The organism is Croceicoccus sp. YJ47, assembly GCF_016745095.1.
Taxonomy (GTDB): Bacteria; Pseudomonadota; Alphaproteobacteria; order Sphingomonadales; family Sphingomonadaceae; genus Croceicoccus.
Genome location: NZ_CP067087.1, coordinates 2,722,673 through 3,176,912, shown reverse-complemented (window position 1 = coordinate 3,176,912; position 454,240 = coordinate 2,722,673). Strand labels below are relative to the sequence as shown.

General features: G+C 63.8%; 446 protein-coding genes, 5 tRNA genes, 17 pseudogenes and 1 other annotated feature (2 of these 469 cut by a window edge). Of the genes and pseudogenes, 215 read left to right on the top strand and 253 right to left on the bottom strand.

Features of this window, described 5'->3' with window-relative positions; all coding sequences use genetic code 11:
* Positions 1-312, top strand: the final stretch of a protein-coding gene (locus tag JD971_RS15515) for a YdiY family protein (protein ID WP_202084804.1). 606 nt of this gene lie to the left of the window's left edge; 312 of the gene's 918 nt are visible here — the last part of the coding sequence; the start codon falls outside the window, past its left edge; it ends in the stop codon at positions 310-312.
* A 4-nt stretch (positions 313-316) separates the two neighbouring features.
* Here the strand turns inward: JD971_RS15515 and JD971_RS15510 are convergent, their stop codons facing one another.
* Positions 317-1,075, bottom strand: coding sequence for a TSUP family transporter (locus JD971_RS15510; RefSeq protein ID WP_202084802.1), 759 nt, complete (start codon positions 1,073-1,075; stop codon positions 317-319).
* 75 nt (positions 1,076-1,150) lie between these two features.
* Between JD971_RS15510 and JD971_RS15505 the strand changes: the two genes are divergently transcribed.
* Both JD971_RS15505 and tgt read left to right on the top strand, forming a co-directional pair.
* The gene (locus JD971_RS15505; RefSeq protein ID WP_202084801.1) at positions 1,151-1,762 is read left to right on the top strand and encodes an alpha-ketoglutarate-dependent dioxygenase AlkB; all 612 of its coding nucleotides are present in this window, start codon (positions 1,151-1,153) and stop codon (positions 1,760-1,762) included.
* Between the two features lie 10 nt (positions 1,763-1,772).
* The gene (gene tgt, locus JD971_RS15500) at positions 1,773-2,897 is read left to right on the top strand and encodes a tRNA guanosine(34) transglycosylase Tgt (protein ID WP_202084799.1); all 1,125 of its coding nucleotides are present in this window, start codon (positions 1,773-1,775) and stop codon (positions 2,895-2,897) included.
* A 16-nt stretch (positions 2,898-2,913) separates the two neighbouring features.
* On the opposite strand, the gene JD971_RS15495 is transcribed toward tgt, so the two are convergent.
* Positions 2,914-3,132, bottom strand: coding sequence for a hypothetical protein (locus tag JD971_RS15495; protein WP_236672141.1), 219 nt, complete (start codon positions 3,130-3,132; stop codon positions 2,914-2,916).
* 116 nt (positions 3,133-3,248) lie between these two features.
* Entirely contained in the window at positions 3,249-3,863 is a 615-nt protein-coding gene (gene rpsD / locus JD971_RS15490) for a 30S ribosomal protein S4 (protein WP_202084797.1), read from the bottom strand.
* A 198-nt stretch (positions 3,864-4,061) separates the two neighbouring features.
* On the opposite strand from rpsD, the gene JD971_RS15485 reads away from it, so the two are divergent.
* Positions 4,062-4,376: a chorismate mutase gene (locus JD971_RS15485; protein WP_202084796.1), complete on the top strand. Its 315-nt coding sequence runs from the start codon at positions 4,062-4,064 to the stop codon at positions 4,374-4,376.
* Positions 4,377-4,384: 8 nt separating this feature from the next.
* Here JD971_RS15485 and JD971_RS15480 read toward each other — a convergent pair whose 3' ends face one another.
* From JD971_RS15480 to JD971_RS15435, 10 genes and pseudogenes are all read right to left on the bottom strand, one after another.
* Positions 4,385-5,110: an RNA methyltransferase gene (locus JD971_RS15480; protein WP_202084794.1), complete on the bottom strand. Its 726-nt coding sequence runs from the start codon at positions 5,108-5,110 to the stop codon at positions 4,385-4,387.
* Positions 5,107-5,571 carry a transcriptional regulator NrdR gene (gene nrdR, locus JD971_RS15475; RefSeq protein WP_202084792.1) on the bottom strand — a complete coding sequence of 155 codons (465 nt, stop codon included), beginning with the start codon at positions 5,569-5,571 and terminating at the stop codon, positions 5,107-5,109. Before nrdR ends, JD971_RS15480 begins: the two co-directional genes overlap by 4 nt.
* Entirely contained in the window at positions 5,572-5,745 is a 174-nt protein-coding gene (locus JD971_RS15470; RefSeq protein ID WP_202084790.1) for a hypothetical protein, read from the bottom strand.
* Positions 5,746-5,756: 11 nt separating this feature from the next.
* Positions 5,757-7,052, bottom strand: coding sequence for a serine hydroxymethyltransferase (gene glyA, locus JD971_RS15465; RefSeq protein WP_202084787.1), 1,296 nt, complete (start codon positions 7,050-7,052; stop codon positions 5,757-5,759).
* A 36-nt stretch (positions 7,053-7,088) separates the two neighbouring features.
* Positions 7,089-7,526, bottom strand: a complete 438-nt coding sequence (rpiB, locus tag JD971_RS15460; protein ID WP_202084785.1) for a ribose 5-phosphate isomerase B — start codon at positions 7,524-7,526, stop codon at positions 7,089-7,091.
* A gap of 104 nt (positions 7,527-7,630) precedes the next feature.
* Entirely contained in the window at positions 7,631-8,167 is a 537-nt protein-coding gene (locus JD971_RS15455) for a DUF2059 domain-containing protein (protein WP_202084783.1), read from the bottom strand.
* Positions 8,168-8,217: 50 nt separating this feature from the next.
* Positions 8,218-10,233, bottom strand: a pseudogene (gene rpoD / locus JD971_RS15450) (RNA polymerase sigma factor RpoD).
* Positions 10,226-12,154 (bottom strand): DNA primase, encoded by a 1,929-nt coding sequence (gene dnaG / locus JD971_RS15445; protein ID WP_202084781.1) that lies wholly within the window; start codon positions 12,152-12,154, stop codon positions 10,226-10,228. Before dnaG ends, rpoD begins: the two are co-directional and overlap by 8 nt.
* Positions 12,155-12,236: 82 nt before the next feature.
* A complete protein-coding gene (locus tag JD971_RS15440) occupies positions 12,237-12,911 on the bottom strand; it encodes a hypothetical protein (protein WP_202084779.1) in 675 nt (224 codons plus the stop codon).
* Positions 12,911-13,372 carry a GatB/YqeY domain-containing protein gene (locus JD971_RS15435; protein WP_202084777.1) on the bottom strand — a complete coding sequence of 154 codons (462 nt, stop codon included), beginning with the start codon at positions 13,370-13,372 and terminating at the stop codon, positions 12,911-12,913. Before JD971_RS15435 ends, JD971_RS15440 begins: the two co-directional genes overlap by 1 nt.
* A 152-nt stretch (positions 13,373-13,524) precedes the next feature.
* Between JD971_RS15435 and carA the strand changes: the two genes are divergently transcribed.
* The 4 genes from carA (at position 13,525) to greA (ending at position 18,855) form a co-directional block, all read left to right on the top strand.
* Positions 13,525-14,712 (top strand): glutamine-hydrolyzing carbamoyl-phosphate synthase small subunit, encoded by a 1,188-nt coding sequence (gene carA / locus JD971_RS15430; RefSeq protein ID WP_202084774.1) that lies wholly within the window; start codon positions 13,525-13,527, stop codon positions 14,710-14,712.
* Positions 14,713-14,715: 3 nt separating this feature from the next.
* Positions 14,716-14,943 (top strand): hypothetical protein, encoded by a 228-nt coding sequence (locus JD971_RS15425; protein WP_202084772.1) that lies wholly within the window; start codon positions 14,716-14,718, stop codon positions 14,941-14,943.
* Positions 14,943-18,284, top strand: a complete 3,342-nt coding sequence (gene carB / locus JD971_RS15420; RefSeq protein ID WP_202084771.1) for a carbamoyl-phosphate synthase large subunit — start codon at positions 14,943-14,945, stop codon at positions 18,282-18,284. Before JD971_RS15425 ends, carB begins: the two co-directional genes overlap by 1 nt.
* Positions 18,285-18,381: 97 nt before the next feature.
* On the top strand, positions 18,382-18,855 hold the full coding sequence (gene greA / locus JD971_RS15415; RefSeq protein WP_202084769.1) for a transcription elongation factor GreA: 474 nt from the start codon (positions 18,382-18,384) through the stop codon (positions 18,853-18,855).
* Positions 18,856-18,912: 57 nt separating this feature from the next.
* Here the strand turns inward: greA and JD971_RS15410 are convergent, their stop codons facing one another.
* From JD971_RS15410 to JD971_RS15390, 5 genes are all read right to left on the bottom strand, one after another.
* Positions 18,913-19,158: a DUF4170 domain-containing protein gene (locus tag JD971_RS15410; RefSeq protein ID WP_202084767.1), complete on the bottom strand. Its 246-nt coding sequence runs from the start codon at positions 19,156-19,158 to the stop codon at positions 18,913-18,915.
* Between the two features lie 150 nt (positions 19,159-19,308).
* The gene (locus JD971_RS15405) at positions 19,309-19,848 is read right to left on the bottom strand and encodes a hypothetical protein (protein ID WP_202084765.1); all 540 of its coding nucleotides are present in this window, start codon (positions 19,846-19,848) and stop codon (positions 19,309-19,311) included.
* A gap of 52 nt (positions 19,849-19,900) precedes the next feature.
* A complete protein-coding gene (locus tag JD971_RS15400) occupies positions 19,901-20,218 on the bottom strand; it encodes a hypothetical protein (protein ID WP_202084762.1) in 318 nt (105 codons plus the stop codon).
* Positions 20,218-20,649 carry a phage holin family protein gene (locus tag JD971_RS15395; protein ID WP_202084760.1) on the bottom strand — a complete coding sequence of 144 codons (432 nt, stop codon included), beginning with the start codon at positions 20,647-20,649 and terminating at the stop codon, positions 20,218-20,220. Before JD971_RS15395 ends, JD971_RS15400 begins: the two co-directional genes overlap by 1 nt.
* Before the next feature lie 88 nt (positions 20,650-20,737).
* The gene (locus tag JD971_RS15390) at positions 20,738-21,304 is read right to left on the bottom strand and encodes a hypothetical protein (protein WP_236672140.1); all 567 of its coding nucleotides are present in this window, start codon (positions 21,302-21,304) and stop codon (positions 20,738-20,740) included.
* 277 nt (positions 21,305-21,581) lie between these two features.
* Between JD971_RS15390 and eno the strand changes: the two genes are divergently transcribed.
* Positions 21,582-22,868: a phosphopyruvate hydratase gene (gene eno / locus JD971_RS15385; protein ID WP_202084758.1), complete on the top strand. Its 1,287-nt coding sequence runs from the start codon at positions 21,582-21,584 to the stop codon at positions 22,866-22,868.
* Positions 22,869-23,002: 134 nt separating this feature from the next.
* Positions 23,003-25,084, top strand: coding sequence for a M13 family metallopeptidase (locus tag JD971_RS15380; protein ID WP_202084756.1), 2,082 nt, complete (start codon positions 23,003-23,005; stop codon positions 25,082-25,084).
* An 11-nt stretch (positions 25,085-25,095) separates the two neighbouring features.
* Here JD971_RS15380 and JD971_RS15375 read toward each other — a convergent pair whose 3' ends face one another.
* The 7 genes from JD971_RS15375 to JD971_RS15345 all read right to left on the bottom strand — a co-directional run bounded on the left by JD971_RS15375 (position 25,096) and on the right by JD971_RS15345 (position 32,335).
* Positions 25,096-25,407 (bottom strand): hypothetical protein, encoded by a 312-nt coding sequence (locus JD971_RS15375; protein ID WP_236672139.1) that lies wholly within the window; start codon positions 25,405-25,407, stop codon positions 25,096-25,098.
* 53 nt (positions 25,408-25,460) lie between these two features.
* On the bottom strand, positions 25,461-25,883 hold the full coding sequence (gene ribH, locus JD971_RS15370) for a 6,7-dimethyl-8-ribityllumazine synthase (RefSeq protein ID WP_202084754.1): 423 nt from the start codon (positions 25,881-25,883) through the stop codon (positions 25,461-25,463).
* 19 nt (positions 25,884-25,902) lie between these two features.
* Positions 25,903-27,198: a 3,4-dihydroxy-2-butanone-4-phosphate synthase gene (gene ribB, locus JD971_RS15365; protein WP_202084752.1), complete on the bottom strand. Its 1,296-nt coding sequence runs from the start codon at positions 27,196-27,198 to the stop codon at positions 25,903-25,905.
* A gap of 239 nt (positions 27,199-27,437) precedes the next feature.
* On the bottom strand, positions 27,438-29,570 hold the full coding sequence (locus JD971_RS15360) for an EAL domain-containing protein (RefSeq protein ID WP_202084750.1): 2,133 nt from the start codon (positions 29,568-29,570) through the stop codon (positions 27,438-27,440).
* A gap of 209 nt (positions 29,571-29,779) precedes the next feature.
* Positions 29,780-30,019: a hypothetical protein gene (locus tag JD971_RS15355; protein ID WP_236672138.1), complete on the bottom strand. Its 240-nt coding sequence runs from the start codon at positions 30,017-30,019 to the stop codon at positions 29,780-29,782.
* Positions 30,020-30,068: 49 nt separating this feature from the next.
* Complete coding sequence (locus JD971_RS15350) at positions 30,069-30,419, bottom strand: hypothetical protein (protein WP_202084749.1); 351 nt, start codon at positions 30,417-30,419, stop codon at positions 30,069-30,071.
* A gap of 8 nt (positions 30,420-30,427) precedes the next feature.
* Positions 30,428-32,335: a sodium:proton antiporter gene (locus JD971_RS15345; RefSeq protein WP_202084747.1), complete on the bottom strand. Its 1,908-nt coding sequence runs from the start codon at positions 32,333-32,335 to the stop codon at positions 30,428-30,430.
* 217 nt (positions 32,336-32,552) lie between these two features.
* Between JD971_RS15345 and JD971_RS15340 the strand changes: the two genes are divergently transcribed.
* From JD971_RS15340 to mazG, 8 genes are all read left to right on the top strand, one after another.
* Positions 32,553-33,425 carry a YihY/virulence factor BrkB family protein gene (locus tag JD971_RS15340; protein ID WP_202084745.1) on the top strand — a complete coding sequence of 291 codons (873 nt, stop codon included), beginning with the start codon at positions 32,553-32,555 and terminating at the stop codon, positions 33,423-33,425.
* A 90-nt stretch (positions 33,426-33,515) separates the two neighbouring features.
* Positions 33,516-33,731, top strand: a complete 216-nt coding sequence (locus tag JD971_RS17240) for a hypothetical protein (RefSeq protein ID WP_371809669.1) — start codon at positions 33,516-33,518, stop codon at positions 33,729-33,731.
* A gap of 24 nt (positions 33,732-33,755) precedes the next feature.
* A complete protein-coding gene (locus JD971_RS15335; protein ID WP_371809668.1) occupies positions 33,756-34,481 on the top strand; it encodes a DNA polymerase III subunit delta' in 726 nt (241 codons plus the stop codon).
* 51 nt (positions 34,482-34,532) lie between these two features.
* Positions 34,533-36,083 (top strand): methionine--tRNA ligase, encoded by a 1,551-nt coding sequence (gene metG, locus JD971_RS15330; protein ID WP_202084743.1) that lies wholly within the window; start codon positions 34,533-34,535, stop codon positions 36,081-36,083.
* Positions 36,083-36,859 carry a TatD family hydrolase gene (locus tag JD971_RS15325; protein ID WP_202084741.1) on the top strand — a complete coding sequence of 259 codons (777 nt, stop codon included), beginning with the start codon at positions 36,083-36,085 and terminating at the stop codon, positions 36,857-36,859. The genes metG and JD971_RS15325 overlap by 1 nt, the downstream gene beginning before the upstream one ends.
* Positions 36,856-37,623 carry an MBL fold metallo-hydrolase gene (locus JD971_RS15320; protein ID WP_202084739.1) on the top strand — a complete coding sequence of 256 codons (768 nt, stop codon included), beginning with the start codon at positions 36,856-36,858 and terminating at the stop codon, positions 37,621-37,623. Before JD971_RS15325 ends, JD971_RS15320 begins: the two co-directional genes overlap by 4 nt.
* Positions 37,620-37,787, top strand: a complete 168-nt coding sequence (locus JD971_RS15315; RefSeq protein ID WP_202084736.1) for a hypothetical protein — start codon at positions 37,620-37,622, stop codon at positions 37,785-37,787. The genes JD971_RS15320 and JD971_RS15315 overlap by 4 nt, the downstream gene beginning before the upstream one ends.
* Positions 37,788-37,812: 25 nt before the next feature.
* Positions 37,813-38,631 (top strand): nucleoside triphosphate pyrophosphohydrolase, encoded by an 819-nt coding sequence (mazG, locus tag JD971_RS15310; protein ID WP_202084734.1) that lies wholly within the window; start codon positions 37,813-37,815, stop codon positions 38,629-38,631.
* Between the two features lie 9 nt (positions 38,632-38,640).
* Here the strand turns inward: mazG and hflX are convergent, their stop codons facing one another.
* From hflX to dusB, 7 genes are all read right to left on the bottom strand, one after another.
* Positions 38,641-39,906, bottom strand: a complete 1,266-nt coding sequence (hflX, locus tag JD971_RS15305) for a GTPase HflX (protein ID WP_202087765.1) — start codon at positions 39,904-39,906, stop codon at positions 38,641-38,643.
* A 63-nt stretch (positions 39,907-39,969) separates the two neighbouring features.
* Positions 39,970-40,542 carry an RNA chaperone Hfq gene (hfq, locus tag JD971_RS15300; protein ID WP_202084732.1) on the bottom strand — a complete coding sequence of 191 codons (573 nt, stop codon included), beginning with the start codon at positions 40,540-40,542 and terminating at the stop codon, positions 39,970-39,972.
* 163 nt (positions 40,543-40,705) lie between these two features.
* Positions 40,706-42,088: a sigma-54 dependent transcriptional regulator gene (locus tag JD971_RS15295; RefSeq protein WP_202084729.1), complete on the bottom strand. Its 1,383-nt coding sequence runs from the start codon at positions 42,086-42,088 to the stop codon at positions 40,706-40,708.
* A 50-nt stretch (positions 42,089-42,138) separates the two neighbouring features.
* A complete protein-coding gene (locus tag JD971_RS15290) occupies positions 42,139-44,415 on the bottom strand; it encodes an ATP-binding protein (protein ID WP_236672136.1) in 2,277 nt (758 codons plus the stop codon).
* A 43-nt stretch (positions 44,416-44,458) separates the two neighbouring features.
* Entirely contained in the window at positions 44,459-45,958 is a 1,500-nt protein-coding gene (locus JD971_RS15285; RefSeq protein WP_202084727.1) for a sigma-54 dependent transcriptional regulator, read from the bottom strand.
* Complete coding sequence (locus JD971_RS15280; protein WP_236672135.1) at positions 45,955-47,070, bottom strand: nitrogen regulation protein NR(II); 1,116 nt, start codon at positions 47,068-47,070, stop codon at positions 45,955-45,957. Before JD971_RS15280 ends, JD971_RS15285 begins: the two co-directional genes overlap by 4 nt.
* Positions 47,067-48,092, bottom strand: coding sequence for a tRNA dihydrouridine synthase DusB (gene dusB, locus JD971_RS15275; RefSeq protein WP_202084725.1), 1,026 nt, complete (start codon positions 48,090-48,092; stop codon positions 47,067-47,069). The genes JD971_RS15280 and dusB overlap by 4 nt, the downstream gene beginning before the upstream one ends.
* A 73-nt stretch (positions 48,093-48,165) precedes the next feature.
* On the opposite strand from dusB, the gene JD971_RS15270 reads away from it, so the two are divergent.
* Both JD971_RS15270 and JD971_RS15265 read left to right on the top strand, forming a co-directional pair.
* On the top strand, positions 48,166-49,335 hold the full coding sequence (locus tag JD971_RS15270; RefSeq protein ID WP_202084723.1) for a bifunctional 2-C-methyl-D-erythritol 4-phosphate cytidylyltransferase/2-C-methyl-D-erythritol 2,4-cyclodiphosphate synthase: 1,170 nt from the start codon (positions 48,166-48,168) through the stop codon (positions 49,333-49,335).
* Positions 49,336-49,347: 12 nt separating this feature from the next.
* Positions 49,348-49,848 carry a CinA family protein gene (locus JD971_RS15265; RefSeq protein ID WP_202084721.1) on the top strand — a complete coding sequence of 167 codons (501 nt, stop codon included), beginning with the start codon at positions 49,348-49,350 and terminating at the stop codon, positions 49,846-49,848.
* Here the strand turns inward: JD971_RS15265 and JD971_RS15260 are convergent.
* Positions 49,809-50,270, bottom strand: a complete 462-nt coding sequence (locus JD971_RS15260; protein WP_202084719.1) for a type II toxin-antitoxin system RatA family toxin — start codon at positions 50,268-50,270, stop codon at positions 49,809-49,811. The genes JD971_RS15265 and JD971_RS15260 overlap by 40 nt on opposite strands.
* Before the next feature lie 7 nt (positions 50,271-50,277).
* The gene (gene lipA / locus JD971_RS15255; protein ID WP_202084717.1) at positions 50,278-51,252 is read right to left on the bottom strand and encodes a lipoyl synthase; all 975 of its coding nucleotides are present in this window, start codon (positions 51,250-51,252) and stop codon (positions 50,278-50,280) included.
* A gap of 59 nt (positions 51,253-51,311) precedes the next feature.
* Between lipA and JD971_RS15250 the strand changes: the two genes are divergently transcribed.
* From JD971_RS15250 to cysK, 3 genes are read left to right on the top strand one after another with little or no spacing between them, the layout of a single operon-like run.
* Entirely contained in the window at positions 51,312-51,998 is a 687-nt protein-coding gene (locus JD971_RS15250; protein ID WP_202084715.1) for a carbonic anhydrase, read from the top strand.
* A complete protein-coding gene (locus JD971_RS15245) occupies positions 51,998-53,281 on the top strand; it encodes an MFS transporter (RefSeq protein ID WP_202084713.1) in 1,284 nt (427 codons plus the stop codon). Before JD971_RS15250 ends, JD971_RS15245 begins: the two co-directional genes overlap by 1 nt.
* A gap of 28 nt (positions 53,282-53,309) precedes the next feature.
* Positions 53,310-54,233: a cysteine synthase A gene (cysK, locus tag JD971_RS15240; protein WP_202084711.1), complete on the top strand. Its 924-nt coding sequence runs from the start codon at positions 53,310-53,312 to the stop codon at positions 54,231-54,233.
* 15 nt (positions 54,234-54,248) lie between these two features.
* Here the strand turns inward: cysK and hisI are convergent, their stop codons facing one another.
* Positions 54,249-54,611 (bottom strand): phosphoribosyl-AMP cyclohydrolase, encoded by a 363-nt coding sequence (gene hisI / locus JD971_RS15235; RefSeq protein WP_202084709.1) that lies wholly within the window; start codon positions 54,609-54,611, stop codon positions 54,249-54,251.
* A 305-nt stretch (positions 54,612-54,916) separates the two neighbouring features.
* Complete coding sequence (locus tag JD971_RS15230) at positions 54,917-55,804, bottom strand: ComF family protein (RefSeq protein WP_236672134.1); 888 nt, start codon at positions 55,802-55,804, stop codon at positions 54,917-54,919.
* On the opposite strand from JD971_RS15230, the gene JD971_RS15225 reads away from it, so the two are divergent.
* Positions 55,803-56,552, top strand: coding sequence for a bifunctional 2-polyprenyl-6-hydroxyphenol methylase/3-demethylubiquinol 3-O-methyltransferase UbiG (locus JD971_RS15225; protein WP_236672133.1), 750 nt, complete (start codon positions 55,803-55,805; stop codon positions 56,550-56,552). The genes JD971_RS15230 and JD971_RS15225 overlap by 2 nt on opposite strands.
* Position 56,553: 1 nt before the next feature.
* Here the strand turns inward: JD971_RS15225 and ppdK are convergent, their stop codons facing one another.
* The 3 genes from ppdK to JD971_RS15210 form a co-directional block, all read right to left on the bottom strand.
* Positions 56,554-59,217 carry a pyruvate, phosphate dikinase gene (gene ppdK / locus JD971_RS15220; RefSeq protein ID WP_202084703.1) on the bottom strand — a complete coding sequence of 888 codons (2,664 nt, stop codon included), beginning with the start codon at positions 59,215-59,217 and terminating at the stop codon, positions 56,554-56,556.
* Between the two features lie 92 nt (positions 59,218-59,309).
* On the bottom strand, positions 59,310-61,412 hold the full coding sequence (glyS, locus tag JD971_RS15215; protein WP_202084701.1) for a glycine--tRNA ligase subunit beta: 2,103 nt from the start codon (positions 61,410-61,412) through the stop codon (positions 59,310-59,312).
* The gene (locus tag JD971_RS15210; protein ID WP_236672132.1) at positions 61,409-62,317 is read right to left on the bottom strand and encodes a glycine--tRNA ligase subunit alpha; all 909 of its coding nucleotides are present in this window, start codon (positions 62,315-62,317) and stop codon (positions 61,409-61,411) included. The genes glyS and JD971_RS15210 overlap by 4 nt, the downstream gene beginning before the upstream one ends.
* A gap of 150 nt (positions 62,318-62,467) precedes the next feature.
* Between JD971_RS15210 and JD971_RS15205 the strand changes: the two genes are divergently transcribed.
* The 7 genes from JD971_RS15205 (at position 62,468) to JD971_RS15175 (ending at position 68,507) form a co-directional block, all read left to right on the top strand.
* Positions 62,468-63,412, top strand: a complete 945-nt coding sequence (locus JD971_RS15205) for a TraB/GumN family protein (RefSeq protein WP_202084699.1) — start codon at positions 62,468-62,470, stop codon at positions 63,410-63,412.
* Entirely contained in the window at positions 63,409-64,302 is an 894-nt protein-coding gene (locus JD971_RS15200; RefSeq protein WP_202084697.1) for a TraB/GumN family protein, read from the top strand. The genes JD971_RS15205 and JD971_RS15200 overlap by 4 nt, the downstream gene beginning before the upstream one ends.
* Positions 64,303-64,443: 141 nt before the next feature.
* Positions 64,444-65,139 (top strand): 50S ribosomal protein L25/general stress protein Ctc, encoded by a 696-nt coding sequence (locus JD971_RS15195; protein WP_202084695.1) that lies wholly within the window; start codon positions 64,444-64,446, stop codon positions 65,137-65,139.
* 94 nt (positions 65,140-65,233) lie between these two features.
* A complete protein-coding gene (pth, locus tag JD971_RS15190; protein WP_202084693.1) occupies positions 65,234-65,803 on the top strand; it encodes an aminoacyl-tRNA hydrolase in 570 nt (189 codons plus the stop codon).
* Between the two features lie 97 nt (positions 65,804-65,900).
* Positions 65,901-67,001, top strand: a complete 1,101-nt coding sequence (ychF, locus tag JD971_RS15185; protein ID WP_202084691.1) for a redox-regulated ATPase YchF — start codon at positions 65,901-65,903, stop codon at positions 66,999-67,001.
* Between the two features lie 107 nt (positions 67,002-67,108).
* Positions 67,109-67,918 carry a DUF1206 domain-containing protein gene (locus tag JD971_RS15180; RefSeq protein WP_202084688.1) on the top strand — a complete coding sequence of 270 codons (810 nt, stop codon included), beginning with the start codon at positions 67,109-67,111 and terminating at the stop codon, positions 67,916-67,918.
* A 49-nt stretch (positions 67,919-67,967) separates the two neighbouring features.
* Entirely contained in the window at positions 67,968-68,507 is a 540-nt protein-coding gene (locus JD971_RS15175) for a MaoC family dehydratase (protein ID WP_371809667.1), read from the top strand.
* Here JD971_RS15175 and JD971_RS15170 read toward each other — a convergent pair.
* Positions 68,490-69,008 (bottom strand): hypothetical protein, encoded by a 519-nt coding sequence (locus JD971_RS15170; protein ID WP_202084684.1) that lies wholly within the window; start codon positions 69,006-69,008, stop codon positions 68,490-68,492. The genes JD971_RS15175 and JD971_RS15170 overlap by 18 nt on opposite strands.
* A gap of 14 nt (positions 69,009-69,022) precedes the next feature.
* On the bottom strand, positions 69,023-70,858 hold the full coding sequence (gene mutL, locus JD971_RS15165; protein ID WP_202084682.1) for a DNA mismatch repair endonuclease MutL: 1,836 nt from the start codon (positions 70,856-70,858) through the stop codon (positions 69,023-69,025).
* A 202-nt stretch (positions 70,859-71,060) separates the two neighbouring features.
* Here mutL and JD971_RS15160 point away from each other — a divergent pair, with 202 nt between their 5' ends.
* From JD971_RS15160 to JD971_RS15135, 6 genes and pseudogenes are all read left to right on the top strand, one after another.
* Positions 71,061-72,107, top strand: a complete 1,047-nt coding sequence (locus tag JD971_RS15160) for a rod shape-determining protein (protein WP_202084680.1) — start codon at positions 71,061-71,063, stop codon at positions 72,105-72,107.
* Between the two features lie 40 nt (positions 72,108-72,147).
* Positions 72,148-73,029 (top strand): rod shape-determining protein MreC, encoded by an 882-nt coding sequence (gene mreC, locus JD971_RS15155; RefSeq protein WP_202084678.1) that lies wholly within the window; start codon positions 72,148-72,150, stop codon positions 73,027-73,029.
* The gene (gene mreD, locus JD971_RS15150) at positions 73,026-73,583 is read left to right on the top strand and encodes a rod shape-determining protein MreD (protein ID WP_202084675.1); all 558 of its coding nucleotides are present in this window, start codon (positions 73,026-73,028) and stop codon (positions 73,581-73,583) included. Before mreC ends, mreD begins: the two co-directional genes overlap by 4 nt.
* Positions 73,583-75,652 (top strand): annotated as a pseudogene (gene mrdA / locus JD971_RS15145) (penicillin-binding protein 2); the annotation flags it as partial. The gene mreD and the pseudogene mrdA, both read left to right, overlap by 1 nt.
* A gap of 28 nt (positions 75,653-75,680) precedes the next feature.
* Positions 75,681-76,796, top strand: a complete 1,116-nt coding sequence (gene rodA, locus JD971_RS15140; protein ID WP_202084673.1) for a rod shape-determining protein RodA — start codon at positions 75,681-75,683, stop codon at positions 76,794-76,796.
* Between the two features lie 109 nt (positions 76,797-76,905).
* Positions 76,906-76,981, top strand: a tRNA-Lys gene (locus tag JD971_RS15135).
* Between the two features lie 295 nt (positions 76,982-77,276).
* On the opposite strand, the gene JD971_RS15130 is transcribed toward JD971_RS15135, so the two are convergent.
* Positions 77,277-77,888 (bottom strand): S24 family peptidase, encoded by a 612-nt coding sequence (locus JD971_RS15130; protein WP_202084671.1) that lies wholly within the window; start codon positions 77,886-77,888, stop codon positions 77,277-77,279.
* A 119-nt stretch (positions 77,889-78,007) separates the two neighbouring features.
* On the opposite strand from JD971_RS15130, the gene JD971_RS15125 reads away from it, so the two are divergent.
* Positions 78,008-79,132, top strand: a complete 1,125-nt coding sequence (locus JD971_RS15125) for an IS110 family transposase (RefSeq protein ID WP_202084669.1) — start codon at positions 78,008-78,010, stop codon at positions 79,130-79,132.
* Between the two features lie 181 nt (positions 79,133-79,313).
* Here the strand turns inward: JD971_RS15125 and JD971_RS15120 are convergent, their stop codons facing one another.
* A complete protein-coding gene (locus JD971_RS15120) occupies positions 79,314-80,777 on the bottom strand; it encodes an ADP-ribosylglycohydrolase family protein (protein WP_202084667.1) in 1,464 nt (487 codons plus the stop codon).
* Between the two features lie 95 nt (positions 80,778-80,872).
* A complete protein-coding gene (locus tag JD971_RS15115) occupies positions 80,873-81,649 on the bottom strand; it encodes an NYN domain-containing protein (RefSeq protein WP_202084665.1) in 777 nt (258 codons plus the stop codon).
* A 67-nt stretch (positions 81,650-81,716) separates the two neighbouring features.
* On the opposite strand from JD971_RS15115, the gene JD971_RS15110 reads away from it, so the two are divergent.
* Positions 81,717-82,772 carry an NAD-dependent succinate-semialdehyde dehydrogenase gene (locus JD971_RS15110; protein WP_202087748.1) on the top strand — a complete coding sequence of 352 codons (1,056 nt, stop codon included), beginning with the start codon at positions 81,717-81,719 and terminating at the stop codon, positions 82,770-82,772.
* Between the two features lie 27 nt (positions 82,773-82,799).
* On the opposite strand, the gene JD971_RS15105 is transcribed toward JD971_RS15110, so the two are convergent.
* The 10 genes from JD971_RS15105 to JD971_RS15060 all read right to left on the bottom strand — a co-directional run bounded on the left by JD971_RS15105 (position 82,800) and on the right by JD971_RS15060 (position 100,343).
* The gene (locus JD971_RS15105) at positions 82,800-83,888 is read right to left on the bottom strand and encodes a C45 family peptidase (RefSeq protein WP_236672402.1); all 1,089 of its coding nucleotides are present in this window, start codon (positions 83,886-83,888) and stop codon (positions 82,800-82,802) included.
* Positions 83,888-85,162 carry an MFS transporter gene (locus tag JD971_RS15100; protein ID WP_202084661.1) on the bottom strand — a complete coding sequence of 425 codons (1,275 nt, stop codon included), beginning with the start codon at positions 85,160-85,162 and terminating at the stop codon, positions 83,888-83,890. The genes JD971_RS15105 and JD971_RS15100 overlap by 1 nt, the downstream gene beginning before the upstream one ends.
* A 505-nt stretch (positions 85,163-85,667) precedes the next feature.
* Positions 85,668-87,023 (bottom strand): IS1380-like element ISPme1 family transposase, encoded by a 1,356-nt coding sequence (locus tag JD971_RS15095; RefSeq protein ID WP_012112698.1) that lies wholly within the window; start codon positions 87,021-87,023, stop codon positions 85,668-85,670.
* Positions 87,024-87,099: 76 nt separating this feature from the next.
* Complete coding sequence (locus JD971_RS15090) at positions 87,100-87,687, bottom strand: hypothetical protein (protein WP_202084659.1); 588 nt, start codon at positions 87,685-87,687, stop codon at positions 87,100-87,102.
* 126 nt (positions 87,688-87,813) lie between these two features.
* Positions 87,814-90,384, bottom strand: a complete 2,571-nt coding sequence (locus tag JD971_RS15085) for a DEAD/DEAH box helicase family protein (RefSeq protein ID WP_202084657.1) — start codon at positions 90,382-90,384, stop codon at positions 87,814-87,816.
* Positions 90,381-92,099, bottom strand: a complete 1,719-nt coding sequence (locus JD971_RS15080) for a hypothetical protein (protein WP_202084655.1) — start codon at positions 92,097-92,099, stop codon at positions 90,381-90,383. The genes JD971_RS15085 and JD971_RS15080 overlap by 4 nt, the downstream gene beginning before the upstream one ends.
* 105 nt (positions 92,100-92,204) lie before the next feature.
* Positions 92,205-93,038, bottom strand: a complete 834-nt coding sequence (locus tag JD971_RS15075; RefSeq protein ID WP_202084653.1) for a hypothetical protein — start codon at positions 93,036-93,038, stop codon at positions 92,205-92,207.
* A 335-nt stretch (positions 93,039-93,373) separates the two neighbouring features.
* The gene (locus JD971_RS15070) at positions 93,374-96,586 is read right to left on the bottom strand and encodes an exodeoxyribonuclease V subunit beta (RefSeq protein ID WP_202084651.1); all 3,213 of its coding nucleotides are present in this window, start codon (positions 96,584-96,586) and stop codon (positions 93,374-93,376) included.
* Entirely contained in the window at positions 96,579-99,293 is a 2,715-nt protein-coding gene (locus tag JD971_RS15065) for a PD-(D/E)XK nuclease family protein (protein ID WP_202084649.1), read from the bottom strand. The genes JD971_RS15070 and JD971_RS15065 overlap by 8 nt, the downstream gene beginning before the upstream one ends.
* 57 nt (positions 99,294-99,350) lie before the next feature.
* The gene (locus JD971_RS15060; protein WP_202084647.1) at positions 99,351-100,343 is read right to left on the bottom strand and encodes a YafY family protein; all 993 of its coding nucleotides are present in this window, start codon (positions 100,341-100,343) and stop codon (positions 99,351-99,353) included.
* A 104-nt stretch (positions 100,344-100,447) separates the two neighbouring features.
* Here JD971_RS15060 and JD971_RS15055 point away from each other — a divergent pair, with 104 nt between their 5' ends.
* Complete coding sequence (locus JD971_RS15055; protein WP_202084645.1) at positions 100,448-102,523, top strand: ATP-binding protein; 2,076 nt, start codon at positions 100,448-100,450, stop codon at positions 102,521-102,523.
* Between the two features lie 21 nt (positions 102,524-102,544).
* On the opposite strand, the gene JD971_RS15050 is transcribed toward JD971_RS15055, so the two are convergent.
* The 3 genes and pseudogenes from JD971_RS15050 to JD971_RS15040 form a co-directional block, all read right to left on the bottom strand.
* Positions 102,545-103,237 (bottom strand): HEPN domain-containing protein, encoded by a 693-nt coding sequence (locus JD971_RS15050; protein ID WP_202084644.1) that lies wholly within the window; start codon positions 103,235-103,237, stop codon positions 102,545-102,547.
* Between the two features lie 48 nt (positions 103,238-103,285).
* Positions 103,286-103,500 (bottom strand): annotated as a pseudogene (locus tag JD971_RS15045) (AlpA family phage regulatory protein).
* A 69-nt stretch (positions 103,501-103,569) separates the two neighbouring features.
* On the bottom strand, positions 103,570-104,031 hold the full coding sequence (locus tag JD971_RS15040) for a hypothetical protein (protein WP_030089677.1): 462 nt from the start codon (positions 104,029-104,031) through the stop codon (positions 103,570-103,572).
* A 350-nt stretch (positions 104,032-104,381) separates the two neighbouring features.
* On the opposite strand from JD971_RS15040, the gene JD971_RS15035 reads away from it, so the two are divergent.
* Genes JD971_RS15035 through JD971_RS14950 form a run of 18 tightly spaced genes read left to right on the top strand, consistent with a single transcriptional unit; the run spans position 104,382 to position 122,453 of the window.
* Positions 104,382-104,711 carry a hypothetical protein gene (locus JD971_RS15035; protein WP_202084642.1) on the top strand — a complete coding sequence of 110 codons (330 nt, stop codon included), beginning with the start codon at positions 104,382-104,384 and terminating at the stop codon, positions 104,709-104,711.
* A gap of 26 nt (positions 104,712-104,737) precedes the next feature.
* Positions 104,738-105,025, top strand: a complete 288-nt coding sequence (gene traL / locus JD971_RS15030) for a type IV conjugative transfer system protein TraL (RefSeq protein WP_020819170.1) — start codon at positions 104,738-104,740, stop codon at positions 105,023-105,025.
* 11 nt (positions 105,026-105,036) lie between these two features.
* Entirely contained in the window at positions 105,037-105,609 is a 573-nt protein-coding gene (locus JD971_RS15025; protein ID WP_202084640.1) for a type IV conjugative transfer system protein TraE, read from the top strand.
* The gene (locus JD971_RS15020) at positions 105,609-106,367 is read left to right on the top strand and encodes a type-F conjugative transfer system secretin TraK (protein WP_202084638.1); all 759 of its coding nucleotides are present in this window, start codon (positions 105,609-105,611) and stop codon (positions 106,365-106,367) included. The genes JD971_RS15025 and JD971_RS15020 overlap by 1 nt, the downstream gene beginning before the upstream one ends.
* Positions 106,360-107,700 carry a TrbI/VirB10 family protein gene (locus JD971_RS15015; protein ID WP_202084636.1) on the top strand — a complete coding sequence of 447 codons (1,341 nt, stop codon included), beginning with the start codon at positions 106,360-106,362 and terminating at the stop codon, positions 107,698-107,700. Before JD971_RS15020 ends, JD971_RS15015 begins: the two co-directional genes overlap by 8 nt.
* On the top strand, positions 107,697-108,599 hold the full coding sequence (locus JD971_RS15010) for a DsbC family protein (RefSeq protein ID WP_202084634.1): 903 nt from the start codon (positions 107,697-107,699) through the stop codon (positions 108,597-108,599). The genes JD971_RS15015 and JD971_RS15010 overlap by 4 nt, the downstream gene beginning before the upstream one ends.
* Before the next feature lie 4 nt (positions 108,600-108,603).
* Entirely contained in the window at positions 108,604-109,413 is an 810-nt protein-coding gene (locus tag JD971_RS15005; protein WP_202084632.1) for a conjugal transfer protein TraV, read from the top strand.
* Positions 109,413-111,956 carry a type IV secretion system protein TraC gene (traC, locus tag JD971_RS15000; protein ID WP_202084630.1) on the top strand — a complete coding sequence of 848 codons (2,544 nt, stop codon included), beginning with the start codon at positions 109,413-109,415 and terminating at the stop codon, positions 111,954-111,956. The genes JD971_RS15005 and traC overlap by 1 nt, the downstream gene beginning before the upstream one ends.
* A 29-nt stretch (positions 111,957-111,985) precedes the next feature.
* Complete coding sequence (locus JD971_RS14995) at positions 111,986-112,378, top strand: hypothetical protein (protein ID WP_202084628.1); 393 nt, start codon at positions 111,986-111,988, stop codon at positions 112,376-112,378.
* Positions 112,375-112,782, top strand: coding sequence for a type-F conjugative transfer system protein TrbI (locus tag JD971_RS14990; protein ID WP_202084625.1), 408 nt, complete (start codon positions 112,375-112,377; stop codon positions 112,780-112,782). Before JD971_RS14995 ends, JD971_RS14990 begins: the two co-directional genes overlap by 4 nt.
* Positions 112,769-113,293, top strand: coding sequence for a S26 family signal peptidase (locus tag JD971_RS14985; protein ID WP_202084624.1), 525 nt, complete (start codon positions 112,769-112,771; stop codon positions 113,291-113,293). Before JD971_RS14990 ends, JD971_RS14985 begins: the two co-directional genes overlap by 14 nt.
* Positions 113,290-113,937: a type-F conjugative transfer system protein TraW gene (gene traW / locus JD971_RS14980; protein ID WP_202084623.1), complete on the top strand. Its 648-nt coding sequence runs from the start codon at positions 113,290-113,292 to the stop codon at positions 113,935-113,937. Before JD971_RS14985 ends, traW begins: the two co-directional genes overlap by 4 nt.
* On the top strand, positions 113,934-114,962 hold the full coding sequence (gene traU / locus JD971_RS14975; RefSeq protein WP_202084622.1) for a conjugal transfer pilus assembly protein TraU: 1,029 nt from the start codon (positions 113,934-113,936) through the stop codon (positions 114,960-114,962). Before traW ends, traU begins: the two co-directional genes overlap by 4 nt.
* Positions 114,959-115,723: a type-F conjugative transfer system pilin assembly protein TrbC gene (trbC, locus tag JD971_RS14970; RefSeq protein ID WP_202084621.1), complete on the top strand. Its 765-nt coding sequence runs from the start codon at positions 114,959-114,961 to the stop codon at positions 115,721-115,723. The genes traU and trbC overlap by 4 nt, the downstream gene beginning before the upstream one ends.
* On the top strand, positions 115,720-117,447 hold the full coding sequence (locus JD971_RS14965; RefSeq protein ID WP_236672130.1) for a conjugal transfer protein TraN: 1,728 nt from the start codon (positions 115,720-115,722) through the stop codon (positions 117,445-117,447). Before trbC ends, JD971_RS14965 begins: the two co-directional genes overlap by 4 nt.
* Entirely contained in the window at positions 117,428-118,279 is an 852-nt protein-coding gene (locus JD971_RS14960; RefSeq protein ID WP_202084620.1) for a conjugal transfer protein TraF, read from the top strand. The genes JD971_RS14965 and JD971_RS14960 overlap by 20 nt, the downstream gene beginning before the upstream one ends.
* A gap of 1 nt (position 118,280) precedes the next feature.
* Positions 118,281-119,717 carry a conjugal transfer protein TraH gene (locus JD971_RS14955; protein WP_202084619.1) on the top strand — a complete coding sequence of 479 codons (1,437 nt, stop codon included), beginning with the start codon at positions 118,281-118,283 and terminating at the stop codon, positions 119,715-119,717.
* Between the two features lie 33 nt (positions 119,718-119,750).
* A complete protein-coding gene (locus JD971_RS14950) occupies positions 119,751-122,453 on the top strand; it encodes a conjugal transfer protein TraG N-terminal domain-containing protein (protein ID WP_202084617.1) in 2,703 nt (900 codons plus the stop codon).
* Positions 122,454-122,463: 10 nt separating this feature from the next.
* Here JD971_RS14950 and JD971_RS14945 read toward each other — a convergent pair whose 3' ends face one another.
* The 6 genes from JD971_RS14945 to JD971_RS14920 all read right to left on the bottom strand — a co-directional run bounded on the left by JD971_RS14945 (position 122,464) and on the right by JD971_RS14920 (position 129,130).
* Positions 122,464-122,697: a hypothetical protein gene (locus JD971_RS14945; protein WP_371809665.1), complete on the bottom strand. Its 234-nt coding sequence runs from the start codon at positions 122,695-122,697 to the stop codon at positions 122,464-122,466.
* An 87-nt stretch (positions 122,698-122,784) separates the two neighbouring features.
* A complete protein-coding gene (locus JD971_RS14940) occupies positions 122,785-124,068 on the bottom strand; it encodes an McrC family protein (protein ID WP_236672129.1) in 1,284 nt (427 codons plus the stop codon).
* Positions 124,069-124,092: 24 nt separating this feature from the next.
* Positions 124,093-124,992, bottom strand: coding sequence for an AAA family ATPase (locus tag JD971_RS14935; protein WP_236672128.1), 900 nt, complete (start codon positions 124,990-124,992; stop codon positions 124,093-124,095).
* A 226-nt stretch (positions 124,993-125,218) separates the two neighbouring features.
* A complete protein-coding gene (locus JD971_RS14930) occupies positions 125,219-125,815 on the bottom strand; it encodes a hypothetical protein (RefSeq protein WP_202084611.1) in 597 nt (198 codons plus the stop codon).
* Positions 125,808-128,039, bottom strand: a complete 2,232-nt coding sequence (locus tag JD971_RS14925) for an Eco57I restriction-modification methylase domain-containing protein (protein ID WP_202084609.1) — start codon at positions 128,037-128,039, stop codon at positions 125,808-125,810. Before JD971_RS14925 ends, JD971_RS14930 begins: the two co-directional genes overlap by 8 nt.
* Entirely contained in the window at positions 128,036-129,130 is a 1,095-nt protein-coding gene (locus tag JD971_RS14920) for a DNA adenine methylase (RefSeq protein ID WP_202084606.1), read from the bottom strand. Before JD971_RS14920 ends, JD971_RS14925 begins: the two co-directional genes overlap by 4 nt.
* A 726-nt stretch (positions 129,131-129,856) precedes the next feature.
* Here JD971_RS14920 and JD971_RS14915 point away from each other — a divergent pair.
* From JD971_RS14915 to JD971_RS16690, 4 genes are read left to right on the top strand one after another with little or no spacing between them, the layout of a single operon-like run.
* Positions 129,857-130,498 (top strand): S24 family peptidase, encoded by a 642-nt coding sequence (locus JD971_RS14915; protein ID WP_007688341.1) that lies wholly within the window; start codon positions 129,857-129,859, stop codon positions 130,496-130,498.
* A gap of 12 nt (positions 130,499-130,510) precedes the next feature.
* Positions 130,511-130,936, top strand: a complete 426-nt coding sequence (locus JD971_RS14910) for a hypothetical protein (protein ID WP_202084604.1) — start codon at positions 130,511-130,513, stop codon at positions 130,934-130,936.
* Entirely contained in the window at positions 130,933-131,238 is a 306-nt protein-coding gene (locus JD971_RS14905) for a DUF5818 domain-containing protein (protein WP_202084602.1), read from the top strand. The genes JD971_RS14910 and JD971_RS14905 overlap by 4 nt, the downstream gene beginning before the upstream one ends.
* A complete protein-coding gene (locus JD971_RS16690; RefSeq protein WP_236672127.1) occupies positions 131,238-131,435 on the top strand; it encodes a hypothetical protein in 198 nt (65 codons plus the stop codon). The genes JD971_RS14905 and JD971_RS16690 overlap by 1 nt, the downstream gene beginning before the upstream one ends.
* A 23-nt stretch (positions 131,436-131,458) precedes the next feature.
* On the opposite strand, the gene JD971_RS14900 is transcribed toward JD971_RS16690, so the two are convergent.
* The 4 genes from JD971_RS14900 to JD971_RS14885 all read right to left on the bottom strand — a co-directional run bounded on the left by JD971_RS14900 (position 131,459) and on the right by JD971_RS14885 (position 137,452).
* Positions 131,459-131,698 carry a hypothetical protein gene (locus JD971_RS14900; protein WP_202084600.1) on the bottom strand — a complete coding sequence of 80 codons (240 nt, stop codon included), beginning with the start codon at positions 131,696-131,698 and terminating at the stop codon, positions 131,459-131,461.
* Between the two features lie 70 nt (positions 131,699-131,768).
* A complete protein-coding gene (gene mobF / locus JD971_RS14895; RefSeq protein ID WP_202084599.1) occupies positions 131,769-134,696 on the bottom strand; it encodes a MobF family relaxase in 2,928 nt (975 codons plus the stop codon).
* 37 nt (positions 134,697-134,733) lie between these two features.
* Positions 134,734-137,130, bottom strand: coding sequence for a type IV secretion system DNA-binding domain-containing protein (locus JD971_RS14890; protein WP_202084598.1), 2,397 nt, complete (start codon positions 137,128-137,130; stop codon positions 134,734-134,736).
* Complete coding sequence (locus tag JD971_RS14885) at positions 137,120-137,452, bottom strand: hypothetical protein (RefSeq protein WP_202084597.1); 333 nt, start codon at positions 137,450-137,452, stop codon at positions 137,120-137,122. The genes JD971_RS14890 and JD971_RS14885 overlap by 11 nt, the downstream gene beginning before the upstream one ends.
* Before the next feature lie 439 nt (positions 137,453-137,891).
* Here JD971_RS14885 and JD971_RS14880 point away from each other — a divergent pair, with 439 nt between their 5' ends.
* Positions 137,892-138,086, top strand: a complete 195-nt coding sequence (locus tag JD971_RS14880) for a hypothetical protein (protein WP_202084596.1) — start codon at positions 137,892-137,894, stop codon at positions 138,084-138,086.
* 102 nt (positions 138,087-138,188) lie between these two features.
* Here the strand turns inward: JD971_RS14880 and JD971_RS14875 are convergent, their stop codons facing one another.
* The gene (locus JD971_RS14875; RefSeq protein WP_202084595.1) at positions 138,189-138,425 is read right to left on the bottom strand and encodes a hypothetical protein; all 237 of its coding nucleotides are present in this window, start codon (positions 138,423-138,425) and stop codon (positions 138,189-138,191) included.
* 323 nt (positions 138,426-138,748) lie between these two features.
* On the opposite strand from JD971_RS14875, the gene JD971_RS16685 reads away from it, so the two are divergent.
* Positions 138,749-138,979, top strand: a complete 231-nt coding sequence (locus tag JD971_RS16685) for a DUF6437 family protein (RefSeq protein ID WP_236672126.1) — start codon at positions 138,749-138,751, stop codon at positions 138,977-138,979.
* Positions 138,980-139,094: 115 nt separating this feature from the next.
* On the opposite strand, the gene JD971_RS14865 is transcribed toward JD971_RS16685, so the two are convergent.
* The 7 genes and pseudogenes from JD971_RS14865 to JD971_RS14840 all read right to left on the bottom strand — a co-directional run.
* Entirely contained in the window at positions 139,095-139,484 is a 390-nt protein-coding gene (locus tag JD971_RS14865) for a single-stranded DNA-binding protein (protein WP_007688363.1), read from the bottom strand.
* Positions 139,485-139,843: 359 nt separating this feature from the next.
* Positions 139,844-140,269, bottom strand: coding sequence for a hypothetical protein (locus JD971_RS14860; protein WP_054587173.1), 426 nt, complete (start codon positions 140,267-140,269; stop codon positions 139,844-139,846).
* Positions 140,270-140,279: 10 nt separating this feature from the next.
* A complete protein-coding gene (locus JD971_RS17235; protein ID WP_371809757.1) occupies positions 140,280-140,354 on the bottom strand; it encodes a hypothetical protein in 75 nt (24 codons plus the stop codon).
* The gene (locus tag JD971_RS14855; protein ID WP_236672125.1) at positions 140,347-140,742 is read right to left on the bottom strand and encodes a DUF6878 family protein; all 396 of its coding nucleotides are present in this window, start codon (positions 140,740-140,742) and stop codon (positions 140,347-140,349) included. The genes JD971_RS17235 and JD971_RS14855 overlap by 8 nt, the downstream gene beginning before the upstream one ends.
* A gap of 121 nt (positions 140,743-140,863) precedes the next feature.
* A complete protein-coding gene (locus JD971_RS14850) occupies positions 140,864-141,817 on the bottom strand; it encodes a DUF2493 domain-containing protein (RefSeq protein ID WP_202084592.1) in 954 nt (317 codons plus the stop codon).
* Positions 141,818-142,117: 300 nt separating this feature from the next.
* On the bottom strand, positions 142,118-142,540 hold the full coding sequence (locus JD971_RS14845) for a hypothetical protein (protein ID WP_202084590.1): 423 nt from the start codon (positions 142,538-142,540) through the stop codon (positions 142,118-142,120).
* An 11-nt stretch (positions 142,541-142,551) separates the two neighbouring features.
* A pseudogene (locus JD971_RS14840) lies at positions 142,552-142,881 on the bottom strand (zincin-like metallopeptidase domain-containing protein); the annotation flags it as partial.
* Positions 142,882-143,018: 137 nt separating this feature from the next.
* Here JD971_RS14840 and JD971_RS14835 point away from each other — a divergent pair.
* From JD971_RS14835 to JD971_RS14815, 5 genes are read left to right on the top strand one after another with little or no spacing between them, the layout of a single operon-like run.
* A complete protein-coding gene (locus JD971_RS14835) occupies positions 143,019-144,152 on the top strand; it encodes a tyrosine-type recombinase/integrase (protein ID WP_202084586.1) in 1,134 nt (377 codons plus the stop codon).
* A complete protein-coding gene (locus tag JD971_RS14830; protein ID WP_202084584.1) occupies positions 144,152-144,292 on the top strand; it encodes a hypothetical protein in 141 nt (46 codons plus the stop codon). The genes JD971_RS14835 and JD971_RS14830 overlap by 1 nt, the downstream gene beginning before the upstream one ends.
* Before the next feature lie 3 nt (positions 144,293-144,295).
* Complete coding sequence (locus tag JD971_RS14825) at positions 144,296-145,924, top strand: site-specific integrase (protein ID WP_202084582.1); 1,629 nt, start codon at positions 144,296-144,298, stop codon at positions 145,922-145,924.
* Positions 145,921-147,756 carry a hypothetical protein gene (locus JD971_RS14820; protein WP_202084580.1) on the top strand — a complete coding sequence of 612 codons (1,836 nt, stop codon included), beginning with the start codon at positions 145,921-145,923 and terminating at the stop codon, positions 147,754-147,756. The genes JD971_RS14825 and JD971_RS14820 overlap by 4 nt, the downstream gene beginning before the upstream one ends.
* A complete protein-coding gene (locus tag JD971_RS14815) occupies positions 147,737-148,210 on the top strand; it encodes a hypothetical protein (RefSeq protein ID WP_202084578.1) in 474 nt (157 codons plus the stop codon). Before JD971_RS14820 ends, JD971_RS14815 begins: the two co-directional genes overlap by 20 nt.
* Here the strand turns inward: JD971_RS14815 and JD971_RS16680 are convergent.
* Positions 148,190-148,351: pseudogene (locus JD971_RS16680) on the bottom strand (sodium-independent anion transporter); the annotation flags it as partial. The gene JD971_RS14815 and the pseudogene JD971_RS16680 sit on opposite strands and share 21 nt — an antisense overlap.
* Before the next feature lie 62 nt (positions 148,352-148,413).
* Here JD971_RS16680 and JD971_RS14810 point away from each other — a divergent pair.
* Positions 148,414-149,850, top strand: a complete 1,437-nt coding sequence (locus JD971_RS14810; RefSeq protein WP_202084576.1) for an IS1182 family transposase — start codon at positions 148,414-148,416, stop codon at positions 149,848-149,850.
* A gap of 51 nt (positions 149,851-149,901) precedes the next feature.
* On the opposite strand, the pseudogene JD971_RS14805 reads toward JD971_RS14810, so the two are convergent.
* The 4 genes and pseudogenes from JD971_RS14805 to JD971_RS14790 all read right to left on the bottom strand — a co-directional run.
* Positions 149,902-151,257 (bottom strand): annotated as a pseudogene (locus JD971_RS14805) (SulP family inorganic anion transporter); the annotation flags it as partial.
* Between the two features lie 72 nt (positions 151,258-151,329).
* Positions 151,330-151,385, bottom strand: a sequence feature (sul1 is cis-regulatory element that is thought to sense ions involved in sulfur or methionine metabolism; They are found in Alphaproteobacteria).
* A 72-nt stretch (positions 151,386-151,457) separates the two neighbouring features.
* On the bottom strand, positions 151,458-152,345 hold the full coding sequence (locus tag JD971_RS14800) for an ArdC family protein (protein ID WP_202084572.1): 888 nt from the start codon (positions 152,343-152,345) through the stop codon (positions 151,458-151,460).
* A 110-nt stretch (positions 152,346-152,455) separates the two neighbouring features.
* Positions 152,456-153,076, bottom strand: a pseudogene (locus JD971_RS14795) (ArdC family protein); the annotation flags it as partial.
* Between the two features lie 167 nt (positions 153,077-153,243).
* Positions 153,244-155,232, bottom strand: coding sequence for a ParB/RepB/Spo0J family partition protein (locus tag JD971_RS14790; RefSeq protein WP_202084571.1), 1,989 nt, complete (start codon positions 155,230-155,232; stop codon positions 153,244-153,246).
* Positions 155,233-155,594: 362 nt separating this feature from the next.
* Between JD971_RS14790 and JD971_RS14785 the strand changes: the two genes are divergently transcribed.
* The 6 genes from JD971_RS14785 (at position 155,595) to JD971_RS14760 (ending at position 160,889) form a co-directional block, all read left to right on the top strand.
* A complete protein-coding gene (locus JD971_RS14785) occupies positions 155,595-156,611 on the top strand; it encodes a nucleotidyltransferase (protein ID WP_202084570.1) in 1,017 nt (338 codons plus the stop codon).
* On the top strand, positions 156,608-156,793 hold the full coding sequence (locus JD971_RS14780; RefSeq protein WP_202084569.1) for a hypothetical protein: 186 nt from the start codon (positions 156,608-156,610) through the stop codon (positions 156,791-156,793). The genes JD971_RS14785 and JD971_RS14780 overlap by 4 nt, the downstream gene beginning before the upstream one ends.
* 160 nt (positions 156,794-156,953) lie before the next feature.
* Entirely contained in the window at positions 156,954-158,297 is a 1,344-nt protein-coding gene (locus tag JD971_RS14775) for a ThiF family adenylyltransferase (protein ID WP_202084568.1), read from the top strand.
* Positions 158,275-158,739 carry a Mov34/MPN/PAD-1 family protein gene (locus tag JD971_RS14770; RefSeq protein WP_202084567.1) on the top strand — a complete coding sequence of 155 codons (465 nt, stop codon included), beginning with the start codon at positions 158,275-158,277 and terminating at the stop codon, positions 158,737-158,739. The genes JD971_RS14775 and JD971_RS14770 overlap by 23 nt, the downstream gene beginning before the upstream one ends.
* A complete protein-coding gene (locus JD971_RS14765; protein WP_202084566.1) occupies positions 158,729-160,153 on the top strand; it encodes an SAVED domain-containing protein in 1,425 nt (474 codons plus the stop codon). The genes JD971_RS14770 and JD971_RS14765 overlap by 11 nt, the downstream gene beginning before the upstream one ends.
* A gap of 121 nt (positions 160,154-160,274) precedes the next feature.
* A complete protein-coding gene (locus JD971_RS14760; RefSeq protein WP_236672123.1) occupies positions 160,275-160,889 on the top strand; it encodes a hypothetical protein in 615 nt (204 codons plus the stop codon).
* A gap of 65 nt (positions 160,890-160,954) precedes the next feature.
* Here JD971_RS14760 and JD971_RS14755 read toward each other — a convergent pair whose 3' ends face one another.
* From JD971_RS14755 to JD971_RS14740, 4 genes are all read right to left on the bottom strand, one after another.
* Positions 160,955-161,689 (bottom strand): RES family NAD+ phosphorylase, encoded by a 735-nt coding sequence (locus tag JD971_RS14755; RefSeq protein WP_202084564.1) that lies wholly within the window; start codon positions 161,687-161,689, stop codon positions 160,955-160,957.
* Complete coding sequence (locus JD971_RS14750; protein ID WP_202084562.1) at positions 161,686-162,099, bottom strand: MbcA/ParS/Xre antitoxin family protein; 414 nt, start codon at positions 162,097-162,099, stop codon at positions 161,686-161,688. Before JD971_RS14750 ends, JD971_RS14755 begins: the two co-directional genes overlap by 4 nt.
* 53 nt (positions 162,100-162,152) lie before the next feature.
* Positions 162,153-166,394, bottom strand: a complete 4,242-nt coding sequence (locus JD971_RS14745) for a bifunctional class I SAM-dependent methyltransferase/DEAD/DEAH box helicase (RefSeq protein ID WP_202084560.1) — start codon at positions 166,392-166,394, stop codon at positions 162,153-162,155.
* Between the two features lie 75 nt (positions 166,395-166,469).
* Entirely contained in the window at positions 166,470-167,366 is an 897-nt protein-coding gene (locus tag JD971_RS14740) for a toprim domain-containing protein (protein ID WP_101794862.1), read from the bottom strand.
* A 124-nt stretch (positions 167,367-167,490) separates the two neighbouring features.
* On the opposite strand from JD971_RS14740, the gene JD971_RS14735 reads away from it, so the two are divergent.
* Positions 167,491-168,147, top strand: coding sequence for a lytic transglycosylase domain-containing protein (locus JD971_RS14735; RefSeq protein WP_101794850.1), 657 nt, complete (start codon positions 167,491-167,493; stop codon positions 168,145-168,147).
* A gap of 87 nt (positions 168,148-168,234) precedes the next feature.
* Here the strand turns inward: JD971_RS14735 and JD971_RS14730 are convergent, their stop codons facing one another.
* From JD971_RS14730 to JD971_RS14720, 3 genes are all read right to left on the bottom strand, one after another.
* A complete protein-coding gene (locus tag JD971_RS14730; RefSeq protein ID WP_202084559.1) occupies positions 168,235-169,506 on the bottom strand; it encodes a site-specific integrase in 1,272 nt (423 codons plus the stop codon).
* Positions 169,507-169,725: 219 nt separating this feature from the next.
* Complete coding sequence (locus tag JD971_RS14725) at positions 169,726-172,071, bottom strand: bifunctional diguanylate cyclase/phosphodiesterase (protein WP_202084558.1); 2,346 nt, start codon at positions 172,069-172,071, stop codon at positions 169,726-169,728.
* Entirely contained in the window at positions 172,068-172,682 is a 615-nt protein-coding gene (locus JD971_RS14720; RefSeq protein WP_202084557.1) for a methylamine utilization protein, read from the bottom strand. Before JD971_RS14720 ends, JD971_RS14725 begins: the two co-directional genes overlap by 4 nt.
* A gap of 93 nt (positions 172,683-172,775) precedes the next feature.
* Between JD971_RS14720 and JD971_RS14715 the strand changes: the two genes are divergently transcribed.
* A complete protein-coding gene (locus tag JD971_RS14715) occupies positions 172,776-173,681 on the top strand; it encodes a DUF3034 family protein (RefSeq protein WP_371809663.1) in 906 nt (301 codons plus the stop codon).
* A 46-nt stretch (positions 173,682-173,727) separates the two neighbouring features.
* Complete coding sequence (locus JD971_RS14710) at positions 173,728-174,255, top strand: group 1 truncated hemoglobin (protein WP_236672122.1); 528 nt, start codon at positions 173,728-173,730, stop codon at positions 174,253-174,255.
* Between the two features lie 33 nt (positions 174,256-174,288).
* Here the strand turns inward: JD971_RS14710 and JD971_RS14705 are convergent, their stop codons facing one another.
* Entirely contained in the window at positions 174,289-175,329 is a 1,041-nt protein-coding gene (locus tag JD971_RS14705) for an aldo/keto reductase (protein ID WP_202084556.1), read from the bottom strand.
* Positions 175,330-175,406: 77 nt separating this feature from the next.
* Entirely contained in the window at positions 175,407-175,565 is a 159-nt protein-coding gene (locus tag JD971_RS14700; protein WP_202084555.1) for a hypothetical protein, read from the bottom strand.
* A 346-nt stretch (positions 175,566-175,911) separates the two neighbouring features.
* On the opposite strand from JD971_RS14700, the gene JD971_RS14695 reads away from it, so the two are divergent.
* From JD971_RS14695 to JD971_RS14660, 8 genes are all read left to right on the top strand, one after another.
* Positions 175,912-176,382 (top strand): hypothetical protein, encoded by a 471-nt coding sequence (locus JD971_RS14695; protein WP_202084554.1) that lies wholly within the window; start codon positions 175,912-175,914, stop codon positions 176,380-176,382.
* Between the two features lie 148 nt (positions 176,383-176,530).
* Positions 176,531-176,698 carry a hypothetical protein gene (locus JD971_RS14690; RefSeq protein ID WP_202084553.1) on the top strand — a complete coding sequence of 56 codons (168 nt, stop codon included), beginning with the start codon at positions 176,531-176,533 and terminating at the stop codon, positions 176,696-176,698.
* Positions 176,695-176,967 (top strand): hypothetical protein, encoded by a 273-nt coding sequence (locus JD971_RS14685; RefSeq protein WP_202084551.1) that lies wholly within the window; start codon positions 176,695-176,697, stop codon positions 176,965-176,967. The genes JD971_RS14690 and JD971_RS14685 overlap by 4 nt, the downstream gene beginning before the upstream one ends.
* Complete coding sequence (locus JD971_RS14680; RefSeq protein WP_202084549.1) at positions 176,960-177,109, top strand: hypothetical protein; 150 nt, start codon at positions 176,960-176,962, stop codon at positions 177,107-177,109. Before JD971_RS14685 ends, JD971_RS14680 begins: the two co-directional genes overlap by 8 nt.
* On the top strand, positions 177,102-177,305 hold the full coding sequence (locus JD971_RS14675) for a hypothetical protein (RefSeq protein WP_202084546.1): 204 nt from the start codon (positions 177,102-177,104) through the stop codon (positions 177,303-177,305). Before JD971_RS14680 ends, JD971_RS14675 begins: the two co-directional genes overlap by 8 nt.
* A complete protein-coding gene (locus JD971_RS14670; protein ID WP_202084544.1) occupies positions 177,302-178,084 on the top strand; it encodes an ATP-grasp domain-containing protein in 783 nt (260 codons plus the stop codon). Before JD971_RS14675 ends, JD971_RS14670 begins: the two co-directional genes overlap by 4 nt.
* On the top strand, positions 178,081-178,434 hold the full coding sequence (locus tag JD971_RS14665; RefSeq protein ID WP_202084541.1) for a hypothetical protein: 354 nt from the start codon (positions 178,081-178,083) through the stop codon (positions 178,432-178,434). The genes JD971_RS14670 and JD971_RS14665 overlap by 4 nt, the downstream gene beginning before the upstream one ends.
* Before the next feature lie 10 nt (positions 178,435-178,444).
* Positions 178,445-178,678 carry a hypothetical protein gene (locus JD971_RS14660; RefSeq protein WP_202084539.1) on the top strand — a complete coding sequence of 78 codons (234 nt, stop codon included), beginning with the start codon at positions 178,445-178,447 and terminating at the stop codon, positions 178,676-178,678.
* A gap of 501 nt (positions 178,679-179,179) precedes the next feature.
* Here the strand turns inward: JD971_RS14660 and JD971_RS14655 are convergent.
* The 11 genes from JD971_RS14655 to JD971_RS14605 all read right to left on the bottom strand — a co-directional run bounded on the left by JD971_RS14655 (position 179,180) and on the right by JD971_RS14605 (position 186,802).
* Positions 179,180-179,470, bottom strand: a complete 291-nt coding sequence (locus JD971_RS14655) for a hypothetical protein (RefSeq protein WP_202084537.1) — start codon at positions 179,468-179,470, stop codon at positions 179,180-179,182.
* Complete coding sequence (locus JD971_RS14650) at positions 179,467-179,697, bottom strand: hypothetical protein (protein ID WP_202084535.1); 231 nt, start codon at positions 179,695-179,697, stop codon at positions 179,467-179,469. Before JD971_RS14650 ends, JD971_RS14655 begins: the two co-directional genes overlap by 4 nt.
* Positions 179,694-180,215 (bottom strand): lysozyme, encoded by a 522-nt coding sequence (locus JD971_RS14645; protein WP_236672121.1) that lies wholly within the window; start codon positions 180,213-180,215, stop codon positions 179,694-179,696. Before JD971_RS14645 ends, JD971_RS14650 begins: the two co-directional genes overlap by 4 nt.
* A 61-nt stretch (positions 180,216-180,276) precedes the next feature.
* Entirely contained in the window at positions 180,277-180,696 is a 420-nt protein-coding gene (locus JD971_RS14640) for a hypothetical protein (protein WP_202084533.1), read from the bottom strand.
* A gap of 3 nt (positions 180,697-180,699) precedes the next feature.
* A complete protein-coding gene (locus JD971_RS14635; protein ID WP_202084531.1) occupies positions 180,700-181,104 on the bottom strand; it encodes a hypothetical protein in 405 nt (134 codons plus the stop codon).
* On the bottom strand, positions 181,101-183,008 hold the full coding sequence (locus JD971_RS14630) for an SGNH/GDSL hydrolase family protein (RefSeq protein WP_202084529.1): 1,908 nt from the start codon (positions 183,006-183,008) through the stop codon (positions 181,101-181,103). Before JD971_RS14630 ends, JD971_RS14635 begins: the two co-directional genes overlap by 4 nt.
* Positions 183,005-183,400 carry a hypothetical protein gene (locus JD971_RS14625; RefSeq protein WP_202084526.1) on the bottom strand — a complete coding sequence of 132 codons (396 nt, stop codon included), beginning with the start codon at positions 183,398-183,400 and terminating at the stop codon, positions 183,005-183,007. The genes JD971_RS14630 and JD971_RS14625 overlap by 4 nt, the downstream gene beginning before the upstream one ends.
* 12 nt (positions 183,401-183,412) lie before the next feature.
* Positions 183,413-185,209, bottom strand: coding sequence for a phage tail protein (locus tag JD971_RS14620; RefSeq protein WP_202084525.1), 1,797 nt, complete (start codon positions 185,207-185,209; stop codon positions 183,413-183,415).
* Complete coding sequence (locus JD971_RS14615) at positions 185,206-185,613, bottom strand: hypothetical protein (RefSeq protein WP_202084524.1); 408 nt, start codon at positions 185,611-185,613, stop codon at positions 185,206-185,208. Before JD971_RS14615 ends, JD971_RS14620 begins: the two co-directional genes overlap by 4 nt.
* A complete protein-coding gene (locus tag JD971_RS14610; protein ID WP_202084523.1) occupies positions 185,610-186,209 on the bottom strand; it encodes a hypothetical protein in 600 nt (199 codons plus the stop codon). Before JD971_RS14610 ends, JD971_RS14615 begins: the two co-directional genes overlap by 4 nt.
* Positions 186,206-186,802: a hypothetical protein gene (locus JD971_RS14605; protein WP_202084522.1), complete on the bottom strand. Its 597-nt coding sequence runs from the start codon at positions 186,800-186,802 to the stop codon at positions 186,206-186,208. Before JD971_RS14605 ends, JD971_RS14610 begins: the two co-directional genes overlap by 4 nt.
* 72 nt (positions 186,803-186,874) lie before the next feature.
* Here JD971_RS14605 and JD971_RS16900 point away from each other — a divergent pair, with 72 nt between their 5' ends.
* On the top strand, positions 186,875-187,009 hold the full coding sequence (locus JD971_RS16900) for a hypothetical protein (RefSeq protein WP_256435265.1): 135 nt from the start codon (positions 186,875-186,877) through the stop codon (positions 187,007-187,009).
* Here JD971_RS16900 and JD971_RS14600 read toward each other — a convergent pair.
* The 30 genes and pseudogenes from JD971_RS14600 to JD971_RS17230 form a co-directional block, all read right to left on the bottom strand.
* A complete protein-coding gene (locus JD971_RS14600; protein WP_202084521.1) occupies positions 187,006-189,477 on the bottom strand; it encodes a tape measure protein in 2,472 nt (823 codons plus the stop codon). The two genes, JD971_RS16900 and JD971_RS14600, sit on opposite strands and share 4 nt — an antisense overlap.
* A 220-nt stretch (positions 189,478-189,697) precedes the next feature.
* The gene (locus JD971_RS14595; RefSeq protein ID WP_202084520.1) at positions 189,698-189,934 is read right to left on the bottom strand and encodes a hypothetical protein; all 237 of its coding nucleotides are present in this window, start codon (positions 189,932-189,934) and stop codon (positions 189,698-189,700) included.
* Positions 189,935-189,957: 23 nt separating this feature from the next.
* On the bottom strand, positions 189,958-190,311 hold the full coding sequence (locus JD971_RS14590; RefSeq protein WP_202084519.1) for a hypothetical protein: 354 nt from the start codon (positions 190,309-190,311) through the stop codon (positions 189,958-189,960).
* Position 190,312: 1 nt separating this feature from the next.
* Positions 190,313-190,750: a phage tail tube protein gene (locus JD971_RS14585; protein WP_202084518.1), complete on the bottom strand. Its 438-nt coding sequence runs from the start codon at positions 190,748-190,750 to the stop codon at positions 190,313-190,315.
* Between the two features lie 12 nt (positions 190,751-190,762).
* The gene (locus JD971_RS14580) at positions 190,763-191,152 is read right to left on the bottom strand and encodes a DUF3168 domain-containing protein (protein WP_202084515.1); all 390 of its coding nucleotides are present in this window, start codon (positions 191,150-191,152) and stop codon (positions 190,763-190,765) included.
* Positions 191,153-191,593, bottom strand: a complete 441-nt coding sequence (locus JD971_RS14575; protein ID WP_202084513.1) for an HK97-gp10 family putative phage morphogenesis protein — start codon at positions 191,591-191,593, stop codon at positions 191,153-191,155. It lies immediately after the preceding gene.
* Complete coding sequence (locus JD971_RS14570; protein WP_202084511.1) at positions 191,593-191,916, bottom strand: head-tail adaptor protein; 324 nt, start codon at positions 191,914-191,916, stop codon at positions 191,593-191,595. Before JD971_RS14570 ends, JD971_RS14575 begins: the two co-directional genes overlap by 1 nt.
* On the bottom strand, positions 191,913-192,422 hold the full coding sequence (locus JD971_RS14565; protein ID WP_202084509.1) for a phage head-tail connector protein: 510 nt from the start codon (positions 192,420-192,422) through the stop codon (positions 191,913-191,915). The genes JD971_RS14570 and JD971_RS14565 overlap by 4 nt, the downstream gene beginning before the upstream one ends.
* Positions 192,423-192,469: 47 nt before the next feature.
* On the bottom strand, positions 192,470-192,694 hold the full coding sequence (locus tag JD971_RS14560; RefSeq protein ID WP_202084507.1) for a hypothetical protein: 225 nt from the start codon (positions 192,692-192,694) through the stop codon (positions 192,470-192,472).
* Between the two features lie 54 nt (positions 192,695-192,748).
* On the bottom strand, positions 192,749-194,149 hold the full coding sequence (locus tag JD971_RS14555) for a phage major capsid protein (protein WP_202084505.1): 1,401 nt from the start codon (positions 194,147-194,149) through the stop codon (positions 192,749-192,751).
* Positions 194,037-194,897, bottom strand: a complete 861-nt coding sequence (locus tag JD971_RS14550) for a head maturation protease, ClpP-related (RefSeq protein WP_202084503.1) — start codon at positions 194,895-194,897, stop codon at positions 194,037-194,039. Before JD971_RS14550 ends, JD971_RS14555 begins: the two co-directional genes overlap by 113 nt.
* Positions 194,887-196,173, bottom strand: coding sequence for a phage portal protein (locus JD971_RS14545; protein ID WP_236672401.1), 1,287 nt, complete (start codon positions 196,171-196,173; stop codon positions 194,887-194,889). The genes JD971_RS14550 and JD971_RS14545 overlap by 11 nt, the downstream gene beginning before the upstream one ends.
* Before the next feature lie 16 nt (positions 196,174-196,189).
* Positions 196,190-198,001, bottom strand: a complete 1,812-nt coding sequence (locus JD971_RS14540) for a terminase large subunit (RefSeq protein WP_236672120.1) — start codon at positions 197,999-198,001, stop codon at positions 196,190-196,192.
* Complete coding sequence (locus tag JD971_RS14535; protein ID WP_202084499.1) at positions 197,991-198,425, bottom strand: P27 family phage terminase small subunit; 435 nt, start codon at positions 198,423-198,425, stop codon at positions 197,991-197,993. The genes JD971_RS14540 and JD971_RS14535 overlap by 11 nt, the downstream gene beginning before the upstream one ends.
* A 120-nt stretch (positions 198,426-198,545) precedes the next feature.
* Positions 198,546-198,893 carry an HNH endonuclease signature motif containing protein gene (locus tag JD971_RS14530; RefSeq protein WP_202084497.1) on the bottom strand — a complete coding sequence of 116 codons (348 nt, stop codon included), beginning with the start codon at positions 198,891-198,893 and terminating at the stop codon, positions 198,546-198,548.
* Positions 198,894-200,138: 1,245 nt separating this feature from the next.
* On the bottom strand, positions 200,139-200,729 hold the full coding sequence (locus JD971_RS14525) for a hypothetical protein (protein WP_202084495.1): 591 nt from the start codon (positions 200,727-200,729) through the stop codon (positions 200,139-200,141).
* 2 nt (positions 200,730-200,731) lie between these two features.
* Positions 200,732-201,019, bottom strand: coding sequence for a hypothetical protein (locus tag JD971_RS14520; protein ID WP_202084493.1), 288 nt, complete (start codon positions 201,017-201,019; stop codon positions 200,732-200,734).
* A 12-nt stretch (positions 201,020-201,031) separates the two neighbouring features.
* Positions 201,032-201,196, bottom strand: coding sequence for a hypothetical protein (locus JD971_RS14515; RefSeq protein ID WP_202084491.1), 165 nt, complete (start codon positions 201,194-201,196; stop codon positions 201,032-201,034).
* Positions 201,180-202,598 (bottom strand): bifunctional DNA primase/helicase, encoded by a 1,419-nt coding sequence (locus JD971_RS14510; RefSeq protein WP_202084489.1) that lies wholly within the window; start codon positions 202,596-202,598, stop codon positions 201,180-201,182. Before JD971_RS14510 ends, JD971_RS14515 begins: the two co-directional genes overlap by 17 nt.
* Positions 202,599-202,742: 144 nt before the next feature.
* The gene (locus JD971_RS14505) at positions 202,743-203,414 is read right to left on the bottom strand and encodes a hypothetical protein (RefSeq protein ID WP_202084487.1); all 672 of its coding nucleotides are present in this window, start codon (positions 203,412-203,414) and stop codon (positions 202,743-202,745) included.
* Positions 203,414-203,593: a hypothetical protein gene (locus JD971_RS14500; protein ID WP_202084484.1), complete on the bottom strand. Its 180-nt coding sequence runs from the start codon at positions 203,591-203,593 to the stop codon at positions 203,414-203,416. The genes JD971_RS14505 and JD971_RS14500 overlap by 1 nt, the downstream gene beginning before the upstream one ends.
* Entirely contained in the window at positions 203,590-203,802 is a 213-nt protein-coding gene (locus JD971_RS14495; RefSeq protein WP_202084482.1) for a hypothetical protein, read from the bottom strand. Before JD971_RS14495 ends, JD971_RS14500 begins: the two co-directional genes overlap by 4 nt.
* Entirely contained in the window at positions 203,799-204,134 is a 336-nt protein-coding gene (locus tag JD971_RS14490; protein WP_202084480.1) for a DUF1064 domain-containing protein, read from the bottom strand. Before JD971_RS14490 ends, JD971_RS14495 begins: the two co-directional genes overlap by 4 nt.
* Positions 204,127-204,288: a hypothetical protein gene (locus tag JD971_RS14485; protein WP_202084477.1), complete on the bottom strand. Its 162-nt coding sequence runs from the start codon at positions 204,286-204,288 to the stop codon at positions 204,127-204,129. The genes JD971_RS14490 and JD971_RS14485 overlap by 8 nt, the downstream gene beginning before the upstream one ends.
* Positions 204,285-204,911 carry a helix-turn-helix domain-containing protein gene (locus JD971_RS14480; RefSeq protein ID WP_202084475.1) on the bottom strand — a complete coding sequence of 209 codons (627 nt, stop codon included), beginning with the start codon at positions 204,909-204,911 and terminating at the stop codon, positions 204,285-204,287. Before JD971_RS14480 ends, JD971_RS14485 begins: the two co-directional genes overlap by 4 nt.
* Positions 204,908-205,129: a hypothetical protein gene (locus tag JD971_RS14475; RefSeq protein ID WP_202084473.1), complete on the bottom strand. Its 222-nt coding sequence runs from the start codon at positions 205,127-205,129 to the stop codon at positions 204,908-204,910. Before JD971_RS14475 ends, JD971_RS14480 begins: the two co-directional genes overlap by 4 nt.
* The gene (locus JD971_RS14470) at positions 205,126-205,953 is read right to left on the bottom strand and encodes a DNA adenine methylase (protein ID WP_202084470.1); all 828 of its coding nucleotides are present in this window, start codon (positions 205,951-205,953) and stop codon (positions 205,126-205,128) included. Before JD971_RS14470 ends, JD971_RS14475 begins: the two co-directional genes overlap by 4 nt.
* The gene (locus JD971_RS14465) at positions 205,950-206,357 is read right to left on the bottom strand and encodes a hypothetical protein (protein WP_202084467.1); all 408 of its coding nucleotides are present in this window, start codon (positions 206,355-206,357) and stop codon (positions 205,950-205,952) included. The genes JD971_RS14470 and JD971_RS14465 overlap by 4 nt, the downstream gene beginning before the upstream one ends.
* A 50-nt stretch (positions 206,358-206,407) precedes the next feature.
* On the bottom strand, positions 206,408-206,671 hold the full coding sequence (locus JD971_RS16675) for a hypothetical protein (RefSeq protein ID WP_236672119.1): 264 nt from the start codon (positions 206,669-206,671) through the stop codon (positions 206,408-206,410).
* Between the two features lie 312 nt (positions 206,672-206,983).
* Positions 206,984-207,514 (bottom strand): annotated as a pseudogene (locus tag JD971_RS17230) (DNA cytosine methyltransferase); the annotation flags it as partial.
* A 244-nt stretch (positions 207,515-207,758) separates the two neighbouring features.
* On the opposite strand from JD971_RS17230, the gene JD971_RS14455 reads away from it, so the two are divergent.
* The 27 genes from JD971_RS14455 to JD971_RS14335 all read left to right on the top strand — a co-directional run bounded on the left by JD971_RS14455 (position 207,759) and on the right by JD971_RS14335 (position 219,315).
* Positions 207,759-208,562, top strand: coding sequence for a LexA family transcriptional regulator (locus JD971_RS14455; protein WP_202084464.1), 804 nt, complete (start codon positions 207,759-207,761; stop codon positions 208,560-208,562).
* A 548-nt stretch (positions 208,563-209,110) separates the two neighbouring features.
* Positions 209,111-209,350, top strand: coding sequence for a hypothetical protein (locus JD971_RS14450; protein ID WP_202084463.1), 240 nt, complete (start codon positions 209,111-209,113; stop codon positions 209,348-209,350).
* A complete protein-coding gene (locus tag JD971_RS14445) occupies positions 209,347-209,676 on the top strand; it encodes a hypothetical protein (RefSeq protein ID WP_202084462.1) in 330 nt (109 codons plus the stop codon). Before JD971_RS14450 ends, JD971_RS14445 begins: the two co-directional genes overlap by 4 nt.
* Entirely contained in the window at positions 209,673-210,131 is a 459-nt protein-coding gene (locus JD971_RS14440; protein WP_202084461.1) for a hypothetical protein, read from the top strand. Before JD971_RS14445 ends, JD971_RS14440 begins: the two co-directional genes overlap by 4 nt.
* An 80-nt stretch (positions 210,132-210,211) precedes the next feature.
* Positions 210,212-210,463 carry a hypothetical protein gene (locus JD971_RS14435; protein WP_202084460.1) on the top strand — a complete coding sequence of 84 codons (252 nt, stop codon included), beginning with the start codon at positions 210,212-210,214 and terminating at the stop codon, positions 210,461-210,463.
* Positions 210,460-210,639, top strand: a complete 180-nt coding sequence (locus JD971_RS14430) for a hypothetical protein (protein ID WP_202084459.1) — start codon at positions 210,460-210,462, stop codon at positions 210,637-210,639. The genes JD971_RS14435 and JD971_RS14430 overlap by 4 nt, the downstream gene beginning before the upstream one ends.
* On the top strand, positions 210,636-210,962 hold the full coding sequence (locus tag JD971_RS14425) for a hypothetical protein (protein ID WP_202084458.1): 327 nt from the start codon (positions 210,636-210,638) through the stop codon (positions 210,960-210,962). The genes JD971_RS14430 and JD971_RS14425 overlap by 4 nt, the downstream gene beginning before the upstream one ends.
* A gap of 236 nt (positions 210,963-211,198) precedes the next feature.
* Entirely contained in the window at positions 211,199-211,393 is a 195-nt protein-coding gene (locus tag JD971_RS14420) for a hypothetical protein (RefSeq protein WP_202084456.1), read from the top strand.
* Positions 211,390-211,941 carry a hypothetical protein gene (locus JD971_RS14415; RefSeq protein WP_202084455.1) on the top strand — a complete coding sequence of 184 codons (552 nt, stop codon included), beginning with the start codon at positions 211,390-211,392 and terminating at the stop codon, positions 211,939-211,941. Before JD971_RS14420 ends, JD971_RS14415 begins: the two co-directional genes overlap by 4 nt.
* Positions 211,938-212,063, top strand: a complete 126-nt coding sequence (locus tag JD971_RS16895) for a hypothetical protein (protein WP_256435264.1) — start codon at positions 211,938-211,940, stop codon at positions 212,061-212,063. Before JD971_RS14415 ends, JD971_RS16895 begins: the two co-directional genes overlap by 4 nt.
* A 146-nt stretch (positions 212,064-212,209) precedes the next feature.
* Positions 212,210-212,341, top strand: coding sequence for a hypothetical protein (locus JD971_RS16890; protein WP_256435263.1), 132 nt, complete (start codon positions 212,210-212,212; stop codon positions 212,339-212,341).
* Complete coding sequence (locus JD971_RS14410) at positions 212,341-212,946, top strand: Lar family restriction alleviation protein (RefSeq protein ID WP_202084454.1); 606 nt, start codon at positions 212,341-212,343, stop codon at positions 212,944-212,946. The genes JD971_RS16890 and JD971_RS14410 overlap by 1 nt, the downstream gene beginning before the upstream one ends.
* Positions 212,943-213,086: a hypothetical protein gene (locus JD971_RS14405; protein ID WP_202084453.1), complete on the top strand. Its 144-nt coding sequence runs from the start codon at positions 212,943-212,945 to the stop codon at positions 213,084-213,086. The genes JD971_RS14410 and JD971_RS14405 overlap by 4 nt, the downstream gene beginning before the upstream one ends.
* 127 nt (positions 213,087-213,213) lie before the next feature.
* The gene (locus JD971_RS14400) at positions 213,214-213,414 is read left to right on the top strand and encodes a hypothetical protein (RefSeq protein ID WP_202084452.1); all 201 of its coding nucleotides are present in this window, start codon (positions 213,214-213,216) and stop codon (positions 213,412-213,414) included.
* Positions 213,411-214,073 (top strand): hypothetical protein, encoded by a 663-nt coding sequence (locus tag JD971_RS14395; protein ID WP_202084451.1) that lies wholly within the window; start codon positions 213,411-213,413, stop codon positions 214,071-214,073. The genes JD971_RS14400 and JD971_RS14395 overlap by 4 nt, the downstream gene beginning before the upstream one ends.
* On the top strand, positions 214,070-214,486 hold the full coding sequence (locus JD971_RS17225; protein WP_202084450.1) for an HNH endonuclease signature motif containing protein: 417 nt from the start codon (positions 214,070-214,072) through the stop codon (positions 214,484-214,486). The genes JD971_RS14395 and JD971_RS17225 overlap by 4 nt, the downstream gene beginning before the upstream one ends.
* A complete protein-coding gene (locus JD971_RS14385) occupies positions 214,483-215,115 on the top strand; it encodes an RAD52 family DNA repair protein (RefSeq protein ID WP_202084449.1) in 633 nt (210 codons plus the stop codon). The genes JD971_RS17225 and JD971_RS14385 overlap by 4 nt, the downstream gene beginning before the upstream one ends.
* Before the next feature lie 18 nt (positions 215,116-215,133).
* Complete coding sequence (locus JD971_RS14380) at positions 215,134-215,550, top strand: single-stranded DNA-binding protein (protein WP_202084447.1); 417 nt, start codon at positions 215,134-215,136, stop codon at positions 215,548-215,550.
* A gap of 17 nt (positions 215,551-215,567) precedes the next feature.
* Complete coding sequence (locus JD971_RS14375; protein ID WP_202084446.1) at positions 215,568-215,804, top strand: DUF2312 domain-containing protein; 237 nt, start codon at positions 215,568-215,570, stop codon at positions 215,802-215,804.
* 152 nt (positions 215,805-215,956) lie between these two features.
* Positions 215,957-216,145 (top strand): hypothetical protein, encoded by a 189-nt coding sequence (locus JD971_RS16665; protein WP_236672117.1) that lies wholly within the window; start codon positions 215,957-215,959, stop codon positions 216,143-216,145.
* Positions 216,138-216,527 (top strand): recombination protein NinB, encoded by a 390-nt coding sequence (locus JD971_RS14365; protein WP_202084442.1) that lies wholly within the window; start codon positions 216,138-216,140, stop codon positions 216,525-216,527. The genes JD971_RS16665 and JD971_RS14365 overlap by 8 nt, the downstream gene beginning before the upstream one ends.
* Positions 216,528-216,625: 98 nt before the next feature.
* Entirely contained in the window at positions 216,626-216,928 is a 303-nt protein-coding gene (locus JD971_RS14360; RefSeq protein ID WP_202084440.1) for a hypothetical protein, read from the top strand.
* The gene (locus tag JD971_RS14355) at positions 216,921-217,232 is read left to right on the top strand and encodes a hypothetical protein (RefSeq protein WP_202084437.1); all 312 of its coding nucleotides are present in this window, start codon (positions 216,921-216,923) and stop codon (positions 217,230-217,232) included. The genes JD971_RS14360 and JD971_RS14355 overlap by 8 nt, the downstream gene beginning before the upstream one ends.
* Positions 217,222-217,434 (top strand): hypothetical protein, encoded by a 213-nt coding sequence (locus tag JD971_RS14350; protein ID WP_202084435.1) that lies wholly within the window; start codon positions 217,222-217,224, stop codon positions 217,432-217,434. Before JD971_RS14355 ends, JD971_RS14350 begins: the two co-directional genes overlap by 11 nt.
* Positions 217,435-217,680: 246 nt before the next feature.
* Entirely contained in the window at positions 217,681-218,130 is a 450-nt protein-coding gene (locus tag JD971_RS14345) for a hypothetical protein (protein WP_202084433.1), read from the top strand.
* The gene (locus JD971_RS14340; protein ID WP_202084431.1) at positions 218,130-218,315 is read left to right on the top strand and encodes a hypothetical protein; all 186 of its coding nucleotides are present in this window, start codon (positions 218,130-218,132) and stop codon (positions 218,313-218,315) included. The genes JD971_RS14345 and JD971_RS14340 overlap by 1 nt, the downstream gene beginning before the upstream one ends.
* Position 218,316: 1 nt before the next feature.
* Positions 218,317-219,315, top strand: a complete 999-nt coding sequence (locus JD971_RS14335; RefSeq protein ID WP_202087727.1) for a tyrosine-type recombinase/integrase — start codon at positions 218,317-218,319, stop codon at positions 219,313-219,315.
* A 79-nt stretch (positions 219,316-219,394) separates the two neighbouring features.
* Here the strand turns inward: JD971_RS14335 and JD971_RS14330 are convergent.
* From JD971_RS14330 to aspS, 7 genes are all read right to left on the bottom strand, one after another.
* Positions 219,395-219,471 (bottom strand) — tRNA-Met (locus tag JD971_RS14330).
* Between the two features lie 81 nt (positions 219,472-219,552).
* Positions 219,553-220,095 carry a 2'-5' RNA ligase family protein gene (locus JD971_RS14325; protein WP_202084429.1) on the bottom strand — a complete coding sequence of 181 codons (543 nt, stop codon included), beginning with the start codon at positions 220,093-220,095 and terminating at the stop codon, positions 219,553-219,555.
* Positions 220,088-220,615, bottom strand: coding sequence for a peroxiredoxin (locus JD971_RS14320; RefSeq protein ID WP_202084427.1), 528 nt, complete (start codon positions 220,613-220,615; stop codon positions 220,088-220,090). Before JD971_RS14320 ends, JD971_RS14325 begins: the two co-directional genes overlap by 8 nt.
* A gap of 108 nt (positions 220,616-220,723) precedes the next feature.
* Positions 220,724-221,713 (bottom strand): endolytic transglycosylase MltG, encoded by a 990-nt coding sequence (mltG, locus tag JD971_RS14315; protein WP_202084425.1) that lies wholly within the window; start codon positions 221,711-221,713, stop codon positions 220,724-220,726.
* Position 221,714: 1 nt separating this feature from the next.
* The gene (gene fabF, locus JD971_RS14310) at positions 221,715-222,974 is read right to left on the bottom strand and encodes a beta-ketoacyl-ACP synthase II (RefSeq protein WP_202084423.1); all 1,260 of its coding nucleotides are present in this window, start codon (positions 222,972-222,974) and stop codon (positions 221,715-221,717) included.
* Between the two features lie 173 nt (positions 222,975-223,147).
* Complete coding sequence (locus JD971_RS14305; protein WP_047821044.1) at positions 223,148-223,384, bottom strand: acyl carrier protein; 237 nt, start codon at positions 223,382-223,384, stop codon at positions 223,148-223,150.
* A 127-nt stretch (positions 223,385-223,511) separates the two neighbouring features.
* Positions 223,512-225,332 carry an aspartate--tRNA ligase gene (gene aspS, locus JD971_RS14300; protein WP_202084421.1) on the bottom strand — a complete coding sequence of 607 codons (1,821 nt, stop codon included), beginning with the start codon at positions 225,330-225,332 and terminating at the stop codon, positions 223,512-223,514.
* Positions 225,333-225,482: 150 nt separating this feature from the next.
* Here aspS and rnd point away from each other — a divergent pair.
* Positions 225,483-226,666 (top strand): annotated as a pseudogene (gene rnd, locus JD971_RS14295) (ribonuclease D).
* A 19-nt stretch (positions 226,667-226,685) separates the two neighbouring features.
* A complete protein-coding gene (locus JD971_RS14290; protein ID WP_202084419.1) occupies positions 226,686-227,585 on the top strand; it encodes a hydrogen peroxide-inducible genes activator in 900 nt (299 codons plus the stop codon).
* A gap of 19 nt (positions 227,586-227,604) precedes the next feature.
* Here the strand turns inward: JD971_RS14290 and pgsA are convergent, their stop codons facing one another.
* The gene (pgsA, locus tag JD971_RS14285) at positions 227,605-228,171 is read right to left on the bottom strand and encodes a CDP-diacylglycerol--glycerol-3-phosphate 3-phosphatidyltransferase (protein WP_202087726.1); all 567 of its coding nucleotides are present in this window, start codon (positions 228,169-228,171) and stop codon (positions 227,605-227,607) included.
* 132 nt (positions 228,172-228,303) lie between these two features.
* Here pgsA and JD971_RS14280 point away from each other — a divergent pair, with 132 nt between their 5' ends.
* A complete protein-coding gene (locus JD971_RS14280; RefSeq protein ID WP_202084417.1) occupies positions 228,304-229,614 on the top strand; it encodes an MFS transporter in 1,311 nt (436 codons plus the stop codon).
* A gap of 22 nt (positions 229,615-229,636) precedes the next feature.
* On the opposite strand, the gene JD971_RS14275 is transcribed toward JD971_RS14280, so the two are convergent.
* A complete protein-coding gene (locus JD971_RS14275; protein ID WP_202084415.1) occupies positions 229,637-229,828 on the bottom strand; it encodes a hypothetical protein in 192 nt (63 codons plus the stop codon).
* A gap of 184 nt (positions 229,829-230,012) precedes the next feature.
* Positions 230,013-230,426, bottom strand: a complete 414-nt coding sequence (locus JD971_RS14270; protein WP_202084413.1) for an EVE domain-containing protein — start codon at positions 230,424-230,426, stop codon at positions 230,013-230,015.
* A gap of 443 nt (positions 230,427-230,869) precedes the next feature.
* Here JD971_RS14270 and JD971_RS14265 point away from each other — a divergent pair, with 443 nt between their 5' ends.
* Positions 230,870-231,040, top strand: a complete 171-nt coding sequence (locus tag JD971_RS14265) for a hypothetical protein (RefSeq protein ID WP_202084411.1) — start codon at positions 230,870-230,872, stop codon at positions 231,038-231,040.
* Here JD971_RS14265 and JD971_RS14260 read toward each other — a convergent pair.
* Positions 231,024-231,236: a hypothetical protein gene (locus JD971_RS14260; RefSeq protein WP_202084409.1), complete on the bottom strand. Its 213-nt coding sequence runs from the start codon at positions 231,234-231,236 to the stop codon at positions 231,024-231,026. The genes JD971_RS14265 and JD971_RS14260 overlap by 17 nt on opposite strands.
* A gap of 52 nt (positions 231,237-231,288) precedes the next feature.
* On the opposite strand from JD971_RS14260, the gene JD971_RS14255 reads away from it, so the two are divergent.
* From JD971_RS14255 to JD971_RS14225, 7 genes and pseudogenes are all read left to right on the top strand, one after another.
* Positions 231,289-231,696 carry a type II toxin-antitoxin system HicB family antitoxin gene (locus JD971_RS14255; protein WP_202084408.1) on the top strand — a complete coding sequence of 136 codons (408 nt, stop codon included), beginning with the start codon at positions 231,289-231,291 and terminating at the stop codon, positions 231,694-231,696.
* A 10-nt stretch (positions 231,697-231,706) separates the two neighbouring features.
* Positions 231,707-232,279: an SOS response-associated peptidase gene (locus tag JD971_RS14250; protein WP_236672116.1), complete on the top strand. Its 573-nt coding sequence runs from the start codon at positions 231,707-231,709 to the stop codon at positions 232,277-232,279.
* A 131-nt stretch (positions 232,280-232,410) separates the two neighbouring features.
* Positions 232,411-232,596 carry a hypothetical protein gene (locus JD971_RS14245; protein ID WP_202084403.1) on the top strand — a complete coding sequence of 62 codons (186 nt, stop codon included), beginning with the start codon at positions 232,411-232,413 and terminating at the stop codon, positions 232,594-232,596.
* A gap of 325 nt (positions 232,597-232,921) precedes the next feature.
* Positions 232,922-233,770, top strand: coding sequence for a ComEC/Rec2 family competence protein (locus tag JD971_RS14240; RefSeq protein ID WP_236672115.1), 849 nt, complete (start codon positions 232,922-232,924; stop codon positions 233,768-233,770).
* Entirely contained in the window at positions 233,767-234,408 is a 642-nt protein-coding gene (locus JD971_RS14235) for a hypothetical protein (protein ID WP_202084398.1), read from the top strand. The genes JD971_RS14240 and JD971_RS14235 overlap by 4 nt, the downstream gene beginning before the upstream one ends.
* Complete coding sequence (locus tag JD971_RS14230; RefSeq protein WP_202084396.1) at positions 234,408-235,106, top strand: hypothetical protein; 699 nt, start codon at positions 234,408-234,410, stop codon at positions 235,104-235,106. The genes JD971_RS14235 and JD971_RS14230 overlap by 1 nt, the downstream gene beginning before the upstream one ends.
* Positions 235,107-235,176: 70 nt before the next feature.
* A pseudogene (locus JD971_RS14225) lies at positions 235,177-236,517 on the top strand (IS1380 family transposase).
* A 633-nt stretch (positions 236,518-237,150) separates the two neighbouring features.
* On the opposite strand, the gene JD971_RS14220 reads toward JD971_RS14225, so the two are convergent.
* From JD971_RS14220 to JD971_RS14185, 8 genes are all read right to left on the bottom strand, one after another.
* Complete coding sequence (locus JD971_RS14220; protein ID WP_202084394.1) at positions 237,151-237,690, bottom strand: hypothetical protein; 540 nt, start codon at positions 237,688-237,690, stop codon at positions 237,151-237,153.
* Positions 237,687-238,229, bottom strand: coding sequence for a glycoside hydrolase family 108 protein (locus tag JD971_RS14215; RefSeq protein WP_202084392.1), 543 nt, complete (start codon positions 238,227-238,229; stop codon positions 237,687-237,689). Before JD971_RS14215 ends, JD971_RS14220 begins: the two co-directional genes overlap by 4 nt.
* A 63-nt stretch (positions 238,230-238,292) precedes the next feature.
* The gene (locus JD971_RS14210; RefSeq protein WP_202084390.1) at positions 238,293-238,769 is read right to left on the bottom strand and encodes a hypothetical protein; all 477 of its coding nucleotides are present in this window, start codon (positions 238,767-238,769) and stop codon (positions 238,293-238,295) included.
* Complete coding sequence (locus JD971_RS14205) at positions 238,766-239,173, bottom strand: hypothetical protein (protein ID WP_202084388.1); 408 nt, start codon at positions 239,171-239,173, stop codon at positions 238,766-238,768. The genes JD971_RS14210 and JD971_RS14205 overlap by 4 nt, the downstream gene beginning before the upstream one ends.
* Entirely contained in the window at positions 239,170-241,095 is a 1,926-nt protein-coding gene (locus JD971_RS14200) for an SGNH/GDSL hydrolase family protein (protein ID WP_202084386.1), read from the bottom strand. Before JD971_RS14200 ends, JD971_RS14205 begins: the two co-directional genes overlap by 4 nt.
* On the bottom strand, positions 241,092-241,487 hold the full coding sequence (locus JD971_RS14195) for a hypothetical protein (protein ID WP_202084384.1): 396 nt from the start codon (positions 241,485-241,487) through the stop codon (positions 241,092-241,094). The genes JD971_RS14200 and JD971_RS14195 overlap by 4 nt, the downstream gene beginning before the upstream one ends.
* 12 nt (positions 241,488-241,499) lie before the next feature.
* Positions 241,500-241,748, bottom strand: coding sequence for a hypothetical protein (locus tag JD971_RS14190; protein WP_202084382.1), 249 nt, complete (start codon positions 241,746-241,748; stop codon positions 241,500-241,502).
* The gene (locus JD971_RS14185; protein WP_202084380.1) at positions 241,697-242,155 is read right to left on the bottom strand and encodes a hypothetical protein; all 459 of its coding nucleotides are present in this window, start codon (positions 242,153-242,155) and stop codon (positions 241,697-241,699) included. Before JD971_RS14185 ends, JD971_RS14190 begins: the two co-directional genes overlap by 52 nt.
* Here JD971_RS14185 and JD971_RS14180 point away from each other — a divergent pair.
* The gene (locus tag JD971_RS14180) at positions 242,141-242,506 is read left to right on the top strand and encodes a hypothetical protein (RefSeq protein ID WP_202084378.1); all 366 of its coding nucleotides are present in this window, start codon (positions 242,141-242,143) and stop codon (positions 242,504-242,506) included. The genes JD971_RS14185 and JD971_RS14180 overlap by 15 nt on opposite strands.
* Before the next feature lie 27 nt (positions 242,507-242,533).
* Here JD971_RS14180 and JD971_RS14175 read toward each other — a convergent pair.
* Positions 242,534-242,609: transfer RNA gene (locus JD971_RS14175), tRNA-Ala, on the bottom strand.
* 215 nt (positions 242,610-242,824) lie between these two features.
* Positions 242,825-243,151 carry an FYDLN acid domain-containing protein gene (locus tag JD971_RS14170; protein WP_202084377.1) on the bottom strand — a complete coding sequence of 109 codons (327 nt, stop codon included), beginning with the start codon at positions 243,149-243,151 and terminating at the stop codon, positions 242,825-242,827.
* A 180-nt stretch (positions 243,152-243,331) separates the two neighbouring features.
* On the opposite strand from JD971_RS14170, the gene aroA reads away from it, so the two are divergent.
* The 5 genes from aroA to gloB all read left to right on the top strand — a co-directional run bounded on the left by aroA (position 243,332) and on the right by gloB (position 248,530).
* Positions 243,332-244,681, top strand: coding sequence for a 3-phosphoshikimate 1-carboxyvinyltransferase (aroA, locus tag JD971_RS14165; RefSeq protein ID WP_202087725.1), 1,350 nt, complete (start codon positions 243,332-243,334; stop codon positions 244,679-244,681).
* Positions 244,678-244,932: a permease gene (locus JD971_RS14160; protein WP_371809660.1), complete on the top strand. Its 255-nt coding sequence runs from the start codon at positions 244,678-244,680 to the stop codon at positions 244,930-244,932. Before aroA ends, JD971_RS14160 begins: the two co-directional genes overlap by 4 nt.
* Complete coding sequence (locus tag JD971_RS14155; RefSeq protein WP_202084376.1) at positions 244,929-245,558, top strand: d(CMP) kinase; 630 nt, start codon at positions 244,929-244,931, stop codon at positions 245,556-245,558. The genes JD971_RS14160 and JD971_RS14155 overlap by 4 nt, the downstream gene beginning before the upstream one ends.
* A gap of 331 nt (positions 245,559-245,889) precedes the next feature.
* On the top strand, positions 245,890-247,593 hold the full coding sequence (gene rpsA / locus JD971_RS14150; RefSeq protein WP_202084375.1) for a 30S ribosomal protein S1: 1,704 nt from the start codon (positions 245,890-245,892) through the stop codon (positions 247,591-247,593).
* Between the two features lie 178 nt (positions 247,594-247,771).
* Positions 247,772-248,530: a hydroxyacylglutathione hydrolase gene (gene gloB / locus JD971_RS14145; RefSeq protein WP_202084374.1), complete on the top strand. Its 759-nt coding sequence runs from the start codon at positions 247,772-247,774 to the stop codon at positions 248,528-248,530.
* Between the two features lie 88 nt (positions 248,531-248,618).
* On the opposite strand, the gene JD971_RS14140 is transcribed toward gloB, so the two are convergent.
* From JD971_RS14140 to JD971_RS14105, 8 genes are all read right to left on the bottom strand, one after another.
* Positions 248,619-249,134: a hypothetical protein gene (locus JD971_RS14140; protein ID WP_371809756.1), complete on the bottom strand. Its 516-nt coding sequence runs from the start codon at positions 249,132-249,134 to the stop codon at positions 248,619-248,621.
* Positions 249,135-249,216: 82 nt separating this feature from the next.
* Entirely contained in the window at positions 249,217-249,711 is a 495-nt protein-coding gene (locus JD971_RS14135) for an ATPase (protein ID WP_202084373.1), read from the bottom strand.
* Positions 249,712-249,791: 80 nt separating this feature from the next.
* The gene (locus JD971_RS14130) at positions 249,792-250,019 is read right to left on the bottom strand and encodes a F0F1 ATP synthase subunit C (RefSeq protein WP_202084371.1); all 228 of its coding nucleotides are present in this window, start codon (positions 250,017-250,019) and stop codon (positions 249,792-249,794) included.
* A gap of 40 nt (positions 250,020-250,059) precedes the next feature.
* Entirely contained in the window at positions 250,060-250,881 is an 822-nt protein-coding gene (locus JD971_RS14125; RefSeq protein ID WP_371809659.1) for a F0F1 ATP synthase subunit A, read from the bottom strand.
* A gap of 112 nt (positions 250,882-250,993) precedes the next feature.
* Positions 250,994-251,311, bottom strand: coding sequence for an AtpZ/AtpI family protein (locus JD971_RS14120; protein ID WP_202084366.1), 318 nt, complete (start codon positions 251,309-251,311; stop codon positions 250,994-250,996).
* Between the two features lie 175 nt (positions 251,312-251,486).
* A complete protein-coding gene (locus JD971_RS14115; protein WP_202084364.1) occupies positions 251,487-251,894 on the bottom strand; it encodes a YdbL family protein in 408 nt (135 codons plus the stop codon).
* Complete coding sequence (locus JD971_RS14110; protein ID WP_202084362.1) at positions 251,894-252,073, bottom strand: YnbE family lipoprotein; 180 nt, start codon at positions 252,071-252,073, stop codon at positions 251,894-251,896. Before JD971_RS14110 ends, JD971_RS14115 begins: the two co-directional genes overlap by 1 nt.
* 50 nt (positions 252,074-252,123) lie before the next feature.
* Positions 252,124-255,330, bottom strand: coding sequence for a YdbH domain-containing protein (locus JD971_RS14105; protein ID WP_202084359.1), 3,207 nt, complete (start codon positions 255,328-255,330; stop codon positions 252,124-252,126).
* A 209-nt stretch (positions 255,331-255,539) separates the two neighbouring features.
* Here JD971_RS14105 and radC point away from each other — a divergent pair, with 209 nt between their 5' ends.
* The 10 genes from radC to JD971_RS14055 all read left to right on the top strand — a co-directional run bounded on the left by radC (position 255,540) and on the right by JD971_RS14055 (position 264,149).
* A complete protein-coding gene (gene radC, locus JD971_RS14100; RefSeq protein ID WP_202087721.1) occupies positions 255,540-256,250 on the top strand; it encodes a DNA repair protein RadC in 711 nt (236 codons plus the stop codon).
* Between the two features lie 92 nt (positions 256,251-256,342).
* Complete coding sequence (gene purB, locus JD971_RS14095; RefSeq protein ID WP_202084357.1) at positions 256,343-257,653, top strand: adenylosuccinate lyase; 1,311 nt, start codon at positions 256,343-256,345, stop codon at positions 257,651-257,653.
* Positions 257,654-257,747: 94 nt separating this feature from the next.
* The gene (locus tag JD971_RS14090) at positions 257,748-258,068 is read left to right on the top strand and encodes a LapA family protein (protein ID WP_202084355.1); all 321 of its coding nucleotides are present in this window, start codon (positions 257,748-257,750) and stop codon (positions 258,066-258,068) included.
* The gene (gene pyrF, locus JD971_RS14085) at positions 258,065-258,739 is read left to right on the top strand and encodes an orotidine-5'-phosphate decarboxylase (RefSeq protein ID WP_202084353.1); all 675 of its coding nucleotides are present in this window, start codon (positions 258,065-258,067) and stop codon (positions 258,737-258,739) included. Before JD971_RS14090 ends, pyrF begins: the two co-directional genes overlap by 4 nt.
* A gap of 12 nt (positions 258,740-258,751) precedes the next feature.
* The gene (locus tag JD971_RS14080; RefSeq protein WP_202084351.1) at positions 258,752-259,264 is read left to right on the top strand and encodes a GNAT family N-acetyltransferase; all 513 of its coding nucleotides are present in this window, start codon (positions 258,752-258,754) and stop codon (positions 259,262-259,264) included.
* Positions 259,261-259,899 carry a phosphoribosylanthranilate isomerase gene (locus JD971_RS14075; RefSeq protein ID WP_202084348.1) on the top strand — a complete coding sequence of 213 codons (639 nt, stop codon included), beginning with the start codon at positions 259,261-259,263 and terminating at the stop codon, positions 259,897-259,899. The genes JD971_RS14080 and JD971_RS14075 overlap by 4 nt, the downstream gene beginning before the upstream one ends.
* A 42-nt stretch (positions 259,900-259,941) precedes the next feature.
* Positions 259,942-261,189 carry a tryptophan synthase subunit beta gene (gene trpB / locus JD971_RS14070; RefSeq protein ID WP_236672114.1) on the top strand — a complete coding sequence of 416 codons (1,248 nt, stop codon included), beginning with the start codon at positions 259,942-259,944 and terminating at the stop codon, positions 261,187-261,189.
* Complete coding sequence (gene trpA / locus JD971_RS14065) at positions 261,186-261,977, top strand: tryptophan synthase subunit alpha (RefSeq protein WP_202084346.1); 792 nt, start codon at positions 261,186-261,188, stop codon at positions 261,975-261,977. Before trpB ends, trpA begins: the two co-directional genes overlap by 4 nt.
* Complete coding sequence (gene accD / locus JD971_RS14060) at positions 261,974-262,825, top strand: acetyl-CoA carboxylase, carboxyltransferase subunit beta (RefSeq protein WP_202084344.1); 852 nt, start codon at positions 261,974-261,976, stop codon at positions 262,823-262,825. The genes trpA and accD overlap by 4 nt, the downstream gene beginning before the upstream one ends.
* On the top strand, positions 262,809-264,149 hold the full coding sequence (locus tag JD971_RS14055) for a folylpolyglutamate synthase/dihydrofolate synthase family protein (protein WP_202084342.1): 1,341 nt from the start codon (positions 262,809-262,811) through the stop codon (positions 264,147-264,149). The genes accD and JD971_RS14055 overlap by 17 nt, the downstream gene beginning before the upstream one ends.
* Here the strand turns inward: JD971_RS14055 and JD971_RS14050 are convergent.
* Positions 264,146-265,750: an MFS transporter gene (locus JD971_RS14050; RefSeq protein ID WP_202087719.1), complete on the bottom strand. Its 1,605-nt coding sequence runs from the start codon at positions 265,748-265,750 to the stop codon at positions 264,146-264,148. The two genes, JD971_RS14055 and JD971_RS14050, sit on opposite strands and share 4 nt — an antisense overlap.
* 245 nt (positions 265,751-265,995) lie before the next feature.
* Between JD971_RS14050 and JD971_RS14045 the strand changes: the two genes are divergently transcribed.
* Together JD971_RS14045 and rsmD are read left to right on the top strand one after the other, a co-directional pair.
* Positions 265,996-266,934, top strand: coding sequence for a pseudouridine synthase (locus tag JD971_RS14045; RefSeq protein WP_202087718.1), 939 nt, complete (start codon positions 265,996-265,998; stop codon positions 266,932-266,934).
* The gene (gene rsmD / locus JD971_RS14040) at positions 266,931-267,473 is read left to right on the top strand and encodes a 16S rRNA (guanine(966)-N(2))-methyltransferase RsmD (RefSeq protein ID WP_202084340.1); all 543 of its coding nucleotides are present in this window, start codon (positions 266,931-266,933) and stop codon (positions 267,471-267,473) included. Before JD971_RS14045 ends, rsmD begins: the two co-directional genes overlap by 4 nt.
* An 81-nt stretch (positions 267,474-267,554) precedes the next feature.
* Here the strand turns inward: rsmD and JD971_RS14035 are convergent, their stop codons facing one another.
* Entirely contained in the window at positions 267,555-268,187 is a 633-nt protein-coding gene (locus tag JD971_RS14035; protein ID WP_202084339.1) for a hypothetical protein, read from the bottom strand.
* Between the two features lie 127 nt (positions 268,188-268,314).
* Between JD971_RS14035 and JD971_RS14030 the strand changes: the two genes are divergently transcribed.
* Positions 268,315-270,630: an ATP-dependent helicase gene (locus JD971_RS14030; protein ID WP_371809755.1), complete on the top strand. Its 2,316-nt coding sequence runs from the start codon at positions 268,315-268,317 to the stop codon at positions 270,628-270,630.
* 53 nt (positions 270,631-270,683) lie between these two features.
* Here JD971_RS14030 and JD971_RS14025 read toward each other — a convergent pair.
* Both JD971_RS14025 and JD971_RS14020 read right to left on the bottom strand, forming a co-directional pair.
* A pseudogene (locus JD971_RS14025) lies at positions 270,684-272,127 on the bottom strand (DEAD/DEAH box helicase).
* 272 nt (positions 272,128-272,399) lie between these two features.
* On the bottom strand, positions 272,400-272,894 hold the full coding sequence (locus JD971_RS14020) for a hypothetical protein (RefSeq protein ID WP_202084335.1): 495 nt from the start codon (positions 272,892-272,894) through the stop codon (positions 272,400-272,402).
* A 244-nt stretch (positions 272,895-273,138) separates the two neighbouring features.
* On the opposite strand from JD971_RS14020, the gene JD971_RS14015 reads away from it, so the two are divergent.
* Positions 273,139-274,572, top strand: a complete 1,434-nt coding sequence (locus JD971_RS14015; RefSeq protein WP_202084333.1) for an FAD-binding oxidoreductase — start codon at positions 273,139-273,141, stop codon at positions 274,570-274,572.
* Between the two features lie 151 nt (positions 274,573-274,723).
* Positions 274,724-275,503 (top strand): SapC family protein, encoded by a 780-nt coding sequence (locus JD971_RS14010; protein WP_202084330.1) that lies wholly within the window; start codon positions 274,724-274,726, stop codon positions 275,501-275,503.
* A 250-nt stretch (positions 275,504-275,753) separates the two neighbouring features.
* Here JD971_RS14010 and JD971_RS14005 read toward each other — a convergent pair whose 3' ends face one another.
* Positions 275,754-276,695: an N-formylglutamate amidohydrolase gene (locus tag JD971_RS14005; protein ID WP_236672111.1), complete on the bottom strand. Its 942-nt coding sequence runs from the start codon at positions 276,693-276,695 to the stop codon at positions 275,754-275,756.
* Positions 276,696-276,850: 155 nt separating this feature from the next.
* Here JD971_RS14005 and cpdR point away from each other — a divergent pair, with 155 nt between their 5' ends.
* From cpdR to JD971_RS13980, 5 genes are all read left to right on the top strand, one after another.
* On the top strand, positions 276,851-277,228 hold the full coding sequence (cpdR, locus tag JD971_RS14000; protein ID WP_202084328.1) for a cell cycle two-component system response regulator CpdR: 378 nt from the start codon (positions 276,851-276,853) through the stop codon (positions 277,226-277,228).
* A 132-nt stretch (positions 277,229-277,360) separates the two neighbouring features.
* A tRNA-Val gene (locus tag JD971_RS13995) sits at positions 277,361-277,435 on the top strand.
* Positions 277,436-277,590: 155 nt separating this feature from the next.
* Positions 277,591-278,814: an NADP-dependent isocitrate dehydrogenase gene (locus JD971_RS13990; protein WP_202084326.1), complete on the top strand. Its 1,224-nt coding sequence runs from the start codon at positions 277,591-277,593 to the stop codon at positions 278,812-278,814.
* 92 nt (positions 278,815-278,906) lie between these two features.
* On the top strand, positions 278,907-280,532 hold the full coding sequence (locus JD971_RS13985; protein ID WP_202084324.1) for a bifunctional GNAT family N-acetyltransferase/carbon-nitrogen hydrolase family protein: 1,626 nt from the start codon (positions 278,907-278,909) through the stop codon (positions 280,530-280,532).
* Positions 280,533-280,580: 48 nt separating this feature from the next.
* Positions 280,581-282,371, top strand: a complete 1,791-nt coding sequence (locus JD971_RS13980) for a cation:proton antiporter (protein ID WP_202084322.1) — start codon at positions 280,581-280,583, stop codon at positions 282,369-282,371.
* A gap of 22 nt (positions 282,372-282,393) precedes the next feature.
* Here the strand turns inward: JD971_RS13980 and alaS are convergent.
* The 6 genes and pseudogenes from alaS to dapA all read right to left on the bottom strand — a co-directional run bounded on the left by alaS (position 282,394) and on the right by dapA (position 290,930).
* Positions 282,394-285,054 (bottom strand): annotated as a pseudogene (gene alaS, locus JD971_RS13975) (alanine--tRNA ligase).
* Positions 285,055-285,140: 86 nt separating this feature from the next.
* Positions 285,141-286,172, bottom strand: coding sequence for a recombinase RecA (recA, locus tag JD971_RS13970; RefSeq protein ID WP_305852229.1), 1,032 nt, complete (start codon positions 286,170-286,172; stop codon positions 285,141-285,143).
* A 136-nt stretch (positions 286,173-286,308) separates the two neighbouring features.
* Positions 286,309-288,783 (bottom strand): PAS domain-containing sensor histidine kinase, encoded by a 2,475-nt coding sequence (locus tag JD971_RS13965; RefSeq protein WP_236672110.1) that lies wholly within the window; start codon positions 288,781-288,783, stop codon positions 286,309-286,311.
* On the bottom strand, positions 288,780-289,364 hold the full coding sequence (locus JD971_RS13960) for a DUF2062 domain-containing protein (protein ID WP_236672109.1): 585 nt from the start codon (positions 289,362-289,364) through the stop codon (positions 288,780-288,782). The genes JD971_RS13965 and JD971_RS13960 overlap by 4 nt, the downstream gene beginning before the upstream one ends.
* Positions 289,365-289,505: 141 nt before the next feature.
* Positions 289,506-289,988, bottom strand: coding sequence for an SsrA-binding protein SmpB (smpB, locus tag JD971_RS13955; RefSeq protein WP_202084320.1), 483 nt, complete (start codon positions 289,986-289,988; stop codon positions 289,506-289,508).
* 60 nt (positions 289,989-290,048) lie between these two features.
* On the bottom strand, positions 290,049-290,930 hold the full coding sequence (dapA, locus tag JD971_RS13950) for a 4-hydroxy-tetrahydrodipicolinate synthase (protein ID WP_202087711.1): 882 nt from the start codon (positions 290,928-290,930) through the stop codon (positions 290,049-290,051).
* A gap of 204 nt (positions 290,931-291,134) precedes the next feature.
* Here dapA and JD971_RS13945 point away from each other — a divergent pair, with 204 nt between their 5' ends.
* Genes JD971_RS13945 through JD971_RS13935 form a run of 3 tightly spaced genes read left to right on the top strand, consistent with a single transcriptional unit; the run spans position 291,135 to position 294,362 of the window.
* The gene (locus tag JD971_RS13945) at positions 291,135-293,114 is read left to right on the top strand and encodes a lytic transglycosylase domain-containing protein (protein WP_202084318.1); all 1,980 of its coding nucleotides are present in this window, start codon (positions 291,135-291,137) and stop codon (positions 293,112-293,114) included.
* A gap of 37 nt (positions 293,115-293,151) precedes the next feature.
* Positions 293,152-293,631, top strand: coding sequence for a transcription elongation factor GreB (gene greB / locus JD971_RS13940; protein WP_202084316.1), 480 nt, complete (start codon positions 293,152-293,154; stop codon positions 293,629-293,631).
* Positions 293,628-294,362 (top strand): 2OG-Fe(II) oxygenase family protein, encoded by a 735-nt coding sequence (locus tag JD971_RS13935; protein WP_236672108.1) that lies wholly within the window; start codon positions 293,628-293,630, stop codon positions 294,360-294,362. Before greB ends, JD971_RS13935 begins: the two co-directional genes overlap by 4 nt.
* Before the next feature lie 99 nt (positions 294,363-294,461).
* Here the strand turns inward: JD971_RS13935 and JD971_RS13930 are convergent, their stop codons facing one another.
* Positions 294,462-295,121 carry an outer membrane protein gene (locus JD971_RS13930; RefSeq protein WP_202084315.1) on the bottom strand — a complete coding sequence of 220 codons (660 nt, stop codon included), beginning with the start codon at positions 295,119-295,121 and terminating at the stop codon, positions 294,462-294,464.
* Positions 295,122-295,381: 260 nt separating this feature from the next.
* Between JD971_RS13930 and rlmN the strand changes: the two genes are divergently transcribed.
* On the top strand, positions 295,382-296,620 hold the full coding sequence (gene rlmN, locus JD971_RS13925) for a 23S rRNA (adenine(2503)-C(2))-methyltransferase RlmN (protein WP_202084313.1): 1,239 nt from the start codon (positions 295,382-295,384) through the stop codon (positions 296,618-296,620).
* Positions 296,621-296,698: 78 nt separating this feature from the next.
* Complete coding sequence (locus tag JD971_RS13920) at positions 296,699-297,295, top strand: FMN-dependent NADH-azoreductase (RefSeq protein ID WP_202084311.1); 597 nt, start codon at positions 296,699-296,701, stop codon at positions 297,293-297,295.
* Between the two features lie 75 nt (positions 297,296-297,370).
* Here JD971_RS13920 and secA read toward each other — a convergent pair whose 3' ends face one another.
* The gene (gene secA, locus JD971_RS13915) at positions 297,371-300,139 is read right to left on the bottom strand and encodes a preprotein translocase subunit SecA (RefSeq protein ID WP_202084309.1); all 2,769 of its coding nucleotides are present in this window, start codon (positions 300,137-300,139) and stop codon (positions 297,371-297,373) included.
* A gap of 110 nt (positions 300,140-300,249) precedes the next feature.
* Positions 300,250-300,519: a hypothetical protein gene (locus JD971_RS13910; protein WP_202084307.1), complete on the bottom strand. Its 270-nt coding sequence runs from the start codon at positions 300,517-300,519 to the stop codon at positions 300,250-300,252.
* Positions 300,520-300,621: 102 nt separating this feature from the next.
* On the opposite strand from JD971_RS13910, the gene argJ reads away from it, so the two are divergent.
* The gene (gene argJ / locus JD971_RS13905; RefSeq protein WP_202084305.1) at positions 300,622-301,842 is read left to right on the top strand and encodes a bifunctional glutamate N-acetyltransferase/amino-acid acetyltransferase ArgJ; all 1,221 of its coding nucleotides are present in this window, start codon (positions 300,622-300,624) and stop codon (positions 301,840-301,842) included.
* A 32-nt stretch (positions 301,843-301,874) separates the two neighbouring features.
* On the top strand, positions 301,875-302,639 hold the full coding sequence (locus JD971_RS13900; RefSeq protein WP_202087709.1) for an inositol monophosphatase family protein: 765 nt from the start codon (positions 301,875-301,877) through the stop codon (positions 302,637-302,639).
* Here the strand turns inward: JD971_RS13900 and trxA are convergent.
* The 8 genes and pseudogenes from trxA to ahcY form a co-directional block, all read right to left on the bottom strand.
* Positions 302,636-302,956 (bottom strand): thioredoxin, encoded by a 321-nt coding sequence (gene trxA, locus JD971_RS13895; RefSeq protein ID WP_202087708.1) that lies wholly within the window; start codon positions 302,954-302,956, stop codon positions 302,636-302,638. The two genes, JD971_RS13900 and trxA, sit on opposite strands and share 4 nt — an antisense overlap.
* Positions 302,957-303,097: 141 nt before the next feature.
* Positions 303,098-306,514 (bottom strand): annotated as a pseudogene (addA, locus tag JD971_RS13890) (double-strand break repair helicase AddA); the annotation flags it as partial.
* Positions 306,511-309,576, bottom strand: coding sequence for a double-strand break repair protein AddB (gene addB, locus JD971_RS13885; RefSeq protein ID WP_202084303.1), 3,066 nt, complete (start codon positions 309,574-309,576; stop codon positions 306,511-306,513). The pseudogene addA and the gene addB, both read right to left, overlap by 4 nt.
* Complete coding sequence (locus JD971_RS13880) at positions 309,569-310,303, bottom strand: nucleotidyltransferase family protein (protein WP_202084301.1); 735 nt, start codon at positions 310,301-310,303, stop codon at positions 309,569-309,571. The genes addB and JD971_RS13880 overlap by 8 nt, the downstream gene beginning before the upstream one ends.
* On the bottom strand, positions 310,300-311,343 hold the full coding sequence (locus tag JD971_RS13875) for an aminoglycoside phosphotransferase family protein (protein WP_202084299.1): 1,044 nt from the start codon (positions 311,341-311,343) through the stop codon (positions 310,300-310,302). The genes JD971_RS13880 and JD971_RS13875 overlap by 4 nt, the downstream gene beginning before the upstream one ends.
* Positions 311,340-311,804, bottom strand: coding sequence for a tRNA (adenosine(37)-N6)-threonylcarbamoyltransferase complex ATPase subunit type 1 TsaE (tsaE, locus tag JD971_RS13870; protein WP_202084297.1), 465 nt, complete (start codon positions 311,802-311,804; stop codon positions 311,340-311,342). Before tsaE ends, JD971_RS13875 begins: the two co-directional genes overlap by 4 nt.
* The gene (locus JD971_RS13865) at positions 311,801-314,095 is read right to left on the bottom strand and encodes a PAS domain-containing sensor histidine kinase (RefSeq protein ID WP_202084295.1); all 2,295 of its coding nucleotides are present in this window, start codon (positions 314,093-314,095) and stop codon (positions 311,801-311,803) included. The genes tsaE and JD971_RS13865 overlap by 4 nt, the downstream gene beginning before the upstream one ends.
* 130 nt (positions 314,096-314,225) lie before the next feature.
* On the bottom strand, positions 314,226-315,641 hold the full coding sequence (gene ahcY, locus JD971_RS13860) for an adenosylhomocysteinase (protein WP_202084293.1): 1,416 nt from the start codon (positions 315,639-315,641) through the stop codon (positions 314,226-314,228).
* Positions 315,642-315,852: 211 nt separating this feature from the next.
* On the opposite strand from ahcY, the gene JD971_RS13855 reads away from it, so the two are divergent.
* Entirely contained in the window at positions 315,853-316,332 is a 480-nt protein-coding gene (locus tag JD971_RS13855) for a peroxiredoxin (RefSeq protein ID WP_202084291.1), read from the top strand.
* A 76-nt stretch (positions 316,333-316,408) separates the two neighbouring features.
* On the opposite strand, the gene JD971_RS13850 is transcribed toward JD971_RS13855, so the two are convergent.
* The 5 genes from JD971_RS13850 to JD971_RS13835 all read right to left on the bottom strand — a co-directional run bounded on the left by JD971_RS13850 (position 316,409) and on the right by JD971_RS13835 (position 319,108).
* Complete coding sequence (locus JD971_RS13850) at positions 316,409-317,932, bottom strand: phospholipase D-like domain-containing protein (protein WP_236672107.1); 1,524 nt, start codon at positions 317,930-317,932, stop codon at positions 316,409-316,411.
* Entirely contained in the window at positions 317,929-318,306 is a 378-nt protein-coding gene (locus tag JD971_RS13845; protein ID WP_236672399.1) for a hemerythrin domain-containing protein, read from the bottom strand. The genes JD971_RS13850 and JD971_RS13845 overlap by 4 nt, the downstream gene beginning before the upstream one ends.
* Positions 318,282-318,419 carry a hypothetical protein gene (locus JD971_RS16660; protein ID WP_236672421.1) on the bottom strand — a complete coding sequence of 46 codons (138 nt, stop codon included), beginning with the start codon at positions 318,417-318,419 and terminating at the stop codon, positions 318,282-318,284. Before JD971_RS16660 ends, JD971_RS13845 begins: the two co-directional genes overlap by 25 nt.
* A gap of 139 nt (positions 318,420-318,558) precedes the next feature.
* Positions 318,559-318,635, bottom strand: a tRNA-Arg gene (locus tag JD971_RS13840).
* A 62-nt stretch (positions 318,636-318,697) separates the two neighbouring features.
* Entirely contained in the window at positions 318,698-319,108 is a 411-nt protein-coding gene (locus tag JD971_RS13835) for a (deoxy)nucleoside triphosphate pyrophosphohydrolase (RefSeq protein ID WP_202084289.1), read from the bottom strand.
* A 122-nt stretch (positions 319,109-319,230) separates the two neighbouring features.
* On the opposite strand from JD971_RS13835, the gene JD971_RS13830 reads away from it, so the two are divergent.
* Positions 319,231-319,416: a Flp family type IVb pilin gene (locus JD971_RS13830; RefSeq protein ID WP_202084287.1), complete on the top strand. Its 186-nt coding sequence runs from the start codon at positions 319,231-319,233 to the stop codon at positions 319,414-319,416.
* A gap of 133 nt (positions 319,417-319,549) precedes the next feature.
* Entirely contained in the window at positions 319,550-319,792 is a 243-nt protein-coding gene (locus tag JD971_RS13825) for a Flp family type IVb pilin (RefSeq protein WP_202084285.1), read from the top strand.
* Between the two features lie 123 nt (positions 319,793-319,915).
* Here the strand turns inward: JD971_RS13825 and JD971_RS13820 are convergent, their stop codons facing one another.
* From JD971_RS13820 to JD971_RS17220, 4 genes are all read right to left on the bottom strand, one after another.
* Complete coding sequence (locus JD971_RS13820) at positions 319,916-321,427, bottom strand: M48 family metalloprotease (RefSeq protein ID WP_202084283.1); 1,512 nt, start codon at positions 321,425-321,427, stop codon at positions 319,916-319,918.
* A 158-nt stretch (positions 321,428-321,585) separates the two neighbouring features.
* Positions 321,586-322,545, bottom strand: a complete 960-nt coding sequence (locus JD971_RS13815) for an acetyl-CoA carboxylase carboxyltransferase subunit alpha (RefSeq protein WP_202084281.1) — start codon at positions 322,543-322,545, stop codon at positions 321,586-321,588.
* Between the two features lie 35 nt (positions 322,546-322,580).
* A complete protein-coding gene (locus JD971_RS13810) occupies positions 322,581-323,519 on the bottom strand; it encodes a tyrosine recombinase (protein ID WP_256435262.1) in 939 nt (312 codons plus the stop codon).
* Between the two features lie 37 nt (positions 323,520-323,556).
* On the bottom strand, positions 323,557-324,450 hold the full coding sequence (locus tag JD971_RS17220) for a hypothetical protein (protein ID WP_371809658.1): 894 nt from the start codon (positions 324,448-324,450) through the stop codon (positions 323,557-323,559).
* Between the two features lie 303 nt (positions 324,451-324,753).
* Here JD971_RS17220 and JD971_RS17215 point away from each other — a divergent pair, with 303 nt between their 5' ends.
* Entirely contained in the window at positions 324,754-325,428 is a 675-nt protein-coding gene (locus tag JD971_RS17215; RefSeq protein ID WP_371809657.1) for a hypothetical protein, read from the top strand.
* A gap of 138 nt (positions 325,429-325,566) precedes the next feature.
* Here JD971_RS17215 and JD971_RS13800 read toward each other — a convergent pair whose 3' ends face one another.
* Positions 325,567-325,704 (bottom strand): hypothetical protein, encoded by a 138-nt coding sequence (locus JD971_RS13800; protein WP_202084280.1) that lies wholly within the window; start codon positions 325,702-325,704, stop codon positions 325,567-325,569.
* Positions 325,705-325,803: 99 nt separating this feature from the next.
* Between JD971_RS13800 and JD971_RS13795 the strand changes: the two genes are divergently transcribed.
* Both JD971_RS13795 and aroB read left to right on the top strand, forming a co-directional pair.
* The gene (locus JD971_RS13795) at positions 325,804-326,427 is read left to right on the top strand and encodes a shikimate kinase (RefSeq protein ID WP_202084278.1); all 624 of its coding nucleotides are present in this window, start codon (positions 325,804-325,806) and stop codon (positions 326,425-326,427) included.
* Positions 326,424-327,548, top strand: a complete 1,125-nt coding sequence (gene aroB / locus JD971_RS13790) for a 3-dehydroquinate synthase (RefSeq protein ID WP_202084276.1) — start codon at positions 326,424-326,426, stop codon at positions 327,546-327,548. Before JD971_RS13795 ends, aroB begins: the two co-directional genes overlap by 4 nt.
* Here aroB and JD971_RS13785 read toward each other — a convergent pair.
* The 11 genes and pseudogenes from JD971_RS13785 to JD971_RS13735 form a co-directional block, all read right to left on the bottom strand.
* Positions 327,545-328,069: a DUF421 domain-containing protein gene (locus tag JD971_RS13785; RefSeq protein ID WP_202084274.1), complete on the bottom strand. Its 525-nt coding sequence runs from the start codon at positions 328,067-328,069 to the stop codon at positions 327,545-327,547. The two genes, aroB and JD971_RS13785, sit on opposite strands and share 4 nt — an antisense overlap.
* Positions 328,070-328,108: 39 nt before the next feature.
* Positions 328,109-328,666, bottom strand: a complete 558-nt coding sequence (locus tag JD971_RS13780) for a DUF421 domain-containing protein (RefSeq protein WP_236672106.1) — start codon at positions 328,664-328,666, stop codon at positions 328,109-328,111.
* A gap of 60 nt (positions 328,667-328,726) precedes the next feature.
* Complete coding sequence (locus JD971_RS13775; RefSeq protein ID WP_202084272.1) at positions 328,727-329,173, bottom strand: DUF488 family protein; 447 nt, start codon at positions 329,171-329,173, stop codon at positions 328,727-328,729.
* Positions 329,170-329,541: pseudogene (locus JD971_RS13770) on the bottom strand (tRNA-binding protein). Before JD971_RS13770 ends, JD971_RS13775 begins: the two are co-directional and overlap by 4 nt.
* Complete coding sequence (locus tag JD971_RS13765) at positions 329,541-331,568, bottom strand: acetyl/propionyl/methylcrotonyl-CoA carboxylase subunit alpha (RefSeq protein WP_202084270.1); 2,028 nt, start codon at positions 331,566-331,568, stop codon at positions 329,541-329,543. The pseudogene JD971_RS13770 and the gene JD971_RS13765 overlap by 1 nt, the downstream one beginning before the upstream one ends.
* Positions 331,568-331,918 carry a lysozyme inhibitor LprI family protein gene (locus JD971_RS13760; RefSeq protein WP_202084267.1) on the bottom strand — a complete coding sequence of 117 codons (351 nt, stop codon included), beginning with the start codon at positions 331,916-331,918 and terminating at the stop codon, positions 331,568-331,570. Before JD971_RS13760 ends, JD971_RS13765 begins: the two co-directional genes overlap by 1 nt.
* Positions 331,915-332,922 carry a biotin synthase BioB gene (gene bioB / locus JD971_RS13755; RefSeq protein ID WP_202084265.1) on the bottom strand — a complete coding sequence of 336 codons (1,008 nt, stop codon included), beginning with the start codon at positions 332,920-332,922 and terminating at the stop codon, positions 331,915-331,917. The genes JD971_RS13760 and bioB overlap by 4 nt, the downstream gene beginning before the upstream one ends.
* Positions 332,919-335,168 carry a methylmalonyl-CoA mutase gene (gene scpA, locus JD971_RS13750; RefSeq protein ID WP_202084263.1) on the bottom strand — a complete coding sequence of 750 codons (2,250 nt, stop codon included), beginning with the start codon at positions 335,166-335,168 and terminating at the stop codon, positions 332,919-332,921. The genes bioB and scpA overlap by 4 nt, the downstream gene beginning before the upstream one ends.
* An 18-nt stretch (positions 335,169-335,186) precedes the next feature.
* Entirely contained in the window at positions 335,187-335,960 is a 774-nt protein-coding gene (locus JD971_RS13745) for an enoyl-CoA hydratase-related protein (protein WP_202084261.1), read from the bottom strand.
* 2 nt (positions 335,961-335,962) lie between these two features.
* Entirely contained in the window at positions 335,963-336,400 is a 438-nt protein-coding gene (mce, locus tag JD971_RS13740; protein WP_202084259.1) for a methylmalonyl-CoA epimerase, read from the bottom strand.
* Between the two features lie 86 nt (positions 336,401-336,486).
* Positions 336,487-338,013, bottom strand: a complete 1,527-nt coding sequence (locus JD971_RS13735) for an acyl-CoA carboxylase subunit beta (protein WP_202084257.1) — start codon at positions 338,011-338,013, stop codon at positions 336,487-336,489.
* A 134-nt stretch (positions 338,014-338,147) separates the two neighbouring features.
* On the opposite strand from JD971_RS13735, the gene JD971_RS13730 reads away from it, so the two are divergent.
* Complete coding sequence (locus JD971_RS13730) at positions 338,148-339,557, top strand: short-chain fatty acyl-CoA regulator family protein (protein ID WP_202084255.1); 1,410 nt, start codon at positions 338,148-338,150, stop codon at positions 339,555-339,557.
* A 78-nt stretch (positions 339,558-339,635) separates the two neighbouring features.
* On the opposite strand, the gene JD971_RS13725 is transcribed toward JD971_RS13730, so the two are convergent.
* The 4 genes and pseudogenes from JD971_RS13725 to pgi all read right to left on the bottom strand — a co-directional run bounded on the left by JD971_RS13725 (position 339,636) and on the right by pgi (position 343,896).
* Positions 339,636-340,235, bottom strand: a complete 600-nt coding sequence (locus JD971_RS13725; RefSeq protein ID WP_202084253.1) for an opacity protein — start codon at positions 340,233-340,235, stop codon at positions 339,636-339,638.
* A 260-nt stretch (positions 340,236-340,495) separates the two neighbouring features.
* Positions 340,496-341,841, bottom strand: a pseudogene (gor, locus tag JD971_RS13720) (glutathione-disulfide reductase).
* A gap of 189 nt (positions 341,842-342,030) precedes the next feature.
* Complete coding sequence (locus tag JD971_RS13715; RefSeq protein WP_202084251.1) at positions 342,031-342,252, bottom strand: hypothetical protein; 222 nt, start codon at positions 342,250-342,252, stop codon at positions 342,031-342,033.
* A 99-nt stretch (positions 342,253-342,351) separates the two neighbouring features.
* The gene (gene pgi, locus JD971_RS13710; protein ID WP_202084249.1) at positions 342,352-343,896 is read right to left on the bottom strand and encodes a glucose-6-phosphate isomerase; all 1,545 of its coding nucleotides are present in this window, start codon (positions 343,894-343,896) and stop codon (positions 342,352-342,354) included.
* 144 nt (positions 343,897-344,040) lie between these two features.
* On the opposite strand from pgi, the gene lepB reads away from it, so the two are divergent.
* Genes lepB through era form a run of 3 tightly spaced genes read left to right on the top strand, consistent with a single transcriptional unit; the run spans position 344,041 to position 346,494 of the window.
* Positions 344,041-344,889, top strand: a complete 849-nt coding sequence (gene lepB / locus JD971_RS13705) for a signal peptidase I (protein ID WP_202087698.1) — start codon at positions 344,041-344,043, stop codon at positions 344,887-344,889.
* Positions 344,889-345,563, top strand: coding sequence for a ribonuclease III (gene rnc, locus JD971_RS13700; protein ID WP_202084247.1), 675 nt, complete (start codon positions 344,889-344,891; stop codon positions 345,561-345,563). The genes lepB and rnc overlap by 1 nt, the downstream gene beginning before the upstream one ends.
* On the top strand, positions 345,556-346,494 hold the full coding sequence (gene era / locus JD971_RS13695) for a GTPase Era (RefSeq protein WP_202084245.1): 939 nt from the start codon (positions 345,556-345,558) through the stop codon (positions 346,492-346,494). Before rnc ends, era begins: the two co-directional genes overlap by 8 nt.
* A 3-nt stretch (positions 346,495-346,497) precedes the next feature.
* Here era and JD971_RS13690 read toward each other — a convergent pair whose 3' ends face one another.
* The 4 genes from JD971_RS13690 to plsY all read right to left on the bottom strand — a co-directional run bounded on the left by JD971_RS13690 (position 346,498) and on the right by plsY (position 352,423).
* Positions 346,498-348,003, bottom strand: a complete 1,506-nt coding sequence (locus JD971_RS13690; RefSeq protein WP_236672105.1) for an MFS transporter — start codon at positions 348,001-348,003, stop codon at positions 346,498-346,500.
* 1 nt (position 348,004) lies between these two features.
* Complete coding sequence (topA, locus tag JD971_RS13685) at positions 348,005-350,599, bottom strand: type I DNA topoisomerase (protein ID WP_202084243.1); 2,595 nt, start codon at positions 350,597-350,599, stop codon at positions 348,005-348,007.
* Positions 350,600-350,696: 97 nt separating this feature from the next.
* Entirely contained in the window at positions 350,697-351,830 is a 1,134-nt protein-coding gene (dprA, locus tag JD971_RS13680; RefSeq protein ID WP_236672104.1) for a DNA-processing protein DprA, read from the bottom strand.
* On the bottom strand, positions 351,827-352,423 hold the full coding sequence (gene plsY, locus JD971_RS13675; protein WP_202084241.1) for a glycerol-3-phosphate 1-O-acyltransferase PlsY: 597 nt from the start codon (positions 352,421-352,423) through the stop codon (positions 351,827-351,829). The genes dprA and plsY overlap by 4 nt, the downstream gene beginning before the upstream one ends.
* A gap of 111 nt (positions 352,424-352,534) precedes the next feature.
* On the opposite strand from plsY, the gene murI reads away from it, so the two are divergent.
* From murI to hemA, 3 genes are all read left to right on the top strand, one after another.
* Positions 352,535-353,371 carry a glutamate racemase gene (gene murI, locus JD971_RS13670; protein ID WP_371809656.1) on the top strand — a complete coding sequence of 279 codons (837 nt, stop codon included), beginning with the start codon at positions 352,535-352,537 and terminating at the stop codon, positions 353,369-353,371.
* 60 nt (positions 353,372-353,431) lie between these two features.
* Positions 353,432-354,361, top strand: coding sequence for a hypothetical protein (locus JD971_RS13665; RefSeq protein ID WP_202084239.1), 930 nt, complete (start codon positions 353,432-353,434; stop codon positions 354,359-354,361).
* Between the two features lie 172 nt (positions 354,362-354,533).
* Entirely contained in the window at positions 354,534-355,748 is a 1,215-nt protein-coding gene (gene hemA, locus JD971_RS13660) for a 5-aminolevulinate synthase (RefSeq protein ID WP_202084237.1), read from the top strand.
* Between the two features lie 30 nt (positions 355,749-355,778).
* Here the strand turns inward: hemA and JD971_RS13655 are convergent, their stop codons facing one another.
* The 5 genes from JD971_RS13655 to JD971_RS13635 form a co-directional block, all read right to left on the bottom strand.
* Entirely contained in the window at positions 355,779-356,162 is a 384-nt protein-coding gene (locus JD971_RS13655) for a VOC family protein (protein ID WP_236672103.1), read from the bottom strand.
* Positions 356,163-356,207: 45 nt separating this feature from the next.
* Positions 356,208-357,401: a type III PLP-dependent enzyme gene (locus JD971_RS13650; RefSeq protein ID WP_202084235.1), complete on the bottom strand. Its 1,194-nt coding sequence runs from the start codon at positions 357,399-357,401 to the stop codon at positions 356,208-356,210.
* Between the two features lie 172 nt (positions 357,402-357,573).
* Positions 357,574-358,746, bottom strand: coding sequence for a carboxynorspermidine decarboxylase (locus JD971_RS13645; RefSeq protein ID WP_202084233.1), 1,173 nt, complete (start codon positions 358,744-358,746; stop codon positions 357,574-357,576).
* A gap of 12 nt (positions 358,747-358,758) precedes the next feature.
* On the bottom strand, positions 358,759-359,142 hold the full coding sequence (locus JD971_RS13640; protein ID WP_202084231.1) for a hypothetical protein: 384 nt from the start codon (positions 359,140-359,142) through the stop codon (positions 358,759-358,761).
* Positions 359,142-360,353, bottom strand: a complete 1,212-nt coding sequence (locus JD971_RS13635) for a saccharopine dehydrogenase family protein (RefSeq protein WP_202084229.1) — start codon at positions 360,351-360,353, stop codon at positions 359,142-359,144. The genes JD971_RS13640 and JD971_RS13635 overlap by 1 nt, the downstream gene beginning before the upstream one ends.
* Before the next feature lie 146 nt (positions 360,354-360,499).
* On the opposite strand from JD971_RS13635, the gene JD971_RS13630 reads away from it, so the two are divergent.
* Positions 360,500-360,937 carry an MAPEG family protein gene (locus JD971_RS13630; RefSeq protein WP_202084227.1) on the top strand — a complete coding sequence of 146 codons (438 nt, stop codon included), beginning with the start codon at positions 360,500-360,502 and terminating at the stop codon, positions 360,935-360,937.
* On the opposite strand, the pseudogene JD971_RS13625 reads toward JD971_RS13630, so the two are convergent.
* The 6 genes and pseudogenes from JD971_RS13625 to JD971_RS13600 all read right to left on the bottom strand — a co-directional run bounded on the left by JD971_RS13625 (position 360,927) and on the right by JD971_RS13600 (position 368,711).
* Positions 360,927-362,141: pseudogene (locus tag JD971_RS13625) on the bottom strand (class I SAM-dependent RNA methyltransferase). The gene JD971_RS13630 and the pseudogene JD971_RS13625 sit on opposite strands and share 11 nt — an antisense overlap.
* 12 nt (positions 362,142-362,153) lie before the next feature.
* Positions 362,154-363,566: an NAD(P)H-hydrate dehydratase gene (locus tag JD971_RS13620; protein ID WP_202084225.1), complete on the bottom strand. Its 1,413-nt coding sequence runs from the start codon at positions 363,564-363,566 to the stop codon at positions 362,154-362,156.
* A 5-nt stretch (positions 363,567-363,571) separates the two neighbouring features.
* Positions 363,572-365,434, bottom strand: a complete 1,863-nt coding sequence (gene ilvD / locus JD971_RS13615; RefSeq protein ID WP_202084223.1) for a dihydroxy-acid dehydratase — start codon at positions 365,432-365,434, stop codon at positions 363,572-363,574.
* Between the two features lie 82 nt (positions 365,435-365,516).
* On the bottom strand, positions 365,517-366,239 hold the full coding sequence (locus JD971_RS13610) for an N-formylglutamate amidohydrolase (protein WP_236672102.1): 723 nt from the start codon (positions 366,237-366,239) through the stop codon (positions 365,517-365,519).
* A complete protein-coding gene (locus JD971_RS13605) occupies positions 366,236-367,048 on the bottom strand; it encodes a 4-(cytidine 5'-diphospho)-2-C-methyl-D-erythritol kinase (RefSeq protein ID WP_202084219.1) in 813 nt (270 codons plus the stop codon). Before JD971_RS13605 ends, JD971_RS13610 begins: the two co-directional genes overlap by 4 nt.
* A gap of 16 nt (positions 367,049-367,064) precedes the next feature.
* Entirely contained in the window at positions 367,065-368,711 is a 1,647-nt protein-coding gene (locus tag JD971_RS13600; protein WP_202084217.1) for an electron transfer flavoprotein-ubiquinone oxidoreductase, read from the bottom strand.
* A 200-nt stretch (positions 368,712-368,911) separates the two neighbouring features.
* Between JD971_RS13600 and JD971_RS13595 the strand changes: the two genes are divergently transcribed.
* From JD971_RS13595 to JD971_RS13585, 3 genes are all read left to right on the top strand, one after another.
* Positions 368,912-369,733: a hypothetical protein gene (locus JD971_RS13595; RefSeq protein WP_202084215.1), complete on the top strand. Its 822-nt coding sequence runs from the start codon at positions 368,912-368,914 to the stop codon at positions 369,731-369,733.
* 77 nt (positions 369,734-369,810) lie between these two features.
* Positions 369,811-371,604 (top strand): lytic transglycosylase domain-containing protein, encoded by a 1,794-nt coding sequence (locus JD971_RS13590; protein WP_202084213.1) that lies wholly within the window; start codon positions 369,811-369,813, stop codon positions 371,602-371,604.
* A 28-nt stretch (positions 371,605-371,632) separates the two neighbouring features.
* On the top strand, positions 371,633-372,121 hold the full coding sequence (locus JD971_RS13585; RefSeq protein ID WP_371809754.1) for a molybdenum cofactor synthesis domain-containing protein: 489 nt from the start codon (positions 371,633-371,635) through the stop codon (positions 372,119-372,121).
* A 12-nt stretch (positions 372,122-372,133) separates the two neighbouring features.
* Here the strand turns inward: JD971_RS13585 and JD971_RS13580 are convergent, their stop codons facing one another.
* The gene (locus JD971_RS13580; RefSeq protein WP_202084209.1) at positions 372,134-372,481 is read right to left on the bottom strand and encodes a winged helix-turn-helix domain-containing protein; all 348 of its coding nucleotides are present in this window, start codon (positions 372,479-372,481) and stop codon (positions 372,134-372,136) included.
* Positions 372,482-372,551: 70 nt separating this feature from the next.
* On the opposite strand from JD971_RS13580, the gene modA reads away from it, so the two are divergent.
* Genes modA through JD971_RS13565 form a run of 3 tightly spaced genes read left to right on the top strand, consistent with a single transcriptional unit; the run spans position 372,552 to position 374,648 of the window.
* Positions 372,552-373,331 (top strand): molybdate ABC transporter substrate-binding protein, encoded by a 780-nt coding sequence (gene modA / locus JD971_RS13575; RefSeq protein WP_202084207.1) that lies wholly within the window; start codon positions 372,552-372,554, stop codon positions 373,329-373,331.
* A complete protein-coding gene (modB, locus tag JD971_RS13570; protein WP_202084205.1) occupies positions 373,328-374,029 on the top strand; it encodes a molybdate ABC transporter permease subunit in 702 nt (233 codons plus the stop codon). The genes modA and modB overlap by 4 nt, the downstream gene beginning before the upstream one ends.
* Positions 374,019-374,648, top strand: a complete 630-nt coding sequence (locus tag JD971_RS13565) for an ATP-binding cassette domain-containing protein (RefSeq protein WP_202084203.1) — start codon at positions 374,019-374,021, stop codon at positions 374,646-374,648. Before modB ends, JD971_RS13565 begins: the two co-directional genes overlap by 11 nt.
* 22 nt (positions 374,649-374,670) lie before the next feature.
* Here the strand turns inward: JD971_RS13565 and dnaE are convergent, their stop codons facing one another.
* From dnaE to JD971_RS13545, 4 genes are all read right to left on the bottom strand, one after another.
* Entirely contained in the window at positions 374,671-378,153 is a 3,483-nt protein-coding gene (gene dnaE / locus JD971_RS13560) for a DNA polymerase III subunit alpha (protein ID WP_202084201.1), read from the bottom strand.
* Between the two features lie 94 nt (positions 378,154-378,247).
* Positions 378,248-378,535 (bottom strand): hypothetical protein, encoded by a 288-nt coding sequence (locus tag JD971_RS13555; RefSeq protein WP_202084199.1) that lies wholly within the window; start codon positions 378,533-378,535, stop codon positions 378,248-378,250.
* Positions 378,536-378,620: 85 nt separating this feature from the next.
* Complete coding sequence (locus tag JD971_RS13550) at positions 378,621-379,316, bottom strand: ABC transporter ATP-binding protein (protein ID WP_202084197.1); 696 nt, start codon at positions 379,314-379,316, stop codon at positions 378,621-378,623.
* The gene (locus JD971_RS13545) at positions 379,309-380,550 is read right to left on the bottom strand and encodes a lipoprotein-releasing ABC transporter permease subunit (protein WP_202084195.1); all 1,242 of its coding nucleotides are present in this window, start codon (positions 380,548-380,550) and stop codon (positions 379,309-379,311) included. Before JD971_RS13545 ends, JD971_RS13550 begins: the two co-directional genes overlap by 8 nt.
* Positions 380,551-380,793: 243 nt before the next feature.
* On the opposite strand from JD971_RS13545, the gene purF reads away from it, so the two are divergent.
* The 3 genes from purF (at position 380,794) to JD971_RS13530 (ending at position 383,401) form a co-directional block, all read left to right on the top strand.
* Positions 380,794-382,275, top strand: a complete 1,482-nt coding sequence (gene purF, locus JD971_RS13540; RefSeq protein WP_202084193.1) for an amidophosphoribosyltransferase — start codon at positions 380,794-380,796, stop codon at positions 382,273-382,275.
* A complete protein-coding gene (locus tag JD971_RS13535) occupies positions 382,272-382,991 on the top strand; it encodes an SDR family oxidoreductase (protein ID WP_202084191.1) in 720 nt (239 codons plus the stop codon). The genes purF and JD971_RS13535 overlap by 4 nt, the downstream gene beginning before the upstream one ends.
* Before the next feature lie 77 nt (positions 382,992-383,068).
* A complete protein-coding gene (locus JD971_RS13530) occupies positions 383,069-383,401 on the top strand; it encodes a PilZ domain-containing protein (protein WP_236672101.1) in 333 nt (110 codons plus the stop codon).
* A 2-nt stretch (positions 383,402-383,403) separates the two neighbouring features.
* On the opposite strand, the gene JD971_RS13525 is transcribed toward JD971_RS13530, so the two are convergent.
* Entirely contained in the window at positions 383,404-384,660 is a 1,257-nt protein-coding gene (locus tag JD971_RS13525) for a cyclopropane-fatty-acyl-phospholipid synthase family protein (RefSeq protein ID WP_202084187.1), read from the bottom strand.
* Positions 384,661-384,719: 59 nt separating this feature from the next.
* Entirely contained in the window at positions 384,720-386,111 is a 1,392-nt protein-coding gene (locus JD971_RS13520) for a deoxyribodipyrimidine photo-lyase (protein WP_202084185.1), read from the bottom strand.
* 131 nt (positions 386,112-386,242) lie between these two features.
* Here JD971_RS13520 and JD971_RS13515 point away from each other — a divergent pair, with 131 nt between their 5' ends.
* A complete protein-coding gene (locus JD971_RS13515; RefSeq protein WP_236672100.1) occupies positions 386,243-386,884 on the top strand; it encodes a phosphatase PAP2 family protein in 642 nt (213 codons plus the stop codon).
* 13 nt (positions 386,885-386,897) lie between these two features.
* On the opposite strand, the gene JD971_RS13510 is transcribed toward JD971_RS13515, so the two are convergent.
* Both JD971_RS13510 and JD971_RS13505 read right to left on the bottom strand, forming a co-directional pair.
* On the bottom strand, positions 386,898-387,932 hold the full coding sequence (locus tag JD971_RS13510; RefSeq protein WP_202084183.1) for a 2-oxoacid:ferredoxin oxidoreductase subunit beta: 1,035 nt from the start codon (positions 387,930-387,932) through the stop codon (positions 386,898-386,900).
* A gap of 38 nt (positions 387,933-387,970) precedes the next feature.
* Entirely contained in the window at positions 387,971-389,935 is a 1,965-nt protein-coding gene (locus JD971_RS13505) for a 2-oxoacid:acceptor oxidoreductase subunit alpha (protein WP_202084181.1), read from the bottom strand.
* Between the two features lie 260 nt (positions 389,936-390,195).
* On the opposite strand from JD971_RS13505, the gene JD971_RS13500 reads away from it, so the two are divergent.
* Positions 390,196-390,678, top strand: coding sequence for an RNA pyrophosphohydrolase (locus JD971_RS13500; RefSeq protein WP_202084179.1), 483 nt, complete (start codon positions 390,196-390,198; stop codon positions 390,676-390,678).
* Positions 390,679-390,700: 22 nt separating this feature from the next.
* Here the strand turns inward: JD971_RS13500 and JD971_RS13495 are convergent, their stop codons facing one another.
* The 5 genes from JD971_RS13495 to JD971_RS13475 all read right to left on the bottom strand — a co-directional run bounded on the left by JD971_RS13495 (position 390,701) and on the right by JD971_RS13475 (position 395,991).
* Positions 390,701-391,225, bottom strand: coding sequence for a hypothetical protein (locus JD971_RS13495; RefSeq protein WP_202084177.1), 525 nt, complete (start codon positions 391,223-391,225; stop codon positions 390,701-390,703).
* Between the two features lie 84 nt (positions 391,226-391,309).
* Positions 391,310-392,491, bottom strand: coding sequence for an RsmB/NOP family class I SAM-dependent RNA methyltransferase (locus JD971_RS13490; protein ID WP_202084175.1), 1,182 nt, complete (start codon positions 392,489-392,491; stop codon positions 391,310-391,312).
* 9 nt (positions 392,492-392,500) lie between these two features.
* A complete protein-coding gene (gene guaB, locus JD971_RS13485; RefSeq protein WP_236672099.1) occupies positions 392,501-393,976 on the bottom strand; it encodes an IMP dehydrogenase in 1,476 nt (491 codons plus the stop codon).
* A 154-nt stretch (positions 393,977-394,130) separates the two neighbouring features.
* Positions 394,131-395,168: a M20/M25/M40 family metallo-hydrolase gene (locus JD971_RS13480; protein ID WP_202084171.1), complete on the bottom strand. Its 1,038-nt coding sequence runs from the start codon at positions 395,166-395,168 to the stop codon at positions 394,131-394,133.
* Positions 395,169-395,205: 37 nt separating this feature from the next.
* Positions 395,206-395,991 (bottom strand): 3-hydroxybutyrate dehydrogenase, encoded by a 786-nt coding sequence (locus JD971_RS13475; protein WP_202084170.1) that lies wholly within the window; start codon positions 395,989-395,991, stop codon positions 395,206-395,208.
* Positions 395,992-396,083: 92 nt separating this feature from the next.
* Here JD971_RS13475 and JD971_RS13470 point away from each other — a divergent pair, with 92 nt between their 5' ends.
* Both JD971_RS13470 and JD971_RS13465 read left to right on the top strand, forming a co-directional pair.
* Positions 396,084-396,959 (top strand): neutral zinc metallopeptidase, encoded by an 876-nt coding sequence (locus JD971_RS13470; RefSeq protein WP_202084169.1) that lies wholly within the window; start codon positions 396,084-396,086, stop codon positions 396,957-396,959.
* Complete coding sequence (locus tag JD971_RS13465) at positions 396,959-397,543, top strand: hypothetical protein (RefSeq protein ID WP_202084168.1); 585 nt, start codon at positions 396,959-396,961, stop codon at positions 397,541-397,543. The genes JD971_RS13470 and JD971_RS13465 overlap by 1 nt, the downstream gene beginning before the upstream one ends.
* 57 nt (positions 397,544-397,600) lie before the next feature.
* Here the strand turns inward: JD971_RS13465 and JD971_RS13460 are convergent, their stop codons facing one another.
* Positions 397,601-399,172, bottom strand: coding sequence for a M56 family metallopeptidase (locus tag JD971_RS13460; RefSeq protein ID WP_202084167.1), 1,572 nt, complete (start codon positions 399,170-399,172; stop codon positions 397,601-397,603).
* A complete protein-coding gene (locus tag JD971_RS13455) occupies positions 399,169-399,549 on the bottom strand; it encodes a BlaI/MecI/CopY family transcriptional regulator (protein WP_202084165.1) in 381 nt (126 codons plus the stop codon). The genes JD971_RS13460 and JD971_RS13455 overlap by 4 nt, the downstream gene beginning before the upstream one ends.
* Positions 399,550-399,680: 131 nt before the next feature.
* Between JD971_RS13455 and JD971_RS13450 the strand changes: the two genes are divergently transcribed.
* Positions 399,681-400,325: a peptidylprolyl isomerase gene (locus JD971_RS13450; protein ID WP_202087675.1), complete on the top strand. Its 645-nt coding sequence runs from the start codon at positions 399,681-399,683 to the stop codon at positions 400,323-400,325.
* A gap of 13 nt (positions 400,326-400,338) precedes the next feature.
* On the opposite strand, the gene JD971_RS13445 is transcribed toward JD971_RS13450, so the two are convergent.
* The gene (locus JD971_RS13445; protein WP_202084163.1) at positions 400,339-401,349 is read right to left on the bottom strand and encodes a glucokinase; all 1,011 of its coding nucleotides are present in this window, start codon (positions 401,347-401,349) and stop codon (positions 400,339-400,341) included.
* A gap of 56 nt (positions 401,350-401,405) precedes the next feature.
* On the bottom strand, positions 401,406-402,563 hold the full coding sequence (locus JD971_RS13440) for a hypothetical protein (protein WP_202084161.1): 1,158 nt from the start codon (positions 402,561-402,563) through the stop codon (positions 401,406-401,408).
* A 95-nt stretch (positions 402,564-402,658) separates the two neighbouring features.
* On the opposite strand from JD971_RS13440, the gene JD971_RS13435 reads away from it, so the two are divergent.
* Complete coding sequence (locus tag JD971_RS13435) at positions 402,659-403,417, top strand: alpha/beta fold hydrolase (RefSeq protein WP_202084159.1); 759 nt, start codon at positions 402,659-402,661, stop codon at positions 403,415-403,417.
* Complete coding sequence (locus JD971_RS13430; protein WP_202084157.1) at positions 403,414-405,018, top strand: Mur ligase family protein; 1,605 nt, start codon at positions 403,414-403,416, stop codon at positions 405,016-405,018. The genes JD971_RS13435 and JD971_RS13430 overlap by 4 nt, the downstream gene beginning before the upstream one ends.
* 3 nt (positions 405,019-405,021) lie before the next feature.
* On the opposite strand, the gene JD971_RS13425 is transcribed toward JD971_RS13430, so the two are convergent.
* Positions 405,022-405,786 carry a molybdopterin-dependent oxidoreductase gene (locus JD971_RS13425; RefSeq protein WP_202084155.1) on the bottom strand — a complete coding sequence of 255 codons (765 nt, stop codon included), beginning with the start codon at positions 405,784-405,786 and terminating at the stop codon, positions 405,022-405,024.
* Positions 405,783-406,634: a cytochrome b/b6 domain-containing protein gene (locus JD971_RS13420; protein ID WP_202084153.1), complete on the bottom strand. Its 852-nt coding sequence runs from the start codon at positions 406,632-406,634 to the stop codon at positions 405,783-405,785. The genes JD971_RS13425 and JD971_RS13420 overlap by 4 nt, the downstream gene beginning before the upstream one ends.
* Positions 406,635-406,816: 182 nt before the next feature.
* Here JD971_RS13420 and JD971_RS13415 point away from each other — a divergent pair, with 182 nt between their 5' ends.
* The gene (locus tag JD971_RS13415) at positions 406,817-408,958 is read left to right on the top strand and encodes a malate synthase G (RefSeq protein ID WP_202084151.1); all 2,142 of its coding nucleotides are present in this window, start codon (positions 406,817-406,819) and stop codon (positions 408,956-408,958) included.
* Between the two features lie 52 nt (positions 408,959-409,010).
* Here the strand turns inward: JD971_RS13415 and maiA are convergent, their stop codons facing one another.
* From maiA to JD971_RS13390, 5 genes are all read right to left on the bottom strand, one after another.
* Positions 409,011-409,658, bottom strand: coding sequence for a maleylacetoacetate isomerase (maiA, locus tag JD971_RS13410; protein ID WP_236672098.1), 648 nt, complete (start codon positions 409,656-409,658; stop codon positions 409,011-409,013).
* Positions 409,655-410,968 carry a fumarylacetoacetase gene (gene fahA / locus JD971_RS13405; RefSeq protein WP_202084149.1) on the bottom strand — a complete coding sequence of 438 codons (1,314 nt, stop codon included), beginning with the start codon at positions 410,966-410,968 and terminating at the stop codon, positions 409,655-409,657. The genes maiA and fahA overlap by 4 nt, the downstream gene beginning before the upstream one ends.
* Entirely contained in the window at positions 410,965-411,513 is a 549-nt protein-coding gene (locus tag JD971_RS13400; RefSeq protein ID WP_202084148.1) for a VOC family protein, read from the bottom strand. The genes fahA and JD971_RS13400 overlap by 4 nt, the downstream gene beginning before the upstream one ends.
* 118 nt (positions 411,514-411,631) lie before the next feature.
* Positions 411,632-412,999, bottom strand: a complete 1,368-nt coding sequence (locus JD971_RS13395) for an L-serine ammonia-lyase (protein ID WP_202084147.1) — start codon at positions 412,997-412,999, stop codon at positions 411,632-411,634.
* Between the two features lie 24 nt (positions 413,000-413,023).
* Positions 413,024-413,521, bottom strand: coding sequence for an Lrp/AsnC family transcriptional regulator (locus JD971_RS13390; protein ID WP_202084146.1), 498 nt, complete (start codon positions 413,519-413,521; stop codon positions 413,024-413,026).
* A 72-nt stretch (positions 413,522-413,593) separates the two neighbouring features.
* Between JD971_RS13390 and putA the strand changes: the two genes are divergently transcribed.
* Positions 413,594-417,394 carry a trifunctional transcriptional regulator/proline dehydrogenase/L-glutamate gamma-semialdehyde dehydrogenase gene (gene putA, locus JD971_RS13385; protein ID WP_236672097.1) on the top strand — a complete coding sequence of 1,267 codons (3,801 nt, stop codon included), beginning with the start codon at positions 413,594-413,596 and terminating at the stop codon, positions 417,392-417,394.
* A gap of 119 nt (positions 417,395-417,513) precedes the next feature.
* Here the strand turns inward: putA and JD971_RS13380 are convergent, their stop codons facing one another.
* Positions 417,514-418,311, bottom strand: coding sequence for a hypothetical protein (locus JD971_RS13380; RefSeq protein ID WP_202084145.1), 798 nt, complete (start codon positions 418,309-418,311; stop codon positions 417,514-417,516).
* 172 nt (positions 418,312-418,483) lie between these two features.
* Here JD971_RS13380 and JD971_RS13375 point away from each other — a divergent pair, with 172 nt between their 5' ends.
* Genes JD971_RS13375 through JD971_RS13350 form a run of 7 tightly spaced genes read left to right on the top strand, consistent with a single transcriptional unit; the run spans position 418,484 to position 424,644 of the window.
* The gene (locus tag JD971_RS13375) at positions 418,484-419,185 is read left to right on the top strand and encodes a DUF4129 domain-containing protein (protein ID WP_236672096.1); all 702 of its coding nucleotides are present in this window, start codon (positions 418,484-418,486) and stop codon (positions 419,183-419,185) included.
* Positions 419,182-420,498, top strand: a complete 1,317-nt coding sequence (locus tag JD971_RS13370) for a hypothetical protein (RefSeq protein WP_202084143.1) — start codon at positions 419,182-419,184, stop codon at positions 420,496-420,498. The genes JD971_RS13375 and JD971_RS13370 overlap by 4 nt, the downstream gene beginning before the upstream one ends.
* Positions 420,495-421,451, top strand: coding sequence for a MoxR family ATPase (locus JD971_RS13365; protein ID WP_202084141.1), 957 nt, complete (start codon positions 420,495-420,497; stop codon positions 421,449-421,451). Before JD971_RS13370 ends, JD971_RS13365 begins: the two co-directional genes overlap by 4 nt.
* Positions 421,448-422,761 carry a DUF58 domain-containing protein gene (locus tag JD971_RS13360; protein WP_202084140.1) on the top strand — a complete coding sequence of 438 codons (1,314 nt, stop codon included), beginning with the start codon at positions 421,448-421,450 and terminating at the stop codon, positions 422,759-422,761. Before JD971_RS13365 ends, JD971_RS13360 begins: the two co-directional genes overlap by 4 nt.
* Positions 422,758-423,327, top strand: a complete 570-nt coding sequence (locus JD971_RS17210; RefSeq protein WP_371809654.1) for a hypothetical protein — start codon at positions 422,758-422,760, stop codon at positions 423,325-423,327. Before JD971_RS13360 ends, JD971_RS17210 begins: the two co-directional genes overlap by 4 nt.
* Positions 423,299-423,781 (top strand): stage II sporulation protein M, encoded by a 483-nt coding sequence (locus tag JD971_RS17205; RefSeq protein WP_371809653.1) that lies wholly within the window; start codon positions 423,299-423,301, stop codon positions 423,779-423,781. The genes JD971_RS17210 and JD971_RS17205 overlap by 29 nt, the downstream gene beginning before the upstream one ends.
* A 2-nt stretch (positions 423,782-423,783) precedes the next feature.
* A complete protein-coding gene (locus JD971_RS13350) occupies positions 423,784-424,644 on the top strand; it encodes an RDD family protein (protein WP_236672095.1) in 861 nt (286 codons plus the stop codon).
* A gap of 10 nt (positions 424,645-424,654) precedes the next feature.
* Here the strand turns inward: JD971_RS13350 and JD971_RS13345 are convergent, their stop codons facing one another.
* Positions 424,655-425,041, bottom strand: a complete 387-nt coding sequence (locus tag JD971_RS13345) for a MerR family DNA-binding transcriptional regulator (protein ID WP_236672094.1) — start codon at positions 425,039-425,041, stop codon at positions 424,655-424,657.
* A 242-nt stretch (positions 425,042-425,283) separates the two neighbouring features.
* On the opposite strand from JD971_RS13345, the pseudogene JD971_RS13340 reads away from it, so the two are divergent.
* From JD971_RS13340 to JD971_RS13330, 3 genes and pseudogenes are all read left to right on the top strand, one after another.
* Positions 425,284-426,419, top strand: a pseudogene (locus tag JD971_RS13340) (acetyl-CoA C-acyltransferase).
* Complete coding sequence (locus JD971_RS13335) at positions 426,419-428,743, top strand: 3-hydroxyacyl-CoA dehydrogenase/enoyl-CoA hydratase family protein (RefSeq protein WP_202087669.1); 2,325 nt, start codon at positions 426,419-426,421, stop codon at positions 428,741-428,743. Before JD971_RS13340 ends, JD971_RS13335 begins: the two are co-directional and overlap by 1 nt.
* Before the next feature lie 10 nt (positions 428,744-428,753).
* Complete coding sequence (locus tag JD971_RS13330; RefSeq protein ID WP_202084134.1) at positions 428,754-430,550, top strand: acyl-CoA dehydrogenase C-terminal domain-containing protein; 1,797 nt, start codon at positions 428,754-428,756, stop codon at positions 430,548-430,550.
* A 105-nt stretch (positions 430,551-430,655) separates the two neighbouring features.
* On the opposite strand, the gene glpK is transcribed toward JD971_RS13330, so the two are convergent.
* A complete protein-coding gene (gene glpK / locus JD971_RS13325; RefSeq protein WP_256435314.1) occupies positions 430,656-432,155 on the bottom strand; it encodes a glycerol kinase GlpK in 1,500 nt (499 codons plus the stop codon).
* A 198-nt stretch (positions 432,156-432,353) separates the two neighbouring features.
* Between glpK and JD971_RS13320 the strand changes: the two genes are divergently transcribed.
* The 4 genes from JD971_RS13320 (at position 432,354) to JD971_RS13305 (ending at position 435,842) form a co-directional block, all read left to right on the top strand.
* Complete coding sequence (locus tag JD971_RS13320) at positions 432,354-433,187, top strand: pirin family protein (RefSeq protein ID WP_202084129.1); 834 nt, start codon at positions 432,354-432,356, stop codon at positions 433,185-433,187.
* A 150-nt stretch (positions 433,188-433,337) separates the two neighbouring features.
* Complete coding sequence (locus tag JD971_RS13315) at positions 433,338-433,763, top strand: hypothetical protein (RefSeq protein WP_202084127.1); 426 nt, start codon at positions 433,338-433,340, stop codon at positions 433,761-433,763.
* A gap of 113 nt (positions 433,764-433,876) precedes the next feature.
* Positions 433,877-434,200: a UrcA family protein gene (locus JD971_RS13310; protein WP_202084125.1), complete on the top strand. Its 324-nt coding sequence runs from the start codon at positions 433,877-433,879 to the stop codon at positions 434,198-434,200.
* 79 nt (positions 434,201-434,279) lie between these two features.
* Positions 434,280-435,842, top strand: coding sequence for a sulfotransferase (locus tag JD971_RS13305; RefSeq protein WP_202084123.1), 1,563 nt, complete (start codon positions 434,280-434,282; stop codon positions 435,840-435,842).
* Between the two features lie 42 nt (positions 435,843-435,884).
* Here JD971_RS13305 and JD971_RS13300 read toward each other — a convergent pair whose 3' ends face one another.
* The 4 genes from JD971_RS13300 to JD971_RS13285 all read right to left on the bottom strand — a co-directional run bounded on the left by JD971_RS13300 (position 435,885) and on the right by JD971_RS13285 (position 441,959).
* Entirely contained in the window at positions 435,885-438,317 is a 2,433-nt protein-coding gene (locus tag JD971_RS13300) for a TonB-dependent receptor (protein ID WP_202084121.1), read from the bottom strand.
* A 555-nt stretch (positions 438,318-438,872) separates the two neighbouring features.
* Entirely contained in the window at positions 438,873-439,808 is a 936-nt protein-coding gene (locus JD971_RS13295; RefSeq protein ID WP_202084119.1) for a YncE family protein, read from the bottom strand.
* Between the two features lie 30 nt (positions 439,809-439,838).
* Positions 439,839-440,840, bottom strand: coding sequence for an MBL fold metallo-hydrolase (locus tag JD971_RS13290; protein WP_202084117.1), 1,002 nt, complete (start codon positions 440,838-440,840; stop codon positions 439,839-439,841).
* A gap of 30 nt (positions 440,841-440,870) precedes the next feature.
* Positions 440,871-441,959: an MBL fold metallo-hydrolase gene (locus JD971_RS13285; RefSeq protein WP_202084115.1), complete on the bottom strand. Its 1,089-nt coding sequence runs from the start codon at positions 441,957-441,959 to the stop codon at positions 440,871-440,873.
* A gap of 209 nt (positions 441,960-442,168) precedes the next feature.
* Between JD971_RS13285 and JD971_RS13280 the strand changes: the two genes are divergently transcribed.
* The 10 genes from JD971_RS13280 to JD971_RS13235 all read left to right on the top strand — a co-directional run.
* Positions 442,169-443,251: a putative urea ABC transporter substrate-binding protein gene (locus JD971_RS13280; RefSeq protein WP_202084113.1), complete on the top strand. Its 1,083-nt coding sequence runs from the start codon at positions 442,169-442,171 to the stop codon at positions 443,249-443,251.
* A gap of 30 nt (positions 443,252-443,281) precedes the next feature.
* Positions 443,282-444,097, top strand: coding sequence for an ABC transporter permease (locus tag JD971_RS13275; RefSeq protein ID WP_202084111.1), 816 nt, complete (start codon positions 443,282-443,284; stop codon positions 444,095-444,097).
* Complete coding sequence (locus JD971_RS13270) at positions 444,094-444,912, top strand: ABC transporter ATP-binding protein (protein ID WP_202084109.1); 819 nt, start codon at positions 444,094-444,096, stop codon at positions 444,910-444,912. Before JD971_RS13275 ends, JD971_RS13270 begins: the two co-directional genes overlap by 4 nt.
* 12 nt (positions 444,913-444,924) lie before the next feature.
* Positions 444,925-445,452: a CopG family ribbon-helix-helix protein gene (locus JD971_RS13265; RefSeq protein WP_202084107.1), complete on the top strand. Its 528-nt coding sequence runs from the start codon at positions 444,925-444,927 to the stop codon at positions 445,450-445,452.
* Positions 445,449-446,273: an urea amidolyase associated protein UAAP1 gene (locus JD971_RS13260; RefSeq protein ID WP_202084105.1), complete on the top strand. Its 825-nt coding sequence runs from the start codon at positions 445,449-445,451 to the stop codon at positions 446,271-446,273. Before JD971_RS13265 ends, JD971_RS13260 begins: the two co-directional genes overlap by 4 nt.
* 30 nt (positions 446,274-446,303) lie before the next feature.
* Positions 446,304-446,939 (top strand): urea amidolyase associated protein UAAP2, encoded by a 636-nt coding sequence (locus JD971_RS13255; protein WP_202084103.1) that lies wholly within the window; start codon positions 446,304-446,306, stop codon positions 446,937-446,939.
* Positions 446,936-450,526 carry an urea carboxylase gene (gene uca / locus JD971_RS13250; protein ID WP_202084101.1) on the top strand — a complete coding sequence of 1,197 codons (3,591 nt, stop codon included), beginning with the start codon at positions 446,936-446,938 and terminating at the stop codon, positions 450,524-450,526. Before JD971_RS13255 ends, uca begins: the two co-directional genes overlap by 4 nt.
* Complete coding sequence (gene atzF / locus JD971_RS13245; protein WP_202084099.1) at positions 450,523-452,289, top strand: allophanate hydrolase; 1,767 nt, start codon at positions 450,523-450,525, stop codon at positions 452,287-452,289. Before uca ends, atzF begins: the two co-directional genes overlap by 4 nt.
* A gap of 113 nt (positions 452,290-452,402) precedes the next feature.
* Positions 452,403-453,917, top strand: a complete 1,515-nt coding sequence (locus tag JD971_RS13240) for a hybrid sensor histidine kinase/response regulator (protein WP_202084096.1) — start codon at positions 452,403-452,405, stop codon at positions 453,915-453,917.
* Positions 453,914-454,240 carry the 5' portion of a response regulator gene (locus JD971_RS13235; protein ID WP_202084094.1) on the top strand. 612 nt of this gene lie beyond the right edge of the window, so only the first 327 of its 939 coding nucleotides appear in the window; it begins with the start codon at positions 453,914-453,916; its stop codon lies off the right edge, out of view. The genes JD971_RS13240 and JD971_RS13235 overlap by 4 nt, the downstream gene beginning before the upstream one ends.

The following is a 454,240-nucleotide window of genomic DNA, read 5'->3' as shown; positions in this document are numbered from 1 at the left end:
TTGTCGGTAAAGGGCGGGCCGGCGCTGCGGTCGGCGACGCTCGTGCCGGAGGGGCGCGAACGTTTCATCGCGGCGCTGGGCGCGATGGATCTCGATTGGCAGGTGACGAAAGTCATCGGCGTCACGCAGGAGGCCAACATGTTCCTGCGCGCCGGCAATAGCAGCTTCAACGCGCTGAGCGGGGTGGAGGCAGGGATCGGCGACGGGCTGAAGGCGCGGCTGTCCTATTCGCTGCAACACGAAACGGGGCCGCCCGATGGCGCACTCAAGACCGACACGCTTTCGCGCTTCACGCTGATCTATGATTTTTAAGCGATCAGCCCGCGAACCAGTCCCATAGGAGCCGCGCCGTCAGCGCAATGCTGATGATGACGAGCAACGGCCGGATCAGCTTCGCCCCGTGCTTGACCGCAAAGCGCGAACCGATCCACGAGCCGGTCATCGAGCCCATCGCCATGCTCAACCCCACGGCCCAGATGATCTTGCCCCCGAACGCGAACAGCAGCACGCTGGCCAGATTGGTCATCATGTTGAAAAGCTTCGCATTGGCCGTCGCCCGCGTCAGCCCTTCACCGCGCAGCCCGACCTGCGATGCGGCAAAGAAACTTCCCGTTCCCGGCCCGAAGAACCCGTCGTAGAACCCGATCCCCGTCGCCACCGGGGCATATCCCCGCCGCGACAGGCGCTCCTGCGAGGGAACGTCGTCCATGCGCGGCGAAAGCAGCACGTAAAGCGCGACCGCCATCAGGAACAGCGGCACGATGAGTTGCAGCACCGCGGGTGAAATCCGCTGCACCATGAAGGCGCCGAACGCCGCGCCGGCAAACGCCAGCAGCGCCAGCCATTTTTCGTTCCGCCAGTCGACGAGGCCGGCCTTCGTATAATTGCGAAACGCCATGGTGGTGGCAAAGATCGACTGCGTCTTGTTCGTGCCGAGCGCGAGTTGCGGCGGCAGGCCCGCGAAGAGGAGCGCGGGCACGGTAATGAGCCCGCCGCCGCCCGCGATCGAGTCGATAAAGCCGGTGAGCACCGCAACAAGGGCGAGGGCCGCAATGACCCAGAGTTCGAGTTCCATGCCCCTCGCCTTAGCGCAATCGTGCCGCGTGTGAACCCATTGTGCAGGGCACGCGGCGCAACCATATCACGCGAAATGCCCGTTCAGCCCGACCTTTTCGCCGCCGATACGCCGCCCGCCGCGCCGCCCGGCCTGACCCTCGCCGAACCGGCGATCGACGCGGATTGGGAACGCCGGTTGGCGCAGCATATCGACGACAGCGGCTTGGAACCCTTTCGCTTTCAGCAATGGACGGGAAAGCGGCTGACCCGCTCGTTCGGGTGGCATTACGATTTCACCGGCGGCGGCTTGCGGCGCGGCGAGGCGATGCCGGACTGGCTGCTGCGGTTGCGCGACACGGTGGCCGCCTCGTTCGGCGAGGAACCCGGCGCGTTCGAACAGGCGCTCGTCATCCGCTACGATCCGGGCGCGGGGATCGGATGGCATCGCGACCGGCCGCAATTCGGGCGCGTGATGGGGCTTTCGCTTGGCGCGGCGGCGGAAATGCGGCTGCGTCTGCGGCGCCGGGATGGCGGATTCGAACGGCTCAGCGTGCCGCTCGATCCGCGTGCGGCCTACCGGCTCGACGGAGAAGCGCGGCGCGATTGGGAGCATTCGATCCTCCCCATGGAGGCGACGCGCTGGTCCGTGACGTTCCGTTCGCTGGCGGGCGACGCCGGGCGTGACGGGGCGTTTCAACGCGGCTAAGGACGGCGCCATGACCCGATTTTCGTTCTCCATCGACGCCCGCGACGGGCAGGCGCGCACCGGCGCCATCACCATGCAGCGCGGCACGATCCGCACGCCCGCCTTCATGCCCGTCGGCACCGCCGCCACGGTCAAGGCGATGAAGGTGGAGGACGTGCGCGCAACGGGCGCGGGCATCATCCTCGGCAATACCTATCACCTGATGCTCCGGCCCGGTGCGGAGCGCGTGGCCCGGCTCGGCGGGTTGCATGCGTTCATGGGGTGGGACCGCCCGATCCTGACCGATAGCGGCGGTTATCAGGTGATGAGCCTCTCGGACCTGCGCAAGATCACCGAGGAAGGGGTTACCTTCAAAAGCCACCTCGACGGTTCGAAGCACGCGCTGACCCCGGAACGGTCGATGGAGATACAGCGCCTGCTTGGCTCCGACATTGTCATGGCGTTCGACGAATGCCCCCGCGCGGATCAGTCGCGCGATGTCATCGCGGCCTCGATGGAAATGTCAATGCGCTGGGCCAGACGCAGCCGCAAGGGCTTCGACGCGGGGGGCGAGCACGCCCAACGTGCCGCGCTGTTCGGCATACAGCAGGGCGCGCTTGACCAGGATCTGCGCCGGATTTCAGCCGAAAAACTGACCGAGATCGGCTTTGACGGCTATGCCATCGGCGGCCTTGCGGTGGGTGAGGGGCAGGAGGCGATGTTCGCCACGCTCGATTTCGCGCCGGGCCAATTGCCGGATGACCGGCCCCGCTATCTCATGGGGGTGGGCAAGCCGGACGATCTGGTCGGCGCGGTGGAGCGCGGCGTCGACATGTTCGATTGCGTGCTGCCGTCGCGATCGGGCCGCAATGGGCAGGCTTTCACCTGGACCGGGCCGATCAATATTCGCAATGCACGTTTTGCCGAGGATACGGACCCGGTCGATCCGCGCTGCTCCTGCGCGACCTGCGGCAAATATACGCGGGCGTATCTGCACCATCTCGTCCGTTCCGGAGAGATTTTGGGTGCGATGCTGATGACGGAACATAATCTGTCGTTTTATCAGCAATTGATGCAGGCGATGCGCGAGGCGATCGGTGCGGGACGTTTCGCGCAATTCGCGGCGCAATTCCGGAGCGATTACCTGCGGACATAGCAGCCGCTTTTGCAGACTATGCCGCGATCGACGTCTCGGCGGCCGGTTCGACTTCGCGCATCTGCAGCTCGGTTTCGCAATACTGGAAGAATTCGCCGCTTCCATCGTTGAGATAGCCGGCGCCGATCGAACAGGCGTGCCGCTGCGCCAGGGCAAGGCTCGGATACCATTTGCCGGTCTTGTTCGGAGTGATGAAGCGATATTCCATAGTAGCGGAACAATGCGCAAACATCATGGACGGTTCCCGGCGAAACGTATTGAAACATCTGGAAATATTCGGCGCGCGTGGCCCATGAAAAAGAGCGGGAAAAACCCGCCCTTTCCATCGTTCGTAGCGTGTCGGAATTCCGATCAGCGCGAGTAGAACTCGACCACCAGATTGGGCTCCATCTTCACCGGATAGGGCACCTCGTCGAGGGTCGGCACGCGGGTGAAGGTCACCTTGTCGTCGCCGTCGACCGACACGTAATCGGGAATTTCACGCTCGGGCAGGCTCTGCGCCTCGATGACGAGCGCCATTTCCTTCGCCTTGTCGCCGAGCGAGATCACGTCGCCGACGAAGCAGCGGCGCGAGGGAATGTTGCACTTCACGCCATTGACCTTGATGTGGCCGTGGTTGACGATCTGACGCGCGGCGAAGATCGTCGGCGCGAATTTCGCGCGATAGACGATCATGTCGAGACGCTGCTCGAGCAGGCCGATCAGGTTCTGGCCGGTATCGCCCTTGATCCGCGAGGCTTCCTGATAGGTGCTCTTGAACTGCTTTTCCGTGACGTCGCCGTAATAGCCCTTGAGCTTCTGCTTCGCGCGGAGCTGCAGGCCGAAATCGCTGACCTTGCTCTTGCGGCGCTGGCCGTGCTGACCGGGGCCGTAGGAACGCTTGTTCACCGGGGAATTGGGACGACCCCAGATGTTTTCGCCCATCCGGCGATCGAGCTTATGCTTGGCGCTCTTGCGCTTCGACATGACATGTCCTTTCAAAAATGCAATCGCCGCCCGGGATGGCGGCGCTTCAACCCGGTATCGCTCCGGCGGGCCGGAATGCCCGCCGTGGCTGCCGCTTCACCGGGGTGCGGAGCCAATTTGCGTGGCGCGCCCTTCGCAGATATGCGCGGCTGCGTCAAGCGTCTCGACAATGGCGCGCGGTCCGGGCAGATGTGGCGCATGACCGATACGACATTGCCCGCCAGCCAGTGCACCACCATGGAAGAGGTGCGCGCCGGCGTTGACGAAACCGACCGCCGCATCGTCGCGCTGCTCGCGGACCGTTTCGCCTACATGCGCGCGGCCTCCCGGATCAAGCCGACGCGCGACGCCGTGCGCGACGAACCGCGCAAGCGTGCGGTGATCGACGCCGCCGTGGCCGAGGCAAAGAACCATGAGCTTCCCGCCGATTTCGTCGCCCGCATGTGGGAGGACATGGTCGAAACGTCGATCGCGTATGAAATGCGGCACTGGGACGCGCGCCGCGGCGGGTAGGGCCGGATTCAGTCGCGCGGGGTTCGCGCCAGCGCCGAAAGCACCCCGCGCATCGCCCGCACCTCCAGCGTATTCCAGCCAGGCTTGGTCAGCATCGTGCGCAAGGTGCGGCGCGTCGCGATCGCCCGGCTCGGCGGCAGGAAATAGCCCTTCGGCTCCAGCATGGTTTCAAGCTGTCCGATCATCCCCTCAAGCTCGACCTGCGGGGCCGGGGGCAGGGTGTCTTCCTGCGTCGGTTGGGCGAGCGGGCGTTCGCGCCCCGCGGCCTTCGACCATTCGTAGGACAACAGGATCACCGCCTGCGCAAGGTTCAGCGAGCCGAACTCGGGATTGATCGGCACCGTCACGATATTGCGGGCAAGCGCGACGTCATCGGTTTCGAGACCCGACCGCTCCGGCCCGAACAGGATCGCATGGCGGCCCTCGTCGCGGATCATCGCGTCCGCTGCCGCTCCCGGGGTGAGCACGGGCTTCGTCACGCCGCGCTTTCGCACCGTCGTTGCGTGGACATGTTCGCAATCGGCCACCGCGTCGGCCACGGTATCGAACACGCGCGCGCGTTCGAGCACGACATCCGCACCCGCCGCCGCCGGCCCGGCCGAAGGATTTGGCCATCCGTCGCGCGGCGCGACGAGCCGCATCTCGACCAGCCCGAAATTGAGCATCGCACGGGCCGCCTTCCCGATGTTTTCGCCCAGCTGCGGACGCACGAGCACGATGACCGGGTCGGTCATGGCTCTGCCGCCGCGCCGGTCACCGCACTGGCGAATTGTTCGAAATCGCGGGCCTCGCTGAAATCGCGATAGACGCTGGCGAAACGGATATAGGCGACCGGGTCGAGCTGACGGAGGCCTTCCATCACCATTTCGCCGATGGCCGCGGCGTCGATTTCCGCCTCGCCGCGGGTTTCCACCTGGCGCTGTACGCCGGACACGAGCTGATCGATGCGTTCCTGCGCGATGTCGCGCTTGCGACAGGCGAGCGATACGGCATGCTCGATCTTCGCCCGGTCGAACGCCTCGCGCCGATCGCCGCTTTTGACCACGGTGATCTCGCGAAGCTGGATGCGTTCGAATGTGGTAAAGCGGGCGCCGCAGCCTTCGCATTGGCGCCGCCGCCGGATCGCGGTGTTATCCTCGGTCGGGCGGCTGTCCTTTACCTGGCTGTTATCGTTGGCGCAAAATGGGCAGCGCAATCAGATCTTTCCTTTTGCCTTCGCATAGCCGAGGCCGCCCCCGACGACACCGCCGATCAGCGGACCGACGAACGGCACCGGAATGGCGATCAACGCTCCGATCGCACCCCATTTCAACGCGGTCTTCGTTTCGGGCGTCATGCCTTCGTTCGGGCGTTTGTCGTATTCATTCATCTAGCGGCTCCTCATGCGTAGATCGGGAATCGATCGCACAGGCCTTCGACGCGTTCGCGGACATTGCGTTCCACATCGGGGTCGCCTTCTTCACCCTTCGCACGCAACCCGTCGAGCACGTCGGCCAGCATGTTGCCGATCTCGCGGAATTCCGCCGGGCCGAAACCGCGCGTGGTGTCGGCCGGCGTGCCGACCCGGATGCCGCTCGTCTTGACAGGCGGCAGAGGATCGAACGGGATGCCGTTCTTGTTGCAGGTGATGCCGGCGCGCTCCAGCGCCTCGTCCGCATCCTTGCCCGTCACGCCAAGCGGGGTCAGGTCGACCAGCACGACATGCGTATCTGTGCCGCCGGACACGATCTCGGCGCCGCGCTCCTTCAACGTGGCGGCAAGCGTGCGGGCATTTTCGATCACGCGCGCGGCGTAATCCTTGAATTCGGGGCGCAGCGCTTCACCGAACGCCACCGCCTTCGCGGCGATGACATGCATGAGCGGTCCGCCCTGAAGCCCCGGAAACACGGCGGAGTTCAGCTTTTTCGCGAGCTTCTCGTCATTGGTGAGGATCATGCCGCCGCGCGGACCGCGCAATGTCTTATGCGTGGTGGTCGTCGCGATATGCGCGTGGGGGAAGGGGGAGGGGTGGGCACCCGCCGCCACCAGCCCTGCGAAATGCGCCATGTCGACATGCAGGATCGCGCCGACCTTGTCCGCGATTTCGCGCATGCGGGCAAAATCGATGATGCGGGGATAGGCACTCCCGCCCGCGATGATCAGCTTGGGCTGATGCTCGGTCGCGAGGCGCTCGACCTCGTCATAACCGATGAGGTGATCGTCGCGGCGCACGCCATATTGCACCGCGTTGAACCATTTGCCCGACATCGCGGCGCGCGCACCATGCGTCAGATGCCCGCCTGCGTCGAGGCTCATGCCCAAAATCGTGTCGCCCGGCTTCACACAGGCGAGCATGACCGCGCCGTTGGCCTGCGCGCCCGAATGCGGCTGCACATTGGCATAGTCGCAGCCGAACAATTGCTTCGCCCGGTCGATGGCCAACGTTTCGACCGCATCGGACGGGCCGCAGCCCTGGTAATACCGCTTGCCGGGATAGCCCTCGGCATATTTGTTGGTGAGGACCGAGCCCTGCGCCTCCAGCACCGCTTTCGACACGATGTTTTCCGAAGCGATCAGCTCGATCTGCTTCTGCTCGCGCTTCAGCTCGGCGCCGATGGCATCGGCCACGGCGGAATCGGTGCTCGCAAGGTCGTCGGTGAAAAAGCCGGGGGCGCGGATCGCGGTTTCGGTGGTCATGGCATCAGGTCCGTTGCAACAAGAGGGATCGGCGGTTCAGCAGGAGGGATTGGACAGTTTTTCGACACGGCCCGCATGGCGGCCCCCGCCGAATTCCGTCGAAAGAAAGGCGTCGAGGCAGGCTTTGGCCATGTCCGGCCCGGTCAGACGCGCGCCCATGGCGATGCAATTGGCATCGTTGTGTTCGCGGGCCAGCGCGGCCGAAAGCGGTTCGGATACCAGCGCGCAGCGGCACGCGGCATTGCGGTTCACCGCCATGGAAATCCCGATGCCCGAACCGCACAGCGCCACGCCAAATTGCGCGGTGCCATCGGCAATGACGGAGGCGAGCGAGTAGCCGTAATCGGGGTAATCGACACGCGCGTCGGTTTCGGGGCCAAGGTCGGCGACCTCGTGCCCCTGCTCGATCAGCCAGTCGCGCAATTCCGCCTTCAACGCGACGGCGGCATGGTCGGAGGCGATGGCGATACGCATGAGAAAAGCTCCTGCAACAGATGCGCCCGCCCATAGGGCGCGATCCCGCGATGCGCCACCCCCTTGGCACACGGCGGCGGCAATTTATCGACCGGAACGGCGCCTTATCCCGCGTCCTGCGCCTCCAGATAGGCGATCAGCCGCGATTCCACGCGTTTGCGCAGTTCGGGCATCATCGCCATGATTTCAGAGATATAGGCCTCGTTCGCATCGGCGAATGCGGGATTTTCGATCATCTTCACGGACCGCATGAGAAAGGTCGAACCCGTCGGCGTTTTGACGAAATCGGCAATATCGCGCAATTCCGCTTCGCTGAACTCGTCGCGATAGGCGATCGCGTAGGAATCCATGAGCGCGGGAATATGCCGCGCCAGCACGGTCTTGCCCTCGGCGAGAAACCGGTTGGTTTCCTCCTCCACGATGGCGCGCACGCCGGGCGGGACGTCGGCGCCCACCGCGTTCATCATCTGTGCCGACATGGCATCGGCGACACCGCCGAACATCTCGGCCCGCTGCGCCTGGGGATAGGCGTCGGCGACGATCTGTCGGGCGAGGGCGAGGGCGCTTTCCTCATCCGCATGGGCCGGTGCGGCGATGATGGTACCGATCAGGGCGGCGACAGGAAATGCCAGGCGAATCATGTGAAAAACCCCTCTCCGAACGGTCGGAGAGGGGCTTGGATCAGGCGGGCTTACTGGTCAAGGAAGCTGCGCATCTTGCGGCTGCGGCTCGGATGCTTGAGCTTGCGCAGCGCCTTGGCCTCGATCTGGCGGATACGTTCGCGGGTGACGGAAAACTGCTGTCCGACCTCCTCCAGCGTATGATCGGTGTTCATGCCGATGCCGAACCGCATGCGCAGAACGCGCTCCTCACGCGGGGTCAGGCTGGCGAGGACGCGGGTGACGGTTTCCTTCAGATTGGCTTGGATCGCGGCATCGACAGGGATGATCGCGTTCTTGTCCTCGATGAAATCGCCGAGATGCGAATCCTCCTCGTCGCCGATGGGGGTCTCGAGGCTGATGGGTTCCTTGGCGATCTTCATCACCTTGCGAACCTTTTCGAGCGGCATCGACAGCTTTTCGGCCATCTCCTCCGGCGTGGGTTCGCGGCCCTGATCGTGGAGGAACTGCCGGCTCGTGCGGACCAGCTTGTTGATCGTCTCGATCATGTGGACCGGGATGCGGATCGTGCGCGCCTGATCGGCGATCGACCGGGTGATAGCCTGCCGAATCCACCAGGTCGCATAGGTGCTGAACTTGTAACCGCGGCGATATTCGAATTTGTCGACCGCCTTCATCAGGCCGATATTGCCTTCCTGAATGAGGTCGAGGAATTGCAGCCCGCGATTGGTGTATTTCTTGGCGATGGAAATCACGAGGCGCAGGTTCGCCTCCACCATTTCCTTCTTCGCGATCCGGGCCTCGCGCTCCGCCTTCTGCACCATGTTCACGATGCGGCGGAATTCGGGCAGGCTCATGCCGGTCTGCGCCGCGATGTCCGAAATCTCGATGCGGATACGCTCGACCGAATCGGCTTCCTTCTCGGCGAAGGCGGCCCATTTCTTGTCCTTACCCGCCATTTCGGTGAGCCAGTTTTCATCGAGCTCGTTGCCGATATATTCCTTGAGGAAATCGGCGCGCTTCACCTTGTGCCGTTCGGCGAGGCGCAGCATCTGGCCGCCCAGCGCCGTCAGGCGGCGGTTGAAGGCATAGAGATTGTCGACGAGAAACTCGATCTTCGTCGCGTGGAACTGCATGCTCTCGACCTAGGCCGTGAGCTCGTCCGACAGGTTCTCGTACTGCTTTTCGCGCGCATCGGGAAAGCTGTCCCCGCGGGCGAGCGATTCCATGCGGTCGGTCTGCAATGTCTCGAACTGCCGGAACAACGTCGTGATCCGGGCAAAACGTTCGATCGCGTCAGGCTTGAGCGCGGCCTCCATCTGCGCGAGGGAGAGCGTGTTGTCCTCTTCCTCCTCGTCGTCGCGCTTCGACTTTTCGCCGTCCTCGCCGTCTTCGGATTCGCTGTCGTCGTCATTGTCGTCGTCCTTGAACGACGGGCCGGCGGTTTCCTCGCTGATTTCGCCGTCCTTGCCGTCATCCTCGTTTTCGAGGTTTTCCGGCGCCGGCTCCTTCGACAACATCGCGTCGAGATCGAGAATCTCGCGAAGCTGCATCTCCTCGTTGTTGAGCGCCTCGGACCAGTGGATGATCGCGTGGAAGGTGATCGGGCTCTGGCACAGGCCCATGATCATCATGTCGCGGCCTGCCTCGATCCGCTTGGCGATGGCGATCTCGCCCTCGCGGCTGAGCAGTTCGACCGCGCCCATCTCGCGCAGGTACATGCGAACCGGGTCGTCGGTCCGCTCGTTCGTCTCTTTCTTCTTGGCCGGGGCCTGATGCTCGGTCTTGGGATCCTTCGCATCGGCGCCATCATCGGCAATCTCATCGACGCCGCCGGCATCCGGATTGTCCGAATCGCCATCGCCTTCGGAATCGTCGTCGTTTTCTACGATATTGACACCCATCTCGCTGATCGCGGACATGACGTCCTCGATCTGCTCGGACGACATCTGATCCTGGGGCAGCGCCTCGTTCAGTTCGTCATAGGTGATGATGCCGCGCTTCTTGGCGCGCGCGATCAGCTTCTTGATCGCGCCTTCGTTCAGATCGATGAGCGGCGCATCGCCGGTTTCGCCCTTGTCAGCCATGTTCGGTCGTTCTGCTCTTTCCTGCCGTATCGTCCGCGACATTTGCGGATGGTGTCCCTCGCGAGGCTGCCATTTGCACAAGACGGCGTTCGAATTCCAGTTTTCTGTTAAGCAAACGCTGCTGTTCTACAAAAGCTCCCTCCGGATCTTCGGCAAAACGCGCGGTCGCGTCGGCCAGCGCCGCCTCGATCGCCGGCTTTTCAACCAGCAGACCGATGGCTTCCGCCAGTTCTTGCGTGGCTTCGGCCGGCGTTGTTCGATCGGTCAAGAAGGCAAATCGCATGCCGCCGATCGTTTCCCTGTCGGGCAGGGCCAGTCCACGTACCTGCAATATGGCCGCAATATCTTTTGTTTCAAGCGGTTTTCTGCGCCCTGTCCCGGCATCGGCCATGCCATCATCGACAAGCGAGAGCATCGCATCGAGCGCGGCGGCATGGTGCGGGTTCGCGGGATGAAGCCGGGCAAGCCGTTCGGCATAATGGTCGAGGCATTCGGGATGGCGCAGCAAGCCGCCGAGGATCGCGGCAATCAGCCTGTCGCGCGCCGCCGCCGGCGTCATCTGGCGAAGTTCCTGCGAGGGTGGTTGAATCGCCGGCCGCCGGTCGAAACCCCGCTTTCCCGCCGGTGCCCGCACGAAATCCTTGCCCCGTTCCCGCCGGGGAAAGGCGAAGGCGCCATAGCGATCGAGGAGTTCCCGGCGATAGAGCGAGCGTATGTCGCTGTCCGCGATGGTATCGACATGGGCGAGCAGGCGGCTTTTCAGGCCCGCCTTGTCCTCCGGCGTGGAGAGCGGCGCGGCGGCGCGTTCGTGGCGCCAGATGATCTCGGCCAGCCCCTCGCCATTCCTGAGAAGTTCGGCAAAGGCGCTCGCCCCGTCGCGGCGGATGAGATCGTCGGGGTCCATGCCTTCGGGAAGGGTGACGATGCGCAGGCTATGCCCCGGGCGCAGCAACGGAAGCGCCCGCGATATGGCCCGCATCGCCGCGCGTTGCCCCGCCGCATCGCCGTCGAAACACAGCACGGGGACGGGTACGAGCCGCCACAATATCTCCAGCTGCGCATCGGTCAGCGCGGTGCCCATCGGGGCCACGGCCTCCGCGATCCCCGCATCGGCGAGCGCGACCACATCCAGGTAACCTTCGACGACGACGATTCGATTCGCCTGCCGTGACGCGGTCGCCGCGCGGTGGAGATTGTAAAGCGTGCGCCCCTTGTCGAAGACCGGCGTTTCGGGCGAATTGAGGTATTTCGGCGCCTTGGTATCGGCATCGAGGATGCGCCCGCCAAAGCCGACGACCCGCCCGCGGCGATCCTGAATCGGGAGTGTGAGCCGCCCGCGAAACCGGTCATAGGGCGGCTTGTTCTCCACATCGATGAGCAGGCCCGCCTCGACCAGCATGTCGGTTGGAAAGCCGGAGAGCGCTTCCTTTATCGCGCCGCGCGAATCGGGCGCATAGCCGAAACCGAATTCCCGGATCGCCTTTTCGGAAAAGCCCCGCTGCGCCAGATATTGCCGCGCCGTCTGCCCCACATCGGAGGCGAGATTGCGGACCATCCACCCCTGCGCCTCGGCAAGCACGTCGTGCAGCGTCGCGCGTTGTTCCGCGGCCTGCGCCGCACGGGGATCGGGCGCCGGCATTTCCAGCCCGGCCTCGCTCGCCAGCTCCTTGACCGCGTCGATGAAAGGCAGGCCGCGCTGATCCGTGAGCCAGCGGATCGCATCGCCGTGCGCGCCGCAGCCGAAGCAATGGTAAAAACCCTTGGCATCATTGACGTAGAAACTGGGCGTGTTTTCGTTGTGAAAGGGGCAGCACGCCTTGAACTCGTGCCCTGCCTTTTGCAGGCGCGTGGTCCGGTTGACGACCGCGGACAGCGTGATCCGCGATCGCAATTCGTCCAGCCATTGCGGGGAGAGCGCCATGCCCGCTTCCCTGCGCGGATGAGCCGCGCAAATCAAGCGGCGCTTGCGGCCCTCCGTCAGCTTCCGCGGGAATGTGCGGGGTTCAGCAGCCGCCCGTCGTCTGCTGTGCCGGGGCCGGTCCCTCTGCGGTCCCGATCCTGCCGCCGGCGATAAGCTGATACGCCTGCGCCGGGCCGGCAGGCGGCAATGTCCCCTGCCAGAAGAAGGTGATCGGCGCCCCGGCGCGCCATCCTTCGCCGCCGACCACCGAATAGAACAGCCCGCCATTGACGCAGCGCAGTTCAAGCCGCGCATCGCCGCCGAGCGCGGCCTGTGCCTCCGCTTCCTCGAATCCGGCGACGCCTGCATAGCCGAAGACGGGAACCGCGGTGCGAAATGCGCTTGCCCGTTCGTCCGGGGTTACGCGCATGACATAGGTGAAGATCGTCGTTTCGGGCAGTTCGGCGGGGTTGCATGCGCTGCCGCTCGTCTCGATCGGGCAGGCGACGTAGGATTCGATGGTCCCCGTGGTTCCGTCCGGCCCTTCGAAGCGGGACTGCACCGTCGGCCCCTGCGGACCCAGGATGCGCGGGCCGATCATGCTCCGGGCGAAATCCTCGGGGTTGAGAAGCTCTCCGTCCGCTGAAACGGCATCGTCGATGGCCTGCTCGGCCACGGTTTCGTCCTGCGCCGGCTCGGCCTGCGAACATGCGCCGAGCATGACGGTCAGTGCGCTCAACGCGGCGACGCACCGCGTTCCTGCGATCCGCCCCGTCATCAGGCGAGGCTCTCCTTCACCAGCCGGCTGGCGTTGCTCATGTCGAGGACGGCGCCGTGCCGCGCTTTCAATTCCGCCATGACCTTGCCCATGTCCTTCATTCCGGTGGCACCGGTGTCCGCCTTGATCTTTTCGATGGCGTCCTTCGTTTCCGCCTCGTTCATCTGCTGCGGAAGGAATTCCTCGATCACGGCGAGCTCGCCCTGTTCCGCAGCGGCGAGTTCGGCGCGGCCGCCCTCGTTATACATGGCGATCGATTCCTTGCGCTGCTTCGCCATTTTCTGAAGCACCTCGATCACCATCGCATCGTCATCGGCCGGTTCGCCCGATGCGTTGCCGGTGCGCATCTCGATGTCGCGGTCCTTGATCTTGGCAAGAATCAGGCGGACCGCGGCCAGCCGTTCCTTGTCCTTGTCCTTCATTGCCTGAATCTGGGCGGATTTGATCGTGTCGCGCAGCATGTGCCATGTCCATTCGCATAGGAGATTGGTTGAACCGCGTCGGTAGCGGTAAAAACGTCGCGTTCCTAGCTTGACCGCCGCGGCGCGCGAGGCTAGCCGCTGGGCCTTAGCGAACATCGCCGAACCACTGGACAAGAACGGAGCGCCCACACATGGCCGACGCCGCAACTACGCATGCGCCACAACCAAAGGGAGCGACCGCCGCTCTGGTTTTCGCGGATGGCCATGTGGCATGGGGACGCGGCTTCGGGGCGACGGGCCATGCGGTCGGCGAAATGTGCTTCAACACCGCGATGACCGGGTATCAGGAGGTGATGACCGACCCCTCCTATGCCGCGCAGGTGGTGTGCTTCACCTTCCCACACATCGGCAATGTCGGATCGAATGCCGAGGATGTCGAGGGCGCCGTCGACAGCGCGGTCGGATGCGTCGTGCGTGAAGATGTCACCGACCCCTCCAATTTCCGCAGCATGGGCGATTTTCCGACCTGGATGCGGGAGAACGGAAAGATCGGCATCGCCGGGCTAGACACGCGCGCGCTGACTCGCCGGATCCGCGTGCAGGGCGCGCCGAACGTCTGCATCGCGCACGATCCCGATGGCAATTTCGACATTCCCGCGCTGCTCGCCCGGGTGCAGGGGTGGCAGGGGCTCGAAGGGCTGGACCTTGCCGGACCTGCCAGCCGCGAGGTGCAGGAAGGCTGGACCGGCGACGTGTGGGAACTGGGCACGGGTTATGGCGCCGCAGCGGACGAGGCGCGCCCGCATGTCGTTGCCATGGATTTCGGGGCGAAGGACAATATCTTCCGCAATCTGGTGCGGGCGGGGGCGCGGGTGACCGTAGTTCCGGCACGCGCGACGCTGGACGAGATCATGGCATTGAAACCCGATGGTGTGTTCCTGTCGAACGGGCCGGGCGATCCGGCGGCGACGGGCGAATATGCCGTGCCGGTGATCCGTACTTTGCTCGACCGGGACGTGCCGATCTTCGGCATATGTCTGGGGCATCAGATGCTGGCGCTTGCCGCCGGTGCGAAGACGACCAAGATGCATCAGGGGCACCGCGGCGCCAACCACCCGGTGCAGCGCGTCGGCGAAACCTGGGGCGATACGCAAGGCCTGGTCGAGATTACCAGCATGAACCACGGATTCGCGGTCGATGGCGACACGCTGCCGGACGGCGTGGTGGAAACGCACCGCTCGCTCTTCGACGGAACCAATTGCGGAATTTCAATTGCCGGCAAGAAGGCGTTCGGGGTGCAGTATCACCCCGAGGCATCGCCGGGGCCGCAGGACAGCTTCTACCTGTTCGAGAAATTCGTGGGTGAGTTGGAGGCTTAAACAATGGCGACCATCGAAACCCTCACGGGCAGAGAAAAAGTAACCGTACAGCCGTATTGCGAAGTCGGAAAAGCTGTCGTTCGCTTGGTTGACTGCGGGACAGAGCGTTTCCTGCGAAGCGACAATTATGGACGCTCCGCGCGGGATATCCCTGGAAAATTGTCGCAAACAATACAGCCAGACAAAGCGGCCTTTGAACGGTTGGTCGATCTTGGAAAGAGGCACTTTTAATGCCCAAACGCACTGACATCTCATCCATCCTCGTCATTGGCGCGGGGCCGATCATTATCGGGCAGGCTTGCGAGTTCGATTATTCGGGCACGCAGGCGATCAAGGCATTGAAGGAGGAGGGCTACCGCGTCATCCTAGTCAATTCCAACCCGGCCACGATCATGACCGATCCGGAAATGGCCGACGCCACCTATGTCGAGCCGATCACGCCCGAATTCGTCGAAATGGTGATCGCGAAGGAACGGCCCGATGCCGTCCTGCCGACCATGGGCGGGCAGACCGCGCTCAATTGCGCGCTGACGCTGGCCGAAACGGGCGTGCTCGACAAATATGGCGTGCAGATGATCGGCGCCGATGCCGACGCCATCGACAAGGCCGAAAACCGCCAGCGTTTCCGCGAGGCGATGGACAAGATCGGCCTCGAAAGCGCGCGGTCGGGCATCGCCCATTCGATGGAGGATGCGCTTGCCGTGCTGGAACGCACCGGGCTGCCGTCGATCATCCGGCCAAGCTTTACCATGGGCGGGACGGGCGGGGGCATCGCCTACAACCGCGCGGAGTTCGAGAAGATCGTGCGCGACGGGCTCGAGGCCAGCCCCAAGACCGAAGTGTTGATCGAGGAATCGCTGCTCGGCTGGAAAGAATACGAGATGGAAGTCGTCCGGGACCGGAACGACAATTGCATCATCATCTGTTCCATCGAAAACGTCGATCCGATGGGCGTCCACACCGGCGATTCCATCACGGTTGCGCCCGCGCTGACGCTGACCGACAAGGAATATCAGATCATGCGCAACGCCAGCATCGCGGTGCTGCGCGAGATTGGCGTCGAAACCGGCGGGTCGAACGTGCAATTCGCCGTGAACCCCGACGATGGCCGCCTCATCGTGATCGAGATGAACCCCCGCGTGTCGCGGTCGTCCGCGCTGGCGTCCAAGGCGACCGGCTTTCCCATCGCGCGCGTCGCGGCGAAGCTGGCCGTGGGCTATACGCTGGACGAAATCACGAACGAGATTACGGGCGCCACCCCGGCGAGTTTCGAGCCGACGATCGATTACGTCGTGACGAAGATCCCGCGCTTCGCCTTCGAAAAGTTCAAGGGCGCCGACAATCGCCTCTCCACCGCGATGAAATCGGTGGGCGAGGTCATGGCGATCGGCCGCAATTTCAAGGAATCGATGCAGAAGGCGCTGCGCGGTCTGGAGATCGGGCTGGACGGCTTCAACCGGATCGAGGAGCTTGAGGGCGCGAGCAAGGACCAGATCGTGGAGGCCTTGTCGGTCGCGCGGCCCGAACGGCTGGTCGTCACGGCGCAGGCGTTTCGCGAAGGGCTGAGCGTGGACGAGGTCCATGCCGTCACGAAATACGACAAATGGTTCCTGCGGCATATCCACCAGATCATCGCCGAGGAAAGCATCATCCTGAAGGAAGGTGTGCCCCGCACGCGCGAAGGTCTGCTCCGGCTGAAGGCAATGGGCTTTTCGGACAAGCGGCTCTCGACCCTCGCCGTGCGCAGCATTGGCGTGGCCGGCGGCATGGCGGAGACGCAGGCGAAACGCTCCGGCCTGCTCCACGACGCGATCAAGGCGATGGCCGGCGGCACGTCGGAAGAAGAGATCCGCGAATTGCGCCACAAGCTCGGCGTGCGTCCGGTGTTCAAGCGTATCGACAGCTGCGCCGCAGAGTTCGAGGCGATTACGCCTTACATGTACTCCACCTATGAACAGCCCTTGTTCGGCGAGGCGGAGAACGAGGCGGACCCCACCGACGCGAAGAAGGTCGTGATCCTGGGTGGCGGTCCGAACCGGATCGGGCAGGGGATCGAATTCGACTATTGCTGCTGTCACGCCTGTTTTGCATTGGGCAGCGTGGAGCAGGGCGGGGTCGGTTACGAAACGATCATGATCAACTGCAACCCGGAAACGGTGAGCACCGATTACGACACCTCCGACCGGCTCTATTTCGAACCGCTAACGGCGGAGGACGTGCTGGAAATCCTCGATGTGGAGCGGTCGCGCGGCACGCTGCATGGCGTGATCGTGCAGTTCGGCGGACAGACGCCGCTAAAACTGGCGCAGGCATTGGAGGATGCGGGCATTCCCATCCTCGGCACCTCGCCCGATGCGATCGACCTTGCCGAAAGCCGGGAGCGGTTTTCCGCGCTGGTCAACAAGCTGGGGCTGAAGCAGCCGGCGAACGGCATGGCGCGCAGCCAGGAAGAGGCGCGGGCGATCGCGGCGCGCATCGGTTTCCCCGTGCTCATCCGCCCGTCCTATGTCCTTGGCGGGCGGGCGATGGAAATCGTCGACAGCGAGGCGCAGCTCGATCAGTACATGGAAACCGCCGTGCACGTGTCGGGGGATCAGCCGGTTCTGATCGACCAGTATCTGCGCGATGCGATCGAATGCGATGTGGATGCGATCTGCGACGGGACCGACGTCGTCGTCGCCGGCGTGATGCAGCATATCGAGGAAGCGGGCGTGCATTCGGGCGACAGCGCCTGCTCGCTCCCGCCCTACAGCCTGCCTGCCCCGATTATCGAGGAAATGGAGCGTCAGGCCGATGCGCTCGCCCATGCGTTGAAGGTCGTCGGGCTGATGAACATTCAGTTCGCGGTGAAGGACGGCGAGGTCTATCTGATCGAGGTGAACCCGCGCGCAAGCCGGACCGTGCCCTTCGTCGCGAAGGCCATCGGGCAGCCGATCGCAAAGATCGCCGCGCGCGTGATGGCCGGCGAAAAACTGGCCGACCTTCCCGTCATCGACCGGAGGATCGACCATGTCGCGGTGAAGGAGGCGGTGTTCCCGTTCGCCCGTTTCCCCGGCACCGACCCCGTACTGTCGCCCGAAATGAAATCGACAGGCGAGGTCATGGGCATCGATGCCGATTTCACCTCCGCGTTCATCAAGTCGCAATTCGGCGCGGGCGCGAGCCTTCCGGAAAAGGGCATTCTGTTCGTGTCGGTCAAGTCGACGGACAAGCAGACGATCCTGCCCGCGGTGCGCAAGCTGGCCGACAATGGTTTCGAAATCATCGCGACGTCCGGCACGGGCCGGTTCCTTTCCGAAAACGGAATCGCGGTCGATATCGTCAACAAGGTCGCGGAGGGCCGGCCCCATATCGTCGACCGGATCGTGGATGGCGACGTGGCATTGATCTTCAACACGACCGAAGGGTGGCAGAGCCTGAAGGACAGCAAGTCGATCCGCACCGCAGCGCTGGAAGAGCGCGTGCCGTCCTATACCACCGCGGCGGCATGCGTGGCCGCGGCCGATGCGATCGTCGCGCAACGCGGCGGAAAGCTTGAAGTGCGGTCGCTTCAGTCCTATTATAGCGGCTGAATTGACGACACATCGCATATAGCGGGCAAACCGGTCGCCTTCCATCTGGCAAGGCGGCCGGTTTTCCTGTCCCACAACAGTAAGGAATGGTTCTAAAATGGCCGTCGAAAAAGTCCCCATGCTGGCCGAGGGCTACGAGAAGCTGACGGCGGATCTTAAGGCGCTGCGCGAGGAACGCCCCCGGATCGTGGACGCCATCGAAGAAGCGCGTGCGCATGGCGACCTGTCCGAAAACGCCGAATATCACGCGGCGAAGGAGCGTCAGGGCCAGGTCGAGGCGAGCATTGCCGATCTTGAGGATCGCGTCAGCCGCGCACAGATCATCGACCCCGCCACGCTTTCGGGCGACAAGGTCGTGTTCGGCGCGACGGTCAGCATGCTGGACGAGGACGAAAAGCCGATCCGTTACCAGATCGTCGGTCAGACCGAGGCCGATGCGAAAAAAGGCCGCATCAGCTATTCCAGCCCGATGGGCCGCGCGCTGATCGGGAAGAAGGTCGGCGAGGAAATCGAAGTCACCGTTCCGTCGGGCGAAAGGTTCTACCTCATCGACAAGATCGAATTCATCTGAACCCTTGCGGATCGGATCGAGAAAAAGGCCCCGGATCGCGCGATCCGGGGCCTTTTCTCATTCCGCGTCGGCGATCTTTTCATGATCGGCGAGATGCGGTTCCAGCAGGCGATGCAAGTGCACGATGACATATTTCATCTCGGCATCGTCGACCGTGCGCTGTGCCGCGCTGCGCCAGGCGTTCTCGGCGCTGTCGAAATCGGGGTAGACCCCGACCAGATCGACCTGCTCGAGATCCTCGAATTCAATGCCGCGCGGGTCCTTGACCCGGCCGCCCAGAACGAGATGCAATTTCTGTCCCATCGCGCGTTGCTACCTTATGCTGCGAAATATCGTTGGCGAGAAGCGACCGCGTGTCGTCCATCGCGGTTCGGCTGCGTGGGTTAAACGAAAACGGCTTCGGCGCAAGACCTGCAAGCCCTGCGCCGAAGCCATGTTTGCGGATCGCGGCGATCAGCGGCGAAAACGCGAGACCAGGGTGCGGCCTTCGCGCATGGTTGAATGTGCCGCCCGCTCCAGCGTGTCGGCGGTGCGCTCGCCTGCGCGCGATACGCTGTCGACCGCGCTTTCGCCCGCGATCCGCGCGCTTCCGGTGAGGGCACTCGTGGCCTCGGCAATGCTGTCGCCGATTTCCTCGAGCTTTTCCTGGCTCGCATTGCTGGCGTCTTCCGCCATTTCGAGCAGCTGCGCGCCATAGGTCGCGGCCAGCTCGGCAATCGTGCCGCCCGCTGCCATGACCGAACCGCGAACCTTGCGGCCCGGCCGTCCGGGCAGGGACACCGCGATGATCGCGCCGACCGCGAGTGCGCCTGCGACCGCAATGAACGGGTGTTCGCTCACGAAATTCTTCGTGGCGACCGCGGCATCGCAGGCCTTGCTGCGCGCAGGGGCGGTGCTTTCCGCGATCCGCTCCTGTGCCGCGGACACGCGATCGGACAGGGACGGCTTGGTATCGGGTTCGGGATAAAGCTCCGTGTTGGCTTGCGTCTGCATGAAAAATTCCTTGTGATTGGGGTGTGGCGTTATGCCGGATCCGCGGGCGGCTTCAGTATTCCTCGTCGTCCGATCCGAAACCGAACAGGCCGGCGATCCCGCCGATCATCGCGCCGAGCACCGGGCGTCCCACGAACCAGGCGACGAGCGCCGCCGCGCCGGCCTTCACCGCCTGCGGATGTTCGGAGGCCGTTTCGCTCGCCTTGTCCGACAGGTGCCTGCCTTCTTCGGTGAGGCGGTTCTTGATCCGCGTGCCGACACCGGCCGCGTCGAGATCGGCCCGCACGAGCGCCTTCTGTGTATTGAACACGGTCCGGGCGGAGCCGCGCAACCGTTTCGCTTCGAGGACTTCGCTTTCGGTTACGGGCATCAGCGGCTCTCCGTCCGGTCGGTGGTGGAAATGACGGCCTGCACATGGCGAAGCCGCTTCTGACCGGACTTCGCCAGTCCGAGCGCGACCAGCAGATAGACAAGCGTCACGACCGCGGTAGAGCCCCAGATCGTGATGAGCGTGCCCAGCGCGATGATGAGTCCGACCGTAAAGCCAATACCGGCGAGAAGCGCGACGACCGCCGCCGCGCCGAACCGGCCCACGATACCGCCAGCCTGCCCGGCGCCATAGGCGACGCGCTTCTTCTGAAAATCGAGTTCCGCCTCGGCAACCATCTTGCCATCGTCGATGAGCGCGCGAACGTCATCGACGAGAGACCGTTCGGCCGCCGGATCGGTTTCGATATGGGTATCGTAGGGATCCACGGGGTTCACCCGCGGATCGCCTGCGTCGGTATAGCTTTGTGTCATGCCAGCGGCCCCGTTTCGATCGCCTTGAGATTATCGCGGGCCGAAATGGCGCCGGTCGATCGGATCATCGTTTGCGGTGTCGAGGCGATCACTTGCCCGAACGGAAGAGGCGGGCCAGCATGTAGCCGGTCGCAGCGGCGATGCCGACCGCGGTGCCGGGGTTGGACCGGATATAGGTGCGCGTGTCCTCGGTCAGCTCCTCGATGCTCTTGGAGTCGAGCTTGGCGGCCTGCTCTTCGAGGCTGCGCGAAGCGGAACGGGCATAATCGCCGTATTTCGGCCCGAGCTTTTCGTCGAGCGTCGCGGCATTGTCGTTGATCATGCGGCTGAGCGAGGTCAGGCCTTCGCTGGCCTTCGCCTTGCCCTGATAGGCATAATCGCTGGCTTTCGCCTTTGCCTGATCGCCGTAGGCGGCGGCGTCGCCCTTGAACTGGTCGCCCTTTTCGTTGGCGCGTTCCTTGTACTGATTGCCGCGATCGAACGCCTCAGCCTTCAGTGCGGCGGCACCTGCCTTCGCTTCGTTCAGCGCATTGGAGAAGCGCGACTTCGCCTCGGTCTTGTGATCGACGCCCAGCGTTTCGCGGTCGGTCGCGGTGGTCGCGCCCATGGCCGGCGTGGTGGTTGCGGTCGGTTCGGTGCTGATGGGGTCTGCCATGATAATTGTAATCCCTTCGTTGTTCGCCCCGGCGTTTGGGCGGTCTGATAGCCGGACGCGCAATATTTCCGGCGGTTCTTTCAATCGTGCACGGGGGGAGCGCTATTCTCCCGCGCTTATTGCCGCATTAACGGCTGTTGCCAGTCAAGGTTCCGGGAATTAGGGCGCTTTACGGACAGAGGCGCGAGCATATGCCCGCGACGCTTTCCGACATCTTTGCCGATCGTCGCCGCCCGGCCCGATCCGGGTATCGCCAGACAGAAGGAACGAGTGAGCCATGACCGCCATTATCGACATCCATGCGCGTGAAATTCTCGATAGCCGGGGCAACCCGACGGTCGAGGTCGACGTCCTTCTCGAGGATGGTTCGATGGGCCGCGCGGCGGTCCCGTCCGGCGCATCGACCGGCGCGCATGAGGCAGTGGAACTGCGCGACGGCGACAAGGATCGCTACATGGGCAAGGGCGTCACGAAGGCGGTCGATGGCGTGAACGGCGAAATCGCCGACGTCATCATGGGCCTCGACGCGGAGGATCAGCGCGACATCGACCTCGCCATGATCGACCTCGACGGCACGGCGAACAAGGGGCGGCTCGGCGCGAACGCCATGCTCGGCGTCAGCCTCGCCGTGGCGAAGGCGGCGGCGGCGGCGCGCGGCCTGCCGCTTTATTCCTATGTCGGCGGGGTTTCGGCGCACACGCTTCCGGTGCCGATGATGAACATTATCAACGGCGGCGAACATGCCGACAATCCCATCGATTTTCAGGAATTCATGGTCATGCCCGTGGGCGCCGACACACTGAGCGAGGCGGTGCGTTGGGGCGCAGAAATCTTTCACACGCTGAAGAAAGGCCTGTCGGAGAAGGGGCTCTCGACCGCGGTGGGCGACGAGGGCGGCTTTGCCCCCAACCTTGCCGGCACGCGCGACGCGCTCGATTTCATCATGCAGTCGGTCGAGAAGGCGGGCTTCAAGCCGGGCGAGGATGTCGCCATCGCGCTCGATTGCGCGGCGACCGAATTCTACCGCGACGGCAAGTACGAGATTTCGGGCGAGGGGCTCTCGCTCGACGGGGCCGAGATGGCCGATTACCTCGCAAAACTGTGCGAGGCCTATCCCATCCTCTCGATCGAGGATGGCATGGGCGAGGACGATCTCGACGGGTGGAAGGCACTCACCGACGTGGTTGGCGACCGGGTGCAGCTTGTCGGTGATGACCTGTTCGTGACCAATCCGGAACGTCTGACCATGGGCATCGGCAAGGGGCTGGCCAATTCGCTGCTGGTGAAGGTCAACCAGATCGGCACGCTCACCGAAACGCTGGAGGCCGTCTCCATCGCGCAGCGTGCAGGCTATACCGCGGTGATGAGCCACCGTTCGGGCGAGACCGAGGACAGCACCATCGCCGATCTCGCCGTGGCGACCAATTGCGGGCAGATCAAGACCGGTTCGCTCGCCCGTTCCGACCGGCTTGCCAAGTATAACCAGTTGATTCGTATCGAGGAAGAGCTGGGCGCGAGCGCGTGGTATCCAGGGCGTGCCGCGTTCGGTCGTCTCGCCGGCTAAAGCCGCATCGGCCCGCCGCCATGAAAAAGGGCGGGTTCGACACGAAACCGGCACCGGACCGATTGCGAATTGGGGCGTTCTTCCCTAGAGGTGGGTCGCCCCATTTTTGCCACATATCGCTTCCGGACCTTTAATTGCCCTATCGTGACTTCGTCCTTCCCCTGCTTCTGGTGACCGGTTCGGTTGCGGCGGTGACCGCCTGCGCCCCGGACGTGAGCGAGCAGGTCTCCCCGATCCAGGGGACGGGCGTGGGCATCGACATCGAGGCGATCGACAAATCGGTCGATCCCGGCGACGATTTTTTCCTTTATGCCAATGGCAACTGGCTGAACGCGACGCAGATTCCGGCGGACCGATCCTCGACCGGCTCATTCCTCATGGCGCAAGAGCGGGCCGAGGAACGGCTCCGCATGCTGGTCGAGGAAGTCGCCGGCACGCCGCAGGACGACGATACGCCCGAGGGCATGATTGCCCGCTACTACACAGCCTTCATGGATCAGCGTGCCATCGACCGGCGCGGACTGCGCCCGATGCGCGACGATTTTCGCCGTTACGCCGCAATCGATGACGTCGCGGATTTGTCGCGCGTACTGGGCCGGCAGATGCGCGCCGATGTGGATCCGCTCAACGCGACCGATTTTCATACCGAAAACCTGTTCGGCCTGTTCGTGACCCGCGCCCTGACCGAAGATAGCGTGGTGCCCTATATGTTGCAGGGCGGGCTGGGCCTTCCCTCGCGCGAATATTACCTGTCCGACAGCCGCGACATGGTCCGTATCCGGCGCGAGTATCGCGACTATATCGCGCGGATGTTCGGCACCGTCGGCGTGAAGGACGGATATGCGCGGGCGGACCGTATCATCGCGCTCGAAACCGCGATCGCGCGGGCCCACGTGCCGCGTGAACAGAGCGAGGATTTCACCCGCTCCGCCACGCTGTGGTCGCGCGCCGATTTCGCCGAATACGCGCCCGGTATCGATTGGGATGCGTTCTTTGGGGCTGCATCGCTCGGCGAACAGGACCGTTTTGCCGCCTATCACGCCGACGGGATCGCCGGGCTTTCCGCCCTCGTCGCAGGGGAGCCGCTCGACGTGTGGAAGGACTGGCTGCGCTTTCACCGGCTGAGCCAGTATGCCGACGTGCTGCCATCGCCGGTGGGCCGGGCGCATTTCGATTTCTACGGGCGGGTTCTCGGCGGGCTCGACACGCGGCCGGATCGCGAAACGCTCGCGATCGAGGCGCTGGGCGAAAATTTCGGCGATGCGCTGGGCCGCCTTTACGTGGAGCGCAATTTCTCCGCCAATCAGCGCCGCGATATCGAGATCATGGTCGCACGGGTAAAACGCGCCTTTGCGCAGAGGGTCGGTGCGCTCGACTGGCTCGCCCCCGCGACCCGGCGCGAGGCATTGGAGAAGGTCGCCGGGATCGAGGTCGGGATCGGCTATCCCGACCGTTACGACCGGTATGACGGGCTGCAACTGGCGGGCAAGTCCGCCTATGGCATGACCGTCGCGGCGGAGCAGGCAGCCTATCGCCGTGCCCTCGCGAAGATCGGCAAACCGCTCGACCGCAGCGAATGGTGGCTATCGCCGCACGTGGTCAATGCGCTCAATCTGCCGGTTCAGAATGCGCTGAACTTTCCGGCGGGCATATTGCAGCGTCCGTTCTACGATCCGGAGGCCGACCCGGCCGCCAATTATGGCGCGATCGGTGCGATCATCGGCCATGAAATCAGCCATAGTTTCTACAATAACGGCGCGGCCTTCGATGCCGACGGCCGCATGCGCAACTGGTGGGGGGCGGCGGACGCGGAGGAGTTTCGCCGCAGGGGGCAGGACCTCGCCGAGCAATATTCGCGCTATCGCCCGTTCGCCGACGCGGCGGTCGACGGGCAGCTTACGCTGGGCGAGAATATCGCGGACCTTGCCGGGCTCGCGGCGGCATATGATGCGTATCGCGCGTCCTTGCGGGGCAAGGAGCCGCCAGTGATCGAGGGCTTTACCGGGGATCAACGGTTCTTCATCGCCTATGCGCAGGCCTGGGCGACGAAAACCCGCGATGCCAGATTGCGGGCGCAGCTTGCCACCGATGGCCATGCGCCGGGCCGGTATCGCGCGGCGACCGTGCGCAATCTCGATGCATGGTATCGCGCGTTCGATGTGGAGGAGGGCGACGCGCTTTACCTCGCCCCCGAGGACCGCATCACGATCTGGTAAGGCGCACGACCTCAGGCGTCGCCGTTCTCGACGTCTTCGTGCGCTTTTTGTTCAAGCTCTTCGGCGCGCTCGATCTCGCGCTTCTTCTTCGGGTTGAGCAGGTACTGCCACACACCCCAGCCATTGACGAAAAACATCACGACATTCTGCAACGCGATCGGCGTGTTGTTGCCGAGCATTCCGGCCGCGATCCACGCCACCGATACGATCGTGAACAGGACGAAGGCCCATCCGGTCACCCGCCGACCCAGATCGGACGCGATAAGCGCGGCGGCCGCAATCGTGCCAAGCGCGCCGAACCATTCCAGTATCGTGGTGATCAAGGCGTCATGTCCGTCATGGGATCAATGACGCCTCGTTCGTCGTGCGGTTCCGGTTATCCGGTGAAACGGGTGCGGAGATCGTACAGCGCGATGGCGGCGCGGGCAGCCTCTCCACCCTTGTTCTTCTGCGCAGGGTCGGCGCGGACGAGCGCCTGTTCATCGTTTTCCACGGTCAGTATGCCATTACCCACCGCAATCCCGTCGATGGTCAGCGCCATGATCGCACGTGCGCTTTCGCCCGCGACGATCTCGAAATGATAGGTTTCGCCGCGAATCACCACGCCGATCGCGACAAAGCCATCGTAACCGCCGCCCTCGACCGCCAGCGCGATCGCGCCGGGTATCTCAAGCGCGCCAGGAACGGTGAGCACCTCGACCTCGTGCCCCGCCTGTTCGAGCACCTGCCGCGCGCCGCTGATCAGCATGTCGTTATATTCGTCGTAGAACCGCGCTTCGACGATGAGGAATCGTGCCATTGTCTGTGTCCAGTCTTGTTCAGGCGTCGGGGATGGGGCGTTCGCCGACCACGGTCAGGCCGTACCCTTCGAGCGCGACGAGCGAGTGGTGCGAATTTGTGAGCAGGATCATCTCGTGCACGCCCAGCTCGGTCAGAATTTGTGCGCCGACGCCATAATCGCGCAATTCGTCCATATCGTCCGCCTTGGGCGCGTCACGCATGGCGATGCGGCGGGACAGGAGATCCGGCGATTTGCGATTGATCACGACGATCACGCCTGCGCCCTCCTCCGCAATGGCCTGCATCGCGCGTTGCAACAGGCCGGCGCGCGGCGTGTCGTCCGCAAACACATCGGGAAACAGGTCGAGCGCATGCATCCGGACGAGCGTCGGGCTGTCCTTGGCCAGATGACCCAGGCAAAGCGCCAGCGTTTCCTCGCCCGTGGCCTTGTTGAAAAACGCCATGGCCGTCCAGTCGCCGCCCCACTGGCTGCGGAAGCGGGTTTCGGCCCGCTTCTCCACCAGATGGTCGTTTTCGCGCCGATAGGCGATGAGGTCGCGGATCGTGCCGATCTTGAGATTGTGCGTGCGGGCGAATTCGACGAGGTCGTCCATCCGCGCCATGGAGCCATCGTCCTTCATGATCTCGCAAATGACGCCCGACGGGTTCAACCCCGCAAGCCGCGCAATATCGACCGCGGCCTCGGTATGGCCCGCGCGCACGAGCACGCCGCCATCCCGCGCGATCAGGGGGAAGACGTGGCCGGGTGTGACAATGTCATCGGCGGTTTTCGCGGAGTCGATTGCCACGCTGATCGTGCGGGCGCGGTCGGCGGCGCTGATCCCGGTGGTGACGCCTTCGCGCGCCTCGATAGAGGTGGTGAACGCCGTTTCGTGGCGCGTCCGATTGTTCCGGCTCATCAGTTCGAGGCCGAGCTGTTCGACGCGCGTCTTCGCCAGCGCGAGGCAAATCAGGCCGCGCCCATGCGACGCCATGAAATTGATCGCCTGGGGGGTAGCCATTTGCGCCGGGATGACGAGATCGCCCTCGTTCTCGCGATCTTCGTCGTCGACGAGTACGAACATCCTACCGTTGCGGGCTTCGTCGATAATTTCTTCCGGGCTGGCAAGGACGGGACGATCGTCGTTGGAATCGAGAAAGCTTTCGAGCTTTGCCAGCGTGTCCGATGTGGGGTTCCAGTTCGCCTCGTTGCAATCGCGCAGCGAATTGGAGTGCAATCCGGCCGCTCTTGCAAGGGCGGCACGTGACATGCTGCCGGTGGAAACGATATGGCGAACGCGGTCCTTGACCGAAAGATGGGCTGTATTCTGCATGCCCGGCGCAATATCACAGCGAAATGTGATTGCAAGCTGGAAAGCATCATTGGAATGTTACAGAAACGGGGCCCTGCCGGTGACAAGACCCCGTTCAACGATCGAAGATGGTGTCAGAACCAATATTCGCCGAAAAACCATTCCCAGATGCCACCGCCACGTTCTTCCTGATAATCCATAAAAACCTCCATTGCTTGGACCATGATATTAACCGCACATTGACGAAAGAAAAAGCGATTTTATCCTACCAGCCGGATATTTTTGCGGGCAATCTCGATAAGTTCGTGTGAGGGCAGGGGATATCCATACAAATATCCCTGTCCGACTTTACAATCGTGGGATGCCATGATCGCCTGATCCTCCATCGTTTCGATTCCCTCCGCCACGAAGGACATGTTCGAAAGCCGCGTGGTCTGCGCCAGAGCGGTGATGATCATTCGCGCGCGCTCATTCGTTTTTGCGAGCCTTACGAAGGTCTGATCCAGCTTCACCTCGTCGCATGGCAGATGGACGAGCAGGCTGAGATTGGCTTCGCCGGTCCCGAAATCGTCGAGGGAAACCTTGAAACCGGCCTCGCGCAGTTCGGTGAGGTGCCGCGCGGCGAGTTCCAGATTTTCGATACGCGCGGTTTCCGTGATCTCAAGCATGATGCGGGACGCGGTGCCGCCGCCGACCATCACGTTGTCCTGAACGAACTGCACGAAATTATCGTCGCAAACGAGCGTCGCGGACACGTTGACCGATATGCGGAGATCCCGTTCGGGAAGCAGGCTCGCCGTTCGCGCAGCCATGCGGAACGTATGCGCGGTAAGCGGTTTGAGACGACCCGCCTTTTCGATCTGCGGAATGAATTCGAAGGGGCTGATCTCGCCGCGTTCGGGATGCTTCCACCGAACCAGCGCCTCCGCACCGACGATCTGCCCGTTTTCGATCATCACCTGCGGCTGATATACGAGATAGATGTGGCCGTTCACGATCGCATGATCGAGCGAGGTGTGAAGCGAAAGCCGCCAGTTGGCATCCGCATCCTTCCTCTCGCTCACCAAGGCGATATGCGACATGCGGGTCGATGCGAGTTCCGCCGCGACCAGCGTGGCACTGATCGCCTGTTGTGCGCTGTCGATCGGGACATCCTGTATTCCGAAGGAGCAGGTAAAGTCGAAGGTACGATTTTCGACGAGGATCGGCGCCCCGGTCAGCCCGATGAGATCCGCCATCCGCCCACGGGCATCCCGCGTGCCGTCCAGCCAGGCGAAATTGCCCGCGCCGTCGGAAAAGATTTCGCGGAAACGGTCCGCCGCGAGCCGTTCGGCGATCTGTTGCATGAATTCGCCGTGAAATTCAGGCTCCAGACTGCTCAGCACCTCTTCGAACCGGTTGACCCGGGCGACGATCACCATGCCATCCTCGCGTTCGAGCTTTTCTGCAAGCGCACTGAAATTTCGAAGACCGGAAAGAGGATCGGTCTTGGCCGCCTGCGACTTGAGCAGGCTGGTGATGCGCAGGATCGCATACAGGACCAGGAACACGACAGTCGCGCCCGACTCCACGATCCGGTCGAGAAGAAGCCCGACAAAAGGAATGGCGAGACAGGCCGCAGCCGCGACAGCATAAAGCGTGCGGCGGATCGCGGGCGGGTAATATACCGCGGCAAACACGATGGCGACGATTATGGCGAGCGCGAAGAGCCAGCCCACCGCGACCGGCGCCCCCTGCAAAAGGCTTTCCGCTGCGAAAAAGGCGAGCTGTATCCGGGGGACCATGTCGCCCGGGATCGCCACCACCCCCTGATCGAGAAGGGACCCCGACGATGCCGAGCCGACGAGTACGCGCTTTCCGGTCAGCGGCAGATTGCTCCTGCTCAAGACCCGGGCCGGAAAAATGGTGATTTCCGAATTGGCGTAGCGGTAATCAATGAAATAATAGTCGTTCAGATCGACGAAGCCGGCCACCGCCGCGGGGAATCCCGGCATTTCGCGATTGCCGACATCGAACGAGGTCAGCGATTCCCAGGCAAAGCCGAGCGCCGTGGCGTGATAGCGATCGACGGTGGCAACCGCGCCATCGAGCAGGGCGGAGCGTGACAGGCTCGGCAGGCCGCGCGTACTCCCGACCCCTTCGACCCAGCCGATCGCCACGGGAACGTCCGTCGCGTCGATCGCCGCGCCCAGTTCGGCGATACCGCGATCGTCCGCGGAATAATTACCCTGAAGATAGATGCCTCTCGGCCTGTGCCGCGACAATTGGCGGACGACCTCCGCCTGCCGCTGTGCGACGCTGAGCGTGGAATCCGCCGACTGATCGACATCGACGATGACGATCTGGCCGGAAACCGGCTTGTCCTCCAAACGGTAGAGGGCGATCCAGATCATTTCCTCGATCGGATCGGCCGCGCCGACCAGCGCAAGCAAACCGCAACAGCGGCCGCGGCCAGCTGATACAGGCGGGACAGCGGTGCTGTCATGGGTCAGATCTCGCTCGCAGGGCTATGCATCTGGAAAACGGGTATCACAGCTTTGTTTAACAACGTTGCAACCCGCTCTACGGCATGCGCCGGCGGGCGCAGGATATGCCATCTCGATCAGTCGGTCGAATTCGAACGTCCGGACATCCCGGGGCCGTCCTCGCCCGGTTCGTCCGCGTTCGCTTCTTCGTCATCGCCGGTTTCCGGAATCGCGATGTGAATGTCCACGCGCCGGTTTCGCGCGCGATTGGCCTCGTTCGCCGTACCATCGAGATTGGCATTGGGGGCAAGCGGACGCATCTCGCCAAGTGCGATGATCTCGATCCGGTCTGCGTCGATGCCATTGTCTTCCAGCATGGCGGCGACGGCCTCCGCCCGTTGGCGCGAGGCGCGCAGATTGGCCTCGTCATAACCGAGCCAGATCGGTATGCCCGCGCAGGGTGATGGCGCCGCCCGCCTTCATCTGCGCCGTGCCGAGAAGCTCCTCGATTTCCTCGCGCGCCGCATCGGAAAGCCGCGTGCCGCCTTCGCCGAACGATATCGTCGCCTCGAGCGGTTCGAGCGCGGGCTCCTCGATCACGTCTTCGGACAAATCGCTGCGCAGGATGGAAGCAGGGCTGGAATTGGGATCGGGAAGGCCGTTGTCCATCGTCGCGGACGGGGCAGGCGACGGCGTTTCGGTATCCGGCTCGTTGCAGGCCCCGACCATGGCGAGCGCACCCAGCGCAAGGACGGCTGCGATCGGCTTGGATGTCATTCGCGTTTTCATGTCGCTTCCCCCATCGGGCCTTCCGGCGCTCCGGCCTGGTTCGCCCCGGTCTCGGCATCGGCCTTGGCCTGTATCTTCGCCCGCTTTTCCTTTTTGGCCTGCACCTTCTCGGTCACCGGATCCTCGGGCGGTGAATAGGATATCACGGTGTCGCCGGCGGCCGGAGTGGGGCGGGTGGCATGGGTAAAGAACCGGATCCCGCCGCCCTTGCGAACGAGCAGGAGGAAATCGGCATCGGCCGGAAGCGCGGCCTGCGCCTCCTCGAACCCGAAACGTTCGGACAGGCGCGTCTTGCGAAATTCCCAGCCCTGCTGCTGCCTGCGGTAGATTTCGTCCATGTCGACCCCGGATTCGAACAGGCTTCGGCCCCGGATCGACGGGGGCAGGGCGCGCGGGTCGTCATGCCCTCCGGCCTCGCCAAGCTGATACACCGCGTCGCGCCCGATTTCCGGCGCGAACTCGTTACAGACAAGCGCGTTATACGCCTCGTTTTCCGTCGCGGCGACCAGCACGCCGAATTGCGAAAGATCGAGCGAATGTTCCGTCGATTCGGCGAGAATTTCGCCGTGATAGGTCTGCACCCCCTGCTGCCGCGCCTTTGACAGGCGCCACCAGCTCGTATCGGCGATGAGCACCGGAACCTCGATGTCCGACATTTCCTTCGCGAGCGCGATGGACCACGGCGTTGCGCCGACCATCAATATGCCCGGAGTGGTGGAGCCGGTGACTTTGAGCCAGCGCGACACGATGCCGACGGTAAAGCCATGCGCCACGATCGTCGCCACCACGACGGCGAACGACAGGCTGATGAGGATGGACCCGTCGCCATAGCCCAGATCCGAGAGGCGCAGGGCGAACAGGCCCGAAATCGCGACGGCCACGATGCCGCGCGGCGCGATCCAGGCAAGGAACAGACGCTCGTTCCACGGCACCTTGGAGAAGGCGAGGCTGAGCAGGATGGTTGCCGGCCGCACGAGGAACAATATCGCCAGCAGGAACAATACGAAACGCCATTCCAGCAAGGCCAGCGATTCCCGTTCGAGAGAGGCGGACAAGAGTACGAAGATGCCCGATACCATGATGACCGCGATGTTCTGTTTGAACGGGTGAATGTCGCGCAGCGAATCCACCTTCATATTGGCCAGCGCGATGCCCATGATCGTAACCGCGACCAGGCCGGTTTCCTGCTGTATCGTGTTGGAGGCGACGAACAGCGCAACCACCACCACGAGCAGGACCGGCGCCTTCAGATATTCGGGCACCATGCCGCGCGGGAAGCTCCACGCGATGACCCACGCCGCGGCATAGCCGAGGACGGCGGCGGCGATCGCGGCGAATACGAGTTGCGGGACCACGTCGAAAATGGTCGCGCCGCTGGCCGACGCGCGAAAATATTCATAGGCGATCACCGCGCACATCGCGCCGAAGGGATCGTTCACAATCGCTTCCCATTTGAGAATCGCCGCCGGCCTTTGCGCCACGCTCGATTGTCGCAGGAGGGGCAGGACGACCGTCGGTCCGGTCACCACCAGAATGCCGGCGAACAGGATCGATACCGGCCAGACCAGCCCGGCAATGTAATAGCAGGCGAGCGATCCGGCGAACCATGCGATCGGCACACCCAGAACCACGAGCCGCCAGACCGCGCCGCCCGTTTTCTTCAATTCCTTGAAATTGAGGCTCAGCCCGCCTTCGAACAGGATGAGCGCGACGCCGATGGCGACGGCCGGTTCCAGCAATTCGCCAAAGGCGTGATGCGGGTCCATGATGCCGAAAACGGGGCCGACGGCGAACCCGGCCACCATCATCAGCACGATGGTAGGCCACCCGGTTCGCCACGCAACCCATTGCGCCCCGATACCCAGGACGCCGACGAGGGCGATTACGAGAGCTTGTTCTTCCATGTACGCCCGTTGCTGCCACAGCGGCCGGGCAGGGGCAAATGAAAGCTGTGCAATGCCCCCGGATTTCGGCGGGGCGAGACAGGGCGCATGGAACCGCGAGCCCGGCGCGGGGGTTAGGCTGTTGAAGACGGGCGCGGTGGCGATTGCCGCCCGATGGTGCATGGTGCAGCATCGGATGATCGCGCGATACCGAACATGTACGAGACAGGGGACGGCCATGCCGACAGCATATTCACCATATGATTTGCCGAGCGGCGGATGGATCGCGGCGGCGAAGCAGGCCTGGGCGCGCGGCGGTGACGATAATATCAGCCTGATCGCGGCGGGCGTGGCGTTTTATGGATTTCTGGCGATGGTTCCGCTGATGGCGGCGACGGTTCTCACCTACGGACTGGTCGCCGATCCGCAGACGGTCGCGGTGCAGATGCAGTCGCTCGCACAGGATTTGCCCGGAAGCGCGGCCGAACTCGTGCAGGATCAGCTTTCCGCCGTGGTCGAAAGCTCTTCGTCGAAGAAGGGGCTGGGGCTGATCCTCGCCCTGCTGGTGGCAGTGTTCAGTGCGCGCAAGGGCGCAGGGGCGCTCATCATCGCGCTCAACATCGCGTATGAGTGCAAGGAGAGCCGCAGTTTCATCGGGAAGAACCTGACCGCCATCGGCGTGACCGTCGGCGGGGCACTGATCGTGCTGTTGTCGGTGGGCGCGATCGCGGCGCTCGGCTTTCTCGACGGAATGCTCGATGCGGCGCCGGCGGTCTTTGCGCCGCTGGGCAAGATCCTGGCCTATCTCGTGCTGGCGGCTGCGATCACCGGCGGGGCGGCGCTCCTGTTCCGCTATGGCCCGGCTTGCGAGACGGCGGCGTTCAAATGGCTGACGCCCGGCTCGGTGCTGGCCGCGGTGGGGATTGTCGTCGCGACCTTGCTGTTCGGCTATTACGTGTCGAACTTCGGCAATTACAATGCGACCTATGGCTCGCTGGGCGCGGTGATCGTATTGCTGACCTGGATGTGGGCGTCGGCCTATATCCTCCTGCTGGGCGCGGAGATGAATGCCGCCCTGATCGCGAGCAATGCCACAGCGCCCGAATTGTGAGGAAAGCCCGCCGCCCCAATTGCCGGGCGCGGACAATCGGTATAGCAGTCGGCGCACCGTGATGGCCCGATCCTTGCTCCACTTCCGTCGATGACTGCGCTTGTCGGACATGAAACGCCATGGCGCCAATGGCGCGCCGCGGTGGCGGACGAACGGTTGCACCATGCCTGGCTGCTGACCGGGATGGCGGGGATCGGCAAGGCGCAGTTTGCGATTCATGCTGCCGCCGCTCTGGTGGAGGTGGACGGCACGGCGCAGCCGCCTGCGACATCGCATCCCGATATCCTCATCCTGACCCGTCCGTAGGCCAGCAAGGAGGATGAGAAAAAGATGGAGGAGGGCAAACCCTTCGCCACGAAGCGCAGCATCAATGTCGAGCAGGTGCGCGCCATGCAGCGGCGGTTGAACACGCGGCCAACGCTCGGGCCGCGGCGGGCGATCATCATCGATTCGATCGACGATCTCGAAAAATCGGCGGTGAACGCGCTGCTCAAAAGCCTGGAGGAGCCGCTTACCGGGACGATATTCCTGCTCGTTTCGCATCGGCCGGGCGGGCTTTTGCCCACGGTGCGTTCGCGCTGCCGGATGCTGCGGTTTGCCGCGCTCGACGATGCACAGATGCACCGGGTTGTGGCCGACGCGGCGCCCGACGTCTCGCCCGACATTCGCGAGGCTGCGATTGCCGCGGCGCACGGGTCGCCCGGCGCGGCGCTTGGCTTCATCGCAAAGGACATGGCGCCGATCCGCCACGAGCTGATCGGGATTGCCGCGCATGGGGATGCCGATTTCGCGCGGCGCGGCGCGCTTGCCAAGGCGATCGGAACGCGGCCCGACCGCGACCGGCTGGTGGCGAGTGTCGATCTTGCCCGCACGATCTGCGCCGCCAGACTGCCCGAAGCGGCGAAGGGGGAGCAGGCCCGGCTCATCACCGCGCATGCGGCGCTGACCCGGTTGGGTGCGGAAATCCCCTATGCGAATTTCGACCCCGGACTGACCGTGGTGGAAATCGGCGGGTTGCTGGCCGATATTGCGATGCCTAAAGGGAAGGGCAACTGATCGCCGCATCTCGCGGCCCCTCGCACGTTTAATGAAAGAGACGCGCCACCCATGGCCGAGCCGTATTACATCACCACCGCCATCCATTATCCCAATGGCAAGCCGCATATCGGCCACGCCTACGAAACCATCGCCGCCGATGTCGCGGCCCGGTTTCAACGGCTGCGCGGGCGGGACGTGCGGTTTCAGACCGGCACGGACGAACATGGCCTGAAGATGATGCAGAAGGCGCGCGATCTCGACGTGACGCCGCGCGCGTTGAGCGATGAAATGTCCTCTCATTTCAAGCATCTGTTCGACATGCTTGACATCAGCTATGACCGTTTTATCCGCACGACGGAGGACGCGCACCATGCCGCCAGCCAGGCGCTTTGGTCCGCCATGGCTGCGCGCGGCGACCTCTATCGCGACCGCTACGAAGGCTGGTATTCGATCCGCGACGAGGCGTATTACGATGAAAGCGAGCTGACCGAAGGGGAGGGGGACGAAAAGCTCTCGCCCCAGGGCACGCCCGTCGAATGGACGGTGGAGGAAAGCTGGTTCTTCCGCCTTTCGAAGTATCAGCAGCCTCTGCTCGACCTGTACCGCGACAACCCCGATTTCATCCGCCCCGAAAGCCGCCGCAACGAGGTCATGCGCTTTGTCGAGGGCGGGCTGCGCGACCTGTCCGTTTCCCGCAGCAGCTTCGACTGGGGCGTGAAGGTGCCGGGAAGCGAAGACCACGTGATGTATGTCTGGGTCGATGCGCTGACCAACTATCTCACGGGTCTGGGCTATCCCGATACGGGCGGCGATTTTGCGCGTTTCTGGCCTGCCGATGTGCATCTCATCGGTAAGGATATCGTGCGTTTTCATGCCGTTTACTGGCCGGCTTTCCTGTTGAGTGCGAACCTGCCTGTGCCGCGGCAGGTGTTCGGCCATGGGTTCCTCCTGAACCGTGGGCAGAAGGAATCGAAATCGCTCGGCAATGTGACCGATCCGGTGGGCCTTGTTGAAACATATGGCGCGGATGTGCTGCGCTACTTCCTGATGCGGGAAATCGCGTTCGGCCAGGACGGAAGCTACTCGGCAGAGGCGATCGTCACGCGCGCGAATGCCGAACTCGCCAACAGCTTCGGCAATCTGGCGCAGCGTGTCTCCTCCTTCATCGCGAAGAATTGCGAGGGCGGCTTCGACGTCGATGGCGAGGCGCAGGACGCAGACCGTGCGCTCGCCGGGAAAGTCCGCGAGGCGTGCCTGCGCGAATTGCCCGCCCATTTCGAGGCGCTGGCCTTTTCGCAAGGGATCGAGGCTTGGATGCAGGCCGTCTTCGCCTGTAACCAATATGTCGACGAGCAGGCGCCGTGGACCTTGCGAAAGATCGATCCGGCGCGGATGCGTCGCGTGCTCGCCACGCTCGTCGGGTGTATCCGCGACCTTGCCATCGCGATACAGCCGGTCGTGCCGGGCTCCGCCGCGCGCATTCTCGACATCGTGGCAGCGGCAGGCGACGCGCGCGATTTCGCCGCGATGGAACGCGCGCCGCTGCTGTGCGAGACGGTCAAGATCGTCGATCCGCAGCCGATTTTTCCCCGCCTGCAACTGGGGGAAGGGGACGCGTAATGCTGATCGATTCGCATTGTCACCTCAATTACGAAGGCTTGATCGAGCGACAGGGCGATATTCTGGCCGCGGCGCGGGCGCGGGGCGTTCGCGGGTTCCTGAACATCTCGACCCGGCAATCCGAATGGGACGCGGTGGTTGCCACGGCACAGCGCGAGGACGATGTGTGGGCGAGCGTGGGCATACACCCGCACGAAGCGGACAAACATCGCGACCTTGGCCGCACGGCTCTCATGGAGGCGAGCGAGCATCCCCGCGTCATCGGCATCGGCGAAACCGGCCTCGATTATTATTACGATAAATCCGACCGCGAGGCGCAGCGCGAATTGTTCGTCATGCATATTGGCGTCGCGCGCGATACCGGGCTGCCGATCATCATCCATACCCGCGATGCGGAGGCCGACACGCTCTCCATCCTGCGCGAAGAGATGGAGAAGGGCGCCTTTCCCGCGCTCATCCATTGCTTTACGGCGTCGCGCAAATTTGGCGATGCGGTGCTGGACCTCGGACTGACGATTTCCATTTCCGGGATCGTGACGTTCAAGAATGCAAAAGACCTGCAGGCGGCCGCGCGTGACATTCCGGACGATCGCCTGCTGGTCGAAACGGATTCGCCGTTTCTCGCGCCGGTGCCCCATCGCGGAAAGACGTGCGAGCCGGCCTTCGTCGGTGATACGCTGGCGTTTCTCGCCGCGCTGCGCGGCGTGTCTGAGGATACTCTTGCCGCGCAAACCGGACGCAATTTCTTTGCACTGTTTCAAAAGGCGCAGGCATGAAACTGATCATTCTCGGTTCCGGCACATCGACCGGCGTGCCGCGCATCGGGAACGATTGGGGCGTGTGCGATCCCGACAATCCGCGCAACCGGCGATCGCGCGTGTCGATCGTGATTGAATCCGACGATGGCGCGCGCGTGCTCATCGATACATCGCCGGATCTGCGCAATCAGCTGCTCGCCAATGACATCGCCGGGATCGATGCGGTGTTCTGGACGCATGACCATGCCGACCATTGTCATGGGATCGATGATCTTCGCGTGCTGCGCTACGGTCGGGCGGGTCCGATACCGGCCTATGCGGCGGAGGAAACGGTACGCCGCCTTCGCCAGCGCTTCGGATATGTCTTTGCCGGGCAGCATGGCTACCCCACCATATGCCAGATCGAGACTCTGGACCGTTTGCGCCTCGTGCACGGCATGCGGCTGGGCTGGACCGTGATGCCGCACGGGCCTGCTAAAAGCACGGCCTATCGTTTTGATAATGGCGATAAATCAATCGGTTATGCGACGGATTTCAGTGAAATTCGAACCGAAATGGTTACGCTTTTCCGCGATGTCGAGTTGTTGGTCGTGGACTGTCTGCGGCGTGATCCGCATCCAACCCATGCGCATCTTGGCATGGCGCTCGAACTTGCGGAACGGTGCGGGGCACGCCGTGTCATCCTGACGCATCTGGACAAGAGCATGGACTACGATGCGTTGGCCGCGGAAACGCCGGATCATGTCGAGCCTGCGTTCGACGGTCTGACGGTGACGCTGTGACCGCGCTTGCGATCGTGTCGGTGGTGAGCCTGCTGGGCTGGCTCGTTCTGGCGTTGAGCGCGCTGAAATCGCATCAGGTACCCAGGACCAAGCTGCTGCAAATGGCATTGCTTTGGGTCGGGCTGTTCGCCTTGGCCGCGTTCGCGTTCGGCGGCATGCGCTAGCAGAATGCCCTCTATTTAACATAATATGTATTATCGGTTTGGAGGAAAGGGTTTGGAAAACGCCGCCTCGGCACTTCTCGATCTGTTGACGGTGATGGCCCGACTGCGCGATCCGGAGACTGGCTGCGCATGGGATCTCGCGCAGGATTTCGAAAGCATTGCTCCCTATACGATCGAGGAAGCTTACGAAGTCGCCGATGCCATCGCGCGGTGCGACATGGGCGATCTGTCCGACGAACTCGGTGATCTTCTCCTTCAGGTAGTATTCCACGCACGTATGGCCGAGGAAGCGGATCTGTTCGACTTCGCACAGGTCGCGAGCGGCATCGCGGCCAAGATGCGGCGGCGCCATCCCCATATCTTCGCCGACGACAGCACACAGGTCAGCGCCAACCGAAATTGGGAAGCGGTCAAGGCCGAGGAACGTGCGGCGAGATCGCAATCGGGGGCTCTCGACGGCGTGGCGCTAGGTCTGCCAGCGCTGATGCGGGCCGAAAAATTGCAGAAACGCGCCGCGCGCGTCGGCTTCGACTGGCCCGACGATCGCGGCGCCGCAGCCAAACTGGCCGAGGAAATTCGGGAATTCGACGCCGCGCAAACCGATGCGGAGCGCGCCGAGGAAGCCGGCGATCTGCTGTTTTCGGCCGTCAACCTCCTGCGCAAACGCGGCATAGACCCCGAAGAGGCCCTGCGCGCCGCCAACCGCAAGTTCGAGCGGCGTTTTACCAATATGGAGCAACGTGCTGCCCGTGAAGGCCGCGCATTCGACACGCTCGACCTCCACGCACAGGAGCAGCTTTGGCAAGCGGCGAAGCGCGATGAAAAGAATGAGTCCGAGCGTTAAGACATTCTTTTAAAGGCTTGAAAAACGGCCATATTCGATCGGCCCCAAGCGCACCGTCATCGCGGTTTGCGGGCCATCGTCGCCCTCACCCGCCGCGGCTTCGGACAGAACCTCGCCATGCGCATGCAGCCAGGCAATCCGCTGCCCGTCCTTGGTCGGCAAGAGAAACTCGTACACGCGCGCATCCTGCGTAAGCCGTTCCGCGATCGCCCGCTCGAGCCTGTCGACACCCTCACCGGTCAGCGCCGAAATCGGGATGATCGGCATATCGTCTTCACGACCGGCAATCTCGCTCAGCTGCTCCTGCCTTTCGGGGGAAAGCCTGTCCCACTTGTTCCAGGCTTCGATCACCGGGATTTGCAGGCCATCCCCCTCCTCCGCGTTGATGTCGAGGTCGTGGAGAATCTGTTCGACCTGCTGCTTTTGTTCCTCGGCGGCGTCGCTCGATATGTCGCGCACGTGCACGATGACATCGGCGCCCGTCACCTCTTCCAGCGTGGCGCGGAAAGCGGCGACAAGCTGCGTCGGCAGGTCGGAGATGAAACCGACCGTGTCCGACAGGATGATCTTCTCAACCGCAGGCAGCGACACCGCCCGCATCGTCGGGTCGAGCGTCGCGAAAAGCAGATCCTCGGCCATGACCGATGCGCCGGTCATGCGATTGAAAAGCGTCGATTTCCCGGCATTGGTATAGCCGACCAGCGCCACCACCGGCCAGGGCGCCCTTCCCCGCCGCGCCCGGTGCAAGGCGCGGGTCCGGCGCACCTGCTCCAGATCGCGGCGCAGGCGGGCCATGCGGTCGCGGATCATCCGGCGGTCCGCCTCGATCTGCGTTTCGCCCGGCCCGCCGAGGAAGCCATAGCCGCCGCGCTGCCGTTCGAGGTGGGTCCAGCTGCGCACGAGCCGGCCCGCCTGATAATCGAGATGGGCGAGCTCCACCTGAAGGCGCCCTTCGGCCGTCGCCGCACGCTCGCCGAAAATCTCGAGGATGAGCCCGGTACGGTCGATGACTTTGCGCTTGAGTTTTTCTTCCAGATTGCGTTGCTGTATCGCGGACAAGGCGCCGTCGACGATGACGAGCTCGGCCTCCTCCATCGCGCAGGCGGTGTCGATCCGCTCGATCTGACCGGCGCCGAAAAGGGTCGCAGGGCGCACCTCACGGATGGGGATGACGAAACTGTCGACCACCTCGATCCCGATGGCAAGTGCCAGCCCCCGCCCCTCTTCGAGGCGGGCCTCCGGGTCGGCGATATGGGCGGTGCGGATGTCGGGCATGACCACGACGGCGCGTGCGCCGCGGGTTACTTCGCCGGTAATGTCGTCGCTCAAGATGTCGGCCTAACCATCGTCGCCATCTTCGTCCCAGTCCCCGCTCAGATCCACGTGGCTGACCGGCTGCACCGTCGACACCGCATGTTTGTAAGCAAGCTGCACATAGCCTTCGCGTTCGAGCAGCATGCAGAACAGGTCATAGGCCGCGATGCGCCCCTGCAACATGACGCCATTGATGAGGAACATGGTCACATGGACGCCCGCCTCGCGCACGGAGGTCAGGAAAACGTCCTGCAACTGGCGCTTGCCGCGGACCGCGTCGTCCATTTCGAATTGTTCGGCGTCCATCGGCACGGTGGGCATGATGGTGGAAATGGCGTGCTTATAGACAAGCTGCGATTGTCCATCGCGGCGCAGCAGGATCGAGAAATTGTCGAACCAGGTCACGATCCCCTGAAGCTTCACGCCCTTGACCAGAAACATGGTCACCGGGGTCTTGCTGCGGCGGAGCTGGTTCAGGAAAAGATCCTGAAGGTTCTGGCTGCCCTTGGCGGCGCTTTTCTTCGCAGGCTTCGGCGGCGCGGGGGGCGCAGGCGGTGCGGGGGGCGGTGTCTTGATGCTCAATGTCTTGCTTACCATGATCTTTTCCTTTTTCTTGGCGTGCGGGATTGCCCCCGCCGCAGTCTGGCCGGATGGAACCGGTAAGATCATCGTGTGCTGCGCAGCCGCGAATCTCTTTCACGCTGCGCCGCACCAATTCTATTTGGCCAAAGCCCCCAAGCGCAAGTGGTTCCCCGAAACGCTATTCCTGATCCTCGCGTCGTTCATTGATGCCGAGCGTCTTGAGCTTGCGGTGGAGAGCGGAGCGTTCCATCCCGATAAAGCTCGCCGTGCGCGAGATATTGCCGGAAAAGCGCCGGATCTGAATCCGCAGATATTCGCGTTCGAACTGTTCGCGGGCCTCGCGCAGGGGGATGCCCATCATCGCGGTCAGCCCGGCGCTGTCCTCGCCATTGTCGCTGGTAAGCTCGGCGGGGAGCATGTCGGCCTCCACCCGCGTGAATTTTTCGCGCGGGGTCAGGATGACCGTCCGCTCGATCACATTGCGCAACTGCCGGACATTTCCGGGCCAGTCGTAGCTTTGCAGCACCGCCATCGCGTCGTCGCTCACCTCCGGCGGGGTCAGCCCTTGCTGATTGGCGTAGCGGGTGAAGAAATGCGTGACGAGCACGGGAATGTCCCGCCGCCGTTCGCTCAGCCCCGGCACCGCGACCGGCACGACGTTGAGCCGGTAGTAGAGATCCTCCCGAAACCGCCGTTCGGCGATCGCCTGCTCAAGATCGGTGGAGGTCGAGGATGCGACCCGCACGTCGACGCGCAATTGCCGGTTGCCGCCCACGCGGGCGAAGGATTGATCGGTCAGCACGCGCAGGATCCGCGCCTGCGAGGATTCGGGCATGTCCGCCACCTCGTCGAGGTAGAGCGTGCCCCCGTCCGCCGTTTCGAGCAGCCCCGTGCGCACAAGGCGCCCGTTCGATTCCTCGCCGAAAAGCTCCTGCTCGAACCGTTCGGGGGTGATGCGGGCGGAATTGACGGTGACGAAGGGCTTGTCCGCGCGGTTGCTCCATTGATGCAGCAGGCGGGCGGCGACTTCCTTGCCTGCACCCGCGGGGCCGGTGATGAGCACGCGGCTGCCGGTATTGGCCACGCGCTTCAACGTGGCCCGCACGTTGTTGATCGCGCTGCTGTTGCCGTTGAATTCGGCAAAGCCCGCCTCGTCATCCTGTTTCAGGCGGATGTTTTCGCGGCGCAGGCTTTCGGTCTCGGTCGCGCGGGCGACCATGAGCAGGAGCCGTTCGGATTCGAAGGGCTTCTCGATGAAATCCACCGCACCGCGCGACACCGCGGCCACGGCGGTCTCGATATTGCCGTGCCCGGAAAAGATGATGACCGGAAGGTCGGGCTCGCGCGCCTTGATCGCGTCGAGCACCTCCAGCCCGTCCATCGGCGAGCCGTGGAGCCACACGTCGAGCAGGACCAGCGAGGGCCGGCGTTCGTCGATCGCGGCGAGCGCGGCGCGGCTGTCGCCGGCGGTGCGGCATTCGTAACCTTCGTCCGAAAGCACGCCCGCGACCAGTTCGCGAATATCGCGTTCGTCGTCGACGATGAGAATATCGAGAGCCATTCAGCGTCCTTGCATATCATCAGTTGCGGCTTGCACCGTTCGCTCCAATGTCATTCGCCATTATCCCGTTCGTCCGTTGCCGCAGCCCCGGCGAGCGGTTCGCGCGCGAAGCGAAGCCGGACCCGCGTGCCCCCCTCCGACCCGGCTTCGAAAGCGATGTTTCCCCCGTGTTCGCCCACGATCTTCTGCACGATGGCGAGACCAAGGCCCGTGCCCTTTTCCCGCGTCGTCATGTAGGGCTCGACGATATTGCCGCTGTCCTGCGGCAGGCCGACGCCATTGTCGGCGACGATCACCGTCACCCCTGCACTGTCGGCGTCGATCGACACCTCTATCAGACCGCGATAGTCGGAGCCATCTTCCTGTCGTGTTTCAACGGCTTCTGCCGCGTTTTTAAGAACATTGGTCATGGCCTGGCCGACCTGGTGCCGGTCGCATTCGATGACCGTGTCACCATCGCTCGCAATATAACGATACGCGATTTCGGGGTGCGCCACTTCCTGAAGGAAGAGCGACTGCCGGATCAGCTCGCTGATGTCCTCGTTCCGGAAATTCGGCTTGGGCATGCGGGCGAAGGAGGAAAATTCGTCCACCATCTTGCGCAGGTCGCCGACCTGCCGGATGATCGTCGCCATCAACTCGTCGAACAATTCGGTATCGTGCTCGACCTGCCTGCGGAAACGCCGGCCGAGCCGTTCCGTCGCCAGCTGTATCGGCGTGAGCGGGTTCTTGATTTCATGCGCGATGCGGCGGGCCACGTCGGACCATGCCGCGCGCCTCTGGTCGAGCAATTGCCGGGTAATATCCTCGAAGGTGAGAACGTGGCCATGCTGCGTCTCGGCCAGCTTGACCGTGAAGGTGCGCGTGTCGCCGCCGCGCGGATACTGCACGATGCCCCCGCCCCGCCCTTGCGCGACGAGCGCGTGCAATTGCGGTGCGATATCGAGGAGCGACTGCCCGATGGCGGAGCTTTCGTCCTGGCTGCCGAGCATGGTCTGCGCCGACCCGTTGATGAGCAGGATGCGCCCGTCGCGGTCGACCGACACGATGCCCGCCGTCGCGGAATCCAGCACGGCTTCTGTAAAGGCGCGCCGCTCGTCAAGTTGCGCATTGGCACCGATCAGCGCATGGGTCTGCTGCTCGATCTGCTCCGTCATGCGGTTGAAGGCGCGGTTGAGCTGTCCGATCTCGTCGCTCCCCGTGCGACCTGCGACGCGCATCGCGAAATTGCCGGCACCCACCGTGCGCGTCGCGGCGAGAAGTTCGGCAAGCGGCGCGACCTGCCGATCCGCAAAGCGCAGCGCGAACCACACCGCGAGCCCGACCAGCATCAGCGATACGATGAGCAGGGCCATGTTGAACTGCAACTGGAGCAGGCGTGCGCGGCCCGTAATCTGATCGTAGTTTTCGAGCACGCTCTGCGCCCGCTGCCACTGCATGAGCGAACGGGCGTCGGAATCGCGCGCGGTATAAAGATAGATCCCCGCACTGAGATCGAGCGGCGTCACCGCCTCAAGCCGCTCCGCCGTGGAGCTGACCACGACGGTTTCGCCCGCGATCAGGCGTTCGAACACCTCTGGATCGATGGCGCCGGGGTCGGTGGACTCGTCGGGGTCGACGATGGCAGCGGTGCGCACCACGCCGTCCTCCCCCCGTTCCAGAATGGCGGATTTGTCGAGTTCGCGCAGGATGACCTGGCGCGTGAATGCCTCCGCGAATTCAGGATTGGTGAGCGAAACCTGCGACAGGTAGAACCGGATATCGTCGGCCATCGCGACGCTCTTGTCGCCGACATCGCGGAAATTTTCCTCGTAATATCCGCGCGCGAGCTGGTTCGCATCCTCCAGCATGCCGCGCGACCGTTCCGAAAACCAGAACTCGACCCCCGATTGAAACAGCACCGAGGCGAACACCACGACGAGCAAAGTCGGAACCGCGGCGAGGAGCGAGAAGAAGAACACGAGCCGCACGTGCAGCTGTCCGGTGCTGCCCATCTGTCGCAACGCCCGGCGCAGCGCGAGCCGCCGCCCCATGAGCACGAGCAGCCCCATGCCCGGAACCAGCGTCGCGACGAGCAGCGTCGTCGTCGTCACCGTCGGCAGCAATTCGCCGGGCGTGTCGCTCCCGTCGAGCGTGGACCACCCGCTCACCACCACGGCGATCAACGCCGCCAACGCCGCGATTTCGAGCAGCGCGAACCCGTTCGCCCGGTGCCAGAACAGCGCGATCTGCCGCCGCCCGCGCGCCCAGAAGGACGCACCATGCGGCGCCGCCTTTCCGACGTCGGACTGCGTATTGTCGAGAGTCATGTCGGGCGTGGCATCCATCGTGGCCGGGATACAACACTGCTGTGGCTGAATGGCAAGTGACTTATGGTTGCAAAATTTGCCGCGAAGACGTGCCGGGCGCACCCCGCCCGGACAGCGCATCGACATCGATGCCCAACTCGTTCACCCGCTTGCGCAGCGTGTTGCGATTGATGCCCAGCATTTCCGCCGCGCGCAGCTGATTTCCGCCCGTCGTGCGCAAGGCATGTTCGAACAAGGGCTTTTCGAATGCAGCGAGCGCCGAGGCGTAGATGTCGCCATTGGCCGGCTCGTGCGCTGCCATCCACCGGCCCAGCGCCGCCTCGAAACCGGGATCGCCGTGATCGCCTGCGTCGATCGCGCCCTGCGGCGGTGGTACGGGTGCAGGCCCGCCCGTTTCGTCGAGCAGCGCGCGAACCGCACCGACATCGATCGTCTCCTCCCGCGAAAACAGGACCAGGCGATAGATGAAATTCTTCAATTCGCGAACGTTGCCGCGCCAGTATTGCTGCGCAAGGAGCGTCGCAGCCGCATCGGAAAGCCGATGCCGCGGAAGCCCGTCCTGCGCCGCGCCATTGAGGAAATGCGTGGCGAGCGCCGCCACGTCCGCGCCCCGCTCGCGCAGGGGGGGCAGCTTCATCGGCACCACGTTCAGGCGATAAAACAGATCCTCGCGAAACTTCCCCGCCTGGATCAGCGGGCCGAGATCGCGATTGGTGGCCGCAATGATCCGCGCGTCGATCGCCACCTCCTCTCGCCCACCGACGCGCAGGATCGTGCCCGATTGCAGCGCGCGCAGCAGGCGTGTCTGCGCCTGCATCGGCATGTCGCCGATCTCGTCGAGGAAAAGCGTACCGCCGCGCGCCTGCTCGAACTTGCCGGCATGACGGGCCACCGCCCCGGTAAAGGCACCCTTTTCATGGCCGAACAGCTCGGATTCGATGAGTTCAGCCGGAATGGCGGCGGTGTTCACCGCGACAAACGGGTTGCCGCGCCGCGAGCCGAGCTGATGGATGGTTTCGGCCACGACCTCCTTCCCCGTGCCCGATTCGCCGAGGATCAGGACAGTGAGGTCGTTGCGCAAGACGCGGGTGATCATGCGGAACACGGCCTGCATCGGCGGTGACCGGCCGATGAGCGGCAATTGCGTCGTTTCGCCATCGCTGCCGGCATCATCCGCAGCCTGGGCCTGCGCGCCAGTCCGCTCGCTGATGGCCTGAAGCGCGGCGCGCACCAGATCGTCGAGGTCGAAGGGCTTGGGAAAATATTCGAACGCACCCGTATCGGTCGCCCGCACCGCCGTATCGAGCGTATTCTGCGCCGAGAGGATGATGACCGGCATGTCGGGATGACGGGCGCGAACCTCGCCAAGCGTCGCGATCCCGTCGCCATCTTTCAACATCACATCGGTCAGCAGGATTGCGAAACGCCCGTCGCGCAGCGCCTCGTCGCGTGCGGCAATCGTCTCGCATCTTACGACACGCAGGCCCTCGGCCTCGAGCGCTGCGGAAATAACGATGGCAATGGAATTGTCATCCTCGACCAGAAGAACCGGATCGGTCATGGCGTCGTTCTTTCGGGCTGTTCCGACAGGGCATGCGAAAGCGTTCCGGCAACGGGCAGGTGGATCCGGAAATGGGTCAGGCCGCGTGCCTCGTCCCGGTCGTGCGTGATGCGCCCGTGCATGTCCCGGACCATCTTGCGGACCAGCGCCAGGCCGAGCCCCTGCCCATGCTGTTTCGCGCTGACGAAAGGTTCGAAGATATGCGCGCGCAGCGCCGGATCGATCCGGGGGCCGTTGTTGCTGACCCGGATTTCGATGGGCAGGCGGATCGGCGCATCTCCGCCCCTGGGGTGAAGCTTGATCCCGCTCGCGAACTTCGTGCGCAGCATGATGACCGGATCCTTTTCCCCGCGGGAGGCATCGGCGGCATTGCTCATCAGGTTGAGCAGGATCTGCACGAGCGCATTCACGCTGGCCATCACTTCGGGAAGCGAGGGGTCGTAATCCTCCACGATGCGAATATGGGGCTCCGACATTTCCAGCACCGCGCGCGCCCGGCGCACCGCCAGATGCAGGTTGATGGGTTCGGACGGGTCTGAACTCTTTCGGCTAAGCGATTGCATTTGATCGATAAGTGCGGCGATGCGGTCGACCTCGCTCGCGATGAGGCCGGTCAGCTCGCGTCCCTCCTCACCAAGCCTTCGCGCGATGAGCTGTGCCGCGCCGCGGATGCCGGCAAGCGGGTTCTTGATCTCATGCGCGAGGATTTCGGGCGCACGCAGCATGCTGTCGTCGCCGTCCGGTCCCGCCGCCCCTTCGAGCGCCTCGACCTCCACCGGCCGGATGAGCGTGAGAACGCGCCACCCTGTCCACCCGAACACCGGGGCGAGCGAGACGTGGACCGGCCCGGCGACGTGTCCGCCGACCGTCGCGCTCACATCGCGCGCATTCACGCGCACTTCGCTGTCGGCCATCATTTCGATGAGGCGCGGTTCGGCAAAGGTGATCGCATCGGACAATGCCCGCCCGACGAGCCGCCCTTCCCCCTGCCCCAGAAGGATTTCGCCCGCCGTATTGACCCTGTGAATGGTCAGGTCGGATCGCAGGAGAATGACCGCATGCGGAAGGCTGGCGAGGATCCGGTCCGCGCCGGGATCGGGCGCGTGGTTCACGCCGCTTCTTGGGCAAGTTCGTCGTCGAACTTCGGTTCGTAGAAGGCGCGCAGGGCGGCCATGACCGCATCGGGATCGTCGATGAAATTGACGCGATTGCGAAATCCGGCGGAGCCTTGCAGACCCTTCGTATACCAACCCAGATGCTTGCGCGCCATCTTGACCCCGGTATCGCTCCCGTAATGGTCGAGCATGCTTTGATAATGCTCTGAAATCAGGGCGAATTGTTCGGGTAAGGTCGGATCGGGTCGCACGTCGCGCCCGGCGAGCCAGTCCATGATCTGACCGAGCAGCCACGGCTTGCCATAGGCGCCGCGCCCGACCATCACGCCATCGGCACCGCTTTGCGAGAGGGCCATCGCGGCCTCCTCGATGCCGTTGATGTCGCCATTGGCGATCACGGGGATCGTGACCGCGTCCTTCACCTTGCGGATGAAGGCCCAGTCCGCGCTGCCCTTGTACATCTGGTTGCGGGTGCGGCCGTGCACGGTGATCATTTTCGCGCCGAGATCCTGCGCGATGCGGGCCAGTTCGGGTGCGTTGAGCGCGTTGTGGTCCCAACCCATCCGCATCTTCACCGTGACCGGAACGTCGACCGCCTTCACCGTCGCCTCGATCAGCGAAGCGGCCAGCGGCACGTCCCGCATTAGCGCGGAGCCCGCATCGCCGTTCACGACCTTCTTCACCGGACAGCCCATGTTGATGTCGATGATGGCGGCGCCGCGATCCGCATTCAGCTTCGCCGCCTCCGCCATTTCCGCAGGATTGCACCCGGCGAGCTGCAGCGAGACCGGCTCCTCGACCGGGGCCCAGGCGGCCTTTTGCAGGGATTGCCGCGTTTCGCGGATCATCGCGGGGCTCGCGATCATCTCCGTCACGTTCAGCCCCGAACCGAAGCGCCGCACGAGCGTGCGAAACGGACGATCGGTCACGCCGGTCATCGGCGCCAGGATCACCGGTTCGGCAATCGCGACAGGACCGATGGCAATAGGGGCGAGCTTGGGGGGCTGTGGATGAGTCATGAAAAGTGCCTATTATTTAAGCACGGCGCATAGTCGATTGCCGCCAGCGCGGCAAGGTTGTAGCGCGCCTGCCATGCGCAGCGAAGAACAGCGAACATTTGCCGCCGTCATCGTCGCGGGCGGGAGCGGAACGCGCGCGGGCCTTCCGGTGGCGAAGCAATATGCGGCGATCGGCGGGACCACGATGCTCGGCCTCGCCGTCACGCGGATGCGGGAGGCTGGCGCCGATCCGATCGTCGTCGTCGTCCCGGCGGGCGAGGAAACGACCGCGCGCGCCGCGATCGGTGCGTGCGAAGGCCTGCTCTTCACCGCCGGCGGTCGCACGCGGCAGGAATCGGTGCGCGCCGGTCTCGAACGCCTGTGCGAGCGGGCGCCGTCGCGCGTGCTCATCCACGATGCCGCGCGGCCCGACCTGCCTGGCGAAGTCGTGACGCGCTTGCTGCGTGCGCTCGACAATGCGGCGGGGGCGATTCCGGTGTTGCCCGTCGCGGACAGCATGATCAGCGCCGAGGGCGAGATGCGCGGCGCCATGCTCGACCGCGCAACGCTGCGCCGGGTGCAGACGCCGCAGGCCTTTTCTTTCGCGGAAATCCTCGCCGCGCACCGCAGCTGGTCGGGGGAGGCGATTGCCGGCGACGATGCGGAGGTGCTGGCCAAAACCGGGCACGCCGTCGCGCTCGTCGATGGGGACGCCCGGCTGCGCAAGCTGACCTGGCGCGAAGATTTTCCGGAGGCGAACATGGAACGAACCGCCGAAACCATCCCCGCCTTCCGCATCGGGAACGGTTATGACGTGCACAGACTTGTGCCTGGCGACGGGCTTTGGCTGTGCGGTGTGCATGTGCGCCACGATCGGGCGTTGTCGGGGCACAGCGACGCCGACGTGGCGCTGCACGCGCTCACCGATGCGATTCTGGGCGCGGTGGCGGCGGGCGACATCGGACAGCATTTCCCCCCTTCCGACCCGCAATGGCGCGGTGCCGCCTCGCACCTGTTCCTGACCCACGCGGTCGGGCTGGCGCGGGAATGCGGCTATCGCCTTGCGAATGCGGATCTGACCATTATCTGCGAACGACCGAAGATCGGCCCGCACCGCGATGCGATGCGCGCAAGGCTTGCGGAACTTGTGGGCGCGGAGATCGGCGCCATATCGGTAAAGGCCACGACGACCGAACGGCTGGGCTTCACCGGGCGCGGCGAAGGGATCGCGGCGCAGGCCAGCGTTCTTGTGACGCGCTGCTGAAAGGACGATACGATGGATAGCATGCTTTCCTCCGACATTACCGAGCTTGCCCGCCGGGTGGTGGAGGAAAACATCCGGATCGGCCGGACCGTCGCGCTTGCGGAAAGTTGCACCGGCGGGCTCGTCGGTGCCGCGCTCACCGAAATTGCGGGGTCGAGCAAGGTGCTCGAACGCGGCTTCATCACCTATTCCAACGAATCGAAGATGGAACAGCTACAGGTGCCGAGTGATCTTATCGAAACCTTCGGCGCGGTATCGGTGGCCGTCGCCTGGTCCATGGCGCAGGGTGCGCTGGCGGCCTCCCGTGCCGACGTCGCGGTGTCTATAACGGGCATCGCCGGGCCGGAAGGCGGGAGCGAGATGAAGCCGGTTGGCACGGTGGTCTTCGCCCGCGCCATCCGCGGACAGGCGGACGACGAACCGACGGCGGAGCTGAAACGTTTCGACTGCCGGACCCGCGCCGACGTCCGGCATCAGGCGACGCTGTGCGCGCTCGAACTGCTGTTGCCGTAAAGTTCTTCGGCGCGTTTTTCGAACGCGCCCACCATCTTGCGAAACGCGCGGTCGAGATATGTGCCGGCAAGCGCCTCGAAAATCGGGTTCTTGAACGCGAAATCCACGCTGAAATCGATGCGGCAGCTGTCGGGGCCGGTCGGCTCGAAATGCCACAGGTTTTCAAGGTGGCTGAGCGGCCCCTCGATATATTCGACCTTGATGTCGTGCGGCGCATTGCGCGTCACGCGCGAGGTGAACTTTTCACGCAGCGCCTTGAACCCGACCATCATGTCCGCGATCATCACCGTGCCGTCGTCGGATCGCACCCGCGTCGCCACGACCCACGGCAGGAATTGCGGATAGCTTTTCACATCCGCCACCAGCGCAAACATGCGGTCGGCGCTGTAGGGCAGCTCTTTGGATTCTCGAATACTGGGCATCGGTCGTTCAGCGTGCCTTGCGTCCCGGAATTTTCGCAGGCGTCGTCGCGGCCCTGGCGAGCTTCGCCTCGCGCGCGGCGCGCATCTCGGCAAAATCGTCGCCGGCGTGATAGCTCGACCGCGTCAACGGGCTCGACGCGACCTGCAGGAAGCCCTTCGCCCGCGCGATCGCGCCCAGTGCGTCGAACTGCTGCGGCTTGACGAAATCGACGACCTTCGCATGTTTCGGCGTCGGTTGCAGATATTGCCCCATGGTGAGGAAGTCGATGTCGGCGCTTCGCATGTCGTCCATGACCTGATGCACCTCGAGCCGTTCCTCGCCCAGCCCCAGCATGATGCCGGACTTGGTGAAGATCGACGGGTTGCGGTCCTTCACCTCCTCGAGCAGGCGGAGCGAATTGTAATAGCGCGCACCGGGCCGGATCGTAGGATAGAGCCGCGGCACGGTTTCCAGATTGTGGTTGAACACGTCCGGGCCGGCCTCGACGATGGCGGCGATCGCGGCCTTCATCTTGCCGCGGAAATCGGGGGTCAAAATCTCGATCGTGGTGTCGGGCGCGGTGCGGCGCAGCGCCTCGATCACCTTCACGAACTGCCCCGCGCCGCCGTCGGGCAGATCGTCGCGGTCGACCGAGGTGATGACGATATGTTCGAGGCCCAGCGCGGCGGCGGCATCGGCGGTATGCTGCGGCTCGCTCGCATCGACCATGCGCGGCATGCCGGTCTTTACGTTACAGAACGCGCACGCCCGCGTGCACACGTCGCCGAGGATCATCACGGTGGCGTGCTTCTTCGTCCAGCATTCGCCGATATTGGGACAGGCCGCTTCCTCGCACACGGTGTTGAGCTTGAGATCGCGCATGAGCTTGCGCGTTTCGGCGTAGCCCTTGCTCGTGGGCGCCTTCACCCGGATCCAGTCAGGCTTGCGCCGGCGTTCGAGCTGCTGCGGCGAGAGGTCGGAATTTGCTGCGATGTCGTCCATGTCCGCCCACATAGTCGTCCCGCTTGCCACGCGCAATGCTACACGGCAAAGCTAATGGCATGACCGAATCGAGCTCCCGATCGAATGCGCCGTCCGACGCTCTGGCCCACCTCAACGAAGGGTATCGCCGGTTTCGCGAAAAGAACTGGCATCCGCAGCATGAGCGCTGGCGGACGCTGAGCGAGGGCCAGTCGCCCAAGGTCATGATCATCGCCTGCTCCGACAGCCGGGTCGACCCGGCGCAGGTGTTCGATGTCGATCCCGGCGAAATCTTCGTCGTGCGCAATGTTGCCGCCATGGTCCCGCCGTTCGAGACGACGCCCGGCCACCACGGCGTGTCGGCCGCACTCGAATTCGCGGTGCAGGTGTTGCAGGTCGAGGAAATCGTCGTGATGGGCCACGGCATGTGCGGCGGATGCAAGGCCGCGCTCAGCCAGTCGATGCACGGGGCCGAACCCGGCAAGGGCGGCTTCATCGCCGACTGGATTCAGCTTCTCGACGACGCGCGCGACGAAGTTGCGGCCCGTTGCGGCACCGAGGGCCGCACGGCGGAGCGGGAGATGGAACTGGCTGGCGTACGCGTCAGCCTCGCCAATCTGCGCACCTTCCCCTGCGTTCAGAAGCGCGAGGAAGAATTGCGCGAGGGCAAGCCGCGCCTCCGCCTGCGCGGTGCGTTTTTCGCCATATCGGACGGTATCCTGCACTGGCTCGACGAAGAGAGCGACGAGTTCAAGCCCAGCTTCTGATGCAAGACAGAGCGTTGGGTGACGGCGCGGCGCCTGCGCCGCGTCACCCTTATCAGATCCGCGATTACCGGCTTTTCTGGATCTGCCGATTTTCCGGCGTGATCGCCACGCTGTCGATGGTGGTCGTCCTCGGCTGGCAAGTGTACGACATCGCCCGGTCCGATTACGGGATGAGCCGGTCCGTCGCCGCGTTTCAGCTCGGCATTCTGGGCCTGGTGCAGTTCGTGCCGCTGTTCTTGCTCACGCCAGTGGCCGGCCTCGCTGCGGATCGGTTCGACCGGCGCCGGGTCGCGGCCTTGTCGATGGGGATCGACATGCTGGTGGCCGCGGGGCTGGGGCTGGCGACGTGGTTCGAGATTCTCTCGCTGCCGCTACTCTTCGCGCTCGCGGCGCTGCATGGGGTGGCGCGCATATTCCTGGGGCCGGCGCTCAATTCGCTGGCGCCGAATATCGTGCCGGCGGCCATGATCCCGCGCGCAATCGCGATGAATTCGATCGCCTGGCAATTCGCATCCGTACTCGGCCCCGCGGCGGGCGGACTGCTCTATGCCATATTCCCGACGCTTCCCTATATCGTGTCGGTGGGGCTTCTTGCGCTGGGCGCGAGCCTCGTGCTCATGATCAAGCCGTTGCGCAAGCCGGACGTCGACCGCACCGTCCACCCTTGGCGGCAGGTGCGCGACGGGTTGCGTTTCGTGTGGAACGACCGGTTTCTGCTGGGCGCGATTTCGCTCGACCTGTTCGCGGTGCTGCTGGGCGGGGTGACGGCGCTTCTGCCCGTGTTCGCGCGCGACATCCTGCGCGTCGGGCCGGAGGGGCTGGGATGGATGCGTGCGGCGCCCGCGGTGGGGGCCGGTGTCGTCGCGCTCTGGCTTTCGGTCAAGCCGATGGAGCGGAACGTGGGCGTCAAGATGCTCTGGGCCGTGGGAGCCTACGGCCTTGCCACCGCGATCTTCGGGTTCAGCCGCTCTCTGGCGTTCAGCTTGGTCCTGCTTGTCGGGCTGGGGGCGGCGGACATGATCTCGGTCTTCGTGCGCAGTTCGCTTGTGCAGCTCAACACCCCCGATGCCATGCGCGGGCGGGTCTCGTCCATTTCCGGGCTGGCCATATCGGCCTCGAACGAGCTGGGCGAATTGCAGTCCGGCGTGGCCGCGGCGCTCCTCGGCGCGACGGGGGCGGTAATCTTCGGCGGGGCGGGCGCGGTGCTGGTCACGCTGATCTGGGCGATGGCTTTTCCGGAACTAAAGAACGCGCGGACCTTTGCTCCGGCATATCGCGAATAAAACGCATCCCATCCTGAAAGGAGCCGCCATGAAGGCCAACAGCGTCCTCGAAACCATCGGCAATACCCCGCATATCCGCCTGTCGCGGCTTTTCCCCGATCACGAGGTGTGGGTGAAATCGGAACGCGCGAACCCCGGCGGATCGATCAAGGATCGCATCGCGCTCGCCATGGTCGAGGCGGCGGAGGCCGACGGCCGGCTGAAGCCCGGCGGCACCATCATCGAGCCGACATCGGGCAATACCGGCGTCGGCCTCGCCATGGTCGCGGCGGTCAAGGGCTACAAGCTGGTGCTCGTCATGCCGGAATCGATGTCGATCGAGCGGCGCCGCCTGATGCTGGCCTATGGGGCGAGCTTCGACCTCACCGCGAAGGAGGGCGGCATGAAAGGTGCCATCGAACGCGCCCGCGAGCTGGTGGAGCAAACCGAAGGTGCATGGATGCCGCAGCAATTCGACAACCCTGCCAATGTCGATGTGCACGTCCGCACCACGTCGCAGGAAATCCTGACCGATTTTGCCGACACGCCGATCGATGCGATGATCACGGGCGTGGGAACGGGCGGCCATATCACCGGCTGTGCCGAAGCGTTGAAGAAGCATTGGCCCAATATGAAGGCCTATGCCGTCGAGCCTGCGCTTTCCCCCGTGATTTCGGGCGGACAGCCGGGTCCCCACCCGTTGCAGGGGATCGGCGCCGGCTTCATTCCGAACAATCTGCACACCCGCGCCATCGACGGCGCGATCCAGGTGGACGCGGACACGGCAAAGGACATGGCGCGTCAGTGCGCCAGCGTCGAAGGGTTGCTCGTCGGCCTGAGTTCGGGCGCCACGCTCGCCGCCATTGCGAAAAAGCTGCCCGAAATGGATGCGGGCACGCGCGTTCTCGGTTTCAATTACGACACGGGCGAGCGTTATCTGTCCGTCCCCGACTTCCTCCCGACCGAGGCATAAGCCCGGCGGCCCGGTTCACTCCGCGACGGGTTCCAGCCCGTCGTCGGTAACCCGGCGATAGAAACAGCTTTGCGCGTTGGTGTGGCATGCCGGCCCCGCCGCATCGACGCGCAACACCAGGCAATCCTGATCGCAATCGACGAGCAGGTCGACAAGGCGGAGCGTATGGCCGGACGTCTCGCCCTTCTTCCACAGCGATTTGCGCGAACGCGACCAGAAATGCGCAAAGCCCGTCTCCCGCGTGAGCCGCAGCGCCTCCGTATTCATATGCGCAACCATCAACACCGCGTTATCGCCCGCATCGACACACACCGCGGTGATCAGGCCATCGGCATTGAAACGCGGTTCAAATCGCGTGGTCGTCTCGATTGAGGGCATGGATGGCTCCGTATTCTGCGTCATAAGTGGTGATGTTGCACTGTTGCGTAGTGGTCACAGTGACGACTCATATTCCTGTGCCTATGCGCCTGCCCCCTTTTCAAATGTGTTGCAACCACACAAGATGACCATGGCTTGAGGGAGCCAGTCCGCTTCGGCGGGTTCAGGGAAAATGGCAGGTTCGGGGGGATCTGCCAGGGTGAAGATCTTGCGACAGGCTCGGGATAAAATCCCTTGCAGCCGGAATGAGATCATCGTCACGTAAACGCCCGGAGCCGTTTCGGTTCCGGGCGTTTTTCGTCGGCTCACCCCTCGCCCGATCGCGTCCGCGCGTAGCACGCGACGTGGACCGCCCCGGCCCCCGCGGCTTTCAGGACCCGGACGCATTCCCCGGTCGTCGCGCCGGTGGTGAAAACGTCGTCGACCAGAATCACCGGGCGATTCGCAAGCAATGCCGCGTGGCGCGGGTTCGCCCGGATCGAGCCTGCGACCATGGCCCGGCGCTGTGCCGCATCCATCCCGCCGAGCGGCGTCGTACGCCGCACCCGTTCGAGCGCGTCGGGCACGAGCGAGAGCGCTTTGGCCCGCGCGATCGCACGACCGAGCAGCGCAGCCTGGTTATAACCGCGCTTCCACAGGCGCCAGCGATGCAGCGGCACCGGCGCGATGATCGTATCGCGCGAAAAATCGGGCAGACGCGCCGCGATCTGCCGACCCAGCATATCGGCAAGCGCCATCCGCCCCCCATATTTGAGCGAAAGGATGAGATCCTTCGAAACGGGACCGTAAAACGTCGCGGCGGTCATCCCGTCATGCTCGGGCGGGTCGTGCAGGCATGCCGCGCATTGGGCATCGTTGCCGAGCGTGTTTTCCGAAAATGGATATTGGCACGTCGCGCAGGCCGGCGAACCGGGCCGCTCCACCATTCCGAAACAGTCCGGGCAAAGCGCATCGACCGTTCCGAAGCCGCCGCCATCGACCGGATCGCCGCATGCCGGGCAACGCGGCGGATAGGCAAAATCGATGATCGGGGCGATGATCTGGTGCAGCGACATGCGCGCCATCCTGCCCGCGGTCACGTCATTGGGCAAGCTTGTCAGAACCGCGCCGAGCGGGCAGGACGCGCCCATGACCGACAACGCCCCTCCCCGCATCTTCGCGCCGTCGCGCCGCATCGCTGCCCGCCAACGCATGGCCCGGCTTCGCCAGAATGGCCCGGTCGCACAAACGATCGCGCGCGAAATGGCAGCCGATGCGATCGACAGGATCGGTTTCGTGCGCGGCGATTTCGGTCGGGCTCTCGTCATCGGCGACACGACGGGCCGCCTTTCGCACGACCTTGCCGCGCGGGGCACGCAGGTGACGCGTGCAGACCCGGCGCCGGGCCTCGCCGATATGCATCTCGACGAGGAACGCCCCCTGCCCGGCGGGCCCTATGACCTTATCGTGTCGCTCGGGCTGCTCGATACGGTGAATGATTTGCCCGGTGCGCTCATCCTGATGCGGCGGGCGTTGCATGCGGGCGGGCTGATGATCGGGAGTTTTCTCGGCGCGGGAAGCCTGCCTGTCTTGCGCGAGGCGATGGCCGCGGCCGATGCCGACCGCCCGGCCCCGCGCATCCATCCGCAGGTGGACGTACGGGCCGCGGGGCAATTGATGAACCGGCTGGGCTTCGAAAGCCCGGTGGTCGACGGCTGGCACTTCGAGGTTGCGTTCGATTCGCTCGATCAGCTGGTCGGCGATCTTCGGGCACAGGCCGCGGGCAATGTCCTGCGCAATGCGGGGCCGCCGCTGGGGAAGGCGGCGCTGCTACGGGCCCGCGATGCGTTCGCCGAACATGCCGACGACAGCGGCAAGATCCACGAACGGTTCGAGATCGTGACGCTAAGCGGATGGAGCGCGGCACCGCAGGGCGGGCCGCGCTCCATCCCGCCGCAATAAGTCAGCCCAGCGCCGCCTGCGCCGCGGCGAGCCGCGCGATCGGCACGCGATAGGGCGAGGCCGACACGTAATCGAGCCGCTGCTTCTCGCAGAACGCGATGGAGGCAGGGTCGCCGCCATGTTCGCCGCAAATGCCGAGCTTGATACCGGCGCGCTCCGCCCGTCCGCGTTCCGCGGCGAGTTCGACGAGTTGCCCCACCCCTTCGATGTCGAGGCTGACGAAAGGATCGCGCGGGTAGATGCCCCGGTCGACATAGGGGCCGAGGAAACGCGAGGCATCGTCCCGCGACACGCCCAGCGTCGTCTGCGTCAGATCGTTGGTGCCGAAGGAGAAGAATTCGCCCTCCTTCGCAATTTCGCCCGCCATCAGTGCGGCCCGCGGCAATTCGATCATCGTGCCGACGAGATAGGCGATGGTCTGGCCTTTTTCCTCGAACACGGTTTTGGCCACGCGGTCGGTTAACGTTTTCAGGATCTGCAATTCGCGCCGCGTCGCGACCAGCGGAATCATGATTTCGGGCAACGGCGCCTCGCCGCTATCCTCCGCAACGGCAAGCGCCGCCTCGAATATGGCGCGGACCTGCATCTCGTAGATTTCGGGAAACGTAATGCCGAGCCTGCAACCGCGGTGGCCCAGCATCGGGTTCGCCTCGTGCAGTTCGCCCGCACGCCGCTTGAGGTGATCGGCGCCATATCCGGTCGCATTCGCGAGGTCGTCGAATTCCTCGTCTCGCGTGGGCAGGAATTCGTGCAGCGGCGGATCGAGAAGGCGGATCGTCACGGGCAGCCCCGCCATCTCGGTAAAGATGGAGACGAAATCGCTGCGCTGTTCGGGAAGCAGCTGGTCGAGCGCCTTGCGCCGTCCCGCCTCGTCCTCGGCCAGGATCATCTGCCGCACGAGGCTGATCCTCGCGGCGTCGAAGAACATGTGCTCGGTCCGGCAAAGGCCGATGCCCTCGGCGCCGAACTGCCGCGCCATGCGGCAATCCTCCGGCGTTTCGGCATTCGCGCGCACCTTCATCCGGCGCATCGTGTCGGCCCATTCCATCAAGGTGGCGAAATCGCCGACCAGTTCCGGCTCGATCGTCGGAACAGCGCCCTTCATCACCTGCCCGTTCGCCCCGTCGAGCGTGATGATGTCGCCTTCCTTCAATTCCTCGCCATTGATGCGGGCGATCTTCGTCTGCCGGTCGATGGACAGCGCCGACGCGCCCGATACGCACGGGCGGCCCATGCCGCGCGCCACGACGGCCGCGTGGCTGGTCATGCCGCCGCGCGCGGTCAGGATGCCCTTGGCCGCGTGCATTCCGTGAATATCCTCGGGACTGGTTTCCACGCGGACGAGCACGACATCCTCGCCGCGGCTCGCCATTGTTTCCGCCGTGTCGGCATCGAACACCACCTTGCCCGATGCGGCGCCCGGCGATGCGGGGAGCCCGGTGGTCAGCACGTCGCGCGGCGCATCGGGGTCGAGCGTGGGGTGCAGAAGCTGATCGAGCGCCATCGGGTCGATGCGGCGGACGGCATCGGACTGATCGATCAGCCCTTCGTTCACCATGTCGACCGCCATTTTCAGCGCGGCGCGTGCGGTCCGCTTGCCGGTGCGGGTCTGCAACATCCACAGCTTGCCCTGCTGCACCGTGAATTCGATGTCCTGCATGTCGCGATAATGGTTTTCGAGCAGCGCGAACACGCGCTCCAGCTCGCCATAGGCATCGGGCATCGCCTCTTCCATCGAGGGGAGCGTCGCGCCCGCGCTTTCGCGCGCCGATTTGGTCAGATATTGCGGGGTACGAATGCCGGCGACGACATCCTCACCCTGCGCATTGACGAGCCATTCGCCGTAATAATTGCGCACCCCTGTCGCAGGGTCGCGGGTGAAGGCCACGCCGGTGGCGCTGGTGTCGCCCATATTCCCGAACACCATGGCCTGCACGTTGACGGCGGTGCCCCATTCGGACGATATGCCATTGATCCGGCGGTAGATTTTGGCGCGCTCCGCATCCCAGCTTCCGAACACGGCGGCGATCGCGCCCCACAATTGTTCGTGCACATCCATCGGGAACGGCCGGCCCAGCTCGCGCTCGGCAATCGCCTTGTATTGCGAGACGAGCGCTTTCCAGTCTTCGGCCGTCATCTCAATATCGTTGAGGAAGCCCTTGTCTTCCTTCGCGATTTCGAGAGCTTCCTCGAACAGGCCGTGGTCGAGACCGAGCACGACGTCGGAATACATCTGGATAAAACGGCGGTAGCTGTCCCAGGCGAATCGTTCGTCACCCGAAATCGCGGCCAGCCCGGCGACCGTCTCGTCGTTGAGGCCGAGATTGAGGACCGTGTCCATCATCCCCGGCATCGAAACGCGCGCGCCCGACCGCACGGAAACGAGCAGCGGATCCTGCGCATCGCCAAAGGATTTTCCGACCGTCCGCTCGATATGGTTCAGCGCATCTGCGACACTGGAGCGCAATTCGTCCGAAAAATTCGCACCCTCGGCCAGGTATTTGATGCACATCTCGGTCGTGATGGTGAAACCGGGCGGAACCGGCAGGCCGATGGACGCCATCTCCGCGAGATCTGCGCCCTTGCCGCCGGTAATCGTCTTGTCCCGTGCGCGCGGGTCGTCGGAAACGGCGCCGCCGCCGAATGTGTAGACATATTGCGTCATAAAGTCTGTGCCCCCCGGATAATCGTGCCGCAACCGCGAAGATTTTCGCATCTTGCGTTTAACAATCGCATGAAAGTGACCCTAAAGCGGTCTTAACCCTCGATGCGGGAAAAGTCTGCAACCTTGTGCACCGCAGCACGAAACCTGTCCAGAAGGGTCAGCCGTGCCTGCCGCTTTGCCGGATCGTCGTCATTGACGGTCACGCTGTCGAAGAACGCATCGATCGGCGCCCGCAGCGAGGCCAGCGCATCCATCGCGCTTTCGAAATCCTCGTGCGCGATGGCGGTTTCGGCCTTCGGTTCGGCGGTGTCGAGCGCATCGGCAAGCGCCTTTTCTGCCGGCTCACGCTCGTAGGACGGCTCCTGCTTTTCGCGGGCCCGTTCGGCAACGATCGGGCCGAGATCGGGATCGTCGACCAGCGCCAGCGGATCTTCCTCCCCCGTTCGCGCGGTTCGATTTTCGGGAGCCTCGAACCCTTCCTTCTTCAGGATGTTCGCGGCGCGCTTGTAGGCGGCGAGCAGGTTTTGCCCGTCCTCGCTGCCCATATAAGTTTGCAATGCGTTCACGCGAGATAGAAGTCGTACGAGGTCGTCTTCGTTCCCGAGCGAGAAGACCGCGTCGATGAGATCGTGGCGAACGCCGGCCTCGCGCTGCTGCACCTTCAATCGGTCGGCGAAGAAATCGAGCAGGTCGCCCGACGCAATGCCGAGCCGAAGCCCGTTTTCCGTCACGATCCTGACCACGCCGAGTGCGGCCCGGCGCAAGGCGAAGGGGTCTTTCGAACCGGTCGGCTTCTCGTCGATCTCGAAAAAGCTGCGCAGATTATCGAGCTTATCCGCCAGCGCGACCGCCACCGTCACCGGCGCGGTAGGCACCTCGTCCCCCTGCCCCGCGGGCTTGTAATGATCGCGGATTGCATCGGCGACGCGGTCGTTCAAACCTTCGGCACGGGAGTAATACCCGCCCATAAGCCCCTGTAATTCCGGAAATTCTCCGACCATTTCGGTGACGAGGTCGGCCTTGGCCAGCCGCGCGGCCTGCTCCGCCTCGTCGGGGTCGGCATCCTTCACGATGCCCTCGGTCACGAGCCAGCGGGCGAGCGTCGCCACCCGCTCCACCTTGTCCGCGACGGTGCCGAGTTTTTCGTGGAAGGTGATGCGCCCCAGCCCCTCGGCGTGTTCGGCGAGCGTCTTTTTCCGGTCCTGTTCCCAGAAGAAGCGCGCGTCCGACAGCCGCGCGGCCAGAACCTTGCGATTGCCGTCGGTGATCGCGGCGCCATTGTCGGCCGCCTCGATATTCGCGGTGCACACGAACGCGTTGGCGAGCGTGCCGCCCTCCTCGCACACGAAATATTTCTGATTCGTGCGGGCGGTGAGCTGGATGACCTCGGGCGGCACGGCGAGGAATTCCGCGTCGAACCGGCCGAGCAGCGGCACCGGCCATTCGGTCAGTCCCGCATTTTCGACGACCAGCCCCTCATCCTCGACCAGCGTGAGGCCGGCGTCCGATGCGGCCTGCTGCGCGCGTTCGCGGATGATCGCCTCGCGTTCCTCGTGGTCGACGATGACGTGGCATGCGCGAAGCTTGCCCGCGTAATCGTCCGCGCCGCCGATGGTGATGGGGCCGTCGTGATGGAAACGATGACCCATGGTGGCAAAACCGCTGGCGATGCCCTCAACGTCGCACGGCACCAGATCCTCGCCCAGAATGGCGACGATTCCCGACAACGGCCGGACCCAGCGGAGGCTTTCGGTGGAGAGCGATGCTGCGCCCCAGCGCATGGATTTTGGCCAGGGAAACGCGCGGATGATGGCCGGAATCGCCTCGGACAGCACGTCGGCGACGGCCCGGCCCGGAATGTCGCGCACCGCGAACCAGGTCTTGCGGCCCTTCACCTCGCGCAGTTGCAAGTCATCGCGGGTCACGCCATTCTTGCGGCAGAACCCGTCGATGGCGGCATCGGGCGCGCCTTCGGGCGGGCCTTTCGCCTCTTCGGAGACGGCCTGCGTTTCTGTCGGCAAGTCCCGCGCGATCAGCGCGAGGCGCCGCGGCGTGGACCATACGGTGACATCGCCATGGGATACGCCGGCGCCGTCCATCTCGGCGCGGAACAGGCGTTCAAGGTCGCGGCGCGCGCCGGCCTGCATCCGCGCGGGAATTTCCTCGCACCTGAGTTCGAGCAGAAATTCACTCATGCGCTCCACTCCGGATAGGCGTCGGCCCAGCGATCGGCATTCTTCTCCATATGCGCCTCGCACGACCCGCGGGCGAGATCGCGGACCTGCGCCATGTAGCTGGCTCGCTCCTGCACGCTGATCACGCCGCGGGCCTGCAACAGGTTGAAGATATGGCTGGCCTCGATCGCCTGTTCATAGGCGGGAATGGGGAGTTTCGCGTCGAGGCAATTGCGGCACTCGGCCACGGCCTTGCGGAACAGGTCGAACAGCGCATCGGTGTCGGCAACCTCGAAGTTCCAGGTCGACATCTGCCGTTCATTGTCGAGGAACACGTCGCCATAGGTCGTGCCGCGCCCGTCAAAACCGAGGTCGTAGACGTTATCGACCCCCTGAATATACATGGCCAGCCGTTCGAGCCCGTAGGTCAGCTCACCCGCGACGGGTTTGCAGTCATAGCCGCCCATCTGCTGAAAATAGGTGAACTGCGTGACCTCCATCCCGTCGCACCACACTTCCCAGCCCAGCCCCCATGCGCCCAGTGTCGGGCTTTCCCAGTCGTCCTCGACAAAGCGGATATCGTGCTTGAGCGGGTCGATCCCGATGGCCCGCAGGCTTTCCAGATACAGCTCCTGCAGATTGGCGGGGCTGGGTTTCAGGATCACCTGATACTGGTAATAATGTTGAAGGCGGTTCGGGTTCTCGCCGTATCGTCCGTCCGTCGGGCGGCGGCACGGCTGCACGAAAGCGGCGTTCCACGGCTCCGGCCCCAGCGCGCGCAGCGTGGTGGCGGTGTGGAACGTGCCCGCCCCCATCCGCATGTCATAAGGTTGCAGGATCAGGCAGCCATTCGCGCTCCAGTAATCGTGGAGCGTGAGGATCATGTCCTGAAAGCTGGTCTTGGGGTCTCGTTCGGGCGTCGTCATGGTGCCGCCGCAATGGCGAAGCGCTCCCGCAGCGTCAACAATTTCGGACCGGTCCGCCCCTTGAATTTAATGCCCGCACCGGCAATCTGACACGACGAAGGCGGGGTCGAGGGGGCGCTGCTTTACAAACCGGGATGATATTTCATGCGAATGCCACGTTTCCTCCGCCCGCTTGTCGCCATTCTGCCGCCGCTGCTCGCCGGCTGTGCGACCGCGCCCGCCGAACCGGTCGGCGTCGCCCCTGCGCAAAGCGTGGAGGCGCCGGAGACCGCGCCGCTCGACCGGCAGAACGCCACCCCGGCCCTGTGGAAATTGTCGGACGAGGATACGACGATCTACCTGTTCGGCACGATGCATGTCATAAAGCCGGACCTCGCATGGTTCGACGGGCCGGTCGCCGACGCTTTTGCCAATAGCGACGAGGTCATGCTGGAAATCGTGCAGCCGAGCGAGGCCGAAGCGGCCGAGGCCGTCGGCGGCTCTGCCATGTTGCCCGAGGGGCAGACACTGTCCGCGATGCTGACCCCGCCGCAGCGCGAGAAGCTTGTCGCCGCCTCGCAAGGGAGCGGCGTGCCGATGGCCGCGATCGACCGGATGCAGCCGTGGTTCGCCGCCACCATGATGACGATCGCCTATGGTCAGAAGCTGGGCTATTCGCCGGCCTCGGGCGGGGAGCAGGTGCTGACCCGTGCGGCCAAGGAGAATGGCAAGCCGGTATCGGGGCTCGAAACCTTCCGCCAGCAGATCGGCTTTTTCGATAGCATGTCATCCGACGCGCAGATCGCGTTCCTGATGGCGACGATCGACGCGCCCGACGCGATGGCCGCCGATCTGGAACGGATGGAGCGCGCATGGGCGATGGGCGACATCGTCGATACCGCGGCGCTGCTCAACGAAGGCTTCGAGGACAATCCGCAGGTGAAGACGCTGCTTCTCGATCGCCGCAATGCCGACTGGGCACGGCAGATCGACGCGCGCATGGACCGGCCCGGCACCGTGTTCATCGCGGTGGGCGCCGGCCATCTCGCGGGTGAGAACAGCGTGCAGGACGCACTGGCGAAGCGCGGGCTCACCGTCGAGCGGATCGCGTATTGACGATTCCCGCGACGGGGCGCTGGCGGGCGTGGCTATGCGCGCTGCTGCTGTGCGCGCTGTCATCGACGCTCGCGGCGTGCGGTGGCCCTCGGGTCGAGGCGAACCCCGCGCTCTGGCGGATCGAGGATGAGGCCGGGCGGACGGCGGGTTGGCTGTTCGGGACTGTGCATGCCCTGCCCGCCGATGTGGACTGGCGCCGCGAAGGGCTGAAGCGTGTCATCGCGGATGCGGGCATGCTGGTGGTGGAGGTGCGCGCACTCGACGATACGGCGGCCATCGCGGGCGCCATGGCGGCGCTCGGCAGGACCGAGGGGCTGCCCCCGCTGTCCCGCCGGATCCCTGCGCGCGACCGCCCTGCCCTCGCCGCGCTTTTCGAGCGGGCGGATATCGAGCCGGGCGCCTTTCGCGATGTCGAGACCTGGGCCGCGGCCCTGTCCGTGTCGTCCGCATTGTCGCGGGAGGCGGGCAACGATAGCGGCGCGGGCACCGATCGCGCGCTGCTCGACGCGTTCGACGGGCGGCCGGTCGCCGGGCTCGAAACCGCGGGCGAGCAGCTCGCCATCTTCGACCGGCTTGACGAGGATGCACAGCTTGCCCTGCTGCGGAGCATGTGGGAGGCGCCCGACGATGACGGCGCGATGCTCGATGCGTGGATGCGCGGCGACGCGGCGACGCTCACCCGCATATTGGAGCAGGGCCTTGCCGCCGATGCGGACCTGCGCACGGCCTTGCTGGTCAATCGGAACAGGCGCTGGATCACGCAGATCGAACCGTTGCTGTCGGATGGGCGCAGGCCGCTGATCGCGGTGGGCGCGGGGCATATGGGCGGGGCCGACGGGTTGATCGCGATGCTCCGCGCACGCGGATGGCGGGTCGTGCGCGCGGATTGATCGGGGCGCACGATCCCGCGCGGCGCTTGCATTCGCCGCGCAGAGCCGCTACGCGCCCGCCTTCGCATCGGCACATGGTCATCCCTGGAGGCGCGTGCCGCGCGAGTTGAACCAACAAGCTTTATACAAAGGTCTAGGATTATGAGCGATCAGCTTACCCTGGCGGCCGAAAAGCGCGAACGGGCAGGCAAGGGAGCCTCCCGTGCCCTGCGCCGCGAAGGTCGCGTTCCCGCCGTCGTCTACGGTGGCAAGGAAGAACCGCAGCCCATCCACGTCGAGGAACGTGCGCTGGTGAAACTGCTGGACACCGGCCACTTCATGAACTCGATCGTGATGGTCGAAATCGACGGCAAGAAGCTGCGCACCCTGCCCAAGGACGTCGCCCTTCACCCGGTTCGCGATACGCCGACCCATGTCGATTTCTTCCGCCTTGCCAAGGATGCGAAGGTCGATGTGAACGTGCCCGTCGTCTTCGTGAACGAAGAAGCGGCCCCCGGTCTCAAGCGTGGCGGCGTGCTCAACGTCGTGCGCCACGAGCTGGAACTGGTTTGCGACGCCGATCACATCCCTGACCAGATCGAAATCGACGTCACCGGCCTCGAAATCGGCGATTCGATCCACATCAGCCACGTGAAGCTGCCCAAGGGTTCGGAAAGCGCGATCACCGACCGCGACTTCACCATCGCGACCGTTGTGGCGCCTTCGGCTCTCAAGAAGGCCGATGGCGAAGAAGGCTCGGATCAGACCGGCGCCGGCATGGAAGCGGGCGAAACCGCCGCGACCGAGCAGGGTCCGGACGACGATGCCGCCAAGGAACAGGAAGAAAAGAGCGCCTGAACGCGTTCTCGCTTTCTGGCGATACGAAACGCCGGCCGTGCCACGTGCAAGGCCGGCGTTTTGCTTTCGGCCCCGGCTGGGATAGGGAAACGCCATGCAATTATGGACAGGCCTTGGCAATCCGGGCGCCAAATATGCGCTCAACCGGCACAATGTCGGGTTCATGGCGCTCGACACCATCGCCGACATGCATGACTTCGGCCCGGTGCAGAAGAAATTCTCCGGCTGGTTGCAAGAAGGCCGCATCGGCACGCAGCGTGTCCTCCTCCTGAAACCCGCGACCTACATGAACGAGAGCGGACGTTCGGTCGCCGAGGCGATGCGGTTCTACAAGCTGGAGCTGGACGCGCTCACCGTCTTTCACGATGAGCTCGATCTCGACCCCATGCGCGTGAAGGTGAAGCAGGGCGGCGGCACGGCGGGCCATAACGGGCTGCGCAGCATCGACAGCCATCTCTGCCGCGAATTTGCCCGCGTGCGGCTCGGCATCGGGCATCCCGGATCCAAGGACCGCGTCACCGGCCATGTCCTCGGCAATTATGCCAAGGCGGAGATGGACGATCTTGCCGCGATGCTCGGCGCTGTCGCGGCGGAGGCGGAATGGCTGGCCAAGGGCGATGGCGAGCGGTTCATGAAAAACGTCGCCATGCGGCTGAACGGCTGAGGCATCACGAACGCGGGTTCGGCCGCAATATCTGTTTTCTGGCCATGCCCCGCCGATCCGGCTATGGGCGCGGCTCAATCTATGACCGGAGTTTTCGATGGGTTTTCGTTGCGGCATCGTCGGCCTTCCCAATGTGGGCAAATCGACCCTTTTCAACGCGCTGACCGAAACGCAGGCGGCGCAGGCGGCGAACTATCCGTTCTGCACCATCGAACCCAATGTCGGCCAGGTCGGCGTGCCCGATGAACGGCTCGACAAGATTGCGGGCATCGCGGGGTCTGCAAAAACCATTCCGACGCAGCTTGCCTTCGTGGACATCGCCGGGCTGGTGAAGGGTGCGTCCAAGGGCGAAGGGCTCGGCAACCAGTTCCTCGGCAATATTCGCGAAGTGGACGCGATCGTGCACGTCTTGCGCTGTTTCGAGGATGACGATATTCAGCATGTCGCCAACAAGGTCGACCCGCTCGCCGATGCCGAGGTGGTCGAGACCGAATTGCTGATGGCCGACCTCGAAAGCCTGGAAAAGCGCGTGCCCGCCGCGGAAAAGCGCGCGAAGACCGGCGACAAGGAAATGAAGATCGCGGCCAGCGTGCTGGGACAGGCGCTCGAACTCCTGCGCGAAGGCAAGCCCGCCCGCCTTACCGAACCCAAGGACGAGGAAGAGGCCCGCGTGTTCGCGCAGGCGCAATTGCTGACCGCCAAACCTGTGCTCTACGTCTGCAACGTGGCCGAGGACGAGGCCGCGACCGGCAATGCGATGGCGGAAAAAGTGTTCGCCAAGGCCGAGGCCGAGGGCGCGCAGGCCGTCGTCGTCTCCGCCGCGATCGAGGCGGAGCTGGTCGGTATGGAAGGCGAGGAACGCGCCGAATATCTGGCCGAGTTGGGACTGGAGGAAACCGGCCTCGCCCGCGTGATCCGCGCAGGGTACCAGCTGCTCGGCCTGCAGACGTTCTTTACCGCCGGGCCGAAGGAAACGCGGGCCTGGACCGTGGCCAAGGGCGCAAAGGCACCACAGGCCGCCGGTGAGATCCACACCGATTTCGAGCGTGGCTTCATCCGCGCCGAAACCATCGCCTACGACGATTATGTCACGCTTGGCGGTGAAAGCGCGGCGCGCGAGGCGGGCAAGCTGCGTCAGGAGGGCAAGGAATATGTCGTCAACGATGGCGACGTGATGCTCTTCAAGTTCAACGTGTGAACCACCCGGAAAATCAATTGCTTCCACAACATAATTAACATTGGATTGGCCAGCGGGCACCATTTCGGGCCACCACCGTTGTCACACCATCAGAAGGGGTACTGACAATGGTAGACAAGTCCGAAAAATTTCGCTGGCTCGTGCGTCTCGGCTTTGCCGCGCGCGGCGTCGTCTATATTCTCATCGGTTATCTGTTCCTGTCCACCACCGGACAGAGCCAGGCCGATGATGGCGCGAGCGGCGCGTTCGATTATCTGCAGGACATTCCGTTCGGCACGCCGATCCTGTACCTGTGCGCGCTCGGCCTGCTGGGCTATGCGCTGTACCGGTTGAGCAGCCCGTTGTTCGACATCGAACATTACGGCAGCGACAAGAAGGGCATCGCCCACCGCGTCGGCCATGGCGCGAGCGGCATCGCGCATCTCGTGCTCGCCTATACCGCGTTTCAGTTCGCGCAGGGCAACAAGCAATCGTCGGGCGGCACCAGCGGCGCCGAAGAGGCGACCGGCACCGTCCTGTCGATGGGGTTCGGCCCCGCGATCATCGGCATCGTGGGCCTCGGCTTTCTGATTGCCGGCGTCATGCAGGGCAAAAAGGCGATCACCGGCGATTTCATGAACCGCATTTCGGGCCGGGCGCCGGATTTCACCAAATATCTCGGTCATGCGGGCTATGCCGCGCGTGCCGTGGTGTTCGTGGTCATCGGCTGGTCGCTGATGCAGTCGGCCTGGTTCGACAGCTCTTCGCAGGTGAAATCGCTGGGCGCTGCGGTTGCGTCGCTTCGCGATGACGGCATCTGGTTCACGCTCGTGGCGATCGGCCTGCTGCTCTTCGGCGTCTTCAGCCTCGTGATGGCGCGCTATCGCACGGTGCCCGACCTCGGCCCCGATGGGCTGAAGCCCGCCTACCGCCTCTGATCCGTCGCGATCCTCTGGCGCGTCGCCCCATGCCCGCCGGTCGGCAGGCGTGGGGCGGCGCGGCAAGGCGATCACCGGACGCGGGCGTTGCGAAACAAAGCGAAACACGATGCTCTATTTCGAAGATATGAATGTTGGCGAGGAGGAGCGCTTCGGCTCCTATCGCGTGCAGAGGGACGAGGCCATCGCCTTTGCCTCGCAATTCGATCCGCAACCGTTTCACCTTTCGGACGACGCGGCGCGCGATTCCATGTTCGGGCGCATCGCGGCCAGCGGATGGCACACCGCGGCGATCAGCATGCGCATGATCGTCGATCATTATCGCGAAACCGGGCGCGCCATGATCGCGGGAATGGGTGTGGACGAGCTTCGCTGGACCCGGCCCGTCTATCCCGGTGATACGCTGCGTTGTGAAACGCAAATCGTCGATACGCGCGACAGCAAGTCGATGCCCGAGGCCGGATTGGTCAGCATGGCGGTGCAACTATTCAATCAGGACGACATTCCGGTATGCCGCTATCGTTCCGCGGCCCTGTTCGGACGCAGGCCACGGGACGCGGCCCCCGCGCGCTCAGCTCCCGCATTGTAACGTTCCGGTTTCTTCATAAACCGGGCGGTTTTTGCCGTCGAGCACCGCGATCGAACCGGTCCAGCTGACCCGCGCTATGCCGTCCTGTGGCCCCTCGCCCTCGGGCTGCGCGATGCGGATGGCATATTCGCGGCCATCATATTGCGCCCATGTGCCGAGCGGCATCCGGGCCGAGCCCTTGTCCGCAGCGAAGCTGACGATTTCGCCGTCCAGCTTCATATAGGCTCGGTCCGGCATCGCCATCATCATCACCGCCATGCCGTTGCCCGGTGCAAAGGCGCAGGACACGCCGAACAGATTGTTCTCCTCGACATCGCCATAGCTGATCCGCTGCGGTGCGATCGGCATGACCGGCGGCGTGTCGTGGGTGGCGCGGATCTTCGCGACATAGGCCGCGTCCTGCGCCGGGTCGGACGATGCGCCGTCGCCGCACCCGACAAGGAGCGCGGCAAGCATAACGGTTGCCGCGGCGCGCGGGAAATGGTGCCGTGGGGTCTTCATCGCGGTATTCTCCCTCATTTCCGTCCGAACAGCTTTTCCACGTCCGCCATCGACAGCTTGACCCAGGTCGGGCGGCCGTGATTGCACTGACCCGATCGCGGCGTCCGCTCCATTTCGCGCAGCAAGGCGTTCATCTCCGCGACGTTGAGCCGCCGCCCTGCCCGCACCGAACCATGGCACGCCATCGTCGCCAGCACGAGATCGAGCCGTTCCTCAAGCAGGAGCGCATCGCCGTTCACCGCGATATCGTCGGCAATATCCTGCAACAGCTTCGCCGGATCGCCGCCGCGAATGGCGCCCGGCATGGCGCGTACCAGCATCGCATCCGGACCAAACCGCTCCACCACCAGGCCCAGCGTGCCCAGCTTTTCGGCGGCGCCTTCGATGCGGTCGCAATCGGTTTCGTCGAGTTCCACGACCTGCGGGATGAGCAGCGCCTGCGAACGGCGCGCGCCCTCCTCCGCCCCGGCGGCCCGCAATCGTTCGAGCACGAGCCGTTCATGGGCGGCATGCTGATCGACGAGGACGAGCCCGTCCTCCGCCTCCGCGACGATATAGGTTTCGGCGACCTGTCCGCGGGCGATGCCCATGGGAAAACGGGCGGCATCCTGCGGCGCTTCCTCGGCGGGTTCGGCGCGGCCCTGCGGTTCGAACACGGGCGCGGCGATGGCGCCGGCGGGACCGTGGGGTCGTGCGTCCGCCGTGGGGAAGGCCCCGAAAGTGGCCACGCTTTCCTGCACCGTAAACGCGCTTCCTCTCGTGACATCGGTCTGCGCCGGGAGATCGGCCTGCCACGGCTCGCTTTGCCATGCGCGCATCGCGGTTTGCGACGGCGCCTGTGCGCTTCGCCGGTCGCCGGTGTCGAGCGCTTGGCGAAGGCCGCTCACGATCATGCCGCGAATGGCCTGCGGATCGCGAAAGCGCACCTCGGTCTTTGCAGGGTGCACGTTCACGTCGACCAGATGCGTCGGTATGTCGAGAAACAGCGCCAGCACCGCGTGCCGGTCACGCGCCAGCATGTCAGCATAGGCACCGCGCACCGCACCAGTCAGCAGGCGATCCTTCACCGGACGGCCATTCACGAAGAGATACTGATGATCGGCGACGCCGCGATTATACGTCGGCAGGCCGGCCAGCCCGGTCAACCGCACCGGCTCGTCCACCTGTCCGCGCGTGAAGTCGATGGCGACCGCATTGTCGGCAAGCTCCCGCGCGATCAGGCGGCTGACCCGCGTGGGCAGATCCTCGTCCGGCTGCACGGCGAAAATGCGGCGTCCCTCATTGCTCAGCGTAAAGCCGATTTCCGGACGCGCCATGGCGAGGCGGCGCATGATGTCGTGACAGGCGCCATATTCGCTGCGTGCGCTGCGCAGGAACTTGCGGCGGGCGGGAACCTTGGCGAACACGTCCTCGACCCGGATGCGGGTGCCGGGGGGCAACGCGGCGGGCTCGTCCGCGATGGTTTCGCCGTGATCGACCACGCGGCGCCAGCCCTGCGACGCGGCGCGCGGCCTGCTTTCGATGGTCAGGCGCGCGACGCTGGCGATGGATGGAAGCGCCTCCCCGCGAAAGCCAAGAGTCGCGACCTCCTCGATCGCCTCGTCCGGCAATTTCGACGTGGCATGCCGTTCGAGTGCGAGCGCGATATCGTCCGGCGCCATGCCGATGCCGTCGTCGGTCACCTCGATCCCCGTCAGTCCGCCTTGCTCCAGCGTGACGGTAATCTGTCGCGCGCCCGCGTCGATGGCGTTCTCCACCAGCTCTTTAAGCGCGGCGGTCGGGCGTTCGACCACCTCCCCCGCGGCGATGCGATTGATCAGGCTTTCGGGAAGGCGACGGATGCGGGCCATAATCCGCATCGTCGTAGCGCCAACTGTTGTGAATATCGAGTTGGCCCCTGTGGAAAAAGCTTGGCGGGAAGGTTAAAAAGATTTTCCCTTACCGCCCCGGTATCGTCTAGGGCGATGCGCGAGTCCACGATTGCGGTCGCCTGTCGGCCATGCGATGGACCCGGCTGGCGCAGCAGTAGATTTCACGGAAACGATTTTCACTATGGCTTCATTCTTTTCCCGCCTTTTTCAATTCGGTTCGCAGAACATGGCGATCGATCTCGGCACGGCGAACACGCTGGTCTATGTCGAGGGGCGCGGCATCGTGCTGAACGAACCGTCGGTCGTGGCGATCGAAACGATGAACGGCATCAAGAAGGTGAAAGCCGTCGGCGACGACGCCAAGATGATGATGGGCAAGACGCCCGACACGATCGAGGCGATCCGCCCGCTTCGCGATGGTGTCATCGCCGATATCGAAGTCGCCGAGCAGATGATCAAATATTTCATCAAGAAGGTGCATTCCAAGCGTAACATCCTGAAATACCCCGAAATCGTCATCTGCGTGCCGAGCGGTTCGACCTCGGTCGAGCGGCGCGCCATCCGCGATGCGGCGTCGAATGCGGGGGCGAGTCAGGTCTATCTCATCCTCGAACCGATGGCCGCCGCGATCGGCGCCGGCATGCCCGTCACCGAACCGGTCGGATCGATGGTCGTCGACATCGGCGGCGGCACGACGGAGGTTGCGGTCCTGTCCCTGCGCGGGCTGGCCTATACCACCAGCGTCCGCGTCGGCGGCGACAAGATGGACGAGGCGATCGTTTCCTATGTCCGCCGGCATCACAACCTGCTCATCGGCGAGTCGACGGCCGAGCGTATCAAGAAGAGCTATGCCACCGCCATCATTCCCGAAGACGGCGAAGGCGCGAAGATCCACATTCGTGGCCGCGATCTCGTCAACGGCGTGCCGAAGGAAATCACGATCAACCAGGCGAATATCGCCGAAGCACTGTCCGAACCGATCGGCGCCATTGTCGAGGCGGTGCGCATCGCGCTCGAAAACACGGCGCCCGAACTTGCAGCGGACATCGTGGATCAGGGCATCGTGCTGACCGGGGGCGGCGCGCTGATTGCCGGGCTGGACGAATATCTGCGCGAGGAAACCGGCCTGCCGGTGACCGTGGCCGAAGATCCGCTGTCCTGCGTGGCGCTGGGCACCGGTCGCGCCTTGGAAGAGGCCGTGTATCGCGGCGTGCTCGAGACGGCCTGAACCGGGGCGTCGCACGCACTAACTAGGAGGGAGCGGACAGATGGCGCCGCCGATGGATCGGCGTCCGGGATTTTCCAAAAGGGCGCAGTTCTCAATTTTCACGAGCTATGTCGCGACCGTGGTGGGCGGGATGCTGGGTCTTGTCCTGCTGGTCGTATCCCTGTTCCACCCCTCCGCGTTTGCCTTTGCCCGCACCGCGGCCACCGATGTTGCCGAACCTGTCGGGCAGGCATCGGCCATCGGACGCTCCAACGGCAAGTCGGTGATCGACGTGGTCGCCGGCTATATCGAGGCAGGGAGCAAGAACGCCGCCCTGCGCGAGGAACTGCGCGTCGCCCGCAGCCGCCTTGCGCAGGCCGAGGCGATCGAGGAAGAAAATCGCAGGCTGAAGCGCGTGTTGAACATGCGCGAAACCGACGGACGCGCCATTGCCGCCTCCCGCCTCATCGGATCGACCGCCACGAGCAGCCGCCGCTTCGCCCTCGTCGGCGCGGGACAGCGTGACGGCGTCATGGTCGGGCAGCCGGTCCGGTCCCCGACGGGCCTCGTCGGCCGCGTGCTGGAGGTGGGTTCGCGCACCGCCCGCATCCTGCTCATCACCGATAGCGAGAGCGTCGTGCCGGTGCGCCGGACCCGCGGAAACGTCGCCGGTTTCGCACAGGGTCAGGCCGACGGAACGCTCATCGTCCGGCTGATCGAGATGGGGATCAACCCGCTGAAAAAGGGTGACGTGCTCGTCACCTCGGGTTCGGGCGGGCTGTACCGGCCCAACGTGCCCGTCGCGGTGGTCAAGGAGGTGACGCGCGACGGTGCGGTCGCGCGCATCATTTCGGACCCGGCGGCGACCGAATTCGTCACGATACAGCCGATCTGGCAACCGGTGACGGACCTGCCACCGCCGCGCCCCGCACCCGGCGAATGAGCCTCGCCGGCGACCGGCTGCCCGGATCGGGCCTTTTTTCGCGGCGCATCAATCGCGCGCCGTCGCGCATTCTGGCGACCATCGTCCCCTGGATCAGCGTGGCGATGCTCTCGCTCGTCCCGTTGTCGCCGATCATCGCATCGGCGCCGGTGGTGCCACCGCTCGCCTTCATGCTGCTGGTGAGCTGGCAATTGTTGCGACCGGGCCTGCTGCCGGTATGGGCCGGGTTTCCGCTCGGCCTGATCGACGATCTGTACAGCGGACAGCCATTTGGCAGTGCTATATTCCTGTGGTCCGTCACGATGATCGTGCTGGACATGGTCGACGACTGGGCGCGGTGGCGCGGGTTCTGGCAGGACTGGATGGTGGCAAGTCTCGCCTTCGCTTCCTATCTCTGTCTGACCATGGCCATCGCCGCGCTCGCTGGTGGCCCGTTCGATCCCTCGCTCATCGTTCCGCAATTGCTGTTGTCGCTCATCATGTTCCCGCTTTTCACCCGCATCGTTGCCGTTCTCGACATGCTTCGCCGCGCCCGCGTGAAGGTGCTCGGCTGATGGCGTTCGGCTTTGGCAAGCGCGTCGCAAAACCGGAGCAGAGGGTCAGCGCGGGCGAACTCAACAATCGCTTCGACCGGCGGACCTTCTTCATCGGCGCGGTTCAGGGCGGCATCGGCCTTTTGCTGGCCGGGCGGATGACCTATCTCGCCGTGGCGCAGAACGAGAAATACGAGCTGGCCTCGGAGAGCAACCGGGTCGATCTCACGCTGATCCCGCCGCGCCGCGGGTGGATTCTCGACCGTGACGGTGTGCCTCTTGCCTCCAACCGGGCGGATTTTCGCGTCGATCTCATTCCCGACCGCATTGTCGACGTCGATCAGACGTTGCAGGTGCTGGGCGATGTGCTGGCGCTCACCCCGGCGGGCATTACCGATCTTCGCGACAAGATCGAGTCGACCAGCGGTTTTCGCCCGGTCGAGGTCGCGACCGGCGTCGATTGGGAGCAGTTCGCGGCGTTGTCGGTTCGGCTGCCCGATCTTCCCGGTGTCGTGCCGCAGCGCGGTTTTTCGCGCTATTACCCAACCGGCCCCGCCGTCGGCCACCTGCTCGGCTATGTCGGCACGGTGTCGGCGGAGGAGTACGAGGAGGAGCCGGAGCCGCTGCTCATCACGCCCGGGTTCAAGATCGGCAAGGACGGCGTCGAGAAATATTTCGAGCATACGCTGCGCGGCGAACCGGGCGCACGCCGGGCCGAGGTCACCGCGAGCGGCAAGATCGTCCGCGATCTCGACATGCGCGAGGATGTGCAGGGCGACCCGGTACAGCTCACCATCGACGGCCCGTTGCAGGATTACGCGGCGCGGCGGCTCGGTCCCGAATCCGGGTCGGTCGTCGTCATGGATTTGAAGAACGGCGACATTCTCGCCGCGTCCTCCATGCCCAGCTTCGATCCCAACAGCTTTTCCGACGGGATCGGCCGTATCGAGTGGAAGATGCTGTCCGAAGACGACCATGTTCCCTTGCGAAACAAGGTGTTGAGCGGGCTTTATCCGCCCGGTTCTACGGTCAAGCCCTTCGTGTCGCTGGCCTTCCTCGAAGGCGGGCTGGACCCTGAGGAATCGGTGGTGTGCAATGGCGGGCTGCGGGTGGGCAATCGCGTGTTCCGCTGCTGGAACCGGCGCGGCCATGGGCGCACCAATATGGCGAAGGGCATTTATCAGAGCTGCGACGTCTATTTCTACTATTTCGCACAGCGCATCGGCATGGAGCGGATCGCGAACATGGCCCGGCGCCTGGGGCTAGGCTATCAATACCCCCTCCCCGTCGCGAGCCAGTCCTATGGCACGGTGCCCGATCCGGCGTGGAAGCTGAAGAAATACGACAAGGAATGGCAGGCGTTCGACACCGTGAATGCCACCATCGGACAGGGTTACATGCTGGTGAACCCGTTGCAGCAGGCGGTGATGACCTCCCGCATCGCCAGCGGATTGCGGATACAGCCGCGCCTGCTCCTCGAAAACGCGCCGCGGCCGGCGCCCTCGCTCAACCTGCCCGAAGAACACCTTCAGGTCGTGCGACAGGCGATGCGCGATGTGGTGAATGGCCCCGGCACGGCGGGACGCGCGCGCCTGCCGATCGACGGGATCGAGCTTGCCGGAAAGACCGGTACGGCGCAGGTCGTCTCGCTCGCTTACGGACGCGGGGGCCGCGACGTGCCGTGGAAATATCGCGACCACGGGCATTTCATCTGTTTCGCGCCGGCGGACAAGCCACGCTATGCCTGTGCCGTTGCGATCGAACACGGCGCCGGTTCGTCCTCCGCCTATCCTGTGGCGCGCGATGTCATGACCTTCCTGTTCGATGCGAACAAAGCGCTCGAAGTGCTTCATAACTATGAAAAAGATTGGGGCGGAACGGCGCAGGAACGGCTCTCGCGTAAATATGCCGCCTATGAGCAGGCGTATGGCGGCGCGGCGCCAAAGCCGGAACAGGGCGAGATTCAGGACGCGGTCGAGGAAGGCCGCCGCCCCGCACCCAGCCCCAGCCCCGTCGATGCCGCCGGTGCCCCCGGCCCCCCCGAAGGCGACACCCCGATCCCGGTGCGGACGCCGCCGCCGGCGAGCCCAATACGCCCGACACCGGGACGACGGATTGATGGCACGCGCGTCGGTCCCCGCCTTTATCGCACGCGAACCGTGGGGTGTAATCCTTCCGCTCACCGTGCTCGTCCTGTTCGGCGCGGCGGTCCTTTATTCCGCGGCGGGCGGAAATTTGTGGCCCTGGTCGCTGCTCCATGTCGTTCGATTCGGCGTATTTCTGACGATGGCATTCGTCATTTCGCGCTTTTCGATGGACTTCATCAAGGCAATCGCCGTGCCGGTCTATATCCTGCTCGTGCTGTTGTTGATGGCGGTGGAGGCGATGGGCTTCGTCGGTGGCGGCAGTCAGCGATGGCTCAACCTCGGTTTCATGACGTTGCAGCCTTCGGAGCTGATGAAGCCGGGCATCGTCCTTATCCTTGCGCGCCTATATGATCTCCTCCCGGGCGGGCATGTGCAGAATTTCAAATCGCTGCTTCCTCCTGCCGTTCTGATCGGGCTTCCGGTCGGGCTCGTGCTCTTGCAACCCGATCTTGGAACGAGCCTCGCGATCATGTTCGGGGCGGTGGTCGTGATGTTCCTCGCCGGGCTGCCGATGGCGTGGTTCATAAGCGTCGGTGTGGCCGGAATGGCGGCAATCCCGGCGCTGTTCTTCTTTGCCCTGCACCCGTATCAGCAAAAGCGCGTGCTGACCTTCCTCGATCCCGAGAGCGATCCGCTGGGCGCGGGATACCACATCACGCAGTCGCAGATCGCGATCGGATCGGGCGGATTCTTCGGAAAAGGATTCGGTAACGGTACGCAAAGCCATCTGAACTATCTGCCCGAACCGCATACCGATTTCGTGTTCGCGACGATGGCCGAGGAGTGGGGGATGGCCGGCGGATTCTTCGTCATTTTCGTGTTTGGCCTGCTGTTGCGGTGGGGCTTGAAGGTGGCGATCGCGGCGCCGGACCGCTTCTCCCGCCTGCTGGCCGCAGGGATGACGGCAACGATCTTCTTCTACACCGCGGTCAACCTCATGATGGTGATGGGGCTGGCGCCGGTTGTGGGCATTCCCCTCCCTTTCATGAGCCATGGCGGTTCATCAATGATGACGATCATGATCTGTGTGGGCCTGATCATGGCGGTGAACCGGTGGAGCCAGCGCCGAGTCAGCAATTTCGACTAGATAAACGAAAAACCCCCTTTTCACCGTTGCGACAATGTGTATATGGGGCGCTCCCGCAGCGGATCGGACCTTCCGGACCGCGAGCGGCCTGCCTGCAAAGCGGCAGAGTGGACGCATAGCTCAGTTGGTAGAGCAGCTGACTCTTAATCAGCGGGTCCTAGGTTCGAGCCCTAGTGCGTCCACCACCTTCCCCTTACTTTTCAATCAGATACTAAGCTCGCCGGATCGGGCGATTGAGAGCATTTTTGTGCTAGGTAGCTCTCTAGGTAGCAGCGCGCTAATTCGGCACTGCGGCTGCTCAGCCTCCGCACATCAGCGTTCACGGTGAAAGATTCATGGCCTGCGCTTTGTCCGACTGCGCTTGAGCGAGTCGTCGTTTCACCTTCCAGCCAGCGCGACTGCTACCCATCTTGCTCCGCGCGGCATCGCACGCTGGGATGGCCGCTTAGAGCCTCAGGCAGCGCGGTGTCATAATGATAGCTAGGCCACCCGAGCTCCGATCCAGATCACCCGGCCGACAATATCGACGCCCTTGCGCTGGATGCCCTGCCAGCTCGGATATGCAGGGTGGTCGGTAAGAACGGTCAGACGGTTCTTCGTTGGGTCGATCGCTATTCGCCTTACGAAGATTTCAGAAGACCCACGGATGGCGTAAAGGCCTTCACGCACGCTCTCCTGAAAGCGAACTCGGCTAATCATAACCTCGTCGCCATTGCAGAGGGTCGGCTCCATCGCCTCACCAACGATTGGCAAGATTGCGACACTGGCGGGCTGATCACACAGCCGACCGAGCCAAGCCGCATCAACCAGCCGCCATTGTGAGCGTGAATCGTTACCTGTCCCGTTCAGCAAGGGGACTTTGACTATCGAACGCTGCCCGACCGTCGGCCCCTCCTTTCCACCGAGCATCTCTACGGGCACGTCAAAATGCAATGCCAGCAGCGCTATATCGCTTTGGTCAAGGCGGACTGGAGAACCTCGTTTAATGAACTGCTGGATGTATGCCGAGTTTCTCCCGAGGAGGCGCGAAATCGATGCGTAGGTCTCTCCTCGCTCGCTGATTAGGCCATCCAACGCCTCCCGCGGCCCCATCCTATCATCTCCTTCGATTTCCTACCTCACTATCACATGCCGGAGGACGAATCCTAGTCGGACAGCCCCGACAAGGTCAGTAGGGCAAGCGAAAGAAACAAACGTCGTACGGGAGCACAATGCCACGGCACCTGCGCTACTGGGTCGGCCTCGACGCCGGCCACTTGGAGACTGCGGTCTGCCTCGTCGATGTCGAAGGACACGTTTTCTTCGAGGCAATGACTGAGACCCGCGCTGCTCCGATAAGAGATATCCTTCGAGGGTTCGGCGTTGAGCCTGTCCAGTCTATTACGATCGAGGCCGGTGTCGGCACTCAAATGGTTCGGGATCTCCGTTCGTTCGGCTTTCCCGTTCAAGTCGTCGACGTTCGCAAATCAAGCAAATTCCTGGCGATCCGACGTCAAAAGACTGATGCGAATGATGCCAAAGGTCTCGCTGAGCTTGGTCGACTGGCGCAGTCCTTCGGTCCCTATGTTTTCATCAAACCGGTGGAGCACCAGGACATCCGGATAATGATCAACATCCGTCGAACCCTGCTAAAGCATCGAGCCAGGACAGATGCGCTGCTCCAGTCCATATTCAGATTGCACGGTGCCAGTATCAAGCTCCTGAATGGGCGAGGATCGCTCGCAGCTGAAGTCGCGAACCAACTCAGGCTTTTGAGGACCAACGGCGTGACGATCCGCGTCGATTTGGATCCCCTGGTCAGGATGGGAGAAGATCTGCGCTCTCATATCTGGGATATGGATCGAAAGATGCGCACAATGGCCGCCAGCATCCCGGTTTGCGCCAGATTTCAGACGATTCCTGGCGTTGGGACAATTACAGCGCTGTCATTTTACAGCGCCGTCGGAGACCCGTACCGCTTTAGAAGCAATCGAGATGTCGGGCCTTATCTCGGCCTAACGCCCAATCTGTATCAATCCGGCGCCACCGCGCGCCGCGGCCGGATCAGCCGTTACGGAAACAAGCTGACCAGGTCGCACCTAATCACGGCAGCCACCGTGCTGCTTCGCACAATCAAAACCGAAAGTTCATTGCGTACTTGGGGCCTCCAGCTGGCAACAAAGATCGGATTTCTCAAGGCTCGTGTTGCCGTCGCAAGGAAGCTCGCTGTGATCATGATGGCAATGTGGAAGACGGGCGCCTCGTTTGATCCAGACAAATCGAAACCGCGGTTCCTCCAGCCGGAGGAGGCAGGCTTGGACCCCGTACGTATTTCTGGGACCAAGATCCCGTTGTAGGTAATTGGGCCAAGCCTGCCGTCTGATCCCGCTGCCGGGGGCCTTCTGTAAAGGGTCAAACCTGACGCATTATCCGCTAATTCAGCGATAGGGCATCAAGCATGACACATTATGTGCCCATGGGCAGCAATGCGGGCCGAACAGCAACGCCGCCGATCGCTGCCATGTATCGGCCGCGACGTTAGTTTGAGAGCGCGACTGCCGGGAACGCCAGTTTACGCGCGAGAGTCTCAATTTCCTCGCGCCATGCCAGCTTTTCTAGCCATGATTGGCGGATCGACGATGCGCCGTAAATTGCGCCGGCCAACTGCCCGGCAATTGCGGCCGTAGTGTCGGCATCGTCACCGAGGTTGGCTGCCAACAGCACGGCGTCGTCAAAGCTCGTCGTGTTTGCCACGGACCAGATCGCTGCTTCGAGGCTGTGCGCTACGAATCCGCTGCTCGCAATCTGATCGCGTGCTTTCCCGCGCCAGCTACCGGCCATGATTGGACCGACCTCAGGTCCATATTCACCCGAGGGAACCGCCAGAGCATCCTCAAAGCTGGCACCTAGGATAGCCGCCCGCAAGACCAGTGCATACGCTTCACAGGCATCGAGGCACGCATCTGCGGCGTGCGTGGTCATGCTCTGTAGGCGGGCTACTCGTGTCACTACTGCGGGATCTTGCTGTATCCCCCAGATCGCGACTGGCGCGAGCCTCATTAGTGAGCCGTTGCCTGCCGAGTACGAATCGGTCGAGCCGGCAATCGGGTCGCCCGTTTCCTCGAACCGAGCAAGGGCCTGCCGGGTTGCGATCCCGATATCGAAACAACTGCCCGTGGGACTGAAGGCGCCGTTCCTCCACCAATCGACAAAACGCCGTTGTGCTTCTCCCGGCTCAAAAGCCGAGCCCTTGGCCGCGCTGGCGAGAAGAGCTTCTCCGAGCGCCAGGGCCATGGAAGTGTCATCGGTCCATGTCCCCGCATCCAAGCCGAACGGCCCTCCCCCGACCATGTCCGTGATGTGGGCATAGCTGTCGCGCGGCTTGAACTCGAGCGTCGTCCCCACAGCATCTCCGACCGCCAGTCCAACCAAACAGCCATAGGACCGATCATAGATACGCTCGATCTCTCGCAGGTGATCTTCTTGTGCCTTCGTCTCAATGGCGCCCGGCCTGACCTGTCGAACTTTGGCGATTGCGGTATCTGCGCCGGTGATGCCGAGTTCGATGAGCAGTCTCGCTGCCACTGTGCCGGCACGGCCCAGCCCTCCCCGGCAATGGATAAAGATGCTTTTCCCGTTGGTGAGGAGACTGCGCAGTCGGGCTCCGGACTGGAGCCATCGTTGCTCGAATTCCTCGCCAGGCGCCCTGACGTCGGGGATCGGGAGATGAAACCACTCCATCCCGCGAGCACCAACCGCAGTCTCCAGATCTGCGACCCCCAGCAGCTCGATTTCGTGCTTTTCAATAAGAGAGACGACAGCGGCGGCTCCCCACTCACGCACCGCGTCCAGATCCGCCGCAAGGTCACGCTTCCACTCATAGCCAGCGAGCGCAGGCCCTTGCTTTCCGGGACAAAAGGAAATGCCGATGCGTCCTGACGCGGCTGACAGTGTGGGAATCTGGATCGGATCAGTGATGCTGGTTCGAAGATTTCTGCTCATTGCGTGTTAATACGATCCATATGCGACATTAGTGGTCGTACGTTTCAAAGGGCATCAGACCGGCATTGGTTGGCGCTGGGGATGAATCCGGACTTTCATCCGGGTGTTGCCTTTCTTGCTTTAACCTCGCCTGCCTTGCCAGACGGAGAGACCCGGATTTGCAAATGCCCTGTCTCAGTTCTGCGAGATTCAAAGCCCCCCGCCTTCTCGACCAGGTCGCTCAGCTTGCCTTCACCATAGGTTCGAGGGTCAAAGTCAGAGGCGAGCGCTGCAAGACGTTGGCCGACCCGCCCAAGAGGCACCCAGCCCCCTTCATCATCGAGCTGTGAGATGGCAGTTCGGATCAAAGGTGCCGCAGCTTTGGGCGACTTCTTTACGCTAGCCGGACGGGCATCCTGTCGGCCTGGCTCATCTGACGTTGGCGCCTCTGGCAGCAGGTTCTCGGTGTAGATGAAGCGGCGACACGCTTGTCGGAAGCTCTCGGGAGTTTTCTGCTCTCCGAAGCCGTAGACATCGATCCCCTGCTCACGGATACGCGAGGCGAGTCCGGTAAAATCGCTGTCGGAAGAGACAAGGCAAAACCCGTCGAAACGACCGGTATGCAAAAGGTCCATCGCGTCGATGACCAAAGCAATATCCGATGCATTCTTGCCGCTGGTATACGCAAAGTTCTGGTGCGCCTTGATCGCATGAGTGGCGAGAACGTCAGCCCACGATTTAAGCCTAGTCCCGGAGAAATCGCCGTAAATACGGCGGACACTTGCCTCACCGATCTTGGCAATCTCTTCAAAGAGGCGCGGTGCGATCCGGGAAGAAGCATTATCTGCGTCAATCAAGACAGCAAGCCGTGGGGTGCGAGGTTCATTAGCCATTTTGCACCATTGCCCTGATATGCATTAATCAGCCGATAAAGCTTGAAAGGCGGCGGCTGATAACCTCCTGATCTTCAGGGGTCCTGACCAGGCGCTTGGCTCTATCGTGTGCGAATTCATCTGGAATTTCCCGGCGGCGATGGTGACGCGGAAGCTTGCACCGGCCCTTGCGTCCGGTTGTACCGTCATCTTGAAGCCATCTGAGTTGACGCCGTTCACGGCTTTGGCGTTGGCGCTGTTGGGCGAGGAGGCGGGGATTCCCGCCGGTGCGCTTAACGTCATTTGTGGTGCGCCGGCGCCGATCGGCGAGGTTCTGCTTGCGGACCTCAGAGTTCGAAAATTTACGTTCACAGGCTCCACTAATGTGGGCAAAAGGCTGGCGGCGAGATGCATGGATCCGCTTAAGCGCGTTTCTCTGGAGCTTGGCGGTAACGCGCCATTTATTGTCTTTCATGACGCCGACTTAGAGAAGGCGGTGGCTGGCGCTGTTGCTTCGAAGTTTCGAAACGCGGGTCAAACGTGTGTTTGCGCCAATCGATTTGTAGTCCAGGGAAAGGTTTACGCAGAGTTTAGCGAGCGGCTCGCTGAGGCTGTGCGATCATTCAAGGTTGGCGACGGCTTCGGGGAAGAGGTCACTCAGGGACCGCTCATCAATGACTTGGCGGTCGACAAGGTGGCTCGCCATGTTGAAGACGCGCGCGCGCGAGGTGCGATTCTGCTCTTTGGAGGCGAACGTCATGCCGCGGGCAAGCAGTTCTTTCAACCGACTGTGCTCACAGAGGTGCCGCGAGACGCCTTGCTCTGCAGCGAGGAAACGTTTGGGCCTGTCGCGGGTCTTGTTCGTTTTGAGTCAGAACGTGAAGCGATTGAGTTAGCCAATGCATCGAGCGCGGGTCTTGCATCGTATCTCTTCACCAAAGACTTTGACCGTGCGCACCGTGTCTCAAATGCGCTCGACTACGGGATGGTTGGATTGAACACAGGGCTTATTTCGAGTGAGCTCGCGCCATTTGGGGGATGCAAAGAGTCCGGGATCGGCCGGGAGGGGTCGAAGTACGGCATGGCGGAGTTCGAAGAACTGAAAACGATCTGCGCCGAGTTCGGCGAAGCCACAACCCCATGAACTGCGGCCCACTCGGCAACATCTCCTCTAATCTTCAAACCGCAAAGCATGATAGCCGTCCCGGTCAGGCGGGCCGATGCTAAACCAGGCGGATATAAGGTCGACCCTGAATTCCAGGCGAGCGATCATCGAGCCCGTGGTGAAGTTGGTATTGTGCTGAGATTGCGCGCCCGGATGGGGCCGGCAAACTGGGTGAGTTGCGTGATCGGACGCGCAGAGCGCATTCTGGATAACGGTCAATGTTGGCTTTGCACTTGTGAGCCTGTCGCTTAGCGACGTTAAGCGGCATTTGCTGTTCAGTTGATCATATGTCGAAGTCACTTGTTGAAGCTGCGGGGCGAGTGCGTGATTGGTATGGAATAATCTATCCGCCGTTGCGCCACTGAGTTCGACGATTGTGTCATGGCCAACTTCAAAGGAGCGCAGCCCTGTCGGGTCCGCAAGCAGGTAATGCTGGCAGGTTGCGTGCTCAGTAGCCAATAGGACTGCGCTTGCGTCCGTCAGGGATGTTGCCTGCAGCAGTTTTCGAATGATGAATGCGACGGGGAGGCCCGGTCGCAACCTTGATAGTTCAGGAAGAGCGTTAACTGCTACCGCGAGGCCGCATTCGTTCACGCCCATTAGCCCAATCATGCCTGCGAGAGAAAAAACGAGGGCGTCGGGATTGCCGTCGGGCTCAGCGATGTGCAGCACGACCTGGTGGCCATCGGTCCACGCGCCGAGGTCCATATTCTGACCGATCCAGACCGGCGAGCCCGCCGAAGCAATCGCCAGCGTGCTGCATTTTTCGGGTTTTGTGAATCGAGTATTTTGCGATCGTCGATACTCCCATTCCTCGTCCATGAGCTGCGCCGCTAGCACGAGATCGAACGGGACATTAGCGCCGAGAGACGTTCCCCGTATCTCCTCGAGCAGATCGGGAGCGTCGTGCTCAATGCAAACAACTAGACCGGACTCGGCTAGAAACCGCCGCGCGTAGACGTCAGGATTGCCCACGCCGGCGGCCTGCAAACTTTTGAGCCAAGCGCCTAGCCACGATTTTATCGCGGCAGCGTGTGTGCGACCGTGCGCTAGACCTCGGGACTTCGGTTCGCCGGCGAGTGAAAAAACCTGCATCATTGGGCGGTGACCGTGCCCGTCGCCGTCGAGCCTGCCGCGCCAACGCTTTCTTTAAAATAGCGGCGAGCCAGAAAGAACGCGAAAGTCGATCCGAGTGCCGCGGCCACACACACGATGGAGAGTGCTTTGCCGATCATGTCGATCCCTCCGAGCACGTTGGACAAAACGCTAACCAGCGGTGGCGCTACTGCCAGCGAAAAGAGCAGGATTGCTGCGACGAGCACGGACATGCAGAGGCCGCGAAGACGGTCGGGAACGACATTCATCACGAGCGTGATGCCCATCATCGCCACGCCAATCATCAGGGTAAGCGAGACCATCAAGAGAGCGCTCGCCCAAGAAAAAGTCGGAGCAAATGCGAACAAGCTTGCGGGTGCGCCCAGGGCGGCTAGCAACACGAGAAAGAGCAAGGCTCGGCCAGTGCCGCCCGTGCGTTGACAGTAGTCGGCAAGGCCTCCCCCGATGACTGGGCCCAATACACCGCTGATCAGCATGCCTGAGCCCATGAGAAAGCCGATCGCGTCGGGCGCTGCGGCATAGGTGCGTGAGAACATCGGACTAGCCCAGATAATCATGGCTCCGATGGCAATTTCTGCGCAGATAATTCCGGCTGAAAGCATCAAGATAAGAGTGCGTGTGTGGCGCAACTCTTCCCACGCGCCAGCGATCGTCTGCGTCCCTTTAGCCTCCTCCAAGCGCGGAGGCTCGCGGAGCAAGAGCATGAGCAGCACAACGGCGACGCCCGGTGCGGCAAGCCAACTCAAGGCCGTGCGCCAGTCCCCGCTGTGGGCCTGCGCCAGCACTAGAAGTTCTCCCCCCAGGGCGAAAGCCATGGAGTTGCCGACAATTTGTCCGATGGTGGCGACGGTAATCATGCGACCACGCAGGTGCGGCGCGAAGTGGTCGGCGACTAAGGAATAAACTACGGGCAGGATCGCTAACGCGGACACCCCGGCAATTGCTCGCGTGCTGAGGAGCTGTGTGAAGTCGCGCGCAAATGCGGTGGCGAAATTAGCGGCAACAGCGATTGTCACAAGACCAAGGAGCAGCCGCGCGCGATTGGCGCGATCGATCAATAGACCCAATGGTATGGCTGTTAATGTCACCGGAACCCCAATGATCGGTCCTTGCAACAGGGCCATTTGATTGTCGGATAGATGAAGGGACAGGCGCATCGCCTCCTGCAGGGGGCTGATAGCCGTGCGCACATAGCCGGCGATCAGCATCGCCAGCGCCAGCAGGAATATTTGGAAGATGCTTTTGAGAGTCATAGAAATCGCTCGAACCAATCCAACAATGCTACGTTTTGTGCGCGCCGCGCCGACAGCGGCCCGTAGGAATCGCCCATGTGCGTCATGCCTGGCACGCAGACGAACTCAGTGACGCAACCAACGTCGTGCAGAGCTCGGTAAAACTGTTGGGCCTCCGCGAGTGGGCACTATTAATTTTCTTCGCCGCATCGCTCTTTCTCTTCGTCATATCTTCTCCGTTTCGCTGATAAATCGCATGCTTTCGCCTCTGACGCGATCATGCCTTGAGACGCGTGCGGATGTAACCGACATTCCCCAAGTGGCCTGCCGCTTGACTTCAAGATCGCCTGATTTTGCTCGCTGGGCAAGCGTTTTTCGCCCCGAGCGGTGTCTGTCGTCGCGCAAACGGCCGAAGTCGGGTGGATCAAGCCTCGAACCCGCAGCATTCTGGCCCGGCAGAGCCGCTTTTCCGCGCGGCAGACGGACCTGTCCTGCCGCTTTCGTTCAGCTTGGGCATGGATCGTGGTCATGCGCATGACGGAGGCGTTCGAAGACGGCGGATGGCGGCAAGGACGGCCCGCACCATCGGGCCGGTGACGGCGACCTCGGCCAACTGGAAGGTAATGGCGCGGGCGTGGCGGACGACGCGGGCGCCGATCTTGATCAGCTTGAGTTGCAGGCTGGTCAACGACCAGTCCGCCATGGCCTCGGGCAGTTCGATGCAGCGCAGGAAGGTTGCCAGGTTGTAGGCCAGCGCGTGCAGTTGCAGCCGCACCTCGTTGTGCCGGAACTTCCGGCATGACAGCCGCGTCCAGCGAAAGGCATATTTGCCTTCCTTGATGTGCTGCTCTGCGGTGCCGCGCTGGTTGTAGAACCTCACCACCCAGTCTGGCTCCATCGGCAGGTTGGTGACGATGAAGCCGACTTTGGGGAACAGCTCGCCCGGATGCCATTCGATCTTGGCGATGACGCGGCGCGGCTTGTCCCAGGACGCCGCCTGATACTCGAAGTCCTCGAAGAACCGTTTGACCTTGGTCAGCGAAGGCCGTCCCACGGGCCGTGTCAGCCGATGCGCGATCTTCTCGCGCAAGACGGCGTTGGCGGGCAGACGGATGGCGTAGAAGAACCTGGCTTCTTCCAGCCGCATATAGATCGCGGGGATCGCGTAGGCAGCGTCGGCCCGGAAGAAGCGTCCACCAAGGTCGCGGCCAGCATATCGGGCAATGACGGGATCAAGGACATCCCGCCAGCCATCGGCGCTGTGGACATTGCCGTTACGCAGGGCGCAGCGCTCCAGCATGCCAAACTGGTTGAACAAGAAGATGGGGTGATAGCAGGTGCAGTCGAAATGCCCGTTCCAGGCAGCACCTTCCTGATCGCCGTGGGTGGGGCTGACCGAGCTGTCCATGTCCAGCACGATGTATTTCAACCCGTTGCGGTCATGAAACCGGTCGATCCATTGGCCGTTCAGATCGGCCAGCGCCGCCCGGTTCGCGGCCAGAGCCAGCGTCTCGGTCTCGAACCGTCCCATCTGCGATGCCGAAGCAGCTTGCGCCTCGACGGCCCTGCCGCCAACGACCTGACGCATCACGGGATCGAGGGCCAAGCGGTCGGCATCGTTCACATCCTCGTATCCGGCCAGTCGTCCGAACACCGATTGCCGGAACAATCCGTCAAGCCGATGGAGCGTGTTCTTCCCGGTGCGGCTGTCTCGCAGCGCCTCCGACGCCAGATTGGACAGGCCGAGCACGTCATCAAGCTCGCGCATCACCAGCAGGCCACCGTCTGAACTGATCTGCGCACCACGGAACTCCAGACGCACACGGCGGTCGAAATCAACCCGATCTCCCCGCGCCAAGCCCGCACCCTCCAGGTGATCCATGAAACGCGCCCCTCGCAGCCGTCAACGCCATGATTTATATGCGAAATATCACGATTACGACAGCGAAATCAGCGACTTACTTGGAGAATGTGGGTTCATCTACCTCGAGAACGACTAAACTGTAGCCATGCCTCGGCAGAAAATCGGCGCGGCGCTCATCATATCGTCGGCGTTGTTCGCCGCGAGGAATGCCGGAAACCGTTGGCTTATCGTCGAAGAAGCCGACACGTTCGCGGTGTTGGCGCTCATGATATTCCACGACCAGGCCAAGAGTAGGATAAAATCCGTCGACAGGCAGCGGCTTTCGGTAACCACGCCGATCTGGATCGCCGGTAAGAAACTCAAAGCAGTGCTGCCGGACGGCCTTCAGCCCGAGAACTGCGTCGCAGAGATCCAGTACGTACTGCTCGTCGCGAATTGCGACTTCGGACGTGCCGTTTGCAGCCTGTGACGTCGATCGCAGCCTGCCACTTGCTCCGCCTAGCTGCGCCATGACCAGTTCCATGTCTTGGTGCTCATCGCTCCCTCGCACGACCTCCCAACGTCCGTTGTTCGGATGCCAATCAAGACTTGCGGCTCGTAGGGCAACTCGAAAGCGCTTCGGATCCATTCCACTCGCAATGGCCAGATCGACAGCGGTGATTAGCTGGCCTTGAATCCTCACGCCGGATGCTCCTTCATCCAGATCCTCGCATCATTCATTCCGCGCCCCCGTCAAAGTCGATGAAGGTACGCCACCAGACGCTCAAGCAGACCGGCCTTTAGAAGGTTGATCGAGATAGTAGCATTCTCACACTCTCTTTTGGCGGTTCGCCAGCGGAGGTGGCGCGAAGGTAGGCGTTGCAGTTCTGATCTTGTCAAACAGTGCCTGCCGCTCTGGTTCCGATGCATCAACCTGAGCCTCTGATATGATATCGCCGTTAAGCTGTGCGCGCATGCTATCCCATCTGCGCTTGAGTATGGACCAATGATGGTCATCATAGGAACCAGATATAATGACCGGACGAATTATAATTTTTGGTGGTGGGCTCGAAGTATTTTCTGTGCCCAAATAGGCATCCGCTTCGCGTGCCCATTTACTGTCGATCCGGTCGACACGGCCAATTTGCTGCTCGACGTGGGCCGGGTTCCACTCAAGGTGAAATAGCACAACCATTCGGCACGCCTGGTGGAGATTGAGGCCCTCTCGTCCTACGAGTGATTGCGCCACGAGAACTTGCGGCCAGCTTCCTGCGCGATTGAACGCTGCCTGCAAGAGCCGCCGCGTTTGTGGTGCTGTATCGCCATACATTAAACGGGCGAAGTGTCCTTCACGGCCCGCGAAGTCTAACAGATGCTCCGCCAGCCGCGCCTTCACGTTAATTTCAGAATCGTCCACCTGGTCCGCAATCGTAACTTCTCCAACGAGGGAGCGAAAAGCCGCCAACAAAGCGTCTTTGCTCCAAGGTTGATGTCGCTCGGAGAAACTGCGCTGATCTTCAAGCGCAGCTAGGAGCGCAGAGTTGCCATCGCGTCGTCCAGCGTCTGCAAGCCAGAACTCTCTGAGGTCGGCCGCTGCCGGGTCGCCGACAAGTTCTCGGCGCATGGCTTCGAGATTGGCTCGGCGCGCTGCCTCAAAGCGGCTGGCGCGCTCGCGAAGGCGCTCATCCACGGCCTTGCGATCGAGCCCGCGCGTGTTCACGGCTGGGTCGCTCAGCGCGACCTTCAGCGCAGCTTCTCGTTCACTGTCGAGCTCGCCAAGCGCAGCCTGAGGCCATCTGTTTTCTACTTTGTCTTCGGCACAGAGGCGTCGAACCATCTCACGCGCGTCGAGCAAGAATGTGAGAGCGCGCATCGGTTTGATGAACCTGCCAAATACGAGAACCTTGTGCCCCGCGCGTACGGCATGCTCGATTTCCTCAGCCGTACGGATTACCGCCGGATGATCAAACAGACTGATGCCCTCCTCACCAAGCAGTTCGCGGCTAAGGCGTTGCCAGGGACCGATCGGCTCGCCTGGCGAATCATCCTGCATTATCTCGTCGTCAAATGCCTGCAATCGAGCCATTTCCTCAGCCACGTCACGCAGATAGCGCCCGCTGGGCAACGACAGCCGCATCCGCCGATCTTGAGGACTCAAGCGCTCTTCGTGCAGTTGGGAGAGCGCTTCGCTGGCGAGGAAGATCCGCCGCCATGCGAGGGGCATTTTCGAGATCGGCACTTCGATGGGAACAATCTCGCGATGCGAGCCACAAACTTTCCCGAAACGCTGGAGCAGGTGGTCCTCTCGCTTGTCTCGCCGCAACACCCACGGCGCAAGTGCAGCATGTAAAATGCGGGAAGCTTCAGCATATCGGTTGACCAAATCCGAAGTAAGGGCCTCGTCAGCCTGAATGTTCTGGACCTCGCGATCGTAACGCTGGATCGCATCAGCCATTTCCGTCAGATGTTCGCTTCGAACACTCAACCGAGCGAGCGTGTTTGTCCATTGCTCGGGGTCGAGTTCAACCGGCGTGGCGGTCATGCCTAGGTGGAACGCAGTCTCTGACTTCCAAACCAGTGCGTCCAATACGCGTGACAAGGAGCTCTCGGCGCCGCGAGTCTTGTGAGCTTCGTCGATGACGATGAGATCAAACCTGCCCAGAGCGCGTCCCATGGCAAAGCAGACAACCTTGCGAAGGTCGGGTGCTCGATGCGTAAGACCTTCGCAAAGCTGCCGCTGCTCGCGAGAGGAAAGCCCGGCGAGGATACGCTCTGCGGCAGCGCGAGCAACGTTCTGATAGGCTGCTTTGGCCGGATCGCGACGATAAGCGCGCGTCCCTGCGTGCACCTTCAAGATAGCGTCAAGTAGCGCCTGATACTCGGTCTGAGTACCTTCCGTTTGCACGAGACGGCCAAGGGTGTGCGACAGCAATAGCAGAGGCTCCTGTGCCCAGGTCCCGGAAGGCAGCTGCAGCTGCAGGCGCCGATCCGCCAACTCTCGCTCACGTCGTTCGCGCAAAAGCTGTCGATCTGAAAGGTGTTCTGCGCGGGTATATGCCTGAATGAAGCCCCAATAGGACCGCAGCGGAGATAACGTGTGATCGGCTGTGTCAAATCGTCTCAGCTCAGCCTGCCACTGAGCTCCAAGGCCTGGCGGTATGATGATCGCGGCTCGCCCGCCGCTGCGTTGCACGGCTTTGATCAGCGCAGCGGCGATGAGAGTTTTGCCCATCCCCACTTCGTCGGCGAGTAATAGCGCCCGTTGACCACCGCGCAGTCGCTCGCAGATGGCCAGGAGCGCCGCGCGCTGACCATCTTGCAGTATCGTTCCATCGGCTAAGGTATCACCAAGGGCGGTCTCCTCGAGGCGGTCGGCAACGTCAGTCCATTGTAGCGTCATGCAGTTTTGCCTTTGACCGGTACGAGCGACGCGCATTGTTCCAGCTGCCAGCTTTTGCGGATTCGCGCGATCACCGGAACGAGCCGATCTCGCTGCTCCGCCGACAGGCCGGCTGGCTGGAACATGGGCTCAAGCAGCGCGGAGAGGGGGTCAATTCCGCACTGGCGCAGGGCAGCGATCATTTCGCCTTCAGGTTCGCTTACCGCTTCGAGGAGCTCATCCAGCCGGTTGGTCCATCGCTCCCACTCAGCAGGAGTTCGCACACCCTGGTATTCGGTAACTTTAGCGACCAGGCCCATAGCCCGCCTTATCGGGTAGTTGGCCGCTGCATTCTCAGGACTGGGAAAATCCTCATCACCCGCATCGTCGGGCGCGAGGTCACGATCGCGCTCACGGGGTGTTCTTTGCGGAAAAATCGCAAGCTCGTGCAGGACATCCTCGACTCGTTTCGGCGCCGGGGGAGGAAGAATGAAACCTCCGTCGGTGAGGATTGGGACTTCCGCGCCCGACGGGCCGAGTACGGCCGTCGGGCGGGGATCAGGCATCGAAAGTGGCAGGGGCAGCCACTCGCTGCCGACACGAACAGTAACGGTAGTGTCGCTTGGCGCTCCATCGGGCAGCTGCAAAGTGGCATTGCGCCATACGAGGTAACTGACCGGAGGGGGAGCGATGGCAGGTGCCGGCGCTTGGTAGGGATCCCCGTCTTTAAGGTCATCGACCGCTACCGTGCTGTTCAAATCGATTGGCAGCCGGCGGGACAAGGTCGTTTCCCCATCTCCCTGCCAGGTCAGAGGTTCCTCAGGAAAGAAGAGGACACCTGCTTCCAGATTGCCGCCGTTCCGGACGCTACGCGTAAAACCGACGCGACTAAGGTTTCCTGACCCGATGTAGCACCACGGGTTGGAGCAGTTCTGCGATCCTCCCGCGCTGAAAATGAACTTAGCGTGGAGCTTAGCTCCCGGCAGGTCGCGACTAAACGGGCGCCGGAACTGCCACTCAAGCTTCTCCAATTCCGGACGCTGCGCGGCGAGCCCCTGACAGGCGTCGTGGTTCAGTATGACATCGACGCGCGGCCTAGCGGTGGCAAATCCGCGCTCCGAGAGCTGTCGAACAAATTCGGACAACACGCCGCTATCGGCCTGCTCTCCCGTTTCGAAGTACCCTGATCCCATGAGCACGCGGTTGCGCTTGCGTGGTGCCTGGGCGAGCCCTTTCAAAACTTGCTCCTGCAACGAATCCTTGCGCGTGTCCAAAAAACGGCTGGGAGGAAGGCGCTTGGCAGGCAGGCGATTCACAGCCCGTTGCAGTCCGTTTTCAGGTGTTCCATGGCCCCAATCGGCCTCGAGAGCCGACGTATCAAACAGCTGCCTAAGCCATACAAACATCGCCGCTGCGGCTCTGATGTCGGAGGCAGCTTGGCGATCGGGAGTAGATTCATCCCATTCGACGATCCAGAACATGTCGAGGCTGGTCGACATTGGATCGTAGGTCCAATTCCCGGTAGATACGATTAGGCGCAGCCGAGAGCCTTGCTGACCCACAAAATGGAGCAGCGCCACCTTTGCGTGGAGCAGGTTGAATGACCTGTTGGCACTTGGACGCCAGAAAGGAACCGAGACACCGCGCAGGACCGGATAGTGGAAAGATGTGGGATGCAAAAAGACTGCGAGTGACGAGCGCCGCCGCCGCACGCCGGAGGTGAACCGATCGGCCATCTCCTCCAAGACTGTAGCATTCGCGGTGAAGCCGCAAACCCATCCGAAATTGCCCTCGAACCCTTCAGGAGGCGCGAAGCAACTGAGTATAGTTGTTCGTTCCACTCAATGATCCGCCATGCTGAGCTGCAGGTCGCGCTTGAGCGCGTACAGATTGGTGATCCTGGGAAGCTCAGGAATAACCGTATCGTTCTGCCCAAGCCCTTCTTGTTCTACCTCGTCGTCCATTCTCGTATCGAGCTGTCCACCAGCTGGGCCGAGGCCCACCTGCCCATTCGGCAACAGCCTGATCACAGTTCCGTCGCGCTTCGCGAGCTCAGCTACGGCGTCCTCCGCCGGTGAGCGGCAAGCTCGAGCAAATTCGTGGGCTAGCTGACCCGGGCTGGTGTCATCGCGAGCGAGCATTGTACTCGCCCGAACTGCCGTTAGCTCCATTGAGCTGCTAGCCGCCTGCGCTGCCTGGTGCACAGTCAGGCCAGCTTGTCGGCTTGACGTAAGTCGGTTTTCAATCGCGGAAATGACGTCTAGGGCAGCGTCGCGAAGCTGGATCAAAGCCACACCGCTGCGAATGTCATTCCAGTGAGGTTGCTCGATCCCTGCAGGGGGCTCCGTGCTCTCAATGTTTGTCTGGCGCAGAACTTCATCTGAAAGATCAAGAAGGGCTCTGCGCCGATGCGCATCACCATAATCACGCAATTGTCTCTCGAGGAGCTTGGCAGAACCAGTCGGTAAGGGGACGTCGGGAGCCAACCGCGCGAGTCGCGTCAGCTTTGAGCCGGTGGCCCAAGCTCTCAATTTGTTCTGTTCTCCCTTCAGGCTTTGTAGAATTCGTTCACCCGACGGCGCGAGACGATACATATTAAACCGCTGACTCGTGCCAACAACGAGTCCCAATCGCAGCAGCGGTTCGACAGTCCCCATCCGATAGGGCTGTGTCACATATGCCCCGCGTGCGCTCAAGGCTTTGAAGCTTGTATCAGAGACACCTGTAAGCTTACGGTGGCCTCGCGCTCTCTTGCGCCCTTCCTTCAATGCTTGGACCATGATCGCAGCTTCGATCGCATTGGCACACGAGAGTAGCCGAACCTGATTGCCAATCTCCTCAGCTAACCAGACGCCGAGTAGCGACCACGCGATGGGCATGCCGAAGCTCAGCCCACCTAGCCCTGGGACGGATCGGTCGTTGTAGTGTCGGATTGCGACCGTCAGTCCGAGCGTCTGCAGGCGACGGCATGACGGAGCTGAGTCGGGAGCAAACGTACCCCACTGGACGCTCATCGCATCCCCCGGTCAGGCGTAGTAAGATCGCTGAGTTCGTTAGTGCCACACAACACTTGTCCTAATGTCAACTCACCAGTCTCGGTCCAGAACACAGCAACGCTTTGGACGGCCTTGCCAGCCTTAAACTCAACGGCAGCGATGTAAGCCGCTAGCTGAGGCCAATATGTTGCAAATCGAGCTGTATGGTCTGCAATCAGCCCACTCTTGTGATCCACGATCATGAAGCCATTCGTGCTCTCAGCGATCAGGTCGACTATGATGCTCTGACGTCCACCGTCTGCCAGTTCGATTTCGATTGGTTGTTCGACATGTAGGCGCGAATAACCAAGCTCATTGAGTGTCTGCCGAAGAGCTTGCGCCTGTTGCGCGAGCAGCTCGACTTCAGCCTCGGCGATCCGGCAATGCTGGCCCACCCGGTGCCGCAGATCCGGCCTGCACAGCAAAATCCGCAAGGCTTCGTGGACCGCAGTCCCCTTATCCGTTGCCAGCGCGAGATCCGATCCGGTGAGCCGGACACCCGCTGAAATCGGCCGGGTCTCAATTTGCAAAGGCAGCGGCCGAGTGGTGGCGATTGTCTGGGAAGGACTGATGACCGGGGCAAGCTGGCCGACAGCTCGCCTTTCAATGGCAAACCTCGGTTCGCGATCATTCCTCTCAATGCGAACTCTGCCTTCCCCGTCGAACGACGCTGGGATCTCCTTGCCACAAATCGTCATGCGCGACGGGAAGTGCGCCGAACCGACAGTGATCTGATTGCCCTGCAACTTGATGCCACAGCCGTCGTTCAAAAGACGGCGCGCCGTGATCGGTAGTGGCGGCTCAACCTTGTCGTCGTCCTGCGGCCATTCGATGATCAGGCGATTACGCGCACGGGTCAGAGCGACGTAAAGCAATCGGCGCGCTGTTTCCTCGCACTCGGGATACAGTCCATTTAGAAAACGAGCTGTCGCTTCGGGAGCAGCAAAGTCAGGCGCATAGGCAAGTGTCGCCTGTTCGATCACATGATCGAGATCGTCGAAACCAGGAAACTTTGTGCTGAAAGTTCCGGCGCGCGGGTCGAGTTTGTGATCGAGGCCGCAAACGACCACGACCGGCCACTCCCGCCCCTTCGAGGCGTGCCAGGTTACAATCTCGATGCCATCGGCCTCGGCGCCAGCGGGGTTCGGGCGTAGATCCTCACCCTTCAGGCCGACCTTGTTTTCGAGCCAGCCAAGGAAAACGTTGGCACTCTGGCCATAGAAACCGGAGGCTTCACGCATATCCCGGTGTGCATCCATGAATGCCGCCGCTTCAGCCTCGAAGCGAAGAAGGTCCGCTCTCATTTGGGCGGGATCGTCGAGCCGGTCGCACCAGTCCCGTAGCCCGGCAACCTGGATCACCTGATGCACCAGTCTGTCCACGGGCGTTGCAAGCGAGTCAGCCCAAAGTCCCTGCAACGCCATGAGTTCTGGTGTCTCGATCCGGCCGTCGCGGGCCAGAGCGCCAAGAGCATCGCCGAGCGGCGTTGCGCCCGGGCCGAGCGTTGCCGTGCAGATCGCTGCATGATTGTCTGCCGGATCGACGGCGAAACGAAGCGCGAAGCATGCTGCCTGAACGATCTTGCTCTGCCACCAGCCTCCTTCCGCAACGCGGACCGGCAAGCCCAGGGCCCGCAGCGCGGCCGCATAGCTCGCGCAGTGGCTGTGCGTCGGGCATAGGATGGCAACGTCTCGGGGCTCCAGATCGCGCAAGGCCTTGGAATGCCTGTCCACGATGGTCACCCGATCATCCGTCACCAGAGAAAGGAGACGATCAGCGATGAAATGCTGGGGCTTTCCGCCGGAGCGGGCACCGCGCTTGTTGGCCAGCTCGATGACCTCCAGAGCGGTTTCGTGTCCTGAGGCATTCTGCGCGGCAAGCGCCGTATAGTCTTCACCGAAAAGGCATGGCCCCAGTGCGTTCACAAAATCCATGATGCGCGGATCGGAGCGCCAGTTCCGGTCGAGCGGGCTGGTTTCAAATTGCTGCGTAAGGGCGACAGTTAGTCGCGGATCTGCGCCCTGGAAGCCCATGATCGCCTGCTTGGTGTCGCCGACGATCAATGCGCGCTTAGCCTTGCGGGCCAGCGCCCAGAGAAAGGTGAACTGGATCGGGTTGGTATCCTGGAACTCGTCGACAATGACGCAGTCGACCTCGTCCATGATGGCGCCAAGCACGGCGGGCTTTTCATCGAGTATCCGCGCAGCGTTGGTCACCATGTCGCTAAAGTCGATGACGCCGAGCTCGCGTTTACGGGTCTCGTAGTCGGTCATCGCCGACTGTGCGCCTTCGACGAGAGCGCGCGCATGCGAAACCGCATCCTTGAGCGGTCCGGGGTGAAAAACCAGGTTGTCAGCTGCCAGCATGACCGCAGCTGCATGATCGTCGTAGCCGTCAGGGGTCGGACTGCCGCGCATCGACAGACGCAGGCCCCGCAGCTTCTGCCACAGCCGCCAGTCTGTACCGCCGGATGCGAGCAGCTGCTGAGCTTGCTTCAAAGCGCGGAAGTTCTCGCGGAATGCTGTCTTGGCGGTGGCACTACCAGCATCGTCAGCGAGCGAGCGAGGAAAGGCCTGAAGCAAGGCATCGACAGCCTTCTGGAGCGCTGCAGCCAAAGTCTCAGGTTTGCCGATCGGTGCACCGTATCCGGTCCGGATGGATGCCTCGACAAAGTCGGCCATCGCCGGATCGCTGCCTCGCGGACCGAGCGTTCGCAGCAAGGCGATGACGCCGAGCAACTTCTTGCGGAAGCTGTCCTCTGCGGTTTCGTCCGAGGAGAAGCTTCCTTGATAGCCAAGGGCTGCGAGGTTTCGGGAAAGCTCGCTCAATGCAGGATTTTCTTCGATCGAGCGACGGATCAGCAAGTCCTGCTCGTCTTCAGCGATCAGACGCTGCTGCGGAGATGAACCCGATGCGAAGGCGTGCTCGATCAGCAATCGGCGCCCCAGCCCGTGAATGGTGGAGACATAAGCTCTCTCGACAGCCAGCGCTGCCGACAGATTGCTGTCGGCAATCAGAGCGCCCCGGATCCGCTGCCGCAATTCCCCGGCGGCGGCTTCTGTGAAGGTGACTGCGAGGATCTTCTCTGGGCGAACCCTGCCGTCCCTGACCCATTGGGTGAGCGTTTCCTGGATATGGTGTGTTTTGCCAGCCCCGGCTCCTGCGGGCACAATCGAAAGTTCAGTCATCGAGTTCGTCCGGGAGGGTTACAGAAGGAGCGGTGTCGTCACGCATGAATGCGGTGATCAACGGACTGTCTTCGAGAGCGTAAGTGCCAAGTGCGGCGGCTTTCTGGAAGAATTTGGCGTCTGCCGTGGTGTTCGTTTCGAGTAGGCCAGCCTTGAGGGCGTCGAATCTCGCCGAAATCAGCGCAAGTGCATTCGCGGCGATGTCACCTGCGACGAGTTCGACATCAGTGCTGTCAAACACCTCGATGCCATTGAGGAGGACGTTGCCGTCGTTGAGCGTGTGATAGGCGACGGCCGGCTGCTTGAACCAGCCGTTCAAGGTCTCGCCAATGCGAACAACAGCTTCGTGACTGCGCTCATCGATCCGAACGGTCATGCGCCGATAGAGATCGACCTGCAGGTCCCAGCCCTTCTGCAAGCGCTGTCTGCGGGTTCCGGAGCTGCTCTTTTTGTAATCGACGACGATCGGCTGCCCATCGGGAAGGCGAAGCAGGCAATCCGCTTTGCCATGTACGGGATGGTCAAACAGGGTCCCGGAGAGCCAGAATTCGTTGCCCACGATCTCGGCGTCGAGGGATTTCAGTACCATCGACCAGTGCTTGGCGGACTTGGTGATTTCCGCCTCCAGCGTGTTGCGTTCGACAGCCCAGGCCGATGTCTGCAGGAACGGCGCAATCGCACGAATGCGTTCCAGAAGAAGCTCGGGCACCTTTTCTTCGATCACTTCGTCGGACGGGTGGTCCTTGCCCGGCGGGAACAGACGTTCGAACACCTCGTGGGCGAGCGAGCCGCGCAGCATGACGTCCAGCGCTTCCGGCTGCCACGAGACGTGCTCGGCGCCGAGTTCAGCCAAGACCCAGGCCAGCGGGCTGATGAGGAGCTTTTCAAGCCGGCTCGGGCTCTGCGCTCTCGGGGTACCATCATCCTTCTTGCGCAGGCTCAGGAGATCAAGATCAAACTCATAGTGCGTTGGCACTTCGATGGGCTCGAGGGGGTCGACCACAGGCCGCGGCTTCCAGGCCACCAGCCTGTCCCAGATCGTACCTTCACTATGCGTGAGCGGTACGACCAAAGATTCAGGATCATCCATGCCGGTGATGAGCCGGGAGATGAGTGGCAAACTTGACGAGGCGGAGAGAAAGCTGCCGCTGCGATCGCGTTCTGACAGGAGGAATATGACCTGGTCACTTGCGGCTCCAATCTGCCGCGCGAAAAGGTTGAGCGATGCATCGAGCTGCTTGGCCTGGGACGGGAGCTGCAAGCCGATCGTGTTTGAGATCGCCTCAACCTCGCTGTCGAGGAAGAACGGATTCCCCGAAGGCGGGGGCGGATAGGCACCGTCGTTGAAGCCGAGGATGAGAAGTTTGCGAAACTGCCGCTTAGGCATTTCATGCGCCAACATGACCGAGATACCGCCCAGGTAGTAAGGTCCACGTGGGCAAGGCGGTGCCTGGTATGCTGCGGCCAATTGGATGGCCTTTTCAAGTTCCGCTTCGGCGGCATCATTGGCGTTGCCGAGGGCGGCCAAAAGGCGCGAAGCCAGCTGCTTCGTCTCAGCGACATCGGACGCAAGCAACTCGTCCTCACTGAGCAATCTCAGGAAGGAACGGATTTGCTCCTTGAGCTGACCGTTCGTCGTAGGTGACGCTGAACGGATCAGCGAGAAGAGCGCAGCCTGCTTTCCGTTCAAGTCTTGCACCAATATGGGCTGAAAATCGTAGGCCATGACCGCATTTGCCAAGGCCGATCCAACATCCGGGGACCAGCACAGAACGGGGGAACAGTATAGCGAGGCGAGCGCCATGGCGGGGGCAGGCCGCCGCCTGCACTGCAGGAAATGCAGGAGCGCTTCACCCCCGACATTTCTGCGATCCGGCGCAGCAGGGAGCGATGATGCCGTAAGGCCCGCATTCGCGAAGGCTTCCGACAGGTAATGCGTATACTCCGGCCCCGATGGCAGGATGATGCCGATCTCGCTCGCCAACTGAGTTCGATCTTCGGCAAGCCAGTGCTGGATGATGGCGGCGGCGGCTTCGCATTCCGTGAGTGCATCGCGGACGGAACAAACCGCGAGGCTGTCGTCCATGGGTACTGTTGGCGCCGACGGATCAAGCAGATGCCTTTGGACATGCCCGGCGAGGATCGATTCAGGCGCTCGGCACGTCTTGGGGGTCGAGATCAGGCGGACGTAATCAATATCTTCCTCGTCCAGCTTGCCGTGGTGACTTTCGAGATGCTCGAGCACAGCGCGCTCGAGAGATGTCAGCTGGGTGCTATTCCGATCCCAGATCACGTGAAGCGACTGCAACGCATCGCCTGCCTCACAGGCGAGGAATGCCTTCAATATCGCCAGTTCGGACGGAACAATCGCTGGATTGCCAAGCCAAAGATCCCGTAGCGCCTCGATATGGGTGCGCGCCCTCCCGCCAGTTGCCAGGGCCTCGGTCGCAATCGATCCAGGCTGGAGGTCCCGCGTGGCCATCATCAGATGGCGCAGCATTGCGGCAACAGCCGTGGCGGTCTGTTCGGGGGCAACAGTAAAGCTCTCCGCCCATGGGGCATCCTTACTCTGCGCTTCCAGAACCTCGCGCAGCGGCATCTCGGCACAATGAGGCAAGGCATAGAGGCTCGCCAGGAGCTGCGGACTGAGCGGCATGCAGCTCACAAATGGCGCGTAGCCGATCCGCAGATGGCAGTTCTCAAACATTCAAACCAATCCCCCGACGACGGTCACGCCACGCCCAACACGTTCTCTGCCCACCAGCTACGACAATTTCGGTCGCAACATTTCCTGAGCCGCCGCGAGCCGCTGCTCCATCGTGTCCTGCAATGCCGCTGGCCCTTCGATCACCAAATCGCCCGCCCATCCAAACAGGTGATTGGCGAGCTCAAAGAGCCCTCCGGATCGAAATCGCACCAGCAGCTCCTCGCCATCATCTTCGAATTGCTGATGCGGGTGGAACCTCCATGCCCGCGCTCGCTCGACCGCATGCGGGCGGACCCGCAGCACAATATCGTGATCTTCCTCTTGCCAGATGCCGAAGCTGCGGGACATCCAGACGTCGAGATCCCAATCATCCGGTGGGCAACCGACTACCCCGCTATCTCGAACGTTGCTCATGCGATCGAGCCGAAAGGTGAATGGGGGATCATCCCGGTCAGGCATTTTGCCAAGCAGATAGGTAATGGGGCCATGGATCAGGCCGTATGGGACGACCCGCCGCCATGCTGGCGCAGCAGCCCAATCGGGCTGATAATCGAAATCCACACAATGGGCGGCAAGGATCGCTGACTGGATTGTTGTCAGATCCTCGGGCGAAGCGATGACGGCTGGCCCTGCCGCAACGCGGGATCGCTGCAACCGGGTGAGCAGATCGAGGTCATTGTCCAACCGGCGCCGCTCAGCGCTGTCAAAGGCGATCTTGATCTTGGAGAGCAGCTTCTCAAGCGCTTCGGTGTTGGCTGTGCCCTCGATCCGCCCGGCTTCGACCACTGCCTGGAGCGCGGCGACTTCGGCAGCGTTTGGCCTAGCATAGGCCCGGCCCGGGCTATCCTTGATCCTGAATCGTTTGATGCGCCCATCGACGGTTTCGTCGAGGTCGAAATGAATGAGTATGACGTTGCGGAGTCGCTCAACAGTTCGGCGGTTCACCCCAAGCAGTGCAGCCATCTCATCGAGCGACAAGCCTTCGATGCTTTGCGTCAACGCATGCACGAGTTTGAGTGTACGATCGAGGTTACTGAGGCGCTTTGTCATTACAGCCACTGCTAACTGCCTGTCCTGCAAGCGCAAGTCGCATCACGCACAACCCCCAAGTTATACGACCATATTTGTCGCACGCCTGTGTTTGAAATCTCCACATGGAACCAGAACTCAGGGAGATTGCGCGCAAGATGGCACGTCAAAGGGCAGCACAGGCGGAATTCAGCCAGAGCGAGCAGGGTGAAGCAACGCATTTCGCTCACGCTGCTGCAAGGGTTCTTCAGGCGATGAGTGTCAATCAGGTCAAGCGGTGCGGCGAGGATCTGATTGATCTGATTGACCGTGAGGTGCCCGTTGCTGCCTTGCATAAGCTCTCCAATCGGGAAAAGCCTTCAGTGGCCGAAATGCGGGCTGTCGCTCGGCAATTGACAGCGAAGCGCGCCGCGCCAACCCAATTGGACAGCGTGTTTACATGGGTCGGCGAGCTGTTCGGCCTCGATTCCGCCGAGGTCACCATTCTCAGCATCTTTGCCCGCTGGGGAAAATTTGAGTGCTGGCGAGAGCTCGTGCGCCGGGCACCCATCTCATGCAGCAACCTCACCCCGAGTGCTGTCGCCCAACTCTCCGGTCTCTCCGGCAACACCGTCGACCGAAAACTGATGCCCGGTGCACCGCTGTTTTCCTCGCGCCTTCTGCATGACGACCGCGACGGAGAATACAGCCTGAGCCCCCTGCTCAGGCGCCTGATTCGGGTCCACGCGGAAAGCCGGGACGAGATGCTGCGCTGGCTCATGCCCGAACCGGAGCGAGGGGGATTGCTGTGGGATGACTTCGAGCACCTCGATCCACTGCGGAGCATCGCTCTCAAAGTCCTCACGAGCAAAGAGCCTGTCAGCATCTTGCTGTTCGGGGAGCCGGGCACCGGCAAAACCGAATTTGCGCGCACCCTTGCCACGGAGGCCGGAAGCGGCGCGATCTTTGCCGGTTTGAGCGACGATTTCGGCAACGAGCCCGATCGCTCTGAGCGCCTCGATCATCTGATGATTTTGCGGGCGATGTGCCGTCATCACCGCGAAAGGGTCATCGTTGTCGATGAAGCGGACGATGTCCTGATGATGAGCGAGCGCAAAGGCAGTTCCAAGCAATGGATTAACCGTCTCGTCGAAGCACCGCAGGTTCCCACGATCTGGATCGTCAACCAGCGTTCGCGATTGGACCCCGCCGTCCTGCGACGCATGACCCTTGCAATCGGCTTCGATCGCCCGCGCCTGGCTGTGCGAGAGCGAGTAGCACAAAGGTCCGCTGAAGCCGCATCGGTTGACCTCAGCGATGCTGAACTGCGTGATATTGCTTGCCTGAAAGCGCCCCCTGCCGTGGTGGCTGCAGGTATGAAGGCGGCCCATCTTGCCAATGGCGGGGCAGATGTCGCGAAGACTGCGATCCATAGCGTCATGCGCGTTCTGGGACAGTCCTGCACGCCGGAAGCGTCCGGCTGCTCAGTCTACGACCCCAATCTGTCGCGTGCGGACACGGACTTGTCTCGCCTTGCTGAGCGCCTTGCCGCCACCCCAGACCGCGGTTGGAGCCTGCTGCTGTCTGGGCCTTCAGGTACTGGCAAATCCGCTTTTGCAAGGCATCTCGCCCAGGTCATGGGATTGGAGATCGAAGAGCGGCGGTGCTCGGACCTCATGAGCCCCTATGTAGGTGAGACCGAACAGAACATCGCCGAAGCCTTTGCCAGGGCGGCAGAGCGCGGCGCACTGCTGTTGATCGACGAGGTCGACAGCTTCCTGTATCGCCGCGAGGCCGGTCAGAGGAGCTGGGAGGTCAGCCAGGTCAACGAGATGCTGGTGCAGCTCGAACACCTCCGTACTCCCTTCGTCGCGACGACCAATCTGGCCGATAACCTTGATCCGGCAACACAGCGCCGCTTCACGATCCGTGCCACGTTCAATGCCATGACACCCGCTCAGGCCAGCCAGCTTTTCAAAGCCAGATTCGGACTCGACTGGCCTTTGGAGTGGCCCATCCACCATGGCCAAACCCCCGGCGACTTTGCCGTCGTTGCGCACCGCGCAAATCTACTCGCGGAACGAGATCCTGCTGTCCTGGTGCGCTGGCTGCGTGACGAGATTGAAGCACGCGGCGACCACGCAAGGGGCACGATGGGGTTTCACATCCACTCGGACACTGCGCCATGCCGACGAGCAGAGCGGTTCGACGAAGCAGCATAAAACCGAGAGAATCGACCAGCGTTAGTCGACCACAGGATAGTTCGGCATCGGCCACCTGTGTTCCGGGTTATCCATCATCAGATCGATGAAGATTGGCAGCAGGCAGCCCAGAATTGATGCGCCATCCCTCACTTGATCGCGATTGACATCGCTGTTCCAGGTTGCGCCGCCATGTACCAATTGGTTCCTCAGGACATAGAGCCGATCGAACAAGATCGAGAGGATCCGAGCGGTGTCATGATCGCGCAAGGCATGCTTGATCGCGGTTCGGCTGCGTTCAAGCTTCTGCTCCCAATCCGCGTGGCCAGCGGCCCCATTCTGGTGCTGCCAGAACGGGTGATAGACATAGCGATTGTCCAGCAACAGCCGTATTTCCTGACTGAACCGCTGCCAAACAGCATCGTAGACCCGGTGGCGCGCGTCGAACTTCACCAAGGTCGAGAAGAAAGCCTGGAACAGTCCGCGTTCGCCTTCCGGTGCAGAGCTACTGGCTGAAGCCTCAACATCACCGGCATAGGCCGCGTTGAACCCGATCCAGAGAAGAATGAAGCGGACGTCATGGTCCTGATCCTCGGCTTCCGCACGCCGAAGCCAGGATAGCGCGCGATGAACGCGCAGTGCCAAGGGGGTCTGAAAGCCGTCGCGCAGCGAGCGCTGCTTCTCTTTCAAGGCTTCGGGATGGAGAGAATTGCCAAGGGGGTAACGGTAAACCATTGGCACAGCTTAGCGCGGGGAATCCTAACCGAATAGATCACAGCGACATCAGCTTGGAATTTGGGAGATGGCGCGGATCCATTCATCGATCTCGGCTTCAACCCAAACTGCGCATTTCGGCCCCAGCGATCGCGATCTCGGGAACCGCCCCTCGCTCATACGCTGATAGATGGCGGAGCGGCGCAGTCCGACGCGGGCGATCACTTCCGGCAGGCGCAAAGCCTCGCCGGCGGCGCTGCTTCGGGCGGTTGAGGCATGTGCATTTCATCTGGTGTTGCATGCGGCATTGTTGATCTCATTTGCTTGGGTTCGGTCCCCTCCGAACTCTCAGGCTACCGCGACAGTGACATCGTGATGTCTCGGCCCACGAAATCATCGATGTGCTTGGCAAGCATTCGTGCCACGAGCTGTGAGGTGCCGTTGGCCCACCGAGGCCGCAGATCCTCAATCCGTCGCCCCAGGGTCCGCTGAAGATGGACTGGGAGGCTGGTGAAGAACTCTTCGAGAAATTCGCCCATCTCGCCATGCATCCACTCGCAAGCGAGCTCTTCTTGCCCGGCAAGAGCAAGGATAATGGTCGCGCGGGGGTGCGCTCCACAGGCGGCGAGCACTAGTGCCGCTTCGTCGAGCCCGATAGGCCGCTCGCCACGCGCTACGCGAAGCAGGGTCTCGCGGTGCATCCCACATTCACTGGCAATCCTGTGGCGGGGTTTGCCGCCGGCATCGATCGCATGGGCGAGCACGCGAGCCAGACTTTGATTAGCCGGTCTGGCAACGGTGGTTGGATGGTGCATGGCTGTCTCCTTGCATCTGCACTGATGCGATTCGCAGGCATATCGCGAAGCATCCCATGTAGGAAAATGAAAAGAACATACATGGAACATCTCGTTTAGAGGCGAATCAGTTCCTCTATCCGAGTCGTCGCCAAATCCCGGCTACCGTGACGGCGTTAACCGACACAAAAAGACTAAATTTACGTTCTTATCGTCGATTTTATGCGTTGAGCTGGAAAAGATGCGTCCGCATCTTTCCACCTCCGGACGGTATTGCCGCTGAACACTTTCCTACGAACATTTCCTAGATGCATGTGGAACACACAGCGAACGCAAGAACGCTGTGACCACCCCTCCAACCGGAGCTTCACATGCAGTCTCTCACCCTCCCCCGGCCCGCCAGCGTCAAGGGTCTCGGCAAGACCCTCAACATTGCCATCCCGGTCGCAATCGCGGCGCTTGCGGCGAGCGCCGCCTATGCCGGCGCTGACACGACCTTCACCCCTGCCCTCACGAAGTTCACCGACTTTCTGGAAGGCTCGGGCGGCAAGATCATCACGGTTCTCAGCCTCGCTGGCGGCCTGATCGGTCTTGCATCCGGGCGTTTTTCGCTCGGCCAGGTCGCCGTTCCGGTGGGTGTCGGCATCGGTGTCGGCACGGGTGTTCCGATCGTCACCTCGGTTGTGACCGCGGTCATCTGAGCGCGGCAAGGGAAGGCGGCGTCGCCATGGCAGACCCATACATCATTCCTCGACGGCTCGATGACCCGGAGCTTATCGGCTTCTGGACCATCGACGAGTTCGCGGGAATGCTGGCCCCCTTCACCTGGGGGATCCTCACCCAGCATATCTTTATCGGCATCATAGTCGCCTTCGGCGCCTGGTTCGCATTGCGAAAGGCAAAAGCAGGACGCGCCAGCTCCTGGGTAGCCCATGCCGCATACTGGTATCTGCCTGCGGGATTTCTGGGCCTCAAGGCAACGCCGCCTTCCCACTGCCGACTACTCGCCGGTTGAGGGGCACTCCCATGTTTTCCGACATATCCCACGAACGTCAGCAATCGCTGCTGCGCCAGCGGAACCTCTTTGCGCTCACCAGCGCGGGGCTTGGCCTCGCACTGGTCGTCGCTGGGAGCCTTGCCGCTACCCGCGACCGCGAGGTGGTGCTGGTTCCGACCGTTCCGAAAGCGCTCACCGTGAGCAGTGCCGGGGTCGAGGCCGATTATCTCGAGCTCGTCACCCGCGATGCGGCCCTTGTTCTCCTCAATCGCAGTCCGGAAGGCCTCGATTATTGGATGAACGAGATCCTGAAGCTCGCTGATCCCGCAAGCTATGGCCGCCTCAAGGCCGAGCTCGTCCGGATCGTCGACGAGCAGCGGGGCTCGGACGTCACGCAGGCTTTCGTGATCCGGTCGATGACTGTCGACCCCAAGGGCCTCACCTCGGATGTGACCGGGACCCTCAAGACCTTCGTCGGCGCGCAGGTGATTGCGAGTGACGAGCGCCGCTTCCGCTTCAGTTGGACTTACCGCGGTCTGCGCCTGGCGCTCTCCGGGTTTGCGCAGCTCCCCCCACAGGATAAATCGAAGGAGGCCCAGTGATGGCTTACCGATCAGGGGCCCAGACGCGGGCCTTACTTCTGAGCGTGGCAGCGCTGCTCGCCGCAGCAGCCGAGCCTGCCCATGCGGCCGACCAGTTCAAACAGGCCGCCGATGGCGCCGCGATCGAATGCAGCGTTTCGGCACGCGAGCTCACCCGCTTCGCATTGGTCGACGACCAGTTCGCCAGCGTCTCGAAGATCTCGACCGGCACGCCGTACAACGACTTTGCCGTGACCAACGAGCCGGTGCGCGGCGACATCTACGTGTCCGTGCCCGAAACCTACGCGGCGCGGGCCATCAGCTTCTTCGCCACGACCAAAAAAGGCTTCGTCTACAAGGTCGTGTGCCGGGTCGAGCAGATCCCGGCAGCGCAGATCTTCGTTACCAACCCGGCGATCGCGAAGAACCGTGCCGCTGACTGGGAAAGCCAGACCCCGCTCGAAACAAGCGCCGTCAGGCTCATTCAGGCGATGGCCAATGACCGGTCGGTCGATGGCTTCGAGGTACGCCAGGCTACCGCTAGCCCTGCGCGCGTTGGCGATCTCGAGCTCCAGCTCATCGCCGATTATCGCGGCGCCAGCCTCACCGGGAAAGTCGTCCGCATCCACAATCGCGGATCGAAGAGCGTGACGCTCGCCGAACGCGATCTGGCACCGCGCGACACGCTCGCCGTCTCGATCGCCGAACCAAAGCTCGAACCCGGGGCCAGCACCACGGCCTTTGTTGTCGGCGCAAACGGGGAGACCGGCCATGACTGATGCAGCCAATACGACAGGCACTGCCCCTTTGCAGGCCGAGAGCGCGGCATCGTCCGAACTTTCCGGGCTCAACACCCGCACCGCGCGCCGTCAGAAGCTGCTGCTGGGATCGCTGGGAGCACTCGCCCTCATCGGCGGATGCTGGTTCATCCTTGGCGGCGATGACAAGGCCAAGACCGGCGATCCCAATGCGGCGCAGACGATCGACACGGCGGGTCTGGTCAACCGCGATCTGTCCCAGCGCGAGTTCGTCGCGACTTATGGCAACCGTCTGGATGCGGTCACGCGCGAACAGAAGGCGCTCAAAGACGGCAGCATTCCACGAAGCGAGATCGAAGCGCAGCTGGCGGCTCTCAAGGCCGAGAACCAGGCCATGCGGGTCGATGGACAGTCCGCGATCGATGCCATCTCGGCAGAGAACGCTGAGCTCAAGACCCGGCTTGCCGCGCAGCCTGCATCGCCGGCACCGGCTGTACCGCCACCGGCCTATGGGCCGCAGGCAGGCGGCTATGACGCACGGGCCCGTTCACCTCAAACTAGCGCCGTCGCCGCAGCAGGCGACCCGCAGGGCGGAATGATCCCGTCGCCTGGCGAGGTGAAGCTGATGAGCTTCAGCTCTGACAAGGCTGGGGTGAGCGGTCTGAGAGTGGGCCGTCCCGATGCACCGCCGGTCGTCGTCGAGGATTCGCCCGATTACCTGCCGCCCAACTCCTACGCGCCGGCACGCGTAATCGTCGGCGTCGATGCCTCGGCAGGCGTCGCCAGCCAGACCGATCCGCTGCCTGTGGTGCTTCGGATTACCGGCCCTGCTCGTTCGGTCATGCAGAACGGAAAAGTTCTGACCACCCGGATCCAGGGCTGCATTGTCAACGGCGCGGCACGCGGGGATCTCAGCAGTGAGAAGGTCTATGTGAAGCTCGCCCGCATGACCTGCGATCAGCCTGGCGGCAGGGTCGCAGTGAGCGAGGTCAAAGGCTTCATCAGCTTCGCTGGCAAGTCCGGGGTCCGCGGCCGCGTCGTAAGCCGCGAAGGCAGCCTCATCAGCCAGGCCCTGCTGGCCGGGATCGTCGGCGGCTTCGGGCGCGGCTTCTCGGCCAACGCCAACAGCGTCTTCTCCGGCGTCACGACCAACCCCGACGGCAGTCGCTCCAAGCTCTCGGCCGGCGACATTCTCGGTGGCGGGCTTGGCCAGGGCGCCGCCGACGCTGCCGACACGGTCAGCAAATACCTGATCGAGCGCGCCGAACAGTACCAACCCGTCGTCGAGATGCCGACCGGCATCGATGTCGAGATCGTGTTCCTCGACGGCGTCTACGTGAGGAACTCCCAATGATCGAAAATACTCTCCTCGAGCAGGACAATCGTCGGCGCCGCTGGTTGCGCCCGGCGGCCGGACTGGCGGCGATCATCGCCGTGTCGGCCGCGACGGGATGGGGTGTGGCAAGCCTTGCTGCCCCTGCTGCCGCTCCGGACACGGCGAAGGTTCGAGAGGCGCTCAAGCTGCGCCTGCCCAAGACGCCGATCGACGCGATCAACTGCAAGGGCCTTGGCGGCCTGTGCGAGGTCGCGTCCAAATCGACGCTTTTCTACGTCGACCGCGCTGCGAAGTATTTAGTGATCTACCGGGTCTACGACATGGAAGCCCGTCAGGATCTGACGGCTGCCCGGTTGCTTGCCCTCAATCCGGACCTGTTGGCAGCGGGGGCAGCGCGGCGCAGCAATCCTGAAACACAAGCGGAAGGCGGCCCGAGCGCAGCCGCAGCGTCAGCCCGGACCACCCCGCCGCGCCATGTCCCGCTCGGCAATCTTCCAGCCAAAGGCGCGATCACTTGGGGTCCTGCCAACGGTCCGCATGTCGTCGTCTTTTCGGACTTCCACTGCGGCTATTGCAAGAAGCTCGAGGCCGAATTGAAGGCGATCGGAGCGCGGGTTGAAGAGCGGCCGATCTCGATCTTCGGGGCCGAAAGCCGGCGCGATGCTGAACGGGTTCTGTGCTCGCCCCGGCCTGAGCTGGCGCTGCATATGGCCTATTCGGGTCTGGCGCTCGCCAATCCCAAACCCTGCGACACGAGCGGGCTCGATGCCAACGAGGCCTTCGCGCGAGCCCACGGCTTTGGCGGCACGCCTGTGATCGTGCGCCCCGCCGATGGCGCCGTTCTCGAGGGCTTCCGGCCTGCCGCCGTGCTCCGGGAATTCCTGCGCGCTGCCCCCACCCCTGCTCCCAAAGGATAGACCAATGCGTTTTCCGACACGTCTCCTTGCCTGCGCCTGTCTGGTCGGTCTTGCCAGTGGCTGCGCCACGTTCGGCACCAACGTCGAGGGCGATTTCACCTGCCGCGCGCCGAAGGGCGACTGCGCACCAGCCCATATCATCGATGCCAAGGCGACGGACAATCTGTCGAACGGCACGCTGCTCCATGCTGTCGCGCGGCAGAGGTCAGGCGTCGTGGATGCCGACACCAGCCGCACGGCGGAACGCACCTTGCGCGTCGTCTTCCCCGCTCATGTCGATGAAGCTGGAACGCTGCATGACGAAGCGGTCGCCTGGACCGTCGTCGAAAATCCGCGCTGGGCCACCGAGCTGCGCCGCAAGGCGGGTGAGGACCAGGGCGGATCCCTGATGCGCCAGGTCCGTCGGCAGCTGAAAGCCGCCCAGAGAGCCCCAGCACCGGACGGTGCGGAAGGAGACCCGAACGCACCTGATGAGGCGTCGCCCTTCTCGTCTGCACGCGACGACGCGGGTCAGGCTGGCGGCATCTCGGGCGCCGATGCCCCCAGTCCCTTCAACGAAACTTCAGATGCCTCGCCGCTGGTCCTCCCCTCCACGGCGCGCGAGGCCGTTGCCGGTGCCAAGGCACCGGCGGTCGAGGGGTTCGACACGTCGCCTCCCCCGCGTGATCGAGCCCCTCGGCCTGAGGCGGGGCAGAGCGCTCCGCTGTTCCCCAGCGCAGCGGCGATTGAAGCCGCGAAAGCTGCAATCCGCCCGGCAGTCAGAACCGGCGAACAGCCGATCGTCAGCACCTCGCAGCCGAAGGAGCCCAAGTGATGGCCGAACAACTCAAGACCGTCGTCGATCGGCTGCTCAGTGGATTGCTGGGTGATGCCGAGCACGCTGACAAAGCCCGCCCGCAGCTCATGGTCGACATGCTCTCCGACTGGCTCCCCTACCGGGTCTACGATCCGGCAACACGCCTTTACTTCAACGCACGCTCGAAGGGCTTTGTCCTTTCGGTTACGCCGCTGATCGGAGCCGACGAGCGCACCGGGGAAATCCTGGGACAGTTCTTCTCGGAAGGACTGCCAGCAGGCGCCTGCCTGCAGGTGCTCCACCTTGCAAGCCCGCGCATCAGCAGGATCATCGCCCCGTGGTTCGCCCCACGGTACATTCAGGGCGGGGTGTACGAAGCGATTGCCCGGCACCGGGCGCGGCGGCTCTATTCGCTCGTCTGGGAGTCCGGCTCGCCGGACGCGCCCTTCCATGCGCGGCATCACCAGGTCATCGTCTCGGTCGGGGTGCCGACGTCCAAATCGGTCAGCAATGAGGATCTCAAGCAGACCCGCGATGGCCTGGTGGCGATGCTCAAGTCGCTCAATCTCGGCGTGGTCGAAGTCGGGCCGGAAGCGCTCATCGCTGTCATCGATGATCTGACTTCGCCCACCACCGCCCCGCAGGACGATGCGGTGCCCTACAACCCGAATGATCCAATCGCCTCCCAGGCGATCCGCCACGACATCGAACTGGTGGTGGCTGAAGATCGCATGCGGCTCGTGACCGAGCGTTTCCGCCCCACTGGCAAGGTCAATGACGGCGTGCCCGAGATCGGGACAGTCTATCCCGATGCCTTCGATGTCCGGCATTTTGCCGTACGCAACATGCCATCGCGCTGGGCCCCGTGGGAATGCGCGCGGCTGATCGGCGACCTGTTCACCGACAAGCTGCGCTTCCCCTGCCCCGCCGCCACCATGCTGTGTCTCGTCTATCCGGACCAGGAGGCTGCATCGGCGAAGGCTGGCTTCAAGTTCATGCGGACAACCAGCCTCGCCGGGACCCGCAGCGCCCGGTTCCTGCCGCGGATCGGGGAACAGGCCGCCGAGTGGCAACATGTTCAGGCCGAGCTCCAGGAAGGCCGCCGTCTCGTGCGGGTCTTCTACGGTGTGACGGCCTATTCACCGCTGGGTCAGGGTGATCGCCACGAACGCGCGATCAAGTCAATCTACAAGGCGGCGGGCTGGGACCTCACCGACGAGCGCTACCTCCAGATCCAGGGATTCCTGGCCGCGATGCCGCTCACCCTGGCTGACGGGCTCGGCGCCGATATGGAACGGCTGAAGCGGTTCAAGACCGTGTTGTCGACGACCGCTGCCAATATCGCGCCCATGCAGGGCGAGTATCTCGGCAGCGCCCACCCCCACCTGCTGTTCGTCGGCCGTCGCGGCCAGCCCTTCTTTTGGTCCCCGTTCGAGAACGATGCCGGCAACCACAATGTCGCGATCTGCGGCAAGTCGGGATCGGGCAAGTCGGTGCTGCTCCAGGAGATGTGCGCCGCGCTGCGCGGCGCCGGCGCGCAGGTTGTCGTGATCGACGATGGCCGCAGCTTCGAGCACTCGGTCAAGCTGCAGGGCGGCCGCTTTGTCGAGTTCACGATGAAAGCGGGCTTCTGCCTCAACCCGTTCTCGATGATCGATGGGACCCGCGCCGCCGAGGACGAGGACTACCGCCTCGACTGCTTCGGGATGATCAAGGCCATCGTCGGGCAAATGGCTCGCCACAGCGCGAAGCTGACCGATATCGAACGCGGATTGATCGACCGGGCGGTCAACCTCGTCTGGGCGCAGCACGGCGCGGCTGCCACGGTCACGACCGTCGGCGAAATGCTGGCCAGTCTCGGCCATGACACAGCGACGGACATCGCAACCGCGCTTGCCCCCTACATGGCGGGCGGGACTTACGGCGCCTTCTTCGAGGGCCAGGCAAGCCTCGACCTCGATGCAGACTTCACGGTTTTCGAGATGTCCGACCTCGCGAGCCGGGAGGATCTGCGCAGCGTCGTGCTCTCAGCCATCATGTTCATGACCAGCCAGGCCATGACGCGAAGCCCAAGGTCGCTGCGCAAGCTCCTGCTGATCGATGAAGCCTGGTCGATGCTGAAGGGCGGCTCGATGGGCGAATTCGTCGAAACCTACGCCCGCACCTGTCGCAAATATGGCGGCGCGCTGGCGACCGCTACCCAGTCGCTCAACGACTACTACAAGTCCGACGGGGCGACGGCGGCGCTCGAGAACAGCGACTGGATGCTGATCCTACAGCAAAAGCCGGAGACGATCGCCGATTTCAAGGCAAGCAAGCGCCTCGATATGGACGATCGCACCGAGACGCTGATCCGCAGTCTCAAGCGCTCCGGGAGCGACTATTCCGAGGTGTTCATCAAGGGGCCGGAGACCGAGGCGATCGGGCGGCTCGTGCTCGATGACTATTCGGCAACGCTCTTCTCGAGTTCGCCCCAGACCTTTGCCGCCATCGATGCCGAGATCGCGCGCGGGCACCAGCTCGCCGATGCCATCGAGCGCATCGCTCATCCCAACCGCTGACACCCCATCACCAAAGGATCCCTATCTCCATGCCTCTCCACCTCGTCACCCCCTTCGACCGGACCGACCCGTCCGAAGACGAACACCCCGTCAGCCAGCCGGTGCGGACATTGCGCTCGCGCGTGGCCGATGGCTGCTACATTCTGCTTCGCGGCTGCCTGTTTCTCGGCTCGTCCTACCTGATGGCGCTGGGCCTGCCGCTGCTCTTCTTCTTGCTGTTGTCGGGCGGCAATCCCGATGCCTTCTTCGCCCATGTCGCCAATCTCGGTGACCGCTTCCTGGCGGCCGACCTCGCACGCCGCGTGACCTTCCTCGGCCAGTGCAAGTTCGTTCTGATCGGTCTCGCGACGCTCGTCGTCGTGTGGCGCATGCCGCGCTTCATCCGCGATCTCGACCGCGAACTTTCGGGAGAAAAGCTGTGAAGAACATTCTGGCAACATCGGGCCTGCGCTGGCGGCTTGCATCGATCAATTTCACCGCTGTCGTGGTCGGCGCCGGCATGATCGGTCAGGTGCTGTGGGGTGTCTGGGCGACGGACAAGCTGCTCACCCTGGAAAAACGCGAGGTCGTCACGGTCCAGCTGAGCCGGATCATGGGCGACTTCATCGAAGCCGAAGCGCGTGCCGGTCGGCCGCCTGAAGAAACCAGACTGCGCGTCCAGGCCTACCTCAAGGCCGTGGAAGCCTCGGTACAGAAGCTCGGACGCGAAGGCCGGACAGTTCTGGTTGCCGAAGCAGTGGTCGCCGGGAGCACACCGGACCTGACCGGGTCTGTGCGTGCCGACGTCGTGCGCCGCATGGGAGCCATTCCCAATGCAGCCCGCTGATCTCTTGATCCGCTCAGCTTTGGCGCGCCGGCTCGTGCTTTGGGGCGGGCTCGGCGCCGGGGCACTGGCGCTCTCCTCGCTTGCCGCCTTCGCGCAGGGCCATGCGCTTATGATCAATGTGAGCCCCAGCCTGCCCTACTGGGCCATCTGGGTCACGCGGGGGGCACCCGTGCATCGCGGGGACATCATCCTGTTCGACCCACCCACCTCGCCTTTGTTGGTCAAGCATTTCGGGGCGAAGCCCAAGCCGTTCGGCAAGCGGGTGAGCGGTGTTCCGGGCGACATCATCACCGAGCAAAACCGCATCTACTTCGTCAACGGTGAGGCCGTGGCCAAGGCCAAGCTTGAGAGCCGCCTCGGCGAACCGCTGGCGCTTGGACCTACGGGGCGCGTGCCGAAAGGCTGCTACTTCGTCACCAGCGAACACAAGGATGGCTTCGACAGTCGCTATGCCGCGATCGGTTGGATCTGTGGACCGCGCATACTCGGGGTCGGGAGGCCAATCCTGTGAGGCTCCTCACTCTGCCGGTTTGCACCACTGCGCTGGCGCTGGCCATCGCACCACAGGCAATGGCTCGCGATTACGGCCAGCACGGCGCGGTATGGCCGGTCATCGAACCGGACCTGCTTCAGCAGATCCATGCCAGGCTCACCCAGCTTGAGAAGACCGGCGAAACGGCCCGTCTCAACGAAGAGCTGAAGCGGCGGACAATCGCCCGGGTCAACCGGCCAGAGCCGGTCGCGGGCGTTACCCTCGCCTCGGCGCTGCGCAGCTGGCGTTTCGATCCGACGATCACCGTCGAGCGCGATATTGCCGACGACAAAGGCCGGCTCATCATTGCCGCAGGCACGCGGGTCAATCCGCTCGATACCGTGCCGCTCCGGGCTCCCCTCGTCTTTCTCGATGGGGACGACCCGGCACAGCTCGCCTGGGCCACCCGTCGCTATGCCAGCACAAAGGCCAAGCTCATCCTCGTGCGGGGTGCGCCGCTCGAACTCATGAAGGCCCGTCAGCGGCGCTTCTACTTCGATCAGGGCGGCACGCTGGTGAAACACTTCGGCATTCGCGCGGTGCCCGCAACCGTCGAGCAGCAGGGCCGCGCGCTCATCATCACCGAACTGCCCGTGCCTCTCAAGGAGCATGCGCCGTCATGAGCAAGAAAAAACGCCTTCTGTCATGGCTTTGCGGAGCATTTCTGCTCACCAGCCTGAGCGTCGTGTCCAGTGCTCCTGCCCAGGCTGCGGCCGGCCCCGGGCGCTGCACTGGCAAGTTCGTCAATCCGATCACGGACATCTGCTGGTCGTGCCTGTTTCCGATCTCGATCGGTGGCCTGAAGATCTGGCCGTCGAGCCGTCCCGATACGAGCAACCCGGTTCTCCCCGTTTGCCTGTGCGGTTTGCGGCCCGGCATCGCCATGGGGTTCTGGGAGCCGGTCCGGCTTGCCGACGTCAGCATGAAGCCATGGTGCTTCGTCAATCTCGGCGGGATGAAGCTCGATCCGGGGTTCGACATCGGCTTCAAGTCGATGGCGGGGCCATCGGCGGTTGGCGGCAACACCCAGTACAACTCGCAGTGGCATGTCCACTGGTATGCCTATCCGCTGATCTACTGGATGGAGATCGTCGCCGATTTCCTGTGCCTCGAGTCCGGCTCGATCGACATACTCTACATCACCGAGATTGATCCGCTCTGGCAGGACAGCGAGCTAACCGCGATCATCAATCCCGAGGCGGTCCTCTTCGCCAATCCCTTGGCGCTTGCCGCCTGTGCAGCGGACTGCGTGGCGGCAACGGCCAAGCTGCCGACCGATGAACTGTTCTGGTGCGCGGGCTGCCAGGGCACGATGTATCCGCTCAACGGCAATGTCTCGGCAACGATCGGCCATGTGCAGGCATCGCGGCTCGCGCTCGCCCGGTTCTCCTACAAGCTCCACCGCGAGCTCGTCGCTTGGGGGACGATGGGCAGCAAAGGGCTTTGCGGCAAGTACCTGATGCCGGTGATGCGCAAGCAGCAATACCGCTTCCAGGCCACCAATCCCAATCCGCAGACCAAGGGCCGCTACGCCTGCGCGCCCATTGGTGCCTCCACCACCTTCATGTCGGCAGGCCAGGTCTATCCCGCCATTGGCGAGGACATGGGCTACCTGGTCTGGCGCAAGCGGAATTGCTGTGCGCTATGAACAAACTTCCTCATCTTCTTGTAGTCGCCTCGCTTTCCAGCCTTGCTGCTTTGGCTGGCGCCTCGGCGCAGACGGCCGAACCGGACCTCGATCTGGCCGCTATCCGGGCGCGGGCCATTACTGGTGCCCCCGATGCCGACGCGCTGTCTGCCAATGCCCGCGCCAGAGCCGAAGCCCTGGCGCGGGAAGCGAGGACCAGCTCCGACGAGGCCGAGGCGCACGCTCGCCGCTACACCCGTGAGGCCGCCGCGAACGCGAAGCCTGGTGAGGCCAGCACATTCGATTTTGACCGGATGGTGGCCGATGCCGGCGCCATGACCAGCGAAGGCATGGGCGAGGCGCCGAGGTTCATCGCCTTTGCTTCGCTATCGATGCCGCCTGCAGCGCTGCGTGCGATGATCGACGACGTGACCAAGGCTGGCGGTGTTGTTGCCTTGCGTGGGCTGCCCGGCAACAGCGCCAAGGCTCTCACGGCGGCATTGGCCAAAGTTGCCAAGCCCGGCGAGCAACTGGACGGCGTCGGCATCGACCCGCGACTGTTCCGCGCCTTCGGGATCGAGGCGGTGCCCACCTACGTCGTCACCAGCAGCGACTTCGATCTGTGCGACGGGTTCGACTGCCGGACGCAAGCTCCGCCGCACGACCGGATGAGCGGCAATGTCAGCGCAGCTTACGCGCTCGAGACCTTCGTGCGCGGCGGCGGCCCCGGCGCTTTGCTCGCCGCCCAGCACCTCGCCCGTCTTGAAAGGCAGGTTCCATGAAACGACCAGTCATCTCTCTCGCTGGCGTGGGCGCGCTTCTGCTCGCCCTCGCCGGCCCGCTCTACGCCCAGACTACAACCGATGCTGCCAAAGCCGACGGCAAGGCTTTCGGGCGGGACAAGACAGCCGCGGCGCAAAGCGCGGCAACGACGAACCCGGATGCAAGCCGCATCCCCAATTTCGGCGGCACGCCGAGCCAGTCGGGTTATTTCGACGATCCTGACCGGATGAGCCGCGAAGCGGCGAGCCAGGCGACGAGCAACACCGGCTACAAGGCCATGCGGGATTCGATGGACCGGCGCGCCCGGTTTGCGCCGCAGGATCTCGATGCAACGATCGCGCGCAGCAATGTGATCAGCGATGACCCGCTCGCCTATACGAGCGGAATGGCCATCGGCGGCTCGCAGGGACGCTGCGTGCCCTTGCCGCTTACCAGCGGAACCGCGGCGCGCTACATGGCGACCTGCAATGTTGGCTTTACCGCAACACAGGAAACACGGACCTGCCCCGTGACGTTGACCGCGCGTGTCGAGCAGCGGCAGGTCTACGGCTACTACTGTGTTGGTGGTAGCGGGGTCGACCCGGCTTCGGTCTACAACTGCAACCGCTACCCCGCTCCGCAATGCACGGTCACGCAGTCCTATCCGATCAATCTGTGCGACCCCTATTTCGGGATCTACTGGGGCTGTAACTCGGGCAATCTAAGGGTCGATCTCGTTAGTTGCACGGCGCCGGTCGATGGCGCGACGCCCTACACGGTGACAGGCGAGAACGTCGTCACGACCACGCTCGATGAAAGCCAGTGTGCTGGTCTCGCGGCTGATACCTCGTGCCAGCAAGACACCGAGACGTGCACGGACAGCGATCCGGTGACCCGCATCGTCGATGGCATCGCCGTGACGCAGCCTTGCTGGGCGTGGAGCCGCAATTACAGCTGCGCGCAGTTCACCGAGGCACAGGACTGCCAGACACTTGAAGCCACTCCGGGCTGCAAGCTGGTGCGCGAAGACTGCCTCGCGGGGGAGCCCTGCCGCACCTGGGAGCGGGTCTATGATTGCCCGGTTCCAGACCAGCCTGCGAACACCAACCAGTTCATCTGCGACGGTGATGTCTACTGCATCGATGGCTCGTGCGAGACCATCCAGCGCGAGGCCAACGACGAGTTCAAGGATGCGGCCGTCGCCTTGAACGCGATGAACCAGGCGCGCCGCGAATTCGATCCGGACAACCTCACTCTGTTCAAGGGGACCCGAGAAAGCTGCTCGTCCAAGGTCTTCGGCGTGCTCAACTGCTGCAAAGGCAAGGGTTTCCCGCTCATCCCGGGCATCCAGCTGCTCGTGGCGCTGGGCTGCAGCCGCGAGGAGATGCTGCTGCATCAGAAGGATGCGCAGGGTCTGTGCGCCTACGTCGGCACTTATTGCTCGTCCTCCTTCCTTGGCGTGTGCCTGACCAAGCGCAAGGTCTACTGCTGCTTTGAATCCAAGCTCTCGCGGATCCTGCAGGAGCAAGGCCGCCAGCAGCTGAACAAGCCCTGGGGCAAACCGAAGACCGAGCAATGCCAGGGCTTCACCATCGACGAGTTCGCCCGGCTCGACCTCTCGAAAATGGACTTCAGCGAGGTCTACGCCGAGTTTACCGACGCCGCCCGCCTGCCTGACGAGCTGCAGGCAACCCAGGACATCCAACAGAAGATCGAGGACTACTATGCCCGCGCCCGCCAGTAAGGCCGCGTGGCGGCTGCTCGCCGCCTGCGCGATTGCCAATTCCGTTTGCCAGCTTTCTCCGGCGACCGCCCAGCCGGTCGCAAGCCGGACCGATGCGCCGCCCAGCGCACAATCGGCCGAGCGCCAGGATAGCTTCTATTGCGAGGAGCGGCGGCTCGGATACTGGTTCTACTGTGAGGGGCCCAAGACGCCGGACCAGAATTCGCCCTCGCCAGCGCCTGCGGCCAGCGCGACTAGCCAACTCGACGCGATCACTGCGACGTTGCGCGAACTGAAGGCCAAGGCGATCCTCGAGCCGACGCCGGCGAATGTGACGGCCTATATCCGCTTCCAGCGCGCCCAGCTCGACCGCGCGTCGCTCTTCAGCGACGTCTGGCAGCGGGCGATCTGGCAGGACCCCGAGCTCGACTACACGCTGCAGCGCCCGGTCTCGACGCTTGGCAAGCGCCAGTGGCAGGATTCGCGAAGCGCGGAACGGAACGCCGCGATGGCCCAGCTTTCCGAGCGCTACGGGCTGTTCTACTTCTTCGCCCAGAGCTGCGGCGCCTGCGAAGTCATGTCGCCAATCGTGCAGAGCGTTGCCTCGACCTGGCATATCGCGGTACGCGCGATTTCGACCGATGGCGGCCCGTCGCGGCATTTCCCGAACTACACGGTCGAGACCAACCAGCGCAGCCGCATGGGGCTCGAGCCCAAGATCACGCCAGCGGTCGTGCTCTGGGACGCGCAGACCGGCCGCCCCATCCCGATCGGCTACGGCGTCATGAGCGCCGACGAGCTGCAGGACCGGATTTACCTCCTCACATCGAAGGAAGCTGGACGTGACTACTAGGATGAAAAGAGCCGTCGCTGCGCTCCTTGCAGCCACCATCCCCCTCGCCCTCCCGCTGTCTGGCGCATCGGCCGACGTCGGCAGTTCGATGGACTCGTTTCTGAACGACGTCGGAGGCGCTGCAAACGTCAACGGACCGACCGCGTTCCAGGGGCAGTCGGCCGGCTATTACAGCCTCGGCAATGTCTGGACGCGGTTCCCGCAGAAGACCACCAACATCGCCAATCTGCAGCTGCCGCGCGCCCGCGCCGGTTGCGGCGGCATCGACATCTTTGCCGGGTCCTTCAGCTTCATCAACGCCAGCGAGATCGTCGCGATGCTGAAGGCAGTCGCGAACAATGCAGTTGGCTTCGCCTTCAGCCTAGCGATCGACACGGTCTGCCCGGAATGCTCGAAGATCATGCAGGAGTTCAGCCAGAAGGCTCAACTCATGAACAACCTCAACATCAACTCCTGCGAGATGGCGCAGGGTCTGGTGGGCGGGATCTGGCCGAAGGGCGACCTTGCCGACAAGGCGATCTGCGAAGCGATCGGCAACTCCGAAGGGATCTTCACCGACTATGCCGCGGCCAAGCATGGGTGCGGCACCAGGGGGCAGAGATCGAGCACGACCGCGCAGGGGTCGGGCAAGTATGACGACGTCAATCCCGGCGTGCCGCGCAACTACACCTGGACGATCCTCAAGAAGTCGGCGTTCTTCTCGCCTGGCGGCCGCTTCGACGAGGAGCTCGCCGAATATGCGATGACGCTGCTGGGCACGATCATCTACGTGCCCCCCAAGGACGACGAGCCGGGCAAGTTCGTGCCGATCGTCGGTGAGGCATCGTCAACCCTCGTGACTTCGCTGCTGGATGGCACGACGAATGGCAACGTCCTCATCTTTGACTGCGACGAGACAGAGAAGTGCCTCAACCCGGGCTTCAAGTCGCTGAGCCTGCCGGCATCGAAAGCGCTGCGGCCGCGGGTGGCTGCGCTCATAGGCGGGATGGTTCAGGCCATCCGCGACGACACGGCGATCAGCGAAGAGCAGAAGGAACTGCTGCAAGTCGCGTCCATCCCGCTCTACAAGATCCTGACCGTCCAGGCGGCATATGGCCGGGGCATGCCGACCGACGACCGGGAGACCCTGGCCGAGATCGCCAGTGTCGACCTCCTGTTTGCCGTGCTCGACCGGATCGTGAGCGAGGCGGGCCGCTCGATGTCGAGCTTCATCGGGGCCGACGAAGCCAAGATCGCGATGTGGCAGAATCAGGTCAATGTCGTGCGTCAGGCGCTCGCTGACCGGCAGGCCAACACGCATCTCAAGGTCAATGCGGTGCTGCAGATCATCGAGAAGACGGCGTTCATCGAGAACGTGCTGGCCGCCTCGATGTCGCCCGGAATGGCCGCCTCGCTGGACTGGTCGCGCGGCGTCCAGAGCCGCGCCCTCACCCACTGACCGAACCAACCACATCCAGGCGGGACAACAGACATGGTCGAGATATTCACGGTCGGCGGCGGGGACTATCTGGTCAACGTCTTCCAGGCGGTCGCCGCCTGGACCGGCAACGGGGGCTACAAGAGCCTGCTCCAGGTGGTGATGGTAATGGGGCTGGGCTTGTCCGCCCTGACCCTCGCGTTCAATCAGGACTGGCGCGCCTGGATCAACTGGTTCCTCGGCGCAACGCTCATCTACTCCTGCCTCATGGTGCCGCGGCTCGATGTCCATGTGACCGACCGGCTCAACCCGAGCCTTGCCCCGGCCAATGTCAGCAACGTGCCGTTGGGTCTTGCGTTGATGGCGAGCTTTACCAGCCAGGTCGGCGACTATCTGACGGGCTCGGCAGAAGTTGTGTTCGGCCTGCCCGGCGATCTCAACTATTCTAAGAACGGCATGATCTACGGCGCCCGGCTCTACGATGCGACCCGGTCCTTGCGGATTTCCGATCCGGAGTTTGCTGCCAATCTCGACGAGCATTTCCGGCAATGCGTGTTCTACGACGTTCTGCTCGGCCGCTACTCGATGAAGGAGCTGGCGGAAACCGGCGACATCTGGGCGACGATCGCGCCGGGCAGTCAGGCGCGCGCGCAGCGGTTCCTGACCCGGGATGCCACTTCAGGCCAGGTGAGCTCGAACATCGTGACCTGCCGCGAGGCCTATGACACGCTCAATGCGCAGTGGGCTGGCCTCGTCGATGCGATGGGATCGGTGTTTGGCCGTCAACTTTACCCCAACCAGACGGCCGCGCTCGCCAAGGCGAAGCTCTTTGCCGACCTGCCGGTGGCCTATCAGTACCTGACCGGCGTCTCGGCCAACGCGACCGAAATCTTCAAGCAGACGCTGACAATCAACGCGATGAGCCAGGCCATGCATTCAATGTCCGGCACCAGCGGCGCGGGCAATGTCGACGTCTACGCCCAGACCCGCGCCGACATTCAGACCGAGCGGACCTATGGCTCGATTGCGAGCAACGCGATGAAGTGGGTCCCGCTCCTGAACGTCGTGCTGACCGTGCTGTTCTACGCCCTCTTCCCGGTCCTGTTTCCCCTGTTCCTGCTTCCCAAGACCGGGCCTGTCGCACTCAAGGGCTACGTGACGGGCTTCTTCTATCTCGCGGCCTGGGGACCCCTGTTCGTGATCCTCCACATGATGCTGATGTACAAGGGCGCGGCTGACATGAGCGCGGTCACGGGCAGCAACGGCCTCAGCCTGGCGAGCTTTACCGGCATGGCCGACGTCAACAGCGATATCGGTCTGCTGGCAGGCTATCTCATCGCATCGGTGCCGTTCTTGGCAGGGGGTGTGGCCAAGGGCGCCATGGCGATTTCCCACCATGCCACGAGCTACCTCAACCCGAGCCAGAACGCGGTCGAGGAAGCTGCCCGGGAGGCGAGCACCGGCAATGTCTCGCTCGGCAACACCAGCTTCGAAAACTCGAGCGTCCTCACCCGCCAGTTTGCACAAGGCACGATCGCGCCGAGCTTCACGTACGGCGCGCCGCAGACTCGGACCTTCAGCGACACCGGGGCAATGACCACGAGCTTTCCGGACGGCAGCTACGACCAGATCCCGAATTCCAGCTATCCCTTCACGCCGACGCTGGGCCAGGAGTTCACGGCGCGCCTTTCGACGATGGCATCGCAGGCCCGCGCCAACAGCGAGACCTATGCGAATGTCGCGACGGAATCGACGACTAGCGCCGTGACGAAGTTCCGCGAACTCAGGGACCAGTTCAGCCGAGGCGCATCCTTCGAGAGCGCGACCGGCACCTCGAATTCGGACAGCATCCAGACCGCATTCAGCGAGGTCGATCAGGCATCGACCAGTCTGCAGCGACAATTCGGGCTGTCGCGCAGGGCCGCCGATGACATCTCTACCGCCTGGTTCCTGGGTGGCGAGGCCGGCGCCAAAGCGGGCATTTCAAATGGAGTAGCTTCGGCCAACGTCGGCCTGAAGGGCGGTGGGACACGCACATGGACCGACAGCGACATCGGCATCGCGTCCGAAGACCGTTCCCGGATCTTTGGGAGCCTGTCCCAGATGTCTGACAGCCGCAATTGGTCGAGCACCCGCGATGGGTTCATCCGCTCGGTCAGTACCTCATCAAGCTCGTCAATCTCGAGCACCGCGAGTGGCATGAGCGCATCGCTGACCGAAGCGCAGAGCTACAGCCGGGAGGCACGCCGAGCTGAGGAGCTCGCCAACCGGCTCGAAAGCCAGGCGTCATTCTTCGAAGGAAACAGCGCTGCAGGCAGCCTCAATCTGTCGCAGGCCTACCGAGAATGGGGTCTGGCCGAGATCGAGAGCAACCGCGATTTCTACGGCACTGCGCGGTTCGACGACGTCACTTTCCAGCTCAGCCCGGAAGGCCAAGCATTGCAGGCAAAGTTCATTGAAAGCTATGCAGAGCGACTTCGCGACGGAATCGACGATCGTCTCGTACTCGCCCCCGGACTGCCCGTATCCCGAACGGCTATCTTAAGCGCAGGCTCAGTGCGCGGCCGGGCACAGACCGGCGGCGGGGGCTCCGGTTCAGTGCCTCGCGTAGGTGCCGGCGATCTTCATGAAGAGGTGCAAAGGGCTCAGGCGGCTGGTCGCCAAAAGATTACCGGCTCTAGGGGACGTCTGGACGCGATCACCGAGGGAGCCCAAGGTGCAAGTGCAGAAGCAGCGGATGATGTGAAGGAGTGGTGACCTGCAACGGTCACCACAGTCCGAAAGACGCGCCAGCCAAGTACGAAAAACCAGCCGCAATGACGACTAGGACCGCTATCGTCAGACTGCGCGCCCAGGGGTCGGCCCAAGACTTCTTGATCCGATACTCCATCAAGCTGTTGTCGCGGATTGCCTGATCAATTTCAGACAGTCCTTCCCACTTGAGAGATCCGGGCGTCTGGGCGCTTTCAGTCTCTAGGTTCGCCATAATCGCATCCGTCACGTTTCTCATTGGAACATAGGGGAAACGCACCAGCTGGGCTAGGACAATTTGACGGACGCCTGAAGACTCGTACTCATATACTCTGTTTTAAAGGAATAGTCCGGCAATGCCTGCAGACACGTTGACAGAGAACTCCCGTAGGGCTCCCTTTCTGGAGATAAATCTACCTTCGATCTCTATACCCACAATGTGCACGTCATCAACCAAGGCCCGTTCGAAAACAACGCATGTGCCAACAGGTCGAGGTGGTTCGTTTGGCTGAGCGGGATAAGCGAGCACCACAAGGTTACAGCCCGTGGCTCGCGAGAACGCCAGAGATTCGTAGATATCAGCCTCGCTAATACGAAGCTGGCTCTTTTCTACGTGACCTTTATATTTGGCGTCCAATAGCATGGTAGGCCTAGAACCATCAGCCAAAAGCACGCAGTCAGGATAAACTGATAGTTTGCTCACTTTGCCTGTGCTGAAATTGGTCTTAGTGCCTAGTTGGAAGCCCTTTTGCGGCATAACAGCTGAACGACCAAAGCCCATTCGCGTTGCCAGCGTCAACAGGTCCTCCCAAACACGCCAAGTGCTGACGAGATAGCCAGGGGCATGTGCGCTGCCTTGCTTGTAGCTAATTCCAAGGCCTCCAAGCACGTCGACTGAGAGCTCGTGCAGCGGCTTCCAGGCCCGGTGCCTTGCTGGAATCGGCTTTCGGCGATTGCTTGGAGTGTTCTGTGGGGACAAATCTTCAATCAGTCGCACCAAAGCGCTGACAACTGATGGGTCGCTCACCTCGGGCAGTAGCTCTCTAGCGGCGGCCACAATGTCGGCGTTCCACCCGTTGCGCCGATCAAAGCGGGTTAGCTCCTGTTCGAAACCATCAGGCGAAGGAAAAATGAGGTCCAATGGATCTGGATCCCCATCAATAAAGAAGTCAGCCTCCTTGACCCTGCGGTAACTGCGGAGAGGTCTTCGCTTCCGCGAATCGTACATGCTCGTGATCGATCTGGCCACCAAAGTGGAAAGGTCACGAGGTGCGCCACTTGCAGCTGACAAGCGCTCTGTGGCCAACCGGAAGCCATGCCGGGAAAGTGTGGAGAGAAAGAAAAAGTCCTCTCGCCAAGCAGAGTCGGCTTCATCAAGCCCCAAGAATTTCGGTGCCACTTCCAATTCGACAGAGGGGGCCAAGCGGATGAGACCTGCAAAGTCGATGGCTCGCGCACCCTTACCATCCACACTGATTGGGTTGTAATTTAACCCAAGGCTTGAAGCAGCGCGGGCACCTGCGTCAGTCAGCAGGCTGTTCGCTTTGGTGCGATCCACGCCGACAGATGCTGCGATCTCATGACTCAGATCGACTGGTGAGCCATATTCTACAAGCGACAACCGAATGCGAGTGTGCGCCAAACGCTACCCCCTCGCAAAGGCCCTGAGGGCCGCATAGATGTTTTCCTCGTTGAAGTTTGTAGGGCCTTCAAGCCGGAACCGCAGGTCGTCGGCAAAAGTTGTCTCGCTGAATTTAAAGGGATTGAAGAGCGGGCCATCCAACGCGTTGAGGGTGGCAGCAATTCCTCGGGTATCGCCGAAGAATACCTCTTCGATGTGGGCCCGCACTTTGGCCCATCCAACACAAAGCATCCCCAAAGCTTCGTTCAAAGACAGTGCCTGAGGCTTCACGTCCGACATGAGTACGCCATGGCCGATCTGGAACTCAGGGCCTCTGCCGAGGGCGATTTGCTCGTTGACAGCGACCCACGCTCTTACTGAAGCTTCCAAAGCATCAGCCGAGTTGACAGGTTCCTCGGGCAGCGCATGTGCGCCCTTCGCTCCAAGGCCGTAGTAGGCTCTCAAAGTTTTTTCATCGGGTTCCAGCCGCAACGGCTCCCAACGGCGCAAAAACGCTACATCGAGAGGCTCAACAGAGGCGTCTGCCTGGTTCATCGCTGCCAAGATGTATAGGTCGTGGGGCAAAGCGTACTCAATCACATCGCCGCTGACTGGATCAAGGATCTCAAAAAACTGGGTTTCGGCCCGCCTAGAGCCATCAGCGGCCAATCGTTTGTCAGATTCGATGGCCACAATGGCGCCACCAAATACTTGCACAGCAGGCCCTCGATTGATCTCATCGATGATTAAGAGCGCAGCCCCATTGGCAACCTTGGCATGTTCGCTAGCTCGATATAAAGTACCTTTAACGATTACGAAATCTGGACTTCCTGCAGTCTTATTAACTGCCGGCGTGATGCCAGAAACAAAATCGCGGTATTTAGAGTTCTGGTGAAATACTGTTCGAAAAACCTTTCGGTTCATCTTGGTGGGAGCCGGAATTTCATGGGCAGTCCCACCTGCCGCAGGTGGGATGGGGATGCCTCCAACAGGGTTGTGTTGAGGCGGCCCCCCTGCAGGGGCTAAGCCAAAGGCTGTCTCAAAGGCCAGCGCAACTTCTGCCAAGAGCCTCGATTTACCAGTTCCCGGCGCGCCTGACACCAGTACGTTTCGCGAGCGCGCGAGAAGCTTTAAGGCCTGCCGGCAATCATCACTTGCCATTGCAGTAACGACCCGCATTAGTGAAATCCCTGTATCCGATTACGGCACGGTTACTGGGACGCACGGCGTCCAAGCAGTCCAAGATTTCTTTAGCCACCACGGGGTCCCAAACCCCCGGCGTGCGGAGCGTCTTTTCCTCAGCATAATAAGGCCATACTGATCCGTCAGTTAGCTGGATCAACAACAGCAAAACCCGGTTGCCAGCGCCCCCACTGGGGACACGGCTGGTATCGAAGCAGCCATACTCATGTACTCGAGCGATGCGCCCTTCCGAGGGGCGCACATCGGTTGGCGGTTCAAAAAATGAGTCTTTGCCGACAACCTGGTTGCTAACATTATGCCAGAAGAACTTCCCCTGGAACACGTCAATCTGAATTACAGATCCATTACGTTTCCGATTTTCTTTGATCGTGTTTGGAAACATCCGCTTGATGACTGGCAAAAGCAAATCGTACGAGCCAAACCTAAAATCGCGAGCGCCGCCACCTGTATCGGCATCATTTGATTGAGCGAGGATCTTCCTGAGGTCTCCAGGAACAATTTCTTTGTACAGAATACGGGCCACTTGGTAAGCGTTGCTAGCCATGACTTTGGCTTCCCCCTTCTTCAATCTCTTCTCCGCCCAAGGCGAGTTCCGATGGGACGTAAGCCAGGGCGCCAAGCGCTTTTGCCTCTGCCGCACGACGAGCCCAAACTGTAGACCTCCCCCCTGCGCGCTTTGCCACGGCTACCAACGCGCTGTCTCGTGTGATCGTCGATCTGGCCTCGCCCTTTAGTGGAATTTGGCCTCGATCCAAAATTGGAAAGTCTTGCAGTACCAATTCCATGTCCTTCAGATCTAACCCATAGGCTACGGCCACTTCAGCATCAATTTCCCCGCGAAGCTGGGCCATGCGTTCATACGTCTCGCGCGAAGCTCCAGCGTTGTCGATCGTTCGTAGTTCGCGGGCTGCGCTTGCCAGCTTTTTCCACGGCAAGCCCTCTATGGCTAGCCTCGGCAGCGGCACACTTTGCAGCAGGAAGTAATTCACGGTGGTTGTGAGCACGCGCCTCAACATCCAATCGAAGACAAAGCTGTTGGCTATTGCTGTCCAGACCAACAGCCTATCTTCGGTAGGGTCATCAGGAAAAAGGATCGTGGGGACCTTGTTGCCGCAGACCACGCCGGGAGGAATCAAGGCGGCCATCAGCGAACGTTCATTGGTTTGACCCGCAACGTCACAAAAGCCCACCCGCACCAAATCCGTCCTATACTGGCTTGCCTTGGGCATATCCGAGCGGCGAATCCAAAACTGTGGTGAGATCTGTGAGCCGCCAATGGGGTAGGCGTCCCACACAGCCCTACGGCCTGTGCCCGACACATGCCCTTTCACACCAAATCGATGAGCCTGGACCATGCGCCCCTCAATCAGTGGCATGGCTCCAGAACCTGCATGACTCAGAAATTTCGATCGCTCTTTAGTCATATCGACTTCGCGGCAGAACTTTGGCGCCCAGCCAAAGCCCGGTTCATCCCACGGAATGCCTGCCTCTACGATCTTGCAGAAGAGCTTCCATTCGGCAACGCTGCGCACCTCAGGCAAACTTAGATCAGCCCTTACAGAAGCCAAGGCAGTGCGGCCGATCGTTGCTGCTCCTGTCGTTTCCAAGCCATTCGCTGTGCCGCGTTCGTGCAAGAGCTGGATAGGCTCACGCTTGCATTTGGCTGAGCCAGCCTTGACCAGAGCGACCGCGAGAAACTTGAAGCGTGTATCGATCGCAAAGAACCGAGCGCGATTGTCGATGATCGACATGGACACGCTCTGGCTCGCATTGATGATCTTCTGGCGTATGGCCTGGGTGCCTTGGGAGCGAATTAGACCACCGGGCACGAGTGCAGCTACGATCCCCTTCGGTTTGCAGAGCTCAAAAAAGAGGTCGGTGAAGGCAATATAAAGATCGGGTTCGCCGTTACCTAAATCGGGATAGCGCTCGAGCAGGACACGTGAATAACTCGCAACTTCGTCGCGGTCTTGGGCGAAGCGCTGTTCGTCGATTTCATGAATTTGGGCTCCGTAGTGACGCTGGGTGCCTGAAGATTTTAGGAACTCATGCCGAGACAGTTTAACCTTCTCCCAAGGGGGATTGCCGATCACGGCATCGAAGCCATCAGGAGACATGGACGCCCAGATTTTGCGATCCGCAATTAGGCTGTCGCCGCAATACCAACGTGCTCTCATGGCTTTGAGGACGGCGACATCATCGGTAAAGGACGCCAGGCTCAGTAGGGCGGCCCGCAACGAGTTGGCCGACAAGTCAGCTGCGTTGACACCGCGGGCTAGCCACTCAGCCGCTTTAGCCCGATCTAGGCCGCACACCGCGTGGGTCAGAGCAGCCAACAGAATACCCGCGCCGCAGGCCGGATCGATCACCCGGCTTTCATGAGTCAGTTTTGGCGCTGCCAGCTGCGCCAGCCTCGTGGCTAGTCGGAAGTCTGTGTGATAGGCGCCGGTGTTCTTCCGGTTATGTTCATGCAAGGATTCCCTAGCAAGTGCGCTCAATGCAAGAGCGTGATGGATTGGCGATCGTTGGATTGCACTGGCGACGGGTGCGGCAAGCGCCATCAGCTCCCCAGGTCGCCTCTTGCTGCGAATGCCGAACGCCTCATGATACGATGCTAGGTCAAAGCCGCCAAAGCGAGCCGAAGCAGCTTCTAATACCTGCAGTCGGAGCTCAAAGCTGGCCATCCCATGCGCGCCGCCACAAGCTTCGGTAAGGGCTGCTTCTGCCGGAGCGAGGCACTCAGCTTCAAACGGCCGGGGAGCGCTCATACATAGTTCTCCACAAGAACCGATTTTGCGCCATTAAAGGCTCCGACCTCAAAACTACCCGATGCAACCTGAGGCTTCTCAATAATAACCAAAAACTCGTTTACATCCGATGCAGATTTGCTTGCCACTTTATTGGGGCGGTAACGACCTACTGATCCAAGTGGATGTATGGTGAACTTTCCAATTTTTGAGAGTTCCTCTTTCATACCATCCATGGATATGTGGCCTTCGCTACTATACGACAAAAGAACTTTTGAAGCCCTCAAGCTCTGCACCAAATGTGATAGAGTCTTAAGTGCACGGCTTTTGTAGCAAAAATCTGATGCTCGATCTTTCCACGGCCGCAGACCTGCTACGCCCTCGACCTCTGGCTCGTCTCCCAAAGCCACGGTTTCAAGAATGTGATAGTAACTGGCGTACTGGCGCTTTGTGTATGGTGGGTCGAGGTACACTAAGTCTTGGACCTCATTGCCTACGTCGAAAACATCGCCAACCGAGGCCTCAACGAGAACATTGTTAGATTTCAATTCCCGGCAGCGCATGTCGATCTTTCCTCGAGACTGACTCGTCCACTTGGAGAGAAAGCACCCGAAGGTCCCAGCGATATTTGCCACGCGATTGAGGGCGCCAAAGAGGTCAGCAATTAGCAGCCGCTCTTCGACTTCATTAATGTCACCGGCAGCTCGCCAGCATGCGATCAGGATCCGCATGGCGTCGATACGTGCAGCATTCTCTTCAGTGAAGTAACGCCGCTCGAGACCACAAGAGCCAAACGATGCCGGACTGTATGCACGCCACATGAAGCCAAACACAGGCTTTGCGGCATTGAGTTTAGCAATGGCACCCGAATAGCCGCCGAGTTTCTTGAACGTAGCTTGCTCACGGCTGATAAGTCGTGCCCCGGCGGAAATAACTGCCGAGTGTAAGCTGTCGTTTATCCGTACATTCCAACCTTGAGCAGATGCGGCCTCGGCTACTACACCGGTGCCGCAGAAGGCGTCTACAAAGAAGCCCCCAGCTTTAGGCTCCCCTATGTAATCGATGATTTGGTCGACCAGCCTCGATTTCGAGCCAATATAGCGAAAGGTCATTCTGCAGCCGCTCCAGCCTCTGACCTGCGGCTCGAACGCGTCGGTTTTGGTGCGGGGGTCATTATGGTTGTCGATCCAGGGGGTACGATCCCCTTGCTATCGCAGTAGTCACCCAGCAACACCTCTAGCATGTTCACCATGCTGCGCTGCTCATGATCCGCGGCTTCTTTCAAGGCCTGCTTGAATGTCGGGGAAACCCGGAGATTCAGGGTTTCGCTCTTGGTGTCAGTGAAACGCATGGCCTGCCCCGCAAATGTCTGTGCATTTGCGTTATTACACAAAAGGTAGACCGCCGGAACCCTTATTAGCTCCGTGATTAGCGATGGAGCGCGGCCAAGCCTACCCGTGGCGCGCTCACGAACACCTGTCCTCAACCTGTGTTGTTCTCATTTAACGCGAGCCTAACGGTTGCGAATGCATCGCACAGTCTGTCAGACTTCATCAATTGAGCTGATTGCATTTAGATACCTCTGCAACCGCTCTTCGGTGCGCCGACGAGGCCGCCGACCCGACTTCAGATCGGACACCAGCCTTGGGTCCCCAACTACCAACCTGCCGAAGGTGCTTGGCGACGTCTGGGTTCGCGCCAGATATGCCTCGATCTGCTCCAGTAGCTCCATCGCCCTCGACTCGCTTTAGGCTTGTGTTCTTGTTATGTTCTTACTAGGAATGCTTCCTAGAGTCTAGGATGGATTTTCCTAGATACCCGCGATAGGACTGGCAGTCATGGACGACGCACGAAGAGCACTGGATGAACTGATCCAGCAACGAGGAGTGAACTATTCCTCGGTTTCGCGTCTGCTGGGGCGCAATGCAGCGTACATCCAGCAGTATATTCGGCGCGGCAGCCCGCGTCAGCTGGACGAGCAGGATCGCTCGGTCCTGGCGCGATTTTTCGGAGTCGATGAGAAGGTTCTCGGAGCCCCTGCCCGCCGCTCAGGGCCGGTGGTCGAGCTCGTCCATGTGCCTTTGCTCAATGTCGAGGCATCAGCCGGCCACGGCGCTCTGGCCGAAATGGAAGCCAAGTCCGCGCAGTTCGGCTTCGACGAGAAGTGGCTGCGCCGACTGACCGCGAGCAAGGCATCGAGCCTCTCGATTATCGCGGTCCATGGGGACTCCATGGAGCCCACCCTCCACGATGGCGACGAGGTTATGGTCGATCTCGGGGATGGCCAGTCGCGGCTGAGAGACGGGATCTATGTCCTGCGGATGGACGACATGTTGAGCGTAAAGCGCATTGCCCTCGAACCGCAGGGCAAGCGCGCGTCGGTTCTGAGCGACAACCCTGCCTATCCAAGCTGGCGCGGCCTGGAGAAACGCACGCTCAACATCGTCGGACGGGTTCTCTGGTTCGGACGGGCGCTCTAAGGTGGCCTTCTGATGCTTGCCCGGCTTGCCGCTTCGATCGTCGCTTTCGGGCAGACCTTTACCTGCACGCCAACCCATGTCTGGGATGGCGATGGTCCCGTCTGGTGTGCGGAAGGCCCTCACCTTCGGATCGCCGGTATCGCTGCCCGGGAAATGGACGGCACCTGCCGCACCAATCAGCCCTGCCCAAATGCCACGGCAATCGAGGCGCGCGACGCCCTTGTACATCTGATGGGCGGCGCGAAGGGAACAATTTCGACCGGTCATGTGGTGGTCAGAGGTCCGCGGCTAACATGCCGCTCCGAGGGGTCCGCAGGCGGAAACAGGACCGCTGCCTGGTGCCGCCTGCCGTCAGGTGCCGATTTGTCATGCGCCATGATCAAGACCGGCACTGTCATGCGCTGGGATCGCTACTGGAAAGGCCCGGCTTGCCGGTGAGCAGCACCACACATCTAATCGGCATCGTTGAGCGGGCGGCTAACGGGCCGGTGCTGCAAACCGATGGTGGCGGGACCTGGGAGCTCGACAACACCCGCCAGGTACGCAAATTCATCGGCTCTCGCGTCGAAGTGGTCGGCGAGCGTTCGGGGTTCAACGGGTTTGTCTGTGACCAGATATGGTCGGTCGGACAGCCTCGACCGACTGCATTCAAACTCCGGCTCGAATTCATACTTGCCGCAGCCTTCGTCGCCTACGGTCTTTACGCGACGGTTGGCGGGGTCGTGAGCGCGCTCGGCTGATGCTGAGCGACTGGGAGCTCTGGGCCTGCGCAAACCATGTTCTACAGACCCATGGGGACAAGGCACCCGTGCACGTCGCCGAACAGATTGGGGCTCTCGCACTAGCTGGCGATGAGGCGGGCATTCGGACATGGCAGGCTATCGCCGAGCGGATTGTCCAGCTGAGCTCCAACGCCACGGACCGGCCACTGCAGTAAACCTCCTCGACAAGACTACCAGTTCATCCGATCGGCGACAGATCGCCCGGAAACAAACACGACTGCGCGGCCGGGCCGCCCTGGCTGTCGCCTTCGATGGTGAAGCCGCGCATGCGTTCGACCAGATGACGAGCAAGATCGACCCTGGCGCTGCGCTGAGCGCGCGGATCATCGGCATTGAGCCGGACGAGCGTGTGCTCCGGCGCAACAGCCAGCGCAACTTCGAGATGGGTAAGAAGGATATCGTCGGAGATTCGGGGCATGGGTCTATGAGAACAAATAAAGAACTTCGCGTCAACCGGCCATGCGCGGACGCATGGGGACAGCGGGACGCTAGATGCCGATCTCGAACGGCTTCGTGATCGAACGGTCAAGTTCTGGCGGCTTGCGTTCCGGTGCAGGAGCCACGCGATCTTTGGCCTGACCTTTGGATGCCGCATCGCGGAGGAGATCGACCGTTTCAAGCGCCGAGCGCTTCATGCCGGCATTGCGTTCGACCGCAGTTTCAAGCTTGCCAGCATTGTCGACATATAAGGTTAGGCCATCGCGCAGCCGCGTGACTGTCACCAGGAACGTCTGCTGATTGGCCAGATTGCGCTCGCGGCTGTCCATCACCGCAATGCCGCGATCGGAGGTCAGCCCCTGCGCCATATGGGCATTCAGCGCATAGGCAAGATCGAGACGTCGCAGCATCGGGTCGCCCTGCTCGAGCCTGTGCTCTGCGCCCAAGGATGTCTTCACCACGACAGTCCCTTTGTCGACTGCGATAATCCGGGCCTGGTCGGCATTGAGCAGGCCCCGCTGGTGATCCGTCTCGGTCCACCGGATCCTGTCGCCGGTGTAAATGTCGAGGGCGCGGACTTCGAACAGGCGTAGCGGATCCTGCTCACCTTGTAGCCGGATCTGACCAGGACGAAACTCGAACTGGCGGCCACGCGCGTTCTCCAGCGTGACCCGCTCGCGCGCCACATCGGTTCCGACCACACGGTATTCGCCTGCTGCAAGGCCCTGGCTGCGCTGACGCCGCGCGACATCGACCACCATGCCGGGCGCATAGGTGCTCGCATAGCGCAGCTCCTCGCGGGTTACATTGACGCGCGACAGGGTCTGGAGCCGCATGGTTTCAGGACCGAGCTCTCCGCTCGCCTTTAGGCCGGTCTGCACAGCATCGTTCACGGCGCTGCGAAGGGTTCGGCCTGAGGCATAGATCGCGGTTGCCTCGCGCTCGGCGGTCGAAAGCAACAGCCAGGCGGCGGCCGCTTCGATAGCAACGTCGTTCCCCACCTCGATCACCTGGGGTGCCAAATGGCGCATGGCGTCTTCGATGCGCCCTTCTTGCGCCGCCTTCTGTGCTTCTCGAAGGCCCTCTGTCCGTGCGCGGAGATTGGTGCTCATGACGGCCGTCTCAATCCCGGCTTGCTGCATCACATCGAACGGCTTTCCGGCATCGACGGCACCCAGTTGCTTGCGGTCGCCAATGCTGGCAAAGCGGCCGATCTCGAGCAGGTTGGCCAGCCGCACCAGCTTCTCCTTGTCGGCATTGCCGACCATCGAGGCCTCGTCGAGCAGCACGACGGTGCCGCGCATGTCGGCCCGCGCCTCGGCGAGACGGTCCGCATCGGGCCCTTCAAGGAGATCGCGGTGCCGGGCGAGGAACCGCGACACCGTCATCGATGGAATACCCGTGTCGCGCTCGAGCATCTGAACCAGCGTGTTCTGCACCGCGAGCCCAAGCACGCCCCTACCCTCCTCGCGCAGGATTTCAGCGACGGGTTTGAGGACCGTGCTCTTGCCTGCGCCCGCGACGCCCTGGATCGCGACGATGCGGTTGTTCGAGCCAAGCAGCAAACGCCCTGCCCCTTCCTGTCCGGCGTTCAAGGTCATGCCGTATTTGATCTGGGACAGGGCCTGCAGCCGGGACCCCGCAAGGTCGGGAGAAACAATCGCCGGCGCGGCGCCGCGCCCGTCTTCGACCCCGGCAATGATGCGCTGTTCGAGGCTTATAGCGTCGCGTGTCGTCAGCAGTTCCCGGTCAGCGCCCCTGCCCTTCTCCAGATGTCCCTGGCGAAGCAGCTGGTCGACGCGGTGCTCGATGTCAGCGAGCGAGGTTGGGAGCGCAAAGCTAAGCGCTGCACGGTAGATGTCGGCCCGGGTGAAAGCCGCCTCCCGCTCGCCCAGATGCCGCACAGCCGAGGCGACTGCATGAATTGCGGCGACCTGCTCGACACTGCGGTTGGTCAGCCGGGAAGGTATCAGCGGGTCACCTTCGCGCAGGCCAAGGCGCTCGGCAAAGGTGGTTGCGAGGGCCTGAACATTGCGGACAAGCGCGCGCATCGTTGGCCTCAAGCCGGTCACATTGCCAAGATCCTGCGCACTGCGAGCATTGGCTCTGGCAATCACCGTGGCTGGATCAAAGCCCAGCCTCGCGGACGCTTCCTGCCACTGCTGCGTCAGCGCATCGCGATCTTCGATCCGCCCCTTGTCGGCCCGGGTCATCAAGGTTGCAGCATCGAGCACGCCTGGCCCTGAGAAGTTCATCTGGGAGGCCGCTTCCAGGATTTCCGCTCGCCGGGAACTGAAGGAATCGCGGACCGCCTTGGGCACACCTACGGCCTCGAAAGTGCCATGCTTGCCGAACTCACCAACCTCGTAGCCGAGCTTCTCGACGCTCAGGCGAAATCGCGCCATCGTCATGGCATTGAGCAAGGTATTGTGCTGCCAGAGCTTGTCATTGCGCAGCGCCCGCCATTTGCCGTCGCCCCCTCGCGTCACATTGGCAATGACGGCATGAAAGTGCGCGTTGGGCTCCTGGTTGCGATTGGTGTCGTGCTGGAACAGCGCGATCGCAAGGTTGCCGGTCTGGACGGTACGCTCCTTTCCGCGAACCGCCATCCGGGTTTCGGCTAGGTTCTTTTCGGCCCAACGCAGGGTTTCCCGGACGGCCGACCCGTAGGCATCGAGGATCCGTTTGTCGCCGCCCACCAGAACCAGGACCGACCAGCTTTTCGGCATCGAAAAGGTGAGGTCGGTCCCCGCCCGGTGCGCCCGGTTGTCACTGCCCACGCGGCTACCATCGGGCAGCAGTCCCTTAAGGACCGCCTCGAATTGCCGTGCGTCTACGGAACCAGTAAGCCCGAGCGCGGCAGCGCCCTTCCCCAGCCATTCACCCGAGCGATCGGCATCCGCCCGCGTGTAGTAATTGTCGGCAGCGAAGTAGTTGGCCGCGCCGCCGGCGGTGCGGACATTGGCTACCGACAGCATCGATCGGTGCCCAACGCCAAGGCAGTTGGCGACATGCTCACATCTCCATGTCGCCAAGATCGGGACCAGTGATCGGCGGAGGCTCGTGCTCCCGCAAACCATCCTCGATCATCAGCTTGCGCGCGGTAGCATCACTCGAGCTTTGGCTCTTCGGGTTATCTGGCTTGCCCTGTTGCAGCCCTTCCGTTCCGGGCGTGCTGGCCTGAGGCGTGCCCTTAGGCGAAACCGACTGATCCCGCGCCGCTGCGGCTTCGCCTGTCGGGAGAAGTGGGCGGGCGGAAGGTCCAGCCTTTCGCGGCGGAGCATCAGTTCTGGTATTCGACCGGTCCGTCTTGGCCTTGCCCGCCTTGTCTTGCCCGGAACGAGTTGCCGGTTCTCGCTCCTTCGACGTCTTGCCGGGTGTGCGTTCCACTGCTCGCCCAAGATCCTTGGCAGGCGCGTGAGGCTCCTGTCTCGGCGCGGCTTTCGGTCCCTGATCCAGGGCCAGTTCTCCCTGCTTTGGAACGACCGGCTTGCCCGCTCCGTCATCGTTGGACGAGGGATGCTCGCTACCTGTTGGCGCTGCCTTCTGCTCGGCCTGCTCCGCCGCAGAATGGGGCACCGTGACCCTTGCCTTCGGGCTTTCCTTGACCCTGGCAATGAATGTCTCCGCCCGCTTGGGTCGGTCGACGGGCTTCAGCTTGATCGGTGCGGCGGGAAAGCCGTCGGGAAACTTGATGTACCCTGACAGGCGCGGCAGGTTCATCAGCTGGTCGGGCAGCAAGAGCGGCTCGATGTGCTTGCGCGGGGTGAGGCTGACCGCATCGCGCGCATTGTTGTAGCCGTAGGTGTAGCCCTCCTCCATGTCCCTGACCTGGCGATGGCCGATGAAGTCGGAACACCAGGTGGCCGTTTCGCGGTCGGCGGTTCCAAGGATCAGCTTGGTCCGGGCAAGCGATGCCAGCGTCATCGCCATGTTCTCGCCGTAGACCTCCTTGAGCTTGGCATAGGCGTGCAGGCCAAGAACAATCGCGCCGCCGAAATTGCGCGCCGTCTGCAAGCCTTTCTCGAGGGCCGGCAGGCGGTGCAATGCGCCGAGCTCATCGACGAAGAACCAGCACTTGAGATCGCGGGTGCGGGGCATCGTCATCAGCGTATTCATGGCCGTGTCGAGCCATAGCGTCAGCAGCTGCGCGCAGACGCTCATGTCGACATAGCGAGCCGAAATGAACAGGATCGAGCCCTGGTTCGGGGTGCTATCGGCCCCGTCCTCGATCCATTTGCGAACCGAGAAACTTGGACCGGCAGCCGGCAGCAGCTTGAGCGCCTTGGCGTTCACGTTGAAAACGGCGCGGATCGACTCTGCCATGCGGGCAGCCTCCGGCGCGGTTAGCGGATCGGCGATAGTACCGCGCATCATGGCATGAACGCGCGAGAGGTCCGCGGTCATCAGCTCACGCGCCAAGGCGTCGTTGGACGCCCTGCCCTCGGCCACAAGTTTGAGGCAGAATTCCACGAAAAGGGCTCGTGCAGCGATCACCCAGAACTGGGCTTCTCCGCCCCCGTCATGGGGGACGAGGGCGTCCGCCGCGGCCCAGAACTCGCCTTCAGAACGGCATTCGTCAAACAGGCTCCACTGGGGGCAACGCGCATCGAGCGGGTTGAGGATGATGTCGCAATGGGCCGCATGGAAGTGCTCGATAAAGGCGCCGGTCAAATCGAAGACCACACAGCGCTGGCCCTTGGCTCTGGCTTCCGCAATCATGTCGGAGATTGCCACGGTCTTGCCCATACCGGTGGTGCCAATGAGCATCGCATGGCTTTGTTCGAGCCGCCAGGGATAGGAGACCGTGGCGATGTGCGATGGCCGATAGGGAAAGACCCGGGCGATCTCTCGCGGCAGGCTGAGCCGCCATTTCCAGCCCAGCGCGGAATCGAGCTCACGGGTGCGCTCGCGCCGGTTGTGCGCGGTCAGTTCATCGACAAGCTCGGGGAGCGTGACGAGCATCGCGCCGCGCTCATGTTTGCGCTCCTTGGAGCGGCCACCGAACCGCTCGGCGAACCAGTAGAAGATGGCAAACGCAGGGACCAGCAGGAACCCGGAACGCCACAAGGCACTGGTCAGAAGCGCCATCAGCTTCTCCCACGCATGGGCCACCGGGGGGTAGCTTTCGAGCTGGGCAATCGGAAACTGGATGGTCGCGCCAAAGGCGGTTTTCAGGGTGACCTGTTTGGCGGTATCGAACTCCATGAAGCCGTAGATGGCAGCGTAGATCCGCATCCAGACGAGATAGACTTCGTGGTCGGTGAGCCCTGCCGAAATGGTCCACCAGGAGGTCCATGAGATCACGAGCACGGCGACAATCAATGGGCCCTTGAGACCCGCCGCGAACATGAAGCTGAAGTGTCCAAGCAGCTGGCTGCCACGCGTGAAGTTGACGAGATTACGCTTCATCGGAGCCTCCCTCGCCAGCTACCGTGGAAAGACCGAGTTCCTTGCATTTGCGCACGTAAGCCTGGTGCGCCCGACCGCGCAGCGCGTGGTCGGGGTGCCCTGCCAACAGCGCATCAACCCCGACCATGAGGAACACCGAGCGGCGGGAAATGCGCTCAATGGAAGCGTCGAGCCGCGAGGCAAGCTCGTCCTCGGTGCAGGCATTGGCGAGCAAGGTGCGAACCCACTCGCTCATGCTGATCCCCTTGGCCTTGGCAGCCTTGCGGATCAGCGAGCTAAGCTCGCTGGAGATGTAAACCTGGAGACAGATTGGCCGTGTCATGCACGGACTCCTTGTGGTCAGGAGCCCGATTCACACTGCGAAAGGCAGGATCGAAGCTAAGTCAGATTCAAGAACATGTCAAGAACATACAGGACTGCGGAATTCCGCCATTCTTGGCCTCGCCTTGGTCAAATCCACGTAACCGCCCTCGCCCCGTCATTTTTGACGGAGAAGCTGCCATTTCACAAAACTCGATCTATTTCTTTGTAATTGCGTATTTTTTCTGGTAAGCATTCCTGCGACCCGTCGCGTAGGGTGTGCTCCTAAGTCCCCAGCTGCGAGGACAGGAACCAGCTATTGAGCCTGCAACGGATGATGCGGTTTTCAAGCCCCCATTCTATGGGGCGCTGGCAGGTTGCCGATCTGCGGATCGCGATAGGCACAGGCGGAATCGACACCTATGATGCCGGCAATGATGAGGGCGGAAAGGAAGCGCCGCATGGGCCAGGTCACATTGAGCGCGACGCCGAAGGGCAACGGTTTTCAGGCAACGGTCACTTACCCGAGCGGGGTGTCGATCAGTTCTTCCGAGGCTTTCCCGACGCAGGCAGAGGCAATCGAGGCCGCGGCATTGAAGGTCCTGGATATGCCGGAGCGGCTTACCGATCTCGACCGTCCTGATATCGCCGAGTGACGCTGGCGCCGCGCCTTCCCGTACCGGTTGGGATATGCCGCAACGGTCTGCGAGCAAAAAGAAAGGAGGAAGCCCTGATGGACTTCCTCCCAAACCGGCGGGTCAGAATTCATCGCTGAGACGGCCCGGCACGGTGTCTATGACCCGGTCCAGCATGGCCTTGGGCAAGGCGCCGTAGTCGCCTCCATCGACCGCGATATACCCTGCGTCGTCATCGGTCAGGACGTACTGCGTGAAGTAGCTGTGAAAGGACCGCGCATGGGCCTGATCCAGGGCTGCAATGAAGGCTGCTTGATCGCCTGAAGGACGGGCAGCGGCAATGTTCAGTGAAGCGTACATGATCTTTCCTCCTGATGTTCGATGCGTCGCATCAGGAGCTGCGAAGGATGTGGGTGACGGGCTGGGTCAGGGACCGCGATAGCGGCCGCGAAGCGGCGATGGGGGCAACGATTTTTGCCGGGCTTGCCCGGTAAAAATGGTGGGGCCCCGTCGTCCTTGACGCAGCCCCAAAGCCCGCATCAAACTTGGTCTTTCTGCGAGAGAGACCTCTCCAACGCCTGCGCAGAAGCGCGACACCTGCCCCACAAACCATTTTCCTACATGCGCCCGCAATGCCAAGATCGAGAGCGGAGGGGACCAACGGCCAGCAAGAAGGAAGCACTATGGCCAGGTCCAAACCCACTGCCCGCGATGCGCTGAGGAAGCTGCGTGAACAGCGTGCCCAACTCGAAAACGAGGAGGCGCGTCTTCGCGAAGAAGCAGCGACCGAACTCGGAAAGCTGCTGATCGAGTGCGGCGCGGAGACGATCGAACCGGCACAGTTGCGCCAGATCGTTCGCGCATCGATGGCGCTCGGGATCGAGGAAACGCTGAAGCGGATTGCTCCCGCGTAAAGCCCATCCAGCGGCGGCAAGGGGTTCGATGCCCCGCGCCGCCGCATCGCACGCGTACAAAAGAAAAGGCCCCGATGGCGTCTGCCACCGGGGCCTTGTCGTGAGGCAAGGACATTCAGTCCTCATCGATATCGGGAGCACCTTCGTTGCTGCCGGAGCGGCCCTTGGTGAGGAAGTCGACCTTGTCGGCGATGATCTCGCAGCCGTAGCGCTTGGTGCCGCTCTGATCTTCCCACTGGGTGTAGTGGATGCGCCCTTCGACCGTCACGAGCTGGCCCTTGGTGCAGTACTTGGCGACGTTCTGGCCGAGGCCGTTGAAGCAGGTGATCCGGTGGAATTCGCTGTCCTTGGCGGTGTAGCCGTTTTCGTCCTTGTAGGTCTTGCCATCCTTGCGGGCGGGACGGTCGGTCACGACCGAGATCGATGTGATGCTGGTTCCGCCCTGGGTGGTGCGGGTCTCGGGGTCGCGAGCGATGCGGCCAACGAGGATAACGAGATTGGTCATGGGCTTTCTCCTGATCGAGCATTCCGGGTCCATCCCGGCTGCAAAACCCGAGCAGAAGCGCCCCATGGCGAAGCGCACCGAAGGGAAACCCGGAACTGGTTCGGGTGGTGCGGGCAGCCGGGCACGCAGCATCGCGCCGAAAAGTGGGAACCGGTTTTCGGCACCAGCGATGCGCAAAATCGTGCCCGGCAACTCGGTCGGACCTGATCCGGGTTGCGCGTCTCGACGGGGGGTGATTCAGGGACAGGTTTGCATCGAAGCCGGGTGGAGCTGGATGCCGTGAACAGGTTTGCCCTGCCTCGTTTCCATCCGGTCTTGGCTGGATCATCCACCCCGCCCCTTCACCGGAGAACCCCCTCTTAGATCACGGTACCGACCGCTTCAGCAGGTGGCACGCTCCTGGGCGCAACTGCTTCTCCGCGGCCAGGCATATCGATCGTCACCCCTTCAGCGCCGTCCAGAGGGTTGCCTCGAAGCATCCAGGCCTGCGGCGTGATCAAGCGCGCCCAGTCCGCAAAGGAGGGGATCGAGCCCAGGTCTTCGCGGACGTGCTGTTCGCCGACCAGACGCACCGGAACGACCCGGCCATCGGCATTGACGAGGGTCTCGCCGAAGAGTGTTTCGAGCATGAATATCCCCTCGGCATGGTGCCGCAGCGCGCGGTGCCGTGGGTCTGCCAGGATTGCCTTGGACTGGTCGAACCACTGGTGCAGCGGGAGATAGTCATCGACCGTGCCGCCCCATTTCCGGACCGAAGAGAGGGCGTGGTAGTAGCAGTGGGCCATGCCGGGTCTCCTAGAGCTCGGTCGAGTGATCATCGGTCGCGGTGAAACGCAGGCTGCAGTCGAGCACGAAGGTCGCTTCAGCCACATCGATCACCAATTCGCCGCAGGCACCGTCGTTGATCTTCCCAGCCAGGATGGTGACGTTCGAGCGCCAGGTAGGTCAGCTGTTCGAGTGCCTGCCCGAGTGATTGCGGCTCTCTGGAACCGGTACGATCAACGCTGTCTGCTTCGCCTTCCAAGAGGGTCACATCCGGGCACGGGATCCCCGCGCCGGCTGCATCGAGGCATGCACATTCTTCAACGGCACCGCTGTCGCCGCAGCCGTCAAAGCGGATCTCGACACGGGCGATGCCGGCATCCTGCAAGCGCGGAAGAATGGCGACCTTGAGCTGCTGAATCTCTTCAGCAACCTGCATCTGCCGCTCGGCCTGGCGAACGGCAAAATCGGCCATCACAGCCTCGATATCGATCATGAACTGCCTCCTGTAGAAAGGAGCCAACGACCTCCGCTGGCTCAAACTGACAGGCGCGCGCCTTCCCTCTGAAGGACGACGCCAGCGCCGACCCGGCGCTGGCGCGAGGACTGGCATGACCTCAGTCAGTGGCTGCCGAAGTGCTCTTCGGATTGGTCCCAAGGGGCCCGCGCCGATCGACAACGGTGATCCGCCGAGCCTTGGCTTCGATCACCAGACGTTCGAGGACCCCATTGCCCGGAAAGGCGACGACGTAGCGCGGATCGAGGGAAAGCATCCGCTCGTTGCGCTTGAAGCCGGCACGGGCGCCCAGCCGCATGTCGAGCGAGAACGTGACCTGCGGGATACCGCGACGTTCAGCCCAGCTCGATGCCAGGCGGTCGACGCCCTTGGTATCGCCGCCATGGATGAGCACCATGTCGGGCACGCGGTCGCGGACCTTGTCGAGCGTTGCCCAGACGTTGTTGCCGAAGGTCAGTGCATCGTCTTCAGTGGCATGACGGCTACGTCCGCCAGCGAAGACGACCGGGGTTCCTTCGGGCACCGCTGCACGGCGTTTGGCCTCGGCACGGGCGCGCAGAAAGTCGCGCCCTTCGACGAGCGCCGAGGTCAGCATGACGCTGTGATTGAAGCGCGAACTGGAGACCGGCTTCCAGGAGGAACCGAACTCGTTGAGGTAAAGGGCTGCCGCGACCTCGCGCATCTCTTCGAGCGCCAGCATCGCGCTTTCGGCGCACTGCGCCCGCTCGACCTGGGTCTCAAGTTCATGGGTGTGGACCTCGGATCCATCGGCCGTAGCAATCAGCGCGCGGACCTCGTCGGTCGCCCGGTCAACGGCCGTCGATTTGCGTTCGGCGGAGCGGTGAAAGATGTTGACGAAGGCCCAGCCAAGATCCTCGGCGTCGGCTTCAAGAGCGGTCCCGGACACCATCGCAAAAAGATCGGACCAGACCGCTTCGAGGGTTTGGACAACCGCCTCCCGGACCGGGAAATCGCTTATCGATAGGGGAGCTGGGCCGATCGAGAAACCGGCAAGATCGAGTCCGGCGAGTTGGTCGGCAAATGACGTGTGCATGGGGTATTCTCCTGACTGACGTGACGCCGACGCACCCGTTCATGGCTGCGCCAGCGAGAGCCCGTCAGGGCCAGCTTCAGGCAGGATTGCGCACCCGTCAGGGGGAACCCGGCTTGGCGGGCTGGCGCGGGCAGGCCTTGAGCCTGAAGGGCGAAGGCCAACACGGGCCCGCCCAAGCCGGGTTGCGCAAGACTGGCGGCTGGCCAGGGCCTCTCTCGCATGGCGACAGACCATGAGCGGCCGGCAAAGCTCAGTCAGGGATGGCAACCCAAAGCTCTGAGCGTGACCAACTCGCGGAGTTCAAGCTGCGCGCTTGGTGTAGACGCCCTCGCCGTTCGACATGTGCCCGAGGCAATCGTAGTCACCGAACACGGCATCGAAGCGGGATGCGATCTGTGACAGCCAGCGCTGTGCCCGCGGTGAGCGGGCTGTGCGCCAATCGGCGTCCCAATAGGCCCCATCATCGCGTTCGACGATCCAGACGGCAACCAGCCCGCCATAGACCGACACGCCGAAATCCGCATAGGCATTGCGCATGAGGATCCGGTCTTCCCGGCCGCGCCAGCCGTCATGCGGGATCAGCGACGGGAAGGCTTGGGCCGCTCGCTCCCGCAGGTCTTCGCGCAGCCACTCGTATTCGAATTCCCAGTCGTCTTCAGCTTCGACCTCGAGAACCGTGAATGCGACGATTGCGCCGCTGGGAAAGCTGACCGATCGGCCCATGACATCCTCCCTCAGGCCGCGAGCGCAGCGTCGTCTGACGCGTCGTCAATCTGGTCAGGGGTGACCCTTCCGCCAAGCTTCAGCAGCAGGGTCGACGCCTCCTCAGCCTTAGCAGCAGCGGTCAGGATGGCGCGATCGTCATCCTTCAGAAGCTTGAGCCAATGTTCGATGTAGCTCGCGTGGCTGTCGAGATGTGTGACGGGCAGGCCCAGCTCAGCGCCGAGCATGGCGCTAGATAGTTCCGCTACCAGTTCTTCGGCGGCATAGGCCGCCGTGCCGAAGCGGTTCTTGAGATCACGCCCCAGGCGGCTGGCATGGCCGGTCCAGTGCGACAGCTCGTGGTAGGTCCCATCCATAACGTGTCCTTTCTGTCCTCTTCTGCCAATCAAGCAGGACACATGATCCGAGCCCCCTCTTCTCTGCCGGACAGGGAGGGCCCGAGGGCCCTTCCTGTCCGGTTGCAATCTTGGGAGTGGGTATGGCGCAGCTGTTGTTCTCGACGCCTGCATTCCGGCCCGACGGATCATCGGTGGAGAATGTCCCGATGCTGCTCGACGCCCGGATGCGGCTCGTCGAACCGGCCTGCGCATGGCTGATGCACGTTGCTTTGGTGCGCGGCAGGACCCGCAGCCCGCAGACCTGGCGAACCTACGCTGAAGCTCTCTACGACTGGTGGCAGACGCTAGAGGCCAATGGCTGGGCCTGGGACGAGGTCGGTCCTGGCGAACTGGCCGCCTATCGCGATCAGATGCTCCGGCCCCGTGGCGACAGCGGCAGACCGCTGGCACGCAGTACAATCAACGGGCGGCTCAGGACCATAGGGCGTTTCTACCGCTGGAGCGTGGCGACCGGACTGATGAAGCAGGTCCCGTTCGCAAGCCAGGAAATCGCGTTGTCGCGCAGTCGCCCGCAGGCGTTCCTGGCCCATGTCGATGCCACCGGCGGTCAAATCCGGGCCAACGAGCTTACCGTGCGGCATATGCCGATGTTGCCGCGCCCGCTCGCGCCGGAAGCGATCCGGCGCATCATGGCCGCAATGCCGGCACGCGACAGACTGATCGTTGAATGGGCAGTGACTACGGGAATCCGTCGGATGGAAGTGGCGGGCCTGACCGTGCGTCATCTGAAAGGGGCCGGCAGTGAACCGATGGTGCCGGTGCAGATCGACGAAACCAAGGGTGGGCGGTCGCGAATAATATATCCACCGGCCCCGCTGGTCGATCGTACCCGTGCCTATGTGCGGGAAGAGCGGGCGGTCCTCGTCCGTCGTGCGGCGACAAAACGGGCAGATCGCGATCCCGAGGCTCTGTTCCTGACTTGTCGGGGGCAGCCCATGAAACCGCGCAGGGTTGGCGCGATGTTCACGGCTGCCGCCGAGGCAGCGGGTGTGACGGCGACGTTCCATGCGCTGCGACATACCTTCGCCGCCGCCATGCTGCGGTTCCTGCAACGCGAAGCCCGGGCCAATCCCGAACTCAATCCCTTGCTCGCGTTGCAGGTGCTGCTCGGCCACGCCGATCTGGCAACCACCGCGGTATACCTGCGCGTTGTCGAAACCGACCTCTCGGCAATCGAGGCCTCGGTCGACGATCTCTATGCGGCGCTGCTGTAATGCCGCGTCGGCAAAAGGACTACCGGGTCGAGCCATCGCCGAAGCCGCTGATCGGCAATCCGGGCGCATTGCTGGTCAATGTCGTAGATGCCGACGGCCAGCTCGAATGCGCGTTCGACTTCTCGATCTTCGATCAGTAGACGATGGCTGCCGAGTGGGCGCTCGCGTTCCGGCATCACTATGCTGCCAAACAACCGGCCAACAGAGGCTCAGCGTTCCGTACCCTGAAGTTCTGGTTTGCGTTCCTTGCCGAATACGATTCCGCCATCTTAGCCACGCACGACGTCGATAGCGGCAGTCTCAATGCGTTTATCGTTTGGCTCGGCACGAGGCCCTGGAGCAAGGGGTCACGGTATACTGTCTGGTCGATCATCAAGCAGCACATGGCCTGGCTCAAGCGCAACCGGCCCGACCTGGTTCACCCCGAACTCGAAATCCCGTTCAATCCGTTCCCCCGCAAGAATGCGGAAGCGCGCCAGCGTGAGGCACTGAGCCGCGATGAAATGGAACGCGTGCTCACGGCGGCCCATCGGGACATCGAAACAGCCTGGGCACTGTTCGAGGAAGGCCGCGCTGCGCTGGCTCAGGTCGATCGCAAGGCCATTGTCTCCGAACCCGACCTCGCCAAGCTCGATCTCGACGATATCGGGGTCATGCTCGCGGTGATCGACGGTCGGTTCGGCGGCGTGCCACCCAAAGTCGGCGACATGTTGAGAAAGGGCGCGGGTCTCTGGCATCTCCACTTCGCCATGATCCGCCACGGTGGCATGGGCGAAATCGCGGGGCGGCTGTTTGCGCTGCCGGATACGATCGTTGCCTATATGATCGCCATCGGCGCGCAAACCTTTGCAAATGCCGAGGCCCTCAGGCTGATGCGGCGCGACTGCCTGAGCGAGCATCTGCTGCTTGAAGGCCGGGTTCTCGTCAGTTGGCGCAAGGGGCGCGCCGGACGCGAACAGCGCCGCAGCTTCCTGCGCGACAAAGGCTCCTCGGTGCCCGTGCTGATCGATCAGGTTCTGGCTATGACCGAAAGGCTGGTGCCGCATACGCCACGCCGCGACCAGAATTATCTCTTCCTCACCGGGAGAATACACGGGTCTCGCAGAGTCGGTGTGATCCCCGGCTATCTGGCCACGAAACTTACCCGGCGGTTTGTGATGCGCCATGGCCTGGTGGGCGACGATGGCAAGCCGCTCAAACTGACGCTGGCGGCGCTGCGCGCATCGGGGCTCACACTAGCGCACGAGCGGCTCGGGCATGACATCCTGAAGACGCAGGTGCTGGCCAACCATGCTACTCCAGACACGACACAGCGCTATGTGGACCGGCCCCGCGTCCGAAAGGCGCAAGCGCTGGCAATCGGCAGGTTGCAAGCCCGGTTTGTGGAAATGGTCCGGGGCGATGTCGAATCCCCGCCCGGGACGGAGGTGCTTCCCGATCTGCGCCACGCGACCGCAGCCGGATTTATCTGTAGCGATCCCCTTGCCGGCGTTGCCGAAGGACAGCGCAAGGGCGAGCTGTGTACGGCCTGGCTCGGATGCTTCACCTGCCCCAATGCCGTGATCCCGCTCAACGAGGACGTGCTGGTTCGCCTGCTGGCGACGCGGGCAGCGCTCACCGACGCGCGTGCCGCCATGGCTCCCGAACGCTGGCGGCTGCTTTATGCACCCAAGCTGGAAATCCTCGAGCGCGATATCCTGCCCCGGTTCTGCGAGGCGATGCTCGAAGCAGTTTCGAGGATGTCACTGCCGCAGCTGCCGCCAGTCGAATGAACCAGCACCCCCACCCACTCACGCAGTCGTCGCAATCCTGGGAGGATGCGCGGCTTTCCCCGTGGAGCCGGTTCGGCGACGATGAATGGCGGCTCGATATCCGCACTGCGGGTCGCCGCGCGGATCAGAAGCGGTTCAGTTGGGCGTTGGCCATGCCGGAGCACACGCGCATCGGGAACAGTGATCATGTTCAGCTTGTCCGCGCCGCCAAGCACTTCCTCTGGTCGATGCACTATCATCCTCCATCAGGGCGCAAACGCTCGTCTCCGGCGTCGATCCATCACAAAGCAATGTTGCTGCGCGCGCTGCTGGAATGGATGGCATGCGAGGGACACTCGCGCTTTGCCGGGATCGATCCAGCTTCGGTCGAACAACTCTGCAAATGGTTGCGCTGTCGTCCTGCTCGCGCCGGCGGGGGCAAAGGCAATATCTCAACTGCCACAATCACCAACTATCTGCTCGTGATCAAAGACCTCTATCGTCAGCGAGAGAAGCTGAACGATGCGCCACTGGTCGATCCGCTGCCGCTGGAAACGACTTATGAAGCCGCCGGCCACACCAGGGCGACCCAGGGCGTCATACCGTTCATCCCCGAAGACGTGGCCGTTGCAATCCTGAGCGAAGCCCTGCGGTGGGTCGAGGAGCATGGCGATACGATCGTCGCAGCCGAAGCGATCCGCCGCGAAGCGCGAGCGCAGGGTCTGCGGCGCTGCAAGCGCCAGGCATCTGATCATGTTAGAGCGGCGCTGAGGCTCGCATCGCTGGCCGGACCATCGGGCGAGCGGCTCGATGGCGCCTATGCAGTTCGGCACGCCGCCGTCCACCTCGTCGAGGCCTGTTATATCTTGATCGCGGGCTTCGTCGGGATGCGGCCCAGCGAAATCCTGTCAATGAAAACAGGGGCAATCGAGCATCACCCGATCGGCGGAACCGGCGTTAATCAGGCATATGTCGTGTCCCGGCTGTTCAAGACTGTCGACGATCTCGATGGCCGTAGGGAGCGCTGGGTTGCCCCGGCACCGGTCGTGCGCGCGGTGGAGCTGCTCGAGCAGCTGAGCGCGCCGCTGCGCGAAGCCTCGGGCCGCGACGATCTGTTCCTGGTGAAGAACACGCAGTATGGCCAAATCGTGCCGGTGACGCACATGCATATCGCCTGGCGCATCAATGACTTTGCGCGGCATGTCGGCATCCCCGATCATGATGGGAAACCCTGGAGGTTCAGCACGCACCAGTTCCGCAAGACCTTTGCCCGGTTTATTGCCAGGCGCGACCGTACCCAGCTTCTGGGCCTGGCCGAGCACTTCAAGCATGCTTCCGTTGCCATGACCGCGCGGGGCTACGTCGGCAACGACTTCGACCTGCATGGCCTCATCGACCACGAAGCCCGCGCCGAAACCGCAGCCGCCCTCGACCGCCTGCTCGCCGCCAAACGGCTCGGCGGCAAGATGGGCGAACGTATCGTCGCCGGAAACGCCCGGTTCCGCGGCCGCGCGGGCGAACAGTTACGCCGAGACTATGTTGCGTTCATCCTCAAGGAGACGGATCTTCGCATCCATGCCTGCGACTATGGCTGGTGCGTGTTCCAGCAGGAGACCTCCCGCTGCGGCGGCGAACTGCAACCGAATGACGCCGGACGAGCGCCGGCGGTCTGCCTCTCATGCGCCAACATGGTGATCGAAGCGAAGCACGGAGCCTACTGGCGGGATCGCCGGAGACGCAATGCTGCGCTGTTGCCGGAGGCCAATCCCATGACGGCGGCCGTGCTCAATGAGGCGATCGGACAATGCGAGCGGGTGCTCGCGCAAATCGGAGATGACGATGGGCAAGATTGATGCAGATCCACGCGGGCAATCCGCAGCAAGGAGTTATCGGGCGGCGCTGGCGAGGCTGGTGCGCGGCGAAGGGCGCCACGCCGACCATGCCGGGCGAGTTGTACGGATCACGCCGGCGTCGGTTGCGCGCGAGGCCGGGCGCAGCCGCAACCCACTCTACGCGACCCACCGCGACATCCTCGATGAAATCGAAGCCGCCGCAGGCGGGCCGATACCCGCCCGCGACCTGGCGATACGGTTCGAGGAATTGGAGCACGAGTTGTCTCGGCTTAGGGCCGAGGCGCGGCGACATGGAGATGAAAGACGGGCACTGGCCAGCGAAAACCTGACGCTGCTCTATCGAGCCCGAGCAGCTGAAAGCCGACTGGCCGCTTTACTGGCGCGGACGGATGGGGGTCATGCCCAACCATCCGCGCAGAAGGGCACACTTGGTTCAGTGTGGAACAGCTCCTAGCTCGAAGCCGGTTTTGTCGTGCATTGCGAAACGGTCAACGAGATCGGCGCTGGCTTCATTGTATCCGATGACATCAACGCAGGAGCCAGAACGGCGTAGCCGCCCTATGATCTTGTCCATAGCGCCGACGCCGGAGATGTCCCGAGGCTGTGTAAAAACGCTAAAATATGCTATGGTTCTCTCGCGTTTCGGGAGGCTTTGGAATGGCTCGTTTCGTCCAAGGGGAAGACCGTCGGCAGGACTATTTGCTGCCAGCATCGCTCGATGATTACGTGTCGGAAGACAACCCGGTTCGGGCGATCGAGGCCTTCATTGATGCGCTCGATTTGAAGGCGCTGGAGTTCGCCGGAATGACGCCGGCTGAGACGGGCCGTCCCGCCTATCATCCTGCAACGATGCTCAAGATTTACCTCTACGGCTATCTGAACCGAGTCCAGTCGAGCCGGCGGCTCGAGCGTGAAGCCCAGCGGAATATTGAGTTGATGTGGCTGACGGGGCGATTGGCGCCCGACTTCAAGACGATCGCCAACTTCCGCCAGGCAAACAGCGCTGCGATCCAGTCTGTGTGCAGCCAGTTCATCGTTCTGTGCCGGCGATTGGGCCTGTTTACGCGCGCGGTTGTCGCGATCGACGGCAGCAAGATGAAGGCGGTTAACAACCGCGACAAGAATTACACCGCAGCGAAAGTCGCCTCGCGGATGAAGCAGGTGCAGGACAATATCGACCGGTATCTCGACGCGCTTGATCGTGCCGACCGCGAAGAAAGCGACATTGCCGAGCCGAAGGCAAAGCGACTGACGGAGAAGATCGCTCGGTTGCGTGCACAGATGCGGGACCTAGCAACGCGTGAAGAGGAAGTCCGGAATGCACCGGACCAGCAGGTGTCGCTGACCGATCCGGACGCGCGTGCCATGGCGAGCGCGGGCCGCGGCACAAGCATCGTCGGCTACAATCTCCAAGCGGCCGTCGATGCCGAGCACCACCTCATTGTCGCGCACGAGCTCTTGAACACTGGGTATGATCGCGGACAGCTCTCATCCATGGCGGCGAAAGCCAAGGATGCGATGGGCGTGAAGGCTCTGGATGCCATTGCCGACAAGGGTTACTTCAAGGGTGAGGATATCCGGACCTGCGAGGGCATGGGCGTCACCGCCTTCGTGCCCAGACCGCTTACCTCGGGGTCAAAGGCACAAGGCCGCTTCGGCAAACCGGACTTCGTCTACCTGGAGCAGGAAAACGTTTATCGATGCCCCGCCGGCGAAGATCTGATCTATCGTTACACCTCGGTCGAGGACGGGTTGACGATGCATAGCTACTGGAGCTCGAACTGCCAGAGTTGCGCGCTCCATGACCAATGCACGACCGGCAAGGAACGGCGGGTCAGACGATGGGAGCATGAGGCAGTCGTAGAGGCAATGGAGCGTCGCCTCGATCTTAGGCCAGATGCGATGCGAATCCGCCGACAGACGGTCGAGCATCCGTTCGGCACGCTGAAATCCTGGATGGGCTCGACCCACTTCCAAATGAAGACGCTAAAACACGTCAGAACGGAAGCCAGTCTCCACATCCTGGCCTATAACTTCAAAAGGCTGGTCGCCATCCTCGGTGTCCCGGCGATGATCGCCGCAATCCAGACCTGAGGGTGGACGGAAACCTTCCGCGCCAATCCAAAATCAGCGCCGTTCGTCTGCCAACGCGTTTTTACACGACCTGTCCCAGAAGTGCGCGCGTGTTACGTCGATTGTAACCGACCGCCCCTGCTCGTCCTCGAACGAGCGGACAAAGCGGTCTACCGAAGCAAAGAAAATCTCGCCGCGAACCTGATAGACCACAGTCGCGCCGTCATCGGCCATGATCCGCCTAACCGCGAACATGCTCCGGACTTTGCCCGTAAAAAAGATGCCCGAGAGCAAAACACCTGCCAGCACACCCTGCGCAAGATCGTGGGTCAGCACGACGACAGCAACGGTTACCAGCATGACCACCGACGACGTCGGCGGATGACGTCTCAGGTTGGGGATCGAGTTCCAACTGAATGTGCCAATCGACACCATGATCATGACGGCGACAAGCGCGGGCATCGGGATCTGCCCGACAACGGGTCCAAGCGCCACCAGTAGGAACAGCAGGAATGCGCCTGCGACGAAGGTCGACAAGCGCTTGCGCCCGCCCGAGGTCACGTTGATCACCGACTGGCCGATCATTGCGCAACCGCCCATGCCGCCGACCAGCGCGGCAGCGATGTTGGCGCTGCCCTGACCAACGCACTCACGCTGCTTGTTGCTGTCAGTGTGGGTCATGTCGTCGACGATCTGTGCGGTAAGCATCGACTCGAGCAGGCCGACCGCAGCCATAGTGAACGAATAGGGTGCAATGATCCGCAGGGTGTCGAGCGTAAGCGGAATGTTGGGCAGCGCAAAAGAAGGGAGGCCTTCAGGCAATTGTCCCATGTCGCCGACGGTGCGAACGGGGAGGTCAAGGCTGATGCTGGCAACGGCGAGAACAACGATCGCCACGAGCGGAGACGGAACCGCATTAGTAACGCGAGGGAAGAGGTAAATGATGGCAAGTCCTGCGCCAACCATTGCGTAAGTGTGCCAAGTGACGTCGGTCAGCTGAGGTAGCTGGGCCATGAATATCAGGATCGCCAGCGCGTTGACGAAGCCGGTAATGACCGAACGCGACACAAACTGCATCAGGAGGTCAAGCCGAAGCACTCCTGCAATGATCTGTATAATCCCCATCAGGATCGTGGCGGCGAACAGATACTCAACCCCGTGGTCGCGTACCAGCGGAATGACCACGACGGCCACCGCCGCGGTTGCTGCCGAGATCATGGCTGATCGCCCTCCCAGCAACGAGATGATGATGGCGATCGCGACGGAAGCGTAGAGCCCGACCCGGGGGTCAACCCCGGCAATGATGGAAAAGCCGATTGCCTCGGGGATGAGGGCAAGTGCGACGACGATACCGGCAAGGATGTCGTGTCGCGCTTCGACGGCATTGACGGACCATTCGGACCGGAAACGGGAAAGCATGGTTCTCATGTGACCTGGATCAAACGCAGCACACGGGCCCAGCGCCCGCTCATGGGGACTGGCGTTCGCTATCCATGTGCCGGTTGCCCGGCGGATCGGCGGCCGGGATAGCCACCCGGAATCTCACCGGGTCCTTGCGAATGCCCGTCGCTCTGCCCTGCAAGCGTGGAAATGGCAAGCGCTGCATGCGCAGACAATCGTCTGATCGGTCAGGCTGCCTGAGCTAAATCCGGTTGCTGTCCATGCATCCAGTCCACGCCTGCCTGCGCCTTGCTTGCGACAGTGAATATGGCGCGTGCATCGGCCTTGAGCACCTTAAGCCACGAGGCAATATACGCGGCATGGTCGGGTCTGGGATGATGGGCGATGCCAAGTTCGGCGAGCAGTTGGGCGGTCCCGAGCTCGGCCGTAACCTCCTCCATGGCGTATCGGTCAGAGCCGAACCGCCCGCTCAAGTCGCGGTCGCACCGATGGGGCGCTCCTGTCGCGTGGAGTCCTTCGTGGAAAAGCGTGCCATAGTAGGCGGCTTGATCCTTGAACTGGGAAAACGGTGGCATATGGATCCGGTCCTTCGACGGCAAATAATAGGCTTCGTTGCCGCCGTGGATGGTCGCGATGCCGAGGTTGGCGAAGAACTCCTCGGCACGGGCGACGCGTTCTTCCTCAGAGAGGACGGCAATCGCGGGCGCAACGTAGCCCTCCACCTGGGCCTCGTTGAACACGCTGTATCCGCGCGCGAACATGCGAACATGGCCGCCTGAATCGTCCTGATCGTCTGTCTGTTCGCCGCGCTGGCTAATCTTCCAGAAGACGATCGTAGTTGCGTGCTCACCTTTGCGGACTTGCGCACCCAGCGACTGCCACTGCCGGTAGCTTGCCCAGAGCCCCGAGGTATACCCGTTGGCCTGAGCGGCAATCCACAAAGACAGGATGTTGGCCCCTCTATAGGCCTTGCGTGACACGGCGTTGATCGGCCGCGTGATGGCCGAACCGTCATGGTGCCAGGGCATGCGCCACTCGCCCGCGCCAGCCTCGATGGCTGCGACGATCTCGTTGGTGACGCGCGTGTAGATATCGGTGCGTTCGGAGTTACGCATGATCAGGACTCCCGTCCTGACATCGCAAGGCAGGCCCTGCGATGGTGCCGCGCAACCAAAGTGAGGAGGCCATCGACTGTCCTCGAAATGAGGACACTTGCGATGTTACATACCTCATGGGCGAGCGTGGCATAATAGTGGTCGAAGCCGGAAAACAGGCTCGTCGGCGGCATCGTGACACGATCCGCAGTCGGTTCGTAATAAGCCTCGCAGCCCTGGTGGCGCAGATTGACAGGTATGGCGGCGAAGAAGGCGTCGAGCTCGGCCTCGCGTCCTTCAGGCTCGACGAGCTCAAGCGTTGCAGCCGGACGGAAGCGCTCGGGCAGACCGTCGACCTGATCGGCGTTGAAGACTGGATAGGCCTTCAGCACCCTGCGGGCTTCATCGGTCTTTTCGCCGGTATCGGGGGCTTCGACCTCCTTGGTGTAGCTCTTGTAGAAGATCGCGATGGTCGACTTCTCGCCCTTGCGGACCTGGGCTCCGAGCGATTTTGCCTGGTTGTAGGTCATCCAGAACGGCGATGCGTAGCCGCACATATCGGCGACCATCCAGAGCCAGAACACGTTCATGCCGCGGTACGGGATCCCACAGGCCCGTAAGGGCCGGGAGACCGGGACACCGCGCCACGGCTTGATCCACGGCTTCGTGCCCGCTTCCAGACGGGCGATGATTTCCTGGGTGATACGTGTGGCGGGCGACAGGCCGCCGCCCTGCCCCTTGCGATAGGCCATGATAGTTCTCCTGATTGAGGCATCCGGACAGCTGGCGACAGGTTCGCCGGTCAGTGCCACAGGTTCCCGCGCCCCCTCCGCTCTCTTTCCAAAAAGGAAGCGGCCCTCCGGCATAAGCCGAAGGACCGCTTCACGAGGTGCGAGTGGCTGTGCCTGTCAGGAGGAGGTCAGGCGGCCAGCTCGCGGGGGGACTCATCTTCGTCGTCACCGCCCTGCTCCGCTCCAGCGGGGTCGATCTCTGCTTCGCCAGCATCCGCCGCAGGGCAAGCGAAGCGCATGACCTCGGGCACCCAGGCTAGGGCCTTTTCGCGAACCTCGACCTCGGTGATGTAGGTGCCCGCAAAGACGCGCTCGGCGCTCATCGCGAGGTCACCCTTCTTGACCGAGGCGAAGCGCGAGGAGAGCTCGAGACCGCCGACATCTGTCAGCGCATTGAGGATCACCTGCTTCGACACGCGGTCGAAGTAGTTGGCCGCGGTCGGCCGCCACCACTGCGCCATGTCGATGCCGATCAGGCTGCCAAGGTGATCCTGGAACGGCAGCTGACGCTCGCCCGTCATGTTGAGGCTTGCCTCGAGCGACCGGGCTACGACATAGCCCAGCCAGGCAGCGCGGCAGTCATCAGGCAGCGCGCGAAACAGGTCAAAGCGGGCAGTCGCATCGGTGCCCGCACGCCAGCTTTCGTCGAGGCCGGATCTGAACTCAGCAAGCGCGCTGCTCGCCGACGCATCCTTGGCTTCGAAGCCGATGATCGGGCCTGCTGGAACAGGCGCGCGCAGCGTGGTCGAAGGGCGTGCCCGCCAGTCGTGGGTATCGGCATCGGCGAGGGTGAAGACCATGATGTCGAGCGCCAGCCCGGGATCAGATGCAACGTGAAGTGCGAGAACATCGCGGCGCTGCATCGCGAGTTCGTCGATCAGACGTTTCGACAAGGTGGTCCGGCGCCTGTCCGAACCTTCTTCGCCTGCAACGACTTCGATCCCGTCGTCGGCTTCGGCGGGTTCAGCCTGACGCTCGCCGTAGAACACCGGCTGGAGAACCGGCGTGCCATCGCGGGAGAGCACCAGCACCATTCCCGCCTCGGCCTTGAGCTCCGGCGCGATAACCGGCGGTCGGGCACGGATTTCCTGGCATTCGCGTTCGATGGCCTCGATAGCCGTTTCGGCTGCAGCCACGGCATCCTCGGCACTGTCCTCGTCTTCAAGGATCGCCGCGTGCTCGTCATAGGAGGCATCGAGTTCGTCGAGCCTCGCCAATTCTGCGTCGGTCAATGGCGCCGGTTCGGTCGGAAGCCGGACTAGCCCTTCGACCAGATCGTGGCTGGCATAGGGATCGAGCGTCGGCTTGACCCAGGCAAGACCCTGCTCGGCGGCGAGGGCTTTGGCCTGCTCTTCCATCTTTGCCGCGGCAAGGGCTTCGAGCAGCGCAACATCGACCCAGGATTCGCTGTCGTCGTCATCGAACAGTTCGCGCTCGATCCGGCCGCCGGCAGCGACGTAGGCATCGCGGCCGATAAGCCGTGCTCGCGGATCGCTGCCTCGGACAGTCCCGGAGAGGACCATGCGCCTAACGCTGTCGGGATTGGGCGCGTAGTAGGCCGAGGAGACCTGCTCAAAAACGCAAGCCTGGATTTCCTGGTCGGAAGTCGCACCAAAGGCCTTGGCAATGTCGAGGGTGATTTCCCCGGACGCCAGTGCCTCGAACACGACGGGCGCAAGCGTCGCGAGGCGCAGACGGCCCTCGACGAAGCGGACCGTCAGGCCGAAACGGCGCGCAACGTCTTCGACGGTCGCGCCGCATGCGACAAGCGCGGCAAAAGCTTGGGCTTCATCGGCTGGGTTCATGGCGAGGCGGTGGAAATTCTCGGCGAGGCTGGTCTCGACGGCGGCTTCGGCGCTGTCGTCGACGACCAAGCACATGACTTCATGATCGCGGGCGAAGATCTTTTCGTCTGCGAGCGCAAGCATCGCGCGGCGACGACGCTCCCCAGCTTCGACCTCGAATTTGCCCTTGGCAGCGGGGCGGACGATCAGGTTCTGCAGCAATCCATGCGCTGCAATGCTGGCTTTGAGTTCGGCATCTGCCGCCGGATCGCTGTGACGACGGACATTGCGGGGAGACTGGACGAGTTTGTTCAGCGGGATCGACTTGATCATGGGACACACTCCTGACTGAGAGCCTTGTGCATCGACCTTCGACGCCCAACTGGCTCGATCAGGGCAAAGCCCACTCCACTCTTAATACGTTCGCAGCAAACCTGCCGATGGCAGCGGGCAATGACGAATGATCATGATTGCGGACTGTGGAGCATTTTATGTTTTTCGCGCCAATCGTTCAGCTGACCTAATTTCGACGATGCGCGACTGCTCCGTCGGGCGATGCCGCAAATCAGAATCTTGAGCCGCAACTTCTACCCCATTGTGCACCACAGCTTTCCACCAAGTTTGAACCGTGCATCTTGCGCGACCGAAGGAGCACTCCCATATTGAAACGAATAGGGAACACCTTGGGGGGATCCATGCCCGTTCCGAATACACGATTCATCGAACTGCTGCAGGATATAGAGCCGAGCACGACAACCAAAACGCGGGCGTCCGGCGGACATACCGGCATCCGCGACCATCTGCGCACGCAGGCGAAGTTCAAGGACCGATATGTGACCAGCTTCCTTTCAGGAAGCTATGCCCGCGACTCTGCCATCCGCCCGCGCTCGACGTCGAATGGTCAGGAGCGGCCCGATGTCGACATCATCATCGTGACGAACTTTTCGACCGACGACCATCCCGACACGGTGCTGAAGGAGGTCTGTAAGGCCCTCGAAGACGGCGGCGACGGCTATGAGGTCGAGCGAATCAATAAACGCTCTGTGCGGGTCGAGACCTGGCAGGCGGAGATGGACATCGTTCCGGTCGCATCGACATGGAACGGCTACATGATCCCCGACCGCGACACGGGCACTTGGAAGTTTACCAATCCCCCGGTCCACACCAGCTGGAGTTCGGCGCAGAACACGCGGTTCGGTGGCCGGTTCAAGCCGCTCGTGAAGCTGTTCAAATGGTGGCGTCGAATCAACCCGCTAACCGGTCGGCGCCCCAAGGGTTTCGTCCTCGAAGTGCTTGTCGGGCTGCACGCGCCCACCGGCGAGACGCATTACGGCGAGGCATTCGCTCAACTGCTTGAGAATATCTACGACGCCTATGGCTATCATGCCTCGATCGGCCAAAAGCCATTCATCGCCGACCCCGCGGATGGCTCGAACGACATCTTGGGAAAGGTGTCGGTCGCCCAGTGGACTGAATTCATCGAGAAGGTTCGCGTCTATGCTGGCATCGCCCGCCGGGCGCAGGACGCCGACGATATCGAGGAAGCAACACGGCAATGGCGCCGGGTGTTCGGCGATCGCTTCAAGGCCACTGCGACGCCGGCCAAGGCCTCGACCTATGGCGGGTTCGCCGCAGCGGTACCGGTGGCCGCCGGATACACCTTCCCCAATGCGATGGCTGCGCCTCCTACCAAGCCGCGCGGCTTCGCTTGAGGTTCTGGTGGCTCACCGACTCTGCCCGGCTCGCTGCCGAGCGCGCGGTGGTCGAAGCGCTGGCGCGCGACGAGGACTGGCTGGAGTTCACCCGATGGAAGTTCGACGACGCGCGGTTCGCTGCCGAAGCCATCATCTCGGCCCACGGCACGGCGCTATCCGGTCCGGCTGATCTATCCTGACCAGTTTCCGCAGGTCCCACCCTGGGTCGAGCCGCAGGATGAGGCGCGCTGGTCCACTCATCAATATGGCAAGGGCGTGCTCTGCCTTGAGCTGCGACCGGACAATTGGACGGCAGAAGCGACCGGGGCCGATGTGCTACGTAGCGCACACAATTTGCTCGTGACCGAGGACCCGCTGGGCGAAGGCGGCGAACGCGCGCCTTCGGATCATCGGATTGGACAGGTCCAGGCCTATGACTGGGGCCTCAATCCCGTCCTGATCGGCCAACGGTGCGCCGGGCGGATCGAAGCGCGAATCGCCTTGGACTTGGTGGGACTGCGCTGGATGGCGGCTGACGAAGTCTGGCCGATTCTCGTCCATGACGCCGAGGACCGGCTCTTGCTTCGTAGGCCGCCAAGCGCAGACATCCACAACTGGCGCTTTGATATTCCGGTATTTGTCTCTACCCGGTCTGCGCCTGCAGGCGTGCCAGATCGGGCCGCGTTGGTGGCAGCTGCCGACCTGCAGTCGGACATGGCCAACTTGGCCCTCGAAACGAACGCTGCCATCATTCTCTTCACGGGCGAGGCGGACATTGCCGGGTTCCACCTGATGGCGGATGGCGCCACACACCGTCGCCGGGTTCTTGTGCTTCCGGACGAGAGCGGTGCGCGGTCCGCGAGATCGACAGCGGCTGAGTGCAAGCGCGTCGCGATCGTTGGCGCGGGTTCCATCGGTTCCAAGCTCGCCGAATCTCTGGTCCGATCCGGCATCGGCCTCCTGACGCTAATCGACGGCGACGTACTCCTCCCCGACAATCTCGAGCGGCACGCGCTCGAGTGGCGCGACGTAGGGTTCCGCAAAGTCAATGGCCTCAAGCGCCGCCTTCTTGCCATCGCGCCCGGCGCCGACATCCGCGTGGTCGACAACAATCTCAACTGGCAGCGTTCGGCCAAATCACACGCTTGGCAGGTCGAGGCCGTTGCCGACTGCAGTGTCATCGTCGACGCCACCGGCGATCCGGCAACTGCGCTCTTCCTCGGTGCTCTTGCCGACGCGAACGAGCGCCCGTTCGTGTCGGTCGAGGTCTTCGAGGGCGGGCTTGGCGCGCTTGTGGCGACGGCGCTGCCCGATCGAGATCCGCCGTTCGTCGATGGGCGGGCGACCTTTCTTGCCTGGTGTGATGAGCAAGGCGTGGCCCCGCCAGAGCCCGGTCCCCGGCGCTACGAGATGCTCGCCGGCGACGGTGCGCCGATCGTTGCGGACGATGCCGCAGTCACCATGACCGCCGGGCATGCGGCGCGCGTCATCCTAGACATAGTCGACGGAGCGCCCGCTCCGTCGGACTCCGCTTGGCTCCTTCTCGGTTACAGCAGGCACTGGCTGTTCGACGGCCATGGTCACACGATCCGGCTGAGCGTCGGCGAACGGTGTCCGGGCACCAGCGGAGAGGATGCCGAGGCCCGGGCCTTCGCACTCGATTTATTCAAGGAATGGCTCGATGCGGCTAAGGCTGCCGGTTGATCAGACCGCCAGGCTCGTCGCGGCGCTGGAGAAGGCCGGCAAGCGCGAGATCGGCGGACAGCTGTTCGGTGAGCAGCTTGCGCCGTCCGACTTCGACGTGACCGAGCTCACCATCCAGGCGCGTCGCGGGAGCTTCGCGCGCTTTATGGTCGATCTGCTGCAGGCCGCACGCGATGCGATGCACTTTTTCGATCGCACCAAGCATCACTACACACGCTACAATTACATTGGCGAATGGCACAGCCATCCGAGCTTCGCGGTGTATCCAAGCGGCACAGACCTCGCGACGATGCGGGCGCTGGTGGGTGATGCCCGCTTCGCCGGCAGCTTCGCGGTGCTAATGATCGTTCGGCTTGACGGCGGCACACTTTCGGCGGCCAGCTGGGTGTTTGATCCGCAGGGCAATGAGTTCGAGGCCAAACTGGAGATGGATGTTGTCTGATAAACCTCCCGCGCCGGCCCTGACCGATGCCCGCGGCATGGGGGGCGTGATTGCCCAAGGCGGTTTCGACTATCAGCTTTGGGACGGCCTCGCGCGGTTACCCGCATGGCTCGCCAACCCGGCCTTCGAGGAAATAATCTTCGAAGGACTTGAAGATCTGGAAGCCCGCTTCTTCGCACCCCAGTCTCCCCGCCATCGTCTGCTCGAACGCTATCAGGCTAAGGTCGGCGCGCTTTCGCCAGGCGAGGTCCGCGACGTACTCAAGACCTTCCACGGCTTCGAAGAGCGGTTTCCCAACGCGACGCGCATCCACGCGTTGGTCACGCCGCGGTTGCCGCCAACACTCGCTTGGCTCGCTCGGGACCCGCTTCGCGTACGCCGGGCACGGCCCTTCTATGCGCCTTTCGCGGACATCATGGCGGCGAGCGATGCGGCACTACGCGATAGTCTTGTCGAAACTTATGGCCTGGAACTCGGTGAATTCGTAGCGTCCGCGGTCGAAGTGAGTGAGCGCAGCCTGCCCGACGCCGCCACTGCGCTCGCCACCTTCGGCGCCGCGCTCGACCAGGCCTTCCCGGCACTGGAAGCACCGTCCCGCAAAGTTGCCGATGCGTTCGAGGTGCTATCCTCCCTCGCACGCCGTTCACTTGGCACCCCGCTAGGCCGTTCAGACCTAAGAAGAGCGATGGAGCAGACGTTGGGCAAGCCGCTTCCACTCGGGCAAACTTGTGCGCTCCACATCCGATCCGATCGCAACGAAGCCGATGAGACCGCGCTGGAATTGGACGCGAGCCAGTTCTCGGGCGGCGATGCCGGCTTCCCGCCCCCGGACATCTGGGCCGAGCAGCTGCTTGGTCCGCTTGACCGCACGGCGCGATGGCTGCGCGCACATACTATGTCGAGAGTCGCGTTGAGTGGTTCCTACCGGCTCAGCACAGCGTTAGCGGTCGGCTGGTCGTTACGGTCCGCTCATGGTTTCGAGCTCGAAATCCAGACACGCGCTGGCAGCTGGTCGACTGACGATCGCCCTACGACTGGCGAGCCTGCTCCACCGTGGCGTATCCATCAGCCCTCTCGATTGGAAGGCGACGCTCTCATCGTCACGGTCGGGGTACTGCGCGACCCGTCTGCCGACCTTGAGGCCTCAGCGGGAATTGCGGCGGACTCGGTGCTAGGCCTTCATTTACCAGAGGCGATAGCCTCGGGGAGAGCGGCGCAGGCGAGTGCTTCGCTAGTCAAGCAGACGGTAGATGCGGCGGTCGCGCGGCTCGGTGCACGACAAATACGGCTCTATCTGGCCGGCCCCGCAGCCTTCGCCGTCGCGCTTGGCCACCGCTGGAACGCGATGCCGCCCACCCAGCTTCACGAATATCTGACGAGCGAAAGGCACTATGAGCCAACTGCGCTCTTGTGATCAGGAGTGGCGGATGAGATCTTGACCCATGCCATAAGCTCGCTTGCCTACTCGGTCCGCTGCGAACGCACGGGGGCGGAGGTTCGAATGAAAGACGGGAAGGTTTCACACGACCCAAAAAATGTGGCTAAGCAACCGCTACGGTCGCGGAGATTGCCATCCCCATGGCAAGGCCACTAGCGTCGATGGACTCACTGAGCGCCGAAAACTATCGTCCGCTCTGATGTTCCACCTCCATTGCACCAAGAAGCTACTCGATCGGATCAAACCGGAAGTCGCTGTGCCTGGGCAAAGCGACACGGCGCTGGGCAACTGGTACGCCACCGCCCTGTTCTGGAAGCCGCAATTAGCTTTGCTGGTTTCTGAGCGCACGCTTCTTCCCGTGCTTATGCCGCTGGCCCCAGCGGCCACGCTTGCTCGAAGATTCCCCGCACAATTGGCGCTGGTCCTGAAGGAGCACGGCGTCTCATCTGAATTCATTGCTCAGGAAGTCTGGTGGATGGACCAGGTCCGGTACGCGAAGACTGCGAACCGGAGCGTCGTCGGCATCCTCAATGAGTTCGTTAAGCAGGCCGAATTCTGGTTGGCCGCCTATGCATACGAAAAGGGCGATGATGACGACCTCTTGGCAATCTCCGCCAAGCTAGCGGAAACACCATGTAGCCCGCTGTACAAGGGGCCGGTTTCGCCAGACAGAGCGCTTCACGAACTCGTGAAGGCTGGGGCGCAGGCATGAACGCTCTAGCGGCCAGCTGCGCTCGAAGATCCTACGTTACTAGGCCGGAAGGCCAACTCATGCGGTCAGACAGGATCGGGCGGCAAATCGACGACGCGGAAAACAGACCCTGAACCGACATCACGGACCAGATCAACCCGCTCCCCATCCCAGTGATAGTCGAGATGACGCCCCTGCAAGGGATCTGATGCGCAGTCGGGGTAGAAGAGCGCGACGCATTCTCCTCCGTGATGCCTGATGCTCGGGTAGGCAATCCCGTCCGATCCCGCTCCCTTAAGGTGCATCGCGAGCGCTTGAGATGCGGCATAGCTGTCGGGATCAAGCGCCGGACCTGGCTCCGCCGCCGGAACTCGGAGATCATGCAAGTCTGCATCTACCGACATGACGATCTCCCGGAATTGCGAGGTCCAGCCAGGCGCTTCCTTTGTCCGTGCCATAAAGCGAGCATGGTGGTGGATCGTCTCGAACAGCGCGGTCTCGAACCGGTCCCCGACGTAGAGAACGCCGTAGCTGCCATCGGTAAAGCGGCTCGGCCGGTCAGTGCTGACATGAGTGAAGGGCGCCATGAGGTAGGAGGCTCCGCTTCCACCGACGCGGCGGTTGACCGGCACCAGGTCGAGATTGCCAATCGTCGCCATGATGCGAGGATTGGTCTTCTGCTCGGCCGAAATCAGCAGCGGCCAGTCGGCTGGATCGGCGATGTCCTCGAACAGATCAATCGGCGGAAAGGCACTCCGGATGATCCGAACAGCGCCCTTCCACTCAACTCTAGAAACGGGGATATCCGCCGTTCCGTTCACCAGCCACCACGCTCGGCGTCGAGGTAGCGACGCACCCGCATAATATCGGTGAGCTCGCCCCCGAGCATGACTTCGAGCGCACTGGATCCGCCAAAGGCATCGTTGGCCGACCTGATCCAGAAATAGCCACGAGTTGCCTCCGAGAAGATGATCCGAAGCGCCTTGTGGATGCCCATCAGGTTGGAGAGGCGCGCACGCCCATCGCGCGAAACCCGCCCGGGGCCTTCCGCCTTCCAGCGCCGATAGGATCGAACAGGCATGTCGAGCAAAGTTGCCGCCTGCTCGTCGGTCAACTCCCACTTGCCGAACAGATTGATGACTGCCCGGAGCATGGCAGCTGCCTCGTCCTGGGTAATCGGATCGGGCCGGAAGGCGGTAACAGCAGTATCAACGGGTTGCAGAGCCAGCATGGCAGTTCTCCATATGGCATCATATACGGTGAATAATGCCATTTGGCAAGGAACTATGCCGATGATGCCAGTCTAGCAATCACGCGCGCCGCGCCCTCGATCGGTACGAAGAGCCGCGTCTGATAGCGAATGATCTCGGTAAAGCAGCCTTGGGCCTTGTACCAGTCGAGCCGAGCAGCACTCCATCCCGTGAGTTCAAGTCGCTGTGAGCCATTGACCAGGCTGCGCTTGACCATGAGCAGCTCGCGGCCCGCGAACTCCATGGCCCTGCCCGTTGCCAGGACGGTCTGGACAATGTCGTCGGCGGAAAGAGTTTGCTCGCGTTCCAGACCCAGCGCTCGGCACAGTTCGGGCACACAATGGGCGGGAACCTCGCGGCCGAGGAGCGAACGGCCGTCTGCTGCCGAGATGCGGCTCACCCTCACGAAATCCGAAGGGAGCTTGTCCCAGACCGGAAGCAGGAGGCCCGTCGCAAGATAGAGGCGCTCGCGTTTGTGGCTAGAACGGGCTTCTTCGACCTCGGTCACCCAGGAATTTTGAAAATCGTCGAGGGAGACATCCTCCCAGCTGCTCTCCGCCAGCTGATCTTCGGTGATGTGGCTGCGCTTGAGGGGACGCAGCAATTCGAAGCGGGCCACGCGCGTACCGTCATCGGCAAGAATACTGCGGGTGGGCACAAGTAGGGCGACCCGACCAGAGCGGGCGTTTCGAACCGGCCGCTGCCGTTGCCCGGTTAGGCCGTGAAGCTCTTCTAGCCGCTTCAGCGTGAGCGGCTTCAAGGCTCTGGCGATTTCCAGTTCCAGCAGATGGGTGGTCGCGCCCGATGCCGGATCGGTGCGCAGCAACATGTCCGACAGGATCGTGAACTCCTCGACTGCGATCGTCTCCAGGCCGAGATCGAGTGTACCGGCCTGCCGCGCGGCATCGATGCGCGCTTCGACCAGCCCCATGAACTCGTCAAAGATCGCGTTCTGCAGGGCGATAGGAAGCGCCAGGATGCGATTGAGCCACCGCTGGATCGACGGCAGGTCGTCGACCATTGAGCCGTCGGGAGCTTCGATCCGCAGGCCCGTCAGTTCCTGAAAGCGCCCGAGGCTTACCGCTTCGAGCTTGCTGGTAAACAACAGGCCGAACCAGCGATGGAGTGCTTCCTTGGCGTAGATGCTTTCGAGATTGTCGGCCGGATCGAACAGGTTCTGCCCGCCGGTTTGGCGCTGCCCGCGGGTCAGAGCGCCGAGGCTGTCGAGGCGCCGGGCGATCGTTGAGATGAAGCGGCGCTCGCCGCGCACATCGGTGGTCACCGGTCTGAACAGCGGCGCCGACGCCTGATTGGTGCGATTGGTCCGCCCGAGCCCCTGAATTGCGGCGTCAGCCCGCCAGCCCGGCTCGAGCAGGAAGTGGACGCGGCGGGCCTGGTTCTTCGCGGCCAGATCGGCATGGTAGCTGCGCCCGGTTCCACCGGCATCGGAGAACACCAGGATACGCTTGGCGCCGTCCATGAACGCCTGAGTTTCGGCCACATTGGCGCGTGGCGAACGGGACTGCAGCTTCTGACGACCATCGCGTCCGACGATCAGCCGGCGCGTGCGGCCGGTGACTTCCGCCACCTGGTCAAGGCCGAAGCGTTCGATGATGGCATCAAGCGCGGTAGCGATCGGCGGCAAGGCGCAGAGCTGCTCGATCATCCGCTCGCGCGCGGCGAGCGCGGAGCGGCAGAGTACAGGTGCACCATGCTCGTTGCTCATCGGCTCGGAGCGAGGATTGCCGTTTTCGTCGGTGAACACCGCCATCAGGCGGACAGGAAAGCTCTTGGCGAGATAGTCGATCACGTATTCCCGCGGGGAGAGGTCGATCTCGAGAGCTTCGCGTTCCTCGTCAGACAGGTCGGCAAGTCGCCGGTCGAGCATGGCCTCTGCCGTCGAGACGAGTTGCACGACAACGGCATGCCCATCGGCGATCGCCGTATCGATCGCGGGCAGCAAGCTGGGGAGCTTCATCGACAGAAGCAGCTGCGCGAAGAAGCGCTGCTTGGTTCCCTCGAAGATCGACAGCGCTGCGGACTTGGCACCGGAGTTGAGCGTGCCCCCGGTCTCGCTGTCGACGATCCGCGTGGCTTCCAGCGCGTCGCGCAGGTTGGCGTGGATGATCGCCCAGGCATCAGCATAAGCGTCATAGACTGCGATCTGATCCTCGGTCAGGCAATGCTCGAGGATTTCATATTCGACGCCTGCAAAGGAGAGCGCACGCGCGGTGTAGAGGCCGAGCGATTTGAGGTCCCGCGCGACCAGCTCCATTGCGGCGATGCCGCCATCGCGAATGTCGGCAACGAAGGCCTCGCGATTGGCGAAGGCGGTCTCCGGACCCCAGAGCCCGAGGCGCGTCGCATAGGCCAGATTGTTGACGTCGGACGCACCGGTTGCAGAGGCATAGAGCACGCGCGCCCGGGGCAGGAGGTTCTGCAGACGTACCCCCGCAATGCCTTGCTCCGATCCCTTGACCTTGCCCCGCGATCCTTCACCGCCGGCAGCGTTGGCCATGGCGTGCGCTTCGTCGAACACGATCACGCCGTCGAAATCGTCACCCGCCCAGGCGAAGATCTGGGCGAGGCGGGTCGCATCGGTTCGACCTGACCGCAGGGTCGAGTAGGTCACGAAGAGAATGCCGTCCCGCATTGCGATGGGGGTACCCAGCTTCCAGGACGCCAGCGGCTGGATGTCGATCGGCAAACCGCCAAGGGCCGCCCAGTCGCGGCGCGCGTCTTCGAGCAGCGCCTCGTTCTTCGAAATCCAGATATGGCGGCGCTCGCCGCGCACCCAGCGATCGAGAATGACGCTCGCGACCTGGCGTCCTTTACCAGCGCCGGTGCCGTCCCCAAGGAAGTAGCCCTGTCGGTATATCTGACCTTCCGCCGAGGCCTCGAGCGAACAGCCCTTGTCCTCGGGCTCGAACCGGCCAGGCAAATCGCGCCCATGGGCACTTGCAGCATAGATCAAGGTCTCTGCCTGGGCGGCCGAAAGCAGTCCTTTGGCGATAAGCCCGTCAGGCAGCTGCGGCACCGCTTCGGGCATCGGTGCGGCGATCGACCCCATGGCAACAGATTCGACGAGCGGCGTCGGATGCTCGGCCGCGCCATGGATCACGATCCTGCTCGGGCGATAGGGCAGATAGTGGCCAACCTGAGGGGCAAGCCGCGCAGGGGTTTCGAGCGACTGGTAGGTGAGCGACCCGATGGCGGAGGCTGGAGGCGTGATCCTGGTTGGTATCGGCAGCTGCCTGCGCGGTGCGGCGACCAAAAGGAACGGCGAACGAGCCGGAACGCTGGATTTCTCGCGCGCAGCCTCAAGGCTGGCGCGAGCCGGCAAAGCATCGACAAGATCGACCAGCTGGCGAAAGTCGTTTGTGCGGATGGCGACAGGCTCATTGGAGTCTTCCACCTTGTCGAAGACCAACAGCCGCGTGGTAATGCCGGTGCCCTGCCTGACGAACGCGCGTTCGACGGCGGCATTGAGCCTCAGCGAAACTGGCCCTTTCGCCCCGGCCAAAAACCGCACGCAGTCGAACCATTCAGGCATGATCGCGACAAGCCGCCCCCCGGACGCCAGACGGTTCCAGGCCGATCGCAGATGCCTCGCCCCAGTGCGGCCATCGTGGCCCCGCTCGATCCCGTGAGAATAGGGCGGGTTCATCAGCACGACGCTGGGGCTGATGGCCGGATCGAGCAATTCGTCGATCAGCTCGGCATCATGTCCAGTCACGCGGGCATCCGGGAATACCGCAGTCAGGCAGTCGCGGCGCAGCGGTGAAATTTCGTTCAGGACTAGGCGGGCTCCGGCTTTGGTGGCCCAGACCGCAAGCATCCCCGTTCCGGCCGAGGGCTCGAGCACGAGCTCGTTGAGCATCAGTCCGCAGGCCCGTGCGGCAAGCCAGGCCAACCGCGGCGGCGTTGCAAACTGCTGCCATTCGATCTGCTCGTCGCTGCGATTGGTTTGGGTCGGAACTCGGGCATCGAGACCGCAGAAGAACTGTTCCGCCTCGTCGATCGGGCTCGTGGGCTGGACTTGATCTGATGCTTGCAGATGTTGAACCTGCGCCAGCTCGAGCGCAGCGTGAGCATCACGGACTGACCATGCCCCGAGTGCATCGGTTCCGCCGAAGTGGTCCGTCATGATGCGGTTGATTTCGCCGCGCGAAAGCGCGCTGCCTGCTGCCAATTGCAACGCCATTGCTTTGGCTGCCGTCACGACAAGCGGCGGAGATGGTGGATCGAATGCGAAGGCGAGGGAAGTGTTGGACATGGGAAACCTCCTGACGAGGTCCTGCGCCTCGCAGGCCTCAATCAGCCGAAGGCCCCCTCCCCTCTGGCTCGCTGATCAGGTTTGCCGAGCGAGCCTTGCCTTGAGTTCATCGTTCCAGTCGAGACCGGTCGACGCTGGTGCTCGCGAGTGGATCACACGGCCTGATGCAGAATAGGCCTTTCGTGCGCGCTGATCCGCGAGCTCGCCTCCCGGATCATTGTCGATGAACAAGTGGAGCTCGCGCACACTCTCGGGAATCGCGACGAGGCCGAACCGCTCGTTCCCGAGCGTTGCCCAGCAAGGAATCCCAAACAGCTGCATGGCTGACAGGGCGCTTTCGATACCTTCGGCAAGGCCCAACCGGCCCGCGGCTGGCGGGGCAAGTCTGACAGCACCACAGCTGAGGCTTCCCAGCGCACGCTTGGGACGCTCGAAACCCGCCAACTTGCCGCTCGCAGTATCGATAAACGTCCTGTGCACCGCTATTGTGCCGATGTCAGTCGTGACGTTCGCCAACATTGCAGGGAGGAACTGGACCGCGCCACGTGGTCCGAGCGGCGTGCGCTCGAGGTAACGGAGCTGATCAGAGGCACGCAGGATCCCGCGCTGCGCGAGGTATCCTTCGGCAGGGCTGTCGGAGATCGCCGTCGCCGATTGCCACAAACGCCGCGCGTTGGAATCGAAGGCCCTATTTTCCTGTCGATCAGCGACCACGGCACTAGAGCCATCGAACAGGTCACGGCTGCGAACACCCTGGCGGTCCAGTGCTGCTATGACCTCCTCGTTCGAGCATCCCGCGAAGCAATGAAACAGTATCGCCTTTCTTCCCAGTGTCACGCTCAATGAGGGAGTTCGGTCATCATGCGCCGGGCAGCAGCACATGCCTTTGCCCCGACTCCATGTACCCTGAAGGCTTTCGACGATCGCGCGGGCGCGGCGTTCGAGTTGATGAGGTTTGTCTAACGGGGGCATCGACCTTCTCCGGTTGAGGTGCCCTCCCCGTGCAGCCTCCACTCTGCACTCGCGCCAAACCAATTTCCTACGCCGCCTGTTCTATATATGTTCTCACTCGATTCGGCTATAGAAGGATCGAGAAATGACAATGAAAGCTATCTTGGTCGCAGGCTTCGCGATCACCTCTGCTACCTCCGCCAGAGCCCAGGATTTGTCCGCGCCAGCCACAATCGAAGCCCCCGCGAGTCACTCCGAAGGCATCCGAATTGCTGAAACATCGAACGGCTTCCAGCTGGTCGAGCACGGGCTGTGGTCATCCCGTCAGGCCGGCCCGGCATCGGGTCTCATTGTACCACAAAATGGCCGGGTGAACCTGCCATACAGATACGAACCCAAGGCCAAACCTGGCCCCTCCGACTTCAGGCGAGCAAGCTACCTTCCCCACATCTATGCTGCGGAAGCGAAGTACTCATTGCCCGCGGGCCTGCTCGATGCGCTCGTATGGACAGAATCTCGATATAACCCCTTCGCCGTCAGCCCGGCGGGTGCCGCAGGTCTTGGACAGCTGATGCCAGCCACGGCAAAAGAACTCGGGGTCTTCAATCGCTTCGATCCTATGGCCAACATCTTCGGCGCGGCGCGGTATCTGCGGCAGATGCTCGACAGGTTCGGCGTGGTTCACCTCGCGGTGGCTGCCTACAATGCGGGTCCCGGCGCAGTGGAACGCGCAGGCGGCATTCCCCGGAATGGCGAGACGCCCGGATATGTCCAAGAGGTCCTTCGACAATGGCGTTTCTAAAGATCGACCCACGATGGCCATAGCACGGCCCATCATCCTGCGGTTTCTAGCTGGGCGGATTTGTTGCGGTTGCGAACCCCTGTGAGATTAGCCGACTTTGACTTCGACTGGATACTTGGCTGCAATCTGCATTACCTCCTTACCCCACAGCGCCAACGCCTCCCGTTTCTCGTTGGTATACTGGTGACGGTGATAGACGCCAGCGACGCCAGCCATAGCTGATCCTGACTGGTGATTGAGCACCGCCTCAGAAACCACCAAGGGTATGCCAAGACGCTGGAGACCAGTTGCCACCGTCCGTCGAATATCATGCATTGTGAAGTGACCGGCCTCATAGCCGAGCTTTTCGTCCACGCTTGCCCTGATGCGCTTCCAGGCCTTCGATAGTCCGCTGACGCTGTTCGTATTGGTGACCTTCGATGCCAACAGGATCTGGGATTGCTTGTGGGCATCGTCAGGGTCGATGCCAGCCGCCATGAATATCTCGGTGATGACTGCCAGGGCCTGGGCGGATAGCGGCACCACATTCGCTTTGCCGTTTTTCGCTCGGTCGCCCGGAACTGTCCAGACTTTCGCCTTGAAGTCGAACTCATCGCACGCCGCATCAAGCACTTCACCTCTGCGTTGAGCCGTAAGAATAAGCATCTGCACGAGATGGCCGAACGGATAGCCATCCTCGACCGCAGATTGCCACAGCGCAGCAAGCTCACGGTCGCTGAGTACACGGTCGCGAGGCTCATTCCGCTTCGGGCGCCACGCATCTCGGCAGGGGTTGGCTGGCATATGCTCAAGTCTGGTGAGCGCCCACGTGTAGAAGGTCGAAAGATGGCGATACACGATGCGCGCCATCGTCAGGGTTTCCTTGCCCCGCTCGAACGCAATTTTCTCAACGAAGCGGCTCACGTCACTTCGGGTAATGGAGTCCGCGAGCCGGTCTCCAATCTCGGGCTCGATGTATTTTCGGAACACTCGATCGAACTCCCTCGCGCTCCGCTTTTTGCCCTCGATCTGCTGAGCAAGGTACGTCTCGTAGAGTTCCGCGACTGTCCCGACCCCTTTTGATCCCTTTCTCTTTGCCCCCGCCTTTCTGGCGATGCTCTTGCCCTGCTCGACATCGACAAGCAGATCGCGCGCCTTCTTTCGGGCATGGGCCAGCGTAAAGCTTGGCCCATGGCGTCCGATTGTCACATTCAACCATTTGCCCTGAACCCGCTTGCGCAGAATGTACGTCTTGATACCACTGGCACCCATGCGGAGCCTAAGGCCGGGTACGATACCATCGGCGAGCTCAACCTGACCCGCAGTCGGCGCCTTCAGCCCTGCGATTTTCGCATCCGTCAAACCTACTTTGTTCGCCATATGTACCTGCTACCTTAGGTAGCTTTTTGTAGTGGATACTGGCGAACATTTCAAGAACAATGCGGACTATGAATCGCAGATTTCCGCCATTCTTGGACCCATGCGGACGCGCTAGGACCCTCTGATCATGGCTCTTAATCAGCGGGTCCTAGGTTCGAGCCCTAGTGCGTCCACCATTTCCTTATTCAACTTGCATGGTGAGCTTCGCTTTTTCCCGGCTCATTGCGTCGCATGGATCATCGCCGGTTCATCGCAGTCGAGCATATCCGTCACAAAATTTCGCGCGTTTCTCCTATTCAACCAATCTTTCATGTCGCAAACAGGCATGGGCCGGCTGAGCAGGAAACCTTGAATGCTTTCGCATCCCTCGCGCCGAAGAATCGCGAGCTGATTGCGATTTTCGACTCCTTCCGCCAGCGTTTCCATGCCCAAGGCGGCGGCGAGCGTCGTGATCGCCCGGATGATGGCATGGCCGTTCCCACCGTCAGTCAGGTCGTTCACGAAACTGCGATCAATTTTCACCTTGTCGAAGGGGAAGGATCGCAGATAGCCGAGTGACGAGTAGCCCGTCCCGAAATCATCGAGAGCGATCCGCACGCCGAGCCGCCGGAGATCGTGCAGCGCGGCCAGCGTCGTCTCGACATCGGCGATGAAAATGCTTTCGGTGATTTCCAGTTCGAGCCTGCGCGGCGCGATTCCCGTGGCGGCGATCGACGCCTTGATCCGTTCGATCAGCTCCGGCGCCGCGAATTGCCTGGGTGAGATATTGACGGCGACAGACAGATCGCCTGGCCACTGGCTTGCCTGGCGACATGCTTCGTGAACGACCCATTCGCCGATGGCAATGATGAGCCCGGTTTCTTCGGCCAGTCCGATGAAATCGCCTGGAGCGACCATTCCGCGCGTCGGATGGTTCCATCGGATCAGCGCCTCGAAACCTTTCAGCCTGTCTTCCCTCAGGCTGTAGAGCGGTTGAAAATGGAGTTCAAATCCGCCGTTCGCGATGGCGTCGCGAAGGTCGAGTTCCATCTGGCGGCGGTGTCGTGCCTGCTCATCGAGAGCGGGTTCGAAGAAATGATGGCAGGCCCGCCCCCCGCTCTTCGCGCGATGGAGCGCGAGATCGGCATGCTTCATGAGCGTTACGCCGTCTGCTCCGTCGCCAGGCGCGACCGCGATGCCGAGGCTCGCCGTCGCAACGGTTTTCCGCCCGGCAATCTCGATATCCTTGGCAAAGCACGTCTGTACCCGGCGGGCGAGCGCATCGAGATTCTCCCCCGGCGCGATATCGTCGATCATGATCGCGAATTCGTCACCCCCGAGGCGGGCCGTGGTGCCGTTGGGCAGACTCTGGCGCAGCGTATGGGCAAGCTCGACGAGCATGGTATCGCCGGCCGGATGGCCGAGCGTCTCGTTGACCGCCTTGAAATCGTCGAGATCGGCGCAAATCACCATGACCTGCCGGTTCTCCCTCCGGCGGGAAAGCGCGAGCGCCAGCTGCTCTGCAAATAATTTCCGGTTCGGAAGGTTGGTGAGCCCGTCGTGAAGCCCGACGTGAACGATCCGCTTTTCGCGCTCCTCTATCGCCTCGATCATGGTGTTGAAACTCGCAGCCAGGCGGCCAATCTCGTCGTCGGTTTCCACCGACAGCGCCACCCGCTCGCCCGCGCTGATGATTCGGGTCGCCTCATCCAGCTTGCGCAGCGGCGCGGTGATGGTCTTCGCCACTCGCCAGCTCAGTGCGACTACAAGTGCAAGCCCGGCCCCGGCGAGCGCCGCGAGCAGCCAGCGAATGGAGGAATATTGCGCGAGCGAACGGGTCAGCGAATATTGCAGGACGAGCACCGGGTGAAGGTCATCCTCTAGCGTGCGCAAATTCGACACGCGATAAAGCATGCGCTCGCCCTCGCCCCGCTCGAAAACCTCGCCCGGCGGCGCGTTCGCGATCGCCTGCGGAAGTCGCGCCCGCCGCATCACCGACGCTCCCAGATCGATCGCGCCCAGATCGACGAGGCGCGACAATTCCGCCTGATCGAGTGGTTGCGTCACCACCAGCCAGCCGACGAGGTCCGGCACCTCGATCGGCGACGCGGCGGCAAGCGCCAGCTGCCCTCCTTGCGTGATCACGCCATAGCCCTGCCCGTTGTCGAGCGCGTTCCACAATTCCGCCGGATCGGGCATGGCATCGCCCGTCGAGCCGACAAGCGAGGCATCGTACCCCACGACGAAGGCAGAGCGGCTTCCCGACCGTTCCCGGAGGCTGTCGAGCGCGCTGGCGAGCGTCGGCCGGTCGGCGGTGGCGACCGCTTCGCGAAATCCGAAATCGCGGGACAGAACTTCGCTCGAACTGCGCATCTGGCGTGCGCGCAGGGCCAGAATTTCCTCGAAAACGCGGGCGTTCGCCGCCAGATCGTGTGTCGCTGCGTTTTCGGCGAACCGGTCGATTGCCTGTCCCACGATGGCAAGCACTACCGCGAGGACCGCGGCGAACAATGCGGCATAGAGCGCCGTCATGCGCAACTTCAACGAACCGAAGCGAAAGAAATCGATACGCTCGAACGCGCTCACCGCAGGCGGACCCGGATCTTTCGGGAGAAATCTCCCTTCAATGAAACGCTTGTGCTCATTTCATTGGCCGGCGTCCGCAGGCGCGGATGCCAGACCGTCATGGTGGCATTTCCGCTGGGAATGGCCGGGATATGGACGAAACCGTTCGCATCCGTCTTGGCCGCGAATGGCGTTTCCACCACGCGCACGTAACCGCGCATGTCGTCATGAATATTGCAGCCCAGCGCCGCCGCGCCGGCAATATCGAATTTCTGCGTGCGCGTCTGATCGCGTCCGTAAAGCTCGATTTCGAAACGGGCGATCCGCGAAAAGCTGTAGATGCTGTGGCGGACCCGGTCGAGATTGGGAAAGGCCACCACGGCCCCCTTTGCGACAACAAGCGTTCCGGGCGTGAATTTAAGGTCCTTTTGCGCCATGGCGGCGCGCCACGCGAAATTGGTCGGGGATCTCACTCCCCCTGCCGGCGTGATTTCCACCACCGCGTCGCGCACGGGCATACCGCGTTCGTCGACGATCTGTACCCGCGCGGAAACGCTCCCGGCGGCGATGATCGCCGTGGCCGGAAGCACAAGCGCAAGGCAAGCGAGGAGAATGGCGACACGTTTCTTCACGCCGTCGGCTGATAACGTCGAAAGCTTAATAAAGTGCTTGGGCCGACCCCGTGATTAGGGTGCTCTTAACGATGCGGCCGTAGATAGCGGCGCATGAGCAGAACCGTTTTCATTCCTGCCATTTTCGGCGCATTCCTATCGATTGCTACCCCCGCCCTCGCGCAGGATGCAGAGCCGGTCGTTCCGGACATGCGCGATGCGGCGCTCCTGCCCGGTGGGAAGCTGCTCCTCACCAACGGGGTCAGCGCGGTCGAAGGGGCGAGCGGTGGCGGACTCGCCACCTGGGCGACCATAGGCGGACTGGAAACGCGAGGTGATATCGGGATGACCGGGCATGTCACGTTCGTGGAATTGCCGGATTTCGGGTTTCAGAGCCACGGCGTCGCGATCGGCATCTCGAACCGGGTCGAACTGTCCTATACGCGTCAGAATTTCGACACCCGCGATGTCGGTGCTGCGCTCGGCCTCGGTGAGGGTTTCGCGTTCAATCAGGATATTTTCGGCGCGAAGCTGCGGCTCTTCGGCGACCTCGTCTATGGCGACCCGCTGCTCCCGCAAATCAGCATCGGGGCGCAGCACAAGCGGAGCCGCGATGCCGGTATCGTGCGCGCGGTGGGTGCGAGGGACGAGACGGGCACGGATCTGTTCCTGAGCGCGTCGAAACTCTTTCTTTCACACAGCATTCTCGCCTCGGCCACGGTGCGCCGGACACAGGGAAATCAGGGGGGATTGCTCGGCTTTGGAGGGCCGGAGGGCAGGAATCGCCTGCAATTCGAAGGCTCCCTCGCGTATCAGCTTTCGCGCCGCGCCGTGCTGGGCGCGGAGTATCGGAGCAAGCCGGACAATCTCGGGCTTGGCGAAGATAACTGGATGGATGTCTTTGCCGCCTATGCGGTGAGCGATCACCTCACGATAACCGCAGCCTATGCCGATCTGGGCTCCATCGCCACGTTCGAGGATCAGCGCGGCGCATTCCTGTCGGCGCAGCTCGCCCTGTGAATGACCTTCGCGTTTATCAATCCGCCCCGGTACGAGGCCATTTCAAATGATCAGCATTTTCTTCGCACTTTTCACCATGCAGGCCGCGCCCCACGCCGATGTCGACTGGGACAAGGAATTTGGCGTGGAGGAACGCGTTCGCGACCCGGTCACAGGCGAATTCCCCGTCGATCCCTATACGCAGGACGATCGCAATGCCGGGGCGGAACCCTTTGGCGGGACCGCGATGGCGGCGCATTTCGGGGGGCAGGACGGCATTCGCCGGATTGCCGAGCGAACCGTCGCACTGTCGGAATCGGATCCGCGCATCGCCTCCATCTTCATAAGCCGCGACACGGTCCGGCTCAGGCGGACCCTGTTCGAACAGTTCTGCTATATCCTTGGCGCGGGCTGTGCCTACACCGGGCGGGACATGGTGGTCGCGCACGCCGCGATGGGCGTCCGGATGCGCGACATGAACGCGCTGGTCGAAAACCTGCAACAGGCCATGCGCGAAGAAAACGTGCCCTTCGCGGTGCAGAATCGCTTCCTCGCCAAGCTGGCCCCGATGTCGCACGACGTCGTCGCGCCTTAACAACCGCCGGGCGGCGCCGCGAATGCCCCGAACCTAGGCGCCCTCGCCAACCGCGTTTCGCATTGTCAGCGCAAGATCGCGCGGGGCCGTGCTTTCCACCCCGACCGGCCATTTGGGCTGATAAGGCTTTTCCAGTGCGGCAATCTCCTCCGCGGTGAGGGAAAGCCGGGTCGCGGCCACGGCGGAGGCGATGTGACCCGGCTTCGTCGCGCCGACGATGGGGGCAATCGTCGCGGGTTTGGAGTAATGCCAGGCGAGCGCCACCGTCGCGCGCTCGACCCCGCGCGCCGCGGCGATTTCGCCCACCGCCTCGATAACCGCGCGATCGGCATCCTCATGCTGTCGATACAGCGTCTTGCCAAACCCGTCGGTTTCGCTGCGCACGGTGCGTTCGTCCGCGGCGCGGGCGAGCCTTCCGCGTGCGAGCGGGCTCCACGGGATAAGCCCCACGCCCTGATCCGTGCAGAGCGGGATCATTTCGCGTTCCTCCTCGCGGTAGAGCAGGTTGACGTGGTTCTGCATCGAAATGAACGGCGTCCACCCATGCGCGCGCGCGGCCTCCTGTGCCTTGGCAAACTGCCACGCATACATGCTCGACGCGCCGATATAGCGGGCCTTCCCCGCCTTCACGATGTCGTGCAGCGCCTTCATCGTTTCCTCGATCGGGGTATCGTCGTCCCAGCGATGAATCTGATAGAGGTCGACATAATCCATGTTCAGCCGCGTCAGGCTATCGTCGATCGCCTGCATCAGGCTTTTGCGCGACAAACCGCCGGCATTGGGCGCCTGGCGCCAAGGCAGGAACGCCTTGGTCGCCACGACAAGCTCGTCGCGATGGGCGAATTCGGGAAGCAGGCGGCCGATCACCTCTTCGGACAATCCGCCGGAATACATATTGGCCGTGTCGAAGAAATTGATCCCCGCCTCCACCGCCTCACGGATGAACGGGCGGCTTTCTTCCTCCCCCAGGACCCAGTCACCGTGCCAGCCCCGGCGCGTGTCGCCGTAGCTCATGCAGCCGAGGCACAGAGGCGAAACCTTCAAACCCGAGCGGCCAAGCGTGACGTAATCCATGTTGCTCTCCTTCGCCCGCCACGATTAAGACCGAATTTGCGCGAACGCCAGCGAAGGCCGCGTCATCCGTGGCCGGGTCAAGATACCCACACGCTGGCAATCCCGATCGTCAGGCCGACCAGGGCCGCGATCGCGAGCGTTCGTAGAGACTGTTTGCGCTGCTCGGCCCGGGCCTTTCGCCGGTAATGCGCACCCAGGCGGATCGGAACGGCCTTGAATGGTTTCCTGAATCCCATCGCTGGTTTTTAGCGGCGAAATTTAGCGATATGCAATGTCGAACGGGGCCGACCCGTTGACGCGCTGTCACGGACAAAATCATGGCACATGGGGGAGCAAATACTCCCCAAACCGCACAATATTTTCGAGATTTTCCGAAAAGAACCGCGGCGCTCATGGGGCACCCGGTACGCCATATGGTAGCGGAGGAGGGACTCGAACCCCCGACACGCGGATTATGATTTCTCGTGTCCAATTGAAAAGGCGGCGTTTTCTTGTAAACCGAACCTCCTCCCCGCCCTATGATTTCAATCACTTACCCGGACTGTGTAAACCGATGGCCGCTGTCACCGAAGGGGAAGCGTGATGGCCTACGCGGAAACGACGAAGGTTTCGTTCGAGAAGTCGATCAGCGAGATCATGGCGCTCTTGCGCAAAGCGGGCGCCGATCAGCTTGGCCAGTTCGAGGACCGCGCCAGTTTCGCTGTGCAGTTCACCTTGGGCGACCGGATGATCAAGTTTCGCGTTCCGTTCGTACCTGACAGCGATATTCCCACGAAGGACGGCAACGGCAAGACGCTGACCACAGCCCAGAGCGCGGCGAAAACAGAACAGGCGCGGCGCCAGCGTGGGCGGGCGCTTCTGCTGACGATCAAAGCCAAACTGGAAAGCATCGAGAGCGGCATTGAGACGTTCGAACAAGCCTTCCTTGCGAACATCGTAATGAGCAACGGACAGACCGTGCATGAGCGCATCGGGGGCGATCTGGCGCTCGAATACAAAACCGGCACGCCGCGAATGGCGCTGCTGGCCGGGCCGTCGGAAGGAGAGGCGTAATGGGGCGGAAAATATGGGGCATGAATCCCATCGCCAAGACAGGCAACCGCAACCGAGAACCGCGTTGGAACGGGAAAGAGCAACAGGAGCGCCAGACCGTCGAACGCCAATTCGCCCCCGCCCCCAAGCACACCGAAGGGGAAGCGTGATGGCCCGCTACAGCGTGCACCTTGCATCGGTGGATCAGACCTACACCGTTGAAGCGCCGTCCGAATGGGCAGCGAAATGGACGGCCGTTCGACGCTGGCGCCGGGACAGCGGCGGCAAAGGCATCCAGACCGGCGCGACTGTTACGCTTATCGAAGGAGATGGATGATGGGTGATAAATATCACGTTCGTCTGATCGAGGATAAACCGTCATCGGGCATGTGGCATTGCGGACCGAACGCCGCATGGGTGGAGGTTACACACCTGCCCACAATGATTAGTGCCCGTGCGTTCGATCAAAGCCACCACCATGCAAGACAGGCTGCGATGGCTTGCTGCGAAATGATGGTCGAACAATCGCGCCTGCTGAAATGCCAGTTTCCCGAACGGATCGAACGCCCTATCCCACCCGCAGGTAAGGACAAGAACGATGGATGAGCGCAAGGCAATCGTGGCGTGGCTGCGGAAACAGCCGACATTTGTGGCCATTAGCCCGGACCACGTGCGCCAGAATTCACCGCGAACAATGGCAGATGCCATCGAACGCGGCGAACACATGAAGGCCACCCCCAATGACTGACGCAGCACAGATCGCGGCGGGGATGACGGATGCGCAGAGGGCGGCGTTGACGAACAAGTGGTCATCGTCGGGAATATCCGGTCGCCTCAAAAGGAAGGGCCTTGTCGCAGGGCACCTTGGAACCGGCAATTGGGTGGCGATCATTCTCACCCCTCTCGGCCTCGCCGTCCGCGATTATCTGATGGAGAATGGATGATGGGCAGGGAATGGACCTATCGACTGCGCGATACCAACGATCCCGAAGAGCGCCTTGAGGATGCCGCTTTGTTCAAGGCGCTGTATGACGCTTCGGATGGTATGGTTAAGCCAGCAACAGGCAATAGTGAGGCCGATTTTGGTGTTCGTGGGAACAGATTTCGTCACAGCTTTTCGCTGGCTTACTGGAATGACCGTGCTTTCCTGAGGCACTGTGGGCGTCGGTTCGAAACCACTTTGTTCGACGGATTACAGGGGCGCGTTGAAAGCTTTCACGCACTCGGCCACGACGTCTATATCAAGTCTGGCTTCGACAAGTTCTTCAATGCGGTGGTCAACCAAGGCGAATCCGTCGCCGATGTTGTTGGGGATATGGCCTACAGTTTTATCGACAGCCCCGTTCCCTTGATGGTGCAGGAACTGGTCGACTTTACATTTGAACACCGCTTCTTCGTGATCGGTCGAGAAGTCGTAACGTGGTCCCCTGCGGCCTATACGCTGACGCCTATCGACTATCCGGTCCCGCACGGTGTCGCGTGGCGGAAGCAAGCCGACATGAATAGTGAACCGTGGAACGGCTTGGACGCGATGGTCGCCCTCGCGCGCCAGATCGCCAAAGAAATGGAAACTGACAGTGCGGTTATCGACCTTGGTATGATTGGCGACACGCCGGCCTGCGTCGAGTTCAATCCCTTCCATGCTGGTCAGGTGGGTTTGTTCGCCTGCGATGTTCGCGCGCTCGCGACCGCCGTTCTGGCCTCTCTGATGGAGAATGGATGATGGACTGGCAAACCGCGCCCGCAACCGGGCTTGAAGAAATGATAGCCAAGTTCAAAGCCACGCTGCCCGGTTGGTGGTTCCGCGTGTGCGAGTGCCAAGTATCTGCCGACGCATCGTGCGCCCCGACCAGCGAAAGCGAGCATATCGCATTGCTTGGCACGGACGAGCGGTTCGACAGCGGTTTTGACGCCGACTTGCCACAACCCGCGACGATGGCTGAGGCGCTGGAATGCTACCGAAAGAGCGCATGGGGGAAACGCTATGGGCCGACGAGGTGGTTCTCGCCTTGTCTGAAGCTTTCGGCATCGAATGGGGCGATGATTTCGGCCTCGCCGTCCGCGATTATCTGATGGAGAATGGATGATGTCGAAGGAATTGGAAGAGCGGTTGCTCGATAAGGATCGGCGAATGATGCGATGCGACCGCAAAGAAGCCGCCGACGCGCTGAAACGCTATCGGGAGGCTTTGGAGGCGGCTCGCGATCACTGCCCGAAATGTTCCGGGGAAGGTGTCTATGAGTTCGGGTTGGACGAAGTTGAGTGCGAGTTCTGCGAACATGCTCGTTCCGCCCTACAGGACAACCAAACCGCATGACCATCCCCGCCCGGCCCGCTATAACCACGGCATGAAGCAAGATCTACCCCAACGCACACAGGCGCTATTCGACAGGTTCAAACTGTTTCCCGAGGCTGGCAAACACCCTGACGGCATGGTGATTCGCAATGATGCCTTCGTTGCCTTTCTCGACGCGCGAAAGCTGATCGAGGACGAGATATTGCCCGCGCTGCATGAGTTGAAGCAGCTTGCGAACGAAAGGTGAATCTGGCATAAGGTGCGGGCTGCGGCGGCGTGGAAAGCAGACACGCGGAGATGGTATTTAGGGGCCGCCACGTTAAACAAACCTATGCGCCGGAGTAGCGACCGGCCCGCAGCTACTTCCTTGGACAATCCCCATTGCATACGCACTCATAGCGCGAGTTATGGCGCTTGATCTGGTCGATTGTATCTTTGGTGTCGTATGCGTTCGCCGACCCGTCCAGAACCCCCGCCAAAGCCTGCGAATAGCTGATACCGAACGCGATGGAGCAATAGACGTCAGCGGGCGGCGGGGGCGCAACCGGCGCGGTTGTATTTGTCGCACAGGCGCTGATCGCGCACAGCATCGGGATTGTCAGCGCCAAGCGCATCGGAAAGCACTTCATTGGTTTGCTCCTGCTGTTCGATAACGACCTTGTTCGCGCCGAGTGTCTGGTTCGTCCGGTCGTCGGCCCGCTCCGCCATCCAGAGCCAGAACCACACCGCGCCGATCAGGGCGATGCCGATGCCCACCCATCCCGCACGGGACAGGCCGAATAGCGCCTTCGTGGTGAGCCATCCCTCAATCATTGGTTTTCCTCCGGCAGCGGGCTTGCAGGCCCGTTCACGATGTTCTCGATCTTGCTGATGAACTCGCGCAGGGCGAGGAACGCCGCCGTTGCCCAACCCGCCATCTCGGCGGTGACAGAGCGTGTCGGCCAGACGAGCATGAACAGAAACGCGATGACGCCCACCGCCATGACGGTGAGGCAGACCACGGCCAGCTTGCGCAGGTGGTCCATCGGGGTGCCGGTCATGACCGATACAGCTCGGCTTCGGCGGCGCGGCGGCGAACCAGCCCGTTGAGCACCTTGCCGTTGGCGAATTTCCATCGCGCAAACTCATTGGCGGCGCCGGAATAGTCGCCCGCGCGATGCTTGCGCAGGAGCGTCGAATCTTCGAAATTCTCTTTACCGACGTTGAACGCTAGCGACACCATTGCGGCGAACTGATTGTCGGTCGCATTGCCGCCGGTCAGGTCATCGACCGCCTCTTCAAACCGGGCAATATCCTTCGCAAACAGCGCATCGGCCATTGCGTCGTCGATTGTCTGCCCCAACCGGAAGGGCTTCCCGTCGATGCCCACGGTCGCGCCGTAACCAACCGTGTAGGGCTTCCCGCCGGTGCCCGGATCCGGGTAGGCGACAAGTTCCTTGCCCTCGAACGACTTGATGAGACGCGCGCCGTTCGCGTTGATCTGGCGATGCGATGCCTTCGGCGCGTGGACCACGACGATGCTCATGGCTTCGTCGATCGCCTCGTCCAGATCCTCCACCTCCGACGGGCGGAATCCACGGCCCAACATTTCGCGGACAGCATCGAAAATCAGCCGCCTGTTATGAATTGTCATCGTCGATCTTCCTCGCCATCTGTTCCAGTTCGGGGTTCGGTGCGGCGGGCGTTTGATCGTCGCGAATACGGGTCGTCTCGCCCTTGTCGACCGTGAGATACGATCGCGCCGCCGCCTCGACCGCCGCACCCAAGATCAGGGGCGCCTTCTTGGCCAGCCCCAATACCAATGCCGTGCCGCCCAATGCCGTTACACCGCCGACCAGCGCCGCCATTTCCAGCGAGGTGCCGGTCGGGAGTAATGCGCCCGCGACGAGGCACAGCAGCGGTGCAATGCCCGCCGCAGTCAGAACGGCCTTACCGTAGCCCTCGCGCGCGCCGTTGATCGTGATGAGCGCCATCGATCCGAAGAACACGCCCAGGACGATGGCCCACCATTTCGGCGGAATGTCTCGATAAATCGGCACTCATCAGCCCCCGCCCATGGTTAGCAGAACGACGAACCCGGCGGCCGGCACGCACATACCGCACCCGCACAGCATGGCTTTGCGCGCCTTGTCAGGGCCGGACTTGCGGGCAGTGCGATAGACATGCGTGAGCAGCGCGATGCAGAACAGGACGAGGCCCACGTCCACGACGGCGAGGCGCAATGCGTTCGGGATATGCCACCCCGCATCGGGGAAGATATTGACGGCGGAAATGACCGAACCGCCAATCGCCATGGACACGACGATGAACTCGGACAGATGCGTCGGCCAACCCGCCTGTTTGGACAGCACCGCCCACAACTGCCGCCACCGCCCGATAATCAGCGCGCATGTGAGAAGGATCAACATCACCCGCGCGGTGACGGCGATTGCGGTGAGGATGGTCACAGCAGGATTGCCTTGACGTCCTCGCCCATCAGTTCGCCAAGGTGAGCATGGCCCGGATCCATGACGTGCGTTCCGTCGAACTGCCCGTTGCTGTCCAGCCCGAACCAACTCGTCCAATCGGGATGATTGGCGGCGTCGGAAACGCTCGCTTTGAAGCAATTCGGGAAGAGGTCCATGACGGCGTGAACCGACGCTTCCTGCCCGGACAGGCGCGGGTCATAGCCGTTCTGCGTCGGCATCGGGCCGTAACCGATGATCGTCATGTTGGGCGCACCCGCGCGAAGGGCGGTCACATAGTCCAGCACGGCTGCGTCGAACGCATCCTGCTCTGCCTGCGTGCTGTAGGGATCGTTCAGACCGCCGCACAGGACGCACAGATCTGGCGGCCCGCCGTCGATCCCTTGCAGAACGTCGTTGATGCGCTCGATGAAGGTCACACGCCCTTCCGGTGCCACGACATATCCGGTCGCACCCACACCGCTGGCGACGTAATCGCGTACGCCAAGCCGCCCCGATGCGATGGCCGGGAACGTCTTGAACTCGTGGCTGACCTGCGTGCCTTCGGTAATGCTGTCTCCGATCCAGATCGCGCTGGCCGAATAGACCGGCGCAGGATCGGACAGAAACGCCCCCGCCGGAACGCGCGTTTCGCCGTAATTGACGCCCGCCGCGAAATAGATTTTGACCCGCGCCTGATCGAGCGGCGTGGCGAACGCGAGCTTCACATATTTGGGCTCGCCGTCCGTATTCGAAAGCGTGTAGCCGTTGGCGTTCGTGAACACGCCGTCGATGGAAATCCAGAACGGCTTCGCGCCCCCTTGGGTGGCGAACTCCACGGCGGAACCCGTCACCACCATTTCGATCATCGGGTTGCGCCCGACATAACCCTGCCCCTCGCCCGGACCGTAATATACGGACTGGTTGTAGCGGTAGAGTTCGCCGGGATAACTGGTGCCAAGTATCCAGTTGCCGCCGAGGAACGCCACCTTGTCCGTGGTGCGAGGATAGACGGTTCCGCCGGTGATCGTCGCGTTCGTCGTGGTGCTGACCGTGATCGGGTCCGTCTGCGCATACTGGCGCGGCTCGCCATCGTAAGCGGCACGGCGGATGCGGCGGGGTTCGATCGGTTGCGGAATATCCAGCGGGTCGGGCGCGGAGAGCGCTTCGACGACCAGCAAGCGCTGATCCAGACTTGAAACTGCCGGGGCGGTCACGGTCTGCACGTCCTGCTCGTATTGCGTCTGCACCATCGCGCGCACAGGCGATGCGCCCGTGTCGGCGGTGGCGAAGGACGCGGGGAACACGCCCGGCCCCACGATCTTGAAGTTGCCCGCCTGTTCGAGAGCCGAAAGCGCATTCTCGTCAACTTCTCGATAGGCCGTGCGGACTGGGTAATCGCCGAACTCGACCGGAACGTCGAACACGATGCTGCATGCCGCGCCTTGGCCCGTGGTGGATTCGGTGCGCCGCCCGACCTCGGAAAACGTGCCGTCCTCATTATCGCGATACAGGACGAATTCGACCTGCCCACCCTCGACGAAGCACCACGTATCGAATCCGGTGATCCGGCCCGGCCCGGTGATCGGCGCATCGGCCACCAGCTTGTCGCCATAACTGCGCGCCCCGGCGGCGAGCGTGGCCACCCCTGCTTCCCCGGCCTGCGGTGTCGAAAGGCTGGCCTTGATGGGCGCAACCACCTCCATCGCCGCGTCCGTCGATCGGTCGGCCTCCACGCCTGCCCGGTCGGCTTCATCCTCGGCGCGTTCCGCCTGCTGGGTGGCGAGGGTTACGCGCGTCGCTGCGTCCTGTTCGGATTGTGCGGATGCCGCCGCCGCTGCCTGCGCCTGTTCCTTGAACAAGGCCGATGCCCGCGTGTTATCGCCAACGCTCACTCGAATGGTCATGATATTGCACTCGCTTTCAGGATGAACGGCCCGTCGAAGGCCATGAATTTCGGCACATCGACGGGCTGGATGAACATGCCCCACACCAGTTCGATGTCCTCCCCGGCCTCTGGCGCAGGCGGCATCGCGTCGATCGTGGCTTGATCGAAACGCACTTCGATAAAGGTGATGGGCAGACCATTCACCGTCTCAACCCCGGTGACCTCGATCCCTTCGACACCGTTGCTCGCATTGTTGAGCCCGGCACGCAATTGCCCGCCATCGCGCCTGTCGCGCACCTCGAGACGGAACGTCGCACTGGAAAGATCGAACCCCTCGACGATGATCTGTTCGACAAGCGGGGTCGCCCGCCACGCCACAAGGGGCGCGGCGACGGTGGGAAACAGGGCCATGTGGTTACTCCGTTACTGCGCTTCGAGCGCGGCGATGCGATCCTGCAATGCGACGATGTCGGCCTCCGAATAAGCGCCCACGCTGCCCGCCGTGGTCGCGCTCCCGGCGCTGGCGGCATAGGTGGCGCTGGCAACCTCGTCGGGGGTCAGCAGCGGTCCCCAATCGGCCAGCGTGCCGGTCGTACCGCCATTGTGGACGAAGTTCTTGTTCACATCGGCCCGCGCCGCGATGTCCCCACGCCGCGCGTCGAGCGCCAGCATCGCCGCCTCGTCGGCGACCGGATAGACCCCGATGCCGGTCAGCGCCGCGTGCGTTTCGTCCCGCTCCTGCGGATCGCCCAGCGCGGGCGTCGGCGGTGCGGTGCCGGTCTGGCCCAGCGCAAAGCCATGCTTGGCCGGGTCTTCGCTCACCAAGGTCAGCTTCACCGTCATCGACCCCGGATCGAAATCGCGCGCCAGCACGATGGCATCGCTGTCGAGGTCGAGCGACGGCAGGTCGAGGTGGTAGCATTCCCCCGGCTTCACCATACGCCATTGCGGGCCCAGCGTGATCTCCACCGGCCCCAACTCACGCGCGTCGACCAGATCATAAGCGGCAAGCTGCGCCGCCTGATCGCGGTCGGCGACGAGGTTGTATTGCCGCTCCTCGTGCTTTTCCTCGCCATCCTCGGCCACGTAGGAGGCGACGGAGACAAGATCGCTCGGCACATATTCCCAGTTGTGATCTTCGCTCCGATACTTCGGAATGATCCCGTTCAGCCGGTCGCGATAGGACTGCATCGCGGTGACGCTGATATCGCCATCGGCAAGGTCGGCCTCGGTGATCGTGTCGAGCGCGGGAAGCGGCGCGCGGTAGCGCACGGTCAGCACCCCGTTGGCAAAGGTCGGCTCGCCGCAGCCCGCCGCCATGATGTCCTTCAGATTGTTCCACCGGTCGCCCGGCTCGTAGATCGTGCCCGACACCGTCCAGCCATTGGCCTCGCAGACATTCGCCCATGCCGCCATGCGCGCCATGTCGATGCCGGTTGCCGGCAGGCCGACGCCGAACACCTTGCGGCCGTTCTGATGACGTCCGTAGGCATAGGCGATGGCATGAAGCGCGGGATTGTCGGAATAGGTCCAGGTCGCTTCGTTATCGATCCGCTGCGGTCCCGCCCCGCCGGGGAACGTGCTGTCCTGTCGTGGATCGTAGACGCGCACCCCGCGAACGATGGCCCCGATCGGCGGCACACCCGATGCGAACCGCTTGCCCTTCTTGTCGAAGCGCAGGTTCCACAGGATCGCCGCCTGCCCCGATAGCTTGTAGGCGCTGCCCCATCGCGGCATGCCGGCCCAGAACGGCGCCAGTGCGTTCGCTTCCGGCGTCGCCCCCGTCTGCGTGTCGATGGCCATGAAATTGGCATACCATGACGGCACCGCCTGATAATCGACCTGCGGCGTGATCTGATCGACCGGCCCGGCGCCCGAATAGACCATGACCATCGCCCGATACGGGTTATTCACGTCGTTGACCTTGCCGCCATAGGCAACGTCGTGGCGCATGATGCCACCCGAATAGGTGCGGCCCATGACATAGGGCTGCGGCGGGTCCGTCTCGATCAGCACCGAACTTTCCGAGCCGCGCGCGGCAGGCTTTTTGGCGGTGAGCGATGCGCCGATCGACGCCACACCGGCGACGAGCGATGCCGTAGAGGCCACCCCCACTCCGCCAATTGCCAGCGCGCCACCCGCCAGGAGTGGACCCACGCCGGTCGCAACCAAGGCCACCGCGCCAGCGATAGTCGCGACCTTGGCCATCGTCTTGCTCATACCCGCCACGCCCCCGCAATTTCGACCGGTTCCAGTGCCGTCATCCCCGGCGCATCTTCGTGCCAGCCCATCACCTTGCCGCCCAGGTTGATCGTGATCGCCCCGAACCCGTCATCCGACCGGAACGACGCCACATCGCCCAGCAACATCGCCGCCGGCGCGATCCTCGGCAGCATCGCGTCCAGCATGTCGCCCACGTCCTGCCACCCGCGCAAATTCAGCGCCCGCCGCGCCCCGATCGCCGACCGCACGCGCGGGAGCGGTTCCGGCGCGTGTCCCATCAGGCGCAGGTGAAAGCGCAGCATGTGAAGGCAGGTCTGCCCCCGCCGCCAGTCGAACGGCTTATCCCGATATTTCGCGAGCGTCTTCTCGACCGCCTCCTTGCGGCGCAGCAGTTCGTTCATCGCAGCCTCTGCATGTCGGAAAGGCGGCTCCCACCGGACGAACCGCCCGCACTGGGCGACGCAACGGGCCGGCTCTCGACGCCCCACGACACCGGCACGGTCAGGCCGATCGCGTTGTCATGGCCCTGCTCGCCCGGCCACACGCTCTTGTGCCAGCGCGGGGAAAGCGAATTGCCCTCGTTGCGCATGAACATGCGTTCCGCCGTCGATACGATCGTCATGGCCAGCTCACGCACCGCACGTCCCACCCGCAAGGTCGTCACGTCGATCTGCCCATGAAACAGCAGATCCGGCACACCGATAAGCTGGCCTGTGTCCTGATCGTATTCGCCGACCCAGAACCGCACCACGCTGCGCTGAAACCCCGGCTGCGACAATTGCGCCGGCGCGCTGTCACCGGCAGGCAGCAGTACCATTTCGAGCGCTGGTATTTCCTCGCCCACCCCATCGGTCAGCGGGGAAATCGAACCGATCACACCGAACACCGGATCGGCGGACCGATAGACCTCGCCGTCGAACGTCACGAATCCGCCATCGCACAGACGTACCGTGGCGCCGGGCAATTCGATCTTTACCAGCCCGATCAGCGCAATCATGCCGCTTCCTCGATCGTCACCGACAACCCGTAATGACGGGCCGTGTTGATGTCCCACGACCATTCGCCGCCGTCGATAAAGCCCTCGACCACAGGTTGCGCGACGAGAACGGTTGCCCCGTCGGCGAACGGCCAGCGCAAGGGCGGCTCGACGGTCAGCGTCACCAACCCGTCCGCCCCCGCAACCGCAGGCGCACCGACATTGTGCAGATAAGGTAGGCCGTTCTCATCCACGATGGACAGCCAGAACCCTTCCTTGAACGCATAATGCGGCGTCAGACCGCGCAGGGAGAGCGATGTGCCCGCCTGCCCTGACCCATCCACCACCGGCGCCCCCGGAATGCCTTGCGGCACGTCGAGCAAATAGTACGGCATGCGGATCCCTCCGACCCGTTTAGCCTTCATCAACCGCGCAATCACCCGCCGCGCCTTGTCGCCCACCATTGGCGGAAATACGTAATCCACTCGCATCCGCGAACCCGCTCGCCCGACCCGCTGCGTTGCCCCACCCGTCGCCGGGCGCAGGGTGATGCCATAATCGATGATCGATGCGGAAACGCCGTTGGGCACCACATCGTCGGGGAGTTCGATCATAGTGTCCCCGCGTAAGATTTCTGGGTAGAAGCGTTGTTCGCCGCCACACCGGTAAAGGGAGGAAGCAGGACAATGGGCAAGACGACCCCATCCCGAGAGTTCGACGAAAATCCGGAATGGACCCACGCTGATTTCGAGCGCGCACGTAAAGCCGCCGAGGTATTGCCAAAGCACGTCATCGCTGCGTTCCGAAAACCCCGCGCCTAACCCACGCGCCGCGAATTGCGATAGGCAACGCGGTTGACGCCCGCCCTGCCTCCCGCATCGACGAGTGACGGCGCGGCCTCGGCCACCACCTGCCCGGCATGGTTGCGCACGATCGCGCCGAACCCGTTATTGTTCGCCACGACCTCGACTTGCAGATTGGCGCCGCCATAGAGATCGTGGTTCGGAATAATCGTTCCTGCCGAGCCAGGGCTGAATATCTCTGGCCCCCGTTCGCCGACCAGATAGCTCATGCTTGGCAAAACAGGGCCGCCCTTGGCCCGCGCTCCACCGAAATTAAAGCCGGTCACGCTGATATTGGAAGCTGCCGCTATGCCGGCCCCGAACCCCGCGGTGGTCGAGCCGAACGAACCAGCGGACCCGCTCAGCACGCTCGACAACCCACTTACGATGGCTTTGCGAAGTTGAATGCGGATCAGGTCTGCGATGATCTGTTTCGTGACATTCTTGAACACGTCGCCCAGCGTGCGCGCGCCGGTTGCCGCATCGGCCAAACCTTCGACAATTCCATCGATGCCATCTACCTGCACACGTTCGAGCGCCTCCCGGGCTTCATCGGCAGATCGTGGTAGAGTGTCGAGATAGGCCTCCATCGGCCCCATCGTCTGTCGCCGCGCGCTTGCTTGCGCCATTCCGCGCAACCCCGGCAGGGCGGCAAGACGGGCCTCTGCATATTGGTATTCTGCGCTGGCGACCGCACTGGTTGCTTTGATCTGTTCAAGCCGAGCCCGCTCCGCATCAAACGCCAAATCCACGATCCGCAATTCTACGGCCCGCGCCTCCTTTGCCGTGCGGGCAAGATCGCCGGTGTATTGCAGCAACTCGATTGCGAGGTCGGCGCGGTCCTGTTCGATGCGAGCATTTCGTTCGGCAATCTGATCGGCAAGGCGCTGCTTTACCAGGCGCGCATCTGCATCCGCTTGCTGGTTGGAGAGAACAAGAAGCTGCTGCCTTTGAACGTCATTAAGCGCATCGTCTGCTTGGATTGATCGCTCATACGCAGCCCGCCGGTTCTCGATTTCGCTTAACTCGGCATCAGCGCGTTGCTCAACAGACCGGCTCAGTTCGGCAAGGGATGTTGCCAGACCAGTTTGCTGGCTTCCAATTTCATCCGTGAAGCGGCGCATATTATCGGCTGCGCGTTCGGCCTCGCGGGCTATACGGTTGCGCTCGGCCTCTGCCTTGCGTGCTGCCGATGCTGCGCTTGAACGTCCGCCGCCAGCCGCCTTCTTTCGTTGTGCAGCGCCGCCTCCTGCGCTGCCTCCGCCACGCCGATCAGAAGCAATTGGATTGCCGAGGGCGTCATAACCCCGGTTCCAATCAGCGATCATCTGCTCGCCTATACGAGACCGGCTCCGCCGCTCAGATCGGTCGTAACTTAGCAAGAAATCTTTTTCGAGGCTGCGCGTTTCGAGGCCCCAAACCTTTTCGTCGATCCAATTATCGACGGCATTAAGGCGATCGTATCCGCGCAGTATCTGAGCGATAACATCCCGCGCGCTTTCCGCCTCGGCGCGCACCCCGCCAAATACCTCAATGGCACCTTGCAGAAGAGGATCGAACACGTCCCCCAAACCCTCAAATGATGCGCGAACCGCAATGCCGGTGTCTTCTGCGTCCTGCTCCATGTCAGCAAAGCCCTCAGAGCCTTGCATGAAGAAGTTTGCGAGCATCTGGGAAAACTGACCGCCACGATCGAACCCCCCGAAGGTGACAATCGCTGAATTCTGAAGCGCCGTCATAGCGTCTTCAAACGTCATCGGAAGTTCTCTGAATTCAGCATCTATTTGTTCAGCAGCATCGTCGAGCGATTGAACAATCTCACGCGCGCCGATCTGCCCCGCCGAACCCATTTCACGGAGTTGCCCGGTCGTCACTCCAAGACCGTCCGCCAAAGCTTTTGCCAGTCGTGGAGCATTTTCCAGAACACTGTTCAATTCTTCGCCGCGCAAAGTCCCGCTTTGGAGACCTTGAAGGAACTGCCTAAGACCGTAGGCCGCTTCCGCAGCAGTAGCGCCGCTGATTTTGAACGCCTTTGTAATCGTCTCTGTGGAACGGGCGGACTGTTGCTGAGTGATACCAATGTCGGCTGCGTTCCGCTGAAACGTGGCATAAAGCTGAGCGGTTTCGGATAGGCCGGCACGCGAATTGGCAGCGATACGACGCACATCCTCTTGCGCCCTGCTGAAGCTGCCGGTCTCGCGCGTCGCCAGCCTTAATTGGGCCGTGAGATTCGCTGACTGGTCTGCGAGGCTAAGGTAACCACGTGCCGCCGCGCCGAAACTAACGATACCCAGCGCCGCACCAAGCCCTTTGACAGCCCCGCTCAGCGTCCGCGTCGTGCCCTCGAACCCGCGCGCCGAGCGCTGCGAGCGGCGGATGCCGCTTTCAAATTCAGCACTGTCCAGACCAAGGACGACCCGAAGGGCGCCTACGACACTACTAGCCATAAGCGACGCTCCTACGTATCAAAGGTGAAAGGGGATTCGGCATGAAGATATTTGGCGTTCTGACTTACGTCGGCGCGGTGCTAGGCGCGATTTTGATATTATTGTCATTCGGTATGCCCGGGGCGGCACAACAAGGGGCCGCAGCGGCAGTCGGGTTGTTTATGGTCGCTGCACCCTATTGCGTGCATGGCATTATGTACCGATCGCGGCACAATCGCGATTAAACCGCAAGCGACTGCATGATCGCCAGCATCTGTTCCGGTGTCTGCGCTTTCCGCTTGTCGCCCAAGACCTGGTTAAGGGGCGGCATCTTCTTAGCCCGCTGAAAGGCGGCTCCATGCCATGCGCCATACATCATTTCCCGATGCGCTGAGCGCTCGCGGTTCGTATATCCGGCGATCGCTGCTTTCAAAAGGCGAGGCGTCTGCCGCCAGAACACTTCGGGGTCATATCCCATCTCTGCCCATAGCTGGAACAGTTTCAGCCAGTCCCAACCTTTGCTTTCCTCGGAGCCTTTCCCGGCTTCTTATCCTCCGGCGCAGGCATCGCCAGCAGCAACGCCGTTTCCAGCGCCGCCTTGGCCGACAGAAAACCTGCATCAGTGATGATATTACCAGCCTGCTCAATCGTGCATTCGTGCTTTGCCTGTAGCGCCGCCCAAAGCAATCCGCGAACAAGCCGCGTGCTGGTCCCGCCGGAATAGCGGGCAAGCAGCATGTCGATATCCATGCCTAACTGCTCCTCGGCGAGGCACAGCGCATTTATGTCGCAAAGAAGCGTATAGGTTTCCTCGCCCGCCTTCAGCGTCGTCTCACCTCTGATTGCATTCGGCATGTTATGCGCCCGCCGCAGCCTGCGTGACCGCGTAAGCAACACGAATCGTCACCGTGGCGGTCATGCGATCATCCATCGGAACATTCTTCGCGAAGCCCTTCACAATGCCGAGGAAGCTGAACTCCTGATCGACCGTCCCAGTCGGGATAACGATCTTCATTGCACGCGACGCGTCGTCCTCCTGCGCGCTTTTGATCAGCGCATCGGTATCGGAGCCCGGGATCCAGTTGATACCGATCGTGATTTCGCCATTGTCGATCAGGCCGGGGATATATTCGCGCTGGCGACCGGGCGATTCAAAGTGTGTTGCCTCAGCGTCGGCAGTCTGGGGGTCGGGAAGCCCGATCTCGATAACCTCGGCCACCTTCGCGAGGTTTGCTGCGGTCACATTGGTCGAAAGGTGAAACTGGGCACCATAGCCGATCACTGCGTCAGTCATTTGTCATTACTCCTAAGAGGGTTGCCACCAAACAATCGCGTCCAGGCTAATCCTGAACACGGCACCGACGCCCGCCACATCTTCGACTGTTTGGCGTTCGGAATTGAGGAAAGAAGGGGAAAACGTCACCCCGCCTGCAACTGCGCTTTTTTCAAGTGCAGCGGTCAGGGCGCCTCGGATTTGCAAGAGCATCTCGTCATCGTTCGACCATATATCGAACTGGACAGTTTCACCCCGAAAACCAGACGCGCCATCGTATGTATAGCCGCGATCAAGGGTGACTTTCTGCAAGGTGATCGCGGGCAGCGCTGAGCTCTGCGCCCGGACCAACCACGAAATCTTCTGGACGAGCGCCGAGAGTCCGGCGTCGGCCAACAGGCGAGCGCGCAACGCTGCTTCCATCTATCTGCCCCGCTCGGCCTTGCGGCGTTCCCGCGCTGCCGTCTTCTCGATTTCAATGCCAAGGTGCGCGCCGATCAAATCAAGCACGCTGTAACGGGTGAGGCTCCAAGCGGGCCGCATATAGGGCTGCGCTGGTTCTTTGAATGTCCCGAATTCTTGCGTGATAGCCTGCGGGTGCTGCCCCGGCCCGACATACATTTCGACGTCTGCGATGCTGCCCTTATATCCTCGCTGAGAGCGGGCGAGAGTAGCGCTGACCTTGATACCCTCTTTGAGGTTGCCTTTATCCGTCGGCGCCAGCGCTCTTGCGGCCTTAGCAAGCGGCTCCGCTCCCTTTCGTAGCGCGTTCAAAGCGGTCCTACGGCGAGTTGCTTTCGGCAACTCTCCTAGAGCGCGCTCAAGTTCGCGCATACCGATGAGCTGGACGACCTCACGAGCCATTAAGAGACCCTAACCGCGGTCACTTCCATCTGACCTCGTTTTGGCGCGTCGAGTGCAATGCCCTCAATGTCCCATACCCCGGCGAACAGTATTCGGTCCCTGACCGTCAATGCGCGAGTTCGCGCATTAATCCTGACCTGGAAAGTTGCGGATTGGGTGCCCTGCTCGACTGCTGCTTGGCGGCGCTCAGCACCTCTGCCGTAGAATATGGCAGCGTATTCCTGCTTGTACTCAGCCCATTGTTCACGAACATTGCCCAAGGTGTTTTCTACTTGGGTCGCCCGTTCAAAAACGATCAGGTCGCGGCGGCGCCCGGCGCTCATGCGACCCAAGCCTTTTTCGTCCGGCACAGCCGCTTGGCGGTTTCCTCCGCCGCCTGAAACACTTCACCGCCTTCACGGTCGGCATCATAGCCGCCAATCAGTACCAACATTGCCCGAACGAAGTTGCGAGGAACATCGGCAGGCGTCGAATATCCTGCAATATAGGTTACTTCCACCACATCTCCGCCGTTTAGACGGGGCCAAGCGGCATCGGCTGCAGGCAGAAGGCGAGCCGGGCGAACTGCGCTTAGCAACCTCGCATCTGCGAGCACAGTACCTGACACCGTCACGATCACTGTTTCGTTTGAAATCGGCCAATGTCGCAGCTGCAGCCGTTCGAAACTGGAAAAGCGTTCGCGAACCTCCCTCGGTTCAAGCAAATGGCCGGTATATTCTTCGACCCACCCAGCGGCGTCCTTGATGAAATCCGCGATAGTATCGTTTTCATCATCGCCGATGACGCGCAGTTGACGTTTTGCCTCATCAAGCGAAACCGGAAGCGCCATGGCAGTCTCCTATGAAGACGCGCCGACCCGAAGGCCAGCGCATCCATTCAACCCTTGTCCAGGTCCTTCAGGTTCTTCTCGACCGCTTCCGATCCCGAAAGCGTCGGGTCGTTGAAGTCGATCTTGTTCTGCTCGGCCGACGTACCTGCACGCGGGTCATTGTCGACGGCGGGATGCTCCATGTCGACGTCGGGGACGATCTGCTGCGGCGCACCGGACGTATCGACGTTGTCGGCGGGCTTCACGCCATTGCTGTCGGGTTTCTTGGTCATGAATTGTCTCCTGGTTCATCAGACCCGGGCCGGGGCGAACCCGGCCCGACTGAATTAGGTACCCGTGCCGATGCGAAGCGCGCGCATGGGCTCGGGGTTGTGGACACCGCCGCCGACGCGCTTGGTCGTGTAGAAATGCACGAACGGCTTGTTGGTGAACGGATCGCGCAGAACGCGGATACCGATGCGGTCGACCACCAAATAGGTGGCTTCCATGTCGCCGTAGAGCGCGGCGATGTTCCCCGCGGCGACCGGAGGCATGTCGGTCATTTCCACGACCGGCGCACCACCAAGGGTCTGGGGCTGGCCCGAGGCATAGGACGGTTGCCACAGATAGTTATTCTGCCCGTCCTTCAGCTTGCGCGCGCTGCCCATGGCGAGGCGATTGATGAACAGCTTCGCGTTCTGCGCATATTCGCTCGGCAGGTCGTACATGAGGTCGAGAAAGCCATCGCCGGTGAAGGCAGCAGCCGCGCCGCTGTTCAGCACCTTGATCGCACCATAGGGGTGGCGCGTCGCGTTTGCAGCACCTTCCACATAGGTCAGAACACCGTGCGGCTTGTTCGAACCGTCGCCCGAGAGAAAGGCGATCCCTTCCTGGCGTGCAAACTCGGTATCGACCTCGCTGGAAAGCCACTGTTCCAGATCCACGGCGGCATCGTCCAGCAGACCCTGCGAAATGGCGGGGTTTGCATAAAGCTCGCCGGGCTGAAACTCGACCTGGCCGATCTGCGGAGTGGCAGTGGTAGGCCGGGATGCCGTCTCACCGACCCAACCCGAACCGACATTGCGGTCGCTGAAGAACTTCTTGAAGCCGGCGCCGGAAATCGTGATAACGCGGCTTTCGGCGCGCATCGGGCTGATCTTCTTCAGCTTTTCGCCGATGGTGCGGTCCCATTCGATCGGCGCCAGATAACCGCCGTCCGCATCGGTGCCCTTCTGCATGGCGGCCTTGATGTCGCTGTCGGCGTTATCGCCCTTGCGCATGTGCTGCTTGAATGCCGCGGTATATTCGGGGTCGCCCTGAATATCGCCGATCACTGCGCCATTGCCGAGTTTGGCCGCAGCGGTGATCTTGGCCTGCTCATCGACTGCGGCCTGCAGTTCGCTGAGGGCGGCATTGATCGTTTCGAGCTTGTCTTTCGTCACCACATCTTCGCGGCCCGCCTTGATTTCGTCGAGCTGCTGGGTGTGCGTAGCCTTGAACGCTTCGAAGGCGGTCGCCAGTTCCGGAATGGAAGCGGGCGTCTTGGGCTGGGCTTCGGCGCGCACGGCAACGAGGCCCCGGCCCGTCGCGGCAGCGCCGCGCAGGTTGGAAATCATATTCATCGTCATTGTCCTTTCAGACGGTGAGGGCTTGAAACAGGACGGAAAGATCCGCCTGCGGTTCGTTGCCAGCGCTGGGCGTGGCGGGTTCGGCAGCGTTGTGCGTGCCAATCGCGCGATAAAGATCACGACGCGCAGACCGCGGCATGTCATTCTTCGCGAGAAACCGGTCGAGCGAGGCTTTGTCGCTCGGGAAATCATTCGCGGACGCATAGACCGGCATTTCGGCCTCGCGCTCCATCATCACATCGGCGAGGCCAGCGTCGATCGCCTCCTGCCCGCGAAAGAACACGTCCTTCCCGGCGATCATCGCGTCGAACTCGGCCTTGTCGCGCCCGGTGCGGGCGGCATAGGTGCTGGTCATCGCATCATCGATGCGGCCCAGCGTCTCCCACCCGTCCTTCATCTCCGACTTGGTGCCGAAAAACAGACCGCGGGCCTCATGGATCATGATCTCGGCATTATGGGCGATCGCGATTTCATCGCCAGCCATCGCAATCACCGAAGCAGCCGACGCCGCGATGCCGAGAACTTGGACGTTCACCGGCTGCGTGTGCCGGCGAAGGAGGTTGTAGATCGCCACCCCTTCGAAATAGCTACCGCCGGGTGAGTTGATCTCGACCGTCACCGGCTTGTTGCCGATCTGGCGCAGGGCTCCGGCAATACGGGATGCCGAGACACCCCCGCCATCACCATCGTCGCCGATGTAATCGAAGATCGAAATGGTAGGCGTGCTGCTGGCCAGCGCCCGGACCTCGAAATGCTGAAAGTCGGGCGCCAAAGCGGTCGTCTCGAATTTCCATTCGGATCCGCTGCCGATACCAGTGATTTCTGGGGGCCGCTGTGCGCGAACCTGCAACAGACCTTTACGACGCATCCTGCATGTCCTCTTCATTGATCGCCGCGGCGCTCGTCCCGTTGCGCGGCAAGTCGTCGCCGTCAGGGCGCGGATTACGGTCAAAGGCTTCCCGCACTTCATTCTGCGAAAGGTAACCGGTGTTCGGACCCAGAGCCGCCTTGAAGAATTCGGCCTGGTCTTTCAGCGATCCGCGCAGCAGCGCGCCCTCGTTCACCTTGGCGTACATGGTGTCCTGCTCGCGCTCGTTCAGAAGGCACATCCAGATGGCCTCTTCCCAGATGACGAACCACGGCATCAGGCAGTAGGTTACGAAAAACAGCCCCAGCTGCTCGATGCCGCTGCCCCAGCTCGTCTCGTCGAACATCAACAATGGGCGGGGAACGCCGGAAAACCGCGCGACCTCTTCCGCTTCGCCCTGCATCAGTTCGCGCAGCTGCGAATCCCTTGCCGAGGACGCAAACAGCTTCGCCTTCAGCCCCTCTTCCAGCACCATCCAGTCATCGGATGCATCGGCGCCCGCATAGTCATCGCGCAAACTTTGCTTCAGCAGGCTGATAGCCTCTTCGCCCAGCGTCTGCTCCGTTTCGAGAGCGCCGCGGGCCATGGACCCCTTCGTCAGCAACCGCGCTGCGGCGTGCTGCGCCTTCAGGGCCAGCCCCAGCGTATCGGTCGCTACGTCCAGCAGCTTGACGCCGTTCAGACCGTCCAAGGTCATCGGCGAACGGAAATGAAACACATCGTCGGATTGCAAGGTCACCGATCCGCCTTTCGGGCGATCGTATTTGAACGTCAGCTGCCAACTATCGGACAATTGCGGCGTGACCCGGCGCCGCGGCAAAGGCACCAACTGGCGAACCGCACCGCGCGAGCGGATCTTCATCGCGTAGGCATTGCCGTCCAGCAAAGCCGCCAGTTGCATGTAGCTCTTAAACTGTCCCGCCGTTTGAAAATCGTTGGCCTTGCGATGCAGGACGTTGAACAGCGGGTGGTCCTTCGCCTTCTCGGTCGTGCCATCGTCTTTGCGGCGCATCAGGTGGATCGGCAGCATGCCCATCGAGCCGGCTATGAGCGACATTGCCCGGAAGAACGTGCTGTTCCGAAGCGCCTGAATCTCGTTGACCGCGACACCGGCCACGCCAATACGGCCCCCGCGCATCATTTCGATCAGGGCCGGATCACTCAGATCGAGTGTCTGATAAGCCGTAATCGGCCCTGAAACTTTCGGGCCGACTGCCTGCGGGCTGGCCACAGACCGGCGGAACCCGGCCCGCTTCCTGTAATCATCGGGCGACATCACCACATCCGCCCTCCTATATCCTCAGCACGCCGCGGGAGGCGTAAACCGATTTCTTTTTAGGCTTCTGCGCAGCGGTTGCTGCGCCAATGCCCATCGCAATGGTCACCATGCCGTCAATGCGCCCGCGTGATCTCGCCTTGTCAAAACACCGGTTGCCTTGCCCGTCTTCGTCCATATGGACGTTGCCCGCGCACGAATAGGTCACCGGCGAACTGTCGATGACGACACGGCATTCAAGAATTGCGTCTTCCGTCCGTGTGATCGAATGAGGCATGCAAAGCTGCCGGTCCTCGAAGATTACTTTCTTGCCCTGAGCATGCTTCACGATCCGAAGCCCGCGCCCCTCAGGCTTGCCCGGCCCGTCGTAGAGCCATGTTTCAAGCCCCACCTCATTGCAGGCCTCTCGAAACTCCGTCACAAAAGCTATGTCGACGACGAGCTCGACAACGTCGTGCGCCGCAACAATTTCCGCGACCTGCTGCGCGACAAACGTGTAGTCGATCGTCGAACCCGGCGTGGCCGTCAGATACCCGTCCTCGACCCAATCCAGATATGGCGCCCGATCTTCCTCAGCGCGATCTTCCAGACCTTCCCTGACTGTCCAGTACCAGGTCTTCGAAGCAAGCAGCCCGCCGTCACCAGCTTCCCATGTGCCGGTCAGCGCGGTCAGATCGTTCTTGCGAGACAGATCGAGCGAGAGCCAGCACTTGCGGCCGCGCATGGCCCGGCTATCCACCGCGCCCTGAACCGCCGCCCACTTTTCCTCATCGATCCAGAAATCCGCGGCACCGATGTCAATTCCGAAATACAGGCGCTTTACGCTCGACTTTGTGGATTGCCGCAAAGTCGCTGCAGCCACCGTCGCCCGCAGGTTTTCTATCGGGAACGTCTCGCCAAGGGCAGGCAATGCCTTCGCCCATGCCGCCTCATTCTCGAATATGGTTTCGCGGTCCTCTTTATCGACCCGGGCAATGAACGCGAACGAGCTGTCGTCCCGCGCCTCGCCCTTCGCAATCGCCTGGTACATTTCCGAATAGCTCGTGCCGACCAACTGCGATGTAGCGGGCGTGTTCGTGCCGAGCACCATCAGCGCATTGCCGGCCACTTTGTCGATCGCCCGCTTCCATGTCTCGATGGAGTGGTCGGACTTGAATTCGTGTATCTCGTCAGCCCCGACGAACGCCGGGCGCGGACCAGACTGGCTGTCGCCGCCCGCCAGCGTCCGGAAAAAACCACCTGAATCGGGATGCTCGATCTTCCAAGCGTTGTCGCCTTCGCCGCGAATGATAACCTCGCCGCGGCTCTCCAAGCTATCGCCGTCCGCTTCGCCCGGTATATCCGCCCGGCACATAGCCACCGCGTCCCGGAACGGAACGCTGGCTGTCGCCTTGTCCTGACCGATCAGAAAGCACTGGGCTCGCGGGATATTGCACCACCCCATGATGTAGACCCCGATGGCCCCCATCAGCGGAGATTTAGCCTGCCCCTTGCCGGTCTCCCACCATCCGGTGCGAAACCGCCATCGGCCCGTCGACGTGAGCCAACCGAAATGCGAGCCGACAACGAACGTGTGCCAGCTTAGCGGGTAGAACGGCTCCCCAGCCCTTGGCCCATCGGTGACACTGAACACCGCTGGCAGAAACCCAAGCGCATGCGCAGCCGCTTCCGGCTTCCAGTAAAGCCCGCGGCTCGCTCCATCCTTCAAATCGCGCAGGTGACGTTCAGCGGCGTGCTTGACCAGTTCTCCGCACACGAACTTCCCAGCGACAGCATCCTTTGCCCAAGCTGTCGTAGGGTCGGCTTGCGCCAGATATTTATTGTGCAACGGGCTTCAGGTAATTCGCCGACGCCGTTTTGCGTTCGGTCCGCTTCTGCACCTTCGTGACACTGCTACGCCGCCGCGGGGTCAGACCCAGGTCGGCTTCAAGCCGCTCGGCATCGGAACCAGCCTCGCGCATCGCTTGAAAGTAGGGGCTCAGCCGGGCAATCGCCTTCGGGTTGCCCCGCTTCGGCTTCGTGACCGCTCCGTTCTCTGCGACATCACGCGAACACCGGTCGTAAAGAATATACGAGAGGACGAGCCTCTGCACAGCATGCGCGTTCGACGCGGCAAGCGTATCGCGATCCCGCATTTCGTTCGTCACACGGCGCCAGTGACCGGATGCGGCTTCCTGCTCCAGCCCATCGGACAACAGCAGCGCCCAATCCGGTTCAGCAACGATCCCGCCAGTGCCTTCGACTGCGTTCATAGCATCTCACCCCTTCGGGGTGCCCCGAACTTTTTGTTTCAGAATTGCTTTCGGTGCACACGGTGGGCCGACACCGGTCAGGAGGAATCTCAACCCAGACTTTCGACCCGGGGGGGCTGCTCAGCCTCTCCGCCCCTCACCTGAACGGTTCCATGGGTGGCACGGGTCGGTCGGTCGACCGTCCCTGCCATTCCCCTTCACGACACCAGATCGCTCTTCCCTTTGGATGTCGCTGTCATGGTGGCGCTTGCAGGTCGCCTCCCAGTTGGAGCGATCCCAGAACAGCTTCATGTTGCCCTTGTGCGGTATCCGGTGATTGACCACCGTTGCCGCCTCTACGCGTCCGTCTGCCTCACAACGCTCGCAAAGCGGATGTTGGTCGAGGAACACTAGACGCTCACGCTGCCATTTGCTGCCATAGCCCCGCTCTGCTGTCTTGCGGCGGTCATCACGCCATGAAGCAGCCACATCGCGCTCCTCGTATTTCACCCACCAGACGAGACAGCGCCGACCGCTTGATGCAGTATGCTGCCTATAGGTTGCGTCGGTTGATCTGCCTGGTGGGTTGGCTGGTTCAGGGAAAGAACCGCAGCCAAAAGGAAAAAAGCCCCAGCGCGGTTAAGCGTGGAGCCTTGTGAATGTGTTGGGGAGGCCCGCCTGACCCTATCTGGCTTTAAGCGCCAGCACGGTTGGTCTAGCCAACGTATTCGGATCAGGCGGGCCTCAAGCCTGTTGCATGGCGTGCTCTAGAACCACGTTAACCCATGCAGAGCAGGAACATAATCTCGTGTCGAAACTTGCGCGCCCGAACCGCTAGATCACCTCCTCTCTAATTTGAGGGCGTGACCCGCGTAGATCGCGGGCGCAAGTCCAACGATTGCGGATTGCTTATCTTAGGTGCGCGCCATTGTCAAGGTGTAACGGCATATCGGGTGCGCTTGATGCCGAGAGCGGGATTGCCGCGCCAGTGTGCTGTTACGCGTTCGAGCCTGCCCCGACGAATCCGAATATGGGAGCGGCAAAAATGAAGGCACTTCTCCCCCGTGTAGTGAGCCTCATGCTCGGTGCCATCCGCCCGCCCGCCAATGTCCGAAACGGATAGTTTTAGTTCGGTCCATGCGTGGAGCGGAAACTTGCCCACCAGCCCCTTTGATTTCGCCAATCGCCGCTCAAGCCCACGGTGCGGCATGTGCTGCTTACGTCCGATCAGTCGGGGAGAGTTGATGATGGCTAGAGCAGCCCATGCCCACCAATTCCAGCCCCTCATTTCCTCTTGCCCCTCACCCGGCACAGTGCGCACCGCTGTTGCGGGGGCATTAGGGCCTAGAGGCAAGCATGCCTCATCAAGAGGGAGCCACCCCCGTTCTTTGGCTGAGCAGAAATCTATCGCATCACTCGCCCACATTGAGCCTGCCCATCCATCCCCTTGTTCAACCATGAGAACGGCATCCCTTGTCCCATCCTGACGCTTGAACTCTATCCAAGTTCGGGGGGCCGGGAGAAACGATTGCTCTGGCGTAAAAGCAAAGCAGTTTGTTGCGCCACATTCATCGACCTGTCGCTGCGCTAGGTCACTTATCAGACTCATAACCTCCGTGACGTCGAAGCAATGTATATCCGCCATAGCTTGCAAGAGGCCGCACTGGTCAATGAAGGTGCGCGACTTCACTGGAAGCGTCAGTTCCTTGGCAATCCGGTGGGCAAGCGGAGTCATCACAACCCCTCCTTCATCGCAATCACATCGGCGACAAAGCACACCACCACGAACGCAGCATCCATGCCCGATCGCGTGTTACGGGCCAGCGTAGATCCAGCGACACCCGCAGGCTCATCGAAGCGCACCACGTTTTCGTAAATGTCCCAATACTTCGCGGGCACATATCCCTTGATGCGATGAAGGTCGTCGCGCGCCTCGATCTCGTTGATGGCGAACCGCTCTGAATTACCGCAACCGGGGATACGCTCGCCATAGTTGGCGGTCATCTTCGTTTTAAGGCCCGCCAAGGCCCATAGATGGTGGCACAGGTCTATCGCCCCCACTTGGGTATCGGAAAGCCTCCCAGCGGCCTTCCAGCGGCTTACAGGGCACCCTCCCCGGTTCATGACCACATGCGCTTTGGTATTCGTCTCCGCATGGGTGACGAATGCGGTGTGATAGTCACCGTGTGCCTGCGCTTCCTTCGGCACGATCGGCTCATTGCGGTCCCGCTCGTTTTGCCGCTGGCGTGCAAGCCGGGAGCGGAACTGCACGTCGCTCTCGTCCCGGCGCTTGGCATTGCGGTCGCGTGCTTTTGCCTTGCCCATCGTTATTCCCCTTCTTCGCCGGAAATCGGCAACCGCCCGTCGAACGGGATCGTCACGTTACCCACCGTGATGCGAATTGACGTGCCTCCGAGCCACGCCCGAAAGCCCTGCCTTATCGCCGATAGGTGCGTGATTTTTGCTGCCCCATCGCGCGCTGCAAAAAATTTGCGGATGCGATAGGCGCCTGTGACACCTCCGTAGATGTTGCCTGCGATCTCGGAAGCCACACGCAAGGCGAGCAGCGCAATCACCCCTGTGGTGAGCATTCCAACAATCTCGAAAAAGGCCATCGTCATTCCCCTTCAATCATGTTCTGCCGGTGCACGGCCTGCGAGCTTCCACCATTGGCGGGCGTAATCAGTGCGGATCGGACCGTAGTCCCCTGCCTGCCAGCGTTTGCGAATGGTGCTGTCCGGCAGGGCGCTGGATAGGTCTGCGAGGAACGCGCCATTATTGGGCGACCGCATGGAATTCACTCGACCGGAAATCGAACGTCACCTCGACCTCATCGCGGCGTCCCGGCAGACCCATGCGCACCTTCGTCGTGACGATCTTGGCGATGTTGTCTTTGAAATTCGGGCGATGGTAGGTCAGCCCGTAATCCGGCTTGTTCGCCCAGTTTGCGCTGCCTGAAATGTCGTAAAGGCCGGGGATCTTCTTATGTCCCTCGTGCGGCTTGGTGGGGTGCGCCACGATCCAGAACGCCACATCGTATTGCTTGGCGAACCGCTTGATCGCCCGGATGGCGCGCCCGATGTAATCGGTTTCCGTTTCATCCCGCTTGCGCTTGTGTTCCAGCTCATTCCACGGATCGAGCACGATCATCTTGGCGCCGTGGCGAAGCACCGCCGTGCGGCACAGCGACAGGAACTTGTCGAGGTCCATTTCCATGTCCTCATCGACTGCCTGCGAAATGATGGTCAGGCGCTCACGAATGATCCTGTCGGCATCGCTGCAATCCACCTTTGTCAGGTCGTGCTTGCTGCACTGGTTGATCGCCATGCGCAGGCCGTCGACGAGGATCGGCCGCACATCGGTTTCGAACGACGCCACGCAAACCGGGAAGTGGTAGCGCAGCGTGTGCGCGATGACCGCGTTCATCAGGGTAGATTTGCCCATGTTCGCGTAGCCGGTCAGGACCGTGAGCGTGCCGGGCACGATGTGGATCATGTCGGCGATCGGACGAACCCCGATACTGTAGGACCGGACCTCGCCGCGTTCGGGGAAATCATCGACGGTGTAGAGACCCTGCACCGGATAAGGCTTGGCCTGCCCGATGCATTCGGCGACGCGCTGGGCCCCGTATTCCTCCAGAACCTCGCCAAGGTCTTTGCAGGGGAACGGGTATTCGATGAACCGGCAGCGATCGGCACCAAGCAACGCGACGAGATCCGCGCGCAGGTAATGGCCCGCCTTGTCGTCATCGACCGCCAGGATGAATTCCGCCACGTGCGACAGGTCATCGGCATGGCGATCGACCCATTCGTAACGTTTGGCCTGATCGAGGTCAGCGGTTTCCGACGAAGGCGCACCGTTCGGAACGGAGACCGTCAGCGGGAACCCTGCCTGTATCGCCGCCAGTGCGTCCCATTCCCCCTCGGTAATCACGACAGGCACTTGCCCGCTGCGCACTTTCGGGTCGCGCAGGACGTTCGCGTTCCACAGCGCAAGCGGCGCGCCGGTGTCCATCCGATGGTCCTTCTCGGAGGTCCGCCGGTATTTGTGATTGATCAGGTCGTCCCCGTCGAAATAGGGAATTGCCAGCCATGCCTTGCCTTCGCGCTGGATCGTTTTCAGGCCGAACCGCTCGGCAAGCTGCGGATCGAGACCGCGGGCGGAAATCCATTCCATGTGCTTCTCGTGAATCATCGTTTTCCGCTCCTGAAAATCCGCAATGGTGGCAGTGCCAGACCGTCCCCCGGTCATCCCTCGTCACGCTGAGGCAGCGGTCCCGCTTGTTCCGCCGGGTGTGCGAGCACTGTGGACACGTGTGCTTGCCGGGGCGGTTGGGGATCAGCATATGAAATCCGCCATGAGGTCCGTGCTTGCAGCGGCGGTCGTTTCCTGTTGCCGCTTGGCAAGCCAGCTCGATGTCGACTGAAACCATCGCTTGCGAACCGATTGGTCCTGACCGGAAAGCCAATCATCGCGTGCCGTAAGCTGGGCACGGAGGTCGAGATCAGGGAAGGCAGTTTGCCACCGCCGGTAATCGGCGAAATTCAACCGAACAACTCGCCCGTCGAAGGCGTAGCCGCCCTTAGTTTCTTCCTTCTTTCTTTCTTCTCTTTCTTCTTTTGTGTCCCGCTGCTGTCCCGCTGTTGTCCCGGTTGCTGTCCCGCTGCTGTCCCGGTCGGCATCTTCGCCGTCCTGATATTTTCCGTAATTACAGATGGTTAGGACCAGTTTTCCGTGTCCCGCTTCGCGCTTCACCATTGTCTCGGTTTCGAGACGGGTCAAAAACCGGTCAACGGCCGATTTTGACCAGTTCCAAGCGGCCGCAAGATGGCGCACGGAGACGCAAATCTGACCGCGTTCGAGGTGGACTGTCTTGCCTTTCACATTGAAGCTGGCGGGCTTCCAGCAGGCGTTCTCAAGCAGCCATATCCATGCCAGCTTGCGCTCCGCATCGGACAGTGCCGGGCAGTCCTGCCAGCCTCGGAAAAGCTTGATATAACCAGCGGCCATTATGCGGACTCCATGCTGTAGATTTCCACGAGCATGTCGGCTGTCGTGCCGGAGATAATCTCGGCAGCGTGTAGATCGCGGATAAGGGACAAACGGGCGCTGTTATTTTCGAACGTCTCGACAAGCGCGCCGATCAGGGCTGCACGCTGTGTACGGATCAGCATGTCGGATAGGGTCATGCCGCACCCCCGGCGGCATAAGCTGCTTCAAACTGCCTGTAGGCGCACTGACGGAGGTATTCCCATTCATCGGTAGCGGCGAGGTCGGGATCGGCCTGTCCGTGCGCGAGAACGCCGAGATAGGCCATGTATGCGCGGGATGCCTTCCCCTCATCGTAATGGATGATGGGGACGGGCGGCACGGGACGGAGAAACGGAACGACGCTCATTTCGTCACCCTCAGTTCGATGGTGGGATACAGGGCACGGAACAGGGCGGCGCGAAGCGGGAAGTCGCGCACAACAAAGCCCTTCACGTCCTCGGCAATGTCCTGGCCGTTTTCGGTGTAGATGAAATCCGGGCGGTATTTCGCCGCCTGACCGTTCTCCATCTTCAACGGCTTCCCATTGATCTGGAACGTGAAGGTCGGCTCGATCTCAAGATCCCCGATCTGCCCCGCCTGCTGAAGCAGGTGCAGTTCGACACAGCGGACCGCCTCGCGCTTGCTGGCGTGCTTATGGCCGTGGATGCAGGTCGTCGGCTTGGCTCGATACTTATGCATCACCCAGCCCTCCCTCAGCCATTTCGGCCTGCGCTTCGAGGCGGCGTATCTCGACGCTCAGAGCCTCGCGGTTCAGTTCGATATTCTCAGGGTCGAGGTCGGCGTTGATCTCGCGCAGCTTGGCGGCGATCTTGCGCAGGGCGGAGGGGGTCATGCGTCCTCCTTCGACATGGCGATCTGCGCGAGGCGGTCGAGGTATTCATCCTCGTCCAGTTCGTGCAGAGGGGTTTCGGGTTTCGACGGCGTGAACGCCAGAATTTTAGTCCGGCGCACTGGAGCTTCCGGCTCTTTTTCGTCCGGCAGAGTAGATTTCCACGCCACAAATTCGTGGTAAATCTCCCGCTTTTTCTGCGTCATGCTGGCAATCATGGCGCGCGCATCGTCGGCCCGTATCCACACGCCTTCGTGGCCGTCGAGCAGGAAGAAAACGCGTTCAGGCAGTGGTGTATCTTCAGGCCGGGCCAAGGGGTTTACCTTGCGCTGCTCGGCGGTTTTGATGGCCCTGTGACGTATGATGCCAAGTGCCTCCGCCAACACGCCACACCTCTCTACGGCCCGTTTAATGTTCCTGTGGCCGTTGATAATCGTGCTGTGATCGCGCCCACCCAGCGTCCTGCCGATGCTGGGGAAAGACCGCCCGGCCAGCTCGCGCGCAAGGTAGGAATAAGCGCTGCGCGGAACGGTATATTCTTTGAACCGGCGAGGCCCGCGAAGATCATCGACGGACACCCCGAAAACGACTGCGGTGTGATAGAGAAGGTCGGCGGACAGGATCATGCGCCCCTCCCCCGCTTGGCCGCAGCCTGACGGTCGGGGCGCGCTGCTTTGCGACGGGCAAGATGCGCATCGAGCGTGGTTTCGTCGTAATCAGGATCCACCGGGGGGAGCAGTGCCCAGTTAATGCGCCGGGCGTTGTGGATCATGGGGTCCACAGGCTCGCAGCGTCCATCGTCGCGGCGGGTGAACATGGCGGCTATGCGGGTAGCGAGGGTCATGCTGCTTTCCCTTCAAACAGAGGCCCGTTGCTCGTCGCGTCGGTCACCGCAGGGTTCAGCCAAAGAACTTCGACGCGTGCTCGAGCTCCGTCCGCAAGGGCGTTTCGCTCGACGCGTGTCCAATCCGAAAGTGCGGCATCGTATTTTTCGTTCGGGTAGCCGGAAAGGACCACCATTCCGCGCAATTCGCGCAGAAAAGCGAGTAGATCGCTATGCTGATCGTCTGTCAGTTCGTGCGCGTAATCATCTCCCTTGTCGCGAGTTGCCCAAACGTAGGGCGGGTCCACGTAGTGAAGGGTTGTCGGCGCGTCGTGCTGCGCCATCACGGCTTTTGCGTCTTTGTTCTCGACGGTCACACCGCCAAGCCGTCCAACTATTAGCGCGAGACTATCGGGATAATTTTGCCAGTCATGAGCGGGCGTCGTCCCGCTACGGTTGCTGTTCGCGCGAAAGCCAGTCAGCTTGTTGTGGCCATTGCTCCCGAAACCCATAAACGAACGAATGACGAGCCGTCGCGCGCGCTCTATCGGGCATTCCGCGTCCTGATACGCCTCGCTAAATTCGTCGCGCGCAAATGGAGTAAGACGGAGACTCTCGACCAGTTTACCCGCCTGCTCCGACCTCAAAACGCGGAACAAATTCACTACGGACTGATCAAGGTCGTTATAGATTTCAGCGTATGATCGCTGCTTACGAAGCAACACTGATGCTGCACCGCCGAACGGCTCCACGTATACCTGATGCTTGGGAAAATGGCTGATGATCCATGGGGCGAGTAACCACTTGCCACCATGCCAACGGAGAGCGGGACGACGCGGGCTCATTGCCCCACCGCCTGCGCAGGGCGCAATTTGCGAAGCTGGGCATCAATGGCATCGCGGGCGTTCTCCAGCGTCTGCCGGTTCTCCCGCACTTCGTCTGCGTCGATCTCGCCATCCTCAAGTGCAACCGATAGCGCGAGGGCGGCGGCAAGAATGCTGGACTGGCCGTGCCGATCGCAAAGCGGACCGGGGCGGCTGTCGATGCAGAGCCGATCGAAGTAGCCTGTGAATCTCCCGTTGAACTCCCGTTTGCCGCGCCCGAACGTCTCGGCATCCATGGTCGCTTCTTCACGGCGATAAGCCCGCACACGGTCGGCGCTCTTACCGAGCAGCGCACCCATATCGGCGTCGGTAAGGTCGTCCTCTTCGCGGATCTCGCGCAGAGCCTCAGCAATGGCCCAGCGCACGTTTGACGCGGAAAATACGCGGCGCGATGGGTGGATGTGCCTATCGGGCATCAGCTACCTCCATGAACATGAGAAAGGGGAAAAAGATCGAGCGCGCCGGTTTCAGGGTCATTCTGGCCCCCGGCTGCGTCTTGGGTTTCGATCACCGCGGTGATGAATTGCGCCGCCGTTTCAGCGTCGAGGCCGTTTCCGTAGGCGCGCAGTCGTCCCACGCGGCCGGTAGGCGCATCAGCCAGCGGGAATGTGCCGGGTTCAACCGGCCTCCACTTGCCATCCCGGCAGAACAGCCAGTCAGCAGGGTCCCGTCCGAGCATAGGCGCATGGGTGTGGCGATCTTGGCGAAGTCCCGGAGGTCGTTCGAATGCGGACCCTTCACCCTCGCCAGCGCCTTCAACGGGTCTTTGTATTCTCCGCCCGCTGCCTCCTTGCTGGTCGGCGTCGGCCAGCCCGCCAATGCCGCCTCCCTCACCAAGCAAGCGCAACCGTGCTTCGTCCCGTGGATGGCTTTCTGCCCCACCGACCGGCCCGACGTGTCGTGCGCCTGTGGCGTCGTCCACCCCTTCAATTCGGGTTCCGACAAAGTAGAGCCTTTGCCGGATATGCGCGCCGCCGAACCCCGCAGCGCACAAATCCGACGCCCCGAAGGCAAGTCCCAATGCTTCCAGGTCAGCCGATACAGTATCGAGCCATACGCGCCCGTCCTTGCTCGCAACCTGCTCTCCAAGGACGCTTGCAGGACGGCACTGGTCGATGAGCCAGAACCAGTGCGGCCAAAGGTGCCGCTCGTCAGCAACCCCTTTTCTTGCGCCTGCCGCGCTGAAAGGCTGGCATGGGCAGGATCCGGTCCAGACGGGGCGGTCGTCGCTCCATCCTGCGCTTCGAAGGGCGTGGGACCATATGCCGATTCCAGCGAAGAAATGGCACTGAACAAATCCGGCGAGGTCGTCAGGTCGTATGTCACGAATATCCCTTTCATCGACGATGCCGGGGGCAATGTGGCCAGCGGCGATAAGGTTGCGCAGCCACTCGGCGGCAACGGGGTCGATCTCGTTGTAAAAGGCGAGAGGAGCGTCATGCTCGACCTGCTCCAGCGGCGGGCGCGGGAAATCGAACGGCGCACCATCGTGGCCGGTGTCTTCAAACGCGGGCGGGATCATTGAAACGCCCCGAGAAACAGCCCGAGCATGACGGTCCAAAAGAAAATGCAGCCCGCGAAGATAGCGGACCATATTTCGAGAACGGAGGGGCGCGGCGTCATGCTGCTGCCTTGGGGAGCGGCGGAAGGTGCGGGGAAAGCTTGCTCAGCGTTTCCAGGGTTGGGTTCCAGCCCTCGTCTTCGCATCCGTATAGCGTGTTGCGATGCAACCCCGCTTTCTTAGCCAAGCTGTATCGGGTTTCCCCATGATCCAGCGCATATCGAACCCTCGCGGGAATATCGGTGATAGCCATCATGGCGGATTATTTAGCATATCAGGATATGCCGCGCAATTGAAAATGCATACCGGGATGGGCGCGACGCGTCGTATTCGCCCGTCTATGGAAAAGACACCCGATCAGCGCCGCGATATTCTGCGGAACTACATCAAAAGTAATGGCCTCAAGATCGCATCATGGGCCAAGTCGAGCGGCGTCGACAAAAACTCGATTTATAACTTCCTGAATGGCCATTCCAACGCTCTGGACCCTCGGACCTATGCGAAGCTTGCCAGAACCGCGCAGGTGCCATCCTGGCAGCTTTCCGGAGACGAACCGGAGGTATCCAGCCCAACTTCCGTCATGGTGAGCGGAGAAGTGCAGGCAGGCGTTTTCAAAGAAGCTGTAGAATGGGAAAGCCACGAAAGCTTCGCTGTGGATGTGCCAGTTCCAAGCCGTTTTCAGGGGATGGCCCGCGCCCTGCGCGTGGCTGGGAATTCAATGAACAAGGAGTTCAAAGAAGGTAGCATCGTCATATGGGTGAAAATGCTTGATTTTCGACCGCCCCGGGACGGGGATCACGTGGTCGTTTACAGCCATGCCCATGACGACACTATCGAGGCGACGCTCAAACAGTATCGCGTCGACGGAGAGGGCGGAAAATGGCTTTGGCCGCAATCCGATCATCCCGATCATCAGATGCCGTTAAACACGAACAATCCGCCCGAAAATATTCGGAGCATCGAGGTCGTCGGGATTGTCATCGGGGATTATCGGCAGCGGGTGTTGTAAACATCGTCGCGCTCATGGGTGTAGAAGCTACTAACCTATGTGTAATGACCTTTGGTGAAACCCGAGTGAAATAGGCACAGGACAACTACCCCCGCTATAGCAGCGAAGGCAGCCCGGCCTATTTCGACGTCATGACCTTCGGAGCCAACCGTCGTTCACAGGCGCAACCAGCTTGATGCAAGTGGCTGCTCGGTGGTTACTTTCGAGGCTGCATCGCCCCGCCTGACACCCTTCCACCTTTCGGACTGGGTTCTTGCTTTGTCAGGCCCCTTCTGGTAGCAAATCCGCGTCACACGCCAGAGTGTTCAACCAACCCATGTGACCGTCCCCGGGAAGCCTGCACAGCTTCGCCGGGATTTTCTTTTGGCACATGATAGTATGCAGCGCAAGGCGATGTTCCCATTTTGTGCACAGCCGCGTGTGCGCATCAAACGAATCGCGCATATCGCAATTGGCATACAGGGATGTGCTTTTTTGCTTGCATAGCATATCGGCATATGCTTTTACTGTCTCCAAGAAGCGGCACCCCGCCGCATTGGAGACAACAGATGGCGATCAAAATCGAGAAGGGCGTTCCGCTTCCCAGTTCGCGCCAAGCGCACGTCAAATATCCGTTCAACGAAATGGAGGTTGGCGACAGCTTTAAGGTCACTTTGGCCGAAAGCCACTCTGAAAATGTAACCAATCTTCAGAGGGCTCTGGGCAGCCGCGGCGCGCAGGTTCTCGGCAAGGGCAAAGTTGCGACCCGCCAAGAAGGCGACGCTGTGCGCGTGTGGAGGGTCGCATGACCTACACCCTGACCGACGCAGAGCGCGACACGATTAACGCTGCTGCTGCAATCATCGATAAGCACACGCCGCCGAAAAGCTCATGGCAGGTTGGCTTCAATCGTTATGATGAATTTTTCGGCGTAGGCGTAACCTATTTCGACAGCCGCGATTGCGACCACGGATCGCGCCAGCATTCTTTCGTGCAGGGCAAAACCTTAGCCGACAAGGTGCAGTCGGTCATTAAGATCGAGGCGTCGGTCGTTCATAACAAAGAAGCCAACCGGCTCGCCAGCATTGATAGCCTGCGCAAGCAGCTTGCCGCCCTCACGGGAGAAGCGGCATGACCTACCTCGCCCACGCCCCGATGGCCGGTTACGCCGCTCCATGGTTCGACAGCCCCGACGCCCGCGAGACGCTGGCCCGGCTGAACCGCGACGAGTGGATCACCTACCGCCGCCCTGCTGTATTCGGTGACGACGTTATCGAATGGGGCGGCATTACCGGCGCCGCCGAGCAGGACGAAAATCGCCTCAAGGCCGCGCAGGAAGCGTATCTCTATGAGGTTACGGGCTACTTGAACCTTGATGACGCCGACGAGAACGGCGCCACCGCTTTCTACATTTCCGAATACGGGCGCCTCCCGACGATCTCCGACGCGGTCGATGCCGAGTTCGCCCACCGCGAAGGCCGCGCGCCGAACCTGCGCGTTCGCCCGACGCAGGACGAGCTGGACGCTTTCAAAGCCCTCGTCGGCATGGGTCTGGACAACAATGTCCCGGCGATTGGGGGTGCGTTGTGAGCGGGGCGCATACCCCGGGGCCGTGGCAGCTTGAAGGCAATTGGACCGAGGGCGAACAACTTGGCGGATGGGTTTCAACCATGGCCCCACAGCCTGTTTTCGAACTCGTTCCGATCCTCGGCCACGGGAGCGAAATCATTGCCAACGCCCGCGTAATTTCGGCAGCGCCTGAGGCGCTCAATGTCGCGCAGCAGCTAGTCGATTGGCTGGAAAAGACTTCCGCCAGCAATGACCCCGAGTGTGAGTACCTGAACGGCACTGGCTGGGATGACCTATACGCTATTGGGGATGCATCTCGCACGGTCCTCGCCAAAGCCCGAGGCGCATCATGACCGCCCCGATCATGGCAGAGATGCCCTATCAGCATGCGACCCTGTTCGCCTCGCTGTTCGCCCCTGCTGACAAGCCCCACGCCTACGCCTGCACCCGCTGTGGCTGGTCCTCTCACGATTACGAGGACGGCCATTGCATCGAGTGTGGGACTTATACCGTGGAGCGGGTTCGATGACCGCGCAGGAACTTATCGCGCTGGCCGAACGGGTTGAGGCGCTGGACGGGCCGGACACGTCGGTGGACTGCTGGATTGAGAACCATCTCGGGCTAGCACGTTTTGAACACGATCGCCCCGATCCGTATAGTGATAGTTGGGTCGAACGGCGAGTGACGCCCAAGCCCTACACCGCCAGCCTCGACGCCGCGATGACGTTGGTGCCGGGCGAGGCCTTCTGGTCGATCACCATGCGCGGTGAGGTGCGCGGCGGTTATCATGCCTGCTGCCAGATCAAAGGGCCGCTTGATTGGAGGGAAGCGCCCACCCCGCCCTCGCCCTGACAGCCGCCGCTCTGCGGGCCCACGCATCACAGGTGCAGCCATGACCGGCCCCGAACGTCGCGACATGATCCTCGCAGCCATCGACGCTGTGCTTGCCACCTATGACGATTGGAGGTGGCCGTGAGCGCCCTGTCCATAATCTGCCTGATGTTCTTCATCGGCTGCGCGGTCTTTGGCGGCGTCGGTTCCTGCAAATGGCTGGCCGATCTCGCGCCCATCGCAATGGGGAGGGACGCATGAACGACCCCCTCAACCCATGGCTCGATTTCACGAAGCCGATTAACGCCGAAGAGGCCGCGATGATGGCCAAGCGCGCGAAAGCCGAAAAGCGTGACGAGCGCATCTTTGGCGCGGTGATCGGACTGATTATCGCTGCCTGCCTGATCGGGCTTGTCGCCTACCTCTTTTCCCAACCGGGAGTTTTCTCATGACAAACGAAACCTGCCCCACCTGCAAGGGCCGTCGCGAAGTGCAGTCCGAGCTTGAAATGATCCCCTGCCCGACATGCCGGGAGCGGCGCCAACCGCCTCAGGATGAACGTCTGGCCGATGCGATTGAATGGGGCGCGGAGATACCCGGCCCGGTGTCCATTTACAGCCGCCGCGACAGTTCGACTTTCCGCCTTCCCACCGATCACCCGTATTACGCTGGCATCGCTGATGCCGCCGCGCAGTCGCAATCGGTGCCGCCGGAATTGGTGGAGGCTTTGCGCGCTGGCGGGCGCGTTATCGACTACGCCGCTTCGATCCTCTGGAACGGTCGTTCTGCCGCCATTGCGAACAGACCGGCGAAGGTGGACGCCGACCTTCGAGCATTCCGAACTGCGCTCGACGCCCTACCGAAGCCGGTCGATCCGCTGGATGAAGCCATCGGGCATGCCTTCGATAGACTGCCGCCAGAATGGACGCGGGAGATTTTTATCGAGAGCGTCGGCAAATCCCTGCGAGATAAGCGCGTCCGTGCGGAGTCCAGCCAATGACCCGCCGCGATGATCGCCGCCTTCGCCGCCAGCACCGCCGCGAAACCGGCGCCGTCGCTGCCGCCCTGATCGGGCTGCTCTTCTTGGGCCTCTACCTGATCATTTTCGAGATTGGATTTTGATGATGGCCGACACGATTGACCTCCCCGAAATCGAGTGCCCTGCCTGCAATGGCAACGGGTGGCTTCCACGCCGATGGGCATTCAACAGCCGCGTTCAGCTTACCGAAGAGGACTGCACCGAATGCGACCGAACCGGATGGCGCACCATGACGCAGGACGAGGCAAACGACGCAGCCGCCGATGCGTTCAGCGCCATGTGCGAGGGCGAGCCGCCGCTGACCTTCGCCGAGCGCGCGGAAATGCAGGCGAAACGCGATGCAGAATGGGGAGTAAAATGATGACCGATACGAACGAAACCGGCGCGAGCGTGGACGTGACGCGGGAATTGCTGCCTTGCCCCTTTTGTGGAGGCAATCGTGTCAAAACGTTTGGACCATATGGTTGGTATCGCCAATGGGGCGTCAGCCACTCTTGTAAAACCTTTTACGGCGGCACGCAGGAAATGGCGCAGGGCTTCGCAACTGAAGCAGAAGCCATCGCAGCATGGAACACCCGCACCAGCACCACACAGGCCTTAACAATTCATATCGTTTTCGATGGCCCGCCCGGACCTGAAGCGGGGCGGTTTGTCGAATGCGAAACCTCCGATGGCAAGAGCGTGTCGTTTGGCGAGTGGACTGATCGCGGCGATGGCTATTGGGCGCTTGTCGTTCCGGTTGCCGCCCCCACACAGCCCGCCGATGCGGCGCGGGTTAACTGGCAACCGATTGCAAAAGCCCCGAAGGATGGGACGCAAATCCTCGTCGAAGTGGCCCCTGACGTTCTCAACATCGTCTCATGGTGGGGAGAGGCATGGCGAGAACCGGCAAACGGCTTAGCTCTTAAGGATGCGCCGACCTGGTTCATCGATATTCGAGCAGCCCTCAAAGGCACCCCGCAATGACCCGCATCTTCGCCACCGCGCGCCCGTCCCGCAGCTTTGCGGACCTTCTGCCCATGAGCCGCCAAGATGAAATCACCAACGCCCTCGCCCGGCCTGCTGCACAGGCATGGATCGAGCGCAACGAAAGGAATGCGCGATGAACGGATACGCATGCGCCGTTTGCGATGACCTGATTTGCACCAGCAAATACGGCGAAACGCGAGACTGCCCATCCTGCGGAGCGCCTGTCCCTCAAACACGCCGCGCCTGCAACGAAAGGAATGCGCGATGAAGCATGACCTCCCCATTCCCGACCCGCTTTTCAATGAGGCCGGAAGCATCCGCGAATACATGGAGAGGAACCGCATCAAGCACATCATGGCGTCCTGTGGCCGCATCTACGTCGAAATGATGGACGGCAGTGTAGGCGTGTCCGGCGAGGTCCGCGATGCCGTCGAGGTGGCCCGCGCGTCGAGGAAAGCGGCATGACCGGGATCGGCCATAACCGCGCACCGCATGAAGCCATGCTCGATCATGTCGAGGATCTGTTCAAGCTGATCTCCGACAGCACCGAAGGCGCGACCGTCACCAACGACGAGCAGGACGCCGCTCTCGATGCGCTGCTGGACGATGTTCGCACCGCCAAGAAGGATGCGGAAGCCAAGCGCAAGGCCGAGAAGGAACCGCATCTCAAAGCGGAGCGGGCCGTCGATGCTGCATGGAAGCCGGTCACAAGCCGCCTCGATGCCGCCGCCGCCGAAATCAAGGCTCTGCTGACGCCCTACCGGACCGCCAAGCAGCGCGAAAAGGACGAAGCCGCCCGCAAGGCACGCGAGGAAGCCGAGGCGAAGGAACAGGCTGCACGGGATGCCCTGCAAGCTTCCGAAAGCCTGGAACAGAGGTTCGAGGCCGAACAGCAGCTCAAACGCGCCAGCAAGTTGAAGGCGACGGCGAACAAGATCGACCGCGCGCCCACCGGCCTGCGGACCCGGCAGATTGCCGTCATCGAGGACCGCAAGACTCTGTTGCAGCACGTGATGAAGAACGACCCCGACGCCCTGACCGAATGGCTGGCTGAATACGCACAGCGTTCGCTGCCGGCCAAGCTGCCGGGTGTTCGGATTGATACCGAAAGGCGCGCCGCATGACTTCGACCAATTCGCTATTTTATCGCAAGGTCGGGCTGTCTCCCAACGGCTGTTTCGATTGGCAGGGTTATTGCGATCGGCATGGATATGGGCGCTACAACTCTCGCTTAGCCCATCGGGTATCCTTTGAACTTACAAAGGGTCCGATCCCGATCGGGAAAGTAATCTGCCACACTTGCGACAACCCGAAATGCGTTAACCCTGACCACTTGTGGGCCGGAACCTTGAGCGAAAACCAGCGCGACGCGGCACGGAAGGGGCGGCAGCAAGGCCAATCGAAAGCGGTGTGTGCCAATGGACACCCCTATACCCTTGAAAACACTTACTGGCGCCCAGGTAAGATCGCCTCCCGTGATTGTCGGATTTGCACCGCAGCGCGCCAACGTAAGTATAGGAAAGGAAAAGCCGCATGAGCCTCACCGAAGCACAGAATGCGATGCTGAAAGCACCGCTCGACCCGAAGAACGTTCGCAAGCCCGAAGGCAAGTTCGGCCCGAAGGGCGACTACCTCGAAGGCTGGTTCGTGATGAACGAACTGAACCGCGTGTTCGGTTTCGATGGGTGGTCCTACACCATTGATCTGTCCCGCGATGCCCTTTCCGAAGGGCAGGACAGCAAGGGTAACCCGCAATGGCAGGCTGCTTACACCTGCGTCTGCACCCTGACGGCGGCGGGCGTAACCCGGCAGGACGTGGGCTTCGGCTCCGGCTTTGCCAAGCAGGTAGGCGACGCGATCGAGGGCGCGACGAAAGAGGCCGCGACCGATGCGCTCAAGCGCGCCGCGCGGACCTTCGGCAACATTTTCGGGCTGGCCCTCTACGACAAAGAGCGGGCCAACGTTCACGCCCCGCCCCCGCCGACAATCACCGATGATCAGCGCATCGAACTGATGAATCTGTTCGAAGCCACCGCCTTCCCGGTCGACCGGTTTCTGTCGGTCTCAAAAATCAAAGACCTGCGCGAACTGCCCGCCGCCAAATTCGAAGGCGCGAAGGGCTGGATCAAGCAGGAAGCCAAGAAACTCACCGAACAAGCCGCCTAACCCAAGAAGGAATTACGAATGCTCAATCTCTCACTCGCAGGCAATTTGGGCCGCGATGCCGAATATAAACAGACGCAGGGCGGCAACGAATTGTGCAGCTTTGCCGTCGCGGTCAATACCGGGTTCGGCGACAACAAGACCACCGTATGGATCGACGTCACCAAATGGGGAAAGGGCGCAAAGGGCCTGTCCGACATTCTGGTGAAGGGCAGCAAGGTCGCGGTGTCCGGTGAACTGTCCACCCGCGAACACAACGGCAAGACCTACCTGCAATGCCGGGCCAACGATGTGACGATCATGGGCACGCCCGGCGGGAGCCAGTCGCGCGGCAACCAATCCAGCGCCGGTGGCGGTGGATGGGGCAGCGGACAGGCCGACAGCGGATCGCAGGGCGGTGGGTATGACGACCTTGGTTCTGATTCCATCCCATTTTGACCGAGAGGAATAGCGACATGACCACCGAAACCGATGACCGCCTGCGCCTGCTGATCGAGCGGATCGAGCGCCTCGAAGAGGAAAAGAAGGGCATCGCCGACGACATCAAGGAAGTCTACGGCGAGGCGAAGGCCGTAGGATATGACGCGAAGATCGTCCGCCAGGTCGTTCGCCTTCGCGCGATGAATCCCGACGACCGGCGCGAAATGGAAAGCGTGCTGGACCTCTACAAAGCGGCGCTGGGGCTGGACTGATGCTTCCGCCCCGCATCCCGAAAAAGCCGAAGCGCGCTAGCCGCTGGCGTTCGCAAGCACATTGCACTTTCGTGCGTGGTCACGCCTGTTCCGTTTGTCATTCCACGGCAGCGATCGAGGTCGCCCACGTTCGGCTTGGGAGCGGGGCAGGCATGGGCCAAAAGCCGGACGACTTCCAAACGGTCAGCCTGTGCCGGGAATGCCATGCAGAACAGCACCGCGAAGGTGAGCGCACGTTCTGGAAGAACCGGCCGCTGAACGCCCTGTTGGAAGCGTTTCAGAAAGCGTCCCCGAAGGCGCAGGAAATTCGCCAGATACAGAGGGAGCGGGCCAATGGGTAACGGCCACACGATCCAGCTTTGGGAACACCGCGACCGCGCACACCGGCTTGTCGATCAGGCCCCGGCGGGAAGCATGTTGGTAATCGAGCCACCCCGGCGCACGCTTGATCAGAACGCCAAGCTTTGGGCGATGCTGACGGACGTGAGCATGGCGATGCCGGAAGGTCGCCGCCACACGCCGGAGGATTGGAAAAGCATATTCATGAATGCATGCGGGTGGGAGGTGCAGTTTGTCGAAGGGCTGGACGGTCGCCCGTTCCCGCGCGGGTTCCGTTCGTCGCGCATGACGAAGGCGCAGATGATCGACCTTATCGAATTTATCCAGGCCTACGGCGACCAGCACGGCGTGCGGTGGTCCGATGGCGAAGCACAGGCAGCATGAGCGGCAGGGATGGAAACGCGACGCGCCGAGACGAAGGCTCGGCCCGAAGGGTGACAGCCCGTTTCAGCCGCCCAAAACCCTCTTTCTAGGACAACACCATGACCCAAGAGAAACTACCGGTATCGCAGGCGGCGCGGGATGCTGCGTCTGACTGGTGCAAGTCGCAGCCGTTTCCGTCTAAACAAGCCGAGGGGCCGATGATCCGTGAAGGCTCGTTTGACCATCATAGCCTTGCTCAAGCCTTCGCCCGTTTCGAGCGCGAGACGTTGGGGCGGGCGGCGAAAAAAGCCGAGGGGATCGGCGACGTTTTCGGACTTGATGAAACCAATTGGTTCGAATGCGCTGAAACTATAGCCGCCGCCATCCGCGCCCTCGCACCGGAGGCTCAACACCATGACTGAAACACCCGACATTGTGGAGCGACTGAGCCGGACACGATACGATCGTGGCATTCAGGAGTTTCTTGACGAACGCCAAGACGCCAGGACCGAAATCCTATCTCTCCGCGCCGAGCGCGACGAACTGCGGGCGAAGTTGGAGACGGCGGGGGAAACAATATGTCTCGCCGCTTTGCCGCTTGAAGCGATGAAGTCATCCGGCTCCATCAACCTGCACACCGAGGGTTTTCGCGACGCCGTGAGTGACGCTATTCTAAAAATCCGCGCCACCCTCACCCAAATCAGGAGCGCCGACCATGCAGGATAACGCATCAGAGGCGCACAATGAACTCGTCCCCGAACTGCTGCAACGCATAATAAGGGGCACTGAAACAGAGGAGCACGCTTTCGTCGTTCTGGAAAGCCTGACGCTTGGCATGATGCTCTACTTCCGCCCAAATCCCAAGCACGCCGCAGAATATCTCGACGTTATGACGCAGGCGATAATCGAAAGGATGGCCACACGATGATCCCTGTTCGCATAAATGGATCTACGAGGTGGCTTGGCGCGCCGGAAGGCTGGGAGCCTGATAAGAATGGCGATTGCGCACACCTCGCCATTCGCGACGAGACTATGGGCGGTTGCCATACGATGACCTCCGCTTGGGAGCCAACTCCTGCAGAGCTGGCAGCACTCAATAATGGTGGCCGCGTTATTTTGCGTGTCGTCGGAACAGGCCATCCGCCTGTCATGGTTTACGCTGAAGGAGGCGACCATGCAGGATAACAGCGAAATCGTGGAGCCGCGCTATCTGCTTGTGAAGCGCGATCTATACTATGCGCCGAACAGCATGGGTTACACCGGCATCAAGGATAAGGCAGGTCGATATTTTGCGTCTGACGCACTTCCCGATTGCGGCGTGACAGCCATACATGAGGACGATGCGCCGGACTTCACGAAGGCATGTTACGCCGATCTTGCGAGGGATCACCTGCAGGAAAAAATTGCCGTCCTGCGTGCTCAGGTCGAGGCAGAACGCACCGCCGTTCTCGCCTATCTGGCAACCTGCGCGCGGGAAACGATGAGCGGAACACGCACGTCGAGCAATTGCACCCGGCAAAGCACGATCGTGAACCTGCACCGGGACATCGAACGCGGGCTGCATGTGGCCGAGGATCCGAGAGCCCCGCTTTGGGCAATCCCATGGGATGGGGAGGCGGTTTGATGACGGCTAAGCGCCGACTGATACCCGATGCAGAACTGCGCAGGGCATTGGACACCCTCAAAGAATACGGCGTTGCGATCGGCGCGGTTGACATTCGCGCGGACGGTGTGACTGTCTACCCTACAGCCGCGACGCCGGGGAACGAATATGACCGCTGGAAGGCGCAGGACGCGGGTCGTGCATAAGATGCATATCGTAAGCAAGCCGTCCAAGGAAGGGTTGCGCTGGTATGTTTATGCGTGGCGGGGCGGGCCGTGCATTCACAAGGCGATAGGCGCAAAGCCTGTCATCACGCCCGAACTGCAACGTGCCCGCGATATCGAATTGAAGGCACGAATCGCTGTGCCCGCTAATTCGCTGGATGCGTTGATCGCAGATTATCAGGCTAGTCCTGAATATACCGGCAAAAAGCCATCGACCATCCGCGATTACCGTCTTTGGCTCACACGTATATCGGAGCGGTTCGGTGCGACCACACTGGGGGCATTCGAGGATCGGAGAATGCGCGGCGACATCATCGCGTGGCGCAACCAATGGGCTGAACAGCCGCGTAGCGCCGACAAAGCCACGGTGATGATGGGAACCTTGCTCAACTGGGGCATGGAGAATGGCCGGGTATCCATCAACGTCGCGGCAGGCATCAAGCAGCTGCACAACGTCAACAAGTCCGATAAAATATGGGAGCCTGCCCATTGGAAAGCCGTCGCTGCGGTTAAAGGCTTCCCCGCCCATATTCTGGACGCGCTGCAATTAGCGAACCTGACCGGGCTTCGACTTGGCGATTTAATAAGGCTGGAATGGGCGCAGGTGGGAGATCAGGCTGTGATAGTGGAACGGACCCGCAAGCGCGGAGGGCGCGCGGTTATTCCCATCTTACCTGAATTACGGGCGCACCTGGACAACCGCGAATGGCGCGATGGCACGATCCTCCGAAACAGCAGGGGAACGTCTTGGACAGAAAGCGGGCTGGAAAGCGTCTGGCAGCGCCACAAACCCAATGGGTTCAACCGAACGATACACGACCTGCGCGGCACGTATGTCACATGGCTGGCAACCAAGGGACTCACCGATGAGCAGATTGCCCGCATCGTCGGTTGGACGGCCAAGCGAGTTGCAGAGATACGGGCACGCTACGTCGATGAAGCCCGCGTGATCGTATCGCTAGTTGAAAGGCTTTCGGCATGAATAGTTTACACAAGGTTAGCAAACCAGCCCAACCCGGCACGGCGCCCTCTCGAAAATCGCCAGCAATTGCATGGAGTTATGGTAGCGGAGGAGGGACTCGAACCCCCGACACGCGGATTATGATTCCGCTGCTCTAACCAGCTGAGCTACTCCGCCCCGAAAGGCACCGAATGGTCGCGAAACCACCCGACAGGCGGGCGTCTTAGGCGCGGTTTTCGAAAGGGTCAACCGCTTTGCTCACCGCTTTTTACGAAAGCGCCAGTGCGCTGCATTTTCCCAGGGGCCGCCACGATAATAATGGGTTTCCAGCCCGATGAACTCGAACGTGCGGGGGGAAAAATCGCTGCGAAGCCGTGCCTGCAATTGCCTCGCGTCGTCGCCCGACACCTTGTTCTGCACGGTGATGTGAAGATTTGGGCGGTGGCTGTCCTGCGATGTGAGCGATCCTGCGAACCGATCCGCCACGATGGCGCGCAGGTCGAGGAGATCCGGGCTGATGATCTTGAAGGCGGTCCCCCGGCCCAGCGACATGACCGATTCCAGCCTGGCCGGGACCGGCCCGGTCTGCGCACACACATCGGCGAGCAAATGGCGCAATTCCCGTTCGCACGACGGCGGAATCGCGTGAAAAAGCGTCACATGCGCGTCGATATGATTTCGCTCCGGCGGGAAATATGCGCGCCGCAAACCCTGCGCCCAGGAAAAAAGCTCGGGCGGCAGAGTCGCCGTCACGATCAGGGGCGCCGGATCGCCGGTCGCCCCCCTCACGCGATCAACCATTCTTCAGCGCGGCCAGCACCTTTTCCGGCGCGGAAACGCCATACGGATCCTCGTCGGCGCCGACATCGTTGATGCCCGGTTCCTCGAACCAGTCGGTGACGACATTGTCCTTCACGATCATGGCGTATCGCCACGATCGCTGACCGAAGCCCAGATGATCCTTGTTGATCAACATGCCCATGCGGCGGGTGAAATCCCCGGAACCGTCGGGCAGCATCTTCACCTTTTCGAGGCCCAGATGCTTCGACCATTGGTACATGACGAAGGCGTCGTTCACCGCGATACAGTAGACCTCGTCCGCGCCCGCCGCCTTGAAATCCTCATACATCGATTCGTAGCTGGGGCATTGTTCGTTGGTGCAGGTCGGCGTGAACGCGCCCGGCAGCGAAAACGCGACGATCGTCTTTCCTGCCCATTCGTCGCGAACCGGGAAATCGCGCCAGCGGAACGGATTATCGCCGCCGATGCTTTCGTCGCGGACGCGGGTCTTCAATGTGACGTCGGGAATCTGTTTGTGCATGGATATGCCCCTGTTGGCCTCGGCGGAATGTGACATTTGCCAAGGGAACGGCGGCATCGGCGACCGGTTCCAAAAAGCGCCCTTTGGCCCGCCCTTCGCCGCGCCCGTTCAGATTTCGCCGCGGGCGCGCCGGATCGCGCGCCATTTGCGCACGTTTTCGTTATGCCCGGCCAGCGTATCGGCAAACACGTGCCCACCGGTCCCGTCCGCCACCATGTAGAGCGCATCCGTATCCGCAGGGTTCAGCACCGCCCGGATCGATTCGCGCCCCGGGTTCGTGATCGGCCCCTTGGGCAGCCCGTCCATCGAATAGGTATTGTAGCCATTGACCGCGTCGATCTCGGATCGGCGGATCCTGCGGCCGAGCGGTTTTCCCTTTGTGATGGGGTAGATGATCGTCGGGTCGGCCTGAAGCCGCATGCCGGTCTTCAACCGATTGGTGTAGAGGCCGGCGACCATGCGCCGTTCCTTCGGAACACCGGTTTCCTTCTCCACTACAGATGCCAGCGAAAGCGTTTCGGCGGGGCTGGAGACGGCGATGTTCGTCGACCGTTTTGCCCATGCCTCGGCAAGGAATTCATCCATCGCGGTTTCCATCCGGGCGAGGACGTCGGCGCGGCTCTCTCCCCGTTCGAAATCGTAGCTGTCGGGGAGGATCGAGCCTTCTGCCGGCACCGGGATCGTCCCGGTCAGCAGAGGCTCCGCCATCAGCCTTTCGTGCACCATGATCGAGGGCAGACCCTCGGGAATGGTGACGAACCGGCGGATGACATCGCCGTTCTGAAAAATGTCGAGGATACGCGCCGGCGATGCCCCCGCCGGAAGGAGGAACTCGCCCGCCTGCACCGGATCGCCGCCGCCGAAGATCTTCGCGCGCAGAAGGAACCCATCGGCGGAACCGATGATGTCCTCGCTCTCCAGTTTTTGCGCGATCGCCGTCAGGGTTGCGCCCGACGGCACCACAAAGGGGCGCTCTTCATCGAGGTTCGCGGCGCCGTACCACCCGCTCGCGAAAATGACGACGGCGACCAGAACGGCGAGGATGCCCGCGGCAATCCCGCCGAGCAGCCAGCGCCGAACCCTGCGCCCCGCCGCCATGTCAGACCGCCTTCATCACCAGCGACGCATTCGTCCCGCCAAAGCCGAAGCTGTTGTTGAGCACGGCCTTGACCTTGCGCTCCTTCGCCGTGTGCGGGACGAGATCGACCCCCTTGCAGCTCTCGCTGGGGTTATCGAGATTGAGCGTCGGCGGCACGATCGAATCGCGCATCGCCAGCATGCAGAAGATCGATTCGACCGCCCCTGCCCCGCCGAGCAGATGGCCGATCGCGGATTTCGTGCTGCTCATCGAAAGCGTGTCGACCGCGCTCCCGAAAAGCCGCCGCACCGCGCCCAGCTCCAGTTCGTCACCCAGCGGGGTCGAGGTGCCGTGTGCGTTGATGTAATCGATCTCGGACGCATCGACGCCCGCCTTGCGCAGCGCCATCTCCATCGAGCGATAGGCCCCCGACCCGTCGGGATGCGGCGCCGTCACATGGTGCGCATCGCCCGACAGGCCATAGCCCAGCACCTCGGCATAGATCTTGGCGCCGCGGGCCTTCGCCTTTTCATATTCCTCGAGCACGACGACGCCGGCGCCCTCGCCCATGACGAAACCGTCGCGGTCCACGTCATAGGGGCGGCTCGCCCGGGTGGGATCGTCGTTGAAATTGGTGGACAGGGCACGCGCCTGCGCAAAACCGGCGATGCCGATGGGGCAGATCGTCGCCTCCGCACCGCCCGCCAGCATCACGTCGGCATCGCCTTCGCGAATCATGCGCGCGGCATCGCCGATGGAATGGGCGCCGGTCGAACAGGCCGTCACCACCGCGTGATTTGGCCCCATCAGGCCGTAACGAATCGAAACCTGCCCGGAGATGAGGTTGATCAGCCGCCCGTGAACGAAATGCGGCGACACGCGGCCCGGCCCCTTTTCGGCAAGGATGAGCGATTCCTTCTCGATCCCCGGAAGGCCGCCGATGCCCGAACCGATGGAGCACCCGGCGCGGAACCGTTCCTCCTCGCTCATGTCGAGCAGGCCGGCATCCTCTATCGCCTGACCGGCGGCGTCGATGCCGTACACGATGAAGGGATCGACCTGCCGCTGAATCTTGTGGTCGACACGCTTGTTCGCGTCGAAGCCATATTCATGGTCAGCCGGCTTCACCTCGCATGCGATGCGGCATTTCTGGTTGCTGGCATCGAAACGTTCGATCGGACCCGCGCCCGATTTTCCGGCCAGGATGTTTTTCCAGACCGTTTCGACATCGGCCCCAAGCGGGGTCACCAGACCCAGACCGGTAACGACCACACGACGCATCAGCACACTCCGATTGTTCCGTTCGGCCACATGCCATGGCCGGTTCCATTATGCATATATCCGATTTGCGGGGCCAAATACGCAACAGGCCCAGCCCAGCGGGCCGAGCCTGTCGGTAAGCGGCCCGCCCACGCCTTGCAATGGTCAAGGCATGGCGGGCAAGGACCGTGTTATCAGCCCTTGTGCTCTTCGATATATTTCACCGCGTCGCCCACGGTGGTGATCTTCTCGGCGGCATCGTCGGGGATCTCGACACCGAATTCCTCTTCGAATGCCATGACCAGCTCGACGATGTCGAGGCTGTCCGCGCCCAGATCGTCGATGAAGCTCGCATCCATCGTCACCTTGTCGGCTTCGACGCCCAGATGCTCGACCACGATCTTCTTTACGCGTTCCTCGGTATCGCTCATGAAATGCCCTCTCGCTCAAAGCGGTTAAAAATCAGGGGTTCGCCCTAGTCAACGGTTTGCGGGCTGGCAAGTGCCGATGGGGTTCAAATATTTCACCATCATCGGCCCGTGCCTGCCCGCCATGAATTTAACCGTCGCCCAGACGGTCCGTGCGCACGGCCTGCTCGGTCGCCGGCTTGGGCGGTTCGACCGTGCGAATGTGCAATTCCTTCAGCTGTTTCGCGGTCACGGCGGACGGCGCCGCCATCATCAGATCCTCGCCCTTCTGGTTCAGAGGGAAGGCGATGACCTCGCGGATGTTCGGTTCATCGGCGAGCAGCATGACGATGCGGTCGATGCCCGGTGCCGAACCGCCGTGCGGCGGCGCGCCATATTTGAACGCGTTGATCATGCCGGAGAAATTCGCGTCGACGTCGGCTTGCGAATATCCGGCGATCTCGAACGCCTTGTACATGATGTCGGGCCGGTGGTTCCGGATCGCGCCCGACGACAATTCGTAGCCATTGCACACGATGTCGTACTGCCACGCGAGAATATCGAGCGGGTCCTTCGTTTCCAGCGCCTCCAGCTCGCCCTGCGGCATGGAGAACGGGTTGTGGCTGAAATCGATGCGCTTTTGCTCTTCGTCATATTCGAACATCGGGAAATCGACGATCCAGCAGAACTTGAAACAATCCTTCTCGATCAGGTCGAGCTCCTGCGCCGTGCGGGTGCGGGCCGCGCCGGCGAGCTTGGCCGCCTCCTTCTCCTTGCCCGCGGCAAAGAACAGGCCGTCGTCGTCGCCCAGGCCCAGCTCCTCGTAAAGCTTCGCCATGCCCTCTTCGCCGTGGTTCTTGGCGATGGGGCCGCCGAACGTGCCGCCCTTGCGCGTGACATAGCCAAGCCCGGCAAATCCTTCGCCGCGGGCCCAGTTGTTCATGTCGTCGAAGAACTTGCGGCTCTTGTCCGCGGTGTTCGGCGCCGGGATCGCGCGCACGACCCCGCCCGATCCGACGATCTTCTCAAACAGGCCGAAACCCGACGTCTCGAAATGACGGGTCACGTCCGAAATGATGAGCGGATTGCGAAGATCGGGCTTGTCGCTCCCGTATTTCAGCATCGCCTCGGCATAGGGGATGCGCGGAAAATCGCCCGCCTTCGTCACGCTCTTGCCGTTCGCGAATTCCTCGAACACGCCGGCGAGCACGGGTTCCAGCGTCTGAAACACGTCTTCCTGCGTGACATAGCTCATCTCGAAATCGAGCTGGTAGAATTCGAGGCTGCGATCGGCACGCAGATCCTCGTCCCGGAAACAGGGCGCGATCTGGAAATAGCGGTCGAACCCTGCGACCATGAGCATCTGCTTGAACATCTGCGGCGCCTGCGGCAGCGCGTAGAACTTGCCTGCGTGCAGACGGCTCGGCACGAGGAAATCGCGCGCGCCTTCGGGGCTGCTTGCCGTCAAGATCGGGGTCTGGAACTCGGTAAAGCCCTGATCGACCATGCGGCCGCGGATCGAGGTGATGACCTTCGAACGCAGCAGAATATTGGCGTGCACCTTGTCCCGGCGCAGGTCGAGGAAGCGGTGCTTCAGCCGGATTTCCTCGGGATATTCGGCATCGCCCGCCACCGGCATCGGCAATTCGTCGGCGCGGCTCTGCACCGTGATCTCGCGCACGAACACCTCGATCTCGCCGGTGGGCAGGTTCGCATTCACCGTGGCGGCATTGCGGGCCTTCACCTCGCCGTCGATGGTGATGACGCTCTCCACGCGCAGCCGGTCCAGCACGTCGAGCGCGGGGCTGTCCTCGTCCGCGACGAGCTGCGTGATGCCGTAATTGTCGCGCAGGTCGACGAACAGGACGCCGCCGTGGTCGCGCTTGCGATGGATCCATCCGGACAGGCGAACGGTCTCGCCGGTGTTGGCGGCGGTCAGGGCGCCGCAATTATGGGTGCGATAGGGGTGCATGAGAATTTCGTGCTTTATGAAAGAATGAAAGAATGACCGGCGCCCTAGGTCAAAGCGCGCCGCTTTTCCAGTGGGCAATGGCGCCGCGCCCCCACGAAGGCGCGCGTGCTTATTGAACCTGCCCCCACTTCGGCGTAACGCATGCGTCAGATGAAGATACATGACCTGATCACCGACACCGCCGCGCTGACCGCCCTGTGCGACCGTATGGCCTCCGCCGACTTCGTGGCGGTCGATACCGAATTCATGCGGGAATCGACCTATTGGCCGCTGCTCTGCCTCGTGCAGATTTCCGACGGGAAGGAAGCCGCCGCCATCGACCCGCTGGCCGACGGGATCGACCTGACGCCGCTGCTCGACCTCCTTACCGATAATGAGGACGTGCTGAAAATCTTCCATGCCGGCGGGCAGGATGTGGAGATCATCTACAACCTCATCGGCAAGACGCCGCACCCGATTTTCGACACGCAGATCGCGATGATGGCCATCAGTCAGTCGGAGCAGATCGGCTATTCCAACCTGGTCGAGACATGGCTCAATTTCTCCGTCGACAAGGGGGCGCGCTTTACCGACTGGTCCCGGCGTCCGCTGACCGATCGGCAGCTCGAATATGCGATCGGCGACGTCACCCATCTTGCGGAGATCTTTCCCCGCATGCTGGATCGCCTGATGGAAACCGGGCGCGGCGAATGGCTCAATGTCGAGATGGAAAAGCTCGCCGATCCGGAGCATTACCGCAACGATCCGGACGAACAATGGCGCCGCATCCGCGCGCAGGGGCGCAAACCCGACGTGCTCGGCCGGTTGAAGGCACTGGCCGCGTGGCGCGAGATCGAGGCGCAGGACAAGGACATCCGCGCGGCCGCATCATGCGCGACGAAACGCTCGCCGACATCGCCGCCCATCCCCCGCGGCAACAGGGCGACCTCGCCAAGGTGCGCGGCCTGTCGAACGGGTGGAAGGACAATGACATCGGGAAGAGATTGATGGACGTCCTGTCCGCCGCCGCGCCCCTGCCCGCCGAAGAAATGCCGGAACGCAAGCGCGGTACGCCGCTGGGCAAGGAAGGGGCGCTTGTCGCCGACTTACTGAAACTGCTGCTGAAAATCCGGAGCCGGGAAATTGACGTTGCATCGCGCCTGATCGCGCGGTCCGACGATCTCGAAAACCTCGCCGCCGGGGCGCGCAAGGGGCTGCCCCTGCTCGAAGGGTGGCGGTACGAACAATTTGGCCGCGACGCGCTCGACCTGGTGGAGGGCAAGATGGCCTTTGCCGTGAAGGATGGGCGAATCACCATGACGCGGGTCGACGACAGGCCGGTGCCGACCGCGTGATGGCCGGCCTCGTGCAGCGATGAAAAACAGTTACCTGCCCACGCTGAAACAGCTGCAATATCTGCTGGCGCTGCATGAGCAGGGGCATTTCGGGCGCGCGGCGGAGAGCGTCTATGTCTCGCAATCGACGCTTTTAGCCGGAATACGCGAGCTGGAATCGCTGCTCGGCGTGACGCTGGTCGAACGCACCCGGCGGGTCGTGCGCTTTACCCCGCTCGGCAATCGGGTCGTGGACAAGGCGCACCGGCTTTTGCGCGAGGCGGAGGAATTGAGCGAGCTTGTCGCCTCGGCCGGAAAGCCGCTTTCGGGTGAGCTCAGGATGAGCGTCATCCCCACCATCGCGCCGTTCCTGCTCCCGCGCATTCTTCCCCGCCTCCGACGCGAACGCCCGCAGTTGAAGCTTTTCCTGCGCGAGGAGCCGAGCGCCGACGCCATCGAATCGCTCCATCACGGGCGGGCGGATTGCGTGCTCCTCGCGCTGCCCTTCGCGGTGGGGGACGTCGAGCACGAGCATATTTCGCACGACGAATTGCTCATCGCCTTTCCCAAGGACGATCCGCGCGATCCGCCCGAAATCATCCCGGCTTCCATGATCGACGAAGGGCGGCTGCTCCTGCTCGAGGATGGGCATTGCCTCAAGGAGCATGCGCTGGCCGCGTGCAACCGTCCCGAACTGCGCGCCAATGCGACGATGATCGGGACAAGCCTGCACACGCTGGTGCAGATGGTGGACAACGGGCTCGGCCTCACGATGTTGCCGCAGATGGCGATCGATGCGGGCATATTGCGCGATACCGACGTGGTGGCGCGGCCGCTGCAATCCGAAAACCCGACGCGCGAGATTGCGCTGGTCTGGCGCCGGAACAGCCCGCGCGGCGACGAATTCCGCCTCCTCGCGCAGGAATTGCGCGAAGGGTGACGCCCTCCGCGGCGAAGGATCAATCCATGTGGCGCAGGCCGATGCGCAAATAATCCCACCCGGTGATGACGGTCAGCACCGCCGCGCCCCACAGGCTCACGATCCCGACAAGGTGGATCCACACCTGCCCGGGTATCCCCTGCGCCAGGATCAGCGCGCCGAGCGAAATGATCTGCAACGTGGTTTTCCACTTGGCGAGGCGGGACACGGGCACCGACACCTGCACGCCTGCAAGAAACTCGCGCAGGCCCGACACCGCAATCTCGCGAATGAGGATGATCAGCCCCGCCACCACGTGCAGATCGCCGAAAAACGGCCCGCGCAACGCCCCCTGCGCCGTCAGCACGAGGATGACCGCGGCCACCATGATCTTGTCCGCGATGGGGTCGAGAAAAATGCCGAGCCGGCTGACCCGCCCGCTCGCCCGCGCGAGATAGCCGTCGAAATAATCGGTGATCCCCGCCAGCGAATAGACGACGAACGCGGCGAGATAGCCGATCGTCCATCCCGGCCACCACATCAGCACGGCGAGCAGCGGAACGGCGAAAATTCGCGACAGGGTAAGGAGATTCGGTAAGGTCAGCATGATGTCGCCTGCGCGCATAGCGGGAAACTTCGCCGCAATGAAACAAATTGCGGCACCCGCCCCGTGCCGTAGGGGTTGTGCCGCGCCCGCCAGCGTTTAATGCCATGGCCAAGGATCGCGACCGGATATTGCATGACCCTATCGACTCGACTCATGAAGCAACGGCGGTTCGTGCCCCTCTTCGTCACGCAGATGCTGGGCGCGTTCAACGACAACCTCTATAAAAATGCGATGGTGCTGTTCGTCGTGTATTCGGTGTATAGCTCCGAAGCGGCGGAGGCCCGGTTTTCGGCCATCGCGTCGGCGGTGTTCATCCTGCCCTATTTCCTGTTTTCCGCGCTCGCCGGGCAATTGGCGGACATGCGCGACAAGGCCGCGATCATCCGATGGATCAAGATGGCCGAGATCGGGATCATGCTCGCGGGCGCCGCCGGGCTTGTGCTTGCCTGGCAATCGATCGCGGTGGAAAGCATGGCGATACCCCTGCTGCTGGCCGCGCTGTTCGCGATGGGGGTGCACTCGACATTCTTCGGGCCGATCAAATACGCGATCCTGCCGCAACATCTGCATGATGACGAGGTGCTGGCCGGGACCGGGCTGGTCGAGGCCGGGACCTATCTCGCCATTCTGGCGGGGACGATCCTCGCGGGATGGGTGGCGGTGGAATGGGCGGCGATCCTCGTGATCCTCCTCGCCATCGCGGGATATGTCGCGGGGCGTCAGGTGCCCCCCGCCCCGGCGCAGGGCGATGTCGAGGCGATCGACTACAATGTCTGGCGCAGTTCGATCCGGGTCATTCGCGACACCATGGTCGATTCGCGCGTATTCTACGCCATCATCGCGATCAGCTTCTTCTGGACCATCGGGGCGGTATTGTTCATCGAATTTCCGCCGCTCGCCAAGAATGTCCTGACCGCGAGCAAGGAAGTGGCCAGCCTGTTCCTCGTCGTGTTTTCGGTCGGCGTCGCAATCGGCTCCATGGCGATCAACGGGTTGCTGAAGGGCAAGGTTTCGGCCCGCTACGCCCCTGTATCGGTCATCGCGATGGGCATTTTCATCGTGCTGTTCCACTTCGTCTGCCTCGCCTGGACGCCGCTCGCCTCCGGACTGCTCGGACCGTTGGAGTTCATTGCGCGTCCGCTGGCATGGCCGCTGCTCGCCTGCCTCCTGGGCATCGCGGTCAGCGGGGGCATGTTCGTGGTGCCGCTCTACGCCTTTCTCACCACGGTCGTGAAAAAGACGCAGACCGCGCGCACCATCGCGGCGAACAATATCCTGAACGCGATTGCCATGACGGGGGGGTCGCTGCTCGCCGTGATGCTGACCGGGATGGGCGTCTCGATCGAGGATCAGCTGCTTCTCGCCGCGGCGATGTGCATCGGCTCGGCGTGGCTCGGCTTTGTCCTGTATCGCGCGGAAAAACGGCTGGCGAGCGCGGGCTAGGCTCGCCGGCGCTCGATGATCGTCAGAAGATGAAGGCGCCAACCGCGAGGAAACCCGCGCAATAGGCCAGCAGGAAATCGCGCGTATCCTGCATGCTCGGACGCGCGAACGCGGGCAACCGGGCGAGGAGCGACCGGCGCGCCGGCTGGCCTTTAACATGCCGCGTAGCCTGCCCAAAGAGGATCGTACGCCCCTCGACCGCGGTTTCGCGCACGAATATCAGGGAGGCTGGCAAGGGGGGCATCGGTCGATCTCCGCTATCCGCCGGGCCTACGTAATGGCCCGGATCTTATTTTAACGGAATGGTAACCAATTCGTTTCGTCCGCACCAGCGATCGACCCGGCATTGGACCGATCGCGCGAGCCTGTCTCGATTCGGGACGGTGCGGAGTCGGCGTTCAATCCTGCGCCATCTTGAGGATGAGCTTCCATTCCTCCGGACGAACTTCGCCCACCGAAAGCCGGGAGAGCTTCACCAGCTCCATTTCCTCAAGTTCGGGTGTGGCCTTGACCTGCTTCAACGTGACCGGGTTTTCGAGCTTGCGAACGGGTTTCACCTTCACCGCGGCCCATTTGCCGGTTTCATCGGTCGGATCGGTGATGCCATCCTCGCTGATCTCGACGATGCCGACGATCTCCAGCCCGATATTCGAGTGATAGAAGAACGCCTGATCGCCCTTTTTCATCGCGATCAGATTGTTTTTCGCCTTGTGATTGCGGACGCCGTCCCAGGTGCCTTCGCCCTGCTCCACCAGATCGTCCCACGAATAGACATCGGGCTCGGACTTCATCAGCCAGTATCGACGCGCCATTTCTGCCTCCCTTTAAGCTTTGGCCGTGCATAGGGATCGCGCACGCGGGCGCAAGACGCAGCCGGGCAAATTGCACAAGCGCAGGCAAAACGCATCAGACGCGCGGCGCCCGAAGGCCGCATGCATTTCGCAGATATAAGGAGGGATAAGAAAAATGGTGGAGCCGAGGGGGATCGAACCCCTGACCTCTACAATGCCATTGAAATGCCGTGGTCCGTTTTTCCGAGATTCCCGCCATTTCGAAACTTACGGATTTGAGAACGTAGACAGAACAAAGGGGAGATTTTGATCTCTTTTACCGCAAACTTACCGCACCCTCGCGGGCCGGCTCTAGCTCAAGGTCTTAAGATAAATCGGTGTACGCTCGGTCTCCCCAACCTCTCAGACAGACGCAGGGAATATGACGGGTATTCGGGCCAGTACGAGCTGGCTATGGTCGACACATGAAATACGACGAAGCCACGAAGAAGCGCATTTTCCACTTGGCGGGACAGCTGAAAATATCTACCGGCCCGATCAGTCCGGACACCACTTGGCTGCACATTCGCTTGCAGGAAATGGCCGAGCTACTGCACGAGATGGGCTATGTCGGCCAGCCTACTCCGCAGGACTGATCGCCCCTCCCCTTGCGCCGCAGTTGCTGCATTTCAGCCGATCCTCGATCGCCTCGATGCGGGGCGACATGTTGCGAGGCAGCGCGCGCAGCAACGCCAAGGGTTCATGCACCACCACATGCCCGCAGCGACAGGATATGCGGATCCGGTAGCCGCGCCGGGCAAAGTCGGAGATGGTTTCCAGCTTGATTCGCATCGCGGGGCATTAGAACATTTGGAGAACGGGCGATGACCATTTTTATGCCCTCGTGCATAAAGACCCCGACACCGCCTATGGCGTGGCCTTCCCCGATGTGCCGGGATGTTTTTCTGGCGCAGATAAATTGGACGATATTGCCGGAAATGCGCGCCAAGCGCTCGCGCTTTGGTTTGAGGATGCGCCTGAAGTCGACCCGCGGTCGCTTGAGGACATTCGCGAACAGGTTGCCCCGCAGCTGGTCGACTGTGCATTCCTCATGCTCGTCCCTTTCACCACCCGAAAGAGAAAGCCCGTGCTCAATGATCATTTACCGGAGCACGACGTGGCGATCGAGGTGAAGCGTTTCCTCAGCCCACGCGCAAACGATCAGCTGCAGCGGCACGACAACGTCTTCCTGATCCAGGGCTTGAAAGCAGCCGAAGCTTTCGCGGCGATGATCGCGCCCAGCCATGTGTAATCTCTATCGCATGAGCGCCGCCGCCGGCGAGGTCGCGCAAATGTTCGGCACCGACGCAGCGGCAGGCAATAACCTTTCGACCGAGATCTTTCCGGGCTATCCCGGCCTTGTCTTCGATGGCAGCGGATTGCGAACGATGACTTGGGGATTCCCGCTCGTCCGAAAGGGAAAGTCGGGACAGCTGCTGAAACCCAAACCAGTGAACAACACGCGCGCCGATAAGCTGGACAGCCCGTTCTGGCGTGCCAGTTTTCGCGAGCGTCGCTGCCTGATCCCCCTCACCACCTTCACCGAAGCGGAAGGTCCGAAGAACGCGAAGACCCGCACCTGGTTCAACATGCGTGATCAGCCAATCTTCACTTGCGCTGGCATCTGGCGCGACAGCGCGGAATGGGGGCCGGTCTATTCGATGATCATGACAGACGCTTCGCCGCAAGTCGCACCCATTCATGATCGGATGCCGGTTGTTATCGCAGCGGATAAGCGAGCAAATTGGTTAGAATCTGCACCGGACCAAAACGATATTTTCGGACTTTCGAATCAAAGTTTCTTGATCGAACGCACCGAGCAGAGATGGGTATGACGCAGTGCTTGCCAGAGATCGTGATATTTGGATCGACCAATTCTGCCAGCCCTTATCTAGCGGTGCGACGAGCAAAGCCGACGATAATGCCCTCTTGCTTAGTTTCACGCGGTAATGGATAGGAATGGACCATGCCGTTCACCGATGAAGAAAAACGCCGCTGGCATGAGGAGAAACGCGCGCGAGAGCATCGGCGGGAACGCCTTTATCGTTCGAAGCCAGTTGCGATCTGTATTCACTGCCAAAATCCATTCGGGATCAATGACGGCGTGATTACTGACGAGGTTGCGCTCTGCGACATATGCAATGGCGATTAGTGGGCCGACAGTTGACCGTCCTCATTTGATGACAGATCGGCAAAAGCTGCCATCGAGCAGCTGACTCTTCATCAGCGGATTCTAGGTTCGAACCCGAGTGCGTCCACCACTTTTCACCCACGAAACAACACCTTGCGGGCCGGTCTAGACGTTCGTTGCGGGTGCTTACGCCTCGCTCATAAGGCTGTCGTAAGTTGCGCCAGTCGTGGTCATCCACAAATACTTGAATGTTCACGTTGCGTTCTTATCTGAACGACAGGCTTGTCTGTGTTAGGAAACGACAGGCTTGTCTGTGTTAGGAAACGGCATGACGTTACGGGGGGAGATGCGGCTGCGCATCTGGGATGTTCAGCACGGCGCTTGCGCCATGGTGCAGCACGTGACCGGCTTGCTCGGGGGCCGGTTAGCGATGATTGATTCGGGGTCAGGTTCAGACTTCCGCCCCAGCAGCTACATTCGACACGGCCTAGGCCGGGACGTGCTGGACTACCTGTTTATCACCAACGCCGACCAAGACCACATGTCCGACCTTCGCGGGTTACAGGATGACGGCGTTCATGTGCAAACGCTGGTCCGAAATCCCTCCTACTCGGGCTTGCAGATGCATGACTTGAAACTGATCTCTGGCCCGCTCACCAGAGATGCGCACTGGTACGTGGATGCTTGCGAAACGTACAACACGCCGACTGAGTACCCGTTTGATGCCCACATGGGCGGAATCGAAGCTTCTCTCTTTTGGAACAACTACCCCGCCTTCACTAAGACGAACGACCTCAGCCTGGTCGTCTTCATCAAGTTCAGTGGGTTCAAGATCCTGTTCCCCGGCGACCTAGAGAAGGCTGGTTGGCTCGCCTTGTTGCAGCGGCCAGATTTCCGCGCCGAACTGGTTGGCACGAACGTTCTGGTAGCTTCGCACCACGGTCGGGAGAACGGCTATTGCGAAGAGGCGTTCAACTACTTTACGCCGGATGCCGTGGTCATCTCGGATAAGCCGATCAAGCACGAGACGCAGCGGGGTATGGTGCCGGACTATCGCCGCGTCGTTCGCGAAGGCGGTGTGCGCGTCCGTTCGACGATGAAAGACCGGCACGTCCTGACAACCCGCCGCGACGGCCACATTCAGTTCACCGTCCACGATGGACACTACTTCATCGATACGGAGTGTGCCGGATGAGCGAAACGTTGGGCGCATCACTCAAGAGACAGAACATGAAGTGGTTAGTCCTACTCGCAGGTGCTGACGTTCTGGCGACCTTCCTGTTTGTGGCACCGGAACTCGCACGCGGCGTGACCCTTACCGAGCTAGGCGTCGGGAGGGTGCTTAGCACAGCCGTTTTGCCGGTCGTCGTGCTGCTGCTAGTGAATGTCCTGCCGCATGAAGTGAAGTCCAGCATCGTGTTCTGGAAGGTGCAAGACGCGCTACCGGGTTGTCGAGCATTCACAAGGTATGCGCCTCGTGACCAGCGCATAGATATGACTGCGCTGAAGAAGAACGTAGGCCCCTTCCCTTCGGAACCCGCAGAGCAGAACGCCAAGTGGTACAAGCTCTATAAGCAGGTGCCGACCGAGCCGAACGTTCGTGACGCACACCGCAACTTCCTGCTGTATCGCGATATGGCCGCGCTCTCGCTGCCCCTGATTGTTCTAGTTCCTGTGGCGCTCCATTTCGTGGGCATTGCTGGAGGCGCAGTGTTGCTCGCGGGAGCGCTGTTCCTGATACAGTACTTTCTGACAGCCCTAAGTGCCCGCTGGAGCGGCGTGCGTTTTGTGTGCAACGTTCTGGCGGTGCATTCGATAAGAAAGGTCCGATAGTGACAACGGTAACTGATCCCGCGCGTGAACTGGCGGAGATTGCAGAGCGCCTGACCCACAGCGACAACGTAGCGGGCGAGGCATTTCTTGCGAACTCGTTTGGGGTCAAAGTCTGGTCCACAGACTTCGTTAAGATCATCGCGTGCATCTTAGAGCGAGCCGACCTCGTCGCCAAAGTCGTGAAGCAGTCGAATACCATGGATGATGACCACAAGGCCAGCGCGCTGGAAGACCTGTCCCGTTTCAAGGATGGTTGCACAGGCGCGGCGTTGCGGGTCGCTTGGAATGATGTAAGAGGCGGTATGATCCTAATGAAGGACCATAGGCGACCTCTTCAGTACCTATCGCCCATCGTTCGGGCAGAGGTCCGCTATCCCAAGCTCACCGAGCAGGAAGTCGCCGAGTTCCTTGAGCTTATCGATGCGTATCTCGAGGAGTTAAAAACCAGCGACCAAGGCCCGGCGTTCGTTCGCCAAGCCATCACGGATGGGCTTTTGGCCTTCCGCTTCCAGCTAGAGAAGATCGGTTGGATGGGCTCGGGTTACGCGCTGGTCGCCTTCCGCGAGGTGATGATCGTGTACGAGGCTTCCAAGTTTCAGTTCTCTGATACCGGAAACGTGGACTCTTCGGCGGTCCTTAACCCGTCTTATTCACGGGGTTGGCTACGAAGGGTTGGCGGGAGTGGCATAAGCCTCTGATCTGAATTAGGAACTGGGTGTCTACACCGGCCCTGCTGCAGGGCAGAAAATGCCACAGGCCACACCCGCCATGAACGACGATATCGCAAGCCCCTTCCGATTCCCAGCGGTCGACCGCAAGAAAGTCACAGCCGCGTTCGACGGTGGTCGGCTCACTTCGGACGGCGGCGTTCTGTTGCTGTCGCAGGCCGAGCGCGCGATGGGTATCTGCCAGCGGCTTGCGACTTGCATTGCCGATCCGCGCGATCCTGCGCGGGTGATCCATCGCCTCGACGACATCCTGCGTGCCCGCGTGTTCGCGATCGCCTGCGGCTATGAGGATGCCGACGATCTCGATGCCCTGCGCGACGATCCGGGCTTCCGCCTGGCCCTGGGCAAGCTGCCGGGATCGGGCGCGGGGCTGGCCAGCCAACCGACGATGAGCCGGTGGGAGAATGCACCGATCACGCGCGAGTTGGCGAAGATGCTGGCCGCGATGATCGACATCTACTGCGCCAGCTATCCGGCCCTGCCGGCGGCGGTGACGCTGGATATCGATGATACCTGCGATGTCGTCCATGGCTATCAGCAGTTGTCGTTCTGGAATGGTCATCATGGCGAGCGTTGCTTCCTGCCGATCCATGTCTACGACACCGCCACTGGTACCGGTGGCGATGCTGCTGCGCACCGGCAAGACACCGTCTGGTGTTGAAGCTGCCGGTCACATCCGGCGCCTCGTGCGCCACATCCGGCAATGGCCCGAAACGCACATCACCATCCGCGGCGACGGGCACTATGGGCGGCCCGAGGTCATGGCCGTCTGCGAGGGTTGCGGCGTCGACTACGTGTTCGGCCTGCCGACCAACGCCGTGCTACGCGCCGATCCCGAAATCGTCGTTGCCGCCGATGCCTGTGCGGTCAAACGCGCTCAGCGCCAGTACCCGGTCCTGCGCACCTATGCCGAGACCCGCTACGGGGCCAAAAGCTGGAAGTGCCAGCGCCGCGTCGTCGCCCGGATCGAGGCCAGTACGATGGGCATGGACATCCGCTATGTCGTCACTTCGCTGACCGAAGGCTCGAGCACATCTATGATACGCTCTACTGCGCGCGCGGTCAGGCCGAAAACCTGATCAAGCTGCACAAGACCCAGCTGGCCAGCGATCGCACCTCGTGCCGCTCTCCCAACGCCAATCAGATGCGCCTCATCCTGCACACCGCCGCATACTGGCTCCTGTGGCGCATTCAGCAGGAAATCCCCAAGGCAGCCTCGCTCGCGACCGCCGAGTTCGCAACGTTGCGCCTCAGGCTGCTCAAGGTCGCTGCCCGCGTCATTGAGAGCGCCACTCGCATCCGTGTCGCCTTCGCGTCAGCCTGTCCCGATGCCTCCGTTTTGAAAGCCATCGCCACCAATCTCAGGCCTGCACCTACTTAGGCGGTGCGGCTGTGCCGCCGAACTCCGAGCTCCATTCCATCAACCTCGAAAAGCCCATTGATCCTGACGCGGTGAAAAATGCCGTCGAAGACGCTCGCCCGGACTACGCCGCCAACGTCAGATCAAGGCCCATCCACTTCGCTGCTGCGGCCTCATGAATAAACCGGGTTAAAGGCCTTTGGGGAATTTTAACGAAGTTCAAGAAAAAGGCCGATGAGGCTAAGAGTTGGGGCGACACAGCGGAATCGGTTTGGAAGGTCTATCAACTTGGCAGCAGCTTCGCCACGCCGCTACTGCTAGCGGGGAAAGCGCACGGCGTCATTTAGGGGCAAGCCCACTTTTGATAGGCTTACGTCCTTTCCGACAAGCGTCCGAGTGCCACGATCTTCAGTCGCTTGCTTCGCCTGAGCAAGTCGGTCTCGAACTTGCCAATTCGGCACTCACGCATGGCGTAGTTCGAGAAGGAACGGCGGCAGTCATGGAGCGAGGGGTGCTTAAGCGCAACCTTCCGCATGGATTTCTTACGCAGTCAGCTGGAGTTTTCTTATGGCGTTAGGATCGTGAAAGTGTCAGCTTTTGGGGCAGCGAACCAACAAGCCGAATGACCGAATTTGGGGCGCAAAGCCGCTGCCCTCACTCCACCCCCGCCGCCCACTCCCGCGCCTCAATCAGCCGCGCCGTATTTGCCGTGCAGATCCGCACATCCTCTGCCGGCACCACCACCAGGTCCGGGCCGATCAGCCCGGCTCCCACCAACTCGGTAGATCGATCGGGTCGATCAGCGCGCGTGGCGGGCTCGGCGGTGCGGGGCAGATCGGTTCGGTAGGCGCCACCGGCAGCGGCTCCACCTTCGCACCGCACGCGGCTGCGAGCGATATAAGCATCAGCGCGGGCCATCGCCTGCACGCTCGCCTCGTCCAGTCGATCATCGGATTCCTTTCTCAATCGGTTGAACCGGGTCTCGGCAGCGCGCGCCTGCCGCTCGGCCTGCGCGGCCGCAGCGTTCCGTGCGGCAGTGTAATCACGCTTCGTGTCGCGATGCGCCTTCGTCTCTGCATCGAGGCGCGCCTGCAGCGACGGGATCGTCACCAGCATGGCCCACGCCAGCGCGGCGGCCAGAGCCAGTGCCCCTGCCCCCAGCACTTTGGCCCAGACCGGCGCCAGCACGTTCACAGCGCCACCCGCGAGCGCAGCCAGCCATAGAGAAACGCCTCGTTCGCCGCTCGCCCGCGCGCCAGGGCGACATAGCGCGCCCCCTGCAGGCAATTGAGCGCCTTCAGCATCACGGCTTCGCCCTCGTCCCCCCGGCGGCCGAGATAGGCCCGCAGCGCCGCCAGCGTGCGGGGTCCGATGGCGCCATCCTCGGCAATGTCGGCATAATGCCGCCCGCCATCGTTCAGCGCGTTCAGCAATTCCTGCAGCCAGAGCGAGGGAAACGCCGGGCCCATGTTCACGCCGGTGTCGAACAGCTCCGCGCCGACGCGGGGCGCGATATTCGCCACCGCGGCAAAGCCGGGGCGTACCGCATATTCCTCGCGGTAGATCCGCACGGCTTCGGAACGGGGCAGTTTCGCCATCGGCCCGGCATAGCCGTTGCGGCGGGCGACGCGCTCGGTGATGCCCCACATCGTTTCGCCGCCGGTGTCGGCCGGGTGGTTGGAATAGCCGCCTTCGTTGCCGATGGTGGCCTCGATCATCGCATCGATCGTCATGGGGTTCGTCTCACAAAAAAGCCCGCGCAAGGCGGGCGGGGAACTGCAGTGGCGGGTTGGCGATCAGCGCTCCGGCTCGTCGATCTTCTCGGCAAGCCGGGTCATCGCGATCGGCGTGTCGGCGCTGGGCGGCCCGGCATAGCGGGGCGGATCGGCGGGCGGGTCGTTGAAGAACTTGGCATTGAACCAGCGCATGCCGTCCTGCCCCTTGTAGCCAAAGAACAGGCCCACCCCCATCGCGGCATAGAACGGAAAGCCGGGCACGATCATCGTCCCGCCCGCCACCACGATGGCCGCGATGATGAAGTTCGCCATGCCGCTCATCATCGAGACGAGCAGATCCTTCTTGATCGCGCTCCATCCGGCCTCGTGCTCGACATGGCGCGCCGACTTGCCGACCGCGCCGGCGATCAGGCCGATGACGATGCCACCCGCGACGACCAGGTCGACCCCGCCGATGGTCCAGTCCGCCACGGCGACGCCCGCTGCGGTAAGCGCATATTTGGCGCTGCTCGACGCAACCGAGCCCGCCGCGATCATCCTGCCCCCGTAATCGCCGCATAGGCGAACCCGCCGACGATGAAGATCGTCGTGGCGAGATAGAGATAGCGCGGCCGCTCGACCCTGCTGCCAAAGCGCACCGTGATCGCATTGGCCCAGCACCACCACACCATCGCCACGAAAAGGTCGGCAACGCCGCTGCTGCCCGATGGCCGGTAGTTGAAGTCGAGCGCGATGAACGACACCCCGCCGATCGCCATGCCCGCACACGCCCAGTTCCAGGCCAGCTCGTTGCGCCGGCGATTGTAGGGCGGGATCTCCGCCCCGTCGCGCGAGCGCCACCAGTCGACCAGCGCGATGAGCGAGAGCGTGCAGGCCAGCGCGCGAAACAGGAAGATGAGCGTGCCAACGATGAAGCTCGCCGCGCCAAAAGCCGCCGTCACCACAGCGGCTTGATCCGCTGCGGGATGACCTCGCCCATCCACGCATGGCCGGGATCGAGCGTGTGGGTATCGTCGACCGTTCCATTGGGCGCGAGACCGAACCAGGTCGGCCATTCGGGGATCTCGAAGATATCCTCGATGTCGACCGTATCCACGTTCTCGACCTGGGCGCGCGCGGCGAACAGCGCATCGCGCTTGCCCCGCATCGCGTCGTCATATCCGGTCTTTGCCGCCAGCGGGCCGACCACCACGATGCGCATGTCGGGCGCCCCGGCGCGCAGCTGCTGAAACAGCGCCAGCGCATTGGCCTCGAACGCGGCCTTCTGCTCCGGCGTGTCATAGTAATCGTTGATGCCGCCCGCGATGATCGCCGCGTCGGGCGGGCCTCCGTCGACCATGGTCAGAATATCTTCGACGCGCTCGAGGAAATTGGGCCTGTCGCCCTGCCGGCGGACATATCCGGTGCCGCCGATCCCGCCGAGCACGTAGTTCTTGATGCCAAGCCGCGCCGCGGCAATGCTGCCCCAGGAATCGCGATGCGGTTCGGTCGAATTGCTGCCCTCGGTAAGGCTGTCGCCCATGAAGCCGGCGCTCAGATCATAGGCGGGCGTCGGATCGGACAGGGTGCCCCGCACGCGGAATGCCCCCACCGCGGTATCGGGCGGGAAGAGCAGACGCACCCGCTTGCCGATCAAGGCCTGCGGAAAGTCCAGCCTCACCCATTGCAGCGCGTTCGTCGCCGGGGTGGTATAGCCGGCAAAGCTCGTGAACTCCCCGTCGATCGCGACCAGCATCGGTTGATCGAAACCCTGCGTCCGGAACTCCAGCGCATCGCCGGTCACGACGACCTCGACGATGGGATTGCGCCCCTGGTTCATCACCATCTCGCCCGTCACCGGGAAGGAGAAGCTGCGGTTGTAGCGGAACAGCCCGCCGGGATAGGACTGGCCGAGGATCCAGCGCCCACCGATAAAGCGGATCATCGCGCTGTCGCGTTCGTACACGTTTACGCCCTGCCCGGTCAGCGTGAAGGTATTCTCCCCCACAGCCGACGTCGAGAAGCCGATCGGATCGACCGCGGCGAACTGGCGCGGACCGCCATCGAAAGCACCGCGGCGCAGGCGGCGGGTCTGGATCGGGGTCTGGTCGGGCACGGCGAGCGGATCGGGTTTGAGGGCCGTTTCGATCGCATCGACGCGATCCGACAGCCCCGCCACCGCCGGCGCGGTTACGGTCTGCACGTCCTGCTCGTATCGCGTCTGCACCATCGCCCGCACCGGCGAGGCGGCCGTGTCGGCATTGGCGAAGGCGGCGGGGAAATCGTTCGGTCCCGCGATCTTGAAATTGCCCGGCTCCTCGATGGCCGAAAGCGCGTTCGGGTCGATCTGGCGATAGGCCGTGCGAACCGGGTAATCGCCGAACTCGAGCGGAACGTCGAACACGATGCTGCACGCCGCGCCCTCGCCGGTGGTGGCCTCGGTGCGTCGGCCGACTTCGGAAAACGTGCCATTGCCATTGTCGCGATAGAGCACGAACTCGATCCGCCCGCCCTCGACGAAGCACCATGTGTCGAAGCCGGTGATCCGGCCCGGCCCGGCGATCGACGCGTCGGCCACCAGCTTATCGTCGAAACTGCGCGTGCCGGCGGCGAGCGTGGCGACCCCCGCTTCCCCTGCCTGCGGTGTCGAAAGGCTGGCCTTGATCGGTGCGACCACCTCCATGGCCGCATTCGTCGACCGGTCGGCCTCCATGCCCGCCCGGTCGGCTTCATCCTCGGCGCGTTCCGCCTGTTGCACCGCGATCGTCACCTGTTCGGCCGCGGCCTGCTGCGACGCGCTCGATCCGGTGGCCGCCTCCTGCGCAAGCTGCAGGAACAGCGCCGCCGCGCGGGTATTATCGCCAACGCTCACTCGAATGGTCATGATATTGCACTCGCTTTCAGGATGAACGGCCCGTCGAAGGCCATGAACTTGGACCCGCCGACGGTCAGGATGAACATGCCCCACACCAGCGCGACGTCCTCGCCGGCCTCGGGCGCGGGTGGCATTGCGTCGATCGTGGCCTGGTCGATGCGCAGCTCGATGAACGTGACCGGCATACCGTCGATCGTCTCGACCCCGGTGACCTCGATCCCCTCGTTACCGTTGCTCGCATTGTTGAGCCCGGCACGCAATTGCCCGCCATCGCGCCTGTCGCGCACCTCAAGGCGGAACGTCGCGCTGGAAAGATCGAACCCCTCGACGATGATCTGTTCGACAAGCGGGGTCGCCCGCCACGCCACAAGGGGCGCGGCGACGGTGGGAAACAGGGCCATGTGGTGACTCCGTTACTGCGCTTCGAGCGCGGCGATGCGATCCTGCAATGCGACGATGTCGGCTTCCGAATAAGCGCCCACGCTTCCCGCCGTGGTCGCGCTTCCTGCGCTCGCGGCATAGGTGGCGCTGGCAACCTCGTCGGGGGTCAGCAGCGGTCCCCAATCGGCCAGCGTGCCGCTCGTCCCGCCGTTGTGGACGAAGTTCTTGTTCACATCGGACCGCGCCGCGATGTCGCCCCGCCGCGCATCGAGCGCCAGCATCGCGGCCTCGTGGCGACCGGGTAGACCCCGATGCCCGTGAGCGCCGCGTGCGTCTCGTCCCGTTCCTGCGGATCGCCCAGCGCGGGCGTCGGCGGCGCGGTGCCGGTCTGACCCAGCGCAAAGGCATGCTTGGCCGGGTCTTCGCTCACCAATGTCAGCTTCACCATCATCGACCCCGGATCGAAATCGCGTGCCAGCACGATGGCGTCGCTGTCGAGGTCCAGCGACGGCAGGTCGAGGTGATAGCATTCCCCCGGCTTCACCATGCGCCATTGCGGGCCGAGCGTGATTTCCACCGGCGCCAACTCGCGCGCGTCGACCAGATCGTAAGCGGCAAGCTGCGCCGCCTGATCGCGGTCGGCGACGAGGTTGTATTGCCGTTCCTCGTGCCGTTGCTCGACGCGCATAGGGGACCATGGATCACGGTCAACAGCGTGCGGAAAGCATGGGAGGCGATGGCGGCCGAGCTCGATCTGCCTCGAGAACGTGAAGGCGGGATGAAACTGATTCGCCGATCGATGGCCACGCTTGCTCGCAAACGGATCGGCGAAGCGAACTGGCGTCAGGGAGAATTGATGCTTGGCCACGCGAAACACGCAATCAGCGATATCTATGCGATTCCGGATCCGGCAGATCTCGGGCTTGCGCTCGAAGCGACCGAAGCCATCATCGACGACATCCAGCACGTCTGCCCCGGAGCCTTTTACCGCGCGGTTACCGCAGAGCCGCAGCCGCTAGAAGCGGCGCGAACGCCATAAAATCGTCTGATTAGAGGTGTTTGAAAATGGTGGAGCCGAGGGGGATCGAACCCCTGACCTCTACAATGCCATTGTAGCGCTCTCCCAGCTGAGCTACGGCCCCGTCATTTTCCCGAAGGCGGCGATGGGCCGCGGCCTTCGTTTCGCCGACGTCATCGCGTCGGGGAGCCGGCTCTTTAGGGAGAGGTTTCGATGCTGGCAAGCGGAAAAATTGCAAATTCCCGACCTCACCCCATTCATCCGCCCCTGTCGCCCAATGGCCGGCCGGAAGGGCGCGCGAAGGCCGGGGATCGTCCCCGGTTCGCGCGCCATCGAGGATCAGCTGTCCTCTTCGTCGTCGTCCTTCACATTGGCGACACCGAGATCGTCGTCACCGCCAAGATCCACGTCGTTGTCCGGCGAGTCGTCGTCGTCGTCCACGTCCAGATCATTGTCCAGATCGTCATCGCCCAGATCGGAATCGTCTTCCTTCTTCTTGTCCTTCGTTTCCTCGAAGGGGATGGGCTGCTTGCTTTTCAGCACGGGTTCGGGCGTCCACTCGTTCCCGCACTCGATGCAGTGGACCGGGTCGTCCTTGCCGAGATCGTAGAAGCGGGTTCCGCATTTCGGGCAGGTGTGCTTTGCACCCCATTCGGGCTTGACCATGAAATTCCTCGTCTGGCGATGCCGGCAAAACGGGGCCGGCATATCTGGCTGCAATATTAAATGGGCGCGCGAGGGGCGGGCTTCAACCGCATGTCCGTCCCTGCGAAGAGCGCGCGCCTTGCCATAGGCCGATCCCCCTGTCAAAAGCCCGCCGCAATGACCACACCCGGACCCCGCACGATGACCGCACCCGATCCCGACGCAGATCGCCTGCGTCCCCGCCGTTTTCGCAAGCCGGGCGCATTGACCGGCCGCATGCGCGTGCCCGGCGACAAATCGATCAGCCACCGTGCCGTCATGCTGTCATCGCTGGCCGTTGGGCACAGCACGATCTCCGGCCTGCTCGAAGGCGAGGACGTGCTTGCCACGGCGGCCGCCATGCGGGCGATGGGCGCGACGGTCGTGCGCGATGACGATGGCATCTGGCATGTCGACGGGGTGGGAAGCGGCGGACTGCTGCAACCCGAAACCGCGCTGGAGATGGGCAATTCGGGTACCTCGACGCGGCTGCTGATGGGGCTCATCGCGAGCCATGGGATAACCGCCACCTTCACCGGCGACGCCAGCCTGTCGAAACGGCCGATGGGCCGGGTGATCGAACCGCTTTCGCGCATCGGGGCGGAATTTACAGCCAGTCCCGGCGGGCGCCTTCCGCTCACCATGCGGGGTGCGCATCCCGGCGTGCCGATCCGCTACGAACTGCCCGTCGCCTCGGCGCAGGTGAAGAGCGCAGTGCTTCTGGCCGGGCTGAATATCGCGGGGGAAACCAGCGTGGTCGAGCCGGTCGCGACCCGCGATCATTCGGAACGGATGCTGCGCGGGTTCGGCGCCGATCTTTCCGTCGGTGAGGAGAACGGCGCGCGGGTCATCACCATCGCCGGTCCTTCCGAATTGCAGGCGCGCAATATCGTCGTGCCGGGCGATCCGTCCTCCGCCGCGTTTTTCGTCGTCGCCGCATTGCTTGTGCCGGGCTCCGACCTGATCCTCGAAAATGTCGGGCTGAACCCCACCCGCGCCGCGCTTCTCGACGTGCTGCGTGCCATGGGCGGCTCGATCGAGGAGCAGGACCGCCGCGAGGTCGGCGGCGAGCCTGTGGCCGATCTGCGCGTGCGGCATTCCGCGCTTTCGGGCGTTGAGGTGGACCCCGCCCTCGCGCCGGCGATGATCGACGAGTTTCCCGTCCTGTTTGTGGCGGCGACCATGGCAAGTGGGCGCACGGTGACACGCGGGCTCGAAGAATTGCGGGTCAAGGAATCGGACCGGCTTTCCGCGATGGCGGCGGCGCTCACGCTCGCGGGCGCGCAAGTGGAGGAAACCGCCGACGGGCTGGTCATCGACGGGCGCGGCGGCGACCCCCTCCCCGGCACGCCCGATGGCGCGAAGGCCGCCACCCATCTCGACCATCGCATCGCCATGAGCATGGCCATCGCCGGGCTGTGCAGCGTGAACGGAGTCGAAATCGACGATGTGACACCCATCGCCACCAGCTTTCCCGCGTTCGAGCGCCTGCTCGACGAGGCCGCGCGGTGACGAGCGGTACCGCCAATATCGTGGGATTTGCCGGCATGCTGTGCATCGTGTCGGCCTATGGCTATCTCACCGCGGGTGAGGCGCCCAACCCGTTCGTCGTCCACAGCGTGAACCTGCTCGGCGCCGGTTTGCTGGCGATCTCGCTCACCGTGAACACCAATCTGCCGTCGCTCGTGCTCGATGGCATATGGGCATGCGTTGCCATCTGGGGCCTGGTGAAGGCCGCCGCCGCCCGCAGGAGCGTGCCATGATCATCGCCGTGGACGGCCCGACCGCATCGGGCAAGGGCACCATCGCCAAGGGATTGGCCCGGCATTACCAGCTGCCGCATCTCGACACCGGCCTTCTTTATCGCGCGGTCGGGCGACAGGTGCGGCTGAATGGCGGAGATCCGGACGATCCGCTCGACGCGGCGCGGGCCTGTGAATTCCCGGACAGCCTGCTCGCCGAACCGATGCTTCGGACAGAGGCGGTCGGCGCGCTGGCGAGCCGGGTGTCGGTGCACAAGCGCGTCCGGGCGGCGTTGCTCGCGCGGCAACGCGCCTTTGCCGCGCGGCCCGGCGGCGCGGTGCTGGACGGACGCGACATCGGCACGGTGATCGCGCCCGACGCCCCGGTAAAACTGTTCGTCACGGCCAGCCTCGAGGCGCGGGCCATGCGCCGTTTCCGCGAAAGCCAGAGCCGCGGCGAGGATGTCACGCTGGACGCGATCCACGCCGATCTGGTGCGGCGGGACGCGCGCGACCGGAACCGGGCGGAGGCCCCTCTTGTCGAGGCAGCGGATGCGATGGTGCTCGACAATTCCGACCTCGATGCGGTAAGATCGCTGGCCGCGGCCATCGCGCTGGTTGAAAAGCGGCGCCGCGAGCAGGGCTGACCGACGACGAAAGGTTGCCGCGCGCGGCGGTTTCGCTTGCAATTCCCCGCAAATTCACTTAGGCGCGCGCCCGTTCGACGGGTTTTTGAAAACGCCGTTCGAAGGCTGGCAGGACGCACCGACAGGCGCATCCTTTGCGCGCATCGCTTGGCTTCGTGTTGTCCCGTTCGTCGGGCCACGCCGCTTGTGTTTCGCAATTTCGTCCGCTTTCGACCGGTGAAAAACCCCGAAGGACGCCTGTATCGGCATGCGGTCGTGCGGGCAGTTCGGCCAAAAGACCGGCGGAAAAACCGCCTGGCCGGAAACATCGATTGAACAGGATTTCACCTACATGGCCACTTCGGCAAATCCGAGCCGCGACGATTTCGCGGCAATGCTCGACGAAACGCTTGGTAATGAGGCCGATGGCGGCTTCGAAGGCCGCGTCGTCATGGGCACCGTCACCGGTATCGAGAATGACAAGGCGATCATCGACGTCGGCCTGAAGAGCGAAGGCCGCATCCGCCTGTCCGAATTCGCGCCGCAGGGTCAGCCGCACGGCCTGTCCGTCGGTGACGAAGTCGAAGTGTATGTCGACCGGGTGGAAAATGCCGACGGCGAAGCGATGCTGTCGCGCGACCGCGCCCGCCGCGAAGCCGCATGGGACCGCCTCGAAAGCGAATTCGGCGAAGGCAAGCGCGTCGAGGGTCAGATTTTCGGCCGCGTCAAGGGCGGCTTCACCGTCGATCTCGACGGCGCCGTGGCGTTCCTGCCCGGCTCGCAGGTCGATATCCGCCCCGTGCGCGACATCGCCCCGCTGATGGGCATTCCGCAGCCTTTCCAAGTGCTGAAGATGGATCGCCGCCGCGGCAATATCGTCGTGTCGCGCCGCGCCGTCCTCGAAGAAACCCGCGCCGAACAGCGTCAGGAGCTGATCGAGAAGCTGGCCGAGGGTCAGGTGATCGACGGCGTGGTGAAGAACATCACCGATTACGGCGCGTTCGTGGATCTGGGCGGGATCGACGGCCTGCTCCACGTCACCGACATGAGCTACAAGCGGGTCAACCACCCGAACGAGATCGTGAACATCGGCGACACCGTCACCGTGCAGATCATCCGCATCAATGCCGAAACGCAGCGTATCTCGCTCGGCATGAAGCAGCTTGAAAGCGATCCGTGGGACGGTGTCGCGGCCAAGTATCCGGTCGGCATGAAGATGTCGGGCACGGTCACGAACATCACCGAATATGGTGCGTTCGTCGAACTGGAACCGGGCATCGAAGGCCTCGTCCATGTGTCCGAGATGAGCTGGACCAAGAAGAACGTCCACCCCGGCAAGATCGTTTCGACGAGCCAGGAAGTGGAAGTCATGGTGCTCGAAGTCGATTCGGAAAAGCGCCGCATCTCGCTCGGCCTCAAGCAGGCGCAGTCGAACCCCTGGGACGATTTCGCAGAGAAGCACCCGATCGGCTCGACCGTCACCGGCGAAGTCAAGAACGCGACCGAATTCGGCCTCTTCATCGGCCTCGATGGCGACGTCGACGGCATGGTGCACATGTCCGACATCGCGTGGGGCATTTCGGGTGAAGACGCCCTCGCCCTGCACCGCAAGGGTGAGGAAGTCGAAGCCGTGGTTCTCGACATCGACGTCGAGAAGGAGCGCATCTCGCTCGGCATGAAGCAGCTCGAAAAGGGCGCACCGGCCGTTGGCGGCGGCGCGACCGACGGCCTGCGCCGCGGCGAAGTCGTCACCGTCACCGTTCTCGAGGTTCGCGATGGCGGTCTCGAAGTGCAGGTCGGCGAAGACGGCGCGACCGGTTTCGTGAAGCGTTCGGACCTTGGCCGCGACCGCGACGAGCAGCGTCCCGACCGTTTCCAGACCGGCCAGAAGGTCGATGCAATGGTCACCGGTTTCGACCGCACGAAGAAGCCCAACTTCTCGATCAAGGCCCGTCAGCTGGCCGAAGAGAAGGAAGCGGTGGCCCAGTACGGCTCGTCCGATTCGGGTGCATCGCTCGGCGACATCCTGGGCGAGGCGCTGAAGGGCAAGAACTGAGCCCCTCACGCTTTCCCTACGGAAGCAATAAAGGTCCGTCCGCTGGAAACAGCGGGCGGGCTTTTGCTATTGCAGGCTTCCACCTTGCGCCGCCGGTTCGGAACCGGCGAAGGGGCCGGTGGATTGATACGGAGAACGCAGGCAGCCCTATTGCCAATCCGCCGACCGAAGGACCGCCATGTTGCACATTCACCAGTTTCCCTGCCTCTCCGACAATTACGGATATCTCCTGCACGATGCGGAAAGCGGCGAGACCGTGTGCATCGATACGCCAGATGCCGATGCGTCTCTGCGCGAGGCCGAGAGCAAGGGCTGGACGATCACGCAGATCTGGAACACGCACTGGCACCCCGATCACGCCGGCGGAAACGAGGCGATCAAGGCCGCGACCGGATGCCATATCGTCGCGCCCGCCGCAGAAGCGCCGAAAATCGCGGCGATCGACCGCAACGTCGCGGGCCGCGACACGGTTCGCATCGGCGCACACAAGGCGCACATCATCGATGTCGGTGGCCATACCCACGGCCATATCGCCTATCACCTCCCCGACGCGGAGATCGCCTTTGTCGGCGATGCGCTGTTCGCGCTCGGCTGTGGTCGCATGTTCGAGGGGACGGCCGATCAATTCTGGAGCAGCCTGCTGCGCCTGAAGTCATTGCCGCCGCAAACGACGATCTATTGCGCACATGAATATACCGCCGCAAACGCCCGATTCGCGCTGCATGCCGATCCCGATAATGCCGCGCTTCGCGACTATGCCGAAGAGGTGGAAGAGTTGCGGGCGCAAGGCAGGCCGACAGTCCCCACGACGCTGGAACGGGAACTGGCGTCCAACCCGTTTCTTCGGGCCGATGACGCCGGGATGCAGGAACGCTGGGGTGGCGGTGATGCAGTCGCGACGTTCGCAGCCCTGCGCGCGGCGAAGGACGCGTTTTGACAGCAGGGTCCGCCGCGTCGGGCTGAAAACACGAAAAGCCCGGCAGGATCGCTCCCGCCGGGCTTCTGTTCTCGTCCTGACAATAGCGTCAGAAGCTGGCGATCGCCTTGTCGACCAGCGCGCGATCGGCGACCGCGTTGTGGTTACGGGCGATGATCTGACCCGATGCTTCCGCCGACGCGCGCGCCGCCTGCGCCCGCAGTTCCTCGACCGCGGCGCGTTCGGCGCCGGCAATCTTGTCCTGCGCCATGCGTTCGCGCCGGACGATCATGGCCGCCGTGTCGGTCTCGGCCCGCTCCACGATGGCGCCGGCCTCGCGCCGCGCATTTTCGAGCATGGCCTCCGCATCGCGTTCGGCGCCGGCAATCTTGTCGGCATATTCCTTGCGAAGAGCCTCGGCCTCGCCGCGCAGGCGCTTTGCGTCGTCGAGTTGCTCCCGGATGGCGGCAATCCGCGCATCCAGGCCGCCCGCGACGAGTTTCGGCACGCCTTTCCACAACAGGATAAGGATGAACACGAGCATCGCCAGCGACACCCATGCGCCCGGCCCGATAAAGCCGAACGCCACCGGCTCGACATGCTCGCCGCCGTGGTCTTCGGTCATACCTTCGAGTTCGGCAGCATGATCGAGGCGTTCCTCAACCCCGGTGGACGTAACGGCCATGCCGTTCAGAAACAGTTGGTAATCAGCCACGGACCATGACCTCCTTGACGGCGTTGTGCGCCTCGGCCTGCGACACGTTGAGCGCGGCGATACGCTTCACGATGTCCTGGGTCGCTTCGGTGGCGACATTCTCGATCTCGGTCGCGGCATTGCGGCGCGAGGCATCGATGCGCACCTCTGCCGCGGCAAGCTGCTCGTCGATGCGGGACTGTGCCTCGGCGACGGCACGCTCGGTCTGGCCGGCTGCATCGGCTTTCGCCTCCGCGATGAGAGCCTGAGCCCGCGCGCGATTGTCGTTTTCACGTTTGCGCCATGCCTCTTCCTGCTCGTCCGCTTCGCGGCGGGCGGCTTCGGCGGCGGTAAGATCGTCGGCGATACGCTTGTCGCGCATGTCGACCGTGCCCATGACCTTGGGCACCATGCCTTTTCCGACCACGAAAAACACGAGACCGAAAATCAGCAGCAGCCAGAAGATCTGGCTGGCATAGGTCGCGGCGATTTGTTCGATTTGTGGCATCGATCAGTCCGAAGGCATGATTGGATAGGTATCGATCCGGCCAGGGCCCCTGCCCCGGCCGGATCGCACAGGCAATGCGATCAGGCGACGAAGACCAGGATCATCGCCACGACGAACGCCAGCAGACCGAGAAGTTCGGCAGCGGCGAAGCCGATGAACAGGCGGCCCTGCTGACCGTCTGCGGCGCCCGGATTGCGCAGCGCGCCTTCCAGGAACTTTGCAAAGACATTGCCGACACCCAGCGATGCCAGACCGGCACCGACAGCGGCGAGACCGGCACCGAGCATGCGTGCGCTTTCTGCGTCCATGGTAATAAACTCCCTTTCGTAGATTCGGTAATTCGAAGACTTAGTGAAGGTTTTCCGCGTCATTGATGTAGAGCGCGGTCAACAGGGCGAAAACATAGGCCTGCACGGCAGCGACGAGCAGTTCGAGCGCGCAGATGCCGATCATCAGGAGGAAGGTGGGAATGCCGACGAGCACGCCGGTGCCGACGCCCGCGTTAGAGCTGCTGATGACGAAGCCCGACAGGACTTCGAGCAGAAGGTGCCCGGCCATCATCGCCACGAAAAGCCGCAGCGCGAGGCTGAACGGGCGGACCATGAAGCTGACCAGCTCAACCACGAAGATGAACGGGATCATCAGCGCGGGCGTGCCATGCGGCACGAACAGCGACAGGAAACCGATCCCGTGCTTGGCAAACCCGACGATCAGCACGATCGAGAACGACATGATCGCGAGGATGCCGGTAACCGTGAAATGGCTGGTGAAGGTAAAGGGGTGCAGGCCGACGACGCCGAGCGGCAGCAGGCCGAGCACGTTGGCGAACAGGATGAACATGAACAGCGAGAACACGTAAGGCACGTATTTGCGCCCGGCCTTGCCGATGTTCGCCTCCAGCATGTCGTCGACGAAGCCGGTGAAGCTTTCGACCGCCATCTGCCAGCGTCCGGGGACGAGCTGTCCCTTCATGCCGAGCGCGACGAAGCCCCAGAGCACGACCGCCGTCAGCGCCATCCACAGCGCCGAATTCGTGAATGCGAGATTATATCCGGCCACTTCCCACCCGTCGGAGCCGAAAAGCGGCTCGATGGTGAACTGGTGCATCGGATCGACCTTGGCTTCGGTTGCCACGCGATTGTCCCTGTCGTTCGAGGCGTTCCGCGGCATTGCTGCCCGGTCCGCCCCTTATCCCTCAATGCGTCGTCGCCCCGTGTGGGCGGCGATCGCTGCTATGCATGAACACCGCCGCCCCTTCGAAATCTGGCCGAAGCCGGTCAGATCAATCGGAACGCGTGTTCGAAATCCTAATTATGTTCCTGAAAGCGACGACTATCCCGAGGAACAGCATCACCAACAGACCCCACGGCCCGGTACCTGCAAACCGGTCGATCACCCAACCGATCAGCGCGCCGCCGATAAGCCCGCCCAGCAATTCCGCAAGCACCCTGTTTCCCATGCGATAATTCGCATCGGTCCCGTGGGACTGCGGCCGGTTGCGCTGCTCTTCCCGCCCTTTCGCAGCCTTGAGCTGCGCGTCGAGCGCGTCGATTCGCGCATCCTCGCCAAGTGGCTCCCGCCCGGACCGCTCATCACCCATGCCTGTAGCTCCTCCAACCAAGAAGTCCGCTCGGCAAGTGCGATTAGCTGCCCGTCGAGGGCGCCGCTCCTTTAGGAAAGGGGTTCGGGCAAGTCAACACAAGCGCACGCCTTCATCGCAGTAGCGGCGAAGGATCGTCCAACCGCGCCCATCGATGCGCCGTCCCCCCGGTCATTCACCCCACCGCGGGACAGCGCGGATCGAGCTGCGGCGCGCCGCTCCCGCGGGTCTGCCAGCTTCCGCCCGGTGCCTGGTATTTTTCGCCCGGCGAGGTTCGCGCGATCAGGATGCAGCCCTGTGCAAAGGCGAATTCCTCGATCGTGACGCCGGCGGCACGGGCACGGTCGGCATAGCTGGCCTTGCGGCGGATATTGATGTCGTCGATCACCGCGCGAAGCCCGGCGGGCGGCGCCCCGGTAAAGCCGAGATAGCCGTCGATCCTCTCGCCGACGGTGCCGTTGGCGCGCGCCTCGGCATAGGCGGGTTCGCGCTGCATCGCGCCGGCAGGCTGCGCCATGGCGAGAAGCGCGAACGCCGGCAGGGCGAGGCCGGCGAGGCGGCGGGCAAGAGTGTGGCGGGGCATCAGAATATCTCCGGATTGCTTTCGATGTTCTCTTCGGCCGAGGCGACGAGCCTGTAGAGAACTTCCTGTTTGATGTTCACGTTCAATTCGATGACGATCGGGTCGGACGGCGCCGTCACATTCACGCATGCGGTGACAAACGGGCCGAGCATCGCGACCATCACAATGCCGCGTATCATAATGGCACGCCTTCGAACGCCATGCACAGCTATCGTCAAATTGGTCCGGTTCATGGCACGGTCTCGCTTTCTGCGGGCTGAATGATGGGGGTCGGTTCGGCGTCCGGCGATGGCGCGGGGACGGCGCGGTCGTCGGGGATCAATCGCACCCCGTCGTCGTCGACCAGCCCCAATTCGCGCGGATCGCGAACCGCCGAAGGATCGTAGAGCGACTTGAGGCTGCCGATAAGCTGATAGAACGGCGCGCGTATGTTCACGTTGAAGCGGAACGGCAGCTTCGCGATGCGCCGGGTGAGGAAGTTCGATTGCGTGCCCGGCCCCTGCGACACGCCGTCGAAGCGGACCCGCGTGACGATCTCCCCCTCGAGCGCGCCGTCGATGGCGACGCTCATCTGCTTGTAATCGAGCGAGCGCAGTGCCGCGAAGGCGAAATTGGCGATGGGCGACAGATCCTTGTAACTCAATTCCCCGACATAGGCGATATTGCCCCCCGGCGGACGCGATTGCAGGCTCCCGCCCTCCACCCGGCCGCCCGCCTCGTCGAACACGATGGGGATGCGCCCGTCGAACGTGCCGCTCGCACTCAGATTCCCAACGCCGAGCCGTTCGATCACCCGCCCCGCGTCCAGCCCGGTGATGACCAGCGTGAAATTGCGCCGCTCCGTCGCGCCAAGGGTCAGCGAAGTCGGCTCCAGAACCAGCGTCCCGCCCAGGAACGGCCAGCTGCCCCGATTGAGGTCGAGCCGCAATCCGGGCTGCAACGTGACGAACACTTCCCCGTCGGACACCGGCACGCCGGGGTTCATCTCCGCAATCGAAAGCCGCTGATCCGGCGCGGTTTCGAGGTTCAGGAGATCGGTAAAGCGCAACGTCCCCGCCAACCCCGTGACCGGGCCGAAAGCAGCCGCGAAATCGAGCGAATCGGTGCTGACCACCCCGGTCGACGTGACGCCCTCGCCGTTCCAGTCGATCTGCCCCCGCCCACGCACCGACCCGCGCGCATTGGCAATATTGCCGAGAGCGAGCCGCGTAATGTCGGTCGGCTGCAGATCGTCGCCGAACGCGATTCCCGCGACCGAAAGATCGGCCCGGCCCTGCCCGTCGGTCAGATCGTGGCGAATATCGGCATCGACGATCGCAATTCCGGTCCTTGGCTCGCGGAAAAGAGCCTCTGCGCTGATGATGTTGTCGGCAAGGACGAGGGTCGCGCCCTTTGCAATCATGGGTTCGAACCGCGCGTCGTCCTGCCGGTCGGTGAGGACGAAGGCGCCGTCCTCGATCCGCAAGGCCCCGTCGCGATACGACCATTCGCCGCCCGCCTCCCCGATGTCGAGCGGCACGGAGGGAAGCGTCACCTCGGTCCCGGAAAACGCGCCGCCGATGTCGCGCCCGATCCGCGCGGTGAGGTCGTCGATGGCAAAGCGCACCGCCGTCGCCTGCGGTCCCAGCGCCACATCCATCGTCCGCGCGCGGACCACCGCCGGCTGCCCACCGCGCAAGGCGAGCCCGACCGGCCCCGACACAAGGCGCACCGGCGTTTCGCCAAGCCGTCCCGAAAGATCGAGCCGCGGCGCCCCCACGGCCACGCGCGTGCCGCCCGGCCCTGTCGCCAGCATCGCGGACCCGCCCGCCGGACACAGCAGCAGGCTCTGCCGATTGAGCGTGAAATTCGCATAGCGCAGCGAATCGAAGCGCGGCGCCATGCAATCGTCCCACATCTGCAACTCGCCACGCGCCGAATACGTCCCCGAAACCGGAAGGCGCAGCCCATCCACCGCGCCGCCGGGGAGCGAGCCGCTTGCCAGGATCTCGCCATCCATGAGGAAGCCGTCGCGCGATTGCCGCACCTGCATTTCGGGGATGGCGATGCGCGCGTCGCCCGCCGCATAATCCGCCATGCGCATACGAAGCTGCGGCGCGTCCCCCTCCCCGTCGATCGCGCCGACGAGCCGGGGCATGCCCGCGCCACCCGTCGCGAAACGCGCGCGATAGAGACGCAGGCTCTCGCCCAACCCGATCTGCACCTGATTAACCGAGAGCAGCGGCGCGCCGTCCCCGCCGCGTAGGCCCGCCCGCGCGATGGCAATGCGCGTCTCCCCCTCGGCGGCGCGCGCCTGTAGCGCGGCGGAGAAGGATGCACCCGGCATGGACCGGCGCAGCACGGCGCGCAGCCGGCCTGCGAGCGGCGCGAGCAACGTGTCGGCGCCGGATCTCTGCACCCGTTGCAACGCCGGATCGACGACGCCGGACAGGTCGAACCCGCCGCCGGACACATCGCCGGACAATTGCCAGCGATCGAACCCGCCCGCGCTCCGGATATTGCCGTCGAGCGCAACGCGCGCGACCGCGGCCCCGGCAAACGCCGCGTCGCGCCCGGAAAGGTCGAAATCCGCCACCATCGCGCCGCTTTCGCGCACCGATACCGCAAGCCGCCCGTTCAGCACGCCGACCGCATTGCCGCCCACCGCAACCCGCCCGGTGCGAAGCGCGCCGCTCACCATGGCGCGGCGCAAATCCGCGCCCGTCTCACCGCGCACGGTCCAGCTCGCCTGCGTCAGCGAAAGGTCCGATTCGGGACAGCGCGCCACATCGGCGCGCAGCGGCCCGACAAAGCGCGGTGCCTCGTCCGCGATGGCGAGGCGGCCATAAAGGCTCAGCCCTTGCGCGGTACAGCCTTTGGCGGAAAGACGCGGCACCACCGCCCCCATCGTCGCGGCGAACCCGTCGCGAAGATTGCCCCCGCCGGTGAGCTTCACACCGAGATTGCCATAGGGCGACAGCACGCGCGCCCGCCCATCCAGAATGTCGATGTCGAGATCGGGCAGGCGGAACGGCTCCCCCGTGCTTTCGGGATAGAGCACCGGATCGAGCGTGCCGAAACTGACCCCGTCGCCGCGCAGCACGCCGTAAAGCCGGGGCCGCACGAGCCGCACCCCGGTGATCTGCGGCGTCCCGAAACGCAGGCGCGTGGCCACCACCGCCTGCTCGATCACGAGGTCGGGACGCTCGGGATCGCCGACCACGATATTGGCGAGCACCTGGCGATCCGGACCGATTTCGACGATGTCATAGCGGGCCGGCACATCCATGTCGGCGAGCATGTCGTCCACCGCACCGCGCGCGAGCCGTTCCCGCGCGATCCAGATGCCAGCCACAAAAAGAGCCACGACCGCGAACAGGCCCGCGACGATGCGGGGCCAGCGACGGCGGCGTCCGGGCAGATCGCCCACCGCCCTATCGTCCTCGCCTTGCGTCATTGCGTCCTGCCGTCATTCCTCGTGCGACCGCGCGGAACCGCGGCGGCGCAGACTTGCGCAGCATCGCGGCGAAAGGCAATGGAAAGCATGATCTGTCCACACACCTTCCCGGCGGGGCGCTTTGGCCCTCCACGACACGCGCGGTGCTGTGCGCGTCTCTACCGCTCGCGGAAAAGCGCATCGTGACAAAACCGCAGGACGAATTGCCGATGGACGCAGGGCCCACGGCGCCAGCCGAACCGAAAGCCGGAACCGACGCCAGCGGCCACCGCGCGCGCCTGCGCAAACGCCTCCTTCACGGGGGCAGTGACGCACTGGCCGATCACGAGATCGTCGAATATCTGTTGATGACGGCGATCCCGCGCCGCGACGTGAAACCGCTGGCCCGCGCGTTGATGAGCCGGTTCGGAAGCCTTGCCGGGATCTTCAACGCCGACAGGACTGCGCTCGAAAACCACCCCGGCATGGGCGAAACCAGCGCCGCGGCGATGAAGATCGTCGCCGTGGCCACCCGCCGGCTCGCCCGGGCGGAGGTCATGGACAAGCCGGTGCTGGGAAGTTGGCAGGCCCTGCTCGACTATCTCACCATCGACATGGCGCATTTGCGGGTGGAACGCGTGCGCGTGCTCTATCTCGACAAGAAGAACCGGCTCATCCGGGACGAACATCTGGGCGACGGCTCGCTGGACGAGGCCGCGATTCACCCGCGCGAGGTGATCGGCCGGGCGATGGAGCTGGGCGCGGCCGCGCTCATCCTCGCGCATAACCACCCCAGCGGCAATCCGCAGCCCAGCCGCGCCGACATCCAGATCACCAATCGCATCGCCGAGGCGGGCCGGCTCCTGAACATCGCGGTACACGATCACGTCATCATCGGGCGCGAGGGGACCGTCTCGATGAAGGCGAAGGGCTTGATCTGAACCGCATCGCGCCCGCCGCACTTGCCAAATGCGCGCCTGCGCCCTAGCCGCGCGGCCAAAGCCCCCAATTCTTGCGAACCGGAGTACGCCCGATGGTCCCACGCTATGCCCGCCCCGCCATGACCGCGATCTGGGAGCCGGAGGCGAAATATCGCATCTGGTTCGAGATCGAGGCCCACGCCACGCAGAAGCTCGGCGAATTGGGCGTCGTGCCCGAAAGCGCGGCAAAGGCGTTGTGGGACTGGTGGGCGACGGAGCCTGCGATCGACGTGGACGCGATCGACGCGATCGAGGCGGTGACCAAGCACGACGTGATCGCGTTTCTCACCTGGGTCGCGGAACAGGTCGGCGACGAAGCCCGCTTCATGCATCAGGGCATGACGAGCTCCGACGTGCTCGACACGACGCTCGCGGTGCAGCTCGACCGGGCGGCGGCGATGCTGCTCGACGACATCGACGCGCTGCTCGCCGCGATAAAAAAGCGCGCCGAAGAACACAAATACACCCCCACCATCGGGCGCAGCCACGGCATCCATGCCGAACCCGTCACCTTCGGCCTGAAAATGGCGGAAGCTTATGCCGAGTTCAGCCGGTGCCGCGAACGGCTCGAATTCGCGCGGCGCGAAATCGCCACCTGCGCGATTTCGGGCGCGGTCGGCACCTTTGCCAATATCGACCCGTCGGTGGAACGCCACGTCGCGGAAAAGATGGGCCTCGCCATCGAGCCCGTCTCGACGCAGGTGATCCCGCGCGACCGTCACGCGATGTTCTTCGCCGTGCTGGGCGTAATTGCGAGTTCGATCGAGCGGCTTTCGGTTGAGGTACGGCACCTTCAGCGGACCGAGGTGCTGGAGGCGGAGGAATATTTCTCCCCCGGGCAGAAGGGGTCGAGCGCCATGCCGCACAAGCGTAATCCCGTGCTGACCGAAAACCTCACCGGGCTTGCGCGCGTGGTGCGCTCCGCCGTGATGCCCGCGATGGAGAATGTGGCGCTGTGGCACGAACGCGACATCTCGCATTCGTCGGTCGAACGGTTCATCGGGCCGGATGCGACGATCACGCTGGATTTCGCGCTCGCGCGGTTGACTGGCGTGGTGGAAAAGCTGCTCGTCTATCCCGAACGCATGCAGAAGAATCTCGACCGGATGGGCGGGCTCGTCCATTCGCAGCGGGTTCTGCTCGCGCTTACCCAGGCCGGCGTCAGCCGCGAGGATGCCTATCGCCTGGTGCAGCGCAACGCGATGAAGGTATGGGAATCGGATGGCGAGCTTTCCCTGCTCGAACTGCTGAAGGCGGACGGGGAAGTCACCGCGGCTCTCACGACGCAGCAGATCGAGGAGAAATTCGACCTCGATTACCATTTCCGGCAGGTGGACACGATCTTCGACCGCGTGTTCGGCTGAACCCGGCCGCGATTGCAGCAGGGTTGGCCAAACGGGCGTTGCGGCGTAGGCTGCACGCCCGACGACCCGATCCCGAGAGGAGGCCAGGACCGCCATGCAGGTTCTTCGCACGATAATATGGGTGGCGCTGCTGGTGGCGCTGGCGCTGTTCGCGGCGTTCAACTGGTATCCCGTGGATGTGCGGATCTGGGAAAACCTGGTGCTCGAAACGAAGCTGCCGATGGTGATCCTTGCCGCGTTCCTCATCGGGCTGGTTCCCATGTGGCTGTATCACAAATCGGCGAAATGGCGGCTCAAACGGCGGATCGCCTCGCTCGAAACCTCGCATCGCAGCCTCGTGTCGAGCCAGCAGGCCGATCCCGCCCACCGCCCCCACGATGCCGATGACGCCCCGCTGCGCAGGACAGAGCCATGACCAATCCCGTTTATCTCGCGCTCGACGTGCCGCAGCTCGATGCCGCGAAGGCGCTGGCAAAAAAGGTCATGGGGCATGTCGGCGGGTTGAAGTTGGGGCTCGAATTCTTTTGCGCGCATGGCCATCACGGCGTTCATGAGCTGGCGCAGCTCGGCCTGCCGATCTTTCTCGACCTGAAACTGCACGACATTCCCAATACGGTGGTAAGCGCGATGCAGGCGATCCACGTGCTCGAACCCGCGATCGTGACCGTCCATGCGAGCGGGGGCCGCGCCATGATGGAAGATGCCAAGGCCGCGGCCGGCGAACATACGCGCGTCGTCGCCGTGACCATGCTCACCAGCCTCGATGACAAGGATCTGTCGCGCACTGGCGTCGCCGGCACCGCCCACGATCAGGTCATGCGCCTTGCAGAGCTTGCCGAGAAGGCCGGGCTCGACGGGATCGTATGTTCGGGTGAGGAAGTCGCCGCCGTCCATGCACAGTGGAAGGGCGGCTATCTCGTGGTGCCCGGCCTGCGCCCCGCGGGCAGCGAGACGGGCGATCAGAAACGCACGGTCACCCCGCGCAGCGCCCGCGACAATGGCGCGAGCGTGCTGGTCATCGGACGCCCGATTTCGAGAGCGCCGGACCCGCTCGCCGCAGCGCGCGCGATCGAAGCGACGCTTTGATCCGCCGACCGCATGGCCTCAGAACCTGAAATACGCCGGGCCGGGCCGGACGATGCCGCCATGCTCAAACCCCTGCTCGAAGGGGCATATCGCGGCGATCGTGCGCGGCTAGGCTGGACGCATGAGGCCGACATCGTTCAGGGTGAGCGCATTGCCGAGGATGAGCTTCACGCGATGTTGCGCGATCCTGCGGTGCACATGATCGTCGCGACGGATGCCGACACGGGCGGCGCCATTGGCTGTGTCGCGATCACGGATCGGGGTGGCGGGCTTTCCTATCTCGGCATGCTGTGCATCGCGCCCGAATTGCAGAGCGCGGGCCTCGGCACCATGCTGCTTCGTGCAGGGGAGGCCCGCGCCGCATCCATCGGCGCCGCGCGGATCGAGATGACCGTCATCGAAAATCGCGACACGCTGATCGCCTGGTACCTGCGCAAGGGATACAGGCGCACGGGCGAACGCCGCCCCTTCCCCGTGCCGCAGACGCCTGCATTGTTCTTCATCGTCCTGGAAAAAACACTGTGACCCCGCGCATCAAGATATGCGGCGTCAATACGCCGGCGGCCATGGAGGCGGCCATCGCCGCGCGCATCGATTATGCAGGGCTGGTCTTCTTTGCCCGGTCGCCGCGCCATGTCGATACGGCCGGCGCGCGGAAACTGGCCGCGATTTCGGGCGATTCGATCCGGCGCACCGGGCTTTTCGTAAATGCAGGCGACGACGCGATCGCCGAAGGCGTAAGCGCAGGCGGGCTGAGCGCCATTCAGCTGCACGGGGATGAAACGCCGGAACGCGCCGCTGCGCTGCGTTCCCGTTTCGGCATCGCGGTGTGGAAGGCGCTCCCCATCGCAGGGCCGGACGACATTGCGCGGGCGCGCGATTATACCGGCGCGGTCGACATGCTCCTGTTCGATGCGAAGACGCCGGTCGGACAGCTTCCGGGCGGCATGGGCCTGCGCTTCGACTGGTCGCTGGTGCATGGTTACGATGGCGGCATGCCGTGGGGCCTGGCGGGCGGATTGTCGCCGGCGAACGTCGCCGATGCGATTGCCGAGGTGCGGCCCGCGCTCGTCGATGTGTCGTCCGGCGTGGAAAGCGCCCCCGGCGTGAAGGATGCCGCCGCCATCGCCGCCTTTGCCCGCGCGGTCCGGGTGCGCTGACACATCTGGACTTCGCCGCGATGCTCTGCCAATCGCGGGCGCATGGAAACCACATCGCAAACCGGCATGCCCAACAGCTTTCGCAACCAGCCTGACGAGCGGGGTCATTTTGGCCAGTTCGGCGGGCGCTACGTGTCCGAAACGCTGATGCCGCTGATCCTCGATCTCGACCGGGAATATCGCGCGGCGAAGGAAGACCCCGCCTTCGACGCGGAGTTTCAGGATCTCCTTACCCATTACGTCGGACGGCCCAGCCCGCTCTATTTCGCGGAACGGCTGACCGAGGAATTGCGCAAGGATGCGCCCGACGGCAAGGGCGCGCAGATCTGGTTCAAGCGTGACGAGCTCAATCACACCGGCGCGCACAAGATCAACAATTGCATCGGGCAGATCCTGCTCGCCGTGCGCATGGGCAAGACGCGGATCATCGCGGAAACCGGCGCCGGACAGCATGGCGTGGCGACGGCGACGGTGGCGGCGCGTTTCGGCCTGCCTTGCGTCATCTACATGGGGGCAAAGGACGTAAAACGGCAGCAACCCAACGTGTTCCGCATGCGGCTGCTCGGCGCGAAGGTGGTGCCGGTCAGTTCCGGTTCGGCAACGCTCAAGGACGCGATGAACGATGCCATGCGCGACTGGGTCGCGAATGTGCATGACACGTTCTACATCATCGGCACGGCTGCCGGACCGCACCCCTACCCCGAAATGGTCCGCGATTTTCAGAGCGTCATCGGCCACGAAGCGCGCGAGCAGATGATGCAGCGCACCGGACGCCTGCCCGACCTGCTCGTCGCGGCGATCGGCGGCGGGTCGAACGCCATCGGGCTGTTCCATCCCTTCCTCGACGATGCGGATGTCGGCATGCTGGGAATCGAGGCGGCGGGCCACGGCCTCGACAAGGAACATGCCGCCTCGCTCGCGGGCGGATCGCCAGGCATTCTCCACGGCAACAAGACCTACCTGCTGCAGGACGAGGACGGCCAGATCATCGAGGGCCACTCGATCAGCGCAGGCCTCGACTATCCCGGCATCGGCCCCGAACACAGCTGGCTCAAGGAATCGGGCCGGGTCGAATATTCGCACATCACGGACAAGGAAGCGCTCGACGCGTTTCAGCTGCTCTGCCGGACGGAGGGGATCATCCCCGCGCTCGAACCCAGCCACGCCATTGCCGCGGTCGTGAAACGCGCGCGCGAAATGCCGCAGGACGCGATCATCCTCGCCAATCTGTGCGGGCGCGGGGACAAGGACATCTTCACCGTCGCCGAAGCGTTGGGAGTGGAGCTGTGAACCGCTTTCAAAAGGCATTCGGCAAGGGGCACCCCGCGCTCATCTGTTTCGTGACGGCGGGCGATGGCGATACCGCCGCCAATCTCGACGCGCTGGTCGCGGGCGGCGCCGATGTGATCGAACTGGGCATGCCGTTCACCGATCCGATGGCCGACGGCCCCGCGATCGAGAATGCGAACCTCCGCGCGCTGGCCAAGGGCACGACGACGCGGGACATCCTCGACCTGGCGAGGGGGTTTCGCGACCGCCATCCCGACGTGCCGCTCGTGCTCATGGGCTATGCCAATCCGATGGTGCGGCGAGGGGCGGACTGGTTCGCGCGCGCGGCGAAGGATGCGGGCGTCGACGGCGTGATCTGCGTCGACATTCCGCCCGAGGAGGATAGCGAGCTCGGCACGCATCTTCGTGGCGAAGGGCTGGACATCATCCGCCTCGCCACGCCGACCACCGATGCGGCGCGGCTGCCCGCCGTGCTCGACGGTGCGGGCGGGTTTCTGTACTACGTGTCGGTCGCCGGCATCACCGGCAAGCAGCAGGCCGCGATGGCCTCCATCGAAACGGCGGTCGCCGCATTGAAGGCCCGCACGGAACTCCCGGTGGCGGTCGGTTTCGGCGTGCGCACCCCGGAACAGGCAGGCGCCATCGCCGCGGTTGCCGACGGGGTGGTCGTCGGCTCCGCACTGGTCGAGCTGATCGCGGAACACGGGAACGCGGCGGCGGACCCCATTCGCGAGCTGACCAAGGCGCTGGCCGATGCGGTGCACGGCGCAAGAAAGGAAATCGCATGAGCTGGCTCACGCAGGTACGCAATCGCCTGCCCTTCACCACGAAGCGGGAAACGCCCGACAATCTGTGGGTCAAGTGCCCGTCCTGCGAAGAGATGCTCTTCGTCAAGGATTACGAGGAAAACCTCTGGGTCTGTCCGCGGTGCGAGCATCACGGGCGGATCGGCGCCGATACCCGCCTGACGCAGATCATGGATGCCGGCTACGAGGTGCTGCCCTCGCCCGCGGTGAGCGAGGATCCGCTCAAGTTCCGTGACACCAAGAAATATGCCGACAGGCTGAAGGCCGCGCGCCACAATGCGCCGCATCCCGATGCGTTGACCAATGCGCTGGGCACGATTGACGGGCGCCGCGCGGTCGTCGCGGTGCAGGATTTCGGCTTCATGGGCGGATCCATGGGCATGGCGGTGGGCGCCGCGTTCCTCGCCGGGGTGGACCGTGCGGTGAAGGAGAAATGCCCGTTCGTCATCTTTACCGCGGCGGGCGGCGCGCGCATGCAGGAAGGCATTCTGTCGCTCATGCAGATGCCGCGCACCACGGTCGCGATCCGCCGGCTGAAGGATGCGGGCCTGCCCTATATCGTCGTGATGACCGACCCGACGACGGGCGGCGTCACGGCAAGCTATGCCATGCTCGGCGATATTCAGATGGCCGAACCCGGCGCGCTCATCGGCTTTGCCGGACAGCGCGTCATTCAGGACACGATCCGCGAAAAACTGCCCGACGGGTTTCAGCGCGCGGAATATCTCCTCGATCACGGAATGATCGACATGGTGGTCGACCGGCACGACCTGCGCGAACGGCTGGTGACGATCATCGATTATCTGATGGCCGGTGCCAGGGCCGCCTGAACCTGTACGCCCGCGCGATTTCGCGACGTCGGACGATCCACGGGTTCAGGAACAGCTGAACCGGCTCGCCGCGCTGTCCCTGCCGCAGGGGCGGTTGAGCCTGCGCCCCGTGCGGCAATTGCTCGCCGCACTGGGCGATCCGCATCTGCGCCTTCCGCCGGTGTTCCATGTCGCTGGCACCAATGGCAAGGGGTCGACCTGCGCGTTCCTGCGCGCCATGCTGGAGGCGGATGGCAAGCGGGTCCACCAATTCACCAGCCCGCATCTCGTCCGGTACAACGAGCGGATTCGCATCGCGGGCGAACTCGTCGACGATGCCATGCTGGCCGACCTTTTGGGCGAGGTGCTCGACGCGCGCGGGACGATCGCGGCGAGCTTTTTCGAGATTACGACGGCGGCGGCGTTCCTCGCCTTCGCCCGGAACGAGGCCGATGCCGCCATCGTGGAGGTCGGGCTTGGCGGCAGGTTCGATGCGACCAATGCCATTGCGGATCCGGCCTGTTGCGGGATCGCGTCGCTCGGGCTCGACCACGAACAATTCCTGCTCGCACCGGAGGATGGCGCGCCTGCCGAACCGATGGCCCGGATCGCGTTCGAAAAGTCCGGCATCGTGAAGCCGGGCCGCCCGCTCGTCACGCAATCCTACGGCCCCGATGCGCAGGCCGAGGTGGAGCGTGCGGCTCGCACGGCCGGTGCGCCGCTGCACATGCGCGGGGCGGATTGGTCGATCACGGGCGGCGACATGCTGGAATATCATGACCGTCACGGCGCGCTCACCCTCCCCCCGCCCGCGCTTTCCGGCGCGTTTCAGGCGGAGAATGCCGGGCTCGCCATCGCAATGCTCCGGCATCAGGATTTCGTCACCGTGTCGCCGGAGGCCATCGCGGCGGGGCTGCGCGATGCGCGCTGGCCGGGCCGGCTTCAATGGCTGGGCAAGGGGCCGCTGACCGCGATGGCGCCGGGCTTCGATGTGCTGCTCGACGGTGGGCACAACCCGGATGCCGCGCGCGTGCTCGCCGCATTTTGCGCAGGCCTGGACCGGCCGGTGCATGCAGTGATCGGCATGCTGGCGAACAAGGATGCGGAACGGTTCCTCGCCCTTGTCTCACCGCATTTGGAGAGCGTGACGGGCGTTCCGATAGTAGGCCATCCGCACCATGCGCCCGAACGGATCGCGGCAATGACGGGCGGAGACACGGCGCGCGACGTCGGCGATGCACTCGCCCGGATCGCCGCGCGCACCGATGGCGGGGTCATCCTCATCGGCGGCTCGCTCTATCTCGCGGGAGAGGTGCTGCGCGCCAACGGGGCATTTCCGGATTAGCCTGCGCGGGCGTCGCGGCGCGTCACCCGTATCCATTCCAGCACGCACAGCACCACCGCCACCGCCCCGATCAGCGCGGTAAACAGGAACACGTCGTAATATCCGCGCTCCTCGATCAGCTGTCCGAGCGCACCCCGCCCCAATGTCCCGACCAGGAGCGTCAGCGACGCGAGCAGCGCATATTGCACCGCGCTATATCCCTTGGCCACGATGGATGACAGCCACGCGATATAGGCCGCCCCTGCAATCCCGACGGCAAGATTTTCGCCCGCGATGGTTATCATCAACCGCGCGAGCCGCTCCGTCCCGCCGAAAGTTTCGACAAGATATGTGAAGCCGATCGCATCGCTCACCGCCTGCATCGTGGCGCCGCCGATGGCGAGATCGGCGTATAGCAGGTTCGTCGCCGCGGCCAGCACCGCGCCCAGCGTCAGCACCGCCATCCGCCCCAGCACGGTGATGAGATACCCGCCGAGCGCCAGCCCGAGGATGATCGCACCCACGCCAAAGAATTTCGACGCGACCGCCACCTCGTCATTGGTGTAGTTCAGCTCGCCGAGATAGAACGGATAGGCGAACGTGCCCCAGATCGCGTCGCAGATCCGGTAGGTCAGCACGAGCGCGAAAATCAGAACGAGCGACCACCCCATCCGCCCGACGAATTCGGTCAGCGGCAGGATCAGCGCACGGTAGAGGTGATCCGCGACCGGGTTGACGGCATCCGCGCCATCCGCGCTTTCGGTAAGCACATGGCGGCCCTCGCGCTGCATCTTGACCAGCCATGCCGCGATGAAGGACGGCAATACGATGGTCGCCACCACGATGAGCGGGCCGTAGGTGGCCGTGAACTGCGTCGGATCGGGGCGTAATTCGGGCACCGCGGTCATCGACCGGTACATGAACACCCCCACGGTGACGAGCGCCCAGCCCCACAGCAGCCCCACGGCGGCCAGAGCATAATTGCGCACCTTCGGCGTCAACTCGCCCTTGGTATAAAGCAGCTCCAGCTCTTCGGCGCTTGCCGCGACGCTCGCCGCGCTGCCGGCGCGGGCATCGGGCGCGAACAGGCCGACGATCCCGATGAACAGCATGATGCCGCCCATCATTACATAGGTTCCGGGCCATCCGATCCGCTCCGCCACGATCAGCGCGAGCGCACCACCGACGAGCGATGCGAGCCGGAAGCCCATCTGCGTAATCGTGGACAGGATGTCGATCGTCGCCTCTTCATCGGCGATGTCGATGCGCCAGGCGTTGATGACGATATCCTGCGTGGCGCTGGCAAAGGCGCCGACCGCCGCCAGCAGGGAGAACCACCCGAGGCTTTCGCCGGGATTGAGCAGCGACATCGTGATGAGGATGATGCCGAGCAGCAATTGCGCCGGCGCGATCCATTGCTTGCGCTTGCCGAGGCGGCGGACAAACGGAATATCGACCCGGTCGACGAGCGGCGACCACAGAAACTGAAACGAATAGGCCAGCCCGATGAGCGAGAACACGCCCATCGTTTCGAGGTCGACGTCGGCCTCCGTAAACCAGGCATAGAGCGTGCCGAGAAACAGCGCGAAGGGCAGGCCCGAGGCAAAACCGAACAGCGCCATATACGCCGTCTTGCGATTGCGCAGCGCGGCCAGCAATTCGCGCCAGCCGGGCTTTTTCCCCTCCCCAGGCGCGGTGTCGGCCGGGGTTTGCGCGCCGGTTGCCGCAGAATCGTTGCTCGTCGTCTCGGTCAATTGCCGCTCCTGTACCCGCCGCGTCGCCGGCGCCGCCGATGGTGTTAGAGCATCGCCGCACGTCTGCAAACGATGCCGCCCGTTTCATGTCCACGCTTGTAACCAAAGAGCCGATGGCGCATGGCGCAAACGTGAACGACAAGCAACGCCCCCCATCGCGATCGTCCCGCCGGACGGACGGTTCCTCCCGCAACGGCCCGCGCCCCGAACGCGGCAATTTCGACCGCGCCAATCCGGATCGCGGGCGCCCGCGCAAGAAACCGGCGGGCCGCGACACGACGCGCCCCGAACCCTCGCTTCCCAAACGCGAAGGCGACCGTATCGCCAAGCTTCTGGCACGCGCAGGGGTCGCCTCCCGCCGGGAGGTCGAGCGCATGATCGAGGATGGCCGCGTCACGCTCGACGGGGAAAGGCTCGACACGCCGGCGGTGGTGCTGACCTCGCTGCGCGGTGTGGCGGTGGATGGGAAGGCCGTCGGCGCGGCGGAGGCCCCGCGCCTGTTCCGCTTTCACAAGCCGAGCGGATTGTTGACGGCGGAGCGGGATCCCAAGGGGCGGGCGACGATCTATGACGCGTTGCGCAATGCCCTGCCGCGCGGGGCGCCGCGCGTGATGCCGGTCGGACGGCTCGACCTCAATACCGAGGGGTTGCTGCTCATGACCAACGACGGCGAATTGAAGCGCGCCATGGAATTGCCGAGCAGCGAGATCCCGCGCACCTATCGCGCGCGCACCTTCGGCGACGTAAGCCAGGAACAGCTCGAGGATCTCATGGACGGGATCGAGATCGAAGGCGTGCGTTACGGCAGCATCGATGCCAATCTGGAACGGCGCACGGGCCGGAATCAGTGGATCGAACTGACCCTCACGGAGGGGAAGAACCGGGAGGTTCGCCGCGTGCTCGAACATCTCGGGCTTCAGGTTTCCCGGCTGATGCGATTGTCCTACGGGCCGTTCGCGCTGGACGATTTGCCGCGCGGCGCGGCGGACGAAATCCGGGGAGCGGACGTCGCCCAGTTCCGCAAGCAAATCATGCGCACGGCCGAAAAATGAGGATCATCGCTGGCGAATGGCGCGGGCGTGCGATCACCGCGCCCGAGGGCGATGCCACGCGGCCCACGGCGGACCGCACGCGCGAAACGCTGTTTTCCATGCTGACGAGCCGGCTCGGCAGTTTCGAGGGGCTTTTCGTCGCCGATCTGTTCGCAGGGTCCGGCGCGCTCGGGCTCGAGGCGTTGTCGCGCGGTGCGGCGCGGGTGTTGATGGTGGAGCAGGACGCCGCAGCGATCCGCGCACTGCGCCGCAATATCGCGAGCCTGCGGGCGCAGGACCGATGCGACGTGCGCGCGGGTTCCGTGCTTTCGCTCGGCCCGGCAAAGGAGCAGCCCGACCTCATCATGATGGACGCGCCTTATGACACGGGCGCGGGATCGGTGGCGCTCGACCGGCTGAACCGGCTGGGCTGGATCGCGCCGTCGGCCTGGATCAGCATCGAAACCGCACGCGGCGAGGAGGTTTCGGTCAAGGATTTCGACGTCGACACCGTGCGCCATAGCGGCAAGGCCAGCCTGCACCTCCTCCGCCTTCGCTAAATCCCGGCACGACGATGGCGGGCATGAAAAAGGGCGGCCGCCTGCGACGGGACCGCCCTTTTCCCCTTACCTGAATAGCGTTTACATTTCGCTTGCAGGCTTGCCGGGCCAGTAGTCGAGCGGCTTGGGCCCGCGCTGTCCTGCGGCATAGGGGTTGATGCAGCTGTCGGTGACGGTCGCGCTGCAAACCGGATAATCGGCGGGCTGCGTCGCACGGGCACCGCCCTGCACGATTTCCTTCTTCACATAGCGGACCTGGCCGTTGTTCGAGGCCATCGATCCGCTATTGCTCATGGTGCTGTTGCCCATGGAGTTGCTGGCGGATGCGGAATTGCCCTGCATCTGGTTGCGCATCTGCGTGGTGACGGCATCCCATGCGGCGCCGCGCTGATCCGCGTTCATGGCATAGAGCTTGTTGCGCTGCTCCGTCGTGAGAAGCCAGAATGCCTGCTGCTCCATCGGCTCCAGCATCCAGAAATCGGCCTGCTGCGCTTCGGGGAGGAGCCAGTAGCTCGTCTGGCGGTCCATGGGCCAGCCATCGTACATCGTGCGATAATTGGCGGGCCAGCCTTCGTAGGACGCCATCTGTGCCGCGGTCATTTCATAGGACGCGCTGTCTTCCATCATGTCGCTGCTCGACATGTCCTGCGCCGTCGCGGCCAGGGGGGCCGCACCGAGCATCAATGCCGCGCCTGCCATCAGGATATTCTTCATGTGAGTCCTCCTTCGTATATTCATCATTCCTCCTAGTTACGTCCTCCCCGGCAAATTGTTCCGCCCCCGCCTGCACCGGCGCTTGCGCGGGGGCGCTGCGTTCCCTACCTGTTCGCGGGTGACGCATATCGATCCCCCCGCCCCCGCCCGCCTTTCCGACGACCATTCCGAAGCGCTGTGGCTGCGCGGATTGAACCCGCCGCAACGCGATGCGGTGCTGACGACGGAGGGACCGGTGCTCATGCTCGCCGGTGCGGGGACGGGGAAGACCGCGGCTCTCACCGCGCGCATGGCCCATCTCATCGCGACGCGCCGCGCCTGGCCGAGCGAGATTCTGTGCGTGACGTTCACCAACAAGGCCGCGCGCGAAATGCGCGAGCGTGTCGGCCACCATATCGGCCCGGCGGTCGAGGGCATGCCGTGGCTCGGCACGTTCCACGCCATCGCGGCCAAGATGCTGCGCCGCCATGCCGAGCTTGTCGGGCTGCAATCGAATTACACCATCATCGACACCGACGATCAGCTCCGCCTGCTCAAGCAGCTGATCACGGCGAACGACGTGGATGAAAAACGCTTCCCGGCCAAGCAGCTCGCCGGGCTCATCGACCGCTGGAAAAACCGGGGGCTGAACCCCGGCGATCTCGATGCGGAGGAGAACGAGGCCTACGCCAACGGGCGGGGCGAACAATTCTACCGCCTGTATCAGGATCGGTTGAAGGCGCTGAACGCCTGCGATTTCGGCGATCTGCTGCTGCACATGCTGAACATCCTGCGGCGCGAAGCGGACGTCCTCGAGCAGTATCGCAGCCGTTTCAAATATATCATGGTGGACGAATATCAGGACACCAACACGGTGCAGTATCTGTGGCTGCGCATGATCGCGCAGAGCAAGGGGCCGGACGGGCACAATATCTGCGTGGTGGGCGACGACGATCAGTCGATCTATTCATGGCGCGGCGCAGAAGTCGCCAATATCCTCCGGTTTGAAAAGGATTTTCCCGGCGCGAAAGTGATCCGCCTCGAACAGAATTACCGCTCTACCCCGCAAATCCTCGCCGCCGCCTCACAGCTCATTGGCGCGAATAGCGAACGGCTCGGCAAGACACTCTGGACCGAGGCGGACGCCGGCGACAAGGTGAAGGTCATCGGCGTATGGGACGGGCCGGAGGAAGCGCGGCGCGTCGGCGAAATGGCCGAGACGATGATGCGCGACGGCATATCGCTCGACCGCGCGGCGATCCTCGTACGCGCGCAGTTCCAGACCCGCGAGTTCGAGGACCGCTTCATCCAGATCGGGCTGAATTACAAGATCATCGGGGGGTTTCGTTTCTACGAACGGGCGGAGATCCGGGATGCGATCGCCTATCTTCGCATCATCGCGCAGCCGAGTGACGACCTCGCCTTCGAACGCATCTATAATACGCCCAAGCGTGGGCTGGGTCAGAAGACGCTCGAAAAACTGCACCGCCACGCGCGGGCGAACGCGATGCCGCTGGCCGCCGCCGCGCTCGACATTTGCGACAGCGATGAATTGCCGGCGCGGGCACGCAATACGCTGCTCGTCCTGATGCGCGATTTCGCCCGCTGGCGCGAGGAGGCGAAGACGCTCTCGCCTGCGGAGCTGGCGCGCACCGTGCTCGACGAATCGGGCTATACCGAGGCGTTGCAGAAGGAAAAAAGCGCCGAGGCGGCGGGACGGCTCGAAAACCTGTCCGAACTCGCCCGCGCGATGGAGGATTACGAGACGCTCGGCGCGTTCCTCGAACATGTCAGCCTGGTGATGGACAACGATCGCGGGGACCAGGAAAACACGCTGACGATCATGACGATCCATGCGGCCAAGGGGCTGGAATTCGACTATGTCTTCCTGCCTGGCTGGGAAGAAGGGGTGTTCCCGTCGCAGCGGGCGCTGGACGAAGGGGGGCTCCGTTCGCTCGAGGAGGAACGCCGCCTCGCCTATGTCGCGATCACGCGGGCGCGGCGGCACTGCACCATCCTCTATGCCGCCAATCGCCGCATCTACGGGCAATGGAACAGCGCGATCCCCTCCCGCTTTATCGAGGAATTGCCCGACGACATGATCGATGCGGAAACCACCATGTCGGGCGGCGCATCGCTATGGCGCGCGAACTGGTCGGAGAGGGATGATCCCTTTGCCCATGTTGCCGAGGCGCGGCCATCGCGCACGCAGACGCGCGGCCCCGGCTTCAAACGGGCCAGCGCCGGCAATTTCGACGCCGCGCCCAAGCGCATCGCGGAATCGCGGCGCAGCGCGGCGAGCTTTGCAGCCAAGCCGCGCTCCGACATCGCCATCGGACAGCGCGTGTTCCACGACAAGTTCGGTTATGGCGAGGTGCAGGGCCAGGAAGGCAACAAGCTTGAAATCGCGTTCGAAAGCGGAACCGTCAAGCGCGTGATCGACAGCTTCGTGCAACTGGCCTGAGGCCGCGCACGCCCTTCTGCCCGATTACCGGGCGGAAGGGCCGCAAGAGCGGCTCAGGTCGCCGATACCGCGAGGAAGTCGGGAACCGGCCCGTTCCACTCGCCCGCAGGCTCGGGCGTCCGCGCCTTTGCCTCACGCTTCGGCGCGGGCGCAGGTGCCGGTGCTGCGCGGGGCGCGGCGGTATCGTCTTCGGACCGTGCGGCGCGCTCCTTGCGCGGTGGCGGCGCGGACTGCTGGTCGTCGGCGTTCTGCCGCTTCGGTCTGCGGGTGCGCTTCGGCTTTTCGCCGCTTTCCTTTTCGGAAATGTCCTGTTCGGGGGCACGGGCCGTTTCATCGGCCGCAGGCTCCGCATCTTTCTTCTGCGATTTCACAGGCTTGTCCTGCGCATCTTCGAAGCTTTCGAGCTTTGTGCCGGTCAGCTTCTCGATCTCGCGCAGCGCTTCGGCATCGGCGTCGGTGACGAAGGTGAAAGCGCGACCGCTGGCCCCGCCACGGCCGGTGCGGCCCACGCGGTGCACGTAATCGTCCGGGTGCCAGGGCGCGTCATAGTTGAAGACATGGCTCACCCCTTTGACGTCGAGGCCGCGCGCGGCGACGTCGCTCGCGCACAGGATGTCGATCTCGCTCGCCTTGAACCGTTCCAGCTCCTTCGTCCGGCTCGACTGGTCCATGTCGCCATGAATTTCGCCCGCCTTGAAGCCATAGCTTTGCAGGTTCTTGGCCAGTTCCTTCACCGTGGTCTTGCGGTTGGAAAACACGATGGCCGTGCGGACATTGTCTTCCTTCAGCAATTTGCGCAGCATGCCGCGCTTGCCCCGCGGGGTGACGGGCACCTTGAACTGCGTGATGTTGACATTCGTGGTCGCGGCGCGCGCCACCTCGATATGCTTGGGATTGGAGAGGAACTTGTCCGACAGCTTCTTGATCGGCGGCGGCATCGTCGCGGAAAAGAGCAGGGTCTGACGCTGCGTCGGCAACTTGGTGCAAATATTCTCGATGTCGGGGATGAAGCCCATGTCGAGCATGCGATCCGCCTCGTCGATGACGAGCAGGTCGCAACCGGTGAGAAGGATCTTGCCCCTCTCGAACAGATCCATGGAGCCGGCCCGGCGTCGCGATCAGCACGTCGACCCCTTCGTCGAGCGCGCGGACCTGGTCGCCCATTTGCACCCCGCCGATGAGCAGCGCCATTTTCAGATCGTGATTGACGCCGTATTTCTCGAAATTCTCCGCGACCTGCGCGGCGAGTTCGCGCGTCGGCTCCAGAATGAGCGAGCGCGGCATGCGGGCCCGGCGACGACCATGCGCGAGAATGTCGATCATGGGGAGCACGAAGCCCGCGGTCTTCCCCGTGCCGGTCTGCGCGATGCCGATGAGGTCGCGCATCATCAGCACGGACGGGATCGCCTGCGCCTGAATCGGCGTGGGCTCGTCGTAACCGGTAGCTTCGACCGATTTCAGCAATTCTTCGGAAAGGCCGAGATCGGCAAATTTCATTGAGGCACTCTATTTATAAGGGATACGAAAAACGGTCGCATCCGGACCGGGTTGGCCGACCGATGGGCGGGCGGCAACGATGGGACGGCAACAGGCCGCGGGGCATTCGATTATGCCCGCATCCCTGTTGGCTTCGGCGGCAAGCCGGGACATGCCGGCATTCGAAAGGCCCGGATCGGGACCCCATATCACTGCGGCGAACCGTCCGCGCGGCTATGGAGCAAAGCGGGAAAAAGTCAAGTTCTCCTCGTATTTCCGTGCATGCGGACGCGTCAATCCTCCGCCGTCATGCCGCGAAAACTGCTCAGCGTGCAGTCGGCGCCGGACCGGGCGTGCAATTCCTCCCGCCCGGCACAGATGCGCCCGTCGCTCGGTCGTTCCACGTAAAAGCCGGAATAAAAGCTTTCGACAGGGCAGGAGCGTTCGAAATTCGCGCTGTAGATCCGACGGTCGCGCATGAAGAGCAGCAGGCGCCCCTGCCCCAGCCGCACACCCGCGACATCGGCGAGCGGGAGGCATTCCTCGCTCTTCCCGTCGAGCGGCCGCAACTGCGTGACAGCCTGCCGCTGCGGATCGCGATTCTGCGAACCGAACGGCGTGACGCGCACGACGATCCGGCTGCGCGTCTGTTCGAATGTGAGATCGTCGCCGGGCGCATGGATGGCGTCCTCCACCTCGTTCGTGTTCCAGCCCATCTCCGCCGCGCCGATCGCGAACGCCCCGCTCAGCAGCGAAAGTGGCGCAATCCAGAGAACGTCGAAAGCCATTATGATTGTCCGAAACCCACCCCGTACTGGTTGAACGACAACAGCTATGAAACCGCTGCTGTGCAGGTGCAACATGCAATTTGGGGCGGTCTGGGCTTTGCGCCTTGAATGATGGCTTAACCTTTCGGATTTAGTGGGAAAATTCGACGGCATCACAAATTCGCGGGCAGTGCGCGCGATGCAGCCGCCCGCAACCCGCAAACGGGGGCGACATGGCGCGCGCGATATGGCAAGGCGCGGTGCCATGACGAATGCGAACGACCACGATCACGAAACCTTTCTCGCACACGCGCACGACATCCTCGGCGACAAGGGGTTGAGCCGCGACGCGGATGCGATGGACCCCTGGCTGACCGATTGGCGCGGGCGTTATACGGGCCGCGCGCGCGCGCTCGCGCAGCCTGCGGACACGGCGCAGCTTTCGCGCATCGTAGCCCTGTGCGCCGAAAACGGCGTGCCGATCGTGCCGCAGGGCGGGAACAGCGGCATGGTCGGCGGGGCGACGCCCGATGAAAGCGGCGATGCGCTGCTGCTCTCGCTGCGCCGGATGAACGCCATGACCATCGACGGCGAAGCACGCACCGCGCGGTGCGGCGCGGGCGTCGTGCTTCAAACCCTTCACGAAGCGGCGGAGGCGGAGCGGCTGCGCTTCCCCCTCTCGCTCGGCGGGAAGGGTTCGGCGACGGTCGGCGGGCTGATCGCGACGAACGCGGGCGGGACGCAGGTCTTGCGCCACGGGGCGATGCGCAGCCTCGTCGCGGGGATCGAGGTCGTGCTGCCCGACGGGCGCGTGCTCGACCTCACGACCGCATTGAAGAAGGACAATCGCGGTTTCGATCTCAAGCAATTGTGGATCGGCTCCGAAGGGACTCTCGGCATCGTGAGCACCGCAGTGCTGCGCCTTTCGCCCGAAGTCGCGGAGCGGCGCGTGGTCTGGGCGGGTGTGCCCGACCTTCACCAGGCGCGCCGGCTCCTCCTCCATTGCGAGGATGCGATGGGCGACGCGCTCGAAGGGTTCGAGGTGTTGCCGCAAGCCTGTCTCGACGATGTGATCGCCTATCTCCCCGATGCGCAGGCGCCGCTGCAGGAGGCGCATGGCTGGCACGCACTGCTCGAATTCGTGGCGGACGAGAACAGCGCCGACACGCTGGGCGACCGGGTGGAGGCCGCGATGATGGCCGCGTTCGAGGACGGGCTGGTCGAGGATGCCGCCATCGCCGCGAATGAAACGCAGGCCGAGGCGTTCTGGCAGTTGCGGGAGACGATCGCGCCCGCGGAAAAGGCGCGCGGCCCCGCGGTGCAGCACGACATTTCCGTGCCGGTTGCGAAAATGCCCGACTTCATGGATTTCATCGCCGGGGACATCGCCGCCGACTGGCCCGACCACGATGTCGTGGGATTCGGCCATCTGGGCGACGGCAATATCCACCTGCACGTGATCGCGCCCGATGGTGCCGAGGAAGCCGCGTGGGAGGCTGCGGACGGGAAGGCGATCAGCCGCCGCGTCTATGCCCGGGTCGGCGAATGGGGCGGCTCGATCTCTGCCGAACACGGCATCGGGCAGGACAAGCGCGACACGCTGCGCGACACGCATGCGGCGGCAGCCCTCTACGTGATGGCGGCGGTCAAGCGCGCGCTCGACCCCGCTAATATCATGAACCCCGGCAAGCTGATCTGAGGCGGCTGGCGGGCGCGTGGGCTGCGATGCGACCGCCTTGCACCGCCTGCACCGCTCGCCTAAAGCGCCATGCCATCCGGGGGGCGGCCACCGTCCCCGCACGATATTTCGCAATCACCCGAAGCTCAATTGTCTGTACCGGAGAATTCCTATGGCCAGCGCGCCGCAAAACGCCAACCTGCCGATCTTCTACAACGGCCTTGTTCCGCTCAACAGCAACGAACACGGCAATTTTCGCGCGAAGAGCACGGAAAAGGCGCCCTGGCTCGCGAAGCAGCATGCCGTTCCGCTCACGGTCGAGGAATTCCCCTCGGCGCAGCGCAACTATCCCATCATCTTCTCGTCCGGCGACAATCCGGTTCCGCTCGCGCTGATGGGGCTGAACGAGGGGATCAATACCTTCTTCGACGACGAAGGCACGATGACGACGCCCGCCTATGTCCCGGCCTATGCGCGCCGCTATCCCTTTCTCCTCGCCAAGCTGTCGCCCGACACGGATCAGCTTTCGCTGTGCTACGACCCGTCGAGCGATCTTGTCGGTGAATTCGACGAAGGCGAGCGGCTGTTCAACGACGAGGGGCAGCCCAGCACCGCGACGCAGAACATCCTCAAATTCAACGAACAGTTCGAGCAGGCCGGACAGCGCACCGCCGCCTTCATGCAGGAGCTGAAGAAGCACGACCTGCTCATGGATGGCGAGGTTGCCATTCGCCGCGACGAAAGCAGCGACCCGTTCATCTATCGCGGTTTCCAGATGGTGGATCAGGAAAAGCTGCGCGAAATGCGCGGCGATCAGCTCCGTACATGGAATCAGAACGGGCTGCTGTCGCTGGTCTATGCGCATCTTTTCTCGCTCGATCTGACGCGCGAAATCTTCGGGCGTCAGGTGAACCAGGGCAAGGGCCCCGTGTCGCAGACCGCCAACGCCTGAGGTCATTTCACACGGACAAGGACATCGCTGACCGCGCGCAAAACGCGGCCGGCGAATTTGTTCCCGTTAAAAACAAATATTTGTTTCGTGATGCAGGCTTGTCACGATCCGACAATCGACCTATCTGAGGAGTCGTTCTCGCCGGTTTCCCTCATGGTAGGCAGACAGGCGCCATTGGCGCCACCTCCCTGAACCTTGACCACCTCGCGCGTTGCGCGGGGTGGTTTTTTCTTGGCTATTCCGCCGTCTGCTACTCTGCCGCCTGCGCACGCGCGGCCCGTTCGCGTGCCACCGCCGCCAGCGCCTGGACCAGATCGGCTATGAGGCCGGCCTGCCGCTCCACCCCGTCCTCGCGGGGCGCGTGATCGCCGCCGAGATAGGTCGCGCGGTCGATTTCCAGCTGTATCGCGTGAACCCCACCACGCGGATCGCCATGCCGGTCGAGCACATATCCACCGGCATAGGGCCGGTTGAAGGCCGCCTCCACCCCGCCCTGCTCCAGCATATGCATCGCTGCCGCGGCAAAATCGCCCGAACAGCTGCCCCCGAACCGCGTGCCGACCACATGGGTCGCGGCCGGTCCGCCGCCATCCACCGGGACGAGCGAGGGCATCGAATGCAGGTCGAGCAGGACCGCCTCGCCCCAACGCTCCCGGATGTCGGCCAGCATCCGGGCAAGGCACGCGTGATACGGCGCATGGATCGCACCGATCCTGCGCTCCGCGTCATGCGCCGGAATGCTCCCGCGCCAGATGTCGCCCATCCCCGAAAGCCGCCGCGGAAACAGGCCCAGCCCCCGCAACGAACGCGCCCCCGCCACCATCCCGGTGCGATCGCCGCGGAACATCGCCGGGTCGATGTCGCCCGGATCGCGGTTGAGGTCGATCATCGCGCGCGGCGCCTGCGCGATGAGCAGCGCCGCGCCGGTCTTTTCCGCGACGCGGCGCGCGATGGCGTCGACATGCCGATCCTCGAGCCGGACCATCGCCTCGCCCGGATCGCGCATATGGTCGAGGATCGCGGACGGATAGGCGCGCCCCGCATGAGGCACCGCGATCAGAAGCGGCAGGCCGGCCCGGCGGCCCGGATGAACGGTGAACGCGGCACGGGCGAGCCCCGGGATCGAGCCGCCGGACTGCGCCATATCGTCCCGGTCGGCTCTTGCCGGAGTATCGTCGTCGCCGTCGTGCATCGGTGGGTACGATGCCCGCTTCCCGCCATCGAATCAATCGCCGTAGGGGTTTGCCCTCGCTTGCACAGGATTTGTTTACGCGTCACCTGCTATGCCAAATCTGCCGTGGAAGTCCGGACCCCGGATTTGCGCGACCCATCTTGATCGAGGCAACCATGATTCGAATTCTGCTGGCCGAAGACGAGGAGGCCATGCGCACGTACCTGCACCGCGCACTCGAAAACGCAGGGTACGAAGTGGTCGCCGTCGACAGGGGCACCGCCGCCTTGCCACTGTTGCAGACGCATCATTTCGATCTCCTCCTCTCCGATATCGTGATGCCGGAGATGGACGGCATCGAGCTTGCGCAACGCTGTGCGCAGGTATCGCCCACGACGAAGGTCATGTTCATCACCGGTTTCGCGGCGGTAAGCATGCGCGCCAGCAAGGAGGCACCCCAGGCCAAGGTGCTGTCGAAACCTTTCCATCTCAAACATCTCGTCGCGGAGGTGGAGCAGCTGTTCGAACGCTCGCCGGTCCGCGGCCCGCGCTGAGCCTCTGCAAAAAGGGAGCGCGCCGCAAAAACTTTGAAATGACGGCTTGCGCATTCGGGAAAGCCCCGGTAGTGGGACGCGCCTACCGGCGGTAAACGGGCTTGCCCCTTCCGCCGGACGATGCCGAAGAGTGGGCGTATAGCTCAGTGGTAGAGCACTGTGTTGACATCGCAGGGGTCGGAAGTTCAATCCTTCCTACGCCCACCATCGGCCCCCTCCCCCCGTTCCGATATTGGTGAGATCGCTGCTGCGGTCCGCTTTGCATGTCCGCGCCCCTTGCGCCGCGTCGCACCTTTGCTAAGAGGCCATCGACGCGGGCCGATGGCGCCCATTTTTCATGCAGACGAGAAAGAACGAGGCCGATGGAGAAGATCAAGGTTAAGAACCCCGTCGTGGAGATCGACGGCGACGAAATGACGCGGATCATCTGGGAATGGATTCGCGAACGCCTGATCCTGCCCTATCTCGACATCGACCTGAAATATTACGATCTGTCGGTGCAGAAGCGCGACGAGACCGATGACCAGATCACCGTCGATGCCGCCAATGCGATCAAGGAACATGGCGTCGGCGTGAAATGCGCGACGATCACCCCGGACGAGCAGCGGGTCGAGGAATTCGACCTCAAGAAGATGTGGCGTTCGCCCAACGGCACGATCCGCAACATCCTCGGCGGCGTGGTTTTCCGCGAACCCATCGTGATCGACAACGTGCCGCGGCTTGTCCCCGGCTGGACCGATCCGATCGTCGTGGGCCGTCATGCATTCGGCGATCAGTACAAGGCGACCGACACGCTGATCCCCGGACCGGGCAAGCTGCGCCTCGTGTTCGAAGGCGACGACGGGCAGGTCATCGACAAGGAAGTGTTCGAATTCCCCAGCCCCGGCGTCGCAATGGCGATGTACAATCTGGACGATTCGATTCGCGATTTCGCGCGCGCCAGCTTCAACTACGGGCTCAACCTCGGCTGGCCGGTGTATCTGTCGACGAAGAACACCATTCTCAAGGCCTATGACGGGCGCTTCAAGGATCTGTTCCAGGAGGTGTTCGACACCGAAGGTTTCGCCGAGAAATTCGCCGAAAAGAAGATCACCTACGAACACCGACTGATCGACGACATGGTCGCCTCCGCGTTGAAGTGGAGCGGCAAGTTCGTGTGGGCGTGCAAGAACTACGACGGCGATGTGCAGTCGGACACGGTGGCACAGGGCTACGGCTCGCTCGGCCTGATGACCTCGGTGCTGATGGCTCCGGACGGCAAGACCGTGGAGGCCGAAGCCGCCCACGGCACCGTCACCCGCCACTATCGCCAGCATCAGCAGGGCAAGGCGACGAGCACCAACCCGATCGCGTCGATCTTCGCATGGACGCGCGGCCTGATGTATCGCGGCAAGTTCGACGATACGCCCGAGGTGGTGAAGTTTGCCGAAACGCTCGAAAAGGTCTGCATCCAGACGGTCGAGAACGGCCAGATGACCAAGGATCTCGCCCTGCTCATCGGCCCGGATCAGAACTGGCTGACGACCGAACAGTTCTTCGAGGCCATCGTGAACGGGCTCGAAACCGAAATGGGCAAGCGCGGCTGATCCTTCCGCCCTTGCCGGATTAAGGGAAACACCGGTCGCGCAGGGTGCGTGGCCGGTGTTTCTTGCTTTGACGACGACATACGGAGCCCATCATGGCCAACACCACCGCCCGCCTCGAAGTGCGCCAGGCCCGGCCCAGCGATGTGAGCGGCATTGCCGCGCTGATCCGCCGTGCCTATGCCGATCTGCCCGCCTATACCTATGGCGAGATCCGGGGGCAGATGAACAACTATCCCGAGGGTTGCTTCGTCGCGAAGCTCGACGGGAAGGTCGTGGGATATTGCGCGTCGATGCGGCTGGGCTCGGTCGCATTGCGTCCGCATAGCTGGGACGAGATCACGGGCAACGGGTTCGGTTCGCGTCACAATCCGACGGGCGAGTGGCTGTATGGCTACGAAATGTGCGTCGATCCCAAGGTGCGGGGAACGCGCATCGGCCGCCGCCTTTACGAAGAGCGGCGCGCACTGGCAGAAAGGCTCGACCTTACCGGCATCACCTTTGGCGGGCGGCTGCCGAACCTGTCGCGGCACTGGCGCAAGGTGGAGGGCCCGCAGGACTACGTCGATCAGGTCGTCGCCGGGAAGCTGCACGATCCGGTGTTGAGGTTTCAGCTTGCAAACGGCTTTGAACCCATTGGTATCCTTGAGAAATACCTTCCCGAGGACAAGAAATCGAAGTCCTTTGCCGCGCATATGGTGTGGCGCAATCCCTTCGTCGATCGCGATCAGCCGACGAAGTTCCGCCTGCCCCGCGACGTGGAAAGCGTGCGCGTCGCCACCTGTCAGCTTCAGGCGCGGCAGGTAAAGGATTACGATGAGTTCATGCGCGGCATCGAATATTTCGTCGATGTCGCAGCGGATTACGATGCGGACTTCATCCTGTTTCCCGAATTGTTCACCCTGCCCCTGCTGTCCTTCGCGGATCAGGAATTGTCGCCGAGCGAGGCGATCGAGGTGTTGTCGAACTACACGCCGAAAATCCGCAAGGCGCTGTCGAAAATGGCGCTGGAGTTCAACATCAACATCATCGGCGGTTCGCACCCGACGCGGATGGAGGACGGCGATATTCACAATGTCGCCTATGTCTGCCTGCGCGACGGATCGGTCCACGAACAGGAGAAGATCCACCCCACCCCGAACGAGGATTACTGGTGGAACATCAAGGGCGGTGACAGCATCGACGCGATCCAGACCGACTGCGGCCCGATCGGCGTGCTGATCTGTTACGACAGCGAATTCCCGGAACTCGCCCGCCGCCTCGTGGACGAGGGCGCGCGCATCATCTTCGTCCCCTTCTGCACCGACAGCCGTCAGGGCTACATGCGGGTGCGCTATTGCGCGCAGGCCCGCGCGATCGAGAATCAGTGCTTCGTCGTGATGAGCGGGAATGTCGGCAACCTGCCCAATGTCGGCAACATGGACATTCAATACGCGCAAAGCTGCATCCTGACGCCGTGCGATTTTCCGTTCGCACGCGACGGCATCGCCGCGGAGGCAACCGAAAATGTCGAAACCCTCACCATCAGTGACGTGAACCTCGCCGACCTGTCCTGGGCCCGGGCGGAGGGCACGGTGCGCAACCTTGCCGACCGCCGTTTCGACCTTTACCAGATCGAATGGGCCGGCAAGGTCGGCAAGCCGCTCGAAGACAAGGTCGGGCAGAACGACGAGGCAGCGGGCGGGCAACCGCTCGGCCCGCGTTCGCCCGGCGGCGGTTGATGGGCGCGCTTTCACAAATCCGCGGTTCGGTATAATCAGAAGAGCACGATGGCGAGCGAACTCCATTTTTCCCCGGTCCTGTCCGACGCGCTGGTCATCCTCGGGGCGGCGGGCATCGTCATTCCGGTCTTTGCCCGGTTCCGCATCACGCCGATCATCGGCTTCATCCTGGTCGGCATGCTGGTCGGGCCGTTTGGCCTCGGCCGCTTCGTGTTCGAATATCCCTGGCTGCAATACATAACCATCACCGATCCGCAGGGGCTCGAACCCTTTGCCGAGTTCGGGATCATCCTGCTATTGTTCACGATCGGGCTGGAGCTGTCGTTCAACCGGCTCTGGTCGATGCGGCGGCTCGTCTTCGGGCTCGGCGCGTTCGAGCTTGCGATTTCGGCGGCGCTGATCGCGTTCGTGCTCATGGTGATGGGACAATACTGGACAGGCGCGATGGGGCTCGGGCTGGCGCTGGCGCTGTCGTCGACGGCACTGGTGCTGCCATTGTCGGGCACGCGGTCGCCGGTGGGCAAGGCGGCTCTGTCGATGCTCCTGTTCGAGGATATCGCCATCGTGCCGATCATCTTCCTGCTCGGCGCGATGGCACCCTATGCCGCGTCGGAGGGGATGGAGGGGCTCGTCCATACGCTGTGGACAGGTGCGCTGACCGTGGCGGTGCTGATGGTCGCGGGGCGGCTGCTGCTGCCGCGTCTCTTTGCGCAGGCGGCCCGGACGAAGAGCCCGGAACTGTTCCTTGCCGCCAGCCTGCTCGTCGTGATCGTCGCCTCGCTTGCGACCGCGGCGGTCGGCCTTTCGCCGATCGTGGGCGCATTGCTCGCAGGGTTGCTGATCGCCGAAACCGAGTATCATACCGAGGTCGAGGGCATCACCGCACCGTTCAAGGGGCTGGCTCTCGGCGTGTTCCTGATCACGGTCGGCATGGGCGTGGACCTCAGCGTGATCGCCGCGAACATCTGGCCGATCACGCTGGCGGTCACTGGAATCCTGCTGCTGAAATCGGTCGTGACGGGGTTCCTGTTGCGGATGATGGGCGCCCGGCGCGGCACCGCGGTCGAAACCGGGATCATGATGAGCAGCCCGTCGGAAACCACGCTCATCGTGCTGTCCGCCGCGGCGAGCGCGCAATTGATTCAGCCCACCACCGCGCAATTCTGGCAGATCGTGACGGCCATCGGCCTGACGATCACGCCGATTCTCGCGCTGATCGGGCGGAAAATGGCGCGGCGGATCGACGCCGCGGGCCTGCCGCCGCTCGACACCGATACCGAAACGTCCGAACGCGCGATTATTATCGGATATGGCCGTGTCGGTCGCCTGATCGCGGACATGATGGTGAAGCACGACCGGCCGTTCCTCGCCATCGACAGCGACCCCGAATGCGTGACTATCGCGCGCGCGCGCAAACATCCGCTTCTGTTCGCCGATGCGCGCGGACCGGCGCTCGACCGGATCGACATCTCGGAGGCGTCTGCCGTCATCCTGACCATGGACGAGCCGGTGCTGGCGGCGACATTGGTGAAGAAATTGCGCGCCGCCCATCCGCAGATGCCGATTTTGGCGCGTGCGCGCGATTCCGCCCACGCGGCGGAACTCTATCGCGCGGGCGCCACCGATGCGGTGCCCGAAACGCTGGAAAGCTCGCTACAGCTGTCGGAATCCGTTCTGGTCAACATGGGAGTCGGCGTCGGTCCCGTCATCGCCTCGATCCATGAAAAGCGCGATGAATTTCGCGAACGCATCATGCGCGAAGGCAAACTCAGCCAGAAGCCGAAGCTGAAAACCTCGCTCGCCGATCGCGATCTGCACGCCGCCGCCGAAACGCTCTAGGCGTCGCGACGGCAGCCTGCGTTCAACCCGCGAGCGCCGCCCGCACCGAATCGATCGCGGCATCGGCCTTGTCCCCGTCGGGGCCGCCGCCCTGCGCCATGTCGGCGCGGCCGCCGCCGCCCTTCCCGCCGAGTTCCGCCACGCCGACCCGCACGAGATCGACCGCGCTGAACCGCTCGGTCAGATCGTCGGTCACGGCCACCGCGAATGCGGCGCGCCCTTCGTTCACCGCGGCAATGACGGCAATCCCGGAACCCAGGCGCTTCTTCGCCTCGTCCAGCAGGCCGCGCAATTGCTTCGGGTCCATGTTCTGCAGCACCTGGCCGGAAAATCCGACGCCGCCAATATCCTAGGCCGCGCTGGCCTGCGCCGTGCCGCCGCCCGACGCTTCGGCCAGTGCAAGCGCCTTGCGCGCTTCGGCCAGTTCCTTTTCAAGGCGGCGGCGTTCTTCCACCATGGTGCGCACGCGCTCGGCGGCATCGTCGGCGCTGGTTTTGAGGCTTGCGGCGACCTGCTTCAACGCATCGTCACGCCCCACCATCCAGAGCCGCGCGGCCTCGCCGGTCAGCGCCTCGATCCGGCGCACGCCAGACGACACCGCGCTCTCCGACACGATGCGGAACAGGCCGATATTGCCCAGCGCATCGACATGGGTGCCGCCGCACAATTCGACCGAGTAGGAGCGCGCACCCTCGTCCGCCCGGCCCATGGACAACACGCGGACCTCGTCGCCGTATTTCTCGCCGAAAAGCGCCATGGCCCCGGCCTCGATCGCCTCGTCCGGGGTCATGAGCCGGGTCGTGACGGTTTCGTTATGGCGGATTTCCGCGTTCACCTCGGCCTCGACCCCGGCGATTTCTTCATCGGAAAGCGGCTTGGGATGGGAAAAATCGAAGCGCAGGCGGTCCCGCGTGACGAGCGAGCCTTTCTGCGTGACATGATCGCCGAGTGCACGGCGCAACGCCGCATGCAGGAGGTGCGTCGCCGAATGGTTGGCGCGAATGGCATCGCGGCGCTCCGCATCGATTGCCATCTGCACGGTCTGTCCGACGGCGATGCTGCCCTTTTCGACCTCGCCATGATGGGTGATGAGACGGCCGAGCGGTTTCCCGCAATCGTCGATGCGCAGGGTCAGCCGGTCCTCGTCACGGATCGTGCCGGAATCGCCGCTCTGCCCGCCGCTTTCGCCATAGAACGGCGTCTGATTGGTGAGCACGGTCACGGTTTCGCCGGCGTCGGCCTGCTGGACTTCCTTGCCGTCCTTGACGATGGCGACGACACGGCCCTCGCCCTTCGTCGTCGTGTAGCCTGTGAATTCGGTCGCGCCTTCGCGTTCGGCGATGTCGAACCAGATTTCGTCGGAGGTTGCCTCGCCCGAACCTTTCCACGCGGCGCGCGCGGCGGCTTTCTGCTCCGCCATGGCGGCGTCGAAACCGGCCCGGTCGACGCCGATGTCGCGGGCACGCAGGGCATCCTCGGTCAGGTCGTAGGGGAAGCCATAGGTGTCGTAGAGCTTGAATGCGGTCGCACCGGGCAGGCTGTCGCCGGCGGTCATCGCGGCGGTTTCATCGTCGAGCAGGCGCAGCCCCTTGTCCAGCGTCTGCCGGAAACGGGTTTCCTCACGCTCCAGCACCTCCTCGATCAGGGCCTGCCCCCGGCCGAGTTCGGGATAGGCCTGCCCCATCTCGCCGATGAGCGCGGGCACGAGCCGGTGCATCAACGGTTCCTCCGCGCCGAGGAGATGCGCATGCCGCATGGCGCGGCGCATGATCCGCCGCAGGACATAGCCGCGCCCCTCGTTCGAGGGCAGCACCCCGTCCGCAAGGAGAAAGCTCGTCGAACGCAGATGGTCGGCGATGACCCGATGGCTCGCCACGCGGTCGCCCTCCGCCTTGACGCCGGTCAGCGCCTCCGACGCGGCGATCAGCGCGCGAAACGTGTCGATGTCGTAATTGTCATGCTCGCCCTGAAGCACGGCGGCGATACGTTCGAGCCCCATGCCGGTGTCGATCGACGGGCGCGGCAGCGGCTCGCGCGTGCCGTAGGCCGATTGCTCGAACTGCATGAACACGAGATTCCAGATCTCGATGAAACGGTCGCCATCCTCGTCCGGCGATCCGGGCGGGCCGCCGAAAATCCCCTCGCCATGGTCGTAGAAGATTTCGCTGCACGGACCGCAGGGGCCGGTGTCGCCCATGGACCAGAAATTGTCGGACGTCGCGATGCGGATGATGCGCTCGTCAGGCAGGCCGGCGATCTTCTTCCACAGGTCGAACGCCTCGTCATCGCTGTGATAGACCGTCGCCGTCAGGCGGTCGGGGTTCAACCCCCACTCCTTCGTCAACAGCGTCCAGGCGTTGAGGATCGCCTCTTCCTTGAAATAATCGCCGAACGAAAAATTGCCGAGCATCTCGAAAAACGTGTGATGCCGCGCGGTGTAGCCGACATTGTCGAGATCGTTGTGCTTGCCGCCGGCGCGCACGCATTTCTGCGACGATGTGGCGCGCGGGCGGTCCCGCTTTTCAAGGCCGGTGAACACGTTCTTGAACGGGACCATCCCGGCGTTCACGAACATAAGGGTCGGATCGTTATACGGGACCAGCGGCGCGGAGTGCACCTTTTCATGGTCCTTCCCGGCGAAATAGTCGAGAAAGGATGCGCGGATGTCGTTCGTCGAAGTCATGGCACGCAGTTAGGACAGCGCGCGATGCCGGGCAAGCCGGGAAATGCGCGCGGGCGGAAGGGCACGCTCTTCCGCCCGCATCGCGATCAATCCTCTTCGGCGTCGTCGTTGCCGGGGTTGACCATCATTTCCTCGGCGACCTTGTCGGTCTTGCCGCGGATGGCAGCCTCCAGCTTTTCGCGGAGCTCGTCGTTTTCCTTGAGGAAATTCTTCGCGTTTTCGCGGCCCTGACCGATCCGCACGCTGTCATAGCTGAACCAGGCGCCGGATTTCTCGACCAGCCCGGCCTTCACGCCGAGATCGAGAATCTCGCCGATCTTGGAAATGCCCTCGCCATACATGATGTCGAATTCCACTTGCTTGAACGGCGGGGCGACCTTGTTCTTCACCACCTTCACGCGGGTCGAATTGCCGACGATCTCGTCGCGGTCCTTGATCTGTCCGGTGCGGCGAATGTCGAGCCGGACCGACGCATAGAATTTCAGCGCATTGCCGCCCGTCGTCGTTTCCGGATTGCCGTACATTACGCCGATCTTCATGCGCAGCTGGTTGATGAAGATCACCATGCATTTCGAACGGTTGATCGACCCGGTCAGCTTGCGCAGCGACTGGCTCATCAAACGCGCCTGAAGGCCGACGTGGCTGTCGCCCATCTCGCCCTCGATCTCCGCACGCGGGACCAGCGCCGCGACCGAATCGACCACCAGCACGTCGATCGCATTGGAGCGCACCAGCGTGTCGACGATTTCGAGCGCCTGCTCGCCCGTGTCGGGCTGCGACACGATGAGTTCGTCGACATCGACGCCGAGCTTCTTGGCATAGACGGGATCGAGCGCGTGTTCGGCATCGACGAAGGCGGCGGTTCCGCCGTTCTTCTGCGCCTCCGCAATGACGTGCAGCGCCAGCGTGGTCTTGCCCGAGCTTTCGGGGCCATACACCTCGATTACGCGGCCCTTGGGCAGGCCGCCGATGCCGAGCGCAATGTCGAGCCCGAGCGAACCGGTCGAGATCGCCTCGACATTCATGGCCTCCCGGCTGCCTAGCTTCATGGCCGAGCCCTTGCCGAAGGCCCTGTCGATCTGCGCGAGTGCGGCGTCGAGCGCCTTTTGCCGGTCCACGATAGAATTCCTTCACGAAAAAATTGGGATTCGCTGCCGTTCAGGGCAACGTATCAATGCCTAGGCGGCCAACACGAAACGTCAACCGCAAGCCGTATGTATTCATTTTGTTCCGCCGGGACAAGATGGCGGATGATCATTCGACGCGCGGATTGTCCGCACCCGCCGCGCCCCCTTCGCGCGCCTTGGCGAGGACGCGGGCGACCTGCTCGCCGATCTGCGCGACGGAAAATGGCTTGGCGAGGAAATACATGCCGGCAATGTCGATTTCGCGGCGGAGCTGCTCCTCCGCATAGCCGGACATGAAGATGACGGGGATGTGCGGATATTGCTTGCGGATTTCGCGGACCATCGCGGGCCCGTCCATCGTCGGCATCACGACATCGCTCACCACGAGATCGAACCGGCCATCGCGCCCGATGATCTCCAGCCCTTCCTCCCCATCGGCGGCACAGGTCACCTCGTAGCCCTGCCTCTTGAGCGCGCGCTCCGCGACGGCGCGCACCGTGTGCTCGTCCTCGACCAGGAGGATCGCACCATTGCCGCCGAAGCTGACCGCGCTTTCCGGTTCCGGCACGCGCTGGGCCTTCTGCTCGGCAACGATTTCGCCCGGCTGCACCGTGTGCACAGGGAGATAGACGGAGAATTGCGCGCCGCCGCCGGGCGGGCTGTCGGCAAAGATGAAGCCGCCCGACTGCTTCACGATGCCATACACCGTGGACAGGCCGAGCCCCGTGCCCTTGCCCGTTTCCTTCGTCGTGTAGAACGGCTCGAAAATCTTGCCGAGCTTGTCGACCGGAATGCCGCCGCCCGTATCCGTGACGCAGAGCGCGGTATAATGCCCCTTCGGCAGGATATCGTTGTTCAGCTCGCGCACCTCGGCCGGGCCGATGCGGTGGGTGGAGATTTTGAGCGTACCGCCATCGCTCTTGGCGAGCATCGCGTCGCGGGCATTGACGGCGAGGTTGACGATAACCTGCTCCAGCTGCCCCGGATCGGCGCGCACCGGACCCAGCGCACGGTCATGCGTCACCACGAGCCGGATCTTTTCACCGATGAGCCGCTTCAGAAGGACCGAAACCTCCGATATCACATCGGGAAGCTGCAAGGTTTGCGGGCGCAGGGTCTGCTGCCGCGAAAAGGCCAGCAATTGCCGGGTCAGCGAGGCGGCGCGATTGGAATTGGCCTTGATCTGCTGAATATCGTCGTAATCGATGTCGCCCGGCGTATGGCGCAGCAGCATGAGGTCGCAATATCCGATGATCGCGGTGAGCACATTGTTGAAATCATGCGCGACACCGCCGGCAAGCTGCCCGACCGCCTGCATTTTCGTGGCCTGCGCGACCTGGCGTTTGAGGCGGGTTTCCTCGGTCGAATCCTTGAGGCTAAGCATGACCGCCGCCTCGCCCAGCCCGCGCACGCTCGCCAGGCTGATCGACACGGTTTCGTCGGGCATCGTTTCGAGCCGGACCGGCACCTTGGCCGAACCGGGCGCGCCCGCCGCATGGCGCCGCACCGCATCGGCGAGCGCGCTCTTGTCCTCGTGCACGACCAGTTCGGCGGGGAAGGACGGCGTCTCGACCTTTTCATCGAGCGCGACGGCACGCCGGAACGCGCGATTGACGAAGAGGAACCGCCCGTCCCTGTCCGCCATGGCGAGCCCCAGCGGCAGCAGCGACATCAGCGCCTCAATATCCGGCAGGCTCGACACCGCGGATGCGCGCGGCCCACTGTTGAGGATCAGGAACAATGTCGGCGGGAGTTCCGGAATGTCGCCCGGCGCGATGTCGGGGTCCGCGATCGGCAGGTGGACCAGCGTGAGCGGATCGCCGTCCTCGCCCTCCCGCGCGTAGAAATAGCGTTCGTATTCGTCGCCCGTCAGGAAATCGACGAAGTCCTGCCCCGTGGTCGATCCATCCGCGCGCCCCGTCGCACGCGCGGCGAACGCATCGTTCGCACCGAGGATGGTCCCGTCGGGATTGACCGCCGCCGCCTGTATTCCCGCCGCGCCGAGTGCCCGGCCCACGCGTCCGCGCAAATGGCGGACGACCTCGGCAACCTGGTTCTCGCTCGCCACCGGGGTGAAGGTCCAGATGAGGTAATCCTCGCCCCGCCCCGCCCGTGCGAGCTTGAGATTCCAGCGCCCGTTTCGCCGTACCAGCCGGTCGAGCGATGCCTCCCCGCTGCGCCACGCATCCTTGACCGCCTGCGGGAGCCGTTCCGCATCGCCGCGTTCGAACGGGCCGCCCGGCGTCGCATCGTCGAAACCGAACCATTCGCCATAACGCGCATTGGCGCACACGATGCGGCCGCGCCGATTGGTGATCGCCATGGCAACATCGGGCCATTCGATCGCCGCCGCCGTCACGGACCAGTCCTCGACGTCCGGGCTATCCGCCTCCGCAATGGAAAAGCGCGTGGAAAGCCGCGGCATCACCGCCCAGACGATGCCGAACATCACCGCCAGCCCGCCAAGATAAACGCCCGTGAGCAGCCATTGCCCGCTGACGAGTTGGAGGAGGATCCCGCTCAGCAGCGCCGCTGCGGCGAGCCAGATCCCGTCCCGCCCGCGAATCGGCAATCGGGCCCGTGCAGGCTCCGCCGGGGTCAATCGCCCGACCCGGCCTGACGTTCGCGGGCGAGAATGCGGGCCTCCTGCCGGATGGAAAGCGCATGGCGGCGGCGGCGTCCCACCTGCCAGCGCCACAGCCAGCCTGACACGAAATAGCCGATGATCGCGGACCCCACCGCAAGCACGACGAAGCCGAACGCGGTGACGCCGGCGGTTTCGAAAAACTGCCCCATCCGGCTCCACCAGCCATTGTCGATATGATCGGAAAGGGGCGCCCCGGCGTAATAATCCGCCCGCAAGAGCGCGCCTCCGACCCGGTTCGCGAACACGACCCAGAACGGCACGGTGAACGGGTTCGTCACGAAGGTCACTGCCGCCGCGAGCGGCACGTTCGCACGCGTGGGAAGCGCCAGGAACGCGGCTAGGAAAATCTGACCGAGCGGCACGATGAACGCGGCAAAAAGGCCGAGCGCCACGCCGCGCGGGACCGAGCGGCGGGTAAAGCGCCACAATTCGGGGCTTAGAAAACGATGCGCGATCGGGGCGAGAAAGCGGTTGTCCGCCATCCCCTCGCGCGTAGGCATGCGGCCCCGCGTCCAGTCGATCAGTCGCTTTTTCATCCGCCGCTCTTCATCGTCGGTCCCGCAAGTACGCCGTGGCCCCGCTGCGCGCAATACGCATTGCGGGGACTATAACGGATGGTTTCGGCAAAACATAAGGCTTGCGGCCTGCATCGCGAATGAACCGCAATGCCGAACGGATCAGCTATGTTCGCGCAGGATGCGCTGCTGCTGCCGTTTCCAGTCGCGATCCTTCACCGTCGCGCGCTTGTCCGCGACATTCTTGCCGCGGGCGAGCGCGAGTTCGACCTTCGCCCGGCCCTGCCCGTTGAAATAGATGGAAAGCGGCACGAGCGTCATGCCCTTGCGTTCCACCGCGCCGTGAAGCTTTGAAATCTGCCGTTCGTGGAGCAGCAGCTTGCGCGGGCGTTTCGGTTCGTGATTGAACCGGTTGCCATGGCTGAATTCCGGCACGTTGGCATTGACGAGCCAGACCTCGCCCTTGCGCAATTCGGCATAGCTTTCCGCGATCGAGCCTTCGCCGCCGCGCAGGCTCTTCACCTCCGTGCCGGTGAGCGCGATGCCCGCCTCGAACACCTCGTCGATATGGTAATCGAACCGGGCGCGCCGGTTTTCGGCGACGGTCTTCTGCTTGTCGAAGCTTGTGGGTTTGGGACGTGCCATAGGCGCTGCGATGTAGGGTGCGATCGCGTCCAAGAAAAGGGCGATCGGCCAATTACCCGGTTACAGGAGCCCCGCATGGTCGAGCGCGGCATCGACCGCGCGCCGCGCCGGTTCGCTGCACAGGGTGAGCGGGAGCCGCAATTCGTCGCTGATCCAGTCGTGCACGCGCGACAGGGCATATTTGACCGGCGCGGGGGAGCTGTCCTCGAACATGGCGTAGTGCAGCGGGTAGAGCCGGTCGTTGATCCGGCGCGCCTCGGCAAAATCGTTCTCGACACAGGCCTGCTGAAACTCGGCGCACAGTTTGGGCGCCACATTGGCCGTCACCGAAATGCACCCCACTGCGCCCGCCGCATTGGCGGGAAGCGCAAGCTCGTCATCGCCCGAAAGCTGACAGAACGCGCGCCCGATGCCCATGCGATGATCGACCACGCGCGAGAGGTCGCCGCTCGCATCCTTGATACCGATGATCTTGTCGGGGAACAGGTTGACCAGCTCGCACACGGTCTCCGGCTCGATATCCGTCACGGTGCGGCCCGGCACGTTATACAGCACGATCGGCAGCGCGGAATTGTTCGCAAGATGCGAGAAATGCGCGATCAGCCCGGCCTGGCTCGGCTTATTATAATAAGGCGCGACGACGAGTGCGGCATCCGCGCCGAACTTCTCTGAATATTCCATGTGCATGAGCGCGCTCGCCGTGTCGTTCGAGCCGCACCCCGCGATCACCGGCACGCGGCCCGCGGTCTGTTCGACGCAAACCTCGATCACGCGGTGATGTTCGTCATTGGTCAGCGTCGAATTCTCGCCCGTGGTGCCGCACGGGACCAGCGCCTTCGACCCGTTCTCGATCTGCCAGTCGATCAGGCGGCGAAACGCCTCTTCATCGAAAGCCCCGTCGCGAAAGGGGGTCACCAAGGCAGGAATGGACCCTGAAAACATCGACATGGCTCCGTATCACAAAACAGGTTGCGCGCCGGGGACGACCGGCACGGGACACAGGCCGGAACGCGATGCGCCCCCGACCGTTCAGCGCGTGATAAGGAGGGTCGCCCCATAATGTCCAGCATGACCACGAACCAATCCCAAATTCGCCAATCCCGAAAGCGCCATCCGAAGGGCCGCGACCGTTTGATGCGTGCCGGCATGGCGACCGCGCTGGCGATGGGGCTTGTGAGTTCCGCGCCCTTACTGGCCCAGGATGCGGGCAGCTTTGCCGATATTCGCTGGTCGCCTGCCGACTGGGACCGGGCGCGGATGCAGAACATGGCGGTGGCCCCCGGCCCGATGGCGCGTGCAGTGATGCAGTGGAACACGCTGATCGCGCGGCGCGATGCGGGGTTCGACGCCTATGCCGGGTTCCTCAACCAGTATCCCGGTTTCCCGCAGCAGGACACGCTACGCCTCCGGGCAGAAGCGGCGTTGAGCGACGAATATGTCGATCCGACGCGGCAGGTCGCCTATTTCGACCGGCATCCGCCCATCGGCAATTCGGCGCGGGCGCAATATGCCCTGGCGCTCAGGGCGCTGGGCCGGCCCGAGGCGACCGGAATGGCGCGCGCGGCGTGGCGCGGCGGCGAGATGAGCCCCACGGCGGAGGCCAGCCTTGCGGCGCTCTATGGCCCGCTGTTCACGGCTGAGGACCACGAATCGCGCATGGACTCGCTCCTGTGGCAGGGCGCCAGGGACGCGGCGGAGCGCCAGATCGGTTTCGTCACCGGCGAACGGCGACAGATCGACATGGCCCGCCTCGCCGCGATGCAGGGCACCGCCCCCGCCTCGCTCGGGCTTCAGGTGCCGGCCTCGGCGAACAGCGATCCCGGCTATATCTACAATCGCGCGCGGCAATTGCGCAGATCGAACCAGTTCGCCGCGGCGCAGAGCCTGCTGGCCAACGCGCCGCCGTTGGCGGGTCTTCCCGACGATGCGGAACACTGGATCGAGGAATTGCGCCGCAACGCGGAATTCGCGCTGCAATCGGGCGATGTCGGCACCGCCGCACGCATCGCCGACCGCGCGGGCGAGGCGTTCGCCCCCGGCACGGATGTGAGCAAGCTTTCGGGCAGCATCCGCGACGATTACGAAAAGCTGTTCTACCCCATTGGCGAGGCCGCACTGGCGCGGGGCGACACCGGCACGGCGGCGCGCATGTTCGCCACCTATGGCGCGTCGCAGCGCACCGCCCCTGCCCGCACGAAAGGGTTCTATTTCGCCGGGCTGGCCGCCGAACGCGCCGGGATGGCCGATTTCTCGCGCCGGCAATACGAGGCCGCGGCCGGATACCCCGATCAGTTCTATGGGCAGCTTGCGCTCGAACGGCTGGGCCGGGAGCTGAATGCGCCTGCCGCCACGCTCCCCACCCCGACGGGCCAGGCGCGCGTGCAATTCGCCGCCCGTCCGCTGGTGCAGGCGGTGCGCGAGGTGGGCCGGATCGGCGACTGGCGCACGGCGGTCTATTTTTTCCGCGAACTCGCCGAAAGCGCGGAAACGCCGGAGGATTTCGCGCTCATCGCCGAACTCGCCCGCGAAACCGGGCGCCGCGACCTCGCCGTGATCGCCGGGCGCGAAGCCGCGACGAAGCAGGTCTACGGCTTTTCGCAATATGCCTTTCCGCGCATCGACGTGCCGGCGGGCCACGAACGCCATTGGTCCATCATCCACGCCATCGCGCGGCAGGAAAGCCAGTTCGCGACCGACGCGGTCAGCCATGCCGGCGCGCGCGGCCTGATGCAGCTCATGCCCGGCACCGCGCGGGAACAGGCGGGCAAGCAGAACCTGTCCTATCAATCGAGCGCGCTGATCGACGATCCGCAATATAACATTCGGCTGGGCGCGGGATATTTCGGGCGCATGCTCGACAGCTACGGGAGCTACCCGCTTGCCGTGGCGGCCTATAATGCCGGGCCGGGCAATGTGAACAAATGGCTGCGCACCAATGGCGATCCGCGCAATGGCGGCATCGGCTGGGTCGAATGGATCGAGGCGATCCCGTTTACCGAAACGCGCCGCTATGTCGCGCGCGTGCTCGAAAACGCGGCCTATTACGATGCGCTCTACCCCGATGCGGGCAATCGCAGCGGGCCCTATCCGCTCAGCCATTATCTGGGGAAACAGCCCGGACGGTGATGACAATAATCGCCCCTGCCCGATATGGGTGGGGGCGATGAAAACACCGGGCAATCCCATATCGCCGCAGGGCATGGCCGCCCTGCGCGCACGTTACGACCATCTCTTGGGCGAGGAACGCCCGCGCATCGTCGACATCGTGAGCTGGGCCGCGGGCAATGGCGACCGCAGCGAGAACGGCGATTACATCTATGGCCGCAAGCGCTTGCGCGAAATCGACCGGGAGCTTGGCCACCTGTCGCGCCGGATGAAGGCGGCGCGCGTCATCGACCCCGGCGCTCCGACCGATCCGGACCGCGTATTTTTCGGCGCACGCGTCACCATCGCGGACGAGGACGATGTGCAGCGCATCGTGCAGCTTGTCGGCGATGACGAGGCGGATGCCGGCGATGGCCGGATCGGCTGGGGCTCACCGCTCGCGCGGGCATTGCGCGGGGCGTCGGTCGGCGATGTGCAGATCGTACGCCTCCCCGCCGGGGACAAGGAGTGGGAAATTGTCGCCATCGACTATGCATGAGCGGGGTAGGCCGTGACGCTTTTTCCCTTTCGGTGACCGAGGAACGCGCCGCCATGTTGGCGCGGTCGTTCGCGCGCGATGGCCGTTTGCGGATCGGCGATATTCTGGCGCCCGACGATGCGAACGCACTGTATCGGTACCTGTCGGACGATGGCGAATGGTGGCGGACGCTGAACATGGGGGAGAAGAGCTGGGATCTCGGCCCGGAATCTCTGGCCGCCCTGACCGCGGAGAAGGAACGCGCACTGACCGCCGCGATCCATGCGCAGGCGACGGGCGGGTTTCAATATGTCTACGACCGTATCCGCGTGTCCGACGACCCGGACGAACGACGGGCGCGCGACTGGCCGGTCGACCGCTTTGTCGAGGCGATGAACAGGCCGGAAACCCTCGCTCTCCTGCGCCTCGTGACGGGCAGCGATGCCATATCGCATGTCGATGGGCAGGCCACGCGCTACCTCCCGGGTCAATTCCTCACCGCGCACGACGATGCCGTCGCGGGCAAGAACCGGGTCGCGGCCTATGTGCTCAACCTCACGCCGAAGTGGCGCAGCGAATGGGGCGGGATCCTGCAATTTCACGGGGCCGACGGCGATATCGAATGCGGCTTTTCGCCGGGCTACAACGTCCTCAACCTGTTTCGCGTCCCGCAAATGCACAGCGTATCCTTCGTCGCGCCGTTCGCCGCGGAGCCGCGGCTCGCGATCACCGGCTGGCTCCGGCACGACTAGGGCGCGCTTGAAAAGGCGAAGCGGGCCGGAACCATGCATCTGGTCCCCGCCCGCCGCCTGTGTCACCCCGCCCGTAAGGACGGTGTCATGCTCTTCGGATCAGAAGCGGATACCGGCCGATGCCACGATCTGGTGACGGTCGGTGTCAATGTCGTAACGGCCCGAATCCACGCCGTCGAAATCGATCTCCGCCTCGCCATAGTTCGAGTAGCGATACTCGATCTTGGTGAAGGTATTCTGGTTCAGCGCATATTCGAGACCGGCACCCAGGCGATAGCCGTCGGTGTCGATGTTCTCGCGGACCTCGCTCTCACCATCACGGCTCAACACGTTGTAGCGCGCATTGGTGTAGCCGCCCTTCACATAGGCGAGGAGATCGGGCCGAACCTTCGCGCCGACACGCGCGCCGATATAAAGGTCGCGCCCCGTGTCGACCCGGCCAAGGCCGAAGCCTTCGAAATCGGTGCCGTCGCTGAATTCGGTCTTTGCCGTGGAATCGGTGTATTCCCCTTCCACACCGACGACCGCGCCGCCCAGGTCGACGTCATAGCCGACGCCCACGCCGTAAAGCAGGCCGTCGATGGACTGATCGTCCTGATCGTTGATGTCATTGTCCGCGTCGCTGCCGGCCTTCGAGATGTCGTAGCCGACGATGGCCTCGACCCGTGGCCCGGTGAAGGTCGCGTCCTGTGCCATGGCCGGTGCGGCAAGACCCAGGAATGCGGTGCCGGTTGCAAGTGCGATAGCTGTCTTTTTCATGTTTACTCCAGTGTATCCCTCATGGGTTGGACCGGAGAAATGAGCGAGCGACGGTTCGGTTTCATTAACCTCAAACAACATGAAGATGAACGCAGCACAACAAACGTAATGCCGATTACACGGCACGGTTCGCCGTAAATTCGCTCGGCTCAACGCGTTTTTCCGCGACAATCTGCGACATAAAAGGCCGGCTCCCGGTCACCATCGGCAGCGCTGCGATGGGCTTTGCGCAATGGCGACGAAATGCCTATATCGCGCGCATGGATATACGCATGGATATACCGGGCCACATCGATCCCGTCCCCGTCCCCCGCCCCGTCACCCCGCGCGAGGATGGGCGCACCGACATTCTCGGCCTGCCCAAGGCGCAGATCGCGGAGCTCTTTCGCGAGGCCGGGCTCGACGCGAAACAGGCGAAACTGCGCGCGAAGCAGGTATGGCACTGGATCTATCACCGCGGCGTTTCCGCGTTCGAGGACATGACCGACATCGCGAAAACGATGCGTCCGTGGCTCACCGAACGTTTCGTCATCGCCCGGCCCGAAGTGGTCGAGGCGCATCATTCATCGGACGGCACGCGCAAATGGCTGCTGCGCACGGCGGACAGCCATGATTTCGAGATGGTGTTCATCCCCGATGCGGATCGCGGGACGCTCTGCGTGTCGAGCCAGGTCGGCTGCACGCTGAATTGCCGGTTCTGTCATACCGGCACGATGCGGCTGGTGCGCAACCTCACCCCCGGCGAAATCGTGGGTCAGGTCATGCTGGCGCGCGACGCGCTCGGCGAATGGCCGAAGGGACGCATGGATGTCGGCGAGGTCGAGGACGAAAGCGAATATCGCGCCGATGGCCGCCTGCTCACCAATATCGTGATGATGGGCATGGGCGAGCCGCTCTATAATTTCGACAATGTCCGCGACGCATTGAAAATCGTGATGGATGCCGAGGGGCTGGCCCTGTCGCGGCGGCGGATCACCCTTTCGACCAGCGGCGTCGTGCCGATGATGGACCGCTGCGGCCGCGAGATCGGCGTCAATCTCGCCGTGTCGCTGCATGCCGTGAACAAGGAAACGCGCGACGAGATCGTGCCCCTCAACCGCAAATACGGGATCGATGAGCTGCTTCAGGCCTGCGCCGATTATCATGGCGCGTCGAATGCCCGGCGCATCACTTTCGAATATGTCATGCTGAAGGACAAGAACGACAGCGACGAGGACGCCCGCGAGCTTGTCCGCCTCATCCGGAAATACGATCTGCCGGCGAAGGTGAACCTCATCCCGTTCAATCCGTGGGACGGGTCCGCCTACGAATGTTCGGACCCGGCGCGGATCCGTGCGTTTTCCAATATCGTGTTCGAGGCGGGCATCAGCGCGCCGGTGCGCACACCGCGCGGCCGGGACATCGACGCAGCCTGCGGACAGCTCAAGACTGCGGCGGAGCGCAAGAGCCGCGCCGAACTCGACCGTCTGGCGGAGGAAAAGCAGGCCGCTCTGGGCTGAAGCGGCACGGGGGTTGAACTTTCATGGTGCACCGCACCATATGGTAAGGATTCGAACCATTATCGGAGTAATTCCCCAATGCAGATCCTTCGCATCGACAGCAGCACCAATGGCGCAAGCTCGGTCAGCCGCGAGCTGACGCAGGCCATGCTCGACCATTTCAAAGAGAAGCACCCCGACGCCAATATCATCGAGCGTGATCTCGGCACGATGCCGCTCGCCCATCTCAACCCGGTGACGACGGGCGCCATCCGCCTCCCGCAGGATCAGCATACGGACGACATGGCGGCAGCCTTCGGACCCGAACGCGAAGTGCTGGACGAATTTCTTGCCAGCGACATCGTCATCGTGGGTGCGCCGCTTTATAATTTCACCATTCCGAGCGCGCTCAAAAGCTGGATCGACAGGCTCGGTGTGGCGGGTGTGACGTTCAAATATGACGAGAACGGACCGGTCGGCCTGGCCGGTGGTCGCCGCGTCATCGTCGCTTCGGCCCAGGGCGGGCAGTACGGCGACGAAGGCGCGACCGAGCATCAGGAAAGCCTGCTCAAGACGTTCTTCGGCTTCATCGGTATCGACGATCTCGAAATCGTTCGCGTCGACAAGGTCGGTTTCGGCGAAGACGTGCGCGAGGCCGGGATCAAGGCCGCCAAGGAACAGATCGCAAAGCTCTGATCCGCGCAAACCTGCCGCAAAAGAAAAGCCCCGCCGGTCGGCGGGGCTTTTTCGTGTCCGGGGCGAACGCGGCGGTCAGACCGCCGCGCCGTGGCAATGCTTGTACTTGTTGCCCGAACCGCACGGGCACGGGGCATTGCGGCTGATGTCCTGCCCGGCCCAGGGGTTTTCGGTCTCCGCCCCGCCCGGTCCGGCCTGCGCAAAGCTCGACCCGGCGAGCGCGCCGAACAAGGCTTCTTGCCCGCGCGACCCATCGCCATCGTTGGAATTGTCCCGCCCGGTCAGCGGATCGACATGGCCGGTCATCATGCCGGGATTGGTCAGGAATTCCGGCAGGTCCGGCAACACCGGCGGCGGCGCCTGCTCCGTCATGCGCAACTGGCTCTTCATCAGGAGGCCGGTGACATCCTCGCGAATGATTTCCAGCATGCGTTCGAACAGGGCGAAGGCCTCCTGCTTGTACTCGTTCAGCGGCGTCTTCTGCGCATAGGCACGCAGGAACACCACCTGCCGGAGCGCGTCCAGCGTGGCCAGATGCTCCTTCCAGTGATGGTCGAGCCGGTCGAGCAGCACGGACTTTTCAACCTGGCGCCACATGTCAATTTCCACATCGGCCATCTTCGCGTCGATCTTCGCATCGGCAATCGCGGCGAGCCGCTGCTCGATATCCTCCGGATCGATGCCGTCCTCTTCCATCCACGCCTCGATCGGCGCGTCCTCGCCGGTAATCTCGGCAAAGCGGGTCTTCAGCCCCTCCACGTCCCATTGTTCGGGATAGGATCCGGGCGGGCACGCATCCGCCGTGATGGCATTGATGGTGTCCTGCCGCATTTCGACGACGACATCGTCGACGGTCGCGGAATCCATGATGTCGGCACGTTGTTCATAGATCACGGTGCGCTGATCGTTCATCACATTGTCGTATTCGACGACCTGCTTGCGAATGTCGTAATTGCGCGCCTCGACCTTTTTCTGGGCCGTTTCGATCGCTTTCGACAGCCATTTCGACCCGATCGCCTCGCCATCCTCCAAATTCGAGTTCATCATTTTCGAGAACATCGTATCCGGCCCGAAAATACGGAGCAGATCGTCTTCGAGGCAGAGGTAGAACCGCGACAGGCCGGGGTCGCCCTGACGGCCCGAACGGCCGCGCAGCTGATTGTCGATGCGGCGGCTTTCGTGCCGCTCGGTGCCGAGTACGAAAAGACCCCCTGCGTCGAGCACCTGCTGACGTTCGGCGGCGACCTCTTCCTTGATCCGGGCGATGGCGGCATCGCGGTCCGGGCCCTCCGGCACATCGGACAGCTCGTCTTCGGTGCGGAATTCCACATTGCCGCCGAGCTGAATATCCGTGCCGCGGCCCGCCATGTTGGTGGCGATGGTCACGGCGCCCAGGCGCCCGGCCTGCGCGACGATATGAGCCTCGCGCTCGTGCATGCGGGCGTTCAGGACCTCGTGCTTCACGCCTTCCTCGGTCAGAAAGCGCGACAGGAGTTCGGATTTCTCGATCGAGACCGTGCCGACGAGGACGGGCTGCCCGGTCTCGTACTTTTCGGCGATGGCGCGGGCGATGGCGCGGAACTTGTCCTGCGTGTTCTTGAAGAACTGGTCCTCCTCGTCCACCCGGCGGATCGGCAGGTTGGTCGGGATGGTGACCACGTTCATCTTGTAAATGTCGAAAAATTCCGCCGCCTCGGTCGCGGCGGTGCCGGTCATGCCCGACAGTTTGGGGTACATGCGGAAATAGTTCTGGAACGTGATCGAGGCCATGGTCTGGTTTTCCGGCTCGATCTTGACGCCTTCCTTCGCCTCCACCGCCTGGTGCAGGCCGTTGGACCAGCGGCGGCCGTCCATCATGCGTCCCGTGAACTCGTCGATGATGACGACCTTGTCATCCTTCACGATGTAATCGGTGTCACGCTTGAACATCACATTGGCCTTGAGCGCCTGATCGAGGTGATGAACAACCTGCGTATTTTCGAAATCATACAGGTTCTCGGTTTCGAGAAGCCCCGCCGCCTTCAGCAATTGTTCGGCATGTTCGATGCCGTCCTCGGTCATGGTGATGGAGCGGCTCTTCTCGTCCTTCTCGTAATCGTCCTCGGTCATCTGCGTGACGACTGCGTGAACCTTGACGTAAAGCTCGGACTTGTCGTCGGTCGGGCCGGAGATGATGAGCGGGGTCCGCGCCTCGTCGATGAGGATGGAATCGACCTCGTCGACGATGGCATAGTTGAACGGGCGGTGGACCTGCTGCTCGCGCGTGTGCTTCATGTTGTCGCGCAGATAATCGAAGCCGAGCTCGTTGTTCGTCGCATAGGTGATGTCGCAGCGATAGGCATCGCGGCGCTGCATCTCGTTCATCTTGGGGACGATGGTGCCGACCGTCAGGCCGAGGAAATTGTAAAGCTGCCCCATCCATTCGGCGTCGCGCGCGGCGAGATAGTCGTTGACGGTGACGACATGGACGCCCTTGCCCTCCAGCGCGTTGAGATAGACGGCGAGCGTCGCGACCAGCGTCTTGCCCTCACCCGTGCGCATTTCGGCGATCTCGCCGCGGTGAAGGACGATGCCGCCCACCATCTGCACGTCGAAATGGCGCATGCCGAACACGCGCTTGCCGCCCTCGCGTACGGTGGCGAACGCCTCGGGCAGCAGGTCGTCGAGCGTTTCGCCCGCGTTCAGCCGCTCGCGGAACGCCGCGGTCTGGCCGGTGATCTGCTCGTCCGACATGGCCTCGAATTCGGGTTCGAGGGCGTTGATGCGGTCGACGATCTTGTCGAGCGATTTGACGTAACGGTCGTTGGAAGACCCGAAAAGCGATTTGGCCAGGGCGCCGAACATGGGCGTTTCCTTTTGCGATGATGGGAAGAAGATGCACGGCGCCATGGCTCGTGCGCAAAGTCGGGGACCGGGGAACCGGGCGGCAACACGGCCAGCCCGGAGGCCGGATGCTATTCGTGGGCGCGGTCGGCGGACAGGATGACCGTCCGCGCGAAAACAGCCGGAGCCGATTGCAGGCGCAAAGGCCCCGGATGGGCGATATCCGCCGCGCGCGGCCTCGCCAAGGCGGTGATCGCCGCCGCCGCATCGTCGATGGCGGCGCCATCGTCATGCGCGCCACTGGCCGCGATTTCGTCCTGCGTGCGCGCGAATGCCATGCGCGCCTGCGCCGGTGTCACCACCGCCGCCAGGCCCAGCATCAACATAAAAAGAGCGATCACGCGTTTCATTGCGCCGCAAAGATAAGTCACCCCGCCGCATCCGTAAAGGCGGCGCGCGGTATTTATTGCGAGGTGCCGGCAAAGCCATTACCCGGTGCCGCCATGGACACATCGCCCCTCGCCCGCCCGTTTCCCGCCATGCCGCCCATCGCGGGCGCGGTGCCGCGCATCGCCCGCGCGCGGTACAAGGAATGGGACCGGTGCGACCTGACCTTCGTCGAACTGGCCGAGGGAACGACGGTCGCGGGCGTGTTCACGAAGAACATATGCTGCTCCACCGAGGTCGAGATGGGGCGGGAGCAGGTCCGGCTTGGCCGGGCGCGCGCACTGATCGTAAACGCGGGCAATTCCAATGCCTTCACCGGCTATCGCGGACGCGAGGCGGTGGAGCAGATCATGGCGCAGGTGGCAGGCCATCTCGGCTGTGAGCCGAGCGACGTGTTCGTGTCCTCCACTGGCGTGATCGGCGTGCCGCTTCCCCTCGACAAGGCGCGCGACGGGGTGGAAAACGTGCTGCGCGCGCAGCCGTGCGACTGGCGCGCGGCGGCGGACACCATCGGCACGACCGACACCTTTGCCAAGGGCGCGCATGCCAGCGCCATGATCGACGACACCCGGATCGAGATCGCCGCCATCATCAAGGGCAGCGGCATGATCGCACCCGACATGGCGACGATGCTGGGCTACCTCTTTACCGATGCGCGGGTCGCCCCCGCCTTCCTGCAACACTGCCTCTCCGCCGCGAACGAGGCGACGTTCAGCTGCATCACCGTGGACAGCGACACCTCGACCAGCGACACCGTGCTCGCCTTTGCCACCGGGCAGGCCGGCAATGCCGAGCTGCTCGATTTCGACAGCCCCGGCGCCGATGCCTTTGCCGCCGCGATCCACGATGTGTGCCGGCAGATGGCGCATCTCGTCGTGCGCGATGGCGAAGGGGCGAGCAAGTTCATCGAAGTCGCGGTGGTAAGCGCAAAGGATGACGACAGCGCGCGGACCATCGGCCTTGCCATCGCGAATTCGCCGCTGGTGAAAACCGCGGTTGCCGGCGAAGACGCGAATTGGGGCCGCGTCGTCATGGCCGTGGGCAAGGCGGGCGAGCCGGCGGACCGTGACAAGCTTTCCATCGGTTTCGGCGGGGTATGGGCCGCGCGCGATGGCCTGCCGCTCCCCGATTATGACGAGGAACCGGTGGCACGCCATCTTCGCGGGCAGGATATTCGCATCGACGTCGACATCGGCATCGGCGAAGGGCGAGCCACGGTGTGGACCTGCGACCTGACGCATGGCTATATCTCGATCAACGCGGATTACCGCACGTGACCGACGCGCTGACCCGCGATGTTGCGGCCTTGATGCGGCGCGCCGCGCGCGAGGCGGTGATGCGGCATTATCGCACGCTTTCGGACGCGCAGATCGTGGAAAAGGCGCCCGACGATCTCGTCACCGTCGCCGACCGCAAATCCGAAGCGTTGCTGAGCGAGGGGCTCGCCGCGATCCTGCCCGAGGCCACGATCGTCGGCGAAGAGGCCGCGCATGCCGATCCCGCGATCCTCGACCGGCTGGGCGATTCGCTGTGCTGGATCATCGACCCGATCGATGGCACCCATAATTTCGCGCATGGCCGCCCGCCTTTCGGCATCATCATCGCGCTGGCCGAACATGGCGAGACGGTCGCCGGGTGGATCTACGACCCGTTAAAGGACCGCCTGTGCCATGCGCGGCGTGGCGGCGGCGCGTTCGTCGGGGAGGAACGGATCACGGCGCGCACCACAGGCGAAAATCCGCCGGTCGCGGCCATTTCCGTGATGTTCATGGATGAGGCGCAGCGCCACGCGATGAAGCGGCATATCGCACCGCATTACACGCTGACCGATATTCCGCGGTGCGCGGCGGAACAATATCCCCGGCTCGCGCTCGGCACCAATGACGTTTCGGTTTTCGAACGCACGCTGGCGTGGGACCATGCCGCGGGCGCGCTCTGGCTCAACGAGGCGGGCGGCATGGCGGCGCGCCTCGACGGGAGTGCCTATCGCGTGGACGACCGCCGCACCGGGATGATCGGTGCGGCGTCGCCTGCGATGTTCGACGCGCTCGCCGAACGGTTGAACGAAGCTTAAAGCTCGCTTTCGATCCAGCTCTTGAGCTGCGTCTTGGGCGCGGCGCCGAGCTTTTGCGCGACCGGCTTGCCATCCTTGTAGAGGATCATCAGCGGGATCGACTGCACGCCGATTTCGCCGGGCACCTGCTGATTGGCCATGATGTCCATCTTCGCGATGGTGATCTTGTCGGAAAGCTCCTCGCTGATTTCCTCCAGCGCGGGGGCGATCATCTTGCACGGGCCGCACCAGTCCGCCCAGAAATCGACGAGCACGGGCTTGTCGGATTTCAGAACGTCGGTTTCGAAGCTGTCGTCGGTTACGGTCTTGGTCGCCATGGCGTCTATTCTCCTGATTGCTTGGGCCCCATTTGGGGGCGCGGCGCGCAAATGCAAAGCCGGAGCGCGAAAACCATTATTCGCCCCCGACAAGGCCGCCTTGGCCGGCGCGATATCGGCATCCGAAAGCACGAACATCTGCGGCACATGGGTATAGAGCAGCGCCGCCTCGACCCGCCTTTCGGGGTAAATCGCCTCCAGCGCGGCGACATAGGCGGCCATCTGCCGGATATAGGCCGCGGGGATGTCCTCTTTCCCGGCGGGCGGACGGCGGGCGGTCTTGAAATCGACGATGCGGATCGTTTCGCCCAGGCACAGGCGGTCGACCGTGCCCGAAATCACGCGCCCGCCGACCGTCGCGGCGATCGGCACCTCGGCCAGCGCATCCGGCCCGAATACGTCGGAAAAGCCGGGGTGGGAGAGCACCCGCATCGCCGCGGCCACCATCTCGCCGCGATCTTCCGGGGCGAGATCGCCTGCCTGCCGATCGAGCCAGCGCCGCGCGGCCCCCTCGCGGCGGTCCTCCGCCACTTCGGGAAGGCGTTCGAGCAAGCGATGGACGAGCACGCCGCGCCGCGCCGCATCCATGCCGGCACCGGGGGGAAGCGGCGGATCGGGCGCGTCCTCCTCGCCCAGCGATGACGGGGCGAGCGGGCGCGGCGGGCGCGGCTCCGGCCCGACCGGCGTGGTCAGCCACCGGGGCAGCAGGGCCAGCGCGTCCTGTGCATCGGTCGCCGCATCGTGCATCGGTTCGTCCGGCGCCATCCCCCATTGCTTCGCCCCGGTCCAGATCGGATCGTCGCGCCACTCTTCCTCGAAAAGGGGGAGCAGCCGCGCGTACCAGCTGTCGCCCGGCGCCTCCTCCGCACGGGCCGGCAAGGCGCCTGCGATGAACAGTGCCTCCTCCGCCCGCGTCATCGCGACATAGAGCAGTCGCCAGTGTTCCTGCCGCTCCGCCAGGGCGGCGGCCTCCTGCGCCGCGGCGACCCGCCCACGGCGCTCCTCCTTGCGCAGCGCGGGCATCGGGAGGGTCCGGGGCGCGAAACCGGGCGCGTCCGATCCCGGCTCGGTCAATTGCAGCGTGGACGGCATGGACCGGTCCGGGTCGTCCGCCGCGTCGGCGAGAATGACGATCGGCGCCTGGAGCCCCTTGGACCCATGCACCGTCATCACCCGGACGAGCCCGCCATCGCCGCCGGCCTCGCGCTTTAGCTCGCCCGAACCTGCGTCGAACCAGCGGATGAAGCCGGTAAGGCTCGGCGTCTGCGTCGCGGAGAAGGACAGCGCCGCGTTCAGCAATTCGTCGATCGGATCGTTCGCTTCGGAGCCAAGCCGCGCCGTCAGCCGCGCCCGCGCCTGCCACGGCCCGACGAGCAGCCAGTGCAGCAAACTCTGCGGCGGCTGATAATCGGCGCGCGCCAAAAGGGGCAGAAGCCGTTCCACCGCGGCGCGCGGCAGGTCCGCCGTCGATGCGCGAAGATGGTCCCAGAGCGGGCGTCCCTTTTCGCGATAGCCGTGTTCGAGCAATGCGTCCTGCGACCAGCCGAACATCGGCGACACGAGCAGCGCGGCCAGCGAAAGATCGTCACCCGGCTGCACCGCAAAGCGCAAGGCCGCCATCAAATCGCGCACCGCCAGTGGCGCGCCCAGCCGCAGCCGGTCCACCCCCGCGACCGGCACGCCCCGCGCATGCAACCGCGCCACGATCAGCCCGGCCAGCTCCTTGCGCTTGCGCACCAGCACCATGACATCGCCCGGCCCCGCTCGGCGAGCCTGTCCCCGCTTTTCTCCTTTTACGAGCGGGAAACCGGTGTCGACCCAATGCGCGATCTGTTCCGCGACATTGTCGGCCACGCGCCGGTCGGGCCGCGACAGCCAGCTTTCCTCGCCCGCATCGCCGCTCTCGTCCTCATCCTCCGGCATGGCGCCTACCGCGCGCCAGATCACGACCTGTCCTGCGCGCATCTCGCCGACATGCTTGCCGGGATCGTCGCGCAGGCCGAAATTTTCAGGCGCGATCCTGTCGATCGCCTTGTCCACGAAATCGAGCACCGGCTGCGCGGTGCGATAGCTGCGGCCGAGGCCGTATTCCTGCAATTCGCGCAAGTCCGGGCCGCCGCGCTGCGCCTCAACATTGGCGAAGGCCTCCGCCATGCGCGCCTTCACCCGCAATTTGGCGGATTCGAAGTTTTCGGGGCTCGTCCCCTGAAAGCGGAAAATCGCCTGCTTGTAATCGCCCACCACGAAGAGCGTGCGCATCCGGCTGTCGCCTGCGCCCTGTCCGGCAAAGAATTCCTCGGTCAGCGCCTCGATCACGTTCCATTGCGCGGCATTGGTGTCCTGCGCCTCGTCGATGAGGATGTGATCGAACCGCCGGTCGAGCTTGTACCGGATCCAGTCCGCCATGTCGGAGCGTTGCAAAAGGCGGGCGGCCTGCCGGATCTGATCGTCGAAATCGATCAGCCCCTCGCGCTGTTTCGCCCGCCCCCATTCGAGCGCGAATTCACGTCCCAGCATCAGGGCCGGGGTCAGCCATTCGGCAAGCGTGGCAAGCGCGCGAAGCTCCTCGATCTCGTCAAGCTGCGCGCCGACCATGCCCGCATGGGTGGCATAGGCGGGGTCGATCTTTTCAAGATTGGTGAGCCGCTTGACATCGCCTTTCTGCGTGAACAGCGCGGACCGCAATTCGGGCAGGTTGTCGGCCCGCGCCTGCGCATCGCGCGCGAGCCAGGCCGCGACGGACGCCGCCATTTCGAGCCCGCTCTTCGTCCCCCATTCCACCATCGTATCGCGGCACAGCGCAAGCGCCCGCGTATCGAAGCGATCCTCCCCGCACAATGCCGCCACGTCGCAGCCCAAGAAATCCGCCGACAGGCCGAGCAGGCGATTGACCCGCGGGCGCAGCGGCGGTTGCCAGGCACCCGGCCCCTCCCACGCCTCCGCCGCATCGGCGCACGCCATCAGGAAACGTTCGATCGCCGACTGATCCGCGCGAAGGGACAGCGCCGACAACGCAGCGATGAGCGCATCGCCGCCCCGCTCCTCCGCCGAAACCAGCATGGCCGAGAGCACCTCGCGCAGCAGAAGCTCGCGGTCGCGATCCTCCATCGCGCGCGTGCCGGGCACCAGCCCCGCCTCCATCGGAAAGGCCGACAGCAACCATTGCGAGAAAGCATGGATCGTCTCGATCCGCAGGCCGCCGCCCGGACAATCGAGCACCGCGGCAAAGCGCGTGCGCGCCCGTGCCCGCGTTTCGGGATCGGAGGACGCGCCGATCGCCTGAAGATCGTGGGCGAGCGACGCGGCATCCGCCCGCACCCAGCTAGCCAGCACGTCATTGACCCGGTTCGCCATTTTAGCCGCGCCCGCCTTCGTAAAGGTCAGGCACAGGATCTGCGAAGGTTCCACCCCCGGTTCGAGGAGGAGGCGCAGCACGCGGGCCGACAGCACCTGCGTCTTGCCGGTGCCGGCACTTGCCGAAAGCCAGACCGTGTCGGCGGGATCGACCGCCGCACGCTGATTATCCTGAAGCGGATAGACCTTGGCCGCGCCGCTCATGCGCTGTCTCCTTCGCCGGGATCGCGCCGGGCCCGCCCCTGCCATTCGTCGAGACGCATGAGCTGGTCATACTCGTTATATCCCGGCAGATCCGGGTTCAGGCGGGCGGTGAACGGTGCATCGCCGGCAATCCATTTCGCAATCGCGTCGGACAGGAAGAAGGCGCTTTGATCGAGAAATTCCTCGCGCGCGAGGCCTGTACGCTTGCGCCCCTCCTTCACCGGTTCGTCGCGAAAGCCGAAACCGTCCTTCCCGCGGGCGAGCGACCAGTATTCGAACCGGTCCGGCGTGCCGTCGATCCCTGCGTCGTGAAATCCACCGCGCGCCGCGACGAGGCCCGTCGTCCCCAGTTGCAGGGCAAACCCTTCCTCCACCATGCTGGCGCTCGGCGGGCGGCCGGTCTTGTAATCGACGATGGCGAGCGTACCATCGGCGAGCCTGTCGATCCGGTCGGCGCGGGCCTCCACCCGCACGCCGTCGACGGTGATGACGCCCTTGCATTCCGTGGCCGCGATCGTCCGCCCGTCGGTCACAAGCGCCGCCGTCTCCGCCTCGATCCAGTCGAGCGCGGCGAGCAGGCGCGGCTGCCATAATCCGCGCATGAACGGGTGGCCGGACATCGCGTGCAGCATGTCGCGCGCCAGATCGTGGAGCGTTCCCGGCGCCGCCCCGTGGTCGCGATGCCAGCGATGGAGGATGTCATGCACGGCCGAGCCCCGCCACGCAGGCGTCGGCTCATCATCGATCGCGTCGAGCGCGTGAAGCCGCAGGATCGACCGGGCATAGAACTGATACGGATCGGAGCGCAGCCGGTCCAGCCCGGTGGCCGAAAGACCGACGCGGCGCTGCTCCGCCGAAGGCATGGGCCGGGGCTGCGAATGCGGGGCAACGGGTTCCACCCTGTCGATCGCGGCGCAGAGCGCAGGCGCGCTGCTCTGCACATGCGTTTCGAGCAATTTCGGCCCCAGCATCGCCCGCACGCGCAGGATGAACCGGCTCGCGATGACAGGGCCGCTGCTGTCGCGGCGGGCGTGGCTCAACACCACCTCCGGCGCGCCGAGTGCGGCGGCGAGGTCGTGCGCCGAAAGCCCGATGCGGAAATCCCCGCCCGGCACGCCCAGCGCGCGCAGCACGGCGGGCGCGATCAACGGATCGGTCGTCGCCGGCTGCGGCCAGCTGCCTTCGTGAAGCGCGCCGCAGATGACGAGATCGGCACGGCTCATCCGCGCCTCGATCAGGCCGTAGATCGCCAGCCGTTCATGCCCGCCATACGGGGGCCGCACCGCGACCTGCTCCATCGCGTCGCGCAGCATCGCCGGCAATTCGGCGGGTTCGAGCATGGTCGGAACGCCGCGCGCCTGTTCGCGCAGATCCTCGACAAAAGCGGCGAGCGCGCGCCCGTCCGCCTCGCCCCAGATGGAGAGGCCGCAAATCCCCTCCGCCGCCGCCGCAAGCGCATCGAGGCTCGCGGCAAGGTCGATCCGCTCCTCCCCGCCCAGCGTGACGAGCGGGGCCAGCATGTGCTCCACCGCGTCCCACCATGTACGCATCGCAGGGTCGCCCCGCCGCTCCGCCACCCGGTGCACCGCTTCGCGCAGCGGCGCCAGCCCGATGTCGAGCCGCGGCCCCCGCATCGCAAGATCGAGCCGCCTTGCATGGGACAGCCACGCCGCGCGGCGCGTGCCCCTCTCGTCCCCGCCTCCGCCATCGGACCCCAGCCCGGCATAGGGATGCATCAGCACCGAAAGCAGCGGGATCGCGGCCCCCCGCTCCGCCAGCACCTCCGATAGAAGCAGCAGCATCCGCCCCGCCACGGTCTGCGGCAGGGGGCGACCGGCGGTGTCGTCGGCGGCAATGTTCCACCGTTCGAGATGCGCGATCACCCGCCCGGCGAGCCCCCGGTCCGGCGTGATGAGCGCCACCCGCCGCTCGGGTGTTTCCAGCGCCTCGCGGATGAGGATGGCAATCGCCTGCGCCTCCTCCTCCGGATGGGCGGTTTCCATCAGGCGCACGCCCGACAGGCGCCGGGCCTCGGGTGGAAGATCGATCCATGTCGCGCTTTGTTCGGGGGGCAGGAACAGGTTCGAAATCGCGCGGCTGCGTTCGGGGGGTGCCTTGCTCATCCCCGCGCGATGCCAGGGCCGGACCTCGCCGCGCGCGACGCCCATCCGGTTGAGCAGGAGTTTGAGATGGTATTGCGGATGGGTGACCGCATCGCCCGCGCCGATGGGGGGATCGTCGGGATCCTCCCCCTTGCCCGCCCGGCCAAGCCCGTCCCACACCGCATCGTCCAGCGCGAGATCGAGATCGGGCAGCACCACGCTCCCCTCCGGCATTTCGGCAATCACGCGCAGCAGGCGCGCGATCGACGGGCTTGCGCTGGTGACGCCGGCGGCCACGATGGGGCCCGCGGGCGGGGTCCGGCTCCATTTCGCGGCAGCATGGTCGAACAGCCGGGTACGGCGCGCCGGTGCGTCGAGTTCGCCGCGCTCCTGCAATTCGGCAAGCCACATCGCCTGCACGCTGGCGAAAAGATGCAGGTTGCGGACCCAGTGTTCGGACAGTTCGCCGACGAGGTCGAGCACGCGCGCGCTCATCAATTCTTCGGGGCCAATCCCCTCGACCAGCAGGCGATCCATGCCGCGGGCAATATCGCGCGCCTGCCGCAGCAGGGCGGCCTGCCCGGAGATCGTGTCCATCCCCGCGCGCTCCATCGCGAGACGCAGCATCTGCGCGAGGCGCAGCCAGCGGCGCGTCGGGTCGGCAGCGGGCGGAATCTCGTTATCGGAACCGATGGGATCGAGCAGCGCGCCCAGCGTTTCGTCGAGATCGAGATCGCCGATCACCGCCATGCGCGGCAACAGCAATCCGCCCCCGCTCAACCGCACGAACGCCTCCGTCACCGTGCGAATGGCGCGCCTGCTCGGCAAAAGCAGGGTCAGCCGCGCCAGCCCTGCATCCTTTTCGCCGTAGCGCGGGATCAACCCCGCGACCAGCGCATCGGCAAAACCGCGATGCGCGGCAATGGAATAGAGCGAGAGCCGCGTCGCCGTTTCAGACACGCGTAAACAGTTCTTCGGCAGGCTTGATATGATGCGGTTCGCCGATTTCGATCCATTCGCCGGCGTGAATGGCCCCAAACAGCCGGCCCTCCTCCATCGCGCGCTGCCAGAAGACATTGGTGGAGAATTTCGCCTCCGCCGGTGGATCGCGCAGGAGGCGGCGATGCACGAGCTGTATCCCGCTGAACACGAAAGGCGCGACGCGGCCGGGTGCGCGGCGCGACACCCGCCCCATGGGATCGAGGTGGAAATCCCCCTGCCCCCGGTAATTATGCGTCCGCATGTGCGGGACGAGCAGGAGCAGCGCGTCCATCCGCTCCGCATCCCAGGCGATGGAAAGCTGGCGAAACACGTCGCGCGGCCCGTCGAGCCACATAGCATCGGAATTGAGACAGAAGAAGCAATCGGCATCCAGCAGCGGAAGCGCCTTCACCAGCCCGCCGCCCGTTTCCAGCAATTGTTCACGCTCGTCCGAAATGGTGACGGCGGGCGCGCGGCGCCGTTTGACATGCGCCTCGATCGCGTCGGCGAGATAATGCACGTTCACCACCGCCCGCGCGACGCCCGCATAGGCCAGCCGGTCGAGCGCATGGTCGAGCATCGGCTTGCCGCAGACCTTCACCATCGGCTTTGGCGTCATCGCGGTGAGCGGGCGCATACGCTTGCCCAGCCCCGCGGCCATTACCATCGCCACGTCACTGGCGAGTGGTTCGCGGCCAAGCGTCATTGCCCGTCCCCGAGTGGCGCCCCGTTCGCCATCCGGATCTCGGACGGGATATTCGCATCGAACCATCGCGCGACCGGCGCCAGCGCGGGATGGGCAAGGTCGCGCTCCATCGCGGCCCAAACCCGCGGGATCAGCGTCATGTAGCGATGCTTTCCGTCCCGGTGCGAAAGCCGCATGAAGATGCCGACGATCTTGGCATTGCGCTGTGCGCCGAGCCGTGCGTAATCGGCGCGAAACGCATCGCCCGCGCCGGTCCGGCTCGCATAATGGTCGAGCATTTCGGCCTCCAGCGTCTCGCTGACCTCGCGGCGTGCATCCTGAAGCAGCGAGACGAGATCGTAGGCGGGATGGCCGATCAGCGCGTCCTGAAAATCGAGGAGGCCCTGTCCATAAGGAGCAGCCCCGCCGGCGCCGCCCTCCGCGTCGAGCAGCATGATATTCTCGGCATGATAGTCGCGCAACACGGTCACGCCCGCGCCATCGTCGAGCGGTGCGAGCACCTCGCGCCAGGCCTGCTCATACCCGTCATCGTCGACGCGCAAGCCCCGCGGAATGCAGAACCATTCGGTGAACAGCTTTGCCTCGCGCAGATATTCGGACATGTCATAGGGGCGGAACGGACCGGCCGGCGCGTCGCGCAACCGGGCCAGAACATCGACCGCGTCGCGGTAGACCGCCGTTTCGTCCTCTGCATGAAGGTCGAGATGGTCGCGCATGCGCCGGTCGCCGAAATCCTCGAGCAGGACGAGCCCGCGCTCCGCATCCTGCGACAGCACGCCGGGCGCGCGAAATCCGTGCCGCGTCAGATAGTCCGCCGCGTCGAGGAACGGGCGCGGATCCTCGTTCGGGGGCGGCGCATCCATCAACATCGCGCTCTCGCCCTCGCCCCGCCGCACCCTGTAATAGCGGCGAAAGGACGCATCGCCGGGCAAAGGCTCGACATGCGCGCCTCCCCATCCGGCATGGTCGAGGAAGGCGAGGATGTGCGGCGCCACGGGCGATCCGGACTGCCCCTCGGTCGTGTTCGTCTTTGCGGTCATGGCATTCGCCCTTGCCAATCCTTTGCGCCTTTCACAATGGCGATCCGCCCTTCGTCCGCCGGTTCGAGACGGATCGAGAGACAGGCCGGGTCGAATTCGAAACCGCCGGCATGCTCCGGCCATTCCGCGATCAGCGCCGCATCGCGTCGATAATCGTCGAGGCCGAGTTCCTCCACCTCCGCCGGATCGTCGAGCCGGTAGAAATCGGCATGGCATATCGGGAGCGAAACCGACGGCGGATCATAGGTCTGGATAATGGCGAAGCTAGGGCTCGGCACCTCGCCTTCGTGGCCGAGTGCGGCGATGATCGCGCGGGCGATGGTCGTCTTTCCCATGCCCAGCCCGCCCGAAAGCGCGACGACATCCCCGCCGCGCAGGCGTGCCGCGATGCGCCGGCCCAGCGCATGGGTCGCCGCCTCGTCGCGGAGCGGCAGGCGAAGCACGGGCGCACCATCCGTCATGGCAGGAAGATCGCGGCCTGCACGGACTGTCCGTCGCCATGCGTGAAATCCAGCCGCCCGCCATGCGCCTCGATCAATTCGCGCGCGAGCGGCAGGCCAAGCCCCGCGGTCTGTCGCGCCGCCTCGCCGCCGGACGCCTTGCCGGTGGACACATGCGCCACGCGGATGAGCGCGCCATTGGGCCTGCGCCGCAATTCGACATTGATCTGGCTGCCGCGCGCGCTCGCCGAAATGGCATTGTCGAGGACATTGCCGATCGCCCGGCGAAGGCGGCGACGGTCGCCCTGCACGCTGCCCGAAGACCGGTCCCCGCGCACGTTCAGCGTCAGCGCCTCTGTATCGATGCGCTCGGCCCGTTCATGCGCAAGTTCGGTGACCAGCGCCATCAGCTCGACCGTTTCATGGACCAGCGGCAACATGCCCGCCTCGCTCTGCGTCAAATCGAGAACCGCCTCGATCTGATCCGAAAGCCGCTGTGTCGAGGAGAGGATCGCATCGACGTAGTCCAGCTCCTTTTCATTGAGCGTGCCGGCAACCCCGCTGTGCAGCATTTCGGCAAAACCCATGATGGAGGTGAGCGGCGTGCGGAATTCATAGCTCATGTTCGCAAGAAAGCGCGTCTTGACCGCGTCCGCCTCCACCAGCGCCTTGTTCCGCTCGATCAGCGCGGCCTCCGCCTTCTGCGAATCGGTAATGTCGAGCGCGGACAGCATGCCGTTCCCATCGGGCAGCGGCACCCCCATCAGCGCGAGCGTGCGCCCATCCTTCATGGCAACGCGCCGGCTCGCACGCTTGCGCCGCAGGGTCGCGGATTCGATGATATGCGCGATGTGCTCCGCATCGTTTTCGTTATCGAGCTGCGACTGCAATGCGGGCAAAAGCGCATCGACATGGGGATGCGTCGCCAGGAATTTCTCGGCCAGCGACCACTCCGTGCCGAAACGGCGGTTCCACATCTGCACCTTGCCGTCGGGCGCGAACACGGCGAGCGCCTCGAACAGGCTGTCGAGGGTCGCCGACCGCACGCGTAGCAAGGTGTCGCGCGAACTGGCGAGCTTGAGCTGCTCGGTCCTGTCCTCCACGATCATCATCAGCCCGCCGTCCGGCATCGGCTGCGCCACCACGCGAAGATGCGTTCCGTCGGCGAGCACCCATTCCTCGTCCTGTGCGCCGCTCGCGGTGAACCATGCCTCGTGCTCGCGGCGCCATTGGGGAAAGTCGCGCACCTGCGGAAGCCGGTTGGAATCGCGCATCATGTCCAGCACGCGGCCCACCGGCACCGATTCGCGCCGGACATCGGCGGGAAGGTCGAACATGCGCCGCATCGGCAGGTTGATGAATATGAGATTCCGGTTGCGGTCGAACTGCGCGACGCCGGACGAAAGCTGATCGAGAAGGGCGCGCTGTGCCGCGCGGAACATGCGGAATTCGCGCGAAAGCTGCTCCACATCCTCGACATCGATGGCATAGCCGGCGACGCCTTCCTGCCCCACCGGCACGTCGCTCACGCGCAGGGCGCGGCGCTCGCCGCCGATCGTGGCCATGACCGTGCGCTCGACCGGGCGGCGCGCGGCGAAGGCCTGGCTCGCCACGTCGGCGGCATCGACCCCGGCGATGGACTCGACCAGCTCGATATTGGCCGCGGTGGTGCGCCCGGCATCCGGCGCGCCGACGCTGCGGACATAGGCCTCGTTCACCAGCTTCATCTTGCCATCGGGGCCGCGGAACCACATCGGGATCGGCGCCGCCTCGATAAGGCCGGAGAGCGCCGCATATTCGCCCTGCACCTTGTCACGCTCCTCCGTCAGCCGTTCGATATCGTCCGCCATGTTCGTGACGTCGATCGCCCAGACCAGCACGGAGCCAGCGGGTGCGTTGCGCGAATCGGCGCCCTTGCCCTCCAGCATGATCGTGCGCGGGCCGCCGCCGGGCCGCACCGTCATGCGAAAGGGCGTGGCCGATGCCTTCGTATCGCGAACCGCCTGGCCGAGCGCCTCGACATTGGCCGCCGACAGCCCGCCTTCGTCCTGCACCAGCTCGGCCATGGTCGCGGGCATCCGGTCGAACCCGAACCACCGCGCGAGCCGTGCCGGCCCCTCGATCCGCAGCGACGCATCGATCAGCAGGGGCTGTGCCGGGGCGGCGTCGATCATGGATTGCAGGTGATCGGGCGGCGCCTTGGCGTGATGTGCCGCGAGGGCGCGCGCCTTCATCACCGCAAAGACCGCGGCCATGGTCCACCCGGCGAGAATCAGCCCGATGGCGGCAAGAGCGATCCCGCTCAATTCCATCGCCGCGCCCGTGCGTCGCGCGATCGCGCCAGAAAGGAAAAAGCCCGCATACCCATGGCCATAGGGCTAGGGAATGCGGGCTTCCATTACAATCTGTCCGATGCCGTCCGGCCCCGGAAAACTGATCCGCTTAGTAGCGGTAATGGTCCGGCTTGAACGGGCCTTCGACGGGGACGCCGATATAATCGGCCTGCCGCTTCGACAGCGTCGTCAGCTTCACGCCCAGCTGTTCGAGGTGCAGCGAGGCGACCTTCTCGTCCAGATGCTTGGGCAGGACATAGACGTCGTTCTTGTATTCATCGCCCTTGGTGAAAAGCTCGATCTGCGCCAGCACCTGATTGGTGAAGCTGTTGCTCATGACGAAGCTGGGGTGCCCCGTCGCACAGCCGAGATTCACGAGCCGGCCCTTCGCCAGGATCAGCAATTGCTTGCCATCGGGGAAGGTCACGAGATCGGTGCCGGGCTTGATCTGCTTCCACTCGTAATTGTCGAGGGCGGAAATCTGGATCTCGGAATCGAAATGGCCGATGTTGCATACGATGGCCATGTTCTTCATCGCCTTCATGTGTTCGCCGGTGATGACGCCCTCGTTGCCGGTCGCCGTCACGAAGATGTCGCAGCGTTTCACCGCGTCTTCCATGGTGACGACCTCGTACCCTTCCATCGCGGCCTGAAGCGCGCAGATCGGGTCGACCTCGGTCACCATCACGCGGGCGCCGCCATTGCGCAGCGAATCGGCGCTGCCCTTGCCGACATCGCCGAAGCCCGCGACACAGGCGACCTTACCGGCCAGCATCACGTCGGTCGCGCGGCGGATCGCGTCGACGAGCGATTCCTTGCACCCGTACAGATTGTCGAACTTCGACTTTGTAACGGAGTCGTTCACGTTGATCGCGGGGAACGGCAGCTTGCCCGCCTTCGCAATGTGATAAAGACGGTGCACGCCGGTCGTCGTTTCCTCCGACACGCCGCGAATGGCCTCCACGCTGCGGGTGAGGTAGCCGGGCTTGCGCTTGATGAAGGCCTTCAACGCGCGCTGCATCTCGATCTCTTCGGCGTTTTCGGGGTCGGGCATCTCCTCGCCCGCCTCCAGCCGTGCGCCCCACAGCGCGAACATCGTCGCATCGCCGCCATCGTCGAGGATCAGGTTCGCGGTGTTGTCCGAACCGTCGGTGTCCCATTCGAAGATGCGACCGACATAATCCCAGTAATCGGCGAGGCTCTCGCCCTTGATCGCGAAGACCGGCACGCCTCTTTCGGCAATGGCGGCCGCGGCGTGATCCTGCGTGGAGAAGATGTTGCACGTCGCCCAGCGCACATCGGCACCCAGCGCGGTGAGCGTCTGGATGAGCACGGCGGTCTGGATCGTCATGTGGAGCGAGCCGGTGATGCGCGCACCGGTGAGCGGCTTGCTCGCCCCGAATTCCTCGCGCAGCGCCATCAGCCCCGGCATTTCGGTTTCGGCAATCGCGATTTCATCGCGGCCATATTCGGCAAGCCCGATGTCGGCGATGACGTAATCTTCGTTTTTTGCAGCAGTGGCCAAGGCGCTGTGCTCCTGTGAAAATGATGAAAGACAATGGTTCGGCCCCGGCGAAGGGCCCCTGTATCGCTTCGCGCTTTAACGCCTCGACGCGTAGAGGGCAAATATAAAGGAAACTTTATATGTATACCCCGCATCGTTCGCGCCCTTGTCGCCCGCGCGATGCCGCCTATCTGGCACGGTGACGATCACAGTCAGACAGAAGGACCCGTTCATGACGATCAAGCAAGGCGATACGCTCCCCGATGCAAAGCTGGTGAAAGCCACCCCCGACGGCCCGGCTCCTGTACAGGCGAAGGATTATTTCGCCGGTCGCAAGGTCGCGCTGTTCTCGGTTCCGGGTGCCTTCACCCCGACCTGCTCCGCCCGCCACCTGCCCGGTTTCGCGGACAAGGCCGAGGAACTCAAAGCCAAGGGCATCGACGAAATCGCCTGCACCGCAGTGAACGATGCGTTCGTCATGGGCGCCTGGAACGATCGTGACGGTTCGCAGGACATCACCATGCTTGCCGACGGCAATGGCGAATTTGCAGAGGCGCTCGGCCTCACCATGGACGGCAGCGGTTTCGGCATGGGCAAGCGCGGACAGCGCTGGGCCATGATCGTCGACGATGGCAAGGTCACCTCGCTCAACGTCGAAGAAGGCGGCGATTTCAAGGTCAGCAGCGCGGAGCACATGCTCGACCAGCTCTGATCGAGCCTTTCGCAATTGCCACAAAGGGGGCGCTTCCACGACGGAGCGCCCCCTTTTTCATGCGCCGGTCACGCCCTTATTTCGGGCGGCGCAGGCGGCGGAACAATCCCTTGCGCTTGCTCATCGGTTCGAACATATCCGCCGGGCTTTCGGGGTCCAGCCATTCCTCGTCGGCCAGCGTCTTTTCGACGTCGGTCAGCTCCTTGAGCTCGAACAGGCGGAGGCTACGCCCCGGTTGGGAATGTTCGCGGATCAGCGCGCGCATGGATCCGTATTTCTCCAGCAATCCGCCGATCTCGCCCTCGGGAATGCCGAGATGTTCGGCGAGCAGCGAATAGCGTAGCTTGCGAATATTGTCCCCCTGCGTGCGATTGGGCGCGCGCGCCGTATCGAGCAGCAGGTCGCATTCGCTGTCGAGCCCGAGCGAACGATTGTTCATGTTCGCCGACCCGATTTTCAGCACCTCGTCGTCCACGATCATCAGCTTGGCATGCACATAGATGGGCGTGCCCTTGTCCGTGTGCACATAGAGCTGGAAGCGGTTGCCGGGATCGTTCCGGCCGATCGTCTCGATCAGGCGCGCACGGGCGGTATCCATCGCCTGCTGCTCGAGCCAGCCCTCGGCGGTCACCGGGTTGACGATGACGATCTCCGGCGGGTCATCCTCCTGCATGCGCCGGCAGATCGCTTCGGCAATCTTGCGCGATGCGAAATACTGGCTCTCGGCATAGATGAAATTCTTGGCCCGGCCGATCAGCTCGACGAAAAGCGCCTCGATCTCGCGGATTTCCTCGATGTCGCCATATTGCGCGCGGGTGCGCGACACGCCGAGTTCGACATCCTCGAAATCGGGTTCCAGACCCTCCGGCCACGCGGTCTGCGACTGCGCCTCGACGGGGCGAAGCTCGTGCCCGCCCGCAAGCCTCCACCGGGTCAGCGCCAGATCTTCCAGCGCCCGCACGATGTCGCCTTCGACCATCATCGTCATGTCGTGCCATGGGGGATATTTCCGCCCGCCCGGTTGGCGGCGGCGCGGGTCGCGGTCGATATGATCGCGCGTGTCCCACCGATCCGCCGTCATGTCGATGCCGCCGCACACGGCAACGGTATCGTCGATCACGACGATCTTCTGATGATGGGAGCAGCCGAAGGGATGCATCGAATCGAACTTGAACTCGATCCGGTCATGCCGATACCAGCGCCATATATCGGCCAGCATCGAACCGCGGAAAAACATCTTGATCGCGCCGAAATCCCATTTCAGCACGCGAATTTCGAGATCGGGATTGCGATTGGCGAGCCACACGACAAACCGGCCCAATCGCCGTGGCGGCCGGTCGCGCCCGAAAATCTGATACCAGCGGCGCCCGCGGCCAAGCGCGATGCGCGTGTCGAAGTCCCATCCGATCAGCAGGATGCGCTTCTTCGCGTTCATCATCGCCTGCTGCATGCACTGAAAATAATCGGCCGCGTCGACGATCACGGTCGCGCGCGTCGCCCGGTCATAACGCCAGACGGCGGGAGAGGCCCTTTCCTCCCCCGTCGCCTGCAAATCCTCCTGACGGGTGATGTCCCCCGGCGAGTCCAGCGGTGTGCTCACTCCTTGGCGTCTTCCATCTTTTCGGGCGTGACTTCGGCGTGGTCCTTTTCCGCTTCCTTGCGGCGGTCGAACACGGACCGCATGTGCGCGATGTCGTCCTCGGTCAGATATTTCGCGAAATCGGGGAAGTGATCGTCCTCTTCCTCGTCGATGTGGTGTTCGTAATCGTGACGCAGATCCTTGAATTTGGACAGCCACGCGCTCGACGACATGTCCGTCGCGGCCAGATCGTTGAGCATTTCCTCGATCTCGTGATGCTCCGCGACCGAATGGCGGGTTTCGCCCGTCGTTTCAGGCTTGCGCAACATGGTGGAGTACAGCGCCTGCTCCTCGGCGGCGGCGTGGCTTTTCACCTCGCGCGTGAACTGCGCCAGGAGATCGGCGCGCTCTTCGCTTTCCCCGACGTGCCGGCCATTTTTTCGAGCAGCTTGCGATGATCGTCGTGGTCCTTCTTCAGACGATCGAAAATGTCGGTCTTGTCGGCCATGCGCATTTCTCCTTGCATCTTTCGCTATGGGAACAGGCGAAGCGAGATGCGGTTCCGAGCAGCGCGGCCCCCGTGGACAAACGCGAAAGGCGGACACGAAAAAGGCCGCTCCCTCTTGCGAAGGAGCGGCCTGAATTCGTGGTGCGCCCGGAAGGATTCGAACCTCCGGCCCCCTGATTCGTAGTCAGGTACTCTATCCAGCTGAGCTACGGGCGCCTTGTGGGGTGGCAAATAGTCGGCACGCCGAACATTGGCAAGCCCTGTCTGTAACAAAATTATTAACCGCCGAGAAATCCGCGAAATCGCAGCAGTTCCCGGTCGAGCGGCGCGAGATCGAGCGTGTCCAGCATGTCCGCCGCCGTCCATCGCAGGGCTCCGCCTTCCTGCGGATCCGGCGTCCCCGACCAGCGCCGGCAGGCATAAAGGAGAAGCAAGATTCCCCCGCCGCCCGGCCCGCCCTGGCGCGAGGATACGAACCCCGACGGCACGCAATCGTCCGGTGCGACGAGAATCGCCAGTTCCTCGTGCAATTCGCGGGCGAGCGCATGGTCCGGCTGCTCGCCCGGATCGACCTTCCCGCCGGGAAACTCCCAGAGACCGCCATGATGCTTGTCCTCGGGCCGCCTGTGCATCGCGATCCGCCCGTCCGGACCGATCAGCGCGCCGGCGACGACAATGATCGGTGCCATCGTTTTTTCCATCCCATCCACGTGCAAGCCCGAGGGGCCGCTCAACCAAAGCTTAACGGCTTTGCTGCATCACATGCCCCGTATCCGAAGAAAAGACCTGCCGCAAAACCAAGGAGCGCCGGATGACCAGCTGGATCAAGGCAATTTGGCACGATGAAAGCGCCGCCACCGCCGTGGAATACGGCCTGATCGCGGCGGTGCTCGTGATCGGACTCATCGGTTCGCTGGTTTTCTTCGCGTCCAGCACGATTGGCATGTGGGACGGCGTATCGACCCGGACTCAAAACGCCGTGGAAAAGAAGAATTAACCGAATTTACGATTTATTCAGTAATTCCCCTTAACCATCGAATGGCGCGATCTCAACGGAATGGGGGCAATACGAAATTCGCCAGACCGTAATTTGAACGGCGCAATCGAGTTTTGAAGTCAGGAGACCAACCATGAAGCTTTTCCACCAGATCATCAAAGACGAATCCGGCGCGACCGCCATCGAATACGGCCTGATCGCCGCCCTCATCGCCGTGGCATGCATCGGCGCGCTCACCACGCTGAGCGGTAGCCTGCAGGGCACGTTCACGACCGTCGGAACCAAGCTGGGCGGCGACGCCGGTGCTGGCGCGGACGCCGGTGCGGATGCTGGCGCAGACGCCGGTGCGGATGCTGGCGCGGAAGGCGGCGTCTAATTCCCAAGTCCATCGACCCGATGACAAGCGACGGGCGGCGAGCAATCGCCGCCCGTTTCGTTTGGCGCATGAAAAAGGCGGCATCCGGGAATGCCGCCTTTCTCGATGTCAGGGCGAAGGGAATCAGTAGGTGACGATCTTCACCTTCTCGCCTGCGCGCAGCGTCGCATTCGGGTCGAGCGAGTTGAGCACCAGGAACCGTTCGAGCTGCGCATTGTCATACGCCATCCGGTTGGCGAGCGAACGAATGGTGTCGCCCGATTTCACCGTCACGACGCTGACCTTGCGCGCCTTCACGGCATTGGCCTCGGCCGAGGAGATGCGGCGCATCGAATTGAACATCGGATTGAACGTCGCTGTCTGACCCACCGGCGTGATGGTCAGGAAGTGAAACGCCTGATCGTTCGAAAATTCATAGGCGAAAACGGTCACCTCGACATTCGACTGTCCGTTGTTCACGCGCGCCTGGCCATAGGCGGCCTCGATTCCGTTCACCGTGGTGCGCTGTATCGCCTGCGGCACGATGTTCTGCTGCCCTTGCGGGGTGAGATCGGCGAACGCTGCGCGGATGTAGCTTTCGAGATTATTGCCATAAGGCCGCGTGGTGAGCTGCGCCTTGCCCGTCTGTCCGGTTATGGTGACGGCTTGCGTGCCGTTCACCATGAAATACCCGTCGGGGGCACGAAACTGAAAACCGAACACCGGGTGGATGAAGGTGGAGCCGTTCACCACGCCCTGCTTCGGGTCGTCGCCATACATCATGCCGTTGATACGGCTGAGGAAAACGTCGCGATTGGTGACATTGCCGGGCATGCCCTGCGCCTCGGCCAGCGCCTCGTTCACGCGGCTCGCCGGATCGGGGTGAGTCGAGGCCCATTCGGGAACGTTGGTGTCGCCCCGGCCCGTCAACCGCGCATCGAGCGCGTTCTGCTCGGCCAGGCTGCGCAGCACGGTGCTCATCGCGCGCGGATCGTAACCCGCCCCCGACAGATAGGCGACACCGAGATCGTCGGCCTGACGCTCCTGGCTCCGCGAATAGCCGAGGGTGAGCAGCTGGCTGCCGGTCTGCGCGACCTGCTGCCCGATCTGTCCAAGCGCGCTATTGCCGAGCAGCACGCCCGAAAGCACGGAGCCCAGCACGCCGAGGATCGAGTTCTGCTGCGCCGCTTTCTGTCGCGACTGCGAATGGCGGGCCGCCACGTGGCCGACCTCGTGACCCAGCACGGCGGCAAGTTCCGCCTCATTGTCGATGAGCCCGACAAGCTGACGCGTGGTGTAGATGTAGCCGCCGGGAATGGCGAAAGCGTTGTTCACCGGCGAATTGAGCAGCGTCACCGTATAGGCGCTCTGCGCGTTGGCGAGCCCGGATTGCGTGGCGATATTCTGGCCGACCTGCTGCACATAACCGGCGCCCGGCCCTTCGTAGGAACCGCCGAACTCGGCCACGAGCTGCGGGTGCGCCTGTGCGCCCTGCTGCTTTTCTTCCGGCGTGATCGCTTGCGCCTGTCCCGGCACCACCGGCGGCGTGGTCGTCCCCGCACAGCCCGACAAGGCCAGCGCACCGACGGATGCAAACGCGGTCAGCCGCACCTTGCGAAGAAACGTGGGAAAAGGGGTGGCGGGGCGGTTCGGCATTTGATCAGGCTCCTCGATACGAACGTGACGAGGGCGGGCGCATTCCGACGGACCTGCGACCACACCCCGGTATGTTGCGGGTAAAACCAGCCTGAACCTGCAATTGTTCCCGGCGGCCTTCGCCCGACCGTTCGAACGCCGTCACCCGGCGCGCGCGATTATGACCCGATCGATCCGATCGCAATGAAACGGTCCGCACGCTGACGCTGCAAGGTTGCGGAGTCGAGCCGCGACAGCACGGAAAGCTCCTGCTCGATCGCGTCCGCCAGATTTTGCGACGCCGCCGCAGGATCGCGATGCGCCCCGCCGAGCGGTTCTGCCACGATGCGGTCGATGACCTGAAACCGGCGGAGATCCTGCGCCGTGACCTTCATCGCCTCGGCCGCTTCGGGCGCCTTTTCGTTGGTGCGCCACAGGATGGAGGCGCACCCCTCGGGCGAGATCACGGAATAGACCGCATGTTCCATCATGAGCACGCGCTCCGCCGCGGCCAGCGCCACCGCACCGCCCGATCCGCCCTCGCCCACGATCGCGGCGACCATCGGCACCGGGAGATTGAGGCAGGCCTCCGTCGCGCGGGCGATCGCCTCGGCCTGGCCGCGCTCTTCCGCCTCGACGCCCGGAAACGCCCCGCTCGTATCGACGAGCGTGACCACCGGAAGGCCGAACCGCCCGGCGAGTTCCATCAGGCGGATTGCCTTGCGATAGCCTTCCGGCTTGCCCATGCCAAAATTGTGGCGGAGCCGGCTTTGCGTATCGTTGCCCTTTTCATGCCCGATCAGCATGACGCGCCGGTTGCCCATCGTCGCGAAACCGCCCATGATCGCCCGGTCGTCGCCAAACGCACGGTCACCGGCGAGCGGCACGAAATCGGTGAAGGCATGGGCGACGTAATCGCCGAAATGCGGGCGGGCCGGATGGCGGGCGACCTGCGTCTTCTGCCACGGGGTCAGGTTGCGATAGATCGCGGCGCGCTGCGCATCGGCCTTGGCCTGCAGCTTGGCGATGTCGCCGTCCATTTCCCCGGCGACATCCGCCTTTTCGGCAGTTTCGCGCAATTCGGCGATCCGCCGTTCCAGCTCGGCAAGCGGCTTTTCAAATTCGAGATAGCTAATCATTTCGCGCCAACCGCTACGGTCGAAGGCCGCGCCGGTCAACTCGTATCCGACGCATTCCCACCCCGCCGCGCCAAAGGATGGCGCGCATTGACGAGCGCGACGAGCCGCCCCGCATCGACATGGGTGTAGATTTGCGTCGTCGCGATATCGGCATGGCCGAGCAGGCTCTGCAACACGCGCAGGTCGGCCCCGCCCTCGAGCAGATGCGTCGCGAAGGCATGGCGGAGCACGTGCGGGCTGACCGATTCGGGCGCGATCCCCGCCCGCGTGGCCAGTTCGCGCAGCATCTGAAACAGGCGGACCCGGCTTATATGAGAGCCGCGCGAGGGAAAGAGGTAGCGCGAGCCCGCATCGCGCCCCGCCCCGCGCACCGCCATCCAGTCGGAGAGCGCCGCCCGCGCCCGCCCGCTCACGGGCACGAGCCGTTCCTGACCGCCCTTCCCCTTGATGGTGAGCAGCGGCGCATCGCGCGGCACCGCGCTCAGCGGCAGCGACACAAGCTCCGTCGCGCGCAGGCCGGACCCGTAGAGCAATTCCAGAAGCGCCAGCATGCGCAGTGCGGCGGGCCTTGCCTCCGCCGCCTCCTCCTCCGCGCGGGTCAGCAGCGCCTCCACCTCCGCATGGGACAATATCCGCGGGAGCGGGCGCCGCGTCGCCGGTTTCGGCAGAGCGCCCGAGGGATCGTCGTCCCGCATGTGCGAATCGATCAGAAAGCCATAAAACTGCCGGAGGGCGGAACAACGCCGCGCCACGCTCGACGGCGCAAGGGCGGACCATTGCGGGCCGAGCGCGGCCAGATCGTCCGGCCCGGCGCGAAGCAGCGAGGGCAACGCATCGCGCGCGGCATCGAGATCGCGGCGATAGGCGGCAATGGTATTGGCCGCCGCCCCCCGGTCCACCGCCGCCATTTCGAGAAACGCGTCGATCGCCGCACGGTCGGCGCGCGCGCTTTCGCCGGCACTTCCATCGCTCACCGCCGCGCGCCCCGGTCCCGAAGCACGCACCGCAGCATCAGGCGCGCGCGACGGCCTCGGCCGCGATCATCCGTGCCTCCGCACGCATACCCGCGGCGTTGAGCGCGGACACGATGTGATAGAGATAGAGCGGCGTCATCTTGCTCCAGTCGCTGCCCTGCATGCCGAGCGCGGCGAGATAGGTGACGAGCGGCTGGTTGCGCCGCTGTGCCGAACGGGTGATCGCCTGTGTCCACCGGGTCCGGCGGGCAAGGTCGAAGCCCATGTCGCTTGCGAGTTCCGCGCTCGTCCCATCGTCGAGCCGGCCCAGTCCGGCCAGCCCCGCGACGAGGAAAGCGGCCTGACGCTCGCTCCCCACGTCCATGTAGTCGCGCACCGCGCCCTCGCTGACCTCGCCCGTCGCCGGATTGGCGAGCGACAGCAGCGCCCACCCTTGCGACCCGGTCGGCACCACGCTCGCCCAGCGCAGCGCATTGCGGTCCAGCCCCGCGGTCAGCATCGAGGCGATGAGCGGCCCCGCATCCTCGGCAAATTCTTCGGACGGGAGCAGCCGCGCCGCGGCATAGGCGGTGAGAACCTGGCGCGATTCGTAATTCGCCGCGGCCTCGCCGCCGGTCGCCCGCTCGCCCCAGATCTCGCGGATGGCCGCGAGCCGCTGTGACGGCGTGCCGACATAGGCGGTGCGGAGCCGGTTCGCCTGCGCCGCCGCATCGCCGTCCATGTCGGTCTGCGCGTAAATCTGGGAATAGAGATCGACCAGCGCCGCGCTCGACAATATGCCCGCCGCCGCGGCGGTCTGTGCGCCCTGCGCCCGTTCGCCGAGGCCGACATTGGGCGACGTCGCCGCGTAATAGGCATAGCGCGCCCCCCCCGCATCGACGAGCGCGGCCGGAACCGTGCCCCCGTAGCGGTGGCGAGCGCATAGCGCCACGGCGTCAACTCATCCACATCGTCCCATTCAACGGTGACGGCGCGGCGTTCGGTGCCGAAAGCACCTGCATATTTCTGTGCGAGCAGGGCATCGATCGCGGGCGCCTGTTCGCGGCGCAGCATACGCTCGATCCGGTCCATCCCGCTCGTCTCGCCCGAATAGGTCGAACAGATCCCGCGCAGCAGGTTCCACTGCGGATCGTCCCGTTCCGCACCGTGCAGGCGCACCATCGGGCATGCGCCGGTGATGTCGCCGTTGGCGAGATAGCTGTCATAGGCCGTCGCGATGAGCGCGGGCGAATAATTGGCGGTATCGACCTGCTGCACCATGGCGCGGGCGACGGTGCTTTCGCCGAGGCGCAGCAGCGCCGCGGTGCGCAGCGCGGCGAATTCCACCCCGTCCATGCCCGACGGCGTCTCCAGCCGGCTCGCCAATGCGCGGCGCAGCGCGATATGGCCCCAGCGCGATACGAGCGGCCCCTCGATCCCGTTGAGCACATTGCGCACGAACAACCCGGCCGTATTGCCGAGCGAGGACGCCGTCATCCCACGCTCCTCCGGGCCGAGCAGGCCGACCTCGTCCGTCGAACGGCGCGCGGCGGGCGGAATGTCGAAACTCGGGCGCAGGCCGAGCAATTCGTCGATCTCGTCGGTATCCGCCGAATCGAGCGTATCGAGCTCGTTGATCCGGCGCAGGATTTCGCGCGCACGTTCGATCCCGCTCGTCGGCGCGGAGGCGGACGGGGTCGCGTTCGCGGACGACGCCCCGCGCGAGCCGGAGCCGGACGATCTGGTGCTATCCGGTATGTCCTGCACCACCGGGCGCGATGTCGTGGCCGGCGCGGGCGCAGGGGTCGGGGCCGGTCGCGGTGCTGGCGCGGGCCTTGGTGCGGGCGCGGGGGACGGACGCGGCGCGGGCGCCGGTGCGGGATCGTCGAACCCCGGCGGCAGCAGCGATTCCGGCGCGCCCTGCGCCTGAAGCGCGAGAACCGGCGCACTGGCCAGCAAGAGAGCTATGAGAGCTTTGGTCTTCATCGGTGCATGCTCTTGTTCATTGTGCGCTTCGCGTCAATCGGCCCGGTCGACAGGGCGTTGGTCCCCGGTTCTGTCCGCGGCATCATTCGGTCCCGCCCTCGTCCAGTGCGACCGGCTGTTCGATCATGCGGGTTTCCTCCCGCCCCCCGTCGATCCAGGCATAGGCCACTATCGCCAGAATGAGGATGATCGCGGCCACCAGGCCCCTGCCAATGTGCATCGCGTTCGGCTCGTTCCCATTTTCGTACAATGCGGCCACGCGATCAATCGCGCCCGCACGCTTGCGCCGACGCCTAGCCCATCTATACGCGGTCCCGCAATGGATCACGCGCATGACAATTCGGACCATGATGACCATGACGGCGCGGCGGGGCCGCCGATGCCGTCCGCCGCCGCGATGGATGCCCTTATCACGCGGATCGATCGCCCCATCGTGCTGGTCGGGCTCATGGGTGTGGGCAAGTCCACCGTCGGGCGAAAGCTCGCGCAGGTGCTCGCCACCCCGTTCGTCGATGCGGACGATGCCATCACGGCGGCGGCGCAAATGCCGATCCCCGACATTTTCGACCAGTATGGCGAGGCGCATTTCCGCGATGGCGAGCGCCGGGTGATCGCGCGTCTGATCGAGGAAAACAGCGGCCGGGCCGCCGTCATCGCGACCGGCGGCGGTGCCTTCGCCGATGACGAAACGCGCAGCCTCATCCTCGATCGTGCGATTGCCGTGTGGCTCGACGCGCGGATCGAGGTGCTGGCCGAGCGGGTCGGGCGCAAGCAGACGCGCCCGCTGCTCATCGGGCGCGACCCGCACGAAGTATTGGCCGAGTTGATGGCGAAACGCGGCCCCGCCTATGCGCAGGCGCCCATCCGCATCGTCAGCGACCAGGGACCGCACGCGCATAGCGTGGCGCGCATCCTGGCGGCATTGATGGAGTATGTGACATGACGCATGAAACCGTCCGCGTGGAACTGGGCGCCGGATCGGCAAAGGACCGCAGCTATCCCGTGCTCGTCGGTGACGGGCTGATCGCGAATATGGCGGAATTGGCCGGGCCGTTGCTGCGCAAGCCGTCGGTGCCGATCGTGACCGATGCGAATGTTGCGCGCCTGTATCGCGGCGCCGTGGACGCGGCATTGCAGGCCACGGGGAAAGACGCGCGCTGGCTCGTCCTGCCGCCGGGCGAGGCGACGAAGGACTGGGCTCACCTCGCGAAGGTCAGCGATTTCTTCCTGACCGAGGGGGTCGAGCGGGGCGACCATGTCATTGCGCTGGGCGGCGGGGTCATCGGCGATCTCACCGGCTTTGCCGCCGCCATATTGAAGCGCGGATGCGGTTTCATCCAGATTCCGACGAGCCTGCTCGCCCAGGTGGACAGCAGCGTCGGCGGAAAGACCGCGATCAATACGCCTGTGGGCAAGAATCTCGTCGGGGCCTTTCACCAACCCGCGCTGGTGCTCGCCGACATCGGGGCGCTTGCCACGCTGCCGATGCGCGAATTGCGCGCAGGCTATGCCGAGGTCGTGAAATACGGGCTGATCGACGACCCGGATTTTTTTGGATGGTGCGAAACGAACGGCCCGGCCCTGCTTGCCGGCGATGCGGCTCTGCGCCGCCATGCGGTCACATGTTCCGTCGCGGCAAAGGCCCGCGTGGTCGCCGCGGACGAACGGGAATTGAGCGGGACGCGCGCCCTTCTCAATCTCGGCCATACGTTCGGCCACGCACTGGAGGCGGAAACGGGATATTCCGACCGGCTCCTGCATGGGGAGGCGGTGGCGCTGGGCATGGTGCTCGCCGCGCGCTATTCCGTGCGCAGCGGTCACATGGGCGCGGACGATGCCGACCGTATCGCCGCGCATTTCGCGGCCTGCGGGATGATGGCGGAACTGTCCGATCTCGGCCTGTCGTGCAGCGGGCGGCGGCTCGCCGATCACATGCTCCATGACAAGAAGATGGATGCGGGCACGCTGCCCTTCGTCCTGATGCGCGGGATCGGTGCGGCCTTCCTCGACCGGGCGGTCGACATCGACGACATCGCCGCCTTCATGGGCGAGCAGCTGGCCTAAAGGCTGGTTTCCTCCGGCCCCAGCACCGAGCGCAGGGCCGTGAAATCGCGCGACGGCCCCTGACATATGACGGAGAGCGAGCCGTCGGATTCGAGCACGACCGCGCTGACATTGGCGATCTTGCCTTCGCCGTGCTTGCGGATTGCCGCCTCGACCTCGCCTTGGGTGATGCGTTCGTTGCGCAGCGCCTCGTCATGGAACTTGCCATCGGACAGCAGGAGCCGGGGTTCCGAGCGCAAGGCCTTGGCAAAACGATGGCTCCGGTTCGAAAACCACGTCACCATCATCTGCAACGCGGCAAGCCCGAGCAGCGCCGCCACGCCTTCGGACAGGGAAATATCCTTCAGCAGGATCGTGCTGGCCAGGATCGACCCCAGCGCGATGGTCACCACGAAATCGAACGCGTTCAGCTTCGACAAGGAGCGTTTCCCCGCCACGCGCAGGATCACGATGATGAGCGCATAGGACGCACCCACCATCGCAAGCACTCTGAAGACCTGCGCCCAACTATCGAAAAACATTGTACATTTCCTGTATATCCTGTCGTCGGAAGCGACTCATCACGTGTCGGCACCGCTTTTACGCACGGGGTTCAGCACGCTGCGGGTATGGGCCTTGGATCGCGGGATCACGCTGAACGTGCCGTCGCTTTCGAGCACCACGGCGGCGATATCCTCCCGGTCGCCGAAGCCTTTCTTGCGGATTTCGGATTCGACCTCGTGATGGGTGATCCGTTCATCGCGCATCGCGGCTTCGCAAAACGCGCCGTTATCGAGGAGGAGCCGCGGTTCGGACCGGATCAACCGCTTGAACCAATCGGAATGGATCGACCATTTCGACACGATCCATTGCAGGCCGCACAGCATCACGAACGCCATCGCCCCTTCGGCATAGGCGACGTTTTCGGACAGTAATATGCTGGCCAGCGTGGACCCCAGCGCGACGGTAACGACGAAATCGAACACGTTCAGTTTTGCCAGCGAACGCTTGCCAACGATGCGCAGGATCACGATCAACCCGATATAGGCAAATGTCGTCATGACGATAACCCGCTCGATCCCGAACCAGTTATCGTAGAACATCTTCGCCAGGTCGGCGGCGATTTTCCCGAAATCCATAACCGACCTTACGCCCGGCCGCGCAGTCGGTTCCTCAACGCGGCGCGGCCCGGCTGCCCATTACGGCAAAAGGTCGATCGCGGCGAAATCGTCGAGCATCGCGGCGTGCAGGATCGAGCGATGGCATTTGCTGGCATCGCGGCAGAAACACAGCATGGCGGTGCGATGATGGAGCGCGAGATCGCGCAACTCCGCCCCGGCGGCCAGCGCCTCCGGCAGTTCGAGCTGCCCTTCGTAGACCCGTTCCAACGTGGCCCGGTCGCCCTTGCGCGCGGCCTCCCGCCCTTCCTTCGGCGTGCCGAGCGGCTTCATATGGCGATAGGCGATGCCCGCCTCCTGCGCCGCGCCGGCCAGCGCGGTCTTCGAAAATCCGGGCCGCCGCGACAGGGGCAAGGCCCGCACATCGACAAGCAGTTCGATCCCCGCCGCCGTCAGCGCGTCGATGAGCGCGGGGACGGTCGCCTGCTCGTACCCGATGGTCCAGATACGGCGGGCTGCTCGGCTCAAAACAGGCGCGATCCGTTCGGCACCGGCATGTCCGGCGCGAACAGGACAACCTCGCCCGCCTCATCCGCGAAACCGATGGTCAGCACCTCCGACATCAAGGGTCCGATCTGCCGCGGCGGGAAATTCACCACCGCGGCGACCTGTAGGCCGACGAGATCCTCGCGCGTGTAATTCACCGTGATCTGCGCGCTGGATTTCCGCGTGCCGATCGCCGGGCCGAAATCGATATGGAGAATGTAGGCGGGCTTGCGTGCCTCCGGAAAATCGAGTGCCTCGACCACCGTGCCGACGCGAATGTCGGATTTCAGGAAGGTCCCGAAATCCGTCGCCTAGGCCGGTGGGGCGGATGGATCGTGGTGAAGGTGCATTATTCCAGTTCGAGGATGATGGCGTCCACGGCAAGGCTCTCGCCCTCCGCCGCCTCGATGGATTTGACGGTGCCGCTCTTTTCCGCGCGCAGGATGTTTTCCATCTTCATCGCCTCCACCGTGGCGAGCGGCTGACCGGTTTCGACCTTGTCGCCTTCCCCGACATGGAGCGATACGAGCAGACCGGGCATCGGGCACACCAGATATTTGCTCATGTCCGGCGGGATCTTTTCGATCATGTGCTTCTGATGCTTGGCGACGCGGGTCGGCAACACGCGCAAGTCGTGGCTCGCCCCGCGCGCGACGAGGCGGAAGCCCGCCGGCTTCGGCTTCACCTGAACGGTCATGGTCTCGCCGCCCTCGCCGTCCTCGTCACTGTCGAAGACGGCCTGCACGCTGCGCTGTCCGGGGGCGTATTCCATGGACAGGTCGATCACCGCGTCGTCGACCATGATCCGGTCGCCGGACAATTCGACGGTCATCACCGCGTCCTCGATCCACACGCTCCATTCGCCCGGCGCGTGCAGCCGGTTGCCGAGTTGCCCGTCGATGCGGCGCGCACGGTCGGCATGGGCGGCGGCGATGAACGCCCCGATCGCGGCGAGCCGCTTGCGCAGCGTTTCGTCCGCGGGCGCGCCCTGGAAACCATCGGGATATTCCTCCGCGATGAAGCCGGTCGTCAATTCGCCCGAACGGAACCGCGGATGCTGCATGATGGCGGACAGGAAATCGATATTATGGCCCAGCCCCTCGATCTCGAACGCGTCCAGTGCGGCGATCTGGAGGTCGGCGGCCTCATCGCGCGTTTCGCCCCAGGTGACGAGCTTTGCGATCATGGGATCGTAGAACATCGAAACCTCGCCGCCCTCGGCGACGCCCTCGTCGACGCGGATGCCGTCCACGCCGCGAATGCCCCCGGTCCAGCCCGCGACAGGCGGGTCGTAGCGCACGAGGCGCCCCGTGCTCGGCAGGAAACCGCGATAGGGATCCTCGGCATAGACGCGGTTCTCGATCGCCCAGCCCTCGATCTTCACGTCGTCCTGCGTCATGTCGAGCTTTTCACCGGCGGCGACGCGGATCATCTGCTCCACGATGTCGATGCCGGTGATCGCCTCGGTCACCGGGTGTTCCACCTGAAGCCGGGTGTTCATTTCGAGGAAGTAGAAGCTCTGCCCGGTCTTGTCCGCGCCCGACACGATGAGCTCCACCGTGCCCGCGCTGTAATAGCCGACCGCGCGTGACAGGGCGACGGCCTGCTCGCCCATGGCCTTGCGCATTTCGGGCGTGACGAAGGGCGACGGTGCTTCCTCGACCACCTTCTGGTGGCGCCGCTGGATCGAGCATTCGCGCTCGTTGAGGTAGAGGATGTTGCCGTGCTTGTCGCCGAGGATCTGAATCTCGATATGGCGCGGCGATTCGATGAATTTCTCGATGAAGACGCGGTCGTCGCCGAAGGAATTGAGCCCCTCGCGCTTGGTCGCCTCGAAGCCTTCCTCGACATCCTTGTCGTTCCAGGCGAGACGCATGCCCTTGCCGCCGCCACCCGCGCTGGCCTTCATCATCACCGGGTAGCCGATCTTGTTCGCCCATTCGAGCGCCTCTGCCGTGGTGTCGATCGCGCCGCCCGAACCGGGGACGGTGTTCACCCCCGCCTTTTCCGCCAGTTTCTTGGACTCGATCTTGTCGCCCATCGCGGCAATGGCATTGACCGGCGGGCCGATGAATTCGATGCCCGCCTCGGCCAGCGCCTCGGCAAAACTGGTCCGTTCGGACAGGAAGCCATAGCCGGGATGCACCGCATCGGCGCCCGTCTGCTTGCACGCGTCGATGATCTTGTCCGCGACGAGATAGCTTTCCGCCGCCGCAGCGGGGCCGATATGCACCGCCTCGTCCGCCATTTTCACGAAGGGCGCCCGCGCATCCGCATCGGAATAGACGGCGACGGTCGCGATGCCCATCTTCTTCGCCGACTTGATCACCCGGCAGGCGATTTCGCCACGATTTGCGATCAGGATTTTCTTGAACATCAATTCGTCTCACTCATTTCGCGCAGCTGTGTCGTGCGTGTTTCGGTCAGTTCTGTCAGGCAGGAATTGTGGACCAGCGGGCGGATCGAGCCGCCGGCATATTGCGCCGCAACCGCCTCGCAATGCGCGTCGCGAAATGCGAGCCACGCCCGCTGCGCCCGCAGCAGGTCGGCGAAAAGATCGCGGTTCTTCGCCACGTCGCGGGCAATCGTCCACTGCGCATTCAATGCCGCATCCGCCGCCTGATACTCGGCATAGGAGCACGCGTTCATCTCCGCCTGCGTCATCGCGTCCCCGCAATCGGGCGCCGCAGCCGGCTGCGCCACCATGGCCAGCGCAAGGAGGATCATTCCGCCGCCTCCGCAATCCGCGGCGCAGACGCCCCGTCTGCGCCCATCGTTTCGAGCCCGAGCCGTTCGAACAGAGCATCGTCCGCATCGTCGCCCGCATTCCCGGCGGTGAGCAATTTTTCCCCGCTGAAAATCGAATTCGCGCCCGACAGGAAACACAGGGCCTGCGTGCTGTCCGACATGCTTTCGCGCCCGGCGGACAGGCGCACCATGCTGTCCGGCATGGTGAGGCGGGCGACCGCGACGGTGCGCACGAATTCGATCTCGTCGATCTTCGCCATCGGCGTATCGGCCAGCATGTCACCCAGCACCGTGCCCTTTACCGGGACCAGCGCGTTTACCGGCACGCTTTCCGGGTGCGTGTCCATCGTGGCCAGCGCATGGATGAAGCCGACGCGGTCGTCACGCGTTTCGCCCATGCCGACGATGCCGCCGCAACACACCTTGATCCCGGCGCCGCGCACGTTGCCGATCGTGTCGATGCGATCCTCGAACGTGCGGGTCGTGATGACGCGGTCGTAATATTCCGGCCCGGTGTCGATGTTGTGGTTATAGTAGTCGAGCCCTGCCTCGGCGAGCTGATCCGCCTGCTCTGCGTCCAGCATTCCCGCGGTCATGCAGGTTTCCAGCCCCATCGCCTTCACCTGCCGCACCATTTCGGTGAGCGCGGGCATGTCGCGCGGCTTGGGATTGCGGAACGCCGCCCCCATGCAGAACCGGGTCGAGCCGTGGTCCTTCGCCTGCGCCGCGGCCTGGATCACCTGCCGCACATCCATCAGCTTGGTCGCCCTCACCCCGCTTTCGGCCTTCACCGATTGGGAGCAATATCCGCAATCCTCCGGGCAACCGCCGGTCTTGATCGACAGCAGCGTCGAACGCTGCACCGTGCCGGCCCGGTGATGATCGCGATGCACGGCGGCGGCGCGAAATACGAGTTCGGTAAAAGGCAGGTCGAACAGCCCCGCAATCTCTTCGCGGGTCCAGTCGTTACGCGGCGCGCTCATTCGGCGGCATCCTTTTCTTCTTCATCGGCGGGCGGCATGTTGTGGCCCAGCAGGCGGAGCATGTCGGCGGCGCATTCCACGACATTGCTGCCCGGACCATAAATGCCCTGCACCCCGGCATCGCGCAGATATTGGTAATCCGTGGACGGAATGACGCCGCCCGCCGTGACCTTGATGTCACTGCGTCCCGCATCCTTCAACAGGCGGATGAGTTCGGGGATCAACGTCTTGTGCCCGGCCGCGAGCGAGGACGCGCCGATGATGTCGACATCCCGGTCGAGCGCCATCTCCAGCGTTTCCTGCGGCGTCTGGAACAAAGGCCCGGTGGTCACGTCGAAACCCATGTCGCCGAATGCGCTGGCGATGACATTCGCGCCGCGATCGTGGCCGTCCTGCCCCATCTTGGCGACCATGACGCGGGGCGCACGGCCCATGCGGCGTTCGACCGCCTGCACCCCCTCGACGACGGCGCGGTAACGCGTATCCTCGGCATAGGCCTTGCCATAAATGCCCTTTACCGGCGTCGGCATGGTGTCGTGACGGCCGAACACCGCCTCCATCGCGTCGGAAATTTCGCCCAGCGTGGCGCGCTCGCGCGCGGCATCCACCGCCAGCGCCAGCACGTTGCCATCGCCGCGCGCGCCGTCCTCCAACGCTTTCAACGCGGCGCGGCATTTCGCCTCGTCCCGATTGGCGCGCGTCGTTTCGAGCCTGCGGATCTGCGATTGCCGCACGGCGGTGTTGTCGATGTCGAGCGTTTCGAGATCGTCCTCCTGCGCAAGGCGATATTTGTTGACGCCGACGATGACATCCTCGCCCTTGTCCACGCGGGCCTGGCGCGATGCGGCGGCTTCCTCGATCATGCCCTTGGGCCAGCCCGCCGCGACGGCCTTGGCCATGCCGCCCTCGGCCTGGACCTTTTCGATGATCGCCCATGCCTCGTCGACGAGGTTCTTTGTGAGCGCCTCGACGTAATAGGACCCGCCGAGCGGATCGACCACGTTGGTCATGCCCGTTTCTTCCTGCAACACGATCTGCGTATTGCGGGCGATGCGGGCGGAAAAATCGGTGGGCAGTGCAATCGCTTCGTCAAGCGCATTGGTGTGCAGCGACTGCGTACCGCCCAGCATGGCAGCCATCGCCTCCACCGTGGTGCGGATGACATTGTTGTACGGGTCCTGCTCGGTCAGGGACACGCCGCTGGTCTGGCAATGGGTGCGCAGCATTTTCGAGCGTTCGGACTGCGCGCCCAGTTGCGTCATCGCCCGGTGCCACAAGGTACGCGCGGCCCGCAGTTTCGCGACCTCCATGAAGAAATTCATGCCGATCGCAAAAAAGAACGACAGCCGTCCCGCGAACCGGTCGATGTCCAGCCCGCTCTCCACCCCGTATTTCACATATTCCATGCCGTCGGCGATGGTGAAGGCAAGCTCCTGCACCTGCGTCGCGCCGGCCTCCTGCATGTGATAGCCGGAGATGGAGATCGAATTGAACTTCGGCATGTGATCCGCCGTGTAGGCGAAGATGTCGGAGATGATCCGCATGCTGGGTTCGGGCGGGTAGATATAGGTGTTGCGGACCATGAACTCCTTCAGAATGTCGTTCTGAATGGTCCCCGTCAGCTGATCCGGCGTGACGCCCTGCTCCTCCGCCGCGATGATGTAGAACGCGAGGCACGGGATCACCGCGCCGTTCATCGTCATCGACACGCTCATCTTGTCGAGCGGAATCTGATCGAAGAGGATCTTCATGTCCTCGACGCTGTCGATGGCGACGCCCGCCTTGCCGACATCGCCGACGACGCGGGGATGATCGCTGTCATAGCCGCGATGGGTCGCAAGATCGAACGCGACCGAAAGCCCCTTTTGCCCGGCGGCGAGATTGCGGCGGTAGAACGCGTTGGATTCCTCCGCCGTGGAGAAGCCCGCATATTGCCGGATCGTCCATTTACGGCCCGCATACATGCTGGCCTTCACCCCGCGGGTATAAGGCGCGAAACCGGGCAGGCCGGGATCCCAATCGGCAAGGTCATCCTTTGTATACAAAGGTTTGACGTCGATACCTTCGGGCGTTTCCCAGGTCAGGTCGCGGCCCTTCACCTCCTTCGCGGCGAGCGCCTCCCAATCGGAAACGGTCGGCGCATGGTCCTCCGCCTTGGCCGGGGCGGCGGGCTTGGCGCCGGTCGCGCCGGCATCCTCGCCGGTGTGCGTCTCGATCTTCGGATCGTTGTGATCGGATGTGCTCATGATCTGTCCTGTCGGCCCTTACCGGCCCTTGAATTCGGGTTTGCGCTTGTCGCGAAAGGCGGCGATGGCCTCGGCAAAATCCTGCGTGAAGTAGGCCGTGGTCTGATGCGCGCGCTCCGTGTCGAGGCTGGCTTCGAAATGATGGTCGAGCGCGTGGAGCACCTGTGCGCGGATCAGGCCGATCGCCTTGCTCGGCCCTTTGGCGAGCCTAGTCGCGAGCGCCTTCGCCTCGGCCAGGGCGGTGCCGTCGTCGACCACGCGCGAGACCAGCCCGGCGGCAAGCGCCGCCTCCGCGTCGATCTTCTCTCCGCTCAGCAACATGTCCATCGCCCGCGCTTTGCCGACGCTTTTCGCAAGGTGCCATGTCGTGCCCGCATCGGGAACCAGCCCGATATTGACGAATGCGAACAACAGGTAGGCAGACCGCTCGGCGATGACGATGTCCCCGCCAATGGCGAATCCCGCCCCCGCGCCCACCGCCGGGCCGTTCATCGCGACGATGAGCGGTATCGACAGATCGGCAATCGCCCGCGCGACGGGATTGTAATAAAGATCGATCTTCTCGCCCAGATCCGCAGCCCTGTCTGCACGAGCCTTGAGATCCGCGCCGGAGGAGAAGGATTGCCCCGCCCCCGTGAGCACGATGGCCCGCGCCCCCGCCTCCGCCGCGCCGGAAAGCCCCGCGGCCAGCGCGGTCAGCAATTCGGGCGTCAGCGCATTCATGCTGTCTTCGCGGTTGAGCGTGAAGATGACGACGTCACCCTCGCGTTCGGTCAGGAGTTCGTCCGCCATGGTCAATGCGCCTGCCTCGGCGTTTCCATGATCTCGGTCAGCTGGCCGAGCATGTCCTTGGGATGGAGGAAGAAGATCGGCGTGCCGTGCGCGCCTGTGCGCGTGGGGCCGAGGATACGCTTGCCCATCGCCTCGAATTCGGCGCGCGCCTCGGCAATGTCGGGCACCTCGTAACAGATGTGATGCTGCCCACCCGCCGGGTTTTTCGCCATGAAGCCGGCGACCGGCGACGTGTCGTCGAGCGGTGAGAGCAATTCGATCTGCGTGCCTTCGGTTGCGTCATGGCCGGGCGTATGAACGAAACACACGCGCACCCCCTGCTCCGGCAGGTCGAACGGTTCGGTCACTTGCCGCGCGCCCATCGTGTCGCGGTAATGCGCGATGGCCGCGTCGATGTCCGGCACGGCCACGCCGACATGGTTCATGCGTCCAAGCTTCATGAAAGCACCCCGAAAAGAATGGAAACGACCACGATGATCGCGATGAAGGTGAGACCGAATTTGGCAAGCCGGGTCATGACGCCACCTTACAACGGAATATTGTCATGTTTCTTCCACGGGTTGGCGAGTTCCTTGTTCCGCAGCTTGCGCAGGCCGAGCGCCACGCGGCGGCGGGTGGAATGCGGCATGATGACCTCATCGATGAAGCCTTTCGACGCCGCGACGAAGGGATTGGCGAAGCGATCCTCGTATTCCTTCGTCTTTTGCGCGATGCCTTCCTCGTCGAGATTGCGGAAGATGATCTCCACCGCGCCCTTCGCGCCCATCACCGCGATTTCCGCGGTCGGCCAGGCATAGTTGAGATCACCGCGCAAATGCTTGGACGCCATCACGTCATAAGCCCCGCCATACGCCTTGCGCGTGATGATCGTGATCTTGGGCACCGTCGCCTCGGCATAGGCGAAGAGCAGTTTCGCCCCGTGCTTGATGATGCCGTTATGCTCCTGCGCCGTGCCGGGGAGGAAGCCGGGCACGTCGACGAAGGTGACGATCGGAATGTTGAACGCGTCGCAGAAGCGCACGAAACGCGCCGCCTTCTTCGCCGAATTGATGTCGAGCACACCGGCCAGCACCATGGGCTGGTTCGCGACGATGCCGACGCTGCGCCCCTCGACCCGGCCAAAGCCGCAGATGATATTGCCGGCATGCTTGGGCTGCACTTCGAAGAAATCGCCCTCGTCCACCGTTTTGCGAATGACCTCGTGCATGTCGTACGGCTGGTTCGCATTGTCCGGGATGATCGTGTCGAGGCTCTCCTCGATCCGGTCCCACGGATCGTTGGTCGGCCTCTCCGGCACCTCGTCCCGGTTGGACAGGGGCAGGAAATCGAAGAAATCGCGCGCCTGCAAAAGTGCGACGATGTCGTTCTCGCAAGCGAGATCGGCGACGCTGGTCTTGGTCGTGTGCGTGCTCGCCCCGCCGAGTTCCTCCTGCGTCACGACCTCGTTCGTGACCGTCTTCACCACGTCGGGGCCGGTCACGAACATGTAGCTGCTGTCCTCGACCATGAAGATGAAGTCGGTCATCGTAAGCGAATACACCGCCCCGCCCGCGCATGGCCCCATGATGAGCGACAATTGCGGGATCACGCCCGATGCGAGCACGTTGCGCTGAAACACCTCGGCATAGCCGCCCAGCGATGCGACGCCTTCCTGAATCCGGGCGCCGCCGCTGTCGTTGAGGCCGATGACCGGCGCCCCCAGCTTCATCGCCGTGTCCATCACCTTGCAGATCTTTTCCGCGTGACGTTCGGACAGCGAGCCGCCGAACACGGTGAAATCCTGGCTGAACACGTAAACGAGGCGGCCATTGATCGTGCCGCTGCCGGTGACGACGCCGTCGCCGGGGATGTGGTTTTCGTCCATGCCGAAATCGACGCAATTGTGCTCGACATAGGTGTCGAGCTCTTCGAAGCTTCCCTCGTCGAGGAGGATCTCGAGCCGTTCGCGCGCGGTAAGCTTGCCCTTGGCGTGTTGCGCATCGATGCGTTTCTGTCCGCCACCCATGCGGGCGGCCTCGCGGCGGCGTTCGGTTTCGGCGATGTTCGCGGACATCCAGCTCTCCGTTCAAACTACAGACGTATTGTTGCGCGATGTATGGCGCAGGGCCGCCGCCGATGTCCAATGCGAATTTGCAAAATCGGTGCGGCGGGTTTTGCAAAACCGCTGCGATGCGCTACGCCGGACCCATGCCGAGACAACAGCGCATCTTTGCGGGAAAGACCCTTCGCGCCCTTCGCGACATGCGCGGTCTGCGACAGGCGGACATGGCCCGCGATCTCGGCATCTCGGTCAGCTATCTCAGCCAGATCGAGCATGATCATCGCCCGCTCACCGCCCCGCTCATCGCGGCATTGTCGCGCCGGTTCGGCGTATCTCTCGACGATTTCGGCAGCGACAGTTCCGACGCGCGGGCCGAGGCGTTGCGCCGGGCGGCCGCCGATCCGATCTTTGCCGAACCGTTCGACGATACGCAGACCTTGCGCGCGGTGCGGCAGCAACCGCATCTCGCCGAACGCTTCATTCAGCTTCACGCTGCCTATCGCGATGCCGGCGAACGGCTGCTCATGCTCGACGAGGCATTGTCCAGCGACGGCACCGCCGGTACCCGCCTCCCTTGGGAGGAGGTGCGCGACTGGTTCCACAACGCCGGCAATTACGTCGATACGCTCGACCGCGCGGCGGAAACATTGGCGCAGGACATGTCGGAGGGCGCGCCCTCGCCGCCGTTTTCGGGGCTTGCCCGTTTTGCCCGCGCGACGTTGAACATCACGCTCGCCGAAGGGGGCGGCACCGTCCTGCGCCAGTTCGAGGCGGATACGCGCGCGCTCACGCTTGACCGCGCGCAACCGCCGGAAACGCGCCGCTTTCAACTCGCGCATCAGATCGCGGCGCTCGCCCTCTCCAACGAAATTGCCGGCGTGGTCGATGCCTCCGGGCTGAGTTCCGCCGCCGCGCGGCAATTGTTGTCGGTCGGGCTGGCGAATTACACGGCGGGCGCGATCATGATGCCCTACGCCATTTTCCGCGAGGCGGCGCGCGAACAGCGCCACGACATTGACCGTCTGCGCCAGATTTTCGGCGTCAGTTTCGAACAGGCCTGCCACCGGCTCTCCACGTTGCAGCGGCCGGAGATGCGCGGCATTCCGTTCTTTTTCTGCCGCGTCGACATGGCGGGCAACATCACCAAGCGCCATTCCGCGACGCCGTTGCAATTCGCGCGATTTGGCGGGGCGTGCCCACTGTGGATCGTGCACGAGGCGGTCGCGATACCCGACCGCATCCTCACGCAGCTCGCCGAAACGCCCGACGGGGTCCGCTATGTCTCCATGGCGAAGGGGCTGGTGAAACCCTCGGGCAGCTTTGCGCGGCAGCCGCGCCGCTACGCCGTGGCGCTGGGCTGCGAGGCGGGGCACGCGGGCGAATTCATCTATGCCGACGGGCTCGACACCAATGCCCACCAGGCCGCGACGCCCATCGGCATATCGTGCCGGATCTGTCCGCGCGACAATTGCGATCAGCGCGCCTTTCCGCCCGGCGACCGGGCCATCGTCGTCGATCGTGACGAGCGCGGGGTCGTGCCCTACCGCATTGCGTGATGGGGCTCGGGCCTGAACGAAAACGGCCCGCCCCCGGGGTGGGGAGCGGGCCGCGTTTCTATCGCAGAGGGATCAGGATCAGAACTGGAACACCACCGCCGCGTTCGGGCGGAAGGATTCGAAATCCTTGAACGTGTCGACGCCTACGCGCAGACGCACGCCGCTTTCGCCGGTCACGCCGCCAAGGCCGATGTCCTTCGTGCCGACCTCGGCGCCGATGCCGTAGATCATGCCGTCGCGGTCACGGCTGCTCGGCCCGCCGTCGGTGTCGAGGAAATCGTCATCGGCATAGTTGTTCTCGCCTTCGAGCCACATGTAACCCACGCGGCCGAAGAACATGCCGGATTCGCCGACACGCACGCCAAAGCGGCCCGCGGCGCCATATTCCCAGTCAATGTCGGAAAAGCCGTAGGAGCCGAAACCTTCGGCGCCGACGAAAAACGCGCCGAGCGGGACATTCGCGCCGACCGTGCCGGTGACCACGGCGCCCTCGGTCGAATCCTCGAACGCGATCGTGCCGGGATTACCGGAGCGGTCGAAATCGTGATAGCCGCCGCCGATCGCCACATAGGGTTCGAAACCGAATGCGTCGGTGCCGTCGGGTGCTTCCTGCGCGAAGGCATGCGCCGGGAACAGCGCGGCGCCAGCGGCGAGAAGAAGTGCGGTCTTGGTATTCATAAATATGATTTCCTAGTGTTCGTTTTATCAGTTCCCCGGCCGCACAACCGGGCACTGACGCCGACGTTCCGGTTCCCTGCGGAACCGAAATTTTGTGTGTTATTTAAGCAACTTCCCGCAGGCGCACACGAATCCGTATGCGCGATGCTGCATGGCGGCAAAGATGTATGGACCCTGTATGCGGCCCTTGTGGCGCACGCTTTTTTGCGCCGCCACCACGCCCCCGGCCCGCACCGTCGCAGGCCGGGTTGCGCCAAGGTTTACTTCATCAGCACGAGTTCTTCGGCCATGGTGGGATGGATCGCGACGGTCGCATCGAAATCCGCCTTCGTCAGGCCGGCTTTCACCGCGACGGCGCGCCCTGCATGATCTCGGCCGCATCCGGGCCGATCATGTGCAGCCCGACGACGCGTTCGTTGTCGCCTTCGCAAATCATCTTGTAGAGGCCGCGCTCGTTCCGCCCCGCCACGACATTCTTCATCGGGCGGAAATCGGATTGGTAGACCTTGATCGTGCCGAGTTTGTTGCGGGCCTCCCCTTCGGTCATGCCCACGCTGGCGAGCGGGGGATGGCTGAACACCGCGCTCGGGATACAGTCGTAGCTGACCGAGGTGGGCTTGTTCCCGAACACCGTGTCGGCAAAGGCCTGCCCCTCGCGAATGGCCACCGGCGTCAATTGCACCCGGTCGGTCACGTCGCCCACGGCATAGATATGGTCGATGTTGGTCTTGGAAAAACGGTCGACCTGCACCGCGCCGCGCGCGTTGACCTCCACCCCGGCAGCCTCCAGCCCCAGCCCCTTCGTATTGGGGAGCCGGCCCGTCGCGAAGAGCACGCAATCGACGTCGATATCGTCGTGGTTCGTCATCGACACGCACAGGCTGCCATCGTCGTTCTTCTCGATCCCGCGGAAATCGGCGTTGAAGCGAAACTCGATCCCCTTCATCAACGAAATCTGAAGCAGCCGATCGCGCAGGCTTTCGTCATATCCGCGCAAAAGCTGGTCGGAGCGGTTGATGAGCGTGACCTTCGATCCGAACTGATGAAAGATGCCGGCAAATTCGTTCGCGATATAGCCCGCCCCGGCGATCAGCATGCGCTTGGGAATGGCGTCGAGATGGAACGCCTCGTTGCTGGTGATGCCCAGCTCGTGGCCGGGACATTGCGGCACGTGGGGATGTGCGCCGACCGCGATGAGGATGTGCTTTGCCGTGACCGTCCGACCCGACGAAAGCGTGATTTCATGCGGCCCGGTCAGAACCGCGCGCTCATTGATGATCTCGACGTCGTGGTTATCCAGCGTCTGACGATACAGCCCGTTGAGCCGGTCGACATCGGCGAGCACATTGTCGCGCAGCTTTTTCCAGTTAAAATGGCACTCGCCCATTTCCCAGCCGAACTGCTGTGCATCTTCCAGATCCTCGGCAAAATGCGCGCCGTAGACGAGCATTTTCTTCGGCACGCAGCCGCGGATCACACAGGTGCCGCCGACGCGAAATTCCTCCGCCACGGCGACCTTCGCGCCATGGGAGGCGGCCACGCGGCTGGCGCGCACCCCGCCCGAACCGGCACCGATGGTAAAAAGATCGTAGTCGAATTCGGACATGTTGGCTCCTGTTTGCTTGTCCGCACGATATGGCGAGGCTGGCGGCGTTTTTCCAACCCCAATCCGCGCAATGTCGTGTCGGCGTCCGGATCACGCGCACGAAAAAAGCCGGCGGATCGCGATGATCCACCGGCCTCGTTCATCATCCGGGATGGCGGGCAATGCCGCCATGCGCCGGATTATGCGAGATCAGATCTCGTCAGCAGCTTCGCCCATGGCATCGGCCTGGTCGTCCAGCTGCTCTTCCTGAGCTTCCATGCCCTGCTCTTCAGCGAGGTCGGCCTGCTCTTCAAGAACGTCTTCCTGCGATTCCAGCTTCTGCTCCTGAACTTCTTCAGCAGCATTGTCGGCGCCGCAAGCGGCGAGCGTTGCGAACGAAGCAGCGGCGAGAACGGTAACGATCTTCTTCATGGTATATCCCCTTCTGGTTGGAATGGTGCTTCAATGGCACGAACGAAATCGCATAGCAAGCGATTTGCCACTTTTTTGACACATTTGGTGTAAATCAGCTCAGCCGCTCAATCCCGCAGCGCGCAACAGGGCCTTGGTCGAGGGGTCGAAATTGCCGCCCTCCCCGCGTTCTATCTCGTTCGCGATGCGCTTGCCAAGCTCCACGCCGAACTGATCGAACGGATTGATGCCCAGCAGCGCCGCTGCACTGAACGTGCGATGTTCATGGAATGCAATAAGGGCGCCAAGCGTTCCCGGCGACACCGCATCGCACAGGATCGTCGCCGACGGACGATTGCCGGGGTAGCGGCGCGCACCATCCTCCGCATCCGCGCCGGCCATCAATGCCGCCCCTTGCGCGAAACAATTGGTGAGCAGGATCCGGTGGTGCGCCTCGTCGAGGTCGTGGCCCGCTTCCTTTGCCGCGATGAAATCGACCGGAACCTCGAACGTGCCTTGATGGAGCAGCTGAAACACCGCGTGTTGCGCGTCGGTGCCGGTCCCGCCCCAGGTGATCGGCGCACTGGGCCGCGGGAGCGGTTCGCCGTTCGCGGTCACGGATTTTCCGTTCGATTCCATCTCCAGCTGCTGCAGATAATCCGGAAACAGGTCGAGCCGCTCGTCATAGGCGAAGACGGCGCGCGTCTGACACCCGCGTACTTGCGTATAGAGAAGGTCGGCGAACGCGGCGCGCAGCGGCAGGTTCGCAGCCCCGCTTTCATTCGCGAAATGCGTGTCGATGGCCGCTGCGCCCGCCAGCATCGCGGCAAATCCGTCATAGCCGAGCGCCATCGCCACCGGGAAACCGATCGACGACCACAGCGAATAACGCCCGCCCACGCTTTCGGAAAACGGCAGTATGCGCGTTTCGTCGATGCCCCACTCCACCGCCTTTTCCGGGCTCGCGGTGAGTGCGACGACGCGTCCATGCGCATCGGCCACACCCGATTCCTCGAGCCATTGGACCGCGCTGGCCGCGTTGGTCATGGTTTCGATGGTGGTGAAGGTCTTGGACGCGACCGCGATCATGGTGTGGGCCGGGTCGCACGCCTCGAACGCGGCTTCGAGCGCGTTGCCGTCGATGTTCGACACGACATGCACGTCGATCCGCGCGCGAAACTCCGCCGTCGGCCGCGCCAGCGCATCGACCGCAAGCGCCGGACCCAGCGCAGAACCGCCAATGCCGATATGGATGAGATGGCGAATATCGCCGAGCGCGCCATCGTGGATCGCCTCCACCAGCAAGCGCATCCGGTCGTGCAGCGCCTCTGCCTCCTCCACGCTGGCGTCGGCGCCCATGCCGCGTTGCGCCGTATGTTCGGCGGCGCGCCCTTCGGTCGGATTGGCGATCCCGCCGGTCAGCATGAGCTGACGCGCCGCGTTGAAATCCATCGCATCGCAAAGCTGCTCGAACCGGGCGATGGTGTCGACGTCGAGATGCGTTTTCGACCAGTCGAAGAGAATATCGCCGCCGGGCAGAGCGAGCGTTTCCGAAAGCCGCTCGACCCGATTCGCGTCCTTGTCGAACAGGGTTTGCAAGCTGGGCCGGTCCTGCGTCGCCAGTGCGTCCCAGATTTCGGCGGCCTTGGAAGTGTCCTGCGTCATTTTCGTTCGGTGTCCTTTCCTTGCGGGTGCGGTCCTGATGGCGCCGGGGCGATACGAGCGCCCTCGCGCCGCAATTGGCTTTGCATGGCGGCGTTCCTGCCCTATGCCGCCCGCCTTGACCAGCAGCAAGCAGACGAAACCTGTATGAACGATCCGGCGACCCCCGATAAGGCCAAGGGGAAGGAAAAGAAGGAAGACAGCTTCGTCGTTTTCCTGATCAAGCTTGCGGTGATCGTGTTCGTCTTTCGCAGCTTCATCTATTCGCCGTTCAACATTCCGTCGGAATCGATGCAACCGCGCCTGCTCATCGGCGATTACCTGCTCGCGGCGAAATGGCCATATGGCTATACCCGCTATTCCCTGCCGGGGAGCATACCGCTCATTCCCGACCGCATATTGGCGAGCGATCCCGAACGCGGCGACATCGCGATCTTTCGCGGGACAAAGACCGATTTCGACCTCATCAAGCGCGTCATTGGCCTCCCCGGCGACCAGATTCAGGTGCGCGAGGGGCAATTGTTCCTCAACGGCACGGCGGTCCCGAAGGAGCGCATCGAGGATTTCGTCATTCCGGTGACGCAGAACATGATCGATGCCGCCGATCTTGCCGGGCGCCCTTCGCCCTGCCGCGACGAAAGTTTCGTCGAAACCGGCCCGGACGGTGGCGATTACTGCCGCTATCCCCGCTATCGCGAGACATTGCCGGGCGGGAAAAGCTACGAGGTGCTTGATCTCGGCATGAGCTGGCCCGACAATACGCCGGTCTTTACCGTGCCGGAGGGCCATTTCTTTGCCATGGGCGACAACCGCGACAATTCGCAGGACAGCCGCTTTCCCGCAACGCCGGAGGGCGGGCTGGGCTACATCCCGATGAACCACCTCATCGGGAAGGCGCATGTCATGATGTTCAGCACCGATGGATCCTCGCACCTCTGGAACCCGGTGAGCTGGTTCGAGGCGACCCGGTGGAGCCGCATCGGAGGCACGTTCTGATGCCTTCGCTTCCCCCCGAAACGCGGGACTGGATCGAGCGGAACACCGGCGCGAAACCCGACGATGCGCGCCTGTGGCTCGCCGCGTTCACCCATGGCAGCACCGGCGAAACGCTCGATTATCAACGGCTCGAGTTCCTGGGCGACAGGGTTCTGGGGCTGACCATCGCGCAATGGCTCTATGAACAGAACGGCGATACCGAGGGCACGCTTTCGCAGCGTCTGAACGCGCTCGTCAGCCGTCGGACCTGTGCGCATGTCGCGCGCAGCGTCGGCCTGCCCGCGCATATTCGCCTTGGCAAGCAGGCCAATGCCGATGGCGGGCGCGAGAGCGACAATATCCTCGGCGATGTGACCGAATCGGTCATCGGCGCCTGTTTCGTGGCACAAGGCTTCGACACGGCCAGCGCCATGGTCCGCCGATGGTGGCAGGAAGCGATGCACGGCCATGCCGGGCGCAGCAAGCATCCCAAATCCGCGCTTCAGGAATGGGCCGCGGGCAATCAGCGCCGCATGCCCGAATACGAACTGGTCGAACGATCCGGCCCCGACCACGCCGCACATTTCACCGTGCGGGTCACGATCCACAATGTCGGCGACGCGATCGGCAAGGGCGACAGCAAGCAGCAGGCGGAAACCAATGCCGCCGCTGCGTTTTTGGAACAACATGGCTGACACGAACGAAAATCTTCCGCCCGAACACACGCCGTCCGATGGCACGAAATGCGGGGTGGTCGCCGTGCTCGGCCCGCCTAACGCAGGCAAATCGACGCTGGTCAATCAGCTGGTCGGGCAAAAGGTCGCGATCACGAGCGCCAAGGCGCAGACGACGCGTGCGCGCCTGCTCGGTATTGCGCTTCACGGCGATACGCAGATCATCCTTGCCGATACGCCCGGCATTTTCGCGCCGCGCCGCCGGCTCGACCGCGCGATGGTCAGCGCGGCGTGGGAGGGCGCGCATGCCGCCGATGCCATCGTCCTGCTGATCGACCCGGTCAAGCAGCGGCGGCACGAGCTGATGCCGCTCATCGACAGCCTCAAGGACAGGCCCGAGCGCAAGCTGCTCGCGCTCAACAAGGTCGATGCCTCGCCGAAGGAGCCGTTGCTCGCGCTCGCGCAGGAACTCGCCGATGGCGGGCTTTTCGACGAGGTGTTCTTCATTTCCGCGCTGACCGGCGACGGCGTGCCGGAACTAAAGGCGCATCTGGCCGCGCTCATGCCCGAAGGTCCGTGGCATTACCCCGAGGATCAGGTTTCAGATGCGAGCGAACGGCTGCTGGCGGCCGAAATCACGCGCGAGCAGCTTTACCGGCAATTGCACGACGAACTGCCCTATGACAGCGCGGTGCGGCCCGAAGCCTACAAGCATCGCAAGGACGGCTCGGTCGAAATTCATCAGCAGATCGTGGTCGGGCGCGAAAGCCAGCGTCCCATCGTGCTGGGCAAGCGCGGCGCCCGGATCAAGGCCATCGGCGAGGCGGCGCGCACCGAGCTTGCGGAACTGCTCGGTCACAAGGTGCACCTTTTCCTCCATGTGAAGGTCGAGGAAGGCTGGGACGAAAATCGCGAACATTATGAGGCGATGGGCCTCGACTGGGTGAAATAAGCCTCAGGCCCCGACATCCTGTACGGTGACGGGGCCATGTTGCGATGCGACGGTGCGGGTGCGGAACATGCTGCACCCCGCGGCCAGCAGGGCCAGGACCGCCGCCACGATCAACGGCATCGGTCCAAGGCCCAGCCCCAGCGACAGGATGACGCCGACCATCGCGGCCGCCGTCGTCTGTCCGAACAGGCGCGCAGTGGACAAGAGGCCCCCCGCCGCCGCCGAGCGATCCTCCGGCGTGCTCCCGATCAGGAGGCGGGAATTGGGGGCAAAGAAAAACCCGAAGCCCAGCGCCACGATCGTCAGCCGCCAGGCGATGCCGAACCATCCCGGCTGCTCCGGCATGAAGATCATGAGCAGCAGCCCTACGATCGTCACCGCCATCCCGGCCACGCCCAGCTTCGTCGACGCGACCCGGTCCGACAGCCAGCCCGCCAGCGGTGAAATCACCAGCAGCGTCAGCGGATAGGGCAGCAGCAGCAAGCCCACCTGATCCGGCGAATATCCCATCGCCTGCTCGAACAGGAACGGGAGCGACACGATGAGCACCGCGCTGGAGCAGAAAACCGCCACCGCGGCGAGTGCGCTCAACCCGACCGACGGGATCGCCATGATGTCCACCGGCACGATCGGACGCTGACGCCCGCGTTCGCGCCGGATCAGGAAGACGCTCGACACGATGCCCGCCGCGATGATCGCCAGGCCGTAGAACAGGTCGCCCGAATGGGTCGAAACCTGCACCCCGCCGATGAGCATGGCGACCGTGGCCGCGCTCCACAATGCGCTGATGATGTCGCCGCGCACGTTGCCCTTGGGCTGAACCGGCGATTCGGGGAGCGCCCGGCCCAGCAGCAGCGACAGCACGGCAAAGGGCGCCGCCGCCACGAACACCAGCTGCCACGGGAGATCCGCCACGATGAACCCGCCCAGCGTCGGCGCGATGGCCGCTGCGGTCGCGATGACCACGGAATTGAAGCCCAGCCCGCTGCCGAGCGAGGCGCGCGGATAGATCCGGCGCAACACCGCGACCGAAACGGCGAGCGCCATGCTCGCGCCCAGTGCCTGCCCCGCGCGCAGGACGAGCAACATCGCGAAGCTGTCCACGAAATAGCACAGGGCCGAGGCGAGGCAGAAAATGACCTGCCCGATCTGATACAGGCGGCGATGCCCGATCCCGTCGCCCAGCTTCGCAAAGGGAAGCAGGCCCATGACCATGACGAGCTGATAAAGCGTGATGACGTTCGTCACCGCCGCCTCAGTCACGTTCAGTTCGCGCGCCAGCGTCGGGAGCGCGACATTGGCAATGCTCCCGTCGATGACCAGCACCGCGACGCCGAAACTGACCGCCGCGATCGCGACGAGCCGGCGCGGCATGGGCAGGCCGTCCCACCGATCGGACGAGCTTTCGCCGCCACCGGTCGTATCGGTGGCGGAAATGGTTCGCGATTGCAGCATGCGGTTCAAACGGCGCCGCCCCGGCCCGGTTCCCTCGTCCGGACCGGGGCGCACATCATGCGTCCTCGCCGCTCTTGGCTGCCGCGGCCTTCTTCTTGGCTGGCGCCTTCCTGGTCGCGGTCTTTTTCGCGGCGGCTTTCTTTGCGGCGGGCTTCTTGGCCGCCGCCTTCTTTGCCGGGGCCTTCTTCTTCTTGGCCGGGGCCTTCGCCGCGCGCTCGTCGATCAACCGGATCGCGTCCTCCTCGGTCACGTCCTCCGGCTTCATGTCGCGCGGGATGGTGGCGTTGGTCGTGCCGTCGGTGACATAGGGACCATATCGGCCGGGCAGGACTTTCATCTCGCCGCCGCTGGTCGGATGCGCCTTGAAGGTCTTGATCGGCTCGGCCTTGGCCCGGCCGCGACCGCCCTTGTTCGCCGCCGCTTCGGCCAGGAGCGTGACCGCCGCATTCATGCCGGTGTCGAACACATCCGCCGTTGCCGAAAGCTTCGCATACTTGCCCTGATGGACGAGGTATGGCCCGTAACGCCCTATGCTCGCACGGATTTCCTCGCCCGTTTCGGGATGGATGCCGACAAGCCGCGGCAGGCTGAGCAATTTGACCGCCATGTCGAAATCGAGCTCACCAATATCCTTGGGGATGGAAGAGCGGCTCGCCTCCTTGCCCTCGCCCATCTGCACATAGGGACCGAAGCGCCCCGTCTTGCGCACGACGTCCTCGCCCGTTTCGGGGTGCTGGCCCAGCACGCCATCCTCGGCCGCCTCGTCGCCATCGGCATTGGGCTGCCCAAACCGCCGCGTGAATTTGCATTCCGGATAGTTGGAGCAGGCGACGAACGCGCCAAAGCGCCCGCCGCGCAGCGCAAGCCGCCCGTCGCCGCATTGCGGGCAGGCCCGCGGATCGCTCCCGTCATCCTTGGGCGGAAAGAGATAATCGGAGAGGAAAATATCCAGCTCTGCGGTGATTTCACTCGGCTGCTGCTCCATCACCTCGTCGGACTTGGGCTTGAAATCGCGCCAGAACGCTTCGAGCACGGCCTTCCACGCGGCGCGCCCGCCGGACACGTCGTCGAGTTCGTCCTCCATCCCCGCGGTGAAGTCATAGGCGACGTAGCGGGTAAAGAACCGTTCCAGAAACGACGTCAGGAGCCGGCCCGAATCCTCTGCGAAGAAACGATTTTTCTCGGTCCGGACGTAATTGCGATCCTTCAGCACCTGCAATGTCGCGGCATAGGTCGACGGGCGCCCGATGCCCAATTCCTCGAGCCTTTTGACCAGGCTGGCTTCGGAATAGCGCGGCGGCGGCTGCGTGAAGTGCTGGGTGGCTTCGACGCCCTTCTTCGCCGGCTTGTCGCCGGATTTCATCGCGGGCAGCAGGCCCGATTCGTCGTCCTCCGACTTTACGTCGAGACTTTCTTCGTAAACGGCGAGGAAGCCCGGGAATTTCACCACCTGCCCCGTCGCGCGCAGCTCCGAATTGCCGGTCCCGTCGCGCAGGGTCACGGTCGTGCGTTCGAGGGACGCCGACGCCATCTGGCTCGCCATCGCGCGCTTGAAAATCAGGTCGTACAGCTTGCCCGCATCGCCCTGCCCCGCCCGATCCTTCGTGAAATCGGTAGGCCGGATCGCTTCGTGGGCCTCCTGCGCGTTCTTTGCCTTGGTCTGATAATGCCGAGGGGTTTCAGGGAGATAATGGCCGTCGTAACGATCGCTTATCGCCTTGCGCGCGGCGGAAATGGCGCTGTGATCCATTTGCACGCCATCGGTCCGCATATAGGTGATGGCGCCCTGTTCATACAGACCCTGCGCGAGCCGCATGGTGTGGCTGGCGGAATAGCCGAGCTTGCGCGCGGCTTCCTGTTGCAGGGTCGAGGTCGTGAACGGCGGCGCGGGGTGGCGCTTCTGCGGCTTGGTCTCGACTTCTTCGACGGTGAAGTTGCCAGCCTCGACCGCGGCCTTCGCGCGCATGGCGCTGCCCTCGTCGCCGAGGGTGAGCTTATCGAGTTTCTTGCCTTCAAATCGGACGAGGCGCGCGTCGAACGGCGTTCCGCCCCTCTCCATCCTGGCCAAAATCTGCCAGTATTCGTCGGGCCGGAACGCCTCGATCTCGCGCTCGCGCTCCACGATGAGGCGCAGGGCGACCGACTGCACGCGCCCGGCCGATTTCGCGCCCGGAAGCTTGCGCCACAACACGGGCGAAAGCGTGAAACCGAACAGGTAATCCAATGCGCGGCGGGCGAGATAGGCGTCGATCAGATCGCTGTCGAGATCGCGCGGCGCCTTCATCGCGTCGGTCACCGCCTGCTTCGTGATCGCGTTGAAGGTTACGCGCTCGACTTCCTTCGGCAATGCCTTACGTTTGGCGAGTAACTCCCTGACATGCCAGGAAATTGCCTCCCCCTCGCGGTCAGGGTCGGTGGCGAGGATGAGGCGGTCGGCCTGCTTGGCAAGATCGGTGATCGCCCGGATCTGCTTCTGCTTGTCGCCGTAAAGCTCCCAGTCCATGGCAAAACCTTCGTCGGGTTTTACCGAACCGTCCTTGGGCGGGAGGTCGCGGACATGGCCGTAGCTGGCGAGGACCTTGTAATCCTTGCCGAGGTATTTCTCGATGGTTTTTGCCTTTGCGGGCGATTCGACGATGACGAGTTGCATGCAATTTCCTGTTGCGGGGCGCCGGTACGGACAAGCCCCTTACGTGTATGCGCACGAAAATGGGGAGGCTTGCGCCCCATCGTCAAGCGGGATGTTTCTATGACGCCAGGCTGACCCGCCCGCCGGCATGGCGCGTCAGCCGCCCGGCCAGTTCCAGTTCGATGAGTGCCATCTGCACCGTGGGCGTGTTCGCGCCGCTCATCCGGATGACCTCGTCGACGCTGACCGGCGCGCTGGACAAGAGGGCGGCGATGTCGAGATCGCTGTCCGCCTCGCTCTCGGCCATGGCGGCGTGGACGAACGGTTCGGGCGCTTCCTCCCGAAAATGGGAGCGCGGATTGCCGGTGAAGCTGTCGAGCATTTCGGCGACATCGTCCGGTTCCTGTACCAGGACCGCTCCTTCGCGGATAAGCTCATTGCAGCCGCGCGCCCGTGCATCGCGGGGCGAACCGGGGATCGCCATGACCTCACGCGCCGCATCACGCGCCAGCCGCGCAGTCAGCAGGCTGCCGGAGCGCGGCGCCGCCTCCACCACCAGCGTTCCGGCGCACAGCCCGGCGATGATCCGGTTGCGGGAGGGGAAATGGCGCGCTTGCGGCTCGACCCCCGGCGGCTGTTCCGCGATGAGGATGCCCTCGTTCGCGATGCGCTGCTGAAGATCGAAATGTTGCGAGGGGTAGACCACATCGATCCCGCCGGCGATCACCCCGCAGGTGCCGCCGCTTGCCGCGGACAACGCCCCCTCGTGCGCCGCCCCGTCGATGCCGCGGGCAAGGCCCGACACCACGAGCCGCCCCTGCCCGGCAAGCGCGGCGGCGAATTCCCACGCCATGCGCATTGCCGCCGCCGAGGCATTGCGCGCCCCGACAATGGCCACCGCCGGACGATCGAAAAAGGCGATATCGCCGCGATAGGTCAGGATCGGCGGCGCGCCCGGAAATTCCCGCAAAAGCGCGGGATAGGACGGCGAATCCTCGAACAGATATTTCGCGGCGGCCGCGCGCACCGCGTCGATTTCGGCAGACACCCGGTCGGCCCCCGCCACGCGATAGCGGCCCCCGCCCCGCGCCGCAAGATCGGGCATCGCCTCCAGCGCGCTCTGCGCCGTTCCGAACCGCGCCATCAGCTGGCGATAGGTGACCGGCCCCACATTGGGCGACCGCAGGAGCCGGATGCGCGCGAAAGCCTCCGCCTGCGGCAAGGTCTGGCCATGGCCGGGCGCCTGCGTCACCGCGATGGGCCCTTGCCCCCGATGCGCGGTTCGCTACCCGCCATCAACCGGGCGATGTTGGAGCGGTGGCGCCACAGCACCAGCGCCGCCATCACGACACCCGCAACGATAAAATCGGAGTAGCCGAGCGCCCACGCGGCCAGCGGCGCGGAGATTGCCGCGCTCATCCCCGCGACCGACGAAATGCGCAGCACCGCGAGCAGGCCGAGCCACACCACGGCAAATACCAGCCCCAGGGGCCACGCCAGGCCCAGGACGACGCCCATCATCGTCGCGACCCCCTTGCCGCCGTTGAAACGCAGCCAGACCGGGTAGCAATGGCCCGCAACCGCGCCGATGGCCGCCAATGGCACAGCCTCCGGCCAGAGCGCCCCCGCGATGAGCACGGCGCAAAGCCCTTTCAACAGATCGAGCAGCAATGTCGCCGCGGCCAGCCCCTTGCGCCCGGTGCGCAGGACATTCGTGGCCCCCGTGCTGCCCGATCCGATCTCGCGCAGGTTCCCCGCCCCCGTCACGCGGGTCAGCACGATGCCCCACGGTATCGAGCCCAGCAGATAGCCGAATGCGGCCGCGAAAATTGCATGTGCGGACATGATGGTGTCAACGGGCCTCCCTGCCGGTTCGCGTTTCGCATAGGCGCTGCCCGGGCAAGGCTCAAGCGCCCGGCTTGCAAAAGGTGAGCCGCGCGGCGATAGGGCGGCACCATGGCAACCGCCCCCTTACCGACGCCCGACATGCGCGGCGATGCACCCGTTCTGATCTTCGATTCAGGGGTGGGCGGTCTCACCGTGCTCGACGCGCTGCGCCGCGAAATGCCGGACATGCCGGTGATCTATGCCGCCGACAATGGCGGGCTGCCCTATGGCGAGAAGAGCGAGGCCGAAATCGCGGCGCGCGTGGCGGGGCTGCTCGGCCGCATGGCGGAGCGGTTCCGGCCCCGGCTCGCGTGTATCGCGTGCAACACCGCCTCCACCATTGCGCTGGGCATGGTGCGCGACGTGCTCAACATCCCCATCGTGGGCACGGTGCCTGCGATCAAGCCTGCCGCCGCCCTGACGAAGACTGGCACCATTGCGCTGATCGGGACGGAGGCCACGATCCGGCAGGGCTATGTCGACCGGCTGGAGCAGGAATTTGCGCAAGGCTGCACGCTGATCCGGCTGGCCGCGCCGGAGCTTGTGAGCCTTGCCGAAGGCAAGTTGCGCGGCGCGCCGGTCGATGGCGCGGCGATCGTCAACCTCGCCAACCGGCTGCGCGAAATGGCGGACATGCGCGGGGCCGCGCCGATCGATACGCTGGTGCTCGCCTGCACGCATTTCCCGCTGCTGCGCGATGAATTGCGCGCCGCATTCGGCGGGGATGTCGCGCTGGTGGACGGCGCGGATGGCATCGCGCGGCGGATCGCGTTTCTGACCAAGGCTCAACCGATGACGCGAACCCGGCCCGACACCGCGGTTTTCACGCGCGAGGACGCCGATCTTGCCCGTCTTTATCCCACCTTGCGCATGCGCGGGTTGGAGAAATTCGAAATTCTGTCATAGAAGCGCAGGCATGATGGGGGCGGGGTTCATCGCGTAATGGCTTTTGGGCGGAAAAGACGCTTGGCGCGCAGGCTGTTCTGGGTCGTGGCCGCGCTGTTCCTGGGACTGTACTGGTATCTTCTGCTCGACGGGCGCGCTGACGGCGATGCGCCGGCGCCCCGGATCGACATCTCCCGCCTGCGCGAGCTTTCGGAGGCGGTACCCGGCGCCGCGCCCACCGACATCGTCGCCTATGTCACCGCGGTCGATCGCAAGCCGGGCAATCTGCTCGTCGCGGGATCGGGCTTTCACGCGCCGCACGTCGCCGCCATCGGTTACGCCATCAACTATGCCAGTCAGCCGGCAATCGTCATCGACGCCGCCATGGACGAGAGCGCCGCCATCGCGCAGGATGTCGAGGGATATTCCGCCACCCGCCGGGCCGAGCTCGACCGTAGGATAGAGCAGGCCTCCACGATACTCCTGACCGGAACCGGCCCGTTCTACGCATCGGGGCTCCCTACGCTGCGCAGGGCGCGGCTGGGCGAAGCGCAAGCCCGTGCGCTGCGCGCCCAAATCCCGGCGGACACGGAGCGGGAGCAAATGCCGAACCTGCTCCCCGACGATCGGCCCAGCGCCATCGCACCGGGCATCGTGTCGATCCCCGCCCCGGGCTTCGATGCCGCGACCCGCATGATCTATGTCCGGATGATCAGCGGGCGCGAACTGCTCTTTACCGGTCCGAATGCCCCCATCGCGCGGGCCTGGCATGCACAGAAACCACCGGCGCGCATCGTCACCGACATGCTCGAAAATCGCGATCGCGCCGCCATGCGCGGCTGGTTGCAAGTGATTGCCGACCTCAAGCGGCAGGCCCCGGACCTGATCGTGATAGCCGGCAACGACATCGATACGCTGGAACGCGAAATTCAGAACAGCGATGCCGCGCTCGGCCTGTTGCGCTACGGATTGCGGCAGCCGGGCATTTTCGTCCCCCCCGGCGAGGACTGATCTTCGCCCGTTTCGGATCAAAATGCCTTTTGCATGGGTGGGCGCAATCGTCTATGGGCGATGCCAAGCAATCTGTCCTGCCCCCGGCAGGCGCGATTTTTCGCGCGTTTGGGTGCGCCGTTTGACAGGTCGGTTGCAACGACGAAGTCTTGAGGCCGACGGGACCCGAAGCGTGAATTACGACCAGATTTTCGATCAGGCAATCGACCGCCTCCATTCCGAGGGGCGTTACCGGGTCTTCATCGACATCCTGCGCAACAAGGGCGCCTACCCGAATGCGCGGTGCTTTGCCGGGCACAACGGGCCCAAGCCGATTACCGTGTGGTGCTCGAACGACTATCTCGCCATGGGGCAGCACCCCAAGGTGGTCGAGGCCATGGAAGAGGCGCTGCACGATGTCGGCGCCGGTTCCGGGGGCACCCGCAACATCGGCGGCAACACCCATTACCACGTCGATCTGGAACGTGAGCTGGCCGACCTCCACGGCAAGGAACGCGCGCTTCTTTTCACCAGCGGATATGTCTCCAACGACACGACGCTGTCCACGCTGGGCAAGCTGCTGCCGGGCTGCGTGATCTTTTCGGACGAGCTCAACCATGCCAGCATGATCGCCGGCATCCGCAATTCGGGCTGTGAGAAGCGCGTGTGGCGGCACAACGACCTCGCCCATCTGGAGGAGCTTCTCGCCGCGGAGGATGAGAACACGCCGAAGCTGATCGCCTTCGAATCGGTGTATTCGATGGATGGCGACGTGGCGCCGATCCACGCGATCTGCGACCTCGCCGACAAATATAACGCGCTGACCTATATCGACGAGGTTCACGCCGTCGGCATGTACGGACCGCGCGGTGGCGGCATCTCCGAACGGGACAAGGCCGCCGACCGTATCACCATTATCGAGGGGACGCTGGGCAAGGCGTTCGGCGTTATGGGCGGATATATCGCGGCGGATGAAAAGATCGTCGATTGCATCCGCTCCTACGCACCGGGTTTCATTTTCACGACGTCGCTGTCGCCGGTGCTCGTCGCGGGCGTTCTGGCCTCCGTCCGCCATTTGAAGGGCAGCAGCACCGAACGCGACGCGCAGCAGGCCGCTGCCGCCACGCTGAAGACGATGTTCCGCAATGCCGGACTTCCGGTGATGGACAGCACCACGCATATCGTGCCGCTCATGGTGGGCGACCCGGTCAAGGCGAAGAAGATCAGCGATATATTGCTCGCCGAATATGGCGTCTATGTGCAGCCGATCAATTTCCCGACCGTGCCGCGCGGGACGGAACGTCTGCGCTTTACCCCCGGCCCCGCCCATGACGAGGCGATGATGCGCGACCTGACCAAGGCTCTCGTGGAAATCTGGGACCGGCTGGAAATGCGGCTGGCTGCCTGATCACGCGGGCGCGCTCCGTGCGGTGCCGCGTCAATCCGTAACCGGCAATCGCCATGGCGGATCCCGCCGGTTGACGCCCGCATGGAAGATGCACAGCCGATTGCCCGCAGGATCGCGCAGCCGTGCTTCGCGCCAGAGCCAGGGCTGATCCACCGGATCGCTTTCGAACACGATGCCGGCGGCGCGCAGGCGTGCCACCACCGCATCCACGTCGCCCACCTCGAAATAGATCATCGGGCCGGTTTCGGGCACCTCATCCTGCACATGCACCGATAGTGTGGCATCCCCCTCCGGCATGTCGAAGCGGGCATATTCCTCCCGCGCCGATACAATCAGCCGGAGGCCCAGGCGGGTGTAGAAATCGACGCTCTGCCGGAAATCGGTGGCGCCGACGGTGACCTGATTCAAGCGCACGCGCGCGCCTTCGGGCGGGACGCCGCAGCATCCCGCCCGCAGTGATTATCGCAGGCTGACCACATTGTCCGACACGCGCGGATCGGTACGGTCGCCGCGGTAAAGGCTCGCCATCGGCTCATCGCTGACCGTCTCCACAGGACCGGTGCCGAAGCCGTTGAACCCGGTCCGCATCGCCGCGCCATAGGCGCCGAGCATGCCGATCTCGATATAGTCGCCCGCATCGATCCCGGCAGGCAGGTTGAACGGCCCTTCCATGAAATCGGCATCGTCGCATGTCGGGCCGTAGAACGCGAAATCGGCCATTTCCGCACCCTCGACCGGTTCGGCGACCTGCCGCACGGGAAAGCGCCAGCCGATATGCGCGGCATCGAACAACGCGCCATAAGACCCATCATTGATGTAAAGCTCGTTCCCGCGGCGCTTTTCCACCCGCACGATCATCGAGTTGTATTCCGCACACAGCGCGCGGCCCGGCTCGCACCAAAGCTCCGCGTTGTAGGCGATCGGCAATGCGTAGAAATGCCGGTGGATGATCGCGAAATAATCGTCGAGCGGCGGCGGCTCCATACCCGGATAGATCGAAGGGAAGCCCCCGCCGACGTCGATCATGTCGATCAGCACCGCAGCCTCGGCAATGGCGGCGCGCACGCGCTCCAGCGCCTGCACATAGGCGAAGGGCGTCATGGCCTGGCTGCCGACGTGGAAACATACGCCAAGCCAGTCCGCGACCTGCCGCGTGGCCTGCAACAGCGCAGGGGCATCGGCCAGCTCGGCACCGAATTTGGAGGCGAGCGAAAGCTCCGAATATTCCGACGACACGCGCAGTCGCACGCACAGGCGCAGATCCTTCGCATCCTTCGTCGCGGCGCGGATCTTCTCCAACTCCTCGATCGAATCGAGGCTGAAGGTCTTGCAGCCATGCTGGAAATACGCCTCCTCGATCGCGCGGGCGGTCTTGACCGGGTGCATGAAGCACAGCGTCGCCTCCGGCAGCGTTTCGCGCACGAGCCGGACCTCGGCAATGCTGGCGACGTCGTAATGGGTCACGCCCCCGTCCCACAGCACGCGCAGGAGATCGGCGGACGGGTTTGCCTTTACCGCGTAGAGCACCTTGCCGGGGAATTTATCGACAAAGAAACGCGCCGCGCGCCGCGCCGCATGCGGGCGGTTGAGAATGACGGGTTCGTCCGGAGCGGTGTCGCGAACTACAGCCAGTGCGTCAGGATGGATGGACAATTCAAGGGACCCCCAGGACGGTAATTGCACAAAAAGCTGCCTTGCGGTTTGGAAGTCCCCATGGGGCAGCGGGGGGCGGATATAGGCAGTGGTGCATGAACTGCAAGTGAAATCCGCGCGGATGATTTACAAGCGCGCACCGGCCCAGCCGCAGCACGCAAGCGACGAGCGGTCAGCTCAGCCTGTCGCGAAAGGTTTCGTAGCCGAAATCGCGAATCTTTTCCAGTGCATCGGTCTCGCTGTCCCAGAGCCAGATGGAGGGCAGCGGCACGCCGTTGAACGTGTTGGTCTTCACCATCGAGTAATGCGCCTGATCGAGGAAGGCGATGCGCTGCCCCGCCTCGTTCGGCACGGGCAGGTGATAGTCGCCGATGACATCGTAGGCCAGACAGCTCGGCCCGCCGAGGCGCACGGGCGCACCCGCCCCGCCCTCGTGCAGCATGGCGGGGCGGTAGGGCGCCTCGATCACGTCGGGCATGTGGCATGTCGCGGAAATGTCGGTGATCGCAATCGGCATCTCATTCTCGCCAGAATCGAGGATCGTGCCGACGAGAATCCCGGCGTCGAGCGCGACCGCCTCACCCGGTTCGATGATGATTTCGGCGCCGGTATCCTCCGCCGCATCGCGCAGGAATTCGACCAGCTCCTCGCGCTGATAATCGGCGCGGGTGATGTGGTGCCCGCCGCCCATGTTGATCCATTTGAGCTGTCCGAACCACGGTTCGATCGCATCGAAGACCTTGTCCCAGGTCTTCAGCAGCGGCTCGATATCCTGCTCGCACAGATTGTGGAAATGGATGCCGTCGATCCCCTCCATATGCTCTTCGGTAAGCTGATCGATGGGGAAGCCGAGCCGCGAGCCGGGGCTCGACGGGTCGTAGCGCGGTACTTCGCCGGTCGGCACCTGCGGGTTGAGGCGCAGGCCGACGTCGAACGCGCCGCCCGTGCTGCGCGCCTGTTCGAGGATGAGGCCCGCCCGCATATGTTGTGCCGGGGAGTTGAAGATGACGTGGTCGGACAAGCGGCACACCTCCTCCAGCTCGTCCGGGCGGTAGGCGGCGGAGTAGGTGGTGATCTCGCCGTCGTAGAATTCGGACGCCAGCCGCGCCTCCCACAATCCCGAGGCGCACACCCCGTCGAGATATTCGCCGATGATGGGCGCGGTCGACCACATCGAGAACGCCTTGAGCGCGGCGAGCACCTTGCACCCCGCCGCATCGCGAATATCGGCGAGGATCCGGCAATTTTCGCGCAGCTTCGCCGCGTCCACGACGAAAGCCGGGCTATCTACCCGGTTGAGGTCGAAATGCGCGAACGCACCGGGATCGCCTGCCCTGGTTTCCATCGAAATGCCCCGTCAATCCACGCAGATGGCGCGCACGGCGGCGCCATCGACAACCTCGGCATAGCAGCCGAACAACGCATCGTCCGCCTGGCATTCGCCGACGACGCCGGTCATGCCGGCATCGGGTTCGGTGACGCACTTGCCATCGCATTGCTGATTATCGGTGCAGCTTTGCCCCGCATCGGCATAGGGATGCACGCAGGTTTCGAACTGCCCCCGCCCGCGCCTGTCGACATATCCGCCCGACGCCTCGCACGCGGCGGGGTCGATATGGCGCGGATTGGCGACCGACTGCGGCTCCGAAACCGGCGCCGGATCGGCCGGCACCTCCGCCACAGGCGCCGGGGCGCAGGCCGCCATCGCCAGCGCAAGTCCGATGGTCGCGAAACCGCGCATCAGAATTCCAGCGGGCCGGACAGTTCCTCGACCTCCCACGGCAGGCCGTTTTGGGCCAGCATGTCGAGGAAGGGATCGGGGTCGAACTGCTCCATGTTGAACACGCCCGCGCCGTCCCACTTGCCGGTCAGCATCATCGCCGCACCGACCATCGCGGGCACGCCGGTGGTATAGGACACGGCCTGGTTGCCGGTTTCCTCGAACGCCTTTTCATGGTCGCAGATATTGCGGATATAGAACGTCTTTTCGCCCAGCCCGTCCTTCGCCTCGCCGGTGGCGATGTCGCCGATATTGGTCTTGCCCTTGGTGGTGGAGCCAAGGCTCGACGGTTCGGGCAGCACGGCCTTCAGGAATTGCAGCGGGATGATCTCCTTGCCCTCGTACATGACGGGGTCGATGCGCGTCATGCCCACGTTCTGAAGCACGGTGAGGTGCTTGATATACTCATCCCCGAAGGTCATCCAGAAGCGCGCACGTTCCATTTCCGGCACGAATTTGGCGAGGCTTTCCAGCTCCTCGTGATACATCATATACATCGTCTTTTCGCCGACCTCGGCAAAATCGAAGGTCTGCTTCACGCCCATCGCCGGGGTTTCGACGAACTGCCCGTTCTCCCAGTGGCGGGTCGGCGCGGTCACTTCGCGAATGTTGATCTCGGGATTGAAATTGGTGGCGAAGGCCTGCCCATGGTCGCCGCCGTTGCAATCGAGAATGTCGAGCAGGCGAATCGTGTCGAGGCGGTGTTTCTTGAGCCACATGGCGAACACGCTGGTCACGCCCGGATCGAAGCCGGAGCCGAGCAGCGCGGTCAGCCCAGCCTTCTCGAAACGCTCGTGATATTCCCACTGCCATTTATATTCGAACTTCGCTTCCTCGCGCGGTTCGTAATTGGCGGTGTCCATGTAATCGACGCCCGCGGCAAGGCACGCATCCATGATCGCCAGATCCTGATACGGCAGGGCGAGGTTCACGACGAGCTTCGGGCCGACCTCGTTGATGAGAGCGGTGGTCGCCGCGACATCGTCGGCGTCGATCTGCCGGGTCGCGATGTCGACGCCGGTGCGGTCCTTCACGCTTTCGGCAATGGCGTCGCATTTGGAAACCGTGCGACTGGCAAGGGTGATATCGGTGAAGATATCCTTGTTCATTGCCATCTTGTGCACCGCGACACTGCCGACGCCGCCCGCACCGATCACCAGAACCTTGCTCAAACCCGATCTCCTGTTACCAATTCACAGGGCCATGTCCGGCCCGGATACCGACCCGAAGGCCGTCCATGCCCGCCCATATAGGGGCTATGGCCATTATCGAAAGGGTCAATGCGCCGCGCGCGACCCCGGCGCCGAAAAGGAAAGCGATGAACGGATTGGATACGCAGATACTCGTGCCCGCGGCGGTGCTGCTGGTGTGGACGATGGCCGTGATGGCGTGGATGATGGCAGGCCGCATGGCGAGCTTTCGCGTGAACAAGGTGTCGATGGGGCGCCTGCCGCGCGGTTTCCGGGCGAGCGATGCCGGCGACACGCTGTCGGGCCGGCGCGAATGGCCCGCGCATAACTACATGCATCTGATGGAGCAGCCGACGGTCTTCTACCCCTGCGTCATCCTCCTCGCGCTGGGCGGATATGGGGCGTTCGACGTGGTGGCGGCGTGGGTGTACGTCGCGTTGCGCGTGGCGCATTCGCTGTGGCAGAACCTCGTCAATACGCTGCCGGTGCGTGCCGCGCTGTTTATGGCGGGCAGCATCGCGCTTTTCATCCTCACGATACGTGCGCTTCTCGCGCTTATTTCGTGAAATAGCTCGCCAGCTCGACATGGCTGGACCAGCGGAACTGCCCCACCGGGCGCAGATTCTGTAACGTCCAGCCCGCGGCGACGAGCGCGGCCGCATCCTTTGCCCAGCTGCTCGGATTGCAGCTGATGTAGCAGATGCGCGGCACCTGGCTTTCGCACAACCGCTCCACCTGCTCGCGCGCGCCGGCACGCGGCGGGTCGAGCAGGACGGCGTCGAAACGATTGAGCTCGTCCGTCATCAACGGGTTGCGGAACAGGTCGCGATGCTGCGCAAAGACCGGGCGCCGGTGCAGATCGGCGCCCTGCTTGCACGCAAGATGCAGGTCGCGCGCCGCTTCGGCTGCGAGCACTTTCGCATCCCCGGCCAGCGCGAAGGCAAACGTGCCCAGCCCCGAAAACAGATCCGCCATGCGCGTCGCGCCAGCAAGGTAGTCGCGGGCGGAGGCCACGAGCGCCGCCTCCCCCGTGCGGGTGGGTTGCAGGAACGCGCCCGGCGGCATCGCGACCGGCACGCCCGACAGCGTAACCGTCACCGGCTCCGGCTCCCAATGCGTTTCCGGGCCATACCCATCGTCGAGCGTGAGCCGCGCCAGGCCATTCTCCTGCGCAAAGGCGATCATGCCCTCCGTCTCGGCGAGGCCTTCGGGACGCCAGCCCTTGATCCCGCAATCGACACCCTGATCGGTGAGGGTGAGATGCACGTCGCAGGCAAGCTTTTTCCGCCCCAGCCCGGCGATCAACCGGCGCAGCGGGTCGATGATCGCGAAAAGCGCCGGCTCCATCACCTCGCATTGTTTCATGTCGACGGTACGGTGCGTGCGCGCGGCCTTGAACCCGATGCGGACCTGCCGGCCCTTCGCCTCGGCATGAAGCGTGGCGCGGCGGCGGCTTCGTGCAGGGGACAGGACGGCGGGCTCCATGATGGCGGGGGAAAGGCCCTGCCCCTAGGCCGCGTTGGCGACGCGCGCGGTCACGAAATCGGACCAGCTTTCCTCGTCCAGCTGTTGGAGCTGGCACCCGCCGCATTCGGGGAAATGCCGGCATGGCGGGGTCTGGTGATGCGGGCCGGGCACGATCGTGCCATCGGCGGTGACCGCGTCGCCGGGGGCGGTGAGCGCGATGTGTCGCCCCGATGGGGTCACGCCATCGCCCTTCGCCGCGATGCGCAGGATGGTTTCGGATTCGGTGGGGTCGGTGTGTTCCATTACGCCCCGCCCTTACAGCGCGGCGGCCACCGCGTCTTGCACTGATTGCGCGAGCATGGCGGCGGTGAATGCCGGCCCCGCATGGCGCGCAGCTTCCCCGTGGAGCCAGACGGCCTGCATCGCGGCGTCCCACGCCTGTCCCGTCACGCCGAGCCGGGCGGCCACGATCCCCGCCAACACGTCACCGCTGCCCGCCACCGACAGCCAGCTTGTCGCCGACGGCGCAAAGGCGAGCCGCCCCTGCGGCGTGGCGATGACCGTATCCGGCCCCTTTGCAATGACGAGCGCATCCATCTCGGCAGCGAGCGCGAGGGCGCGTTCGGGCTTCGACCCCTCACCCGCCAATCCGAACAGGTCTTCGAGCCCGGAAAGCTCGCCTTCGTGCGGTGTCACGATCAGCGGCGAAGCCCGGCGCGTCATCATCGCTAGCCGCAGCATGACCAGAGCATCGGCGTCGAGGACCGTCGGCCGGTCGGCGGACAGCACCTGACCCAAACGTTCGCGCGCATCGGCATCGCGGCCCAGACCCGGCCCGATGAGCAGCGCGGCCACGCGTTCGTCGCCGATCTCCCGCCCGAGCGAAACATCGCCCGGCGCCTTCATCGTGACGAGATCGGCGGGCGCATCGACGATGCGGCGCTGCGAGAGCAGTTTGACATAGCCCGCCCCGGCCAGCCCCGCGGCCCGCGCGGCCAGCATCCCTGCGCCGGGCATCTGCCCACCCACGACAGCGATCAGCCCGCGCCGATATTTGTGCGCATCCATCGCAGGCGCCGACAGCCGCGGTTTTTCCACCAGCAAGGCCCGGCCATCGGCCCGCTCCACCCCGATATCGATCAGGCGGACCATGCCCCAATGCGCCATTGCCGGCATCAGATAATGCGCCCGTTTCCACGCCCCCAGCGCGATGCACAGATCATAGCGAGGCAATTCATCGGCGAGCAGCGCCCCGTCATCGGCGCCGATCCCGCTCGGCAAATCCACAGCGACAAGCCGGTCGTGCCGCGAAGCCAGACCGATCAGCATATCCTGAAGCTCGTCGGACAGACGGCGATTGAGCCCGCTCCCGAACAGGCAATCGACCAGCACGTCGCCCTTCGCAGCATCGGGTTCGAGGCGCGGCGCATCGCACGCCGCCGCCGCACGGCGGGCCGCATCGCCGCCCGGCTCCATCGCCGCCACGACCGCGACCCGGTGCCCCCATTCAAGGAGCGCGCGCGCGATGACATAGCCATCGCCGCCATTGTTGCCCGGCCCGCACAGCACCGTGATCGCCGCCCCCGGCGCCATCCGCCGGATGAGATGCGCCGCACCGCGCCCGGCCCGCTGCATCAAGGTGTCGACATCGCTGCCGCCCGCAATCAGCCGTTCCTCCGCGCTGCGCATCTGCGCAACGCTCAGCACCTGCGCGCCCACATTGTGCATGGACGTCAATCCTTGCGCCGGCGCTCGAGGGCGGAAAGATCGCGCACCGCCCCGCGTGCCGCGCTCGTCGTCATCGCGGCATAGGCCTTGAGCGCGGTCGAAACGCGGCGCGGGCGCGGGTGGGAGGGCATCCACGCATCGTCGCCCTTCTCCTCCATCGCGGCGCGACGATGGGCGAGCGTCGCCTCGTCGACCTGCAATTCGATGGTGCGTTCGGGAATGTCGATGGCGATGATGTCGCCCTGCTCGACGAGCCCGATATTGCCGCCCTCCGCCGCCTCCGGGCTGGCATGGCCGATGGACAGGCCCGACGTGCCGCCCGAAAAGCGCCCGTCGGTAATCAGCGCGCAATCGGCGCCCAGACCCTTCGATTTCAGATAGCTCGTGGGGTAGAGCATTTCCTGCATCCCCGGTCCGCCGCGCGGCCCTTCGTACCGGATGACGACGACGTCGCCCTTCACCACCTTGCCCGCGAGGATGCCGGTGACCGCGGCTTCCTGGCTTTCGAAAACCTTGGCCGGGCCGGTGAATTTCAGGATGCTTTCATCCACGCCCGCCGTTTTCACGATACAGCCGTCGCGCGCGATATTGCCATAGAGCACGGCGAGGCCGCCATCCTTGCTGAACGCGTGTTCGGCGCTGCGGATGACGCCGGTTTCGCGGTCGAAATCGGGGTCCCAGCGGCGATCTTGAGAAAAGGCGGTCTGCGTCGGGACACCGCCCGGCGCGGCAGAGTAGAAGCTGACGACCCCGGGCGACGGATCGCGCGCGATGTCCCACCGGTCGAGCGCGTCGGCCATTGTGCGGCTGTGCACGGTCGGCAGATCGGTGTGGAGAAGCCCTGCGCGGTCGAGCTCGCCCAGGATGGCCATGATGCCGCCGGCGCGGTGCACGTCTTCCATGTGGACGTCGTCCTTCGACGGCGCGACCTTCGACAGGCACGGCACGCGGCGCGACAGCCGGTCGATATCGGCCATGGTGAAATCGACCCCCGCCTCGTGCGCGGCGGCGAGCAGGTGCAGCACCGTATTGGTCGAACCGCCCATCGCGATGTCGAGGCTCATCGCGTTTTCGAATGCGCCGAACCCGGCGATGGAGCGGGGCAGGACGCTATCGTCGTCCTGCTCGTAATAACGCTTGCACAGGTCGACGGCGGTACGGCCCGCCTCCCGGAACAGCTTTTCCCGGTCGGCGTGGGTGGCGAGCAGCGACCCGTTGCCCGGCAGCGACAGGCCGAGCGCCTCGGTCAGGCAATTCATCGAATTGGCGGTGAACATCCCGCTGCACGACCCGCAGGTTGGACAGGCGGAGCGTTCGATGGCGGTCACGTCCTCGTCGCTGATCCGGTCGTCGGCGGCGGCGACCATCGCATCGACGAGGTCCAGCGCCTTTTCCTTGCCGTCGATCACGACCTTGCCCGCCTCCATCGGCCCGCCCGACACGAACACGACCGGGATATTGAGCCGGAGCGCCGCCATCAACATGCCGGGCGTGATCTTGTCGCAATTGGAGATGCACACGATCGCATCGGCGCAATGGGCGTTGACCATGAACTCGACGCTGTCGGCGATGAGGTCGCGGCTCGGCAGGGAGTAGAGCATGCCATCGTGCCCCATGGCGATGCCGTCATCGACCGCGATGGTGTTGAATTCCTTGGCGACGCCGCCCGCATCCTCGATCTCGCGCGCGACGAGCTGCCCCAGATCCTTCAGATGCACGTGCCCCGGCACGAATTGCGTAAAGCTGTTGGCGATGGCGATGATCGGCTTACCGAAATCATCGTCCTTCATGCCGGTCGCCCGCCACAAACCGCGCGCCCCTGCCATGTTGCGGCCATGGGTGGTGGTGCGGGAACGATAGGCAGGCATGGGTATCTCCGTCGGTTGCGCTTGGCGCCCCCCTACATCACCATGTCCTATAGCTTAAGCAAGAAATGCTTGGGGCGGGCGCTTAATCCAGCATCAAAGCTACGCGATTGGCGATGTCGGCGATCAATCCTGCCCAGCGTTGCTGCCCCGCGGCGGTGGCGATATGGTCCTGCCGCACCTCGATCGCGAGATAGTCGCGGCCCTTCGCCTCCGCATGTCGGTTCATCGTGGCGTTCAATACGCGCCCGGAATAAGGCTCGTTATCGCCGACATTCATCCCCTGCGCCCGGAACATGGCAATGGCGCGCAGGGCCGGCTCGCTGTTTTCGTTATAGAGCAGACCGACGTCCCAGGGGCGTTCCTCCTCCGGATCGCTCTCCAGTTTCGGCGTGAAACTGTGCAGCGACACGATCAGCCGCGGGTCCGCCGCATCCAGCCATTGCGCCAGCGCATCGTGATAGGGCCGGTAATACAGCGCCACGCGCCGGTCCCGATCCGCGCCGATATTGCCCGCGATCAGGTGCCCGTCGCTTTCGACCGGGATCAGCTTTTCGTGGTCCTCCTCCCGGTGAAGGTCGATGACGAGACGGCTGATCGTGGCGAGATGCGCGGGAATGTCGTGCCGGCGGGCCATGCGTTCGGCCACGCCCTCCACCCCGATATCGACGGCGATGTGCCGTTTCATCAAGTCGGACCCGATGCCCAGCGGAATATCGTCCGGCACCGCGGTTCCGGCATGGTCGGCGACGAGCACGATGCCGCCGCGCGACGGCGTGCCGACCTGGCGATAGGGGGTAAGGCTCAACGCAGGCATCCTTCCATCTGCCACCAGCCCGGATGGGCGGCGGCGAGCTTGCGGGCGGCATTTTCGCGGCCACGCATGTCGTCATATAACGCAAAACAGGTCGCACCCGATCCCGACATCCTGACGACAAACGCATCGGTTTCGCGCAAGGCCGCCAGCACATCGGCGATTTGCGGGCACAGCGCGACCGCGCCCGGCTCCAGATCGTTGCGCCCCGCCATGGCGATCGCGCGGACGCCGCCATCGGGCATGGCGCCGCGATCGCGCCCGTCCCAGCGCGCAAACACCGGCCCGGTCGCCAACGGCACCCGCGGATTGACGAGCAGCACCGGCGTTCCGGCAAGGTCACTCTCCACCATTTCGAGCTCGGTTCCGGTCCCCCGCCCGATGCAGGTCCGGCTCTCCACACAGGCCGGCACGTCGGCGCCGAGGCGCGCGGCCTTCTCCTGCCAGCCATTGGGCAGGCCATGCGCATCGCGCACCATGCGAAAGATCGCGCCCGCATCGGCCGATCCGCCGCCCAGCCCCGCCGCCACCGGCAGCCGTTTTTCAAGCGTCACGTCCCACCCCGCCCCATGCGGGAGGCGGGAGAGCGCCTGCGCGACGATATTGCCGAACGGATCGGTCAGCGCGCCCGCGAATTCGCCCGTCGTCGTCAGCCGGTCGGCCCCTGCCCCGCGCGCGGTCAGCCGGTCGCCATCGTCGACGAAGGCGAACAGCGTTTCAAGCTCGTGATAGCCATCCTCGCGCCGCTTGCGGACATGCAGCGCGAGGTTGATCTTGGCAAAAGCGGTCCCGGCAAGCGCCACGCGTCAGGCGCCCCGCTCACATGTTCGGATAGTTCGGCCCGCCGCCGCCCTCCGGCGTGACCCAGTTGATGTTCTGCGTCGGATCCTTGATGTCGCACGTCTTGCAATGGACGCAATTCTGCGCGTTGATGACGAATTTCGGATCGCCCTCCTCGACACCGACGTATTCATACACGCCCGCCGGGCAGTATCGCGCGGCAGGTCCGGCGAAGACCGGCAGGTTGATCTTTACCGGCACGTCCGGATCGGTCAGCTGCAAATGGCAGGGCTGATCCTCGGCATGGTTGGTGTTGGACAGGAACACGCTCGACAAACGGTCGAAGCTGATGACGCCGTCGGGCTTGGGATATTCGATGGGCTTGTAAAGATCGGCACGCTGCAATTGCTCGCAATCGCGGTGGTGCTTCATCTTGACGGGAAGCCCGATCTTCAACGTGCGCATCCACATGTCCGCACCGGCGAGGATGGTGCCGAGCGAACCGCCGAATTTGGCGACGGCGGGTTCGGCGTTCTGCACCTTCTTCAATTCCTCGGCGATCCAGCTCGACCGCAGGTTCGCTTCGTATTCCGAAACCTCGTCATGTTCGCGGTCGGCGGCAATGGCGTCGGCCATGGCTTCGGCGGCGAGCATGCCCGATTTCATCGCGGTATGGCTGCCCTTGATCCGCGGCACGTTGACGAAACCCGCCGCACAGCCGATGAGCGCGCCGCCGGGGAAGCCGAGCTTCGGCACCGATTGCCAGCCGCCTTCGTTGATCGCCCGCGCGCCATAGGACACGCGCTTGCCCCCTTCGAGCAGCGGACGAATATCGGGATGCTGCTTCCACCGCTGAAATTCCTCGAACGGATGGACGTAGGGGTTTTTATAATCGAGCGCGGTGACGAAGCCGATCGCGACCTGCCCGTTCGCCTGGTGATAGATGAACCCGCCGCCCCAGCTTTCGCTTTCGGACAGGGGCCAGCCCTGCGTGTGGACGACGCGGCCCGGCACGTGCTTGCCCGGCTCGATGTCCCACAATTCCTTGATGCCGAGCCCATAGACCTGCGGCTCGCAATTCGCCTCAAGGTCGTATTTCGCCTTCAGCTGCTTGGTCAGCGAACCGCGCGCCCCTTCGGCAAAGAGCGTGTATTTCGCGTGCAGCTCCATGCCCTGCGCGTAATCGGCCTTGTGGCTGCCATCAGCCGCAACGCCCATGTCGCCCGTCGCCACGCCGCGCACCGCGCCATTGTCGTCATACAGGATTTCCGCCGCGGGAAAGCCGGGGAAAATCTCGACGCCCAGGCCTTCGGCTTTCTCCGCCAGCCAGCGGGACAGATTGCCGAGCGAGCCCGTATAATTCCCCTTGTTCGACAAGAGCGGCGGCATCATCGCATGGGGCATGTTGAATTTCTTGCCCTTGGTCAGGACCCAGTGCCAGTTGTCCGTCACCGGCACCTCGGCCATGGGGCAGCCGTCCTCGCGCCAGTCGGGCAGCAATTCGTCGAGCGCGCGCGGATCGACCACCGCACCCGACAGGATATGCGCGCCGATTTCCGATCCTTTCTCAAGGACGCAGACCTCAAGCGCGTCATTCACCTGTTTCAGCCGGATCGCCGCGGACAGGCCGGCAACGCCGCCGCCGACGATGACGACGTCATAGGGCATGGATTCGCGTTCGCTCATGGGGTCTCGTCCCTTTCAGATCTTTTGTCTTTGCAACTGTTGTGCCCATGGCCTTGATTGCCATTGACGGTAAGGTCAAGAGCGGCAACGGACGGTCTCTTGTAAATTCGTGTAAGGAAAGGCCGTTCCGGTCAAGGCGCTTGTCCCGCCATGCGGCGCGGCGTTATGGGTTCCCCCGCGACGATCGAAAGGCAGGCATCATGACCGATGGCACGGGGCGCCCGCAGGACACAGGCGGCGACGGGGACTGGTCCGCGCTCGCCGCGAGCACAGACGCGTGGTGGGCCGATGCGGGCGTCGATCTTGCATTTGTCGACGATGCGCGCGACTGGCTGGCCGAAGGGGCGGCCAGTGCAAAGCCTGACCCCGCCGCGAAAGACGCACGCCGCCCTGCCCGGCGGCCGGCCCATGCCGATGCGCCGCCGCCGCCGCGCGGCCCCGCCGCCAACGCCGCGCTTCCCGACCGGATCGGCGGCCCGCGCGCGGATTGGCCCGAAAACCTTGAAAATTTTGCCGCGTGGTGGCTCACCGAACGCAGCCTCGATACCGGGCCGGTCGCGCGCCGGGTGCCGCCCGCCGGGCCGAAGGGCGCCGCGGTCATGGTTCTTGTGTGCGAGCCGGAAGCCGCCGATCACGAAGTCCTGCTTTCGGGCAGCGATGGCGCGTTTCTGGACGCGATGCTGCGCGCGATGGGGGTGACGCGGGCCGCGACCTACCGCGCGAGCGTGCTGCCGCGCCATACGCCGGCCGCCGATTGGGAGGCGATGAAGGCCGCGGGGCTGAGCGATGTGCTGCGCCATCATGTCGCGCTCGCCGCGCCCGAACGGCTGCTGGTGTTCGGGCGGGAGGCGCTCGACCTGTTGCAGCCCAGCGAATTTGCCGAGACCGGCGTCGGCAATGTGGCCATCGACGGGGCGGACATTCCGGTGATGGCCGGCTATCCATTGTCCACGCTGGCGCAGCGCGCGCATTTCAAGCGCAACTGGTGGCACCGCTGGCTCGCCTTCTCTCACGAGGGTTGACGGCGCGCGCGGGGCGATTCAAACCGGTGTCGTGGGCTGGGCCGCGAGGATCGGCGCCCGGCAGCGAGAGGGAAACGATGATCGAACGCAATTCCAGATGGCGCCGGCTGGCGATGGCGGCGGTTTTGCCGGCGATGGCCGCGCTCGCGCTGCCGAGCCCGGCCATGGCCAACAGCGCGGCGATTACCATGCCGAACGCAGAGGTGCCGACGCAGCTCAACGCAAACGACCGGCAATATTACGCCACCGTGTTCCGTGCGATCGACGCGCAGGACTGGGCACAGGTGCAGAACCTGCTCAACCGCGGCGATACGAGCGCGCTGCATCAACTCGCGCTGGCCGAATATTATCTGCACCCCAACAGCCCGGCGATCGACCTCGATTCCCTCAACAACTGGCTCGCGATGGGGCGCACGCTTCCGCAGGCGGAACAGATCGGGCGGCTCGCGGTAAAGCGCGGCCTCGGCGCGGAACCCGCGCTTCCGGGGGCGCAGCGGCTGGTGTCGATCCGCGCGCCCGAAAAACGCACGCGCCCGCGCGGCATTTCCGATGGCTCCATGCCCGAAAGCGTGAGCAGCGCGATCCTCGACCGCATCGTCAATGACGATCCCGATGGCGCACGGCAATTGCTGTCGGGTGTGGAGATGACGTTGACCGCCGCCTCCCGCGCCGAATGGCGGCAGCGCGTCGCGTGGAGCTATTATATCGAGAATGACGACCGCACCGCGCTCGCCATGGCGCGGCAGGTGGCCGATGGCGGCAGCGGGCCGTGGGTCGCCGAAGGCTGGTGGGTCGCGGGGCTTTCGGCATGGCGGCTGGGCGATTGCGCGCTTGCGGCGGACGGTTTCGCCCGCGCGGCGCAGGCATCGCAGAACGACGAGCTGACCTCGGCCTCGCATTACTGGGCCGCGCGCGCCTATACCCGCTGCCGTCAGCCCGAAAACGCCGCCCCTGCGTTGCAGAACGCCGCCAATCTGCACGAAACGCTTTATGGCATGCTGGCCTCGGAACAGCTTAATCGCGCGCTCCCCGCACAGGCCGCTGGCGAACCGTTTTCGCAGGACGACTGGCGCCGCCTCTCGGACGAGGCGAATGTGCGCGCGGCCGTCGCCCTCGTCGAAATCGGCCGCGAAGGGCTGGCGGACGAGGTGCTGCGCCATCAGGCCCGCATCGGCGCGCCCGCCGATTATCCCGCGCTGTCCCGGCTCGCCCGCGCATTGGGCCTGCCCGCGACGCAGCTTTACATGGCCTATAACGCGCCGAGCGGGACGCGCGCCGACCCTGCGACCCGGTACCCCGCCGCGAAATGGCAGCCGGTCGAAGGGTGGCGTGTCGATCCCGCGCTGGCCTATGCGCACACCTTGCAGGAATCGAATTTCCGGGCCGATGCGGTAAGCCCCGCACAAGCGGTCGGCCTGATGCAGATCACGCCGATCACGGTGCGCCAACATGCGCCCTCGCTCGGCATGGATGCGGGCCGCGCCGACCTGACCGACCCGGCCACGAACATGAGCTTTGGCCAACGCAATCTCGAAATGCTGCGCGATTCCAGCGGGACGCAGGGGCTGCTCCCCAAGATCATGGCGGCGTATAATGCCGGCCTGTCGCCGATCACGCGCTGGAACACCGAGATCAACGATTACGGCGATCCGCTGCTCTGGATGGAATCGATCCCCTATTGGGAGACGCGGGCCTATGTCGCGATCGTGACGCGCAATTACTGGATGTATCAGCGTCAGCAAAACCGCGATTCCGACGCGCGGGAGGCGCTGGCGCAGAATCTGTGGCCGCGTTTCCCGGGCGTGGCGGGCGCCGATGCGGTATCGATGCAGGGCAAGCCGGTTTTATCGGGAGCGGTTCGTGGCAATTGACGAAACGCGCGCGTTCATACCTGTCCGCATCGCGCTTCTGACCGTATCGGACACGCGCGGGCCGGACGAGGACACGTCCGGCGACATCCTGGCAAAGCGGATCGAGGGGGCGGGCCATATCCTCGCCGACCGCACGATCATGAAGGACGATGCAGCGCTCATCACCGCCGGGTTGCAGATCTGGATCGGGCGGGCGGATGTGGACGCGGTCATCATCACCGGCGGCACCGGCCTCACCGGGCGCGACGTTATGCCAGAGGCGCTAGACCGTGTAAAGACTAAGGACATCCCCGGTTTCGGCGAGCTTTTCCGCTGGCTCAGCTTCAAGACCATCGGGACCAGCACGGTGCAATCGCGAGCCTGCGCGGTGGTGGCGCAATCGACCTATATCTTCGCGCTGCCGGGATCGAACGGGGCGGTGAAGGACGGGTGGGACGGCATTCTTGCCGAACAGCTCGACGCGCGCAACCGCCCCTGCAATTTCGTGCAGCTGATGCCGCGTTTGATGGAACGCTGAAGCTCTGCGGGATCAGTCAGTCGGCGCCACCGGCGCGGCGCGCAGCCTCCGCGTAATGGCGCCGGGCGCCGCCGCCGCGCCGTCTATCGTTGCTATCATCGCGCGATAGGCGCCGAGCACTGCGACACCGTCCGCCGTCACATCCGCGCCTCCGCCGGGCCGCGTGGCGATCAGCGGCTCCGCGAAACAGCGGTTCATCGTATCGACCAGCAACCACGCGCGCCGGTAACTCATCCCCAATGCGCGGGCCGCCGCCGAAATCGACCCCTCCCGCCCGATCGCGTCGAGGAGCGCGGCCTTGCCCGGCCCCATCGCGATGGCATCGCCGCAATAGATCTGAACCTTGATCTTGATGCGCATGTCCCCTCCTGCGTTGCGGGTGCAAATGCACGCTCGACGATCTGTATATGCGTGGATATAGCTTTGCGCCATGCTCCGCGCTCTTTTCGCCCTTTTCGCCTGCGCAATCCTGATGGCGTGCAGCCCTTCGCCCGCCACGGGGCCCGTCGTCCTCGCCGCGTCCAGCATGACCGAGGCGTTGACCGCGGCGGCAGACGAATGGGCCGCGCGCGGACATGCGCGGCCAGTGCTGTCCTTTGCCGCAAGTTCCGCACTTGCCCGCCAGTTGCAGGAGGGCGCGCCGGCGGATCTCTTCGTTTCGGCGGACGAGGAATGGATGGACGTGCTGCAACAAGGGGGGCACATCCGGGAGGAGAGCAGACGCGTTATCGCCGGGAACGCGCTCGTGCTGATCGCGGCCGCGGATACTGCGGATGCCGCGGATACCGGGGCCGTCGATTTGCGCGATCCGGTTGCGCTTTCGAATGCGCTGGGCGGCGCGGGCCGGCTCGCCATGGCGGATCCGTTGGCGGTTCCCGCGGGCCGGTATGGTCGTGCGGCGCTGATGGCGATGAATCTCTGGGACGGAGTGGCGAAGCGCATCGCACCTGCGCAGAACGTGCGCGCCGCGCTCGCGCTCGTGGAGCGGGGGGCCGCCCCACTCGGCATCACCTACGCCACCGACGCCGCCGCATCGGACCGGGTGCGCATCGTGGCGCGGTTTCCGGAATCGAGCCACCCACCAATCCGCTATCCCGTGGCAATTCCCACGCTGTCGCGAGATGGCGATGCGGCGGCGTTCCTCGATTTCCTGACCCGCGCGGAGGGGCAGGCGATCCTGCGCGCCCACGGCTTTACGGCGCCGCGATGACGGCCGCGCTTTCCCCCGCCGAATGGGAGGTCATCGCGCTTTCGCTCAGGGTCAGTGCGGTGGCGATGATGGCCACGCTCCCTCTCGCCTATGCGCTGGCGTGGTTGCTTGCGCGGCGGCGCTTTGCGGGGCGGGTTCTGCTCGATGCCGCGGTGCATCTCCCGCTGGTGGTGCCGCCGGTGGTCACGGGGTGGATACTGCTCATCGTGCTCGGCCCGGCGGGACCGGTCGGGGCTTGGCTGCAAACGCATTTCGGTATTGGTTTCGTGTTTCGCTGGACCGGGGCGGCGGTTGCGGCGGCGGTGATGGCGCTGCCGTTGATGGTCCGGGCGATGCGCCTTTCGATCGAGGCGGTCGACCGGCGTGCCGTCGATGCGGCGCGGACGCTCGGTGCGACGCGGTGGCGTGCGTTTGCAACCGTCACGCTTCCGCTTTCGATGCCGGGCATTCTGGCGGGCGCAGTGCTCGGCTTTGCGCGGTCGCTCGGCGAATTCGGCGCGACGATCACCTTCGTCTCCAACATTCCGGGCGAGACGCAGACGCTCCCCCTCGCGATCTATAGCGGGTTGCAGGTACCGGGGGCGGAGGCGGCGGTGACGCGGCTCGCCATCGTGTCGGTGGTGCTGTCGGTCGGTGCGCTGATGCTGTCGGAATGGCTGATCCGGCGTTCCGGCGCGGGGAATAGCCATGTCCTTTGACGTCGACATCGCCTTTGCGAACGGGGCGGCGGGGGCACCGACGGCGTTGCGCATTGCGAGCGACGCGGCGCTGATCGCGCTCACCGGCCCCTCCGGCGCGGGCAAGACCAGCGCGCTCAACTGCATCGCGGGATTGCACCGGCCGATCCGGGGCCGCATCGCCATAGGGGACGCGGTGCTGTTCGATGGGGCGGCGGGCATCGACCTTGCGCCGCAGCACCGCCGCGCCGGATATGTCTTTCAGGAAAACCGCCTCTTTCCCCATCGCCGCGTGGGCGCCAACCTCATGTATGGCGAGATGCTGCGCGACGAAGGCGAGCGGTGGATCACCCGCTCCGAAGTCGTCGATTTCCTCGGCATCGGCCATTTGCTCGACCGCTGGCCCGCGACGCTTTCGGGCGGGGAGGCAAAGCGCGTTGCCATCGGGCGGGCGCTGCTGTCGGCGCCGCGCTTCCTGCTGCTGGACGAACCGCTCGCCGCGATCGACCCCGCCCGGCGCGACGAAATCCTCACCGTGATCGAGCGGATCCGCGACACGCTGCCGGTGCCCATCCTCTATGTCAGCCACCATCCGGACGAGATCGCCCGGCTGACCACGGTGAATGTCACGATGGGCTGAACGACGCGGCGGGCGCCGGCGGTCACGCCACCAGCTTCAGATCCTGCACCCGTTTCGCCTCCAGCGCGGTCGCCGCGATGCCGTCCACCTCGGCAATCCGGTCGACCAGATCGCCATCGAGCATGAAGCGCCGCCCAAGGCTCATCACCGCCTCGCGCCCCTCGCCCAGTTGGAGCCGGGCGATGACCTCGCCGGTGGCGTCGGCGCCGGTCGGCAGCATCGCGGCCAGTTCCGCCATCGCGTCCGCCCGCGACACCGACAGGCGAAGCACCATGCGCGCCGTGCCCTTCACCTCGGCCAGCGGGCGGGCGCCGCGCACGGTAACGCGCGGCGGCTCGTCGATGCTGGGCCGGTCGAGTTCGACGTTGAGCAGCACGCATTCCCCGCTCGCCGCCCATTTGACGAAGCTGTCGACCAGAGCCTCCTCGAAACAGCTGGCCGAAAACTGGCCCGACTGATCCGAAAAATCGGCCATGACGAAATCGCGGCCCTTGCGCGTCTTGCGCTTGTTCACGCTTTCCACCAGCACCGCCATCACCGCATTGGTGCGGCCCTGCCCGCCGCCACCCGGCCCGCCGACATCGCCCACGGTCAGGCTGGCGTGGGTGCGCGCGCCATTCGCGCCGGCGACCGCGCGCCATTGTTCGACCGGGTGCGCGGCGAAGTAGAACCCGAAATTCTCCCGCTCCTTCGCCATCTGTTCGATCCGGGGCCAGCGTTCGGTCTCCACCATGCGGAGATCCTGCGCGTCTTCCTCCTCCGCCCCGAACAGCCCGGCCTGCCCGCTCGTCTTCTCGCGCGCGGCGGCGTCCGCCACGGCCAGCAGCATGTCCGCATTGGCGATGATCTTCGCCCGGTTCGGCTCCAGCTGGTCGAGTGCACCCGCCGCGGCCAGCCCTTCGAGCCCGCGGCGGTTCATCGCACCGGGCGGCAGGCGGCGGAACAAATCGGCGAGGCTTTCGAACCGTCCGCGGGCAATCCGCTCGTTCACCACCGCGTCCATCGCCTTTTCGCCGACATTGCGAATGCCGGCGAGCGCATAGCGGACCTGGTGCCCGTCCTCGGTCGGCTCGACGGTGAACTCCGCCTCCGAATGGTTGATGTCCGGCCCGGCCAGCGCGACGCCCGCGCGGCGCATGTCCTCGACGAAGATCGACAGCTTTTCCGATTGATGCATGTCGAAACACATCGACGCGGCATAAAATTCGTGCGGGTAATGCGCCTTCAGCCACGCGGTCTGATACGCCAGCAGCGCATAGGCGGCGGCGTGCGATTTGTTGAAACCGTAGCCTGCGAACTTGTCGATCAAGTCGAACAGCTCGTTCGCCTTGCCCTTGTCGATGTCCGACACGCGCTTGCACCCCTCGACGAAACGCTGGCGCTGCGCGTCCATTTCGGCCTGCACCTTCTTGCCCATCGCGCGGCGCAGAAGATCCGCATCGCCGAGCGAATATCCGGCGAGGATCTGCGCGGCCTGCATCACCTGTTCCTGATAGACGAAGATGCCATAGGTTTCGGCGAGAATGCCTTCGAGCTTTTCATGCGGATACTCGATCTCCGCCTGCCCGTTCTTGCGCTGTCCGAACAGGGGGATGTTGTCCATCGGGCCGGGACGATAGAGCGAGACGAGGGCGATGATGTCCTCGAACTTGGTCGGTTTCACGGCGGACAGCGTGCGGCGCATGCCTTCGGATTCCAGCTGAAACACGCCGACCGTATCGCCGCGCTTCAAAAGGTCGAACACGCCCGCATCCTCCCACGACAGCGTGTCGAGGTCGATGGTAATGCCCCGCTGCGCCAGAAGATCGATCGCCTTGCGCAGCACCGACAGCGTCTTGAGCCCCAAAAAGTCGAACTTCACCAGCCCGCTCGATTCCACATGTTTCATGTCGAATTGCGTGACCGGCATGTCGGACCGCGGATCGCGATAAAGCGGGACGAGCTGGCTCAGCGGGCGGTCCCCGATCACCACGCCCGCCGCGTGGGTGGAGGAATTGCGGGGCAAACCTTCAAGCTGACGGGCGAGATCGACGAGCCGCTGCACATCCTTGTCGCGGCGATATTCCCCGGCAAAATCGGACGCGCCATTGAGCGTGCGTTCGAGCGTCCACGGGTCGGTCGGGTGGTTCGGCACCATCTTGCACAGCCGGTCGACATGGCCGTAGCTCATCTGCAAAATGCGGCCGCAATCGCGCAGCACGGCGCGGGCCTTCATCTTGCCGAAGGTGATGATCTGCGCGACATGGTCGTGCCCGTACTTGTTCTGTACATAGCGGATCACCTCGCCCCGCCGGGTTTCGCAGAAATCGATGTCGAAGTCGGGCATCGACACGCGCTCGGGATTGAGGAACCGTTCGAACAGCAGGCCGAGCCGCAGCGGATCGAGATCGGTGATGGTCAGCGCCCACGCCACCAGGCTGCCCGCGCCCGAGCCGCGCCCCGGCCCCACCGGAATGCCATTGTCCTTCGCCCATTTGATGAAGTCGGCAACGATGAGGAAGTACCCCGGAAAGCCCATTCCGGTGATGATCTCGACCTCGAATTTCAGCCGGGCATAATATTCCTCCCGTGCCTCCTCCGACAGATCGGGATAGATCTCGAGCCGCCTGTCGAGGCCGCGCCGCGCATCCTCGGCCAGCGCCTTCGCCTCGCCTTCCTGATCGCCGGCGAGGCTGGGCAGGATCGGCTTGCGATAGGGCGGCATGAAGGCGGTGCGCTGCGCCACGATCAGCGTGTTGGCGGTCGCCTCGGGCAGGTCGGCGAACAGCTCGTGCATGACCGGCGCCGGTTTCACCCACGCATCGCGCGGCGCGCGGGGCCGGTCGGTCGCATCGATATGCGTGCTGTTGGCGATACACAGCAGCGCATCATGCGCGGGGTGGAACGGCGCCTCGTCGAAAAGGGCCGGATTGCTCGCCACCAAAGGCAGGTCGCGGGCATAGGCAAGCGCGATCAGCGCGTCCTCGGCCTCGGCCTCGTTCGGGGCACCGCTGCGCGCGATTTCGATATAGAGCCGGTCGCCGAACAGCGCCTGCAGCCGGTCGCAATAGGCCGCCGCCTCGTCCGCCTGCCCCTCGGACAGCAGGCGGGCGAGCGCCCCTTCCCCCGCGCCGCTCAGGCACAGGAGGCCGCCGGTCCGCCCCTCCAGCATGTCCATGCCGACATGCGGGTCGAGATGAAGAGGCCGGTCGAGATGGGCCGCGCTCACCAGATGGCACAGATTGTCCCAGCCAGTTTCATCCTGTGCGTAGAGCGCGATCCAGTCGATCTGCTCCCGCCCTGGCCGCTGCACCGCGAGGAACGTGCCGATGACCGGCTGCACCCCTTGCGCCTTGCACTCCCCCGCAAAGGGAATCGCGCCGTAAAGCCCGTTTCGGTCGCAGATGGCCACGGCAGGAAAGCCGCGCGCCTTGGCCAGCTTTGCCAGCGCCTTGGGGTCGATCGCGCCTTCGAGCATGGTAAAGCTGGAAAAGACGCGAAGGGGGACGAAATCTGCGTATGCCATCGCGGGATAGATAGCGAAACGCCCGCCCCCATGCGAGGGGGCGGGCGATATTTTCACCCGTTAACGGACCGTGGCGCGATCCGTCGGACGCGGATCAATCGGCCTTCGGAAAATCGTCGTGCCGGGCCAGCGCCAGGATTTCGGGAAGCGTGAAGACGCGATCGCCCGATTTCTGAATCACGAGATGCTCGCGCTCATCCTCCGGCAGGTGGTCGACGAAACGGACCATTTCGGCGAACGTGCCCTCGCGCATCACGTTGAAACCGCGCAGCATGTTGCTTTCATTGCCGTTTGGGCGATTGTGGATCGCGGCGTGATCGTCCCACTCGATCCCGTTGAGATTGGGCGATTCGCCGCGAAAAGTGGTGGGGGAATGGCTCACCTGAGAGATCCTTTGTCAAAACGGTTCGATGGATCAACGCCCCTTAGTCCACCCCGGTTCCGGTTCGCAAGGCGGATTGCCGCGGCTACCCTGCGCGAAGGCGCCCTTCGTGCAGGCGGACGACGCGGTCCATGCGGCGGGCGAGCCGTTCGTTATGCGTCGCGATGAGCGCGGAGCTGCCCTGCCCGCGCACGAGCCGCAGAAATTCCTCCAGCACGCGGTCCGCCGTCGCCTCGTCGAGATTGCCCGTCGGCTCGTCGGCCAGTACCAGCTCGGGCCGGTTGGCGAGCGCGCGGGCGACGGCGACGCGCTGCTGCTCGCCGCCCGAAAGCTGGCTGGGCCGGTGGTCGAGCCGTTGTGACAGGCCCAGCGCGCCGAGCAATTCGTCGGCGCGTGCCTCCGCCTCCCCGCGCGCGCGCCCGGCGACGAGCTGCGGCAGGATCACGTTTTCGCGCGCGTTGAAATCGGGCAGCAGATGGTGAAACTGGTAAACGAAGCCCAGATGTTCGCGCCGCAGCGCCGTGCGCGCATCGCCATTGAGCGCGCTCGCCTCGACGCCTGCAATCTCGATCTTGCCCTTAAACCCGCCTTCGAGCAGGCCGACCGCCTGCAGCATGGTGGACTTGCCCGAACCCGACGGGCCGAGCAGGGCGACGATCTCGCCCGGCATGATGGAAAGCTCGACCCCGCGCAGCACCTCGATCGTGACGCCGCCTTGGGTAAAGCTGCGGCGAAGATCGTGGAGCCGGACGACGGGCGCGGACGGGACGGTATCATTCATAGCGCAGGACCTGCACGGGATCGGTGCTCGCCGCCTTGAACGCGGGGTAGAGCGTGGCGAGGAAGGACAGCACGAGCGCCATCACGACGATGACCGTGACCTCGGCCGGGTCGGTCCGCGCGGGCAGTTCGGTGAGGAAGCGGATCGAGGGATCCCACAGTTCCTGTCCGGTGAACAATTCCATGGCGCGCACCACCGATTGCCGGAATTCGAGCGCGACGAACCCGAGCAGCAGCCCCGCCATCGTGCCCATCGCCCCGATCAGGAAACCGGCGGTGACGAAAATCTTGAGGATGGACCGCCGCGTCGCTCCCATTGTGCGCAAAATCGCAATGTCGCGCGTCTTGGCCCGGACCAGCATGATGAGCGAAGACAGGATGTTGAACACCGCGACCAGCACGATGATCGACAGCACGACGAACATCGCCACCCGCTCCACCGCGAGCGCCTCGAACAGGGAGGCGTTGATCGTTTTCCAGTCGGACACGACCGCGCGCCCGGCGAGCCTTTGCGCGATGGGGGCCATGGTGTCCTCCACCGTGTCGGGATCTTCGGTGAGCACCTCGATCATGCCGATGGAATCGCCGGAGAGGAGCAGCGTCTGCGCATCCTCCATCGCCATCACGACAAAGGAATTGTCGTAATCGTAGATCCCGATTTCGAAGATCGCCCCGATTTCATAGCCGATTTCGCGCGGCACGGTGCCGAACGGCGTCGTACGCCCCTGCGGATTGATGATGGTGATCGTATCGCCGAGCCGCATGCCGAGCGTCTGCGCCAGCCGCGCGCCGATGGCCACCGTATTGGACCCGGCCCGCACACGCGACAGGTCGCCCATCACGTTCTTGTCGGCGAGCCTTGCGATGTCGTCCGGCTCGTTCCCGCGGACCAGCACGGCCTCAACCCGCCCGTTGAACGTGGCGAGCAGCGGCTGCTCGATCAGCGGGGAAGCACGCGTGACGCCGTCCGTTTCGCGCACCTCTTCGAGCACGTCGCGCCAGTTGTCGAGCTTACCGCCATAGGCCTGCACGATGGCATGGCCGTTCAGCCCGACGATCTTGTCCATCAATTCGGCGCGAAACCCGTTCATCACGCTCATCACGATGACGAGCGCGGCCACGCCGAGCATGACCGCCACGAGGCTGATGCCCGCGACGAGCGCGATGAAACGCTCTCCCTTGCCGGGCAGCATGTAGCGTTTGGCGATCGTCCATTCGAAAGGGGAAAGGATCACGAGGGCAGCGGTCCGTGCATGGTGGGAAGGTGCGTGCGCCCCATGAACAGGGCGGCTTTAACGCAAGGTGAAGTAGGCGGTGCCGCCCCGCGTGGCAAGCGTTCCGGTGCAAACGCACCGCTGCGTATAACACACAGGTTGTAATCGAACGCATTTCTCGGCAAAGCGGCGCCAGCGAACGGGGGCGATAACGCCCTGCACGAAACGGCCACCGATCGGGCCGATCCGGGACATTGCGCGAACATGACCATCGAGACAAACGTGAACCATCCCTTCCATGACGAGGACGGGGATACGCTGCGCGAGGAATGCGGCGTTTTCGGCGCCATCAACGCACGCGACGCTACCGCGCTCACCGCGCTGGGCCTGCACGCGCTGCAACATCGCGGGCAGGAAGCGGCCGGCATCGTCAGCTATGACGGGGCGGAATTCTACGTCCGGCGCGGGCTTGGCCACGTGGCCGAGAATTTCGGCGCGGGCGATGCCATCGCCGAACTGCCGGGGTCGATGGCGGCGGGCCATGTCCGCTATTCCACGACCGGCGGATCGGGCCTCCGCAATATTCAGCCGCTCTACGCCGAACTCGCCACCGGCGGTTTCGCGATCGCGCACAACGGCAATATCTCGAACGCGATGCACCTGCGCGCCGATCTGGTGCGCAAGGGGGCGATCTTTCAATCCACCTCCGATACCGAGGTGATCGTCCATCTCGTCGCGACGAGCCGGTATCCCACGCTGCTCGACCGGTTCGTCGATGCGCTGCGCCTTGTCGAGGGTGCCTATGCGCTGATCTGCATGACGCCCAAGGGGATGATCGCCTGCCGCGATCCGCTCGGGATTCGCCCGCTCGTCATGGGGCGGGTCGGCGATGCGGTGGTCTTTGCCAGCGAGACGGTCGCGCTCGACATCATCGGGGCCGATTTCGAACGCGAGGTCGAACCCGGCGAGCTGATCGAGGTGGATTTCGACGGCAATACGAAGAGCCACCGCCCGTTCGGCAACCGGGCATCGCGCCCGTGCATCTTCGAACATGTGTATTTCAGCCGGCCCGATTCGATTTCGGCGGGCCGCTCGGTCTATTCCGTGCGCAAGGCCATCGGGGAGCAGCTCGCCATCGAATCGCCTGCCGATGTCGACCTCGTCATTCCGGTGCCGGATTCGGGCGTGCCGGCCGCGATCGGCTATGCACAGCAATCGGGCAAGCCGTTCGAGCTGGGCATCATCCGCTCGCATTACGTGGGCCGCACCTTCATTCAACCGTCCGACGGCGCAAGGTCGAGCAGCGTCAGTCGCAAGCACAATGCCAATCGCGCCCTGGTCGAGGGCAAACGCATCGTGCTCATCGACGACAGCATCGTGCGCGGCACCACCAGCCTGAAGATCGTGCAGATGATGCGCGATGCCGGCGCGACCGAGGTGCACATGCGCATCGCCAGCCCGCCGACCATGCACAGCTGTTTCTATGGCGTGGACACGCCCGAACGCTCCAAATTGCTGGCCGCGCGGATGGAAGTCGAAGCGATGCGCGAGTTCATCCAGGCCGACAGCCTCGCCTTCGTCTCCATCGACGGCCTTTATCGCGCGGTGGGCGAGGAAGAGCGCAAGCCCAAGTGCCCGCAATATTGCGACGCGTGCTTTACCGGCGATTATCCGACGAAGCTCACCGATCTGGAGGAGCGCACGGAACCCGATCAGATGTCGCTGTTGCAGGAGACGGCGGCGTGAGCGCCGGGAAGACGCTCGACGGTCAGCTCGCGCTCGTCACCGGGGCCTCGCGCGGGATCGGCGCGGCGATCGCGCAATCGCTGGCCGCGCGCGGGGCGCATGTCGTGCTCACCGCGCGGAGCGATACCGCGCTCGAACAGGTGGAGGACGCGATCCACGCCGCCGGCGGAAGCGCGACCATCGCACCGATGGATCTTTCGGAACCCGATGCGGTCGCACGGCTCGCCGCCGCGATCCGCGGCCGGTGGGACGCGCTCGACATGCTGGTCATCAATGCGGCGATCCTGCCGCAATTATCGGCGGTGCAGGATATCGACCCCCGCGAATTCAGCCGTGCGATGACCGTGAACGTCCTCGCGACGCAGACATTGCTGACCGCGTTCCATCCCATGCTCAAGGCGTCGAAGGATGGCCGCGTGGTCGGCATCACGAGCAGCGTGGGCGCAGACCCGCGTGCCTACTGGGGCGCATATGGCGCGACGAAAGGGGCGTTCGACGTGCTGCTCGATTGCTATGCGCAGGAAAACGCGAAGGTGTCGCGCATCCGCACGGCCATCGTCGATCCCGGCGCCACCCGCACGACGATGCGGGCACGCGCCTATCCGGGCGAGGATCCGCAGACGGTGAAATCCCCCGACACGGTCGGCGAGGCGGTCGCGCGCTTGCTGTGTGAGCCGTTCGAAACCGGATATAGACTTCGCGTTAACCAAGCCTGATAGGCAAAAATTCACACTTCCAGACGAGATTGACTCGCAATACGATGATCCCCATCGGGAGTGTTGCGATGCACGCCTTGCTTCAACGAAAACGTCCAAGTGCCCAGGCCCGGCCTCGTCGCTATGCGACTGCGGTCGGGCTCACGATCCCCGCCAATCTGAGGCCGTCTGGCGGGCGCGGGTTTTCCACCGTGGTTCACGATTTTTCGATCGGCGGCTTTTCGGGCACCGCGGCGGAGCCTTTGCGCGAAGGCACGCTCTGCTGGCTCTATGTGCCGGGGATCGAGCCGCTCGCATGCGAAGTGATATGGTGGCGCGACAATGCGGTCGGTTGCGCCTTTCATGACCTGCTCGATTTCGGCACGTATGAAACCATCGTCGCGGGCTGCCGCATTCCGGCCCGGCTCTGACGCTATTGCCGGATCAGCGTGACCTGATGCACGTCGATCCCGCCGCCGCGAAACCCGCCCTCGCAATACATGAGGTAGTAGCGCCACAGATCGACGAACCCGCGGTCGAAACCGGGCGGGAGCAGGCCGTCGTCCACCGCCCGCTCGAAATTCTCGCGCCAGATGCGCAGCGTTTCGGCATAATCGCGCCCGAAATCATGCTGATCCTGCCATGACAGGCCGCGCGCCTCGGCAAGCGTGCGAAACTCGCTCGTCCGGATCAGCAGACCGCCGGGAAAGACATAGGTCTGGATGAAATCGGCGCTGCTGGCGTAGGCATCGAAAATGTCGTCGCGGATCGAGATATACTGAATCGCCGCGCGCCCGCCCGGCTTCAGGTTGCGGGCGATGCAATCCATGTAGGTCGGCCAGTATTCGCGGCCAAGCGCCTCGACCATTTCCACGCTGGCGATGGCGTCGAACTGCCCCTCGACGTCGCGGTAATCCTGCCGTCGGAAATCGATGGACAACGCCTCGCGCGCCGCCCTTTCCCGCGCGTGGGCGAGTTGTTCGTCCGACAGGCTGATCGCGGTGACATCCGCGCCGTGCCGGTCGGCCAGCCGCCGCGCGAGGAAACCCCAGCCGCATCCGATTTCCAGCACATTGTCACCGGGCGCGAGCGCGAGCCGGTCCGCCAGCGCATCGACCTTGGCGAATTGCGCCTGCTCCAGATCGTGTGCCCCATCGGTGAACAGCGCGCTGGAATAGCTCATCGTGGGATCGAGCCATGCGGCGTAGAAATCATTGCCGAGGTCGTAATGCGCGGCGATGTTCACCTGCGCCCCGGCCCTGGTATTGCGCCGCAGGCGGTGCAGCATCCGGCTGGCCAGCCGCCACGGCCCCTTCGCCCGCCCGACCGAACCCAGCGTTTCGGCATTGGCGATGAACAGCGCAAAGATCATGACCGGGTCCGGGCTGTCCCATTCGCCCAGTTCCCATGCGCGATACCATCCGACCGACCCGCCGGTGGCCAGCCGCAACAACGCGCGCCAGTCGTGGAGCCGGATCTGCGCCGCGAAACCCGGCGCCCGCCCGCCGACGATGCGATGGCTGCCATCGGGCAATTGCGCCTCGATCGAGCCGATCGCAATCCCGGCGTCGATACGCTCGACCAGGCGATCGGTCCCGCCGGATATCACCCGCGCGAGCCAGCCTGTGCCGTTCTGCCAGTCGAGGCCCGCCTGTGTCAGGTGCCTGCCGCGTGGTTCGGGTGCATTCATCGCGGCCCCCTATGGCGCGGGATGCGCCGCTTGCCAACAGGCGGAAAGCATGCCGTCCCCTATCCCGCGCGATCCTTCATTTCGCCATAGGCGTCGAGCGCGCGTTGCCGGGCCACCTTGTGCGCGATTCGCTTTTCCGGATAGCCGTCCGGCCGGCAATCCTCGCCCGGATCGTGGATCGTGTCGTCGCCGAGATGGCTGAGTTCCGGCACCCATTCGCGGATGTATTCGGCGGCGTCGAACTTCGGCGATTGCGAGAGCGGCGCCATGATGCGCGGGAACATGTTGCTGTCCACCCCCGTGCCTGCGATCCATTGCCAGTTCACGCCATTGTTCGCATAATCCGCATCGACCAGCGTGTCCCAGTACCACCGTTCCCCGTGGGTCCAGCGGATGAGCAGATGCTTGATGAGGAAGCTCGCCGCGATCATCCGCACCCGGTTGTGCATCCAACCGATGTGCCACAATTGCCGCATCCCCGCATCGACGATGGGGTATCCGGTGCGCCCCTGCTGCCACGCTTTCAGATCGGCGGCGGCTTCGTCGTCGCTGTCGGGGTCGCGCCATGGGAAATGCGCGAACTGTTCGCGATAGCCGCTCTCGGGATATTCGGGAAACTGGCAGATGATGTTCTGCGTATAATCGCGCCAAAGCAATTCGCCGCGAAAGCTGTGCAGCCCTTCCCCGCTGCGCCCTTCCAGTGCCTTCCACACCTGCGTCGGCGAAATCTCGCCCCAATGGAGGTGCGGCGACAGGCGTGAGGAACCATCGACCGACGGCAGGTTCCGGTCGGTTTCATAGGACGCAACCCGTTCGCAGAATTCGTCGAGCTGATCCTGCCCTGCGTTTTCGCCCACGGCCCATTCGCTGCGAAATCCCTCGGCCCAGTCGGGCTTTGTGGGAAGCAGGTTCCAGTCGTCCAGATCGTCGCTGTCGGGCCATGCATCGGGGAGCGTCAGGCTCGGCACATCGAGCGGGTCGCGCTGCGGCAACTGGCGGGTCGCCGCCTTCGCGAAGGGGGTGTAGATCTTGTACGGGTCGCCCGAACCGGTCGTCACCGCGCCGGGCGGCAGCAGGTAATTCCCGTCGTAGAGATTGAGCGTGACCCGCTCGCAGAGCGCGTCCTGCGCCTTTACCCACCAATGTTCGTAATGGCGGATGGCGTGGACCGCCTCCGCCCCCGTTTCCTCGACCAGCGCGCAGAGTTCCTCGACCGCATCGCCGCGCCGCAGGATGAGCCGCGAGCGATGCTGCGCCAGCCGGCTCGCCATCGCATCGAGGCTATGATGCAGCCACCATCGCGACGCCCCGCCCAGCGCGCGATCCCCCGCCCGATCGTCGTCCAGCACATAGACCGCGATGACCGGCCCCTGCGACGCGGCGGCGCACAGCGCGGGCTGATCCGAAAGGCGCAGGTCGCGGCGCAGCCAGACGATTTGCGGGGCAGTCATTCAGGTCTCCTGGGAAGTCGTAATGTTTGGAACGGGAACGGGGGGCCTTGCGCGAATGTTCCATGACGATGTCATCCCCTCCCCCATTGCCCGTCACGCCCCGCCCTTTCCGCCGCGATCGACGGGTTGTGATGCTTGCTCTCGCGGCGCTGCTGTGGGCGGGATTTGCGATTGTGGTCTGGGCGGTATTGGGGGGACATACTGCACGGTTCGACGCGGTTCTGCTCCGCTTGCCGCGGATGGCGGACGGCGCGGCGCGGGGGCCGGAATGGATGCTTGAAATGGTGCGCGACGTGACCGCGCTGGGCGGAGTGCTGCTGCGCAATGTCTTCGCCTTGGTCGGGGTGGGTGTCGCGGCTTTCGTTTTGCGGTGGCGGGGGCTTGCCGTCTGGCTTTTCATGACGGTGGCGTCGGGCTGGCTCGTGAACAGCGTGATGAAATATGCGATCGCGCGGCCCCGGCCCGAACTCGTGCCGCATCTGACCGAGGCGGGCGGCCCCGCCTTTCCCAGCGGGCACAGTTTCAACGGGGCGGTGGTCTATGTTGCCCTTGCGCTGGCCTTTGCGCCATGCGTCGCGCGGGCACCGGTGCGGCATGCACTGATCACGGCGGCGATGGTTCTGGCCGCGCTCATCGCGATGAGTCGCATCTGGCTCGGCGTGCACTGGCCCAGCGATGCGCTGGCCGGATGGCTCGGCGGGACCGGCTGGGCCGTTCTGTGCGCCGCCGCGTTCCGCCCCTCGCCGAGAGGGCGAAACGCGGTGCGCGCCTAGCGCGGACCGACGTTCAGATCGGATCCTGCGCCGTGCCCGACACGGTCCAGGTCTGTCCCTTGCGGAGTAGCGCAGCGAAGTCGGTGGACTTGCCAGCTGCGTCCTTCGCATTGCGCGCGTGGACCATATCCTCGAAAACCGGCGCCGGATTGTCGTAGATCACGCCCAGCGCCATCGGAAACGGCCCGAACGGCATCTCGATCAGCATATGGGCGAGCGTCTTGCTCTTCGCATTATGCGTCATCACGCCCGCGCCCTGCCAATCGCCATCGACGACATCCACGACCTTGAGCGTGAGCGTCTCTGTATCGAGCGCGAGACCCTTCGTCCCCTTCGCGAACAGCATCGGCTCACCATGGGTCAGCCAGATCTGCGTTTCGGGAGCGCTTTTCTTCTGCGTGAAATCGTCGAACACGTCCTTGTTATACACGATGCAGTTCTGGAAAATCTCAATGAAGGCCGCGCCCTTATGCGCATGGGCGGCTTTCAGCACCTCGGGCAGATCCTTCGACACGTCGTAACCACGCGCCACGAAACGCGCCCCCGAACCCAGGGCAAAGGCGCACGGGCTGGCCGGTGCCTCGACCGAACCGGCCGGCGTCGACGGGCTGGTCGTGCCGGGGCGGCTGGTCGGCGAATATTGCCCCTTGGTCAGGCCGTAGATCTCGTTGTTGAACAGCATGATCTGCATGTTCACGTTCCGGCGCAGCACATGCATCATGTGATTGCCGCCGATGGAAAGCCCGTCGCCGTCGCCCGTCACCAGCCACACGTCGAGATCGGGATTGGCGAGCTTCACCCCCGTCGCAACCGCGGGCGCGCGGCCATGGATGGTGTGGAAGCCATAGCTTTCCATGTAATAGGGAAAGCGGCTGGAGCAGCCGATGCCGGAAATGAAGACCGTATTGGCCGGATCGGCGCCAAGCTGCGGCAAGGTGCGCTGCACCGCCTTCAAGATAGCGTAGTCGCCGCAGCCGGGGCACCAGCGTACCTCCTGATCGGTTTCCCAGTCCTTGAGCGTGGTCGTTACGGGGGTCATGTCGTTCATGTCGCGTGTCCTTCTGGACTGATTCAGGCGTGACGGGCTCAGGATTGGGCTTTTTCGGGGCTGGGAAGCTGCGTGTCGTTCACATCGACCCGCCCGCCCTCATTACCGTCGACATCGTCGAAATAGGCGGCGATCGCGGCCTCGATCTCGGCAATGGCAAAAGGCTGCCCGCTGGTCTTGGTCAGCGATTGCGCATCGATCAGGAACTGATCGCGCAGCACGGTCTTGAACTGTCCCGCGTTCATTTCGGGGATCAGCACGTTGTCGAACCCGGCCAGCAATTCGCCCATGTTCTTCGGCAGCGGCCAGATGTGGCGGACGTGGATGTGGCTGACGTCGATGCCCTTTTTGCGGGCGCGGCGGACGGCCTGATGAATGGGGCCGAACGTGCTGCCCCAGCCGACCACGGCGAGCTTGCCGCTCGTATTGCCCATGCACACGTCCTGATCGGGGATGTCGCTCGCGATCCCCTCGATCTTGTTCTTGCGCGCGTCGGTCATCGCCTGGTGGTTGGCGGGCGAATAATCGATGTGGCCGGTGCCCTGCGCCTTCTCGATCCCGCCGATGCGATGCATCAGACCGGGGGTGCCGGGCTTGATCCACGGGCGCGCGCCCTTTTCATCGCGCGCGAAGGGGAGCAGCGTGTCATTGCCATCCGCATCCGTCGCGTTCTTCTCGGCGAGGAACTTTGCCGGGAAATGCGCGAAACCGGTCGGGTCGGGCACCTTCCACGGCTCGGCGGCATTGGCGATATAACCATCGGTGAGCAGCATCACCGGCGTCATGTAATGCACGGCAAGGCGGCATGCCTCGATCGCGCATTCGAACGCATCAGCCGGGCTGCGCGCCGCGATCACGGGAAGCGGCGCGTCGCCGTTGCGGCCATAGACCGCCTGGTAAAGGTCGCTCTGCTCGGTTTTCGTGGGCAGGCCGGTGGACGGGCCGCCACGCTGCGAATTGACGATGACGAGCGGGAGTTCGGTCATCACGGCAAGGCCCATGGCCTCGCCCTTCAACGCAATGCCCGGCCCGGACGAGCTGGTGATGCCGAGCTGCCCTGCATAGCTTGCGCCGATGGCGGCGCAGATCGCGGCGATCTCGTCCTCCGCCTGAAACGTGGTGACGTCAAATTCCTTCAGATTCGCCAGATGGTGCAGGATGGCGGACGCCGGCGTGATCGGATAACCGCCGAAAAACAGCGGCAATTCGGCCAGCTGCGCACCCGCCACCAGACCGAGCGAAATGCTCTCCGCCCCGGTGATCGTGCGATAGAGGCCGGGCTCGCTTTCGACCGGCGCGACATGATATTGCTTGAGCGGGCCGGAAATTTCCGCCGTCTCGCCATAGGCATGGCCAGCATCCAGCGCCGCGATATTCGCATCGGCCAGGTCGGGCGCCTTCCTGAACTTCTGCTTCAGCCAGTCATGGATCGGCTCGCGCGACCGGTCGAACATCCACAGCGCGAGGCCGAGCGTCCACATGTTCTTGCAGCGCAGCGCTTCCTTGTTGCCCAGCCCGAACGGCTTCACCGCCTCCAGCGTGAGCGCGCTGATGTCGAAGGCCAGCACGTCCCATTTCGCCAGCTCGTCCCCTTCGAGCGGGTTATGGTCGTATTTCGCCTTGTCCAGATTGCGCGCCGTGAACTCGCCCGTATCGGCAATGATCAGCCCGCCGGGTTTCAGCGCGGCAAGGTTCACCTTGAGCGCCGCCGGGTTCATCGCAACGAGCACGTCGGGCGCATCGCCCGCGGTTTCGATCGCGGTGGAGCCGAAATTGATCTGAAACGCCGAAACGCCGAACAGCGTGCCCTGCGGCGCGCGGATTTCGGCGGGGAAATCGGGGAACGTGGCAAGATCGTTGCTAGCCAGCGCGGTGGACAGCGTGAACTGTCCCCCGGTCAGCTGCATCCCGTCGCCCGAGTCCCCGGCAAAGCGGACGACGACCGCCTCTGTCTGACCCGACGGGGTGTCGGGGGCGGCGGTGCTTGCGGTTTGTGAAGCCATTGTCATCCTCGGTATCGGCCCGAATGAAAAGCGCGGCGGGCGGCGCGTGCCCAAATTGCGGGCGGCGGTCATTGCCTGACTAGTCTTCTGAACCCAAGCGTTCAATTTAGAAAAAGTTTCCGCCCCGCCCCGATGCGCTTTGCCCGATGCGTTTGCCCCGCCGCCCCCGCGATGTTCACACCATGGCCCGAACCGGTTGCAAAACCCATGCTCCGGCGGCCAGATGGCGCCCATATCCGCGAATCGAGAAAGCGAACCGCATGACCAAGCCCGACCCCGCCCTTTACCGCCCCTGCGCCGGGTTGATGATCGTGAACGAGGATGGCCGCGTCTTCGTCGGCAAGCGGCTCGACACGAAGGAAGGCGACTGGTGGCAGATGCCGCAGGGCGGCGTCGATCCGGGCGAGGACATGCACGAGGCCGCCTTTCGCGAAATGTACGAGGAAACCGGCATCCGGTCCGACAAGGCCCGGATCGAGGCGCAGAGCGAGGAAGAGCTGTTCTACGACCTGCCGGAGGAATTGAAGGGCAAGCTGTGGGGCGGGAAATATATCGGACAGCGTCAGCGCTGGTTCCTCGTCCGGTTTTCGGGGACCGATGCGGATATCGACCTCAACGCGCATAGCGAGGCCGAGTTCGCCGAATATCGCTGGGTCGATGCCGACACGCTGCCGGCAATGATCATTCCGTTCAAGCGCCCCGTTTACGAAGCGGTGCTCTCGCAGTTTCGCGACCGGATCTGACGCCGGGCCGCAAGCCTTCAGTTCAGTTCACCTCGACCGGTTCGTCCATCCCGGCCATCGCATCGCCGCCAGATGCGTCCGCCGAACGAACCGGCTCGACCGGCCCACGCTCGATCGCGGCGGCCAGTGCGCCAACCTCGGCGCAATCACTGCCGCACAGCGATTTCAGCCGGGTCAGGTTCTGCTCCGCCTTGGCGATCGCGCCCTTCTCGGCCATGGCGGCGCCCTCCCCCGCGATGGCGGAAAGATTGCCGGGATCGAGGGTCAGTGCCTGCCGGTAATAATGGATGGCCTTGCCCTGCAAACCCTTCGAGCGGGCAACGTCGGCCAGCGACATGAAGATCTCCGCATAGCCGGGGGCGAGCACGGCCGCAGCCTCGAACCGGTCGGTTGCGCCGGCAATGTCACCGCTCGCAAGCGCCGCATCGCCCGATTGCAGCAGGCTTTCCACCCGCGGATCCGCCGGTTCGGCCGCCTTGCCATAACCGGTGCTCGCACTGATCGCGACGAAGAGCGACAGGGCGGCGGCGATCGGGGTGTAGCGCATCAACAAATCCTTCCAAGCCGGGTCACGCTCCCTGCGCGGGCGATCGAACGATGAGGCGAGAGGGCGGGCCATGTCCGGCCAAGCCTAGCACGGCGAGATATAGCGTGCGATAAAAAACCCATCGGTCGCATCGTGCAACGGCGTCAGCCGCATTCCGGTTCCCCGCCTCCGGCCGAGCGGCAGATCGGGCGTATCGGCCGAAAAACCGGGGTTGCGCGAAAGAAACGCCTCGCCCTGCTCCGCCCCTTCGACGTCGAGCAGCGAACACACGACATAGACGACGCGCCCGCCCGGTTTCACCAGCCGCGCGGCAAGGTCGAGCAGCCGCGATTGCAGCGCCGCCTGCTCCTTCAGGCTGGCGGGCGTCACGCGCCAGCGCGCCTCGGGATTGCGGCGCCAGGTGCCGGTCCCGCTGCACGGTGCATCGACGAACACGATGTCCGCATCGCCCTCAACCTGCGTCAACGCGTCCATCTCGTGTCCGGGGTTGAGCAGCACGGTTTCGGCGATCGTCACCCCGGCGCGTTCGGCCCGCTCCGGCAATTTCTGAAGCCGTGCGCGGGAGGTATCGGCGGCAAGGATGCGCCCCTCGTTCCCCATCATCGCGGCCAGCGCGAGCGTCTTGCCTCCCGCGCCTGCGCACAGATCCACGACGGTCATTCCCGCGCTCGCGCCCGCGGCGAGGCAGGCGATCTGGCTGCCGGTGTCCTGCACCTCGACAGCGCCGCTCTTCCACGCGTCCCAATCCTCGACCCGAAGCCCGGTGTCGAGCCGCAGCCCGTGCGGCGCCGCCGTGGCGTCCGCCGTTTCGGGCAGGGTCAGCGTATCGCGCCGCGCCTTCAGCGTATTGACGCGCAGGTCGAGCGGCGCGCGTGCCGACAAAGCGTCCTGCTCCTCGCGGTCGAGGCCGCTGCCCATCATCTCCTCGCGCAGCCAGCGCGGCGCGGTGTCCAGATTGGCGACCGGTTCGCCCGGCTCGATCTCGTCCGGGCCGTACTGGCTCCCGTCGAACATTTCGCGCAATTCCGGTTGTTGCTTGGTCAGTGCGAGCATCGCGGCACGGCCAGACACCGGCACCTCGCCGCAGGCCCGGATCGCGGCATAGACCAGCTCGCGGATCGCGCGCCTGTCCTTTGACCCGGCATAGCGATTGCCGCGCGCCCAGTCGGCGATGATGCGGTCGGCGGGCGGGCCATTGCCCCGCGCGCCTGCGATCACCGTGTCGAGAATGTCGATCGCGGCTTTCACGCGGGCGGACGGGGTCATGGCTGTTCCTTAACGGGTGGGATAGTTGGGCGCTTCGCGCGTGATGGTGACGTCGTGAACGTGGCTTTCGCGCAGGCCCGCACCGGTGATGCGCACGAAACGCGCATCCTTGCGCAGTGCGTCGATCGTGCCGCACCCGGTATAACCCATCGCGGCCTTCACCCCGCCGACGAGCTGATGGACCACATCCTTGGCCGGGCCTTTATACGGGACCTGCCCCTCGATCCCCTCGGGGACGAGCTTCATGGAATCCTTGATGTCCTGCTGGAAATAGCGGTCGGCGCTGCCGCGTGCCATCGCGCCGACGCTCCCCATGCCGCGATACGCCTTGTACGCGCGGCCCTGATACAGGAACGTTTCGCCCGGTGCTTCCTCGGTCCCGGCCAGCATCGAGCCGATCATGATGGTGGAGGCACCCGCCGCCAGCGCCTTTGCCGCGTCGCCGCTCGTGCGCAGGCCGCCATCGGCGATGACGGGCACGTTCGACTTGTCGGCCTCCTCCGCCGCATCCATGATCGCGGTGAGCTGCGGCACGCCGACGCCCGCCACGATCCGGGTGGTGCAGATGGAGCCGGGGCCGATGCCGACCTTGATCCCGTCGGCCCCTGCATCGATGAGCGAGCGCGCCGCCGCCGCCGTCGCGACATTGCCGGCAATGACCTGCACGTCGCTGGACAGCGCCTTTACCCGTTCGACGGCGCGGGCGACATCCTTGTTGTGCCCGTGCGCGGTGTCGATGACGACCACGTCGACCCCTGCATCGACGAGCGCGCTGCTGCGCTCGAACCCGGTGTCGCCGACGGTGCTTGCCGCCGCGACGCGCAGGCGCCCCGCCGAATCCTTGGTCGAATCGGGGAAGGTCACGGCCTTCTCGATGTCCTTCACCGTGATGAGGCCGATGCAATGATACGCATCGTCCACCACGAGCAGCTTCTCGATCCGGCGGCTGTGGAGGAGGCGGCGCGCCTCGTCCTGCTGAATATCTGCCGAAACCGTGGCGAGATCGTAGGCCGTCATCAATTCGCGCACCGGCTGGCGGTCATTGGCGGCAAAGCGCACGTCGCGATTGGTCAGGATCCCGACCAGCCGGCCCGATTGCTCGACCACCGGAATGCCGGAAATCTTGTGGCTCTGCATCAGGCTCCGCGCCTCGCCCAGCGTCGCATCGGGCGCGATGGTGATGGGGTTGACGACCATGCCGCTTTCGAACCGCTTCACCTGCCGCACGGCGCTGCACTGTTCCTCCACCGTGAGATTGCGGTGCAGCACGCCAATGCCGCCCATCTGCGCCATGACGATGGCCATCTCGCTCTCGGTCACGGTGTCCATCGCGCTCGACAACACCGGAATGTTGAGCGTGATGCCCCGCGTCAGCCGCGTGCGCGTGTCGGCAAGGCTGGGCACGATGTCGGATGCGGCGGGCTGCAACAGCACATCGTCGAAGGTGAGGCCGAGGGGGATGTCGGGGGAAAGGCGGTTTGGCACGGCGAAGGGATGCTTTCGTTCGGTAGGCGGGCGGTTCGTTGCGGGCGGCGCAGATGCAGCGAACCCATGCGGGGGCCGCTTCCGCCCGGACCCTGTGAAACCGTCCGGCATGGAGAGTCGTGCAACGCCCTCTAACCGCCCTGCGCCTTCGCCGCTAGGGGGTGGTCGCGCTTTCTGTCGGAACGGGCCGCCCGTCGGAGCGCAAGGGGCCGGGAAAACGGGCCGGGTCCGCCGCCGCCCTCACGAGCGCGGTATGAAGACGCACCATGTCGACCGCCGCGCCCAGCTCGACCGTTTCGAACTCGTCGCCGGGGCGGTGGTAATTGCCATCCATGAACCGGGCGAGCCGCGGCGCATCGGCGAAACTCGCGCTCACCATCACGGCAGGCAGCCCGGCCCGCATCAGGGCATAGCCATCCTGACGGCGCAGGAACATGGCGTTCACCGCGTCCGGATCGACGAGCACGATCGCTTGCTCGTCCGCGACGCTCTGTACCAGCGCGGCCAGCGGATCGCCCTTTTCCCCGATCACGACCGCCGGTGCGCCCGCCGGGGCCAGCCCTTCGCTGTCGATATTGAACGCGGCGACGAACTTGCCCAGCGGCACGGGCGGATCCGCGGCAAAGGCGCGCGCGCCAAGGAGGCCGTCCTCCTCCGCCCCGGTGGCGAGGATATAGACGTCGCGCTTCATCCGCGGTCCGGCGCGAAGATTGCGCGCGATCTCGGTAATCATGGCAAGCCCGGTGGCATTGTCGATCGCCCCGTTGCAGATCGTGTCGATGAACCGGCGCCCGCACGTCGCATTATGCGCGCCCAGATGGTCCCAATGGGCGAGCAGCAGCACCGCGCCCGATTGCGGGTCGGTCCCCTCGATCCGGCCGATGAGGTTGTAGGTCGTGACGGCCTCGCCGTTCGCGCCGGTCACGCGGAACGGTGCGCGCCACGGGCTGGCCGAATCGTGGGTGCCCGATTTAAGGCCGATCGCCTTCCACTGCGCCTGAAGATAGTCGAGCGTCAGCCCCTCGCCCGGCGTGCCGGCCGCGCGCCCTGCGAAACGGTTGGAGGACAACACCTCGACATGGGAGGACAGCGCCTGCGCGACGCTCGCCGGTTCGCGCTCACGCGGCGTTGCACACGCCGCAAGCAGCGCCGCGCAGGCCGCCGCCCACGCCCATTGCGCGGCCTGTCGCATCCGCCTGCCGCCCCCGTTTGCCCCGTGTTTCATCGCATCATTGCGCGGTCCAGCCGCCGTCCATGCTGATATTGCCGCCGGTCATGTTCTGCGCCGCATCCCGGCACAGGAACACCGCGAGCGCGCCAATATCCTCGGGCTGGGTGAATTTCTTGGTCGGCTGCCCGGACAGGAGGACGTTTTCGATGACCTCCTCGCGGCTGAGCTTGCGGGCCTTCATCGTGTCGGGGATCTGGTTCTCGACCAGCGGGGTCCACACATAGCCGGGCGAAATGCAATTGGCCGTGATATTGTCCTGCGCGAGTTCGAGCGCGACCGTCTTCGTCAGTCCGGCCAGCGCATGTTTCGCCGCGACATAGGCTGATTTATACGGCGATGCGGCCAGCGAATGCGCAGAGGCGGTGTTGATGATGCGCCCCCATCCGCGCGCCTTCATCATCGGCACGCAAAGCCGGCACGCATCGAACGCCGCCGTGAGATTGAGCGCGATGATGCTGTCCCATTTTTCGGGCGGAAATTCGTCGATCGGGGCGACATGCTGCATCCCGGCATTGTTGACCAGGATGTCGACCGCATCAAAACGGGTCCGCGCCGCCTCGATCAACGCCTCGGTCCCTTCGCGTGCGGTCAGGTCAGCGGGCACGAATGCGACCTCGACCCCGTGATCCTGCGCCATTTTCGCGCGTGTCTTTTCGATCTCAGCCTCGTCTCCGATGCCCGTCATGACGATATTCGCCCCCTCCTGCGCGAGCGCATCGGCAATGGAATGCCCGATGCCCGAGGTCGATCCGGTCACGAGTGCGGTTTTTCCGGTAAGGAACATCTTATACTCCAAAAGGTTATCCGGTCTGGCATCAAGGTGGCACCATGACCGGGCCGATTCGGCACGACCGGCACCTTTGAAAACGAGGTAACATGAGGCTGAACGATTTCTCCCGTAATATACGCGTGCGGGACCAGCGCGGTTCCGGCGGCGGTATCGGCGGAGGCAAGAAACTGGGATGCGGCGCGATCGTCGTCGCACTGATCGGGGCGGTGTTCTTCGGGATCGACCCGATGACCACGCTCGGCACCATCGACCAGGTCACCCAATCCGCCCCCTCAGGCAGCGGACAGGAACAGGCTCAGAGCGGGCAGACGGTCGAGGAAAGCTGCTCCGTCGGACCGTACAGCCGCGAAAGCTGCGCCGCGCTCTCCTCCCTCGACGAGACATGGGCGCCCTTGTTCGCCGAGGCGAATATCCCGTTTCAGCGGCCCACCCTCAATTTCTACGACGGACAGGGGCGTTCGGGTTGCGGCAGCGCGCAGGCGGCAATGGGGCCGTTCTACTGCCCCGCGGACGAGGGTATCTATATCGACACCAGCTTCTATGATCAGATGGAGCGTCAGATGGGCGCCGGCGGCGATTTCGCGCGTGCCTATGTCATGGCGCACGAATATGGCCACCACGTACAGCACCTGACCGGTCTCGCCGATCAGGTGCGCAGCGCGCAATCGTCGAACCCCACGGGCGCGAACCCGTTGCAGGTGCGCATGGAGTTGCAGGCCGATTGCTATGCCGGGGTGTGGGCGGCGAAGAACCGCGACCTCATCGAACCCGGCGATATTCAGGAAGGCCTGCGCGCCGCCAGTGCCATCGGCGACGATACCTTGATGCGCAATGCCGGGCGGCGCGTATCGCCCGAAAGCTTCACCCACGGTTCAAGCGCGCAGCGTATGGAATGGCTGCAACGCGGGCTTCAGACAGGAGACGAGGATCAATGCGACACCTTTGCCGATTTGCGCCGCTGATGGCCATCGCCGCCGCGTTCAGCGCGCCGGCCATGGCACAGGAGGACATGCGCGATCCCGATTTCGAGGCCGAGGATCTTGCGACGCAGCCGCTGCGCGATCTCAATCTCCACCGGGACGATATTCCGCCCCTGCTCATCGACGTGGCGACGGATCCGTATGCGACCGGCGGGCTGCACGATTGCGCGCAGATCGCGCGCGCGGTGACCGATCTCAACCTCTATCTCGGCGTCGACATCGATCAGCCCGCGACGGAAAAGAGCGACATGCAGAAGGGCACCAACATGGCGGGCAATGTCGCCAAGTCGCTGATTGGCGGGCTCATCCCGTTTCGCGGCGTCCTGCGCGAGGTGACGGGCGCGAACGAGGAACGCCGCCGGTTCGAACGGATCGTCGGTGCGGCGCTGATCCGGCGCGGCTTTCTCAAGGGATTGGGCGAGGCGCGCGAATGCGAATGGCCCGCCCGCCCGGCCCGCGAAGGCGACGTGTTCGATCCGGTCGCGCGGCGGACCGCGGAAATGGACCTTCCGCAACAAGGCAGCACCGCAGCCGCGGAACAGGTGGCGGTGAGCGAGACGCCGTAACCCGGCGTCCCGCTGCATTTCCGCCTGTTGCGCTCCCGAACTTCCCGCAAAGGGGGGTCAGTTGCCGCGGAGCTCTGCCTGCATGTCCTCGAGTTCCTGGTCCAGATCGCGCAAGGCTTCGGCACGGGCATCGGCAGGGATCGAGCGGCTCGTCGCGATGGCGCGGCGGGCGGTGCGCACGGCGGAGATGGCGCTGGCATACGCCTTTCGCTCGATCGCCCGTTCATCGACGACCTGCGTCTGCACCACGCGCCGCTTGCCGTCCTCGTCCACGCCGAAGAGCCGGATGACATGGCGCTTCCCGTCGCCGTCGCTCGACACGGTGTGCTGGATGTCGGGCACGGACTTCATCGCGGCGCGCACGCTTTGCGCGATCATGGGGCCAAGCTGCTCCATCTCGTTTTCGAACGCGTCCATTTCGGATTCGAACGCGTCGGCCTCGGCTTCGGCTCTCGATGCTTCGGCCTTGATCCTGTCTTCGTAGGCGAGACGGTCGGTACCGGCCCACGTGTCCGGGATGTCCTCGGAAGCCAGCACCTGCGCAAAGCTGGCGGGCATGGGCGGCGGCGCGGGCATGAACGGCGGCGCGGGTGGGTGCATAGGTGACGGCGGGGCTGCGGGAACCGGCGGCGCGGCGGGCGCAGGACGCGCGGCCCGCTCCCCCTCGGCAAAGCTGATCGTCGCGGACAGGGGCAGAGCGACCAGCACGGCGCCCGCGATCGCCATGCGCCCGGCACGGCGGCGGCGGGTGCTGCCCTCCTCCTGCGTGAGGCTGCGCAAACGGTGGACGATCGCCTTTTCACCGAGCGCCGGGCCGATTTCGCGAAAACCCGCCATCGGCGCGGCGAGCGCCATGTGCTGTTCCCGGGCGAAGAGCACGATCACCTCGCCATAGCGGGCGCGCACGGGACGGCTCTTGCCCGCCATGACATGCGCGTCGCAGGCTGCCTCCTGATCCCGGCGCATCGCGCGCCAGCCCAGCCAGGCCACGGGATTGAACCAATGTAGCGCCAGCACCGGCTGCGCCAGGATATTGGCCAGCAGATCGCCGCGGCGATGGTGCGCGATTTCATGTGCGATGGCGAAATCGCGGGCCTCGCGGCTCGGCTGCGCCATGAAACCCGCGGGCATGGCGATCACCTTGTCGCGTATGCCGAACGCCAGCGGCGCGGCGACCTCCCGGCTTTCCACCATGCGAATATCGCCGACCTCGCCCACCGGCACCGCGCCGTCGAGCAGCCGTGCCCGCATTGCGCGATAATTGCGCATGCGCCAGATACAGAACGCCGCCGCCCCGCCAAGCCAGATCGCAATGGCGAGCGTTGCGAAAATATCGCCGCCCGCGCCGGTCTGCACCGCCGCCTCGGTCAGCGATGCGGTCCCGAACTCGGCATCGACCACCGAGGGATGCACCGGAGGCGCCTTTTGCGCAAAAAGCGGCACGCCGGCCTCCGGCGCCAGCCACGCGGGCAGCACGATCGGCGGCATGACGAACCGCAACGCCGGCAACAGCCACAGCGCATAGGCAAGCCGCGCGCCGAACAGATGCGCCATCGGCCGGCGGATGAGCAGCACCACGGCAATCAGCAGCCCCGTGGCGAGCCATGTATCGAAAACGAACCCGGTCATTTGCGCAACTCCTGCAAGAGAGCCTCGATCTCGGACAGATCCTTGTCATCCAGCGCTTCGGCCTCCGCCAGATGCGCGAACAACGACGATGCGCGCCCGCCGAAAAGCCGGTCAACAAGCCGGCGCGATTCCGTGCCGACATATTCGGAGCGCGCCACGACAGGCGAATAGAGAAAGCGGCGCCCGTCCGGCGCCGTGTCGACCGCGCCCTTCTGGCTGAGCCGGGAGAGCAACGTCTTTACCGTGGCAAGGCTCCACCCGCGCGTTTCGCCGATGCGGTCGGCGACCTGCGCGGCGGTGAGCGGCGCGTCGGCCCACAAGGCTTCCATCACCGCGTGTTCGGCCTCGCTGATGCGTTCGGTCTGGGGGGTGTTCATCGATTCCTCCACGGATTGCGATTACAGGTGTAAGCGATCCGATTACATCTGTAAATGCTCGCGCCGTGGCTGACATGACGCTCGTCGATCCCGGTATGTCGTTCGTCGAACGGATTTGGCATGATCGCGCCATGCTCAAACGATTCGCTTTTGCCGCCCCCTTCGCCCTCGCCCTGTCATCGCCCGCGGCCATGCCCGCATCGGCGCAGGATGCCGCGCCGCCCGCCACGCAGGACGTCGTCATCGAAACGACCATGGGCGACATCACCGTCACGCTCGAAACCGGGCGCGCGCCGGTGACCGCCGGCAATTTCCTGCGCTATGTGGACGAGGACCGGTTCGACGGGACGGTGTTCTACCGCGCGATGCGGCTCGACTGGGGCGAGCAGCCCAATGGCTTGCTCCAGGGCGGAACGCGCAACGATCCGGAGCGTATTCTCGACCCGATCGCGCATGAACCGACGAGCGAGACCGGGCTCACCCACGACACCGGCACCATCTCGATGGCGCGCTTCGACCCCGGCACGGCGACCGGCGATTTCACGATCATGCTCGCCCCGCTGTCGAGCATGGACGCCGATCCCTCGTCGGACGATCCGTCCCTGCGCGCAGGGTTCGCCGCGTTCGGCCGGGTAGTGGACGGCATGGACGTGGTGCGCGCGATCTTTGCCCGCCCGCTCGACCCGGAGGCCGGCGAAGGATGGATGAAGGGGCAGATGCTCACAGAGCCGGTCGAGATCGTCGACATACGCCGGGTGGCGCCGGCGGAACGCTGACCCCGGCGGGCTTTTAGTCGTACGCCTGCGCAAAGGCGGCGGCGGCACCGAAAAGACCCGGCTGCGGATGGGTAATCAGCTTGACCGGGATCGTCTCCATGAGTGCGCGGAACCGTCCCTTTGCCACGAAACGTTCGTCGAAACGGCTGTCGAGCAGCTTGTCCTTCAGCCTGAGCCCCAGCCCGCCCGCGATCACCACCGCATTGGCCCCGTGGGCAAGCGCAAGGTCGCCCGCCACGCTGCCCAGGATCATGCAGAAACGCTGACACGCCTTGACCGCGACGGGATCGCTGTCGGTCATGGCGGAGAGCCACAATTCGCGATCGTCGCCCGACGGCATCGGCAACCCCTCGATCGCGGCAATCGCCTCGGCGAGCGGGATGATCGCGGGGCCGGAACACATCCGCTCGACCGATACGCGGGGGAGCACCTCGCGCACGTGGGACAGGATGCGCTCGTCGATGCGGTCCTCGGGCGCGAAACCGATATGCCCGCCCTCGGTCGGCTGCACGCGATAGCTGTCCTCTTCGCGCGCGCCCTGAAACAATTGCGCCACGCCGAGCCCGGTGCCCGGCCCGGCGACGGTCGTGACCCCGGTGCGCGGCAACGGAATGTCCGGCCCGGCGAGATGGATGAAATGATCCTCATGCGCGGCGGCAACGGCGTGGCCGACCGCCTCGAAATCGTTGATGATGACGTGGTCGTCGACCTTCAGCTCTTCGGCGATTTCGGCAGGTTTTACGACCCAGTGCGAATTGGTGAAGCGGATTTCCTCGCCCGTGACCGGCCCTGCGACCGCGATGGCCGCCGCGCGGGGCAATTCGTAATCCACCGCGTCGGCAAACCGGTCCCATGCCGCGCCAAGGCCGGCGACGCTGCTCGTCGCGAAGGTGTGCGGCGTGCCCAGCGAGATGACATGCCCATCGGCAACCTCCGCCAGGGCAAAGCGGGCATTCGTCCCCCCGACGTCGATGGCAATGACGCGGGTGGTGTCGTGGGCGGGCTCGTCGGGTTCGCTATCCATCGCCACCGTGCTAGCTTTCGCGCGGTGCCTGGACAAGCGGATTTGCACGCCTGTTTTTACCGGGGCAGGAGATAGGCGCCCTGTGGCACCGGATCGTCGAACCGCTTGACCGTATCGGCCAGAGCTTCGGCCACCAGATGGTCGATCAGTTCCGGGAACAGCAAGGGCCGCGCCGCCGCCTCCCAGAGGAAGAAGCCGTAGCTGCCGGGAATGGCGTTGATCTCATTAAACCACAATTCGCCGGTTTCGCGATTCGCCATGAAATCGATGCGCGGCGCACCCCGATGGCCGAGCGCGACGAACACCCGGCGCGCATAATCGTGAATGCGGTCCTGAAACGCGGCGGGAAGGTCCGGGTTGATGTCGCGGGTCAGCGAAAGCATCCCCTCGCTCGGCAGGAAAGCGCCCTTCGTGCCGCCGCCTGATGACAGGTATTTTTCCTTGAAATCAAGGAGTTCTGCGCCAGACTTCGGACGCTCTATAGCCGAAAGCGCGACATCGTCTCCGGTCCAGCGCATGGCGATGTTATATTCGACGAGATTCTGCACCTGCGGCTCGATCAAAGCGAGATTGTCCTGCGCCAGCACATAGGCGACCAGCGACGGCAGATCCGCCGCCGTCTTCGCCAGCCCCACCCCGATCGACGAACCGAGATTGGAAGGCTTCACAATGGCTGGAAAGCCGAGCTTCGCCTCCACCTCCGCGACAAGATCGGCGGACCGGGCGAGCCGCGCCCGGTTGGCCGTCACATGGTCGAGCACGTTCACCCCCGCCAGCTTCACCAGCGCCTTCGTCGCATCCTTGCGCATGGCCATGGCGCTACTGCCCGCGGCAAAGCCGGTGACCGGAATGCCGAGCAGTTCGAAATGCCCCTGAAGCCGGCCATCCTCGCCGAACGGGCCGTGAAACACCGGGAGCACGCAATCGATCGGCGTCTGCGTCCCGGATTTCAGTTCCTGCATCACCGGGCCGCGTTCGGACCAGCGGAAGAATACCTCGGGCGCGCCGGCAGGTTTGGGCTTGAACCGCCTGATATCGCGCAGGAAAGGCGCGGAGAAAAAGCGGTTCTCGAAATCGGTGTAGACCGGCACCACCTCGATATTGCGGACATCGGCGGCATCCATCAGCTGATGCGCCGACACGACGGACACGTCATGCTCCTGGCTTGCACCGCCGAACATCACCGCCACGCGTTTCCTGTCGTGAGCCGTCAAAACATATCCTTGGGTCTGAAGTTTTCCGCCGTCATGCGCCGCTTGCGCGCTTGCTTCGTCTTGTGCCGCAAATCAAGCACTGTAAGAAGGGCGTCATGCAGCCCCCCCATCATATTCGGATCGGCACGCCGGGCAAGCCGCGCGTCGTCTTTGCCCATGGTTGGGGTCGCACCCACCGCGATTTCATCCCGGTTGCGGAGGCGCTGGCCCCGTCGATCGATGCGTATCTGTTCGACATGCCGGGTTTCGGCGAATCCGAACGGCCCGGCGAGGCATGGGGCACCGCCAATTACGGGCAATTCATGTCGGAGCATCTGATCGACGCGCTCGGCATCGATTCGTGCGTGTGGGTCGGGCACAGTTTTGGCGGGCGCGTCGGATTGCGCATCGGCGCCCGCTCGCCGGGGCTGTTGCAGCATATGGTGATCGTCGCCGGTGCGGGCGTTCCGCGCGACATCGGCTGGCGCGAGGGGATGAAGCGCAAACGTAGCGCGGCAAAGTTCCGACGGCTGAAAGCCGCCGCACGGGATGAGGACGCTCTCATCGCGCTCGAAAAACAATATGGCAGCCCGGATTACGTCGCGGCGCGCGAAACCGGCATGCGCGACATTTTCGTCGCCACCATTTCGGAGGATCAGAGCGATCAGCTTCACAAGGTCGCCGTGCCCACGACGCTGATCTATGGCGGGGCGGATACCGAAACGCCGCCCGGAATCGGCCGGGCACTGGCCGCCGGCATTCCGCAATCCGAATATATCGAATGCCCGCATTTCGACCATATCTCGATCCTTGATCGCGGGCGGCATCAGATCGCGCTCGCCATCAAGGAAGCGGTGCAGGGAGGCGAGGCATGACCTTCGCGCTGATCCTTTTCGCAGTGGCGGCCTATGCGCTGGCATGGGTGCGCATCCACACGCTGCTGACCTATTTTCAGCAGGAGGAATATAACGGGCGCCGCTTTATCGGCGCGGTGATGCGCGTGCGGCTTTTCGACGTGAAGGCCAGCGTCGTGCTCGCGATCAGCACGGCGATCGCGCTGTTTCTCCCCGCCAGCCGGACGGGGGCGATTGCGCTTTCGCTGCTGATCTTCGTGGATGCGGGGCTGCTCGCGCTGATCGCGTGGCGGGAACGCGGATATGGCTATAAAAAGCCGCTGGTGATGACGGGGCGGGCGCGGCGCATTCGCAACCTTGCCGCGATCCTTGCGCTGTTCGTGATCGCGGCGGCGCTTTCGGGACCGCTGGCGACGCTGGTCGCGTTGCAATTGCTGCCGCTGGCGCTGATCGCGGGGAATGCCGTCCTCGCCCCGCTGCAGGAGCGGGAGAACGAGGGATACATTGCCGAGGCGCGGGAGAAGCTTGCCCGGCTGAACCCCCGCCGCATCGGCATCACCGGCAGCTTCGGCAAGACCACGACGAAGCATATCTTTGCCGAGGTGCTCGCCGTGTCGGGGCCGGTGTTCTATTCCAAGGGGTCGATCAACACCGTGCTCGGCCTCACCCGCCATATTCGCGAGCGCCTGCAATTCAGCCACCGCTATTTCATTGCCGAGATGGGCGCCTATGGCATCGGTTCGGTCGCGCGCCTGTGCCGGTTCGTAAAACCCGATTTCGGCATCGTGACCGCAATCGGCGATGCCCATACCGAACGCTTCGGCTCTGTCGAAAACATCGCGAAGGCGAAGAGCGAACTGGTCGAGGCGGTGTGTGCCAATGGCGGCATTTCGCTCGTCTCGACGCAGGTGATGGATTACGAACCGTTCCGCATCCTGCGCGATGCCCACCCGGCGCAGGTCGTGACCGTCGGCCCCGAAGAGGACGCCGACATCCGCATCGGGAGCGCGGAATTGCGTGATGCGGACTGGCACATCGTGCTCGACGACCGGCGTGAGGGCGGCTTCGGCGCGCTCGCTTACGAGCTGCCCCTGCTGGGCGAGCACAACGTAATGAATTCCGCGCTGGCCGTGGCGGCCGCCGCGGTGATCGACCCGGCCGTGGCGCGGCGCATCGCGCTCGTCACCCCCGATGTCGAGCAGGTGCCCCACCGCCTGCAAAAGCGGGAAAGCCCGGGCGAGGCGCTGGTCCTGGACGATGCGTATAACGCGAACGAGCAGGGCTTTCGCAATGCCGTTTCCGTGCTGGCCGAGCTGGCGCGGCAACGTGGTGGACGCGCGATCCTGGTCACGCCCGGCATTGCCGAGCTGGGGATGGAGCACGATCGCGTGCATGCGGCGCTGGGCGAATATACGGCGCGCCATGCCGATATCGTCTATGCCGTGAACCCGTCGCGCATCGCCAGCTTTACCGCCGGCTTGCGCAAGGCCGGCAAGGAACCGCACGAGGTCGACAGCTTTGCCGAGGCGCGCGCCGCGCTCGAAAAAATCGCGACGGCGGAGGATGTCATCCTCTACGAAAACGACCTGCCCGACCTGCTGGAGGAAAAGCGCCTGCTCTGACCCTCAGATCCCGGCCCACCACGCGTAGCGGGCGCTGTCCTCCCAGTAACCGCCCTTCCCCCCGGCTACATTCGCGAAATCGGCGATCGCCTCGATCCCGGTCACGAATTTCGCGTGCTTGTAGCCCAATTGCCGCTCCACCCGGAGACGCAGGGGCGCGCCATGCCGTTCGGGCAGCATTTCGCCGTTCATGCGCCAGGCCATGATCGTCTGCGGATGGAACGCCTCGATCAGGTCGATCGTCTCGTAATAGGGCGTATCGCCATAATTGTCGGCACAGCGGAACAGCAGATAACGCGCCCGCGTCCGGTCCAGCCCCGCCATGTCGAGCAGCAGCTTGAGCGGCGTTCCGGTCCACGCGCCGATGGCGCTCCACCCCTCCACGCAATCGTGTTTCGTCACCTGCGTCCGGGCGGGCAGGTTCATCAGATCGCGCAGCGACAGTTCGACCGGCCGCCGCACCAGCCCGCCGATGCGGAGCCGGTAATCGGCAAAGCCATTGGCCAGCATCCGGCGATATTCGGGCGTATCGACCGTGCGCGAACCATTGGCGCGAAACACCGGGCTGCGCTGCGACAATGCATATTCGGGGGCCAGCGCACGCCGGTCGGTCACGAGCCGCTGCGCATCGCGCGTAAACCCGTCGAGCGAATAGACCACGTCCGACACCGGCCCGGTTTCCAGGATCCGCTGACACCCGCCGAGCGCCGCGCCCGTGCCGAGCAGCGCCGCGCCGCGCGCGATCATCCCGCGCCGTGAAACGCTCATCGCATGTCCTCCGGCAGGCGGAAGCGCCCGCTTATCATGCTGCGCATCTCGTTCACCGGCCCGGCCAAAAGGACCATCGCGATATGCACGATGATGAAGAGGACCAAAGCGAACGCCGCGATGAAATGCACCGAGCGGGCCGATTGCCGCCCGCCGAACAGGTCGAGGATCCATCCCCACGACGCATTCATAAACGGGCTCATGCCAAGGCCGGTCAGCACGATCGTCGGCAGGATGACGAACAGCACGGCAAGATAGCTCAGTTTCTGAAGGATGTTGTAACGCGCCGCCGCCGCGCCGGTGGGAAAGCGCAGCCGCGCATGATCGCGGATGTCGCGCCAGATATGCCGGGCGCGCAATTCGCGTTTCGCGGGGAGGAGATCGCGCGCGACATGGCGGTTGGCGATGCTCCACAGCATGTAGAGCAACCCGGCCACACCGAAAATCCATGCGCCAAAGAAATGATAGCGCCGCGCGTCGGCGAGGCTGTAATAATTGGGCAGGGTCATCCAGTGCGGAAAGGCCCGCGTCATCGTGCGGCCCTCCTTCTCCCACACGCCGAGCACGCCGGTCGTCCGGATCGCGGCGTCGCCGACGCGCACATATCCCTCCGCCCCCGTATCGGTGTCGCGGGCGCCGATCTGGAGCCAGGCGGTATCGAAATTCGCGCCGTAATGGCCCCAGTAAAGCCGGGGATGCGCGTTGAAGATCATCAGCCCGCTCATCAAAAGCGTGAACACCGCGGCCACATTGGTCCAGTGCCACAGCCGGGTGGACAGCCGGTGCCGCCGCACCACGTGCCCGCCCGCAGGATCGCCGGGGGTTTCGACCTGTTCGGGAATTGCCATGAATCCACCATGCCGCGCCGCCGACCGTCTTGGCAAGCGGCATCGGGCGGGCGCCGGGTCGCGGCAAAGTGCAAAACTTACAAGCGCGGCGCGGCGCCTTTACGCAAAAGCACAAGGTCGGCGGTTTCGCCGACGCCGCCGACCCCCTACCCCGGTCGACAACAGGCACCAGGAGAATGGCGATGACGCAGCAGGACACAATCGAGAGGACCGGCACGAACGGCGAGCGGGTATCGCGGGCCGGGCTCGACGTGGCGGCGGGGCTTGCCGAGTTCGTCGAAACCCGCGCCCTTGCGGGGACAGGGATCGACGCGGACGCGTTCTGGCAACGGTTTGCCGCGATGCTCGGCGAACTTGCGCCCGTCAATCGCCGCCTGCTCGACCGGCGAGACACGCTGCAGCAGGCGATCGACGAATGGCACGCGGCCCGCAGCGGAAAGCCGATCGACACGCAGGAGTACATGCAATTCCTTCGCGAGATCGGCTATCTCGTGGAGGAGCCGGCGCCATTTGCCGTCGATACCGAGAACGTCGATCCGGAAATCGCGACAATGGCCGGGCCGCAGCTCGTCGTGCCGGTGCTCAACGAACGGTTCGTGCTCAATGCCGCCAATGCGCGCTGGGGCAGCCTGTATGATGCGTTCTATGGCACCGATGCGCTCCCCGGCACGCCGGAGCCGGGCGGTTATGACGAGGCGCGCGGCGCGAAGGTGATCGCGGCGGGGCGCGCGTTCCTCGATGAGACCGTGCCGCTGCGCGAAGGGTCGTGGGCGGATTGGGACGGGCGCGAACCGCTCTTGCGCGAAGGCGAATTGCGCGGGCGGCGGGGCGATGGCTGGCTCCTGCGGCACAATGGGCTCCATATCGAGATCGTCGTCGACCGCGACCATCCCATCTACCGGACCGACAGGGCGGGCATTGCCGACATCGTGATGGAGGCGGCCATCACCACCATCGTCGACATGGAGGATCTGATCGCTGCCGTCGATGCGGAGGACAAGGTTGCCGCCTATGCCAACTGGCTCGGGTTGATGCGGGGCGAGCTGACCGCGCATTTCCGCAAAGGCGGGAAGGATGCGCGCCGCACGCTCGCCGCCGACCGCGACTATACCGGACCCGATGGCGCGTTCACCCTGCCGGGGCGCAGTGTGCTCTTCGTCCGCAATGTCGGCCATCTCATGACCAATCCGGCCATTCGCCTGCCCGACGGGTCGGACGTGCCCGAAGGGTTGATGGACGCCGCGATCACCGGCTTGTGTTCGCTGCACGATCTGAAGCGGCTCGGCAATCCGGCCATCGCGAACAGCCGCACGGGCAGCATCTATATCGTGAAGCCGAAGATGCACGGGCCGGAGGAAGCCGCCTTTACGAACCGGCTGTTCGACGCGGTGGAGAACATGCTGAACCTGCCGCGCCACACGATGAAGGTCGGCGTCATGGACGAGGAACGCCGGACGAGCGCCAATCTCGCCGCCTGCATCGCGGCGGTGCGCCACCGGATCGTGTTCATCAATACAGGCTTCCTCGACCGCACGGGCGATGAAATCCACACCGCGATGCGCGCCGGCCCCATGGTGCCCAAGGGCGAGATGAAAGCATCGGAATGGATCGACGCCTACGAAAAACGCAATGTCGCGATCGGGCTTGCCTGCGGGCTCGACGGAAAGGCGCAGATCGGCAAGGGCATGTGGGCGATGCCCGACCGGATGGCCGACATGCTGGAGGCGAAGATCGCCCATCCCATGACGGGTGCGAACACGGCATGGGTCCCCTCCCCGACCGCCGCGACCTTGCACGCCATCCATTACCACCGCGTCGACGTGTTCGAACGGCGGGAGCATATCGCGAGCGAAGGCATCCCGCCGCTCGAAACCCTGCTGCGCGTGCCGCTGGCCGACGGGCGCAACTGGACCGAGGATGAAATCGCGCGCGAACTCGACAATAATGCGCAGGGAATCCTGGGCTATGTCGTGCGCTGGATCGATCAGGGGGTCGGGTGTTCCAAGGTGCCCGACATTCACGACATCGGCCTGATGGAAGACCGCGCGACCTTGCGCATTTCATCGCAGGCGCTGGCAAACTGGCTCATGCATGGTGTGTGTAGCGAGGCCGATGTCGACGCCGCCTTGCGCCGCATGGCGGCAAAGGTCGATGCGCAGAACGCCGGCGATCCGTTTTACGAACCGATGGTAGGCCATTGGGACAGCAGCCACGCATACCGGGCCGCACGCGCGCTGATCTTCGAAGGGGCGGCGCAGCCTTCGGGCTATACCGAACCGCTGCTGCATGCATGGCGCCTGCGCAAGAAGGCGGAGGCGGCCTGAGGCAGGACAGGCGCCGGTTTGCCATGCATGCGGCGGACCGGCGCCCTACCGGTCAGTCGGCGTCGGGCTGACGGTCGGGATGGGCCGCGGCGATCTGCGCATTGTTGCGGGCATGTTCGACCACGCGCATGAGCTTGGCATAAGGCGCCATGTCGACGCCGAAACGCTCCGCGGAATAGACCTGCGGCACGAGATAGCATTCGACCATCGTCGGCGAATTGCCGAATGCGTATTTGTTGCCATGCTTGATGATCATTTCCTCGAGCGCCTCGAAACCGCTCGCGATCCATTTCGCCGCCCATGCCTTCACCGCGTCGTCATTCGCCCTGAAATCGTCGCGAATGGCATTGAGCACGCGCAGATTGTTGAGCGGATGAATGTCGCACCCGATGACCGCGCACATCGCGCGCACCGTCGCCCGCTCGTAATGGTTGGTCGGCAGCAGCGGCGGCTCGGGATAGCGTTCCTCAAGAAATTCGAGGATCGCCGGGCTCTGCGGGAGGTAATAGCCCCCCTCCTCGAGCACGGGCACCAACCCTTGCGGCGCCATCGAGCGATAGGTTTCCAGCCTGTGCGCCCCGGTGCGCAGATCATGCGTGACCTGCCCGTATTCCAGCCGCTTCAGCTCCAGCGCGATCCGCGTGCGATAGCTCGTCCCGGACCGCCAGTATCCGTGGAGGATCAGTTCGGGCGGCGTCACGACCGGATCTCCGGCGCGGCGCGGATGACCGCGCGGCATTCGCCAAACCCGATGCGGACGGCGCCATCCGCATCGCCATAGGCGCGCATGATGATCTCGTCCCCATCCTCAAGAAACGCGCGCGTCTCGCCATTGGGCAGTTCGAGCGGCTGCTTCCCGCCGCGGCTGATTTCCATGAGGCTGCCCATCGTGTCGTCATCGGCGCCCGACAATGTCCCGGTGCCCAGAAGGTCGCCGGGCCGCAGGTTACAGCCATTGACCGCGTGATGCGCGACAAGCTGCGCCGCGGTCCAGTACATCGCCGTCATCGGCCCCTTGCTGAGCCGGTGCGGTTCGGCGCCGGCACTGCGCATGGTCGGCGTGGTGAGCAGGACCTCCATCGTGATGGCGAACGCGCCCGATTTCTGATCCGCCGCGTCGGTGAGATAGGGCAATGGCTGCGGGTCGCCATCGGGCCGGGCGGGCTGTGCCGTGCGGAACGGGGCGAGCGCATCGCCGGTCACGATCCAGGGCGAGATCGAGCTATGGAAATTCTTCGCGAGGAAGGGGCCGAGCGGCTGATACTCCCACGCCTGAAGATCGCGCGCGGACCAGTCGTTGAGGATCGACATGCCGGCGATATGGTCGCCTGCCTGCGCGATCGGGATCGGCTGCCCCAGATCGTTGCCCTTCCCGATCCAGATTGCCATTTCCATTTCATAGTCGAGCCGCGCCGCCGGGCCGAAGCCGGGGTTGCCGCCCTCTTCCGCCGGCTTTTTCTGGCCGACCGGACGCGTGACCTCCGCGCCCGACACGCGGATCGAGGACGAACGCCCGTGATAGCCGATCGGCACGTGCTTGTAATTGGGCAGCAGGGGATTGTCGGGGCGGAACTGCTTCCCGATGTTCATGGCGTGGTGGATGCCGGTGTAGAAATCGGTGTAATCGCCGACCAAGACCGGCACGTGCATCGCGCAATCGGCCGCCGCGTAAAGATGCGGGCGCACCTTGCCGGCCCTGCTTTCATCGGTCAGCAGGCCGAACAACCCGCGGCGCAGCGCGCGCGCCGATGCCGGACCGCAGCCGAGCAGCGCATTCAGCGTATCCTGCCCCGCAAGCTTTGCGGCCTCTACCGCATCGCCGTCGAGCAGATCGGCAACCGCCGCGATGTCCAGGATTTCATCCCCGATCGCGGCGCCGCCACGCTTCCCCTTTCCGCCGGGCGCAAAAATGCCGAGCGGTAGGTTCTGCACCGGAAAATCGGGGTGGCCATTGGCGCTCTCGACCCAGCTTTTCGCGGCGGGGTCATGGGTGAAATCCGTATCGGTCATTGCTTTTCAGGTTCCTCGTGTAGCCATGCGGCATGGCGCGGTGCACGCTTCGTACGCGACCATTCGTCCAGCATGAGTGGGGCGACCCGTTCGAGCTCCGCATATTGTTCGTCAGTGCCGATATTGCAGGCCAGTTCGACGCGGTGCCCGTTGGGGTCGAAGAAATAGATCGATCTGAACACGCCGTGGAACGTCGGGCCGAGCACGTCGACGCCCTCCGCCTCCAGATGGTCCTTCGCCGCGAGCAGCGCGTCCATGTCCGGCACCTCGAACGCGAGATGCTGCACCCACATGGGCGTGTTTTCATCGCGGCCCATCTCGGGCTGTCCGGGCAGTTCGAAGAAGGCCAGCACATTGCCGCCCCCGCAATCGAGGAAGACATGCATGTAGGGGTCGTCTTCGCCGGTGGAGGGGACCTTGTCCTCGCTGAACGCGCTCTTGAACGTCATGCCGAGCATGCGCTCGTACCACTCGACCGTCTCCTTCGCGTCCTTGCAGCGATAGGCGACGTGGTGAATGCGGCTGAGTTGGAATGGCGTGGTCATCGTGATCCTCCTTGCCCAACGCGCCTGTGGCGAAAGGTTTCCCCGGCTTCCACGGCGCTCCTGTGCGTTTACCGTCCTATAGTATCACCTGAAACCTGTTTGCGCCATGCCCTGCGTGTCAGCATTCGACGACGTTCACCGCCAGCCCGCCGAGCGAGGTTTCCTTGTAGATTTCCATCATGTCCTGCCCGGTCTTGCGCATGGTCTCGATCACCTCGTCGAGGCTGACGCGGTGCGTCCCATCGCCGAGCAGCGCGAGCCGCGCCGCCTCCACCGCCTTGATCGAGCCGACGGCATTGCGCTCGATACACGGCACCTGCACCAGACCCGCGACCGGATCGCAGGTGAGGCCGAGATTGTGCTCCATCCCGATTTCGGCGGCGTTCTCCACCTGCATCGGCGTGCCGCCCAGCGCGGCGGCAAGCCCCGCCGCCGCCATCGAGCAGGCGACGCCGACCTCGCCCTGGCACCCGACCTCGGCGCCTGAAATGCTGGCGTTTTCCTTGAACAGCGAGCCGATCGCGGCGGCGGTGAGGAGGAAATCCTCCACCCCGCGCCGGCTCGAATTGGGCGCAAAACGTTCGTAATAGCGCAGCACCGCCGGCACGATGCCCGCCGCACCATTGGTCGGCGCGGTGACCACCTTGCCGCCGGCGGCGTTCTCCTCGTTCACGGCGAGCGCCCACAGGTTGATCCAGTCGATCACGGTGAGCGGATCGGCCAGCGCCCGCTCCTGCCGCTGCATCAGCGATTCGCGGATGCAGGGCGCGCGGCGCTTTACCTTCAACCCGCCGGGCAGTTCGCGCAGGTCGGTGTGCATGCCGCGCTCGATGCATGCCGTCATGGCATCGGCAATCTCGGCGAGCCGCCGCCCGATTTCGTCGGGCGAACGCAGGCTTTCCTCGTTCTCGCGCACGAGATCGGCGATGCTGGTGCGATTGTCGCGGGCCAGCGCCAGCAATTCGCGCGCGGAGGAAAACGCATTCGGCACGTCGCCGGCAAGGTCGATCGGCGCATTCCGGCCCACCTCGTCCTCGTGAAGGATCGCGCCGCCGCCGATGGAATAATACACGTCGCTGCGCAATTCGGCGCCGTCCTCGTCGAAAGCCGTGAAGCGCATGGCGTTGGAATGAAAGGTCAGCCGCTCCTTTTGGAGGAACAGCAGGTCCGCATCCTCATCGAACGCGATCTGACGATTATTGTCGAGCGGCAGGCGCCCTGTTTCCCGTACGCGAGCGACGATGCGCTCCGCCTCGTCCGGGTCGATTTCCGCCGGCGTCTGCCCCGAAAGGCCGAGCAGCACCGCGCGATCGGTGGCATGCCCCTTCCCCGTGAGCGCGAGCGAGCCGAACAGCCGCGTTTCCACCCGCGCGGTGCCGGGCGGGGCCGCGGCGGCAAAGGCAGCGGCGGCCGACATCGGCCCCATGGTGTGGGAGCTGGACGGGCCGACGCCGATCTTGAACAAATCGAATGTGCTGATGAACATGGGCCGTGCATAGCCCATCGCCCCCTATCGGGAGAAGTCGCAAATCGTTTCCATCGCAACGAATGTCGAGGTGCTGGACACATGGGGCAGCGCGGAGATGCGTTCGGAGAGCACCTTGCGATATTCCTGAATGTCGCGGGTGCGGATCTTGAGCAGGAAATCGAACGTGCTGGCGATCATGTGGCATTCCTCCACCTCGGGGAGCTGCCGCACCGCGGTCTTGAAGGCGGCCATCGCCGCCTCCCGCGTGTCGGACAGCTTCAATTCGACGAAGGTCACATGGTCGCGGCCCAGCCGGGCGAGGTCCACGATCGCGCGAAAGCCGGTAATGACGCCCAGATCCTGCAACCGCTTCAACCGGATCTGGCACGGCGTTTTCGAAAGGCCGATCTGCCGGGCCAGCTCGCTTACCGACATGCGCCCGTCGGCGGTCAATGCGGCCAGTATCTTGTGGTCGAACGCGTCCAGATCGACTGTGTCGTCCGCAAGGCGTGTGCCATTTGGTCTAGCAGGTGGGCTCATTATGGCCAGATAGGGCTTAACTGTCCGGGGGGGAAGGAAATAAGCCATACCCCGTGCGTTGAATTGGCTATTATGACCTACATGCACACACCCGAATCCATCGACCGCCTGAACCACGACGCCCATGACGCGATGCGCGATACCGACGCGCCCGCCGCCAACCGGACGGACAAACCCGCCGATGAGGCCCAGTCGGGTCAGGCGTCCGGTCAGGCGCCCGACCATGCCGTGATCGCAGGGGAAAAAGCGTTCACCCATTTCGCCCCGCCCGTCCGCGAGCAATCCGAACTTCGCCGCCGCATCACCGATCATTATCGCTGTGCCGAGCCCGATTGCCTGCAACCGCTGCTCGAATATGCGCGCCGGCCCAAGGTGCAGCGTCAGGCCGCGCAGGACACCGCCTATGACCTTGTCATGGGGCTGCGCAAGGCGCGCAAGCCTTCGGGGGTCGAGGGGCTGGTGCAGGAATTCTCCCTGTCCACGCAGGAGGGCGTCGCCCTGATGTGCCTTGCAGAGGCATTGCTGCGCGTGCCGGATGCGGCGACGCGCGACGCGCTGATCCGGGACAAGATTTCGGGCGGCAACTGGCGCTCCCACGTGGGCGAGGAAAAGGCGCTCTTCATCAACGCGGCGAGCTGGGGCCTCATGTTCACCGGCCATCTCACCGGGAGCGTCGGGCCCAAGGGCATGACCGAAAAGGGGCTGGCCAATGCGCTGACCCGCGTGGTGGCGCGCGTCGGCGAGCCGGTCATCCGCAAATCGGTCGACATCGCGATGCGCATGATGGGCGAACAGTTCGTCACGGGCGAGGATATTGACGAGGCGCTCAAACGTGCGCGCCACATGGAGAAGAAAGGATTTTCCTACAGCTTCGACATGCTGGGCGAGGCCGCCGCCACGATGAAGGGCGCGGAAGGCTATTTCCGCGATTACGAAACCGCCATCCACGCCATCGGCAAGGCGGCGAACGGGCGCGGCATCTACGAAGGCGCGGGCATTTCGATCAAGCTTTCGGCGCTCCACCCGCGCTACGAACGCGCGCAGGCCGATCGCGTCATGGACGAGATGCTGCCCAAGGTGATCGAACTCGCGCGCCTAGCGAAACATTACGACATCGGTCTCAACATCGATGCGGAGGAAGCGGACCGGCTCGAACTCTCGCTCGACATTCTGGAATCGCTGGCCGTGCATCCGGATCTGGCCGGGTGGAACGGGCTGGGTTTCGTGGTGCAGGCGTTCGGGAAGCGGGCGTTCTACGTCCTCGACTGGATCGTCGACCTTGCCAAACGGTCCGACCGCCGCATCATGATCCGGCTGGTCAAGGGCGCCTACTGGGACGCGGAGATCAAGCAGAGCCAGGTCGAAGGGCTGGACGATTTTCCCGTCTTCACGCGCAAGCTGCACACCGACGTGTCCTTCCTCGCGTGCGCGAAAAAACTGCTGGAGCACAAGGATGTCGTGTTCCCGCAATTCGCGACGCATAATGCGCAATCGCTGGCCGCGATTTACCACATGGCGGGGCCGGACGATTTCGAATTCGGCGATTACGAGTTTCAGTGCCTGCACGGCATGGGCGAACCGCTCTATGAACAGGTCGTCGGCGCGGACAAGCTGAACCGGCCCTGCCGCATTTACGCACCCGTCGGCACGCATGAAACGCTGCTCGCCTATCTGGTGCGGCGCCTGCTCGAAAACGGGGCGAATTCGTCCTTCGTCAATCGCATTTCCGATCCTGCGGTGCCGGCGTCCGAGCTGGTCGTCGATCCGGTGAAGATCGTGCGCGACATGCCCATGCCGGGCCGGCTGCACGATCGTATTTCGCTGCCCAAGGACATTTATGGCGAGCGGCGCAATTCCGACGGGATGGACATCTCGGACGAGCGTGACCTTGCCGCCATGACCGACGCGATGATCGCCAGCGCGAAGCGGACATGGACCGCATTTGCCGACGGCGACACGAGCGATCCGGTCGAGGTGCTCAACCCTGCCGACCACCGCGACGTTGTGGGCCACATGCGGGTCGCCTCCCCCGAAGTCGCTACCGCCGCGATGGCGCGTGCGGCGGCGTCGAAATGGAACGAGGTGCCGCTTTCGCATCGTGCCGACATGCTCGAACGGGCGGCGGACGCGATGCAGGAACGCATGCCCGAACTGCTCGGCCTGCTGGTCCGGGAGGCGGGCAAATCCGTGCTGAACGGCATTGCCGAGGTGCGCGAGGCGATCGACTTCCTGCGCTATTACGCGATGCAGGCGCGCGAGATTTTCGACGAGGGGCAGAAGCCGCTCGGCCCTGTGGTCTGCATCAGCCCGTGGAACTTCCCCATGGCGATCTTCACCGGGCAGGTTGCCGCGGCGTTGATCGGCGGGAACACGGTCGTGGCGAAACCGGCGGAGGAAACGCCGCTCATCGCTGCCGAAGCGGTGCGCATGCTGCACGAGGCGGGCATCCCGCGCGATGCGCTGCAACTGATGCCGGGGTTTGGCGAAACGGGCGCCGCGCTCATCGGGTCGCCGGAGGTGGCGGGCGTGATGTTCACAGGCTCCACCGAAGTCGCGCGCATCATTCAGAAACAGCTCGCCGACCGGCTTTCGCCCGAGGGCAAGCCGATCCCGCTCATCGCGGAAACCGGCGGGCAGAACGCGATGATCGTCGATTCCACCGCGCTTCCGGAGCAGGTCGTTGGCGATGTCATCGGTTCCGCCTTCGACAGCGCGGGACAGCGGTGTTCGGCGCTTCGCGTGCTGTGCCTCCAGGATTCGATCGCGGACAACACGCTCGACATGTTGAAGGGTGCGTTGCAGGAATTGCGCATCGGCTCGACCGACCGGTTGTCGAACGACATCGGCCCGGTCATCAGCGCCGAGGCGAAGGACGGCATCGAAAAGCACATCGCCGAGATGGAAGCCAAGGGATGCCGGGTGCACCGCCTTTCCATGCCGGACGATACCGCCCACGGCACGTTCGTCGCGCCCACGATCATCGAGATCGACAATATGGCGATGCTGACCCGCGAGGTGTTCGGCCCGGTCCTGCACGTCGTGCGGTTCAAGGCGCATCAGCTCGACGCGATGATCGATGCGATCAACGATACAGGCTATGGCCTGACCTTCGGCCTGCACACGCGGATGGACGAGCGCGTCGCCCACGTGGTGAAGCGGATCAAGGTCGGCAATGTCTACGTCAATCGCAACCAGATCGGCGCCATCGTCGGCGTGCAGCCGTTCGGCGCGCGCGGGCTTTCGGGCACCGGGCCGAAGGCGGGCGGGCCGCTCTACCTTCGCCGGCTGGTCAAGAATCCGCCGGTGATGGAGCATCCCTTTGCCGTGCGCGGGGATACGGCGCTGCTCGATTACGGCAAATGGCTCCATGAAAATGGCGAGCAGGGCACCGCGCGCCGGGCCAAGACCTATGGCTGGCAATCGGCGCTAGGCGTGGAACTGGAACTGCCCGGCCCGGTGGGCGAGCAGAACCTCTATGCCCTCCATAGCCGCGGCCGCATCCTCTGCCTGCCCGAAACGCGGCGTGGCATGCTGGGGCAACTTGCCGCCGTGATCGCGGCGGGCGGCGTGGCCGTCTTCGACAGCGAGGTGGAGCTACCCGCCGACCTGCCGCAAAGCGTGCAGCGGCACGTGTCGCAGGATCTTGGCCTGGGCTTTGCCGGCGCGCTCATCGAAGGCGACGCCGACAGGGTCAAGGAGCTTCAGCGCGAAATCGCGAAGATGGACGGGCCGATCCTGCTTACGCAGGCGGCGACCCCGCGCGAATGTCTCGAAGGGGGGGCATGGCACGTGGACTGGATGCTGGAGGAGGTATCCACCTCCATCGACACCACCGCGGCGGGCGGCAATGCCAGCCTGATGATGCTGGGCTGATCGCGCCAACCGGAGCCTACGAAAAGCGCCGCGTCCCGATGGGGGCGCGGCGCTTTTCACATTGGCGATGCAGGCGCGATCATCCGGAAAGCCCGCAGTTTGGGTAAAAACACCGAACCTCAGGAAAAGATATCCTCCAGCTCCGCCACATCCGGCCCTTCCTCCAACTCGCGCAATTGTATGAAGAGTGCGGTCACGAGGATCGCGCCGACCATGTTGACGAGGCCGGTAATCAGGCCATTGATCGCGGCGGCCACCCACAAACCCGATCCCGACACCGCGTCCGGTGCCCCCATGAACATCAGGATCGCGGCGCCCAGAATGCCGCCCCCGACCATCGACGCCACGAACAACAGCAGGAACAGTCCGAAAATCGACCAGCGATGCCCCTTCGTCAGTCGGCGGCTGCGGCCGAACGCCCCGATCACGCCGCTGCGTTCGAGCACGAGGGCGGGCACCGCGACCGACCACATGACCATGAGCACGATCCCCGGCACGATGAACAGCATGAACCCGCCGAAAATGCCCAAGATGTAGAGGATCAGGAAACCGAGCAGCGGCAGCACGACCGAGGCGGCACCGGCGATGCTCTGCCCGAACGCCGCACGCTCCCCGCGCAGCGACCGGTAGCTCGCCTGCACCAGCGCGGCCTGCACCAGGAGATAGGAGGCGAGGTTCACGAGATAGGCGATCGCCACCGCGCCGATGACCCCGTACCCGTCATCATCGCCGACACCGCCCGCAATGCGCGCCTCGAACAGGCTCCACACGAAAAGAGGCACCGCCCCGAAAACGAGTGTGAGAGCAAGCAGGGTCGCGCCATCGCGGCGCAACGCACGCGGCACGGATTTCAGCGCGTCACCAATGGAAAGATGCCCCTGCGCCCGATAGTCCCCGACCGCCATTTCGTCCGTCACGCGCTGCTCCCCCAAGATAATCCCCATCGGGTGCCAAGCAGGCCGCCGGCTGTCCAGCGATAATTGCGGTGGGGCATCGGATGCCCGCACTTGAACCCGGCGCGGCATCGGCTACTCTGCGCCGATGGCGAGGTGCATGGGCCGGACCACAGACCATCGGGGCGCGTTTTTCATGGCATCAGCATCAGGGGCGCCCGACCCGTCGATGGGCGACGCGACGTTTCGCGAAGCGCATCGCGAACTCGTGAACGGGGGCGAGGTTCAATTCTCCTTCGGCCCGGCGACCGAGCCGCCCACCACGCCCGAATGGCTTCGCGCAGTGGGGCGCGCCATTGCCGATGCGCTGGAAACGATCGGCACCGCGATCATGTGGCTGTTTTCATGGCTTCCGGAGGCGCCCTATGCACGGGTGCTGCTTGCCGTGCTGCTCGCGGCGCTCGCGATCCTCGCCGTGTGGATCGTGGCGGCGCGCATTCGGTCGGGGGCGTGGCGTTGGCCCCGGCGCGCGGGCCGCGATGCGGGCACGGAGGATGACGAGGGCTGGATCCCGGCGGAGGAGCCGGCCCGCGCCTGGCTGAACGAGGCGGATCGGCTCGCCGCCGATGGCCGCTATGGCGAGGCGGTACACCGGCTGCTCCTGCGCAGCGTGGAGGATATGGCCCGGTGGCGGCCCGGCGCGGTGCGCCCGTCCTCGACCAGCCGCGATCTCGCCGGGGCGCCTGCCCTTCCCCCCGCGGCGCGCGGCGCGTTCGCACAGATCGCGGGCCTCGTCGAACGCAGCCTGTTCGGCGGGCGGGCGCTGTCGCTGTCGGACTGGAGCCGGGCGCGGGATGCCTATGCCGGCTTCGCCCTTCCCTCGGATGACGCGCGATGAGCGACATCGCGATCGGCCATGCCGCGCAACGCAGCCCTTTTCGCCGGGGGGCCGTCGTCCTTCTCGTCGGGGCGGGGGTGCTGGGCTTCGTGCTGCTCCTGCTGCTGGCGGCCTATGCGCCCGAACGGCGGGGACTGGATAACGGGCGGGCCAATGCGCTTTCCAATAGCGCGGTGGGGTTTCGCGGGCTGTTCCTGTTGGCGGAGGCGACGGGGCGGGCGCCCGTGCTGGTCCGCAACGACCGGCAATGGGATGGCGACGGCCTGCTCATCCTCACCCCCGAAAGCGGCTATACCAATCTTGGCGAAAGCACGAACCGGGGCCGGCCCACGCTCGTCGTGTTTCCCAAATGGCAGATCGAACCCTTGCAAGAGCGTGACGGCTGGACCAGCACGCCCGGCCCCCTCGATACCGAAGATCCGGAAACCGTGCTCGCCCCGGCGATACGCTACGAGATCGAACGCCGCTCCATGAATGGCGAACCGCTGGCGGTATCGGGGCTTTCGCAAGAGGTCCGCTTCGATGCGCCGCGCATGCTCCAGGTTTTGGTGAACGATCGTTTCGCGAGCGACGAGGAGACCGGTGAAAAGGATCCCGATGGGGACGAGAACGCCGATGGGGACCGCCCGGGTGCCCTTACCGATGCGCGCGACCGCGTGTTCGAACCGCTCATCACCGATGGGCGCGGCGGGATCGTGCTGGGCCGGGTCGGGCATCTTTTCGTGCTTTCGGACCCGGATCTCATCAACAATATCGGCATGCGCGACGCGGCCAATGCACGGGCCGCCCTCGCCCTGCTCGACATCTTGCAGGCGGATGGTTCGCGCGACCCCGACGATGCGACCGGCATGTTGATGTTCGACGTCACGCGCAATGGCTTTGCCGTCACGGCCAGCCCCCTGCGCCTGCTGTTCGAACCGCCGCTGCTGGCCATGACGCTGGGCCTGCTCGTGCTGATGGCGATGGTCGGCCTGCGCGCCCTCGCCCCGTTTGGCGAGCCTGTGGCACGTGCCCGCGCGCTGCCCTTCGGCAAGGCCGCGCTCGCCGACAGCAGCGCCGCCATGATGCGCAAGGCGAACCGCACGCACCGGCTCGGCACGCGCTATGCCGATGCGATCCGGTTACAGGCGCGGCGGATGTTCGCCATACCCGCGCATGTCCGGGGCGAGGCGCTCGACGCCCGGCTCGACCGGATGAACCGCCGGGACGATTTCACCGCCCTTGCCGCACGTGCCGCGGCGGCGGACAACGATGCGGAGCTGCTGTCCGCGGCGCGCGCCCTCGATGACTGGAAACGGGAGAAGACGTCTTGACCATTGACGAATTGCAGGCACTGTCCGGCGCGATAAGGGCCGAGGTCGGCAAGGCCGTCGTCGGTCAGGACGAGACGGTTCGTCTCATGCTGATCGCGCTGTTTTCGCGGGGGCACATCCTGCTCGAAGGGCCGCCCGGCACGGCCAAGACCCTGCTCGCCCACAGCTTTGCGCGGGCCAGCGGGATGGATTTCGGGCGCATACAATTCACGCCCGACCTGATGCCGGCGGATATCATCGGCGCCAACCTGTTCAATTTCCAGACGAGCAGCTTTACCCTCACGCGCGGTCCGATCTTTACCGATCTCCTGCTCGCCGACGAAATCAACCGCACCCCGCCCAAGACGCAGGCCGCCTTGCTGGAGGCAATGCAGGAACGGCACGTCACCATCGACGGCGAAACGATGGATCTCGGCCCGCGCTTTACCGTGATCGCGACGCAGAACCCGATTGAGCAGCAGGGCGTCTATCCGCTGCCGGAGGCGCAGAACGACCGTTTCCTGTTCAAGCAGGTCGTCGGCTATCCCGACTACGACGAAGAATTGCGCATCATCGCCGGGCATGGCGCACGCGATGCCAACATGTCGCCGCAGGCATGGGGGGTCGAACGCGTCGCGGACGGGGATGCCATCGGCGCCGCCGTCGCCGCGGTGCGCGAGGTGCGCCTGGCGGAAGAGGTGGTGGATTATATTGCGCGGCTGATCCGCGGATCGCGCGATTCCGCCGATCTCGACGGCGGGGCGTCCCCGCGTGCGGGCGCGATGCTGGCCGGGGCAGCGCGGGCGCATGCCGCGATTGACGGGCGCGATTTCGTCATTCCCGACGATGTGAAGGCGCTCGCCCCCGCGCTGCTGCGGCACCGCCTGCAACTGTCGCCGTCGGCACAGATCGAGGGCCGCGCGGTCGAGGACGTGGTCCGTTCCATCATCGATGCAATCGAGGCGCCGCGTTGATCTACCCCACCCGGCGCGCGTTGATTGCGGCGGCGGCGGGGCTTCCGCTGGCGCTGTGTATTGCGGTGCTGTGGCCGGGGGCATGGGCGGCGGGGCTGTTGTTGCCGGTGGCGGTGGCGGCGTTGATGGCGATAGATGCGATTATAACGCCGTCGCGCCGCACGCTGTCCGTCGATGTCGCCATGCCGGAAACCGTGTCGGTCGGACATGCTTTCGACGCGGTGGTCACCTTGCGCTTTGCCGGCAAGGCGCCCGATACGGTGGAGCTTTCACTCGGGCTTCCCCAGCATGCGGAAGCGGTGGACGGAGCTTCCCGCACGCTCACCCCTTCGGTAAGCGAGGCGAGCGCTGCGCTTGCGTTGCGGCCGCAGAGGCGCGGATTGATCGCGGGGCGCCGGGTGTGGCTGCGCTGGACCGGGCCGATGGGGCTGTGCTGGAAACAGATGGTGCATGACGCCGATGGCGAAACCGCCGTTCTGCCCGACATCGAAACCGCCCGGCGCAACGGACCGCGCATGTTCGACCGGGTTCAGCATAACGGCATGGTCACGCAGATGCTGCGCGGCGAAGGGTCCGATTTCGACAGCCTCGTCGAATTCCGGCCCGGCATGGACCGGCGCGCGATCGACTGGAAACACTCGGCCCGGCACCACGCGCTGCATGCCCGCGAATATCGCACCGAACGCAACAATCAGATCGTCTTTGCCATCGATGCGGGGCGGCAGATGACCGACCCCGTCGCCGGCATGCCGCGCATCGACCGGGCGGTTTCGGCGGCATTGCTGAATGCCTGGCTCGCGCTTCGGCTGGGCGACCGGGTTGCGTTCTTCGGCTTTGACGCACGGCCCCGGGTGACGAGCGGTTTCGTCGGCGACCCGTCCGCCTTCGCACAGTTGCAGCAGGTCGCCGCCCGCATCGACTATTCGGGACAGGAGACCAATTACACGCTGGCGCTATCCGAATTGTCCGGGCGGGTGCACCGGCGTTCGCTCATCGTGTTGATGACGGAGTTTACCGACGCCATAGCGGCAGGCTTTCTGCTGCGCTCCGCCGCGCAGATCATGCGCAGGCACGTGTTGATGGTCGTCGTATTGCGGGATGAGGAGCTGGAGAGCATGGCCGGCGCGCGGCCCGATACGGCGGACGATATTGCGCGGGCGGTCACCGCCGATGCGCTGCTGCGCGAACGGTTGCTGGTCCTCACGCAGCTGCGCCAGCTCGGCGTCGAGGTGGTCGAGGCCGGGCATGAAAATGTGGCCGAGCGGCTGGTCGAGGCGTATCTCGTCATGAAGCGGGAGAACCGGTTGTGAGCGTATCCCTCCCCGCCCCCGCCTCCAGCCCGGCGCGCGCGCATTCCACCCTCTTCCGCGAGGCGCGCGAGGCGGAGTGGATGCGGCTCGACGCGCTGCTCCAACGGATCGAGAAACGCTCCATCCGCAGCCTTTCGGACGAGGAGCTGATGGCGCTTCCCGTGCTGTATCGCGCGGCGCTGTCCTCGCTCTCCATCGCGCGTGAAACGGCGCTCGACACGGCGCTTGTCGCCTTTCTCGAACAGCTTTGCACGCGGGCCTATTTCCATGTCTATGGCGTGCCGGAGACGGGCCGGGCGCAATTGCGCCGCTTTTTCGCGGCGGGCTGGCCGCGTGCGGTGCGCGCGATCGTCCCCGAAACGCTCGCCGCGCTGGTGTTGAGCGTGATGGGCGCGATCATCGGTTTTGCGATGGTGACAGGCGATCCGGCATGGTTCTACGCGCTCATCCCCGAAGGGCTTGCCGGGGGGCGATCCCGGCGCCTCGGCCGAGGTGCTGCGCGCCGCGCTTTATACCCGGCAGCAGGATGGATTGAGCGTGTTTGCCGCCTATCTCCTCACCCATAATTCGCAGGTCGCGCTGTTCTGCTTCGCGCTTGGCTTCGCGTTCGGTGCGCCGACGACCTTGCTGCTGCTTTACAACGGGATGATCCTCGGCGCGTTCTATGCCGTCTATGCAAAGGCGGGGCTGGCGTTCGAGCTGACCGGCTGGCTGATGATCCATGGCACGACCGAGCTGTTCGCGATCCTGCTTGCAGGGGCAGCGGGGTTCCGCATCGGGCGCGCGATCGCCTTTCCCGGCGGGATGCGGCGGATGGACGCCGCGGTTGTGGCGGGACGCACCGCCGGGCCGGTCATGGGCGGGGTGGTCATCATGCTCATCGTGGCCGGCGCGCTCGAAGGAATCGGGCGGCAGCTCGTGACCGCAGATGGCGCGCGCTATGCCATTGCGGCGGGGATGCTGCTGCTCTGGACGGGATATTTCTACCTCTGGCGGCGTGGGGACGCCGAACGGCGATGAACGTGGCCCGCCCCCCTCGCCATCGCTCGCGCACCCGCGACTTCGTCACGCCGGAGGGGGTGAACCTGCGCCTGCGGCTGGCGGGCGGATCGGAGCGGGCCATCGCCTTTGCCATCGATGCCGCGATCATCGTCGTAGCGCTCATTACCCTGACGATCCTGGCCTCGGCGGTGTTGTCGGGCGGCGGCGGCGAGGCGGCGGCGATCATCTGGCTGATCGGGTTCTTCCTGCTCCGCAATTTCTGGTTCATCGGGTTCGAGAGCGGTCAGCGCGGCGCGACGCCGGGCAAACGGCTGATGAAACTGCGCGTGGTGGCGCGCGACGGCGCCCGGCTCACCGGCGGGGCGGTCGTCGTGCGCAATGCCATGCGCGAGATCGAGGTGTTCCTCCCCCTGCAATTCCTGGCGGTGGAGGCCGCGACGAGCGATCTCGACGCGCTGATCGGCCTGCTTGGCCTCGCGTGGAGCGGGCTTTTCCTGTTTTTTCCGCTGCTCAATCGCGACCGGATGCGGATCGGCGACCTGCTCGCCGGGACATGGGTGGTGCATGTGCCCGAGGCCCGACTGCTGCCCGATCTCGCCGCGACACAGGATGCGGGGCCACGGCGTCGTTTCGACGAACGCGCGCTCCGGCTTTACGGGATCTATGAATTGCAGACGCTTGAAAAAGTGCTGCGCCAGGGGCGGGAGGACAGCATTTCGCGCGTCGCCGCCACCATTCGGGCCAAGGCGGAAATCCCCGACGATGGCGAGGACGACGCCGCTTTCCTCAACGATTATTATGCCGCGCTCGTCGCCTATCTGGAGAGCGAGCTGGTGATGGGCCGCCCCACCGATACGAAGCATGGGCGGCGGGCAACGTGAACCGCGGGCGTCACTGCCCCTCGGGAATGCGGGCGCGGGCCTGCTTCTCCATTTCCTTCAGTTCGCGCAGCGTCTGATCGAGTGCGACACGCTGCGCCTCAAGCTCCTCGATCCTTTCGGCGCAGCGTTCGGAGAGGCGGCGCATCTGTTCGACATGCTGCGGATCGGCGTCATACAGGTCGAGAAATTCCTCGATCTCCCGGAGCGAGAAACCCAGCCGCTTGCCTCGCAGGATCAGTTGCAGGCGCGCGACATCGCGGCGGGCATACACGCGCGTGCCCCCGACGCGGACCGGCTGCACCAGCCCCTTGTCCTCGTAAAAGCGCAGCGTGCGCGTCGTCACGCCCAGACTGTCGGCGACATCCTGAATGCCGCGCAATGGATTGGTGTCGGCCAAGCTTTCGTTCCCCTCTCCCGCATACCGGAACCCGCGTCCGATCCCGTCCGTTGCCTTGTTGCAGGGTCGCGAGCCGTTTGGGAAGGCGTGTTTTACGATGGCCATTCTCCGCAAAAGTGGGGGGTTGAAAAACCCTGCCCTGATGGTTTACCTATAGGGTAAGCATACGACGCATTGGTTAGCAAGCGGAGAAACCCCGCCGACCCGTGTGCCACGAGTTCGGATCAAAGAGAGGAAATGCAGTGACTGATATCGTCATCGCCGGATATGCCCGGTCCCCCTTCCACCTTGCGAACAAGGGCGATCTGGCCCGCGTGCGGCCCGACGACCTCGCCGCGCAGACGATTCGCGGCCTGATCGAGAAGACCGGCGTGGACGCAGGCAAGGTCGAGGATGTGATCCTGGGCTGCGCCTTTCCCGAGGGCGAGCAGGGTCTGAACGTGGCGCGCATGGTCGTGCTGCTGGCCGATCTTCCGATTTCGGTGGGCGGCATGACGGTGAACCGGTTCTGCGGCTCGTCCATGAGCGCGATCCACATCGCCATGGGGCAGATCGCGATCGGCGCCGGCGATGCCTATATCTGCGCCGGACTCGAATCCATGAGCCGCGTCCCGATGAGCGGGTTTAACCCCTCCCCCAACCCCGCGCTCGCGAAGAAGACCGCCGGCGCCTACATGGGCATGGGCGAGACGGCGGAAAACGTCGCGACGAAATTCGGCATCACCCGCGACGAGCAGGAAGAATTCGCGGTGAAGAGCCAGCAGAAGGCCGCCGCTGCACAGGAAGCCGGCAAGTTCGACGGCGAGATCATCGCGATCGAGGGCAAGCAGGGCACGGTGTCGAAGGACGGCACGATCCGTGGCGGCACCACGAAGGAGGCTCTGTCCGGCCTGAAACCCGCATTCGACAAGGATGGCACGGTCACCGCCGGCACGTCCTCCCCCTCACCGACGGCGCATCGGCGACGCTGGTGTGCAGCCGTGAATTTGCCGAGGCGAACGGGCTCGACATCCTCGCCACGATCAAGTCGGTCGCGATCTCGGGCTGCGAGCCGGAGACGATGGGCCTCGGCCCGATCAACGCGTCGAAAAAGGCGATGGAGCGCGCCGGGATCACCGCCGCCGATCTCGACGTGGTGGAACTCAACGAAGCCTTCGCCAGCCAGGCGATTGCCTGCATCCGCGAGCTGGGGCTGAAGGAAGAGACGATCAACATCGACGGCGGCGCGATCGCGCTCGGCCATCCGCTGGGCGCGACGGGTGCGCGCATCACCGGCAAGGCGGCGCAATTGTTGAAGCGCGAAGGCGGCCGCTACGCGCTCGCCACGCAGTGCATCGGTGGCGGCCAGGGCATCGCAACCGTGCTGGAGCGTGCATGATGGCTGAACATATCAACAAGGTCTGTGTCATCGGCGCGGGCACCATGGGTGCGGGGATCGCGGCGCAAATCGCCAATGCGGGCGTGCCGGTGCTGCTGCTCGACATCGTGAAGGACGGCGAGGCCAATCGCAACGCCATTGCCGAGGGTGCGGTGGCAAAGATGCTGAAGGCCGACCCCGCTCCGTTCATGACGAAATCGGCGGCAAAGCTGGTCGAGACCGGCAATATCGACGACCACCTCGACCGCATCGCCGAGTGCGACTGGATCGTGGAGGCAATCGTCGAGCGGCTCGACATCAAGCAGAAGCTCTACGCCAGGATCGCCGAGGTGAAGAAGGCCGGGACCGCGGTGTCGTCCAACACCTCGACCATTCCGCTGGAAAACCTGGTCGATGGCATGGACGAGCAGTTCCGCCGCGATTTCCTCATCACCCATTTCTTCAACCCGCCGCGCTACATGCGGCTGGTGGAGGTCGTGCGCGGCAAGGCGACCGACGCCGCCACCGCCGACAAGGTGTCCGATTTCCTCGACCGCAAGATGGGCAAGACCGTCGTTGCGGCAAAGGACACGCCCGGCTTCATTGCCAATCGCATCGGCACCTACTGGCTCGCGCTCGCCGTGAATGCCGCGATGGATCAGGGCATCACGGTGGAGGAAGCCGACGCCATCGGCGGCCGCCCGATGGGCGTGCCCAAGACCGGCATTTTCGGCCTGCTCGACCTCATCGGCATCGACCTGATGCCGCTGTTGTCGCAGAGCCTGTCGAGCACGCTTCCGCAAGGCGACCCCTATTTCGACACGGTGCGCGACATGCCGCTGATCGAGAAGATGATCGCCGACGGCTTTACCGGCCGCAAGGGCAAGGGCGGTTTCTACACGCTGAAAAAGGCGACGGGTGGCGGGCGTGAGAAATACGCCATCGATCTCGAGAGCGGCGAATATCGCGCCGCGCGTCCCGCCAGCGTGCCCAAGCATGCGCAAAAGGACCTCACCGCGCTCGTCTCGCTCGACGGGAAGATCGGGCGCTATGCCTGGGAATTGCTGGGCAACGTCTTGTCCTATTCCGCCATGCTGGTGGGCGAGGCCGCGGACAATGTCGTCGCGATCGACGATGCGATGAAGCTCGGATATAACTGGAAGCACGGTCCGTTCGAACTGATCGACCGGCTCGGCCCCGGCTATCTTGCGAAACGCCTGCGCGAGGAAGGGCGCGACGTGCCCGAAATCCTCGATGTGGCGGGCGACCGTCCGTTCTACCGGATCGAGGATGGCAAGCGGCAATATCTGACGGCCGAGGGCGAATATCGCGACATCGTGCGGCCCGAGGGCGTGCTCCTGCTCGAAGATATCAAGCTTGCCTCCAAACCGCTGGCGAAGAACGGCTCGGCGGCGATCTGGGACATTGGCGACGGTGTTCTCGCGCTCGAATTCACGGCGAAGATGAACGCGCTGGACGAGCAGGTCATGAAGATGATCGGCAAGGCCATCGGCATGGTCCGCGATGGGCGCAAGGCGCTCGTCATCTATAACGAGGGCAGCAATTTTTCCGCCGGCGCCAATCTCGGCCTTGCCATGTTCGCGGTGAATATCGCGGCGTGGAGCGAGATCGACAAGCTGATCCGGGCCGGACAGGATGCGTACAAGGCATTGAAATACGCGCCCTTCCCCGTGGTGTCGGCGCCGGCCGGGCTGGCGCTTGGCGGCGGGTGCGAGATCCTGATGCATTCCGACGCGGTGCAGGCCCATGCCGAAACCTATACCGGGCTTGTCGAATGCGGCGTCGGGCTGGTCCCCGGATGGGGCGGCAATGGCGAATATCTCTCCCGCCTGATGAACAGCCCGAAAATGCCGCGCGGCCCGATGCCCGCCCTGTCCAAGGCCTTCGAGACCATCTCCACCGCGCAGGTCGCCAAATCGGCGGCGCAGGCGAAGGAAATGGCGTTCCTGCGGCCCGACGACGGCATCACCATGAACCGGGACCGCCTGCTCGCCGATGCGAAGGCGAAGGCCTTGTCGCTGGTCGATGGCTACACCCCGCCGGAAAAGCCGGTCTATCGCCTGCCGGGCGATACGGGCCGGGCGGCGGTGGATCTCGCCGTCAGCGATTTTCACAAGAAAGGCGTTGCGACCGATTACGATACGGTCGTGGCCAAACGGCTCGCCCACGTGCTGACCGGGGGCGACACCGACATGCAGGACGAGGTCAGCGAAGACCAGCTGCTCAAGCTGGAGCGCGAGGCATTCATGGAATGCGTGCGCGACCCCCGCACGCAGGCCCGGGTCGAGCATATGCTCGAAACCGGCAAGCCCCTGCGCAACTAAGGAAACGACCATGCAGACTTATGAAGCACCCCTTCGCGACATGCGTTTCGTGTTGCACGAATTGTTCACCGATGACGGTTTCGGCGGGATCGCCAAGCATGCCGATTTCGACGACGACCTGCTGAACGCCATCCTCGACGAGGCGGCCAAGACGACGCGCGACATTCTCCTCCCCCTCAACGCCAGCGGCGACCACGAAGGCTGCACGCTCGAAAACGGGGTGGTCCGCACGCCCAAGGGGTTCAAGGACGCCTACGATCAGTTCGTCGAGGCCGGATGGGCCGCGCTCGCCTCCGATCCCGAATGGGGCGGACAGGGCCTTCCCGAACGGATCAACAAGCTGGTCGAGGAGATGATCTGCGCGACCAACCTGTCGTTCAGCCTGTATCCCGGCCTCACCCACGGCGCGACCACCGCGCTGGAGGCGCATGGCTCCGACACGCTGAAGCAGAAATATCTGCCCAAGATGGTGAGCGGCGAATGGTCGGGCACGATGTGTCTGACGGAATCGCATTGCGGTACCGATCTCGGCATGCTGCGCACGAAGGCGGAACCGAACGAGGATGGCAGCTACAACGTCACCGGGGCGAAGATCTTCATCTCGTCCGGCGATCACGACCTTACCGACAATATCATCCACCTCGTGCTGGCCCGCCTGCCCGATGCGCCCAAGGGCGTGAAGGGCATCAGCCTGTTCCTCGTGCCCAAATACCAGGTCGACGAGGAAAACCGCATCGGACCGTCCAATGGCGTGTCCGTCTCCGCGATCGAGCACAAGATGGGCCTCAAGGCGTCGGCCACCTGTCAGCTCAATTTCGACGGGTCGAAGGGCTGGCTCGTGGGCAAGCCGAACAAGGGGCTGGCCGCGATGTTCACCATGATGAACCAGGAACGGCTTTCGGTCGGTATCCAGGGGCTCGGCATCAATGAAATCGCGTATCAGTCCGCGGTTTATTATGCCAAGGACCGCATTCAGGGCCGCAGCCTGTCGGGTGCGAAGAACCCCGATCAGGCCGCCGATCCCATCATCGTGCACCCCGACGTGCGCCGCATGCTGATGACGATGCGCGTCTATGCCGAAGGGTGCCGCGCGCTGGGTCAGTGGACGTCGCGTGCGCTCGACGCGAGCGAACATGCCGACGATCCGGAGGTGAAGGCCCGCGCGACTGATTTCGTCGCGCTGATGACGCCGGTGGTGAAGGCCTTGTTCACCGACCTCGCCTTCGATGCGGCCAACATGGGTATTCAGACCTATGGCGGGCATGGTTACATCGTGGAATCGGGTGTGGAGCAATTCGTGCGCGATGCCCGCATTGCGCAGATCTACGAAGGCACCAACGGCATTCAGGCTCTCGACCTCGTCGGGCGCAAGATGCCGGACCGGATGGGCCGCAACATGCGCCCGTTCTTCCATGCGGTGTCCAACCTGCTGGAGGATATGGCCGGCACGGATGACAAGCTTCTGGCCGGGATGGTCGGCGGGATGCAGCAGGCGTTCGGCGCGTTGCAGCTCACCACCGGCACCATTGCGCAAAAGGGCATGAAGGATCCGGAGGAAGCGGGCGCCGCGGCGACCGATTACCTTCGCATGCTGGGCCTTGTAGGCATGGGCTATTGCTTCCTCAAATCGGCGAAGATCGCGAGCGAACGGCTTGCCGAGGGAACGGGCGATGCGGAGTTCTACAAGAACAAGCTCAATAGCGCGCGCTTCTTCATGGATCGCGTCCTGCCCGAGGTGACGGCGAAATTCCTCGCCATCAAGAGCGGCAAGGATTCCATGATGGCGATGCAGGCCGACGCGTTCTGAACGCGGCTGTCTGACGCTGCCTGTCATTCGGCGCGGGGGCCCCTGACCCTCGCGTCGCGGGCGCGCGGAGCCATTCGCTCCGCGCGCCCTTGTTACGTCTCGGCCTTACGTTCCGGCCTGCCGCGATCGCGTGCGTGCCACCGCATCGTGCCAGCCCTCGATGCGGGCGGCGCGGAGGTCGGCCTTCATGTTCGGCTGAAACGCACGCTCGCGCCGCCGCACATGGGCGAGCGAGGCAAGATCGGGCCATAGTCCCACGCCCAGCCCGGCCAGAAACGCCGCGCCCAGCGCCGTCGTTTCCAGATCGTCCGGCCGGTCCACGGGAACATCCGCAACGTCGGCGATGAACTGACACAGCCAGTCGTTCGCCGCCATCCCCCCGTCGATGCGCAGCACGCGCGGCATGGCGCCGCCATCGTCGCGCATCGCGGTGATGAGATCGAGCGTCTGATACGCCACGGCCTCCAGCGTGGCACGCGCCAGATGCGCGGGCCGCGTGTCGAGCGTGAGGCCATAGATCGCCCCCCGCGCACCCGCGTCCCAATGCGGCGCGCCCAGCCCGGCAAAGGCCGGAACCATGTAGACCCCGTGACTGTCGGGCACGCTTTGCGCCAATGCCTGCGTATCGCCGGCCCGCTCGATCAGCCCGACCCCGTCACGCAGCCATTTCACCGCCGCCCCCGCCGCAAAGATCGACCCCTCCAGCGCATAGGCGGTCCGCCCCGCAATGCGATAGGCCGGCGTGGTCAGCAGGCGATGGCCCGACGTCACCGGCCTATCGCCCGTGTGCAGCAACATGAAGCACCCGGTGCCGTATGTCGCCTTGACCGAACCCACCTCGAAACAGGTCTGCCCGATGAGCGCGGCCTGCTGATCCCCCGCCATGCCGGCAATGGGAACCGGCCGCTCGAACAGGCCGGGCGCGGTGGTGCCGAATGCATGGTCATTGTCGTGGACCGCCGGCAATATCGCCATCGGTATCCCGAAAAGCTGGCAAAGCTCCGCGTCCCAGCATTGGCGATGAATGTCGAACAGCATCGTGCGCGATGCATTGGTGATGTCGGTCTTGTGCACCTGCCCGCCGGTGAGGTGCCACAGGATGAAACTGTCCATCGTGCCTGCGCACAGGTCGCCGCGCTCGGCCCTCTCCCGTGCGCCGGGCACATTGTCGAGGATCCAGGCGATCTTCGTCGCACTGAAATAAGGGTGGATGAGCAGGCCGGTGCGCGCGGTGACGCCCGCGCCATGTCCGTCCTCGACCATCTGTGCGCAGGCGGCGGCGCTGCGCCGGTCCTGCCATACGATGGCGTTGTGGATCGGTTCGCCCGTGTCGCGGTCCCACACCACGCTCGTCTCGCGTTGATTGGCGATGCCGATCGCGGCGATGTCCTCGGCGCAAAGCCCGCTCGCCGCCAACGCCTGACGCGCGGTGTCCAGCGCGTTTTTCCAGATTTCCATCGCATCGTGCTCGACCCTGTCGCGGCCGGGGTAATGCTGAATATGTTCCACCTGCGCCGATGCGAGCGCATGGCCGCGTGCGTCGAACACGATGCTGCGGGTGGATGTCGTGCCCTGATCGATGGCCAGGATATGATCGTTTGCGATTGTGCCGTCTCCCTTGCCGCAGGATGGCGGCGCGCGCGCATGCGGGCAAGCGGTTCGTCGCCATTTGTTCGCACCCCACCTTGGAAAACCATGGGCGAGCGACCAGATGGAGCGTCCCTTTTCCAAACTTTGCAAACAGCCGAGATCCACGATGCAGCGCACCGCCATTTTCGCAAGCCCCATCCCCGCGAGGCACACATGACCGCGCGGCGCCTCCTCTCGCTCCACACCGCGATGCAGGATGATATTGGCGATCTCGTCACGCGCCGCCCGGTGCCCGGCCCCGGCCTGCCGCAGGTCGATCCGTTCCTGTTCCTCAACCACCACGGCCCGCAAACCTACCCGCCGAACAGCGATGGCCTGCCCTTCGGCCCGCATCCCCATCGCGGATTCGAAACGGTGACCTTCATCATCACCGGCAGCCTCGCCCACAGCGACAGCGCGACCGGGGAAAGCATCGTCGAGGCCGGCGGCACGCAATGGATGACCGCCGGGCGCGGTCTCGTTCATGCCGAGCTTTCGCCCGAAAGCTTCAAGAAGAGCGGCGGCCCGGTCGAATTCCTGCAATTGTGGGTCAACCTGCCCGCCCGGCTGAAAATGACGGAGCCGGGCTACATCGGGGCGGACGCGGCGGATATTCCCGACATCGCGATGGCGCCGGGGGTGACATGGCGGCCCGTCTCGGGGCCGGACGGTGCGCCGGTTCAATCGCTGACCGGGGTGGTGGTCGGCACGGTGGAGATGGAGCCGGGCACGCGTGCCACTCTCCCCGCGCCTGCCGGCCGCAACGTGCTGTTCTATACCGTGCGCGGCGCGGCGACCGTCGGCGGCGAGGTGGTTCCCGAATACACCCTCGCCCGGATGAGCGACGGGGACACGGTCGAGGTCGAAAGCACCGACGGGTGCCTGATCCTGTATGGCCATGCCGATCCGATCGGCGAGCCGGTCGTCGCACATGGCCCCTTCGTGATGAACACGCGCGAGGAAATATCGCAGGCGATCCGCGATTATCAGACCGGCGTCATCCGGTAACGCGCGCGGGACGCCCCGCCCGCCATTCGGATAATACCATTGACGAGGGTCGTAATACAGGTAAGCTGTCGCCCATAAGAACGACAAGCGCGTGGGAGAGATTCAATCGCCGCCGCAGCCCGATACGGCGCGGCGGAAGGAGATATCTTCATGGATCGCATCCTGTCACGCCCCCTCCTCCGCATCGCGCCCCGGCATGGCCGCATCGCCGCCGGGCTGTTCGCGATGGCCGCGGCCGGCGCCGCGCCGACGCAGGCTTTCGGCGATGACGATCCGGTCACGCGGCTCGTCCGCTGCGGTGAGGCGAGCTGCCTCATGGTGTCCGGGCGCCGCGACGATCCTGCCGCAATCGTGAAGGTGAACGGGCGCCCCGTGTTCGTCGAGGGCGGCAAGGGATGGAAACTGCGTCTGTCGCTCGACACGCTGCGCGAATGGTCGGACGGGCCCGCGCGCACCATCGCGGTATCGCTCCACGCCCCGGATCGCGGCACGAAGGACGTGGCCATCGTCGACCTGCCCATCGGCGTGCTCGGCGACACGACCGACCTCGACACGTTGAGGGTTCGCGTACGATAACCATGCCCCTTGCGTTTCATGGCCGCGGGCTGCGTGTTGCCAATGGCGGCGCGGCACCCTATATTCCTGCCATCCGCCGAAGAGCGGCGTTTTGATGTTCGCAGGAGAGTATGATGAAAAAAGGCCTTATGGTCATGGCCGCGTGCGCGCTGGCCGGTACCGCATCGACGGCAATGGCCGATCCGTTCGTTCAGGAAAGCGCGACCCTGCAGCTCGACGGGATCAACCTGTCGACCGTAGAGGGACAGCGCAGCCTCGCGATCCGCATGGACGCGGCCGCCAATGCCGTTTGCGGAGAGGGGCTGGACCGTGTGCACCTGAAGCTTCACGCACAGGCCGAGGAATGCCGGGTCGCGGTAAAGCAGGACATTCGCAATCAGATCGAGCAGCGCATGGCCGCACGCGCGACGTCCACCGTTCTGGCTCTGCGCGACTGATCCATGGCCGCGCGTCGGGGCGCATGATCCCGATGCGCGGCGTGGCATTGATCAGTCGCAGGCAAGGGCGGCGCGCCTCGTGACTCTGGCGTCGGAGGCGCGGAACGCGCTTGCGCGGGGCGATCTTGCGGCGGCGTCGCGCGCCGCCGATGCGTTGATCGCCGACAGGCCGGACGATGCGGACGGCTATTTCCTGCTCGGGATTGCCGCAGCAGAAGCAGGCCGGATCGCGAAGGCGGTGCCCCTGCTCGAATCCGCCATCGCACGCGGTGACGATCCCGAACATTGCGCGCAGCTTGCCCGCCTGCTTATCCTGATGCGCCGCGATGGCGATGCCGCGGCCATGGCCCGGCGCGCGCTTGACCTCAACCCACGCGATGCGCGCACCTTCGACACGATCGGTTGCGTGCTGGTCAGGCTGAGCGATCATGCGCGCGCCATCGCGCCCTTCACCGCCGCGGTGGAGGCCGAACCCGACAATCTCGACTATCGCTACAACCTGGCCGCCGCGCTCGGCTTTACAGGCGCGGTCGAGGATGCGCGCGTCCATTACGAGCACGTCCTCGAAATCGATCCTGAAAATGGCCGCACGCATTACGCGCTCGCCATTCTGTCGCGGCAGACGCGCAGCGACAACCATGTCGATCGGCTGAAAATCGCATTGGGCGCGGCGCGGAGCGAGGACGACGCCCTGCGCATCCGCTACGCTTTGGCAAAGGAACTGGAGGATCTCGGCGAGGTCGAAGCGTTTCGCCATCTCGCCGATGCCAATGCCCGGCACGCGCGCAACATCCGTTACGATTTCGCGCAGGACGCCGCGATCTTCGACGCGATCGAAGAATGCTTTGCCGATGGCGGCGGCCATGGTGCGGGACAGCCGATGGGGAGCCGCGCCCCCCTCTTCGTCGTGGGCATGCCTCGGACCGGCACGACTTTGGTCGACCGGATCCTGTCGTCGCATCCCGACGTCGTCTCCGCCGGGGAGTTACAGGCGATGCCGCTCGGCGTAAAACGGTTGAGCCAGACGGCGTCGCGCGTCATCATCGACCCCGACACCATCCGCGCGAGACGGCATATCGACCCCGCGCAACTCGCCAGCCGTTACATGGCACAGGCGCAGCATCACCGGATGGACGACACGCGGCGTTTCGTCGACAAGCTGCCCGCCAATTTCCTGTATATCGGGCATATCGCGCGCAGTTTCCCCGACGCACCGATCGTGTGCCTCCGCCGCAATCCGATGGACACGGTGTGGAGCAATTTCAAGAATCTGTTCGCCAGCCGCTCGCCCTATTACGCCTATTCCTACGACCTGATGGCGACGGCGCGATATTATGCGCGGTTCGACCGGCTCATGCGGTTTTGGGATCGCGTCTTTCCCGGCCGTATCCTGCAATTGTCGTATGAGGCGCTCGTGACGGCGCAGGAAGCCAGCACGCGGGAGCTGCTGTCGTTTTGCGGGCTGGAGTGGGACGCGGCGTGCCTGTCCTTTCACGAGAACAAGGCCGCCGTCGCGACGCCCAGCGCGGCGCAGGTCCGCCGCCCGATCAATAGCGACGGCATGGGCAAATGGCGAACCCATGCCGCCGCCCTGGAACCGGTCCGCCGCTGGTTCGAGGACCAGGGGATCGAAACCGGTTAACGGGCGGGACCGGCGCCCGACGCGCCGCCCCGCCCATCCGGATCAGAACTTCACCCGGCCCTCGATCCCGACGGTCCGGGGATTGAGCACGACCTGGCGGTAATAGCGCACGGCGACGCCATCGTTGATACCGATGCGCGACCGGTCGTTCGCGACCGACACGATGGCATATTCATCGAAGATGTTGTTCGCGAACAGGCCGATGCTGAACCTGTCGGTATCGTAGGTGAGCCGGGCGCGATGCGTGACATAGCTCGGGATCAGCTCGCCATAGGCCCGCTCCCATCCCAGCCGCGACACCACGTCGCCGCGATACACCGTGGTCCAGTTCGCGATGAGATCGCCGCTCACCAAAGGCTGTACGTAGGTGGCGCCGATGCTGCCCGCATTCTTCGCCGATCCGGGCAGCCGGTCGCCGTCCATCGCATCGAGCTGTACGAAACGGTTCGAATAATCGCCCGGCGTCTCGCGAATGGTCAGGATGCCGGGAATATCCTCGGTCAGCCGCGCATCGGTGTAGGAGTAATTCCCCTGGATCGACAGGCCGCGCACCGGGCGAAGCTGAAACGAGGCTTCGAACCCTTCGGACTTGGCTTTGCCGCCGTTCACCGTGATGCCGGTCGCGCCATAGAGCGTGGCGGAATCCACCTGGATGCCATCCCACTTGATCTGGAACACGTTCAAATTGAGCGACAGCATCCGGTCGAACAATTGCGTGCGAACGCCCAGTTCCAGGTTCTTCGTCGTGTCCGGGCCGTATTGCAGCTCGTCCGGAAGCGCGCAGATGATCTGCTGTCCGGGCTGAATATCGGCGGGGCACGGCGCGACGCGGTTCGGCCCGCCAATGCGATAGCCCTTGCTATACGTGCCGTAGACCATGAGGTCGGGCGTGAATTCGTAGCTGCTGTTGAATTTCCAGACCCAGCCATCCTGCCCGGCCTGCCCGCCATTGGTAAGCAGGTCGTAAGGGCTGAGCGGATCGCCGAGCAGCGGGAGCGCGGCCGCACCCGAAATCTCCGACTCGTAGTCGAAATATCGCGTGCCGGCCGTAACCTGAAATTCCGGCGTGATTTCGAGCGTCGCTTCGCCGAAGACCGCCTTTTCCGTAACCTCGGAGGTGATGTAGCTCACATATTCGAGCGCCTCGGGATTGTCCGGCCCGACCCAGGGGTGGTTGGGAACGCGTTCGGCATAATCGCTCTGATACTTGTTCTCGTTGAAGAACCCGCCGAGCACCCAGCTCAAGGGGCCGCCGTGGCTGGAGACGAAGCGGATCTCGGCGTTCTTCTGCTTTCGCTCGTTGATCGATTCGGTGTAGCCGGCGAACGCGGGAAAGAGCTCGTAATCGTAGTCGAGATCGAGCAGCAGATCGGTCACATCGGCCTGCCCTTCGAAATTCACCTCGGTATAGGCGCCGGTCGCGACGATATCGACGAAATCGCCGATATTCGCATTGACCTCCGCACTCGCCAGATGCGCATTGCGGGAGATCGGCTCGATAAAGCGGCTCGCGTTTTCATAGCGCCCGGTGCCCAGCACGCCAAAGCTGTTCGCCTGTGCGCCGTCGGTATCCGTCTTCTGATAGGCGTAGGTGAGGATGAGTTTCAGATCCTCAGTCGTCTGGAACAGAAGCTGGTTGCGCGTGGTGAACGTCCGCTCGAAGTTCAGATCTTCTGCACGGCGCAGGTTTTCGGCAAAGCCTTCCTGCGTGACGCCATTGGGCCCGTCCGGCTGCGGCAATGACACGCCCGGTTCCTGCACCAGCAGCGGATAATCGATGAAACCGGGATCGAAATAGTAACCGGTCGCCGAACGAAACGCGACGTGATCGCGCACGATGGGAATGTTGACCATGCCGTCGGCCTGGTAGCCAAAATCATCGCTGTGGCTCTTGGCATAGGCGCGGCCGTGGAACTCACCCTCGAATCCGGTGACATCGGGGCGGTTGGGGATATAGCGGATCGCACCGGCCAGCGTGCCCAGACCGTACAACGTGCCCTGCGGGCCGAGCAGGGTTTCGACGCGGTCGATATCGATCAGCTTGAAATCGTAGAACAGCGGCACTTCGCCGAGATAAATGCCCAGCGAATCGTCATAGCCCGCACCGAAATCGTCGACCCCCGACGCATTCAGCCCGCGCAGCACGATCGAACCCGTCGATCCCGGCCCGGTGTCCGAAATGGTCATGCCGGGCGTGAAATCGGCGATGTCGCGGACATCCTCGATCTGCTTGCTGGCGAGCTCCTCTGCATCGATGGCGGAAATATTGATCGGCGTGTCCTGAATCGTGGTGCTGCGCCGGGTGCCGGTCACGACGATCGCGCCGTCGATCGTATCGGCATAGGTATCGCCCGCCGGTTCGTTGATCATCGTGCCCGCGTTTGCATCCTGTGCCGAGGCGTGGGCGGCGTGGCCCGCCATGGCGAGCACGGTCGCCGAAAGAAGGGCGGATCTGAAGGTCTGGCGTTTGGTCATGGTTTTCCCCCTGTCAGGTGTAAGATCCCGCGCGCGATCGCGCGTCGATGATTGGTGTAGAAAGGGACCGCCCCGCGTTCCGTCATGGCAGGGCAGCCGGTCGTCATCCGCGTGCCGCAACGCGCGCCCGGAACAGGGCACGTGCCGCCGTTCGCGCCGCCCGCATCAGCCCGGCGGCAGACCGCGGTGGAGCGGACGCAGACGGCGGACGATGGCCGCGCCGGTCCGCCTGCCGCGCGGCGGGCGCGAACAGCCCGGCGGCGCGGGGATGGGCAAGGGATGCGGAATTTTTCTGATCGGGCAGATGCACGAGAAACCTCCGTATCAAGCCGGGCATATGCCCGGCCGGGTGGATCCTCTCGCTCTCGGTCAGACGCTCTTGCGGCGTCTCTCGATACGCTACAGATATTACGAAATGCGTCAAGCGTATTAATTTGTGAAATGCACGGTAACGAATGCCTCGATGACCGGGCGCGACATTAACCGATGCAAAACCGGGGGTTACCCGACAGAATTGCAAAGTGCATCGCGCCGCGAACCGGAATTTCCGGGGGTTCAGTCCGGCCTGCTCCACCAGGAAAGCGTCTGATTGTCGTGGGCGCTGGTCCATACGCCATCGGGGGTGTAGCGGATCGCCCCGCTGCCCGCCGGTTCGCCGAGGCGAGCAGTCACGTTCATGGTCACCGGATCGATGACGGCGAACACCTGGTCCTCCGTCGTGCGGAGCCAGACCAGCCCGCCGCCCACGTCGATATCGCCATAGGCCAGCGTCTCGCCGACCTTCACCCTGTCGGTGATGGCGAGCGTTGCGGGGTCGACGCGCGCGACCGTGCCGTCGCCCTGTTCCTGCACCCAGACGGCCCCCTCCCCCGCGGCGAGGAAGCCGGGCTGCAGCCCGAGCGCGACGGTGCCGACGACCGCATTGCTGTCGGGGTCGATCTTCTGCAACGTGCGGGCATCGCTGCTCACCGCCCAGAGCGCGTCATGCCCGTAGGCGAGGAAGAACGTGCCGGGATTGACCGGAATGCGTGCGACGATCGCGCCCGTTTCGGGATCGAGCCGCGCGATTTCGCCGCTCGCCGCGCTCGGCACCCAGACGGATCCTGCGCCGGCAACGACATTCGTTTCGCCCTTGGGATTGGCGATGCCGGTCGCGATCATCTGCTCCACCGTCGCGGTCGCGGTGTCGATGCGGTAGAGATTGGCATCGGGGCAATTCGCGACCCAGAGCGATCCCGCCGCCACCGCCATCGTCCCGCACGGGCGCGGCACGGTCACGCTGGCAAGCTTTTCCGTGCGCGACCATTGCTCGACCCGCCCGTCATTCGTGACCCAGACCGTATCGCCATCGACGGCGAGGAAATCGGCAAAGCCGGGCACGCTCAATTCCCGTTCGACCAAAGCTGGTGCGGCGTCCGGGCCGGGCGCGCCTGTCGTTACGCATCCTGTCGTCGCGGCGAACAGGGCGGCGGTCACCATGGTGCGTTTCATGCAAATCTCCTGTCTTCGCGCCAGCGCGCATCATTCGTAGCGATAGGGGTAGCGGTCGATGGTCGTCGTGCTGCGCGACTGGTTGCACAGGTACACCGTGCCGGTGAAATAGATGCCGGGCTCGGTAATCCCCTTCGCATATTCGTAGGTTTCGCGAAGCTGTGCGACGGTCATCTGCACCGGCGCCTCATCCGGTTGATAGGTGAGACCGTAGGGGTAATCCTCGCCCGTCTCGCTCATTTCGACATGGCAGCCCATCACATGCGCGACCGGGTGCGTGTCGCAAAAATCGATCAGCCGCTTCATGCTGTCGAACCACGGCTCCCAGAAGCTGATGTAGCAGCGCCCGCGATAGAACATGTCGCCGGTATAGAGGATCTGCGTATAGCTGTCGTAATAGGCGAATTCCGAAATCACGTGGCCGGGCGAGCCCCAGATAAGGATCTCCCGCCCGCCGAGGTCGAGCGTCACGCGCTCTTCGGGAAAATTCGTCATCCCCCAGAAACCCAGCATTTCTTCGTGGGTGAGGCCCATGTATCGCGTATTCGGGCGGTCGGCGAACTGATTGACCGCGGCGTAATGGTCGGCGTGCAGATGGCTGAACGCGACGAGCAGTTCCATCGCGGCCGGATTGCGGCGGTTGCGGCGGCACCATTGTTCGATGCAATCGTCGACGACGGCGCGGTAATCGCAATCGTTGCGAAGCTGGACGTAGCCCTCGTCGAGCAGCAGCACCCTGTCGTTCCCGAAATAGAGCGGGGCGAACGGCGCTTCGTAGCTATAGGCCTTGTTCTGCCGCAGGATCGCGGTGTGCTCGTTATACCAGTGTACCTGAATCGGGGGATCGGTGTTGTCCATCGCGGACGGCGATCCGCAGATCCAGCGGTCGGGAAATGCCCCCGGTGCGGGGCCGTCGACGGTGAAATTCACCGGCGGGCCGTCATGCGAAACACTCGCGCCATACGCCTTTCCGGCAATGGTGAGCGGCACGGCCGCGGCGGCGTTATAGGCAAGGAAGGTGCGACGATCCATCGGCGGATCCTTTCGTGCGGGCAATGGCGTTCAGAACGGGTGCGGCGGATTGATCTTCGGCACGCCCTCGGGCCAGTTGGACGTGCGCTGATCCGGGCTGACCCCGTTCATCAGCACGAAATCGGGCCGGATCAGCATCGTGTCCCGCCCCTGCACCGCCCGCGCGTGGGTCAGCGCCTCGTCAATGAGCGCGGGCTCCATCTGCAAAACCCGCTCATACGGCTTGAACGTGGCGAAGCGCGGGTAATAGCGGCCCGGCACGAACATCATCTCGACATGGCCGCCCATCACCCATTTCACCGGCTGACTGCCGGCAAACGCGGACAGACGTTCGAGCGAGGCGACAAAATCGCGATCGTTGCCGATGTTGATCTTGCCGGGATAGAGGAGGTCGCCGGTAAACAGGAAATCGGTATAGGGATCGTAAAAGCTGACCCCGTCGCGATGCGCGCCGGGCGTCGGCAGGACGGTGATGACCCGGTCGCCGAGGTCGATGGCCGCCGACCCGCCGGGCCAGTTTTCGGCGAGTCCGTAATGCCCCTTCATCGCGGCGAAGGGCGGCGGGACGATCGTCGTATCGGCGCGCCCGGCGAATTGTTTCAGGCCCTGGTTCTGCGCGACATCCTCACCAGAGGTCAGCGCGATGGTGAGCGGCACCCGCCGCCGCCCACGCGCCTGCGCCCAGCGTTCGATCACGGCATCGACGGTCTTGCGCAGCGGATAATGCGCGGCGTTGGCGGTCGCCCCGGTATCGATGAGCAGCGCGCCGGCATTGCCGAACAGCAGATAGGTGAACGGCGCCTCCCAATGGACGCAGACATTCTGCCGCAGGATGAAGCTGTCCTCGTTATATTGCAGGACATGAACGCGCGGATCCTGATTCTTCGCCGCAATGTTGGAGCCGTGGATCCAGCGAAACGCGATCTGTCCCGGGGCCGGCCCGTCGCAAGCGTAATCGTGCATGACCGGCGCGCGGGGCGGGCGCGGGACGGCGCTGTCGGTGTTGCGCACCGCCGCGCGGTTGTAGGGAAGATCGGGATTGCCATTGGGATAGGCGCGTGTCGCGGTCGATTCCACGATGGTCGTCGTGATCGGCTTTGCCGTATCGGTCTGGGGCATCGTCATCCTTTCGAACCGCCGCGCGGGCGGCGTTGAACGCATGCCGTTTCAAGACGCCCCCTCCCCGGACATCGCACGCGGCGCTCTCTTGCCAAAGCGCCGCATGTGACGAGGACTATACCGATATTACGAATACGATCAACAGTAATATTTGGCATGGACAAGCCCGCGCGATCGCGCAATGCTGCAAGCGCGAAAGGAGACGAATCATGATCAACCGTATCCGTACCGCGGGGAACATCGTCGCAATTGCCGGTGCCCTCGTGCTGGCCTCGTGTTCGTCGCCGGAGGAGCCCGCCGGTCCGCGCACCGATTTCGACATTGGCTGGTCGATCTATGCCGGGTGGATGCCTTGGCCCTATGCACAGCAGGCCGGGATCGTCGACAAATGGGCCGACAAATACGGCCTCGACATCGAATTCGTGCAGGTGAACGATTACGTGGAATCGGTGAACCAGTACACCGCCGGCAAGCTCGACGGCGTGACGGTCGCGAACATGGACGCGCTCACCATTCCCGCCGCGGGGGGCAAGGATACCACCGCCGTCATCATCGGCGATTATTCGAACGGCAACGACGGCATATTGCTCAAGGGTAATGACCGGCTCGGCGCGATCCGGGGCAAGGACGTGCATCTCGTCGAATTGTCGGTGTCGCATTACCTGCTGGCGCGCGGGCTGGAAACGGCGGGCCTGCCGATGACGGCGGTCAACACGATCAACACGGCGGATGCGGACATCGCCGGTGCCTTCACCGCGCCCGAGATCAAGGCCGCCGTGGCCTGGAACCCGCAGCTTTCCACGATGAAGGACACGCCCGGCACCAACATGGTGTTCAGCTCGTCCGATATTCCGGGCGAGATTCTCGACCTGCTGGTGGTCGATACGACCACGCTGAAATCCAATCCGAACCTCGGCAAGGCGCTGGCCGGAATCTGGTACGAGACGATGGCCCTGATGAAGCGGCAGGACGCCGAGGGCAAGGCCGCCCGCGATGCCATGGCCAAGATGGCGGGCACCACGCCGGAGGTGTTCGAGGGACAGCTCGCCACGACGTTCCTCTACGACACGCCGCAGGCCGGCGTCGCCGCGGCGCGTTGGCCCGCGCTGGTCAAGACGATGCAGCGGGTGCGCGATTTCAGCTTTTCCCAGGGGCTGTTCGGTCAGGGCGCACGTTCCGCCGATGCGGTCGGCATGGCATTCCCCGGCGGCAAGACGCTCGGCAATGCGCAGAACGTGACGCTGCGTTTCGACGACAGCTTCATGCAGATGGCGGCCGACAATGCGCTGTGATCGCGCGGGCATGACGGGGGGCCGCCGCTGATGCGATGGGTCAACCGCAGGCTCGGGCGGGGGCACGCCATCATGATGGGCGCATTGCCGATCGCGCTGCTGTTGCTGCTCTACCTGCTCCTCGCCGCCGACCGGCACGCGATCAACCCGGCGGACAAGATCCTACCGCTGCCGGGGCAGATGGTCGATGCGATGGCGGCGCTGATCCTCGAACGCGATCCGCTTTCGGGCGGGCGCCTGTTCTGGGACGATACCTTCGCCAGCCTGACGCGGCTTGCCATCGGGCTTTTGATTTCGACCGCTTCGGCGCTTCTGGCCGGGCTGGTGCTGGGCATATTGCCGACGGTGCGCGCGACATTCGGTCCGCTGGTGACGGGCATTGCCGTCATTCCGCCGATCGCGCTGCTGCCGGTGTTGTTCATCGCGTTCGGGCTGGGCGAAACGGCGAAGGTCGCGCTCATCGTCATCGGCATCGCGCCGTTCATGATCCGCGACATCGCCGCCCATATCGCCGCCCTGCCCCGCGAACAGATCATCAAGGCACAGACACTGGGCGCCAATAGCTGGCAGGTGATGATCCGCGTCGCTCTCCCGCAGGCGATGCCCCGGCTCATCCATGCGGTGCGGCTTTCGCTCGGCCCGGCATGGGTGTTCCTGATTTCCGCAGAGGCGATCGCGGCGGACGTGGGGCTTGGCTATCGCATCTTTCTGGTGCGGCGCTATCTGTCGATGGACATCATCCTGCCTTACGTGGCGTGGATCGCGCTGCTCGCCGTGACGATGGACCTGCTGCTCACGCAGGCGAGCCGCCGCATGTTCCCCTGGGCCCATGGAGCAGGACATTGAGCGCGCTGCTGAGCCTCCGCAATATCTGGGTCGAATATGGCGACAAGATCGTGCTGGAGAATGTCTCGCTCGACATTGCGCACCGGTCCTTCGTGTCGATCATCGGCCCCTCGGGCGCGGGCAAGAGCAGCCTGCTGCGCGTGATACTGGGACAGGAGGCACCGACGCGCGGCTCCATCCTCCTCGATGGAGAGGCGCTTGCCCCCGAATGCGGGCCGGATCGCGGGGTCGTGTTTCAACGCTATTCGGTGTTCGCGCATCTCTCCGCGCTGGGCAATGTGATGTTCGGCCTCGAATGCGCGCAGGCCCCCTTTGCCGCCCGTCTGTTCGGTGCGGGCAAGCGGGCCGCGCGTGAGCAGGCGGAGGAGATGCTCGACGCGGTGGGGCTGAAGGATGCGATGCAACTTTACCCTGCCGAAATGTCGGGCGGGATGCAGCAGCGGCTCGCCATTGCGCAGGCGCTCATCAAACGGCCGCGGATCCTGTTGCTGGACGAACCGTTCGGCGCGCTCGACCCCGGTATCCGCGCGGACATGCATGCGCTCATCACCCGGCTGTGGAACGAATATGCGCTGACCGTGATCATGGTCACCCATGACCTGAAGGAAGCGTTCACGCTCGGCACGCGGGTTCTCACGCTCGACAAGCGCCGCCACGATCCGCACGCGCCGCACCGTTTCGGCGCCACGGCGGTCTACGATCTGGCGCTGTCGAAGAAGGATCCGGCGGCGCTGGAAGATCGCAGCGAGGACCGGGCGGAGCTGCCGGTGAACGAAACCAGCAGTATTACGATTGACAATAAACGTAATAATTGAGAAAGAGGTCGCATGAGTTCCGATTCCAACAATCTGGCGCGTCTGAGCATGAGCCTGCCCGCCGAATTGTTCCGTCAGCTCGACATGATGGTGGAGGAGCGCGGGCTGCCGTCGCGCTCGCAGCTCATCGCCGAACTGATCCGCCACGCCCTCGCGGAGCATGAGGCGCAGTTCCGCCCGGACGACATGCTCGCGGGCACGATCACCCTTGTTTACCGCGGCAATCGCGGGCGCGTGCGGCAACAACTCGCCGAAACGCAGGCGGATTATCTGAAGGAAGTCATCTCCTCGCAGCATGTCTTCCTCGAAGATGACCAGTCGCTGGAGGTGTTGCTCGTGCAGGGGCCGGCGATGCGGCTCGAGGAGTTGTGCGATGCCTTGCGCAGCATTCGCGGCATCAATCAGCTTCAGCTCGTCACCACGACCGCGCTGCTCCCGCCCCTGCACGAACTGGACACGCCGGAATGGGCCGCATCCGCCGATGCGCCGGAGCCCGCCGCGAAAGGACGCAAGGCAAAAAACAAGGACGCGAAGGTATGACAACCAATCTCGCCAACCCGATGGCCGCGCGCGACCATGCGCGCGCCATGGCCGGAACCGTTGCGGAGGCCATGCCGATCATCCCGCCCGTCGCCGACGACCTGCCCGATGGCGTCGATGCGGGCGACCTGGTGTGGGAGGAAACGATCGCGGCGGGCGGCTATGCGACCCGCGTGCTGAAACGCGGGACGCGGCTGCGGCTGGTCGATATTGGCGGCGATGCCTGCGCCTCGCTGCTGCTCTACAATGCGGACATGCCGACGGAGCGGCTGAACGTTGCCGATACGGTAAAGGTGCAGTGGAACGCCTATCTCGCCTCCGGGCGGCTGCTCCTGTCCGACATGGGCCGCGTGCTGATGAGCGTGATCGAGGATGGCGCCGGCACGCATGACACGTTTTGCGGCACGTCGAACGCGGCCACCAACGCGGCGAAATATGGCGAGGGGCGCAACAGCGGCCCCACCCCCAACGGGCGCGACCGGCTCATCCTCGGCTCGGCCAAGCACGGGCTGACGCGGCGGGACGTGCACCCGTGCGTGAACCTGTTCAAGGGCACGCGGATCGGGAAGGACGGGACCATCACCCCGCAGGTCGGCCCGTTCGAGAAAGGCCGCGAAATCGTGATGCGCGCCGAGATGGACGTGATCGTCGTGCTGGCCAATTGCGCCCACGTGCTCGACCCGCGCGCGGAATGGAGCGTGACCCCGCTGCGCGCGACGGCGTGGCGCGGTGCCCCCGCCCCCGCCGACGACCCGGTGCGCAACGCCACGCCCGAAGGATTGCGCGCGTTTCAGAACGTCGAAGACTACTACCGCCGCTGAACGGCGCTGCTGATAGAAGGACTTGCCGACATGAGCAACGACCCGAATGTTGCCGGCCTCCCCGGCCCGATCGTGCATGACGAAATCGTCGCCGCCCGCGCACCCTGGCTCCATCATGTGAAGGCCGGGCAGACGCTGCGCATCGTCGATGTGGAGGGCAACCAGGCCGTCGATTTCCTGCTCTATAGCGAAGCGGACGACGCCGAACGTTACAGCGCGCAGGACACCCTCGCCGCGCAGGGCAATCTGTTCCTGCGCAAGGGCACCGTGCTGCGCTCGAACGAAGGGCGCCCGATGATGACGATCGCCGATACCTCGGTCGAATATCACGATACCATTGGCGGCGCATGTTCGTGCGAATCCAATACGTTGCGATACGGTCATCATACGAAGTCGCAACACGCCTGCGTCGAGAATTTCCTGGAGGCGAACCTGACCGAACGGCGGGGGAAGCGCGACATGGTCTCGAACATCAATTTCTTCATGAATGTGCCGGTGGAGGATGACGGTTCGCTCGGCATCGTGGATGGCATTTCCGCGCCCGGCCTCACGGTCGACCTCCGTGCCGAAATGGACGTGATCGTGGTGGTGTCCAATTGTCCGCAGATCAACAATCCGTGCAACGCGTTCAACCCCACCCCCGTCCGCATGATCGTTTCGGCATGAGCTTCGATACGGTCCTCGTCGCCAACAGGGGTGCCATCGCAACGCGGATCATCCGCACGCTCCGCCGCATGGGCCTGCGCTCGGTCGCGGTCTATTCCGAGGCGGATGCAGGTTCGCTCCATGTCTCGCAGGCCGACCATGCCATCTGCATCGGTCCGGCGACCGCATCGCAAAGCTATCTTTCCATTCCCGCGATTCTCGATGCCGCGCGCGAAAGCGGCGCGGGCGCTATCCACCCCGGCTACGGCTTTCTCGCCGAGAGCACCGAATTCGCCGAGGCGTGCAAGGAGGCGGGGATCGTCTTCATCGGGCCGACGGCGGACGACATCCGCACCTTCGGCCTGAAGCACAGCGCCCGCGATCTCGCCGCGCGCCACGGCGTCCCGCTCGCCCCCGGCACCGGCCTGCTCACCGACCGCGAGGAAGCGGCAGGGGCCGCGCGCGACATTGGCTTTCCCGTGATCGTGAAGGCCACGGCGGGCGGCGGCGGCATCGGCATGCGCATTTGCGAGGACGAGGCCGCGGTGCGCGACGGGTTCGACGCGGTGGCACGGCTCGGCCAGGGCAATTTCGGCGACGCGGGCGTGTTCCTCGAACGGTATATCGGGCGTGCGCGCCATATCGAGGTGCAGATCTTCGGCGATGGCGCCGGCCGCATCGTGCCATTGGGCGAACGGGACTGCTCGCTCCAGCGCCGCAATCAGAAAGTGGTGGAGGAAGCGCCCGCCCCGTGCCTATCGGATGCCAAGCGTGCGGAGCTGATCGGTGCGGCGGTCCGGCTGGGTGAGGCGGCGGGCTATCTTTCGGCCGGCACCGTGGAATTCCTGTTCGATGCGGAGCGGGAGGAGTTCTTCTTCCTCGAAATGAACACCCGGCTTCAGGTGGAGCATGGCGTCACCGAAGAGGTGATGGGCATTGACATCGTCGAATGGATGATCCGGGGCGCGCAGGGCGATTTCGCGTTCATGGACGGCGAAGCCCCGGTGGCGAACGGCCACGCGATACAGGTGCGCCTCTATGCCGAGGATCCCGCGATGGATTACCGGCCCACGGTCGGCACGCTGACCGCCGTGGAATTTCCGGACGACGTGCGCGTCGAACGCTGGTGCATGGCGGGGAGCGAGATCAGCGCATGGTACGATCCCATGCTGGCCAAGATGATCGTCCACGCCGACACGCGCGAGGCCGCGATCGGTGCCATGCAGGACGCGCTCGACGACACGCGCATCGACGGGATCGAGACGAATTTGCGATGGCTGCGCGACGTTGTGCGCAACGACGATTTTGGCCGCGGGACGGTTTCGACCAAGCTGCTTGAGACGATCGACTATCACCCGGCGAGCATCCGCGTGATCAGCGGCGGCACCGCCACCACGGTACAGGACTGGCCTGGCCGCGAGGGGTACTGGTCCGTCGGGGTGCCGCCCTCCGGCCCGATGGACGACCGTTCGTTCCGGCTCGGCAATCTGATGCTCGGCAATGCGGAGGGTACGGCGGGCCTCGAAATGACGGCGAGCGGGCCGACGCTGCTCTTCAATGCGGATGCGCGCATCTGTCTCATGGGCGCGGATTTCGGCGCCACGCTGGATGGCGAACCGGCGCCGAGGGGCACCGTTCTCGACATCGCGGCCGGGCAGACGCTCGCGCTTGGCCGGGTGAGCGGCGGCGGCGTGCGCGGCTATGTCCTGTTCGCCGGCGGGCTCGACATTGCGTCCTATCTCGGCAGCCGCAGCACCTTCGCGCTGGGACAGTTCGGCGGGCATGCCGCGCGGCAGTTGCTGGCGGGTGATACGCTGCATCTCGAACGTGGCGAAACCGCCGCGCCCTGTCCGCCGACGGGCGAACCCGCGTTCGGCACGCAATGGGGGCTGCGCGTGCTTTACGGGCCGCACGGCGCGCCGGATTTCTTTACCGAGGCCGATATCGCGCAGATCGCCGATGCCCGCTGGCAGGTGCATTACAACAGCAACCGGACCGGGGTGCGGCTCGTCGGGCCGAAACCTGAATGGGCGCGCAAGGACGGCGGCGAGGCCGGGCTCCACCCGTCGAACATTCACGACAATCCCTATGCCATCGGCGCGGTCGATTTCACCGGCGACATGCCGATCATCCTGGGACCGGACGGCCCCTCGCTCGGCGGGTTCGTCTGTCCCTTTACGGTAATCGCGGCGGACAGGTGGAAGATCGGACAGCTTTCCCCCGACGATACCGTGCGCTTCGTCCCCGTCACCGTGGAGGATGCGGCAGAGGCCGACCGCATGCCCCTGTCGCACGACGATACGCCGGACGCTGGCGCCGACGTCGCCGTGCTCTCCCCCATTCTCGGCACGATCGAGCCGCAGGGCCACCGCCCGCGCACCGTCTATCGACAGCAGGGTGACCGCAATATCCTCGTCGAATACGGGGACATCGTGCTCGACATCGAATTGCGCATTCGCGTGCACGCCTTGATGGAGGAACTCGAACGGCGCGCCCTGCCCGGCGTGATCGACATCGTGCCCGGCATCCGCTCGCTGCAACTGCATTTCGACGGGCGTTCGCTGGATCAGAAGGGCGCGCTCGACGCGCTCATCGCGGCGGAAGAAGCGCTCGGCGATCTTGAGGATTTCACTGTGCCCTCGCGCATCGTGCATCTCCCGCTGAGCTGGCGCGACCCGGCGATCGAGGAAACGATCGAGAAATACATGGGCGCGGTCCGCGAGGATGCGCCGTGGTGCCCCGACAACATCGAGTTCATCCGCCGCATCAATGGCCTGCCCGATGCCGACGCGGTGGAGAAGCTGATCTTCGATGCGAGCTATCTCGTCATGGGGCTGGGCGATGTGTACCTTGGCGCGCCAGTCGCGACGCCGGTCGACCCGCGGCAAAGGCTGGTCACGACGAAATATAATCCGGCGCGCACGTGGACCCCGCCCAATGTCGTCGGGATCGGCGGGGCCTACATGTGCATCTACGGCATGGAGGGACCGGGCGGATACCAGCTTTTCAGCCGCACGATCCAGGTTTGGAATACCCACCGGCAGACCGACGCCTTCGTCGATGGAAAGCCGTGGCTGCTGCGCTTTTTCGATCAGATCCGCTTTTTCAAGGTGGATGCCGACGAGCTGGCCGAATGGCGCCGCGATTTTCCCAACGGACGCCGCGCGATCGAGGTCGAGCATTCGGAGTTCCGCCTCGCCGATTATCGCGCTTTTCTTGCCGAACATGCCGAATCCATCGCCGCGTTCGAAAAAACCCGACAGGCCGCCTTCGATACAGAGCGCGCCGAATGGGAACGCTCCGGCGAATTCGACCGGGTCAGCGATCTCATCGAGGATGAGGCCGGGCTCGGCGCGGCGGCCCCGGCCATCGAGGTTCCCGACGGGGCCGAGCTGATCGAGGCGCCCTTTGGCGGGAGCGTGTGGAAGATGAATGTGTCGCCGGGAGACAGCGTGACCGAGGGGCAGGTCATCGCCATCATCGAATCCATGAAGATGGAATGCCCGTTCGAAAGCCCGGCGAGCGGCACCATCGCGGCCATCTATGCCGAGGAGCGCCAGGCGCTCACCCCCGGCGCGCCGATGGTCGCCCTGCGGCGGGAGGCATGAGCATGACGGATCTGCGCAGCGCCACCGAAATCGCCGACGCCGTCGCCACCGGCAGGAGCAGCGCCGCCGCGATCATGGAGGAGGCGATCGCCCGCATCGAACGCTACGATGCGGTGCAGCCGGCCATCTGGATCTCGCGCGCGTCACCCGATATTCTGCGTGAAGCAGCGCGAAGGATCGACGCCCGCATCGCGGATGGGGAGAGCCTGCCGCTTGCCGGGGTGCCCTTTGCGGTGAAGGACAATATCGACGTCGCCGGCTTCGAAACGACGGCGGCGTGTCCCGCCTTCGCCTATCGTCCCGAACGATCCGCGACGGTCGTGGCCCGGCTCGAACAGGCCGGTGCGATCTGCGTGGGGAAGACCAATCTCGATCAGTTCGCGACCGGCCTCGTCGGCGTGCGCAGCCCGTATGGCATTCCGCGCAATGCCTATAATCCCGACTATGTCAGCGGCGGATCGAGTTCCGGCTCCTCCATCTGCGTGGCGGCGGGGCTGGTCCCGATCGCACTCGGCACGGATACGGCGGGATCGGGGCGCGTGCCTGCCGCCTTCAATCACCTGATCGGCTTCAAGCCGACGAAGGGGCGGTGGAGCACCGACGGGCTGGTCCCCGCCTGCCGCAGCATCGATTGCATCACCGTGTTCGCCCATGATTCCGTCGATGCGCGGCTCGCCGATGCGGTGGTCGCAGGCTTCGATCCGCGCGATCCCTGGTCGAAACCGCTGGCGCATCGGGGCATCGCGGCGTCGCGCATCGGCGTCCCGCGCAAGGATCAGCGCGCCTTTTTCGGCGATACACAGTCCGAGACGCTTTATGACCGGGCGCTCGCAACGCTGGGCCGGGATGCCGAGATTGTCGAGCTGGACATCGCGCCATTGCTGGAGGCGGCGCGCCTGCTTTACGGCGGGCCGTGGGTGGCGGAGCGCACCGCCGCCATCGCGGATCTGTTACGCGACAACCCCGACGCCATCGATCCCACCGTGCGCGAGGTGGTGAGTGCGGGCACCGGCATGAGCGCGGTCGAATTGTGGAACGGCATCTATCGTCTGGCCGAACTGAAACGCCATGCCGACACGCTTTGGGACGATGTCGACATGCTCGCCTTCCCGACCACGGGCACCATTTACCGCGTCCGCGAGCTTGAGGCGGCGCCGGTCGCGCTCAACAGCAATCTGGGCTTCTATACCAATTTCGTGAACCTGCTCGACATGGCGGCGATCGCCGTGCCGGCGGGTGCGCGCTCCAATCGCACCGGCTTCGGCATCACGCTGATCGGGCCGGCGGATACGGATGCCGCGTTGATCGACGCGGCGCAGAACTATCTCGATGCGGCCGAATTGCCGCCGCCCCCGCCCCTTGCCGAGGAGACTATCGTGGAACGTGTGAAACTGGCCGTCGTCGGCGCCCATCTGAAGGACATGCCGCTACACTGGCAGCTGACCTCGCGCGATGCGCAATTCATCGCGGAGACGACCACCGCGCCGAGCTATCGCCTCTATGCCATGGCCGACAGCACGCCCCCCAAGCCCGCCCTGGCATATAGCGCGGACGGCGCCGAAATACCGGTCGAGATTTACGAGCTGGACGTCGCCCATTTCGGCAGCTTCACCGCCGAGGTGCCCGCCCCGCTCGCCATCGGCACCGTCACGCTTTCCGACGGCAGCAGCGTCAAGGGCTTTGTCGCGGAACCGCGCGCGCTCGACGGGGCGGAGGATATTACGCATCTGGGCGGGTGGCGCGCCTTTATCGCGCAAGGTTGAATGGCGCCGGCGTCATTCAGCCACGCGGGCCGCACCGGCGCCGTGCAAGCGGCCCCGGCATTGCGGCCTAACCCGCGATTGCCTCCTGCCCGGCGGGCGCTAAGGCTGGCGGGATGACGGTGACAGGCCATTCCAGGGAGACGGACCCGGCGGGGCACGTGGGCGATGATGCACCATCGCGCCGCATTGCCGCGCTCGAGGCGGAAAACGCCCGGCTGTCGCAGGAGGCCCGCCGCGCCCAGTCCGCGAACGAGGCGAAGAGCCGCTTCCTCGCCAGCCTCAGCCATGAAATCCGCTCGCCCCTCAATGCGATATATGGCCATGCGCAATTGCTGGAGCGCAAGGAGGGGCGCGATGCGATGCGCGCGGCGCAGATCATCCGGCGATCATGCGAGCATCTGACCAATCTGGTCGAGGGTCTGCTCGACCTTTCGCAGGTGGAGAACGGTGTCCTTCGGCTTCAGCGTGAGGCGATCCGCTTTCCCGCCCTGCTCGACCAGATGATCGCCATGTTCGAGCCGCAGGCCCGCGCCCGGGGGCTTTCGCTCAATCTCGAACGGCCCGATACCCTGCCCGAATTCGTGCGCGGCGATGCGAAACGGCTGCGTCAGGTGCTCATCAACCTGTTGTCCAACGCGATCAAATTCACGAAAGATGGCTCCGTGACGCTGGCGGTGCAGTACCGCAGCGATGTCGCAACCTTCGAGGTGCGCGATACCGGCATCGGCATTGCGCCCGCGGATTGCGCCCGCATTTTCGATCCGTTCGAGCGTGGCGACGAAACGCGCGCCGCCCTCGCGCCGGGGGCGGGGCTCGGCCTGTCGATCACCCGCGCGCTGGTGCACATGATGGGCGGCGACATCGCGGTGGAAAGCACGCCCGGCGCGGGAAGCCGGTTCACGGTGCGCATGATGCTGTCGCAGCCGCCCTCCCCGCCGGCGGGCCCGGCGCCGACCGCCCGCATCGCCGGCTATAGCGACGCGGGACCGGGCGAAGGCCGCCGCCGCATTCTCATCGTCGACGACGACGCGGAGCAGGCGGAAATGGTCGAGGGGCTGCTCGAACCGCTGGGCTTCGACATTGCCGTCGCGGCCCATGGCGAGGATGCGATCGCGATGGCCGGACGCCGCCCGCCGGCGCTCGTCCTGCTCGACATATCGATGCCGGGCCGCACCGGATGGGACACGGCGGAAATCTTGCGCGCGCAGCACGGGGACGCGATGCGCATCGTGATGGTATCGGCCAACGCGCATGAACGGGACGGCGGCGGCGATGGCCGGGCCGCGAATGACGGTTTCCTTTTGAAACCCTTCGACTTTGCCAGCCTGCTCGATCTCGTGGCGCAGCAGCTCGGCATCGAATGGACCGATGCGGATGGGACACCGCCAGCGCCCGCCCCGATACCGGAAGCGGACGGGGCGCCGGCGGTCGGCGATGCCGCGGCCTGCCTGTCCCGGATCGCGCATCTTGCACGCAGCGGCGATGTCCGCGCGCTCGAACAGCGGATCGCCGATTTCGCCGCGCTGGCCCCCGATGCCGCGACGCGGACCGACCGGATGCGCGATGCACTGGATGCGTTCGATCTTGCCGCGCTGGCTCGCATCGCTGCCGAAGGGGCATCGCGATGACGGAATACATTTCCCGGCGGGACCGGATCCTGGTCGTGGACGATACGCCGGACTCGCTGCGGTTTCTGGTCGACATGCTGGATCAGGAGGGGATGACGCCGCTCGTCGCGACAAGCGGCGAGGCCGCGCTCGACCTGCTGTGCCATACGGTGCCCGATCTCGTGTTGATGGACGCGGTGATGCCGGGGCTCGACGGGTTCGAGACGACGGCCCGGATCAAGCGCGATCCCGCGCTCGCCCACCTGCCCGTCATCTTCATGACGGGGTTGAGCGAACCGCAACATGCGATCATGGCGCTGGAATGTGGCGGCGTCGATTATGTG

Excerpts from the sequence above, each read along its gene's own strand:
- JD971_RS15510 (WP_202084802.1), bottom strand. The coding sequence starts at position 1,075 with ATGGAACTCGAACTCTGGGTCATTGCGGCCCTCGCCCTTGTTGCGGTG.
- JD971_RS15505 (WP_202084801.1), top strand. The coding sequence starts at position 1,151 with ATGCCCGTTCAGCCCGACCTTTTCGCCGCCGATACGCCGCCCGCCGCG.
- tgt (WP_202084799.1), top strand. The coding sequence starts at position 1,773 with ATGACCCGATTTTCGTTCTCCATCGACGCCCGCGACGGGCAGGCGCGC.
- JD971_RS15495 (WP_236672141.1), bottom strand. The coding sequence starts at position 3,132 with ATGATGTTTGCGCATTGTTCCGCTACTATGGAATATCGCTTCATCACT.
- rpsD (WP_202084797.1), bottom strand. The coding sequence starts at position 3,863 with ATGTCGAAGCGCAAGAGCGCCAAGCATAAGCTCGATCGCCGGATGGGC.
- JD971_RS15485 (WP_202084796.1), top strand. The coding sequence starts at position 4,062 with ATGACCGATACGACATTGCCCGCCAGCCAGTGCACCACCATGGAAGAG.
- JD971_RS15480 (WP_202084794.1), bottom strand. The coding sequence starts at position 5,110 with ATGACCGACCCGGTCATCGTGCTCGTGCGTCCGCAGCTGGGCGAAAAC.
- JD971_RS15470 (WP_202084790.1), bottom strand. The coding sequence starts at position 5,745 with ATGAATGAATACGACAAACGCCCGAACGAAGGCATGACGCCCGAAACG.
- glyA (WP_202084787.1), bottom strand. The coding sequence starts at position 7,052 with ATGACCACCGAAACCGCGATCCGCGCCCCCGGCTTTTTCACCGACGAC.
- rpiB (WP_202084785.1), bottom strand. The coding sequence starts at position 7,526 with ATGCGTATCGCCATCGCCTCCGACCATGCCGCCGTCGCGTTGAAGGCG.
- JD971_RS15455 (WP_202084783.1), bottom strand. The coding sequence starts at position 8,167 with ATGATTCGCCTGGCATTTCCTGTCGCCGCCCTGATCGGTACCATCATC.
- dnaG (WP_202084781.1), bottom strand. The coding sequence starts at position 12,154 with ATGGCGCTCTCCCCGCAATGGCTGGACGAATTGCGATCGCGGATCACG.
- JD971_RS15440 (WP_202084779.1), bottom strand. The coding sequence starts at position 12,911 with ATGACGGGGCGGATCGCAGGAACGCGGTGCGTCGCCGCGTTGAGCGCA.
- JD971_RS15435 (WP_202084777.1), bottom strand. The coding sequence starts at position 13,372 with ATGCTGCGCGACACGATCAAATCCGCCCAGATTCAGGCAATGAAGGAC.
- carA (WP_202084774.1), top strand. The coding sequence starts at position 13,525 with ATGGCCGACGCCGCAACTACGCATGCGCCACAACCAAAGGGAGCGACC.
- JD971_RS15425 (WP_202084772.1), top strand. The coding sequence starts at position 14,716 with ATGGCGACCATCGAAACCCTCACGGGCAGAGAAAAAGTAACCGTACAG.
- carB (WP_202084771.1), top strand. The coding sequence starts at position 14,943 with ATGCCCAAACGCACTGACATCTCATCCATCCTCGTCATTGGCGCGGGG.
- greA (WP_202084769.1), top strand. The coding sequence starts at position 18,382 with ATGGCCGTCGAAAAAGTCCCCATGCTGGCCGAGGGCTACGAGAAGCTG.
- JD971_RS15410 (WP_202084767.1), bottom strand. The coding sequence starts at position 19,158 with ATGGGACAGAAATTGCATCTCGTTCTGGGCGGCCGGGTCAAGGACCCG.
- JD971_RS15405 (WP_202084765.1), bottom strand. The coding sequence starts at position 19,848 with ATGCAGACGCAAGCCAACACGGAGCTTTATCCCGAACCCGATACCAAG.
- JD971_RS15400 (WP_202084762.1), bottom strand. The coding sequence starts at position 20,218 with ATGCCCGTAACCGAAAGCGAAGTCCTCGAAGCGAAACGGTTGCGCGGC.
- JD971_RS15395 (WP_202084760.1), bottom strand. The coding sequence starts at position 20,649 with ATGACACAAAGCTATACCGACGCAGGCGATCCGCGGGTGAACCCCGTG.
- JD971_RS15390 (WP_236672140.1), bottom strand. The coding sequence starts at position 21,304 with ATGGCAGACCCCATCAGCACCGAACCGACCGCAACCACCACGCCGGCC.
- eno (WP_202084758.1), top strand. The coding sequence starts at position 21,582 with ATGACCGCCATTATCGACATCCATGCGCGTGAAATTCTCGATAGCCGG.
- ribH (WP_202084754.1), bottom strand. The coding sequence starts at position 25,883 with ATGGCACGATTCCTCATCGTCGAAGCGCGGTTCTACGACGAATATAAC.
- ribB (WP_202084752.1), bottom strand. The coding sequence starts at position 27,198 with ATGCAGAATACAGCCCATCTTTCGGTCAAGGACCGCGTTCGCCATATC.
- JD971_RS15360 (WP_202084750.1), bottom strand. The coding sequence starts at position 29,570 with ATGATCTGGATCGCCCTCTACCGTTTGGAGGACAAGCCGGTTTCCGGC.
- JD971_RS15355 (WP_236672138.1), bottom strand. The coding sequence starts at position 30,019 with ATGCTGGAAGACAATGGCATCGACGCAGACCGGATCGAGATCATCGCA.
- JD971_RS15350 (WP_202084749.1), bottom strand. The coding sequence starts at position 30,419 with ATGACATCCAAGCCGATCGCAGCCGTCCTTGCGCTGGGTGCGCTCGCC.
- JD971_RS15345 (WP_202084747.1), bottom strand. The coding sequence starts at position 32,335 with ATGGAAGAACAAGCTCTCGTAATCGCCCTCGTCGGCGTCCTGGGTATC.
- JD971_RS15340 (WP_202084745.1), top strand. The coding sequence starts at position 32,553 with ATGCCGACAGCATATTCACCATATGATTTGCCGAGCGGCGGATGGATC.
- JD971_RS17240 (WP_371809669.1), top strand. The coding sequence starts at position 33,516 with ATGACTGCGCTTGTCGGACATGAAACGCCATGGCGCCAATGGCGCGCC.
- JD971_RS15335 (WP_371809668.1), top strand. The coding sequence starts at position 33,756 with ATGGAGGAGGGCAAACCCTTCGCCACGAAGCGCAGCATCAATGTCGAG.
- metG (WP_202084743.1), top strand. The coding sequence starts at position 34,533 with ATGGCCGAGCCGTATTACATCACCACCGCCATCCATTATCCCAATGGC.
- JD971_RS15325 (WP_202084741.1), top strand. The coding sequence starts at position 36,083 with ATGCTGATCGATTCGCATTGTCACCTCAATTACGAAGGCTTGATCGAG.
- JD971_RS15320 (WP_202084739.1), top strand. The coding sequence starts at position 36,856 with ATGAAACTGATCATTCTCGGTTCCGGCACATCGACCGGCGTGCCGCGC.
- mazG (WP_202084734.1), top strand. The coding sequence starts at position 37,813 with ATGTATTATCGGTTTGGAGGAAAGGGTTTGGAAAACGCCGCCTCGGCA.
- hflX (WP_202087765.1), bottom strand. The coding sequence starts at position 39,906 with ATGCCCGACATCCGCACCGCCCATATCGCCGACCCGGAGGCCCGCCTC.
- hfq (WP_202084732.1), bottom strand. The coding sequence starts at position 40,542 with ATGGTAAGCAAGACATTGAGCATCAAGACACCGCCCCCCGCACCGCCT.
- JD971_RS15295 (WP_202084729.1), bottom strand. The coding sequence starts at position 42,088 with ATGGCTCTCGATATTCTCATCGTCGACGACGAACGCGATATTCGCGAA.
- JD971_RS15290 (WP_236672136.1), bottom strand. The coding sequence starts at position 44,415 with ATGGATGCCACGCCCGACATGACTCTCGACAATACGCAGTCCGACGTC.
- JD971_RS15285 (WP_202084727.1), bottom strand. The coding sequence starts at position 45,958 with ATGACCGATCCGGTTCTTCTGGTCGAGGATGACAATTCCATTGCCATC.
- dusB (WP_202084725.1), bottom strand. The coding sequence starts at position 48,092 with ATGACTCATCCACAGCCCCCCAAGCTCGCCCCTATTGCCATCGGTCCT.
- JD971_RS15270 (WP_202084723.1), top strand. The coding sequence starts at position 48,166 with ATGCGCAGCGAAGAACAGCGAACATTTGCCGCCGTCATCGTCGCGGGC.
- JD971_RS15265 (WP_202084721.1), top strand. The coding sequence starts at position 49,348 with ATGGATAGCATGCTTTCCTCCGACATTACCGAGCTTGCCCGCCGGGTG.
- JD971_RS15260 (WP_202084719.1), bottom strand. The coding sequence starts at position 50,270 with ATGCCCAGTATTCGAGAATCCAAAGAGCTGCCCTACAGCGCCGACCGC.
- lipA (WP_202084717.1), bottom strand. The coding sequence starts at position 51,252 with ATGGACGACATCGCAGCAAATTCCGACCTCTCGCCGCAGCAGCTCGAA.
- JD971_RS15250 (WP_202084715.1), top strand. The coding sequence starts at position 51,312 with ATGACCGAATCGAGCTCCCGATCGAATGCGCCGTCCGACGCTCTGGCC.
- JD971_RS15245 (WP_202084713.1), top strand. The coding sequence starts at position 51,998 with ATGCAAGACAGAGCGTTGGGTGACGGCGCGGCGCCTGCGCCGCGTCAC.
- cysK (WP_202084711.1), top strand. The coding sequence starts at position 53,310 with ATGAAGGCCAACAGCGTCCTCGAAACCATCGGCAATACCCCGCATATC.
- hisI (WP_202084709.1), bottom strand. The coding sequence starts at position 54,611 with ATGCCCTCAATCGAGACGACCACGCGATTTGAACCGCGTTTCAATGCC.
- JD971_RS15225 (WP_236672133.1), top strand. The coding sequence starts at position 55,803 with ATGGCCCGGCTTCGCCAGAATGGCCCGGTCGCACAAACGATCGCGCGC.
- JD971_RS15230 (WP_236672134.1), bottom strand. The coding sequence starts at position 55,804 with ATGCGTTGGCGGGCAGCGATGCGGCGCGACGGCGCGAAGATGCGGGGA.
- ppdK (WP_202084703.1), bottom strand. The coding sequence starts at position 59,217 with ATGACGCAATATGTCTACACATTCGGCGGCGGCGCCGTTTCCGACGAC.
- glyS (WP_202084701.1), bottom strand. The coding sequence starts at position 61,412 with ATGAGTGAATTTCTGCTCGAACTCAGGTGCGAGGAAATTCCCGCGCGG.
- JD971_RS15210 (WP_236672132.1), bottom strand. The coding sequence starts at position 62,317 with ATGACGACGCCCGAACGAGACCCCAAGACCAGCTTTCAGGACATGATC.
- JD971_RS15205 (WP_202084699.1), top strand. The coding sequence starts at position 62,468 with ATGCCACGTTTCCTCCGCCCGCTTGTCGCCATTCTGCCGCCGCTGCTC.
- JD971_RS15195 (WP_202084695.1), top strand. The coding sequence starts at position 64,444 with ATGAGCGATCAGCTTACCCTGGCGGCCGAAAAGCGCGAACGGGCAGGC.
- pth (WP_202084693.1), top strand. The coding sequence starts at position 65,234 with ATGCAATTATGGACAGGCCTTGGCAATCCGGGCGCCAAATATGCGCTC.
- ychF (WP_202084691.1), top strand. The coding sequence starts at position 65,901 with ATGGGTTTTCGTTGCGGCATCGTCGGCCTTCCCAATGTGGGCAAATCG.
- JD971_RS15180 (WP_202084688.1), top strand. The coding sequence starts at position 67,109 with ATGGTAGACAAGTCCGAAAAATTTCGCTGGCTCGTGCGTCTCGGCTTT.
- JD971_RS15170 (WP_202084684.1), bottom strand. The coding sequence starts at position 69,008 with ATGAAGACCCCACGGCACCATTTCCCGCGCGCCGCGGCAACCGTTATG.
- mutL (WP_202084682.1), bottom strand. The coding sequence starts at position 70,858 with ATGGCCCGCATCCGTCGCCTTCCCGAAAGCCTGATCAATCGCATCGCC.
- JD971_RS15160 (WP_202084680.1), top strand. The coding sequence starts at position 71,061 with ATGGCTTCATTCTTTTCCCGCCTTTTTCAATTCGGTTCGCAGAACATG.
- mreC (WP_202084678.1), top strand. The coding sequence starts at position 72,148 with ATGGCGCCGCCGATGGATCGGCGTCCGGGATTTTCCAAAAGGGCGCAG.
- mreD (WP_202084675.1), top strand. The coding sequence starts at position 73,026 with ATGAGCCTCGCCGGCGACCGGCTGCCCGGATCGGGCCTTTTTTCGCGG.
- rodA (WP_202084673.1), top strand. The coding sequence starts at position 75,681 with ATGGCACGCGCGTCGGTCCCCGCCTTTATCGCACGCGAACCGTGGGGT.
- JD971_RS15130 (WP_202084671.1), bottom strand. The coding sequence starts at position 77,888 with ATGGGGCCGCGGGAGGCGTTGGATGGCCTAATCAGCGAGCGAGGAGAG.
- JD971_RS15125 (WP_202084669.1), top strand. The coding sequence starts at position 78,008 with ATGCCACGGCACCTGCGCTACTGGGTCGGCCTCGACGCCGGCCACTTG.
- JD971_RS15120 (WP_202084667.1), bottom strand. The coding sequence starts at position 80,777 with ATGAGCAGAAATCTTCGAACCAGCATCACTGATCCGATCCAGATTCCC.
- JD971_RS15115 (WP_202084665.1), bottom strand. The coding sequence starts at position 81,649 with ATGGCTAATGAACCTCGCACCCCACGGCTTGCTGTCTTGATTGACGCA.
- JD971_RS15105 (WP_236672402.1), bottom strand. The coding sequence starts at position 83,888 with ATGCAGGTTTTTTCACTCGCCGGCGAACCGAAGTCCCGAGGTCTAGCG.
- JD971_RS15100 (WP_202084661.1), bottom strand. The coding sequence starts at position 85,162 with ATGACTCTCAAAAGCATCTTCCAAATATTCCTGCTGGCGCTGGCGATG.
- JD971_RS15095 (WP_012112698.1), bottom strand. The coding sequence starts at position 87,023 with ATGGATCACCTGGAGGGTGCGGGCTTGGCGCGGGGAGATCGGGTTGAT.
- JD971_RS15085 (WP_202084657.1), bottom strand. The coding sequence starts at position 90,384 with ATGACGCTACAATGGACTGACGTTGCCGACCGCCTCGAGGAGACCGCC.
- JD971_RS15080 (WP_202084655.1), bottom strand. The coding sequence starts at position 92,099 with ATGGCCGATCGGTTCACCTCCGGCGTGCGGCGGCGGCGCTCGTCACTC.
- JD971_RS15070 (WP_202084651.1), bottom strand. The coding sequence starts at position 96,586 with ATGACTGAACTTTCGATTGTGCCCGCAGGAGCCGGGGCTGGCAAAACA.
- JD971_RS15065 (WP_202084649.1), bottom strand. The coding sequence starts at position 99,293 with ATGTTTGAGAACTGCCATCTGCGGATCGGCTACGCGCCATTTGTGAGC.
- JD971_RS15060 (WP_202084647.1), bottom strand. The coding sequence starts at position 100,343 with ATGACAAAGCGCCTCAGTAACCTCGATCGTACACTCAAACTCGTGCAT.
- JD971_RS15055 (WP_202084645.1), top strand. The coding sequence starts at position 100,448 with ATGGAACCAGAACTCAGGGAGATTGCGCGCAAGATGGCACGTCAAAGG.
- JD971_RS15050 (WP_202084644.1), bottom strand. The coding sequence starts at position 103,237 with ATGGTTTACCGTTACCCCCTTGGCAATTCTCTCCATCCCGAAGCCTTG.
- JD971_RS15040 (WP_030089677.1), bottom strand. The coding sequence starts at position 104,031 with ATGCACCATCCAACCACCGTTGCCAGACCGGCTAATCAAAGTCTGGCT.
- JD971_RS15035 (WP_202084642.1), top strand. The coding sequence starts at position 104,382 with ATGCAGTCTCTCACCCTCCCCCGGCCCGCCAGCGTCAAGGGTCTCGGC.
- traL (WP_020819170.1), top strand. The coding sequence starts at position 104,738 with ATGGCAGACCCATACATCATTCCTCGACGGCTCGATGACCCGGAGCTT.
- JD971_RS15025 (WP_202084640.1), top strand. The coding sequence starts at position 105,037 with ATGTTTTCCGACATATCCCACGAACGTCAGCAATCGCTGCTGCGCCAG.
- JD971_RS15020 (WP_202084638.1), top strand. The coding sequence starts at position 105,609 with ATGGCTTACCGATCAGGGGCCCAGACGCGGGCCTTACTTCTGAGCGTG.
- JD971_RS15015 (WP_202084636.1), top strand. The coding sequence starts at position 106,360 with ATGACTGATGCAGCCAATACGACAGGCACTGCCCCTTTGCAGGCCGAG.
- JD971_RS15010 (WP_202084634.1), top strand. The coding sequence starts at position 107,697 with ATGATCGAAAATACTCTCCTCGAGCAGGACAATCGTCGGCGCCGCTGG.
- JD971_RS15005 (WP_202084632.1), top strand. The coding sequence starts at position 108,604 with ATGCGTTTTCCGACACGTCTCCTTGCCTGCGCCTGTCTGGTCGGTCTT.
- traC (WP_202084630.1), top strand. The coding sequence starts at position 109,413 with ATGGCCGAACAACTCAAGACCGTCGTCGATCGGCTGCTCAGTGGATTG.
- JD971_RS14995 (WP_202084628.1), top strand. The coding sequence starts at position 111,986 with ATGCCTCTCCACCTCGTCACCCCCTTCGACCGGACCGACCCGTCCGAA.
- JD971_RS14985 (WP_202084624.1), top strand. The coding sequence starts at position 112,769 with ATGCAGCCCGCTGATCTCTTGATCCGCTCAGCTTTGGCGCGCCGGCTC.
- traU (WP_202084622.1), top strand. The coding sequence starts at position 113,934 with ATGAGCAAGAAAAAACGCCTTCTGTCATGGCTTTGCGGAGCATTTCTG.
- trbC (WP_202084621.1), top strand. The coding sequence starts at position 114,959 with ATGAACAAACTTCCTCATCTTCTTGTAGTCGCCTCGCTTTCCAGCCTT.
- JD971_RS14965 (WP_236672130.1), top strand. The coding sequence starts at position 115,720 with ATGAAACGACCAGTCATCTCTCTCGCTGGCGTGGGCGCGCTTCTGCTC.
- JD971_RS14960 (WP_202084620.1), top strand. The coding sequence starts at position 117,428 with ATGCCCGCGCCCGCCAGTAAGGCCGCGTGGCGGCTGCTCGCCGCCTGC.
- JD971_RS14955 (WP_202084619.1), top strand. The coding sequence starts at position 118,281 with ATGAAAAGAGCCGTCGCTGCGCTCCTTGCAGCCACCATCCCCCTCGCC.
- JD971_RS14950 (WP_202084617.1), top strand. The coding sequence starts at position 119,751 with ATGGTCGAGATATTCACGGTCGGCGGCGGGGACTATCTGGTCAACGTC.
- JD971_RS14935 (WP_236672128.1), bottom strand. The coding sequence starts at position 124,992 with ATGAACCGAAAGGTTTTTCGAACAGTATTTCACCAGAACTCTAAATAC.
- JD971_RS14930 (WP_202084611.1), bottom strand. The coding sequence starts at position 125,815 with ATGGCTAGCAACGCTTACCAAGTGGCCCGTATTCTGTACAAAGAAATT.
- JD971_RS14925 (WP_202084609.1), bottom strand. The coding sequence starts at position 128,039 with ATGAGCGCTCCCCGGCCGTTTGAAGCTGAGTGCCTCGCTCCGGCAGAA.
- JD971_RS14920 (WP_202084606.1), bottom strand. The coding sequence starts at position 129,130 with ATGACCTTTCGCTATATTGGCTCGAAATCGAGGCTGGTCGACCAAATC.
- JD971_RS14915 (WP_007688341.1), top strand. The coding sequence starts at position 129,857 with ATGGACGACGCACGAAGAGCACTGGATGAACTGATCCAGCAACGAGGA.
- JD971_RS14910 (WP_202084604.1), top strand. The coding sequence starts at position 130,511 with ATGCTTGCCCGGCTTGCCGCTTCGATCGTCGCTTTCGGGCAGACCTTT.
- JD971_RS16690 (WP_236672127.1), top strand. The coding sequence starts at position 131,238 with ATGCTGAGCGACTGGGAGCTCTGGGCCTGCGCAAACCATGTTCTACAG.
- JD971_RS14900 (WP_202084600.1), bottom strand. The coding sequence starts at position 131,698 with ATGCCCCGAATCTCCGACGATATCCTTCTTACCCATCTCGAAGTTGCG.
- mobF (WP_202084599.1), bottom strand. The coding sequence starts at position 134,696 with ATGCTGTCGGTAGCCAATGTCCGCACCGCCGGCGGCGCGGCCAACTAC.
- JD971_RS14890 (WP_202084598.1), bottom strand. The coding sequence starts at position 137,130 with ATGAAGCGTAATCTCGTCAACTTCACGCGTGGCAGCCAGCTGCTTGGA.
- JD971_RS14885 (WP_202084597.1), bottom strand. The coding sequence starts at position 137,452 with ATGACACGGCCAATCTGTCTCCAGGTTTACATCTCCAGCGAGCTTAGC.
- JD971_RS14880 (WP_202084596.1), top strand. The coding sequence starts at position 137,892 with ATGGGCCAGGTCACATTGAGCGCGACGCCGAAGGGCAACGGTTTTCAG.
- JD971_RS14875 (WP_202084595.1), bottom strand. The coding sequence starts at position 138,425 with ATGTACGCTTCACTGAACATTGCCGCTGCCCGTCCTTCAGGCGATCAA.
- JD971_RS16685 (WP_236672126.1), top strand. The coding sequence starts at position 138,749 with ATGGCCAGGTCCAAACCCACTGCCCGCGATGCGCTGAGGAAGCTGCGT.
- JD971_RS14865 (WP_007688363.1), bottom strand. The coding sequence starts at position 139,484 with ATGACCAATCTCGTTATCCTCGTTGGCCGCATCGCTCGCGACCCCGAG.
- JD971_RS14860 (WP_054587173.1), bottom strand. The coding sequence starts at position 140,269 with ATGGCCCACTGCTACTACCACGCCCTCTCTTCGGTCCGGAAATGGGGC.
- JD971_RS14855 (WP_236672125.1), bottom strand. The coding sequence starts at position 140,742 with ATGATCGATATCGAGGCTGTGATGGCCGATTTTGCCGTTCGCCAGGCC.
- JD971_RS14850 (WP_202084592.1), bottom strand. The coding sequence starts at position 141,817 with ATGCACACGTCATTTGCCGACCAACTCGCCGGACTCGATCTTGCCGGT.
- JD971_RS14845 (WP_202084590.1), bottom strand. The coding sequence starts at position 142,540 with ATGGGCCGATCGGTCAGCTTTCCCAGCGGCGCAATCGTCGCATTCACG.
- JD971_RS14835 (WP_202084586.1), top strand. The coding sequence starts at position 143,019 with ATGGCGCAGCTGTTGTTCTCGACGCCTGCATTCCGGCCCGACGGATCA.
- JD971_RS14830 (WP_202084584.1), top strand. The coding sequence starts at position 144,152 with ATGCCGCGTCGGCAAAAGGACTACCGGGTCGAGCCATCGCCGAAGCCG.
- JD971_RS14825 (WP_202084582.1), top strand. The coding sequence starts at position 144,296 with ATGGCTGCCGAGTGGGCGCTCGCGTTCCGGCATCACTATGCTGCCAAA.
- JD971_RS14820 (WP_202084580.1), top strand. The coding sequence starts at position 145,921 with ATGAACCAGCACCCCCACCCACTCACGCAGTCGTCGCAATCCTGGGAG.
- JD971_RS14815 (WP_202084578.1), top strand. The coding sequence starts at position 147,737 with ATGACGATGGGCAAGATTGATGCAGATCCACGCGGGCAATCCGCAGCA.
- JD971_RS14810 (WP_202084576.1), top strand. The coding sequence starts at position 148,414 with ATGGCTCGTTTCGTCCAAGGGGAAGACCGTCGGCAGGACTATTTGCTG.
- JD971_RS14800 (WP_202084572.1), bottom strand. The coding sequence starts at position 152,345 with ATGCGTAACTCCGAACGCACCGATATCTACACGCGCGTCACCAACGAG.
- JD971_RS14790 (WP_202084571.1), bottom strand. The coding sequence starts at position 155,232 with ATGATCAAGTCGATCCCGCTGAACAAACTCGTCCAGTCTCCCCGCAAT.
- JD971_RS14785 (WP_202084570.1), top strand. The coding sequence starts at position 155,595 with ATGCCCGTTCCGAATACACGATTCATCGAACTGCTGCAGGATATAGAG.
- JD971_RS14770 (WP_202084567.1), top strand. The coding sequence starts at position 158,275 with ATGCGGCTAAGGCTGCCGGTTGATCAGACCGCCAGGCTCGTCGCGGCG.
- JD971_RS14765 (WP_202084566.1), top strand. The coding sequence starts at position 158,729 with ATGTTGTCTGATAAACCTCCCGCGCCGGCCCTGACCGATGCCCGCGGC.
- JD971_RS14760 (WP_236672123.1), top strand. The coding sequence starts at position 160,275 with ATGTGGCTAAGCAACCGCTACGGTCGCGGAGATTGCCATCCCCATGGC.
- JD971_RS14750 (WP_202084562.1), bottom strand. The coding sequence starts at position 162,099 with ATGCTGGCTCTGCAACCCGTTGATACTGCTGTTACCGCCTTCCGGCCC.
- JD971_RS14745 (WP_202084560.1), bottom strand. The coding sequence starts at position 166,394 with ATGTCCAACACTTCCCTCGCCTTCGCATTCGATCCACCATCTCCGCCG.
- JD971_RS14740 (WP_101794862.1), bottom strand. The coding sequence starts at position 167,366 with ATGCCCCCGTTAGACAAACCTCATCAACTCGAACGCCGCGCCCGCGCG.
- JD971_RS14735 (WP_101794850.1), top strand. The coding sequence starts at position 167,491 with ATGACAATGAAAGCTATCTTGGTCGCAGGCTTCGCGATCACCTCTGCT.
- JD971_RS14730 (WP_202084559.1), bottom strand. The coding sequence starts at position 169,506 with ATGGCGAACAAAGTAGGTTTGACGGATGCGAAAATCGCAGGGCTGAAG.
- JD971_RS14715 (WP_371809663.1), top strand. The coding sequence starts at position 172,776 with ATGAGCAGAACCGTTTTCATTCCTGCCATTTTCGGCGCATTCCTATCG.
- JD971_RS14710 (WP_236672122.1), top strand. The coding sequence starts at position 173,728 with ATGATCAGCATTTTCTTCGCACTTTTCACCATGCAGGCCGCGCCCCAC.
- JD971_RS14705 (WP_202084556.1), bottom strand. The coding sequence starts at position 175,329 with ATGGATTACGTCACGCTTGGCCGCTCGGGTTTGAAGGTTTCGCCTCTG.
- JD971_RS14700 (WP_202084555.1), bottom strand. The coding sequence starts at position 175,565 with ATGGGATTCAGGAAACCATTCAAGGCCGTTCCGATCCGCCTGGGTGCG.
- JD971_RS14695 (WP_202084554.1), top strand. The coding sequence starts at position 175,912 with ATGGCCTACGCGGAAACGACGAAGGTTTCGTTCGAGAAGTCGATCAGC.
- JD971_RS14690 (WP_202084553.1), top strand. The coding sequence starts at position 176,531 with ATGGCCCGCTACAGCGTGCACCTTGCATCGGTGGATCAGACCTACACC.
- JD971_RS14685 (WP_202084551.1), top strand. The coding sequence starts at position 176,695 with ATGATGGGTGATAAATATCACGTTCGTCTGATCGAGGATAAACCGTCA.
- JD971_RS14680 (WP_202084549.1), top strand. The coding sequence starts at position 176,960 with ATGGATGAGCGCAAGGCAATCGTGGCGTGGCTGCGGAAACAGCCGACA.
- JD971_RS14675 (WP_202084546.1), top strand. The coding sequence starts at position 177,102 with ATGACTGACGCAGCACAGATCGCGGCGGGGATGACGGATGCGCAGAGG.
- JD971_RS14670 (WP_202084544.1), top strand. The coding sequence starts at position 177,302 with ATGATGGGCAGGGAATGGACCTATCGACTGCGCGATACCAACGATCCC.
- JD971_RS14665 (WP_202084541.1), top strand. The coding sequence starts at position 178,081 with ATGATGGACTGGCAAACCGCGCCCGCAACCGGGCTTGAAGAAATGATA.
- JD971_RS14660 (WP_202084539.1), top strand. The coding sequence starts at position 178,445 with ATGATGTCGAAGGAATTGGAAGAGCGGTTGCTCGATAAGGATCGGCGA.
- JD971_RS14655 (WP_202084537.1), bottom strand. The coding sequence starts at position 179,470 with ATGATTGAGGGATGGCTCACCACGAAGGCGCTATTCGGCCTGTCCCGT.
- JD971_RS14650 (WP_202084535.1), bottom strand. The coding sequence starts at position 179,697 with ATGACCGGCACCCCGATGGACCACCTGCGCAAGCTGGCCGTGGTCTGC.
- JD971_RS14630 (WP_202084529.1), bottom strand. The coding sequence starts at position 183,008 with ATGACCATTCGAGTGAGCGTTGGCGATAACACGCGGGCATCGGCCTTG.
- JD971_RS14625 (WP_202084526.1), bottom strand. The coding sequence starts at position 183,400 with ATGGCCCTGTTTCCCACCGTCGCCGCGCCCCTTGTGGCGTGGCGGGCG.
- JD971_RS14620 (WP_202084525.1), bottom strand. The coding sequence starts at position 185,209 with ATGAGCAAGACGATGGCCAAGGTCGCGACTATCGCTGGCGCGGTGGCC.
- JD971_RS14615 (WP_202084524.1), bottom strand. The coding sequence starts at position 185,613 with ATGAACGAACTGCTGCGCCGCAAGGAGGCGGTCGAGAAGACGCTCGCG.
- JD971_RS14610 (WP_202084523.1), bottom strand. The coding sequence starts at position 186,209 with ATGATTGCGCTGATCGGGCTGGTAAAGATCGAATTGCCCGGCGCCACG.
- JD971_RS14605 (WP_202084522.1), bottom strand. The coding sequence starts at position 186,802 with ATGATCGAACTCCCCGACGATGTGGTGCCCAACGGCGTTTCCGCATCG.
- JD971_RS16900 (WP_256435265.1), top strand. The coding sequence starts at position 186,875 with ATGGGCAAGACGACCCCATCCCGAGAGTTCGACGAAAATCCGGAATGG.
- JD971_RS14600 (WP_202084521.1), bottom strand. The coding sequence starts at position 189,477 with ATGGCTAGTAGTGTCGTAGGCGCCCTTCGGGTCGTCCTTGGTCTGGAC.
- JD971_RS14595 (WP_202084520.1), bottom strand. The coding sequence starts at position 189,934 with ATGGGATATGACCCCGAAGTGTTCTGGCGGCAGACGCCTCGCCTTTTG.
- JD971_RS14590 (WP_202084519.1), bottom strand. The coding sequence starts at position 190,311 with ATGCCGAATGCAATCAGAGGTGAGACGACGCTGAAGGCGGGCGAGGAA.
- JD971_RS14585 (WP_202084518.1), bottom strand. The coding sequence starts at position 190,750 with ATGACTGACGCAGTGATCGGCTATGGTGCCCAGTTTCACCTTTCGACC.
- JD971_RS14580 (WP_202084515.1), bottom strand. The coding sequence starts at position 191,152 with ATGGAAGCAGCGTTGCGCGCTCGCCTGTTGGCCGACGCCGGACTCTCG.
- JD971_RS14575 (WP_202084513.1), bottom strand. The coding sequence starts at position 191,593 with ATGGCTCGTGAGGTCGTCCAGCTCATCGGTATGCGCGAACTTGAGCGC.
- JD971_RS14570 (WP_202084511.1), bottom strand. The coding sequence starts at position 191,916 with ATGAGCGCCGGGCGCCGCCGCGACCTGATCGTTTTTGAACGGGCGACC.
- JD971_RS14565 (WP_202084509.1), bottom strand. The coding sequence starts at position 192,422 with ATGGCGCTTCCGGTTTCGCTTGATGAGGCAAAACGTCAACTGCGCGTC.
- JD971_RS14560 (WP_202084507.1), bottom strand. The coding sequence starts at position 192,694 with ATGACCAAGAAACCCGACAGCAATGGCGTGAAGCCCGCCGACAACGTC.
- JD971_RS14550 (WP_202084503.1), bottom strand. The coding sequence starts at position 194,897 with ATGCGTCGTAAAGGTCTGTTGCAGGTTCGCGCACAGCGGCCCCCAGAA.
- JD971_RS14545 (WP_236672401.1), bottom strand. The coding sequence starts at position 196,173 with ATGTCGCCCGATGATTACAGGAAGCGGGCCGGGTTCCGCCGGTCTGTG.
- JD971_RS14535 (WP_202084499.1), bottom strand. The coding sequence starts at position 198,425 with ATGAACGCAGTCGAAGGCACTGGCGGGATCGTTGCTGAACCGGATTGG.
- JD971_RS14525 (WP_202084495.1), bottom strand. The coding sequence starts at position 200,729 with ATGGGCAAGGCAAAAGCACGCGACCGCAATGCCAAGCGCCGGGACGAG.
- JD971_RS14520 (WP_202084493.1), bottom strand. The coding sequence starts at position 201,019 with ATGGCCTTTTTCGAGATTGTTGGAATGCTCACCACAGGGGTGATTGCG.
- JD971_RS14515 (WP_202084491.1), bottom strand. The coding sequence starts at position 201,196 with ATGCGGTCGCCCAATAATGGCGCGTTCCTCGCAGACCTATCCAGCGCC.
- JD971_RS14510 (WP_202084489.1), bottom strand. The coding sequence starts at position 202,598 with ATGATTCACGAGAAGCACATGGAATGGATTTCCGCCCGCGGTCTCGAT.
- JD971_RS14505 (WP_202084487.1), bottom strand. The coding sequence starts at position 203,414 with ATGGCCGCTGGTTATATCAAGCTTTTCCGAGGCTGGCAGGACTGCCCG.
- JD971_RS14500 (WP_202084484.1), bottom strand. The coding sequence starts at position 203,593 with ATGACCCTATCCGACATGCTGATCCGTACACAGCGTGCAGCCCTGATC.
- JD971_RS14495 (WP_202084482.1), bottom strand. The coding sequence starts at position 203,802 with ATGAGCGTCGTTCCGTTTCTCCGTCCCGTGCCGCCCGTCCCCATCATC.
- JD971_RS14490 (WP_202084480.1), bottom strand. The coding sequence starts at position 204,134 with ATGCATAAGTATCGAGCCAAGCCGACGACCTGCATCCACGGCCATAAG.
- JD971_RS14485 (WP_202084477.1), bottom strand. The coding sequence starts at position 204,288 with ATGACCCCCTCCGCCCTGCGCAAGATCGCCGCCAAGCTGCGCGAGATC.
- JD971_RS14480 (WP_202084475.1), bottom strand. The coding sequence starts at position 204,911 with ATGATCCTGTCCGCCGACCTTCTCTATCACACCGCAGTCGTTTTCGGG.
- JD971_RS14475 (WP_202084473.1), bottom strand. The coding sequence starts at position 205,129 with ATGACCCTCGCTACCCGCATAGCCGCCATGTTCACCCGCCGCGACGAT.
- JD971_RS14470 (WP_202084470.1), bottom strand. The coding sequence starts at position 205,953 with ATGAGCCCGCGTCGTCCCGCTCTCCGTTGGCATGGTGGCAAGTGGTTA.
- JD971_RS16675 (WP_236672119.1), bottom strand. The coding sequence starts at position 206,671 with ATGCTCGGACGGGACCCTGCTGACTGGCTGTTCTGCCGGGATGGCAAG.
- JD971_RS14455 (WP_202084464.1), top strand. The coding sequence starts at position 207,759 with ATGATCCAGCGCATATCGAACCCTCGCGGGAATATCGGTGATAGCCAT.
- JD971_RS14450 (WP_202084463.1), top strand. The coding sequence starts at position 209,111 with ATGGCGATCAAAATCGAGAAGGGCGTTCCGCTTCCCAGTTCGCGCCAA.
- JD971_RS14445 (WP_202084462.1), top strand. The coding sequence starts at position 209,347 with ATGACCTACACCCTGACCGACGCAGAGCGCGACACGATTAACGCTGCT.
- JD971_RS14440 (WP_202084461.1), top strand. The coding sequence starts at position 209,673 with ATGACCTACCTCGCCCACGCCCCGATGGCCGGTTACGCCGCTCCATGG.
- JD971_RS14435 (WP_202084460.1), top strand. The coding sequence starts at position 210,212 with ATGGCCCCACAGCCTGTTTTCGAACTCGTTCCGATCCTCGGCCACGGG.
- JD971_RS14430 (WP_202084459.1), top strand. The coding sequence starts at position 210,460 with ATGACCGCCCCGATCATGGCAGAGATGCCCTATCAGCATGCGACCCTG.
- JD971_RS14425 (WP_202084458.1), top strand. The coding sequence starts at position 210,636 with ATGACCGCGCAGGAACTTATCGCGCTGGCCGAACGGGTTGAGGCGCTG.
- JD971_RS14420 (WP_202084456.1), top strand. The coding sequence starts at position 211,199 with ATGAACGACCCCCTCAACCCATGGCTCGATTTCACGAAGCCGATTAAC.
- JD971_RS14415 (WP_202084455.1), top strand. The coding sequence starts at position 211,390 with ATGACAAACGAAACCTGCCCCACCTGCAAGGGCCGTCGCGAAGTGCAG.
- JD971_RS16895 (WP_256435264.1), top strand. The coding sequence starts at position 211,938 with ATGACCCGCCGCGATGATCGCCGCCTTCGCCGCCAGCACCGCCGCGAA.
- JD971_RS16890 (WP_256435263.1), top strand. The coding sequence starts at position 212,210 with ATGACGCAGGACGAGGCAAACGACGCAGCCGCCGATGCGTTCAGCGCC.
- JD971_RS14410 (WP_202084454.1), top strand. The coding sequence starts at position 212,341 with ATGACCGATACGAACGAAACCGGCGCGAGCGTGGACGTGACGCGGGAA.
- JD971_RS14405 (WP_202084453.1), top strand. The coding sequence starts at position 212,943 with ATGACCCGCATCTTCGCCACCGCGCGCCCGTCCCGCAGCTTTGCGGAC.
- JD971_RS14400 (WP_202084452.1), top strand. The coding sequence starts at position 213,214 with ATGAAGCATGACCTCCCCATTCCCGACCCGCTTTTCAATGAGGCCGGA.
- JD971_RS14395 (WP_202084451.1), top strand. The coding sequence starts at position 213,411 with ATGACCGGGATCGGCCATAACCGCGCACCGCATGAAGCCATGCTCGAT.
- JD971_RS17225 (WP_202084450.1), top strand. The coding sequence starts at position 214,070 with ATGACTTCGACCAATTCGCTATTTTATCGCAAGGTCGGGCTGTCTCCC.
- JD971_RS14385 (WP_202084449.1), top strand. The coding sequence starts at position 214,483 with ATGAGCCTCACCGAAGCACAGAATGCGATGCTGAAAGCACCGCTCGAC.
- JD971_RS14380 (WP_202084447.1), top strand. The coding sequence starts at position 215,134 with ATGCTCAATCTCTCACTCGCAGGCAATTTGGGCCGCGATGCCGAATAT.
- JD971_RS14375 (WP_202084446.1), top strand. The coding sequence starts at position 215,568 with ATGACCACCGAAACCGATGACCGCCTGCGCCTGCTGATCGAGCGGATC.
- JD971_RS16665 (WP_236672117.1), top strand. The coding sequence starts at position 215,957 with ATGGGCCAAAAGCCGGACGACTTCCAAACGGTCAGCCTGTGCCGGGAA.
- JD971_RS14365 (WP_202084442.1), top strand. The coding sequence starts at position 216,138 with ATGGGTAACGGCCACACGATCCAGCTTTGGGAACACCGCGACCGCGCA.
- JD971_RS14360 (WP_202084440.1), top strand. The coding sequence starts at position 216,626 with ATGACCCAAGAGAAACTACCGGTATCGCAGGCGGCGCGGGATGCTGCG.
- JD971_RS14355 (WP_202084437.1), top strand. The coding sequence starts at position 216,921 with ATGACTGAAACACCCGACATTGTGGAGCGACTGAGCCGGACACGATAC.
- JD971_RS14350 (WP_202084435.1), top strand. The coding sequence starts at position 217,222 with ATGCAGGATAACGCATCAGAGGCGCACAATGAACTCGTCCCCGAACTG.
- JD971_RS14345 (WP_202084433.1), top strand. The coding sequence starts at position 217,681 with ATGCAGGATAACAGCGAAATCGTGGAGCCGCGCTATCTGCTTGTGAAG.
- JD971_RS14340 (WP_202084431.1), top strand. The coding sequence starts at position 218,130 with ATGACGGCTAAGCGCCGACTGATACCCGATGCAGAACTGCGCAGGGCA.
- JD971_RS14335 (WP_202087727.1), top strand. The coding sequence starts at position 218,317 with ATGCATATCGTAAGCAAGCCGTCCAAGGAAGGGTTGCGCTGGTATGTT.
- JD971_RS14325 (WP_202084429.1), bottom strand. The coding sequence starts at position 220,095 with ATGGTTGATCGCGTGAGGGGGGCGACCGGCGATCCGGCGCCCCTGATC.
- JD971_RS14320 (WP_202084427.1), bottom strand. The coding sequence starts at position 220,615 with ATGCACAAACAGATTCCCGACGTCACATTGAAGACCCGCGTCCGCGAC.
- mltG (WP_202084425.1), bottom strand. The coding sequence starts at position 221,713 with ATGGCGGCGGGGCGCAGGGTTCGGCGCTGGCTGCTCGGCGGGATTGCC.
- fabF (WP_202084423.1), bottom strand. The coding sequence starts at position 222,974 with ATGCGTCGTGTGGTCGTTACCGGTCTGGGTCTGGTGACCCCGCTTGGG.
- JD971_RS14305 (WP_047821044.1), bottom strand. The coding sequence starts at position 223,384 with ATGAGCGATACCGAGGAACGCGTAAAGAAGATCGTGGTCGAGCATCTG.
- aspS (WP_202084421.1), bottom strand. The coding sequence starts at position 225,332 with ATGCACCCCTATCGCACCCATAATTGCGGCGCCCTGACCGCCGCCAAC.
- JD971_RS14290 (WP_202084419.1), top strand. The coding sequence starts at position 226,686 with ATGAAAAACAGTTACCTGCCCACGCTGAAACAGCTGCAATATCTGCTG.
- pgsA (WP_202087726.1), bottom strand. The coding sequence starts at position 228,171 with ATGCTGACCTTACCGAATCTCCTTACCCTGTCGCGAATTTTCGCCGTT.
- JD971_RS14280 (WP_202084417.1), top strand. The coding sequence starts at position 228,304 with ATGACCCTATCGACTCGACTCATGAAGCAACGGCGGTTCGTGCCCCTC.
- JD971_RS14270 (WP_202084413.1), bottom strand. The coding sequence starts at position 230,426 with ATGGCGCGTCGATACTGGCTGATGAAGTCCGAGCCCGATGTCTATTCG.
- JD971_RS14265 (WP_202084411.1), top strand. The coding sequence starts at position 230,870 with ATGAAATACGACGAAGCCACGAAGAAGCGCATTTTCCACTTGGCGGGA.
- JD971_RS14260 (WP_202084409.1), bottom strand. The coding sequence starts at position 231,236 with ATGCGAATCAAGCTGGAAACCATCTCCGACTTTGCCCGGCGCGGCTAC.
- JD971_RS14250 (WP_236672116.1), top strand. The coding sequence starts at position 231,707 with ATGAGCGCCGCCGCCGGCGAGGTCGCGCAAATGTTCGGCACCGACGCA.
- JD971_RS14245 (WP_202084403.1), top strand. The coding sequence starts at position 232,411 with ATGCCGTTCACCGATGAAGAAAAACGCCGCTGGCATGAGGAGAAACGC.
- JD971_RS14240 (WP_236672115.1), top strand. The coding sequence starts at position 232,922 with ATGCGGCTGCGCATCTGGGATGTTCAGCACGGCGCTTGCGCCATGGTG.
- JD971_RS14235 (WP_202084398.1), top strand. The coding sequence starts at position 233,767 with ATGAGCGAAACGTTGGGCGCATCACTCAAGAGACAGAACATGAAGTGG.
- JD971_RS14215 (WP_202084392.1), bottom strand. The coding sequence starts at position 238,229 with ATGACGATCGATGCGATGATCGAGGCCACCATCGGCAACGAAGGCGGC.
- JD971_RS14210 (WP_202084390.1), bottom strand. The coding sequence starts at position 238,769 with ATGATCGCGGCGGGCTCGGTTGCGTCGAGCAGCGCCAAATATGCGCTT.
- JD971_RS14200 (WP_202084386.1), bottom strand. The coding sequence starts at position 241,095 with ATGACCATTCGAGTGAGCGTTGGCGATAATACCCGCGCGGCGGCGCTG.
- JD971_RS14195 (WP_202084384.1), bottom strand. The coding sequence starts at position 241,487 with ATGGCCCTGTTTCCCACCGTCGCCGCGCCCCTTGTGGCGTGGCGGGCG.
- JD971_RS14190 (WP_202084382.1), bottom strand. The coding sequence starts at position 241,748 with ATGCTGGCGCTCGATGCGCGGCGGGGCGACATCGCGGCGCGGTCCGAT.
- JD971_RS14185 (WP_202084380.1), bottom strand. The coding sequence starts at position 242,155 with ATGCGCGTCGAGCAACGGCACGAGGAACGGCAATACAACCTCGTCGCC.
- JD971_RS14170 (WP_202084377.1), bottom strand. The coding sequence starts at position 243,151 with ATGGTCAAGCCCGAATGGGGTGCAAAGCACACCTGCCCGAAATGCGGA.
- aroA (WP_202087725.1), top strand. The coding sequence starts at position 243,332 with ATGACCGCACCCGATCCCGACGCAGATCGCCTGCGTCCCCGCCGTTTT.
- JD971_RS14155 (WP_202084376.1), top strand. The coding sequence starts at position 244,929 with ATGATCATCGCCGTGGACGGCCCGACCGCATCGGGCAAGGGCACCATC.
- rpsA (WP_202084375.1), top strand. The coding sequence starts at position 245,890 with ATGGCCACTTCGGCAAATCCGAGCCGCGACGATTTCGCGGCAATGCTC.
- gloB (WP_202084374.1), top strand. The coding sequence starts at position 247,772 with ATGTTGCACATTCACCAGTTTCCCTGCCTCTCCGACAATTACGGATAT.
- JD971_RS14140 (WP_371809756.1), bottom strand. The coding sequence starts at position 249,134 with ATGACCGAAGACCACGGCGGCGAGCATGTCGAGCCGGTGGCGTTCGGC.
- JD971_RS14135 (WP_202084373.1), bottom strand. The coding sequence starts at position 249,711 with ATGCCACAAATCGAACAAATCGCCGCGACCTATGCCAGCCAGATCTTC.
- JD971_RS14130 (WP_202084371.1), bottom strand. The coding sequence starts at position 250,019 with ATGGACGCAGAAAGCGCACGCATGCTCGGTGCCGGTCTCGCCGCTGTC.
- JD971_RS14125 (WP_371809659.1), bottom strand. The coding sequence starts at position 250,881 with ATGCCGCGGAACGCCTCGAACGACAGGGACAATCGCGTGGCAACCGAA.
- JD971_RS14120 (WP_202084366.1), bottom strand. The coding sequence starts at position 251,311 with ATGGGTGATGAGCGGTCCGGGCGGGAGCCACTTGGCGAGGATGCGCGA.
- JD971_RS14115 (WP_202084364.1), bottom strand. The coding sequence starts at position 251,894 with ATGCCCCGCCACACTCTTGCCCGCCGCCTCGCCGGCCTCGCCCTGCCG.
- JD971_RS14110 (WP_202084362.1), bottom strand. The coding sequence starts at position 252,073 with ATGATACGCGGCATTGTGATGGTCGCGATGCTCGGCCCGTTTGTCACC.
- JD971_RS14105 (WP_202084359.1), bottom strand. The coding sequence starts at position 255,330 with ATGACGCAAGGCGAGGACGATAGGGCGGTGGGCGATCTGCCCGGACGC.
- radC (WP_202087721.1), top strand. The coding sequence starts at position 255,540 with ATGGACGCAGGGCCCACGGCGCCAGCCGAACCGAAAGCCGGAACCGAC.
- purB (WP_202084357.1), top strand. The coding sequence starts at position 256,343 with ATGGTCCCACGCTATGCCCGCCCCGCCATGACCGCGATCTGGGAGCCG.
- JD971_RS14090 (WP_202084355.1), top strand. The coding sequence starts at position 257,748 with ATGCAGGTTCTTCGCACGATAATATGGGTGGCGCTGCTGGTGGCGCTG.
- pyrF (WP_202084353.1), top strand. The coding sequence starts at position 258,065 with ATGACCAATCCCGTTTATCTCGCGCTCGACGTGCCGCAGCTCGATGCC.
- JD971_RS14080 (WP_202084351.1), top strand. The coding sequence starts at position 258,752 with ATGGCCTCAGAACCTGAAATACGCCGGGCCGGGCCGGACGATGCCGCC.
- trpB (WP_236672114.1), top strand. The coding sequence starts at position 259,942 with ATGGAAACCACATCGCAAACCGGCATGCCCAACAGCTTTCGCAACCAG.
- accD (WP_202084344.1), top strand. The coding sequence starts at position 261,974 with ATGAGCTGGCTCACGCAGGTACGCAATCGCCTGCCCTTCACCACGAAG.
- JD971_RS14050 (WP_202087719.1), bottom strand. The coding sequence starts at position 265,750 with ATGGCGCTGTTCGGTTTTGCCTCGGGCCTGCCCTTCGCGCTGTTTCTC.
- JD971_RS14045 (WP_202087718.1), top strand. The coding sequence starts at position 265,996 with ATGGCGCATGGCGCAAACGTGAACGACAAGCAACGCCCCCCATCGCGA.
- rsmD (WP_202084340.1), top strand. The coding sequence starts at position 266,931 with ATGAGGATCATCGCTGGCGAATGGCGCGGGCGTGCGATCACCGCGCCC.
- JD971_RS14035 (WP_202084339.1), bottom strand. The coding sequence starts at position 268,187 with ATGAAGAATATCCTGATGGCAGGCGCGGCATTGATGCTCGGTGCGGCC.
- JD971_RS14020 (WP_202084335.1), bottom strand. The coding sequence starts at position 272,894 with ATGGCTTTCGACGTTCTCTGGATTGCGCCACTTTCGCTGCTGAGCGGG.
- JD971_RS14015 (WP_202084333.1), top strand. The coding sequence starts at position 273,139 with ATGACGAATGCGAACGACCACGATCACGAAACCTTTCTCGCACACGCG.
- JD971_RS14010 (WP_202084330.1), top strand. The coding sequence starts at position 274,724 with ATGGCCAGCGCGCCGCAAAACGCCAACCTGCCGATCTTCTACAACGGC.
- JD971_RS14005 (WP_236672111.1), bottom strand. The coding sequence starts at position 276,695 with ATGCACGACGGCGACGACGATACTCCGGCAAGAGCCGACCGGGACGAT.
- cpdR (WP_202084328.1), top strand. The coding sequence starts at position 276,851 with ATGATTCGAATTCTGCTGGCCGAAGACGAGGAGGCCATGCGCACGTAC.
- JD971_RS13990 (WP_202084326.1), top strand. The coding sequence starts at position 277,591 with ATGGAGAAGATCAAGGTTAAGAACCCCGTCGTGGAGATCGACGGCGAC.
- JD971_RS13985 (WP_202084324.1), top strand. The coding sequence starts at position 278,907 with ATGGCCAACACCACCGCCCGCCTCGAAGTGCGCCAGGCCCGGCCCAGC.
- JD971_RS13980 (WP_202084322.1), top strand. The coding sequence starts at position 280,581 with ATGGCGAGCGAACTCCATTTTTCCCCGGTCCTGTCCGACGCGCTGGTC.
- JD971_RS13960 (WP_236672109.1), bottom strand. The coding sequence starts at position 289,364 with ATGAAAAAGCGACTGATCGACTGGACGCGGGGCCGCATGCCTACGCGC.
- smpB (WP_202084320.1), bottom strand. The coding sequence starts at position 289,988 with ATGGCACGTCCCAAACCCACAAGCTTCGACAAGCAGAAGACCGTCGCC.
- dapA (WP_202087711.1), bottom strand. The coding sequence starts at position 290,930 with ATGTTTTCAGGGTCCATTCCTGCCTTGGTGACCCCCTTTCGCGACGGG.
- JD971_RS13945 (WP_202084318.1), top strand. The coding sequence starts at position 291,135 with ATGGCGACCGCGCTGGCGATGGGGCTTGTGAGTTCCGCGCCCTTACTG.
- greB (WP_202084316.1), top strand. The coding sequence starts at position 293,152 with ATGAAAACACCGGGCAATCCCATATCGCCGCAGGGCATGGCCGCCCTG.
- JD971_RS13935 (WP_236672108.1), top strand. The coding sequence starts at position 293,628 with ATGAGCGGGGTAGGCCGTGACGCTTTTTCCCTTTCGGTGACCGAGGAA.
- JD971_RS13930 (WP_202084315.1), bottom strand. The coding sequence starts at position 295,121 with ATGAAAAAGACAGCTATCGCACTTGCAACCGGCACCGCATTCCTGGGT.
- rlmN (WP_202084313.1), top strand. The coding sequence starts at position 295,382 with ATGGATATACGCATGGATATACCGGGCCACATCGATCCCGTCCCCGTC.
- JD971_RS13920 (WP_202084311.1), top strand. The coding sequence starts at position 296,699 with ATGCAGATCCTTCGCATCGACAGCAGCACCAATGGCGCAAGCTCGGTC.
- secA (WP_202084309.1), bottom strand. The coding sequence starts at position 300,139 with ATGTTCGGCGCCCTGGCCAAATCGCTTTTCGGGTCTTCCAACGACCGT.
- argJ (WP_202084305.1), top strand. The coding sequence starts at position 300,622 with ATGGACACATCGCCCCTCGCCCGCCCGTTTCCCGCCATGCCGCCCATC.
- JD971_RS13900 (WP_202087709.1), top strand. The coding sequence starts at position 301,875 with ATGCGGCGCGCCGCGCGCGAGGCGGTGATGCGGCATTATCGCACGCTT.
- trxA (WP_202087708.1), bottom strand. The coding sequence starts at position 302,956 with ATGGCGACCAAGACCGTAACCGACGACAGCTTCGAAACCGACGTTCTG.
- JD971_RS13880 (WP_202084301.1), bottom strand. The coding sequence starts at position 310,303 with ATGACGCTTGGCCGCGAACCACTCGCCAGTGACGTGGCGATGGTAATG.
- JD971_RS13875 (WP_202084299.1), bottom strand. The coding sequence starts at position 311,343 with ATGACCGCAAAGACGAACACGACCGAGGGGCAGTCCGGATCGCCCGTG.
- tsaE (WP_202084297.1), bottom strand. The coding sequence starts at position 311,804 with ATGACGGATGGTGCGCCCGTGCTTCGCCTGCCGCTCCGCGACGAGGCG.
- JD971_RS13865 (WP_202084295.1), bottom strand. The coding sequence starts at position 314,095 with ATGGAATTGAGCGGGATCGCTCTTGCCGCCATCGGGCTGATTCTCGCC.
- JD971_RS13855 (WP_202084291.1), top strand. The coding sequence starts at position 315,853 with ATGACGATCAAGCAAGGCGATACGCTCCCCGATGCAAAGCTGGTGAAA.
- JD971_RS16660 (WP_236672421.1), bottom strand. The coding sequence starts at position 318,419 with ATGGCCGACAAGACCGACATTTTCGATCGTCTGAAGAAGGACCACGAC.
- JD971_RS13835 (WP_202084289.1), bottom strand. The coding sequence starts at position 319,108 with ATGGCACCGATCATTGTCGTCGCCGGCGCGCTGATCGGTCCGGACGGG.
- JD971_RS13830 (WP_202084287.1), top strand. The coding sequence starts at position 319,231 with ATGACCAGCTGGATCAAGGCAATTTGGCACGATGAAAGCGCCGCCACC.
- JD971_RS13825 (WP_202084285.1), top strand. The coding sequence starts at position 319,550 with ATGAAGCTTTTCCACCAGATCATCAAAGACGAATCCGGCGCGACCGCC.
- JD971_RS13820 (WP_202084283.1), bottom strand. The coding sequence starts at position 321,427 with ATGCCGAACCGCCCCGCCACCCCTTTTCCCACGTTTCTTCGCAAGGTG.
- JD971_RS13815 (WP_202084281.1), bottom strand. The coding sequence starts at position 322,545 with ATGATTAGCTATCTCGAATTTGAAAAGCCGCTTGCCGAGCTGGAACGG.
- JD971_RS13800 (WP_202084280.1), bottom strand. The coding sequence starts at position 325,704 with ATGCACATTGGCAGGGGCCTGGTGGCCGCGATCATCCTCATTCTGGCG.
- JD971_RS13795 (WP_202084278.1), top strand. The coding sequence starts at position 325,804 with ATGGATCACGCGCATGACAATTCGGACCATGATGACCATGACGGCGCG.
- aroB (WP_202084276.1), top strand. The coding sequence starts at position 326,424 with ATGACGCATGAAACCGTCCGCGTGGAACTGGGCGCCGGATCGGCAAAG.
- JD971_RS13785 (WP_202084274.1), bottom strand. The coding sequence starts at position 328,069 with ATGTTTTTCGATAGTTGGGCGCAGGTCTTCAGAGTGCTTGCGATGGTG.
- JD971_RS13780 (WP_236672106.1), bottom strand. The coding sequence starts at position 328,666 with ATGGATTTCGGGAAAATCGCCGCCGACCTGGCGAAGATGTTCTACGAT.
- JD971_RS13765 (WP_202084270.1), bottom strand. The coding sequence starts at position 331,568 with ATGTTCAAGAAAATCCTGATCGCAAATCGTGGCGAAATCGCCTGCCGG.
- JD971_RS13760 (WP_202084267.1), bottom strand. The coding sequence starts at position 331,918 with ATGATCCTCCTTGCGCTGGCCATGGTGGCGCAGCCGGCTGCGGCGCCC.
- bioB (WP_202084265.1), bottom strand. The coding sequence starts at position 332,922 with ATGAGCGCGCCGCGTAACGACTGGACCCGCGAAGAGATTGCGGGGCTG.
- scpA (WP_202084263.1), bottom strand. The coding sequence starts at position 335,168 with ATGAGCACATCCGATCACAACGATCCGAAGATCGAGACGCACACCGGC.
- JD971_RS13745 (WP_202084261.1), bottom strand. The coding sequence starts at position 335,960 with ATGGCGGACGAACTCCTGACCGAACGCGAGGGTGACGTCGTCATCTTC.
- mce (WP_202084259.1), bottom strand. The coding sequence starts at position 336,400 with ATGAAGCTTGGACGCATGAACCATGTCGGCGTGGCCGTGCCGGACATC.
- JD971_RS13735 (WP_202084257.1), bottom strand. The coding sequence starts at position 338,013 with ATGTCCGCGAACATCGCCGAAACCGAACGCCGCCGCGAGGCCGCCCGC.
- JD971_RS13730 (WP_202084255.1), top strand. The coding sequence starts at position 338,148 with ATGCCGAGACAACAGCGCATCTTTGCGGGAAAGACCCTTCGCGCCCTT.
- JD971_RS13725 (WP_202084253.1), bottom strand. The coding sequence starts at position 340,235 with ATGAATACCAAGACCGCACTTCTTCTCGCCGCTGGCGCCGCGCTGTTC.
- JD971_RS13715 (WP_202084251.1), bottom strand. The coding sequence starts at position 342,252 with ATGAAGAAGATCGTTACCGTTCTCGCCGCTGCTTCGTTCGCAACGCTC.
- pgi (WP_202084249.1), bottom strand. The coding sequence starts at position 343,896 with ATGACGCAGGACACTTCCAAGGCCGCCGAAATCTGGGACGCACTGGCG.
- lepB (WP_202087698.1), top strand. The coding sequence starts at position 344,041 with ATGAACGATCCGGCGACCCCCGATAAGGCCAAGGGGAAGGAAAAGAAG.
- rnc (WP_202084247.1), top strand. The coding sequence starts at position 344,889 with ATGCCTTCGCTTCCCCCCGAAACGCGGGACTGGATCGAGCGGAACACC.
- era (WP_202084245.1), top strand. The coding sequence starts at position 345,556 with ATGGCTGACACGAACGAAAATCTTCCGCCCGAACACACGCCGTCCGAT.
- topA (WP_202084243.1), bottom strand. The coding sequence starts at position 350,599 with ATGCAACTCGTCATCGTCGAATCGCCCGCAAAGGCAAAAACCATCGAG.
- plsY (WP_202084241.1), bottom strand. The coding sequence starts at position 352,423 with ATGTCCGCACATGCAATTTTCGCGGCCGCATTCGGCTATCTGCTGGGC.
- murI (WP_371809656.1), top strand. The coding sequence starts at position 352,535 with ATGGCAACCGCCCCCTTACCGACGCCCGACATGCGCGGCGATGCACCC.
- JD971_RS13645 (WP_202084233.1), bottom strand. The coding sequence starts at position 358,746 with ATGGAAACCAGGGCAGGCGATCCCGGTGCGTTCGCGCATTTCGACCTC.
- JD971_RS13640 (WP_202084231.1), bottom strand. The coding sequence starts at position 359,142 with ATGCGCGGTTTCGCGACCATCGGACTTGCGCTGGCGATGGCGGCCTGC.
- JD971_RS13630 (WP_202084227.1), top strand. The coding sequence starts at position 360,500 with ATGAACGGATTGGATACGCAGATACTCGTGCCCGCGGCGGTGCTGCTG.
- JD971_RS13620 (WP_202084225.1), bottom strand. The coding sequence starts at position 363,566 with ATGCACAATGTGGGCGCGCAGGTGCTGAGCGTTGCGCAGATGCGCAGC.
- ilvD (WP_202084223.1), bottom strand. The coding sequence starts at position 365,434 with ATGCCTGCCTATCGTTCCCGCACCACCACCCATGGCCGCAACATGGCA.
- JD971_RS13600 (WP_202084217.1), bottom strand. The coding sequence starts at position 368,711 with ATGAGCGAACGCGAATCCATGCCCTATGACGTCGTCATCGTCGGCGGC.
- JD971_RS13595 (WP_202084215.1), top strand. The coding sequence starts at position 368,912 with ATGACCGATGGCACGGGGCGCCCGCAGGACACAGGCGGCGACGGGGAC.
- JD971_RS13590 (WP_202084213.1), top strand. The coding sequence starts at position 369,811 with ATGATCGAACGCAATTCCAGATGGCGCCGGCTGGCGATGGCGGCGGTT.
- JD971_RS13580 (WP_202084209.1), bottom strand. The coding sequence starts at position 372,481 with ATGCGCATCAAGATCAAGGTTCAGATCTATTGCGGCGATGCCATCGCG.
- modA (WP_202084207.1), top strand. The coding sequence starts at position 372,552 with ATGCTCCGCGCTCTTTTCGCCCTTTTCGCCTGCGCAATCCTGATGGCG.
- modB (WP_202084205.1), top strand. The coding sequence starts at position 373,328 with ATGACGGCCGCGCTTTCCCCCGCCGAATGGGAGGTCATCGCGCTTTCG.
- JD971_RS13565 (WP_202084203.1), top strand. The coding sequence starts at position 374,019 with ATGTCCTTTGACGTCGACATCGCCTTTGCGAACGGGGCGGCGGGGGCA.
- dnaE (WP_202084201.1), bottom strand. The coding sequence starts at position 378,153 with ATGGCATACGCAGATTTCGTCCCCCTTCGCGTCTTTTCCAGCTTTACC.
- JD971_RS13550 (WP_202084197.1), bottom strand. The coding sequence starts at position 379,316 with ATGAATGATACCGTCCCGTCCGCGCCCGTCGTCCGGCTCCACGATCTT.
- purF (WP_202084193.1), top strand. The coding sequence starts at position 380,794 with ATGACCATCGAGACAAACGTGAACCATCCCTTCCATGACGAGGACGGG.
- JD971_RS13525 (WP_202084187.1), bottom strand. The coding sequence starts at position 384,660 with ATGAATGCACCCGAACCACGCGGCAGGCACCTGACACAGGCGGGCCTC.
- JD971_RS13520 (WP_202084185.1), bottom strand. The coding sequence starts at position 386,111 with ATGACTGCCCCGCAAATCGTCTGGCTGCGCCGCGACCTGCGCCTTTCG.
- JD971_RS13515 (WP_236672100.1), top strand. The coding sequence starts at position 386,243 with ATGCTTGCTCTCGCGGCGCTGCTGTGGGCGGGATTTGCGATTGTGGTC.
- JD971_RS13510 (WP_202084183.1), bottom strand. The coding sequence starts at position 387,932 with ATGAACGACATGACCCCCGTAACGACCACGCTCAAGGACTGGGAAACC.
- JD971_RS13505 (WP_202084181.1), bottom strand. The coding sequence starts at position 389,935 with ATGGCTTCACAAACCGCAAGCACCGCCGCCCCCGACACCCCGTCGGGT.
- JD971_RS13500 (WP_202084179.1), top strand. The coding sequence starts at position 390,196 with ATGACCAAGCCCGACCCCGCCCTTTACCGCCCCTGCGCCGGGTTGATG.
- JD971_RS13495 (WP_202084177.1), bottom strand. The coding sequence starts at position 391,225 with ATGCGCTACACCCCGATCGCCGCCGCCCTGTCGCTCTTCGTCGCGATC.
- JD971_RS13490 (WP_202084175.1), bottom strand. The coding sequence starts at position 392,491 with ATGACCCCGTCCGCCCGCGTGAAAGCCGCGATCGACATTCTCGACACG.
- JD971_RS13480 (WP_202084171.1), bottom strand. The coding sequence starts at position 395,168 with ATGCGACAGGCCGCGCAATGGGCGTGGGCGGCGGCCTGCGCGGCGCTG.
- JD971_RS13475 (WP_202084170.1), bottom strand. The coding sequence starts at position 395,991 with ATGTTCCTTACCGGAAAAACCGCACTCGTGACCGGATCGACCTCGGGC.
- JD971_RS13470 (WP_202084169.1), top strand. The coding sequence starts at position 396,084 with ATGAGGCTGAACGATTTCTCCCGTAATATACGCGTGCGGGACCAGCGC.
- JD971_RS13465 (WP_202084168.1), top strand. The coding sequence starts at position 396,959 with ATGGCCATCGCCGCCGCGTTCAGCGCGCCGGCCATGGCACAGGAGGAC.
- JD971_RS13460 (WP_202084167.1), bottom strand. The coding sequence starts at position 399,172 with ATGACCGGGTTCGTTTTCGATACATGGCTCGCCACGGGGCTGCTGATT.
- JD971_RS13455 (WP_202084165.1), bottom strand. The coding sequence starts at position 399,549 with ATGAACACCCCCCAGACCGAACGCATCAGCGAGGCCGAACACGCGGTG.
- JD971_RS13450 (WP_202087675.1), top strand. The coding sequence starts at position 399,681 with ATGCTCAAACGATTCGCTTTTGCCGCCCCCTTCGCCCTCGCCCTGTCA.
- JD971_RS13445 (WP_202084163.1), bottom strand. The coding sequence starts at position 401,349 with ATGGATAGCGAACCCGACGAGCCCGCCCACGACACCACCCGCGTCATT.
- JD971_RS13435 (WP_202084159.1), top strand. The coding sequence starts at position 402,659 with ATGCAGCCCCCCCATCATATTCGGATCGGCACGCCGGGCAAGCCGCGC.
- JD971_RS13430 (WP_202084157.1), top strand. The coding sequence starts at position 403,414 with ATGACCTTCGCGCTGATCCTTTTCGCAGTGGCGGCCTATGCGCTGGCA.
- JD971_RS13425 (WP_202084155.1), bottom strand. The coding sequence starts at position 405,786 with ATGAGCGTTTCACGGCGCGGGATGATCGCGCGCGGCGCGGCGCTGCTC.
- JD971_RS13420 (WP_202084153.1), bottom strand. The coding sequence starts at position 406,634 with ATGGCAATTCCCGAACAGGTCGAAACCCCCGGCGATCCTGCGGGCGGG.
- JD971_RS13415 (WP_202084151.1), top strand. The coding sequence starts at position 406,817 with ATGACGCAGCAGGACACAATCGAGAGGACCGGCACGAACGGCGAGCGG.
- fahA (WP_202084149.1), bottom strand. The coding sequence starts at position 410,968 with ATGACCGATACGGATTTCACCCATGACCCCGCCGCGAAAAGCTGGGTC.
- JD971_RS13400 (WP_202084148.1), bottom strand. The coding sequence starts at position 411,513 with ATGACCACGCCATTCCAACTCAGCCGCATTCACCACGTCGCCTATCGC.
- JD971_RS13395 (WP_202084147.1), bottom strand. The coding sequence starts at position 412,999 with ATGTTCATCAGCACATTCGATTTGTTCAAGATCGGCGTCGGCCCGTCC.
- JD971_RS13390 (WP_202084146.1), bottom strand. The coding sequence starts at position 413,521 with ATGAGCCCACCTGCTAGACCAAATGGCACACGCCTTGCGGACGACACA.
- putA (WP_236672097.1), top strand. The coding sequence starts at position 413,594 with ATGACCTACATGCACACACCCGAATCCATCGACCGCCTGAACCACGAC.
- JD971_RS13375 (WP_236672096.1), top strand. The coding sequence starts at position 418,484 with ATGGCATCAGCATCAGGGGCGCCCGACCCGTCGATGGGCGACGCGACG.
- JD971_RS13370 (WP_202084143.1), top strand. The coding sequence starts at position 419,182 with ATGAGCGACATCGCGATCGGCCATGCCGCGCAACGCAGCCCTTTTCGC.
- JD971_RS13335 (WP_202087669.1), top strand. The coding sequence starts at position 426,419 with ATGGCTGAACATATCAACAAGGTCTGTGTCATCGGCGCGGGCACCATG.
- JD971_RS13330 (WP_202084134.1), top strand. The coding sequence starts at position 428,754 with ATGCAGACTTATGAAGCACCCCTTCGCGACATGCGTTTCGTGTTGCAC.
- JD971_RS13320 (WP_202084129.1), top strand. The coding sequence starts at position 432,354 with ATGACCGCGCGGCGCCTCCTCTCGCTCCACACCGCGATGCAGGATGAT.
- JD971_RS13315 (WP_202084127.1), top strand. The coding sequence starts at position 433,338 with ATGGATCGCATCCTGTCACGCCCCCTCCTCCGCATCGCGCCCCGGCAT.
- JD971_RS13310 (WP_202084125.1), top strand. The coding sequence starts at position 433,877 with ATGAAAAAAGGCCTTATGGTCATGGCCGCGTGCGCGCTGGCCGGTACC.
- JD971_RS13300 (WP_202084121.1), bottom strand. The coding sequence starts at position 438,317 with ATGACCAAACGCCAGACCTTCAGATCCGCCCTTCTTTCGGCGACCGTG.
- JD971_RS13295 (WP_202084119.1), bottom strand. The coding sequence starts at position 439,808 with ATGAAACGCACCATGGTGACCGCCGCCCTGTTCGCCGCGACGACAGGA.
- JD971_RS13290 (WP_202084117.1), bottom strand. The coding sequence starts at position 440,840 with ATGGATCGTCGCACCTTCCTTGCCTATAACGCCGCCGCGGCCGTGCCG.
- JD971_RS13285 (WP_202084115.1), bottom strand. The coding sequence starts at position 441,959 with ATGCCCCAGACCGATACGGCAAAGCCGATCACGACGACCATCGTGGAA.
- JD971_RS13280 (WP_202084113.1), top strand. The coding sequence starts at position 442,169 with ATGATCAACCGTATCCGTACCGCGGGGAACATCGTCGCAATTGCCGGT.
- JD971_RS13275 (WP_202084111.1), top strand. The coding sequence starts at position 443,282 with ATGCGATGGGTCAACCGCAGGCTCGGGCGGGGGCACGCCATCATGATG.
- JD971_RS13265 (WP_202084107.1), top strand. The coding sequence starts at position 444,925 with ATGAGTTCCGATTCCAACAATCTGGCGCGTCTGAGCATGAGCCTGCCC.
- JD971_RS13260 (WP_202084105.1), top strand. The coding sequence starts at position 445,449 with ATGACAACCAATCTCGCCAACCCGATGGCCGCGCGCGACCATGCGCGC.
- JD971_RS13255 (WP_202084103.1), top strand. The coding sequence starts at position 446,304 with ATGAGCAACGACCCGAATGTTGCCGGCCTCCCCGGCCCGATCGTGCAT.
- uca (WP_202084101.1), top strand. The coding sequence starts at position 446,936 with ATGAGCTTCGATACGGTCCTCGTCGCCAACAGGGGTGCCATCGCAACG.
- atzF (WP_202084099.1), top strand. The coding sequence starts at position 450,523 with ATGAGCATGACGGATCTGCGCAGCGCCACCGAAATCGCCGACGCCGTC.
- JD971_RS13240 (WP_202084096.1), top strand. The coding sequence starts at position 452,403 with ATGACGGTGACAGGCCATTCCAGGGAGACGGACCCGGCGGGGCACGTG.